This is a genomic window from Anaerobacillus sp. QJM3NY_32 (assembly GCF_056173645.1).
Genome location: NZ_CM149684.1, coordinates 346,030 through 803,942 on the forward strand (window position 1 = coordinate 346,030; position 457,913 = coordinate 803,942).

Sequence of the window (457,913 nt, forward strand, 5' to 3'; positions counted from 1 at the left end):
CGATTTCATCGATGATTTTTTTGTATACATGATTCATAGTTTTAAGTGCTTTCCAATCGTTCTCCGTTTCATTATCCAAGTTACGTACCTCCTTTGTTACTACCGCTATTGTATGTATGGAAGTACATGGATTGCAATATTATTTTGCACACACATGCAAAATAAATCAATTGTATGCAAAGAGGTTTTGCATGGTGAAATTGAATAATCCCCGTCCTTCCTAAGATTTAATCGTTTTAAAAAGTTGGCATAAAACTTGCTTGTTACTAAGGAGAGGGAGAGCGAAGTTCTTTTTGCTCCTCTAGGTGAGGCGAACTTTTAAAGGAGGAAGAACATGAAGACACAAACAACGACTGAGAATGTGATTGAAAAAACAACCCAATTTGGAGCGAATAACTATAACCCGCTTCCAATTGTTATTACGGATGCAGAAGGGGTGTGGGTGAAAGACCCTGAAGGTAACCGATATATGGATATGTTGAGTGCTTATTCAGCAGTTAATCAAGGACACCGTCATCCGAAAATTATTCAAGCCTTAAAGGACCAGGCAGATCGCATTACATTAACATCCCGAGCTTTTCATAACGACCAATTGGCTCCGTTTTATGAGAAGGTAGCAAAGCTAACAAATAAAGCAAAAGTTCTTCCAATGAACACTGGGGCAGAAGCAGTGGAAACCGCTATTAAAACGGTGCGACGCTGGGCTTATGATGTGAAAGGCGTTTCAGAAAATCAGGCTGAAATTATTGCATGTGTCGGAAATTTCCATGGACGTACAATGACGGCTGTATCTCTCTCTTCTGAGGCTGAATACCAGAGAGGATTTGGTCCAATGTTACCGGGAATTAAATTGATTCCATACGGTGATATTGATGCGCTACGAAATGCCATTACACCAAATACAGCTGCTTTCCTATTTGAACCGATTCAAGGAGAAGCAGGGATTGTCATTCCTCCAGAAGGCTTTTTAAAGGAAGCTTATGATGTTTGTAAAGAAAATAATGTGCTTTACGTTGCAGATGAAATTCAAGCTGGTCTTGGGCGCTCGGGTAAAACATTTGCGTGCGATTGGGAAAATGTTGAACCGGATATTTACATTCTTGGAAAAGCGCTAGGCGGAGGCGTCTTCCCAATCTCATGTATTGCTGCTAATGAAGAGATTCTTGGTGTCTTTAATCCTGGCTCACACGGATCCACATTTGGTGGGAATCCGCTTGGCTGTGCCGTTTCCGTTGCTGCTCTTGAAGTTTTAGAAGACGAACAGTTAGCTCAGCGGTCACTCGAGCTTGGAAACTATTTTCAAGAAAAATTAAAGGAAATCGATAACCCTCTAATTAAAGAAGTACGTGGTAAAGGATTATTTATCGGAGTTGAATTAACAAAGCCAGCAAGATCTTACTGCGAAAAGTTAAAAGAAGAAGGGCTTTTATGTAAGGAAACGCATGATACGGTGATCCGATTTGCGCCACCGCTTATCATTTCAAGAGAAGATCTTGATTGGGCCATAGCTAAAATCGTAAATGTGTTGTCCAAGTAATAAAGCAACCTTACTTTATAAATTTATGAATATTGAAAACTGAACAAAGAAGCTAGTGACCTAAGGTTCGCTAGCTTCTTTGAATTTTTTTTAGGATTGTAATACATTATCCACAAAGTTCAGTAAGGATCTTTTGAATCGTGTAGATGCTATCATCCTTCTTAAACTGCTTCGAGAAGGTAGGAGCCTGTGAACTGGAAATCCAGATTTTAAGCTCTGCATCAAGATCAAAGTGTCCTGCCGTTTCAATGCTGAAGTGCGAAATGCTCTTGTATAGAACAGAATGATATTCCACTTTCTTACCTGTCATGCCTTGCTTGTCCACAAACAAAAGACGTTTATCTGTAAAGACGATTAAATCCCTCACAAGCTTAAATGCAGCATTCACCTCTTCTGTTTCTGAAAGAATGGTAGATAGCTCTTTTTGCACATCTTCTTTCTTCATCGTTGAAGCGTTCCCCATAAATCCACTTAAAATACCCATTGTAACTCCTCCTTCACATTTGTATTATGTTCTCCCTCATATTCTAGCATAGGTAGTGCCTGTCACCACCCGAACGGGCTCGAATGCTGTCGAGCAATATATGGATAAAAGAAGAGGTTCTTGCATACGTATCGTATGATGCTCGTGATAAATACGAGTTAGCTATACGATCAGGATTAACGGCAATTATTTCTTATTTATAGGAGGGGTAACAATGCCATTTTTGAATATTAAAGATGATGTAGAGCTTTATTATGAAGATGTTGGTATGGGGCAGCCTGTGATTTTCATTCATGGCGTTTGGATGAGTAGCCGCTTTTTCAAAAAGCAGCTTCCGTACTTTAGACAAAAGTATCGTGCGATTTCTCTAGATTTAAGAGGTCATGGCCAATCCTCACACGTTCAAACAGGGCACACAGTGGCAAACTATGCTCGTGATCTGAAGAAATTTATTGACCAGCTTCATCTTAAGGACGTAATGCTAGTTGGATGGTCAATGGGGGCATTTGTAATATGGGAATACTTGCAGCAGTTCGGTGAGGATAACGTGAAGGGGACAGTTATTGTTGATGAGCTAGCATCGGATTTTAAGTGGCCAGATTTTGAAATAGGCGCATTTGATCTACCGGCACTCACCGGAATGATGAGAGAGATTCAATCGGATCAAAAAGGATTGCTTCAAGGATTCATTCCACTGATGTTTAAAAAAGATTTGTCTGAATCTGAGCTCGAGTGGATGTTAGCAGAGACAACCAAAATGCCTGCTTCCATTGCAAGCGCGATTCTTTTCGATCAATCCATCATTGACTGCCGCCCTTATTTAAACCAAATAACGAAACCAACGCTATTGTGTTTTGGAAAAGAAGAAAAGCTCATCCCAGTAGCAGCAGGGGAGCACTTAAATCGAGCGATCCCTAACTCGAAACTTGAATTGTTTGAAGAAAGCTGTCACTGTCCGTTTATAGAAGAAGCTGATAAGTTTAATCGAGTAGTTGATGAATTTATTGGAAGTCTGAATTAGTGCCTGTCACCGCCAGATCAAGCTTAGAAATTAAATAAACGTTTAATTAAGAATAGAGTGTGGACCTAATAAAGGTTCGCACTTTATTTTTTGCCGTATAGAGGAGAATTTTGAAACCTGTCGAATGTTTAAAATTGGAATGAAATGATAAACGGGGAGGGTGAAATCTCGAGATAAGTATTCATGTTAAGCTAACTATATTAGCTGAATTAAGAAACAACTTTCACAGCAAAGAAGGAGTCAAACATGACAAAAATTTGGTTTAATAGATGGTTTACTACTGTGGCACATTACATAGAGTTAATTCGACAAAACGAAGATGGAGCAGAATTTGAAGTGTATGGTTCACACCCGAACGAAGATGCTTTGTATTTACAGTATTGCGATCATTCTTTTGTTGAACCTGATATTAGTGGCGATGCGTACGTTGCGTATTGTCTACAAGTTTGTGCTGAAAAGAACATCGATTTGTTCATACCTCGTAAAGAAAATGTCCTCATCTCGAAAAACCTTTCGAAATTCCACAGCATCGGTGTAAAAGTTCTCGTATGTGACGCAGAATTAATGGCTCTTATGGATAATAAAGCGGCTATGTACCAATCCATTCTTACAAAGGAAGCAGAGAAAAAGACATCGCTCGTTCCTATTCCAGATTACGCAGTAGTTACCAATGTAGAAGAATTCAAAAAAGCTTATCATCATCTTCGTAAAAAAGGTCATACTGTCTGTTTTAAACCTGTGATTGGTGAAGGTGCCAATGGTTTTCGGGTTATTAGTGAGGGGCAGGAAACGATTGAAGAACTTCTTACGGGTGGGGTATCTAGAAGAATTTCAATAGAGCAAGCTTGCTCTATTTTAAGTCAGAAAGATTCGTTCCAAGACTTAATGGTCTTAGAGTACTTAGATGGTTATGAGTATAGTATCGATTGTCTTGCGTATGATGGAGAGCTGCATCTTGCTATCCCTCGTAAGAAAGTTGAGGGAAGAGTAAGAGAACTTGAGAACAATGAAGAGTTACTAGAGATTGCACGAGCTATTCATAAGGAATATAACATTGATTACATATCAAATATTCAAGTTAAGTTCAGCAATGGAATTCCAAAGCTACTTGAAATTAACCCAAGGATGGCTGGGGGATTGAATATTAGCTGCTTATCGGGCGTAAACATCCCGTACGAAGCGATTAAACTGTTGCAAAATGGTAGTAATCCGTTCCTTAGTTTAAATCCAGAAATGGGTATTCGCGCTAGCCATATAGAAAAAGAAGTTGTTCTTTCTTAATTTAAGGGAGGTACTCTAATGAGTATTACATTAATTAAGAAAAACGCTGGTATTGTTTTAAAGAAAAAGAATCTAGATCAAGTTGTAGCTAGAGTAGGTCTTGTCCTTGATATTAGTGGGTCAATGCGGAAACTATACAAAGAAGGCGTCATTCAAAAAGTCGTCGAGCGAGTTCTTGCAGTCGCAAGTCAATTCGATGATGATGGTTCACTAGATGTATGGGTATACGATAATGAGTTTAGTCGATTAAAGCCTGTAACAGAATTTGATTTCGAAGGTTACGTGGATCGTCAAATTCTTTCGAACGATCTCGTTCATAAATTTGGTCGAAATGATGAACCTCTCGTTATGGAAGATGTCATTAGTAAATACGTAGAAGAAGATCCATCGAAAGAGCCTGTGTTCATTGTATTTATTAATGATGGAGGCTGTAAACGTGGAATTAAGAAAGCGATTGTCGAATCTTCAGACCAACCTCTTTTTTGGCAGTTTATTGGTATAGGAGATTCAAACTTCGATGTATTAGAGAAGTTGGACACAATGACGGGACGGTTCATTGATAACGCCAACTTCTTCCATATAGAAGATATTGACCGGACAAGTGATGAAGTGTTGTACAATAATCTTCTAAATGAATTTCCTGATTGGTTGAAGGAAGCAAAAGATAAAAGAGTTATTCAGTAAGTAGCTAGTTCCCTATGTTAACAGAATCGACAAAATCTTTTCATTTTATCGTTGTTGCTCAATGGTTAAAGGATTCATTTTAGCTGAAAATATGTTAGTTTTAAATAGAAAGAATTCATTTTTCTAGTTAAAAACAATTTTTTTGTTGAAACATGAAACTTTCTGAATCTAGGCACGTATTACAGAATAGGCAGTTAACTATTAAACTTAACACGCACCATCTCATATTTAACTTAAATCTACTAACAGGAGTGAAACGATTTGACAATTTCTTTGCAGAAAGGTCAACGAATTGACTTAACAAAAGGAAATGCCGGTTTATCGAAAATTATGGTTGGCCTTGGTTGGGATCCAGTTGAGCAAAAGAAAAGTGGTCTTTTAGGCGGTCTTTTTGGAGGCGGAAGCGGCGGCGCTAACGTTGACTGTGATGCTTCTCTCCTTATGCTTGAGGACGACAAATTAACTTCTAAAAAAGATTTAATTTACTTCGGTAACTTAAAAAGCGCATGCGGAAGTATCAATCATACTGGTGACAACCTGACTGGTGCTGGAGACGGTGATGACGAGCAAATTATGGTTGATCTCGGTAAGGTGCCACAGCGTATCACAAAACTTGTTTTTGTAGTAAACATCTATGATGCTGTGAAACGCAAACAGGATTTTGGTATGATTCAAAATGCGTTTATTCGCGTAGTAAACCAATCGAATCAAGAAGAAATGATTAAATTTAATCTCACAGATAACTATTCTGGTAAGACAAGTCTCTTTGTAGCAGAAATCTATCGCCACGGCAGTGAATGGAAATTTGCCGCGATTGGTAATGGAACGAACGATGCTGGCTTAAGCGACATTGCAAAAAAATATTAAACTACTAAAATTCTAAAGGGGTTGACGAGCATGGCTGTATCATTATCTAAAGGACAAAAAGTAGATTTAACAAAAACAAATCCAGGTCTATCAAAGGTTATTGTAGGACTTGGATGGGACACAAATAAATACGATGGCGGAAATGACTTTGACCTTGACGCAAGTATCTTCCTATTAGACAGCACTGGTAAGTGTTCTTCTGATAAAGATTTTGTTTTCTATAATCAAACAGAAGGTGGCGGCGGTTCGGTTGTTCATACAGGCGATAACCGTACTGGTGAAGGAGAAGGAGATGACGAACAAGTAAAAGTTCATCTTCATGATGTTCCAGCTGAAATTGAGAAAATTTCTTTCGTCATTACGATACATGATGCTGAAGCGCGTAATCAGAATTTCGGACAAGTATCTAATGCATTTGTACGCATTCTAAATGAAGATTCAAACGAAGAGCTCATTCGTTATGATCTTGGAGAAGATTTCTCGATTGAAACAGCGATTATTGTTGGAGAACTTTACCGTCATAATGGCGAATGGAAATTCTCTGCAGTAGGATCTGGTTATCAGGGAGGACTTGCTAGAATCGCAACTGATTTTGGTTTACAAGTCGGATAAACTCTTCTTTTTTGGCAAGAGGGATGCCTCCCTCTTGCCATTCCAATATAAACGCGAATTGGGGGATCACATTGGGAATTCAACTATCTAAAGGACAGAGAATTGATTTAACAAAGACTAATCCAGGACTCGTTAAAGGACTTATTGGGCTTGGTTGGGACACGAACAAATACCAGGGAGGCTCTGACTTTGATCTAGATGCATCGGCATTTTTAGTTGATGCAAATAATCGTTGTCAGGACGATCTGGATTTTATTTTTTATAACAACTTAGAGCATCCAAGTAAATCAGTCATTCATACAGGTGATAACCGAACAGGTGAAGGTGATGGAGATGATGAACAACTGATCGTCGACTTCTCAAAAATTCCTGCGCATGTTGATAAAATTGGGATCACCGTCACGATACATGATGCTGAAACACGCCACCAGAACTTTGGACAAGTATCAAACGCATTTGTTCGTCTTGCGGATGAATCTTCTGGAGAAGAGCTATTGCGATTTGACCTTGGCGAAGATTTTTCAATTGAAACAGCCGTCGTCGTTTGTGAACTATATCGACACGGTAACGAATGGAAATTCAATGCAATAGGTAGCGGGTTCTCAGGTGGACTTGCATCCCTTTGTAAAAATTATGGCCTTGAGGTTTAAGGCTTAGCTAGTTGACATTAGGAGGAAACATCAAGTGGAAATCTTACAAGAAATTCTAAACACATATGCCTCTTTCTTTGATTGGGAAATGTGGGGAGAAGTTTTAACTGACCCTGTTTCATGGGGACTTATCGGTACGCTGGTGCTTTTAGAAGGGCTGCTATCAGCTGATAACGCACTAGTACTTGCCGTTATGGTTAAACACCTTCCGCCCGAAAAGCGAAGAAAAGCTCTTACTTACGGTTTAATAGGGGCCTATTTCTTCCGTTTCTTATTTATCGGAATTGGGTTATATCTGATTAAGTTCTGGTGGATTAAGGTCTTTGGTGCTGCTTACCTTGCCTGGATTGTTATTCAACACTTCAGAAGTAAAGGTGAAGAAGAAGGTTCAGATGGAATGAAAAAGGACAGCTGGCTCGTTCGTACTTTCGGTATATTCTGGGCTACTGTTATTTCAGTAGAGTTAATGGACATTGCGTTCTCAGCTGATAGTATCCTAGCTGCTCTAGCCATTTCCGAAGAAGTTTGGGTCCTGTTACTTGGAGGAATGATTGGTATTCTTCTTATGAGAACGGTAGCTGGAGTTTTCCTTAAGTTAATCGAAAAAGTACCTGAAATGGAAAATACAGCATTTGTATTGATCGCGATCATTTCATTAAAAATGTTCTTAAGCGTGTTCCATATTGAAATCCCGCACGTTGCTTTCTTTGGTATTATCGTGCTTGCCTTCCTTGGAACGTTTGTTGTTCATTACATTAACAATAAAAATCGACCATACGCTGAAGAAACAGCATCAGCAAAAGAGAACGAATAATATAAAGAGGAGGAGACGCGGGTGCTCTCCTTCTTTTTTATACAATGAAACTTTCAATTTAGTAAAAATAGAAGCTAATATAACCTAATAATTAGGACTTAGGGGGTGAAGACGCTGGAATATTTTAAATATCTATCAGAAATGCAAAAGGAGCAAATTTTCTATAAAAAACCAACACCTATTAATAAACATATAGATCGTGAACAGCTATCGTATGCGGTTGGTGCTGCTTTGTATATGCCTGCGATTCGAAAAGATATTGCTGAGATCGTGATCCAAGGCAAGTACCAAGAATTGACTACGATTGTGCTTGATCTTGAAGATGCAATTGGGGACAACTGTGTGGATGAGGCGATCGATCAGACGGTAGAACACCTTTCTTCTATCGCGCAAGCTATGAATGATCGTCAATTGTGTTGGGAGACACTGCCCCTACTGTTCATTCGTGTCCGGTCAGCTGAGCAGTTAAACGAAGTGGCAAATAAATTAGGTGCTTCTATTCACTATTTGACAGGTTTTGTGTTTCCTAAATTCTCCTCTAAGAATGGTGGAGAGTATTTACATACTCTCAAAAAAGTAGAACGAACGGCAGGTGCTCTTCTATATGGCATGCCGATTTTAGAGTCGCCAGAGCTTTTCTATAAGGAATCACGCTATACAGAATTCCAACGCATATCTTTGCTATTAAAAGAATACGAATCCTCTATTCTTAACGTCCGTATAGGAGCAACTGATCTATGTGGACTTTATGGAATCCGCCGCAGTGCCCAATCAACAATATACGATATATCGATAATGAGAGACTTTATATCTGATGTCGTCAATTATTTTGGTAGAACCTTTGTTATCTCGGGTCCTGTATGGGAGTATTTTAATAGCAGAAGAGAAGTAAGTGCACATGGGAACGAAACCATACTGGACTATAACACAGGACTGTTGAACGAGACGCTGCTTGATTTGACGAATGGTCTAATTGGTAAAACTGTCATCCACCCTACTCATATGAAAGTCGTACAGTGTGTAAATATTGTATCGAAAGAAGAATATCTTGATGCACTTAGCATTTTGGATCACGTAAGTGGGGATGTAGGCGTGCTGAAAAGCGAATCACAAAATAAGATGAATGAGATTAAACCGCATTATAAGTGGGCGATGAAGATCATTACGAAATCGAATATATACGGGGTGTATCATGACAAGTACAATTTCATCAAAATGCTTACCGAAACAGTACCATTTTCAGATCCTGTCGGATATGAGCGTTAAGTTAGAGGTTACTCAAAATAAATTGAACATACCGGTTGAGGAATTTTTTCAAATGGCAGCTAGAATTAATAAAAAAAGAGGTTTTTTGTTTGTTAGTAAAATGCTTGGCAAGCATATTCCGGTTCATCCTCATAAATCGCTACTTGCCTCAGGACTCTTAGCAATCACTTATTATGAGAGCGTGACAGGAGAGTCCATCGATTATTTATCAGAAGTAAGAGATGGGTTTTTAAGCAACCACCTGGAAGAAGTTAAGAAATCGTACGAGCGATTGCTAAACAATCCTCTCTATCTTGAGGAACCACCAATAGTAATTGGATTTGCTGAAACGGCTACAGCGCTCGGACATGCTGTATTTGATAGCTTTCAAGAAGGATACTATATTCATACAACAAGAGAAAATGTAAGTGATTTAGATCCAGAATTTAACTTTAAAGAAGAGCATTCTCATGCTGTGGATCAACGGTGTTATGCAGATCGGTCTATTCTAATGAAGTCTAATCCAGTTGTATTAGTAGATGATGAAATAACAACTGGCAAGACTTGTCTAAATATCATCAGGGAACTCCACGCAAACTATCCTCGCAAACATTATGCTGTTCTTTCTCTATTAGACTGGCGATCTGATGAACATATGGAACAATATAAAGCATTAGAAATGGAACTTGGGATTACAATTAGCGTTGTTTCTTTGCTTAAAGGAACTATTAAATTCGAAGGAAAGCCTCTTGAGCATCCGATTCATGACTTTCAATCAAGTCGATATCTTAGTGATGTAGCCGAGATTAATCGCATTGATTTATCATCTTGTTTCGATTCACGTAATGAAAATGACTATTTAACTTATAGCGGTAGGTTTGGAATTAATGGAACGGATAAGGCGAAGATAGAGGATTCATGTCAGAAAGCATCGAATCTCTTAAAGAAAGAATCACTCGAAGGGAAGACTCTATGCCTTGGCACTGGGGAGTTTATGTATATCCCGATGAAAATTGCCTCTTATCTAAATGGTGAGGTGTATTATCATTCCACGACAAGAAGTCCGATACAGCCGGTAGATATTGAAGGATATGCGATATCAAATGGATTCACATTTCAGAATCCAGAAGATCAACAAATTCAGCATTACGTCTACAACATTCCTGAAGGTGAATATGAGCAAGCTTTTCTCTTTTTTGAAAAAAGTGTCCCAGATGCTGACCTTAAAGAAATTATAGCAATATTAGAAGAACGGGATATAAAAACGATTCATATTGTAACGTGTTCTTGAAGAGAGGGATGAACAAATTGACTGTACAGACTACCAAAATGGGAAGTTATCCTGATCAAGATGTAACTTTCCTTCTAAAAGATTTATCAGACATCACAATGGAAAAAAGTACGATGGAGAGAGAACAGGCAATTCAGAAAGGTACACACTATTCTGAGATGCTTCCTGTTGAGTATAAGCCGACAGATGAATATATGAAATTGTTCTATACTTCACTCGAAGAGGCGAAGCACAAAGTGGCTGTAGCAGTAGGGATTGTTGCTGAACAGCTTGTGGCGGAAAGAGGCTTTCAAACAGTACTTGTTTCGCTTGCTAGAGCAGGCACGCCAATAGGTGTATTAATCAAGCGTTACCTTTCTTATAAGTATGATCGAGAACTTCCCCATTACAGCATTTCTATTATTAGGGACAGAGGCATTGATGAGAATGCTCTTCAATTTATTTTAAATCAGCATCCTGATTCGTCTATTACGTTTATTGACGGATGGACTGGAAAAGGAGCGATTACAAAGGAGTTAACAAAGTCAGTAGCAGAATTTAATGCTAGTACTGGCAAGAATCTATCGAGCGAATTAGCCGTTTTAGCAGACCCAGGTGACTGTTCTTCTCTTTTTGGAACTCGTGAAGATTTTCTGATTCCAAGTGCTTGTTTAAATTCAACCGTATCAGGGCTTGTCAGTCGTACTGTGCTTAATAATAATTGGATTCATGAGGGAGATTTTCACGGAGGCAAATACTACTCGGAGCTTGCTGCAGAAGATGTCTCCAACTTATTCGTCGATACAATTTGTACACAGTATCCTTTGATCGCTACAGAGGTTGAAGATGGATTGCAAGATATCTCAAAGGAAGATCGCAAGCCGAAGTGGAAAGGACTTGAATCCATCGAAAACATCCAGAGGGATTATGGAATAGCAAACAGTAACCTCATCAAACCTGGTGTTGGAGAAACAACGAGAGTATTGTTACGGCGTGTTCCATGGAAAATTCTTGTGCATCCAGATGCGGAAATGAACTTAGAACATATTCTTATTCTAGCAAGAGACCGAGGTGTTCCAATTGAAGAGTACGCAAACATGTCTTATTCATGCTGCGGACTGATTAAGCCTATGGAGAAAGAATCATGAGAGCATTTGCTAGTGACTTAGATCGCACGTTAATTTATTCTAGTAGAATGATCGAGCAAGATACCCAGCAAAACTATGAATTAATTGAAACACTTGATGGAAAGGAAATTTCGTATATTTCCAACTATGCTAGTGAGTTATTACAGAAGGTAAATAAAGAGATTTATTTTATCCCTGTTACAACAAGAACAGTTGAACAATACCGTCGTATCACATTTTTTCAAACAACGATTCAACCCGAATACGCCATAACAAGTAATGGCGGTCGAATTTTAAAGAACGGAAAAGTATTGAGTGACTGGTCGAATCGAATCAATGCTTCGTTAGAAGAGTGCTTGTCGCTTGATGCCTTTGTTCGGCAACTGGAGAACCTTATCACAGGAAACTGGGTTGAGCGAATTCGTCATGCAGACTCCCTTTTTGTTTACCTAATTATTAAACGAGATCATGTATCGTCCGAAGAACTCTATCATTTATTTGAGTGGTCACGTGAGCAGGGATGGCAACCTAGTCTTCAGGGGAGGAAGCTTTATTTTGTTCCAAATCCAGTAAACAAATGGAAAGCCGTCGACTATTTGAAGAAAGAGATTGGATTATCTTACGTGTATACAGCAGGAGACTCCCTTCTTGATTATGAACTTGTTCACCAAGGTGATTGTGGCTATGTACCTGCACATGGTGAAGTTCTCGAAAGTTATCCCGATCTTCCCAAAACGACAGCCCATGGAATGAAGGCCTCAGAAGAAATTCTAGACTCCATTGTTGGCGACTTATCTTTAAAAAAGGAATCGGTAGAACAAAAGAGTTAAGTATGGAAGAAATAGTATGTTATTCTGAAAGATAGAAGATGTTATATTGATGAAAGAATGGCTAGAAATAAATAGGGTTACTTCTTACTTGTAAAAGTATAATAAAATTATGAATGTAGGGAGGCTTGATCGGAACTGACCATCCTCCGGAAAGGAATGAGAAAGCGGGGAGAACATCATGAGTCACTATGATCAAATTCTTATCAAGAAAACACCACTTGATGATGAGAATTTAAATGAACTATTATTCAAGCCGTTTCCTGAACGAACTCCTTATGAGAACGGGAACGAATTACTTATAACGCAAATCGTGGGGAGATTTTTGGGGAGCTATTATGATGAGAATGAATATTTTCTTCAGCTGCATGAGCTATCGAATTCTAACTATTTTCATGTATTAAGTGAAGAATTGAATAAGGTAATAAGTCCTGAACGACTTCAGGCGATTCAATCGATTCATTCCATTAACCAAAAAGAAAACGGACTTTCTGCGAATCGGTTTGTAGCCTTTTTGGAAGGCGCCAAACTTATTCCTTCACACAAAAATCCTGCCTTACATCGTCATTTGCGAAAATCATTAATCTCCATTCTTGAACTGTTTGAAAAACAGCATAATGGGGGATTTAGTCATCCGGAATTTCGCAGAGTACTTGTTGATTTAATGAAATGGACTTGGAATCATCTCGATCCATGGTTAGAAGGTGCGGAGTTTGAAATAAAGATGCCTGGTATTGTATGGTACGGTGAAGCTTCAACAAGTCAGCAATACTTTTTACTTTATCTTGTTCAGCTTGGATGCGATGTCCTTTATTTTCACCCTGAAGGAGTTGATTCGTTTGACGAACTCGATCCCGATGGGGAATTGATGGAGAAAAGGAAATTACCTACTACCGTCGCAATTGAACCATTTCCGATTGAAAAACCAGAGAGACGCTCTACGGTTGCTTATCGAGCAACAAAGGAAATGGATACGGTGCTTCATCATGAAGGATCGCAACTTTTTAAGCCTTGGCAGTTACGAAATTATTCCCCTAAGTCTGTTACGCTAAAAACGACTTATGATGAATTATTTCTGATTGCAAAGGAAAAAGCATTTATTAGACCTAATTTTAAAGTAGAGGATGGCACGGTCCATATCCCCTCTTTATTTGCTAAGATCATGGGAGTATCTGAGAATAAAAAGGAATACTGGAACCGACTTCAAGATATAAGTGAAGCAAAATCGACTACGATGATTCGTCAGTTTCCTTTCACACAAGAGGCGAGAGCGAATCAGAAATTTCACTACCAGCATACGATGAATCGGGAAGGAATGTTAGATCCTGAATTGATGATGCAGGGGAATTGGTGGCAGTATAAACACCTTCCAAATGAGACACAGAAAGCGATTGGACAAGCTATCTCAACAATGTGTGCAAATCCGAAGCTGCTTCCGGAAGGTAATGAAACGGAAGAAGATATTAAGCTTTATTTATTCTCTCAAACTACAAAAATCCCTGAGGAGTTTGTTCATTTAATGCAAACGTTTGATTATTCTCAGGAAGTGCCGAAAGTAGTGCTATATAATACAGAAATGAACGGTACATTATCACGATCAGATGCAGCAGTGTTACACCTGCTAAATGAGTTCGGTATTGATATCATTCTATATAATCCTCCTGGTCATCAATGTATTGAGCGCTACCTTGATTCGAATCAGTTTGATACGCATTGGTTAGAGGAAATGGCATTTCGGCAGGATTTTAAAGAACCTTCTGTATTTCGTAAGCTATTTAAATCGATTAAATTATAATCAGGGAGTGATCGTCCATGACGAATGATACAGGCCTAACTACGCTCGATAAGAATGAAGAGATTACAGAAGCGAAGGCTGAAGATGTACGTTTAAAACTTCGCGAAGAGCAAGAAGTTCAAAAGCTTGCCGGTGAAATTGATGTAAAAGACCAAATGGCATTACTCGAATTTGGTAAAGAACCAGCGGTAGAGATTTCGAAGTTCTCAGATAAAATCTTATCTATGATGCGTACAACTAGCGTCACGGACTCAGGTGAGATGCTGAAACAACTTGGGAAAATCATGGATCGTTTTGATAAGAAAGATTTTGAAGAGCCGAAAACGGGCTTTCTCTCTAAGTTTTTCAAAAAAAGCAATGATATGGTAGAAAAGATTTTTGGTAAATATCAGACGCTCGGTGGAGAAATTGAGAAAGTACACGTTGAAATCTCCAAGTACAAAGATGAAATGTCTCGTTCTACTGGGACATTGGATGAAATGTACCAACATAATCTGAACTATTATGTAGAACTTGAGAAATACGTCGTTGCAGGTCAAATAAAGTTAGAAGAACTTCAAGATAAGGTTCCTGCGATCCAACAAAAAGTTAGTGGTGGCGATCAAATGGCGCAAATGGAGCTTGATACTTTGAATAATGCTATTCAGACGCTAGAGGAGCGCATCTATGATCTTGAGATGGCGAGAATGGTTGCAATTCAAACAGCTCCACAAATTCGACTGTTGCAGCGTGGAAACACTAAGCTAATAGGTAAGATCAATTCAGCCTTTATTATTACCATTCCTGTTTTTAAAAACGGTGTCATTCAAGCTGTGACCGCGAAGCGTCAGAAGCTTGTTGCTGATTCAATGAACGAGCTGGATCGTCGTACAAACGAAATGTTAAAAAACAATGCGCAGAACATCTCGAATCAAAGCGTTGAGATAGCTAAATTATCTGGTAGACCGAGTGTTAAGATTGAGACGATTGAGGAATCCTGGAATACAATCGTTAAAGGTATGGAAGAAACGAGAGCCATTGAGGACGAGAATAAACGTCTGCGAGATGAAGGTACGAAGCGAATTCTTGAACTTCAAGATAACATGAAGCAAATCGGTAATAATGCTAAACGTTCATAAATAAAAGGAGAGCGGGTTCCCGCTCTCCTTTTATTTATGAATTGAGTTTGTTTAATTTTTATCCTTGAGATTACCAGATCGTTCCTGATATTCACCTTTCGACTTATCACGTTTGCCTTCTTCTTGAAGGTGTTGGTCATCCTTTGCATTACCAATTTGATCTTTTACTTCACCTTTAGTTTTGGAAACAGCGCCTTTCACTTTATCACTTAGTCCTTTGCGATCACTCATTGCAAAAACGCTCCTTTCTCTTACGATTATCTAGTAAAGAAAATACCCCCTGAAGGCGGATGCCAAACGGCATTTTGCTTCAAGGGGCAGAAAATAGTACATTAGTTTGATTTGTCTTTTACAGGCTTATCTGTCCAAATATCTGATTTCAAGCCTTTTATCGTATCGGCGTAGAATTGAGGGTCTTTACCTGCTTTTCGCTGATCGCGATAGTCTTTCAATGCTACAAACGCCACTTTACCAATAATGGAGATGACGATTAAGTTCAAGAGTGCCATAAGACCCATGGAAAGGTCGGCCATGCCCCAAACGATACCGAATCCGGCTTTAGCACCGAACATAACCATGGCAAGAACGGCAAGTCTGTAAAGAAGAAGAGCGGTTTTGCTTGATTTAATAAATTCGATATTTGTTTCACCGTAGTAATAGTTACCAATAATTGAACTAAAAGCAAAGAGGAGAACGGCAACTGCTACGAATATACCTGCGCCACTTCCTAAGTGTTGGTTCATCGCTTCCTGAGTAAGCTGTACACCATCTAGCTTTGAATCAACATAGCCATCTGACATTAGGATCATAAATGCTGTTGCTGTAGCGATAAGTAGAGTATCCACGAACACACCAAGCGCCTGAATAAGTCCCTGCTTTACTGGGTGTGATACGTCTGCAGTTGCAGCAGCATTGGGAGCACTACCCATACCAGCTTCGTTAGAGAAAAGACCACGTTTGATTCCTAGAAGCATTGCGGCACCAACACCGCCTCCTGTCACTTCTTTTAAACCAAAAGCATGTTGGAAAATAAGAGCGATCATAGCTGGGATTTCAGTGAAATTAACGATTAAAACAAAACCAGCAACAATGATATAAATCCCTGCCATAATTGGTACAATGATTTGAGAAACAACAGCAATTCGACGAACGCCACCGAAAATAATGATCGCCGTTGCAACAGTTAAGATCGCACCTAATACCCAGCGATTCACATCAAATGAATTTTCGAAAGCAAGTGCGATCGTATTGGATTGTACAGAGTTAAATACAAGACCAAAGCTGAATGTAATTAAGACGGCGAAGATAATCCCTAACCATCTAGCATTTAGTGCACGCTGCATATAGTAAGCAGGTCCACCACGGAAATCGTCGCCATCGCGCACTTTATAAATTTGAGCTAGTGTGCTTTCAACAAATCCACTTGCTGCACCGAGTAGGGCAATAACCCACATCCAAAATACAGCACCGGGACCACCGATACTAACTGCTGAGGCAACGCCGGCAAGGTTTCCGGTTCCAACACGTGAAGCCGTACTAATGAAGAAAGCTTGTAAACTAGAAACAGAGTTTTTTCTTCCTTTCATTGTGTCCTTTTCAGAAAGAACATGGAACATCTCACCGAATAAGCGAAATTGAACGAATCGAGAACGAATTGTAAAATAAAGTCCGACACCAATTAGAATGACGATTAGAACATTTGACCAAATAAGCTCATTACCAGCATCAACAATTGTTTTTAAAATATCCATATGTAGGCCCCTTCTATATATGATTTAGGAAAGAAGAATGTAAGATATGATCACACTTCCCTTAATTCAACTGAATCTAACTTACTTTATAAGTGTTTTAATAAAAATGGAAAATAAATCGTATTTTCAGAAAATAAATGACGTTAGACGCAGCAACACAATTGTTTATTATACATGTAGTACTGATTGAAAAGGACACTTGATGTAAGATAACCTCACATTGTAAAATAAACCATCTTATTTATTCTTTCCTATTTTTGTTATTCGATATAATAAATAAAAACCCTTGGGGAAAATGAGAAGTGAGTACTAAATAACAGATTTAAGGAGCGAAAGGCATGAGGGAAATTGATGTTATGGTTAAAGGCGAATTTGACTTAAGTGCAACTCTTACTCTTCCTTCCAATTCAGAAGAGAAGTATCCTGTAATCGTGATGATACATGGAAGCGGTCCTGTGGATCGTGATGAAAATGCCAAAAGTCTAAAAATAAATGCGTTTAAGGAATTCACTACTATTTTGACAAGTGAAGGGTACGCCACTCTTCGGTATGACAAGAGGGGAATAGGTGAAAGTAGAGGGGATTATTATAAAACAGGGTACTATGATCTAATTGATGATGCTGTAGACGTTGTAAAGTTCGCTAAATCACATGAAAGTATTGATGAAGAGCGAATTTATCTTCTAGCGCATAGCGAGGGCTGTCTTGTGTCACCTGTCGTCCACACTAGGACTACTGTGCAAGGAATGATTCTATTATCTCCCTCAGCTGAGCCGCTTGCAGAAACGACAGCTTGGCAAAGAAGTCAAATGAAAGAAGATATGCAAACGCTAAGTGGCTTCCAGGGGTGGTTGCTTCGATTCATTAAAGCGGATAAAAAGTTAGATAAGATGAATGATAAAATGACCCGAAAAATAAAAAGTACTGATGCGCCAACTATACGATACAATGGTCAAAAAATAAACGCGAAATGGAATCGTGAACATGAGAAGTTTGACGTGCGCGAATATTTTAGTGAGGTAGAGTGTCCAGTTATTGCAATTACTGGCTCAAAAGATGTTCAGGTAAAGAAGGAGCAGGTGAAAGACGTTTGTCTTCTTGTTAAAGGTGAATGTGAACATTATATTGTTGATGACCTAACTCATGTTTTACGAAAAACGAAAGTAGAACATCGTTTCTCGAGTATCATCAATGATTACAAGAAGCAGGTAAAGCATCCTATAGATTCAGAGCTAATCGAACTTGTATCGGAATGGTTAAAAAAGCGATAGGCATATGGAGAAGAAACCTCAACAAATGAATTTTTAGCTTCATCCTTAAATTGTCTAAAGCAGGTTTAACTAATCGTTTATTTTAGCAGCTTCTGTAAGCTCAAGAATGATCACTTTCTTCCTGATGAATGGAGTGGTAAAATAAAGGTGGAAGGTTTAAAAATCAGCTCTGCCCGGGAGGGATTTTAATGATCGAGCAACCACAACGTGTTACTGTTATCTCGAATCAACGACAAGTCCAATTACGTGTTGAGCGACTCGTAATTCATCAAAGAATGAAGATTATAGAAGCTAAGAAGACAGATGGAAGTAACTTCTACCTTTTCTTTTATAAAGATGATTTCATTACTGGGAAAACGGCAGAAGTTAAAAATGGATCTCTTATTGAGAAAGCTTTCCAGAAAGGGATCGTACTCCAAGCACCTCACCCGCTTATTGATCACTTTCTATCTGATCGAACACTTCATCTTAAATCTACAAAGCAAGTCTTTCAATCTGTACAGAAACGGTACACCCCTCAAGAAACATCCTTTATCTTTTCTTATTTTGATTCATTTCTCTCAACCGAAACCATTATTAAATTAATGCGAAAGCATTTTTATGACTACCGCAGAAATGGCCAATTACGGATGGCGTTTCAAATTTTAGCTGTGATGCTTTATTTCGATCCAACAAATAAATGGGCGATCGAACTATCGCGGAAATTAGAATATCAAAAAGTTAGAAGCTTCTATGAAGGAGATCATGATGGTCTTAAAGAAGTGGATCCGCTTTTTGCTGAAATTCAGGCTTATGATGACCTTCAAGCACATCAAGCCTACCTTGAATCAATCCTTCGTAAAGAAAAACGTGTTATTGAACGATCCGCTTTACGCCTTTACCTCTATCTCCAATCACCTGAAGAGGATGATCTGGACCCACTATCTCTCATCGATGTTACGCTCTCTGAATCTGAGCGAGCCCGTCTGCTATCATTGATGTATGCAGAAGCACCTCACCATAAAACTCTAAGAAACAATGCTTTTCAAGCTCTAATGTATTTAAATAAAACAAGTGAAGCCATTCAATTAATGACAGAACGAAAAGGTGAAATCACCCAAAGTGAATATGACCTTCTTCTAAGTGCATTTCAAGATGAGACTACAAATTTCAAAACCTTTGATTATCCTTCCCTTCAAAGCTGTTTGGAACGTAAAGAAAATCGTCCTTATCTAGATGGTTTACTTCAAGCACTTATCCCTAGGATGCTGCATGAATTTGGATTGGGATACGTCTATAGCTGGGTGAAGCCTTTATTCGAGAAAAACCAAGATCTCTCTATCCTATCAACGCTACAAACAATGGCGGATATTCAAGATGATCCAGATAAGCAATTTCAGCTAGGTAAGCTCTACCATAAACTTAAACAATATGATGAAGCAATTACCTGCTTCGATTGGGAGATGGAGCTGCATCCAACGGACCCAACCCCTGTTCAGTGGTTGACGAAGGTATATCGTGAGATGGGTAAAGTGGAGGAATCGAATACCTATATGTCGATTTATTCTAAAATGCAAAGAGTGTCTCAACAATGAGGCTGGGACAAAACCCGGTAAATTAAAAAAAGAGTGGCCCGCGAACAACGTAGTTGTTCGCGGGCCACTCTTTTTATGTTTTTCATCTCATTTTAATAAGAAAATAAGGACACCATCTGATAAAATTAAAGTTACCACACAATAACCATCGGAGGTGCCCTTATGTTTAAAGAGTATAACATGAATCAAGTGATTTTACCTATGGATTTAGGAATGAAACTTCAAGAAAATGATATTGCCTATGCCGTTCACGACCTGGTCGAACAGATTCCAGATGAAGCTTTCTCACGTTTTTTACGCGATACAGGATGTCCCTCTTATCATCCACGTATGATGATGAAAGTGATTCTATGTGCGTACACGCAATCGGTTTTTTCAGGAAGAAAGATTGAAGCCCTTCTTTACGATAGCGTTCGCATGATGTGGTTGTCTCAAGGTTATGAACCGAGTTACCGTACGATCAATCGCTTCCGTGTCCATCCCGAAGCTATGGAGCTTCTTCGCGAGTGCTTCGTTCAGTTTCGATGTCATTTGGTTAAAGAAGAGGCGATTGATCAGGAAGCGATTTTTATTGATGGAACCAAAATTGAGGCGAACGCCAATAAATTTACGTTTGTTTGGCGCAAGTCTGTTGAAAGGTATAGTGCCAGTCTGATCGAAAAATCGAACCAAATGTATGATGAGTTGGTTGAAAACGAAATTATTCCTGAGATCAAGCGAGAAAATCCGGAACAACTCTCCATTGAAGAGCTTTTAAAAATCGAAGAAAAGCTGGAAGATAAGGTGGAGGAATTGAGTGAGAAGATTGACGCCAGTGAAGAGGTAAACGAGCGAAAAAAACTTCGGTCCGAGCGAAAAGGGCCGAAGCAATCCCTCAAGCAGTTGAAAGATATCGTAGGGCGCAAACAGAAATACGAGACCGACATGGCCATTTTCGAAGAACGCAACAGTTATTCGAAGACTGATCACGATGCCACTTTCATGCGCATGAAAGAAGATCACATGAAAAACGGTCAATTAAAAGCTGGTTACAATCTCCAAATTGCGACAGAAGGACAATATACGCTCGCTTACGATATCTTTCCAAACCCGACGGATACACGTACATTACGTCCCTTTCTCGACCATATCGAGAACGACTTTTTTACACTCCCTGACTATATCGTCGCCGATGCCGGTTATGGAAGCGAAGAAAATTATAAGGATGTTTTGAAGAATCGTGAGCGCAAGCCACTGATAACATACAGTACCTATCGCACCGAGAAAAAGAAGCGTTTCAAGCAGAATGAATTCAACACAGCCAACTGGGCCTACAACGAGGAAAGGGATTCGTTCATATGTCCGAACGGACAACAGTTGATGTTCCGTCACCTCTCTCATCGAACCGATCGTGGAGGTTTCACACGGGAATTCAGGGTTTATGAATGTGATGACTGTTCAGATTGTCCTCTTCGTTCGCAGTGTACCAAAGCGCAGGAAGGGAACAATCGCAAGATCTATTATAATGCCCAATGGGAAGAGCAAAAGAAAATCATTCGAGAACTGCTTTCAGAAGAAAAAACGGGAAAAATCTACGGTCAACGGAAAATTGACGTAGAACCAGTTTTTGGATTTCTGAAGGCTAATTTGGGTTTTACTCGAATGTCCGTTAGGGGCAAAGAAAAAGTCAAAAATGAATTAGGCTTTGCGCTCATGGCGGTGAACTTGAGAAAGTACACCGCCATGATTACCGACAAAGCTAAAAAGAATAGGAACAAACACGCCAAAAAAGGTCCCGTTCATCAAAAACCGATGAACGGGACCTTTTTTTCAGTAATTTAGGCTATTTATGTCCCAGCCTCATTTTTTTTGGCTATATTAATGAGCCTAAAATCGGGAATCAACAGTATAAGCTAACATAGCCTTTTTGTTAAAGTGACAATCAAAATGATCGTCTTCTTTTTATATTACATTTGATAAACATAAGTAGGTTCATATAAACTAAGAAACAACGAACAATGAATACTTCACGGTTGTCAGGAGCGACGTATGGAAAATCAAACGAGTTATGCCTATGACATTATTCAAGTATGCCTTTTGGCTGGAAAGGTAATGCTGCAAAATGGCGGTGAAACTTACCGTGTAGAAGATACGATGACTAGAATTGCGGACGCTTATGGGGCAACGCATTCGAATAGTTACGTAACCCCTACTGGGATTATTTTCTCTTTAGAAGGTCCTGAACCTTCCAAAACACAGTTGATGCGCATTTCAGAGCGCACGACGGATTTAGATAAAGTAACGAAGGTAAATAGTATATCGAGGAGAATTAGCAGCGGTGGTCTTTCGATTAAGGAAGCTTATGAAGAGCTTGACCAATTGGATAAAATGACCGAGCGGTATACATTTCCTAAGCAGTTAGTTGCTGCTGCGATTGCAAGCGGTTGTTTTCTAATTATGTTTCAAGGGGAGTGGGGAGATTTTCTTCCGGCAGTTCTTGCAGGGGGAGGTGGCTTTTATAGTGTTTCACTATTTAACCGCCTTGTACCGATAAAATTCTTCTCAGAGTTCCTTGCTTCATTTGTCATAGGATTACTCGCTGTCCTTTTTGTGTCTACTGGAATCGGTGGGCAACTTGATAAAATTATTATTGGTTCAGTGATGCCACTTGTTCCTGGTCTATTAATCACGAATGCTGTAAGGGATTTAATGGCGGGGCATTTAATATCTGGCCTATCTAAAGGCGCAGAAGCCTTTCTTACCGCATTTGCGATTGGAGCAGGCATTGCCCTTGTTGTATCATTTTTATAGAAAGGGAGGACAATTATGACAATTATTGCTCAGGTTTTGACGAGCTTTGTGGCAAGTGCAGCGTTTGGATTATTATTTAACGCTCCTAAATCCTCCCTTATTAAAGGCGGGTTTGTTGGCATGTGTGGCTGGATGATTTATTACGGAATGGAGGCATCAGGTATTGATGCTGTCATCGCCACTGTAACAGCCTCATTTGTCATCGCTGTTATTAGTCAGGTTTTTGCAAAGGTGTATCGGACACCAGTCATTATATTTAGTGTAGCGGGGATTATTCCGCTTGTTCCAGGTGGTCTGGCTTACGATGCGATGAGGAATTTCGTTCAAAATGATTACAATAGTGCCATTAACCTTGCAGCCAGAGCATTTATGATATCGGGATCCATTGCAGTAGGGTTAGTATTTTCGGAAGTGATCAATCAAATCATACGGCATTCCACACTCGCAAGGGGGCAGAAATAGGTCTTCATCCTTTTGCAATGTAGGCATTCATTATGATAACGTTTAGTTGGATAACTGTGTCGAACGGTGTCAAATAATGTTAGTATCTGGGGAGGATCAATAATGAAAACCTATCCCCATCTCGGGTTGTTAACAATTCGATTGGTCGTAGGTATGCTTTTTTTTGCTCATGGTTTTTTAAAGTTTTCTGAAGGGATCACGAATACAGTAGCTTTTTTTGAGACAATCGGTATTTCTGGTTTTCTTGCTTATGTTGTGGCTATAGTTGAGTTAACTGGAGGAGTTTTGATGATTCTCGGCTTAGGAACGCGAATTGTCAGCGTACTGTTTTCCATGATTTTATTAGGAGCTCTTCTCTTTGTAAAGAGATCAACTGGAATGCTGGGCGGTTATGAACTAGACATTGCTTTTCTAGCTATGTCAGTGTCTTTATTTCTAGGAGGCGGCGGTCCATATAGTCTTTCAACATACCTTAAGAGAAAAGGTTGGTCGTTTAAGATCGATCAGGAGAAAGTAACAAAGGATTAAAGAGGAAGTGACTGAATGGCTAAACCAAAAAAGAAGTTAAAACCGGGTGCCAGATGGTTATTATTATTTGCGGGACTCGTTATTCTATTTTTGTTTATTAACTTTCTGTTTCATCCATTTGCAAATACAAAAGGATTTAAATTAGATTCTCAACCGCACTTGGGTGAGGAAACAGCGCCAGTTGAAATTGTGCAATTTGGTGATTATAAATGCTCTTCATGTCAATCCTTTAATGAATCTTTGCTTCCAAAAATCCAAGAGGAATTATTAGCAACTGAGAAAGCAAAATTTTACTTTGTCCATTATCCGTTCCTCTATAAAGATTCCACGAGGGCTGCTGAATTTGCTGAGGTTGTTTATCAAGAATTAGGTAATGATGTATTTTGGCAATTTCATCATGTTCTGTATGACAAACATAAAAAAGGATCTGAGACGAAAGATGTTTTAACTGAATCTTTCTTAACGAAAACCCTTAGTGGTCTAGTTAGTGAAGAAGAAACGGACAGAGTTGTTAAAGCCTATAAGAGTGGTGCAGGTGAGAAACGAGTAGAAGCTGACCTTGCTTATGCAAATAAAAAGAATGTTTCAGAAACGCCTACCTTATTTGTAGATGGTAAGCGTTTTGACGGAACTAGTTTATCTGAATTAAAACAAATGGTTGAGGATTCAACCGACGAATAAATAAAGGCGCTGTGAAGGCGTCTTTTTTTTGTTGCATTCTAATTAATTGGTTCCTCTGCAGGCGGAAAAATCATTAAATAAACGTTTGTTTAAGGTATAAATAGTTAAACAAACGTTTGATTAACGAATGGTATTGACTTTTGGATCCCCGGCATGAAGAATAGAGAAGTACAATTGAATAAAATGGAAAAGGTGTACTGATTCCAGTACTTAATAGGGAAATTGGTGAAAATCCAATGCGGTCCCGCCACTGTAAGAAGTAAGGACGGTGCGTTACCCCACTTATCAATGATAGGGAAGGGGCATTCGTTCAACAAAGCTTCAAGCCAGGAGACCTGCCTTTTCTAAAGCACTGATTGACCTACGGACGATAGGGGGGTGTAACGGAGAAGACTGGGAAAAGTCTATTTGTTATGCATGCTCTTATGAAAAGAGTATGCATTTTTTATTGTTTAGAAAAGGAGAGATGATATGAAAAAGAATGTAAGCGAATCAAGAGTGTATAAGAGCAGCCGTATTTTTCCGCCTGACCTTAACAGCCATGGAACATTATTTGGGGGTAAACTCCTTGCCGATATGGATATGCTAGCATCAATCGCGGCGACAAGGCATTCTCGTCTAGAATGCGTGACAGTGTCTATGGATACGGTGGAGTTTTTACATCCTATAACGGAAGAGGATTCGATTCATTATGAAGCTTTTGTCATATGGACAGGTAAAAGCTCAATGGAAGTTTTTGTGAAAGTAAACGCCGAACACCTTTTAACGGGTGCCAATCGTATAGCAGCGACGTGTTTTATTACGTTTGTAGCCCTTCTCGACGGTAGACCAATGAAAGTACCTGGAATTCAGCCGGAAACTGAAGGGGAAAAGCAGCTTAACGAGCTAGCCCAAAAAAGAGCTCAAACAAGATTAGATCGTAAAGAAACAAGCAAGAATCTAGGGGGAATCCTAACGTTGTTATAACCAGAAAAGAGGGCTGGAGTATTCCGGCTCTCTTTTGTTAGTCGTGAGACATTTTATCGTTATATTTTGGTTCATTCCTAAAAGATGGTAGTTTTGTATTTAAAACCATATTTAGCTGATTGGAGAGGGAATCACCCCTCACTCTTATAGAAACAATATTTACGAGAGAGGTTCCTTTTTAGATCCCCTGGAATCGGAAACTTTTTGTGGAAATCAAGTTAGTAAAAGAGTGTTGAGTGGTATAGGGATGAGAGTGAAATGAATAAAAACAAAGGAGACGGCCAATGTGGATTAGACATGATTTCTTCAAGTATATAACAGGTATTATTCTATTATTAATCTGTTTTTTCTTTTTGACAGAATTAGATTTATTGAAACCGGTGAAAACAATTATAGGTACATTGTTTTATCCAGTACTAATTGCTGGTTTTTTGTATTATGCAATCAAGCCTATTGTTAAGTTATTAAAAAAGATTCCATTTGTATCAGATATTGTCGCGATTTTAATTGTGTTTATAGGGATTGCGGGTATCCTCTATACTGGATTCACTTTTCTAGCAAATCCGATTCAGAGTCAGGTTTCAGAGTTTTCGAAGGAGTTGCCTGAGAAGCTGAAAGAATCAGCAAAAGAAGCTGAGAAAATGATGGAGAAAAATGATATGGGGATGCTTTCTGTAGAAAACCTTCAACAAAAAGCAACGAGCTATTTAGGTAATTTAACGCAAAGCCTCGGTGATCATATTATGCAGGTTGTGAGTGCATTAACAAGTGCTACGACAGTCCTTGTAATCGTACCTTTTGTCTTATTCTATTTTCTTAAAGATGATCATAAATTAAGCCCATTTCTCCTAAGATTTATTCCAAATAAACATCAGGGTGAAGGAGAACAGATCCTTCATAAGGTTGATAAAACTTTATCGGCCTATATTATCGGACAAATTATTGTAGCAATCGTAGACGGTGTCCTAATGTATGTTGGTTATTTAATCATTGGACTACCTTATGCATTAATATTAGGACTATTTGTGATGATCACAGCAGTGGTCCCATTTTTCGGACCAATTATTGGTGTGATACCTGCTCTGGTTGTCGCTTTAACACAAGAACCGATGTTAGCCTTGTATGTGATTATTATTACGATAGTTGTTCAACAGTTAGAAGGAAACCTGGTAGCGCCTGTTGTCTTAGGTAAAAGGTTAAACATACACCCTTTAACCATCATTTTACTACTAATTGTAGCAGCGGCTTTATATGGGTTCATTGGGATGCTGATTGCTATTCCACTTTACTCCGTCATTAAGGTCATCGTTAAGAATTTCTATGAATTTTATCGAATACGGCATCGATCCGAATTAACTGAATAACGGTAAAAGCCCCTACTTCATTGAGAAGTAGGGGCTTTTATTTGAGTAACACCTAAAAACATGTTGAGTAATCGCCTTATAAATAAATATGTGCAAGACGCTCATATGATTTTCTTCGCTCATCAAAATCATGTATGTTTGTGAGAACCATGAATTCTTCAGTTTGATAGTGTTCGGCTAATTCGTCGATTTTCTTCTTTACTGTTTCTCTAGATCCGATTATCATTCGTTTTCGATTATTTTTTATTCGTTCTTCTTCCGTTACTGTATAACGGTGCTGTTTAGCTTCGTCAATGGATGGCACTCGACTATCAAGACCTTTTTCTACTCGCAGAAGCCAGAGATCCTGACTTAAAGCAAGTTCTTCCGCCTCTTCGTCAGTTTCTCCACATACGACGAATAGGGCAATAATAGCTGAAGGAGAAGGACTATAATAAGTAGGTTGGAACAGTTGATAGTAAGTTTGGAGGGCGTTTTTACCTCGATCAGGTTTAATAAAATGCCCAAAGACATAGCCAATGCCCAATTCTGCTGCTTTTTTAGCACTATTCTCACCCATACCTAATAGCCAAAGAGAAGGGGGTGAGTCGGTTTGAGGAGCTGCTTTTATGCCGGCAAACTCGTGTCCTCTCGGCATAGAGTCAGTCAAGTAGTGGGAGAGCTCTTCTAATTGACGTGGGAATTCATTCAAGCTTTTATTAATGCCATCTGTTAAAGCTAATCGTGTTTTTGCTGTACCACCGGGTGAACGGCCGACTCCAAGGTCAACACGTCCTGGATGAAGAGCTTCTAGTTGTCGGAAATTCTCTGCCACTTTGAATGGACTATATTGTGGAAGCAGGACACCACCAGAGCCTACCTTGATATTAAAGGTTGAGGCTGCGATGTGAGACATCATAATCTCTGGAGAGGTGCTGGCAAGCCCTTTTGTACTATGGTGTTCTGCAAACCAGTATCGGTAGTATCCAAGAGCTTCTGCAGTACGTGCGAGTTCACGCGTATGCTCAAGTGTTTTATAGGCATCACTCCCTGAAGGTATAGGGACTTGATCAAGAATGCTTAATGTAACCATGGTCAGACTCCTTCCGCTTTATTAAGTAGTATTAACCTTCTATCATTATCGTAACGCGATAGGAAGGTATGTGATAGTAAGACGACTTTGTGTTTAAAATTTATTGTGAAACATTGAACAAACTTATTGCAATTAATACAAAAGGAACATATAATTACAATATAGAAATTGTGAAACACATCACATGATTGCGTCCTTTTATGTGAAATAATTCACAATTATACAAGGAGGAATTATTGATGAAAGTAGCAGTTGTTGGATGTACACATGCCGGAACGGCCGCAGTTACGAATATAGCAACACGTTATCCTGAAGCAGATATTACGGTTTATGAGCGTAATGATAATGTCTCTTTCTTATCTTGCGGAATTGCTCTTTATGTTGGAGGAGTTGTAAAAGATCCAAAAGGTTTATTCTATTCATCTCCTGAGAAGTTAGAAGAGATGGGTGTCACAATGAAAATGAAGCATGAAGTATTAGATATTGATTCTATAAACAATCGTATTAGCGTTAAGAATTTGAATACAAAAGAAGTGTTTGAGGATGATTACGATAAGCTTGTGATGGCGACAGGATCATGGCCGATTATTCCGCCTATTGAAGGAATTCAACTTAATAATATCCTTTTATCAAAAAACTATACCCAAGCTAATACAATTATCGAACGAGCAAAGGAAGCTAAACGCGTTACCGTTATTGGGGCAGGCTATATTGGAGTTGAGTTAGTAGAGGCTTTTCAGAAATATGGAAAAGAAGTAACCTTAATTGATGGAGAAGACCGTATCTTAAGTAAGTATCTTGATCCAGAGTTTACAGATATAATTGAAGAGGACTTCAAGACTCGTGGCATTCGTCTTGCGCTTAACGAAACAGTGACTCGTTTTGAAGGAGAGGAACACGTCTCTAAAGTTGTGACAACCCGTGGAGAATATGAAGCAGATCTCGTTATTCTTTCTGTAGGCTTTCGTCCGAACACAGATCTTCTTAAAGGGCAGATAGAGATGATGCCAAACGGGGCCATTATTGTAGATGAATATATGAGAACAAGTAAGGAAAATATTTTTGCTGCTGGCGATAGCTGTGCTATACAATACAATCCTACTGGTGAAAATGCGTATATTCCTTTAGCTACAAATGCTGTTCGAATGGGTACCCTCGTTGGACAGAACATTATGAAACCAACGATCAGATATATGGGCACTCAGGGGACATCTGGTTTACACCTTTTTGATCACAGTATGGCTTCTACTGGTTTAACCGAGAGGGCAGCTATTAGTGTGGGTAAGAATGTGAAAACAATCACAATAAAAGAAAACAATCGTCCAGAGTTTATGCCAGATTATGAAGTGATCACACTGAAGGTGGTTTATGAAGTGGATACGAGGAGAATTCTTGGAGCTCAAGTAATCTCTAAAGCAGACGTAACGCAATCAATTAATACACTCTCTGTTTGTATTCAAAACAAAATGACTATAGATGAATTAGGATACATCGATTTCTTTTTCCAACCACATTTTAATAAACCGTGGAACTTTCTAAATCAGGCTGGTTTACAGGCCGCTTTATAGATGATTATCCGCTGGCATATAGCTAGCGGATTTCTTGTGTAATGAGAAATAGAAACATTTTCTTCCACTTGCATCCTCTCGATACGATAGCCATAATGAAGGTTAGAATTTGTGTAGGAGAGAGTGAGCAAGTAGTGACCAATAAGAGTATAAATAAAGCAACGAAACAAAGTCATACGCGTATTTATCTTGTACGACATGGTGAAAGTGAATGGAATGCAGCAGGAGATCTTTATTGTGGACGAACAGATATTGGACTTTCTACGGAGGGAGCCACTCAAGCGAAGAATGCAGGCGACTTTCTAAGTTCGGTTTCGTTTGATCGAGCTTATGCTTCTCCATTAATACGTGCACGTCATACAGCTGAACTCATTTTAGGAGAACGAGATTTGCCGATTCAAATAGATGAACGGATCTATGAAGGTGATTTTGGAGAGTGGGAAGGTCGATCGAAAGCGGAGTTTATTAAAGAAGATCCTGACTCATGGGATAATTGGATGGCTAACCCATGGGAAACAAGAGCGGGGCGAACGGGTGAAACGGCTCGTGAAATGTATGAAAGAGCGTCATCTTTTTTTAAGGAAATAAGTGAAAAGCATTCCGGTGAAACGGTGCTCGTTGTTGCGCACAACAACACGATTCGTTTCTTTCTAGCAGGGGTACTTGGGATGCCTTTTGCCAACTATCGTCGCATCTTTCAAGATAATACAGGAATAAATATCCTTGATGTGGCTGGCGATGAAATCGTGATCCGCAGTCTGAATATCAACTCTCATCTAAGTGCAGATAGATAGAAAAAAGCGATGCAGCTGCATCGCTTTTTTTATTGAGAAAGCTCTTTATATGATTTTTTTACGACGCTACTTAAAGCGATCAGGGCAATGACGTTGGGCAACACCATGAATGCATTAAATGTATCGGCAAGCTGCCATACGAACGGCACATTTAAAACAGTTCCTAGGACGATGAAAACAAGAACAGCACCACGATAGTAAGGGACGCTTTTTTGTCCAAATAAATAATTTACATTTGTTTCGCCAAAGTAAGCCCAGCCTAAAATTGTTGTGAAACTAAAGAACAAAAGACTAAATGCAATAAAGTAAACACCAAAGCCCCCTAGGCCACTAGTGAAACTAGCTTGCGTTAATTCAATTCCAGTAAGGTTAGAACTTGCCCCGTCCGTTACAAGAATCACGAGTGCTGTAACGGTACAAATAATCACGGTATCGATGAGAACACCGACCATAGCTACAAATCCTTGCTGTGCAGGGTGTTTCACTTCTGCCACTGCGTGGGCATGAGGTGTTGACCCCATACCTGCTTCATTTGAGAATAGCCCTCTTGCAACCCCGTACCGAATCGCTTCTTTTATCGAGGCACCAAGCACTCCGCCTCCAGCTGATTCTGGAGTGAATGCCGATTCAACGATAAGTGATAGTGCTGGAAGTACTTGATCGAAATGTATGACAAGAATGATAAGAGCTCCGATAATGTAGAGTAACGCCATAATCGGAACGACATTGCCTGCAAATCGAGCAATTCGATTGATACCACCGAATAGTATTAAACTAATTAAAATCGCTACACCTATGCCGATCGCAATTGGTGGAATTTGAAATGCGGTTTGAAAAGCCTCGGCTATTGAATTAGATTGCACCATATTCCCAACAAAACCAAGCGCACAAATGATCGCAATCGCAAAGAAGGCGGCTAATTTTTTACTACCTAGACCGTCGCGAATATAGTAAGCGGGTCCACCTTTTACGACCCCATTTTCTTTTACGCGAAATTTCTGAGCTAGTACAGCTTCAGCAAAGATCGTCGCCATACCAAGAAAGGAAGAGATCCACATCCAAAAAATAGCTCCTGGTCCCCCAGCTGCAATAGCAGTGGCTACTCCGGCTAAATTCCCAGTCCCTACTTGAGCCGCAATGGCTGTTGAGAGGGCCTGGTAAGACGAAATACCTTTTTGTTTCTTTTTTGAAAACAGGGGCCCAAATGTTTGGCGAAATCCTTCTTTTAAGCCTGTAAACTGGATAAAACCAAGACGTATCGTGAAAAACAACCCAGTTCCAAGGAGGAGGGAAATCATTATGGGTCCCCAAAGAACCGCGTTAATTGCTTCTATTACTTGCACTGTTGTCAACTCGCTCTCATGAAAAAATAAGATTCTCCCATAATAGCTTACTTTTTCACTATACTTCAACCCATTAAATCGCTATGGTATACATTTCCTTAATAATTAGTTTGTGATCGAAGTTGTTTTCTCGAACTTTTTTGTTTCTGAATCCATTGATAGAAGAACAGAATACCAATCACAAAGAGCCCTAGAATCATGTAGAGATTAGCATAACCGAGAGAAGTCACAATGATGCCGAGTACGAATGACCCCGTTGCGATTCCAGTATCGAAAAAGGTGAAAAAAGTTGCCGTTGCATGCGCGCTTCTTGATTCGGGAGCTGCTTGGATAGCAAGTGTTTGGAAGCTTGGTACAATCGAACCGTATCCTAACCCGATCAATGCCCCTGCAAGAAGTAACATCCATGCTTGTGTTGTAAAACTAAGAGTTACGAGACCAAGAGCAAACAAAACAAATGCAGGAAGAATGACAGTATTAGGTCCTCTTAAATCAAACATCCTGCCAGTGAATGGTCGTGAGACAAGCATAGCTACAGCGAATACTGCGAAAAAGAATCCCGCAGCTTCAAGAAGACCGATTGATTTCGCGTATAGAGAGATAAATGAAATGACGCTTGCATAAGAGAAAGCAACAAAGAGTCCAACGATTGCAATTGGGAATGATTTTATTTCGAAAAGATCATCAAATGATAATTTTTTCTTAGGTATAGGTTCGGTATTTTCTATGGCTTTTACGCCTAGTGTGCAAAGAACCCCTATCACCATTATGGTACTTAATACAAGGAATATTGTTATATATGAAACATATTGAAGAAGCGTTAGGGCGAGGAAGGGACCAGTAACAACTGCAAGGTTCATAGACATTGCGAAATAACCCAAACCTTCTCCACGTCGTTCTCTTGGAATTGTGTCTGCAGCAATTGCTCCGGCTGCCGTGGTAACAATACTAAACCATACACCGTGAAAGAATCGTAGTAAGAGTAAAGCATAATAGTTGTCTACTAATGGATAGATAAAAGAAGCCGCAGCAAATAGAGAAGCACTCGTTACGAGCATTTTCTTTTTGCCAAACCGATCAATCAATTTTCCAGAGAAAGGGCGAACAATAATAGCAGATAGTAAGAAAATCGTAATAATAAGACCTGCTTGAGATTCGCTTCCGCCAAGTTCCTCTGTAACGTATATAGGGAGTAAGGTTAGAAGTGCATAGAAAACAATGAAGATAAATAGATTACTAGTTGAGATATTTAAAAAGCTTTTTGTCCAAATCGGTTGTTTATTAGACATGTGTTTTCTCTCCTTTCTGTTGCCCTATTTTGTTTAGAAGATGATAAAAGTGAATCTGCTCTTCAGTTGATAGGTGTTGAAGGAGGGATTCTTCCATCTCTTTAATAGAATCTTTTATGGTAGGCAAAAGCCCTTCTGCCTCATGAGTAAGACTAACAATGCGTTCACGCTTATCGGAACCTTCCATTCGATTAATCCAGTTATTTTGTTCCATTCGAACAAGAGTACGAGTGGTAGTTGGCGCTTCAACATTTAAGTATTTCCAGATATCTGTCTGTTTCATAGGACCGAATTGATCAAGACAATAGAGAATCGTCCATTGTGAACTATACAAGTTATACTCTTTCAATAGCTCGTTTACTTCTTTTGTGATGTGTCGCACTTGTTGATTTAACGAATGAAAAATATCGCTTGTTGAAATCATGTTAATCTCCTTTTGTTTACCTGGGTAAATAATTCGCATAGATACTAGTGTACCTAAGGAAGTAAACTTTGTAAACAAATGTCGTTTGCAATGAGATAAGACTCTATTAAATTTATTAACATAACCTCGCTGTTAGTTAATGGAAGATTCACTTTGATATATACGATGATAAAAAAAGGTGTAGAAAGGTATGAATCGAAAGATAGAAGTTTATAAAATGTGGAAAAAATACACAATCTTTGTTGTGGAACATCTAAAACTAAATTATGATGAGAGTATTTAGTAATTCGACAAAATTCACTCTTATTTGAAAGAGGAGGCTTTACATTGGAGAAATATAAAAAGAAGTTTGTTTCTAATATGAAAGAGAAATATGACGAGATGATAGCAGCAAATGAGAGTATAACAGAGATGGAATTATATAAGTTTTTACATACGTTTAAAGGTACTGCTGGGACAGTTGGATATAAAGTATCCGCTGATAAAGCGGAAGAGTTGCTGATGAAGATGGATTTAGAAAGCGAAAGAACCCTAACAAATGAAGAAACAACTCAATTATTAAATAGTGTGATGGAGGAAATTCTCGAAGCGGCTGTTGAGAACAAAGGTAAGGATGAAGAAGCAAATGTTCAGAAGATGATTATGCTTATCAACCAAAATCCGATGACGTTAATTGAGCGGAAAGCTCAGCTTGAGAAGGAAGGATACATCGTCTTTGCAGCGATGGACCTTAAAAAGGCGCAAACGGCCTTATACGATATGCACCCTGACTGTATTATTGTAGATTATCTTTTAATCAAATTAGACAAATCAGGAATTGCCAAAGAAGTTAGAGAAAAAGCAGAGCTACAGTTTACTCCGTTAATTATGACAGATACAGAAAATTCGATATCTAATCGTATCGACGGTTATCGATTTGGAGCAGATGACTTTTTTGATGTAGATATAACCTTAGAGGAATATTTATTAAGGGTTAATGGGAAAATTTCCAAAAGAAAAAACATTGTTCATTCTGTATTAACAGACGAATTGACGGGTGCCTACAATCGGAAATTTCTTGATAGCCAACTGAATTATATGCGCTATGACCTTGTCCGAAATGGGGAAAAAGCTTCATTAGCCATTTTTGATATAGACCATTTTAAATCTATTAACGACCGTTTCGGTCACTTAATTGGGGATCAGGTGCTAAGAAAATTATCAAAATTTATTATGGATGAAAAAAGACGTACTGATACATTGATTCGATACGGTGGTGAAGAATTTGTCTTGATTTTACCTGATACAACATCTATTCAGGCTGATAAATTTCTTCAACGTTTATTAAGTGGATTTCGTTCAAAAGTATTTCGGGTTAAAGAAGAAAGATTCTCTGTTACATTCTCTGGCGGGATCGTTGACATTGATGGTTCTTCTTCCAACAAAAAGCTATTAAATCAAGCGGATGAAGCGCTGTATCGAGCAAAGGCAAACGGGCGAAATCAAATGGTTATTTATGAAAGTGATTTAACTAATACAAAGCCTATTAAGACGATTCGAATTGCTGTTGTTGATGATGACGAAATTATCAGAACATTACTCACTTCTCAACTTCAACAGCTTCAACCAGAAGGAAATTATGAAATTGAAGTGAAAAGCTATCGTGAAGGAGAAAGTTTCTTTGAAGATAGCTGGCACAAAGCCGGTTCTTCTTGTCTTGTTCTACTTGATGGCATTATGCCAAGAATGGATGGGATTGAGGTATTGCGCAAGTTACGTAAGGAGAGTAGTCAAAACCAATACACTGTTATGATGCTGACGGGTCGTAAAGCAGAAAAAGATATAGTTAAAGCTTTAGAGCTTGGTGCCGATGATTATATTACAAAGCCATTTAGCATGGGCGAATTAGAAGCTAGAATTAGAAGGTTAATTCAAAAAATGCTATAAGAGAAAGATTGAGGCGAATGTAGATATGAGTGCAGTTTTTATTATTTTTCAAGTGTTTGTAATTCTTTTTATTGCTTTAACGGCCCTATTCCTCTTCCTTGTAGGTCAGAAAGTTCGATCTAACCGGTTCGAACAGAAGAAAGCAGATTGGAAAGTTTACTACTTAGAGCACATGAGCCCGTATATGCAAGGCTACGGAGAACTCCAGTTACCGAAAGAACCTTATATGATTGAAGCTTTTGAGGATGTTCTGACCCGCTACTATTCTCTAATGAAAGGGGATAACGATACCTCACGCAGAATTGAAGAACTTGCTGAGACAACCCTTGAAGATTATTACAAGAAAAGATTACTTCATAACCGATGGAGTATACGAATGAATACCCTCCATCGGATTGAGAAGTTTCGTATGATCACGCTAGTTGAGCAATGTGTCAGTCTTTATAAAGAAAAACGCACGAGTGAACTGGAGTCTATTCAGGTATTACGCATACTTGCGAATCTACAGGATGAGCGCATCTATACGATTCTATTAAATGAGGAAAAAGAATATCCTACCTTTTATTATTTGGACTTGTTTGGAAGATTAGATGAAGATCTATTAGACCGCTTTATTGGAACAATAGAAGAGTTTCCACAATGGATTCAGTTGTCGCTTATTGAAGCCATGGGGGATAGTGCAGAATACAAGTATTTGCCCACAATTGAATCTTTCATAGACTCTAAAGACACAGAATTTCGAATACGTGCTCTTAAATCTCTTGTTAAGTACGGGTATATTACAAATGCGAACAAAATCAAACCCTCTTTGCACGCGTCAAGCTGGCAAGAGAGAATGATGGCTGCTAGATTGGTCAAGCCATTAAAGGATAGTCGCTTCTTAGATGATCTGTTAATCCTTCTTACTGATGAAAACTGGTGGGTTAGAACTACTGCTGCCGAGTCTATTATTGTGCAGCAGAACGGCGGGGCAATCTTAGAAGATGTTGCCGCTACTCATGTCGATCGGTTTGCGCGTGATGCAGCGAAGGAATGGCTGCTTAGAAAGGGGAGAAACAGTGTCTATCGCTAGTATTTTTTCAACATTACTTCTTATATTTACAATTTTTGTGGCAATCTATATGGTTGGAATTATCATTTTCTATTTCATCCTTTTTCTTATTTCTTCTGTTCAACTTCGCAAAGAATATAAGCTCGATCAATTTGAGCCATATGAGGAGTTAGCTCAATCCTCCTTTACGAGACCTGTATCTATTCTTGTTCCTGCATACAACGAGGAAGCTGGAATTGTGCCAAGCGTTCGTTCACTCCTTAGTATCAATTATCCTGAGTACGAAGTAGTAGTGATTAATGATGGGTCTAAAGATAAAACATTAGAATCTGTTATTGAATCATTTGAAATGGTAAAGGTTGAGAAAGTGATTCGCAAACAGATTAAGTCTAGTGAAATTATTTCTGTCTATCAATCTACTATTTATGAGAACTTATACGCAATTGACAAAGTGAATGGCGGAAAAGCAGATGCTCTCAATGCAGGAATAAACGTTGCTCATTATCCATACTTCTGCTCTCTGGATGGCGATTCTATTATCGAACGAGATGCTTTTGCTAAAGTAATGAAACCGATTATTGATTCTAAAGAAGAAATTGTAGCAGTAGGAGGGAGCGTAAGAATAGCTAACGGTTGTACAATTGAACGTGGAGAAGTCATGAAGGTTGCCCTTTCTAAAAGTCCTCTCGTTGTCATGCAGGTTATTGAGTACTTCCGAGCGTTCCTTATGGGGAGAATTGGCCTTTCAAAACATAATCTCTTATTAATTATCTCTGGAGCGTTTGGCGTCTTCCATCGCGAGAGTGTTGTTAAGGTAAACGGCTATCGAACGGACACCGTTGGAGAAGATATGGACCTAGTAGTCAGGCTTCATAAATTAATCAAAGAAGAAAAATCAGGGAAGAGAATTGTTTATGTTCCTGATCCTGTTTGCTGGACTGAAGCACCGGAATCTACGAAGATTTTAAGGAGACAAAGGAGTAGATGGCATAGAGGTCTTTTTGAGAGCCTTTGGCATAACAAGAAAATGCTAGGAAACCCTAAGTACGGTCTTGTTGGTACTGTTTCAATGCCATACTTCTTAATTGTCGAATTTCTAGGGCCTGTCATTGAATTACTTGGGTATATTATTATGGTTATTTCACCATTTGTTGGTGGTATTTATACTTCCTTTGCTGTGCTTCTGTTCTTGCTCGCAGTCATCTATGGTTCTCTCTTATCGATGAGTGCAGTGCTACTAGAAGAATGGAGCTTAAGACGATATACAAGAGTACAAGATTTAGTACGGTTGTATTTCTATTCTCTTTCTGAAGCGTTCTGGTTTCGGCCATTGACCGTGTTTTGGAGAGTCGAAGGTATTATTCAGCTGATTCGTGGAAACACAAGCTGGGGTGAAATGAGCAGAAAAGGGGTTTCAAAATAAGTGCGTAGTATAAAGCGAACAACAATTATTAGTTTTGTAGTGGGGTTACTAGCTTTAGGACTTATTCTAATGTTTCCTGTTCTTTATTGGTATATGGAGGATGAGACTAGGAAAGATGTATTTATTATTGATAAAACTATCCCTGATGAAACCTATCGTGAACACAAAGGTCTAACATGGGTTATGAATCACGAGAAGTGGGTGAAAGGGGATGGGACTCCTTACTCAGAAGTAGAGGATTATACAGGATTCCGACCAGAAGATGAAGAAGACTATACGATTGATTCCTTCCCCGAAACACTTGTAGGACAGGACTTAATTTATCTTGCTGATTCATATGGAGTATACGAAGAAGAATGGTTTGGGAAGGCGTCTGAGGGTGATCGGTCAGATATAATCTACGGAGGAATGAAGCAAGAAGAAGTTAGTTTGATATCTGAAGCTGTACAGCAGGGATCTACATTTGTTGCGGAGTTTAATGCATTTGGTAGCCCGACTGATGATAAGGCGAGAGAGGGTCTATATTCTATTCTGAATCTGGAGTGGTCCGGGTGGATCGGTCGTTATTTCGATGACCTATCAGCAGATGGTGAAGTTCCAGGATGGGCTATTAGTAACTATGAAAAACAGAATGAAGAAGAATGGGATTTTTCGGATCAAGGATTAATTTTTGTGAATGAAGATGATTCGATCATTGTTATTGAAAAAGATGAGGTTGGAAATGATACCGTACAATTCTCATTCAATGACCAAGGTAAGAAATGGTTTGAAGATTCCTTAGTAAAGGACTCTATGTCTTATCATTACTGGTTTGATATTGTGGAGCCAATCAACGAAGAAGAGGTTCTTGCAAATTATACATTAGATGTTACTCAAGAAGCAGAAGATTTGTTGGTGGAAACTGGAATTCCGCTTTCTTTTCCCGCTGTTATGAAGCATAACCAATCTTACTATTTTGCAGGAGATTTCGCAGATCGCGATACAGATTCGAATTTCTATCAGTATAAATGGCTTCCTTCTATTAATCGTTTATTGTTGAGTGGAGATGATGAAAGTCTCGAATCGTTTTATTGGAAAATATACACCCCTATGATGGAGACTGTGCTTGAAAACTTAAAAAATATTGAAACAAAACAGGAAGCTAAAAGTTTAGATATTCAATCAATCGAAGGTATCCAGGTGGCAGGTAAAGTTGGAAAAGACAAAATTCAGGTGTTTCAAGATGGTGAATGGGCCGATCTCATTATTAAAGGTGTAAATATGGGTATTGCAAAACCAGGTTATTTTCCTGGTGAGGCAGCTATTACGAAATCAGAGTATAAAAGATGGTTTAATCAAATTGCTGAGATGAATGCAAATGCAGTTCGTGTCTACACAATTCACCCACCAGCTTTCTACGAAGCCTTGTTAGAACATAACCAAGAAGCTGACACACCGTTATACATATTCCATGGTGTATGGGTAGAAGAAGAACCGCTTATTGAAACTCAAGATGCATATGCTAATGAGAACGTTCAACTGCTTAAGAAAGCAATGGAGGATACGGTCGACCTAATACATGGTAATGCAACGATTAAGGAGAAAGTTGGTCATGCAAACGGGCGTTACACAGCTGATGTTTCACCATATGTACTTGGATGGGTTCTCGGTATCGAATGGGATCCGAAAGTTGTTGTTTCAACGAACGAGAAGAATAATGATATGGAGCAATATGATGGAGACTATCTTAATACAAAAGAAGCGAGCCCTTTTGAGATATGGATAGCGAAGATGATGGATGACACGATTGGATATGAAATGGAGAAGTACAATTGGCAAAGGCCAGTTAGCTTTACAAACTGGGTGACAACCGACTTACTTGAGCATCCAGCAGAACCATCGGAAGAAGAAGATTTAGTTTCAGTGGATCCGAATGTGATTGATTTGAAGGATAATTATTATGCGGGTCAATTTGCTTCTTATCATATTTATCCTTACTATCCGGATTTTTTGAACTATGAAGAGGAGTATGTGAATTATATTGACCAGAACGGTGAGAAAAACAACTATGCCGGTTATTTAAATGCACTTAGAAAAGTTCACACTATGCCAGTTCTTGTAGCCGAATTTGGTGTTCCAGCCTCCCGAGGTATGACTCATCGGAACGTATATGGAATGAATCAGGGCGGAAATTCCGAAGAAGAGCAAGGACTAACGGATGCGAAGCTATTTGAAAACATTGTTTCTGAAGACTATGCAGGAGGATTAGTGTTTTCTTGGCAAGATGAGTGGTTTAAACGAACGTGGAATACGATGGATTACGATAACTCGGATCGTCGTCCTTTTTGGTCAAATGACCAGACAAATGAACAACAGTTTGGGTTATTAAGTTTTGATCCAGGTGAGAAGCAAAAGATTAAAGTTGATGGAAAAGTGAAGGATTGGAATGAGGCGGGGATTAAGCCTTTATTTGAATCAAATAATAAAGATCAGAACTTACAAAACTTCTACATGACAAGTGATGAGAAATATATCTACTTCCGACTAGATTATCAAGAGATGTCCGAAGAACAATTGAAAAAGGATAAAACATTATTATTATTTGATACGATCAGTGGTCAGGGGAGTAAACAGGTTGAAGATGACCCTGAAATAAACGCATCGTCTGGAATTGATTTTATACTTAACCTTGCCGGGAAAGATCAATCAAGACTTAGCGTTCATAGCTACTATGACTCGTTTTACTACCAGTATGGTGAGGATCTTGGTTTAATCGAGAAAAAGAATTATGCGAGCAAAAAGGATAATGATGTTTTTCACCCTATTCGACTAGCCCTGAATAAACAATTAACAATTCCAAGCACAAAACAAATACTTCCATTTGAAGATTATGAAACGGGTCGTCTGACCTATGGAAATGCTAATCCAGACAGTGAAAACTTTAATTCACTTTCAGATTTTATCGTAAAAAACAATTCTATTGAAATTCGATTACCATGGGCTTTATTTAATATTAAAGATCCAAGTGATAAGGAAATGATGGGCGATATGTGGAATGGCGGACTTACTAGCTCGAAGAAAACAGATGGTTTTAAAGTAGGAGTGGTGATGTATGAGGGGGATTCAAAAGGTTCGGATTTGTCGATCTCATCTATTACTGAATCAATGCCATCTATAGATAACGGGAACCTGTCAGTTAATCAATTCTACAAATTCACATGGGACAAATGGAATGAACCTGACTATCATGAAAGATTAAAACAATCGTACTATATTATGCAAGATGAGTTTAGCCGATATAAGTAGTAGAGGGAATTTCCCTCTACTCTCTTTAATATGAAGGTATTATTAAAGGGTGTTCGTGATTTAATCTTATTAATCAATATTACAAGAAATGGGTGAATGGTTTGACTCCTCGATTATTAATAGCAGAAGATGAAGAGATTCTAAGAATGTTAATCGTTGATACACTTGAAGATGATGGGTATGACATCGATGAGGCTGAAGATGGGGCGGAAGCATACAATTTTATTCAAGATAATGACTATGATTTAGTATTACTTGATTACATGATGCCTGAGATGACTGGCCTTGAAGTTATCAAAAAAGTTCGCTCTGAAGGGAACATGGATGTCAAAATCATGATGCTAACGGCAAAAGCGCAAAAGAAAGATGAAGAGATTGCAAGAGAAGCTGGGGCGAATTATTTTATTTCAAAACCGTTTAGTCCTGTTGAGCTTGCGAGCGTCGTAGAGGATATCCTTGGTGAATAGAAGATGGAAAAGTAGTTTATCACGTCAATTTGTCTGGTTTATGAGCGGGTTTTTGTTATTGATTTTAATAGTAGCCGTAGGATTGGGCCTCTATAGTCAGTCGATTGAAAAAAAGTATGAGGAAAAAGTTGTTAACCTTCGAGAAAAGCAGCAGTACGCTGTTGAACTAGAAGATAGTTTGAATGATATGTTTTTTGAAGCACGAGGCTATCTAGGCTTTCGTTTGGATGAGCCGTTTCTCAACAATTACAAAGCCAAAAAGAATTCGATCGTCGATAAAATCAATCAGCTAGAGCCGAAATTGGAGAGTCCTGAAGAGGAAGAATATCTCACATATCTTCAAGATAAATTAATAAATTATTATAACCTTTTTGAAGAAGCGAAAAGTCAGGTAGCTAGTGATAATACAACAGGATTACAAATCTTATCTCAAAATCAAGGGGGCAGCAATCTCGTTTACAATTTAAGAGATCAAACGAGAAATTTAGTCTCTGACGTTGACAACGAAATAACCGCAACTGAGAAGAATTTAATTGATCGTTTAGCAAACTTACAAATTCTATTTGTTCTTTTTGTAGTGTTCCTGCTCTTAATAGCTACCATTCTTGCTGGGATAATGGCTCGCCGTATTGGAAAACCGCTGCAAGAGCTCGCTTTGGCCTCAAGTCAAATGTCCTCTGGTGAAAATGTAGCTGTACCACATGTTAGAAGATCAGATGAACTTGGAGAGCTTGCTAGATCATTTAATTTAATGATTACTAATATTCAACAAAACGAAAAAGCACTCATTGCATCAAATGAAACGTTGTTGGAGCAAAGCGAAGAACTTCAAAGTAGTAAAAATACCCTTGAAGAAAATGTGAAAGTAATGAACGTTCAGAAGCAAGTATTAGAACATCGTAATGAATTAAACCGTTCACTTGCTTCAACGCTAAATAAGAATGAGTTATTACAAAGTATTATTACGAACATGATTCATATCTTAAGTTCAGATAAAGGGATTATTGTGATGCTGAATCAAGGGAAAGATTATGCGTCGTTAGGCATCAGCCAGGAGAAGGTACATCAGTGGATTGATCATCTTACGGATGGACCCGGAATAAAAGCAGTTCAACAAAAGCGATATCACATTGTACAAAGACCAGCCTCAGTTGGAGAAGCAGGGTATCATGGTGATGAAGTTCTCTCAAATGATCTGTATATCCCTGTAGTTTCAAGTAATGAAGTAGTAGCTTTATTGTGCATTACTAGAACTGGGGTAGAATACAAGCCTGAAGAAGTATCGGAAATCAATGGTTTATCACGTCAAATTTCTCTTGCTTTAGATAAAATCCTATTATACGAAACAACAGAGAATGAACGACAGGTGAATAGAGAAATATTGAACACGATTCGAGAAGGAATTCAACTTGTAGACAGGGAAGGAACGACGCGTGCTGTTAATGATCAAATGTGTACAATGTTGGATGCCTGTTTTCCTGATGGCGTAGATGAAAAAACATTTGCTGAGTGGAGTTCGAAATTTCTTCTGCAAGTTGATTTAGATGATCGCGATGCAGTAAAGTCTTACGTGCATGACGTCATTGTGGGTGTTAAACCTAAGCAAAGTGAATTAATCTATCAAACAAATACAGAACCAGCGCTCTTTATTCAAATGTATTATGAGCATTTATATAATGGTGATAAATTCATTGGTTCGATTTTTGTTCACCGCGATATTACTCGTGAACATGAGGTAGATGAAATGAAAAATGAATTCGTTAGTACAGTTAGTCATGAACTTAGAACACCGCTTTCAAGTGTTCTTGGTTTTACAGAGCTTATGCTTTCAAAAGAGCTAAAACCTGAAAAGCAAAAGAAATATTTAAGCACGATTTATAAAGAAGCGAAGCGGTTAACCTCGCTGATTAATGACTTTCTTGATATACAGCGGATGGAAGCTGGAAAGCAAAATTATGACAAAACAAGAGTGAATTTGAAAGAAATTATTGAAGAAGTGCTCGATAACTATCGCGTTCATTCTCAGCTTCATTCTTTTATGATTGAAGACACAACAGATGAACATGAGATTATTGGCGATGCAGATAAGATCAAACAGGTCATCAATAATTTCATTAGCAATGCGGTAAAGTATTCTCCAGAAGGTGGGGCAATACTAACGCGATTCAGAGTAGGAGAAGGTCAGCTTTATGTGGATATTGAGGATGAGGGACTCGGAATCCCACAAGACTCTCTAGCTAAACTCTTTACGAAGTTTTATCGTGTTGATAATTCAGATCGACGCCAAATTGGTGGAACTGGGCTTGGGCTTGCTATATCAAAAGAGATTTTGTTAGCGCATGATGGTGATGTTGAAGTTACTTCTGAGCTTGGGAAAGGAAGTACATTCACACTTGTTTTTCCTCTAATAAGAGAAAGGTTGCCAATAGAACCGAAATCAGGGGAATTGGAGGATTCAGGCGTATTGATTGTAGAGGACGATGATAGCCTTGCCCTTTTATTAATGGAGGAAATTACAGAAAGTGGATTTACGGCCCATCATTGCCGCAGTGGTGAAGCCGCGATCAAAATGCTTGAGACAATGACTCCTAAAGGAATTGTGCTAGATATAATGTTAGATGGCCGCATGAGCGGATGGGATGTTTTGAAAGCCGTGAAGGAATCAGAGCGTACGAAAGATATTCCAATCTTTGTATCTACAGTAAGTGAGGAGAAGCAGCGAGGTTTTGAGTTAGGGGCAAATGACTACCTTATTAAGCCTTATCCCCCTCAAAATCTTACAAAATCATTGATTAAATCTATCGTAAACAAGAATAATAACGGTAAGATACTAGTTCCGGATTATTCGATTGAAGATATAGAAAAAGGCTTATCCGAATAATCGGATAAGCCTTTTGTTCTAAATTAATTTCGTTGTCCAATCTTCACAGTTCCATACATCTGTTGCAATGTCTTGATAGAATTCAGGTTCATGGGAGATCAGAATGATGCTACCCTTGTATTCGTTTAAAGCACGTTTCAATTCAGCTTTCGCTTCTACATCAAGATGGTTTGTTGGCTCATCAAATACGAGCAAGTTTGATTCTGTGTTCATCAATTTACAAAGTCTAAGTTTCGCTTTCTCGCCGCCGCTAAGAACGTCGACCCTGCTCTCAATATGCTTCGTTGTTAGGCCGCATTTGGATAAGGCAGCTCGAATTTGAGCCTGGCTGTAGTGGGGAAACTCTCTCCACATCTCTTCAATACAAGTGTTAGATGTTCTTGTCTTAATTTCTTGTTCAAAATAACCAGTATAAAGGTAGTCACCGAGCTCAACTGAACCTTCAATCGGCTTAATTTCCCCAAGTATACTGCGAAGAAGTGTCGTTTTACCAATCCCATTTGCACCCATAAGGGATATTTTTTGCCCTCTTTCCATTGAAAGATTTAATGGACGGGATAGTGGTTCATCGTACCCAATAACAAGATCTTTTGTTTCAAAGATGAGTTTGCCAGAAGCCCGAGCTTGCTTAAAATGAAATTCTGGTTTTGGCTTTTCTTTGGCGATCTCAATTACATCCATCTTATCAAGCTTCTTTTGTCTCGACATCGCCATGTTACGCGTTGCAACTCTTGCTTTGTTTCTCGCAACAAAATCCTTCAATTGAGAGATCTCCTGCTGCTGCTTTTTAAACGCTGCTTCAACTTGTTGTTTTTTCACTTCATATACAGATAAGAAGTTATCATAGTCACCTACGTATCTTGTTAGCTCTTGATTTTCCATGTGATAAATCAAGTTGATTACGCTATTTAAGAAAGGAATATCGTGAGAAATGAGTATAAACGCGTTCTCATATTCTTGTAAGTAACGCCTGAGCCATACGATGTGCTGCTCATCAAGAAAGTTTGTCGGTTCATCGAGAAGGAGAATATCAGGCTTCTCGAGAAGAAGTTTAGCAAGAAGGACCTTTGTTCTTTGACCACCACTTAAATCTTGTACATCTTTTTCAAGTCCGATTTCATCTAGTCCAAGCCCACGTGCAATTTCTTCTACCTTTGCATCAATTACGTAGAAATCATTGTTAGCGAGCATATCTTGCATTGTTCCTGTTTCTTCTAACAATTTTTCTAGCTCTTCTGGAGAAGCTTCCCCCATTTTCGCAAACAGCTCGTTCATTTCAGCTTCGTAATCAAATAAATACTGAAAAGCGCCTTTAAGGGCGTCACGAATCGTCATGCCTCGTTCAAGAACAGTGTGCTGATCGAGATAGCCGACTCTTACATTTTTCGACCATTCAACTGTTCCTTCATCTGGTTCTAACTTTCCAGTAATAATATTCATAAATGTCGACTTACCTTCGCCGTTAGCACCAACAAGTCCAATATGTTCGCCTTTTAGAAGACGAAATGATACATCATCAAAAATAGCACGGTCACCGAATCCGTGTGTTAGGTTTTTCACGGTTAATATACTCATAGGAAAACACCCTTTATTTATGGTTTAACAATCCTCATTGATTATATCGGACTATGGGCTGGGATGAAAGTAAGGAAGATGAGAAAACGATGGGAATTTTCGTAAAAAGCAGCCGTATAGTAAGAAAGACACAATATAAGGCGTGATGAGGCATTTGACCTATGATAAATAAAGGAACATTTACATCGTGTTTCATTTAGCTTAATAGTGTACGTTTACACTAGAGGGGCTTCATAAAACGGAGCTTTTATTTTAAAGGGGAGGGAATATGAATGAATACCACACGTCGTAGGGTTTATGGAACGGTTGCTTTTATGTTAGTTGTGTCGTTTATTATGATGTATTTCACGATTACACCATCTTTTGCTGATGGATCTGGAAATTCATTATCACCTTTTTCAGTTAATCAGGGAATAGCAAATCAAGGTAATACAGGGTCAGTTGAAGGGTATATTGTTGGAAAGCCAGTCTCAACTTCCTCCGTAACTACGTCTGACTTTTCGGATGACTATGCGATCGCGATTGCCGATCAAGTGAATGAAACAAATGTAAATGAAATGCTTTTCGTCCAGGTTCCATCAACTTTCAGAAATGATTTTGGATTGCAAAGTAATCCTAGTTTACTAGGTGAAGCTGTTGTGGTCAGTGGAAGCCTAACAGATTATTTCGCTCATACAGGAGTGAAGAGTGTTTCCAATATGGAATTAAGTGATGGTGAAGGAAGTGGGGATCCTAACGACCCAGGTGATGGAGAACCATCCCCTTACGATGATACATACTATAGCTCGGCTGTTGGTAAAACCGGTAGTGCCTTAAAATCTGAGCTGCATCTTATCATCGATGATCACAATGAGCTAACTTACAGTGAAGTTTGGGATGCCCTACGCGTGACGGATGAAGACCCAGCGAACCCGAACAATGTACTTCTCCTTTATAGTGGCAGATCTCAAAGCAAATATGAGAATGGTGGTAACGTTGACGACTGGAATCGTGAACACGTTTGGGCGAAGTCTCACGGGGATTTTGGGACATCTATGGGGCCAGGAACAGATATTCATCATTTACGCCCAACTGATGTAACAGTCAATAGCTCACGTGGTAATCTTGATTTTGATAACGGTGGATCGCCTCAATCAGAAGCACCCGGTAACTATTATGATAGTGATTCTTGGGAGCCTCGTGACAGTGTGAAAGGTGATGTAGCACGAATGATTTTCTACATGGCTGTTCGTTACGAAGGGGACAGTGGTGAAGTGGACCTTGAAGTAAATAATCTTGTAAACAATGGTTCATCACCATATATTGGGAAAGTTTCTGTATTAAAGGCATGGAATGAAATGGATCCCGTGGATTCTTTTGAAGAAAATCGAAACAATGTTATTTATGATCAGTACCAACATAATCGCAATCCGTTTATTGATCATCCAGAATGGGTGGAAGCGATCTGGTAGCAAGAAAAGAGCACCTGCCCTTAGGTAGGTGCTTTTTTCTATAAATTTCGCATTAAACGTTTTGCGATCTGTTCATAATGATCCTTAGTAATCCCTGGCGCAAATTCTTCTGGAAGATCATCTAGATTAGGAATAGGAGCTCCTTCTGGTGCCCCCTCAATCACCATTAGTTTTTCACCATTTTCCGGGTTAGTCCCTTTCCATATTTGTTTAATACCTAAGTAATCGCTATCACTCCAAGTATAAAGAACGTTGTTTAATCCTTGTTCTTCAAATTTTCGAGCATAGTCAAATTTGGAGTTATCAAGGCTCGGAATCGGAAGCATTTTTGTTAAGTCTGTACCTGTCGCGATCTCGATCGCTTTTGCGTATGCAAGTACATGAGTTCCACCACGTACGAGTAAGTAGCCAATCATTTCTCGGGCTGTAGGATGATCGGTCATTTCATAGACGCGCATCTTATGCGTTCTTGCACCAACCTCCAGAAAAAAATTATGGAGTAGGTCAAGCACTAGATTGCCGCTACTGAAGACGTAATCTCCGCGCCAGGAGTTGCCCATTCCATCTGCAGCAAGAGCTGTTTGTGCTGTAGCGACAAACTGAGCTGTATTTCGTACGTCTTTACCATTTTGTAATGGAGTTAAATCAGGTGGCGCTTGAAAAGAACTTCCTGTGGTCAACAAGTTGATCGAGGTTGTTACTAATTCCACATGTCCAAATTCTTCTGCAGTAATACTGGCAACAAGGTCATAAAAAGGCTTCAACTTTTTTTTCTCACGAAAGCTAAACGACTGGAACATGTAGTTATTTAGTGTAGACAATTCTCCAAAGCGTCCTCCAAGTAAATCCTGTACGGCAGCAGCTGCGTTTGCATCCCCATGATCTGGTATCGGAAGCTCAATTAACTGCTTATTGATTCGCTTAAACATGCGATCCCCCCCTTTAATTAGGAAATACCCAGACAATTTGTTGAATGCGAACAAAAAAAGGGGTTTCGTTCACTTGTAAAACAATATGATCTGGCATCACGGATTCGAGCATTCCTTGGAGTGAGCCATTTGTTGTTTGGACTGTAATCAATCTCCCTTCAATTGATATCAGTGTTTGATAGACGTAGGGATCTACAGAACTGATTAATTGGGGTTGTTGACTCAAATTCTCTCATCCTCTCAAAAATGTCCTTTAGCAATATTAATTTACGCACTGTATAGGTTGTCATAGTCGATAAGAATGAAATGAACCCAAATGAGTGATGACCCATAGTCTGTAAAAAGGAGGGGGAAGAGATAAGTGAAGCAGAAGCTGATGGTGACGTATCGTGATGGAATGAGAGAGAAGAACTGTGTATTAGGAAGGAAATATACATTAACACATTCCGATATAACTGGAGAATTGTTTTTAACGATTGGAAAAGAATATGCCTTTGATCGCATTTCTTCCATAAGAGATGAGGTGCTTGGAAGCTTTCGAAATGATTGTGGACTCTATTTTTACGTATATGTCTTAATTGACGATCCTACAGAAGAGGGGAGGTCGAGTATAAGAAATCGTATATTTCGAGAAGAGTTACCTGGAGCCTTATCGGCTATAAGAGTAGGAGATGAACACTTATATCAAGCATATCCAGAACTAGATAATTTACCTATTTGGGTTTACTTTGATTCAAATGAAGCACACTGGGAAGCTTACGAGTACTATGGATCACTTAGAGAATATAGAAACAGCCAGCATAAGTAGGCTGGCTGCTTCTTTCATTTAAATTAATCATGAGAATGAGAGTAACTTTTGTGAGAGTTTACCTTATGGGTTAGTTGTCCATAAACCTGCTGTTTTAATGAATACACGTTTGTTCATTTTTAGTTGAGCAACGATAAACTCAGCCATATCTTCTGGTTGAAGCATATTCTCTTGATTTCCATCTGTTAGGTTATTTTCTACTGCTAGATCCGTAGAAACGGTACTTGGTGTTAGCGCACTTACACGGATATCATGCTTGCGAACTTCTTGAGCTAGTGATTCCGTTAGACCCATAAGTCCGAACTTAGAAGCACTATAGGCGCTAGTAACTGGTGCACCTTTTTGTCCTGCTGTAGAAGAAATATTAATAATATCTCCTGATTTACGTTCAATCATATCTGGCAGTACAGCACGTGTTACATAGTAAGCGCCTAGCAAATTCACTTGAATGATCTTTTCCCACTCTGTAACTTCGAGATCCATGAAGCCACCCATTTTAGCGATACCTGCATTATTAATAAGAATGTCTACTTCGCCAAGTTCTTCTTTCAATTTAGCTACAGCTGTTGTTACTTCCTCATTAGAGGAAACATCTGCAATAGCGAAGGAAGTTTTCACACCTTCTGCTTCGATTTCTTTCGCTACGTTCTGAAGTGTCTCTTCTGTACGGGCAATCATTGCGATATTTACGCCTTCTTTTGCAAGAGCAATTGCCGATGCTCGACCAATTCCTCGAGCTGCACCTGTAATTAATGCTGTTTTTCCTTTAAGAGCTACCATGTTGTTTCCTCCCTCGTTAACTTTAAGTTCCAACGTTTATTCTATAGGGTTAGCTTTAAGCAGGAAAGAATTTTGCTTTGCGATTATAATAGTGTGATAAAATACAAAAGTGAGATTATTCAAAAATGAATAGTGAATAACTTGATAGATAAGGGATTTAATAACACATTGCAAAAGTATTCAATAATGAATAGATGAGGTGGGCGTATGGCGAAATGGAATGAATATGAGGCAATCTTTCATTCTTTACAGGAGGATATACTTGTCACAGATCCTAATGGAATCATTGTGAAAGTTAGTGAAGGAACAGGGATGGTTTATGGTGTTAACGCAAATGACTTAATGGGGAAATCAGTATATGAATTGGAACGAGAAGGTTTATTCACACCACTTGCAACGCCACTGGTGGTAAAGGATAAGAAGCGTGTTACGTTTGTGCAAACGGGTTCTGATGGCAAAAAACTGCTTGTAACAGGTTTGCCAGTGTTTGATGATGCTAAAGAGCTAGTAAGGATTGTAAGTTATTCTCATGATATTACTGAACTAATGGAAATAAAGGCCGGGATGGAAGAAATGTCTTCCGAAATGGAGCGTGTTAAAAATGAGCTTGAGCAGCTTAAGCAAAGGCAGGATGATGAAGGGCTTATTGCTAGAAGTCATGAAATGAGAAAAGTGATGGCAACAGGGAAACAAGTTGCAGGTGTGGATGTTAATGTTCTCCTTCTAGGGGAGTCCGGAGTAGGAAAGACGGAAATGGGAAGATACATTCACCACAAAAGTGATCGTAGAAATGGACCGTTTATTGAAGTGAACTGTGGAGCAATTCCTGAAGCGCTTTTTGAAGCAGAATTGTTTGGTTATGAAGAGGGGGCATTCACAGGAGCTAGAAAAGGTGGACGTATGGGGTTAGCAGAAATGGCGTCTACAGGAACACTTTTCTTAGATGAAGTCGGTGAACTTTCACTGCAAAACCAAGTGAAAGTATTAAAATTAATTCAAGAAAAACGCTTTTATCGACTTGGTGGAACAAAAGAAATTCATTCTGATTTTCGGTTGATCAGCGCAACAAATAAGGATTTGGAACAAGCTGTGCAAGAGAAAACCTTTCGAGAAGATTTATTTTTTCGGTTGAATGTCGTCCCATTGATGATCCCTCCACTAAGAGATAGAAAAGAAGATATCCTTCCGCTCATTCAATCGTTTGTCGATCATTTTTCTAGACAATATAAACGAAAGCGGATGCTAAATAAGATAGTGATGCATGAGTTAACTCAGCATGTGTGGAGGGGGAACGTTAGAGAGCTGATGAATTTAATAGAGCGTCTTATTGTTACTTCAGATGCATTCGTTATACACGAGGAAGATCTCCCTCAAACATATAAAAGTTCGAGTAAAGACTATTCAGAAATGAATAATTTTAATGAAACTTTACAAGAAACGGTTGAAAGAGTTGAGAAAGAACGACTTGAACAGGCTAGACGGCAGTTTCGAACGACGACAAGGATTGCTGATGCATTAGGGATGAGTCAACCAACAGTAGTTAGAAAACTTAAAAAATACAGAATTCCATAGGTTTTGGCATAATACTTGCATATTAAAAGAAGCAAGAAGTGAAAATTACTCTTGCTTCTTTTCTGATTTATATGCAAGAATATGAATTAATATTAAAAATGTCGAAGGAGAGTGAAGAATGGAAGTTAAACAGGAAAAATCCTATCCTCTTGAAAGTACGGGTCAATCAGTAGAGAAATCTCAAACCAAAAAAGCGTATGCATGGTTTCTTATTCCATCGTTAATCGGTATCTTATTATTTCTTGTTCCCGTTCCTTTTAATGGGAAAATGACGATTGGGGTCGGGATTTTGGCTGAGTCTATACAAATAAAACTAGCGCCTATCTTGCCTGGATTTATGACCGCCATTCTTATTTTATCTGCTATTATTCCTATTATTGCAAAAGCGTTTGAACCAAAAGCTATCATGCTTCGTCCGTTTCTGAAGCAATTATTTTATGTGAATTGGTTCTGGATTAGTACGAGGTTAATCGGTGCATTATTCGCAGTAATGACACTGTTTAAATTTGGTCCAGAATTTATCATCTCGGATGTTTCGGGTGGTACAATGCTTTACTCACTCGTTCCCGTTCTTGCAGCATGGTTTCTTTTTGCTGGTCTGTTAATGCCTCTCTTACTAGAGTTTGGGTTAATGGATTTCTTCGGAACAGCCCTTCGTTATGTGATGCGTCCTTTGTTTAAGTTACCTGGTCGCTCATCCATAGATGCGCTTGCTTCCTGGATGGGGGCAGGAACCGTTGGGGTACTGATCACAACGAAACAGTATGAAGAAGGCTATTATACAAAAAGAGAAGCTGCTGTTATTGCAACAAATTTTTCGATCAATTCGATCGCATTCAGTCTTGTTGTAATTAGCTTCATTGGTTTAGAAGATATGTTTATTCCGTTCTACTTTACGGTTGTGGTAGCAGGGCTAGTTGCTGCGTTTGTTTGTCCACGTATACCACCGCTATCTCGTAAAGCGGACACGTACTATGAGGGTACAGGAAAACAAATTTCTGAAGATGTACCTGAGGGTGTCTCTAGCTTCAAATGGGGAATACAAAAAGCACTAGAGAAGGCATCTGAAGTAAAAGGAGTGAAGCATGTAGCTGGTCAGGGTGTTAACACCGTTCTTGATATTTATTTTGCTCTTATTCCGCTTGTGATGGCACTTGGAACAATTGCCCTTATTATTGCTGAATTTACGCCTTTCTTCACATATTTATCAATGCCGATCGTACCGGTCCTTGAACTTATGCAAATTCCTGAAGCAGCTAAAGCAGCGCCGGCTATGTTAGTTGGTTTTGCAGATATGTTTTTACCTGCAGTTATAGGAACAGGGATTGAAAGTGAATTAACGCGATTTGTTATTGCAGCTATTTCATTAACACAATTAATTTATATGTCAGAGATTGGTATTTTGCTAGTGAAATCGAAAATTCCAATTTCAGTTCTAGAACTTGCTATTATTTTCTTGCAACGTACGGTTATAACACTTCCGATTATTGTTGTAATGGCCCATTTCTTTGTATAAAAGCAGAATTTAAAGGAGGATATCACATTGGCTACATCATTTGAACATAGATACAACAACATGTCAGACTATCTTGCACCAAGTATGGCAAAGGATCATCCGAATTTACCAGTCGTGAAAGAAGAGGGTTGCTATTACTATGGGGCAGATGGCCAAACGTACCTAGATTTTACTTCAGGTATTGCCGTAGCGAATACGGGCCACCGTCATCCTAAGGTAGTACAGGCTATAAAGGACGGTGCTGACTCTCTTATGCACGGGCCTTCAGGAGTAATTATGTATGATTCAATTCTAAAGCTAGCAGAACGTCTTCAAGGCATTATGCCGAAAGATTTAGATTGCTTTTTCTTTGCGAACAGTGGCACTGAGGCCATTGAAGGTGCGATGAAACTTGCTAAATATGTAACGAAACGACCGTATGTTGTTTCCTTTACAGGTTGCTTTCATGGACGCTCGCTTGGTGCTCTTGGTGTAAGTACATCAAAAAGCAAATACCGTAAATTTTTACAGCCTAATGGACTAACCTATCAAATTCCTTATGCGGATGCTGCTAGTTGTCCAGAAGGGCAAAGTGTAGAAGATTATTGTGTTGGTGAGCTTGAGAAAGATTTCGAAATGCTTTTTGATCATCAGGTAACTCCTGAAGAAGTGGCTTGCGTAATCGTGGAACCTGTTCTAGGAGAAGGTGGCTATATCATTCCACCGAAAGAATGGTTACAAAAAGTAAGAGAGATTTGTGATCGTCATGGCATGCTGCTAATCTTTGATGAAGTTCAAACTGGATTCGGACGGACTGGTGATTGGTTCGCTGCACAGACGTTTGATGTTACACCTGATATTATGGCGATCGCAAAAGGAATTGCTTCTGGGATGCCTCTTAGCGCCACAGTAGCTTCAAAAGAACTAATGAGTCAGTGGCCAATGGGAACACATGGCACAACATTTGGTGGTAATCCGATTGCTTGTTCAGCGGCGCTAGCTACTCTCGACGTAATTGAAGAAGAAGGATTACTGTCCAATTCGAAGGATATGGGTGCTTATGCATTAGAAAAATTAGCTCTTATAAAGGAAAAGCACCATGTGATCGGAGATGTCCGTGGTGTAGGGTTAATGATTGGAATTGAAATTATTGATCCAGAGACAGGCGCACCAGACGGAAATGGAATGATGCGGATACTAGATCTGTCTCTTGAAAAAGGGGTGCTTTTCTATCTGTGCGGAAAACATCAAGAAGTGATTCGAATGATTCCTCCATTGATTATTACGAAAGAGCAAATTGATGAAGGTCTCCGCATTTTTGAGGAAGCTGTTACGGAGTATGAACAAGAGAAACACGTTGTTTCTGTAGGATAGTGTTTTAATAGCCCCCATCACTTTGGACGTGATGGGGGTTTTGTTCTTTAACAGATACGTGGATATAACTAATTAATCGAGTAAATCATTTCATTTCCGCGGAAATATTTCAAACTTTGCGGGTTAAAACGACATATCCATTCATTGTTACGCATTAAAACAGTGTTACATTGGTTTCAGACTCACTGATCAGGGAACTTAATACATAGTTTTAGATTGAGAGGGGATCCACTATGCTGGAATTTCTGATTCATTTCCTGAAAGAGCTTGGAATCTGGGGTCTTTTAATAAGCAATGCTATTGAAGCATCATCTCTACCTTTTCCCGGGGGAATGATGACATTGACGTACGGTTATTTATTGAATGCTTCGATGATCGAGATGGTTGGTTTTGCATTTCTAACGAGCGGTATTTACACGATTTTTAGTTTTATTCCATATGGGATCGGTTTGAAAGTAAAGGATAAAGTCGAAAGGAAATTAAAAAAGAAGAAGGTTGAACGCGTTCAAAGATGGTTTAGAAAATGTGGATCATGGAGTATTGCAATTACACGCCCACTTGGGATAGGGAACTATGTATCCTATGTGGCTGGTATGAGTAAGGTCAAGCCCTGGATATTTGGAACACTTACCTTTGTCGGTATATTTCCTTGGACAATCGCTATGTTGTGGATTGGGCGGAATGGGAATATAAAATCAGTTCAAGCGATTTTAGGGAGCATACAGAAATATGTCTTTTTAATTGTTGTAGTGGCAGTTATTGGGTTAATTGGGTATCACTACTATCGTAAAAGGTGTAAAATCGATAGTAAGAAACAAGTGTTCAACACCGATCAAACGTAACATTGATCAGGTAAGGAGAGATTGTATTGGATAAATTAAATTATGAACTCGAAGTTCCAGGAAGTACCACTGTTACTCTGGAGCAACTGATTAATCAAAAGAAATCGATGGTCGTATTTGTCCGTCACCTTGGCTGACCAGTTTGTCGAGCTTATCTTACGCAGTTGCGTAAGCGCGTAAATGAAATTGAGAATGAGGGCTTTCAGATTATAGCCATCGCCCCCTCAAATGCTACTTATATTAGCCAGTTTACAGAGGCTTTTGGAGAATTTCCTTTTGTCATTGCAGGTGATCCGAAGAGAGAAGCATACCGTGGCATGGGACATCATACGATGCCGAAGTGGAAATTACTTGGACAAGCAGCGATTGGATTTGTCACCCGTAAATTGGATGGGTTTATTCCAAAAGAACAAAAGAAAAAGGATTTTGTATTAAAGTCGATGAAAACGCAGGATGTATATATTCAAGGTGGTACGTGGATTTTTGATGAGAGAGGGAAATTAATCTGGCATCATATCGATCAGTCGCCAGAAGATCATGCGAAAATCGATTCGGTTTTAAATGTATTGTGATTGACTGTATGATGCATAGAGAAAAGCTTCTAGCTATTAGTTAGAGGCTTTTTTTATGCAACAAAAACAGAGAAGCTCGAGACTTCTCTGTTTTTCCATATCTATTATAAGGGGGGGAAGACATGTGTTTTATTGATTAACAATTTTCTTGCGAATGGCAAATGCTGAACCAGCAGCAGCTAGAGAACCTAGAGTAATCCAAAGTGCTGTTAGGTCAGATGACTGCTCACTCGCACCACCCATACCTGTTTTTGGCATATCACCAGGCATTGCTTCTCCTGCAAATTTGTCTGGCATTTGCTTAACGATAGCGCCTCCAAGAGATTCGCCTACACCAAACATGAATGCATATCCTTCACGGAATTGTTCAATTGAACCTTCGTAATCACCAGACATGTAAGCTTCAAATGATCCAATTACTTGTTTTTCATGAGCCATAAGAGCTTCAGTAGCAGCGTCGGTTGGAAGGTTTTCTTCTGTTGCTGTTCCTAGGAAAGCTCCAAAGTTCTTAGGGAATGTTGTCATCATACGTTCTTTCGCCATTTCCATAGCTTCCTCGTCTTCAGATAGAGATGCGACTACAAGGTCAGCTTGTGCAGCAATATGATCTTCTTGCCAGATTTTTTCAAACTGAGCAGCACCTTCATCTCCGTAGATAGAACCGATAGCCGCTTTAAAGTCAGCAGTGTTTCTGTCTTCAGCCCAGTTTACAAAGTCATAGTCTTCTGATTGGTCATAGCCTTTTTCAAGACCAAGGGAAGAAAGAGCAAAGTGCTCAGATGCAAGGCTGTTTAGAGTTGAACGTAAGTCTGCAGCAGGAGTATCAGCTTTTGTATTTTCAAATTTATCAGGCATCTGCGTTACAATTGCACTAGATAGTGCTTTGCTGATCGCAAACATATGCTTATGCCCTTCACGGAATGTTGTGTAAGCTTCTTCGTAATTTCCTTCTGTATACTCATCAAAAGTTGTTAGGACTTGATCTTCGTGAACTTCTAGAACATCTGCAGCGGCTTCCTTAGGAAGATTACCTTCTGTAGCTGTATCAAGGAACGTGGAGAATTCTTCAACAAATTCGTCTACTTCAGCTTCAGCTTCTTTACGAAGTTCTGCATCATCTTCGGTTGCTGCTTTTACGAAATCAGTGGAGTAATCATTGTGACCTCGAAAGATATCTTCAAATTGTGCAGCGGCTTCATCGCCATAGACAGATGCAATCGCTGGTGTCATATCAGCTGCGTTCTGATCCAGGGCTTCAGTTACTTCTTCTGCATCCTCTGTCCCGTCATATGATTTCGTCATGGATGAAACAGCTAGTACAAAATGTTCGGATAAGAGCTGATCCAGTGTTGCGCGTAGATCTGAAGCAGGCGTTTTGGCTGTTGGCTCAGTTGCCGCTGCCCCAGCGACTGTTGGGAATAATAAGGTTAAGCCTAACGCGGGAACCATTAATTTCTTGAATGCTTTTTTCATGTTCATTTTACTTTTCACTCTCCTCGATTTTTTTTATCGTTTATTTTGATTACACATAGCTAACGTTCAAAGTGAATAGTTGGATCATTTTTTTATAAACTTTTTAATAAAGTTTTTTAAAATGGTAAAAACACTAATTTTAATATTCTAAAAACAATTGGTTGAACTACCTAATTTGTGGTAATATTAAACTTCTGTCTGATTTAGAGACAAATCTCATAAGGAGGTAACTGATCTTGGACAATAAGACTCAAAGTGCCTATCGGAAAGAGAAGCAGCAACTCGATCAAATCGCTGCGGAGATTACAAAACAGCGGCAGGTGTTGGAGAACTACCCCAGGTATTCTGGCGATAATGTAACAGAACAAGTTCTTGAGAGCATTCGAGAGGAGAATCGTCAATCTCTTGTCATAGCTTCAAAAGAACCATACTTCGCACGAATGGATTTTCAAGAGGATGAGAAGGAATCACATTCGTATTATATTGGGAAAGTTGGCGTAGCACATGGAGATTCACAGGATTCTCTGGTTGTAGACTGGAGAGCTCCTGTTGCGAGTATGTTCTATGCATTTACAGGCCCAGAAGAGGATGTCTATTATGTATCGCCTGATGGCGTCATCGAAGGGAACATAGAGCTGAAGCGAAATATTGTGATTCGAGATAAAGAACTTCAGCGAGTCGTAGACACTTATGTAGAAGGTAGCGATGATTTAAGTGGCTCAGATGAATTTCTTCTATATCGTCTGAGTGAAAATAAAGATAACCGTCTCCGTGACATCGTATCAACAATACAAACAAAGCAAAATGATATTATTCGTGCTGAGCGATCGACGCCACTTATCATACAAGGAGCAGCAGGAAGTGGTAAGACAACGGTTGCGCTTCATCGATTAGCTTTCTTACTATATGAATACAGAGATACCATTCAAGCGGGTAAAATGATTATCTTTGCACCGAATAGGATGTTTCTTGATTATATTTCAGGAGTCCTTCCGGAGCTAGGTGTAGGGGGAATTCAACAATCAACCTTCACAGATTGGACAATAAAAACGATTGAAGAAAAGATGACGATTGATTCATCTGGACACGACCTCAGAAAGTGGTTTGGGAAGAGTCGATTCGATTTTTCAATTGCAGAAGGAAGAGTAAAAGGATCACTGACATTTAAAAAATGGATTGATCAAGCTATACATCGTTATAGCAACTCAGTCGGTCCGGTTGGCTCCTTTCACCCATTTGAAGGAAGAGAGCTTTCAGAAACGAAGATCGAACAATGGTTAAAAGACCTTTCTGCATATCCTGTTGGCCGTAAACGCGAAATGATGATGAATCGTTTTAAAATTTGGATAAAAGGTGAGATCAAATCGGTAGAGGGAGCCCATTTAAAGAAAGAATATCGCAAACTAGCAAACGATCAGCTGAAGAATTATTTTAAAACATGGCCGAAGCAAACTGCTCTTTCGTTCTATCAATCACTTTTTCAATCGAATGTTCCTAGCTACATAACACAGTCAGAAAGAGCAGATGTTATAAGTGAAGAACTTGTGCTGGAAACGGCAAAGCGAATAAAAAAGAAGAAATTATCGCCGGATGACCTTGCCCCTCTCCTTTACATTCAATTTCAATTGAACGGTATTGATAAAGAACATAGGTTTCAGCATATTGTAATTGACGAAGCTCAGGACTTTTCACCTTTTCAACTGGCGCTTCTGAAAGAAGTGAATCGAAGTCAATCTTTTACAATATTAGGGGATTTGGCACAGGGCATTCATTCATATAAGGGCATTCATAGCTGGGAAGAATTTAGAGTGCTTTTCAACGGTAAAGACCTTTATATGGAACTTGAACAAAGTTATCGATCGACTTTAGAAATTATTGAATTTGCGAATGAAGTGATAGCTCATGCGGATATACCGGTTCAACCGGCTGTGCCTGTTTTTCGAAGTGGAAAGAAAGTCGAAATAAGCAAAATAGATAAGAAGAGGCATGTTAGTAGCTTGTTAAAATCAGCTAAAGAAATGAAAGAGAGAGGTATGAATACAGTAGCGATTGTTGGTAGGAGCGAAGAGGAATGTCATGATTTGTATGACAATCTTAGTAGGTATGATGAGAAGTTGCATCTCATTACTGCGGATGATCGATCTTATGAAGGGGGACTATCAATTGTGCCAATCTATCTTACTAAAGGATTAGAATTCGATGGAGTTATATTGGCAAATGCTAACGAAGATAATTATAGTCCACATGCAACAGATGCGAAATTACTATATGTAGGATGTACAAGAGCATTGCATGAATTAAAACTCTTTTATATTGATACTCCTTCACAATTGCTACCAGTTTAATCAAACGTTTGTTTAAAGGTTACCTTTGTTATTTCATACCATGAAATGAGCGATTGTTAGTACATTCAAGTATTAGCACCATTGAGCATTTACTTCACACAATCTACAAAAAAAGCTAAACTCTTTATTATTTATTGCCGATAATAAAAGTAGTTGGAATATAAAACTGAAAAAGGCAAACCTGTTGAAAAGCAGGGACGCAAAGTTATGGGCCTGCCCGCATGAATGCGAATGGTTGCCAAACCGCCAGGCTCCTTTTTGAGCTCTGGGTTGAAAAAAAGGAGAGCGTACATGTGAAGAATGTATCGGTTGCTGTTGGAATTCTCTTTTTTATACTGGGCTTTTTTGTGCAGATAATGGTTTTGCCTGAGGGGAAAGCTGAGGCGATAGAAATGGACACTTCTCTTGCTACATGGATTTGGAACACAAGGGACATTGAAACGAAATCAAATGAGTTCCTTCAGTTTATGGAGGAGAAACAAGTAACCGATGCTTACTTGCAAATAAATCGTTCAGTAATGGCATCTTCTTATGAATCATTTATTGGAAATGCGACATCCAAAGGTATTCGTGTACATGCTCTAGATGGGGCACCAAATTGGGCTACAAGAAATGGTGCTACATATCAGGCGAACTTATTTAACTGGTTGGATTCCTATCAAGCTAATGCGACAGAGAATCAAAAGTTTAGTGGTGTTCATCTTGATATAGAACCTTATCTTCATTCTGGCTGGACGAATAGTTATCAAAAAACGATTGCTTTCTATCAAGACCGTTTATCAGATGGAAAAACTCGTGCGATGAGTCTTGGATTATCGTTTGGTGTCGACACTCCTTTTTGGTTTGACGAACAATCTTACAACAATCGGTATGGATCGGGCAATTTAGCTGAGTGGATTATTCAAACGGCGGATGTGACTACATTAATGGCTTACCGTGATCGTGCTGATGGTGCAAATGGAATTGTTGCTCTTATTAGCAATGAGATAGCTTTAGCTGAAAAATATGGCAAGAAAATCTCCGTTGGTGTAGAGACAGGGCAAACGTCAGAAGCTTCCTACATTTCATTCTTTGAAGAGGGAGAAGCAGTCATGATAAAGGAACTTCTCAAAGTAAAGACTGCATATGAGCATTCCTCTTCAGTACAAGGTTTTTCCATACATTACCTTGATAGTTGGATGGCGTTAAAACAATAATAAAGATGAACCCCCGGACTGAAAATCAGCCGGGGGTTATTTTTATGAATTCAGCTTACGATAAAATCGATTTGACGCGACCAACCTGTCCATCTTCTAGACGTACTTTGATACCATGCGGATGGGTGGGGGATTTAGTCAGGATATCTTTTACAACACCTCTTGTCGTTTTCCCTGAACGCTGATCTTGTTTCAAGACGATATCTACAGTTTTCCCTGGTTCTATATTACTTCTGTTCTGTCCGTTCATCAGTAACCTCTTTCTCTGTCGTTTCGTTATGCTGCTCCTCAGGCAACGGATCGACAGTATGTTTGACACTGTATCCTTTTGATACAGCCATTCCAAAAGCAGCGGCAATGAAAATCGTCATAATGACAACGACGATGACTGTTATCGTAATAACCATTCCCGAACTCCTTTCCGTGATGTCTGCTTTCACTTTACCATGATTATCGCGGTTATGATAGAACATGATCTGACGAGGGTTGTCATATAGCTTAATCTGTCTAAGTCGCTGGTCCTATATAAATATATAGCTTTAGCTCATTATGGAGGCTTTGGTAAGCAGGTAGAATCAAAGTATGAAAGGAGGCGATTATGATGAAGAAAGCAGGTTTGCTTTTACTTGGGATCATCGCTGCGATTGTATTGTTGTCGAATCTTGGTTCATTAGTAGGTATGATGATTAGCCTTGGCATCCTCTACATTGCATTTAAGAAGTTTATTCAGGCAGATTCAACAACTGGTAAAGTCATCTGGGGGATCTTAGGATTCATCGGTTTAAGTACTGCCGTGGCGAATATGCCAGCTATTCTTGGTCTCGTAGCTATCTACATTCTTTATGTCGTTTATAAAAAGTGGGATGGAGCAAGTTACGATAAGAAAGACAATGACCCATTCACAAATTTTGAAAAGCAATGGGATGAACTGAAGAAAAGTTAATCAAACAAAGGAGAGAATGGACATGCCAAATTTACTTAATCGCATCAAAAACTCAATTGAAGCTGATTTTCATAGCATACTTGACCAGAAGGAGGAGAAAAATCCAATTTCCCTTTTAAATCACTATTTAAGACAGTGTGAAAGAGAAGTGGAAAAGGCGAGAAAACTTGTCGAGCGGCAGTCAACGCTACTTTTAGAATTCAGAAGAGAATTAGATAAAGCGCGAAGAAATGCTGAGAAACGCGCTGGACAAGCTGTTTTAGCAAATGAAGCAGGCGAGGCTGAGCTGTATGAGTTCGCAAAACAAGAGCAGTTGCAATATGAAGAAAGAGCTAACCACTTATCACAATTGATGGATGAGGCAGATCTTGAGCTTAAACGTCTTGAACAAAAGTACGAGAAAATGAAGCATAAGCTTAAAGATATGTCGATTAAGCGAATGGAATTAATGGGGAAAGAGAATAGTGTGAGGGCTCATCATAAGATGGATTTGGTTCTGGAAGAAAGGAATCTAGATCAACCATTTAATCGTTTTGATGAGATGGAGAGTTATATTGAGCAACTTGAGAAGAAAGTGAATAGAGATTACGATATGTCTACTATTGATACAAAGTTCCACTTACTTGAGAAAAAGGCGAAAAAACAAGAAACCAATTCAAATTCTTAGAGAAATAGTGGTATTCTAAAAGAGGCGCGTGCGCCTTTTTTAGTCATGAGTATAAAAGGTGCAATGACGATAAATGAGGGATGAATGGAGGGACGCTAGTGTGGAAAAATAGACATATTGACACTGTTAATGGACTTCTAATAATTGGAGTTATTCTTATCCTATTAGAAGTTTCTTTAAATGGCGGCCTCCTGTTCTTATTAATTCTTTCCGCTGCATTTGTTTATATGGGGAGAAAACGTCTTCCACGAACTTCAGGAAAAGTTTTTCTTGGACTCGGTATCTTTTTCTTTCTAACGACCGTTATGAATATGGTAGTCGTGAAGTTTTTTCTTCTTGTTCTATTAGTCTATCTTGGCTTCCAGTTTTATCAGTCCAAACAAAAACCGAAGAAAATAAGGCCGGTATTTGAAAAACCTTCAGTGTCTGAAGAAGGAATGATCCATCAAAAGCCATTGCTGCAAAACAAGTGGTCCGGTCGACAGAAAACACATGATCATGTGTACGAGTGGAATGATATTAACATTCAAGCTGGTTTTGGTGAAACGATTATCGATTTAAGTTACACGGTTCTTCCTAAAGGAGAATCCGTTATTATGATTCGAAACTTCGTAGGAAAAGTGCAAATACTCATTCCCTATGAACTCGAAGTGAATATTCAACATTCAGCTATGATCGGATCTGCCACGTTGTTACAACATGAAGAACCTGGAGTGTTTAATCAAGTTCTCTCTTATAAAACGAATGGATATGATGATGCTACTGAAAAGGTAAAACTAGTCACCTCGATGTTTGCTGGAGATTTAGAGGTGAAGCGAGTATGAGTGTCATGAAGCGTCATATGCTATTTGGTGCATTACTGTCACTCTTGCTATTTTTTCTTTTCTCTGCCGCTTATTTGACTGTTTTCCCACCGGCATCTCTTTCCCTTTTATTTGAGAAAGATTTAATGGACTTACCGTTCGGGTTAATCGTTCCAATTATATGTGTAATGATTGGAGCGGCTGTTGGAGGAATGTCAGGTTTATATGCAAGTAAAGAAATTCAAAACATTGCAGATACGCTAGAGGAACTTGATAAGGGACGTGCTTTACATAACTATAGTGGTACAAGTCTAAATGTCGTTTTTGAACAAATTGATAAATTGCAAAACCGAATGAATGATCAAGTAAGACTAGCCCAGAAGCTTGCGAACGAGAAAGCAGAGGATCATGAGAAGCGAGTTCAACAAGTCGTATCCGAAGAACGCAATCGTCTTGCTCGTGAGCTACATGACTCCGTGAGTCAGCAACTTTTTGCTGCTTCCATGTTAATGAGTACGATAACGGAAAGTCGTGAAGTAGCGGATGATCTAGAAACAAAGCACCTTAAGATGATTGAAGAAACCATTCATCAATCCCAACTAGAAATGCGCGCTCTCTTACTTCATCTTAGACCTGCCGCATTGAAAGATCGCTCACTCGAGGAAGGGATAAAAGAGCTATTGAACGAACTGTCTCAAAAGGTGCCAATACAAGTGAATTGGAAGCTTGAAGCCATTGAGCTCGATAAAGGTGTTGAAGACCATCTGTTTCGTATACTACAGGAATGTGTATCCAATACACTAAGGCATGCGAAGGCATCGACACTTGATGTTCTACTTATTCATCGAGATGGACGTACGATCTTACGAATAGTTGATGATGGGGTTGGTTTTAAGATGGACGAGAAGAAAGCTGCTTCATATGGATTACAAAACATGCATGAACGAGCACTCGAAATCGGAGGGGTTCTTAAATTGGTCAGTCTTCCACATAAAGGGACTAGGCTGGAAGTAAGCGTACCACTTGTTGGGAGGGGTAGAGAATGATTAAAGTTTTGTTTGTCGATGATCATGAAATGGTTCGGATTGGCGTTTCATCTTATTTATCTGCTCAGGCTGATATTGACGTCATTGGAGAAGCGGATAATGGAAAGAAAGGGGTAGACCTCGCGCTATCCCTTCGTCCAGATATCATATTAATGGATCTAGTTATGGAAGAAATGGATGGGATTGAAGCAACGAAACAGATTATTACACAATGGCCAGATGCAAAAATCATTATCGTAACAAGCTTCTTAGACGACGAAAAAGTCTATCCAGCACTTGAAGCTGGAGCTACAAGCTATATGCTGAAAACATCGAAAGCTGTGGAGATTGCAAATGCAGTTCGAAAAACGCACCATGGGGAATCTGTTCTTGAACCTGAAGTAACGGGGAAAATGATGTCGCGGATGAGAAGTAGAATTCAAAAGCAGCCCCATGAAGAACTCACGGATCGAGAGATGGAAATTCTCTTATTAATGGCTCAGGGAAAGGCGAACCAGACGATTGCTAATGAACTGTTTATTGCGCTTAAAACAGTAAAGGTTCATGTGAGCAACATTCTTGGAAAACTTGAAGTTCATGATCGAACCCAGGCGGTTATTTATGCGTTTAAGCATGACCTTGTAAAATGAGCAAAAACAGAAGCTGTTTTTGCTTTTTTTAATACAATGAAGAGAGGTTGATTCTACTTATTTAGCAACCAAAAAATTAAGAAAATTCTTGTATATTAGTGTCGAATTCAATAGATAACATAGTAATAAAGGCCTATTTATGAGTTGTAACCGCTTCAATTAAAAATCTTAGGTTTAGGCTGTTTACAAAGCGCTGAATCCCTATTATAATCCCGATTGTGCTTACGAAACGAAAACAAAACAACGGGAGGGATAATAGATGCTTCATCACATCAAAACTTATCTGCTAATTACTTTGGGTGCGCTCGGTGTTGCTACCCACGTTCATTTCTTTCTATCTCCTAATAGTCTTGCGACGGGGGGAGTCAGTGGTTTATCGATTCTGATGAACCATCTAGTCCCGAACCTGTCAGTCGGAATGTTTATGATCATATTAAACGCAGTACTTTTGTTAGTTGGAATTCTTTTTCTCGGTCCTAAATTCGGTGTTAAAACGATCTATGCAAGTTTCGCTTTATCGCTTGCTGTATGGGCATTTGAACGCTTTATACCAGTAACTGAGCCATTTAGCCAGGATATCCTAATTCAATTAATTATTGGTCAGTGTATTGCTGCAGCAGGTATGGGACTTGTCTTTCATCAGAAAGCTTCTACTGGCGGTACAGATATTATTGCGATGATTCTTAATAAGTATTTCTCTATGGAGGTTGGAAAAGCCGTTCTAATCTCAGATATTTCAATTGCACTATTCTCAGTCGTCTTGTTTGGACCTGAAATCGGAATGTATGCGATCTTTGGTGTCATTCTAAATGGCCTTGTCATTGATTATACGCTTCAGAGCTTTGAAGCTAAGAAAGAGATTGTGATTATCAGTAAAGAAAGTGAAGAAATTCGATCCTTTATTGTTGAAGAGATTGGAAAAGGCGCAACAATCCACACGGCTAGAGGGGCGTTTACTTCTGATGAAAAAGAAGTGATTACAACAATCCTTGGTAGAAAAGATCTTCTTAAATTGAAAAAGCATGTTGGTGTTGTTGATCAGAAAGCCTTTATTACGGTTCACAGTATGAAAGAAATTCTTGGTCAAGATTTTAAATCTCTTGCATAATAGCTTAAAACCCCTTTTCCAGAATGGAAAAGGGGTTTTTACTTATAATTATTTCTTACGTTTAAAAGCATACAGAAGCGTAACGATCAAAATAAGAGCAGCCAGTACATAAGATGAGTAAACGACTAATGGTACGTCTCCATTTTGATTTTTGACACCAATCCCAATAAAGGCCCAAACAAAAACGAGTGGGTAGATCCAATCTTGCTCGCTTTTCAAGAAATAAAGAGCAAGAATTGTCGCGATGATTAATAGTAGGAATGTCCATATCGTATCGGAAATACCAAATCCATCCCAGTCAATGTATGTTAGGTAGTAACTAATGTTGGCGATCGTCGCAACGCTAATCCAACCCAGATAAACGGAAAAAGGTAACAAATCAAAGAAAGAAGCATCTGCTGCTTTCAAATTAGTATAAAGCCTAATGAGTGTGAACAGTAAAAGAAGCATAACGCTCACCGATAAGCCAAAGAATTCATAATGCCACATGAAAATCCAAAGACTATTTAGAATGGAACTTAGAACAAATAGTCCACTCGTCTCCTGGTAGATTGGCAAATCTCTCCGACTTTTAGGAAATTGACGAATAACCCATATTCCTAGAAGAAGATAGATCAGCCCCCATATACTAAAAACATAGCCGGCAGGTGTAAAAAGTACGTTCAGTCTATTTGATATTTCTCCTGTCGTTTGCCCATTTAACGGTAGTGCATTTGCAAGGCCATTTACTGTTACGACGAGTATATACGCAATGAGATTAAGAAGAAATTTACCCATAAGGACCTCCTAGAAATAAAGTCTATAGTACATACTATTCCTTCTTAATCTTAAACATAACCGTCTTTTTATGTGCATGAGCACATAGAAAAACCTGCCCCTAATTGAGGGGCAGGTGAGTGTTATTAGCGATTAGGAAGTGTAGCATATTCAGGGTCTGCTACTTTTACAAGTTGTTTACCAAGGTTTGTACCTTCAAAGAGACCAAGGAATGCGTCAGGAACGTTTTCAAATCCTTCCACGATTGTTTCTTCATATTTTAACTTGCCTTCTTGTAACCATTTCCCTAATTGCTCAGCACCTTCATTAAAGCGATCTGAATAATCGCCTACAACGAAGCCTTTCATGAGAGCACTTGATTGGATAAGTTTTGTCTGAACGCGTGGACCAAGATCCGCTTCTTTCTTATTGTAAGAAGAAATTGCGCCGCAAACAGGGATACGAGCAAATTTATTTAGTAGGCTAATGGCAGCATCGCCGATTTCGCCACCAACGTTTTCATAATAAACGTCAATGCCGTCTGGACAAGCTTCTTTTAGCGCTTTGTATACGTCCTGGGTTTTGTAGTTAATTCCTTCATCAAAACCAAGTTCGTTTTTGATATAGTCGATTTTATCGTCTGAACCAGCGATACCTACAACACGGCAGCCTTTGATTTTGGCAATTTGACCAACAACAGAGCCTACTGCTCCAGCTGCGCCTGATACAACGACTGTTTCGCCTTCTTTAGGCTGACCAATATCGAGAAGTCCGAAGTAAGCTGTTTGTCCAGGCATACCAAGGATTCCAAGATGCGTGGTAATCGGAGCGATAGATGGATCAATTTTTCGAAGATGCTTTTCATTCACAACTGAGTATTCTTCCCAGTTTAGGTGGCCAATAACAACATCACCTTGATTAAATTGAGAAGATTTGGATTCGGCAACTTCTGCTACGACACCACCGTTTAATGGTTCGTTGATTTGGAAGGGTGCTACGTATGATTTTGCATCTCTCATACGCCCTCTCATGTAAGGGTCTACTGTAAGGTATAGTGCACGTAGAAGAACTTCTCCATCTTTAGGTGATGGAATGTCCGCTTCAACAATGTTGAAGTGTTCCATTGAAGGCATACCTTCTGGTCGTTTTGCTAGATGAATTTGTCTTTGTTTACTCATTCATAATCCCTCCATTATATGATTGATGCCTCATTCATTTCTTATCTAAGCTGTTCCACCTAAACGGTACCACAAAACATTACAGTTTATCAAAGTATTCGCATTGTAAATAAGCACATCTAAAAACAGTACTTTTCATCTTCTTCAACACATTCAAATTCTCTTTTTTTGAAAAGAATAGACATAATTGGTTATGATACGAAAGAGAGGAGGAAGGTCTATTGAGTCCCAGAACTAGCGGGTGGATTATGAAACAAACGTGGGAGGATCTTTTGTTCCTACACTGGTCTGTTGATCGCTATTGGCTTCAATCCATGCTTCCACCTCAGCTAGAAGTAGATACGTTTGAAGGGGAGGCATGGATTGGAATCGTTCCATTTGAAATGAATCAAATTCGGTTTCGTGGCTTACCTTCGGTTCCATTTGCTTCAAAACTACTTGAGCTTAATGTGCGGACTTATGTGAAATATGGCCAGAAACGTGGCGTGTATTTCTTTAGCCTTGATGCTAGTCATAGAGCAGGTGTTATGATGGCGAGAAATCTTTTTCACCTTCCTTACCTTCAAGCAAAAATGGGTAAAAAAAGTGATGGAAAGCAAATTAGCTTTTGGTCTTCTAGAACACATAAGGGTGTTGAAAAAGCCGATTACCATATTATTTATGAACCACTAGGAACATCTTATGAAGCGCGAAATGGAGATCTTGATTTTTGGCTTACAGAAAGAGATCGGCTTTTTATTGTAAGAGGAAATAAAGTATTTCAGGGGAAAATTAAGCATGATCGATGGCCACTTCAAAAGGTTGATGTTGCTGTTCTTCGTGATACACTCTCACACCCATATCACTACTCTGATCAAGTTGTTACTCATTTCTCTAAGAAGGTGACAACTTATTTGTGGCCATTTGAGAATGTAACCCAGACAGGAAAACCCCTTCACATTAAGTAAGGGGGTTTTTGATATTACGATTCTAGTGAATGCTTTCTTTGAAATGAGCGGGGTTCTATGCGACGGAATAATTTCGTGCGAGCAAGGGTGAAAATGACCAGTGCTGCCCAAATTAAAGCAAAACTGACTAAGTGCACAGAAGTAAACGACTCTCCATATAGGAATACACCTTGTATGAGCATTAAAGTAGGTGCGATGTATTGAAGAAAACCAATCATCGAAAGCGAAATGCGGTTTGCCCCGCTTGCAAAAAGCAACAGTGGTACAGCAGTGACAATTCCAGCGCCTAGTAATAATCCGAAAAGAGTGGCGTCTTCTAAATACATGGCATCTGCCACACTAGTACGCACTGTTATTAAATAAATTAACGCAAATGGCGTAATGAATAGCGTCTCAATCGTTAGTCCTGTTAAAGCACCAAGTCTCGCTTTTTTCTTCAATAAACCATAGAGCCCAAAGCTCATGGCCAGGATGAGAGAGACCCATGGTATTTCTCCAAATCGAAAGACGAGATTTAATACGCCAATTGTCGCAAGAGCAAATGAAATGAGTTGCCAGAAGGAAAGCCTTTCTTTTAAGAATAGAATACCTAGAAGAACGCTAATTAATGGGTTGATATAGTAACCAAGGCTGGTTTGAATGACGTGATCATGATTGACAGCCCATATGAATGCATACCAGTTTATAGTGATGAATACGGATGCAAAAGCGATCGCTGCTAGCTTCTTCGGCTGACGAAAAATACCGAGAAGCTCTATTTTAAATGAAGTTAATTTCCTCAGCACGATTAATATGATAATCATAAAAGCAAAGGACCAGATGATCCTATGAGCTAACACTTCTTCAGATGGTACTTGCCCGACGAGCTTCCAATATAGTGGGAGAATACCCCATAAGAAATAGGCGCCGGCACCCGAAAGTATCCCAAACATTTGTTCATTATCTGAAAATTTCATCGTTTTTCCTCGTTTCCATAAGATCACTTCACACTAGTTTAGCTTCCTTTCCAAATCATTACAACGAAAAAGCGTTCGTCTATGAACATAGACTGTTACATAAAGCGAAAGGGGCTGGAAGCAATGAGAGCAGCGCGCATTTTATTAGATCAGAAGGTGGGAGACGTAACAGGGAACGGCATTCCTGATCTTGTGGCCCTTACTGGTAATAAACCATTTGGAGATGATTCACCGTTAGTCGATAGCGTGGTTCTAACGATCAAAAACGATGCCACAGCGATCGATGTCTCTTTTGCTCTTCCGGGTAGTAGTGGCTATAACCCGACCCTTTATTTGGGTGATTTTACCGGGAACAAAGTGAAGGAAATATTAGTGCGTTCTGATTCTGGAGGGAGTGGAGGAATTACGTATGACTTTTTGTATTCCTATCTAAATCAAACCCTGAGGTTACTTTTTGATCAACAGAGTTTTTATGAAGCTTTTACTTATGATGTATACTACCTTGATTATTATCAAGCGAAGGTTGAAAATAAAACGTTAAATCAAAACTATATTGTAAGTCTTCTTTATAAAGGAGAAGAGTATCTTTCGGAAATTTATAAGGAGAATGGGCAATTAAAAGCCCCGATAAAGGGAAGTGTCTTGCCTCCTGGAGGCGTATATCCCATTGATTTGCAGCGTGACGGAGTTGATGAATTGTTGGTTTATCAGAGAGTAATCGGAAGATATAACGCGGATGGGCTAGGTTTTCTTTCTACACCACTTCAGTGGAAAGAAAACCAGTTCGTTCCTATGTATCAATCTTTATGTATATTTGGATAGAGAGTATGTAATAAAAGGGGGATGTGATCCCCCTTTGGAATTTCGTTTTTATTGCTTTTCAAGAAGAGATGCAAGTACGTGTTTCTTGAATTTCTCTGTCTTGCGTCCTTCAATGTAACGTACATCATGTTTTTTAAGCTGTTCAACGTACCAGCCTTTGCTTCCGTAATGCATCGAACCATCCTTTCTCTATTGAAAATTCTATAAGGAGTATTCAATAAACCTTAACCGTGAACCATGTTATCATCCATTGCTCTCTATGAAAAGGGAAAAAGTCTATTTTTTTGAAGGAATTTTGTTACAGGATTCATGAAAAATCATATAAGCAAAAAGATAATGAAAGTAAAGAGGGATATGCATGGATTTTACCTAGTTTTTGGCAGAGGATAAGATTAAAACGGCATTGAAAAATGGTGATATTGACAATCTTCCTGGTAAAGGAAAACGACAGAATCTTGAGGGTTTATCGATGATTTCAGAAGATCTTAGAATAGCCTACAAAGTTCTAAAGAATAGTGGATACCTCCCTGAAGAAGTAGATTAAAAAAATGAGTTACTGTCACTAGAAAAACTTCTTAAGTATTATGAGGATGATAGGGAGAAAGAGCGTTTAAAGCAGCGAATCTCAGAAAAGCAGCTTCGTTACAATAAGCTTTATTAGGAAAGACGCTTCCGTTTAACTAAAGAATATCAGCCTAATGTGCAAAAGAAACTAACCGAATGGTAATTGCCCCCTTTGAATTCAATTTAAGGAGGTTCTTATTTGAACGACCACACTCTATTAAAGGAGAAATTTATACTAAGGCGAATGTAAGTATAACAGCGCGGGCGTGTTTCCATGCAGAAAAGCCTTCCAACAATAGAGGGGGATAGAGAATGGATGGGTCTATATCAGTACATGAGCTAGTTAAAACGTATAAAGGTGATGTGAAAGCTGTCCAGGGCGTAAGTTTTGAGGTAGCTGAAGGCGAATTTTTTGCCTTTCTCGGCCCAAATGGTGCAGGTAAATCTACGACAGTTCAGATTCTTACTACGCTTGTGAAACCAACGACAGGAAGCATTCGCATTGGTGGTGTTGATGTTGGAGAAGAACCTGAACGGGTGCGATGGAATATTGGCGTGGCTCTACAAGAAACGGGTATCGATCCAGTGTTAACGGGGAGAGAGTTAATTGAAATGCAGGCAAGACTATTTGGTTTTAGTAAGAAAGAAGCCAAAACAAGAGCTGTAGAGTTACTTACCCTTGTTGACTTAAATGATGCAGCAGATCGTCCATGTGGAAATTATTCTGGGGGAATGAGACGGAGGTTGGACCTCGCGCTCACCTTAGTTCATAAGCCTAAAATCCTTTTTCTTGATGAACCAACAACTGGACTTGATCCATCGAATCGAAAAGCCATTTGGAAGGAATTAAGCGGTTGAATAAAGAAGAAGGAACGACGATATTCCTAACAACCCAATATCTTGAAAAAGCTGACCAACTTGCTGATCGAATCAGTATCATCAACCAAGGAAAAATCGTCGCATCTGGTAGTGCCGAAGAATTAAAAAGGACGCTCGGATTTGATGCGATTCAACTTGTGTTCGATGAAGTTGATGAAGCGGAGCGAGCAAGTAAAACGCTAGCCGATCTTGCAGAGAATATTGAGCGATCAAAAGAAGAGATTACACTTTACACTAAGAATGGAACACAACTTCTATCAGAGCTTGTTCGTAAGCTAGATGAACACAACCTTTCACCAAAAACATTGAATGTAAAGCCACCATCTTTAGATGATGTATTTATTAATGTGACGAACGAGCAAAAGGAAAGGGCGTGAAGCTATGGGGGAGCAAAAGAAAGGCTCTTTTCTTGTAGATACACTGGTTTTTACAAAGAGAAGTATCATAACAATCATTCGAAATCCATTGATTTTCATTCCTAACTTAATCATTAGTCTTTTCTTTTTGTTTGTTTATGAAGGAGGATTAAGTGGGATTTCAGAGCTTCCTGCATTTGAAGGAGCAAACTACCTTGCCTTTATTTTACCTGTCTCTATCGTTTCAGCTGCGATCGGGGGAGCAGGTGGAGCTGGGCAAGCGCTGGTTAAGGATTTAGAAAATGGATACTTTTCACGTCTTCTTCTTACCCCTTCCTCAAGACTTGCTATCGTACTTGGTCCGATTATTGTGGGAATGCTGCAGCTGCTCATTCAAACGGTGTTAATTCTAGTAGTTGCTTATTTTCTTGGTCTAGAAGTTGCAGCAGGATTTGGTGGAGTAATCGTCGTTCTTTTATTAACGCTTGGGTGGGGGCTTGCTTTTGCAGGGTATTCAGTTGGTGTAGCGTTACGAACAAAGAATGCTCAATCTGCACAAGCAGGGACTTTTGTATTCTTTCCACTTATTTTTCTTAGCACAACTTTTGTTCCCTATGAATTGATTGAAGCAGGTTGGTTAAAAGTGGCGGCAACGATTAATCCGACGACGTATTTATTTGAAGCGATGCGCTCCGTGTTTATTGATGGTTGGGAAGCTTGGCCGCTTATTAGAGGATTTCTGGTCATAGGTCTGTTATGTGCTATTACGATTAGTTTCTCAGCGGTAAGTGCCTCCAAAGCGGTAAGTGCTGATTAAGAGAAAAAAGCTCGCATTTTATTGCGAGCTTTTTTAAAATATAGGCTATTTTTTAGCTGCATGTAGAATAAAGCGGTGTGAAGGTATATCAATAAATCCGTTGTTTTCTATATTTTTATGTAAGCGATAAAGGGCGTTTCGGTAGCGGTCGATCGAGAAGTTAGGAATTTGCCATGGAATCGCTTTTAAATAATAAATGACTGCACCAATGTCATAAAAACGTGTAGAAGGAAAAGATTCTTTAGCATCTACAATGGAAAAGCCGGAAGATTCCAGTTCTTGAACGGCGTAATTCAAGTTCCAATGATCGTATTCAGACTTCATTGGAGCATCCAACACTCGATTTAGTTCTTTCATATCTTCCCCGCCAACCTGCTGAGTAATATAAGCTCCATTAGCGGATAGTATACGATGGACTTCCTTTGGAGAGTAGGAATCATGCTTGTTCATCACGAATTGAAATTCAGCATCTAAAAAAGGAAGAGTATCGTCATCCTCGAATCCTTTTACAATGACTCCTTCAGGCTCAAGTCTTGATTTGGCAATTGGAAGGTTAGGGGGATAGCCTTCAGTTGCTGCTAACTTCTTTGGAAATGGCTTTAATGCTTCAAGAAATTCTCCGCCTCCAGTACCCATATCAAGTACACTGTAGCTAGAGCGGAAATAGTGTAGAACATAAGAAGTGTACGACCACGGAAGCGGTTCGCCGTTCATTCTTTCTGTATTTGTAATATAAGAAAAATCCCAACCTGAGAACGGTGTTTCGATGTCTTTAAGGTGAAATTCAAATGCTTGATCTGTTATCACGTATAACCCCTCCTGTTATTAATTACCATTATAGCAGGGGAGATGTAGAGAGTGAGAAAAAGTTAATATAATCAATTAGGATTTAAAACTACAGAGATTAGGGTAAACCAAGATATGCGAACATTCGATTGAATCGATACTGCAAACCAAGTGAATCTGGAATGGAGATTAAAGGACGTGAAGACATTGAATACAGCTAAGTTATATGATCTTATAGGAATTGGGATTGGACCGTTTAATTTAGGTATGGCTGCACTTGCAGATGAGACAGAAGTAGAAGCGATTTATTTTGATCAGAAAGAAGAATACAATTGGCATCCAGGGATGTTGATTGATGGAGCGGATCTTCAGGTTCCATTTCTTGCAGATTTGGTTACCATTGCAAATCCAAAAAGCCCTTATACTTTTATTAATTACTTACATGAGCATGATCGACTTTATCAGTTTTATTTTTTTAATAAATTTGATATACCGAGAAAAGAATACAACGCTTATACTAAATGGGTTGCGTCACAATTAAATAATTGTTTCTTTGGTCAAAAAGTAATTGATGTTCTTTATGATAAAGAAAAAGCATGCTATAACGTTACGATTGAAGAGGTAAAGACGGGTCGAACAGAGACCTTGCAAGCAAAGCATGTCGTCCTAGGAACAGGAAGTGTGCCAAATATACCTGATGGCTTCGACTCATATCCACCTGAAGATGTTCTTCATACAAATCATTATCTATATCACGAGAAAGAGTTGAAAAAATCACGTTCAGTAACAGTGATCGGGTCAGGGCAAAGTGCTGCAGAAGTGTTTTATGATTTGCTTCATGACCAGGAGAAGTACGGCTATCATTTGAACTGGTTGACTCGATCAGCAGGTTTTTTTCAATTAGAATCAGCTAAGCTAGGGCAGGAAGTATTCTCGCCTGATTATGTTAGCTATTTTCACGGCCTTTCGTTTGACGACCGGAAAGATGCTCTTTCAACACTTGGAACTTTAAGAAAAGGCATAGATTCATCTACATTAAAGAATATTTATCACCTTCTTTACCATCGATCCTCTGAGGGTTCGCTAGATGTGATGATACAACCTTTATCTGAGGTAAATGGTATTGAAAAGAGAGGTAAGCACTATGAACTTGCGTGTAGACAGTGGCAAGAAAATCATGAATTCCAAACGACTACGGATAAAGTTGTTCTTGCGACTGGATATAAACCTCACTTCCCTGAATGGTTTAGACGGATAGAAGACGAAATTGAATGGGAAGATGAGAATCGATTTAAAGTAGAGATGGATCAGCAGCTGGTCTTTAAAGATGGAAGAGAGAACCACATCTTTACGTTAACAAATCTCGATCATTCTCACGGAACAGGAGCAACAAACCTTGCCCTTTCTGTTGAGCGAAACAAGCGCGTGTTGAACTTCGTAGCAGGAAGATCCTTATACAAAGTTAATACAAATACCGTTTTCCAACAGTTTTCTAGTAAAGGAATGTAGAACTTGGAGTGGATAACGTAAAGATCTTTAAAAGCCATACGGAAGCACACTAGAAAAAGGACTCCCCAACTTATCATGTTTGGGAAGTCCTTTTTCTTTCACCAGGATAAGTGATATTAGTGATTCTCGTCACGTTCTTTCAATATGAGTGAATATCCTTCAAGATTAACAACATGGTTAATACCCTGACGAAACGTTGAAAATGTAGGAATCTTTGGATCAAGATCAAGATTCATTAACCATTGCACAACCCGCTTCGTGATTCCCACATAAACGACAAGAATGCCCATCAAAGAGAGCGACTTTGTCATCGTCTCGCATAAGGCTTGTGCCGAGCTCGCATTCAATTCAGATAGCCCAGAGAAGTCAAGCAGAACATAATCCGTATTGTTAGCTGCACAATAATTTAATGTGTTGTCAATAAGCTTTTCTGACCTTTCCTCATTCATGGTGCCGATGAGAGGAATAAGGATAGCATTATCAATAATGGTTGGAATAATCGCTGAAGATAGTTCACTAACAAGTTTTTTGTTTTCCTGAAGCTCCTTTTGCTTTTCTGTTACATCGCGCCAGACAAGTAGATAACCAGTTTTTTCACCTGATTCGTTAAGGTATTCAGAAATAACGATACTAGCTGCAAATCGGTCAAATAAGGTAATGGTACTTTCATATGGCAACTGATAGAGCAAAATGTTTCTTTGGTGTGAAGGATTTTGATGGAACTCATCAATGCTTTTCCCGATTAGTTCTGAAGGGTGATTAATAGGTAAATAGGGTATAAGTGACTTAAGTAGCATTTCTGCACGTTCATTAAACCACACAATACGTAAATCTAAATCGCATACAAATATATTATCGCCTAAACTATTAAGCGCCCTTGTTGTCTCACTATGTGAAAAAAAAGTCGTTTCTGCCAACTCATTACCTCCGCAAATTTAACTAACATATTAATCATATTATAATTCAAAGCATACCAATTGCCTATTAATAACGAATAGTAAAAGACCTTTCATTCTCATTGACTTCTTTTTCTTCCATAATCACGTTATCAACGACGGAATAGGGGCTACCTGATTCTAGTGCAGAGTGAAATTGGGTCATAGTGGCTTCTTCTCCTTGTGCTTCCACTTCAACAGAGCTATCCATTCGATTCATGACATAGCCAGTAAGGCCATATTGGGCTGCTTTTTGCTGTGTATATGCTCGGAATCCTACACCTTGAACTCTTCCTTTAATAATATAATGATACCGTTTCATCTGGCTTCATCCTTTCAAAGTAGTCCTATATAGTACTTTTCCTATTTGTTGTTCTATTAAACGAGTTGCTCTTCAGTATATAGAACGGAAGATAAAGAAGATGGAAGGCGATAATGGTAATGCCTTCGAGTGAAAGTAAGTATAATGGCCATGGTCCTAAGTAGTCCAAAATGGTATGACTATGCGGCTTATTCATTAAGAACATATAGTTTGAACCGATGCTAAGATTGATTGCAAATAACACAGCTACATATAAATTCAGAGTAGTAAAGGCCGTCCATATTGAGCGATAGGAGGGGATATATTTATCAACGGCAATAAATAACCATGATGTTAGAACAATCCCGCCGTGAGCTACAAAAAAATGAAAAAATCGAAAGTGTGGATAAGAATAGAAGCCAAGATCAGGGGTGATCATGGCGAGTAGGGCGCTAGACGTCCCTACGAAATAAGTTATTTCAAACAATCCCCTCTGTTTTGTTATTAGAAGAGCAACAGATAAAAGAAGTGAAATGCTACTTAATTGAAGAGGTAAAGTCGTAGTAATGCTCCATTCGCTATAGTAAATAAACCAGAGATGAAAGCTCCCCTCTGACAGTAATAAAGCAGTGGCAATCATTATTCGCATCGCAAGATTTGCACGATTTTCTTTTAAGACTGATTTGAAGCAAAAGATAAGCAACATCATAATCCCTAAAGTAAACAACGCTGATAGATGAGGAAAAGAAAAAAGAGCAAAGCGGTTGTCTGTCGACCAGGAGAAAAAAGTTTCCATTCCTAAAAAACCTCTATTCTAATCAAGTAAGCTATTATAAAAAAGCCAAAAGCGTTTATTCGAAAGCTTTTGGCTCCATTTATTGAGATTGTTAAAGAATCTGTTCATAGTATTTTGATGAAGAAAAACCACTAAATGGCTAGCTCAGTTCAATCCTTTAATTGATTGTAATGAGAGCGTGCTGAACAGATGGAAAGCTTTTGACGGAAGACAGGGAGAAGTCAGCTTGTACACCTTCTAAGACAAAGTCAGGTCTAGCTCCGGTTAGCATTAGTTCAGCTCCCATTAGCTTAATGAGCTGATGGAGTTGATAGACTCCTTTATGAAGTTCAGAAGTGAAATGGCTGACACCAGAAAGGTCGATAATTAAGTATTCATCTCCGCTCTTCTGAATATGGGCACTTACGTTCTTTAGAATGAGATCGATTCGTTCGTCATCAATGTGCCCAACTATTGGAACGATCGAGACTTTACGGTCAATTGGAACGATAGGAGTGGATAAACGTTTCACCTGTTCGAAATAATGTTCAGATCGTTCTTCGGCCATTTTGCGTTTAGTAACATCCTGCTGTACCCCTACAAAAAATGTTTGATGTTCACTTTCGAAGTAGACTGGGTAAATTTGGAGTTCATTCCAAAAGAACTCTCCATTTTTTTTATAATTTTTGATTTCAACTTTGATTTTCTCTTTATTTTGAATAGCGGAACGTAATTGAGCAACCGTTTCTTTATCGCTATCCGCTCCTTGTAAAAAACGACAATTATTCCCGATAATTTCATCGGTTGAATATCCGCTTAATTTCTCGAAACCTTCATTTGTATAAACAATTGGATTATCGGGAAGCTCAGGATCGGTAATGACGACTCCTGTATCTACATATTCTATTGCTGTTCTAACGAATTCATTTCTTTTCATACGCTTAAGCTGTTCTTTGTTTACTTTCATAGCTTACAGCTCCATGACGTCATATTTCTCATTTGATCATCACCTTTTAAATTGAATGGTACTACTAGTATAAATCGCTCTCGTAGAAAAACCAATGAAAACCCATTTATTCGACTAGCTTATAAAAATGTTCAGATAATAAACTGAAAAAATCAGACAAATAAGATAGAGATATAAAGGATATTTAGTATTCATGCTATAATAAAAGTATTTATTTTGATTGAACGGGAGGGGTTATGTAATGGATGCACTTGATGTTATGGGAAAAAAAGAAGAGATCTTCCCATACTTCCAGCCTATTGTTAGTGCTGATAAGCAGCAAATTATCGGGTATGAAGTTCTCGGGAGAATTCGAACAGAAGAAGGAATAGATAGTCTCGGATTCTTTTTTCAAGATCAGTCTATACCTGAAGAGTACATATTAGAAATTGATTCACATATTCGAAGTCAAGCGATTGATATTCTTTTAGAGCGCGGAAACGGTCAGAGCCTATTCTTTAATTCGAGTGCCAGGCACCTTCTTTATGACCATGGTGAAACTTTCACAAACGATCTTGAAGAGTATGCGAATAAGGGGATCGCTTATGAACAAATTGTCATAGAGGTTTCTGATTATGATATTGAAGATGAAGCATTACAGACTCTTCAGCATATCCTTACGTATTATAAGAGTCTTGGTGTACAAGTAGCTGTTAGCCATGCAGGTAATACGATGAGTAATATTGAAAAAATTGCTATTCTTAATCCCAATATTATTAAGGTTGGTTTATTGAATTTGAAAGATAAAGGTATGCCTCCAGAATATCGAGAAGTTTTGTATGCCTTATCTATGTTAGGAAGAAAAATTGGTTCAACTCTACTGTTTGAAGGAATTGAAGGAGTAGGTCAGCTAAAATATGCATGGGAGAACGGCGGGCGTTATTATCAGGGATACTATCTTGGTAAGCCTAGAGCAGATTATCTTGATGTTAACCAATATAAATCTTTGTTAACAAATGAATTTCAACATTTTATCACGCATGAGAGAAAGCGTCTTCTCTCGCTTTATGAGCTGTCTCAAGACTTTAATCGTCATTTGCAGCAGCACATAAAAAGGAGCAGGCAAAATGATTGGAATACGATGGTAGCTGAAGCTGCCCATTCACTTGGTGAAGCTTGTTTTAGAGGCTACATTTGTGATGAAGACGGTCATCAAGTTTCGTCTAACTATTATAGAAATGGAGAAGGAGGGTGGGAGTTTCAGCCTGAATATGAAGGCGATAATTGGAGCTGGCGTCCATATTTTCTCGAAAATATCGTGAGGATGAAGCATGAAAAGGTTGGGATATTGTCTGACCTATATAGTGATATTGAAACAAATGAGCTCATCCGGACTTACTCTTATCCTATAAATGAATCTTATTACTTGTTTCTAGATATACCATACCTCTATCTTTATGAACGAGATGACTACTAGAGAGTGGTGAACACAAGCTCCGTAGAAAGTCATTGTTCCACGTGGATTGCGTCATATAGAAAGTTTGTGGCAAGACTAGAGTGAAAAGAGGCTTTTAAGGGTAGTAGTAAGATAGTAGCTATAGGAGGGATCAGATGCTAAAAAAAATATCTGTTAAAACAAATCGTCGAGATGAAATGATTGATATTACCTCAGAGGTTAAAAAGGTTATCCGTGATGAGAATCTTAAACAGGGGACTGTTCTCGTCTATTCCGCTCATACAACGGCTGGTATTACGATTAATGAGAATGCTGATCCAGATGTAAAGCACGATATGCTTATGCGATTAGATGAAGTGTATCCATGGGAGCACGAAAAATACCAACATGCTGAGGGAAACTCTGCTTCTCATCTTAAAACAAGTACAGTAGGTGCATCGCAAACGATCATTGTAGAAGAGGGTAGTCTTATTCTTGGCACGTGGCAAGGCATTTATTTCTGTGAGTTCGATGGCCCACGTAACCGTACCGTTTATATCAAAACAATGGAGGGATAACGATGATCCGAGTCTTATTCGTTTGTCTAGGAAACATCTGTCGTTCACCAATGGCGGAAGCAGTCCTAAGGTCGAAAGTAGCACAAGCTGGATTATCGGATCAGATTGAAATTGATTCAGCTGGTATAGGTGATTGGCATGTAGGAGAACCTCCTCATGAGGGAACTCGGGAAATTCTTTTAAAGCAACAAATTTCAGTGGATGGAATGAAAGCAAGACAAGTGAAGGAAGGCGATCTTTCTCAATTTCACTATGTGATTGCAATGGACGCAAGTAATCTTGGAGAACTTCATGAAATGGCGGGAATGAACTCATCGAGCTCAATTTCACGATTGATGGACTACGTAAGCGAAAGTGAGATTGAAGATGTACCTGATCCTTATTTTGAAGGGAATTTTGAAGAAGTTTACCAAATGGTTGAAGAGGGCTGTTCAAAATTACTTGAACATATTAGAGATGAAGAGGGCATATGAAGCTTGATATTGAAAAAGCGATTGTAGAAACAGGTGATCGAACTTCAATTGTCGATATGCAGCCTGTTTTAGGAGGCTCGATAAATCAGGCATTTTACGTTCGAACGAAAGAGCGGGAATACTTTGCGAAAATAAATAAAACAGCTTCTGAACAATTTTTTCTAGCTGAGAAAAAAGGCCTTGAACGATTACGGAATAATGGATTGATGGTACCAAATCCCCTTCTACTTAAGGGGCGTGATGAAACAGAAATGGTTTTTCTGATGGAATGGATTCGTTCCAAACCATCTGATGAAACAGGCGATCGGAGACTAGGTAGTCTTGTTGCAAAAATGCATCAACAGCATTCCAATCAGGTTGGTCTGAATGAGCCCAATTTTATAGGAGAGCTAACTCAATTAAACAGCCCTTCTTCCAATTGGGTTACGTTCTACAGAGATTTGCGTCTTGGGGCCATGCAGGGGCTAGCAATTGAAAAGGGGAGGATCTCAAGGGAGCGTGACCGCCGCTTAACGCAACTCCGCCAGAGGCTTGATTCAATCATAGGGCATAAACCATCTTTTTCACTTTTACATGGTGATCTTTGGGGTGGTAATTGGTTGTATGGTGAGAATGGGCAACCTTATTTAATTGATCCTGCTGTTTATTTTGGTGACCGAGAAGTAGATATCGCATTTACATATTTATTTGGTGGTTATTCAAAAACGTTCTACGAGCAATATGAAGCTGATTATCCGTTAGAGAAAGAATTTGAGGAGCGAATTCCGATCTATCAGTTATATTATCTTCTTGTTCATTTGATCTTATTTGGGGAAAGCTATGGAAATGCGGTAGATCGAATACTGCAAAAGTACACACTCTGAATGTTATGAAGGCGTTTCATAAGCGTGAATAAAGGGAATTAAATCGCATCTTTATATAACAAGGAGGAAATCAAATGGGTCAGACATATTCAGGCGGTAGTCAAAATAAACTGTTTAAGGCAGTCCTTATTGGTGGATTAGCAGGCGCACTTATTTCACTGTTCGATCGAGGAACGAGAGAATCCATTCAAAACGGATCAAAAAAAGCAGGCACTATTTTGCGTGATGTTAAGAATAATCCATCATACTATACGGATAAATGGAAGCAAACCGTAGATGATGCAAGCGGGCTAATGAAGGAAGTACAAGATGACATTTCAACCCTGTCTCAGAAATTCAATGGATTGAAAGAAAGTTCGGTTGAAGCGTTTAATCTTGTCAAAGAAACACAGGACGATCTTAAAGAAATAGGCTCGAGAGTTGTGGAAGCTGGTGAAGAATTAACTGGCAACACTAACGATAAATTGACACATTAATTGAGCCGCAGGAGGGTATATGGTGGATGCATCATTAGGGCAATTTTCGAAACAGCTATTTTCAAGAATAAAAGAACACCAAGTAACCGACTTATCGGCACAGCTTGCTTACTATTTTTTATTATCGCTGTTTCCGTTTCTGATCTTTGCGATTACCCTCCTCACTCATTTTGATTTCTCTCAGGATCAAATTCTTGATTTAATTGCGCAATACGCACCTTCTGAATCATTTGTGACCATTCAAGAAAATCTTATTCTCGAAGATGGAGCACGTAAAGGTCTTTTATCATTTGGGATTATCGCAACAATTTGGTCAGCATCTAATGCAATCAATGCGATCATTAAGTCACTTAACCGAGCATATAACGTACAGGAAAGTCGACATTTTTTACTAGCGAGAGGATTATCGATTCTATTGTCGTTAGCGATGATCTTTGTAATCGTTGTGGCACTCGTTTTACCCGTATTTGGGGAAACGTTATGGCGGTTTTTTGTATCGTTCTTTGAATTACCTGAATCATTAAGTTTTATGTTTGCGATCATCCGGTGGACTTTAAGCCTATCCATTATGATTGTGGTTTTTATGTTTATCTACTACTATGCTCCAAATAAACGGCTAAACTATAAAGATGTGTTGCTAGGGTCTGTGTTTGCTTCGGTAGCTTGGCAGCTTGTATCATTAGCCTTTTCCTACTACATCAATAACTTTAGCAACTATTCTGCTACATACGGAAGTCTTGGAGGGGTTATTGCCCTTATGCTTTGGTTCTATCTCACTGGCCTTGTGATTATCATAGGAGGCGAAGTGAACGCGACCTCAAATTATTTCAGGAAAAAAGCCCAATAGAGCTAGCGGCGATATGCTGCTATATCTATTGGGCTTTTGTTATTTTAATAGGCGTAATCCATTTAATATAACAAGAATGGTACTTCCTTCATGACCGAGGACTCCCAATGGAAGAGTGAGGAATTGAAAGAAATTAGATGCAATAAGGATGAGTATGACGGCAATGGAAAAGATCACGTTTTGTTTTACAATTTGATTTAATCGGTTAGAAAGATTTACGGCTCGAGTAAGCTTTCCAAGATCATTTTTCATTAGAACAACGTCTGCCGTTTCAAGAGCTACATCTGTTCCCTGTCCCATAGCAATCCCAACATCAGAAACCGCTAGAGCAGGTGCATCATTAATGCCGTCCCCAATCATGCCAACCGTTGCATATTTTTTCTTTAATTCTTTCATGTGGGTTACTTTATCTTCTGGAAGACAATTGGCGAAATAGGTTTTTATGCCAACTTCTTCTGCTATCGCCTTTGCTGTTTGTTCACTGTCTCCTGTCAGCATAATAGGCTCAATCCCGCGTTTTTTCAACGCTTTAATCATTGCTGGCGATTCACTTCGTACTTTATCTTTTAAAGCTATCATACCAGCAAAACCATGTTGATCCGCAGCAAGTACAATGGTGTTCCCACTTGATTGCAACTGGGCGTACTTTTCTTGAAAAGAATCAAATCCATCCTTATCAGTAAAGAAATCTAACTTCCCTACCTTCCAACTGATTCCATTAATTTTCGCTTCAACACCCCATCCAGAATGATCCATCATTTCCTCAGGTTCAAGCCAGTTATGTGATCCTGAATGATTAACAATGGCTTTTGCAAGTGGATGTGTCGACTGCCGTTCGATAGAGGCTACGATGTTCATAAATGTCGTCTCATCCATATCTGAACGAGTGAGAACATCTGTAACTACTGGAGAACCTTCCGTTAATGTTCCCGTTTTATCAAGTGCAACAGCTTTCATGGAGCCTAGTTGTTCGAGATGAACCCCGCCTTTAAATAGGATGCCATTTCGTGCACCTGCTGATATAGCCGATAACGTAGCAGGCATAATGGAAGCAACTAGGGCGCAAGGAGAAGCAACAACTAGAAAAACCATAGCACGATAGATCGTTTCATCCCACGTCCATCCAAAAAGAAAGTGGGGAAGGATCATAAGTAAAGAGCCCATTAGTAATACGATTTTGACATACCAGCCTTCAAGTTTTTCGATAAACAGCTGTGATGGTGCTTTTTGATCTTGGGCTTCTTGAACAAGGGCAATGATTTTTTGGAAGACGGTGTCCTCACTACTCTTTGTCATTTTAACGGTTAAATGTCCTGATATATTTAACGTTCCAGCAAATACTTCCTCATTCATTCGTTTAATGACAGGAATAGACTCGCCGGTAATTGCAGATTGATCCAGAGAAGTTTGCCCTTTCATAATTAATCCGTCTGCAGGAACTCTCTCTCCTGGTTTAATAAGAATAACGTCATCTACAGACAGCGAACTAGCAGGTACAACCATTTCAGAACCGTTTGAAATAATGGTTGCGGTTTCTGGTTGAATTTCCATCAGAGATTGAAGCTCTCGTTCACTTTTGTTCAATGTATAGGTTTCAAGGGCACCACTTAATGCAAAAATAAATATAAGTATGGCTCCCTCAGTCCAGTACCCAATACTACCAGCACCGATCGCTGCGATGATCATAAGAAGCTCAACATTCACGTCCTTCTCAGCAAACGAGTCTTCTATTCCTTCTTTTGCTTTAGCGAAACCGCCAATAACAAATGCCGTGATATAGAGACTAGCTTCAACGGAAGGTGAAAATGCGCCCTCCATGATCCAAGCAAAGGCGATGATTAATCCGCTTATTAGGGCAGCAGTTAGCTCCCCATGACGTTTCAAAGTATTCCACCAGAAAGAAGTATGTGAAGTGTAAGTACTTGATTGAATATTTGCCTGTTCCATTATCATTCCTCCTTTTTCTAATTGAGAATAATAGTCATCTTCATTCCCTTACTAAACGTGCAATGCTGTGACCACTTAAAGTGGTCACAGCATTAGAAAGCTGATAATACGGAGTTATCTAAATCGAATTGAGAATGTTTTTCATGTAGATTAGAATAATTATCATGTTTTAATAATTTTATTCTATCACATGCTTCTCATCTTGACTATAAGAAAAAGAACAATTGGGCGGAATGATTTTATGTTTAAAAATGGGAATGAACAGGGAATTGAATTTGTAACAAAGAAAAGATGAGGAGGAGTACAATGCTATTAAAAGAAAAGCTAGAACAACTGAAACATGCTCGTGTCCAAAAGCCTGATAAAGTGTTTACTCTGTATTTAAATACGGATCGTCGTGATGCGGACCGACAAAATGGTGAATGGAAAATTCAATTGAAAAACGGATTTCGAAATTTCGAGGAATACTTAAAGCAAAGTGATAATAAAGAAGATCTTGAAAAATATGAAAAAGTAAAAGAGAAAATTCAAGATGAGCTTAATCGTATAGAAAATGATTTAAAACGCGGACTTATTATTATTGCTTCTTCAGATGATCAGATTTGGTTCGTAGAGCGTACGCAAGTTCCAGTCGAAACGAACCTTTATTGGGAAGAAGAACCTCAACTAGAAGTAGTAGAAGAACTTGAAAACAACTATCCAAATACTGGTATTGTGCTTGTCCATCATGATTATGTTCGGATTATTGAAACTGAACTTGGTTTTCTAACCAAAAGTGAAGAATATGCCTGGGATCCGGACGAGGATAACTGGAGAATTTACGAGGGAACAACGGGAAATGAGAATATCTCTGGAAATGGAAGTACAGCACAGCGAGAGCTATATGAAGATCGAGTAAAAGCCAATCGTGAAAGATGGTACAAATCGATGGCTGCAAAGCTTGATAAAAAAGCAAAAACTCAGCAGTGGGAAAAAATCTACGTGGCTGGTGAAAAAGAAGAAGCAAGCGAATTAAATGAGTTAATGAATAAGGAAGCTACAGTAGTTGGTAAGAATTATTCTGATAAGCGAGATGATGAAGTGATCGAATCGCTAGTCTCATAATAATAAAAGCACCCTTGAGGGTGCTTTTATTATTATGAGCTATGTTAGCTTCCACTGTTGCTTCTCGATTTTTGACTCATTCAATTGGTCATCACAGAACGAGCAAAAATCTAGAATGTTCATGAACATTACCTTATTATATTAGGGCTATTTGACAGCTTTAACAGTGAAAATTTTCGGAATGCCTCTGTCGTGGAGCTTAATATTCGGTTCCTCTGTTACCTGTTTAATAATAAGGTTCTCATCAGCAATGCTTGTAAGAATTTCACCAAGTGTCCATTTACGCTGAAGCACCAGGCTTTCTGCTGTTTCGTTCGTTAAATGCTTCTCAAAAGCAACTTTAGTTTTGTGGATTGTCGGATCGAAATAGTTACCATCAACTTTATGCTTCTTTCCTTTAGACGAAATAAGCTTTGTTGATATAGGATGGAAATCTTGGATTACAAAGGTGCCTTCTGGCTTCAAGAGACGTGAAACAACCTTGAAGAGAGGGTGAAGATCAAGGAAGTAATGTAAAATCCCCAGTTCCATAACAATAATATCAAAACTTCTATCGAGATCATGGTTCATTTTTAAAATGTCAGTGACATAATAGGAGAGGTCCACGTTACACTCTTCTGCAATTTCTTTGGCGAATCGCTCATTTTCATAGGAAAAATCGATGACTGTTGCATTTGCACCAAGTAAACTCATTGCTGTCGCTTTCATACCATGTGATCCCATTAAGTTGGCTACTTTCTTTCCTTGTAGTGAAGGAAGATACGGTAGAAGTGATTTAAGACGTGATTTTGGATTTTCTTTTAATTTTGTTGCGGCTTCTTCAGGTTTTCCAAATCGATTAAGCAATGCTTCGTAAGTTTGTTGATTCCAAGATTTTGCATTCTGGGCTGTCACATTCTCTTGTATTTCTTTTAGGTGAGCATCAATTATATTCCGCCATTCTGGAAGCTTCTGATAGTAATAGAGTGAAAGGCATTGAACCGATTGTTCTCCTAGTGAGACTTCAATGAGATAAGGGTTCGTGCGGATAACGGTGTTGTATGTGCACTCAATTCGTACCGGACACTCATCGATCACATAAAGAGCGTAAGCAGTTTCGGAAGTGTAATCGGGTTTTGCTACTCCGTATTTAAGATTGAAATCATCTACGACGGACTCAAAAGCATCCCATTGAATCGAAACGGCTATAGAATGAGGGGCATCGACTGCTCCTTGAAGCCAAAGAGCTGTTTCATTTATAAAGAAAAAAGGAATGTTATAATTGTTTAGGTTTGAAGAAAGGTTCTTTAAGACATTTTCTTGGAGTTCTGGCATTTTTCCACCTCAATTTTGTTACATGAACATATTTTGTATAGAATACTATAGCATATAGACAGCCCATAAGGCATCTGAAGAATAGGGAGAGACGTAGGATATGCAGACTCAGAATGAAGGTGTGTCAACGCAGAAATGGGTGAAGAGGGGTGGGTCCTTCGCTTTAGGTATCTACTTACTTGCGCTTTTCTATGCGACATTGTTTATTTATAATTATTATCCATATGGTAAATCAGTTAACCTTGTTTTGTTCGATAGTATAAAGTTAATGTGGGAAAGCGGAAGCTACTGGCTCATCTTAAAAAATATTATTGGAAATATTATGTTGTTTATGCCGCTAGGATTTTTAACACCGCTAGTTTATAAAAAAGGAAAGTCTGTGCTGATTATTGGCCTGATCGGTTTTTCAACGAGTACTGTTATTGAATTATTGCAGTACTTTGTCGCTCACCGTATATTTGATATTGATGATATTCTCTTAAATGCTCTTGGAGCTATCGTAGGCTACGGTGGCTATCGCATAGTGCTTTCATTATATAGGAAAATGAAAAAGACAAAATAAAAGAGGCAGCTTGCGCTGCCTCTTTATCATTTCGTTATTTAGTCTTCTTTCTTCGCTTTATCAAGAAGTTTAGTAATACGTTTTGTAAGCATTTTACGACCTTCTCCGCCTGCTTGGAAATGACGAAGTTTACCTTCTGAATCAAACACGTAATAGGCAGGTACATATTGATTTTCGAATGCGTCTGTCAATTTGTGATCACTATCAACGAAGATTGGTTGGCTAATATCGTGTTGATCAGCTACTTGTTTAATTTCTTCAAGGTCAAGGTCTTTTTCAGAGCGTGGCATATGAACAGCAATAACATTCATATCTTCACTATATTCATCACGGAATTCGTTAACCATTGGCATAGCTTCTTTACATAGACCACAGCTAATGGACCAGAAGTGAATAAGAGTAAGTGGTTTATTACCTACGAGGTCACTCTTCTTAACTTCTCCGTTAAACCATTCTTTTGCGCCTTCTAGTTCAGGCATTTCTTCGCGTAGTTTCATTCTGTATCGACTCCTTTGTTCGGAATTAATTATAATCATTATCAGATAATCACAATTCTTATTATAGTACATATAAATCATAAGTCAATGAAAAGGGTTCATGTATTATATTATTAAGATGGCTATAAAAAGGTTTCTTTACTCACGATGTAGAATACTGAGCATGTGGTTCGGGTTTCTTATGAACGGCTGTTGCTGTAAATAAGAAGAGTAGCATCCCGCTAATCGCATAGAAAATGCTTCCTTCTGTAAACCAATCAATGAAAACTCCACCAAGATAGGGCCCGAGTATACTACCAATGCCAAAAAATATGCCAGCTAGAATGTTCCCGGTTGGGAGAAGACTATTTGGTAGCAAATCGGCCAAGTAGGTAATACTCAGTGAAAATAAAGATCCAACCATCATGCCTGCAAGGAAAAATAAGATAAAAAGTATTGGTACTGATGTGGTGAAGATCGCACTCGAAAAACTAACCCAGCCAATAAAAATACTAACGAGTAAGATATTTTTCCGACCAAATTTATCACTGATAACGCCAAGAGGCATTTGAAACACAAGACTTCCGATCACAAAGGCTGGAAGTAAAATCGAAACCGATTTTATATCAATTCCGTTCCGAAGTGCATACACAGGGAAATTACCGTGAAGAGATGCTTCAAGAAATCCGTATCCGAAAGAAGGTAAGAGGGCTACCCAGCCAACTTTCAGAACGTGCGCATATTTAGATAGAACTCGTTCAGAACCGTGCGTCAATGGATCAGGGAACTCATTTTTGATTTTTGTCAGCATCAACCATGTCACCATAGCAATGCCTGATGCCAGTAAAAATGGAAGGTACATAGAATACTCAACTAGAATAGTCGAGAGGGGACCGGCAGCGAAACCAAGTCCAAATGCAGATCCATAAATGGCTATGTTTCTTCCCCTTTTTTCTTTTGGGGTCGTTGTTGTAATCCAAAGTTGTGTTGCGAAATGAAGAAGGTTATCTCCTATTCCGACAATGATCCTTAAAATGAACCAAAACCAAAAAGCCTGCCATATAGGTATTAGCGTGATTGAAACAATAACAAGCAGAAGTCCAACGGCTATAGCTGGTTTATAACCATATTTTCGAACGGGTTTCTCAATAAAGGGTGAGGCAAAAAGGATCCCTATGTAAAGAGCCGAAGCATTAAGTCCATTCATGCTAGACGATACGCCTGCCTCCTCTAGAAGAATAGATAATAAAGGAAGCAGCATCCCTTGAGAATACCCAGAAATAAAAACGATTGAAATAAGAATCAGAAATCGGTAACGGTTTGATTCAAACAATTTGTTCACACTCCAATTAGCCAAAAAAGGAAATTCTTATCAGTGCTTATTATAATGGAATGGGGTGAAAAGAGCCACCGTTCGCATTTTTTTAAAAGCTGATCTAAAATAAGGACAACGTCTAGTAAAGGAGTGGTCATGTTGGAATTTAACATGAAGAAAGAAGAAACTGGTTTTACAGCTGATTTTGAATATGGAACGCTTCATATTTCAGGGAACGAGCAGTTTGGTTTTCGTCCATATCAACTACTTGTTTCATCAATAGCAGTTTGTAGTGGTGGTGTGTTACGCCAAATTCTTGATAAAAAGCGAATGGACTATGAAGATATTCAAATAAAAGCGGATGTCACTCGTAATGAAAAGGAAGCAAATCGTGTTGAAGAAATTCATCTTCATTTCACACTAGTTGGAGAGCTGAACGAGCAGAAAGTAGAAAGAGCGCTTGAATTAACGAAAAAGCATTGTTCAATGGCACAGTCTGTTTTGGGAAGCATTAAATTGAAGGAAACTTTCGAGATTGTATCAAAATAAAGAAACGAAAAAAAGGGTCACCGCAGTGGCCCTTTTTTTCGTTTTTTTATTTTACCTATCTATGCGTAGTAAAACTCCTCTAATGGGAGGTTATTTTATAACTCAAGTGATTCTGGTGTGTTTTCACCCTCATTCATTAAACGAATTGTGTCCGGAGTGATTTTGAGAACGACATAGTTTGGATCTTCTGGTGAATCGAACCATTTTTTCAGCTGGTCACCCCATAGTTTTTCTTTCGTTTCTTTTGAGTCATCTATCGTGACGTGACCTTGTACTTCTACGTAACGGTCATGCCAACCTTCGCCGTCGTATCCAAGCAAAACGTGCACGTTATTATTTTGCTCGATGTCTTCTACTTTATGAGTTTCCTTACTAGTTGGAGTCATTAGTGTAAGTCCATCGTGGAAGAACGTCATAAATCTTGAATGAGGCTTATTTTCCTTCACTGTGCTAAGTGTTCCTACATAGTGAGAATCAAAGATGCTTAGTACCTTGTTTTTAATTTCTGATTGAGACATTGCCATTACAAATTCTCCTTTCGAATTTAACTCTAATCTTAATCTTCCTCTAATCTCGAATTCTAAAACGCGATAATATGCCATTATTTACTACGGGAGCTTTTAGCGCATTCATTCGTTTTTCATTCAGATACTAGGGGTATAGCCATATGTAGATTCTAATTTGAACATAAGAAGGTAATCAGATGAACAAGAGCTATGATTTTACTCAAGGTAACATTACGAAGCAAATGGTTTATTTTTCATTGCCTATTTTTTTAACTAATTTACTGCAAACGTCTTATCAATTTATAGATAGCATTTGGGTTGGTAACTTACTCGGTTCAAATGCACTTGGCGCTATTTCAATTGCAGCTCCCGTCATTTTTACTGTTCTCTCCTTCATCATCGGAGTGAATAGTGCAACGTTAACAGTACTGTCTCAGCGGAAAGGAGCATCTGATAAAAAGGGATTAGTCGAGTCGCTAAATGCATTTGTTGTCGCTTTAACGATCTTATCGGTTGCGTTTGGAATTATTGGCTTCCTCTTTACTGACCCTATTCTTAAATTCCTTGGAACGCCGGATGAGATATTTGAAAGTACGAAAGTATACTTGCGAATTAACTTTTTAGGCATTCTCTTTTTATTTGGTTATAACTTTATCGGCACAGTATTACGAGCTCTAGGGGATAGTAAAACTCCGATTCGATTTGTCCTTTTTGCTGTAATTTTAAATACTGCACTGGATCCGTTGTTTATTGCTTATTTCAACTGGGGAATTGAAGGTGCTGCATATGCAACGATTATTTCTCAAGGGTCAGCATTTCTATATGGTGTGGTTTATTCTATCTGGAAGTCTAAAATCCCGTTTACTGTTCCCCATCTTCCAGACATGAAAGAGCTTAAACGAATTTCAAAGCTTGGAATTCCTGCTGGTTTACAAATGATGACTGTTTCAGCGGGAGTGACGGCGATTATGGGGATTGTTGCAAGTTTTGGTACACAAGTTGTTGCAGGTTTTGGTGCGGCGCAAAGACTTGATCGCATTATCATGTTACCGGCGTTTACTCTTGGAGCCGCTGTAAATAGCATGGCTGGACAGAACATTGGCTCTGGAAAGTGGCAAAGGGTTTCAGCGATATCTAAGAATGGGATTATTTTAATCCTTGCCGTTTCTTTTACAATTAGTGCTATTATCTTTTTATCAGCTGAATCAATGATCCGTCTCTTTATTGATGATCCTAAGACAATTGCTTTCGGTGAGAACTACTTAAAAACCGTTGCCTTTTTCTATCCGTTTCTTGGTATTAATTTTGTTTTAAATGGAGTGGTTAAAGCTGCCGGTGCTATGGTTCAGGTGCTTATACTTAATATTATTTCATTCTGGATCCTTCGCGTTCCGCTCACTTACGCTTTTTCAAAATGGTTAGGAGCAGAAGGGATTGCGTACGGTATAGGAGTAAGCTTTATTATCTCGAGCGTATTTGCTATTGGATATTACCGTTATGGAAAATGGCGTGATATAGAATTATTCGATCAGCAAAGGGAAGAAGATTCAAGTCAATACGAAAGTTCAACTCAAAGTAAGGCTTAAAAGGAATAGCTTAGAAAATGTCGTCTTTTAACTACATCGTACGTTACAATGAAAAGGATATAGTTAAAGAGAGGATGCAGTCAGTGAAAATAAAACGATTCTTATTTTATGTAATAGGGCTTTTCGTATTAACTGCTGGAATAACATTAACAATTAAATCTGATATCGGAGCAGGAGCTTGGGATGCGCTTAACGTAGGATTATCTGAGAAGATCGGTTTTACGGTTGGGACCTGGGTAATCCTCGTTGGAGTCATCTTGATTATAGTCAATGCGCTTCTGATGAAAGCCTGGCCAGATTTCTTTGCTCTTATCACGATTATCGTAACAGGTTTGTTTATTGATTTTTGGTTAATTACGTTATTTTCAAATTGGACGATTACGGACGTATTCTTTGCTTATGCGGTTTTTATAATAGGAATGATATTCATCGGCCTTGGTATTGCGATATACCTTCAAGCCAAATTTGCGGTGATCCCAATCGATGGTTTAATGCTTGCGATTCATCATAGAACTGGTTTAAGCATTCGAACTTCGAAAACGGCTGGTGAACTTATTGCGCTACTTGCTGCATTGCTTTTAGGAGGGCCGATTGGTGTGGGCACGATTGCCATTACATTTGGCATCGGACCTCTTGTCCAATTTTTCTATCCTACTTTTGAGAAAATGAACGCTTAAGCGTTCATTTTTTTTGTGGGAAATGTCTAGCGCTTGTCGGCTCTATACGTTCGTTTCCGCTTTTAATATCTAAATTTGTTGGATAAAACGGATGGTTCTAGAAAAAAATACTGATAAGAGTTTGAAGCCATTCGTTTAAATGAATGCTAACAAAGGAGAAGTTTGTATGAAGAAAATCTTGTTAATGCTCGTTATTCTAGCTGTTATTCTACCTCTAAACACACTAGCCGCAGAAGGGCAGAAAGCGGGGAAAGATCAATCGCTAAAAGTTCCTGATTCTACGGTTAATATTTCGAAAGAAAACACTTATCCAAATCCCGCACAGGATTTACCTACCTTGCAGCCGAGTGAGTTGACGAAGGAGTTAACAGGATCTGCAGATGTCCCCATTGCTAATCCTGAATTGATTCAGATTTTAAATGATTCTTCGATTTCACCGTCTAAGCTAGCGATCGGTTATCGTGCGAGTATTTATCTAGGTAAGTGGGCGTTGAATTATGATTCTGCAGAAACAAATATTAACTGGCAATACAAGCAGGCAAATATAAATCGGGTAGATAATCGAGGTGGAAGTGGTCCAATTCAGATGACGTATCGCCAAGAGGAAGAGAAGAAGGTGAATGGTGGATTAACGGCCTCAATTCCTGATAGTGAAGACGTGAAGAAGATGATGATGATGAAGGCCTCTGAAAAAACGAAGCTCTCTTTATCTTTTCAAACAATGATTGGGAAAGATACTAAAAAAGGTAATGTGTATAATGTGGGAGCTAAGAACTATGGTACTTTAACGAGCTATGTTCCTGCTGTAAATGAAAAAGGGACAGTAACATATGGAGAAGTTTATCTTGTTTTAAAAGGAAGCAAAATGAAACTTGAGGTTCGTAACGTGACTCAGCAAGGAATTGGTGCATGGATCCCGGTTCAAGACTACCTTAGTTTTGAATTTAATACGCGACAATAACCAGCAGAAATGCTGGTTTTCTTATGAGGATAACAAGGTATTCGGTTCGAGGAAGTAATTTCCTTAGCCAAAGAGATGGAATTAGGATAGAAAACAGTGCAAACTTCACACACTAAATAAGGGGACAGACAAAGGAGGGATTAAATGAGGATACTCGTAATGACGATCGTTATATTTATTGGAACAGTGACGGGAACCTATGCGATAGATAACACGTCTCATGATTGGTATTTTAAACGAAGTAAAAATCATGCACCTGCCACAACAGAGCCTGAATTTCAGGAATTACTAAAGCCCTACGACAGCTACTTCATTGGTCGAACGGATCAGAAGGAATTGTATATGACATTTGATAATGGGTATGAGAATGGGTTTACTGACGATATTTTGGATGTTCTAAAGAAAGAAGATGTACCTGCCACTTTTTTCGTTACCGGTCATTACTTAAAGGACCAGCCAGATCTCGTTAAGAGAATGGTAAAAGAGGGACATATCGTTGGGAATCATTCCTGGAGTCACCCTGATATGACGGCCATTTCTGATGAAAAGATAAGACTTGAATTAAAAAAAGTGAAGGAGGAGTACACCCGATTAACTGGAGATGAAACGATGCAGTATGTTCGACCACCTCGTGGGGTTTTTAGCGAAAGGTCACTCGCTATTTCTTACGAAGAGGGGTATCGTAACATCTTCTGGTCACTTGCCTATAAAGATTGGGAAACGGATAAGCAAAAGGGGAGTCAGTATGCTTATGATTCGATTATGAAACAAGTTCACCCGGGAGCGATACTGCTTCTTCATACAGTCTCAAAAGATAACGCTGAAGCTCTTCAGAAAGTTATTAAGGATTTAAAGAAAGACGGGTATACCTTTAAAAGTTTGGATGACCTTGTCCTAACTGAAACAATTCCTGAACCGCTTATTCCTTAATAAATATTCTAGGCTGCCAGAAATGGCAGTCTTTTGCGTGATTTAAGAAGAAAGAAGAAAGGACGACTTACTATTCTGTAACTAGTAATCCTGTTTTGGATTTGCGATAATATAGACGACCTAAGAAAGGGAGGCGTTATGATGTGGGTTGAGAAATTATATCCTAAAGCGCCATATGACGTAGATCGACTTTTCCAAAGAATGAGCATGGATCCGCTTCAGTATATCGATGGTCACAGGCAACAATTTAAGATTCCTCTTATTATTAATAATGAAAAAGCCGTATATACAGTTCAATCAACTGGAAATCGTAAATACCCTTGCTTTGAGATATACGGATATGATGTAAGTAATAAGGAACAAGCGATTACTCAGATTAGTCAAATGTTTGACTTTCATATGGACATTGAAGGGATCTCATCAGTATTAAAAGAAACAAATATTCGATCATTAATGAATAATTACCTCGGTATGCCAATTATTTGTGAGCCTGACGCTTATTGTGCACTACTGAAGAATATTATTCATCAGCAGCTTAATATGAAGTTTGCGTATACGTTGACCTATCGTTTTGTGACAAGCTATGGAACTGAAATGGACGGCGTGTGGTTCTATCCTAAACCAGAGGTGGTTAGTCGTTTAACTGTTCACGAATTACGCGATTTACAATTTAGCAAAAGAAAAGCTGAATATGTGATTGGGATTGCTGAAAAGATTGTATCAGGAGCGCTTGATTTAGAGAATCTTTACAAATTAACAACTAAGGAAGTATATGATGAACTGCTTCCTATAAGAGGTGTTGGTCCATGGACAGTTGAATGTGTACTGCTTTTTGGACTAAGACGGAAAGATATATTACCTGCAGGTGATGTTGGGATCCAAAATGCCATTATGAAATGGTTTCAATTACCAACAAAGCCTACGAAAGAAGAAGTCGCTAAGTATAAAGAGAAATGGTCTCCGTATTCAAGCTATGTGTCCATGTATTTATGGGAAAGCTTAAGCGGTTAAGTAGAAGGAGAGATATTTTTGGATAACAAAAATGTGAAAGGGACAGGGCTTACGAACGGTCAAACAATTCCTTTAACTATTAAACGATTGGGGATAAATGGAGAAGGCGTCGGTTTTTTTAAAAGGACAGTGGTATTTGTTCCGGGAGCACTACCAGGAGAAGAAATTACAGCTGAAGTCACAAAGGTTTTTTCAAATCGTGCTGAAGCAAAAATAAAAAGGCTTCGAAAAAAATCGAATGACAGAACCACTCCACCATGTCCGGTATATGAAGAGTGTGGAGGATGTCAGCTCCAACATTTAAGCTATAAGGCACAACTTCGTGAAAAACGGGATATTGTGATTCAGTCGTTTGAACGACATGCAAAATTGGGTGAAAAGGATATAACGATAAAGCCTGTAATTGGAATGAAAGATCCCTGGAACTATCGAAATAAAAGTCAGCTTCAGGTAAGAAAGCAAAAGGGAAAAGTCATTGCAGGATTATACGGAGCAGGGTCACACGAGCTTGTTGAACTGACAAACTGTTTAGTACAACACCCGGAAACAAATAGAGTCACTCGTCAAGTTGTGAAGATACTCGAGGATTTAAATATTTCGATATATCATGAAAAGAAGAGGAAGGGGCTAGTTCGTACAATCGTAACGAGAGTTGGATTTGAAACGGGACAAATTCAATTAGTGCTTGTCACTTCAGAAGAGAACATTCCGCGGAAAGAATTACTTATTAAAGAAGTGAGGAAAAGGCTTCCTGAAGTGAAGTCGGTTATTCAAAATGTAAATGGGCAGAAAACATCTCTAATATTCGGTGATAAAACCTTCGTATTAGATGGGGAAGAAGTAATAGAGGAATCATTAGGAGATTTAAATTTCGAATTATCTGCTCGTGCCTTTTTCCAGCTAAATCCCACGCAAACTGTTCACCTCTATGATGAAGTGAAAAAAGCTGCTGCGCTTACTGGTAAAGAAAACATTATAGATGCTTATTGTGGAGTAGGTACGATTGGATTATGGCTTGCCGATAATGCGCGAGAAGTCAGAGGGATGGATGTCATTAAAGAATCGATTGATGATGCAAGAAAGAATGCTAAAAGTCACGGTTTTCAGGAGAAGATGACTTACGATGTAGGTAAAGCAGAAGAGGTCGTTCCTAAGTGGATAAAAGAAGGGTTCAAACCAAACGTGATTGTGGTAGATCCACCGAGAACCGGCTGTGATGAGACGTTATTAGCTACGATGGTAAAAGCAAAGCCAGATCGAATTGTTTATGTATCTTGTAATCCTTCAACGCTTGCAAAAGATTCTTCCTATTTAATGAAAAAGGGATATGAGCTTCGGCATTTACAGCCAGTCGATATGTTTCCACAAACCTCTCATATTGAAGTAGTGTCTGTTTTTAAAAGAAACACAGGGAATAAGAAATAGTTACAAGCTTATTTATGGATAGTGGAAGTAGTTAATCACTTCCGACTGGAAGCTAAATACAGTCATTAACACTTTCCACAGACTTATGCACAATATAAATAGGTATTTATAGCGTTACTAACAAGTTTATCAACAATATCCACAAGTTAATACGAGGTTATCAACAAAAAGAGTTGTTTATAGTAAATGTGCTTTAAAAAGGGAAAGATAACACGTTATGCACATTGTTAACAGCTTGTGCATAACTTTCTTGTTAACTTCTGAATCGCTATTTTTTTCTGAAATCAAAAAGGGACCGATACGGTCCCCTTTTTGGTTATTTGTTTTTCTTCGCGCGCTGGTTTGCGGCCTTAGATCTTTCTGCTGCTTTCGCATCAGCGGTGTCGAATTCATTTGCGAATTCTACATCCTGGTTTTGTGCTGATGGAATTGGATTTTTAGCTTGACGCTTTTGTTTACCTTCTGAAAAATTTGGACGTTTTGCCATCTTAATCAGCTCCTGTAAATGTGTTTGGAGAAGATCTCTCCACTCATTAGAATGGCTTGTTTTTGTTTAATTATTCGTCTTTATTTATGCCCAGCTCGGTCAGCACGTTTGAATTCTCTTCCAAAAAGAACATCTTGGGTCTTCGTTAGCGTCATTTTTGCTTCCTTATTTTCTCTGCCTTTACGTTTATCCACAATAATCCCTCTTTTCCTTAAGATGCTACTAGCATTGCCATCACATAAAGTTCTATGCACATGTGGATAAAAGCAATGACCGGTCGCCGATAGTAAGACTGTGGATTATGGCACTCTATAGAAAAAAACCAATAGAAATAAGGCAATAATAACAATAAAAAAAGTTCCTTTAACAGGAACTTATGCTTCTAATTGAACTTCAACTGCTTCTGTACCTTCACGCATGACATGAAGATGATAGTTATCGCGTTCAATTTCATATAAATGATATGATTTCTCTCCATTATTAATTTGCTTATAAACTTCAGGCCATTTCTCATTAGCTTTCTCGACATAAGGGATTTTTTCTGCAGCTTTTTGAGAGCGAATGTTATCCTTGTTAATTCTCATGAAAATTGTATGAATTTGCTTATCAAAAAACATTTCATTGAAGAAAGCTTCTTTCGCGATTTGATTATAACCTTTGCCATGGTAAGGGGTACCAATCCACGTTCCAAGAAAGCCAGTTTGATGTTCAATATCAAACAAATTAATTGTACCAATAGGTGCACCCCATTCATCAAGAATGGTCCTAGAAATTAATTCTCCCTGCTCCTCAGCTTCAATAAGTTGTTTTGTTAAGAATAGATATTCTTCGTAAGAGCTTGCTTTATGACGTACGAATGGGAAGACAGCTGGGTCAACCATCAAGTCAAATAGCATATGACATTCCGACAGGTCACGATGTTTAATCATGAGTTTCCCTCCTGTCGAGGGCAGACTTATCCCCACCCTCGAATAATAGTATGTTGAATTATTATTCGGGGTGGGAATCGAACCCACTAGGACCAGTCACTGCTGGTGGCGCACCAATTGCCTTCCCATATTCAGATATGAAGTTGTTAGTTCATTTTATTGTAATTACAAAAGTATCATACTCGATTTATTTAAAAAAAGATACTGGTTTTTTGCGTATTTTTCACTTCTAAATGTAAAGTTATTGTAAGTGTCTATGTGACAAGAAATTTAAGCGATTTTAACGAATAATTTCCCCGTTAATCATCGTCAATATTGGACGGGCATCGTACTGGAATGGATGATTAGACCAGAGCACTAAATCGGCATCTTTTCCAACTTCTATACTTCCAATTCGGTGTTCTACTCCAAGGCTTCTAGCGGGATTTAGTGTAATTCCTTCAATCGCTTTTTCTTCGCTTAACCCTTCTCTAACAGCAAGCGCTGCACAAATGTTTAAGTACTGAATAGGAACGTATGGATGATCTGTTGTGATTGACACCTCAATCCCGTGGCTATTCAGAATACCATAAGTCGCCCAAGTTTTATTCTTTAATTCTATTTTCGAACGTCTCGTCATAGAAGGGCCTACAGTTACTTTAAGGTTTTGTCCACTAAGTTCATCTGCAATAAGATGCCCTTCTGTACAATGCTCAATTCTGAGATCAAGATTAAACTCCCTGGCAAATCGAACAGCCGTTAATATATCGTCTGCACGGTGAGCGTGAATTCTAACAGGAATTTCACGATTTAGTGCTGCAATAATGGGTGAAATTCGTGGATGCTCGATCTGATTAGATCTCCCAGCATCATAGAATGCTTCTCGAAGAAGGCCCATAATTCCCATGCGGGTAATGGAATCATTATTAGAGTGACTATGAACCCGTTTTGGGTTTTCACCTAATGCAATTTTTAGACCGGCGGTTTCTCTGACAATCATTTTCTCTACGTTCTTTCCATGCGTTTTCAGAACAGTTGTTATACCGCCAATAATATTCGCACTTCCAGGCATAACTTGGACAGAAGTTACGCCAAATGCAATCGCATCTTTAAAACCAACATCGAGTGGATTTACACCGTCAAGTGCTCTTACATGGGGAGTTAGAGCTTCTACGGTTTCATTTGCATCATTACCGGCCCAGCCAGTGCCCTCGTCATAAAGGCCAACATGTGTATGTGCATCAATGAAACCGGGTAAAAGATGATAACCTTTGCCGTCAATTACGGTCATATCAGCTTCTTCAGATATAGAGGGGGAGACTTCATGAATAAGGCCGTCCTTTACAAGAACATCAGCACATGGGAGTAATGGTGATGAAACTGGATAAACTCGAGCTTGCTTAAATAATATCGTCACATTATTCACCTATCATCCTTTAGTTTTATAACTATGCATCGTCGAAAATAGCTAGTTAATTCATTATAGCCATTATCCATCATCGATACTACCTAATCGAAGGTGCACATGCCGAAGGATTATTAATTGAAATACTACTTTTTCATTAACTATTCAAATGAAGAGAGGGTTTGAAAAAAACCTGCTGGTTTAGACCAGCAGGTTCTCTAATGCGTCTTTTAATTTAATGTAGCGGAAAGGATAGCCTAATTCTTTAGCTTTCTGTGGAAGAACGCACTGTCCTTTTAATACAATCCCACTTTTTTCTCCTAGAGCTGCTTGAACAGGTGCTTCAGGAACAGGCATCCAGTGAGGTCGATTTAATACTTCTCCAACTGTTTTACCAAAATCATTCATTCTCTTTGGTTCAGGCGCGGTTACGTTTAATGGTCCCTGGACAGAATCGTGATCAACAGCAAATCGGATCATCCCAACTACATCCATAATATGTACCCAGGAATACCATTGTCGTCCATCACCAAGTTTACCACCCATAAATAATTTATATGGCAAGGTCATTAAAGGAAGGGCTCCTTCTTCGCCAAGGACAACACCAAATCGCGCAAGAACGGTACGAACTCCATGATTCTGTGCTTTCATTGCTTCATCTTCCCATTTGCGTGTAACATCTGCCAGGAAGTCAGAACCAGGTTCTGTATCATTTTCGGTAAATGATTTATCAACTGATGAACCATAAAATCCAATAGCAGAAGCGTTTACAAGAACGCGTGGTTTATGATCAAGTTTTTGAATGATGGAAATGATCTCTCTCGTTGACGAAATGCGGCTGTCTAGAATACGCTGTTTACGCTCTTCTGTCCACCGGCCGCTATTAATTGATTCGCCTGCAAGGTTCACGATGGCGTGAATCTTTGGGAGGTCCTTCTCTGGCTCAGCATCATCCTGAAGCCACTTTACATAAGTAACCCCTTTTTTTATAGGTTTGTTTGCAGGGTTCCGTGTTAGAATAAATACCGAATGCCCGTCATTAACAAAAGAGTCTGTTAGTTCACTTCCAACAAAACCAGTTCCTCCGGTAATCGCAATGTTCATATCATCTTCCTCCTAAGCGTACGCGATATACTTCTACTAGTTCTTTACCCATATTCATATTCCTCTAATCAAATGCTTTAACTTCATTCGTTTATTCAGAAAGTGCTACAATGTGAGTGGAGGTGAGTGCATTGGTCAAGGTTACGCGTATAACAACGCAAAAAAACAATAACGAACGATTTTCGATATTTATAGATAAAGGTTCAGGTGAAGAATTTGGTTTCGGTGTTGACCAGGATGTTCTGATCAGCTTTGGTCTTCGAAAAGGCGTCGAATTAAGCGACGAGATGCTTGAAGGAATTCATTTTGAAGACCAGGTGAAAAAAGGCATGAATTACGCGTTAAATTATTTATCTTACCGGATGCGCTCTGAAAAAGAGGTGAAAGAATACCTTACTAAAAAGGAAATACCTGAAGAGGCATTCGAAGCTATTTTCAAAAAGCTTCATCGCTATGGATACGTGAATGATCTTGAATTCGCTATTGCTTTTGTAAGGACAAAAGTAAATGGAGGCGCAAAAGGTCCATTTGTCATCGCGCAAGAGCTCAACCAAAAAGGAGTTAATAAAAAGATGACCGATAAAGCACTTGAAGAATACTCATATGAGCAACAGCTTGAGATTGCAATTAAGTTAGCTGAGAAAAAAGCATCAAAGCTAAAGACTTCCTCAGCAACGGAACAAAGGCAGAAAGTAAATCAGGAACTAAGAGCCAAAGGCTTCGATCGTGACATCATTCAAGAAGTGATGCAGCAAATCGATCTAGAAAAAGGAGAAGACGAGGAATGGGAAGCGCTCGTGCTTCAGGCCCAAAAAGCGGAACGACGCTATAGCAAACTCGAGCGTCGTGAATTCGATCATAAAATGAAGCAATTTTTATATCGTAAAGGGTTTCCTTTTCCGCTTATTAATAAATATCTAGAAGAACTTAACGATCAATAAATATCTCATTTTGTCCTTCATCTTCCTCGATGATTTGGAGGGCTTTCTCAAATGGGGATTTAAGTCTTGATACATCATTAATATGATCGGAATTCGCCCAAAATGGAGTATTCATCCCTCCCATATAAACAGCAGTTGCACTGACACCCGTGCCCTCTAGTTCTTTCCATAAGCTCTCAGTAAAACCTCTTATCGCATATTTAGAAGCGACGTAGACGGTTTCGTGATTTTTCCCTTTTAAACCAGCGGTAGAAATAATATTCATGATGCGACCTTCCATGCTTTTTAATGTAGGGAGGAACGTTTGTGTTGCAAAAATGGTGCCTTTCACATTTGTATCAATAACCTTATGTATATCAGAAATAGTAATGTCTTCTAAAGCCCCGAACGTTCCTGTACCAGCATTGTTTACAAGCATGTGAATTTGTAGATTATCCCGATCCATTGCTTGTTTCAGTTTTTTAAGTTCTTCAGGATCAGTTATATCGCATTCATAAATGGAACAGACACCTTTATTATTTTTGATTTCCTGGTCAATGGATTCAAGTTTTTGTTTGGTTCGACCAACAAGTACGACATGGTGTCCTTTAGTTGCCCACTGTTTTGCAAGCTCAGCTCCGAGGCCAGAACCGGCACCCGTAATTAAAATGGTTTTCATATAAAATCACTCCTTTCTGTAAGCGTAGCATATTTTTGTCAGGAAGTAGAAAATGAACTATACTTGGGGAAGAATTGATGATGATGGAGGTCAAGGATGGAAAAGCGTTTCAGTGATATGAGTGAGCAGGAACTAAGAAATGAAATTGCCCTCTTAAGCGAAAAAGCACGTAGAGCGGAGCAAATGGGCATGGTCAATGAATTCGCCGTTCATGAACGAAGGATTGCACTTGCTAAATCGTATTTATTAAACCCGGATGACTTTATACCGGGCCATAAATATGAAATTGATGGTGATCCAGGTTCTACGTTTATTATCGATTATATGAATGGGACGTTTGCATGGGGAAACCGTGACGGTAGCGATGAGATTGAAGCATTCCCTATTTCGATGTTAATTCAAAAAGAGCAGCAGTAACGCTGCTCTCTTATTTCATCATTTTTACGATCGTTTACGTGTTTGTACCTGTAGTACGATATCGTTATAAGTTTGCTGCGTTTCTCCATTCACCTGATTATGAGCGTGTTTTGGATTTGCACGCGGAGATTGGAATGGATCCTCATATTTCGGATGGAGTCTATCTCGGTTATTTTTTCCCATAGATGCTACCTCCTGTATAAGAGAATTATCCCTGACGGTGGCCTGTCCGATTTGAAGCATTCATCCGCTCTTGTGGATGAGTGTTAATCGACCCGTCAGCACGTTTTGATGCGAATTCTTCTTTTGCGCGGGGTTCACCAGAAAATTTAGCATCTGGAAATCCGGTTTTTTTATTTCTCATCAGCGTGCGCCCCTTTCCAATATCGTGTTGTGAATCAGGCACACCATTAGTATGCGAATTCGGTCGGAATGTTATGTGCCAAACAAAGTTATTTATTAGACAGAATTTGAATTACACCACGAAAGGAGAATGCCTCATGGAAGATTTATTTCAAAGGCTTACTCATAACCTTCTTGAGAAAAATGATCACCTCTCTTATGGTCAAGCGAGAACAATGGTGGAGTTGCTTTGGGAGGATTTTGAATCGTCAAGAGCCAAGGCAGGCAGAGAGTATAAAGGTCAGGATGTAACTGAAAAAATTGTAAAGCAATGGATTGACTACTATGGTCCTGTTTTACATGATTTCATGATGAATAATCCAAAATATAAAGGGTATTTTGGAGATGACAGAAGCATAAAACATTAAACAAAAACCGGCTGGGCACATTATGTGCCCAGCCGGTTTTCTGTGTCATAAAATAAAGTTAACGACTAATCAAGAGCGGGATCTAATTTCTTTCGTAACGTATCTTCGCTGTAAACCCATCCAGTATAGGAACTCGTTATTTCGAGCTGATCTTCCATTTGTACCACGGCGACAAATGGATAATGGCCTTTATTTCGATAGCGAAGATCAATAAAGCGAACTTCATATCCAACTTCTTTTTCTTCAATCTCCCATCTATAAACTGGTGAGAATGAAAGAAATGCACTTAAGTTAGGATCTTCCTTCGCAGATTCCAGTACTGGTGTTTTAGGAACAGGAACGCGATCAAATACGTCTTGAATATGGATCGTAGTTCCTTCAGCGCGAGCTACATAAAACTGTGTCTCAGATTTAACTGCGATATGCCACCTGCTCCAACGAATTGTTGGTGAGACGATCACTTCGACTGCATCTGGAATTCGCTTTCTCACAGCATGAATCACTTTCTTCTGTTCAATTATTCTCCAAACGTAATAGAGAATAAGTATGCCGTAGATCGTGAGGAAAGTGTACCCAGGATTGACTCCCAAATACCAGAGAATTAATCCACCAATATGACTGAGAAAAATAAATGGATCAAAAATATTAATGACGCCAAGGGCTACCCATCTGTTAGAAAATGGCCTAATGGCTTGCGTTCCATATGCGTTAAAAATATCGACAAACACATGAATGAAGACAGCAAGAAATGTCCATAACCAAAGGTGGAGCCAATTTGTTTCAGGAAAAAACACCATTATTCCGCTGCTAATAATGATTGGCCAGAGAAGAACTGCAGGAATGGAATGAGTAATTCCACGATGGTGTCGGATATAGACAGCGTTATTTTTAAGTTTAAGCACAGTATCAAAGTCCGGGGCCTGCGATCCTATTAGCGCTCCAATTAGAACGCTTTGAGCGGTAATGGGGTCCTGTGCAATAGCTGGATCTAACGTTGCAAGAGCTCCAATCCCCAGTCCCATGACCACATGTGTCCCAGTATCCATAGGCTAAGAATCCTCCTTATGAAACGTATCGATCGTTTAGCTAACGATCGTAAATAGACCAAAAAGAATTTATGTCTATTTTGCATTCTTTATTTAGTTATACCCAATTTGAACGAATGTGAAAAGTTAAAAGGTGAATGAAAAGGTATGATGCGTTATTATATGTGATAGACGAAGGTTGAGGAAGTTTCTTAGTAAATTTAAATAAATCTTTTAACACCATTTAATATATCATATCGGAGAGTTGATCCATGACAGAGAAAGTGACAGACCTTTTACATTATTTCGATGAAAAGCAGTTCCAACAGGACCTTATTGCCTGGTTTAAAAAAGAGCAGCGTACACTACCTTGGCGTGAGAATCAGGATCCTTATCGTGTATGGGTATCTGAAATTATGCTACAGCAAACGAGAGTAGACACTGTAATCCCATATTTTGAGCGGTTTATGAGCCTTTTTCCTACTGTGGAGGCACTTACAAATGCTGAAGAGGCAGATGTATTAAAAGCCTGGGAAGGGCTTGGTTATTACTCAAGGGCGAGAAATCTTCAAAGTGCTGTTCGAGAAGTAGCAGAGACTTATAACGGTATAGTGCCGAATAATCCCAAGCAAATATCTGAACTTAAGGGAGTAGGCCCCTACACTGCTGGGGCAATTTTAAGCATTGCTTATGACATACCACAGCCAGCTGTCGATGGAAACGTGATGCGTGTTCTTTCGCGAATTATTGGGATTTGGGAGGATATTGCTAAACCATCAGCAAGAAAGACTTTTGAAGAAGTAACTGGACGAATTATTTCCGATGAGGATCCATCCTCATTCAATCAGGGGATGATGGAGCTTGGTGCGATTGTATGTACACCAAGATCCCCTTCGTGTCTTCTTTGCCCTGTACAAGAGCATTGTAGAGCCTTTGCTGAAGGGTCGCAGGAAGAGCTGCCAATCAAATCAAAGAAAAAAGCCCCCAGACCCGTACCGATTGCAGTTATAGCTCTTGAGAATAATGAAGGCAAATTTCTTATTCGACAGCGTCCGGAGAAAGGACTTCTGGCAAGCTTGTGGGAATTTCCAAACGTTGAATTAACAGAAGGTGGCTTGAAAGAAAATCAGCTCAAACACCATTTACAAGATACTTATGAAATTAACTCTAAGATTGAGAAGGAATTATCCTCGTTTAATCATATTTTTAGCCATTTAAAATGGCAATTAACAGTTTATAAAGGATCATTTATTGGCCATATCGATCATGAAAAGGCGAAAATGGTTAGTAAGAATGAGTTGCGAGATTATGCCTTTCCTGTCGCTCACCAAAAAATTGTCAATTTGATTTTAGAAGGAGATGAAGCAGAGTGAATTTGAATCTTGAAAACAAGCGCGTTCTTATTACAGGAGGCTCTAAGGGAATTGGAAAGTCGATTGCGAAGGTATTCTATGAAGAAGGTGCGAAAGTGGGGATTTGCGGTAGAAATCGTGATGATCTCGAATTGGCTAGGAATGAAATTGGTCAGGACTTAGCCATTTTTGAAGCGGATGTGACGGATGAGCGGAAGCGCGTCCAGCTCATTGATTCTTTCATCATGCAATTTGGTTCACTTGATATCTTAGTAAACAACGCTGGGGGAAGCAGTGGTTCGACAATTATGGAGACGGATATATCTCAATTCCATAAAGCAATGGAGCTTAATTACTACTCAGCGGTACACCTTAGTCAGCTTTCTGCCGAAATCATGAAGCAACAGGGAAGTGGCGCAATCATCAATATTTCTTCTATCTTCGGTCGTGAATCTGGTGGGAAACCAACTTATAATAATTCAAAATCGGCTATGATTAGTTTTACTAAAGCTATGGGTGATGAGCTAATTAAAGACGGTGTCCGCGTGAATGGGGTTGCTCCAGGAGCCATTCTGCACCCATCAGGGAACTGGCAGAATCGACTTGATGATAATCCTGAGAAAATAGCTGAATTTGTAGATAAAGAAATACCAGGAGGAAGATTTGGGACAACTGACGAAGTGGCGAATGCCGTTGTTTTCCTTGCCTCTGAAAAAGCTTCATGGATTGTTGGTGCGACAATCAACGTCGATGGCGGACAATCGAAATCAAATTTCTAACATTTACTTAAACAACCTTCTGAAGAGTTTCAGAAGGTTGTTTTTTGGACGGAGAACTGGATTTTATTCGGGCATAAATGCTGAGAGCCCACCACGCTGTTCAATTTCTTTCATTATTTCTCGATGGATAGCTACGCCTTCGCTATTTAAGTAAGGAGTAACCTGTTGAAGGCTATAGTGAAAAAAAGATAGTTCTTCGTCCACCCACTCCTTTTTAGACATCATAGAAAGCTCTGTCATATCTCGATTATTCATCATTTAACCTCCTTCTTCTTCTTAGTTTGTATCATTGATTTGAACAGTATGAAGGGGAAGAGATGGAAAGCATGATGAAATGTTCATTCCTGATAAGCTATCAAGTAACAGTTCTATAAGGAATATTTTTGTTTATTTGCACCCGAAACAAGTTTTTCTAAAAACAATACATAAGAATCATGTTACTGGATATTCTATTGTTTGTGGGAGGTGATAAGCCATGGCAAAGAAACCAGGACAAACACAAGCTGGTGCAAACATTCAACAAGCGAAACAGCAGAACCAACAAGCTTCTGCTGGTAAAGCTGGTCAGCAACAATACGGTGCTGAATTTGCAAATGAAACAGATGCACAAGAAGTAAAAGCTCGCAACGCGAAGTCTGCTCAAAATAAGCAGCAAGCATCTGCAGGACAAGCAGCTCAGCAACAATACGGTGCTGAATTTGCAAGCGAAACGGATGCACAACAAGTGAAAGCTCGCAACGCGAAGTCTGCTCAAAATAAGCAGCAAGCATCTGCTAAGAACCAGCAGCAACAATAATCGAACTTCCCGGACAGGGCTGACTTAGTCAGCCCTGTTTTTCGTTAGTTAAATGCTGGTAGGGATTATAAGACAAGTGGAGAAACAATCTAATATAGGAAGGGGTGTTGGTTATGTGCGGACGATTCTCGCTAACGACAGAACTCGACGTGTTACTTGAAAGGTTTCAAATTGATCAAACGAGCATGGATGAATATATACCACGATTTAATATAGCACCATCTCAACAAATCCCGGCTGTGATTAGAACAAATCAAATGAATCGAATGGGAACCTTGCGTTGGGGGCTAATTCCATTCTGGGCAAAGGATGCGTCTATCTCAAATAAATTAATCAATGCGCGAAGTGAAACAGCTCAGGAGAAAGCGAGCTTTAAGCATGCTCTTAAGCAGCGAAGGTGTTTAATATTATCGGATGGTTTTTATGAATGGAAGCAGACGAAGGATCAAAAAATTCCGATGCGGATCCAAGTAAGAAAGGGTGAGCCGTTTGCAATGGCGGGGTTGTGGGAAAAATGGAATGATGGCGACAAAAATCATTTTACATGTACGATACTTACCACAGAAGCAAATGAATTTATGAAAGAGATACATAATCGCATGCCCGTCATTTTAACAAGAGATGATGAGAGGATTTGGCTGGATGATACAGTAAGTGATAGTGAAATCTTAAGCAGTTGTATGAAGCCCATATCCTCTAAGGAAATGAATGCGTATGAAGTTTCGACGCTTGTGAATTCCCCTAGAAATGAACAACCAGAATGTATTGCTCCTGTAGGGAGTTTATGACAAAACTCCTGACTTCTCTACAGAAGTTCCCAAAGGATTTCACATGAGTTTATGGAATTTCTTTTTTGATGAAGGCTTGCTAGAAATCGCTAATGGTATTAGCTTGCTCCATGGGAATGTCAAAAATCACAATTTGGAAGGAGAGGTTAAATGAAGGAGTTTGATGAGCTCATTCAACAGCAGCTCAAGCTTGCCGATCAAATGATTCGTACGAAGGAAGAAATTCTAAGCTTAGAGGATATTCTGGATGAAGAAAAGGGTAGAAATGCCATAATTGTAGAAAGAAAAGAGATGCTATCACTTATGGAGGATGAGTTTGAACGACTTATTTCGGACGTCATCTCTACCTTTGAAAAAACCCCTATTTATTAAGCTGAAATTGGGTGCCATTCTATTCGAGTGGCGCTTTTATTTTAATTTTATTTTGTTAAGCGTTATAATAGAGAAGAATATAGATGAGATGTAAGATTTTTGATAATAGCCATGTATTGAACGGTAAGAAAGAAAGGATGCTGTGAGTCTGCCTGTATGCAAAAGGCATTCATCGTTTTCCGGAATTTCTTAGGAAAGGAGAAGAAGATGAGTTTCCCAACGACCGGGACGAGAATTCAAATTCAAAGCTATAAACATCGCGGTACGCTACATCGTACTTGGGAAGAAAGCATCGTACTTAAAGGCACATCCAAAGAAATAATCGGCGGAAACGATCGCATTCTTGTGACTGAAGCTGATGGAAGACAATGGAGAACGCGTGAACCTGCGATTTGCTACTTTAGTGCAAACCACTGGTTCAATGTCATCGGAATGATCAGAACAGATGGGCTATATTATTATTGTAATTTAGGTACTCCATTTACTTACGATGAAGAAGCATTGAAGTATATTGATTACGATCTTGATATTAAGATCTATCCTGATATGACTTTTAAGTTATTAGATGAAGATGAGTATGAAGCACACCGCGAAGAAATGAATTATCCCGAAGCAGTCGATCGTATTATACAACAAAATGTAAAAGAACTGATGAACTGGATTCATCAAAGAAAAGGACCGTTTGCCCCTGGATTTGTAGATCAGTGGTATGAACAGTTCCTTCAATATAGGTAAGAAAAACCTGTTGAATGTTTTTCAACAGGTTTTTGCATGATATAAAAACAGCATGTGATTAACTAAAGGATGATGCCATCTGGGTAGTATAAAAAGGTATATGACCTTTGTAAGACCGTATAAAAAACAAATTGGGATAACGATTGGAATTGGAATATTAAAGTTTGGTATTCCTCTTCTCCTTCCATTGATTTTAAAGTACGTCATTGATGACATTATCAATGCAGAAATGCCAGCTGGGGATAAGTATGAGCAGCTTCTTTGGTTGATGGGAGGAGCTTTCTTTCTATTCGTCGTTGTCAGACCACCGGTAGAATACTTCCGTCAGTATTATGCTCAGTGGATTGGAAGTAAGATTCTGTATGATATACGAGATAAATTATTTTCTCATATCCAACAATTAAGTTTGAAGTTTTACTCTAATAACAAAGCAGGGGAAATCATCTCAAGAGTAATAAATGATGTGGAGCAAACAAAAACATTTGTAATTACTGGGATGATGAATGTTTGGCTTGATCTCATTACCATCGTCATCATTATCGGTATATTATCATTTATGAATGTTTGGCTAACGCTTGCAGCAATTGTTCTTCTTCCTCTGTATGGACTGTCAGTTAAATTTTTCTATAAGCGTCTTCGTGATTTAACAAAGGATCGCTCACAGGCACTTGCAGAAGTTCAAGGTCATCTTCATGAACGAGTTCAAGGGATGTCTGTGATTCGAAGTTTTGCCTTAGAAGATTATGAACAAGAGCAATTTAACAAAAGAAATACGAATTTCTTAGAACGAGCACTTGATCATACAAGGTGGAATGCCAAAACGTTTGCTGTCGTTAATACGATTACGGATGTAGCTCCTCTTATTGTTATCGCCTTTTCTGCGTATCTTGTGATTTCGGGTGGACTCCAAATCGGTGAAATGGTTGCGTTTGTGACTTATATGGACCGGCTTTATAGTCCTTTAAGAAGATTGGTGAATTCGTCTACCACATTAACCCAAGCCATTGCATCAATGGATCGTGTATTTGAATTTGTCGATGAAAAATACGATATTGTAGATAGAAAAGATGCAAAAAAGTTAAACGATGTTCGAGGAAATATCCAATTTGAACATGTTTCATTTAAATATAATGAAGAGGATCTACCTGTTCTAAAAGGAATTGATCTTAATGTACGTGCTGGAGAAACCATTGCGCTTGTAGGAATGAGCGGTGGCGGTAAATCCTCACTTGTCAGCTTAATTCCACGTTTCTATGATGTGACGGGTGGGAGTATTCTAATTGACGGTACAGACATACGGGATTATGAAGCAAGAAGCTTGAGAGATAACATTGGAATGGTTCTTCAGGATAACATCCTATTTAGTGAATCCGTTCGAATGAATATCATGATGGGGAATCCAAATGCCTCTGAAGAAGAAGTTATACAAGCTGCAAAGGCTGCTAACGCTCATGAGTTCATCATGAACCTTCAAGACGGATATGATACGCCCGTTGGTGAACGAGGTGTGAAGCTGTCTGGTGGACAAAAACAACGGATTGCAATCGCAAGAGTATTTCTTAAAAATCCGCCTATTTTAATTCTTGATGAAGCAACGTCAGCACTTGACCTTGAAAGTGAACATCTTATTCAAGAAGCGCTTGAAGTACTTGCGAAAGATCGCACAACCTTTATTGTCGCACACCGTCTAGCGACAGTGACGCATGCTGACCGTATCGTGGTGGTAGAAAACGGCCAAATTTCAGAGAGCGGGAATCACCAAGAGCTCATGAAACGGAAAGGGTCCTACCATAATTTGTTTCAAGTACAAAATTTATAGTTATTCATCAAAAAGCATCTCTTTGAGGTGCTTTTTTTGTTTAAATATGCATATTATCGCGTAAAAGCGTCAAAAAAAGACAGAAAATTACCTCAATAAGCGTTGCCAACTAACAAAAATAATGTAATAATGATAAACAGATTTTAGTTTAATTAAAAAATTCAGAATTTACGGAAAGGGGTGAGTGTATGGAACATCCAGTTTTAAATGTTAGTGGATTAGAAACGCACTTTTTTACTGATGATGGAGAGATTCCAGCAGTAGACTCCGTTGACTTTCATGTAAATAAAGGTGAAGTACTTGGGATTGTTGGGGAGTCTGGCTCTGGAAAGAGTGTGACTTCATTGTCCATTATGCAACTTATTCAGGCTCCAGGAAAAGTTGTAGGAGGAGAAATTACATACAAAGGGGAAAACCTTCTTACGAAATCAGAGAAAGAGATGAGAAAAATAAGGGGAAATGAAATCGGAATGATCTTCCAGGAACCGATGACATCCCTTAATCCTGTATTTAGAATCGGCAATCAGCTCGTTGAAGGAATTCGAATACATAAAAAATGGAACAAGAAAAAATCCTGGGAGCATGCTATATCAATTCTTAAACTAGTTGGGCTTCCTAGGGCTGAAGAACTTATGAATGATTACCCTCATCAATTATCTGGGGGGATGCGGCAGCGCGTTATGATTGCGATGGCGATGGCATGTGAACCAGAAGTACTCATTGCGGATGAGCCAACAACAGCTCTTGATGTGACGATTCAAGCTCAGATTCTAGAGCTCATGAAGAAATTGAACCAAGAAACTAATACATCGATTATTATGATTACACACGATCTGGGTGTAGTCGCAGAAATTTGTGATCGTATTGTTGTTATGTACTCTGGCAAAATCGTTGAGCAGGGAAAAACAAGTGATATTTTTCAGCATCCAAAGCATCCGTATACGATTGGGTTAATCGAATCAGTACCTGATGTGAGAGTTCGAAAAGACAGGCTGTATTCTATCCCTGGAAATGTGCCAAAACCAGGTTCGATTCATAAAGGATGTCATTTTGCTCCGCGTTGTAGTTTTGCTTTCGATAAATGCTATGAAGAGAATCCAACGTTATTAGATGCAGGACCAGGACAACAGGCTAGGTGCTGGCTTCATGAAGACGAGAAAAAAGCAGCTATATTAGAGAATGTGAAAAGCTAAAGGGGGCGCCTATTTTGCAAGAAGCATTACTTGAAGTAAAACAGCTTAAGAAGCATTTCCCAATTCAGGGAGGCGTACTTAAACAGCAGGTAGGAACAGTGAAAGCTGTGGACGGTGTAACCTTTACCTTACATAAAGGAGAAACATTTGGGTTAGTTGGGGAAAGTGGATGTGGGAAGTCTACAACTGGTCGTATGTTGATGAGACTTCTTGAGCCAAGTGAAGGGGAAGTTCTCTTTGATGGAAAAGAAATGACCAGTTTAAACAAAAAGGATCTTCGTCACCTTAGAAAAGATATTCAAATGGTGTTTCAGGATCCTTTTGCATCGCTTAATCCGAGACATACAGTTGAGAAAATTATCGAAGAACCTCTTATCGTTCATCAGCTTGGTAATAAAGCAGAGCGTAAAAAAAGGGTAAGAGAACTTCTTGAAATTGTTGGTCTTAGTGCCTACCATGCCAAACGTTATCCTCACCAATTCAGTGGTGGACAGCGTCAAAGAATAGGTATAGCACGGGCACTTGCAGTTAATCCGAAGTTAATTATCGCGGATGAACCTGTTTCAGCACTTGATGTTTCGATCCAAGCTCAAGTATTAAATCTTTTAGAAGATCTTCAGAAAGAGCTTGGACTAACATATTTGTTTATAGCTCATGATTTAGGAGTTGTTCGTCATATTAGCGATCGTGTCGGAGTGATGTACCTTGGGCGCATTGTTGAAATGGCAGATAGTGAAAAGCTCTATTTGGATTCAAAACATCCGTATACACAGGCTCTTCTTTCAGCGGTGCCGGTTCCAGATCCTGAATATGGGAAAGACAGAATTATTCTTACTGGAGATGTACCAAGTCCATCTAATCCGCCATCAGGGTGTCCTTTTCACACAAGATGTCCTAAGGCGATGGACGTGTGCAGCTCCGTAGTTCCCGAATTTAGGGAGATAGAACCTGGGCACTATACAGCGTGTCATCTGTATGAAGAAGACCATGTATAAATCACACACATGACTAAGGGGGAAGAACATGAAGAAGACCATTTTTTCATTAATGTTTGTATTGCTTCTTTCGATCGGTCTAGCCGGTTGCGGTGGATCTAACGAAACGAATGGCAATGGTGGGGGAGACTCCGGAGAAGGAGGCGAAGAAGCAGGTGGAACGTTGATCTTTGGTCGCGGTGGTGACTCCGTATCACTTGATCCAGCATCTGTTACAGACGGGGAATCATTTAAAGTAACAAAGAACATCTTTGATACTCTCCTTGATTACGGTGATGATAACACAGATGTACAGGAAGCACTTGCAACAGAGTGGGAAGTTTCTGATGATGGCAAGACGTATACCTTCACACTTCGTGAGGGCGTGAAGTTCCATGACGGTACAGACTTTAATGCAGACGCCGTTGTTTACAACTTCGAACGTTGGATGAATGGGAATGAAGAAGCTTTCTATTACTATAAATCCATGTTCGGTGGATTTAAAGGTGATGAAGGGCACGTTATTGAAAGTGTAACGGCGAAAGACGATTACACAGTTGAATTTAAATTGAAGCGTCCACAGGCGCCATTCTTAAAAAATATCGCGATGTCTCCATTTGCGATTGCTAGTCCTGATGCACTTGAAAAGCAGGGCGATAAGTTTGGTGAAAATCCTGTAGGTACTGGTCCGTTCGTATTTGATCAGTGGAACAGAAATGACAAAATCGTTCTAAATAAAAACGAAGAGTACTGGATGGATGGTTATCCAAAACTTGATAGTGTTATTTTCAGAGCGATTCCTGATAACTCAGCACGTCTAAATGCCTTAATGGCTGGGGAAATCGATTTGATGGATGGCCTTAACCCTTCTGATGTTCAGCAGGTAGAAGACAATGGCGATCTTCAAACGTTCTTCCGACCTTCTATGAACGTTGGATACGTTGGATTGACAACAAATCGTGGACCATTAAAAGATAAGCTTGTACGTCAGGCGCTGAACCACGCTGTGGACAAGCAAGCGCTTATCGATTCTTTCTATGCTGGACAAGCTGAACCAGCGAAAAACCCAATGCCTCCGGTAATCGGTGGATATAACGATGATATTGAAGGTTATGAATATGATCTTGATAAAGCGAAGGAACTTCTAAAAGAAGCTGGCTATGAAGATGGTTTTGAAATGGAGCTTTGGGCAATGCCTGTTCCACGTCCATATATGCCAGATGGTCAAAAAGTAGCAGAAGTTCTTCAGAAAAGCTTCGCAGAAATTGGCGTAGATGCTGAAATCAAATCGTACGAGTGGGCAACTTATCTTGAAAAAGCTCGTAATGGTGAAGCTGATAGCTTCTTGCTAGGTTGGACAGGGGATAATGGTGACGCTGATAACTTCCTATATGTACTCCTTGATCAGGATAACATTGGAAGCAACAACTATACGTACTATGAAAACCAGGAGCTTCATGATCTTCTAATCGAAGCACAGTCGACTCCAGATGAAGAAGAGCGTAATAAGATTTATGCAGAAGCTCAAGAAATCATCCATGAAGATGCACCGTGGATTCCTCTTGTACACTCTAAGCCTGCACTAGGTGGCTCTAGTACAATTAAAGGATTCTCACCGCATCCAACTGGTTCTGACAAGCTAACGAAAGTAACGCTTCAATAGGAAATAAAGAAGGGGAGTGATGAACTCCCCTTTTATTCTTCAAAATAAATTGGTTTTATACATATAGAACGGCATGTGATTTTACAGATGGAAGAAGAGGTGAGTAGATGCTTGCTTATACAGTTAGACGATTGCTAATGCTTATCCCGGTTTTATTTGGAATGACGCTTATTGTGTTCTTTATGATTCGAGCTATTCCTGGAGATCCTGCCCAGGTCATTTTAGGTCAACAGGCAACAGAGGAAGCGATAAAAAGTTTAACCAAACAGCTTGGCCTTGATCAGCCGTGGTATCTACAATATATCGACTATATTAAAAACTTGTTTACAGGTGATTTAGGCACATCTCTTCGAACAAGTTCAGATATTAGTGGAGAAATTTGGCCATATCTTGCTGCTACTCTTGAACTGTCGCTTGTGGCGATGGTTATAGCTATTTTTATTGGCGTCAATGCAGGGATTATTAGTGCATGGTTTCAAAACTCTTGGTTCGATTACACGGCTATGGTACTTGCGCTAGTCGGTGTGTCGATGCCTGTTTTCTGGCTTGGTTTGATGGAACAATGGGCATTCTCGCTTGAACTTGGGTGGCTACCATCCACGGGTCGCGAAAATGTGAGAAACCCTGTTGATGCTATCACGCATCTTTATCTTATTGATACCTTACTTCAGGGAAGAATGGATCAATTTGTAGAAGTGGTTAAGCATTTGATTCTACCTGGTATTGCTCTTGGAACAATACCGATGGCTATCATTGCTCGAATGACACGCTCAAGTATGCTTGAGGTTATGCGCTCAGATTTTGTTCGAACAGCTCGAGCAAAAGGTACAAAGATGTTTTGGGTTGTGTACAAGCATTCATTAAAAAATGCATTTATTCCTGTACTTACTGTTATTGGACTTCAAATGGGTCTCTTACTAGGTGGAGCTATTCTTACTGAAACAATATTTGGTTGGCCAGGAATCGGTCGTTATATTTACGACGCCATTAATTTCAGGGATTATCCAGTGATTCAATCTGGTATTCTCATCGTTGCTGTCATCTTTGTTTTTATTAATCTCATTGTCGATCTGTTATACGCTGCAATTGATCCTCGAATCAAATACAACTAAAGGGGGCTTCTAAGATGGCTGAAATCGCTCCGCAAAAAAAAGTGAATGTTCAAAAGCAACCAGATGAAGAAGTATTATCGCCATGGCGTGAAGCCTGGAAAGGATTCAGGAGAAATAAGTTAGCGATGGTCGGCATGGGGATTGTACTTTTTTTCATTCTTCTAGCGATCTTTGCAGGGGTCATCGCTCCTGAAGGGATTAACGAACAAAAATTAGGTGAACGACTTCAATCTCCATCGGCCAGTCATTGGTTTGGAACCGATGATTTCGGTCGCGATATTTTATCACGTATAATTTATGGGGCAAGAATTTCTTTATGGGTTGGCTTTTTTGCAGTACTAGGTTCAGCGGCGGTAGGGAGTTTACTAGGTATGGTAGCAGGTTATTACGGTAAGCTAGTGGATACGATTATTTCACGTATATTTGATATTATGCTTGCGTTTCCAAGTATTCTTCTTGCTATTGCTGTTGTTGCCGTACTAGGACCATCGCTAAGAAATGCACTTATCGCGATTGCTATCATTAATATTCCGAACTTTGGAAGGCTTGTTCGATCAAGGGTGTTAAGTGTGAAGCAGGAAGAGTATGTTATGGCGGCTAGAGCTGTTGGGATGAAAGATTCAAGAATCATTTTTCATCATATATTGCCAAATTCACTTGCACCTATAATTGTGCAAGGAACACTTGCAATTGCAACGGCTATTCTGGAGGCAGCGGCCCTTAGTTTTCTTGGTCTTGGTGCACAGGCGCCACAGCCTGAGTGGGGGAAAATGCTTGCAGATTCACGTTCGTATATTATTCAGGCACCATGGACTGTATTCTTTCCGGGACTTGCGATTATGCTAACGGTTCTTGGATTTAACCTACTTGGTGATGGTCTTCGAGATGCGCTTGATCCAAAAATGAAGAAATAAAAAAATCAGCCGTATCGGCTGATTTTTTTATTTGGCATGAAGTTCCTGAATATCAACTTCATTTTCTTCCTGGTGATAGGAATGAAAGCTATCGACAAGTAAATCAAGGTGTTCAAGGTGATCGTGGTAATCGATAATCATTCCGATTAGGGGGAATATTGTCATCCAAAGCTCGCGATTACATTCGCCATTTTCGTATAAGTCAACATAGCGTTCGGTTAAGGTAGACTCCCCAGATCCAACATTGTTTAACATTTCCTCAGGAGACTGGTTCCTCACTTTTCCGATATATTTTAAATGGATGCGTTCGTGATAATTTGTTAGCTCATCGAGGTGAGTCTGAATCATCTTCCTGACCTCGTCAGGCATGATCAAAATCTTCACATCAAGTTGATCAAGCATTTTTAGTATAGCAAGTGACTTTTCTGTTGTAGCAATCATCTGTCTAAATAGGACGAGCTTACGTGCTTTTACAAAATCTCTGCGTTTGAAGTACGTACGCTCTTCTTTGTATAGAAGAAAATACTGATCACTTTTAACTGTATCTTCTTTCAACTTAATTAAGTTCTCTTTCAATACTTTATGTTCGGCATCGTTTCTAGTAGCAAGCCTGATCCACTGTGAAATATATTCTGTATTGCTCACAATTTTGTGGAATAATTTCGTTTCATATCTCGGTGGCACGAAAACTAAGTTCACAAAGAAAGAACTGATCACACCGACCATAATGACTAAGAATCGGTTTGTCGCAAAAGTGATGAATTCCTCCTGAGGAGCATTCATGATTAAAATAACAGTTACGATTGCGAGTGGAATCGTACTTTCGATTTTCAATTTAATATTAATGGCGATAATGATGATCGCACCTAGACCAATTACGATTGGCTGGTTTCCAAAGAGCAGAACGAGTATAACTGCAAGCACGGCTCCAATAATATTGGATTGAAATTGATCAATAACGGTTTGATAAGATCTGTAAATCGACGGCTGAATGGCAAATAATGCAGCTACGCCAGCAAAGGTCGGAGGCTCGAGTCCAAGCCATGTTGCAATATAAAGTGCGAGAGTAATCGCTAGCCCTGTTTTAAAAATACGGGCACCAAACTTCATTCTATTGTAAGTCCTTTCGTCGAGTACTTTTAGTATAGAGAGTATCCTCTATTTCCTCTTTTAAACATATGAGACGTTCTAGTTATACATCGGAATGGTCAGGATAGCAAGCCCTATTTTCAATAATAACAAAGATAGTAGAAAAGACAGAATGAAGGAACTTCATTCTGTCTTTTCGCTAAGCCATTTGATGAAAGACGCGCTTTACTGCTTCAAGCGTATCATCGATATCTTTTTCAGTGTGTTCTGTTGTTAAGAACCATGCTTCATATTTAGAAGGGGCAAGGTTGATACCTTCACTGAGCATTAGTTTAAAGAAGCGGGCGAATTTCTCTCCATCGGAGTCTTCAGCTTGTTTGTAATTAATAACCTTCTCGTTATTAAAGTAGACAGTTAAAGCTCCTCGGAGACGATTGATTGTAATTTGGATACCAGCTTCCTGTGCATGAAGGAGGATTCCCTTCTCAAGACGTTCTCCAAGTTTGTCTAAATGATCATAGACGCCCTCTTCTTGAAGAACTTCAAGACACGCAATACCGGCTGAGATAGAGGCTGGATTACCTGCCATTGTCCCAGCTTGATAAGCTGGACCAAGTGGTGCAACGTGTTCCATAATCTCGCGTTTCCCACCGTATGCGCCGATTGGAAGGCCACCACCAATGATTTTTCCTAGTGCCGTCATATCCGGTTCAACATTAAGTAAGTTTTGGGCACCACCATACATAAAGCGGAATGCAGTGATAACTTCATCATAAATAACGAGCGCTCCATATTGATGTGTGATCTCATTTACTTTTTCAAGGAAACCTTCCTCAGGTTCAACAATTCCGAAATTCCCAACAATCGGTTCAACGAGAACTCCGGCTACTTCATCTCCCCATTTCTCCATTGCTTCTTTATAAGCTTCAATGTCATTAAATGGTACGGTGATAACTTCTCTAGCGATGCTTTTTGGGACACCCGCTGAGTCAGGACTTCCAAGGGTAGCGGGACCAGAACCGGCGGCAACTAGCACAAGATCAGAGTGTCCATGATAGCAGCCAGCAAATTTCACAATCTTGTTGCGACCTGTGTAGGCTCTAGCTACGCGTATCGTTGTCATTACTGCTTCCGTACCAGAGTTCACAAATCGAACGCGCTCTAGAGAAGGGATGGCTTCTTGAAGCATCGAACCGAACCGATTTTCTAAGACGGTTGGTGTACCGTATAACACGCCGTTCTCAGCTGCTGTTGTGATGGCCTTAGTAATATGTGGATGCGCATGACCAGTGATGATAGGGCCGTATGCTGCAAGGTAGTCTATGTATTTGTTACCATCGACATCCCAAAAATAAGGACCTTTAGCTGTTTCCATAAAGACAGGAGTGCCTCCTCCAACGCCTTTGTATGAGCGAGATGGACTGTTGACGCCACCTAGCATAATATCGAGTGATTCTTTATGATGTTGTTCTGATTTCGTGAAATTCATGTTGACCTCCTTGTAATGCTTGTTCATCAAACTCCATTGTAGCATGACTAGAGTGTAACGAAACACTCTTGCCGCTTAAGTGAAAGCTCAAATATTGTTTATTACAAGCTGCTCTTGTAAACTAAGTTGGTGTGTTAAAAGGAGGAAGACGTATGGAAAAAGTGATTGATGTACAGGAACTGCGTAAAGATTTTAAATCTCACTCGAGTCGTTCTGGTTTAAAAGGAGCGTTTCGAGATCTTTTTACGCGTAATTATAAGGTTATCTCGGCTGTTAAAGATATTTCTTTTACCATTAATGAAGGTGAAATGGTAGGTTATATTGGAGAAAATGGAGCCGGGAAGTCGACGAGTATCAAAATGCTAACGGGTATTCTAACGCCCACTTCTGGAACTGTTCGTGTAAATGGAATGGATCCACATAAAGAACGAGAGAAGTTTGTTCGATCCATTGGAGTTGTATTTGGGCAACGATCTCAATTGTGGTGGGACATTGCCGTACAAGAATCATTTCGTTTGCTTAAAAAAGTCTATAACGTACCAGATGATGTTTATAACGAGCATATGAATCATGTAATTGAGTCTCTAGATATTGGTCCTTTACTTGATAAACCGGTTCGGAAATTATCGCTTGGCCAGCGTATGAGGTGTGAGTTAGCCGCAGCTCTTCTTCATAACCCTAAGCTTCTATTTCTAGATGAACCGACAATTGGACTTGATGTGCTAGTTAAATTAAAGATCCGTAATTTCTTAAAAGAGATTAATGAGAAGTATAAGACAACGATTTTACTTACGACTCATGATCTTACGGATATTGAAGCGTTATGTGATCGGGTTGTTATGCTAGATGAAGGCCAGATTATATATGATGGCAAGCTTGCAAAGCTTCGTTCTAATTGGGGAGAAGGGAAGCAAATTGAATTTCAATTTGGTGAACAGGTTAGTGGTGAACAACTTCAACCTTTATTGAAGGAACTTGAAGCAGAATGGACAAAAGGTGATCGCGAGAATGTGTGGATCGCGAATGTAGTGAATGAAGAGCATGTCATTTCCGAAGTAATTGGGAGAGTCGTAGCAGCAAACAGGATTACGGATATTAAGATTCATGAAATTTCGACTGAAGAGATTATTCGAAATATCTATGAAGAGGGCATGCGTAATGGGTAAGTACATTGAGATGATTCGCGTCCGCTTCTTAATGATGCTTGCCTATCGGACGAACTATTATAGCGGAATTTTAATTTACAGCATTAACATTGGTGCTTACTACTTTCTATGGAATGCGATTTACGGTGGAAAAGGGGAGATTGAAGGATTATCAGTTATTCAAATGACAACATATGTTGCTGTGGCTTGGATGGCAAGAGCTTTCTATTTTAATAATATTGATCGAGAAATCGCTCAGGAGATTAAAGAGGGAAAGGTAGCAGTTGAATTTATACGCCCCTATCATTATTTAATAATGAAGACGATGCAGGGGCTTGGAGAAGGGATTTTTAGATTAAGCTTCTTCTCAATTCCAGGGATGATTATTGTTAGCCTCATTTTCCCGATTGAATTTTCGGCTGCACTGTCGACGTGGTTGTTCTTTATGGTAGCAATTATTCTAAGTTTTATTGTTAATACTCAAATTAATCTGCTGACAGGCGTTATGACCTTTTTCTTCTTTAACAACGATGGACTGATTCGAGCAAAGCGCGTTGTGATTGATTTGTTCTCAGGGTTATTACTTCCAATTAGTTTCTATCCAGGTTGGGCACAGAATGTCATGGACTTTCTACCGTTCCAAGCCATTAGCTATATTCCAAGTATGATTTTCACAGAAGGTTTTACTGGAAGTGCGGTTTGGGAAGCGATTCTTTTCCAGCTTGTCTGGGCGGTTATTTTGATTCTTCCAATTCAAGCGCTATGGGTAATTGCCAAAAAACGCTTGATTGTGCAGGGAGGGTGACAAATGAAGCATGCTAGTATTTTCTTTCTATATGTCTCGCAATATATGAAAACGAGATTAACTTATCGTGTAGATATGCTAATGGAAATTATGTCTGACTTATTGTTTCAGGCAGTTAATTTGATTTTTATACTTGTCGTGTTTGGGCATACAAATATGCTTAGCGGCTGGTCGAAGGATGAAATCATCTTTATCTACGGATTTTTCCTCGTTCCTTTTGCTATCTTCGGAGCATTTTTTAACATTTGGGACTTTAACGAGCGGTATATTGTTAAGGGTGAAATGGATCGGATTCTAACAAGACCCGTTCATAGTTTATTTCAGATTATTTTAGAACGAATGGAGCTTGAATCTTTATTTGGGGTTATCACAGGAATCGCTGTTATGGTTTATGCGGGGAATCGACTTGATCTAAGTATGTCCTGGTACGATCCTATTGTATTTCTCTTTATGGTTTTAGGTGGTGCATTTGTGTATGCAGGTATTTTTATTCTACTAGCAAGCATTAGCTTTTGGTCTGATAGCAGAACAAGTATTATGCCAATGATGTACAATATCGGGAACTATGGGAGATATCCAGTGGATATCTATAATAAAGTGATTCGTTTTGTATTAACGTGGATCTTACCATTTGCTTTTGTTGGTGTGTATCCATCAGCTTATTTCTTAGGTCGTGAAGAATGGTATGGTTATGCTTTTCTTACACCTGTTATGGGAGTGGCGTTTTTTGGATTCGCCATCTTTATGTGGAATATTGGCGTCACGAAATACAGGGGCGCAGGTAACTAAAAAGTCCAGAGGGATCTCCCTCTGGACTTTTTGTTTATGATTAGACAGTTTCTAATAATGATAAATCGATCGTTTCTTTTAATTTTTTCATGCCAAGCCTAACGCGACTTTTCACTGTTCCAAGGGGAATCTTCTTTTTGGAAGCTACTTCTGCTTGACTATAACCCTCTAAGTAGATGAGTTTAAGAATTTCTTTTTGTTCTGTATTCAAAGTATTTAAGGCTCCATCAATCATATCTTTGTTTCCAAAGTCATCTTGAATATAAAGTTCTTTATCGACCAACTGGTGATCTTCAACAACTGTTTCTTTAAAATTACGCTGCTCTTTCTTAATCCGATCAATAGCTCGGTTTCGTGTGATCTGGTTAACCCACGAGGAGAGTTTACCTTTATCAGGCTTGAATTGATTTCGCTTATTCCAAACTTCTAAATAAACATCCTGAACGATCTCTTCGGCAATTTGCTGGTCATTGACTATGCGACGGGCGATGTGTAAAAGCGTTTGATGGTTTTCAATACAAAAGACTTTAAAATGCTCCTCGTTTTCACTATCCCAGTAAGCAATCGCATAATTGCCTTTACTCATTAGTTAGTTCCTCCTCCGAGCTTTGCTAGTAGCTCTATTCCCTTGAATTCGAAATAAAAACAACAAAAGTGTAAAAAAAGTGATCCGATTGCAAATATTTTGTCGTATTAGTAAATGAACAAAGGTTATACAAAAGTATAACAAAAATTAAATAAAGGGAGTGGATTGAATGCTTAGGAAGTTTATGGCGGCCGCAGTTGCGATGGTTATGATGTTTGGGATTATTGGTGGTACGGCATTCGCAGATAATCATGAAGCAATGGTACGAGTGATTCATGCGTCTCCAGATGCACCTGCAGTTGATGTTTATGTAGATGGTGAGGCAGTTGTAGAAGGTGCTGAATATAAACAGGCGACAGAATACATGGCTCTTCCTGCAGGAGATCACGAAATTGAAGTATTCCCAGCTGGTGAGAATGGAGAAGGCGAGCCGGTTATCAGTCAGTCAGTGACGCTTGAAGAAGGCATGAAGTATTCTGCTGCTGCAGTAGGTACGCTAGATAGCATCTCCCTTTGGGCGCTAAGCGATGATATGGAAGCTTCTAAAGGAAAAGCAAAAGTAAGGGTTGTACATGCGTCTCCAGATGCACCTAATGTAGATGTAGCCGTTAAAGACGGAGACGTTCTATTCTCAGATGTAGCATTTAAATCAACGTCAGACTACGCTGAAGTTGATCCTATGACTGTTGATCTTGAAGTTCGACCAGCAGGTTCTGAAGACGTTGTTCTTGAGATTCCTGGTGTTGAATTAAAAGAAGGCTATGTTTACTCTGTTTATGCGGTAGGTCTTGTAGAAGGTGAACCAACTCTTGAAGCATGGCCGATGGTTGATGCGACAAATATGCCTTCAGACATGCCCCAAACAGGTATGGGTGGTACAGCTGATCAGTCTCATACAGTTGCATGGGCACTTCTTGGAGGAGCTATTCTAGCAGCAGGAACTGGAATTTATCTTCGTAAGAAGCAAACAGCTTAAATCAAGGTAGAAGGAGGAGCGCATATGCCGTTTAAAAAGCTTTTATTAAGTATGTTACTTTTAGGAGCAGCGGCAGGCTGCTCCTCTTCTTCTAATCAATCAGATGAAATGAAAGAAGTTTTACCTAATAATGAGGAAACACATCTGATCTCTGCTCCAAATTTAACAGCATCTTCTTCATCTAAGAGTAACGAATCCGTTGAACCTGTTTTAGTAGGAATCATTCCAGCCCAATTATCCATTCCAGCTATTAATGTAGACGCAAAAGTGGAGCATGTGGGCCAATTAACAGATGGGCAAATGGATGTGCCCAAAGATGAACGTAACGTTGGATGGTATCAGCCTGGAGCGAAACCTGGTGAAAGAGGAAATGCCGTCCTTGCCGGTCACGTTGATAACAAAACTGGACCATCGGTGTTCTTTCACCTTGTAGATTTAGAAGCTGGAGATCTCGTTACAGTTACGGATGAACATGGATTGGCGTATGATTTTGAGGTGCATGCTGTTGAGTCTTATCCTAGAAATAAAGCGCCACTCGAGAAAGTATTTGGAACAAGTTCTAAATCAAGCCTCAATTTAATTACTTGTACAGGGACATTTGATCGAGATGCAGGAACACACGAGGAGCGGATGGTTGTCTACACGACACTTGTTTCAGAATAGTTCGTCCTAAATTCAACGAACACCTCATAAACCTATTATGAGGTGTTTACTAATGCTCTTATTGATTACTTGTGCTATTATTCTTGCCCTTATTAGTGTTGGGAGAAGTATGGTAGCTCTTATGAAAAGAACGAGAGTGCCTGGTAGTCTCCTGTCTGTTTATAAGATGTTTCTACTGTTCCTTGTTTATTTAACGATGATTATCGCTTTTGGGAGTATGTATTTAAGCCTCATTATCCTTGATATTCCTGTACTTCAAGAAGGTCAAATGGATCTTGCGGATATGACATTAACACCGTTTACAAGAGTTCAATCTGTCCTTTATTTCAGTGCGGTTACGCTTCTATCGGTTGGCTATGGAGATCTTACTCCAATTGGAGTTGGAAGATGGATTGCGATTTTTGAGGCGTTAATCGGTTACTTAATGCCAGCCGCATTTTTTGTCACGACCATCGTTGACTATCGTGAAAGCCCCAAGTTGTAAGTTCGAATGAATTTCGTTACGCTTATCTTAAGAAGATTTAAGGAGGCGTAAAAATGAGTGTTGAAATTGGTCAAAAAGCTCCAGATTTTAAGTTAGAAGCAAGCACTGGTGAGACTGTGTCTCTTTCAGACTATAAAGGAAAAAATGTTGTGCTTTATTTTTATCCAAAAGATATGACGCCTGGCTGTACGACAGAGGCATGTGATTTTCGAGATCATATTGAAGGATTCGAAGAACTGGATACGGTTATCTTGGGAGTAAGTCCAGACCCAGTCGAGAAACACAAAAAATTTATTGATAAGTATGACCTTCCGTTCCTTCTCCTAGCAGATGAAGATCATTCTGCTGCAGAAGCATATGATGTATGGCAGTTAAAGAAAAACTTCGGCAAAGAATACATGGGGATTGTTCGTTCTACCTTTGTTATAGACAAAGAAGGAACCCTTGTAAAAGATTGGCGGAAAGTTCGCGTTAAAGAGCATGTGGAATCTGCACTAGGTTACATTAAAGAAAACTTATCATAAGCCTTTGTCTGCGGGACAAAAGACTATACCATTAGATGTTTGCAACATAGAGTATAGTAGATCATATCTTCAGTTGAGAGCGCATTATGCGCTCTTTTTTTGTTAGCGATGTTTCGAAGAGGTTGTTTTGTTTAAGTCATATTGGTCATTCAGCTATACTTAATACATGAAGAAAGGTTAAATAAATGGAGAGTGGTGAAATAATGCAGGTACTATCAACGGGGAAACTGAAGACAAATATTAAAGAGCGCCTTAGAGAAACATATCCAGACGTAACGTTTCATTTTTATCCATCAATGCAAGAAGCGGAGCCTAAACTTGCTGATGCAGAAATTCTTCTTACATATGGAGAGGACCTGAACGCAGAGTTAATTCAGAAAGCTTCTCACCTTAAATGGATAATGGTCCTATCGGCTGGACTTGAAAGAATGCCATTTCAGGCTATTAAAGAAAGAGGTATTCTCGTAACAAATGCACGGGGCATCCATAGCATTCCGATGGCTGAATATACATTATCTGTTATGCTTCAAGTAGCGAGGGATACAAAACAAGTGCTAGCAAATGAATCCTCAAAGATCTGGAAGAAAAAAACGCCTATACGAGAAATTACTGGTAGCTCGATAGGGGTTGTTGGTACTGGTGCCATTGGCAGTGAGATTGCAAGAGTGGCGAAAGCATTTCGAATGAAAACGCTAGGAGTCAATCGATCTGGACGTGAAGTAGACCATTTTGATGTGATATATAATAATGAAGAACTTTTATCAATGCTACCGAAATGTGACTACGTGGTAAGTGTGCTGCCTAGTACGAGTGAAACGGCAAATTATTTTACGAAAGAACAATTTGCAGCGATGAAAGAATCTGGGGTATTTATTAATATTGGCAGAGGAGATACTGTAGATGAGCAGTGTTTGATTGACGCACTAAATGAACATCAAATTGCCCATGCTGTATTGGATGTGTTTAAAGATGAACCACTTGATTCGTCACACCCATTTTGGGAGATGGAAAATGTAACGGTTACGCCGCACCATTCAGCTATCTCTGACAATTATCAACCTAGAGCGATTGAAATATTTGAGCATAACTTAATTCAATATCAAAAAGGAACGAATGACTTGAAGAATGTCATTGATCCGGATAGGGGGTATTAATAGTGAAAATTTATACGAAGACAGGCGATAAAGGAGAAACCTCTCTCGTTTATGGGCAACGGGTGTCTAAAAACGATATTCGAGTCGAGGCATACGGAACTTGTGACGAAGCCAATTCCCAGATCGGACTTGCTCTAAGTTATATTGGGGCTACGAACTTCGATGGTAAAGAAGAATGGGGGGCCATTTTTCATAAAATACAAACGTGGCTTTTCCATGTGGGAGCAGAGCTTGCTACACCTAAAGGAAAAAAAGTAGGATGGACTATTGAAGAATCGCATATTAATGAAATGGAAAACCAAATCGACAGCTGGGAGCAGCAGCTTGAACCTCTCAGGAACTTTGTATTGCCAGGTGGACACTCAGCAGGAGCTTGCTTACATGTGGCGCGTACGATTGTCCGTCGCGCGGAGCGTCTTACGACAATGGTAGAAGACGCAAATCCTCTTGTCCTTTCTTTCTTAAACCGTCTCTCTGACTTTTTATTTGTAGCAGCTCGTTTCATTAACTACCATATGGGGGAGAATGAGTCGATCCTTCATCAAGAGCACAAATAAGAAAGAGGCCTATAAGCTTGTCATTATTGACAAAACCCTCTTTCTCCATGTACACTAATTATAAACATTACAAAGTAAGAATGCTTGTTGAAAGCGAGGTGCATGACGAATGGCTGAAGAAAAACTGCATGAAGCAATTGATGCTATGAAAAATTCAGGAGTGCGTATTACCCCGCAGCGTCATGCCATTCTGGAGCATTTAATCCAGTCCATGTCACATCCTACAGCAGATGAGATCTATAAGTCTCTTGAAGGAAAATTTCCTAATATGAGTGTAGCTACAGTTTATAATAACTTGAGAGTATTTAAGGAAATTGGATTGGTGAAAGAATTAACGTACGGAGATGCTTCCAGCCGATTTGATTGTGTCACAACAGATCATTATCATATTATCTGTGATGATTGTGGTAAGATTGTAGACTTTCATTATCCGGGATTGGACGAAGTAGAAACGCTTGCGGAACAGGTAACAGGCTTCCGAGTCGGTGATCACAGAATGGAGATTTACGGAAAATGTCCAGATTGCCAGCAAAGCAAACACTAATTTAAAGAAGGCTTCCACCATTAATGGTGGAAGCCTTCTTATCTTTTACTGCGTTCTTTTTTGGGCTCTTTTCACATTGTATTTCTCATCAAATTCTTTGCCGTCCAAATTAGGGTCCATCGTTAGTGGTTGTTTGCAATGCATACAAGCATCTACACGTCCAAGAACTTTCGTTGGCTTTTCACAGTTTGGACAAACTACCTGGATTGCTCTTGTGGAGAGCATTCCGATCCAGAAGTACACAACCGCACTTGCGATCGTTGCAAGAAATCCAATCAGCATAAAGATGGTCATAAGCAAGACAGATGTCTTGAAGAATATTCCTATATACATAATCGCGATTCCAATAAACACTAGACTCAGTGCGAACGTACGAATTTTATTAATCTTATTAGTATACTTTAGTTGCATTGCAAGTCCCTCCTGCACACAATTATAGCATAACCATGAGGTGTAAGCACTTTCCTTATAAGGTGAATAACGTAATCTGCATTTCATATAGTTGGATATTTTCAAGTAGATAGTGGAAACTTCAAATTCAGGGATTGCTTATTTCATTACAGGATTTATAATATGGACTGTTGAATACTTAAGTTAACGTAGGAAAAGGGAAATTGAATATCGTAAGGAAACAAAAGTATAAGTACTTCTGGAGGATCGAATTATGGAAAACCTTTTAAGACCGATTTATCAAGAGAGAGCTAGTCATCCTGATACACTGGGTGTACTAGTTATTGAAAAGACAAAGCCATTTCACCCGCTTACTGATAATTTTGATGTTGTCCTACTAATCATCGTTCAAAATAACGAGAAACCATGGTTCGTCAAACATTATGATTTTGAAGGAAAGAAAGCTGCTATGCACGTTATAACAGAGCAGCAGGTTAACGAATGGCTAATCTCTGGTAGCCACCGTCGTCTTGTGGCATGGCTTGTTAATGGAAAGATCATTTTTGATCGGAACGAGTACATAGCGGGATTGAAAGAGAGAATTAGAGATTTTCCATATGAAGAGCGCACTCAAAAAATTGGAGTGGAGTTTGCAAGACTTATTCGAAGATATACAGATGGGAAAGAACTTTTCGCTTCTAAGCAATATATGGATGCGTATAACTTTATTCTTCATGCTTTGCACCATCTTGCTCGCTTATCTGTTATTGAGCATGGGTTCCATCCTGAAATTACTGTGTGGAATCAGGTTAAACATATTGAACCTGAAATTTTCAAGTTGTATACCGAGCTTTTATCTGGAGAAGATCCTCTTGATAAACGACTGGAGTTATTGCTATTGGCTAATGACTTTTCTTTATCTTCAAAATCAAAAAACGCAACCGTTCATATAAGGAACATCATGAATGAACGTGAAAGTTTATGGACATATCAAGAATTAATGGAAGAAGAACAGCTAAAGGAATACGGGATAGACCTTGGTGCGCTTCTAGAATATATGATTGAAAAAGGGCTTATCGAAGTTCACCGAAGCGAGACTAAAGGTTCTGGTATTTTCATTCGAGAATATAGCGCTGTATAGGTGATTTATAAAACGGAGAAAAAATATCAAGAAAAGGGTTGACCGTATTTTTTCTCCGTGGTATATTATTACTTGTCGCCGCGAGAGATTAACGCGACAACGAAAAAAACTTTTAAAAGTTGTTGACGTCGACCGAGTTAATGTGGTACATTAATAAAGTCGCTGAAAACGACGTTGAAAGAAACGAATTGATCTTTGAAAACTGAACGAAACGCCATGTAAGTAGTTGTTTCTACGGAAACAAAACATTGTTTTAAAGCTAGATTAAGCTTTCTATCGGAGAGTTTGATCCTGGCTCAGGACGAACGCTGGCGGCGTGCCTAATACATGCAAGTCGAGCGAAGAGACGGGAGCTTGCTCCCTGATCTTAGCGGCGGACGGGTGAGTAACACGTGGGCAACCTGCCCTGCAGACTGGGATAACTCCGGGAAACCGGAGCTAATACCGGGTAATACATCGCACCGCATGGTGCAATGTTGAAAGTTGGCTTTCGAGCTAACACTGCAGGATGGGCCCGCGGCGCATTAGCTAGTTGGTAAGGTAATGGCTTACCAAGGCGACGATGCGTAGCCGACCTGAGAGGGTGATCGGCCACACTGGGACTGAGACACGGCCCAGACTCCTACGGGAGGCAGCAGTAGGGAATCTTCCGCAATGGACGAAAGTCTGACGGAGCAACGCCGCGTGAGTGACGAAGGCCTTCGGGTCGTAAAGCTCTGTTGTTAGGGAAGAACAAGTACCGTTCGAATAGGGCGGTACCTTGACGGTACCTAACCAGAAAGCCACGGCTAACTACGTGCCAGCAGCCGCGGTAATACGTAGGTGGCAAGCGTTGTCCGGAATTATTGGGCGTAAAGCGCGCGCAGGCGGTCTTTTAAGTCTGATGTGAAAGCCCACGGCTCAACCGTGGAGGGTCATTGGAAACTGGAGGACTTGAGTGCAGAAGAGGAGAGTGGAATTCCACGTGTAGCGGTGAAATGCGTAGATATGTGGAGGAACACCAGTGGCGAAGGCGGCTCTCTGGTCTGTAACTGACGCTGAGGCGCGAAAGCGTGGGGAGCAAACAGGATTAGATACCCTGGTAGTCCACGCCGTAAACGATGAGTGCTAGGTGTTGGGGGGTTCCACCCTCAGTGCTGAAGTTAACACATTAAGCACTCCGCCTGGGGAGTACGACCGCAAGGTTGAAACTCAAAGGAATTGACGGGGGCCCGCACAAGCAGTGGAGCATGTGGTTTAATTCGAAGCAACGCGAAGAACCTTACCAGGTCTTGACATCCTCTGACAATCCTGGAGACAGGACGTTCCCCTTCGGGGGACAGAGTGACAGGTGGTGCATGGTTGTCGTCAGCTCGTGTCGTGAGATGTTGGGTTAAGTCCCGCAACGAGCGCAACCCTTGATCTTAGTTGCCAGCATTTAGTTGGGCACTCTAAGGTGACTGCCGGTGACAAACCGGAGGAAGGTGGGGATGACGTCAAATCATCATGCCCCTTATGACCTGGGCTACACACGTGCTACAATGGACGGTACAAAGGGCAGCAACACCGCGAGGTGAAGCGAATCCCATAAAGCCGTTCTCAGTTCGGATTGCAGGCTGCAACTCGCCTGCATGAAGCCGGAATTGCTAGTAATCGCGGATCAGCATGCCGCGGTGAATACGTTCCCGGGCCTTGTACACACCGCCCGTCACACCACGAGAGTTTGTAACACCCGAAGTCGGTGGGGTAACCTTTATGGAGCCAGCCGCCGAAGGTGGGACAAATGATTGGGGTGAAGTCGTAACAAGGTAGCCGTATCGGAAGGTGCGGCTGGATCACCTCCTTTCTATGGAGAATTACGAAGGTAACTTACGTTACCAACCTTACATGAGCGTTTCGTTTAGTTTTGAAAGAATGATTTATTCTTTCAAACCAGGTGAAGTGATGAAGCTTAGGCGGATTTAAGTAGTAGCCTTGTTCCTTGAAAACTAGATAGCACAAACAACGACATCCAATAATTATTTTTTATGCAATAACTTAGTAATAACTGATGCGTTATGGCAGCAATGCCTAACAAATCGAAGGTTAAGCTACTAAGGGCGCACGGTGGATGCCTTGGCACTAGAAGCCTAAGAAGGACGGGACGAACACCGATATGCTTCGGGGAGCTGTAAGTACGCTTTGATCCGGAGATTTCCGAATGGGGGAACCCACCATCTTTAATAGGATGGTATCCATTTCTGAATACATAGGGAATGGAAGGCAGACCCGGGGAACTGAAACATCTCATTACCCGGAGGAAGAGAAAGCAAACGCGATTTCCTGAGTAGCGGCGAGCGAAACGGAATCAGCCCAAACCAGAGGGCTTGCCCTCTGGGGTTGTAGGACGTCTCTTTGGAGTTACAAAGGCACGGATAGACGAAGCGACCTGGAAAGGTCCATCAGAGAAGGTAACAATCCTGTAGTCAAAATCCGATGCCCTCCGAGACGGATCCTGAGTACGGCGGGACACGTGAAACCCCGTCGGAATCCGGGAGGACCATCTCCCAAGGCTAAATACTCTCTAGTGACCGATAGTGAACCAGTACCGTGAGGGAAAGGTGAAAAGCACCCCGGAAGGGGAGTGAAAAAGAACCTGAAACCGTGTGCCTACAACTAGTTGGAGCCCGTTAATGGGTGACAGCGTGCCTTTTGTAGAATGAACCGGCGAGTTACGATCCCGTGCAAGGTTAAGCTGAGAAGGCGGAGCCGCAGCGAAAGCGAGTCTGAATAGGGCGAAATAGTACGTGGTCGTAGACCCGAAACCAGGTGATCTACCCATGTCCAGGGTGAAGTTCAGGTAACACTGAATGGAGGCCCGAACCCACGCATGTTGAAAAATGCGGGGATGAGGTGTGGGTAGCGGTGAAATGCCAATCGAACCTGGAGATAGCTGGTTCTCTCCGAAATAGCTTTAGGGCTAGCCTCGCGGCAAGAATCTTGGAGGTAGAGCACTGATTGGACTAGGGGTCCTTACCGGATTACCGAATCCAGTCAAACTCCGAATGCCAACGATTTATCCGCGGGAGTCAGACTGCGAGTGATAAGATCCGTAGTCGAGAGGGAAACAGCCCAGACCACCAGCTAAGGTCCCAAAGTATACGTTAAGTGGAAAAGGATGTGGCGTTGCTTAGACAACCAGGATGTTGGCTTAGAAGCAGCCATCATTTAAAGAGTGCGTAATAGCTCACTGGTCGAGTGACGCTGCGCCGAAAATGTACCGGGGCTAAACGTATCACCGAAGCTGTGGATTGTCTTACGACAATGGTAGGAGAGCGTTCTAAGGGCTGTGAAGTCAGACCGAAAGGACTGGTGGAGCGCTTAGAAGTGAGAATGCCGGTATGAGTAGCGAAAGACAAGTGAGAATCTTGTCCGTCGAAAGCCCAAGGTTTCCTGAGGAAGGCTCGTCCGCTCAGGGTTAGTCGGGACCTAAGCCGAGGCCGAAAGGCGTAGGCGATGGATAACAGGTTGATATTCCTGTACCACCTCCTTTCCGTTTGAACGACGGGGGGACGCAGAAAGATAGGGAGAGCGCGCTGCTGGAAATGCGCGTCCAAGCGATTAGGCTGGTGAATAGGCAAATCCGTTCACCATGAAGGCTGAGTCGTGATGGCGAGGGAAATTTAGTACCGAAGTCCTTGATTCTACGCTGCCAAGAAAAGCCTCTAGTGAGGAAAAAGGTGCCCGTACCGCAAACCGACACAGGTAGGCGAGGAGAGAATCCTAAGACGATCGGGAGAACTCTCGTTAAGGAACTCGGCAAAATGACCCCGTAACTTCGGGAGAAGGGGTGCTTCCTCGGGTTTATAGCCCAGGGGAGCCGCAGTGAAAAGATCCAAGCGACTGTTTAGCAAAAACACAGGTCTCTGCAAAGCCGTAAGGCGAAGTATAGGGGCTGACACCTGCCCGGTGCTGGAAGGTTAAGAGGAGGGGTTATCCCTTACGGGAGAAGCTCTGAATCGAAGCCCCAGTAAACGGCGGCCGTAACTATAACGGTCCTAAGGTAGCGAAATTCCTTGTCGGGTAAGTTCCGACCCGCACGAAAGGTGCAACGACTTGGATACTGTCTCAACGAGAGACCCGGTGAAATTATAGTACCTGTGAAGATGCAGGTTACCCGCGACAGGACGGAAAGACCCCATGGAGCTTTACTGTAGCCTGATATTGGATTTTGGTACAGCTTGTACAGGATAGGTAGGAGCCATAGAAGTCGGACCGCCAGGTTCGATGGAGGCGTCGGTGGGATACTACCCTGGCTGTACTGACATTCTAACCCAGCACCGTGATCCGGTGCGGAGACAGTGTCAGGTGGGCAGTTTGACTGGGGCGGTCGCCTCCTAAAGTGTAACGGAGGCGCCCAAAGGTTCCCTCAGAATGGTTGGAAATCATTCGCAGAGTGTAAAGGCACAAGGGAGCTTGACTGCGAGACCTACAAGTCGAGCAGGGACGAAAGTCGGGCTTAGTGATCCGGTGGTTCCGCATGGAAGGGCCATCGCTCAACGGATAAAAGCTACCCTGGGGATAACAGGCTTATCTCCCCCAAGAGTCCACATCGACGGGGAGGTTTGGCACCTCGATGTCGGCTCATCGCATCCTGGGGCTGAAGTAGGTCCCAAGGGTTGGGCTGTTCGCCCATTAAAGCGGTACGCGAGCTGGGTTCAGAACGTCGTGAGACAGTTCGGTCCCTATCCGTCGCGGGCGCAGGAAATTTGAGAGGAGCTGTCCTTAGTACGAGAGGACCGGGATGGACACACCGCTGGTGTACCAGTTGTTCCGCCAGGAGCATAGCTGGGTAGCTACGTGTGGAAGGGATAAGTGCTGAAAGCATCTAAGCATGAAGCCCCCCTCGAGATGAGATTTCCCACAGCATGAAGCTGGTAAGATCCCTTAGAGATGATGAGGTAGATAGGTTCGGGGTGGAAGCGTGGCAACACGTGGAGCTGACGAATACTAATCGATCGAGGGCTTAACCTAAAAACGAAAAGCGAAGTAAGCCGTTTAAATCCGACAACCGTTGGAGGCTTTTGAGTCAGACGCGCTTTATGCGTCAGAATCAAAAGGTGAAACGATCGAGGATTTGGCTTATGTAGCTGGACATATTGGAAAGTTGTGCGTGCTATCTAGTTTTCAGGGAATAAAATTTTCCTTGAAAAACATGATGGAATATAGTATGATATATTTTGTCGCTGGTAAATCACGAAAGTGAAATCCAGTCCTTAGTCTGGTAATGATGGCGAAGAGGTCACACCCGTTCCCATGCCGAACACGGAAGTTAAGCTCTTCAGCGCCGATGGTAGTTGGGGGATCTCCCCCTGCAAGAGTAGGACGTTGCCAGGCTGATATTATTCCACAGTAGCTCAGTGGTAGAGCTATCGGCTGTTAACCGATCGGTCGTAGGTTCGAATCCTACCTGTGGAGCCATGGAGAGCTGTCCGAGTGGCCGAAGGAGCACGATTGGAAATCGTGTAGACGGTCAAAGCCGTCTCGAGGGTTCGAATCCCTCGCTCTCCGCCACTAGCATACATAATAGCAGCAAGGGCCCGTTGGTCAAGCGGTTAAGACACCGCCCTTTCACGGCGGTAACACGGGTTCGAATCCCGTACGGGTCACCATTATATATCATTTCTACTTTGTGGAGGATTAGCTCAGCTGGGAGAGCATCTGCCTTACAAGCAGAGGGTCGGCGGTTCGAGCCCGTCATCCTCCACCATTATCTAAGGTCCCGTGGTGTAGCGGTTAACATGCCTGCCTGTCACGCAGGAGATCGCGAGTTCGATTCTCGTCGGGACCGCCATTTATATTTTAACATTATCGCGGGGTGGAGCAACAAGCGATACTTCCTTGAAACAGCAACGAGTTGTTTCGACGGATACGCTTCGAAGCATAACCTTGTAGAGAAAGAAACAGTGCACAGCGTAATGAGCAGGTGCAGCATAATTACATTCACATTATCGCGGGGTGGAGCAGTTCGGTAGCTCGTTGGGCTCATAACCCAAAGGTCGCAGGTTCAAATCCTGCCCCCGCAACCAATTATATTTTAAACATGGCTCTGTAGCTCAGTCGGTAGAGCAGTGGACTGAAAATCCACGTGTCGGCGGTTCGATTCCGTCCGGAGCCACCATGTTGCCGGTCTAGCTCAATTGGTAGAGCAACTGACTTGTAATCAGTAGGTTGGGGGTTCAAGTCCTCTGGCCGGCACCATTTTCTCGAAATGAGATCAAATTCCATTGCACTTTCATAAAATGTGTATTACAATGGTAATTGTCAATTTGGAGGGGTAGCGAAGTGGCTAAACGCGGCGGACTGTAAATCCGCTCCCTCAGGGTTCGGCGGTTCGAATCCGTCCCCCTCCACCATCTTGATAGGGGTATAGTTTAAAGGTAGAACAGAGGTCTCCAAAACCTCCGGTGTGGGTTCGAGTCCTACTACCCCTGCCAATTTTAAATTTTTATGGCGGTTGTGGCGAAGTGGTTAACGCACCGGATTGTGATTCCGGCATTCGTGGGTTCAATTCCCATCAGCCGCCCCATTTTTGGGCTATAGCCAAGCGGTAAGGCAACGGATTTTGATTCCGTCATGCGCTGGTTCGAATCCAGCTAGCCCAGCCATTTTTGTTGCGGAAGTAGTTCAGTGGTAGAACATCACCTTGCCAAGGTGGGGGTCGCGGGTTCGAATCCCGTCTTCCGCTCCATTTTAAAAAGGCGGCATAGCCAAGTGGTAAGGCACGGGTCTGCAAAACCCTTACGCCCCGGTTCAAATCCGGGTGCCGCCTCCAATCTTAATATTTTTTCTTAAAAGTCCTGCCGGAGTGGCGGAATTGGCAGACGCACAGGACTTAAAATCCTGCGGAGGGTGTACCTCCGTGCCGGTTCGAGCCCGGCCTCCGGCACCACTTATTTTTCTGCCTGAATTGAATATGGTATTTTGCCGGTGTGGCGGAATTGGCAGACGCGCACGACTCAAAATCGTGTTCCGAGAGGAGTGTCGGTTCGAACCCGACCACCGGTACCATTACATACGTTATTAACGCTGATATATCAAGTGTTTCCTGCAAATGCAGGGAGCACTTTTTTATTTGTCTTCATAACGATTTCTTTAAAAAAGTCGTTCCCCAAAAATCGTATGACCTTCTATCATGATTACTTCAATTATGGAGGTTGCCCATGTGAGCAGAAGGAAAAACGATTTATCTTCTGAAGAACTTTCTTTCCTAAATGATTCTAAACAAACTCAAGTTATTGATTTTAAAACAGCATTATCTTCTTTCCTTGAGGATTGTGAAATAAGGAATCTAAGACCTCAAACTATTCAATATTACAGAAATGAATTATCTCTCTACTACAAGTTATTAAGGGAGCAAGATATAGACCCTTCACCTTCAACAATCACAAAAGACATTATTAAACGAAACATCATCCTTTATATGAAGGATACAAAGAAACTGCAAGTAGTTACTATTAATACTCGTTTAAGAGCCATTAGAGCATTCTTCAACTATTTATATCGAGAAAAACACATCAAGCACAATCCAGTAAAAGATATTAAGTTGTTAAAAGACCGTAGGAAGGTTGTAGAAACGTTTACACTTGATCAACTCAATAAACTGTTTCAGCAGCCAGACCTTAGAACATTCATTGGTGTACGAGACTATTCTTATATGTTGCTACTTCTTGAAACTGGAATAAGGGTTAGCGAATTAGAGGGTGTCTGTATTCAAGATATTAGATGGAGTGATTCTACTTTACACATAAGGAATACAAAGTCTTATAAAGAGCGTCTAGTACCCATACAAAAGCAAATGAAAGATCAATTAAAGAAATACATTCAGATTCGTGGAGTATTAGGTACCGATGCTTTATTTGTCACTCTAGAAGGCGAACCAATGACAAAAAGACAATTCCAGAACAGAGTTACCCATCATGGGAAGAAAGCCAATTTAACAGGTGTACGTTGTAGTTGTCATACGTTCAGGCATACTTTTGCGAAAATGGCCGTTAAACAAGGCGCAGGGATATTTGAACTTCAATCTATTCTAGGACATACGAGCATGGAAATGGTGAGAATATACGTCAATTTGTTTAGTGGTGATGTAACTGAAAAACATAAGAATTTTTCACCGTTAAAAAATATTAAACCAAGATTATAGGAGTGTTTATTATTAAAACAACTAAATCTGTGAGTGACTATGTTCAATGGAGTAGGTTGATGAAGCAAGCCAAAGAGATTGGATTAAGTATTGAGGAAGTTAGAAGATTTTTAAATCCAGACAAATAAAAAATGGGCTGTAGGTACTGGAATACCTTCAACCCTAGTTCACTTATTGAGAAATAAGCAAATCTGACTACTTCTAGTATATGGGATATTTTTGAAAAAATCAATATCCTCATACGCTTATTTCTCTATGTTCAATTAATAGAACAAACGTTCTTACTCATGGAGGGATAAGTATGATTCAGGGGAATATTGAGCGATTTGCACATCTATCTAATTTTAAATCGCTGAAGGACTTTAACAATAATATTGAAATGTTTCTTGCTGATCATAAATCTGATTTTACGAAAAGTGAGTATATCGGTTTTATGAAATTATCTAAATACTGTGCCAAAGTAGTTGGAGTTTCCAATGCTAAGATAGGAACTATTTTAAAATCAATCAATGACACGTTGAATGGTAATGGTATTAGTCGCTCCACATTCAAGCGTATGATCATTAAAGCAAAGTCGCTTGATATTCTCTCTATTGTCGAGACTACAAGAAAGAATGGCTCACAATCCAGTAACATTTTTATTTTTAATCGGTATGAACCACCCAAAAGGGAAAAATTGGACTACCCATATACTACCAGTCCTTTTAATACTAACAAGACTGAAAATAAAGAACGTAAAGAGTCACTAGAGGATTTAGATTATACTTTCACACCTTCACATGTTCCTGAAATCTTTATCAATTCTGTTAGACCTTTTTACAATCGTGCTGTAGATATAACTCACTTCTACAATAAAGCACTTATGGCTTATAAAATGGTTAATCTAGATAAACCAATTGATCATTTGTGACTGCTAGACTAAAGTAGACAGTTTTCGCTATATAAGATGAAACACTTATTTACCCTAATATACCAGTTAAATAAAGAGCTCTACCATTGTATGATTAGATAGTTTATATCATAGATCAGTGGAGGGCCGAACAAAGGTGGATAAGTGGGAAATGTATATGGAAATTCAACAGCTAATCAAACAGGGATTTAGTAAGTCTAAAGTGGCAAACAAGCTAGGAGTATCAAGATCGACTGTCTATCGACACCTTAAGAAATCTCCTTCGGACATGGCCGTATGGGTAGAATCCTTACAAACAAGAAAGAAGATTCTTGACCCCTATAAGGCGTTAATCTTATCTTGGTTGAATGAGCACCCTGATCTTACAGCAGCCCAGGTACAAGATTGGTTAATGGAGAGGCACAAAGATCTTAAAATTGGTGAGAGCACGGTTCGTGCTTTCGTAAGAGAGTTACGGAAAGACTATCAAATAACGAAAGAAACGTCACCAAGAGAATACGAAGCGATACCTGATTCACCCATGGGGCAGCAGATTCAAGTTGATTTTGGTCATACAAAACAAAAAACATCTGATAATAAAGAAATGAAACTAAACTTTATTGCCTTTGTTTTGTCTAACTCAAGATATAAATATCAGGAATGGCTAGATCGACCATTTACCACTCAGGATGTCATTCAGGCACATGAAAATGCGTTTCAATGGTTCAGTGGGATTCCAAAAGAATTAGTTTATGACCAGGATAGCCTTATAGTTGTGAGCGAAAATGGTGGCGATCTTATTTTGACGAAAGAATTTCAGCAATATAGAGAAACGAGGAAATTAAACCTACGGGTTTGTCGTAAAGCAGATCCAGAAAGCAAAGGAAAGATCGAAAATGTGGTCGGGTTTATCAAGTACAATTTCGCCAAACATAGAGTGTTCCAAAATATTGATGCGTGGAATGAACAAGGATGGGAATGGTTACATCGAACAGGTAACTATAAAATCCACAATACAACAAAAAAAAGACCGGTCGAAGTGTTCTCCTTGGAAAAGCAACACTTAAGACCAGCCAAAGGAAATATTCATTTCCTAAACAATTATGAAAACAGTATAACAAGAAGTGTGCATAAGGACAATACCATACGGTATTTGTCTAACAGGTACTCTCTTCCATTAGGAACGTTTCATAAATATGAAACTGTCTCAATCAAGGAAACAGATGATCGACACTTATTAATCTATCACCGTGAGACTGGAGAACTTCTAGCCAAACATCAGATCCCGGATGGCAGAGGACGCTTAATGAAAGATCGGCAGCATACGAGAGATCGTACAAAAGGGATAGATGCCTTTATAGATAACGTAGCTAATCGGTTTGAAGAAACAACAATGGCGTTTGATTACCTGGATAAACTTCGTGAGAAGTATCCAAGATACATTCGCGATCAGTTACAAATGATCCTAAGAGAAACAAAACAACAAAACGCACAGATTCTAACGGCAGCTCTACAAGAATGTATAGAAAGAAACTTATATAGTGCAACAGATTTCAGCGATATCATTTTATACCTTCAACGACAACGACAGGATCATGAGACACCGAATGATAACGCTGAGATTGTATCACCATTAAAGAGCGTATCAGGTTGGATGATGGACACAGAAGCACAAAAAAGAAACGTAGATACCTATACTGTGTTATTGGAAGAGGGTGAGGCAAATTGAGTCAGTTCCAGCAAGTACAAGATTTACTAAGGTCTTTACGACTAGCTGAGACGGCAAATCAATTGCCTGAATTGATCAGAGAAGCTGAGAAAAAAAACTTATCTTTTACTCAGTTTCTCCTGGATCTTGCCACCTATGAACAAAATCGCAGAGATGAGAAGCAACTGGAGAAACGTTTTAATTGGGCGACCTTCCCTTTCCATAATACAATCGATGATTATGACGTAAAGGAGCAAAAATCCTTAAGTAGTAAGAAGTTAAACCAATTAAAAGATTTAACATGGATTGAGCAGCTTTATAACATTATTTTTCTTGGACCGCCAGGTGTCGGAAAGACCCACCTATCGATAGGTTTGGGTATAGAGGCGTTAAATCAAGGTTATAAAGTCATTTTCACCACCATGGGAGATCTAATTCAAGCGTTAAAAACAGAAGAAATCACGAGGAAATCGAAAACAAGAATGAAGCGAATTAGAGAAGCAGATTTAGTTATCATAGATGATCTGATGTTTATGGCAATGAATAAACAGGAAGCGAATATGTTTTTCCATCTAATTAATAACCTATACAATCAAACTTCAATCATATTAACGTCAAATAAAGGGCCAAAAGAGTGGGGAGAACTATTGGGCGACCAAGCGATTACGACAGCTATCTTGGATCGAATCTTACATCGAGTAGAGATTATTCATTTAAATGAAGATAGTTGGAGAATGAAGCATAGAAAAACGATTTTTGGTGAACAAAGTGTTTCAAATTAATCAGCAGAACTTGTGTCATTCTACTTGACGGTCACATCATTACATGGCTGATATTGTTCAATCATTCAAAGACACTGTATTTAGATACAAGCAACGAAAAATAAAAGGTGATTTTATCGGTTACTATTTCGGTGTACTCAAAAACACTTTAAAAGTAGAGCGTAGAAGAGAATCTTATATTAGTGTATATGATTGGTCTAAACATACCTCTAGGAACGCTGAGGATTACGATATGAGCGTTTTAATGGCTTGATTGATATGTTATAAGATTAGAACATAATAGACCTGAAATGAAGGGAGGTGACAATATATGAGAGATCCAGGAGGACGTCCAGGTGGAGTTTGATAAGCCTTTTCGCATGAGTTGAATACTGAGCGTAACAAATGGTATTAGAATTACTCTATGAGTCTTGGTATTACTGGCTTTTCCTTGAATTGTGTCAAAAACGAGATAAATCCCTTTAAAGGGAGAATAGTTCTTATAACGAATTCGAGGAGAAATTTGCTTTTAAAAACCCCATTATGCATTCTGTAAACATTGGTATTATCACGTTTATGCATTCGAGTGAGTTAAGAGTCTTTAAAGGAGACAGTTGCATAAATGGTCGGCAGGAACGATGGATATCATTCTCAGTGCTTAATATCCTTGCTATATCAACATTTTACGTAAAATACTTATGAGCCTTTAAAGGAAGGTTAAATAGTATAAATCGCAAATATGCAGGGTTAATCTCTACATCTAATGGCATGACTGGGTTTATAGCCAATTACTTATACGTCTTTAAAAAGGGATAACCATGTTAGCAAACAGAAAACTTGAAACTCCTTGTCCTGCAATGTCTACAAGGATTATTTGAAAACAGCATATTAATTTCCATATTATGTTGAATAATGCTTCAAATTTTATGTCCAAGTTTAGAAACTCTAAAACTCTTACTCTCCCAATGGATAGAGAAGAAATTTTAATTTTATACTATCTTAAACGTGGAACAAATCAATTAGTATTGAAGGGTGTTTTTCCATTTTCGGATAGATTGAGATAATGCTCTCTTAAGGAGGGTGCTTTGTTTATAATTCTAAATTAGACTGAATCAGTTGATACCATTAGATTATTAGTAATCAGTGATAATTTCTACTTATGGAAGAGGACAGTTTATTCAACTCTATTTCATATTTTGTGGACAATTTACAACCCCACTCAAACCATTGGTATTATTGGGATTTTCGAAGAAAATTAACTTTTTATATAACGAAGGAAGTAAGGGTAATAAAAAGTAAACAATTTATAAATGGCTTAATTCCTTGTTATGACTAATGTTTCAGCAGTAAATTAACTCCTCATAAGGTGACGGAGTATAGCATTGAAACCAAACGTGTATAAATAGAAATTGATCTTGTAATTCAATTATACCAATGGTTATTTGCTATTTAATAACTCCCCATAAGGTGAGGGAGTACAAAGTATAAATTTAGTGATTGCCATTGTTGGCAGTCTCTTTTTTTAGTTAAAAAATTAACTCTTCAACTGAAGGGAGGTGAAAACGTGAATTTTGACCCTGAAATAATTAAATTAATAGTCACTCAGGGTATCTTTGCAGTCTTATTTGTTTGGCTCTTTTTCGATACCAGAAGAGAAGCAAAAGAGCGAGAAGAAAAATTGATGGCTGCTCTTGATAAGTCTACTGACTCTTATAAGGGAATAGTGGATTCCGTTGACAAACTGGAAGAAAAGATCAATGAGCATTTTACAAAATAACTTAATCAGGAGGTTTTACTATGAGTGATCAAACATTTACTCAAGAACAGGTAGATGGATTAAAAAGTGAATGGCTTGAAAAGGAGTTAAATCCTATCAAGAATGAGTTAGAAGAAGTTAGAGGTAAACTTCCCAAAGAATTATCTGAGGAAGAGAAGGCTTTTAAGGAAAAAGAGAAAGAACTTTGGAATAAAGAAGTGAATTTCACTCTTAAGGAAAATGGACTGTCTCAATTTGCGCCTTTTGTTCATGCAGAAGATGGGGAACAACTTGAAGAACAATTAAAGATGTTGAATCAAATCGTAAATGAGATGAAAATTGATTCTTCATACAAACCTGAAGATCATAAAAGAACTACAGAGTATGACAAGTTTGAAAAAGAGAATAACACAACTGGAATGATTGGTTCCAAAATAGCGAATCTCTTTAAATAAAAGAGGTTCGTTTTTATATATACATACAAAAAAATAGAAAATTGGAGATGATTATATTATGTTTCAATCTAGTAATTTCACAAAATCAGAACAGGTAAATTTGTCTAAGGAAATCGCATTAATCGGAGTAGAATCTACACCACTTACATCTATGTTAATGGCAAAAGGTAAAATTGAGAAAGCATTATCGACTGTTTACTCTTTCCGAGAAAAGACTATTGATAATACAGATGATATTTCTGCTGTAGAAGGTGCAGATACAACTGAGTTTTATGAATCAGCAAGAGCAGAACTAAGCAACGTTCTTGAAATCTTTAAGAAGGGTGCAAGTCTTTCTGGTACTGCTACCGCAATGAAAAGCACTCAATTTGCTGAAGAGATTAATGACCGTCTACTAGAACTAAAAATTAATATCGAGAAGAAACTAATCAATGGTGTAAAGGCAGATGGTTCTCAAGCACCGTTTAAACGTCAAATGGCTGGCCTTATTGAATCTGCTGATGCTGCTAACGCTGTTTCTGTAACGGGAACAATCGCAGAAGCCGATATTAAACAGCAAATGCGCAATCTATGGAATCAGAATCTTGTAGAAGGTGAGTATTTTGCCTTTGTTAATGCTGATCTTAAAGAACAAATTGATGCTATTTACGCTGATAAAGTAAACTACAATGCACCAGTTTCAAAGTTTGGTGTACTTGTACAACAAATCGTTACAAACTACGGAACTATGAATATTGTTCTTTCTAAGCATGTTCCTGCTGATAAAGTAGTTACATTTAATGATGCTTACCTTGCACTTGCACATCTTCGTGAGCCACACTTTGAGCCACTTTCAAAGACTGGTGACAGTGTTAAAGGTCAAGTTATCGCTGAAACTACACTTAAAGTTGGTTCACCAAAATCCGTATCTGTAATGACAGTAGCATAATAACAATTAAGGGTTGGGTGCTTTGCACCTGACTCTTTTTACATTAATCGAAGGAGTATTAATAATGAATGAAAGGGAGTATTATCTTCTAATACGAAAACGAAAGAAAATAAAACTTTGGATGATAGCAAAGAAATTAAACTGTTCCATTGCTCATTTGAGCAAATACGAATCGTTCACAAGCGATATGTCGCCTTCGTTAATCAGAGGGTATAAGCATTACATTGATCAATACAAAATTTAAGCAAAGGAAGTGAAAGAGTGATAAGGAAAGTACCGTAATCTCCTTTTATTCAAAAAAGTTACACTTAACCCGACTGAAAATACCAATCAGTCAAATATGGGTCTGAATAAAAGGAGAAATACAAAACGTCCGTTGTGTCTGTGATATGGAGATTACTGTAGTGACTTTTCGCTACTCTTATGAACGAACAATTAAAAAGCAAGTTTCCAGAATGGGTAAATGATAATAGTGCCGATTATGTATTAGCAGTAGGTGATGATTTAGACTCTTTATTTACAGCATGCTTATTGAAAGAAATTAAAGGATATGAAGTGAATTGGTTTTATGACTTCCATAACCTATATGGCATTGAAAAGACCTCTAAATCAGCCATTGGTTGCGATATGGCACTAACTAAAGGTAGATGTTGGGATAATCACGTAACGCTTCAGAATGGACAGTCTCAGCGTAATGATAGAAGTGCTAACATTAACTCTATCTTTAAAATACATAGGGGAAACTATACCGATAAATACTGTATGAGCACATTATTAACCGTCTATTCCTACTATGGCTTACCACTACCTAAATCAGACATAGGAAAAATGCTTTTACTATGTGTAGATAGTGGGTACCTGGGACATTATAACGATTTCTTTAAACCAGTACATAATAGTTACATAGAACAATTAGAATTGAATCCTTTGTTAGATGTGTTAAATAAATACAATAAGAAGGATTTTGAGGAATTAAAGAAGCGATATAAAACAGACGGTAAGATTAAATTAAATCGTAAAAGAATACTTGAAACAAACATTAACCTTGCAGAGATGCAGGGTTTTTTTGATGTTGAATTATCGTTACCAAAACAGAAGTTCTATGGTCATACAAAAATGAAACGTAATAGTGGTTATATTGATCAAACTAAGCCAGTTGGAGAAGTGTTTTCATATGCGCTTACTGGAAAGAATTATGCTTCATATACAGTTAAAGAAAAAGTTTAATCATAACTTTGACATTTTGACCAAGTTTGACCTATGATTCTATTAATCAAAGAAAGAGGTATAAAATGGATAAATCATCTTATTTTTTCGCTTATAATAGTCACCTTGCCAAATGGCTTAAATATGATAAAGGGTTTGATTACATAACTAAAGCACTCCACCCGCAAACCAAAAAGCCATTCTATCTATTTGAAAAGACATATGAATTACAAAACGCATTAATCGAGTATAAACAAAATTAAAGGGGTGCTGCTTCTGCAGCCCCTACTATTAATAAGATAATCATGGGAGGATAAGCAAATTGAGAATTAAAAGAGAAAAGCGTACATTGGAAGAGATCAGAGAGTTAATTGAAAGTAATAAGAAATTTGTACCTATCAACAATAAAATTTTTGATGATTTGTACGAGAAAGAAGAATTAAAGTTACATTATTATTCAAATGATGAGGTTTCAGATAAATCCGTAACTAAAATGACTGAAATTGATTTGATTGTATTTGTATATCTACAGTTCCTAAATTTTAATAAGGTTACGTTGTATCCTAGTGAAATTGCTACTTATCTAGGTTGTAGTCAGAAGCAATTTAAAACATCTGTACATAAACTTAAACGGTTAAAAGGAACCGTTAATACTAAAGTTTCTACTCGAACTAGTGAAAGAAAAGCCAGCAAAGAAGAGGTTCGATTAATTCATGAAAAAGAATATGTAGGATACGAAAATGGAAAGACAAAGAAAATGAAAGAATGGTACATAAACTTCGATACTGATTATAAGCAAAATGATCAAAAGGAATGGGTAAGAACAAAGTTCTTCTTTGTTACTATTAAGGACTTTGATTTGCTTACCAATAAAATACTTACAAGAAAAGAATTTCTATTGTATCTGTTCTTGATACGTTTGGATACTGTAAATGAGCATTCATTCTATATCAGCCACTCTAAGATTTGTGAGCGTTTAAGAATTAAAGGTGTAGATACTACGTTAACTAAATACATAACTAACATTGAAGATTTAGGATACATACAAATCAACAAGCCACAAAATTATGAACGTAATGTGTTAGCAAGGAAAGAACCGTCCTATGAATTCTTACCAATTTATAATCGTGTAGAAATGGCTACATATTTCAAAGAGAATCAGGATGTTGAGGAAGTAAATTTTGATAAAACGGAAGTTGATTTTAATAAAGTGGAAGTAAATTCTCATAAAAGAGAAGTAAATTTTGATAACGTGGAAATGAATTTTGATAAAGCAGAAGTAGACTTTAATAATACGGAAGAAGATTTCTTTAATTAAGAAGTTAAATAAAATTTCATTTTCACAAAACCTTGCTGTTATTGGGTTTAAGTCACCTTGTATAACGCTAGAAGAGTTATTAGAAGAGTTAACAGAACAATTAACAGAAGAGTATAGAGAAGAGTAATAAGTATAAATTTAGAATGTTCTTTAGAACATTCTCACTAGCATAAGTTGGTATTTTTTGAGTCACCTTTATTGGTGGCTCTTTTATTATTCAATTTGAAAGGGAGTAAGCAGAATGGAAAATAACTATAACGATACTTTAAAGAATTGTGATGAGTCATTTGATAAATTACAGAATCGGCTTGAGTATATGAATTTAAAATTAGACTTGATGATTGTTCAAATGGAACAGAAGAATCTTCAATATAAGATTGAGGGGTTAATGCGTAATGAACATTCATGATGCCTTGAACGAGTTACCATTTATGTATCAAGCATGGTTCAAATATCGCTTCCCTACACTTTGGTTTGATGGGAAAGAGAGAACACTTGAGCAAGTTTTAAAGACAACTAATAGAAAAACAGATATGGGTTTTAAGCGTTGGGAGAAGAGTGAACAGTTTAAGAATCTAGTTGTATTATATTTAAGTTCTCAAACTGCTGAAGATTTGATAGCCATGTATAACACTGTCAGAGGTAAAGCATGTAATCAGGGTGATGATAAGGCGGTAAAACTACTCTTACAACTTCAAAAGGAAATTGAACACCATAGACAACAAGCCATTGCAGCATTTAACACTGTTAAGAAGGAAGTTGAAGAAGAGGATGATTTGGAGTTATAGGCACTCACATTTGTGGGTGTCTTTTTGTATGTAGATGGAGGTAATCAAATGAGAATGACAAAGAAACAAAAACTAGAAAGGGTATTAGGTGATTTTAAATTATACGCTAAAAACTTCATCAAAATCATAGATAATAACGGTGATCTTGTACCCTTTGTTCTAAATGATCAGCAAACTGATTTTATAGATGGAATGCAGAAATTTAATATTATTAGTAAAGCGAGACAAGGCGGTTTTAGTACGGTTAGTTTGTCTTACTGTTTATATTCAGCATGTAACAAGCCAAACACAAATTATCTCATCTTAAGTTATAAAAAGGATAGTTCTGATGCTTTATTTGAGAAGTTGAAAATGATGGACAGTTATCTTCCTAGAGAAAAGTATCCTGACTTATTTCCTAAGATTGCTAGGAGTAATAGAGACGAATTAGTTTATAGTAATGGCTCTCGTATAACTTGTGTAGTGTCTGGTAACAAGGACGTTGGACGAGGTTCTACATATGAATGGATTCATTTGTCTGAGTTTGCTTTTTACACCAATCAATCAAAGACGTTATTGTCTGCTGAACAGTCACTAGCAAAGAATATTAACTCAAGAGTGGTCATTGAAACAACTTCTAATGGTATTGGAAATCACTATTTTAAATTGTTCATGAGCGCATTTAAAGGAAACTCGAAGTATAGAGCATTCTTTATTCCTTTCTTTGCAAGTTTGTACAGGAAACAGTTTAAGAGTGATTATGATGAAGCGTGGAAGTGGCACAAAGAATATTATGGATATAATCTGACTCAAAAGGATTTAGAAGAAGATGAAAAGGTGCTTTATGAGAAAGGTGCTAATCTAAAACAGATTTGTTGGAGACGTTGGAAACTTACTGATATGGAACTAGAAGAGTTTTATCAAGAGTATCCTAGTAATCCAATGGAATCATTTATATCAAGTGGAGAGAGCGTATTTAACCAATCTAAGGTGCTTGAACGCTCAAGTAATGTATTACTACCACTACATAAGAAAGACATTGAGAATGACATTCCTGCAATTCTGAGGAAGTATCTAGGAAAGCAATTATTCATCTATCATTTACCAAAGTCGAATAGAAAGTATTATGGTGGAGTTGATACTGCTGCAGGTGGTGGTGGAGATGATTCTACGATTACTTTCATTGATCAGGAAGGTGAAGAGGTTTGTTCTTTCTTTAATAATAAAATTCCAGTTTATGAATTTGCTGAAATTGTGGATTGTCTGGGAAGGTTTTTTAACTATGCCTTTCTTGCAGTTGAAAGAAATAACGTAGGTACACCACTATTAGAGCGATTAAGGAAAGATTACCAATACATGAATTTGTATAAGCAGAAAATATTTAACCAGAAGGGTAAAAAGTTAATGCAATTAGGTTGGCAAACAAGCCAGGTTAATAAATCCATTCTAATACAAGATTATAAGGAACAATTTGAATTAGGAATGATTTTAATACATACAAAAGATATTCTTGAACAGATGCAGATTTATATTGATAAAGGTAATGGCAAAACTGGAAATAGTGGCGGTAATAGTCAGCATGATGATTTAGTCATATCTGCTAGTTTGAGTGTACAAGCAATGAAATGTGGAAAGTGGTATGTGTAAGAAAAGGATATGGTATAATTTTCTAGGGTGATGAAATTTGGAAATGCTAAAAACAATAGCAACTTCTACAATCGTTTCACTAATAGTAACTGGATTATTATTTCCTACAATACTACTATTAACTAAAAGTAGGTTTGATAAAAGATTGGAGGATCATAAAAATAGTCTTGAACATGTTACTGAGAGTTTAAAACACGATTATCAAAAAAAGATTCATGAATTTACGGTTTATTCTAATAAGAGATATGAAGTTTACACCACTTTATACGATTTGATTGTGAATTCTTATAATAAAATTATTCCCTTATTAACCTTTACATCCAGGATGGATTTTAATGACTATAATTCAGAGGATATTAAAGAATATTTACGCAAGCGTGAAGTGATTTCTGGGAAAATTGACTCTATTATTGAACAGATAGAAATCAATAAAGAAACAGGTCTAAATGAAATGAAAGACTATCTAAAAGTTTTAGAATTAAAAGAGGCGAGAGATAGTATTGAAAAGGCGAGAAAACATTTTAGTATTTCAGCATTGTTTATTTCCGAAACAGTATCAACAAAATTCAAAGAATTATCAGAGATGCTATCTGAGTTTATACTCGTACTTGAAGTCTTAGAACCTAACTCATCAACTGAATCATTGTTATTGGAGTCTGAAGGAAAAATTCATAATAAAATTGGTGAAATCAAAACAGTTATTAAAAAAGAACTATCTAAAGCCTATAATAACTTTTAATCTCTAGTAGGAAGTTACTTCCTTGTACCGAATTGTAAAATGGGGAAGGGGGTGAGTTCTTGTCTAAGGAAGAGATTAATCAAATTACAGAAAAATACAAGTATGATCAAAAAAGAAGGAAATTTTCTCACAAGTATTATTTAAACGATAACAGGATTTTTTCAAGTGTTAAGACAAAAAGAGATGTAGAAATTGCAGAAAATCATGTAGTATCACGAATAGATGAATATTCAAATGCTACTTATAAGTTAGTGAGAGATGATATAGAAGATTTAGAGAAATCTGTTGGTCAATTTGAAATTGCAGTTTCAAAAGTGATTCAAACAATTGATATTAATAGTAATTTTAATTATACACCTACAGAGTTACAAGATTTAATTAACAAGGTATACGATTTCCATTCAAAAGTTGACGGAATTGGAATGAAGAAATTATACCAAGATTAGATTAACTTAGTGAGAATAATCTTAATGATCCTGAGGGAGTGGAACCTTTAGAATGAATGCTAGAGTAAAGTTATATGATAGGGTAAGGACTGGCTCATTACCTCAATGGATGAAAGATCCTAGTGCCATAGTTAAAGATTTTCAATTACCAGCAAATACTTGGTTTGAAGTTGATAATATCAATATTGATGGCACTTTTGATGTTGTTAATTTGAACAATAATGAAACTGTAGAAAATTGCAAAATGGAAAATTTTGAGGAATTAAAATCGAAGTAAATTAGAGCACCCATTGTGGTGCTTTTTTATTTTGTCTAAGGAGGGAAATATATGAACATATACCAATATGTAAAAGAAGTGTATGATGCTAATCCTTATTGGTTTATTGAACATTGCAATCAAATAAACGAGCAACAACGCATTAGAGACATTCTTGATAAAAAAGAATACTTGAGTGGGAAACATGCTATCACAATGAGAGAAAATGAGAAGTTTAATGGAAAGGAATTTGAGGTTAGACGTATCTGTCTGCAATATGCTAAAACAATCTTAAATTTCCAAACGTCTTATTTGCTAAAGAATCCTGTTACATTGTCTGGTAGTGAGAAGGTAGTCGAGGAATATAAGAGAGTATACAACAAAGGTAAATTGAATCGCATTGATCATACTTTATTAGATAAGATGGTGAAGTATGGTACAAGTTATGAGTATCTATATTTCAGTCCATCAAAGGAAATTAAAAGTAAGTTGATTAATCCAGAAGAGAGCCATCCAGTATACAACCATAACAATGAGATGATAGCGTTTGTGCAGCATTATACGGTTGATGTGATTGACTACTACATTGTATATACTGAGGATACTGTACAGCGTTATGATAACAACGGTGGAGAGATTAGATTAGTGGAACAGTACGCTAATATTAGTGGCTTACCTATTCCATATCGTAATCAGAATGAACTGTCTGATTTGTTTGGTCGAAGTGATTTAGAGGATATTATATCTATACTTGATTCATTAGAGGACTTGATAAGTAAAGCAACAGATGGATTTTATAAGTACATAACTGGTATACCTATTGTCATTGGCCAGCAATTAAAAGGAGAAGCACTACCGCAACATGCAACAGGCGGTGGCATTCAATTAGATGATGGTGGCGACTTCAAGTTTGCTAACAATGACTTTGATCATGAAGCATTTGAGACTCTCTATAAGCAGTTAATGCAATCATTATTGGACATAAGCAATACTCCTGCTGTTAGTATGAACAAGACAGACATTAGTAACTTGTCAGAGGTAAGCATTCAAATGTTATTCTCATTGGCTGATATTAAAAGTTCATTGAATGCTAAGTATCTTGAAGAGGGATTTGAACAGCGTTTTGACCGTATCAGACAGATGTTAGAGTACAAGGGAATAACGTTTGATGATGAGGAATATAACTCTCTAAGCGTAGTATTTGTGCCTTCTACACCTAAAAATGAGAAAGAAATTATTGAGAATATCGACAAATTAAGGGGTATGGGGGCAATCAGTTTAGAAAGTGTGTTAGAACAAATTCCATACATTCATGATAAGGTACAAGAAATGAGAAGGTTAGAAGATGAACAACATACTAATACAGTAGTGAATGAAAGCAATGATCAGAATTTAAGTGTTGGGGAATAATGGATAAATAAATATTAGTTGTAGTGATAGAATGTTGATTTGATAGGATTCTAGGTAAATAAAATAATGTCGAAAAAATCACGCCTGTTACCCTAATAGGTGTTTTTGTTATTTTATCGAAAAAATGACCTGGAATCCGTCAAAAATTAAGGGGAATATGGGGTAAAATATGCTCAAAATACCCAATGTTATATATGTTCTATTATATATCATAGTTTATGCAGTATTTTGAAGGGAAATAATTTTAAGAGAGCCGATAAACGTTGGTATAATAGGGTTGTATAGAAACATGTATAATCAATAATATTGGTAGTCGCTCAAACCCTTGGTACATAAGGTTTTTTAATTTAATCAACTTCCTTAAAGGTGGTTTATGTAAACTAGATTTGTATGAAATATACATAAAATGTATGAAAAATCATGTTATTTGATACCCCAAAAGTAAATTGAATCGCTACAGCAAACTAAAAAACACACATTTAAAAACCTCCTTCTAATTTTCTGGTAAAATGAGGATTGAGGTGAATTATATGGATGAATGGTTTAAGAAAATGGATGATTCTTTAAAGGAATTACCCGATGTATTAAAAACTATTAAATATGTAGAAATGGTGACTATAACTATAGGACTTGCTTTTATTATTCTAGGTATATTTTCAATTTCGCCTATCGTCGAATTGTCAGCACTATATTATGCAACTTTATCAATTTCTGCCTTTCTTTTTACATTTATAGAGATATTAAAGTCAGGGTTCCTGGATAAAACACCCTCGTATAAATTAATTTTTTGGCTATATGTAGTAGCAATATCATTTATTATAATTGTTCCTAATATCACTTTCATTAACAACATAGATGTAAAGATTATAGAAATGATAGGACAAGCATTAACTCTCGTTGGTCTTGGATTCGTTATTTCATCTATAGGGTTCGACAACCGAAAAGAATTAGAGCGAGACACTGATAATAGACTTAAATTCCAAAGAAGTATGTTTAAGGAAATTAGTAATAAAGAGTTAGATACAACTATTTACGAATACACTATAAGTAAAATAATCGAAAATCATCCTGAATTAAAACCTGAAGTCGAAGAGTTTTTAGAATTTAAGAAAGAAGATACTTCTAAAATCAGAGATAAAATGAAGGATTGGTAAAGAATATTTTGTAATTCATGATTAAGCCACTTGTAAAAGTGGTTTTTGTTTTATTTAAAAAGGTATTTCGTTCTTAATAAAGAACTATATAGAAAATAAGTCAAATATTGAAAGGGTGATTTGTTACTTGTTTTCTATACTAAATCAATTGTTTGATTCATTGAAGGTAGTGGATACCATATGAGTAAAAAGAAACTCATAGTAGGAGTTTCAATCACTTTTGTTTTTGCCTTAGTGATCTTTTTTGCTCTAGTTGTACCTTACACTGCCAGTGACTTTAATTCAGATTTAGAAAAGAGCAGCAAATACTATAATAGTTACTCTGCTTCGGAATGCTACGATAGACTGTGCATAGATTTGAATTTCAAAAATGAATTTGATGGATTAAGTTTAGAAAATAGGCATGAGATATATGATGAGATTAAACTTGAATTTATTAGTAATATTGATAAAATGGATAACTTAAAAGATGTTGCTTCCTTTTTAGAAGTGGACGATGATAGAGCGAGAATACATCCAATTATTGTTGAAGTTAAAACAGATGAATATACTTATAGTAGTGATGGAATTGATCTAATGTTTGTTGCAGATAAAGAGGGGAATAGGGTTAAATCTCATGGTACTAGTTTAGTATATGGTGCTGAAAATGCAAATGAAACTAATGATTCTCAACCTGCTATTTACTCTTTATCTGATTCACAAAAATTAGATGCATGGATTTTCGCACAACATATCGTAAAGGAAAATTTAAAATCTCCTAGTAGTGCAAAGTTTCCAAACTTCAATGCAAGTTTTGTAACGATTTCATCTGATAATAAAAATGTACTTGTTAAATCTTATGTTGATGCTGATAACAGTTTATCTGCAAATATAAGAAGTGATTTTACTGTAACACTAGATAACAATTTAGATTTAGTAGATGTTTCTATACAGGAATAAGCCAATTATGGTTTATTCTTTTTTATTTTAAGGAGGGAACAAAGTGGATTACATACAAAGAATACAAATGGAATTGAAATCAATTGATATAGCACCAGAAGAGTTAATGATTTATCTTGAAGAGAATGGTATCCTTCAACCACTAAATGAATATAACGCACAATCCAACGCTGATAAGAGAGCCATTTATAAAACTTCATTATCTGTACTAGAATCAATTGCTAATGATCCGCAACAAATGAAGAATTACAAAGAAGAAGATATGTCTGTGAGTGGTTTCGCTGAATCCATTCAAAATAGAATAGATCAACTAGAAAAGAAAATACGTCATATGAGTGTAGATGATTCAAATAGTGAATCGTCTTTTTTTATGCTCTTTAAGGGGTGATAGAAATGGGATTAGATTCTACAAATGACTTTCTACATTTATTATCGTGTTTCGGCAAAGACATTCAAATTAATACTGTTAATGCTAAAGCCATTTTAAAGTTTGAGAAGGTAAATGAGAACTATGATGATATTACAATTACAACTGATCAACCCCTTCTACAAGGTGACACTATTATATATGAAGAAACTCGGTATATTATTGTTTCTCAAGTCAGTTCGAAGAGGTATGGAAAGTACAAAGGAATGGCAAGACCATGTAATTTTAATATCTCTATTTATACGCATGTTGCTAGAGTGAAAATAGGAGTCGATGGATTAGGAAGGCCAGTTTATGAAGATACACCTCAATATGAAGATTATCCTGCAATTATTACATCAAAAGTTGCTGATTGGTCTACTGGTGGACAGATTAACTTGCCACAAGGAGAAGTTGAAGTAACGATAAAAGATACTCACTCTGCTAACTTGAATGAAGGAGATACTTTTACTTCAATAGGTAAGACCTGGAACATTAACTATATTGATCGGTCTAAAGTTGGCTTATTGGTAATGAGATGTAAAAATTCATAATCTATCTTGATTTATTTTCCAGTTGGGTTATAATTGTAAATAACATGATTGGTCGTATGATTGGATTTGCAGAAACATTTGATAAACAGCATAGTAGTAATGGTTTGGAGCATTTGAGTTTTCTTTTCGACTCAAAATCGTGTTCCGAGAGGAGTGTCGGTTCGAACCCGACCACCGGTACCATTACATACGTTATTACAAGACTTCAACGTTCTCGTTGAGGTCTTTTTTGTATTCTTTTTAATTCCTTGTCTTATTTGATATCACTAGTTTTCAATGACTCACTGAGCAAATTCCTGCTCATTTAAAAGTAGAGGTGATAAAATACAAGTATAAGATAGATAAAACAATTTACTGAAAGAGTGATTCGATGAGAATTGAAGTATGGTCCGATTTCGTTTGTCCATTTTGTTATATAGGAAAAAGACGTCTTGAAAGTGCGCTTCAGGCTTTTCCACAGCGTGATCAAGTAGAAGTTGTCTTTAAAAGCTTTGAACTTGATCCTAATGCGAAAGAATCGGATGGGGAAAGCATGGCTGAGCTTCTAGCAGCGAAATACAATGTCAGTCTAGAACAAGCTCAGGCTATGTGTGAGAATATGAGGCAGCAAGCTGCTGGAGAAAACCTAACGTATGATTTCGATAAAATGATTCCAACGAATTCATTTGATGCTCATCGTCTTGTTCACTATGCGACAGAGCATGGTAAAAGTAATGAAATGTCAGAACGTCTCTTTTATGCCTTCTTTACCGAATCGAAAAATATTGGTGATCATGAAACGCTTGCATCACTTGGTGAAGAACTTGGGCTAGACGCTGCGGATATAAAACGTATGCTAGGGACTGAAGAATTTACGAAAGAAGTTCGCAACGATGAAGCTATGGGAAGTCAGCTTGGCATTCAGGGCGTACCGTTCTTTGTATTTGACGGTAAATATGCCGTGTCAGGTGCTCAGCCTGTTGAAATGTTTGAACAGGCCGTTGAGAAGGCCTGGGGAGAAGGAAATAAGCTTGAAGTAGTTGGTGGCAATGCAGAAGCGTGTTCTGCTGACTCTTGTGATCTTCCTAAATAAAACGTAAGAAAGCTCTCTTATTGTAAAGAGAGCTTTTTCTTATGCGTCTGTATTTTCTTGTTTAATCGTTTTGTAAGCTGAATCAAGGTTGCGAATGCGACGAACTATTTCTGAGTTTTTGTTAAGGTTGTCATAGATCATTGATGAAACAACTGATCGATAATAGCTATTCATTGCTTCTAATTTTGAAAATACATCACGATTCTTTTGTATGTATTGGCGAAAATTTTCTTCGAAAAATGGTGTTGAGAATGGTTCCATATGATTTCTCCTTTCTGTCTGTCATTCTGATTATAGGGTGATCGTCATCAGGACGTCAAACGGATTATGAAGAGTAAAATTCTATTAGCTCTGTCGTGATGAGAGACGTTTGTAAAGAAAATATGAAAAATGTGTTGTTTCTTTCATATGTTCTGTGGTATTCTATCTACATCAGCGAGGATTGTAGAAATTCCTCGAATTTTCACCATTTACCCAACGCAGTGTTTCGTTAAAATTAACGAAGCGTTGCGTTTTTTTATGTTTGCTTTCTTTAACTTGAAACCCCGCTTAAGAAGTCTCCTCCGTGAATTTGATTAAACATTTCTGCTGAGGCAGTTACAAGCTTTTCACCTTCTGAAACAGGGAGCGAAGGTTGAAGATAGAAAAGTTGAATGGCATGCTTGGTTTCTTCCGTTATAGCTGTTCGCTTAGAATCAACGATAGGACTTCCGAACGCTCCTTTGTGATCAAGTGAGAGGATTTTGTTGTTGAAGCTTACCTCACGTCCATTTAAGCCCTCATATGCAGTCGTCTCACTACCAATGTCGATTGTAATATCTCCTTCAACTTGATCAAGATCATAGATACCAATTGGAATTTTGTATTGAAGCGACAGAAGATTGTTGATGTCTGCAGCAGAGTGAACGAGAGGTAGCGAAGACCCTTTCTTTAACCGGCGTAATAGGGCTTCTGAGGACGGTCGATATTTGGCGGGATCCGTCCCGAACTTTTTGAAAATGGAACGCCACTCTGAGATAGCAGGAAAAGTGAGCAGGTCTGTCTGCTCAAGATCCATCATCAATGTTTCCTGATAGAACTGAAAGCGACCGCGCACCATTTGCGGCGACTTTTCAACAACGATATTATGGTAAATAGCATAACCAATTTTAAAATCAGGATATGTCTTTTTAATAGATGGAGCGAGAATTATACTTGTCATCACACTTTTCTCCTAACATATAATTTTTCGTTCATTTTATCATATACCTAAATTTGAAGCTTATAAGGAGGCTTGCCTCATTTATGAATAAACTTAGAAAACAATTAGAGCGTATTGATGGAAAAGGATATAAAGCATATAAAGACATTAGTGGGCACTATGATTTTGCGGATTACACCCTTTACATCGATTATGTCCAGGGAGACCCTTTTGCTAGTCCTTCTCGGATAAGAATCATCATCCCACGTAAGAAAACGATCGTAGAGCCTGAGTGGTTCGATTCGGCTGTAAGAAGAGTTCGAACAGAAGATATGATTGCTAGAAAAGTAGGAGAGGCCATTAGAAGGACTGAGAGGCATGCGAAAGGCACTGGGAAAAGTGGATTGGTCTCAATCGATATACCTGGTCAAAAGGTTATTGAGAGGGCAGCAGTGAGCGTGACAGAGGAATCTATTACGATTTGTCTATCAATAGGATTACCTGCACAAGGCAGAAAAGTTCTTGGCAGACAGGCTATAAACTTGCTTCTGCATCAGCTGCCAGACATTGTGAAGAATTCTGTTTTTGCATTAAACAAACGAATAATCTTAGAGGCATTGCATTTAGCAGACCAACAAGAGGCCATTCGTGAACAACTTACCCAAAACGGATATGTCGGATTTGTAGCGAATGGATCTATATTACCCCGCGAGAGCGGGATAAGCGATCGTCCTATGAAAAATGAGGCAGTGCAATTCCAATCACCTAAAAGCATGGAAGTGTCTTTAACAATCCCACACCGTACTGAGCCATTACAAGGAATGGCTGTTAAGGAAGGTATTACATTAATTGTTGGCGGTGGTTATCATGGAAAGAGTACCCTCTTGCATGCAATGGAGCATGGCGTATATGATCATATTTTAGGGGATGGTAGAGAGTATGTTATTACAAACCACCAGGCAATGAAAATTCGCTCTGAAGATGGTCGAAAGGTAACTGGAGTAGACATCTCGCCATTTATAAACAATCTCCCATATGGAAAAGATACGCGGTCTTTCACATCTGAGAATGCCAGTGGAAGTACGTCCCAGGCAGCCAATATCATTGAGGCGATCGAAGCGGGTTCAGATACGTTATTAATTGATGAAGATACAAGCGCGACTAATTTTATGATTCGAGACTATCGAATGCAGCAGTTAGTTGCGAAAGAGAAAGAACCCATTACACCATTCATTGATCGTGTGAAGCAACTACGTACAGAACATCATATATCAACCGTACTTGTTATGGGCGGATCTGGAGACTACTTTGATGTAGCTGATCAGGTGATTTTAATGGAGAACTACCTTCCATACGACGTAACGGATCAAGCTCGATCAATCGTACAAGAATCGGCACGCAGACAAGAAGGTGGAGAAAAATTCGGAGAGGCAAGAAAGAGAGTACCTGAGCAGAATAGCTTAAACAGCCAAAAGGGAAAGAAATCGAAAGTGACTGCCCGCGGAGTGCATCATATTCAATTTGGTCATACAGATATTTCACTACTTCAAGTAGAACAGCTTGTAGATCCAAGTCAAACGCGTTTTGCCGCTGACGTCCTTCATTTTCTGGAAAGAAATCATAAGCTAGGAGATAAGTCGATTCCAGAACTTCTTGATTTCATTGATCAGAAAATAAACACAGAGGGACTTGGTTCTTTTTCACTATATAAGAATCAGCATCCAGGAGATATTGCTCGAATTAGGAGAACAGAAATGGCGGCCGTTTTAAATCGAATTCGAACGCTAAAAATTAAATAATACACTCCCAAATAGGAAGGGGGGAAACTAATGACAAACGCACAATTAAAAGCTGATATTGTGGCATACAGTAAAACGATTGGGATTGATAAGATAGGCTTCGCGGCAGCAGATCCTTTTAAAACCCTTAAGCAACGCTTAAAGCGTCAGCAGGAGCTAGGTTATCAGTCAGGCTTCGAGGAATCTGATATAGAAAAGAGAACAGAACCTGAGCTATTGCTAAGCGGTGCAACAACGATTATATCAATTGCCATTGCGTATCCTTCGAGAATGAAAGATAGCCCTAGGAGTAAGAAGGGCGAACGAAGAGGACTTTTCTGTCGTGCTTCATGGGGAGTTGATTATCATCACCTCCTTAGAGAGAAACTCTTCCTTTTAGATGCATATATTAAATCAAAGGTTCCAGAGGCTAGAACGAGCTCGATGGTCGATACTGGCGAACTTTCTGATCGAGCTGTAGCTGAAAGAGCCGGCATTGGTTTTAGCGGTAAAAACACAATGACCATAACAGAAGAATTTGGTTCTTGGGTTTACCTTGGTGAAATGATCACCGATCTAAATATAGAACCTGATGAGCCTGTTGAGGAAGGGTGTGGTGACTGTAATATTTGTGTAGACGCGTGTCCGACTGGTGCCTTAATTGAAGGGGGGCAGCTAAACGCGAATAAATGCATCGCTTTTCTTACGCAAACGAAAGGTTTTTTACCTGATGAATACCGTACTAAATTAGGAAACCGATTATATGGGTGTGACACCTGCCAGCTCGTTTGCCCCAAAAACAAAGGAAAAGATTTTCATCATCATCCTGAACTCGAACCAGATCCAGAAATGGTAAAACCAAAACTCATACCACTTCTAACAATGTCCAATCGTGAATTTAAGTCTCAGTTTGGTCAAGCGGCTGGTTCGTGGAGAGGAAAGAAGCCTATTCAACGAAATGCTATTCTTGCTCTTGCTCATTATAAAGATGAAACAGCTATTGATACACTGGTTGAAGTGATGGAAAAAGATCCTCGTCCGGTGATCCGCGGCACTTCGGCCTGGGCGCTTGGGAAAATAGGTGGCGAGAAGGCCTTTAATGCCCTTATAAATGAGCAATTGAGAGAAAATGACAAGGATGTGGCAGATGAGATCGCTAAAGGCTTGTCTATGCTTGAAAATAAGACTTAATGCTGATGGTCAAACGATTGAATGCGTTGTAAGATAGTGAAAAATGTATAATAAAGAAGGGATAGAATGGATAAACAAGTGATTCATTATGGGGAGTTTCTATCGCCTATAGGTGCAATAACATTGTTTGCTAGTCCTAATGGAGTTAGTAGGCTCGATTTTGGTTGCCCTGAGGATGTGCTGCCTGCTGCTGAAACATGGTATAAAAAACATCATGTCAAAGCGGACCTTGTTTTCAATTCTGATATAATCGAACCCATCGTCATGCAACTGGAAGAATACTTCAGTGGAAAAAGAAGGTTCTTTGATCTAAAGCTTGATAAGATAGGAACGATTTTTCAACAGAAAGTATGGAACAACCTTTCGGAAATTCCATATGGTGAAACCCGGTCTTATCGAGATGTAGCTGTTGGTATTTCGGCACAAAAGGCTGTTAGAGCCATAGGCTCAGCTAACAATCGAAATCCACTTCCAATCATTGTACCGTGTCACAGAGTAATAGGAAGCAATGGTGCTTTAGTTGGATATGGTGGCGGTGTAGATAAAAAAGAATATTTATTATCACTTGAACAGCAGCATTCGATGCATGCCGTTCTACCGTAACAATATATAGTGCCAGTTCGCTATCTTGATAGCGAACTGGCTTTTTTGATTTTTTAGACTTAGGCATAAAGTTATAAAAAGAACTTCGTTTCTTGTAAAATAGCAAATGCATTCAAAAAAAGAGATACTAAAATATCTAGGGCGAAGAATGAGAGCAATTTGATACAGCTTTTAGTTTCAAGCCCTCATATGAGGAGTGAACATTATGAACAGCTTTTTATCCAAAAGTTTGATCTACGTAGCGGGATTATTTACATTAGCCTTTGGTGTTGTCCTATTAATTAATGCCGATGTTGGAATTGCCCCATGGGATGCTCTCTACGTTGCGCTTTCTGACCAACTAGGGTTTACTGTTGGAACATGGGTGTTTATTGTTGGTGGTATTTTAATTTTTATCAATAGTCTTATTATGATGAGGAAACCAAACCTAGCTGGTTTTATTCCAATTATTCTTCTAGGATTGTTTGTTGACCTCTTGAATTTACAAATTCTCACTTTCATTGATGTTGATGGAATCGTTACCAGGTGGATCTTATTTCTGATTGGATTAGTTATCATGGGTCTTGGAATTGCAGTGTACTTATTTGCATCTCTTGCATCTATTCCAAACGATGAACTCATGCTTGCCCTAACAGAAAGAACGGGTTGGAGTATTGGTATTACTAAGACATTAACAGAAGCACTTGCGTTTGTTCTGGCATTCTTGTTAGGCGGGCCAATTGGTGCTGGTACCTTTGTAGAAGTGCTTCTGCTTGGTATTCTTGTTGGTTGGTTTGATAAATTACTCAAGAAAATAACACACCCTTCAGCAGAGCCAGCTGTAAACCATTCCTGATTCCAAGTCATGTGTTTGATTCCCCTGTCATAAAGTGCGATGAGGGGGGACGCATATGGTGTGGGGAGACCAGTTGAAATCTTTCTGGAAAGAACAAGCGACTTGCTTACTAAATGGAACGGATCACTCAAGAATAGGAACCAGGCCTTCAGAGGAGGAAGAAGCAGTCAACCGTTATCGTAAACAGAGCCAAAATAGAGGAGCATCTGTTATTCGTATAAAAAATAAAGGGATCCTCCTGGGAAAAAAGACAGTCTCGACGAGCCAACTTTATGAATATCTTCTTCATCAGCAGTTTCTTATTAAACAGGGAGAGAAACTATATCAGGAAGAACGACTTGAAAAGAGATTGGCAAAAATGGTGGAGGGTGAACTTATTCTTGATCGATCAGCTGAGATAGAGGGAGGAACACTTCAAGTAGCAGAAGGTAAAGACAGCGGTGATGCTCGTCTGAAAGGTTCCTATTATGATCGGTTATCAGCCCTGAAATATGCTGAGAGATGGTGGGATGATGCGAATCCGTCTTATCAGTCGTTTGATGTAGATTGTACAAATTATATTTCTCAGTGTCTTCATGCAGGAAAAGCCCCTATGCGTGGTTACCCAGATCGCACTAAGGGATGGTGGATGAAAGGAAATAACTGGAGCTATTCATGGACTGTAGCTCATGCGCTTAGGTGGCATTTAAGTAGCTCGAAGAGTGGTCTTCGAGCTCGTGAAGTAGCGAATCCTGATGATCTCATTCCTGGAGATATTATTTGTTATGACTTTGATGGAGATGGCCACTGGCAACATACTACTTTCGTCGTAGATAATGATGAGAAGGGGTATCCTCTTGTCAATGCTCATACAACAAATAGCAGGATGCGCTATTGGGCCTATGAAGATTCTACAGCATGGACGCCTGAAATTAAGTATAAGTTTTTTCATATTGAGGATTAGAGAATGATATCTCCCAATCTAAAACATGCTATAATAGTATTGTTTTGAAGTGGAGGTGAATGAATATGTCTTTAAATATTGTACTGTTTCAGCCTGAAATACCAGCGAATACAGGGAATATAGCTAGAACATGTGCAGCAACAAATACAAGTCTACATCTAATTCGCCCACTAGGGTTTTCGACAGACGATAAAATGTTGAAACGTGCGGGCTTGGATTACTGGCAATATGCTGATGTACATTATTATGATTCTCTAGAGGAGTTCTTTGAAAAGAACCAGGGTGGAGAATATTATTATATTACGAAATACGGTACCAATACACATACTGACTTTGATTACTCAGATGTGAATGAGAATACGTATTTTGTTTTTGGAAGAGAAACGAATGGTTTACCAGACGAGTTGATTGAAAATAACAAAGAGCGTTGTCTTCGTCTCCCGATGACAGATCATGTTCGTGCTCTCAACCTTTCAAATACTGCTGCTATTATGGTATATGAAGCACTAAGACAGCAAAGTTATCCAGGAATGAAATAAAAAAGAACGACTTTCAGCAAAGAGCTGAAAGTCGTTCTTTTTTTGATAGAAGTTTAAGCGCGTTTCAGAGTTCAAAAACTTTGTTTCTGAATGCTCGTCTTCGCTTTTCGTGTCTAGCTGCAGTGGGCAGACACTCGGTCACTTCACCTTTTCAACTGAACACAAAAAACGTGTTCAAATGAAAAGGCTCCAGTGCCTGCCGTGTCTAACCGCCCACTTTCGCTTTTCGTGTTACCTACTACCTTTTTTGGTTTTGCTTGGTCGGTCGTTGTAGCCAGCTGTAAAGATGGCTGCTAGGAAAGCTAGGATTACTACTAAAATACCCAGGAAACTCATGGTCTCATCCTCCTCAGGTAAAATTGTGTCCAAATCTAACTCTCATTATAAACCATGTGCGAGAAGGTGTGAATGTTTTGAGGGGAATTCTTGTAGTGAGGAGTTGTTTGAATTGGAAAAAAACGTCGTTATTCGATAGGATAGAGAGAGAAACCTAAAGGAGGATTTATTTTATGTATGTTGTGATGAATGAATTGAAGGTCCCTGATGAAGCAAAAGACATGATGAAGCAGCGTTTTGGGAAAAGTGCTGATAGTATGAAGAACGTTGATGGTTGCTTAGAGTTTCTATTTCTTGAACAGTCGGCTGAAAACGGAAAGCTTATTGTATTTACGAAATGGGAAAGTGAAGAGGCTTATCAGAATTGGGTGCACTCCGATTCATTTAAGAACGCTCATAAAGAAAAGCGCGAATCCAAAGAGAAATCTCCAGCCACAGGAAATGAACTAAGCGAATTTACAGTAGTTTATCATACGTAAGGATGAGAGCCGGGCAACCGGTTCTTTTATTTTGTGCTTTTTCCATAACTGAGTAGAAACCCCCTAAATACTCGATTGAATCATTGGAAAGAAAGCCGAATGTTATTGGACATCCCCGCATAACATGTATTAAATCCGATGAACCAAACTTGGAGGGGGCTCTTAATGGATATCTTACGTAAAATCCAGCAGCATCGAGAAGAAGAGAGGCGGCTGAAGTGGGAAGGAACCTTCAGCGAGTATTTAGACATTATCCGGGAACGACCTGAAGTAGCGCAGTCAGCTCATTCACGTGTTTATAATATGATAAGAGATGCAGGGATTGATGAGGTTGATGGGAAAAGAAGTTATTCTTTCTTCTCTGAAGAGCTTTATGGACTTGAGGAAGCAATCGAACGTCTGGTAGAGGAATACTTTCACCCTGCTGCCAAAAGGTTAGATGTCAGAAAACGTATTCTCTTGTTGATGGGTCCAGTAAGTGGTGGTAAATCAACTCTTGTTACGGTGCTGAAAAGAGGATTGGAGAAATATTCTCATGAAGATTCTGGTGCTGTTTATGCAATTAAAGGTTGTCCTATGCATGAAGATCCACTGCACCTTATACCACATCATTTGAGAGATGAATTCCACGATGAATACGGGATCCGAATTGAAGGAAGTCTCTCCCCACTAAACGTAATGCGCCTTGAGCAAGAATATGGTGGTCGTATTGAAGATGTGATGGTAGAGCGTATCTTCTTTAACGAGGATAAGCGGACAGGTATTGGTACATTTAGTCCTTCAGATCCCAAGTCTCAAGATATTGCAGATTTAACAGGAAGTATTGATTTCTCAACGATAGCGGAATTTGGATCAGAGTCTGATCCGAGAGCTTATCGATTCGATGGAGAATTAAATAAAGCCAATCGTGGAATGATGGAATTTCAGGAGATGCTGAAATGTGATGAGAAATTTTTGTGGCACTTGCTTTCACTGACTCAAGAAGGAAACTTTAAGGCTGGGCGCTTTGCGCTAATTTCTGCTGATGAACTTGTTGTAGCGCATACGAACGAAGCAGAGTATCGCTCTTTTATATCAAATAAAAAGAATGAGGCTTTACACTCTCGTATTATCGTTATGCCGGTTCCATATAATTTAAAGGTGAGTCAGGAAGAGCGTATTTATGAGAAGATGATTCGTGAAAGTGATGTAGCCGATGTGCACATTGCCCCACATGCTCTTAGAGTAGCTGCTATTTTCTCTATCTTGACGAGGTTAAAAGATACGAATCGTCAGGGAGTGGACCTTGTTAAGAAAATGCGACTCTACGATGGAGAAATTGTAGAAGGCTTTAATCAGGTAGATGTGGATGAACTTCATAAAGAGCATTCGGATGAGGGAATGAGCGGGATTGATCCGCGTTATGTTATTAACCGAATTTCCTCTACGATTATTAGAAAAGAAGTACCGTCAATTAATGCCCTGGATGTTCTTCGTTCATTGAAAGATGGACTTGATCAACATGCTTCTATCTCAAAAGAAGATAAAGAGCGGTATATGAATTTCATCTCCATTGCGCGCAAAGAGTATGATGAAATTGCAAAGAAAGAAGTACAAAAAGCTTTTGTTTACTCTTATGAAGAGAGTGCAAAGACGCTAATGGATAATTATCTTGATAATGTTGAAGCGTATTGTAATAAAAATAAGCTCCGCGATCCTCTTACTGGAGAGGAAATGAGTCCGGATGATAAGCTTATGCGTTCAATTGAAGAACAGATTGGCATTTCAGAAAATGCGAAGAAAGCATTTAGAGAAGAAATTCTCATTCGTATCTCTGCTTATGCCAGAAAGGGTAAGAAATTCGATTATAATTCTCATGAACGTTTGAGAGAAGCGATTCAGAAAAAGTTGTTTGCTGATTTAAAAGATGTAGTGAAAATAACGACGTCCTCCAAAACACCAAATGAAAATCAGCTCAAGAAAATCAATGAGGTTATCGCACGTCTCATCGATGAGCATGGATATAATTCAATTTCAGCCAATGAACTCCTACGTTATGTAGGTAGTCTCCTAAATCGATAATTAGAAAAAGCATGCCTCTTTAGGTATGCTTCTTTTTATGCTGCGATAAGGAGCGCTATGTATGAAATGGGTGAATATACTTAAAATAAGAAATTTTCTTGGTTCGTGGAATGGAATGCTGCTATAACGATGGAAGTGAGTGGTGAGAATATGAAATGTAATCGCTATCAAATACGTGTGTGCTTGTGCCGGCTTATTATGAGTGATAGATTAGACGTAAAGACGTATTGAAAAGAGGTTTGAGATGAAGAAGGAACGCAATCCGCTTTGGGAGTGGATCAAGGCTTTTTCAATAGCTGTAGTCCTGGCGATTGTTATTCGTGAATTTCTCATAACGAACTATGTCGTTCATGGTGAATCAATGATGCCAACGATCCAAGATGGGAATCGTTTAATTATTAATAAAATTGGTTATGAAGTCTCAGAGCCTGATCGATTTGATCTTGTTGTATTTCATGCGAATGAAGAAGAAGACTATATTAAGAGAGTTATTGGTCTTCCAGGAGATACGATCGAATATAAAAATGATGTTTTATATGTGAATGGTGAGAAAATAAAAGAACCTTATCTTGAGCGTTATAAGAAAGATATTTTTAACGGGAACCTCACTGAGAATTTCCATCTTGAAGATAAAACTGGAAAATCAGAGGTGCCCGAGGGATATTTATTTCTCATGGGGGATAACCGAAGACATAGCTATGATAGCAGGCATATTGGTTTCGTACCAATGAATCAAGTAGTAGGGGAAGTAAATCTACGCTACTGGCCACTTGAGAAAATTGATTTCACTTTCCAAAAATAAACTAAATATGGTTATTAAGGAAGAGAATCGGGGTACTATTACTATTGAGGTGATTCAAGATGGCGGATCATAAAGAAAAACCTGAGAACAGTTCAATGGCGATGAATGAAAAAGAAATGGCCGAACTCGGTAAAGAGATGGAAGAGCTAGACACAAATGATGAGATTAAGAAAAAGGGTAAACGTCCAGATCCGATTCAACACAAAAAGGAAAATGAAACAGAGTAACTCCCAATAAGGGAGTTTTTTTTTGAATATAAACTGAGAAGGATAAAACATAAGTATAAATGGATGAAAGTCGTCCAATTCGAGTAGTTAGAGCAATAAAAGCTGTATTTGTCAGAATTAATTGTCAATTATCGCTTGTATTTGCATAGGATAAAGTATACTATTCAACGCAGCCGAAGGAAGTCCACATTAGGGTTAAGTTTCTGAACTAACATCATGAGCGATCATCGATCATTGAATAAATTTTCGCTAGAAATTTAATTTTTTTAGGAGGGAAATAAGGCATGAAAGACAAGGACTCCAACAATTTCGTCGTCTCTCAGGAGAATTGGTCCCTCCACCGAAAAGGCTATCAGGATCAACAACGCCATGCCGAAAAAGTTCAAGATGCTATCCAAAACAATCTCCCGGATCTCATCAGTGAAGAGAACATTATTTTATCTAACGGTCGAGATGTCATTAAAATACCAATACGTTCACTTGATGAGTATAAAATTCGTTATAACTATGATAAGTCTAAGCATGTTGGGCAAGGTGAAGGCGATAGCCAGGTGGGAGACGTTGTGGCAAGAGATGGTTCAGGGGAAAAACAGCCTGGGGCCGGTAAAGGTGAAGGGGCTGGAGATCAGCCAGGAGAAGATTATTATGAAGCAGAAGTTTCTCTGGTAGAACTGCAGGATATTTTATTTAAAGAACTGGAACTGCCGAATTTACGTGAAAAAGAAACAGCCGACGTAGTGAAAAAGAAAGTAGAATTTAATGATATTCGAAAAACTGGACTTATGGGTAATATTGATAAGAAAAGAACAATTCTATCAGCGTATAAGAGAAATGCAATTAGTGGAACACCATCAATTGCACCGATTTATCAAGATGATCTACGCTTCAAAACATGGAATGAAGAAATTAAGCGCGAATCTAAAGCCGTCGTTTTAGCCATGATGGATACAAGTGGTTCGATGGGAAAATGGGAGAAATATATGGCAAGAAGCTTTTTCTTCTGGATGTCACGTTTCCTACGATCGAAATATGAAACAGTGGAGATTGAGTTTATTGCTCATCATACAGAAGCAAAAGTCGTCACTGAAGACGATTTTTTTTCAAAAGGAGAAAGCGGAGGAACAATTTGCTCATCAGCTTATCGCAAAGCGCTTGAACTCATTGATGAGAAGTATTCTCCAGCACGTTACAACATTTACCCATTCCATTTCTCAGATGGCGATAACCTGACGTCAGACAATACAAGATGTGTGAAACTGGTCAATCAAATTATGAAGGTCTCGAACATGTTTGGGTATGGAGAAGTTAATGCTTATAATCGCCATTCCACCCTGATGAGTGCCTACAAAAATATACATGATCCTAAATTTAGGCATTATATTCTGAAAGAAAAGAAAGACGTCTATCACGCAATGAAAAGTTTCTTCCGAAAAGAAGAAATTCATTCATAAGCTTCCCAAAATGGGGAGCTTTTTTCTTTCAGTTAGGCTATGCGATTAAACGCTGTTATTTTCACTCAGAAGATCCACAAATTGAGAAGTCATAATAAGTTAACATTGCTTTTAGATCAGATAGGAAGGTACATACTAATAACAAGTAAAGCGTTGGAGGAATCATTATGAAATTCATTAGGTTTCTTTTTCTTTCCCTTCTTATCTTATTATTGATGCCTTATGATGTGACAGCTCAATCAAATGTGGTTGAAGTTCACTTTATTGATGTGGGACAGGCTGATAGCATTTTAATCACGTATGGAGAAAAAGCTGTGCTAGTCGACGCAGGAGATAATGGTGATGGAGAAGCGGTTTCAAATTATATAAAGAAGCTAGGCATTAGCCAATTAGATTATATTGTGGCGACGCATCCCCATCACGATCATATTGGTGGGATGGATGATGTGATAGAAAATTTCGATGTAAAAAATGTGATGATGCCCGATGTTTCTTATCCAACAGTTCATTATAAGTCCCTCATAAAGGTATTGAAGAAAAAAGACATTACCTTAGAAAAGGCACGAAAAGGTATGAAAATAAAACTAGGACATCAGGTGAATATACAGGTCATTTCACCTTCCAAAGAAGCAGAGTACGAGGATTTTAATGATTATAGTGCCGTATTACGGCTGAGTCATAAAGAGAATAGCTTCCTGTTGATGGGTGACGCTGGGATAGAAGTAGAGAAGCAAATGCTAGAAAACGTTAAAAGGAAACAGCTTAAATCTGATGTTCTAAAAATGGGGCACCATGGTGCTAGTTCGGCTACATCAGAGACATTTCTTAAAGCTGTCACCCCAGAGACTGCTGTTATTTCAGTAGGTAAAAATAATCGTTATGATTTTCCAGATAAAAATGTGATTCAGAGATTAAATGAACATCATATTTCTGTTTTAAGAACAGATGAAATAGGGACGATTATTGCTACAAGTGATGGTGAGAACATTGTATTTCATACTGATAACAACCTAATTTCACATAAAAAGGATAAATAATAACTGGCGAAGGAGCTTACACTACATGTTGAAAGGCACCGCCTTTCTTGTCTGAACGATCATACACCTTGGGAGGAATGCTTGTGCATAACAATCTGCAAAACCTCATGTCTAAGAACATCGTATCCGTTACACCAGAGCAATCGATCCAGGAAGCAGCGGCTCTAATGAATCAGTATAATATTGGTTCATTACCTGTCATGAAAAATGGTCAGCTTTGCGGGATGGTCACAGATCGTGATATTACGACTCGTGCCACTGCAACTGGTGGAAATGCGGATTGTCAGGTGAGCCAATGTATGTCTAATAACATTGTCTCAGCTACATCTAACATGAGTGCAGAAGAAGCAGCGGCATTAATGGCTCAGAATCAGATCCGACGATTGCCTATTGTTGAAAACAATCAGGTAGTGGGAATGGTTTCGCTTGGAGATTTTGCGACGAAAACACCTGATCATCAAGAGGCCGCCACCGCACTATCAAGCATTTCTCAGAATGGAACAACACGAGGTTAAGAACAAAGAGACTGACAAATGTCAGTCTCTTCTATTTCGTTCATCCTATGATAAAATCAGGATAGAATCATGTGGAAATAGGGTACATAGTAATATAGATGGAATGTGGAGGGAAAGCATATGTCAGAATTAGATGTATCGAAATTCGAAAAAAAGATTGAGATTAGGCAAATTCATCACGAAGATATAGATGAAATCCTTTCATTACAGAAAAAATGTTTTCCTGGAATGGATCCCTGGAAAAGAGAGCATCTTGAGAGTCACCTGGAAATTTTCCCAGAAGGGCAATTTTGTGTAGAACTCGAAGGAGAAATCATAGGCTCCTGTTCAAGCTTAATGGTGAACTTTGATGAATATGATGATCAGCATACGTGGGATGACATTACGGATGAAGGATATATTACAAATCATAACCCCGATGGCTATAACCTTTATGGTATTGAAGTGATGGTGCATCCGGAATATAGAAGGATGAAAATCGGTAAGCGTCTTTATGAGGCACGAAAAGATCTTGCGCGAGAATTAAACGTCAAGAGTATTATCATCGGAGGGCGAATTCCGAATTACCATAAACACGCGAATGAAATGAAAGCATCAGAATACGTAGAAGAAGTGAAGTTCCAGAACATATATGATCCTGTTTTAACGTTCCAGCTCATGAATGGATTTAATGTAATGAGAATAAATCCGAACTATTTACCAGATGATAAAGCTTCAAAGCAATTCGCTACTTTAATGGAGTGGAATAACGTTGAATACAAAGCCGTGACAAGAAGGCACTTTAGATCGTCATTCCCCGTTCGAATTTGTGCGATACAATATGCGATGAAGAAAATCTCTTCCTTTGAAGAATTTGCAAACCAAGTGGAATATTATGTTGATGTGGCAGCAGATTTTGGTTCTGATTTTGCTGTGTTTCCTGAGATCTTTACGACACAACTAATGTCGTTCATGGATGAAAAAATACCAAGCAAAGCTGTTCGGCGTTTAACAGAATATACAGAGCCGTATATCGAGCTTTTTACAGAATTAGCTGTAAAGTATAACGTTAATATAATTGGTGGTTCTCATTTCGTTTTAGAGGATGAAAAGATCTATAATATAGCTTATTTGTTTAGAAGAGACGGAACGATTGAAAAGCAATATAAAATTCATGTTACTCCAAACGAACGTCGTTGGTGGGGAATTCATGGTTCAGATGGTATTGAAGTTTTTGATACAGATTGTGGTAAAATTGCGATCCAAATCTGTTATGATATCGAATTCCCTGAGCTTGGAAGAATTGCGACGGATAAGGGCGCTAACATTCTATTTACACCTTTCTGTACCGACGATCGTCAAGGGTATCTACGCGTACGTTATTGTGCGCAGGCTAGAGCGGTTGAGAACCAAATTTATACAGTCATTGCCGGTACGATTGGTAACTTATCTCAAGTAGAGAATATGGATGTTCAGTATGCACAATCAGGGATTTTTACCCCTTCAGATTTTGCTTTTTCAAGAGATGGAATTGCTGGTGAATGTCACCCGAATATTGAAACTGTGGTGGTAGGAGATGTAGATCTTGAGATTCTTAGAAGACAACGTCAATCTGGTACGGTACGCCAGTTGCGAGATCGCCGAAAAGATTTATATGAGATACATTACAAAAAGTAAGCCGTTCCCCGGCTTGCTTTTTTTGTCGAATTTAAGAGAATGGTGTTTTTTTCCTATATAGCATTGGCGTACGATTCAATTCATATTATGATAATTAGAGAAAAGGAGAAAATCTAGCCAAAATGCAGGATTTTAACAGGTTTTCTCGAATTGATAAAAATTAAAGAAGATTTACATAATAGGAGGCAATAATGGACTGGAAAAATGAATATAAAAGATGGGTATCAGCAACTTCCCTTGACGAAGAATTGAAAAAGGATCTTGAAGCATTAAAAGGACAAGACCAATCACTTGAAGATGCATTTTATAAAAATCTTGAATTTGGCACGGGTGGCATGAGGGGAGAAATAGGCCCTGGTACGAATCGAATGAATTTATATACGATTCGAAAAGCCTCTGAAGGTCTTGCGCAATACATAGATGCACATGGTGAAGCTTACAAGAAAAGAGGAGTAGCAATTGCTTACGATTCGCGTCACAAGTCTCCTGAGTTCGCTATGGAAGCTGCGAAGACCCTTTCGAGCCATGGCATTCAAACGTATGTTTTCGAAGAACTCCGCCCCACTCCAGAGCTCTCGTTCGCGGTTCGAACTTTAAATGCTTGCGCTGGAATCGTTATCACAGCGAGTCATAACCCACCAGAGTATAACGGTTATAAAGTTTACGGAGAAGATGGAGGTCAGCTACCACCTAAGGCTGCTTCAGAAGTGATTTCATATGTAGACGGTGTTGAGAATGAGTTAGAAGTGAAGGTTACGTCCGAGCAAGAACTGAAAGAAAAAGGACTTATTCAAATGATTGGCGCAGAAATTGATCGCCAATATGTAGAACAATTAAAAACGCTTCGCGTAAATCAAGGATTACTTTCTAAAATGGGCGAGCAATTAAAAATCGTCTTCACGCCTTTGCACGGAACAGCGAATATTCCTGTTAGGGAAGGTTTGAAAGCTTATGGATTTTCAAATGTAACTGTTGTAAAAGAACAGGAGTTACCAGATCCTAATTTCTCTACAGTGTCTTCTCCAAACCCAGAAGAACATGCTGCGTTTGAATTAGCCATTCAATATGGGGAGCAGGAGGATGCTGATATACTTTTGGCTACAGATCCGGATGCAGACCGTGTTGGTGTAGCTGTGAAAAACAAAGAGGGTAAGTATGTGGTCCTGACTGGAAATCAAACAGGTGCACTATTGTTGAACTACATCATTACTCAGAAAAAAGAAAATGGAGAGCTGCCGGAAAATGGCGCAGTTCTTAAAACAATTGTTACTTCTGAAATTGGTCGTAAGATTGCGGAGGATAACGGTCTTACTTCATATGATACGCTTACAGGATTTAAATTTATTGGAGAAAAGATTAAAGAATTCGAAACAACTGGGGAGCATACTTTCCTATTTGGCTATGAAGAGAGCTATGGCTATCTTGTTGGTGACTTTGTTCGAGACAAAGATGCTGTTCAAGCATGCCTCGTAGCAGCTGAAGTTGCTGCTTTCTACAAGTCTAAAGGAATGACGCTTTATGAAGGTTTGCTCGAAGTATTTGAACAGTATGGATTTTATCAGGAAGGTCTTGAATCGTTAACACTGAAAGGAAAAGAAGGGGCAGAGAAGATCGTTTCTTTACTTGCGAAATTCCGTGAAGAGCCGCCTACTGAAGCAGCTGGATTACGAGTGCAAAGCGTAGAGGATTATGAGACAAGCAAAAGAACGTTTTTAGGTAGTGGTGAAAGTGAGCAAATTGAATTGCCTACTTCAAATGTATTGAAATATATTTTAGAAGATGGATCATGGTTCTGCCTTCGTCCTTCAGGAACTGAGCCGAAAGTGAAATTTTATTTTGGCGTAAATAGCGATAATCTTGAAAACAGTCAAAGCAAATTGGCTGAACTTAGATCGTCCGTTATGGGTAAGGTTCAAGAACGTTTGGGATAAAATAAAATAATGAAAAAGAAAACCAGGACAAATCTCTCGTCCTGGTTTTCTTGATGAGTTTCCTCTAAAAGCACAACATGTGTCTTATGCTAAACTAAGGCACGAAAAAAAATCGGCTAGTTTCGCCGATTTTTCTACTATTGGTGAAGTTGTTGTTTATTCAATTGATGTTCGTATTCAGCTTTGTTCATACGAATGAGATGAAATACTTTGTCTTTCGTTTCGCTATCTAGTTTCTCGAGAATTTTACCTGCTTTATACTCGTTTGAGGTAACAATCTTTCGATAAATTTTAGATAACCGTTTATCATCTTCGGATAAATCCAAAAGGCACTGCCTCCTTATAATGAACTAAACCTTTTTCCTATCCTTAAATTACGATTTATTTTACAATATATGAAGAGAAGTAGCAAGAAATTAATTTATTTATGACAGAATATTCTTATTCATAGAAACATAAATGAACACGAAAGGGAGTTATATCATGGAATATACAAATGAAATGAAAAACCGTTTAAAAAGAGTTGAAGGTCAAATTCGTGGTGTTCTTCGTATGCTTGAAGAAGAGAAAGATTGCAAAGATGTAATCACTCAGCTATCTGCTAGCAGAACGGCGATTGACCGTACGATAGGTTTAATAGTTGGTTCTAATCTAGAGGAGTGTATTCGTGAACAGCTTGATAAAGGCGAGTCTACAGAAGATGTTGTAAAGGAAGCTGTTCAACTTCTCGTTAAGAGCCGTTAAGGATTATTAGGATATTGAATAAAATATCATGAGAATCCTAGTACCTTTTTAAAATGGATACACGACTCAATAAATCATAACCCTCCTTCGTTTTCAAAAGTAAGATGGGAAATGTTCTGTGACAATAGCTGTCTTAAGTATTTGGTATAGTTCCACCTAAAATCGGTATGATAGTGAATAATGGATAAACTCTGCTATTTACAACATTTGTACTTACGAAGCTATGTGTTAATTAGGCATTTAGTCAATGTTCTTTGGTAAAAGGAGGAGCTAATGAGAAATTTGATAATCGGGATCGTCGTCCTTAGTGGTTTTTTAGCTTTTGGTTTGCAAGTTTTTACGGATAATAAGAATGTTAACGTTATAAATCAAGCAGAACCAGCGAAGCAAGTGTCAGGAGCTGTTGAAGTAGGATTGCAAAAAGGAGATAAGGCACCTGATTTTACATTATATTCACTAGAAGGGGAAGAAGTGAGCCTCTCTGATTACAAAGGGAAGGTAACTTTTATTAATTTCTGGACGACCTGGTGCCCCCCTTGTAAAAAAGAAATGCCGGATATGCAGGAGTTTTATGAAGAAAAGGCAGAGGAATACGATGCAGAAATTCTTTCTATAAATATTACGACCAACGAATCTTCTTCTCAAGTTGTGGAAGATTTTGTGAAAGAGAATGCTCTTACCTTTCCAGTATTGTTGGATGAAAATGGTGAGCAATCAAATACTTTCGCTACTATAACAATACCAACGACGTATTTAGTTGACAAAAATGGTATAATAATGAAGAGGGTAATAGGTCCTATGAATAAAGAACGAATGGTTGAGTTGGCCTCTTCAGTGGAATAAAAGAGGTATTGTTAGGAGAGGTATTAGCTTCCGTTCGCTCAATCGTTCTTTAAAAGAAACGATGTTTTAAAATTGCGAAGGATAAACAGTTGACGCATAAGGGGGAGTGAACTGTGACTAATTTAGGATTTGGTGTCATGTTGTTTTTGATGTTGGGATTTGTCCAATATAGCTGGATTTATGAGCCAGTGAATGGGGTTGGGATTGAATTTAAATCAAAATGGTCCTACATTTCAATGTCGGTTTTTCTTGGTTTACTTGTGGGTTATCACATTACGACGGGGATCTATCAGATTTATTAGAAGTATACGAATGCTATAAATTATTTTCGCATCTCGTTCCTATGGTTCATTTGTAGTTTTACAGCTCTTATTGACGAGACGGGGATTAGGGCTTATGATTTAAATATACTAAAACTAGCCTCAGACAGGTTAGACGGCGATTTTTCTGAAAGAAAAACCTTTCATTTTCATCGCCCTTTGTCGATTGTTCGACAGGGGGCGATTTTTTTATTGTCTTATTTTTATACCATTTATTGAATTCCTTTAAAAAAGGTAAGCATGAGATAAATGATGGGAGGATCATCGAATGTGGAAATATGTATTACTTGTTTTATTTGCAGGATGTAGTTTAGGTTCATTGTCTACAATTACGAAAATAGGGATTTCTAAAGGATTTTCAGTAGGAGAATTATTAGCTGGTCAATTCTTTATTGGATGGCTCGTTCTAATAGTTCTCGTTGTTCTTTCTAAGAAAAAACTAAAATTACAAGGCTTAAAATTTATTCTAATCGGTGGAGTGGCTATCGGTTGTGTTTCTATTTTCTATACGCTTGCTGTATCCAAACTGCCAGCTTCTATTGCGGTGCTTCTTCTCTTTCAATTCACTTGGATCGGCCTCCTACTTGATTCTCTCAGTCAAAAAAGATGGCCAGAACCTAAAACGTTCGTATCAGTTATTATTCTCCTCATAGGGACATTTCTAGCGAGTGGAGTAGTAGGAGCTAAGGAATTCATTTATGATCCGATCGGTATTTTACTGGGTCTTCTTGCAGCAATCTGTTTTGCCATCTATATTTTTATTATGAGTAAAACATCAGCAGAAGTTCCTGCTGTTCAAAAAAGCTTTTATATGGTTACAATAGCTGGTATTCTCGTCTTAACTATGTTCTCCCCTGAGTCACTTTTCCAAGGGGATATATCAGGTGAATGGTGGATGTTTGGTTTGTTTTTAGCGCTTCTCGGAAATATATTTCCGGTCTTATTTATGGCCATTGGTGTACCTAAAGTAGGTTCAAGTGTTGGAACGATTTTAAGTTCCTCAGAGCTTCCAGCGGCAGTGCTTTTATCGGCGATTTTTCTTCACGAAGCGGTTCATCTTGTTCAATGGGGAGGCGTTTTGTTGATTTTGATTGGCATTGTCATCTCCCAGTGGAATGTAAGCTATGACCAACAGTCAGAAAAAAAAGCAGCATAATTCTCTGTAACTGACAAATACAAGTTCTAGAAAACGAATGTATATCCTTATAACCTATTTTTGTAAAGGGGAAGTTGCGTAATGGAATTGTTACGTATTCAAGACACATGGATTGAACTTGGTATTGCACTCGGTATTTTCCTTCTTTTTCTAGTAATGAGGAAAATTTTCGCGAAATATATATTTAATGTTTTTCTTAAATTAAGTAGAAAGTCTTCTACAGAATTTTTCACACACCTCTTCCTTGCTTTTGAGAGGCCGTTACGAATGTTATTCGTAATAATTGGTTTGTATATTTCTGTACGTTATGTGTCATTCCTAGATCATCATAATGAATTTTATAAAGAGATTATGAGATCGTCGTTAATTTTTCTTACTGCATGGGGATTATATAACCTTTCCTCATCGTCATCACTGTTTTTCCAAACAGTTAACAGCAAATATAATCTAAAAATTGATCAGCTTCTTATTCCATTTCTATCAAAAACACTTCGTCTTTTAATTGTTGCTATGACGTTTAGTGTTATCGCAGGAGAATTCGGCTATGACGTTAACGGCTTCATTACTGGGCTTGGACTTGGAGGTTTAGCGTTTGCTCTTGCTGCAAAAGAGACGATTGAAAACTTCTTCGGTGGAATAGTGATCATTACTGAGAAGCCATTTTCGATCGGTGAATGGATTAAAACACCGAGTGTAGAAGGCGTGGTTGAGGATATTACGTTTAGAAGTACTAAAATTCGTACTTTTGCCCAGGCGCTGGTGACAGTTCCGAACGCGCGATTAGCGAATGAGAATATTACGAACTGGTCCAAAATGGGTAAGCGGCAAATTACCTTTCATTTAGGAGTAACGTATAATACACCATCAGAAAGACTTGAAACGTGTATTAATCGAATTGAGAAAATGCTTCGCGATCATGAAGAAATTCATCCCGAGACTATATTTGTGTCATTTGATGAGTTTAATCATAGCAGCCTTGATGTTTTTCTTTATTTCTTTACCAACACAACCACGTGGGGGGACTTTTTGAATGTAAAACAAGATGTGAATTTTAAAATTATGAAAATAATGGAAGAAGAACATGTTGCTTTTGCATTTCCTACACAAACTCTCCATGTGGAAACTACTCCATCACATGAAGAAGAGAAAATGTATAACTAAAAGAAAGGCAGGTCCTCCATGGAGAGACCTGCCTTTTCTTATGCGCTTTTTTTAGTAAGGGCTTTTTGCTCTTTAGTAGAAGGTTTTCTTTTGCTCCAAATGGTAGCTAGGATCGGACCAGAGATGTTATGCCATACACTAAAAATAGCGCTTGGTACTGCGGCGATGGGATTAAAATGAGCAGAAGCAAGTGCTGCGCCTAGACCAGAATTTTGCATCCCGACTTCAATCGAGATGGCGCGTTGATCGGGTTCAGGGAGTTGCATTAATTTGGCAAGAAAGTAGCCAACGACAAGGCCAAGTATATTATGAAGAATAACAATTGAGAAAATAATGAGTCCCGTTTCTGCAATCCGGTCTTTGCTTGCCCCAACGACTGCTGCAACAATAGCGACGATTGAGATAACTGAAACAAGTGGAAGGACTTTAATACTCTCAGCAACTTTTTCTTTAAAAATTAGTTTTACTACAAAGCCAAGTGTAATGGGAATAACGACCATTTGGAAGATGGAAAGGAAAAGATCACCTGCAGATACAGGTAGCCATTGACTCGCAAATAAGAGAACGAGAGCAGGTGTTACTAAAGGAGCCAGTAGTGTAGAAACGGCTGTGATCGCTACTGATAAAGCTGTGTTTCCTTTCGATAAGTAAGTGATGACGTTTGAAGCAGTCCCCCCAGGACAACATCCAACCAGAATTACACCGACAGCAATTTCAGCTGGTAATTGAAAAATAACGGCCAGACCGTAAGCGAGCAAAGGCATAACAATAAATTGTGCAGCTACACCGATAGCAACGCTTTTTGGTTGTTTCACTACTTCCTTGAAATCCTTTGCAGATAAGGTCATCCCCATGCCAAACATAATAACTCCGAGTAAGATCGTTATGTATGATGTAATCCATGTAAATCCATTAGGGAATATAAACCCGAGTACTGCAAAAAGAATGACCCAAATCGCAAAAGTATTCCCCGCAAAATGACTTGCCTTCTCAAGAGCTCTCATTTCATCACATCCTTAGAAAATTTAATCCTGATTATACGCCTATTCGTGCAATTTTCAATAGAATCTGACAATTTAATAAAACATTTTTGAATAACGATTTTTTCACGTTACTCATGAACCTACTTGTCCGGTCATACATATTAGTAAGCAATTCATTTAGGAGGGAATGACATGTCTACAGAGAAAGAAATCTTTTACGCTATAGAAGAGATTACAGAAATAGCAAAAGGGTTTGGGCTCGATTATTACCCTATGCGTTATGAGATATGTCCAGCAGACATTATTTACACGTTTGGAGCTTATGGAATGCCAACTCGCTTCTCACATTGGAGTTTTGGTAAGCAATTTCATAAGATGAAGCTACAATATGACCTGGGGCTAAGTAAAATCTATGAGCTTGTTATTAATTCTGACCCATGCTACGCCTTTCTGTTAGATACGAATAGTTTAATTCAGAATAAACTCATTATTGCTCATGTACTTGCTCACTGTGACTTCTTTAAGAATAATATTCGTTTTTCAAATACGCGAAGAGACATGGTTGAGAGTATGACAGCAACCGCTGAACGGATCGCTTATTATGAGCATCACTATGGAAAGGCTGAAGTGGAGAGCTTTCTTGACGCTGTTCTCTCCATACAAGAACATATTGATCCTTCGATAATGAGACCAAGATTGACGTATAATCTTCAAGATGAAACCCCGATTCCAGTGAAGCCTGATTCTCGATATAATGATTTGTGGTCAATCGATAAGGATGAGCTAGCGGACGAGCCAGCTCCGACGAAAAAGAAGAAGTTTCCACCGCAACCCGAAAAGGATCTTCTTCTCTTCATTCAGGAATATAGCGCGGAGCTTGAGGACTGGCAGCGAGATATTATGACGATGATGAGAGAGGAAATGCTGTATTTCTGGCCACAGCTTGAAACAAAGATCATGAATGAAGGATGGGCAAGTTATTGGCATCAGCGAATTCTTCGTGAAATGGATTTAACGACGGATGAAGCAATTGAATTCGCTTCACTCAATGCAAATGTTGTGCAACCTTCACGAACACGCATTAATCCTTATTACCTCGGTCTTAAAATCTTTGAGCATATTGAGGAAGTGTATGATCATCCTACAGAGGAAATGAAGCAGCGCGGATTCGAAGTAGGTAAAGGAAGAGAGAAGATGTTTGAAGTTCGTGAAGTGGAAGCTGATATTTCATTTATTAGGAATTACCTTACAAAGGATCTTGTATATAAAGAAGATTTGTATTTGTTCCAAAAGAAGGGACGCGATTACAAAATAGTTAATAAAGAATGGGAGCATATTCGTGATCAGCTAGTGACAATGAGAGTAAATGGTGGATTCCCATATTTAACTGTAAGCGACGGGAACTACATGAAAGCTGGAGAAATGTACCTTCATCATTCTTTTGAAGATACAGAGCTTGATCTTCAATATTTAGAGCGAGTTCTACCGTATGTACATCAATTATGGGGGCGCCCGGTTCATATGGAAACGCGAGTGGAGGATAAGGAAGTTCTCTTTTCATATGATGGAAAGAAGTTGCATCGTAGGTACTTGTAGCAAATGGATTTCCTGAGTGACTTAAGCGATCATTTCTGGCTGTATCTACTCTCCATAACGCTAGCTGGTGCTTTAGGAGGGATTGGTAATATCCTGATCTCAGGTGAATTTCAACGGTTTCGAAAAGTAGTCAATCAACAAAATAATGCAGTCTATTATAATATTGGATCAATAAAAGAGCCACTAGTTGGTGGAATTGGTGGGATATTAACGACGTTATTATTTATTGAAACAGCTTCAGGTCAATACTTACTCTATTTAGCGCTACTTACAGGGTTCGGGAGCAGCGCTTTTCTAAAGCGTTATATCGAGCAAAAAACAGATCAAATTGTTGAACAAAATAACAACCGGCTTCAGAGTGAAAACATTCAAACGTATCACTACGAGAGCGAAACAAATGGCTCAGTTGTTAAAGGGATTATGAGTCCATCGCCAGTTTATTTAACTCAATCAGAGATAGAACGGCTTACAATCCTTCAAGCCAAGGTGGGAGAAGCAATAGGTCCAAAAGAAGCGAAGGTATATCAATGTGAAATTAATTCGCTTCTTAGCCTGGGAAAACAACGCTCATTTTAACCGATGCAACTATTGTGAAGGTATGAGATCTATCGTATTATATATGTGATAATGCACATATAAAGGGGATCTCAAATGAAGAAGTTCATGAAACGACTGTTAGTTATCGTTCCACTGATATTACTAGTTCTTGCGATCGTCTTCTTTTTCTGGGCAAAAGCGTCTTATGAACCAACACAGGAAGCTTTAGAGTACATGGAAGAGTCAAATGAAAGTGAATTAACATTTGGATCACAACATGCTGACAAGGGGATTATTTTCTATCAAGGCGGCAAGGTAGAGGAAGAGGCATATGCTTTTTTAGCTCACCAGCTTGCTGAGGAAGGTTATTTTGTAGTGATCCCTCGTCTGACGTTGAACCTGGCCATTTTAGATGGAGATAAAGCATCTGAAATGATAAGTAAATATGACGATGTAGGGGAATGGTACATTGGTGGTCATTCTCTCGGAGGCGCTGTGGCATCATCATTTGCTATCGAACATCCTGATGAAATCCAAGGGTTGTTTTTACTTGCAGCTTATCCAATTGAAGATATGTCTGAACTGTCTATATCGACGCTTACGATCTATGGTAAAGATGATGGAGTGGCAGTCCTATCTGATCAAAAAGAAAAAGAAGAGTTGCTCTCTTCTTCAGCAGAGATACACATTATTGAAGGGGGCAACCATGCCAACTACGGCATGTATGGCGAACAAAAAGGTGATAACCCAGGTTCCCTCACTTCTGATCAACAAATCAACGAGGCTGTTCGAACAATTACAACGTGGATAGAAGAATAAACCAAAATAAAGAGCCGTCTATGATGGTTCTTTATTTTGGTTTTATTTCTTTTGTCACGTTTTACTTTACTCAAGCGTGCCAATTATTTAGGGATTCTTTTTAAAGAAACGGGAATGAGGAATAATACGTAAGAAGATTCTCAATAATGGATGATATAGGAAAGAGATTGACAGAGAGCGTATATGGGTTAAGATAGGGAATGTGATGAACCAACCCTCAGAGGGGATGGAAGAATGTATTACGTGAAAAGGCTGTGGATGCTTTGTTAAGATCTCGTTTTCGACGGATACGGTTAACTTCTGTTCAGTTAATCGTTTTGTTTTATTTAATAGCGGTAACGGTTTCTACCTTTCTAATTGGTTTACCGATTGCCCATCAATCTGGCGTGCAGCTATCCTTTATTGATGCCTTATTCACAGCCGTGAGTGCGGTAAGCGTGACAGGTCTTTCTGTTGTGTCGATATCGGATACTTTTAGCGTTCCTGGAATCTTTATTCTTGCTGCTGTCCTTCAAATTGGCGGGATTGGTATTATGACGCTTGGTACGTTTGTCTGGCTTGTGATGGGCAAGAAGATCGGATTAAAAGAAAGACAGCTGATAATGACTGATCAAAACCAATCCACATTGTCTGGCTTAGTACAATTGATGAAGCAAATTCTTGGATTAATTTTCATAATTGAATTAGTTGGCGCTCTTGTCCTTGGTACTTATTACCTTCGCTTCTTTGAGACATGGCAGGAAGCTTACCTTCAGGGATTTTTTGCTGCAGTAAGTGCAACGACAAACGGCGGTTTTGATATTACGGGAAGTTCTCTTCAGCCATTTGCACATGACTATTTCGTTCAATTTATTCATATATTATTAATTATCACAGGAGCCATTGGTTTCCCTGTGTTAATTGAAGTTAAAAACTTTTTATTTGCTAGACAGAATAGCCATCGATATAAATTTTCTTTATTTACTAAATTAACAACAATGACTTTCTTTGTACTCGTTGTTTCAGGAGCTATCCTTATTTGGGCATTTGAAGCGAATTCATTCTTTGCCGGTAAGAATTGGCATGAATCGTTCTTCTATGCCATGTTCCAATCAGTGACAACGCGTAGTGGTGGCCTATCTACAATGGATGTAAATCAATTTCAAGAGCCTACACAGTTGTTGATGTCAGCCTTAATGTTTATTGGTGCTTCTCCAAGTAGCGTAGGTGGCGGTGTGCGTACAACTACATTTGCGATTGTGCTACTCGCTATTTTCTTCTTTGCAAAGGGTGGTACGTCAATTAAAGTGTTTGGACGAGAATTGCATCATGAGGATATTCATAAAGCCTTTGTTGTGTTTACCGTGGCGATTATCGTGTGGAGCTGTGGAATTATTATGCTTTCCTTCTCAGAACCATATCCAATCGTGGCTATTATTTTTGAAGTATCGTCAGCCTTTGGTACCACAGGTTTATCGATGGGCGTGACACCAGGTTTAAGTACTTTTGGCAAAATTGTTATCATGTGTTTGATGTTTATTGGTAGAATTGGAATTCTTTCGTTCCTCTTCCTTATTCGAGGAACAGTTCTTCGGGAAAGATACCATTATCCAACTGAACGAGTGATTATAGGTTAATTATAAAAAAGCAGGAGTATATGATCCTCTTGCTTTTTTTGTGTTTAATTCTTTAAGTTTTCTTTAGTTCTAATATCTTTGTTTCTAAAGGCTCGTCTCCGCTTTTCATGTCTAGCTGCAGTGGGCAGACACTCGGTCACTTCACCTTTTCATCCGAACACAAAGACCGTGTTCAAATGAAAAGGCTCCAGTGCCTGCCGTGTCTGAACGCCCACTTCCGCTTTTCGTGTCTAGCTGCGACTCGCAGAAACTGCGATATTTCACTCTTTCACCAGAACACAAAAGGCGTGTTCTAGTTCAAGAGTTCCAATATCTCCGTTTCTAAACGCTCGTCTCCGCTTTTCATGTCTAGCTGCAGTGGGCAGACACTCGGTCACTTCACCTTTTCATCCGAACACAAAGACCGTGTTCAAATGAAAAGGCTCCAGTGCCTGCCGTGTCTGAACGCCCACTTCCGCTTTTCGTGTCTAGCTGCGACTCGCAGAAACTGCGATATTTCACTCTTTCACCAGAACACAAAAGGCGTGTTCTAGTTCAAGAGTTCCAATATCTCCGTTTCTAAACGCTCGCCTCCGCTTTTCATGTCTAGCTACGCGGGCCAAATCCTCTGGCTGTTTCGCCCACTCGAATGAGACAAAAAGCGTCTCAATCTCATGGGCTCCAACATCCTGCGGATTTAAGCAGGCCCGCTCCGCTTTTCATGGTCATATTTACCAAAAAAAATTGGTATATAAATATCGGGAATTCACAAACTAGTTGTACAAAGGAGGTGATTGACATGGCTCAACAACAAAACAGACAAGGAAGCTCTAACAACCTTGTAGTACCTGGTGTAGCTCAAGCTATCGACCAGATGAAGTATGAAATCGCTACTGAATTCGGAGTGCAACTTGGTCCAGATTCAACTTCTCGCGCTAACGGATCTGTTGGTGGAGAAATCACAAAGCGTTTGGTTCAAATGGCTGAACAACAGCTTGGCGGTTACCAAAAATAATTTTATACCATGGCTGTAAGGGGTGGACTTGTCCATCCCTTCTTGCGTGATTTGATACATAGAAGGAGAGGGTAGCATGTCTTTTGAATGTCCACTCTGTAATAGCTTTGCTGCTATCCAGCTTGTTTGTCAGGTATGTGAAGATAAACTAACAGATAAGGGAAGAGAAGCAGAGTATTACGATGAGTACAGTGCCTATGAATCGATTGAGTCGACTAAAAAAATGGACGGATTCATAAGTAAAGCACATGAATGTCCTCATCTTCTATCATGTCCAACTTGTGGTTGGAATGATGTTTACTTAATTGAAGAATGGAGTACATAGCAAAGAGCTGCCTTGTCTGGCAGCTCTTTGTCTCCATTTAAGAAGAAGGGATATATAGTTTTTTCTCAAGAATGCTTTGAATGACATTGAGAATCGTTGTAAAGAACCAGTAGATGAAGGCTGCTGTTAATAAGATTGGTAAGACTTTAAAGTTTGATGCGGCAATTTGATCTGCGTTATAGGTTAATTCTGAAATCGTAAGTACTGAAGCAAGAGAAGAGGCTTTAACGATATCAATTAAAGAATTCCACACCGGTGGAATGGCTCTTCTCCATGCTTGAGGTAGGATAACCTCTTTGTAAATTAACGATTTTTTCATACCGAGTGACATTGCGGCTTCCCATTGTCCCTTTGATAGGGAGAGAATAGCTGCGCGAAATGACTCTGAAATATAAGCACCAAAATGTAAAATAAGTCCAGTGTAGGCGGCCTGCCAGGCTGTTAATTGAATATCCACTGAAACAAGACCATAATACAAAATAAATAATTGAATAAGAAGAGGTGTGCCTCTAAAGAACGAGACGTACAATTTCGCTATTCCAGATGCGATTTTGCTTTTTGAAAGACGTAACAAAGCGATGAATAAACCAACTAATAGGGCACCAAATATTGAAAAGAAACTAAGTAGAAGTGTATTCTTCGCCCCTTCCAGAAGAAAGGGCAAAGAATTTATTAACACATCAGTTGTCTCACTCACTTACATTTTCTCCATTAAAATATTCTTTAGAAATGTCTGCAAGCGTTCCATCTTCCTTCATTTCTTGTAGTGCACCGTTGATCTTTTCAATAAGCTCTTCGTTTCCTTTTGGTAGGGCAAAGGCCATTTCTGTTTTGTTGAATGTTTCTCCAACGCCTTTTACTTTATAATCCTGTTCAGGAAGCTCAGTTAAAATGAAGAGACGATCATTCATCGCTGCTTCAATGTTACGTTCGTTACTAAGATCTGTTAACACCTGGTTAGCGCCCTTGTAGATTTTCGTTTCAGCACCAGCTTCTTCAGCAGCCTGAGCATAGTTACTTCCCTGGGTAGTTCCTACGGTTTTTCCTTCAAGATCTTCTATACCTTTAATATCATCGTTATTCTCGTTAACGATCACTTGTCCACCTGAATAAGTGTATGGTTCTGTAAAATCAAATTGCTCTTTACGATCATCTGTGATCGTTACTTGATTGGCGACCATATCGATGCGTTCTGTTTCAAGTGAAGATAGAAGTCCTTTCCATTCAATCGCTTTAAATTCGGCTTTCATTCCAATACGATCGGCAACTTCACGTGCAACCTCGACATCGTAACCTGTAATTTCGTTATTATCATCTCGATAGCTGAATGGTGGATAAGTTGCTTCTGTTCCAATTAATAGGGTTTCTTGCTCTTTTGAACTGCCTTCTTCGTTATTTTCTGTATTATCATTGCTACCGCAGGCAGCAAGTACAGTAAGTGTTAATGCAAGCACCAACCCTAGCATCCATTTTTTATTCAAAATAACATCCTCCTTTTAATTCCTACAAAATTGATGTGAATTCTAAATTTATTGTAGTTAGCATTTAACTTAAAGTCAATCAAGAAACATTATTGACGTTAATTTACCGCTTCATGCAAGAAGATAAATAAAAAAAGCTTCCTCGGTTTAAGAGGAAGCTTTCCCTATCATTTTATTAACGAATGCGCAGTTCTGATTCAGTATCAAAGAAGTGACATTTGTTCATATCAAAAGCAAGGCTGATGTTTTGACCATTTTGAATATCCGTACGAGAGTCAACACGAGCTACAAAATCTTGATCAGCTACTTTGGAATAAAGATATGTTTCAGCACCCATCAATTCGGCTACATCAATGACAGCACTTACTTTAGTATCCTGTGAAGATTCGATGAAGACAGGCTCATCATGGATATCTTCAGGACGAATACCAAGCATAACTTCTTTGTTCAAGTATCCTTGTTCACGAAGGGTTTTCATTTTTCCTTCAGGAACTTTCACTTGAATATCACCTAGCTTGAAATAGCCATCTTCTAATGTACCGCTGAAGAAGTTCATTGCAGGAGATCCAATAAAGCCACCAACGAAGACGTTGTCAGGTGCATCGTATACTTCTTTTGGTGAGCCTACTTGCTGGATAAGCCCATCTTTCATAATAACGATACGCGTTGCCATCGTCATCGCTTCAGTTTGGTCGTGAGTAACGTAGATAGTCGTTGTTTGTAGACGCTGATGAAGCTTAGAAATTTCAGCACGCATTTGAACACGAAGTTTTGCATCAAGGTTTGAAAGAGGCTCATCCATCAAGAACACTTGTGGATCACGAACAATCGCTCGTCCTAATGCTACACGCTGACGTTGACCACCAGAGAGTGCTTTAGGTTTACGATCTAATAGGCTTTCAAGCCCAAGAATACGAGCAGCGTCCGTTACGCGGCGCTCAATTTCTTTTTTGTCGAACTTGCGTAGTTTCAATCCGAATGCCATGTTATCGTATACGTTCATGTGAGGATACAGGGCATAGTTTTGGAATACCATTGCGATATCACGATCTTTTGGTGCAACGTCGTTGACGCGACGATCACCAATAACGAGGTCTCCATCTGAGATATCTTCAAGGCCGGCAATCATACGAAGCGTCGTTGATTTACCGCAACCAGAAGGACCTACGAAAACAATAAATTCCTTATCTTTAATATCCAGGTTAAAGTCTTTTACTGCCTCAAATTTGTTATCATATCTTTTGTAAATGTGATTGAGAGCGATCTCTGCCATGTTAATGCCTCCTAAGAAATGAACTCTTTTGCTAGTTCTAAGTCTACTCTATGAAAACGCTATCGTAAATTGGGAGCGTGCACAAAAATACCATTAGGTTTTGTGCATTCTGTACGAAATGCCATTATTTATACGTAATATTGTTGAAAAAGGTAAAAAAACTGCGTTTATTAACGCAGTTCCATCGCAAGAAGAGAAAGGTAAACCATCACAGCTCCTTGAAAACTTTTTACATCAATTCCTGTTTTCTCTATAAATTTATCCACACGATATTGAAGACTATTTCGATGTACATAAAGTTGTTTGGCTGCAAGAGTAATATTTAAGTTAGATTCTAAGTAGATGCGAATACTCTTCAAAAGCTCTGTGTCATGTTGTACGGGTTCGATAGCTTTAATTAAGTAATCAATCGATTCGTCACTTGCCTCGTGGAAGAGGACGGACGGGACCATATCCTGGTGCGTAAATACCATTTGTGATGGCATAAGATTTCGTCCTGTTGAGAACCATTTTTTTTCGGCTTTATAAATCCGTTTTAAATGGCTGTTATCATATTGTTGAATCGTTTGTCCGACAAAAAGAGACATGCCTGTGAAAAAGTCGGCAGTAAGTGCAGCAGCTGTTTGTTTAAGTTCATCTACCATCTGTTCGTCAAATTCATTTGTTTGAACGAGCAGACCTTCTTTGTCATTTTCAAATAGGAGTACAGTTTCTTCTGAAAATAAGCCGGTCATGGCTTCTGTGAAATCGGATAGATCTGATGGAGCATTTTTGAGGTTGAAATGTATGTATCGAATTGGGAGATCTATTGTAAGGTCAACGCTGAGATCGTCCTCAAAAAGAAGAGATGTCCATTTTTTTTGGGTAAGAGTCATGGACTCATTTTCCAGTCGGACAGTAGGGAAGAAGGCATTTAATAACTCATTTTCCTCGTTTGTTAGTCGCGTTTTACGTATGCCAAATCGTTCACCATCGGTTGTTCTATACCAGTGGAAAAGATCAGGTTGATCGGAGGTAACGACGAAATCATTTCCATATAGTTCAGCTAGTTTTGCATTCATAAGTGCCCCTCCTAAGTAACAGTTAACATATAGTATAACGTAATGATGAACACAAATTAATAATGAATCAAAGAAAAGAACCTCTATATGTGTAAGAGGTTCTTTTCTAAATTAGCCGTGATTGTCTTCGTTCAGTTTCAGTGAACGAATGAACAGCATTTACTTTTATGTGATTATGAATAGTTTTGTTGATCATCATTTTTTCTTTGTTTACCTGAACGATGTGGAGGCTCCTGTTCCATGAGTGGAATAGCTTCCTCGATTTGAGCCTGCTTGTAACTTTGATGAACGGCACCGCCGGCCATTCCTTCATTAACCATACGGTCAATGTCCATATCGTATTTATCGCGACCTTCGTACTGAGAGTCTTCAGTTCTTTTATTCGGCATCCTTTTTCATCTCCCTATTTCTTTGAATAGGGTTATTATGTGAAGAAATCAGGAGAATTATGAGTCCTGCTGTTCATAGACGTGAAAAAGCATGAGCTCATGAATTTGAGATTGCAGTTTGTTTTGCTCCGATTCAGGTGGAGCAGGTTGATACCATTCGAATTGGCCAGTATGGAGATAAAGAGTACGATAATATGTTCCCTGATAGAAAAAAGATACTTCCCATTTAGGTTTTCTTATTTTTGATCCAACTGATTTATATTGAAAGTGCGAAATCATGGTATTCCCCCAAATCACCTTTTTTATCATCATAACATAGGAAGCTAATACGCAGAATACGTTCGAAAAGAAGTGAGGAGAGAACGTATAAATGCTTGATGAATAAGTGGTTCATCAAAACGCATTGGTTTCGAATTCGCTTCAAAAATCCAGAAATGTCCTTCGCTATCTTTTCCAATGTCCAAAGAGCATTCAAGCATCTTTTCTTTTTCTTCAAGTGATTCTGCAGTGCGAATAGCGAGCTCTCTTACCCGAATTTCATCGTCATTGGTGGCCACCTTATGAAAAGGGAGGATTTTTCCTCCTCTTGGAACATGAGTCGTCAGGCTGTTATTCTGTGCAGCTCTTATGCCGATACCTGTGACCTGCCACCTTTTTAATGGTTTTTGCAAAAGAATTCTAAAATCATAAGGATATTCATTATGAGTTGCGAGATCAATTTCACGTTGGATCAAATATTGCTCATGAATTAAGGGAGTGACGTGTTCTTTAACTAAGGCGAGATTTGGAAAGAAACGAGTGTTTTCGTGATCGGTGAATAGAAAACCGGACTTAACAGTTTTAACTTTAAATATTCCTCTACCTTTGCTTCCAGATGCAGGTTTGCAGAAAATAGATGAATATGTTTTTAGAAATGTATTAAGATTCTCATCTGTAAAACAAGCTGTTGCTGGAATGTGATGCATTAATGCTTCATTCTCAGCTAAGTGATCGAGTATTTCATTTTTGAGGAAAAAAGATCGGTTGAAAAATGGAATGCCTTTTAACTTCAACAAGTTGAAAAAAGATCTTACTTTTGGAATGCGTTCTTCTGCCCTGTCAGGAATTCGATTGTACACAATATTAGGATATGGGAAGCGAAAACCTGTCCATTTTTGAGATGTAGCATCATAGAGATAGCCATTGATATATGAGGGATAAATGTCGTCAGGTGTAAAAACAAACGAAAGCCCTCCGGAATCAGTCAATTCATTTTGAATGGATTTGAAGATCGCTGCATTGCCACTGAAATGGTGATGTAAGTTAGACCCTGCCAGAATGCCAACAAGAGGTCGAATGGCATCATGAGGAGTTTGAAGCTTTACAATAGAAGAAGAGAAAGCAGGAGAGGGAGAGAGCCTGGATGGCTCTTTCCCCCAATATACATATTGATAGCTACTTTTTTGATGCCACCGATTATTTTCTCTACTGTAAAATAATTCGATCATACTGGTGTAACCAGCTGTTTTTCAATGGTGGATCTTGCTAAAAAGATCGCGTATTCCATTGGTAATGTTCTCGTTTTGGCTTCTTCCGCTTTCAATCTCGGATGGGCAAAAATGCCTCTTCCAGGTTTTGAATTTGCTTCAAATAAATAAATGTCCCCTTCTTTTGTAATCCCGAGGTCAAATCCAATTTCGCCAATAAAGCCTGAAACTCTTTTATCGATGGCGCGACTTAGTAGCAGGGAAGCTTCCATTAAATCTGTTTCAACTTGTTTTTTAATACCAAATTCAGAAGTGAGCTCTCCAATTGTTTTAACTGTTCCGTTAGAAGCCATGTGAGTGGTTAAACTTCCAGCTCCTGCAATCTTTGCAGCGATCGCACTAACTTCCCATTTCCCCTCTTTGTTTTTGTTTGTATGAACACGATAATCCATGGAACGCTGATTAATCCGATGTAAGTCAATTCCTTGTTGAGCAATTAAACCGTTCATGCCGTTTGGATATTGGGTTTTAAGAAGGCGTGCAAGAGAGGTATATCTTCTTAGACGATTTTCTTTGTCCGTTCTGAACCTGCAATAATAATACTTCTCATCGGCTGGCTTTAGAATTTGTTGAATCCCAAGCCCAAGACTACCGTTGGCAGGCTTAATAAAGATCTGTTCGTAATCCTTTAACATACGTGAGATTATGGCGCTCTTAGGACTTAATACAGTTTCAGGTAAATACGGCTTAACGATTGAGTCTTCACGTAGCTTTTCGAACATCGTCCATTTATCGAAAAATCCTGGGTTAAACCAGGGAGTGAAATATTGAGATTGAAGTTTCTCCATTGTAGTGCTTACTTGTTCGATGCTTGCTGAGCTTCGATTCGGTAGTCGATCGTATACAACATCAGGAATGGGAACAGTTACTCTGTACCATCCTCGCTTGTTATACATTAATCCTTTGATGCTTCCCGTTTTCCAATCAATATGATGAGCACCAAATGCAAAGCCAAAAGCACCACACTTAGAGGTAGCGGATAGTAGCTTGGCAAAATACATACTGCGCTCTCCGATAGGTCTCATACTATCCTTAGTAAATCCTGCAGTGAAAATACCTACTAAAGGTCCAATATGAAGAGAATTTCCTTTTTCGAAAAGGTGAACAGACATTTCTTCAGGAACACCTAATATTTTCCATAAGTCTTCTGAAATAAGGTATTCTTCTTTGTTACTAGGGTGAGGAGAAACCGTGCAGAATGAGCGTCTTGACCCAAAGCAAAGTTGATTCGGAAAAGAAACTTGGTCAACCCATTCCTTAAACTTTGTTGGAGGAACATAGAAATTCCCTTGAGAATTAATGTCCTTTTTTAATGGAAGAATCGTGTTCATGATTCGATAACCCCTTTCTTCTCATTCATGAGAGACCGGCAATATTGAAACGGTATAAAATGTAAAGAATCGTATGGTTGAATGGCTTTGTGTCCAGGTTTAGAGTTGGCTTCAAGTAACCAGACTTTACCACTTCGGTCAATTCCGAAATCAAGTCCAAGTTCAAACAACGGAGGAAATGTACTCTCGAGGTTAGTAGCAATACAACGGGAGAGGAGATTAATCTTTTGATCTGCGGCTTGGAGAACAGTTTCGGGAATAGAGAGCTTGTGATCACTTTGAATAGAGCCACCACTATGCAAATTAGATACAAAAGAGTCAGAACTCCCTACGCGCGTAGCACGGCCAATCTCCTTCCAACTTTCGATCGACGTTTTCTTCATTACCACTCTTCGATCAAAAGGTCGGTTGTTTTGGTCAAGTAAAGAAAGCCATTCTTGGGCTATATAGTCACGCTGGTTTTGAATTCTCCTCATTATTTTGAGGAAAGAACTGGTTGTATCATAAGTATGATGAAGGACGTTCCCATTATGATTGATTTGAACATCAACTTGATTTTGATTTCGGGTAAGGAGCATTAACCCATTTCCTTGAGAACCTACCACTGGTTTTAGAACGACCTTCTCGTGCTTCGTTAATAAATCGGATATAACGCTAGCGCTAGTAGCAGGCTGAAGCTTAACTGTTTGTGGAAGGTGCCGATTTATAAATGGCTTTTGCTTTAATTGTTTGTATATCGCCCATTTTCCTGGTAACCCGTGTCCTAGAAAAGTAGCGTTAGACTCGTTTTTTAACCACTTAATAAAGGAGGCTTCCATTTCTGTTATGAGACCATTATGGAAGCAGCGATCATAAATAAAATCAGGAATCGGAAAATTTGTTTCCAGCCATTTTTTTGTCTTTGGATCGTATTTCATTCCTAGAAGACTATTTCTAAAGTGCTGATCTGGAGAAAAACGATAGACGTTAAATCCAGAAGTGGATCCTGCTTCACCTAATTTAGAAAGGTAATCTCCTTCATGTTGGAGCGAACGTTGTAAAATACCAAGTGATGTCATACCTTGCTCCTTTTAAGATGACGTGTACCAGTTAATTAAGCGGATAAGTGCTTTAACCGATGGGCGATAGGTACTTGGTGTGATTCCTTCAGAAGTCTTGGAAGGTTTTGTGTTCACTTCAATGATCCAGGGGTGACCATTTTTATCAGAAGACATGTCGATTCCAAGCTCCGCAAATACTCCTTCACTTTCACGATCAATGATCTGTGAAATCTCACAGGCCAATTCGGGAAGGATTCGCTTCATTTGTCTTTTCATTGAATCCTCTAAGGGGGTGAGCCCCTCATCAAACTTTTTTAGTAACGCGCCGCGTGCAATATTGGATACGAACTGGTCATTTGTTCTAGAAACGCGCGAAACGGCTGAGACAACTGACCACTTGTCTCCAATACCTTTCAAGCATAAAATGCGGAAATCAACGGGGCATCCATTGACCTCAATTAGGGGAATGCCTTGTTGAATAAGATAAGGAATCGTTTTAGATCGTGAGCGAATGGTCGTATAAATGTTTTGAAGCGAATGTGACGTGAGCGTTTGATTGCCATTAAAGCTTGAGTAATCAAGGTAATAGAGATCATCTTTCTGAGTGATTCGAAAAATATGTTTTCCCTGACTTCCATTTAAAGGTTTCAAATAAAGGATAGGGTATTTATCGATCATGAAATGAATATCGTCGATTGTCTCTAACAAAACCGTTTCAGGAAGATAGGGTGCGACTTCATCGTAAGAAAGTAACTTCTGATGAACATCCCATTTATCAAGAAAGGATTCATTAAAATAGGGGATCTGTTGATCACGCCAATAGGTTTTTAATTGTTGAATGTAAACGGATTTCTCAAGCTTTCTCGAATGAATTCGATTATAGATGACAGAAGGGATGGGTAGCGTGGCTTCTACCCAGTCACGTTGGTTCCAAATCATACCCGAGACTTTAGTGTCACTCCACGGTTTTAGTGTGTAAACATAGAACAGAATATGATGCTCTTCGCAGTATTCTGCGACTTCTTTACAGAATTCCGTATAGGATCCGAATGGTGTTTCTTTCAGTCTAGAAATGTTAATCGCAAGACAGAAAATAGGACCGATTGAGAGCATTTGTTGCTGATGACTATAGGTAAGTGTAATCGGAAGAGATTGATTTGGAAGAGACAGAGAAGCTAGTAGTTCGGGTGAACAATATACGGTATGACTTGATGAAGTGCGATAGACCTTGACTGTTACAAATTCCTCAAGCACGCCACATCGAAGTCTAAGTGATGTATCTGAAAGCTTCCATTTTGAGGCGATGTTTTCTGGAATGGAAAGGGTATGATTGGATTGAGCTGAGGTTGAATTCTCTGGTTGTAAAATAATCTTTTCAGTATGTTTCATTCAAGACCCTCGTTCAACGTTTTTTCTTTTTTTACCTTCCTTTAACTGGATAGGCAATAGCGGATATCGTATACTATGAAGATGGAGTTTACTATGTGAACGTGAGAAATAGAAAGGTTGAGGTACGATGTCGTCCATTATCATAACGATCCTATTTATGATTGCCATTGGTGCAGTTATAGGTGGGTTTACAAATTCGTTAGCTATTAAAATGCTATTTAGGCCATATGAAGCTCGTTATATAGGGAAATGGAAAGTTCCATTTACCCCAGGATTAATTCCAAAACGTAGAGATGAGCTAGCAGTCCAGCTAGGTAAAATGGTCGTTGAACATCTTCTAACGGCTGAGGGAATACAGCAAAAAATGAACGATCCAGTATTCAAGCGTACGATGATTGAATACGCGCAAAAAGAAGTTCTTAAACTTTTAGAGTCTGATGAGAAAATTGAAAAACTTTTAAAGAAAGGTCTTCATCTAGAGGATCCAGCCAAAGATATTAGAGCGAATGCAAGCTCCTACATCAATGGGAAAATTGAAAAGAAACTATTGGATTTGAAAAATAAAGAACTAGCTGAGATTCTTCCGGAAAAAATGCAAACGAGAATTGATAGCTCAATCGAACCAATTGCTGATCTCGTTTTAACAAAAATTAGTGATTACATTGCTTCTGCTGAGGGCAAACATAAGCTTTCTGTTATGATAGACCGTTATCTTGCAGATCGAGGAACGCTTGGAAGCATGATTAACATGTTTTTTACAAACACAAGACTGGTAGATAAAGTACAGCCTGAGTTACTTCGTCTTCTTAAGCAAGACGATATTCAAAGTGTCATCATAACGATGCTTGAGAAAGAGTGGAATTCGCTTAAAGAAACGAAAATTGCAGCGTTTGAAGATAAATTTAATTCAGAAGAACTTGTCAAAGAGGTTACAGATCTCATTGTGAATGAACTCCCAATTAATCACGTTCTGAATCTTAGTCTATCGGAAGCAGTTGATCCATATAAGGAGCGCATTGTTGAAGACATAGTTCCACGACTAGTAGATGCTGCTGGTCAGTATCTCAGTCAGAATCTACAGCCACTCATGGAACAACTACACCTGGCAGACGTAGTGAAAAGTCAGGTGGAGACGTTCTCTGTTGGACGTCTTGAAGAGATGGTTCTTTCGATTTCACGTCGCGAATTTAAGATGATCACGTACCTTGGAGCTGTGCTCGGAGGAATGATTGGTTTAATTCAAGGAGTAATCATTACCCTTATTGGATGAATTTCGTGTCAGTCTTTGTTATAGTGGTGAAGTACAGGGTTATGAGAGCGAAATAATCCTCATTTACTAAGGAGGTATATACAATGGCAGAGAAAAATCTTTACGACGTAGCATACGAATTAGAAAGCGCAATGCGTGAGCACGAGGACTACACAAAGCTTAAAGAGTTATATGATCAGGTAAACCAGGATGAAGTAGCAAAGAAACTTTTTGATAACTTCCGTAACATGCAAATGGAGCTTCAACAAAAGCAAATGAGTGGTCAACAGATCACAGAGGAAGAAGCTCAAACGGCTCAACAACAAGTTGAACTTGTTCAGCAGCATGAAGTGATTTCTCAGTTGATGCAACAAGAGCAGCGCATGAGCCAGGTTATTCAGGACATCAACAAAATCGTAACGAAGCCTCTAGAGGACCTTTACGGTAGCCCTGAAGAAGACGTTCAGCAATAATACAAAAAACGGTTCACCCAATTGGGTGAACCGTTTTTTGTATTCATAGTACCGATTACTTGTTCATAAGAAGTAAGTTAGCGTATAACCTTTGTTGCTGTGTGATTTTGGGTTTATTCGAGTGAAACAAATGCTTCAATCGAATAAGCACAAAATGAGAGAGGTGGTATTAAAATATAAAAAAATAAGGACTATGAAGCGTTTTCTATTACGCCAACAACTTCAAATTGAGTTGGTTGCGAAATGATCGTTTCTTCAATGGCGCACTCAGGACAATTTAATTGAAGTTCTCTTTTCTCATTTCCTCCAATAGTACCTCGAAATTCATGATCACATTCAGAGCATTTGTAAATGTGTGGTTCATTGAATTCTCCTGTGCAGTCAAACCTGATTCTCTCTTTTCCATTGGTCATAAGTAAAACCCCTTTCGTTATTTGTAATCTATTTGTAATAAACTAGTTTCATATTAAAACTTCCCACGGTGTCCGTATTCTAAACGCCAAATTCATCCAAACATGTCATTATCATAAATTTAAGTGATAAGACAAGAATTACGAGTCATAGAGATAAGTGTTATAAGGACTACTTTTTACACAGGAGGGATCCGAATGGTCTATCAACTTCTTGCCTTAGATATTGATGGGACTTTGCTTAGATCCAATCATAAAATTGATAAGGAAACAAAGGACGCTATTAGCTATGTGAGAGAAAAGGGAGTTTACGTTACGCTAACGACTAGTCGCAACTTTGCATCTGCTAAGAAAATTGCAAAGGCGGTGAAGTTAGATGATGTGATGCTCGTTACTCATAGCGGCGCGTTTATTGCTGAAGAGGTTGAAGAACCGGTTTATGAAGAGAGAATACCCAATCAAGATGTTCGTGAGATTGTTAAGATCCTTGAAGGATTTGACTGCCATATTCGCATTATTCATGAACGATTAGCCGTTGGTAATCGCGTAAAGCATAATCATTACTTATCTGCTAAAATGACGCTCGGAATAGGAGATCCATTATTCTACCCCGTGAACTTTGTTGAAACCTTAAGTGAGTATCTCGAAAAGAAAGATTTATCCCCTCCGAAAATTGACGCTCATTTCTTTAATGAAGAAGAAAGAGAGGAAGCCCGTCTCCTGTTAGAAGAGCGAATTCCTTCTATTTCGGTTGTTCGATCGACAAAATGTAATTTTGGAATCATTCCAAAAGGCGTCTCAAAAGCAAAAGGATTGCGCATTTTAGGAGAGAAATTAGGAGTATCTGTCGATCAAATGGTTGTAATTGGCGATGCGGATTGTGATGCTGAAATGATTCGTCAAGCAGGCCTTGGTGTCGCGATGGGAAATGCTTCTTATGAGCTAAAACGACTTGCGGATTGGGTAACCCGCTCAAATGATCAACAGGGCGTATCCTACATGGTTAAAGAAGTTTTTAGAAGACAAATGCGAGTTCAATTAAAAAGGTAATGGTTAAAGAGAATATAGACGCCTTCATCGAACCCTGGCGATTTATGGGGAATGAAGGCGTTTTTTATGTTACTTTTGAATCATTTTAACAGAATGAAAAGGCTTTCACGAAAAAACCGCTAATATGTATAATGTTTGATAATTTTGAATTCTGGAGGGATAGTATGCAAAAATTACTCGACTTGAATCCAAAGGTGACTGAATTTCTGAAAGGAACGAAAAAACTTTATATTAATGGTCAATGGAAGGATTCGTTATCAGGAAGAACATTTGATACCCTAAACCCCTCAACTGGTGAAGTGCTTGCAACAGTTAGTGAAGCCGTGAAAGAAGATATTGATGAAGCCGTTATGGCAGCTCGTAAAGCTTTCGACAGTGGTCCGTGGTCGCGCATGTCTGCGTCAGCTAGAAGCCGATTAATTTATAAGCTTGCTGATTTAATGGAAGAAAATAAAGAAGAACTTGCCATGCTTGATACGCTTGATAACGGAAAGCCGATTCGTGAAACGCAGAATGCCGATGTACCACTAGCGATTGAGCACTTTAGATACTACGCTGGCTGGTCAACAAAAATTATGGGACAAACTATTCCAGTTAATGGACCATATTTTAATTACACACGTCATGAGGCCTTAGGGGTTGTTGGACAAATCATTCCATGGAATTTCCCTCTACTTATGGCGGCATGGAAGCTTGGAGCAGCTTTAGCGACGGGGTGTACCGTTGTTCTTAAACCTGCGGAGCAAACACCACTTTCAGCTCTATATCTAGCGCAGCTGATGGAGGAAGCTGGATTCCCTGAAGGCGTTGTGAACGTCGTACCAGGGTACGGTGAAACAGCAGGTGATGCACTAGTTAAGCATCCAAATGTAGATAAAATTGCATTTACAGGATCAACTGATGTAGGTAAGTATATTATGAACCAGGCTTCGAATGATTTGAAGCGAGTGACGCTTGAGCTGGGAGGTAAATCACCAAATATTATTTTACCAGATGCTGATATGACAAAAGCGATACCAGGCGCGTTAAGCGGTATTATGTTTAATCAAGGACAGGTTTGCTGTGCTGGATCAAGACTATTCGTACAAAAGAAAGCCTATGATAATGTGATGGCTGATTTAGTGAGTCATAGTCAAAAGATCAAGCAGGGAGCAGGATTGGATCCTGAAACGCAAATGGGACCACTCGTATCCGCTGAGCAGCATGAACGCGTAATGAGCTATATTTCAAAAGGGCAGGATGAAGGTGCTGAGTTACTTACTGGAGGACAGGTTCCTTACGATAAGGGATATTATGTCCAACCTACGATTTTCTCTGATGTGGATGATAAAATGACCATTGCAAAAGAGGAAATCTTTGGACCAGTAGTAGCCGCAATGCCGTTTGAAGACCTTGATGAAGTAATCGAGCGAGCGAATGCTTCGAATTATGGACTAGCTGCTGGACTATGGACAGAGAACCTCAAGTCCGCACACTATGTTGCAAACAAAATTAAAGCTGGTACTGTTTGGGTGAATTGCTATAATGCATTTGATGCGGCTTCTCCATTTGGTGGCTATAAGCAATCTGGTATGGGAAGAGAAATGGGCTCCTATGCACTAAATAATTACACAGAAGTGAAGAGCGTTTGGATTAACTTAAAATAACAGTAGAAAACCGCTCGTCCTTTACGGACGGGCGGTTCTTTTTAATGTTCTATTCTTAGGTGAAGTACTTCCAAAGTTTCAATTCGATCAGCTAATCATCAGAAAATCAAAATATGATAGCGCTATCTTTTTAATACGATTAATTTACCAGCAGAGGATACAACTCGTGCCGTATGGTTTTCAAAACCTTTTTGCTTTAAGAGTTCTTCGCCAACTTTTTTTGCTTCTTTGTCATCCTGTGCGTCAAAGCTTTCATCTAGAACAGTCTCTCCGCTTTTTTCGAATGCCGTGATAATGTACTTTTCCATATTATCGCCTCCTCCTTTTAGTTTACCGATGTAATAATTTCTTGTCACTTATTTTTAGAAAAAACGAATCTTTTGAGAAAACGAAACGTTATACTAGTTGGGAAGCTATTTTTCATGTAATGAATGTCAATATAAAGGGGGAAGCTATGCTCGAATTTCAGAATGTATCAAAAAGATTCGGACCTTTTACAGCAGTAGAAGGACTTAATTTATCAATTCCTGAGAATGAGATTTTTGGGTTACTTGGAGGTAACGGAGCGGGTAAGACAACAACATTTCGAATGCTATTACGCCTCATTGATCAAACAAATGGAACGATTAGCTGGAAGAAAGAAGAAATATCTTATGATTCAAGCCATTTAATTGGCTATTTACCTGAAGAACGCGGTCTTTATCCAAAGATGAAAGTGAAAGATCAATTAATTTATCTTGGCAAGTTACGTGGGATGAAGAAAGCTGATATTGAGAAAGAAATTGTTATATGGCTTGATCGTTTCAATGTGCCAGAATATCTTGATAAAAAGGTAGAAGAATTATCAAAAGGAAATCAGCAAAAAATACAATTTATTGCAGCAGTTATTCATAAGCCAGAGCTTCTCATTCTTGATGAGCCATTTAGCGGGTTGGATCCAGTAAATGTGGAAGTGTTGAAAGAAGCTGTTCTTGATTTAAAGAATGCAGGAACAACGATCTTGTTTTCTAGTCACCGAATGGAGCATGTGGAAGAACTTTGTGAGCATCTTTGTATACTACATAAAGGAAAAGCAGTTGTTTCTGGGAACTTAAAAGAAATCAAGCGTTCTTATGGTAAGAAAAACATTATCATTGACGTTGATTTTGATCTAACATTTCTAGAAAATATTGAAGGGGTTCATCACATAAAGCAAGGAATGAATCATAGCACTGTTCAAATAGCAAATGAGCAAGTTTCTCAGAAGGTTTTACACGAGTTGATGAACAAAGGGTTTGTTAGAAAGTTTGAACTAGAGGAGCCGTCATTAAACGATATCTTTATTGAGAAAGTGGGTGCGGCATATGAATAAATTTCTTATTGTCCTCTCCCAAACATATTTAAATCGACTGAAGTCCAAGGCATTTATTATTACAACGGTTATTACGCTACTTATGATCTTTCTCATTACAAATCTTTCTACCATTATAGATAATTTCGATTCGAGTGAAGCGGATCGAGTGGGAGTCATCGATACAGCTTCGTATTATACACAACTTGAAAACCAAATGAAGATGATGGAATCTGATATTGTATTAGAAAAATTCGATGGCTCTGAAGAAAAAGCCGAACAGGCTATTGAAGAGGGTGATCTCGATAGCTATTTGATTCTTAAAGAAAACGAAAATTCCGAACCGACGGCCCTTTATAAAGCGGAGACAGTAGCAGAACAAGTCACTCCACAAGTTCTTGAATCAGCACTTCAGCAATTGAAGAGTACAATTGCTGCTGAGAAAGCAGGGGTTACTCAGGAGCAGCTTAGTAAAATCGACCAACCTGTCCAGTTTCAAAAAGTTGCACTCGAAAAAGGAGCAAAGACAGAAGATGAATTAAATCAAGCAAGAGTGTTCGTTTATGTACTTCTATTCGTCATCTATTTTTCAGTGATTTTCTATGGAAATATGGTTGCTGTGGAAGTGGCGACAGAGAAATCATCAAGAGTAATGGAAATCTTAATTTCAAGCGTTTCGCCAGTCAAGCAAATGTTTGGGAAAATACTTGGAATTGCCTTACTCGGTTTAACACAATATGCGATCATTATTGCAAGTGGGTACCTCTTTATGCAAATGCAGGAAGATGAGCTCGCAGAAGCAGGTTTCCTATCCTTTCTTAATTTTAGTAACCTTTCAGCTTCACTCATCATTTATGCGATCGTATTCTTTATTCTTGGCTATTTACTGTATGCGACGATTCTTGCAATGGTAGGCTCACTCGTTAGTAGAGCAGAAGAAGTTCAGCAAATGATTATGCCAGTCCAGTTTCTCATTATCATCGCTTTCTTTATTGCGATGTTTGGACTAAGTACGCCGTCTTCTACATTTGTCACCATTTCGTCCTTCATTCCCTTCTTTACACCAGTAGTGATGTTCTTACGGGTAGGTATGCTCTCCATTCCATTCTGGGAAGTAGCCATTAGTCTTGCACTCCTAATTGGATCGATTGTGTTTTTTGCAATCATCGGGGCGAAAGTTTACAGAGGTGGTGTTCTCATGTATGGGAAATCATCTTCTTTAAAAGATATAGGCAAAGCGTTAAAGCTATCACGACGTGAGTAATAGCTTTCAACTAACAATCTAGAAAGTTCCGGAACTTTAGTTCCCGGGACTTTTCTTTTTTTTCTTGTCGCATGATGAGTATAAAATCATTGAATGAGAAAAAGCGGAATCGTGCGAACGTGCGCTCGTTTGATTATGGTAAAATGAGAGATAGAGAGCATTAGAAAGGGAGATGAGTGATGAAAGAAGTAACCTTTCTGCACTGCGCGGATCTTCATTTAGACAGACCATTTTCCGGTACAAATCAGTTACCTAAATCCATCCATGAGTTTGTTCGAGAAAGTGCCTATCGTTCATTACGAACAATCGTTGATATTGCTATTAATCAACGGGTAGATTTTGTGCTGTTTGCAGGAGATTTATTTGATAGTAGCTATCGTAGCTTGAAAGCACAGATGATTTTATTACAACAATTGAAAAGATTGGATGAGGCAGGCATTTATAGCTATCTTTCTCATGGAAATCACGATGCGCTAGATGGAGAATGGGTTGATTTAACGTGGCCAGATACAAGTTATTTTTTTGGAGCGGAAGTAGAATCGGTTTCGTATAACAGAGATCAGACACCAATCGCATATATTCATGGCTTTAGCTATCCCACGCGTCATGTGAATGAGAAAATGGTAAGTGCATATGAAAGGGTAGATGAAGAGAGTTTCCAGATCGGAATGCTTCATGGGAATTTAGAAGGACAAACAGAACATTCTTCCTATGCTCCATTCACAATAACTGAACTAATGAATAAGAAATTTGATTACTGGGCTCTTGGGCATATTCATCAGAGAGCAATACTATCAGAAGAGCCCTTTATTGTTTATCCCGGTAATATACAAGGAGCACACTCGAAAGAACGTGGTGAAAAAGGGTGTTATGTTGTAAAGTTAAGCGATTCTGAGCCATCGCTTGTTTTTCATCATACCGCTGATGTAACCTGGCACAAGTCTATTATTGATATTGGACAGTGTGATACGATCCAAGATCTTTTAAATAACTGTGAAGAAATTTTGAACCAGGAAATTTTCTCTACTGGAGGACATTTCATTAATCTTGAATTAGTTGGCAATAGTCCGATACATTCAGAGTTAATACATGGGGATCATTTAGAAGATATATTGCAGACGCTACAACTTAATAGAGAAATGGAAGACGAAGGATTTGTTTGGCCATATAAATTCACACTAAAATCAATGCCACTCTGGGATCGCGAGAATTTAAAACAGCAGAATGGATTTTTACAGGATATTTTATTTACCTCTGATCAGTACGAGCATTCCCAAATGAAAGAAGCGTTAGCTCCGCTATTTGAACATAGACGAGCTAGAAAAGCTCTACACCCCATTGAAGACGAGCAACAATTAATAAAAGAAGCTGAAGAGCTATTACTTACATATCTCATTGAGTCAAAAGGTGGTGAGAGTTAATGAGGTTACTCGGTCTAACAATTTACGGGTTTGGTAAATTTGAGAATTACGAAATCGAAGACGTTTCAACTGAACTTCAGCTTATCTTTGGAGAGAATGAGGCAGGGAAATCTACACTTATCTCTTTTATTGAATATGTTTTATTCGGTTTTCCTAGCAGGCAGGAGAACTATTATGAAATGAATCATCTCTCGCGTTTTGGAGGTAGTCTCTTTGTAGAAGAAAGTGGTGAAGCATTTAGAATTGAACGGACGAGGGATAGGAATTCTGAAAATCTTTATATCTATTTTCGAGATGGTACTTCAGGAAATAGTGATGATTTAAAAAAGCTCTTAAAAGGAATGAATCGAGCTAGTTTTAGACAAATTTTCTTTTGTAACCTTACTACTTTAAATAATGATCATCATTATGATGAAGAAGCGTGGAATCAAGTCCTTTATGAAGCAGGAATGAGCGGTGGAGCTTCATTACTTGAAATTGAAAAGAATTTTGACAAGTGGCAGGGTGAAATTTTTAAGCCTGGAGGAAGAAAACCTCAACTCAATCAAGATGTGGAATCCTACGAGTCTTTAAAGAAGAAAACAAACGAATGGGAAAAGAAAAATGAGAACTACAATGAACTTATCAAAAAGACAAAGGAGTTAGAAATAAAAGTTCAAGAAAATGCTGAGCGGTTGCAATTTATCCAAAATGAGCAGCGAAAGCTTGAGCGTGAGAAGCACATCATTCCTTTATTGAATGAGAAAAAAAGACTTGAAGAAGAGATCGAGAATCTTCCTGAGTTTCATCCTTTTCCTGAAGAAGGACTTATAAGAATGGATAAATGGAAAGAACAAGCTGTTCTTCTTTCTGGGGAATTAGAAGGGTTAAAGAAACGAAAAGAACGACTAGAAAATGATATTCATCACGCTCAGTTGCTTCCTGATTCGAATGCGTTTTTACAAGAGGTATCTTATTGGAATGAAGAAATGATTCTTTATCGTGGGAGAGCAGAAGAAAGAAGAAGACTGCAGAGTGAGATACGCTCACTTAATACAACTTTAGAATCAGAGCTAATGGAATTTGGTCAGACTGAAGAAGCTCTTAAGTCCATCCATCCGACCTTTACTGGACGTGAGAGTCTCAAACAATTGGTGGCGTCCTATCAGCTTTCTGATCAGAAATACCAGTATATTCAGGAAGCTTTTCTTTCTGCACGAGATGAACTGGAGAAAGAGGAGAATGAGTATGATCGTCTGAAAACACGCCTTCTTTCACCGAAAGATCGGGAAGGGTTAGAAAAAGAACAATCGTCTTCTACTAATCAGAAGTGGTCGTTTGGGATGATAGCTGTCGCGTTATTAGTCTTTATTATTCTTGGCATTTATGAAAGTTGGCTGCTTGGTTTTGTAGCCGCGGCTATAGTGGTAGGTGGTGCCATTTTAATGAGAATGACCTCTAAAAGTACTGAGACGAAGAGTGAAGATGAGGTGCTTATTCGCGATAGAGAGTTGAGGAGACAAGCTGAGTCAATAAAAGACCAGGTCGATCGCCTTAATCGAACCTATTTGAAAGCAGCTGAAAAAGTAGACTTGTGGGAAGCAGAAAGGTATCAACTTGATGATAAGTTGAAAGAGTGGAGAACGATTCATGCTTTTCCTGAGTACATTCCTACCGATTCATTGCTTGATGCTTTTGATAGGATTGGGTCAATTAAGAAGGTTCAGACGGAACGAAATCAAAAGCAGCAGCAAATAGAAGATCTTGACTACAGTTTAACGGTAGTTGAAGATAGAATAAAGAAACTATGCGAGCGTGCAAATGTTTCCTACCAGGAGCCTGATAAAGCGATACAGCTATTGCTGCAGAAGGCAGAGGAACAAAGAGAATTAATGAGAGACATAGACCTCGCAACAAACAAGCTTCAAGAACTTGAAGAGCAGCTTGGTGGGGGAACCGAAAAGTGGCAAAGCTGTAATGATGAAATGAACAAGCTGATGCGCTTAGCAGGTGAAGATAATGAGGAAGCGTTTCGTGTGAAGGGAAAGGCTCATAAAGAAGCACAAGAGCTTAAACGACAGCTCGCAATGATTACTTCCCAATTAAGTGATGAATCGTTCGTGGAGCATACTACGGTGGAAGAAATCGATTATCATCGTGAACAGCTGGAGCACGAAGAGACTTCTATTATGAAAAAGCAGCAAGGTCTTTATCAACAGATTGCAAGTGAAAACGAACAAATTCGTCTCTTAACAGAAGATGGAACTTACGAAGAACTTCTCTTACAGCGTCAGCAGAAGGAAGATGAGATTAATTCTCTTGCGTGGAAATGGTCTGTACTGAAGGTAGCATCTGATTTTCTAACGAGGGCGAAGGCGAGGTATCAGGAAGAACGTCTCCCCGCGGTCATAAAGAAAGCAGAGAGCTATTTCAACATAATCACAGAAGGGCGGTATACAGCTATTTATCCTCCTGTAGAAGGTAATAAATTTCGAGTGCTGAACGTGGACGGCCGAGCATACAAGCCGTCTGAGTTAAGTAGAGGCACGGCAGAGCAGTTATACCTTTGTATAAGACTTTCGCTTGCGTCTATTTCGACAGTTCAGATGCCTATTTTTCTCGATGACATCTTTGTGAACTTTGATGAAAAAAGAACTGATGTTGCGAAAGCATTTATTAAAAGATTTTCAAAAGACAATCAGGTTATTTTATTAACGTGTCATTCATCTACAACAGTTGGGATAGATGACAGGATTCACATACTTGATCCGTCGCCAGCTTCCACAAAAAAAGGGACAATCTAATGAGGTGATCTTATGGAAGAAGTTTATAAAATACATTTAGTTGAAGATGAAGAAAATCTAGTGCAAATCTTAAAAACGTATATGGAAAAAGAAGGGTTTCAAGTTAAAGCGTTTATGAGTGGTGAGGAAGCACTTGAGAGTATTCACGAATCTTGCCACCTGTGGATTCTAGATATCATGCTACCTGGGATAGATGGGTATGAGTTATTAAAGAAAATAAAAGCTGAAGACGACGTACCGGTTATTTTCATTTCTGCGAGAGATGAGGATCTAGATCGTATTGTAGGATTGGAATTAGGAAGCGATGACTATATTGCTAAACCATTTATGCCGAGAGAACTTATTATTCGCGCCAAAAAATTATTAAAGAGAGTGTACCAACAATCTTCCCAGAAAAGGTTTGAGATTGTGGAGTATGAAATAGATCCGGTATCGAGAAAAGTACTTGATCGAGGAGAGCCAGTTGAATTAACGACGAAGGAAATGGATTTAATTCTTTTCCTAGTCGAGCATGTGAATCAAACCTTATCCCGTGAACAAATTCTCGTTCAGGTATGGGGGGATGATTATGTGGGGTCAGATCGTGCTGTTGACGATGTGATTAGACGAGTAAGAAAGAAAATGCCACGCATGAACCTTGAAACGTCATACGGCCTTGGTTATCGGTTGATTACATGATTCGCTTAAATTTAACGAAACGAATCTGGCTCTCATTTATGATTCTTGTTCTGCTTGTTGGGGTAGTGATTGCGGTGATCTACCCTCTCTCCATTAAAGGCACGCTAACTGAAGAGACATATCAGATTATTGAAAGTGAGCAGCAGCGATATACGTTTCCGGATCAAGACGGGCCACTTCCTCCTCAAACGGATCAAGATTTTATTGAACGAAGAGACGCGGAGCGTTCGGTTGGCCATACGTTGATTACAAGACTTTATAGTGGACCATTGCAGGGAGACCCCATACCTGATGAAGTAATTATCGAAATGCGTAAAAACGCACTTGATCAGAAAGAAGAGAAGGGGCGCTATGAGTTAACGTATAATAATCAGGCATCCTTGTTTTATGTGATATCTAAAGTAGATGTTAACGGACAAGAAGCGTACTTTATCTCTTATATGTGGGACACGTATCGTAATCAAATGATTGATCGCCTCTGGTTTAGACTTATCATAATTTTGCTTTTTGCATTATTGCTTAGTCTTTTGCCTGCAGCGTGGATTGCAAGGTATTTACGGAGACCACTAACCGTTCTCGGAGAACGCTTCGATCAAATTGCTAACCGCAATTGGAAAGAACCTTTCAAGTGGGAAGGTGATGAAGAGTTCCAGAAGCTTTCCAATCAATTTGAATCAATGAGACAGAACTTAATGAGGTATGATAAGGCTCAGAAAACGTTTATACAGCATGCCTCTCATGAATTGAAAACACCAATTATGATCATTAAAAGTTATGCCCAATCCATTAAAGATGGCGTAATGCCAGATTCTCTTGATAATACAATGACAATTATCCTAAATGAGTCTGATCGGATGGATCAAAGGGTAAAAGGGATGCTTACTTATATTAAACTAGATTCCATTGATGAACCTGAGGGAAACTGGGAACCATTTCGATTTGGGGTTCTTGCTGAAGAGATTCGTGAACGATTCATGTACCAGCGTGAAGATGTGACGTTTACAATATCTGGTGAAAATGTTGAGTTGATGGCTGTTCACGAACAGATGTTAACTGCTATGGACAATCTTGTTCAAAATGCATTGCGGTATGCGAAAAGCGAAATTCACTTAAATGCAATCCAGAGGGATGAAACCATCATACTAGAAGTGTTTAATGATGGAGAAGAAATTTCGTTTCAAAAGGTAGAAAAAGAGCAGTTGTTTGAACCTTTCCAAAAAGGGGATAAAGGTCAATTTGGGATTGGTCTAGCTATTGTAAAGAAAATTGCTGAACGTCACTCAGGTAAAGCTGAAGTGGCGAACTTGGACCATGGTGTTGTTTTCTCAATTATATTGCCAAAAAAACGAAGCGAAAGGTCCTAATGATGTATTAGGGCTATGCTATACTAGGTAAATACATTTTGCCCCGGAGGTGGAAAGATGAAGGAATTCAAAGGAATCGGACATTATCGCGTAGGAGATCAAGTTGATCACTACTTATTAATTAAATCATCAGTAAAAGGTGTAGCAAGTAACGGAAAACCTTTCCTTACTTTAATTCTTCAAGATAAATCTGGAGATATTGAAGCAAAGCTCTGGGATGCTTCTCCAGACGATGAAGAAAGCTTTGATGCTCAGCAGATCATCAAGGTAAAAGGAGACGTGACAAGCTACCGTGGACGCAATCAGCTTAGAATTAAAGCGATACGTCTCGCAACAGACATGGATCAAGTCAAGGTGGGTGATTTCGTTGAAACGGCACCTCTTGAGATGAACGAAATCATGGAGAAAGTGACGCAATATGTATTTGAAATGCGTAATCCAAACATACAACGGATTACACGTCACCTTGTGAAAAAACACCAAAATGACTTTCTGACTTTTCCTGCAGCAACGAAAAATCACCATGAATTTGTGTCAGGCTTATCCTATCATGTTGTTTCGATGCTTGATATTGCCAAGTCGTTAGCGAATCTTTATCCTTCTCTAGATACGGATCTGCTATATGGTGGGATAATCCTCCATGATCTTGGAAAAGTAGTTGAACTGTCCGGATCCATTGCAGCAAGCTATACGAATGAAGGGAAATTACTTGGCCATATTTCCATCATGGTTAATGAAATCGGTCAGGCTGCAAAAGAATTAGAAATTGACGGTGAAGAAGTGATGCTTCTTCAACATCTTATCTTAAGTCATCATGGAAAAGCGGATTGGGGGAGTCCTAAACCTCCTATGATTCGTGAAGCAGAAATGCTGCATATGATTGATAACATTGATGCGAAAATGAATATGCTCGATAGAGCTCTTGATAAAGTAGAACCTGGCGAATTTACTGATCGAGTGTTTGCACTTGATAATCGTTCATTCTACAAGCCTAAAATGAGTACTATTGATAGCTCGAAAAAATAAAACAGGCAAATCCAAGAGAAATGTGCTCTATGAGCCGTTTCTCTTTTTTTATGGTCATGTTACGTTAATTGTAAGCGTATAAACAAGCCAAGTATCCATTCAATTTACTAACTTAGCCTTAGGATACATGCATAGTGGAGGAAGTACATGAGAATAAAAGATTGGGATCGGAATTTAAAGATACGGCTTTTGGGTGAAGGGATGATGAACATTCTTTTTTGGATGTTCTTCCCGTTTATGGCTATTTACTTTTCGGAGTCCTTTGGCAAAGGAATGGCCGGACTCTTACTTGTTTTATCACAGGTTGTTGCTGTTGTAGCTAACTTAGTAGGAGGATATTGTGCAGATCAGTATGGACGAAAGAAAATGATGTTTATCTCTGCAGTGGGTCAAGGACTCACCTTTGTCGTATTTGCTTTTGCAAACTCCCCATGGCTTGTTTCACCAATGCTAACGTTCATTAGCTTCTCCATTCTTGGGGTATTTGGGTCATTGTATTGGCCAGCTAGTCACGCAATGGTGGCAGATGTTGTGGCGGAAAAAGATCGTAATACGGTTTTTGCCGTTTTCTATACAGCTTTAAATATTTCTGTTGTTGTAGGGCCAATATTAGGCGGTCTTTTTTTCTTTCAACATCGATTCCCTTTACTTCTTATCGCTTCTATTGTCAGTTTCGCCGTCGCGGCATTGATTGCAATCTACGTTCGTGAAACAGCACCAGAGAAAAGAGAAAACAGTCTCGTTTCAGATTCATCTGTAAAATGGACAAGGTTTATTTGGGATCAGCTTCAAGATTATCGAATCATTGTTAAAGATAAGGTCTTTCTTTTATTTATACTTGCTGGAATACTAGTAGCACAAACGTTTATGCAGATGGACTTATTAATTGCCGTTTATTTGAGTGAAAAAGTACCTGACCAACCAGTGTTAACCTTCTTTAATACAGTCATTACTGCAGACGGAAATCGCATTTTTAGTTGGCTTATTTCAGAAAATGGGTTATTAGTTGCTCTATTAACAGTGTTTATGACGACTAAAATGAGTAAATTCAAAGAACGTAACGTCTTTATTTTCTCCTGCATGATTTATGCTGTCAGCATGATTTTATTTGGTCATGTAACGTCCGTTTGGCTACTTGCCATTGCGATGCTTGTATTTACGATGGGAGAACTGATGGTTGTGGGTATTCAAGAGGGTTTTGTATCACGCTTGGCACCGGAAAATATGCGCGGGCAGTATTTTGCGGCTGCAAGTCTTCGCTTTACAATTGGAAGAACTCTTGCACCAGCTGCCATCCCGCTCACAGCTCTCCTAGGGTTTCAATGGACTTTCTATCTCATTAGTTTCCTTGCGATCATTGCGGGAGTTATCTATTATGTAATGTTTGATATGCGAAGTAAACAGGGAGCGTACGGGCAATCATAATTCTTCTAGGAGGAATAAATCACGATCTTTGCTCATAAATTGTAGTAATTAATGGAGCTTGTACGAAAGAAGGAAAGGAAGTGCTTTAGGTGAGAAAGAGTGTTCTTATACTTCTTGGATTTCTATTGATTCTTAGTCTATTTCAGCTTACAGAAGTGTCTTCAACGTTATCGGGAGTATTCTCTTCATTTCCCTGGTGGCTCTATTTTGTACTAGCGGGGATTGTTTACAGCGGTTATAAAACGATGCAATTGACGGCTGAAGAGAAAAAAATCGATCAGATCCATATTGAAGAAGAAGGACGAGTATATGTGGAGAGAATGGAAGAAGAGCGGGAGCGGAGGAAACAGCGTATAACAGAACACTAAATAAAAAAAACGAAAGAGCTAATTTAGCTCTTTCGTTTTTTTATTTATTCATTTGACTCTTTGGACTCTTCTTCAGTGTTAGCACTGTCATCAGCTGGTTCGTCAGCAGCTTCTTCGACTTTAAAGAGATCTTCAAACTGATCGTCTTTTACTTTAATATCAGACTCTTTAATAAGCTCATCGATTACAGTTGGAACATCTTTTGCGTTTTGTAACATATATTGTTCTTCAACTTGTTCTTTAGCATCTTCAAACGGCATCACCGTTTTCTTCTTTAGCTTAATAATGTGATACCCAAATTGTGATTGGACGATATCACTTACTTCGCCCTCTTTCAATGCAAAGGCTGCTTCTTCAAACTCAGCAACCATGTCGCCTTTTTTGAAGACGCCAAGATCGCCACCGTTTTCAGCAGAACCATCTTTAGAATACTCTTTGGCAAGCTCAGCGAAATCGCCGCCATCTTCCAATTTCTTTTGAACTTCTTTAGCAGTGTCTTCATCGTCAACTAAAATATGGCTCGCTTCTAGTTCAGTGAAAAGGTTTTTGTTTTCATCGTAGAATTCTTTTAGCTTCTCATCTGAAACTTCTACTCCCTCAGTTGCAGCTTTTTGAGCTAATAGCTGCTTACGTACATCAACTTTGAATTGTTCAAGGTCTTTGTAACCATTTGATTGAAGGGCTTGTTCAAGTTGTTCATCGGTTTCAAAGTTTTCTTTAATTTTATCAAGTTCTGCATCGACTTCTTTATCGGATACATCATATTTATCTTCAAGAATTTTAGTTTGGACAAGGTCACTTAATACTGCTTCACCAGATTGATCTTTTAACGCTTGATAGAACTCTTCCTTTGTAACATCTCCAGCACTTGTTTCGACTACGGCTTCTGAATTATCCGCAGAGTCATTGCTACAAGCAGATATCGCGAGTAGGGCGATCAATGCAGAAAGCATTATGAACATTTTTTTCATCAAACATACACTCCTAAAGGGTTAGTTAAATTTAACAAAATTGTGATACAGTTAATACTATAGCATAGAAAGATAAGTGAAGTTAAATTCAATTGGAAATATGAGAAAAATTACACAAAACAGGCGAATTTTATGGGAAATTGATATAATAAAAGCGAGAATACAGTGTGATTCCCTAACCGGGTTAAAACCACTAAAAAAAGATGAGGCATTTGGCCTCATCTTTTTCAATCGTTCGTTTGGTAATAGGCTACCTAAGATTCTAAGTGAATAAAACTTCTACATATGAAGAAATGAGCAAAATAGTAATAAGAACGTTAATGGTTCTAAATACATTAGGCTGTTTTTCTTCAGGAATGTTTTTCTTCAAGCATAGTGCATTTGTCATTGAATTAAATGTGACTAGAATGAAAGTCGCAAATAGGATGAAGAATATTCCAATCATGGTCATTTCAGTACCTCCCAGAGTCCAATTCGATAATTCGAAGAAATATATAACGGTTTACTTTAACTTATCTTTCGATCCGTAGTATCATGGAAAATATTCGTCCCATAAGGAGCTGTTCAAATGTTTAAAAACCGATGGAAGGCGGCCTTTATCATTCTCTTCGCTGCCGTCATTCTCATCTTCGCAGGAATAGTAGGATTCTATCAATACTATTTTCCTGAAAGTGAAATTGCCAAACTCTCAAATGAGAAAAACACAGAAGAACCTTTTGAAACAACCTTTTCCATCCAGGTGAAAAAAGATGAATTGAACGAGATCATCAATCGAGAACTTGAAAAGTATAGCGAGAAACAGAAGAACATCGGTTATAATGTAAACCTTGATGAACTTGCAACTTTCCAGGGGTATGTGACGATTTTTGATCGTAAAGTTGATTTTTTTCTTAAGTTTGAGCCACAGGTACAGCCAAATGGTGACCTTTTATTAAAAGAAAAATCTTTTCAAATTGGTTTGCTTGAACTCCCAAGTGATAAAGTTCTTTCTTTTATAAAAAAGCAGGCATCATTGCCGCCTGAAATAACAATTGATTCTGATGAAGGGACAATCTACATGGCTGTAAGCGAATTAGAATTGAAGAATGATATGAAACTAAGGGCTAAATCATTCGATCTTCCTAATGATGAAATTGTTTTCGATGCTTACTATCCTATTAATTAGTTCCTTGTCCTAATATTATTATGAAGGAAGTCTCATAAGAATTCAATACTGCTGACCTAGTGGCCAATCCAAAAGAACAGAGCGCTGAATTTCAGCGCTCTGTTTTTATTCTATTAGCTATGTTAATGAGCTCAAAATCGAGCAATTACTGTTGGATAGCTAATCTATTAGGGGCATCATATTTTATTCTTTCTCTCTGAAGTCTATTGTTTAATAGAGTGTCAGATTAGTTATTAAGAAGCCCGTTTAATAAGAATATGGAAACCTTCACTTCGATCCTCAACATAAGCATTCTTCGGTGCACGGAGCACCTGAGAAGCGTAAAGGAAGTCACTAAAGCTAAACCCAAGATTTATAGCTGCTAGGATCGAGAAGAACGATACATAAGCTGGCATATAAACTGACGCAATTATAGCTGCGGTCGTAATCGAAATCGCAGGTGCAAGTGCCGCAATTAAAAAGAGGTTACGTGAAATTGGGCTGCACGTTTCACAGCGCATCATCGGTACGATCACAAATCCTTTTTCTAATTTCATTGTTGCTTTTAATCCGGCTATTGTTAAAGGAAGCCAGTGTATTAGCTTATGAATAGGGAAAAGGACAGCTAAGGAACCGAGAAACGGTAAAATTGGTACGATCGCATGTTTTGTTGTCGGGTATAACATACTGAACACAAGATAAAACGCAATAAAGTATAATAAGGTTAACAGCATCGAGAAAATCGTTAATCGATGTGTACCGAATTCGCGATGTAGATAAATCGATTTCCAACAATTCATAAGAATCACCTGCTTCCGTAGCTTTCAATTTAGTTGATGTTTATTGAATACTCGTATACTGTACAGCGATTCTCGGAAGAAATCAACACGTTTTTTTAGAAAGAAATTAGTCAAAATTATTTTGACAAAATCAGCGGTTTTTCGCGCTGGATTAGTCTGGAAAATACATTTCAATTTAAAACCCGTTCCGTTAAACTATAAGTACTATTAATTGCACAGTAAGGAGTTAAGTCAGATGGAAGCTATCCACAAAAGATTAGATAAAATTGAATTTCATATGCGCCTACTTGCAAAGATGGAAGAGGAAGGAGATTATCCCTTTTACCGCCTTGTGATTGACAGAGGGCTGACAGAGTCAGAAGTGTCAGAAGTATATCAATTATGCGTAGAGGTGAACCAAAAAATGCATGAGCAGATCGAGGAGGGTCTCTTGAACCGTTCCACGTTGCTCACGCATTTCGTAGGGATGTTAAATATTAAATTGGAGCCCCTCTCAACCATTAAAGCACTGCAATCTCAAGAAGAGGCTTATAGAGAACTTATGGAGACGCTATTAAAAGTGTCGCCTTATCGTTAGAAAAGATTGGAGCGCTCTTTATCATCTTGTTCAGTGAGTTCTTTAGAGAATTCACTTTCAAGCTTGGTGAAAGATTTTTGGAAGATTTCCATGAAGTCTTCACCATATAGGCCTTTAATGACACACATCATCTCAGTAAATTCAGGGAATTTACCGTATAGTTCTCTAATCGGCATGGAAGCTTTCAAAACACTATCTCGACTTGGTGAATAATGTTTCCATGTTTCCTGAAGCAGCTTCTCTCCCTTTTCGGTAAGCTGTACATATGTATTTCGCTTATCATTCTCTTTTTTTGAGAATGTGAGGAGAGACCTAGATTCAAGTTTTTTTGAAAAGTTAAACGCTGTTGAGACGTGCATAACGCCAAACTTCGCAATATCTGATATTGAAGAGCCGTCAAGATGATAAGCAATTGAAAGAATATGGTGCTCATTAATATTGAGATCGAATGGCTTGAGCCAATCTTGCCAATCTCGCTCAACAGATTTCCAAAGTGCTTTGCTTAATTGGCCGATTCGATGGCTAAAAATCATTGCTTCTTGAATAGAAATTTCCTGTTCTTCTTTCATAAATGCCCTCCTTTACAACTAGATGATTCAAGCTATATTAGAATATTGTTGATCTTCGGTAAAAAAACCGGCTATTTTGAAGCCGGACTGTTTACTTCTTCTTTGACTGTTTCAATCGTCTTCTGCATTTCCTCGACATCTGCCTTTAGCCTAGTTAAATTCGGTTCAATATCCTGTTGAAATGAAGAGATGGATCGTTTAAGGTCAGCGGCTACTTCCTGAATAATTTCTTTGCCTTCTGAAGAAAGCTGTTTTACTTGAGCGGTCAGTTCGTTAAGATCACTTTTAAGCTTAGTAAACCCTTCCTTTATATCATCACTCTTCTCTTTAGCGTCAGTCATTAATTCTTTTCCGGATTTCGGAGTGGTTAAAAGTACAGAAGCAGCGGAAACTACCCCGCCTACTACAAATCCTGTTAATAATGTTTTTGCTTTTCCCATGATGTTCATCCTTTCCTATCCAAATCCTTATACTTCTACTTAAAGACATTAGTTCGCCATCCCAGTCAAGAATCCTGCTTTCTCCTTTCATTAATTCGTTGTGGTTATGAAAGCAGTGGGCATCACATATACCTTTTAGTATACGCTACGGTAAATGGAGGGGACGGGTATGGCTGGATTTATCTTTTTCCTTATTGCAGCTGGCAGTCTACTATTAACCGCAACAGTAAGCAGGCTGTTATTAATTAGAAAATATTCATTTCACAATGAACGAATGATCCGAAAGCAAAAAAGCGCCTACTTATTTGGTACGTTTGCGATTGTTTTCCTTGTGCTTGGGGTATCGATGGCCATGCTTATTTTCTAATGATGTCCTTTATTTTCCCCATGGCTTTCAACTTGCAAACATAAAAACGATATAAAAGGTTAGAATCACGCTCATTTGAGGTATCTTATAGAGAGAAGGGTATTTAAGGAGCGTGAAATAATGAATCGTATGATTAAAAGTGTTTTTAAGAGAATGACAAAGAAGGCAGTAACGGTTATGAAGGATAAAGACAAAATGAAGGATGTTTCAATCGAATCCTTGAAAAAAGGAGCCCTATACAATGGGCGTAAGGGCATGGATGAGATGTGGGTGGATGTGAAGACGTTCTCGAGACTTGTCCAGGAATTTCGTAAAGGAAGTTATCGCGACATTTCAAAAAAATCAGTCGTTATGATTGTAGGAGCATTACTTTATTTTATTAGTCCTATTGATGCGGTTCCTGATTTATTAGCGGGAGTCGGGCTTCTTGATGATGTAGCAGTAATAGGATTTGTTGCAAGTCAATTAAAGCATGAGTTAGAAAAGTTCCGAGAGTGGGAAACAGGAGTGAAAATATAAAAAAACGGCCAATTTGGCCGTTTTTTTTGTGTTTATTTAGAAAGCGAAGCTAGTACGTTTAAGGATTGATTGTACAACTGGAAAGATTAGTACCATTGCAATGGTATTTACTACGGCTGTTGGAAGAACAACGGTAACAAACAGTCCAGTGAATGCGGCGCCACCAGGAAGTCCTGCAAAGACAAGAGCAGCTCCAAGGAATATAGCCCCACTAATCATCGTGCCGATTGCTGTTAAAATTCCAACTGTTACTAATGATTGGCCAAACCGCTGAACGAGTAAATAAAGACCAAAGAAAGCAAAAGCTGTCACAGGTTTATCAATCATGTTAGCAAGTTGTCCACCAGGGAATGTTGTCGTTGCAGCAGAGATAACTCCTGTCGCAAGTCCGAGTACAAGAACGCTTTTGCGCTCAGGAAATAGTAATATTCCTAGAAACATCATTGTAAGAAGCATATCGTTCTTCATGCCAGAAATTAAGCCAGGTATAATTGCGTGTAGAATCGTTCCAATACCAAGTAGTAAAGCCATGAGTACTAAATTTTTTGTTTTCATAAAGAAATCTCTCCTCTTCTCATCTCATTCTCCGTCAAAAGACGGTGTTCTCTCCATCAGTGCGCTATGTGCCTGCTGCGAAAGAACTAATTTTTTATATCATAACAAACGAATGTCCTATTGAAAAGTGTTAAATATTGTGTTTGTGATGGAATGTCTGCATAAAGTCACTTAATGCACGAACTGATTCAAGGGGAACAGCGTTATAGATGGAAGCACGACATCCTCCAACAGAGCGATGGCCCTTTAACCCAACAAAACCTTCTTCTGCCGCCTCATGTAGGAACAGTTCTTCAAGCTCTTTTCCTGGTAAATTGAAAGTTACATTCATTGATGAGCGACTTGCTGTTTCAGCTGTTCCACTATAAAAACCTTTACTACTATCAATCGTGTCATAGAGTAGATTTGTTTTCTCAGCATTCATCTTTTCGATTTCCTTAATACCTCCCTTAGTCTTTGTCCATTCAAGAACAAGGGATAGCATATAGATCGCAAACGAAGGAGGGGTATTATAGAGCGACTTCTTATCAACGTGAGTACGATAGTCTAACATTGTTGGAAGTTGATCTGGGATGTTTTTGAGCATATCTTTCCTTAAGATGACTACAGTTACTCCTGCTGGACCAAGGTTTTTCTGAGCACCTGCATAAATAAGACCAAATTGGTCAATTGGAAGGGATCGACTTAATATATCGCTCGACATATCGGCAACGATAGGAGAATGGGTATGCTTGGGGAATTCCTTCCACTGGGTGCCATGTATTGTGTTGTTTGAAGTCAAGTGAACGTATGCATCTTTGTTACTGTATTGTAGCGTGTCGATCTCTGGTATACGTTTGAAATCATCTTGTTCACTACTTCCACCAACATACGTGTCTCCTAATTTCTGAGCTTCCTTTAATGCTTTTTGGGACCAGCTTCCTGTAAGGAAATAATTACCCTGCTGACCAGTTTGAAGAAAATTCATTGGGATCATTGAGAATTGTAAACTTGCTCCGCCTTGAAGAAAAAGAACTTCATAGTCATCAGGGATGTGAAGCAGTTCTCTTAAAAGCTCATTGGCTCCATCATGGATTTTCTGATATTCTTTGCTACGATGACTAAATTCCATAATGGACATACCTTGCTGTTGATAATTGAGAAGTTCTGCTTGAGCATGATTAAGTACATCTTGAGGTAAGGCGGACGGGCCAGCATTAAAATTATAACGACGTTCCACTAATAGACACTCCTTTAGTAATGTAATGCGATGCCTCGATTTAACTTGTACTCATCCTATCATTAAAGGATTCGGCGGTGCTATATTTTTTTCTAATCTTTTCGAATATTTCGTTCTATTGAAGCAGAAGCATTTGTTCTGCTTCATCATTTTGCTATTCTATATAGAAGTGAATGATAAGAAAGTGGTGTGAACTAATGTATCGAGAAAACAAACCAACTCATATCGGACCATACGATCATCCAGATATTTATCCTGGTCCACGACCAGCTTCATCTTTCCTATACCATAACGGGAAAGCACATCGAATTGATGAAGTTCAAAATACTCCAGTAGAGAAGCAAATTGTTCATTATGCAAGAGGGGAAGACGTGTCGGGTTCTCTTGCATTTGCAACGACAGAACAGTTTACAGTGGAAGAATTGCTGTTATCAGAAGGTTTATCTCCTATTGAAGAGCGAATCCCGCTTCTCGCATATGGATCGAATGTCTGTCTAGCACAGCTCAAATATAAGTTTAGTCTCAATCCTGATGTTAGTGATTTCATTCTCTATTATCGTGCAGAAATAAAGGATACAGACGTCATCGCAGGTTCCTTTCTAGCACCATATGGAGCACTTCCTGCTGTCATTGCTCCAGTTCAGGGAGCGAAGACAGAAGTGTGGGTTACATTTGTTGATCGTGAACAGCTAGAACTGTTAAATCGTACGGAAGGCGGTTATGTACTAAGAGAGCACCTTCATGGCAAGCTTACCCTTAAAACAGGGGAGAATTTCGAACGAGTTTACGCATACTATTATCCACACGGTTACATAAGAGAAGGTTCTTATGTACGATTTAAAGATATACCGGGGGAATCAAATCTCCCATCTATGTGGCAAGCAGATTTATTAAATGAGCTGAAGGCTATGGTCGGGTATGGAGGTCATAGAGAAGAGTTTATTCATGAATTAAGGTGGAATCCAGACTTACGAACAAAGATGTCAACGATGTTAAATGGATTAGATCAAACGTTTGATCATCCAGATTGGGTTGTTCCGAATGGCTTTTATACATTAAAAGAAATGAAACGCACCCAAATGAAAAGGAGACCATAAATGGTCTCCTTTTATGTATCAAGACAGTTTCATTAAGAATTAATGTGCGAACGAATCCCTTCAGCAAGACGCTGTAACTTGTCAGCATCATAGTCATTTTCGTGTGTTTTCCATACCGCTCCGAATCCGTCCCCTTTACCGTAGCGTGGAATAAGGTGTAGATGATAATGAAAAACAGATTGTCCAGCAATCGCTTCATTATTGTTTAGAAGATTCATGCCTTCAGGAGAAAAGTTCGCTTTTAAAGCATTTGCTATTTCAGGAACTGCAGCAAAGAGCTTTGAAGCTGTCTCGGGATCAAGCTCGTAGATGTTTTGCTGATGTTTTTTTGGAATGACGAGGGTATGTCCTTCTGTTACTTGTGTAAGGTCTAGAAAGGCTAGAACGTCTTCATTTTCGTAAACTTTCGCAGATGGAATATCTCCGTTAATAATCTTACAGAATATGCAATCGGGTGAATGGCTCATGTTCATCATCCTTTCAATCTTTTCATATATCGTACCATAATTTTCATTTTCGTTATGACCGCTTCTCCCTAATGTACTTACATATCTTGCAAACACAATCCAATGATTAAACGAAACTTCTATATGATCTAAGAAATATTTATTTTTAAGAATAATTGGATTGGAACAAGAAAAGGCTCTGCCGGGGGTGCAGAGCCCTGAGTGCAACTTGTTTTAAGGGAAGACGCCACACTCTCTATAAGGATGTTCTTAATACCATTGATCTATTCATGTATTTTGAGTTTTATTATCTCGATAACCGACAACTTCGAATGGGAACTATATCTACACTTAAATGAGTCAATAATAAAAGTTAAATAATATCAACGAGACTATAAAATGAAAAATGTCCTTTATGGAAAGTCTTCTGTGAAAAAGGTAAGATGTGGATAGGGGTAAGTGAGAAGGGTGCTGTACGAATCATTCAACTCATTGTTTCACGCTCCAATTGAAAGTTTGTTAAAATGTAAACAAATGACGCGAAATGAGAGGAACGCTATGACGAATTCTATTCTGGAAGTTAGCAATCTTACTGGTGGATACCAGGCGAATAAGCCTGTACTCCATGATCTTTCTCTTAATGTAAATTCAAATGAAATTGTTGGTCTCATTGGCCTTAATGGGGCTGGCAAAAGTACAACAATCAAACATATTCTTGGCTTACTTGACCCAATGAATGGTCGTATCCGCGTGGGTGGTACGAGCTTCTCTGAAAATAAAGATGGTTACCGTAAACAGTTTTCATATATACCTGAAACACCGTTGTTGTATGATGAGTTAACGCTTTGGGAGCATTTACAGCTGACAGCTCTAGCTTATGAATTAAGTGAAGAATGGAAAGAAAGAGCTGAAGCACTTCTTAAAGAGTTTCGGATGACTAATATGAAGAAGTGGTTTCCGGGTCATTTTTCTAAAGGGATGAGACAGAAGGTTATGATCATGTGTGCCTTTCTCGTAAAACCATCTCTTTATATCGTAGATGAGCCCTTTGTTGGTTTAGATCCTATTGGGATTCAGTCCTTCCTTGATATGATGCTGGAGATGAAAGAGGAAGGCGCAGGGGTATTAATGTCGACACATATTCTTTCAACAGCTGAAAGGTATTGCGATCGATTTATTATTCTGCACGATGGCCGAATTGTAATGTCAGGTACTATGGCAGAATTACGGCATCAAATCGGTAATAAAGCTGCTACGCTCGATGATATCTATATTGAAGCGACCAGGAGTGGCAAATGATGCAGCTTGAGACGCTATGGAAAGAAAGGGCAGGGGCCTTTTGGAAAATTGCCCTGCGTTACTTTAGACTAATTGGTAATAGCAGCTTTTTGTTCACGCTTGTTCTTACCCTCATATTCGGGGCGTATTATTACAGTGAATTATTGAAAGTACTTCCTGAAACATTTCCTGGATTAGCGGTCATTACAGTCATTGCTGCAGTGACTGTGGTTCGAACGCCATTAAGGTTCTTTTTGTCAGAAGCCGATCTAGTATTTATGCTACCAGCGGAAAACCGTTTACACGGCTACTTTCGTAAATCTCTATTGTATAGTTTCGGACTTCAAGTATTTATAACCGTTGTCGTTATGACGATTCTTGCACCTCTCTATCAGCACGAGATGTCTGCTGGAACGCCTTACTACGTGTTTGTGATTATTGTGCTGATTGCATTAAAGGGAGTTAACGTCATCATGAAGTGGATGGAACTCCACTTACCAGCTCACCAAACTTCCTGGCTTTATACAATGGTGCGTCTTTTTACTACAATGCTAGTAACATACTTATTACTGGCACAGGCATCATGGATTTTCGTAACGCTCGCATGTCTCATACTTGTAGCGATTCTTTTTCTATTCTTTCTTCCGCTTCAACGTAAATATGCAATCAAATGGGAGAAGCTACTTGTGCTAGATGAACAACAAAGTATGAAGTTCTATCGAACAGCTAATTTATTTACGGATGTCCCTAAATTAAAACAGTCTGTTAAACAAAGGCGTACATTAAGCTCAATTGCGGAGAAACTTCTCCCAACAAATACTGTCTATGAGACGCTCTATCAAAAAGCATTTATTAGGAGTAATGAATATTTAGGTATCTATTTTAGGTTATGGCTTTTAGGACTCGTAGTGATCGCTTTTGTTCCTGGAGTTACAGGTAAAGTGATTGGGACTGCGCTCATTATTTATTTAACAGCTGTTCAACTTCGAACATTGTTCCCTCACTACGAGGCACATGTGATGGTAAAACTTTATCCACTGTCAGATAAAGAACAAATAATGGCGTTTCGCGCCCTGCTAATTCGTTTACTAGGTGCACAAGCAGTTACTTTTGCTGTTATTTCTTTTGTTCTTTCTTTTGACATTGTGTCGGCTGGATTGATTCTTATTGTTGGGTCAGCGGCAGTTGCCGTAGCCACATCTCGAAACAGTAATCTGAAACAGAAGATTTAGTTGACTGGTTTGGTGTTAAAAGTCAGAGCCAAAGGATGTTTTGCAGCATGAGTTATTTAAGTGAGGTAGAAGAAGAGCTTGAATCTTGGGAGCGAAAAATAAAGAAAAAATCTTCTATGGTTTCCCGTTCAGCAAAAAAAATACAAAGTCGGATTAACGATAAAATACCTGAACGTATCCATTCGATCGTCACAAATGGTATTAAAACAATGGTCCAAGGTGTTCTGGCTGGAAATACGTATACTGTTAAAGAACCAGATATCAATCAATCGCTTCAAGTGAGAGATGAAAAAGCAAGACGATTAATACTTAAGTATAAACGTATTGCTGCTACAGAAGGAGCAGGTACAGGCGCAGGTGGGATCCTTCTTGGTTTAGCTGATTTTCCTTTGCTTTTATCCATTAAGATGAAATTCCTTTTTGATCTTGCCAGTGTTTATGGATATGATGCTAAGAAATTCGAAGAAAGAGTGTTTATTCTTACGATTTTTCAACTCGCTTTTTCAGCAGATGAGGCGAGGAGGAGCAGTTACGAGCGCATCGCTAACTGGGATGATAACCTTAACCAGATGGAAATAAGAAATAAATACAATGATGAACATGATTGGAAGTCGTTTCAACTCGAGTATAGAGATTATATTGACCTTCCTAAATTACTTCAGATGATTCCTGGTTTTGGTGCAATAGTCGGGGCGTATGTGAATTATCACTTTCTTGACTGGCTAGGGGAAAATGCCATGAATGCTTACAGGAAGCGCATCATTGACGTAAAGGATGAAGAAGAATAGACAAAGAAAAGGCCAGCCGAATGTTCCGGCTGGCCTTTTTGTATCAATTATCTTATTCGAAGCGTGCATCGCTAAGAATGCGATCCATTTCTTCCATATGGTGTGTTTCATCAGCGATCATATCATCAAGCTTCACAACTAGTTCAGTAAATCCTAGTTCCTCTGCTTGCTTTTTACGTTTTTCATAACGATCGATGGTATCTTTTTCAGCCGTTCTAGCTTCAATAAGCATTTCTTTCACATCAGTAAGCTGTTTTACTTCAGCAGGAGCGGTTGTTGGTGTACCACCAAGCACTTTAATTTTCTCTGCAAGATAAAGAGCGTGTCCCTGTTCATCTGCAATTTCACTTTCAAAGAATGGTTTTAGTGTTTGACGATATAAACCAGATACAACAGCTGCATTGTAAGTGTACATAATGCTAGCAGCGTATTCATTTGCTAGATCCACATTAAGTCCATCAATTAGTTCTTGTTTTTTGTCGGCCATTCTAAACATCCTTTCTAAATCTGTTCTGTTTTGGTTCCATATTAATTTTACCCTTCCACTCCGTTAATAAAACATAAACATTGAAAAAGATAGGAACAATAGGATGGATGTTTGACTGATAGTAGGAGGGGTAATATTCAACTATGTAAATCACAATTAGTTAATCTATAGGAGGGCCTAAAGTGAGTAAAATTGCAGTACTTATGACAAGCATGTTTGAAGATGTAGAATATACAAAACCTGCTGAGCAGTTTAAGAATGCAAACCATTCTCTGACAGTAATTAGTACAGAAGCAGGTCAAGAATTAACAGGAAAACAAGGCGAGGCTAAAGTAATATCCGACAAAGGAATTGATGAGGTAAATGCGGAAGATTTTGACGTTCTTTTCATTCCGGGTGGCGTTTCACCTGATGAACTGCGCGCAGATGATCGATTTGTGGCATTTACGAAAAAAATGATGTTTCTAAATAAGAAAACGCTTGTGATCTGTCATGGTCCACAGCTGCTCATATCTGCTGAAGTATTAAATGGAAGAAACATTACAGGATTTAAATCCATTCAAACAGATCTAAAACATGCGGGTGCCAATGTGTTTGATGAAGAAGTGGTAGTTTGTGGTGGAAATTTAGTTAGTAGTAGAAATCCAGACGATATTCCGGCATTCATTGAAAAATCTCTGTCTGTTATGGACAACTGATAAAAAGGAGTGGAAGTAATGAGTGAAAAAAATCATTTAGTTGATAAAGATAGTCAGCTCGATGTAAATAAAGTTGATGATACACTAGATCGTATGAGCGATGACAAAATGGATGATATTCTCTCTAATTTTGAGGACTTTAAAAAATACCTTGCCACTAGAGTCGAAATCGGAGAAAAATTAGGACTTAGTGAAGAAGCGCTAGCTCAAGCTGCAGAAAAAGTAGCGGGTTATCTAGCGAAGAAGGAGGAGCCTAAGAATAGAGAAGAAAAGCTATTACAAGAGTTATGGCTTGTGGGAAGTAAAGAGCAACGTCATGAATTGGCCCATCTTCTTGTACGTATGGTTCTAACTAAAGATAAGTAAAGGCAAAGCCGCTGCTGATACAGCGGCTTTTTTAAAAAGAATTTTATGAGGTGAAGAACTTCACGGAGTTTGGAGAATTGAAAACGGTGAAAGGCGCGATATTATGAATAAAAATAATTTTTTTAGCTCCTTGCCAGGAGCGTTAAAGCAAAAAAAAGTGTGGTTTCCACTTGTACTAAATGCATTTGGACTATTCATCGCTGTTTTGGCAATCATGTTGTTTTCAGAGTTAGCAGAAGAAATATTAGAAAAAGAAACGCTACAATTTGATCAAGCGATTATTTCTGGCGTAGACGGCATTCGTTCCGATGGATTATTAAATGTGATGGAATTTATAACAGAACTTGGCTCTGTTTGGTGGATTTCAGTGGTTTCTGTTGCGACTGTAGCTTTTCTATGGTTTAAACTACGTGATGGTTGGAGCATTCTCTTTTTCGTTATAGCACAGGCTGCAGGCGGACTTTTAACGACAGAACTAAAACATTTTTTTGCTAGGTCAAGACCTTCCATCGATGCTGCTTATGATGCAGTGGGGTATAGTTTCCCTAGTGGACATGCGATGGGATCTTTTCTACTATATGGATTTATTGGTTACCTTATTGTAAGAAGCCAGAGGAGTAGAACGACAAAGTGGTTAAGTGGAACACTAGTATTCTTCTTCATCGTACTGATCGGATTTAGTCGAATCTATTTAGGTGTTCATTATCCAAGTGACGTTCTAGCAGGTTATGCAGCTGGTACACTCTGGCTATTTGTTTGCATTTTCTCTCTTGAATGGGTTCTTTGGATTAAGAGATCCTCGTTAACATTAGGTTCATTCAGAAAAATCTTCTCCAGTAAGAACAGTTAAGTATGCAGGCAATACTTCGAGCGTTGACGGAGTCGTATGATGACGTTCTCCGTCACAGTCGATATTTTGCTCTGGATCAGCTTCTATTTTTAAACGTTTTGTTTGGAAATGAATGATATCTTCGTTAAATCGCGACTGCTTGAAAACCTTTGATTGAAAAATGGACCAAAAAGTTGGAAGAGACGTTTCTTTAATGATTAAGACATCAAATTCACCATCTTGCAGGTTATTTTCAGGGAAGAAAGCTTGGATCCCGCCAGTAAATGGACCGTTCCCTACGATCATCATGACAGCTTCCCCTTCAAAATTCTGCCCATCGGCATCTACTTTAAGATGAAAAGGCTGTGGATTGTTGATCGTTTGTGCAGTACTAATGTAGTAAGAAAGCCTTCCGAAAACTTCTTTTGTATCAGGGTTAATGTTCTCAGAAGCCTGAGTGATTAAGCCGATTCCCCAGAAATTCAAGAAATACTCATCATTTGAGCGACCTACGTCAATATGGGAACGGTTATTTTCTAATAGCTGTTCAACAGCAAGGAGTGGATTCTGGTTGATGCCGATTGCTCTAGAGAAGTCATTGCAAGTTCCTCCAGGAATAATACCGAAAACAGGACGCTTCTCTCTTTGGCAAATTGCATTTGCTAATTCATTTATGGTTCCATCCCCACCAGCCCCAATGAGAATGTCTACTTCGTCGCCTAGTTCTGCGACTAATTCAGCACCGTGTCCTTTATATTCTGTTTTATAAAGGGAAACCTGATCATAGTTTTCTCGTAGTCTTTCTTGGATCGTGTCAATTTGATTGACCATTTTAACATTTCCAGCTTTGGGATTTAAGATAATGGCTACACGTGTCAAGTTAATGACTCCTTTCGTATAATCTTCCTTTCTTATTCCCTTATATTCGGTGAAGTACACACGGATAGTAGAATTCGAAAAAAGTTGATTTCGAATTCAATTAGCTGAACACCTCCACATAGTAGCTATCGCAATTAGTTGTGAGATTGGACTGATTGACATTGGACTCATTTCTCATGACAATTCACTTCTTAGGGAATTATACTAGTTGGAGAATACATATTTTGACGAGTAGGAGCTTGTAAATGAAGAATATTTTAAGAATTTTCAAGAAAGATTGGAAGGGAATTGGAACGAATTGGGTAGCAGCGATTCTATTAGGTGGTCTCATTATTCTTCCTTCTCTTTATGCTTGGTTTAATATTGGAGCATCTTGGGATCCATATAGTCAAACGGATCAGCTTCCTGTTGGCATTGTCAATGAAGACAAGGGGGCAACCATTCGGGATAAGGAAATTGATGCAGGTGGAGAGTTAACGAAGGAATTGAAAGATAATGACAGTCTTGAGTGGCATTTCTCAAATCGAGAAGCTGCGATGGATAAGCTTGAGTATGGGGACTATTTTGCAGTGATCGTCATTCCAGAAGACTTTTCAGAGAAACTTGGGACAGTTATTAATGATGAACCCGAGAAAGCAGAGGTAGAGTACTATGTAAACGAAAAAGTAAATGCGATCGCACCAAAGATCACTGAAAAAGGTGCGAGTGTCATTGTTGATCAAATTACAAGTAACTTTGTATCGGTTGTGAATGGGACGATCTTTGAGGTATTTAATGATTTAGGAGTAGAATTTGAAAAGGATTTATCTGACATAAAACAGTTCGAGGAATATGTCTTCAAACTAGAAGAGAACCTTCCAGAGATCAATCGTTTGATTTCCGATGCCCTATCTGACTCGAGAGATGCTGAAGATGTGATAAATAAAGTTCAAGGACTTCTTCCGGAAGCTCAGCAAATTACGAGTGAAGGCATTAGTACGATTGATGAAACCACACAATTTTTAAACGAGTCAGAAGATCGCTTGAATAAGCTTGCACCGCAAGTAGAGGAAGATTTAACTAAAGCTCAACAAACAGCTGAGGATGTAAATAAGTTCTTATCGGATTTAAAATCGCCAGATATTGATTTATCCTCAGTAGAAGAAATAAGAAATCAGATAAATCAACAAGTAGATGAATCTGTTCAGCGTATTGATGATGTTGAAGTCGTATTGAAGCAAGTACAGGAAGCTAGCGATAATAACGAGAATGAGGAGTCGCAGGAAGAAGGAGAAGAATCTCCTCAAGAGCCGGTGCAGGAGCCTGCCGCTAACTCGCAGCAGCAAGAGGTTATCGATGAGGCAATCGCTGATCTTGATCAAGTTAAAGAACAGTTACAGACCATTAAAGCAGATAGTGATGAAATTGGATCTACCTTAGCTGATAAGCAAGAAGAAATAGATGATATTTTAACAACTCTTCAGGAAAAATCCGGAGAAACAGCTGATCGAATCGATTCATTCTTAAAAGAGTACAAGGAAAACATTGAGCCTCGTGTTCTTGCTGAAGTGGCAAGTGCGAAAAAGACGTTATCGATTGCTCGATCGACATTAAAAGAGGCGCAAACCACCATCCCTGAAGTGGAACGAATTCTTTCAAGTACTGAAAAGAATATCGGCGAAGGTCAGGATATTTTAGCATACATGTTAAATGAATATCCTTACGTAAATGATAAAGTGAACCAGCTTGCGGATCGAATCAGAGAGATTCAAGGAGAAACAGATATTAACGAGATCATTGATTTACTGAAGAATGATCCTATGGCAGAGCAAAGCTTTTTCGCAGAACCTATAGTGTTAAGTAAAAATTCACTCTTCCCGATTCAAAATTACGGTACAGGTATGACACCGTTCTATACTGTTCTATCGTTATGGGTAGGGGCACTTCTTCTTGTTTCATTACTTACCACTGAAGCCACTGGTTTTGAAGAAGCGTCGAATCGCCAGGTGTATTTCGGAAAATTATTGACGTTTATTAGCATTGGTTTCCTTCAGACGCTTGTTGTAACATCAGGAGATCTCTTTATTTTAAATGTAGATATCGTAAATCCTGTTCTTTTTGTACTATTTGGCATCGTGATTAGCTTTGTGTTCATGTTAATGGTTTATACTCTAGTTGCTGTATTTGGGGATGTGGGTAAAGCGATGGCTATTGTCTTTCTTGTTCTTCAAATTGCTGGGTCAGGTGGAACGTATCCAGTTGCTTTGCTACCAGAGTTCTTTCAAGCAATCCATCCTTATTTACCATTTTCGTACGCAGTAGATTTAATGAGAGAAGCAGTAGGAGGAATTGTATGGGCACGAGCAAAAGAAGATTTATTCTTTTTGGGAATTTTTTCTGTTGTGTTCCTTCTCATAGGAGCGGTACTTAAGGAAGTTATCATTAAAAAGACGAAGTATTTAATGAAAAAGTCCAGAGAATCAGGGTTATTTCATTAATATCCTCTTTGAAGAAAAAGCAGCCTGTCAACTGACAGGCTGCTTTTTCTCACTCTGCTTCTTCTTTTGGAAGGCTTTCTTCGTTAATTTCTTCTTTAAACGCATACGTAAATGTTAGAGCAACGAGTACCCCACCGCCAATCAGGTTACCGATACTTGCTGGAACTAGATTAAAGAACAGGAATTCCATCCAAGAGTATTCAGAGCCATGAATAAAGGATGTGCTGAAATACCCCATGTTGGCTACACTATGCTGGAAGTTTCCGGCTACGAATATAATAACAGGAAGTGTAGTAGCAAGAACTTTACCTGTTAAATCACGAGCTGCAGTAGCAAGAAACGCAGCCATTCCAATAAGCCAGTTTGCAATAATACCTGAGAGAAGAATTTGAAACCACCCTACCGTTCCATGAGATAGAAATTTCATTTTGTGCTCTGTATATGTAGCTAATTCGCTATAGAATTCAGGGGATAATGATCCTGATGCAACGACAAGAGCACCTACCAGCAGGGCACCTAGTAAGTTACCAAAATAACAAACTATCCAAAACTTCATTATATTCTTAGGAACCCAAAATCTCCTTTGGAGGATGTACGTAGGAAGGAGTACGTTAACTTCAGTAAAGAGAATGGCTCCTGAAATAAAAACAATCGCGTATCCTGTTACAAATCCTATTCCTGAAAGAAGATTACTAACACCTTCCGTTTCAACTCCCATAGCAATTAGAACAGAGAAAATAGCTCCGAACGTAACAAATGCCCCAGCTAGGATCGATAAAATAAACTGCCGATTCAGTGGCCTGGCGCTATGAGACTCCCCTTTTGCGATAAATGTTTCAACAATTTGCGCTGGAAAATAAAATTGTCTTTCCGGATATTTTACTTGTTTGTCTTTTTTATTAGAATTCGCCACAATAAATCTCCTATCTCTCTTTTTCTATGATTTCCCTTTTTGTCTTTTGGAATAAACTGACGAATGTGCCTCTACTATGGTGTGAATATAGGAAAGAAAGCTAATTTGCTGTCAACAAGTTAGATTTCCTGGGAAATCAACTCAAAGTTTGTCTGAAATAAGCGAGGTGGAAGGCCACCTCGCTTTCATTAAAATTTCCAGTATCCCGTTTTACCATAGTGCGTATGAAGGTCTTCTTCGAAACGGCGAGTAATGGGTTCGTTTAGACGAAATTCTGGTGATTGACGAACTTCTTCTTTTTTTATATTGACAACTACCGATCGATCCTGCCAGTGAATGTCATGAATCCATTTTGTAGAAAGCAGTACTTCTTTTCCGGAAAACCAGTTTTTAGTATCAACAATGATATATCGAAGCTGCCATGATTCTTCATCAAAAATGAAATCTTTAACATGACCAATTTCACCGTCAGTCGCCTGAATGTGGTATCCAGCTACTTCATTAGTACTTCGCAAGTGATTTTCTTCGTCTTGGTTAGAATGATGCAAAGTTGAATCAACATCAGGTAAATCATCAGCCATAAACGGTCTTGGATACATCCCGTTTCCCCAAGCATTAGTTCCTACCCAATAATAAGGCCAGCTAAAATGGCGATTCAGTTCCATTTCGTGTTTTCTAGAAATAGGTTGATCGGTATCAATATCAGGGCTTTCACTTACTTCTTCAGATGTAAGCGAAACTGAAATAGCTTCATTCTCATGATTCAATTGCTCGATTGAAATCGGAGAAATCAATACCTTTCGACCAGGTAACCATTTGTGTGTATCAACAACAAGATACCGTATAGTCCAATGTTCATCGTCGAAATAGAGCTCTTTTAAGACGCCTTTTTGGCCATCTTTTGTATCGATCGTGTATTTATTCACTTCACTCTCGCTTACTAACATGAGGCTCACTCCTATATGAATAATTCACTTAAGCTAAAAACTACCCGACCACGTTAAGAATTAAACCGAATCTGTTTTTTCGATTTGATAAGTTTTAAGATATGGCTTTCCTGAAAAGATCGTTTTTGGAAGTCCTTTACTTGTGTTACGATTTTTGTGCGCTGTTTGATAAGCTTCAGAAGTTTGCCAATTCTTGAAGTCCTTCTCAGTATTCCAGAATGTGGCGACGATATATGGATCGTTATGAACTGGACGTAAAATTCGAATTCCTTGACACCCGGGTTCATTTTCCACTTTCCCAGCGCGGTTTTTAAACCTATCTTCAAATATCGCCCGTTCACTCTCCTCAACAGGTATATGGTTTAAAACAACAAAACCAGGATCAGTTACCTCGCCTTTTTCGTCCATTAATTCGTACTTCTTAGCGTTTTTGAAAAAAGTTTCGGAAGACGTTTCGTGATAAAGTGCAGCACCATCAGAATTAGAAAAAAGCTTTACATTTTCTCCATCATGATCTTCTTTTACCTTTGATAAATAGTCGTAAGTTCCATATGTAACGTAAACGTTCATCTTATTCATCCTTTCAATGAAGTGATCAGGGAGAATTGCCTGATACTTTACCCTTATTTGGCAAAAACTAAACAGAATCGTCATTGTATATAGTACAAATATAACATTATTTCATGTAAGCTTAGCTGTAATTAAGTTAATAAGGGAGTGCCTCATAGAATGAAAAAACTCGGCATAGGCTTAATCGCAACATTAGCTGTATTCCTCATTGGATTATTAGGGTATTTGGGGATATTACTGGCTGGAAACTATGTCATCGACGAAAAAAAGCTTGTGATGAATTCAGCTACCCAACTTGTTGATGAAGAGGGAGAAATTATAACTAAACTTTATTTTGAAAACCGTGAGCCGGTCTCAATAGATGATATTCCAGACCATGTTCAGGAAGCTTTCGTTGCAACAGAAGATAGCCGATTCTACGATCATCATGGTCTTGATGTAAAAGCAATTGGCCGAGCGCTTTATCGTGATATTCTTGCTGGAAAAAAAGTAGAAGGCGGAAGTACGATTACACAGCAATTAGCTAAGAATGTTTTTCTAACTAATGACAAATCTTGGTTGAGGAAAACGAAGGAAGCTGTTATCGCAATTAATTTAGAACGTAATTACAGTAAAAAGAAGATATTAGAAATGTATTTAAACCAGATTTATTTTGGACATGGTGCTTATGGCATACAGTCAGCTTCCATGTTGTTTTTTAATAAACCAGTCTCAGAGTTAAGTGTTGAAGAAGGTGCCATGTTAGCTGGGCTTCCGAAAGCACCTTCAAATTATTCACCAATTAATCATCCTGAAGAGAGTAAAGAGCGAAGAGATTTAGTGCTATCTTTAATGGAGAAACAGGATTATTTAACACCAAAAGAAGCGGTTCGACTTCAAGGAAAGACGCTATCTCTTGATGTGGCAGAAGTAACAAAGGAAGCAGCTTTTCTTACGTACATTGATATGACGCTTCAAGAAGCGAAGACTCGATTTAATCTTTCGAATGAAGAAGTATTACGTGGTGGTTATAAAATCGTAGTTCCAATGGATAAAGATTTGCAGAAAGCAGCTTATGAACAATTTCAAAACGGAAAGCTTTTCCCAGGAAGTGATCCTAACAATCCGCCTCAAGGGGCTCTGACAATGATGGATGCAAAGAGTGGTGGAGTAGTAGCGGTTCAGGGAGGTCGTGATTATGTTCAGAAGGGTCTTAATCACGTGACCTCAAAGAGGCAGCCTGGATCTGCATTCAAGCCTATAGCCGTATATGGGCCAGCAATTGAGAAAAAGGAATACAGTCCTTACACATTATTAAAGGACGAAAAGACTGACTACGATGGGTATTCTCCATCTAACTATAATAACCAATATGCTGGTCAGCTCTCTCTTTATGATGCTGTCAGAGTATCTGCTAACGCACCTGCAGTTTGGTTATTAAATGAGATTGGAATTTCATATTCAAAATCTTTTCTTGAAAAAAGTGGCCTTACAATTGAAGATAATGATTTAAAAATCGCTCTTGGAGGGATTGATAAAGGCGTTTCTCCCTATGAGATGATGGAAGCCTATCGTCCGTTTGCTCAAGAAGGAAAGCATGTCGATCCCTATTTTATTAGTAAGTTATACAATAATGACGGCAAGGTAGTAGGTGAAGCAAAACAAGAGGAAGAGAAAGTGTACTCCAAACAAACGGCATGGTATATGACAAGAATACTCGAAGGTGTCGTTAAGAATGGTACCGCCACAAGTGGAGATGCAGATGTTGCTATCGCTGGTAAGACTGGAACAACTTCGTATGAGGGAGTATCGGGTGGTTCGCGTGATGCCTGGTTTGTCGGTTTTACACCAGATTTGGTGGGTGCAGTATGGATGGGGTATGACCGGACAACGGATTCACAGTATCTGACGGGTGGAAGTGAATATGCGGTTCAACTTTTTAAAAAGGTGGTAAATACTTCAATCGATGAGAATAGTACTAAGGAATTTAGTAAGCCTTCAGGATTGAAAGATATGGAAAAACCTATTACCCTTCCAAAAGTGAATGATTTGAAGGCAGATTTTGATTTCCTTTATGGTCTTCCCGCCGTCAAATTGAATTGGACAGCATCCTCTGATGATCGTATTGTTTATCATATCTATGAAATGAAAGATGGGGAGAGAAAAAAAATAGCTGAAGTTGAAGGAAAAGGGGAATATACAAGAAACTCGATCTCATTCTTTGGATCTGTATCTTATCAAGTAGTTCCTTATAATCCGTTAACAGAGCAAGAAGGAGAGGCATCTAATGAAGCTTCCGTCAGTTTGTTCGATAGGTTTAAAGGTAATGAAGAAGAGAAAGAAGATAAAAAGATAGAGGAAAACAGGTAAGTGAGTGAGGATTTTCACTTAAACGCTCGGTTACTTATGGTAAAGTAGACGATGTAAACGGCTTCAAAGTTGGACGATTTTATGACTTTTTTCTTCAATATCTGTACACTGAAGCTTACGATCGCTATAGTATGTAAGGATGTAAAAAAGTACGTTTTGCAATTAGAAAGGTGGACAAGCATGAATAAAGCATCATTTAATGATCAATTTCTTCGGGCATGCCGAGGAGAAGCGACAGATCATACACCTGTCTGGTATATGAGACAAGCAGGTCGATACCAGGCTGAATATAGAAAAATCAGAGAAAAATATTCATTTCATGAAATGAACCTAAACCCAGAAGTAGCGGCTGAAGTGACGCGATTTGCCGTTGAACAGCTTGGTGTTGATTCAGCGATACTATTTGCAGATATTATGACGCCACTTCCATCTATCGGGGTGGATGTTGAAATTAAATCAGGTGTAGGTCCTGTAATCGATAATCCCATTAAGAGTAGATCTGATATTGATCGACTAGGTGAACTTGATCCTCTGAAAGATATTCCTTATGTAATGGAAACTATTAAGATGCTACGTGAGCAATTGTCTGTTCCATTAATTGGATTTAGCGGAGCGCCGTTTACTGTTGCAAGCTATATGATTGAAGGTGGACCTTCTAAGAATTATCATAAGACTAAAGCATTTATGTATTCTGATCCAGAAGGCTGGTATCAGCTAATGAATAAGCTTGGGGATATGACAATTGCTTATCTTACAGCTCAAGTAAAAGCGGGTGCTCAAGCTATCCAGTTATTTGATTCATGGGTTGGTGCTTTAAATGATATGGATTATCAGACGTATATTGCTCCTGTTATGAATCGGATTTTCTCAGCTTTAAAAGAACTGAATGTCCCACTCTTAATGTTCGGTGTTGGAGCGAGTCACCTCATTCAGGAATGGAACAAGCTGCCTGTTGATGTAATTGGAATAGACTGGAGAATTTCAATTAAGAAAGCGAGAGAAGTTGAGGGGATTAAAAAGCCGCTCATGGGGAATCTCGAGCCTGCACTTCTACTTGCACCGTGGGAAGTTATTGAACAAAGAACAAAAGAAATTCTTGATCAGGGGATGGAGACGCCAGGATTTATCTTTAATCTAGGTCATGGGGTGTTCCCACAAGTTCAAGTTGAGACATTGCAGCGTTTAACGAATTTTGTACACGAATATACGCGTAAGAACAGATAATGGAAATGGGGGAGGTATGGCATGAAGCGAACCATTGGCCTATTAGTTATGGCTTACGGTACACCGCGAAGTGAAGCAGAAATTGAACCATACTACACACATATACGTCGGGGGAAGCGACCTACAGAAGAAATGTTGGAGGATTTGATTGAACGGTATGAAGCGATTGGTGGTATATCTCCCTTATCGGATATAACAACAAAACAGGCTCAGAAGCTAGAGGATCGTATGAATGAAGAATTTGGCGAAGAGGTAGAGTTTAAGAGCTATCTTGGCTTGAAGCATATTGAACCTTTTGTAGAAGATGCCGTTCGGAATATGCAGAAAGATGGGATTGAGGAAGCCGTTAGTCTTGTTCTTGCTCCGCATTACTCTACATTAAGTGTGAAAACCTATAATGAACGAGCGAGAGCTGAAGCAGATAAACGGGGCTTCCCCAATATCTATGCGATTGACCAGTGGTACAACGAGCCTAAGTTCATCCAATATTGGGTGAATCAATTACAATCGTGTTTAAGTCAGATTGATGCTAAGGAAAAAAAGAAAACCATTGTTATATTCTCAGCGCACAGTTTACCTGAGAGAATCTTGCAGAACGGGGATCCTTATCCTGGCCAGCTAGAAGAAACGGCAAAGCATATTGCTGAACGAGCTGGGATCGAACATTATGCTATTGGCTGGCAGAGCGAGGGCAATACGCCAGATCCGTGGATTGGGCCAGATATTCAAGATTTAACTCGAGACTTATTTGAGCAAGAAGGTTACACAGGATTTATTTACTGTCCTGTAGGATTTGTCGCTGATCATCTCGAGGTGCTATATGACAATGATTACGAATGTCAACAGATGACCAATGAGCTTGGTGCAGCCTATCATCGTCCGGAAATGCCCAATGCAACGGATGAATTTATAGAGATATTAGCCACAGTTGTGAAGCATGAACTAATAAAAAAGAAGATGATACAGTATGAGTAAACAAACAAAAAAAATCGTGATTATCGGAGGCGGGATTACTGGTTTAACCGCCGCCTATTACCTTCAAAAAGAGATGAGGAACGAAAATCAATCCTATGAAATCACGTTACTTGAAGGCAAAGATCGTTTAGGTGGAAAGATTCAAACGGATACGACAAATGGCTTTGTGATTGAACGTGGTCCTGACTCCTTTCTTGCTAGAAAGGAAAGCGCAGCACGTCTTGTGAATGAAGTGGGAATGGGAGATCAACTTGTTCCGAATTCCACTGGACAAGCCTTCGTATTAAATAATGACCAGCTCTATCCGATTCCAGGTGGAGCAGTAATGGGAATCCCAACGGAGCTTTCTCCATTTATCTCGACAAAGCTATTTAGCTTAAAAGGGAAAGCTAGAGCAGCAGGAGATTTAGTTCTTCCGAGGAGAGAACAGGGAGAGGGAGATCAGTCACTTGGACTATTCTTTCGAAGAAGACTTGGGAATGAGGTTGTTGAGAATTTAATAGAACCTTTACTGTCAGGTATTTATGCAGGAGATATCGATAAACTCAGCCTTATGTCAACTTTCCCTCAATTCTCAGAAGTGGAAAAAAAGTACCGTAGTTTAATTCTAGGGATGAAGAAGACGACACCACCTTCTCGCCGAAGCACTGGTAAGAAAAAGCCGGCTTTTCTTACGGTCAAATCAGGTTTACAGTCATTTGTTATGAGGATTGAAAGATGTTTAACAGACGTTAACATTAGAAAAAATGTTAAGGTGGATCAATTAAAGCAAAATGAGGTCGATGGATCTTACACGCTTAAGACAACAAACGGCGAGGAGTTATCAGCTGATTCTGTTATCATCACGACCCCGCATCAGCAGGTATATCATATGTTACGAGAACATCAGGAAGTAGCTCCGCTAAAGGAAATGCCTTCCACAACGGTTGCAACAGTTGCAATGGCTTTCCCTGAAGAAGCCATAAAAAAGGCAATGGACGGAACAGGATTTGTTGTATCTAGAAACGCTGATTATACGATTACCGCTTGTACCTGGACACATCGTAAGTGGCAACATTCTGCACCAAAAGGAAAAGTACTTCTTCGTTGTTATGTAGGTCGAGCAGGTAATGATGGAATTGTTGAGAAAAGTGATGAAGAAATCGTTCAGACAGTATTAAACGATCTGAATCAAATTATGGAAATTGAAGGCCACCCTGAGTTTTATCGAATTACGAGATGGAGACAATCTATGCCGCAATATGAGGTTGGCCACCGTAATAGAATTCAGACCGTCATTTCAGGAATTGAAAAGAAAATGCCGGGCGTTTTTCTAGCTGGAGCTTCATACAATGGAGTAGGTCTCCCTGACTGTATTGATCAGGGGGAGGCAGCTGTAGCCTCAGTTCAAAATTTCTTCAAATAATAAGGAAGGTTCACCGAATGCGGTGAACCTTTTTTTTATTTCTCTTCTCTATAGAATACTTAATGAAGTGTATTTTGTATAAATTAACAAATGTTATACTGGAACTATTATCTATTTTTGTTAGTGTAGAAGAAACTCTAATGGTAGAATGTAAATGGCAACAATTAGTAATAAAGGAGTACGAATCATGTCGGAAATGGCAAGGCCCTTACTTATTAATATTTCAATGCTCTTTTCAGTTTTATTTCTCTGGAATATGGTCATGCCATTTACAAGAGCAAGCTCGATTAACCTGAAAGAGAAAATAATTTATGGAGTGATCAGTTCCTTGATGGCTCTGCTTTGTATGCTCTTTCCGTTAGAAAAATTCGGAGATACAGTATTTGACTTAAGAGTTGTTCCTCTTATTCTTGTAACATTATACGGTGGCAAACTGCCTGGTCTCATTTGCATGATCACGATTTCTGTAACACGAACTTGGATGGGTGGAGAAAATGCTTGGGTTGGAGTTCTTATTGCGATTGTTGGTTTTCTCATTGCAATTGGATTTATGAACTACTTTCAAAGATCAATCCGAAAGTGGAAAGGGATTATTTTCACAGGAATTCTATTTATCATTTCGTATATTGCCATCATTCTTATTTTCTTAGAACCGTTAAAAACCTATTTTTATCCGATCTATTTCACGTCATTTGCAATCGCCTATTTCATTATTTTCTATTTAACTGAACGACTTGTATTAATAAATATTCAACTTCAAGAAACAGTTTATCTTGAGAAACTATCAGTTGCGGGAAAAATGGCTGCTGCTATCGCTCATGAAATACGGAATCCGCTTACGACTGTTAAAGGTCTTCTGCAGTTTATTTCAGCTGATACAGCGGACACTAAAGTTCAAAATTATGCCCCATTGATGCTTGAAGAAATCGAGCGGACGAATAAAATCATTACAGATTATTTGATGCTGATCAAACCTTCAAAAAGTGACTGTGAACAAGTAGATTTGAATAAAATTGTCAGAGATACAGTTGCATTAACGGAAGTATTAGCCTCGTATTACGCGGTTAAGATTCAATATGATGAAAAGGGCGAATTTCATATATGGGGTAATCCCCAAGAATTAAAACAATGTTTAATAAACGTTATAAAAAATGCAATTGAATCAATTGAAGGAGAAGGAATGATTCATGTTGCTTTGCAATACGGAACAAAAAGAGGTACGGTAGATATCGTTATTCGTGATAATGGAGCCGGGATGAGCAAGGAAGAGCTTGAAAAGATCGGTCTACCATTTTATACAACAAAATCGAAAGGAACTGGCTTAGGTACAATGATCACGAACCGGCTAATTCGAAATATTGGTGGAAGAGTGAATTACACAAGTATACTAGGCGAAGGAACGACGGTTACAATAACACTACCAATCACAAAGCAATAGGGGGATAATAATGACGTTCGATCGAAGAAAAAGCATTTTAGAAGCAGCAGAAAAATCTTTTTCCATGTTTGGTTATAAAGCAACGACTATGGATCAAGTCGCTAAAATTGCGAATGTAGGAAAAGGAACCATATATACCTTTTTCAAAAATAAAGAAGAGCTATTCAATGAAATTGTAAGAGGTATGGTGTTGGAGTTGAAGGGGCTTGCTCAAGATTCCATTCATAGAGAGGAGTCCTTTTTTGTCAATCTCCATCGTGCTCTTTATAGTGTGCTAGAACATCGGAAGGAGCACAAATTAGCTATAAAGCTATCTCAAGAAGTGCGTGAAATTGGAACGCCTGCAGCAATGGACGCCCTTGATCTTGTTGAGAAAGCCATTCTTTCTTTTCTGGAACAAGAAATCGAGAGAGGTATTTCTGATGGTGAAGTGAAGAAGTGTGATCCTTCACTTACAGCATTTCTTATGTTTAAAATGTATATTGCACTCATTTTTGACTGGGAAAAAACTCATTCTTCATTTACGAAAGAAGAAATTGCAAATCACCTGGAATTTTATATGATGAGCGGGATTAAATTGAAGTAGCAGTATCCAAAGAAAGTGGACTACTGCTATTGCTATTCTAACGAAACGGTGTTATATTACTTTTTGTAGCAAAAAATGACCATAATTAAAAATTGGTCAATCGAGGCTTTTATATAAAAAGAACAATGCTTTTTTTTGGCTTAAAATGACCAATTGAGAAATTTGGTCAAATAGACAGGAGGACAAAAATGAAAAAATCATCTCGGCTATTTCGGTCAGAATGGTCGTCATTGTTAAAAAATAAAAAAATCATAATTCCCGTTATTGCGGTGTTGTTTATTCCAGTAATGTATAGTGGAATGTTTTTGTGGGCATTCTGGGATCCTTATGAAAATTTAGATCAAATTCCCGTAGCTGTTGTAAATAGTGACAGTGGGGCAGATTTCGAAGGGGAACATCTTGAAATCGGTAATGAATTAGTAGATAAACTGAAAGATGAACCGGAGTTCAAGTGGGATTTCGTAGATGAAGAAGAAGCAAACAAAGGGCTTGAAGATCAAACTTATTATATGAAAATCCAAATTCCCGAGAACTTCTCTCAGAAATCGACAACTGTTCTTGATGAACACCCGGATAAACTAAACCTTGAATATGTTCCCAATGAAAGCTTTAACTTTCTAGCTGGACAGATCGGTGGAACGGCTGTTAGTGAAATTAAATCTCAAATTGCTGAGAACATAACTGAAAATTACAGTGAGCTTGTCTTTGATAAGTTCAGTGAAATAGCTGATGGTTTATCGGAAGCAACAGATGGTGCAGGTGAGCTTGCTGATGGCTCTTCCGAATTGAAAGACGGTACACAGCAGTTGAAAGACAACTTAGCCTCTCTCAATGAAGGGTCAATTGAGTTAACCAACGGCATTAGTAGTGCAGAAAACGGGTCCATTGATCTTGCAAATGGCATTAGTAAGGTAAATAAAGGTACAACCGATTTATTAAACGGTTTAAAAGAAAAACAACCAGAAGTTAGTGAGCTAGCTGATGGAGCTTCAAGAGTAAGTAATGGGCTTGGAGAACTTAGTACTAAAATGGGTGAATTTAAAGTTGGCCAAGAAGAACTTCTATCTGGTGTTAAAGAAAGCCGCGCTGGAACGAAGCAGTTAATAGCTGGATTAGATCAATCTGTTGCAGAATTAGAAAATAGTTCATTACCAGAAGTTGATACAGAAGGATTAAAACAGTCACTAACGAGTGGAGTAACGAATGCAACTGCGGTACCTAAAGAACTGCAAGGCGTAATTGAATCAATTCAAGCAAGTGATCAATATACGGATGAGCAGAAGCAGGCGCTAATTAGCCAGCTTCAACCGATTGCTGAGAAATCTGGTTCAGCGGCGAAGTCAGTTGGAGAAGTAGCAACGACATTTGCTAACGCTTCAGATAAACTTTCAGGTGTATCTTCTAAGATGAATGCTCTATTAGAAGGACAAAGGAAACTTGCTCAAGGTGCTAGTGGTCTTTATGAAGGACAAGGAAAACTAGAAGATGGACTCAGTGATCTTGGTGATGGCATTAATCAAGCAGAGTCTGGAATTGCTCAGCTTCAAGAAGGAGCAATGCGGGTTGCAGATGGTAACGATACTGTAGCGACTGGTTGGAACAGCATGATTGATAATGTTGGCACAATTAACTCAGGAATGAATGGACTATCAAGTGGTTCACAAGAGCTTGTGAGTGGACTATCAGAACTAGAAGGTGGTTCGTCTGATTTATCATCCGGTGCAGGTCAATTAGCGGATGGATCTAAAGATCTTGACAGCGGGGCACAGAAACTCACAGATGGTACAACAGAGCTTCGTGATAAACTTGGCGAAGCGGCTGAGGAAACTTCTAATACAAATGCTGATGATGAAACGTACAATATGTTTGCTGATCCAGTAAATGTAGATACAGAAGCCGTCTCATCTGTACCAAACTATGGAACAGGTTTTGCGCCATACTTCCTTTCACTTGGTCTATTTGTAGGAGCGCTACTTATGTCCATTGTGTTCCCACTTCGTGATCCGGCTGGAAGCCCACGTACAGCAATTGGATGGTTTATGAGCAAATATGGCATTCTACTATCTGTTGGAGTGATTCAGGCGCTTGTGTCGGATGCGCTTCTATTATACGGATTGCAAATAGAAGTACAGAGTATTCCATTATTCCTACTCTTCTCTATTGTATCCAGTCTCGCTTATATGGCGTTGATTCAGTTCTTTGTAACAACGTTAGGAGATCCAGGGCGATTTGTAGCGATCATTGTTTTGATTTTACAATTAACAACAAGTGCAGGAACATTCCCGCTTGAGTTAATTCCAGAAGGACTACAAATCTTTAACACATGGTTGCCAATGACGTATACAGTTTCTGGTTTGAAAGCCGTCATTTCAAGTGGTGATTTTGACTTCATGTGGCAAAATGTATATATTCTCTTAGGATTTATTGCGATCTTTGCTATTGGAACCATTACCTTCTTCTTTGTAGAATTGAAAAAGCGTAAAAAGCATGGCTTGGAACCAGCTATGAATGAATAATGAAACAAGGAGGCCGTCTCTATCATTTGATAGAGACGGCCTCTTTTCTTTTGATAAATGAATGGAAAAACGATACAGTAATAGTAAGAAAGTTGTGATGAAGCGCAATTGAGGGTTTCATATTAGGTTATGGAAGGGTAAGTATTATGAAGTTATGGATTTTTCGGGAGGCAGGAGAGGCGATAGAATGATTACTTTCGAGCATATTAGTAAGAAATTTGCTGATGGTACTGAAGCACTAAAGGATATTAATTTACATATTGAAAAGGGCGAGTTATTAACGCTCATTGGGCCAAGCGGCTGTGGAAAAACGACTACTATGAAGATGATTAATCGATTAATAGAGCCAAGTGGTGGACAAATTTATATTGATGGAAAACCAATATCGGATCAGGACCCGGTTGAACTAAGAAGAAGCATTGGATATGTCATTCAACAAATTGGACTTTTGCCACATATGACAATTGCTGAAAATATTGCCTTAATTCCCAAACTGAAAAAATGGGACAAAGATAAAATAGATAAGCGCGTCGATGAAATGCTTAATCTTGTAGGGTTAGAACCTTCTATTTTTCGGTCTCGCTATCCACTAGAATTGAGTGGCGGTCAACAGCAAAGAGTTGGTGTCATTCGTGCACTTGCAGCAGAACCACCAATTATTTTGATGGACGAGCCATTTAGCGCATTAGATCCTATTAGTCGAGAACAGCTTCAGGACGAGCTTGTAAAGCTACAGAAAGAAATTCAGAAAACAATTGTTTTCGTTACGCACGACATGGATGAAGCTATGAAAATCGCCGATCGTATTGCCATTATGAAAGATGGCGAAATACTTCAGCTAGATACGCCGGATCGCTTGCTACGCCACCCTAAGAATGAATTTGTCCGCAATTTCATAGGTGATGAACGAATGGCTAAAGGGCAAGCTCCAACAGCTGTCGATTTAATGATTAGAAAAGTAGCAACTGTGAAAAAAAGTAGAGGTCTTGCAGAAGCATTCCGTCTAATGAAATCAGAGCGAGTCGATAGCCTGGTTGTAACAGGGCCAGAGCAGGAATATATCGGTGTCGTTACACTAGAACAAGTTCAAAACCATTATGGTGATGATGGGAAACGAATTGTGGATGTGATTGAAGTGATCGAGTCCATTAATGAGAGCACGCTCTACCCTGAAATAGCGAAACGATTTGCTGAAAATCAGCCGATCAGTATCCCTGTAGTTGAAGATAATAAGCTTACAGGATTAGTTACAAGAAGTAGTATGATGCGAGGGTTAGCAGGACTTGAACAATATGATCAAAGAGAGGAGGGAAGCCTGAATGAATGACGAGAATTTTTTCATTCTATTTATTGAGACGATGCAGAATCGTTGGGATGATATACTAGTAGCACTTCAGGAGCACCTTTTCCTTTCGTTCATCTCTATTGTGATTGCGATATTAATATCTGTTCCACTTGGTATTTTTATTTCACGGAGAAAGAAGCTAGCGGAGCCATTCATTGCGGTTGCAGCTATCTTTCAAACAGTACCAAGTTTAGCCCTGTTCGGGTTTCTTATTCCATTTCTAGGGATTGGAAACATAACTGCTATTATTGCTTTAACGGTTTACGCGCTTCTTCCAATCCTCAGAAATACGTACACTGGCATCACTTCCGTAGATCAATCTTCTATTGAAGCTGGAAGAGGGATGGGTATGACGAATATGCAAATTTTGATGAAGATTGAAGTGCCTCTTTCTCTACCGGTTATTATGGCTGGTGTCAGAACAGCTACTGTCCTAACAATCGGAGTTGCAACTCTCGCTACTTTTGTAGGTGCAGGAGGACTTGGCGATATTATATATCGTGGTCTTACCTCGAATAAAGATGAGCTCGTATTAGCTGGTGCACTTCCTGCAACTATTCTGGCTCTTGGGTTTGATTTAATTCTAAAATTATTAGAAAATGCGGCAACTCCTAAAGGAGTTAAAGCAAAAAAATAAAGGGAGAGATTCGTTTGAAGAGAATTACCTTACTTTTACTAGGAGTTGTCATGGTTCTTGCTGCATGTGGAGGAGATAGCGGAAGTGAAGAAAGTGATCCGATCGTTATTTCCGGTAAGCCCTGGACTGAGCAATATATCTTACCACACCTTCTTGCGGAGTACATAAAGGCTAACAGTGATTATGAAGTAGAGGTTGATGCAGGTGTTGGTGAAGTAAATATTCTACAACAGGCGCTTATCGATGGTGATATTGATATGTACGTGGAATATACAGGTACAGGTCTTGAAGCGGTACTTAAAGAAAGTGCTGAATCAGATGAGTCAGCTGATGAGATTTTTAAACGTGTGAAAAAAGGATACAAAGATGAATATAATCTTGTTTGGCTTGAACCACTTGGATTTGAGAATGGCTACACGCTTGCTATGACTCAAGAAACAAATAAAGAGGTAAATGCAAAAACGTTCTCGGACATTATCCCAGCTTCAGATGATATGGTATTTGGTGGACCACACACGTTCTACGAAAGAGAAGATGGTTACGATGCCCTAGTAGAAGCTTATGGTTTTAATTTCAAAGACGAAGTGAGTCTTGATCCGAATATCATGTACGATGCTTTAAATGAAGGTGAAGTCGATGTGATTCCTGCCTTTACAACTGATGGACGAATTGCTCGTTTTGATCTTGCAACAACTGAAGACGATAAGCAATTTTTCCCACCATATTATGCTGCGCCAATTGTTCGACAGGAAGTTCTTGATTCACATCCTGATCTTGAGAAGATTGTGAACGAATTTGCTGGAAGTATTTCAGAAGAAGAAATGTCTGAAATGAATGCAAAAGTGGATATGGATGGAGAAGAGCCTGAGGATGTTGCAATGGAATTCCTGAAAGAAAAAGGATTGATTGATTAATAAAAAAAGCGAGATGAGGAATTCCTCATCTCGCTTTTTCATTTATGTTATTCAGCTGGTTTTAAATCTTCAATCGATTCAGCTTCAACGTATGATGGAACAACAAGTCCTGTTTTCGCACCTTCAAGGTTTACTCCAAGACGGTCCATGTTGTCACCATATTCATCTAGAAGGTCAGCGTGTGTAATTGGAAGCCATCCAGCTACCATTGCGTCAGCATCACCTTCAGAAACAGCGATGAACATAGAAGCTGCATCAAGTTGAGTTAATTTAACCTCATAGCCTACGCTCTCAAGAACTTTAGCTACTACGTTCGTACTTGCGATTTCAGAATCCCATGCTACATATGCAAGTGAGATTTCTTCACCGTCTACTTCATCAGCACCTTTAGTCCATTCTTCTACCATGTCGGAATGTTCGTCTACCCAGTTTTGTGCTGCTTCTTCAGGCTTAGCACCTTCCTGTACTTCGACCATAACATCGCCCATGTCTTCTGGAGTCCAGTTGAACTGATCAAGAATTGTATGAGCAGAAGGCTGATCTTCTTTTAACCCCATACGTGCAAAAGTTTCGATGTTTTCTTCTTCTCCATAAAGACCTTGTGGATCTTCAAGGTATTTAAGGTCGTATTTCGCGAACATCCAATGTGGTGTCCAACCAGTAACGATAATCGGTTCTTCATCATCAATTGCTTTACCAAGTTCTGCAGCCATAGCAGCTGAAGAGGACTCGATTAATTCCCAACCCTTAAGGCTATCGTACTCTTCAAGTGCAGATGTCGTAGCTTTCATAATACCAGCGCCTGGTTCAATTCCTACGATTTCGTAATCTACTGCTTCTCCAACGTTAGTACCGCCTTCGCTGGAACCTTCACTGCTATCTCCGCCATTGTTACCGCCACAAGCAGCAAGAATCAATGTGAGTGACAAAAATAGTGCAAGTCCTGTTAACCCTTTTTTAAAGTTAAACATGTAATTCCCCCTTAATTTTTTGTTTTACCTATATTTTGAGAAATCCGGTCAAGCATAATCGCTAGAATAACAATTGCAAGACCAGCTTCAAAACCAATACCAACTTTGATCTGCGTTACAGCACGATATACGTCTGCTCCGAGACCTGGTGCACCTACTAGAGATGCAATAACGACCATTGATAGTGAAAGCATGATGCTTTGGTTAATTCCTGCCATGATCGTTGGAGTAGCAAGTGGGAGTTGTATTTTAAACAACTTTTGTTTTGTTGTAGATCCAAATGCATTAGATGCTTCGATTAAATCTTCAGGCACCTGACGAATGCCGAGATTTGTAAGACGAATCGTAGGAGGCATTGCAAAGATAACAGAAGCTATGATTCCGGGTACCATACCAATCCCAAAGAATAGAATAGCTGGGATGAGATATACGAATGCAGGCATTGTCTGCATGAAATCCAATATCGGTGTGATAATTCCTCTTACACGGTCACTTTGTGATGCCCAGATCCCAAGTGGTACACCGAGAATAATCGATATGATGACCGAAGTTAAAACAAGTGCTAGCGTTTGAATAGTTGGGTCCCAATAACCGAGATTATCGATTAACAGAAGTCCAAGTAACGTGAATACAGCTATTGGCCAGCGACTAGACCACCATGCCAGAATCGTAAAGATTGCAATGAGAACAAGAGCTGGCGGGAAACCTAGTATGGAAACGATCCCTTCTACGAACCAATCAATCCCAGATGTAATACTATCGAAAACTGGTTCAAGGTTATCGGTTAACGTATCAACAATACTATCAACCCAGTCAGCTAGTGGTATTTTAGGAAAAAGTTGCATTTAGTTCACCTCGCCTTTCGTGGATTCAGTTTCGTGGCCTGCGAGTGCCCCGATAACTGCTCCTCTTACAATGATGCCTTGAAATTTATCGGCTTCATCGACAACGGGGAGAGGAAGGGATGAGTCTGCCATTTTCACAAACATATCCGTTAGTAAAGTCTCTGGTGATACAGTAGGAAGGTCTGTAATCAAAATGTCATTTATATCTTTCTTTTCTTCAATAGCTTTTGCCGTAGCATCTGCTGTAATAGCGCCTAACAGCTTTTTCTTTTTATCAACAATATAAATACTGGATAATTTTTGTTCTCTCATAAGCTCCAGTGCAACACGTGGCCCACGATCAGCTCGTAGCGTTTCAGCACGTTTCATTACGTGTGAAGCTGTTAACACTTTTGAAAGATCCACATCTTCAACGAATCGTTCAACGTAGTCATTTGCAGGATTTGTCATGATTTCTTCTGGAGAACCAATTTGAACGATAGAACCGTCTTTCATTAATGCAATGCGATCTCCAATGCGAAGTGCTTCATCGAGGTCATGTGTAATAAAGACGATCGTTTTTTCCATTGATTCTTGAAGTTCAAGGAGCTCATCTTGCATGTCTTTACGAATAAGCGGATCTAGTGCACTAAATGCTTCATCCATTAATAGTACATCTGGATCGTTCGCAAGAGCACGAGCAAGACCAACACGCTGCTGCATACCACCACTTAATTCAGAAGGAAAACTATTTTCATATCCTTTCAAACCAACAAGTTCAAGTGATTCTTGCGCTTTTTTTGCTCGGTTTTCTTTGCCAATACTTTGTACCTCTAGTCCATATTCCGTGTTTTCAAGAACAGTACGATGTGGAAAAAGAGCAAAGCGTTGGAATACCATACTAAGCTTCTTTCTTCTCACTTCACGAAGCTGTTCAGGTTTCATCCTGACGATATCTTCATCATCAATGAGAACCTGACCTGAAGTTGGTTCAATTAATCGATTGAGTAGACGAACAAGCGTAGATTTACCACTACCTGATAGCCCCATGATGACAAAGATTTCACCGGGATATACATCGAAGCTTGCTCGATTTACGCCCACAGTATTTCCAGTTTCTTTAAGTATTTCACTTTTTGATTTGCCCTGATCTAATAGCTTTATAGCTTGTTTGGGCGATTTGCCAAATACTTTTGTTACGTCTTTTACAGTAATTTTGGCTTTTTCCATAGTTTCACCTCTGCCTTTATTAATAAATTTCAACGGTTAAAGTTACAAAAATCACTGAAATATGTCGAAATTTACGATAATCAGTCATTTACTAGTCTTTTTTTACCGACCTATTAAGTATAGAGCGTAGGTACTTAATACTACAAACGTCGTGAGAGCTCAAAATCAGTTAATTCAGTACATACAGAAAAAACTGTACAAACTAAACAGGTAAATGCTTAAGTATCGTCAAGGATGCTAGTATATGCTACAAGGTTCACGTGTAAACTTTACAATAAGCGAGGTTAACACTAAACTATGAAATGACAAACGATTGGAAAAGTAGGTGCATAGTTTGCGAGATAATAGAGTAGAGAATGCGAGAGAACGTGTTATTGAATCCATCTCTAAAAATATGGATATATATAGCGTCACGCCTTCTGTGGGGCGACTATACGGAGCAATGTTCTTTGAGAAAGAGCCAATGACTCTTGATGAAATGAAGGATAAACTTCAAATGAGTAAGACAAGTATGTCTACCGGAGTAAGAACTTTAATCGACTTAAATATGGTTGATAAGGTATGGAGAAAGGGCGAGCGTAAAGATCTTTACGAGGTGAAGTCAGATTGGTATCAAACCTTTACAGATTTCTTTTGTATTCACTGGCGTAAAGGAATTGAAATGAATAGAGATGCTTGTAGAGAATCCATTTCTGAACTTATGGACGTACTGGAGAATGATATTTCTAACGAAGAAAAAATGACGGCAGAAGCAGATTTAGATAAAATGTCTTATGCGTTGGGATACTATGAGTGGTTGAATAAGGTAGTGGATTTATTTGAATCTAGAAAGATATTTGATGTTATTGATAATGAAGAAGAGTAGAGGGAATTAGCAAGATATTGCTTCATGAAAATTTTGAATACGTTCTACATAATAACAAAACGTGCAGGGTTTTCCCTGCACGTTTTGTTATAGGATTTTACTTAAGAAAGCTTTCGTCCGTTCGTTTTGAGGATTTGAGAACAGTTCATTTGGAACATTTTCTTCAACGATATATCCCCCGTCCATGAAAATCACACGATCGCCTACTTCACGAGCAAACCCCATTTCATGTGTGACAACAACCATCGTCATACCTTCTTTGGCAAGGTCTTTCATGACTTCTAGAACTTCACCAATCATTTCAGGGTCAAGTGCAGAGGTTGGTTCATCGAAAAGCATAACTTTTGGCTCCATAGCAAGAGCCCTTGCTATAGCGACACGCTGCTTTTGCCCCCCTGATAGTTCCCCTGGATAATTATTGGCTTTATCTTCAAGGCCAACTTTTGCGAGAAGCTCCTTCGCCTTTTGGGCTGAGTTTTGTTTGTTATCCCCTTTGACTTTAATTGGGGCTAATGTCACATTTTCAAGCACGGTTTTATGCGGGAAAAGGTTAAAATGTTGAAAAACCATTCCAACATCCTGTCGAACTTTGTTGATATTCGTCTTAGGGTCAGCTATGTTGTGGCCGTTTACGATCACACTACCACCAGTTATTTCTTCTAATTTATTTAAACACCGAAGAAAGGTACTTTTACCTGAGCCAGAAGGACCAACGACGCATACAACCTCTTTTTCTTTTACGTCTGTATTAATATTCTTAAGTACTTCTAAATCTCCGAACGATTTCTTTAGATCTTTTACTTGGATGATGCTCATTGTTGCTCCTATCTCCTCTCGTTCTACATTCTTCCTTCGTTTGGAAGGGTTTGCCGATAAATTCTATTATACCAATCCTTGATTCATTTATAAAAGAACTTGTCCTTATTGAGGGGAAACTAGGGATTGTTAGCTGTTGTACTATAACCAGCATTCTTTTATAATAGTTAGTGAAAACGTTTGCGCAAATTAAGAAATTATCTTTTTCTAGGAGGATGCAGCATGGCACAGCAGTGGTGGAAGGAAAGCGTCGTTTATCAAATATATCCTCGAAGTTTTAATGATAGCAACGGTGATGGCATTGGAGATATTAAGGGAATTACGGAAAAGCTCGATTATTTAAAAGAGTTAGGAATAGATGTCGTTTGGCTCTCACCAGTGTATCAGTCACCGAATGATGATAATGGATATGATATAAGTGATTATCGAAACATTATGGATGAGTTCGGTACGATAGAAGATTGGAATGAGATGTTAGAAGAGATGCACAATAGAGGGATTCGTCTAGTTATGGATCTCGTTGTTAATCATTCTTCTGATGAGCACAAATGGTTTTCTGAAGCGAGGAAATCGAAGGATAATCCATATCGTGATTACTATATATGGCGAGAAGGAAAAGGGGATCAGCCTCCTAACAATTGGGGCTCCTTTTTCGGTGGGTCTGCATGGCAGTACGATGAGGAGAGTCAGGAATATTTTCTTCATCTATTTTCAAAAAAGCAGCCTGATTTAAATTGGGAAAATGAAAAATTGAGAGAAGAAGTCTATGATCTGATGAAATTCTGGCTAGATAAAGGGGTGGATGGATTCAGAATGGATGTCATTAATTTGATTTCCAAAACCCCTGGTTTACCAGATGCCGAAGTAACAGCAGATTCTCCTTATCAATGGGGAGGAGAGCATTTTGTAAATGGACCTAAATTTATTGATTATATGAATGAAATGAATGAAAAGGTTCTGAAGAAATTCAATGCTATGACTGTTGGTGAAATGCCAATGGCGACACCTGAGGATGGAAAAAGGTACACAAATGAAGACACCGGTATTGTAAACATGCTCTTTCAATTCGAACATATGGATGTGACGAGTGGACCTGGTGGGAAGTGGGATCAGCAGCCATGGAAACTCACTGATTTAAAGCGGATTATTTCAAAATGGCAAACTGAGCTACACGGAAATGGGTGGAACAGTCTTTACATGGAGAATCACGATCAACCTCGCTCAGTTTCCGTATTCGGTGATGACCAGGAATATCGAGTAACATCAGCAAAAATGCTTGCAGCCTGGCTTCATTTTCTTCAAGGTACGCCTTATATTTATCAAGGTCAGGAGCTTGGTATGACGAATGTCTACTTCAATTCAATTGAAGAATATGAAGATATAGAAACGCTTAATATGTATACAGAAGAAGTTATTGAAAAAGGAGAAACACCAGAGAAAGTTTTAGAGGCGATCCATAAAAAAGGTCGTGATAATGCGCGAACCCCTATGCAGTGGACTGAAGAGGAGAACGCTGGATTTACGACGGGTAATCCGTGGCTAAAAGTAAACGACAATTATCATGAGGTTAATGCGAGAAAGGCTTTAAGTAATGAAGATTCTACTTTTTACTTTTATAAGAATTTGATTCGACTTCGAAAAGAACTTCCAGTCATGATCCATGGTGATTATCAGCTGCATTTAGAAGAAGATGAGAATTTGTACGTGTATACAAGAAGCTATAATGGTAGAAGCTTACTTCTTGCAGCAAACTTCTCAAAAGAAACATGTGAGATGAAGCTGCCTCACACCCTAAGTGGTGGAGAGTTACTGGTTCATAATTACGAGGAAGTAAGTCATCTCTTGCAGAATGAATCGATTATGAGACCGTATGAAGTGAAAGCATATTTACTATAGGAAGAAACGTGGGCATTCGCTCACGTATTCTTTTGTACAAGCTATCATAGGCTTATTTAGTTATCATTTTATTGGTTTTAAAAGGATTGAATTCTCTGTTTCGAGGGAAGCTAATTTTGGGAAAAAGAATTTACATGAAAAGTGATCGGTTTCCTTTTTCTTTTTGATTAAGTCATGTATAATAACAAATGTACATTTGTTCATGAGTGTGTTTACTAAATTTCAATATAAAAAAAGGAGTGTATACATATGACAACGACTCAAATGGATTCACTTGCTGTTAACACGATTCGTACGCTTGCAATCGATGCGGTTGAGAAAGCGAACTCGGGACACCCTGGGATGCCGATGGGTGCTGCACCAATGGCTTATACGCTATGGAGCCAATTTTTAAATCACAATCCTTCTAATCCAGAATGGTTTAACCGTGATCGCTTTGTTCTATCTGCAGGACATGGTTCTGCTCTTCTATACAGCATGCTACATTTATTTGGTTATGATGTTTCAATGGAAGACTTAAAATCATTCCGTCAATGGGGAAGCAATACACCAGGACACCCGGAATTTGGTGAGACACCTGGAGTTGACGCAACGACTGGTCCACTTGGACAGGGACTTGCTATGGCAACTGGTATGGCGATGGCTGAGCGTCACTTAGCAGCAACATATAACCGTGACGACTTCAATGTTGTGGATCATTACACATATAGCATCTGTGGTGATGGTGACTTAATGGAAGGTGTATCTTCAGAATCAGCTTCTCTAGCTGCTCACTTGAAATTAGGTCGTCTTATAGTAATGTATGATTCTAATGATATTTCTCTTGATGGTGATCTTGATCAGTCCTTCTCAGAGAACGTACAACAGCGTTATGAAGCATATGGCTGGCAAGTTATCCGTGTTGAAGATGGTAATGACATGGATACAATTGCAGACGCTCTTAAACAAGCGAAAAGCAATACTGAGCAACCAACACTAATTGAAGTGAAAACTACAATTGGTTATGGTTCACCAAACAAAGGCGGCAAAAATACTTCTCACGGTGCTCCTCTTGGTAAAGATGAAATTGCACTTGTAAAAGAGAACTATAAGTGGACGTTTGACGAAGACTTCTTTATTCCTGAAGAAGTGAAAGGTCAGTTTGCTGAACTTAAAGAAGCTGGCAGTAAGAAAGAACAGGAATGGAATGAATTGTTTGCACGCTATGAAGAACAATATCCTGAGCTTGCGAAGCAATTAACTGCTGCTCTAAATAATGAACTTCCTGAAGGATGGGATAGTGAAGTTCCTACTTATGAAAGAGGAACAAGTACAGCATCTCGTGCGGCATCTGGTGAAGTTCTAAACGCACTTGCTAAAAACAATGCGCAAATCTTCGGTGGATCAGCTGACCTTGCATCTTCTAACAAAACAATGTTAAAAGATGAGCAGGACTTTTCACCAGCGGATTATAGCGGACGCAATATCTGGTTCGGAGTACGTGAATTCGGCATGGCTGCGGCGATGAACGGAATCGCGCTTCATAAAGGTCTTCGCATCTTTGGAGCAACGTTCTTCGTATTCTCTGACTATCTTCGCCCTGCACTTCGTCTATCTGCATTGATGGGAGTACCGGTAACATACGTATTCACTCATGATAGCGTAGCGGTAGGAGAAGATGGTCCAACTCACGAACCTGTTGAGCAACTAGCTTCACTTCGAGCAATGCCAGGTCTTTCAGTTATTCGTCCTGCAGACGGTAACGAAACGGCTGCTGCTTGGAAGCTATCCGTTGAAGAAACAAATCACCCAACTGCTCTAGTGCTTTCTCGTCAGAATCTTCCAGTTGTGACAGATTCACATGATCAAGCATACGAAGGTGTTAAGCGTGGAGCTTACGTTGTAGCTGGTGGAGAAGACGCTGAAGCGATTCTTCTTGCATCTGGTTCTGAAGTAGGTCTAGCTGTTGAAGCTCAAGAACTATTAGCAAAAGAAGGTATTTCTGCATCAGTTGTCAGCATGCCAAGCTGGGATCGCTTTGATAAGCAGTCTGCTGATTATAAGCAAAGTGTACTACCTGACAATGTAACAGCACGTCTTGGTATCGAGATGGGCGTTTCATTTGGCTGGGATAAGTATGTTGGCCAAAAAGGTGATATCCTTGCAATTGATCGCTTTGGAGCTTCTGCACCTGGCGATACGGTAATCAAAGAGTTTGGGTTCACGCCTGAAAATGTTGTAACTAAAGTTAAGACAATGCTCTCTAAATAATACAATAGGTTTTAGTTGAGAGTGAGAGGCTTTCAGAAGGCGAAAATGGTCTTTCTGAAAGCCTTTTTCTTACCAAAAGATAACCAATTTTGAATACACAGGTGTTGCTATGGAAAAGGATAAACTTACAAAGGTAGTAGAGGCCGCACGCTTATACTACCAATTAGACTATAGTCAACAGGAAATCGCTAAGAGACTTGAGGTTTCAAGGCCAACTGTTTCCCGTTTATTAAAGCAAGCGAAAAGAGAAGGAATTGTTGAAATCAAGATTCATGATCCTTCACAGGATGTGCATTTGCTTGCTACCGATCTTGCAGAAGCTTATGGACTTTTAGATGCCAGAGTCGCAATTGTTCCAGAATTTGAAGATCAACTTGTAAAAAAACATATCGGTAAAATTGCAGCTGATTATTTAAATGCAACTATTCAAGATAATGATTTAATAGGAGTTTCCTGGGGAACAACTCTGAATGAAATCGGTAAGAATCTTCGTCATCAATTACTTAAAAACGTTTCAGTTGTACAATTAAACGGAGGAATTAGTTATTCCGAAACTAACACATACGCTTACGAAGTCATTCAAATGATTGGTCGTGCCTTTCATGCTACAAGTCACTTCTTGCCTGTTCCGGCTATTGTAGATCACCTTCTTGTAAAGCAAACAATGGAAGAGGATAGGCACATTCGGCGTGTGCTTGATATGGGCCGAAATGCGAATATCGCTCTTTATAGTGTTGGAATTCCAACAAATGACTCTGTTATTGTTCAAGCTGATTATGTGTCAGAACAAGAGCTTGAAGCGATTCATTCAAAATCTGTAGGAGAAATTTGTTCACGCTTCTTTGATGAAAAGGGAATGCTTATTCATGAGGAGTTAAATGAACGAACAATCGGAATTGATCTTGAAGATCTTTCAAGGAAAGAGAAAGCAATATTAGCTGCAGGCGGTCCGAAGAAAGTTGAAGCGATTTACGGGGCGTTGCAAGGTGGCTACGCAAATGTTTTGGTAACGGATCATTATACGGCTCGTGCCTTATTAGAGAAAAAACAGGGGAGGTAAAAAGCATGAAAATCACTGTTTTAGGACCATGGGGGGGATACCCTAAGGCTGGAGAAGCGAGTGCAGGATATCTCATTCAGAGTGAAGGGTACAACCTGTTAATTGACTGTGGAAGCGGAGTTCTATCTCAACTCCAACATCATCTATCTGTAGAAGAGCTTGATAGTGTAATCATTAGTCATTATCATCCGGACCACATTGCAGATACAGGGGTTCTTTACCACGGTCGCTTAATTCAATCAAAAATCAAATCTGAGCTTCCTGTGTTGCCAATCTATGGTCATCCATATGATGAGGCTGGATTTAATAGCTTGGATCATAAGCCTTATACAGAAGCAAGGGAATATAGAGAAGAAGATACTTTGGAACTTGGTCCTTTCTCTATTGCTTTTCAAAAAACAAAGCACCCGGTTATTTGTTACGCAATAAGGATAACAGATGGAGAGCACAGCATGGTGTTTACTGCAGATTCTAGCTATATGAAAGAATTTGAAACGTTCTCTGCTGGAGCTGACTTACTCATTTCAGAATGTAATCTATACAGTGATATGGATGGCTCTCAGATGGGGCACATGAATAGTACGGATGCTGCTAAAATTGCAAAAGAAGCGGATGTATCTACACTGATGCTGACACACCTTCCGCACTTTGGTGATTTATCAGAACTTGAGATGGATGCTAAACAACATTTTGATGGTGAAGTGATGCTTGCATCTACGGGGCTCGTGTGGAATTCCGAGAAATAGTTATAATGAAAAACCAGAACGATGTTACCGTTCTGGTTTTTTTAATGTGAGGTATGCAGCGGGCAGGGTCTCGATCGCTTCAGCGCTTGTCGAGTCTAAACGGGCGCTTCCGCTTTTCATGTCTAGCTGCAGCCTCCAGACACTTGGTCACTTCACCCTATAACTCGAACACAAAGAGCGTGTTCAAGTTATAGGGCTCCAGTGCCTGCCGTGTCTAAACGGAGGCTTCCGCTTTTCTTTATTCCCCTAATGTTGAGTCTAGTTTTCCGTTCATGTCCATTAGGAAGCCGATTTCTCGGCCGAGTAGTCTGGCTAGTTCTTTGGATTTTTTTTCGCCTTCGGATTTGATTTGTTCAATGGTTAGGCTTGAGTTTAGGTTTGATGCCCCTACGATGACGGGGATTTCACCTTTTTCGTAATAAACGATTTTCATATTGCTCCTCCTCATAGTACGTTTGTTTACAATATTCGTAGAGCGAGAGCGGGGAAAGGGTAGTGTAGGTGGGGTTTTTCGTTCTTTTGTCAGGGTGTCATAAGTATCAGGTTTTGATTCCTTACTGATATTTCATTAGAATAGAAGAAGAATAAACAGGAGGTAAGGCTATGCTTTATATAGATAATGAAAACATCATGGATGCGGGGCTTAATCTGGCAATAGAGGAATACATTTTGAAGGAGCTTGATCCTGAGGAAACGTACTTGTTGTTTTACTCGATGAATCCGACAGTGATTGTAGGAAAAAACCAGAATACGATTGAGCAGATTGATACGAGTTATATACGCGAAAATAACGTGGATGTGATCCGTCGTCTTTCTGGTGGTGGAGCCGTCTATAACGATCAAGGTAATTTAAGCTTTAGTATTATTACAAAGGATGATGGAAACAGCTTTCATAACTATAAGAAATTTACGGATCCGGTTGTGAGGGCTCTTGGTAAGCTCGGTGTCGACGCAGAGCTAAGTGGACGAAATGATTTGCTCGTGAATGGCAAGAAAATTTCAGGCAATGCTCAGTTTTCGACAAAAGGTAGAATGTATAGTCATGGTACGCTTATGTTTAATGTCAACTTAGAGAATGTCGTAAAAGCACTTAAAGTAAACAAAGAAAAAATCGAGTCGAAAGGGATTAAATCAATTCGAAGTCGTGTTACGAATATTAGTGAGCATATGGATCAGGAGATGACGCGAGAAGAGTTTAAACAAACGCTACTTCAGTATATTTTCGAAGAGAAAGAGGAGATCCCATCTTATAATCTGAAGGAAAAGGATTGGGAGGCGATTCACAAAATTGCAGAAGAGCGCTATAAAAACTGGGATTGGAATTATGGTCGTTCACCGAAGTTTAATGTTCAGCATTCCAAACGCTTTCCGATTGGTTCGATTGATGTTCGACTTGAAGTTAAAAAAGGATACATCGAACAGGCTACCATTTTTGGAGATTTCTTTGGTGTTGGTGATGTAAAAGAACTTGAAAACAAATTAGTTGGTGTTCGTTATGAACCTGGTTCATTGGAAGAAGCACTTCAAAATTTAGATGTTTCTCATTATTTTGGGAAAATAACAAAAGAAGAGTTTATCGATCTTCTTTATTAAATGAAAGAAGCTGGGAGGCCAGCTTCTTAATTTTTTTATTTCATGTGAGATTGGCTTTCTAACTAGCTTACTAAAACGAGGGAGAATTGCTTTTTAACACGATTATCACTAAAAAATACTTTTGCTGTTTTGATTTAAATTATGAACTTTGCTCTGTTCCCCTTGCTACTGAAATTTTCTTCCAATATAATATATTTAGAAAATTAAAAATGAATGATTACTCATTCACATAGGAGGAGAGCGAATGAATTTATCTCAGCAATTAACAGAGACAGCTGCCACTTATCCTGAGAAACAGGCATACATTTATCAAGATAATGCTGTATCTTACAAAGAGTTTGAGCATAAGGTTTCTATGTTTGCTGCGAATTTATCGGCAGAAGGAGTAAAGAAAGACGATCATATAGCCCTTATTTTAGGAAACTCGCCGGAATTTCTAATTAGTTATTACGGTGCATTAAGAGCGGGTGCAGTCATCATTCCAATCAATCCTATCTATACCCCTGATGAAATCGGCTATCTCCTTCATAATGGAGATGTGAAAGCAATCGTGACGTTAGAGCAGGCACTACCTCTCGTTGAAAAAATGGCCGACCAACTTTATGGTGTAGGTCTTGTTGTTTATACAGGAGAGGGAACAGAAAGTAGAATGATTTCAAACATCAAATTGAAAACGTTTACAAATATGATTGAAGATCAAGGTAGGTCACTACCGGAAATAACCATTAATGAAGATGATCTTGCTGTTATTCTTTATACATCCGGTACTACCGGAAAACCAAAAGGTGCAATGCTTACCCATAGGAATATATTTAGCAATGCATCAGATACAGGATCATATCTCCAAATCTCCTCACAGGATGTGGTGATTACAGCCCTTCCGATGTTTCATGTATTCTGCATGACTGTTTCAATGAATGCACCGCTTATATCAGGCGGAACCATTGTCATCCTTCCTAAGTTCAGTCCTCAAGAAGTTTTTCGTGTTGCTGAGAAATACAAAGCAACAATTTTCGCAGGTGTACCAACAATGTATAATTTCCTCTATCAATATCCTGAAGGCCGTGCTGAATATTTTCAACATATGCGTATTTGTATTTCTGGAGGGTCTTCCTTGCCTGTCGCCCTTCTTCACCGTTTTGAAGAAAAGTTTAACGTCCGCATTTCTGAGGGATATGGGTTATCAGAAGCGGCTCCCGTTACGTGCTTCAATCCATTAGACCGACCTAGGAAAGCTGGTTCAATTGGTCGTAACATTACTAATGTCGAAAACAAAGTAGTTGATGAACTTGGGCAAGAGCTTTCGGTAGGGATGGTTGGTGAACTGGCAGTTAAGGGACCTAATGTGATGAAGGGGTATTATAAAATGCCGGAGGATACAGCCGTTACCCTTAAAGAAGGTTGGCTCTTTACAGGCGATTTAGCAAGAATGGATGAAGAGGGATACTTCTATATAGTGGATCGCAAAAAAGATATGGTAATCGTCGGAGGTTATAACGTTTATCCAAGAGAAGTAGAGGAGGTTCTTTACAAGCACCCAGAAATTGTAGAGGCTGCAGTTGTCGGGATACCTGATCCGAATTTTGGGGAAGCAGTGCAGGCTTTTGTTGTAACGAAGCAAAAGATTTCAGAAGAAGAAGTTATGAGCTTTTGCAAAGAACATTTAGCGAAATATAAGTGTCCCACGACAATCGAATTCATTGAAGAACTTCCGAAAAACACGACTGGGAAAATTCTGAGAAAAGCTCTTAGAAAACAAATGAACGTCTAAACCAAAAAGCTGATCCTAGTGGGATCAGCTTTTTATTATGAATAATCAGAAAACGATTGATATTTGTATGACAATAAAATATAATGACGTTAAATAAACGTTATATAGGTGGTGTGTGGAATAGTGGTAACTTCAGAACATCAAATGGCTCAGTTTATGGATCGTATTGATAATGGAGAAAAGATTGAAGCGGATGATTGGATGCCAGATGATTATCGAGAAGCCTTGATTAGGTTAATTTCAATGCATGGAATTAGTGAAATCATGGGGGCGTTACCAGAGAAAGAATGGGTTCCTAAAGCCCCTACCCTTTATAGAAAGCTTGCGATTATGGCTAAAGTACAGGATGAAATGGGGCATGGACAGTTACTGCTCCGTGTAGCTGAGGATTTAATGGAACCACTAGGAAAAGGTCGCGATGACATTATGCAGGACCTTTTTTCTGGAAGGTTGAAATTCCATAATGTTTTTCATATGGAGGCACCGACTTGGGGAGATGCTGGAGTGATTGCTTGGTTAGTAGATGGAGCGGCAATTATTTCGCAAACGATGATGTTAGGAACTTCTTATGGACCGTATGGCCGTGCTCTGAAACGCATCTGTGCGGAAGAGGTGTTTCATGCTCAGCATGGGGAAAGCATCATTATGGCTCTAGCGGAAGGAACAAAGGAGCAGCGTACCTTATTACAAGATTCTATTAATAATTGGTGGCCATCTCTTCTCATGTTTTTTGGACCGAAATCAAAAGCGGATACTGGTCACACGAATCAGGATAAGAATATGCGCTATAAGCTCCGAACGAAAACAAATGAACAGCTGAGACAGGAATTTCTTACGAAGTATGTTCCAAGAGTTTGGGCCTTGGGCTTAACCATACCAGATGAGACGTTAACGTATGATGAAGCAACTGCTGAATGGAGGTATCAGCAGCCGGATTGGCAAGAATTTAAGCAAATTGTTAGTGGAAATGGACCTAAATCGAAAGAGCGATTAGCACTTCGCGTGCGTTCGTATGAGATGAATAGCTGGGTAAGAGATGCACTCGGTTCAAGCGTAAAAACGAATTTAGTGAGGTGATAGGGTGTGAGTGAAGAAAATAATCAGTTTTATGAAGTTTATGAGGTTTTTAGTAAGAAGTCGGATACCGCATCACTACAGCATCAGTTTAGTCTTCTGGCACCTAATCGTGAGCTCGCTTTTATTATGGCGAAAGAAAATTTTTTTAGGAGAGAGCAGGTAGCTGATATTTGGGTAGTGAAACGTGATCATATTAAACGGATGAGTCAAGAGGAACGAGAGGCAATGAAGCATCTGGAGAAGAATTATCGTGAGACTAAGGGATACGGATATTTAAGGAAAAAGTGGCGTCAGTATGAGCAAGAACAGCTCACTGAAAAAGACATTATGGGAGGAGGCGAGGGGTAATGAAATCTGAGGAATATCAACAATGCTTAATTGAACTAATCTATCAATTAGCAGATGATGACTTTATTCTAGCTTATCGAGGTTCAGAATGGCTCGGCCTCGCTCCTCATATCGAAGAAGATGTGGCGTTTGCATCGATTAGCCAGGATTTAATGGGGCATGCAGCACTTTATTATTCATTGTTAGAAGAGCTTGGTGAAGGCGAGACTGATGTTTTAACACATCAACGATCAAATGAGCATTTTCGTAATTCTGTGCTTGTGGAGTTACCGAATGGAACGGGGACCTATTTAGAAAATCCATCGTATGATTGGGCTTTTACTGTTGTCCGAAATTACTTTTATACTCTCGCAAAAAAAATCCGGCTTGATTCTATTAAACAAGAATCCTATGAGCCTCTTCAACACATTGTTCAAAAAATCTCTATTGAAATGAGCTACCATATGATGCACTGGGAAGTGTGGTATGAACAGCTAATGAATAGCACTTCTGAAGCGAGAATCAGAATGGAGAAGGCGATCAGCATCGTACTTGAAGATCTAAGTGGCGTTTTTTCATATGGTCGTTTAGGAGATCAAATGGTGCGCCTCTCGCTTATTGAAGGCGAGGAAATTCTTAAGCAACGTTTTATCGAATACTTAAATAAAAAAGAGTCTACTTTTACAATGGGCATGAAGCAAGGAGATGGACGAAACGGGATTCATACAACGCATTTAATGACAGCATTGCTTACTCTTTCAGAAGTCTATCAATCTGTGCCTGCAGCTGAGTGGTAAGGAGGGGGGACAACATAGAATGTTTCTTAAAGAAAGAGTCATGGAGGTTCTTGAAACTGTAAAGGATCCTGAAATTCCAGTTGTAAGCGTTGTTGATCTTGGGATAATACACGAAGTTCACACCTCCAATCACCGAGTGACAATTGAAGCCATGCCGACATTCTCTGGCTGCCCTGCCCTAGATATGATCAAAAGGAATATTGAGTTGGCTGTAGAAAGTATTCCTGAAGTGGATTTTGTAACTGTCACTTTCATTCGGTATCCGATCTGGACAACGGACCTTGTTTCTACAAAAGGAAGAGAAGCGTTGAAAAAGTTTGGCATTGCTCCCCCAGAAGAACACGATGGGAAGGAATGGAGAGTACCCTGTCCTTATTGTGAATCAGTTTATACAACGATGGACAATATTTTTGGGCCAGCTGCTTGTCGAAGTATATTGTATTGCAGGTCGTGTAAGAATCCATTTGAAGCGATGAAGCCTGTGTCGATTTAATTAAAATGAGAGAGGTTGATGAAGAATGGTCAAATTAATCGCATTGTACAAACAACCGGAAAATGCTCAAAAGTTCGATGAACACTACTTTAATACACATGCTCCGATTACATCAAAAATTCCCGGTCTTAAAAAAATGGAAGTAACTAAAATAGTTGGTTCACCAATGGGGAAAAGTGACTACTATCTTATGTGTGAAATGTATTATGAAGATCACGAAGCGATGAAAGCTGGCATGAAGTCGCAAGAAGGAAAAGCCTCAGGGAAAGATTTGATGGGGTTTGCGGGAGATCTTGTCACACTAATGGTTGGCGAAGAAGTTGGAGAGACAGCAGATACAAAGTAGAAGAGGCGGTGTTAATAAGATGTTCGAAACGATTGAGTATGAAGTGAAAGATCGTGTGAGTTGGATTCGTCTAAATCGACCGAATAAATTGAATGCGTTTACATCTTTGATGAACAAAGAAGTAGCGAAAGCGGTCAATCAAGCAACAAACGATCAAGAGGTTCGCTGCATTGTTATTACAGGTAATGGAAGAGCTTTCTGTTCTGGTCAAGATTTAAGTAGCGTTGAAGAAGGTGTGGATCACGCGGAAATGCTCAGATCTACTTATAACCCAATGGTGAAAGAAATAACGTCATCAAGTAAGCCGGTGATCGCTGCTGTGAATGGAGTAGCGGCGGGTGCTGGAATGAGTCTTGCTCTAGCGTGTGATTTTCGGTTAGCTCATGAGCGTGCAAGCTTTATTGAGGCTTTTGTTCATGTTGGGCTTGTTCCTGATTCTGGGAGCACTTACTTTCTACCGCGATTACTTGGTCATGCGAAAGCACTGGAGCTTGCTATGCTTGGAGAGAAAGTAAGTGCTGCAGATGCCAAAGAGCTTGGTCTTGTGACAGACATGTTCTCAAATGAGTATTGGGAGCAAGGAATGAATCAGTTTGCCAATCGCTTAGCTAGTCTTCCTCCTAAAGCGGTGCAGCACATTAAGCAAAACTTTCAAAGAAGTTGGGAAAGTAATCTTGATGAAGTACTTGAGATGGAAGCTGTGACTCAAGGAGAAGCCGGAAAAACGAACGATCATCTTGAAGGCATTCAAGCTTTTACCGAGAAACGTAAACCAGTTTTTCACGGCAGTTAAGTTATGAGAGAAAAAAGCAGGAAAATGGGGGTAAATCAAGAATAGATGCTATAGAGTGAAAGTAGCCGTGGTGGTTGATTGCGCAATCAGCTCCCCCGGCTCTTTCCTATGCTTACAAACATAGAGGAGGTTTTTTTAATGGCTGTCGTTACATATGAAATGAAAAACCATGTGGCATACGTAATGTTAAATCGTCCAGATGTATTAAACTGCTTTAATTATGAAACACTCTCAGTTCTTCAAGGCATTGTTGATGATATTTACTCGGATCGAGAGGTGCGAGCCGTTATTTTTATGGGAGCTGGTGAAAGGGCTTTCAGTGCAGGGGCGGACTTAAAAGAAAGGCGAACACTTTCTGAGAGTGAGGTGCGGCGAAATGTGAAGAAGATTCGTGAGGTTTTCTCCTCTGTTGAATCGCTTCCCCAGCCAACGATCGCTGCGCTGAATGGTTTTGCTTTTGGGGGAGGGTTTGAGCTCGCTCTTGCATGTGATTTTCGATTTGCCGTCGAAGGAACAAAAATGGGCTTAACTGAAACGAGTCTTGGCATCATACCTGGTGCGGGAGGAACGCAACGGTTACCTCGTTTGATTGGAACAGCGAAAGCAATGGAATTAGTTTTAACTGCTCGCAAACTATCATCTGTAGAAGCCTACGACTACGGAATTTTAAACGGTGTTACGACTCGTGAGAATTTACTAGGTACGTGTGAAGAGCTAGCGAGAGAGATCTGTCAAAATGCTCCTATTGCGGTACAGCAGGCGAAATTTTCCGTTCGTGAAGGTATGAATGTAGACCGTCATACTGGTATGGCTATTGAATCTAAAGCATATGAAGTAACGATTCCAACAGAGGATCGTCTCGAAGCGTTAGATGCTTTTGCAGAGAAAAGAAAACCAGTGTTTAAAGGAAAGTAAAAGTTGCTTTGGACCAATGGCTCTGGTAGTATAACATCATATTTAAGCGACGTATTCATAACGGAATGAAGTTATGACGAGCGGGGGTATGATGATGAGTGAAGGTTTAAATACAAGATCAATGATTTTTACACTGTATGGAGAATATATCAGACATTATGGAAATGAAATTTGGATCGGAAGCCTGATTCGTCTTTTGAAAGAGTTTGGTCATAACGATCAATCTGTTCGAGCGGCCATTTCAAGAATGAGTAAACAAGGTTGGGTGGAATCCAGGAAAGAAGGTAACAAAAGTTTTTATTACTTAACAGACCGCGGTGTTAGAAGGATGGATGAGGCTGCGCGAAGAATATTTAAGCTTCAACCTTCAGAGTGGGACGGAAGATGGCGAATGTTGCTTTATAACATTCCTGAAGAGAAGCGTCATATTCGCGATGAGCTGCGTAAAGAGTTAGTGTGGAGCGGCTTTGGAAGTTCTTCTGCTAGTTTATGGTTATCTCCCAACCATCTTGAAGAACAGGTGAATTTGCTAATTGAGAAGTATGATATTCGTGATTATATCCATTTCTTCATAGCCGATTACAAAGGACCGCACGAGAGCATGGCTCTTGTAGAGGAATGCTGGGATTTGGATGAAATTAGTAAGAAATATCGTGAATTCATCCAAATGTATAGTGAGCGCTATGTGATTGATCGAAGTAAAATTGAAAAAGGTAAGATGAGTGATGGGGAGTGCTTTGTTGAACGGGCAAAGCTGGTTCATGAATATAGAAAATTTCTCTTCGTTGATCCGGGACTTCCCTCAGAACTATTACCTGAAGAGTGGCCGGGTGAGCATGCGGCTACGTTATTTAGTGATTATTACAGAACACTTGCCCAGCCGGCTTCTCGCTTCTTTGAAGAAATCTTTAAAGAAGGAAATGAGTTAACAAACAAAGATAACGGTTATGATGCCTTACAGCATCCTCTCTTAACGGATCGACTATAAAAAGAAGGAACGGAGGATTAACCTCCAGTTCCTTCTTTTTTTCTATTCTTTTATTTCGCACGAGCTTTCTTTAAATTCTTTCCCTTTTGTTTTATAAGTTTCAATGGTTAGCTTAATCAGTTCTCTATCTTTATCTGTCAGTTCACGAATTACTTTACCTGGTGAGCCAAGCACCATGCTGTTTGGCGGGATTTTTTTACCTGATGGAATGAGTGTATGTGCCCCAATTAAAGAACCTTCTCCAATATCAGCTCCATCAAGAATGATCGCCCCCATCCCGACTAGAGCACCTTTTCGAATGGTGCAACCATGAAGAATGGCGTTATGACCAACTGATACCTCATCCTCAAGAACGAGAGGATACCCTTCAAATAGATGACAGGTGCAATTGTCCTGAATGTTGCATCCTTTCCCGATACTAATCGGTGCTTCATCACCTCTTAAAACAGCGTTAAACCAAACTGTAGAGTCCTCTCCGATTGAGACATCTCCGATGATTTTTGCGCCGGGTGCGACAAAAACATTTGGAGCGAGAGTAGGTGCTATACGATTATACGAAAATAACATAGTTGCTCTCCCTTCTTTTTTAGCTTACAAACTATTTTTTCATTGTTTCAAAATAGAAGTTTCATATTAAGCAGGAATTATGTTGATCTTCTTTGAATGTTATTAATAAGTATAACACGAATGTTTTGTTTCGTATCATTATCGTTATATGAATGGGAGGAGGGATATAAATGAAACGAGTCTGTCAGCTATTTTCCATTCGATATCCAATTATACAAGGGGGAATGGGAAATATTTCGAGTCCGATTCTTGCATCGGCGGTATCTGAAGCAGGAGGACTAGGAACGATTGGAACTGGAACGCTTAGTCTTGAAGAAGTGGAGAGCCTCCTTCTTGATATGAAACAGCGAACAGCTAAACCATTTGCTCTCAACATACCAATTACTGTTACAACAGATTTAAAGGGGATGTGTGAACTTGCAGTAAAACATGCTGTTCCTATTGTTTCTCTTTCCGCAGGAAATCCTGCACCTTATGTTCCCTTTCTTAAAGAGTGCGGTATAAAAGTTATTTGTGTAACAGCTAGTGTCAAACAAGCGAAAAAAGCAGAAGAATCCGGTGCAGATTTAATCGTAGGAGAAGGGTATGAAGCAGCTGGAATTAATTCTCCACTAGAGATTACTACGATGACCCTGATTCCTCAGCTCGTCGCAAGTGTGCAAATACCAGTTATTGCAGCAGGTGGGATTGGAGATGCTAGAGGGTTTGCTGCAGCCTTAGCTCTTGGGGCAGAAGGAGTACAGATGGGTACACGATTAATTGCGACAGAAGAATCGCCATATCATGAGCGATATCTAACAAAGCTTCTAGAAGCTAACGATACTGAAACAGTTATCGTTGGGAGATCTGTTGGAAAAGTGAGAAGGGTTTTGAGAACTGAATACGCAGATCAGTTATTAAAAGCTGAATTAAGTGGAGTAAAGCCTGAAGACTTTGCGGCGATGACTGATGAAGAGAAACATCGGATAGGAGCAGTAGAAGGACGACTTGGAGATGGATTTATTAATGGAGGACAAATAAGTGGGATAGTCAAATCTATTCCTTCTGTCCAGAAACTATTTGAAGACATGGTTGAAGGAGCATTACTAATTTATAAAAATAAACTGGAAGAGTTTGAGAAAATATCTATGAAGAAGTAGTCATATATCAAGTGTTATTTTTAAAATATATTAAATAATTTCAATTGTTTGAATACTCGTTGACAAGCTAGAATAGCAAGTGTACCATAACGATACGATATCCCGGCTTAGTCAAGAATTTTCAGTGGATAAAGAATATAACAACAATAAGTTTAAAAAACTTATTTGGGGGAGGACAGGCGTTTGAGATCCTGGAAAAAATGGTTAGGTATTTCTCTAGTTAGTGTGATGGCTCTTACGGGTTGCGGAACGAACAATTCCTCATCAAACACGGATTCTAGTAGTGGCGAAGCAGAGGATAAGGAGTCTTATACAATTGGCGTGACTCAAATTGTTGAACATCCTTCTCTAGATGCTGCTTATGAATGATTTAAAATGGCGCTTGAAGAGAATGGATTTAAAGAAGGCGAGAACATTTCCTACGATGTTCAAAATGCGCAGAACGATATGAACAATAGCAATACGATTGCACAAAATCTAGTTGGAGATGAAGTCGACCTAATCTTTGCTAATTCAACACCAAGTGCACAATCTGCATTAAATGCGACCTCAGATATTCCAATTCTTTTCACATCCGTGACTGATCCAGTCGGTGCAAAGCTTGTTGAAGATTTTGATAAGCCAGGAGAGAACATTACGGGAACGACTGATACACATCCAGAAGCCATTCCGAAAACTATTGAATTTATAGCAAGTGAATTTGACGCAAAAAATGTAGGACTCATCTACAATGCTGGTGAACAAAATTCTGTTGCGCAAGTGGACATTGTAAAAGAAGCGATGGAAGGTACAGATATGAAGGCTGTTGAGAAAAGTGTCTCTACTTCAGCTGAAGTTAAACAGGCTGCAGAAGCACTTGTTGGTAAGGTGGACGTGATCTACATTGTAACTGACAATACTGTCGTATCAGCACTTGAGTCGGTAATCAGCGTAGCGAATGATAAAGATATTCCGATGTTCGCAGGAGAATTCGATTCTGTTAGCCGAGGAGCATTTGCAGCATATGGCTTTGATTATAAAGATATTGGATATGAAGCTGGCCTGATGGCTGCGAAAATTTTGAAGGGGGAAGAGACGACGGCAGATATCCCCGTTCAATACCCTCAGAATTTAAAACTTAAAATGAATCAAACAGCGGCAGAAGAAATGGGCATCGAAGTGAAGACAGAATGGGAAGAAATGGGGGAATATATCGAGTAGATCATTAGGTTCGAAAAAGAGAGAGTTTCTTTTTCGAACCTATTTTTATCAGATGGACTATGAACGTGCTTTCAAATGAAAAGGAAGAGGAGGGCGCTTAAGATGAGCTCAGCAATGTTTGGGGCAATAGAATCTGGCATTATATATGCCATTATGGCACTTGGAGTGTATTTATCATTTCGAATTCTTGATTTTCCAGACTTAACTGTTGATGGAAGTTTCGTAACAGGGGCAGCCATTGCTGCTATTCTGATTGTAAACGGGACTAATCCCTTTTTTGCTACGCTTGTAGCCATTGGAGCAGGTTTCTTAGCGGGTTGTGTGACGGGTCTTCTACATACTAAGGGGAAGATTAATCCTCTTCTTGCGGGAATCTTAATGATGATTGCTCTTTACTCAATCAATTTAAGAATAATGGGGAGATCGAACGTTCCGCTCTTAAATGAAGAATCCATTTTCACAAAGATAGAAAGTTTTTTTGAGACATCGGGACTTGATTCGGTTTTAAATAATATGGCATCAGGTATTGGCTTAGGAAATCTCACTTCAACATGGGCTATATTAATAAGCATGCTTGTTGTTACGACAGTGATTAAAATTTTGACTGATCTTTTCTTACGTACTCAAATTGGTCTTGCCCTCAGAGCGACAGGTGACAATAAACGAATGATTCGGAGTTTCTCAGCAAATACGGATAGGCTAACGATTATTGGACTTGGACTTTCAAATGCACTTGTTGCGTTAGCAGGAGCGTTAATTGCTCAGTATAGTTCATTTGCAGATGTGGGTATGGGAATCGGAATGATCATTATTGGTCTTGCGTCGGTTATTATTGGGGAGGCTATCTTTGGAACAAGGACGATAGCTGTGACCACATTCGCAGTTATAGGTGGCGCAATTGTCTATCGTATTGTTGTGAGTCTTGCCCTCCGAGTGGATTTTCTTGAAACAGGTGACATGAAATTAATTACGGCAATTATCGTTATTGCTGCACTTGTTCTTCCACAATTAATTGATGGTCAGAAAGAGCGAAACCGTAAAAAGCGAAAACGCCTCCAGCAAGAAGTGAAATTGAAAGAAATGAAGGGGGGGGACGAAGGGTATGCTTCAACTAAATCAAATTCACAAAGTATTTAACGAAGGGACTCTGGATGAAAAAGTAGCGTTAGAAGACATTAACCTAACCCTTAAAACCGGCGATTTTGTAACCGTTATTGGAAGTAACGGGGCTGGTAAATCGACTTTAATGAATATGGTATCTGGCGTCTTAACACCTGACGTTGGGGACATATTCATTGATGAAAAAAAGATTACAAGTTTACCAGAATATAAGCGGTCAAAATTGATTGGGCGCGTTTTTCAGGATCCGATGGCTGGAACAGCGCCATCGATGACGATACAAGAAAATTTAGCATTAGCTTATAATCGAAATCGGAGACGAACGTTAATGAAGGGCGTGACGAAGAAACTGAAAACAACTTTTCAGGAAGCGCTCGAAACACTTCACCTCGGCCTTGAAGATCGCTTATCCGCAAAAGTTGGTTTGCTTTCAGGAGGAGAAAGACAAGCGCTCTCCTTATTAATGGCGACCTTTACAGAACCAAAAATGCTTTTATTAGATGAACATACTGCAGCACTTGACCCAGCAAGAGCAGCCCTAATCACTAAACTAACCGGAGAAATTGTGGAGCGAACGAACTTAACGACACTCATGGTTACTCATAATATGCAACAAGCCTTAGATTTAGGGAACCGTTTAATTATGATGGATAGCGGTAAAATTATCTTAGAAGTAGAAGGAGAGGATAAACAGAACTTAACGATTGAAGCGTTACTTCATGAATTCCAGCGAATAAAAGGGGCCAAAATGACAAATGATCGCGCCCTGTTAGGATAGTGAAGTTAGATAATAAGAGTAAGAGCCCCCACTTAGCGAAATATGAAGTGGGGGATTTGTTCCTATAATAGCTCTTCAATTGACTCATAATCTTGAAGTTCACTTAATTGTTTTGATTTTTTTGACAATTTATTGACGGTTAATATACGCAATGTTATTATATCGTTAAATAAACGTCATATATTATAGTGTGATGTTAAAGGGGTGAAGCAGGTGAAGAGTGGTATTACGATCGGCCAAAGTGCTCTTATTCAAATAGAGGTAACCCCTGACATGTATGCAAAATTTGAAGGAAAAGTAGTCCACAAGGCATATTCAACTGTTTCGATGGTTTACCATATGGAATGGGCAGCAAGACAGCTTATTCTTCCTTTTCTTGAAGAAGAAGAGGAAGGCATTGGTGGGGGGATTGAAGTAAAACATCTAGGGCCAGCTTGCGAAGGACAAATGGTCGAGATCTTTGCCGTTATCATTTCGCTAACACACAAATCTGTCATTAGTCGAGTAGACGTGAAAAGAGGATCAGAACTTATCGGGACAGGGAAAGTGATTCAGTTCATTCTTCCTAAGAACGTTATCGATGAAAAATTAGCAAGCACTAAAATGTAAGCGATTTCATAAAGGGGTGATAATCGTGTTTGATCGAATCATAGAGCATGAACAGTTACTTTTTTGTAATGATGTCGATACAGGTCTAAAAGCCATCATTGCCATACATAACACAACACTTGGTCCGGCGCTTGGAGGCTGTAGAATGAGACCTTATGAAACGGTCGATGATGCGATAGAAGATGTGTTAAGGCTGTCAAAAGGGATGACATATAAATGCGCTGCAGCAGATGTTGACTTTGGTGGTGGAAAAGCAGTCATCATCGGGGATCCGCTAAGAGATCGAACTCCAGAGCTTTTTCGCGCATTTGGCCAGTTTGTCGAATCGTTGAACGGGCGGTTTTACACTGGTACAGATATGGGAACGACTCCTGATAATTTCGTTCATTCATTAAGAGAAAGCAGCTGCATTGTCGGTGTTCCGGAAGAGTATGGCGGAAGTGGAGATTCGTCTGTTCCAACCGCTAACGGTGTGGTCTATGGAATACAGGCTACAAACAAAACTGTGTTTGGTTCAGAAGAGCTAGGAGGGCGCACTTACGCTATTCAAGGGCTTGGGAAAGTTGGGTATAAAGTAGCTGAACTGCTTCTAGAGCAAGGTGCAGATTTAATTGTTTCAGATATTAATCAGCATGCGATTGACCGTTTGATTCAAAGAGCTATTGACCTAAACCGTGGAGTGAAGGTTGTTTCTGGAGACGAAATCTATGAAGCGAATGCTGATGTATTTGTTCCTTGCGCCCTTGGAGGAATAATTAATGACCAAACGATTCATAAGCTTAAAGTACGGGCAGTTGTTGGATCTGCTAACAATCAGCTTTTAACAAATGAGCATGGTGATTTGTTAAATGAACGCGGCATACTTTATGCTCCTGATTATATAGTAAATAGCGGCGGTTTGATTCAAGTATCTGATGAGCTTTATACGCCAAATCCAAAACGAGTATTGCAAAAAACCAAAGCCATTTATGACACCTTGCTATCTATTTTTGAGCAAGCAGAGACGCATTCTTTTTCTACGATAAAAGCAGCGAATCTTTTTTGCGAAAAGCGTTTGGAAAGTAGGAAACGAAGAAATAGTTTTTTTGCACATAAGAAACCTGGAAAATGGACAGTTCGCTCTTAAAATAGAATGAAAGGTGGATGTCAATGGATCTAGCTGAGCAGTTTCCGTTGAGACAACTCGTTAATGGGGAAGGTAGGCAATTGGAAGAAAGTGAATATGTCACAGTAGAGAACGCCAGGCGCTTTTATGAGCAAATGACGTTCTCACGCATGTTTGACCGAAAAGCAGTCAATCTTCAGCGTCAGGGACGAATTGGTACGTATGCTCCATTCGAGGGTCAGGAAGCTTCTCAAATCGGAAGTGCGCTTGCTTTAGAAGATGGAGACTGGATGTTTCCAACGTATCGCGATCATGCTGCAACAGCTGCTTTCGGACATTCCCTCGTTAATATTTTTCTATATTGGAAAGGTTGTATTGAGGGGTGTGCCCCACCAAAGGGTAAACATATTTTTCCGCCATCTGTACCTATCGCATCGCAAATTCTTCATGCTACAGGTACAGCGTGGGCGGAGAGGAAAAAAGGAAGCGATCGAGTTTCTATAGTGTATTTCGGTGACGGGGCAACATCTGAAGGGGATTTTCATGAAGGGCTAAACTTTGCAAGTGTGTTTCAAATCCCAGTTGTATTCTTTAACCAAAACAACGGGTATGCGATCAGCGTTCCTCTTGAAAGACAAATGAACTCTAAGACGATAGCTCAGAAATCACTTGGTTATGATATGCCAGGCGTACGAGTGGACGGCAATGATGTCTTTGCTGTTTATAGTGAAACATTGAAAGCCGTAGAGCGAGCGAGGAAGGGCGAAGGGCCAACGTTAATTGAGGCCGTTACGTGGCGCTATGGGGCACACACGACGACAGATGAGCCTTCGAAATATCGCGATCAGGGGGAAAGTGAACGGAGAAGACAGGTGGAAGATCCAATTAAGAGAGTGGAGGAATATCTTAAAGCTCGAAATGCTTGGGAATCTGATTGGGTGGAACAGCTCAAGAACGAAGCAGAAGATCGATTAAATACTGCTGTCTCGGAAATGGAAAAGACAAAGAAATCAGATGAAGCTCTTATGTTTGATCATGTGTTCGGCACTAGCGTTTGGCCAGTACAGGAACAAAAAGAGCGCTTTTTTCACAAGGAGAGTGAAAAATGAGTATAGCGGTGAATATGAAAAAGCTAACGATGGTGCAGGCCATTACGGAAGCTTTAAAGGTGATGCTTGAAGAAGATGAGTCCGTTCTTGTACTAGGGGAAGATGTTGGGAGAAATGGCGGTGTTTTCAGAGCCACAGATGGGCTTTATGAACTTTTTGGTGATGACAGAATCATAGACACGCCGCTTGCAGAGTCAGGCTTAATAGGAACTTCGATAGGACTTGCGATGAATGGTTTTATACCAGTTGTGGAGATTCAGTTTCTTGGCTTTATTTATCCAGGATTTAATCAAATTATGACACATGCGACGAGAATTCGAACGAGAACACAAAGTCGTTATACAGTACCACTGACGATTCGAGTGCCTTATGGAGCCGGTGTAAGAGCACCAGAAATTCATAGCGATAGTACAGAAGCGCTATTTGCTCACATACCAGGGTTGAAAGTTGTCGTGCCATCAACGCCACATGACGCAAAAGGGCTCCTTATTAGCAGTATAAAAGATCCTGATCCAGTCCTGTTTCTTGAGCCTATGAGGATGTATCGCACAGGCAAAGGTGATGTACCGACGGGAAGTTATACGATACCACTAGGCAAAGGGTACAGACGGCGTAATGGTAGTGATGTTTCTCTTTTTGCTTGGGGAGCTATGATGAAAGTGGCTGAGCAAGCTGCTGAAAAAGCAGCTTCCAATGGGATTGAGTGTGATGTGATTGACCTCAGGTGTCTCTATCCTCTTGATAAAGAATTGATCTCTGATTCAGTCCAAAAGACTGGGAGAGCGGTTATCATTCATGAAGCTGCATCATCTGGAGGAGTAGGAAGTGAAGTTATCTCAATCATTAACGATACTTCGTTTCTCTATATGAAGTCACCGATAAAAAAAGTAACGGGCTACGATGCGCCAGTGCCGTTATTTACGCTTGAAGATGATTATCTACCTGATGCTAGTAAAGTTCTGCAGGCGATTGAAGAAACAGTTCGCTTCTAAAGGAGGGATCGTATATGGACGTGAAATTGCATGACATTGGAGAAGGAATGTCAGAAGGTGAAATTGTACAGCTTCTTGTTAAACCAGGTGATCAAGTCATAATTGATCAGCCGTTGGTCGAAGTGCAGACTGATAAAGTAACCGCTGAGCTTCCATCTCCGCTAGCGGGGAAAGTAGAAAGAATTCATGTAGCAGCAGGTGAAGTAGTTGAAGTGGGGGGTACGTTATTAACCATCTCTCCAATCTCTCAACACGTGGAGCAAACGCTTATTCCAAACCGAACGAAGCGAATTTTAGCTGCCCCATTCACGAGGAAAATAGCGCGAGAAAATGACGTTGATATCGAGAGGGTAACAGGTACCGGGCCAGGGGGACGCATTACAGACGAAGATGTTTTAAGACATATTGTCACGTTACAAAGTCCTCGAGAGCCTCAAGAGCAAGAAAAAGCAAACGAAACGAATCTATTACAAACTGATACCATTCCATTTTCAGCGAGACGGAAACAAATCGCAGCAAAAATGAAAAAATCCACTCTCACAATTCCTCATGTTACACATTTTGACGAAGTAGATGTGACGAATGTATTAGAGATGAAAAAGACTCTTCAAGAAAAAAGTGGCGTATCTATTTCTGTTGCTGCCTTTTATATTAAAGCAGTATGCCTTGCACTTAAGGAATTTCCCATTTTCAATTCGGAATTAAAAGAAGAGGAAGGTCTCATTTATTTAAACCCTGATATCCATATTGGTTTAGCAACGGATACGGAGGAAGGGCTCATTGTGCCTGTTATTCACGACTGTGACAGACTTTCAATTAAAGGCATTCACACTAAGATGAAAAACCTCCATCAATCTGCTATGAGTAATCAGCTCAAGAGCAAAGACCTTTCATCTGGTACATTTACGATTAGTAACGCAGGACCGCTTGGTAGCACTGGGGCTACGCCGATTATTAATTATCCACAAGCGGCTTTACTTGCTTTTCATAAAACAAAAAAAATGCCAGTTGTTACGGAAAAAGACGAAATCATTATTCGCTCAATAATGTCGATATCAATGACGTTTGATCATCGTATCGCAGATGGAGGGACATCTATGCGCTTTACGAATCGCTTTATTGAATTGATCGAACAACCTTCTCTATTTATAACGGAGCTTGTCTAATGGTTGTAGGTGAGATCATTCATGAAAAAGATGTTGTCGTGATTGGCGCAGGGCCAGCTGGTTATGAAGCCGCTCTTCGACTTGCGAAGCATGGAAGAGATGTTACTATGGTAGATCGATCTCGATCAGGTGGGGAATGTCTTCATAGAGGATGTATACCATCAAAACTACTGGCATCTTCAGCGAGAAAAATGAAGGAAACGGCTCCAGGGGTAACGATAGCGTCATCGTTTTCTATGGAAAAATGGCATAGCGAGAAAAATAGCATGATCGATTCCATGGAAAAAGGTCTTGAGATGCGCTTTAAGTCAAATAACATTGACTGTGTAAAGGGACATGCAGCGTTTTTATCTTCTGAGCGAATTGGTGTAGAACAAGGGGAGAAATTTGAAGTTTGGTCATTTAACGATGCGATTATTGCAACAGGGAGTCGACCCAAAACCCCATCCTTCATTTCAATCGGAAAAGAAAACATTTTTCCTGTAGAACAGCTCTATGCATTATCCTCCTTGCCTAATCGACTTGTTATTTTTGGAGCAGATTATCTTACGGTAGAGGCGGCGAGTACGTTTCGCTCGCTAGGTGTAGACGTAACGATTGTGACAGATCAAGAAGCGATTCTTTCTGAATGGGATGAAAGCATTCAACGTGAATGCAAAAGGCAATTTAAAAAGCAAAAGGTTCAGGTGTTCAGAGAAGTATCTGATTGCAGTGTAAAGGACGATGGTCTTGGATTGATATTCCGTAACCAAAACGGAGAAAACGTTGAATTAGAAACAGAAATAATTGCCTATTCGATTGGAAGGATTCATAATAGTGATTCGCTTGGATTGGATCAAGCGGGAATAGACTTACAAGAAGATGGATATATTCACATTTCTGAGGGATGTGAAACGTCATACCCAATGATCTATGCCTGTGGTGATGTAACTGTGGGACCCTCGCTTGCTGCGAAGGGAATTAAGCAGGCGAAGACGGCGGCGGATCGTTGCTGCGGTATAAAAGCCGCATTTACGCTCGATTGTCTTCCGCAAGTCATCCAAACTCAAATTCCGGTAGCATCTGTAGGTTTAACTGAGAAAGAAGCGAAAGAAGCAGGGTATGAGTTTATGACGGCAAGTTCTTCTATGCAAGCAAATGGTTATGCAACAGTCATGGGCCATACAGAAGGTCGGATCAAAGTCATTCGAGATCGACAGAGTCATGTGCTTTTAGGATTTCATGCTGTGGGTGCTGGTGCTGTTGAACTGATCGAAAAAGCAACGCTAGCTCTTGAGATGGGGGCAAGAGACGAAGATTTTATCTATCCTTATTCCCCGCATCCAGGATATGGTGAAGCCTGGACAGAAGCGGTTGAAATGACTGTTGAATCAGTAGTGAAAACAAAAGTTAGATGATAAAAGACCAGGCGAGCGAAAATATTTGCTCGCCTGGTCTTTTACATGGGGTAATTCAATGTTTTTTAATACTAGTCGTTCGGTTCCTTGTAAAAATAGCTAGTAAGAGTATAGCAACTAATCCTGTCATGTTGATGATTGTTTGTAGGGAACTGTTTTCGATAAAAAGGTTGATGGAGAAAGAAGCTACTACAATCAGTAGAGTCACTATAAATAAAGCTTTCCTCATCACAAAGACCTCCTAAAGAACTTTCTGAACTAAATGGGGAGAACTATATCTTCCGTATAACTCTCTGTCTTAACGTATAGAACTCGGATAGTGAATGATCATCATAGCTTTACATGATTCACTGTAAGGATTTCGATAATAATGTGGATAATTTGCAGTGAATCTTAAACTTTCTCCACTAGAAATGATGTATGACTGCGTATCAACCTCAAGGGTCATACTGCCTTCTTCAATAAATAAATATTCTTCAACACCACCAGGATGTGGATTAGAATGATAGTCACATCCTGGTTCAAGTTCAATATAAAACGTTTCAAACGATTTTCCTGGTTCCATCGGAAAGAGCGGGACCACCTTCATTTTTCCGCTTTCTTCAATTAATGGTTCGATTTCAGATCGATTGACTTTCTTGATAACAGGCTGTTCTTCATCGATGAATGCCGTGAAAGACACGCCAAGTCCATTTGCAATTTTCCATAGTGTATTAACGGTTGGGTTTGAAGCACCTCGTTCGATTTGAGCAAGCATTGGCTTGCTTACTGAGCATCGAGCGGATAGTTGATCGAGACTTAATTTATTTTCAAGACGAAGCTTTTTTAGTTTTTCGCCAATTTGTTTTGTTAGGGATTGGTTTTCCATTGAATACTCCTCTTTTAGTGTTACATATTTATCCTTATATTGAAAATTTGTTTAATATAACATACAATAAGTTTAATATATTGAACAATTTGTAGCAATAGGAGGGATAAAGTGGAGGCTATCGTAACAAAGAGTCATTCTGATTTTGTAGATGGATTAAAAGCAGGTGTAAGCATAGCGGTCGGATATATGCCGGTAGCTCTCACATTTGGCTTACTTGCAAGAACAACAGGACTAACGCTTTATGAAGCGGTCCTTATGAGTATTCTCGTCTTTGCAGGGGCTGCTCAATACATTACGCTTAGCTTAATTGCCATTGGGACAGGTGCCTTTGAAATTATTTTTACAATCTTTATTGTTAATATTCGCCACCTATTGATGAGTGCCTCTATAAATGAAAAAGTAGAGGCAGATACTCCATGGAAGAAAGCCGTTTACGCCTTCGGAATTACTGATGAAACGTTTACCATTTCCGCAACAAAAAAAGGTGCTCTCACGACAGGTTATATGTTTGGATTATGTCTGATTTCCTACTCGAGTTGGGTCATCTTTACAGGGGGAGGATACATTGCTGGGGCAAATCTACCTGAAGTGATTCAGCAGGGTATGAGTGTTGCGCTTTATGCCATGTTTGTAGGGTTACTTATTCCGTCTGCTAAAAAAAGTCGGAAGGTGCTTTTTCTTGCAGGGTTAGCTGCAATATTTAATAGCATTCTTACGTTGGCTCAGTTTCCAACAGGTTGGGCTATCGTGATTGCCACTCTGCTGTCATCCATAATTGTTGAATGGTTTATAGGGAGGGGAACGAATGAGTAATTCTATGATCTGGCTTATTGTCGGACTTGCAGTTGTCACTTATATTCCAAGAATGATTCCACTCGTATTCTTTAATTCTGATAAAATACCGCCTGTTATTCAAAATGTACTAAAGAACGTTCCCTTCGCGATTTTGGGTGCGCTCATCTTTCCGGGTATTTTAACAATCAATGATGATATGATGTTTGGTGTTATTGGGGCAGTGGCAGCAATCGTTGCAGCATACCTTGGGGCGAATTTAATTGTTGTTGTTATGTTTGCTGTTGCAGTGCTCAGTACGTATGCCTATTTTATTTAGCAAATGTGAAATTAATTGATTTGAATTTTTTGATTTTTGTGATATAAATAAATCAAACCTAATATCGAGAGTTAAAGAGGAGGAATGAAACATGCATTTGTTTCGTATTTTGATGGTTGGGTTTTTCTCAATGACCGCTGTGTCACTCGTCTGGTTCCAATCTGTCGAAGTAATATCCTCATTCATTGACTTTTTCTTTCAAAATAAAAAGTAACGTTTTGTTAAGAGCTTTCTTGAAAGCTCTTTTTTATTTGTTTAGAGCTATATTCGATTTTCGGTTCATTCGATCGTTCGTCACAGGGGTTAAATGAGCCAAATATCAACATCGTTTATTTTTTTATACAAGCATTACGTTTGCTATACTATTTAAGAAGTTTGAAAGAAGGATTGGACCAAATAGAAAAGGATGTTGCCCTAATGAGATGTATCTCAATTGATATGGATGGAACACTTTTAACGAATGAACAAACAGTCAGCTTTGAGAATGTTAATGCGATTAGAGAGGCACAGAGTCAGGGGATAACAGTTGTTCTTAACACTGGTCGGGCCTATGATGGTGCGATGAAGCCACTTGAAGGAAGTGGATTGGAAGTTCCTGTTATTTGTTATAACGGCGCAGAGATTCGCTCTGTTGAAGGAGAGATCTTGCACGCCATTTACCTTGATCGTCAGCAAGTCCAATCGATTAAACAAATACTTGATAGTGAAGAGATTTATTATCAGCTATTTACAAATAAAGGTGTTTTCACGCACGATTATGAAGGAACGATTGATTTAATCATGGATATGATGAAGAGTTCGAATCCCGCCCTAACTCCAGAAGAATTGAAGATTGGAGCAAAGCGTCAGTTCGAAAGCTTATCACTTAAAGCCATTAATGATTTTGATGAACTACTAGAAGATGAAAGCCTACATGTGTATAAATTCCTTAGTTTCTGTTTTGATGAAAGTCGATTAGGGCGAGCGGCATCTGCAGCTGAAAATGTACAAAAAACTGTGGTTACTTCTTCGGGTAAAGAAAACTTGGAAATTAATCATGAAGATGCTCAGAAGGGACTTGCGCTTGAAACATTTGTAGCGCAAATGGAGCTGGATATGAAGCAAACCGCCGCAATTGGCGATAACTATAATGACGTTTCGATGTTCAATAAAGCCTTCTATCCTATTGCAATGGGAAATGCGGACGAGCAAATAAAAAAACAGGCTTCATTTGTTACAAAAACCAATGAGCATGATGGTGTTGCTCATGCCATATATAAATTAATGGACGAAGACTTACTGTCTAATTAACCTTGTGAAAGATGTTTGATTTTTTTCACAACGGGAACCCTCTTTACAGGAAGGGATTCCCAGTTTTATTGGAGGTTTTCCGGGCCTTGTTTCTGCAGTCTTTGAATTACTCTGCTAAAGGAGCTGGAAAAAATGACATTAAAGCCAACCGAAATTGAAGAAAAAGCAACGTGTCGAATGTGTGAGACTGAGTATACGTGGTTTATTCCAATTGCAAAAGAACATGTATCTATGGAAGAACGGGTTGAGGCAACTGGAATTACGACGAAAAGTAGTCAGGCGCCAATTGTTGAACTGCAAGTTCTTGCAGAGTGTCCCGTTTGTGGGATTCTCAATCGATTTGATCACAGCTATGATAGAACGAACGCGTACGCGGAAAGTTAATAAAAGATTTAGAAAGCCGACAGGTCACTCTGTCGGCTTTCTATATGGAAAGAGTGAAAGAAGGATTTGGTTAGGCTTGAAAGAGAATGGCATGTTTTGTAGAAACTACATAGAAGAGTAGTTAGTATTCGCAATCGTTAAGGGGAAAGGTTCTAAAAAGTTGTTTTGCTCGTACTATTGATAATGAGATCGTATCGGGAGGAGAATGAAGATGAAGAAACGCATAACCTGGCTCATTCTGGGATTCTCCATTTACGCCCTGATCCTGGGACTCTATTTATTTAATTGGGCGGACTTCGGGGTACCTGAAGCATACAAGGGAACAGCGGCAGATCCAGCAACATTTATGACAGACAGGCAGTTAGAATTATCGGAGGAATATTCACGCTACAGAAGCTTTCTCTCGTTTATTGCGATTCCATATGAGTGGCTCATCTATCTTGGCGTTCTCTGGTTTGGATTATCAAAGCTCTTTAAACAATTCGGTGAAGGTATTTCAAAAAAACGGATAGTCGTTGTTCCGTTGTATATCATTTTATTAACAGCTTTTACATGGTTACTAACATTTCCACTGCACTATTGGGCGAGGTCTTTATCCGTTAAATATGGGATTAACACGCAATCCTTTTCGGGTTGGATGAAGGATGAAATGATCTCATTCTGGATTGATATTTTGCTTACCTCCCTTATTATCGGTGTCCTTTATGCACTAATGAATCGTTTTAAGAAAAAGTGGTGGCTCATTGCATGGGGATTAATGGTTCCGTACCTTGCTTTTATGATGTATATTCAGCCGGTCGTAATTGATCCTTTATACAACGACTTTACATCATTAACAGACAAAGAATTAGAAGAAGAAATACTCAGTATGGCTGATACGGCTCATATTCCTGCAGACCGTGTTTTTGAAGTGAATATGTCAGAAAAAACGAATGCAATGAATGCTTATGTATCTGGTATTGGCGACAATTTACGAATTGTTCTTTGGGACACGACCTTAAATAAGCTTGATGATGACGAAGTACTTTTTATTATGGCACACGAAATGGGTCATTATGTTATGAATCATCTATATGGAAATTTAGTTGGCGCTCTAGCAACGAGTTTTATAGGGTTATACCTGGCATATCGGCTTCTCGGGAAGATGATTCGAAAATGGGGCGACTCATGGGGCATTCACTCAGAATCAGATCTTGCATCTTTACCAGCATTATTGCTTCTTTTCTCGATCATGTCTTTTATTGCGAGTCCGGTAGAACTTGCGGTTTCTCGGCATGCTGAGATGGAGGCAGATGAATATGCCATTGAAATGACCAGTGATGTGGATGCAGCGATTGGTTCCTTTCAAACGCTGACGGTTAATAGTTTAAATGAAGTAAATCCGCCTTTCATTGTGAAATATTTTAAATATGGTCATCCAACGATGATGGAACGGTTGATTATGTTGAATGACTATGAAGAAGATGCCCCCACGGAATGATGGGGCATCTTTTTGCATTGAATCATCTTTAGTTTGAGAGGGAATCCTGTTTCAAGATACATGCCTTCATTTTTAACAGAACCTTCACTTTAAGAATGAGTGGAGATAGTATAGGATGAAGGTAGAAGTCAATGAAGCAAAGCAATTTACATGATGAGGTGGCAAACGTGAACGAAGATATTAAGAGAGTACTTGATGCTGGAATCTATGGTGCGCCAGAATTAAAACCGGCAGAAAAAGCGTTGTTCTTATCAACTTTTAGAGAGCGTGTATATGTTGCTCTTACAAAAAGGCAGGTTGCACAAAACAACGTATATCAAGAAGTGATTAATGAAATGAAGCGTATTCGGAATGGCATTCTATATTTAAATGGGGATTTATCTTACTCTATGCTTTCAAAATATATTAAAGAAGCGAGCAAAGCTTCCCTATCATTCACGATTGTGAATGATAAAGAAACAGATACTCCACTTGGACTTGTCCTAGCCTCAAAGCAGGATGCGATTGAACGAGAAGAGATCTTTGTTCGTGATGATCGCTTTTCGTTGGACTAGAGTATGAATAAAAAAGATCGAATGAAAATGATTAAGAAGTTTGTGCTAATCGTTCTTGCTGTTGCTCTTCTATGGGGGATTTATAATACAGTTATCGCCGATCGAAGTGTAGGAACGGAAGTTGGCGATAAGGCAGCAGATTTTAACTTAGAAACCCTAGATGGAGAAGAAGTGAGTCTTTCAGATTATGAAGGGGAACCCGTTTTTCTTAATTTCTGGGCGACATGGTGTCCACCCTGTGAAGAAGAAATGCCGGATATCCAAAAATTTGCTGATGTGCATGGTGAGGAAGTAACAGTTCTATCCGTTAATTTCACTAAATACGAGCCAAAAAAAGAAGCGATTCCAAAATTTGTTGAATCACATGAGCTTCGCTTCCCAGTTCTTATGGATCGAGAAGGTAACGTAGGTGAGAATCTCTACCAGGTTATTTCTATGCCAACTTCGTTTATGATTGATGAAGAAGGAATTATTCGTGAGAAACGAGTGGGGCCTCTTACGCTGAAAGATATGGAAACATGGCTTGATCAAGTAAAATAATAGCAAAAAACGGTCTCTCTGGTGAGACCGTTTTTCTTATGGAGATTTCTAACGGGGCTATTCATGTGAGATCGGATGAAAAGCATCTTGAAAACCAGTTGCGTTCGCGAGTCGTTCAAGCTTTTCATTTATATAGCGATGATCGAACTTATCGAGCACTTTTGGATCAAAACCTCTAATTACAAACTGACCAAACTCCCATATAGTTTCGTGCGTATCATGTTTATTTCCGTCTGCTGCTAATTCTAAAGAATGAAGAATCGAGCCAAGAACGGATACATCCTCTTTGGCATAATGCCTAATTTGATAGAAACTTTTATAGAGGTACGTATCATACGTAATAGGTTTTGTGATCACCCGTAAGTTTTTCTTTTCATCATGATACAGGGGGTGTGGGATGTGTTTTTGGCCAAGACGTGATAAAACTCTCCCAAGACGGTTGATGCAATTAATGGCTGTATTGGGATCATTAATCCCAGGTGAGATCGCTCTTAATGCAATTTCAACTAATTTTTGGATGCCATATTCTATGTCTTGATCAGTTGTTCGTTCTGTTCCAAGAGATAAGGTATTAAGAAGGATATGAGAATCAGGAGAAGAATCCATTGATGCCCAATAAGAAAAAATCACCGTACCTTCATCAATATATTCTCCGATATCTCTCTCGAGGCGAATGATAAAATCTTTGTTTGTAGCAACCGAAATCAAATCAGGTAAATCAATATTTTGTAGGTACCCTGATTTAGTGGATCGAATGGCAATAGGTTTTTTCATCTTAATTTCATCCAATTCCCAAGAATCCCATGAGGCGATATCACCATGATTGGCTTCTTCAAAATCTAAAAAAGTACGGTCGATTGTTGTTAACGTATTAGTAGTGATATGTTGTATCAAATTTCCAACGAGAATCCAATTCGATACGTGATGGATAAAGAAAACGAAATAGGCGACACAGACAATGGCATAGATCACAGCGAAAACAGGTGCAAGATAGACAACATCTTCTTGACTGCTTTGTTCAATTAGGAGAAGAAGAATAATAAAGTAAATAATTCCTCCAACAAAAATTCCAAGCACTCTTTTCGTAATACGATCGGTAATGAAATTCTGCAATGTTCGTGGTGAGAAGTTCGATAAATACGTTGTTAAGACAACCATAATCGTCGAAAACGTAATGGTAGTCATTGTTAACATGGAAGATACGAGCGTGCTTAAAATAGTGACGCTTGTTTCATAGGAAGCAAAGAAAAAATAAGGAAGAACCATCGCGCTACCTTGGATGATCGTTCGGTCTATAATGAGCGTGATAATAGCTGCGAGAAAAGCGCCAACACCATAAAAAGTTGGAATAAACCAGAAGCTTGATCGGATTCGCTTGAATTTATTGTGCTCCATACCCCTTTTCCTCCAAAAAAGAATGATTTTGGATAGTATGTGAAGAAGGGGCAGTGTTTCATGCATTATCATTCTAAACGTGATAAAAGTAAAATAGGTAATTAGGCATTATTTAATTAGGGTATAGTCATAGAAAGGATACTAAGGAGGAAAAGCAGATGAAGATTGATCGGACGGGCATCGTTGAAAATTTCTCCGAAAAGAGATATGAGTACTGGGTAGTTGAGAATAAAGAAGTGAAGGTAATGGCTTCATGGATTAGCTGGAGCCTTCCTCAAGAACAAATAAATAAATGGATGGAAGAGATGCAGCTATCAGGTACCTCTTCTTGAACGAATGACTCACATTGATGAGAATAGTGACTCGTTAGTTAATGCGGTCTAGAAACCTCCTCTTAGGGGAGGCATCTTTTTATGTTTTTTGATAACTTCACTCAGTTTTCTTAGAAGAAGGATCATCCACCTTTTCTAGTGATTTCTCTTTCTCCATTTTTTTCTTAACAACTTCTTTTGGTTCCCAACAGTTAAACTGGTAGGTAGGCTTCGTTTCAAAGCCGAGTCTTGCGCATCGATAGCTTGTTGTTTCTGCTTTCACCACTTCAAAATGAATGCAAGTAGCGCAACAGTGGAAACGAGAATAGAGTTGAGACATTACAATGGTTCCCCCGATAACTTAACGTTTTGAATGGATTCGATCGTATTATTATGAAAAGTAAGGCAGAAGACGTCTGGATTCCGAAGTTTCTTCCATGTGTTGAACTGATAATCTTTATTAAAATGATGCAGTATTAAGGTTAATAAATTCCCATGTGTCATGACAAGACAATATTCTTTCGTATAGAGAAGGGCGTCATTTAAAACCGCAATACTCCTAGAAATGGCTTGCTGGCTTGATTCTCCGCCTTCAATGGTGTAAGACAGATCCACAAATGTTTGCTCAAGTTCTTCTAACCAGTTTTCAATAGGAACAGCAGATAACTTTCTCTCTTCTAGCCGATCATCAATAGTAATTGGTTTATCTAATTGAAGAGCGAGTGGCTCGATCGATTGAAGGGCACGTCTAAAAGGTGAACTATATAATTTATCAAATGGAATATGTCCAAGAGATTGTGCTAATTGAGTCGCTTGATTGCGTCCTTCTGCCGTTAAGGAAGCAGTAGATTCTTGTCCTGAGGCGCTACAATGTCTGACCAAGTATATTTTTTTCTTCAATGTGATCACTCCTAGAATCGTTTGAGCGTGCTTATAATCTATTTTACCATTCAGGTAGAGTGAAGAAAATTATTCATAGAATATTGAAACTTTTAATAGCGCTTATTCGTTATAAGATAGACCCCTTTTTTAAGAGATGTTTTACCCCCTGTTTGCTTAAAGAATGCCAGCCATTCTTTAAGCATTTTTTTATATGAAGTGTTATTGGGTGTAAATAATTCAAATGAGATATAGGAGTGGATGGCATGGAGATGGAGAGTTTTCCAGAACTAACTACAAATCGATTAAGATTAAGAGAATTAAGAGAAGATGATGCTCCTGTGTTATTGTCGATATTTTCGAATCCTCACACGATGAAATATTACGGAAGTGAGCAAATGAGCGGTCTTGAAGAAGTAGAAGGAATGTTAATGAGCTTTAAGAAAGGGTTTGAGCAACGACAGGCGATGCGATTTGGAATAGAGGTTAGAGAGAGGGGAGAGTTGATTGGTACTTGTGGCTTTCATAATTGGGCCAAGCGAGTCAATCGCATTGAAATAGGATATGAATTAAAACAAACTGAAGAAGGAAAGGGGTATATGACGGAAGCTTTATCAGCCATCATTCCCTTTGCCTTTCAGCAGTTAGATATGAATCGTATTGGTGCATTGATTCATCCAAACAATGTATCTTCGAGGAAACTTATAACCAAACTGGAATTCCAACAAGAAGGACTATTGCGTGATTATGTTCTCGCTGGTGGAGAGTATATGAATCTAATCATGTATTCTTTATTAAAAAGTGAATGGGAATCTTCTCGTCCATAATATCTGATTAAAATCATGCAGCTTCATAGTAATCAAATACCTCACGTTGATAGTACCTTCTCGTTATAATACTGGTGAAAACAGTCGGGCGAAAGATTCTTTTGTGCGGTGTTTAAGTCCACGCTTACTATAAGAGTCTTTTGTCACGCTTACTGAATCATTCAAATCATTTTGATAAGCTGCTACAAGGTCATGAACCGTTTTGGATTGAAAAAGAAACATATTTACTTCGAAATTTAAATTCAATGAACGCATATCCATATTTGCTGTGCCGATTGTGGCCAGATCATCATCAACAATCATAATTTTTTGATGGAGAAATCCTTTTCGATACATATAAATTTCTACCCCATAATCAAGAAGCTCTGAGAAGTAGGATCTTGTTCCGTATTGGGTAAGAAAGCCGTCACTTACTTCAGGAACAATGAGTCTCACTTCAATACCTCTCATAGAAGCCATGGCTAGAGCAGTACGGATGGCTTTGTTTGGAACAAAGTAAGGAGTAGCAATCCAAACTCTTTTTTTTGCAGAAGTTATCAAACTGAAATATAGATCGGACATAGCTCCTCGTTTTGTATCTGGCCCACTAGCCACAAGCTGAGAACCACCATCACCTTCGACATCATATGTTTCGAGGTACTTGCCATTTAGGAGTTCCTCACCACACATATAGGACCAATCCATTAAGAAAACGCCATGGAGGGCAGAAAGCACCTCTCCTTTAACAAGTAGGTGAGAATCACGCCAGAACCCCATTTGATTCATATCTCCAGCATACTCGTCACCGATATTTAAGCCACCTACAAAACCGACTTTACCATCAATGACAATGATCTTACGATGATTTCGAAAATTTATGGTTTGATTGACGAATCCATATTTAATTGGGAGAAATTGCTGTACACTTGCACCAGCTTCCCTTAGGGCTGTTTTAGAAGCTCTTGAAAGGTTATGGCTTCCGATTGAATCATAAAGAACCCTTACCTCCACACCTTCTTTGGCTTTATTAACGAGTAGGTCAATGATCGAGAGTCCGAGTTCATCCGAACGAAACGTATAATATTCCATATGTATGTACGTTTCAGCTTTTTGAATTTCATTTTTAATCGCCGTAAACGTCTCTCTACCGTTTAGCAAGAGGTCCGTTGTGGATCTCATACTAATAGGACTTGCAACCATCGTGGCAATAAGGTTTGAGAAATTTTGGTTTCGCTCACTTAGGTCATGCCATTTTTCAGAAGCTGGAAAGTTTACGTACTTCTTGAAAAATTCAAGGCCGTTCGTACGTTTCTCTTTAAATAAATGTCCCTTTACTTCTAGTTGACCAGAAAATAAAAAGAAAACATAACCTACAATGGGAAAGAAGATTAATACGTATATCCATAAAAGCGATTTGTATGGAGATCTACCTTCTAGTAAAAGTACGAATAAAATAGAAACTAGAATGGCTACATAAAGAATACCTGCAGCCCATTTCCATGATGGTGATAGTGATGTGAACAAGATGATCGAAAGTGAAGTTGTCATTAGAAGAAAGAAAATGATTTGTCTTGCTTGTTTCATAATATAGCCCACCTCATTTGAATTTGACCAAAAAAAGTAAGGGCATAGCCCTTACTCCGCATGTTTTGATTTCCGTTTTAGACGATATCTTCCCCATAAGTCAACAAGTTGATCACCAATTTCAGTTAACTGTGAATCTCTAGCTTCACGCTGCGGATTTGGCGTGTTTTTAATTGATGAAACAAGGTTTTTAAAGGGTTCAGGTGTGCCTTTGGCAACTTGAATTACGCCTTGAACGGTTTCTTTTTTCGATTGGATGCCTTCAGAAATGGTTGTAGTGGTCGCTGTTAATTGATTTGTTTCCTCAGTGATTTTATCTACTTTTTCTTGAAACCTCGCTGCGGTCTCAGATAAATCATTTAAAGATTTTTTGGTTTCTTTGAAATTTTGAAGGGCTATGTATCCCAGGTAAATAAGTGAAAGAACTACGATTGCAATACTAATGTAAACGATAACCATATGATAACCTCCTACTTGCGATTATAGTTAATGTTACCTTACCCTTAACATGATATGTGCAAACAATTTGATGAAAAAGAGATGAGTATAAGCAGAATTTATTTATTAAATACAAATAAATGAGTAGTAAGAGTTCGTATTTAACTGAAAATTAAGTAGAAAATTGAAACGTTTTGCAGTAGCTATTCGTAATAGTTAATTAGAAGGAGAGATGAAAATGAATCGATATTCAATAGAAGAATTTATTCAATCAACAGAACAAAAAGATAAAGGAGAAGGATTTTTCGAGTTAGAAACGCCAAGGATGTTAGAAGTTAATCTCGCAGGGCGTGTGTGGGCGAAATCTGGTGCTATGATTACTTACAACGGTCAGATTAAATTCGAGAGAGAGGGAATTCTTGAACACGGCCTCGGGAAGATGTTTAAAAAAGCCCTTACAGGTGAGGGAGCTTCATTAATGAAAGCTGAGGGAAATGGCAAGTTATATCTGGCGGATTCTGGGAAGAAGATTTCCATCCTACATTTGCAACATGGTGAATCAATTAGCGTAAATGGAAACGATTTACTCGCATTTGAAGATGGCATCCAGTGGGATATCAAAATGATGAAACGGATTACTGGAATGATGGCAGGTGGATTATTTAATGTCACTTGTCAGGGTCCGGGAATGGTTGCCATTACAAGCCACTATGAACCACTAACAATTCGAGTAACTCCGGGAAAACCAGTCATTACAGATCCTAATGCAACGGTTGCCTGGTCAGGTCAATTGCAGCCGAATTTTCAAACAGATGTGTCGCTGAAGTCCTTCTTTGGAAGAGGCAGTGGTGAATCGGTTCAAATGAGATTTGAAGGAGAAGGGTTTGTTGTCGTTCAACCATTTGAAGAAGTATATATGCAAAATAATCAGGGGTAACGTATGGTTTTCTCATTGAATGAACATGAAAAACAGCTAGGTGTCAAATTACTTGATGGAAGACCTTACTACCTTTCAATCGAAGGTGTAGATAAACTCAAGAGTAGTCCTGAATTTGATTTGTTACTTGATCGGTTGAATGTTGCTCTAGAATCAAAAGAGGTTCTTCACTGTACGGTAACGGTAGAAGCATGCTCCGAATTAAAAATACAGGTGCTAGAAAATAATTTTTTTGCTTTAAAGTCTGAGTCCATCGACTATTATAAAAGTTTTCAAATGGAAAAAATGCATTCTAATCACAATAGTAGTATTACTTATAAGCTAGTTGATGAGAGGGATATCAAACTCTTTCTTGAATTGTGGCAAGCCTGTTCAGAGGGATCACTTAATGCTCCTTCCGCTCACCCTATCGAAATGCAGTATGAAGCGATGAAGCAAGAAATTGGTGAGCAGTACAAATCTAGCTGCTATTCTGTTTATTGGAATAAATACCTCTTAGGCGTAGTTATTCCAATTATCGAACCGGGCACGGAAGAAGAAGGTAGACTATTTTACATGGGTGTATTGCCCCAGCAGCGTGGGAAAGGATTCGGAAAGCTATTACATCAGCTGGGTTTGTTTCTTTTGCAAGAAAAAGGCGCCACTTATTATATAGGTAGTACAGGTATAGAAAACAAACCAATGCAACAAATATTTCAATATAATGACTGTCATCCAGTTTTTCATACAGTTACGTATACAAAAGCGAGTTCAGAAGTGCGAAACTTATCATAATATGCTGAAGGAAGTAAAATATTCCTATTGAAATTAATAGAATTTTCATTATAATCATACAAAAGGGTTCTTTACGAAGGAGAGTGCATGTATGATTCGTTTTGAAAAAGGCAACCTTCTTAAAAGTGACTGTACTGTAATTGCACATCAATGCGACTGTTTTAATGCAATGGATGTTGGCATTGCGAAATCAGTAAAAGAAACGTACCCTGAAGCCGCTAAAGCAGATGAAGACTTTCCGTTTTCTCCGAAGAAGAAGTTAGGTAAATGCTCGTTTGCTTTAAGTCGAGATAATAAGCGTATTATTGCTAATCTGTATGGACAGTATAAGCCAGCTGGACTTCAAACCAATTATCCCGCCTGGTTGAAATCATTTGAACATATGATAAAGGAACTGAAACCGTTCGAGGAAAAAGGGTTTAAAATCAAAATCGGCTGTGGCATTGATAAAGACGATTTGATCAATGTCAAAAAGTCTCTTGAGAAACTTTCTAAGAAATATGAGAAACCAATCCATGTTTACTATTCTTAATTTAAACGCTCCCAATGTTGGGAGCGTTTTTTGTCGGATAAGAACTAGTATTAGTAAGATAGAATCAAAAATGTAAAAAGAAACCATTTTCCCGTTTATCAATTGAGTAAGGTGGAATACAACAAGTGTAGCGCAAGATGTAAAAAAATTACTAGAGGAGGTTTTTTAAATGGCTAACAATAGTAATGACAAAATGAGCAGAGAAGAAGCAGGACGTAAAGGTGGCAAAAAAACATCAAGAGAACATAACAAAGAGTTTTATCAGGATATTGGAGAAAAAGGTGGAGAAAAAACAGCAAAAGAGCATGATCAAGAGTTCTATCAAGAGATAGGAGAAAAGGGCGGTAATAAAACGGCTCAAGAGCATGATAAAGAATTCTTCGAGGAAATTGGAGAAAAGGGTGGTAAGAAAACCGCTCGAGAACACGATAAAGAGTTTTATCAAGAAATTGGAGAAAAAGGTGGAAACCAAACATCCAAAAATCAAGATAAAGAATTCTATGAGGAAATTGGGAAAAAGGGTGGAAAAAAGAGCGGCGGAAACAAATAGAAACAGTAAAGAGCGAAGGGATTTCCCTTCGTTCTTTTTAATGAAATCCTATTTGAAATAAAAATAAAGAAGCCCTCCGTAAGCTACGGAGGGCTTCTTTATGTAGATTAAAATGAGCGTTCTTCTTCAACTTCATGCTGTTCATTTAAAATCAATAGGCGACTTGGAGAATCTCCTTTAGCCATTTCCTCTGCTTTTTCAATAGCTGTTGAGCGCATATCGTAGAGGTCTGTTGGAGCGACGTCCTCAATTTTAACATACCAACCTGTTACATCTTTATTTGGTGCTACTGTAAATTCCTTCATGAATAAATCCTCCTTTAAGCTGTGTATAAGGAACAATTCCCATCATAAGTAGTGATAAAACCTGCTTTTAAGAGAATTAAAAAAACCAGCGCATTGACGCTGGTTTTACTGTGGACGTGAAATTATGTAGAAACCAATAACAAAAGCAATAGGAACGATCCAAACCATAAAGGCAAGTGCCCATACAGTAAAACGGTTCCATTCTTTTTCCTTAACAGCCAAGAGCAGACCCTCCACATCATAAGTTTAGTTTCATTATAACATGGACATACCTAAATTATGTGTAAACGCTTGAAATTCTTGAAAATTCAAGATACAAATCGAATGGTTAAGGGGTAGCGATATAAAGTGCCCTGATTCGACTTGACCGATGCAATCACAATAAAGATAAGGTGCATGACAAGTAGAATAGGGAGAAGGATAAGCCCTATAAGGACTAGACTTAAGATCCCAGCAATGACTAGATAGAGTGTCATACTTATTTGGAAGTTAATGGATTCTTTTCCTTGATCATCGATAAACGGTTCATCTTCTCTTTTAATTGACCAGAGGATGATTGGACCAATAATATGTCCCAGAGGAATTAAATAACCACTCAATGCGGAGAGATGAACATACATAGCCCATTGTCTTATTGTTTGATCAGGAACCGTTGTTACGTCTTTATTATCCATCTCAATACCTCCCTATATAGCTCATCTATGATCAGCATATTACTCATTATTTTGAGATATGCCTTTAATAAAGTAGGCAACAAAAAAAGGAACCACCTTTGGTTCCTTTAATTGGAATTGTAGTTGATGTGATAAGACGCGCGTTCTGTAAGTACGATCAGCTCGTCTGAATGCTTTTTAACATCGTTTATATCTTCTAAAGGAATTTCAAAAGTGGAGTGTGGAAGAGGGGCTGTAGCTTCGTCTGAAATGACTTTGCCTTCGCCTTTAAGTTGAAGGAGTGTCGAAGCCGTGTAATCATCGACGGTCTCCCCTCTGTGTTGAAATACAAAATCTTCGAGTTTCATGACGGTTTTATCGAGATCGTCTTGTTCTTTTTTCTCAATGATAAGATGTCCGCCTACCCATTCAGTAAGCGTGTTACGAACTTCTGTTAGCATAGTTGACGCATTCATTGTATCACCTCACTATCAAATTTCCCCATTTATACATTGGATAAACAGTACAAATGAACTTGGCAAAGAGATGATGATATACTTGTGCTATGTAAATATATAAAGGATGAATGTCATGAAAACAATAACAATCGATGAAGTTTTGGAAAGCAAGATGCTCTTATTGGATGTTCGTACACCGGCAGAATATGAAAAGTTTCATATCCCAGGTGCTGTGAACCTACCTATTTTCTCTAATGAAGAAAGAGAAATTGTCGGAACAACATATAAGAAAAAAGGAACTGAAGCAGCGAAGGAATTAGGGATTTCTCTTGTATCGCCCTTACTTCCTGAGTTTTATAAACGAGCGAAGGAAATAACAAAAGGTAAAGAATTTGCTATTTACTGCTGGCGAGGCGGAATGAGAAGTAAAAGTTTGACAGTTATTTTTGACATGATGGGACTGCCATGCCGACAGCTAGAAGGAGGTATTCGTTCCTACAGACAAAAAGTGACGGCTGGTTTAGAATACTTTGCGAATCAGACGACACCCTATCTTGTATTGGAAGGACTAACCGGTACATCTAAAACTGAAATACTGAATGATTTAGAAGAGAAGGGCTATCCTGTTCTTGATCTTGAGGGACTTGCAGCTCATCGAGGTTCTGTATTTGGAAGAGTTGATTTGCCTGAAAGAAGTCAAAAAGAATTTGAAGCCATGCTATACCATAGATTAGGAGAAATTGGAGAAACGTCTTATTACATCATTGAATCTGAAAGTAAGCGACTTGGAAATATTATCATTCCAGAGTTTATTTTAGAAGGCAAACAAAAAGGGACGCGTATACAAGTCCACGCCCCGCTTTCTTATCGAATTCGTACGATCTTAAATACGTATCATCCTGAACATCATCACGAAGAAATCACAGGAGCTATTAACAAAATTGAGAAGCGATTTTCGAATGAAGATAAAGAAGTAATTGCCGATGCTCTTGCTGAGAATGACTATGCCTTGATTGTTGAACGGCTCCTGATTTATTATTATGATCCTCGTTATGAATACAAAGCATATGAGAACGAAGGTAACATTATTAACCTAACGTATGATTCACTTGAGGAAGGAACTAAACTTGTCCAGAATGAAGTAGATCGCTTCGAGATTAAGCTTCGATCAGAAGGCGAGAAAGTTTCGCTTTAATGGATTTTCTTTCTTCAGGAAGCTGTTCATTGTTATACCGTTCAATAAGGTCATCAATGCGTTTAAAATACAAGTGACTTACCCATGCGACATAGCTTCTGTAAACGGGCGACTTTAGAAAATGAATCAACATATTGTCGTCGGGGCCAAAGTAGTATGTTTTATCATCAAAGAAGGTAGAAAAGCGTCTGAAGGATAATTTGGTGAATGAGTTGTCCAATTCAAATCGAAATTTGTTGAGGGCATCCGGAATTAAACGAATTGTGAACACATCATCATTATCAAACATTTCCTTAGGCGTGGGTAAGATTAAATATGGATATTCCCGATCATCAATGGCAATGAAGAAATCCTCAGGCGTCTCGTGACAGCTAGGCACTCGTTTGACGGTTGTTTCAACAATCAATTGATAGACTGAATCATTCATAAGATATCCTCCCTTTGTAATCTATCATCATTGTTACCGTACTAGTAAACTTGTATACCCCTTTGTCGAAAAGTAGTTATTACAATCTATTATCCAACCTCTGAAAAAATTCCTCTATTTCAAATATTACAAATATTTTTAAGAACCATATATGAATGATATTTTCCTGAGCCGTTAATCAGTTAGAAAAAAATAAAATTTGGATGAGCAAAAGACTTGAAAGTCAAAGATAGTCAAATTATAATATAGTTACAAGGTCAAAGATAGTCAAAGTCAAAGCGAGTATCTTTTACCTTTTATCTTAATTTCATAAAATGTACGTTATATATATTATAAGGAGGCCATCATATGCTTTGTGATCATTGTCAACAAAATCAAGCATCGGTTCAACTTAATGTCCAGATGAATCAGAATAAGAAACAAGTACACCTTTGTAGTACGTGTTACGCAAAAGTGATGAATGGTCAAACTGCATCATCACCAAAAGGTCAAATGGATGAGTTCTTTCAATCCTTTATGAACCAATCAGGTCAACATGGATTTAACGCACAACAGGAGGGGCCGCAAACCGAGTTTGGAAATGGAAAAGGTGGCTTACTTGATGACTTGGGACGAAATCTTTCTGACGCCGCAAAAGCTGGATTAATTGATCCGGTTATCGGGAGAGAGAATGAAGTATCGAGAGTGATTGAGACGTTAAACCGCCGAAATAAAAACAACCCTGTCTTGATTGGGGAAGCTGGTGTTGGGAAGACAGCCATAGCGGAAGGTCTTGCTCTTCGGATAACAGAGGGCAATGTCCCTTCTAAGCTAAAAAACAAAGAAATTTATTTACTTGATGTAGCTTCACTCGTTTCAAACACAGGTGTTCGTGGTCAATTTGAAGAGCGGATGAAACAGTTAATTTCTGAGCTTCAAAGTAGAAAGAATGTTATTTTGTTCGTGGATGAACTACATCAAATCGTTGGAGCTGGATCTGCTGAAGGCTCAATGGATGCAGGTAACATTTTGAAACCAGCGTTAGCTAGAGGTGAACTTCAGTTAATTGGGGCAACCACTCTCAAAGAGTATCGCCAGATTGAGAAAGACGCAGCGCTTGAGCGTCGCTTCCAACCAGTTATGGTTAATGAGCCAACGGTAGATGAAGCCATTGAAATATTGAAAGGTTTGCAGTCTAAGTATGAAGACTATCATGAAGTCAAGTACACAGATGAAGCCATTAAAGCATGTGTAACATTGTCTAATCGTTTCATTCAAGACCGCTTCTTGCCAGATAAAGCGATCGATTTAATGGATGAAGCTGGGGCGAAATTGAACTTAACGTTTGCAGAGTCTAGCCACGATGAAATTCAGCAACGTCTAACAGAAATAGCTGCTGAAAAAAATAAAGCAGCCGAAGCAGAAGATTATGAGCGTGCTGCCAAGTTAAGAACTGAAGAATTACAGCTTGAGGAGCAGCTTGAGCAATCGCTGAAAAATAAATCAAGTGTGAATCATTTAGTGTCTCTTGAAGAGATTCAACACATTATAGAAGGAAAAACAGGTATTCCAGTACGGAAACTTCGCGAAGATGAACAAACGAAAATGAAAAATCTTGCGGATCGACTTAATGCGAAAGTAATTGGTCAGGAAGATGCCGTAAATAGAGTCGCTAAAGCGATTCGCAGAAGTCGTGCCGGATTGAAACGTCAAAACCGCCCAATAGGTTCCTTCTTATTCGTTGGACCAACAGGAGTCGGTAAAACAGAGCTATCCCGATCACTTGCAGAAGAAATGTTTGGTGATCGTGAAGCCATGATCCGTCTTGATATGAGTGAGTATATGGAGAAACACTCTGTATCTAAGTTAATCGGCTCGCCTCCTGGTTATGTTGGTCATGAAGAAGCTGGGCAATTAACCGAGCGAGTAAGACGTAAGCCATATAGCATCATATTAATTGATGAAGTTGAAAAAGCTCATCCTGATGTTCAAAATATGTTCTTACAAATTCTTGATGATGGACGTTTAACTGATAGTCAAGGTAGAACTGTTAGCTTTAAAGATACGGTTATTATTATGACAAGTAATGCTGGAACATCAGAGCGCAGAATTACAGTTGGTTTTGAATCAGCTGAAAGCTACACGGATGTGATGGAGAGTCTTGGTGGTTACTTTAGACCCGAGTTCTTGAATCGATTTGATGGAATTATTCCATTTAAATCACTCGAACAATCCAGCCTCGTTACAATCGTTGATTTAATGATTGAAGATTTGAATGAGAGTCTCGAGGAACAGAATATTTCTCTTACAATTAGCGATGAAGCGAAAGAGAAGTTAGCTTCACTTGGCTATAATCCGCAGTTTGGTGCGCGACCACTTCGCAGAGTGATCGAAGAACATGTTGAAGATGGTATTGCCGATATACTAGTGGATGAGGGAGACCTTCAGTCAGTTACAGTTGAAGTTGTAGAAGATAAACTCGTCGTATCAAAAGAAAAATAAGTCACATTCTTGAAAGTCGTTCCAATGGAGCGGCTTTCTTTTTTATTAGCTATAGTAGCTTATATTGTTGATATCTCGATTTTTGGCTCATTCGCGAGTGAATTCAAAAAAGAAAAGAAAAAACTTTGTTTCTATGGATTTTTTTGTTACTTTTTTACAAAAAGAGGGAAGGTATAATTATGGTATCCTGACTGTACTTTTTCTATAGCGTTGTCGAATGGTAAAGTATTGTGACTTGTTTTGTATTTATAGGTCGAAAAGTCAGAATATTAGTTAAAATTAGTCTTCAAATCTGCTACGTTAGATAAGGAAGGTCAGGAAAGACTTCTCTACTATTTCATAAAGGAGCGAGAACAAAATGGAACTGGATCAACTAGAAATGAACCAGACGTTACAAGAAAGTCAGCCAGAAGGAAAGACAATTCCATATTTAACAGCATTGATTGGATGGAGTCTTCCCGCAATTGAGGCCTGTGACAAGTTGAATCGGCCTTTTGTAGTGGTTGGTCCTCCTGATTTTAAGGATTATGCCGAGAAGCATGACATCACTTTCGTAGGTTGGGAGTTTGATAGATTGAATGAAGGATCAGACAAACTCTATAAGCAACTTAAAGCTTTAGGCGCAGAGGTTGCTGTCCCCCTTTATGAAGAGTGTGTGGAATGGGCAGGAGCTCTGAATTCTCGCTTTAGAGAAGAGCCTAGATTATTTAACCGTTCTTTATTGTTAAGAGATAAAGGAATGATGAAACGAAAGGCACAGATGGCTGGTATTAAAGTAGGTGTTTTCGAAGAAGCAAGAGACAAGGAAGATGTAAAGCGCTTTCTTAAAAGGGTCAACGATGCTCTTTTGAAAGTGGATGGAGATAAATACGAGCCGATTCATTGTAAGCCTTTAGATAAGGCTGGTTCAGTAGGACATCGAGCCATCGATGATCCTGCAGATATTGATGCATTAACAGATACTGATTTTCCTTTATTAATGGAAAGTCATTTGGATGGGCAGGAATTCTCATGTGAGGTTTTTGTACATGATGGGAAAATTCAATTTCTTAATATAACAGAATACGTAAAACTTGGGTACTCAAACTTTGTTCCACCTTCTCCTTCTCTTGAAGAGAAGCGTCCCGTTATCCGGAAAGCGATTGAACAATTAATCGAAGCGTTCGAAGTGGAGAACGGCGTGATTCATCCTGAGTATTTCATTATGCCTGATGGCACACTTCACTTCGGAGAAGTAGCTGCTAGAGTACCAGGTGGCCATATTTTTGATCTAATTGAACGCGCTTACGGTTTTAGTGCTTATGAAGCTCAAATTCTATGTAGTGATCCAAATACGACTGAAGAAGAGTTAAGAAAATTCTTTCCTGGCGAAGATGAAGCTATGGGATATGCGGGTTGTTTAATGGTACATCCACATGTGAATTACATTGAGGAATTAAATATTCCTGAAGAGCTTGAGGAACATCAATTCTTTGAGAAGCATGATATGTTTACTCCTCCGCAGGGGAAAGTAGCTGAGCGGGTCGGTTTCGGTAATCATTATGGGACCATTTTCTTCTTCGGAGATGACAGTGCGGAGATGACGCGGTTACTTGTAGACTACGAAAAATATGATTTCTATCTGTAGATAATTATTTTTACCATAAAGGAGAATTTAGCATGCCATCTGAAGTAACAGAAGGAAAGATTGCAAGGTTTTCCAGATCACTCACTCGTCTTGAAGAAGCACCATCCTATGCGAAATCTCGCTATCAGACAGACGTTTTCCAGGAAGCGAATCGGCTTTTGGAAACCGATGAAGGTCTTGAGTTTCTATATCAATACGCTCAACGTTTTGATGAAGCGGGAGTATTCCAGGATGGTCCATGGGAAGATCCCTCAAAGCTCCAGCCGCCTCTTGTTGCAGGATCGCTTCAAGCAAAGGGTCTTCCTTACGTGATCGAAATGCTTAGCGATCTGCGTATGCTTGCGATTGCGGAAGGAAAGGGAAGTCATCCAAAGGTCTCACAAGAAATGGCGATGGACTTTTTAAATGAAGTTATGGCGTTAAATCTAGATATCCTTTTCCCAAATGCTTCAGAAGCTTCCCGAATCGAGGAGAAGGAGAATACGATTGAAACACAGAGGCTGTTTCAATTTATATCACAGTATCTCTCTTCAAGTGCTTTATCAGAAACACTGATCTATGAGATTGAACGTTTAACCGCTCAACGACCAATTACGGTTAAAAGAACAGTGTCCATGATTAAAATGGCTAAGGAAATGTTGAGGTCAGAAACCAGTGAAGAGCAGCGGTCTACTCTTGAAGGATACGTGGCTTCGATTGAAGGCCCTTCTGAATTAAGTCACACTTATCAGTTGCCGAATGAATACCGTAAACAACTGATGGGACTATCAACAGAAGAGCTTCGAAGAGAAAGTGAGTTACTCGGTCTTTCTATGAGAAAAACCGGTCTTTGTTCTCCACACCATAGTGTGCTTGCTCGCTTCTTAAGTCGAAAATCACCTCACCTTCTACCTGTATTACTTCAATTAACTGGGAAGGGGAAGGCGAATCTTGAAGAACATGGGGAGCTTATTTATCAGCTCATTAAAGTTGCGCTTTTTCCGTCTACTTGCCAATCCGTCTATGGATTAGCATTGTTATTAGAGAGAGGGGTGCTTTCGGCTTCTCCAGTTATGCCTGGATTAAGACGTATGATTGAGCTAGATATACGTCCAGAAGTTCGAAGCGCATTATTCAATACAGTTGGAGAAGGTGAAGGGTTAACGGCTAATAGCATTTTGCTTGCAGGTGTCATTAGCGTCCTTGGACAGCCGCTCGGTGTTGGTCAAGGACTTAATCCAACATGTCAAGCGGCAAGAGGAATAAGCCTATGGGCTCAGCATGCTCCTGGCTATCTACTTGAGATCATTCCAAGAGCTGCAAGAGATGGTGACATTGATATGGTGTTTGAAGGTGTTCAAATTCATTCGAAAGATCTTCAAGGTGGTCTCGCTCCTGATCTTCACCCAGAGCTTGACCCGGTGTCGCTTGTACTCGTTCCACATCTCGATCGAATATACAGTGAGATGATGAGCAGAGTAGCGCTAAGAGGAGAAGATGGACATCGCTGGGTCAACCCTGCTTTTTATGGAAATTGGGTTCAAAAAGGCTTTAGTACCGTTATCGAGCCGATTACTGGCAGCGTAACAGACTATCCTGGTTTCGTCAGATTGTTTTATGCGACGCATCATCCTGAATACAACGATGAATACGAATTAATTTATCCGAATCCAGTTGGGATCTTCATTACGAATGTTCATGGAAAAATGCTTGGGTTCCATGCTGTTTCCATCCAAAGAATCGCAAAGAGTCCTGATGGAGAGTATCGCGTTTATTTTTATAATCCTAATAATGATGGTTCCCAGAATTGGGGTCAGGGAATTGAATCCACTGTTATGGGAAAAGGGGAGCTTTCAGGAGAAAGCTCGCTACCATTTGAAGAATTTACATCGCGTTTATATGCGTTTCATTATAATCCTTATGAACAAGGAGATGCGTATGCGGTTGAAGCCGAGCACATCTCAATTGTGAAATCACTCGCAATAGATAGCTGGGGACACGAGTATACCTGGCTAAGTAAATAAGAGGTTATAAATCACGGTTTTTGGGGAAATATATAAGCAGAGGTGCCAGGGATATCATTTGTTTCCTGGCGCTTTTTTTGATTAACTTAACTTGTCATATTGAATTGACAGGCTTGATATAAGAAGGAGGAAATAGAGTGATTGAACACGTTGTTTTATTTAAATTCAGTGAAGAAACGACCATGGATCAGAAAGAAGAGGGCATGAGAAGATTAATTCAAGTTAAGGAGAAAATTCCTGGAATTATTGATATTCAAGCAGGAAATAACTTCACTGATCGTAGTCAGGGCTTCGAAAGTGCTCTAACGGTTCGGTTTGAATCAAAAGAATCGCTAGAAGCATATGGTCCACACCCGGCGCACCAAGAAGTAGTCGCATACTTGAAAGAGGTTGGAATGAGAGATGTCCTTGCACTAGATTTCGAATGTCTATAAATATGGAAAGGAGCTTTTACATATGAAAGGATTTGTTCATGGCAATGAAGCAGGTCATAAAGGGCTATCGCTTAAAGATCATATTGTCGAGTCGGAGCCTCGCAAAGGTGAAGTGAAGATTAAACTAAAGGCAGTGGGGTTAAATCACAGAGATCTATTTATACCAGATCGTCACGATCCGAAAGATCCAGACGTTATTCTTGGTTCAGACGGTGCTGGTGTTGTCGTTGCAGTTGGTGAAGGCGTTGATGAGATTCATGAAGGTGATGAAGTGATCATTAACCCCGGTCTTGGTTGGGAAAAGAATTCTCCTGTTCCTCCAGCTGGATTTCAAATTGTAGGCTTTCCAGGTGATGGTACATTTGCTGAAACGATCGTTGTTCCAGCTGAAAATGCTGTGAAAAAGCCAGAAAACCTTACCTTTGAAGAAGCATCTGTCATAGGTTTGGCCGGATTAACGGCGTATCGTTCATTATTTACAAGAGGGCAACTTCGAAGAGGACAAACTGTTTTTATTCCTGGAATTGGTGGAGGCGTAGCAACGTTCTTGCTTAAGTTTGCGAAAGCGGCTGGTGCGAGAGTGATTGTTAGTTCCAGAAGTGAATCTAAGCGAAAGTCCGCTCTTCGACTTGGTGCAGATCGAGCTCTTGCCGATGAAGAGGATTGGACTGAAGCAGCTGAGGGTGAAAACGTTGATTTGGTTATTGAAAGTGTCGGTGCAGCTACGTTCAATCGATCTCTCGGAGTACTGAAAAAGGGTGGAACCATTGTTATTTTCGGCTCTTCAACAGGGGATGCAATTGAATTTGACTTGCGCTCATTTTTTTACGGCCAATATAACTTGCTTGGCTCAACGATGGGAAGCGCTGAGGAATTTCTAGAGATGGTATCTTTCGTAAATGAACATTCTATCAGGCCAATTATGGATGAAGTCTATTCTTTTGACGATATTCAAAAGGCTTTTGCTCATTTGAGTGATAGTTCCCAATTTGGGAAAATTTCATTAAGTATGAGGTAGTGTTTTTTGAAATATTCATAGAAAAAAGGAAGCCGTTTGGCTTCCTTTTTTCTTAATAGTAATATGGCGGATAGCCGTAGGGATAATAGGGGCGATAGTAAGGAATGAGACTAAGAGCTGCAATTCCAGCTAAAGGAAAGAAAAAGCGCCCGAATCTGCGATAGCGATAGCGGCCATATTGTCTATCCGTATCTTGACCTTCGCTTTCTTCTACTTCTTGAGGGATCATCATACCCATGTGCTCATCATCTGAGTCCATAATAATTCCTTCATACTCCATCCCATCCTGCATTCTTACTTTAGCATGATAGGTGTTATACCTTTTGCATAACTGTTTCATATCACCCATAAGCTGTTTTTCTTCTCCAAACATTGCCCCTTGAACGGCGTTGTTTTGCATATTCGGCCCCTGCATGGCCCCTTGCACTGCCTGGTGAGGCATTTGATTACCCTGCATGGCTCCTTGAACTGCCTGATTCGGAGAATGTCCCTGCATCGCACCTTGAACGTTCTGATTCATTTGGTTCCCGTACATGTTCATAAGCGATTCCTCCTTTACACAACACAGGATATTCACCTAGATATGAATCAGTTACTAACACAAGTGCAATTTTGAGCCCAAATATCTCATTTATGTGTGCCCTTCTTGAAATTTCCATAAAGAAACTATACGATAAGTTCAAATGACCTTAAATGTAGAGGTGGAAGATGAGAGACTTTTATTTAACTAGAACTGAAATGGGAAATTTTCTTCAGACGATTCGCGCAGAGGAAAAGCCAGATGAAATTTTATTGAGAGCGATGAAAAGGTCCGGAAAAGGAAGAACAGAAATACCAGCTATTTTTGATAAGTTATTGAAAGTGACTGAAGGTGCTTTCGGCTTATCTATTAATGAAATTGTAACGCTTGGTAATCAGCTAGAGTATGCAAGTTTCCGATCCACTGCTGTTCAAAATTGGGTGAAAAGAGATATTAAAGAGTGGATTGGTCCACCACAATTAGGTAAGAAATACGCAATAGAACAAGCGGCAATTTTATTTATTGTAGAAGACTTGAAGAATACGCACGATTTCGAAAGCATCCGCCTTCTATTGAAATTTGCTTTTAATAACCCGGCGGATCGAAATGATGACTTAATCGATCCATTAACCTTTTATACTGCGTACTCGCAGCTTTTTGAAGTGATTCATACGAAAATAAAACCTTCAAAGGAAGAGTTTAAAAAGAAGTCAATTGAGTTGTCTAATGTTTTCCATGAAGTAACGGAAAATCAAAAAAAAGATATTGAGAAACTACTTATTTCTGCCGCACTCTCTGTTCAAGCTGCTTACTATCAAACGTTATCGAAGCAATACCTTGATGATGTTTGGAAATAAGAACTGATGAATGAGGAAGAAAGAACGAGCTGGAACCTCATAAAAGGCGCCAGCTCGTTTTGTTTTAATCGATTGTAAAATCAATGGATTGTTTGAACTGGCCTTCTCCATCTGTTGCTAGCCAAACTTCTAGTGTATAGGATCCTGGTGTAAGTTCATCTACAATAATGGAGTACTCGAGTGATTCAGCTTGTTTTAATGTAACGTTCTCTTCTTCTTTCAAAAAGCTTTTGGTAGCGGAATAGGTTTTAATTACTTCTCCTTGCTCATTCGAAAGTGTATAGTCATACTTTTGACTACTTGGAAAGTGGATAGATTGGACTCTCTCTGTTTGGTTTTGAATACGATATAAGAAAGTTGCCGCTCCGCTTTCCGTTGTTTCAAGCTGCAGAGTAGGTTCAAGAGATCCAGCTACTATGCCAGAAGAACCAGATACTTGCTCACTTGTATTGTTGTTTGTATTCATAGTTGCGTTCTCCTCTCCACATCCGGTCAAAGTAAGGAGTACCATTGTTCCTATCATCACATATTTAAGCATCCCATCACTCCTTTGTTTATTAGACGAGGTGACATCCTTGAAAGTTACAATTCAAAGGAATGAACTTAAAACCTTATTTCAATCTTCAAAGACAAAGTGGAGGATATACCGTTATAAATGCCATATAATAGAGTGAGATAAGTTCTACAGAAGGAGTTCGATAGAATGAAGCCATCGTTAGTAGATATTCAAGCTAGGATAAATGGCAGAAGTGCAGAAGTCCTTGGAAATGAGCGCTTTTATAAATTTGCCGTTCTCTTGCCTTTAATAGAACGGAATGGAGAGCTACATGTATTATTTGAAGTTCGAGCACGGTCGTTAAGAAGACAGCCGGGAGAGGTTTGTTTTCCGGGTGGTAAAGTAGATCAGCACGACAAAAACCCGAAAAATGCAGCAGTAAGAGAAACTTGTGAAGAGCTCGGTGTTTTAGAAAGAGAAGTTACTGTAATGGGAGAACTTGATTTCCTAGTTACATCATTCCAATCTATCGTATACCCGTTTGCGGGGATGATCCAATCAGACTCTGAATTATCACCTAATCCAGATGAAGTAGAGGAAGTGTTTACAGTTCCTTTATCTCATTTTAAGAATCACCCACCAGAGCGACATGATATACGTGTACATGTACAGCCAGATGAAGGATTCCCGTTTCATCTTATTCCGAATGGTGAAGAATATAATTGGTCATCCTCAAGTATGCCGGAGTTCTTTTACTATTATCGTGACTATGTCATCTGGGGGATGACGGCAAGAATACTGTATCATTTCATTCAATTGGTGAATGAAGAATAAGAGAAGAAGCGTTTTTCCATTAAAGGACTATTGTCAATTGAAGCAAATATAGGTAAACTAGAAAAGGTCGATTTATGTCGGTTTTTTCTAGTTTTTTTGTGATTTCCTTTTTCGGAATGTTGAAACTTTGATGAGTTTACTAGGTTATATATTTATTAGGTAACTTAACTTATTTACTATAGGTGATAAGTTTAAATTAAAAACGACAAAAACCTACAGATCGACGCGAAAGAATTTAGTTGGATTATAATAAGTGCAATACATAGAGAGAATGCCAAACATTTAATAGGGGGAAAAGCAATGTTAACGATTATTTTTGTTTTACTTGCCGCTTCACTTGGTTTCTTTATTTACTCGTATTTTGTTAAGGACTACGCTAAAGAAGTGAAAGGTCAGGTTGATGACGTTTATATCAACTTAATGAAAGAGTTGAAAACGGTTAAGAAACGTACTGAAATGCTAGAAAGCAAAACAAAATCTGTAAGTGGTGGTCCTAATGAGTAAGCAAGAAGCAAAAGGAATTGGGGCTGGTCTTTTATTCGCTGCGCTTTTGTTAACGGCCTATTACTTTTTGTTTTCTCCAGCAAAAGCAGAGGATGGCAATAAGTTAACAGAAGCTGCCGTTGAACAGCATTTAGAAGAAAAAGGCATGGTTATGGTTAAAAAGGAAGAGTATGATTCTTTGAAAGAAAAAGAAGTGACTCAGAATCAACAAGTGAGCGAAAATCAGGCTCCAAAAGAAAAGGCAGAGAAAGAAAAAGTCTCTGATCAACCTGAGAAAATCACCTTTACTATTAAGGAAGGAATGACTAGTCAGGAAGTTGCTCAAAGTCTAGAAGACAAGAAGCTAGTAAAGAAATCGGATGATTTTATTAAATCGCTTCGAGACATGGACAAAGAAATGGCAGTTCAGCCAGGTGAATATGAACTTCAAACGGATATGTCTTCTGCAGATATAGTGGAAGAGATTACTAGATAAACAAAACACCCGGCATAAATTGCCGGGTGTTTTGTTTATTTTCATTTCGAAATAGCGTTGGGAGAAGAAGGAATGGTTAGGGATTGATCGAGTGAATATCCACCGATTTGATCAAAGCCAGTGTTCTCAAAACGAATCGTCTGATAGTTATATTGAGAAGCGGTAAGCATTATGGCTTCGATTGTTTGCATCGCTTCCTCTTCTGATTGAAATTCACTTTCTTCCGTAAAGGTAATTGTTGCTTCAGCACCGTCTCCGTCGAATGAATAGATGTCTACGTTAGGAGGGATCGCTGGCATATAATAGGGCACGTTAGGATCGCCTTCTTTCATAAGCGAGAGAGCGACATCGAGTTCAGCACCTTCTTCACCTGAAAGGGATGGTCCTTTTACGAGAAAACGTAATTCAGAACTTGATTCATATAGGTAATATGGAGAAGGTTTTTGATTCACTGTCGTGTCAGCTGAACCGAAATTTCCGAGAGTGTAGCCTTCCTCTCCATTCGTTTGCCAATTGATTTGATCGGCACCGAGACTTTTCGCTAACTGTTGAACACTATCGTTTATCATAATTGATTCCGTCGATGAAAGGCTATCACCAGGCTCTTTAAAGCTAACTATGAGTGTTTTAATTCCATCAGTATCAATCAAATCTAGAGTTGTATCAACTAGTGGTGAGCGTTCAAGACCAAATTCCGAAACATCAAAAGTAGATAAAATTTCTTCTAAGTTTTCTTGTATGCTTTTGTTTTCATCTAAAGTAAATGAAAGCGGAATGAGAAGTAAGCTTTCAGGATCTGGGAAAGAAACGACAACGTTTGCTCCTTCAGACTGCTGAAATGCTGGAATGTAGCTGTCAAAAGTAGTCGGTTCTCTTGTGAGTGTTGGCGGCTCTTCCTTAACAGTATCACTCGTTTGATCTGATTTCTCATCTGTAGGTGCTAATGTTGTGCTTTCAGATTTTGAATCATCTCCTGAGGCTGAAGAGTTTGCTGTATCTGAATTGTTTGAGTCTGATTGTGTAATGGCCATATTAGAAGAGTTATCATTTTGATTGAAGAGACCAGGCGTAATTAGAACGGCCAGGAATAGGACCACAATAGCGGCAATACTAGGAATAATCCATGGCGTTTTCTTCTTTGTTCGATGTCTTTGTGATTGTTCATTCTTTTTTTTCTCGATGTTGTGATAGATCGATTCTTTGCTTCTATGATCTTTGACTTCAGGTAGTTGAGAAAGAAGGGATTTTGTTCGATCACTCATCATAAGACCCCCTTTAGTTGGTTTTTGGATGGATCATCTACTAGATCGCGGAGCGCTTTAATAGCCCGATGCTGAGTTGTTTTCACTTTACTAACACTCCAATTTAATATTTCGGCTGTTTCGTTTATCGACAGCTCTTGAATGTAGCGAAGAATTAGCACCTGTTGCTGATCAAGTGTGCATTCTCTTAAACATTTATAAATGGCTTGGACTTCTTCTTTTTGAAGTAGGATTTCTTCCGGAAGTGGAGATTCATCAGTTGGCTGCTGCTTGTTAAAATCGAACTTACTAAGCCACCTTGAGGTTCTTCGATTGTGTGTACGTAAATAATCAATGGCTATATTTCTCGCAATGGCAAACAACCATGTCTTCTCATTGCTGCGTTCTTCATACTTGTCATAAGAACGTAGCACGTTAATATAAACCTCTTGCACTAACTCTTCCGCAATTGCTCTATTTTTTACCATATAGAATAAAAATTGAAATAAGTTCGTGTGGTAGCGATCATATAAACGTTCAAATGTCTTATCCATTCTTCAGCCCTCCTTCTTCTATTTATTAAAACGATATATCTACTTAAAAGGTTACAGCAAGATTACAAAAAGAAATAGAACAATCTATTTTGAGGTTGTAGGAATGAATCAAAATAACGATATATGGATGACAAAGCAAAGTGTTTTAGTATTTAGCTTTTCTTCGATAGAATGTTATTTAATGACAGCTTGAGAGGAGTTATTGGATGCAGTTATTTTCGAAGCAGCAAAACTTATCCTTTTTTTATGGATGGTATATTGTGATGGCAGCAGCCATTGGCGTCTTTTTTTCAGGACCAGGTCAAACTTACGCCGTATCTGTGTTCATTGACTATTACATTCAAGATTTTGGCTGGGGGCGATCGCTTGTATCAGGCATTTATTCTTCTGCTACGCTGGCGGCTGGACTATTGTTATTTGTTGTAGGGAGATTAGTAGATAAACATGGACAGCGGCGAATGATGCTCATAATGGGGGCTTTGCTAGCAGTCGCATGTTTTTGGAATAGCTTTGTTATTGGACCTGTCATGCTATTTATTGGTTTTTTTATGCTTCGTTTATTCGGACAAGGTTCAATGACGTTAATTCCGAATACACTTGTGCCTCAGTGGTTTGTAGTAAAGCGTGGGCGAGCACTTAGCTTTATGGCTATTGGTGGTTTTTTAAGCTCAGCTTCTTTTCCTTCACTTAATACATGGCTAATTACAACGTTTGGATGGGAAAGTGCCTGGAGAATACTTGGACTCGCACTCATTGTTATTTTTCTACCTGTTGTGTTTTTTATTGTTAAAAATAAACCTGAAGACATCGGACTTCTTCCTGATAATGCTATTTCGAAGAAAAGACTTGCACAACGTCGAGAAGAGAAAATGGAAGAAGAGGAGCAAGAAGAGGGCTTCGAAACGAATTGGACTGTGAAAGAAGCGATGAGAACGAGAGCATTTTGGTTTATTCTTTTTTGCGTTAGTATTCCTGCACTTGTCAATACCGGTTTAACTTTTCACTTATTTTCTATTCTAGGTGAGCAAGGTGTACCAGGAAGTACAGCTGCCATCATATTGAGTATCATGGCGATTGTTGGCTTCCCTGTCACAATGGCTTCTGGATTTATTCTCGAGCGCGTGAACGTTCATATTGTTCTTGGTTTATCGTTTATTGGCCAAATGGTATTTATCTTATTGTTAACTCAGGTGCATACTTATTTACTTGCTATTGTGTTTGCCGTTCTTTGGGGAATGATTGGAGGTATTGAACGGATTACATTAAACATTATATGGCCGAATTATTTTGGTAGGGAACATCTAGGGAGTATTAAAGGAATTGCGACAACGACGATGGTCATAGGCTCTGCTTTTGGACCACTTCCATTTGGTATTGCTTTTGACGTTTTTGGAGGGTATACAGAAATATTATTGATTATACTTATCTTTCCAATTCTCGGTACAATTGTTGCATTTATGTCTCCACCGCCTAGTAAACAAGTATAAAGAAACGCTTCTTCAGGTATTATCTGAAGAAGCGTTTTTTTTGCACATTGAAGGAAATTAAGTGGAAGTAAGGAAATTACTATTAGATTTTATTGGAATAGAGAATAAACGAGCACATGATAATACTGATTTCTTAAATAGACGTGATCTAGAAAGCGTCCTTCTTCATGAAAGCCAAGCTCATCTAAACGCTTAACAGCGGCACGGTTGTCTTCTATTGTTTGCGCATAAATTTTGTGAAGTTTCATTTGTTCAAAACCGTATTCTATAACGGCTTTTGCTGCTTCGGCTCCATAACCACCCCTCCAGTAATTTCGAGACAGAATGGCACCAATTTCTGCTTTAGAAGAGGTGCGATCCCAGTTTTGGAAACCTGCCGTACCAATTAATTTGTTTGAGGTCTTCAATCGGACACCCCAACGTATTGTATTGGTCAAAGATATCGATGTGGTATCTTTGAAAGCACGTATATAGTGAAGGGCCTGTGTAGAGGTTTTCATAACTTTTCCACCATCATAATAGGTGACAAGTGGATCTGCGAATATGAAAAAAAGTGAACTACGATCTTCTTCTTTAAGTGCTGTTAAAACAAGGCGTTCAGTTTGAATTTCAGGGAATTCTTTCAATGCGTTCACCACCCGTTACTTTACCATATGCATATGTGAAAACGGGGTGGAGGGCTTATGACCCGGGAGTTAGCCTGATTTTATTCAAGAGATATTTCCAATTCGTATCGTTATGAAGTTTTTTAGAAGTTCTTCATGCTTTTCTTCATATTCATCAATTGACATTGTTGATCGCTGTAAGGTGTCATCGAACAACATAATAGGCGTTGTTCCTTCTTTTCTATTGGATGAGAATTGATACAAGTAGGAAAACCCAGGTCTAGTAGCAGGAAGCATTAAATAAGGCATCCGCGTCGCACCCGGCCGTCTTCTTAATGCAAGGGCTTCAATCATACCTTCAACGGTTCGAAAGCCTAAACCGTGTCCAAAAAAAGTACCGTCCCCTAAATCTACAACATTCTCACCTTGCCATTCTGGCGTAAGAGGATTCACGTCAGGATTTTTTACATATCGAATATCCCCAGGAAGGTAGTCAGGAGGAATGTTATGAACGATTTGCAAATCCTGATCGTATTTCCATCCCCAAAGTCGTATGTTTGAAAAAAGTCGATTAAACTGTGCGGGAGGGAGCATTTTGACCGCTGCGTGATAGAGAATAATAATCATAGCGGTGGCGCATTCAAACGCATATAGTCTCCCATTTCGGTAAATATCGAGTATTGCTTCAGATGCCGGAACGCCCATTTTTAATTGAAAGGCGCCATCTGGGAGGAGGTTCCAGAACATAGGGTTACATCGCGATCGATAAAAGTCTGCAAATTGAACACCGCTATAGTAAAGTTCACGTGAACTGTCTGTGATGGCTACTCTAAATCGAATTTCAAATAATAAGGCATCCATCGAGCGATAGGAATACGTATAGGGACTTGCATACATGACATGAAGTATCGTTTGTTCAAGAGGTCGTACGATACCAGCGTTTATCGCATCGTCTTTATTTAAACTATTACCTCCTATAGTAATCATGATGAACCTCCTCAATGAGCGTCAATTGGGCATCGAGAGGTCGATTGATCCACTCCTTCCATTTGTTTCGAGATCTTTTTCTCATTTGATAGGAGAAGTTGGCAAGATCTTCTTTTTCATCTTCGGTTAACGTAAGAAATCCTTTATCTCGATGGTATTCCGATGAAGTGTTTGAATGATGTTCACGGTATTTTGTGTAGTGATCGATAATATAAGGTGACAGTTCAGCTGTTAATTCATAGTTATTTTCATTATGAAGAAGGTATGGGAGGTTCTCTTCATACCAACCCCTAAAATAGGCATACTGATCAGAGCTTTCTTCTAAACCGGAAATGAAATGAAGCAGTTCTCTTGCAAACTCAACTTCTTCTTCATGAGAAGATAATAGTTTTTCACCAATAGGGAGGAGACTAGACATGTTTCGTGAAGAAAAATAAGACCATGTTAAGTAATGTGTAGAGTGGCCCTCGCTGTTTCTCTTGAATAATAGGTCTGAAACAAGGGAGAGGTCTTCCGGGTTTTGATAGATGGTTGTCAATAGCCCAGCAGCGCGGTCAATAACAAGTCGATAGCGAGCATTCAGTTTATCCTCTTTCCCAGTTTCGACCATCCATCTGAGTACAGAGTGAATGAACTGTGGAAGATCGCAGACTGAATATGGAAAAGGAGTTGCTGGTGTACGTTCTGTAGCAAGGATATCTCTTTGGATGGACAAAGCTACTTTATTCCGATCTGATAAGTTCTTTGTGAGACTGTGTTCGCGAATAACCTTTGATAAGACATAGAGAGTGGGATAAGTGAGGTCCTCGTCATTGATGCGTGAAATGGCTAATTTTGCATCATGCTGAATCAACTCTCTTATATACAGATCAAGACGTTTAATGCCTTCTGTTTTCCGGATTATCTCAAGTGAGGTAGACATGTTTAAGGGGAGGCCTCCTTTCGAAAGTGCGCTGTTAACAGCGTATTCGGCAGGGGGGAGTTTCATCACATGTAATAAAAAATGATTCTTTATGGTCTATCTGAAACTTTTACTTATTTGCTCCGTCTTTAAGATAGACTAAGTTAAATCAAGAAACCTACACGATCAGCTATGAAGGAAAATTGAATTCATTAGGGGGATACCGTATGGAGAATAAGGCTGTTCGAACTAGTCTTAAGTTTATTACTGCACTTATTGGTGTGCTGTTACTAGGGGCGTTACCGGGGTTATTCAATGGCATGAAGCTTGATTTTTCTGGATATTTGAAGAGATTAGTTAAGACATTAGAGGAGTTGATCCACTATCAAGATATAACGTTTCGCTCTGGGAATGCGAATTATCAATTGTTCCCAGAGGTCTTTGATTATGCGACATATTCCATAGTCATTTTATTCAGTGCCTTATTTCTTTCGTTTGTTGTAGGATTTGTTTTTACATACGTTACCTACAGATTTACGCCTCCTATGCGAAAATGGTTTAAACGAATTGCGTTTCTAACTGAATCTTTTCCAGATGTATTTATTCTCGTAATTGTTCAAATTGGAATCATCTGGTTTTATAAAAAAACCGATATTTTGTTAATGGATATTGCAGCATATGAACGAATTTATACGATGCCTATATTAGTGCTATCTATATTACCAGCTTTCCTATTCTACCGAATTATGATGCAAGTTTTCGAAGAGGAATTTGAAAAGCCTTATGTTGAGCTTGCGCGAACGAAAGGCGTGCAATCAACAGTCATTTTCCTTGTCCATGTTTTTCGGAATGCGATTTTATCGATTTACTTCCATTCGCGCTCCATTGTCTGGTTTACGTTATCTAATTTATTTATTATGGAATTCGTCTTCAATTTGAACGGATTAATCCGCTTTATGTATGAACATCCTACGCCAGAAATTTTCACGGTAGGCGCTTTATGTCTTTTTATCCCTATCTTCTTGGCGTTGACACTTTACCAGTTTGTAGCGGAGCAAGTTTCAAAAGAAGAAGCGTTACTATAGTTCGGAAGTGAGGGAAGAAGGATGTTGAAAAGTGCGTTGCGAAATCCAATGTTTATGTTCGGAATGATCATTATCGTTCTCTTACTAGGTAGCAGTATTTTTTATTCGCTCGTTTACCATGATGACATTCCTCAAACGTTTATGCTTTATGACGACGATGGAAATTTAATTGACCGATCGCCTCTTTCACCTGTACAAGTTCTTCCATTTGGTACAGATAAGTTCGGCTACCATTTGTTTGAGCAAATTATCATTGGTGCGAAATATACAATTGGAATTGCCTTTCTTGTTGCTTCAATGAGAATGGCGTTATCGTTTGTTGCAGGTGTAATTGGAGGGACTTATTTTCGCCGAACGCTTAGAAGCACAGCTGGAGTGGTGGATGCGATGCAGTATATCCCTATTTCGTTATTATGTTACTTTATTCTCCATGGAGTATTAATGGAAAACGGGATGGAAGGAACGTTTTCATACTCTTTCACTGAACGCATGGTTTTTGAAGTGATTATCTTGACAGCGGTCGCTATTCCTACAACGACGATTCTTATTTCAAATGAAACGAACGCCATTTGGGGTAGAGAATTTATTGAAGGAGCACGAACGTTAGGAGGCTCTAGAAGACATATTCTTTCAAAGCATGTACTACCGCACTTAGGACCACGAATGATGATTATTTTTCTTCAGCAAATTGTTAACGTTCTGATTCTTTTGCTACATCTTGGGTTGTTGAAGTTGTTTTTTGGTGGAACGTTCTTTAATCCAGACCCTATGTTAGGTGATGAATATCGCTCGGTTTCTGGAGAATGGTCAGGGTTAATTGGATCCACCTTTAGATTCCTTTCATATGAAACATGGATTCCGTTGATTCCCATCCTATGTTTTGTTCTTGTCATACTGGCACTGAATTTTGTTTTAGAAGGCTTCAAGCAAGTGTTAGATAAGCAGTCGTATAGTAGAAGGATGAAGAATGTTGAACTTCCTGAAACAAAGACAGAGATCGATTCAAGTTCCTTTTCTTTTGTTCATAATCATGGCGAAATGATGGAGAGGAAAACGGCAAGTAGATAAGAAAAAGCACAATTCAAGATTGTGCTTTTTCTTTTATGATTGTTTACAACGTTACTATGATCTACGAGTAGCGGATAAAAATTCATACAGGTTAGTTAATTAGATAGAGAGGACCAACTCATACTTGCTTCCTTTATCCTCTTAGAACCTTTAAGAAAAAAGGTACTATCTTCTTCATCCATAAAGGCTAAAGAAGGGTAATCGCTGTTTGGTTTAATCGTAATTTCTAAATGATAATAATCCCATATTTCCCCCAGTTGATCATTTTTCAATTGATATAAATGAGATAACACCTCCAAATATTGTATTGTTAGTTCCTTCATTTTTTTATTTGAAAAACTGTCTGACACCATGATATCCAGATAGATCGTTTTATCCATTGAGAAATAGGTTACATCGAGAATATCTAGGTCACGTTGAGCAATTTCTGATGCCCGCTTCATATAAGCTGCACTTACGTATGGGGCCTCTTGTAGTTTGTTAGAAGCTTCATGTTTTATAGGAGGATCCAAATCAATATCAATGACTGTGAGAGTGACTGTCATAAGTAGTGCCAAACAGACCGCAAATCCAACCAATTCTAGAAAGGTGCTTCGTTTCTTCTTATGGTCAGCGTAATGAGCAATAAGGATATTTTCCATAATTCTTTCTTTTTTTCTTTCTGTTAAATGCTCTTTAATGAATAAAGATTCTTTCACTTTTTCTTTTAATCTATTTTGGTTCATTTTTCATTCACTCACTTTCATTATTCAGTCTTGATTCAAGAAGGCGACGAGCCCTGTGCAATCTGGATTTTATAGTTGCCTCTTTTGTGTCAAGGAGTGAACTAATGTCCCTAATGGATAAATCTTCATGATAGTAGAGAATAAATGCTTCACGATATTTTAATGGAAGTTGTAAAATCGTTTGGCGTAACATATAAGATTCTTCTTTTGTTATCGCAATAAGTTCTGGGGAAGGTTGATGATTCTTAGAGAAATTTAAAATCATGTTACTTGGAATGATGTTTTTAAAAGACCAGCTTCGTACATAGTCATGACAACGGTTAATCGCAATGCGATAAAGCCAGTTCTTTAGAGAAGCTTCTCCTCGAAAGGTATTTATCTTTAAAAAGCAAGTCAGAAAAACCTCCTGTATGATATCTTCTGCTTTACCCCAGTCCTTTACATAAGTATAAGCGAGTCTTAGCAGAGCTTCGCCGTATTGATCCATTAATTCTTCGACTAACTCTGTTTTTTGCAGTGTTGTATAGGTAGAGAAATCTGCATTAAGTTTAAGAGGGGAATTATCGTTCATATCATCATCCTTCGAAGGTCATTTAGGGTTGGCACTGAATAGCAATTGAAACTAAGACCTTTCCTATTAAGACGAAGGATCAAAAGAAAGGTTGCAGAATTTGTGGAAATTATCTGTTAATGCCCCTTTTATCTTTTTCAATTCGATATATAGCATAAGGAGGCAGCGATTGGTATCGAGAATAATCGATGCGAAAAAGGAATAGAGGGGGAATGAAAAGTGATTATCATTGATGCAGGACATGGCGGGAATGATCCAGGAGCGGTGGCGAATGGCGTGAAAGAGAAGGATTGGACTATGGAAGTAGCGCTTCATCAATATGAGTTTTTGAAGAATCTTGGCATACCGTGTGCGATCACAAGAACGACAGATATTGATCTATCTTCTGAAAAGCGTTCTGCACTTGTTAAAGGGTCAGGTGCTTCGATTTGTTTGAGTAACCATTATAATGCGGGAGGAGGAAGTGGGGCTGAAGTTATTCATTCAATTTACGCAAAGAGTGATTTGGCAGGCAGTATAGCAGAAGGTTTGAAAAAAGCCGGGATGGGATTGCGAAGGGTTTTCTCTAGAGAAGGAGCGGATAGAAAAGATTACTACTACATGCATCGATTGACTGGAGATGTAGAGACAGTAATAATTGAATACGGCTTTTTGGATTCTTCGTCGGATGTAAAAAAATTAAAGGCTCGTTCCTATCGCCTTCAGCTCGCTGAGGAAGCTGTACTTGCGGCCGTGCGGTATTTAAAAGGTGCGCTTCCACAGTCACTGTATTACGTCCAGGCCGGCGCTTATAAGGAGAAGGCTAGCGCTGATCAATTATGCCAGAAATTGAAAAAGAATGGGTACGACGCATTTGTGAAAAAGGTTTGATGAAGTCTAAATACTGCATAAATAAGGAGCCATGCAATCAGCATGGCTCCTTAAAGTCATTATTTAAGTAGATCAGGATTTTCGCTCTTTGCCCTTTTCACTTTAGGCTTACGAATTCCGCCTGCAATATCTGCTTTCTTAAATTCTTTCGCATAAGCTACTTCTTGAGCATCACTTAGTGAGAAACCACTCTCATGAATTGGTTGGTATTGAGAATTCTTAGCCATTTGTAATTCCTCCTTGTATCGTCTCTTATAATAAATGGTACCCGTGTGAAAAAATCATTAAACATCCTAATCTAACTTTGTTAAAATACTAATGTTTGTGGTAACTTAATACTAAACATGTTCAATACGGAGGCACTATGAATAGAAAGAGAGCATTAAATATATCGATTGCAAGTATCGTCGTACTTGTTAGCCTTTTTTTAATTGGAAAGTATACCTATGTTCATGAAAAACATATTGAACATGGTGAAGTGATTAAGAAGGAAAGCACAGATCATCATTTCTATGTTTTTGTTCAGCCTGAAGGAGAAGGAGAGGCCATTGAACTTTTGGTTGAAGATGAAATGGCCTGGAACCTTGTGGATGAAGGGGAATATTATGAAGTCGCCTATTCTTGGTATGGTGCAAAAGAACCGGCGATTGAAGAGATGAAGCAAATAGAAAGAGAGTAAGCGTTGTGCGCTTACTCTCTTTCTATTTAATTATTCCTGTTTCAGCGATCTTTACCTTTACGTTTGCCTGAAGATCTAGTTTTGGATAGTCATTATCCCACTGTTTTTCATTCCATGCTTTGTGGTGATAAGCATTTAAATCACGACCAATACCTAGGAAGTCACAGTTGGCTTCTTGAAGTTTATGAAGAATATCATTCGCTCTTTTTGTTAACCGTGTGGATAATTCATCTGCAATATCATGTACCATTCCTTCTTTAAACAGATGGTTTTGAGGATATTCTTCTACATTTCCTCTTATTTCAAGATTGATAACGCCTTTATTTAATTGTTGATCTTGAAAAGAATATTCATTAGATGCTTTGGCATTTCGGACGTTTATAGTAACGGTTTTGGTGAGAAAACCTTCATTGTGTTCTTCACCAATATTTTCTGTAATACTTGCTTTTTTACTTTTCCTATCAGCCATAAGGAGTAGTAAGGTTGCGTCTATTGGAGGAAGAACAACTCCTGTATAGTTGGCGTGATGAAATAAAGCAATTCCGTTTATTTCAGGTGCGCCCACATCCTTGTTGAAACTAATATATGGAAGGGCGTAATCTTGTCCAACATCTTTAGAATAACGAAATGTTTTTTCGATCGTCATTCGCGGGGCTTCTGTTTTATTTTCAGCACCTTTAATAAGATCTGACATAAATTCTGTAATGAGAGTATCGCCAATATGGTCTAAATTTAACATGTCTTCGGCTCGTCCATCGACAACTCCGACTCTAGCGTCTAGTGGACCTTTTGGATCTCTGTACAGGACATCAAAAATGTGGTCAATGTCTTTTTTGGCTATCTCTTTCCCTAAGAGAATGAGCTGATTTTTTGAAGCTGTTACTTGCTTTGATAAAACTCGATCCACTTTAATTCGCGTATCTCTGGGTGAAGACCCTGAAACGGAAAGAATGCGATTAGAGTATACGCCCCCTTGACTAACTGGAATACCAAGGTTCCGAACGGCGAACGTTGTGCGAATTTCATTTTCATTCTCATAATCCAATCCAGCCCCATAAATCAGCTTCGATTCTTTTAAAAGTTCCTGATCCCAGCAAGAGGTCAGAAATAACAGGCTGAGCGAAAAAATGATGGAAAGATGTTTTAGTTTTTTCATCGTGACTCCTCTTTCTTCTTAAATAAAAGACTAATGAGCAAAAGCAGGAGAGGGAAGCCAAGGGCAAAAAAATAACTTGCTTTCGCATGATAACTAGAAATCATTTCCACAGTATATCGATCATGTGAAAACATTGAGAAAAACAGTGCAATAAAGGCGGCAGTCAAAATGGGACCAGTTGTTTTTTTTCTTTTTGTTAAATATTGAATGCCTCTTCCTGCAATATATATATACGATACATAGGAAGTCATAACAGAAACGATCCAGATCGAAAGAAAAAGGAGATCCACTCTATCCACAATTACAAAGGATACACCTTTTAACATATACACGAGGGGTTCAGGAATCATTTCAAGCTGAGAAGGGCTAAAAAAGACGTACGTTGCAAATGTTAAAAAGCTATATAATAATGTTACTGCTATATTAGCCAGTGTTAAGCTTTTTAGTGCTGCTTTCCCTTTTGTTTGAACGTAAGGGTAAATGAATAATACGATTTCAAAACCCAGCATGGATACTATCCCTTGCTGTGTTGCTTTTAGGATTGTTCCTACGCCATTTTGACCAATTGGCAAGATATAACGAATATCCGCGTCCTTTAAAGTATAGGCGGCCATAATGATCAGAGGAATAATTAGAACTGAAACAAACTGATAAAATCTCCCCATTACTTTGATTCTGCCAATAGCAAGGTAAGTGCCACTAATCGTCAGCAATAAAAAGATGACAATCATGGGTGTTCGAAATAAGATCCAAGTTTTTATTGTGGTTTCAAACAATTCCAATACAATGACCGCTGTTGAAATAGCGAATAGTGTGTAAAGAAGTGAGACGACGAATGCTACATATTTGCCAATGATTTTAGGCCCATATTCAAAAAGCGTTAATGATGGGAAACGGTTGCTCAAAAAGTAAAGTATAAAAATAATTAGTTGGATAGCAACACCAGTAACAAGAAGAGTAATCCAGCCATCAGTTCCAGCTCCTGCATATAAGGAAGAGGGAAGAGAGAGTACGCCTACGCCAACTTGTGTTTGGAATATGATGAAAAAAAGCTGCGCCGAATTAATTTTGCTACTCGTCTTCATTTTGTTTCCACCTTCTTGAGACCCACTCCTGTGTTCCATGCTGTGCACGAACGTCTGACGGTCGCCTACCGAGTAACCATCTTGGAAGGCGAATAACAGAATCTTTTAGTTCGTTGAAACGAAATGGTGCAAGCGGGGAGAAATAAGGTGTGCCGAAAGTTTCTAAACCACATAAGTGGATTAAAATGATGGATAATCCGAAGACAAGCCCAATAAATCCAAATGCTGCAGAAAGGAGCATGAGTGGAAAACCAAGCAGCCTGATTGACATACTCATTTCATACGATGGAACTGCAAAGGATGATATAGCCGTCAGTGCGACGACAATAATCATCATATTCGATACAAGGTTAGCTTCTACAATCGCAGTCCCAATAACTAAACCCCCAACAATACCAATTGTTTGTGCAATAGGACCTGGTAGTCGTATAGCAGCTTCTCTCAATAATTCAAGAATAATTTGCATAATTAAAGCTTCTAGTAATGGTGGGAATGGAACGTTTTCAAGCGAGCTTTTAATATTTAAGATTAACTCGGCAGGTAGTACCTCTGGGTGAAAAGATACGGTGGCGATATATAATGAAGGCAACCCTAATGCAAAAATAAAGCTGGCTACTCTTATGAGTCTTAAGATAGATCCAATATACCATCTGCTGTTGTAGTCTTCAGGCGATTGATAAAAGGCAAAAAAGGTTACTGGAAAAATTAAAGTTGCAGGGCTTCCTTCCATTAGGAGACCGACTCTTCCTTCCATGAGGTGAGCAGTCATTCTATCAGGTCGTTCCGTACTTAGCATTTGGGGAAATGGAGAGAACGGTGCATCCTCAATAAACTCCTCTACATAGCCAGGCGTTTGAATGGAATCCGTTTTAATAGATGTGATTCTTTTTTCTATTTCTGCGATAAGATCAGGGTTTGTAAGGTGCTGTAAGTAAATAACAGCTATTTTCGTGTCTGTTGTTTTACCAACTTTAAAGAACCTAATCACAAGGTTAGGATTCTCAATTCTTCTGCGAAGCATTTGTAGGTTTTGCATAATATTTTCGACAAAACCTTCATGTGAACCGCGAACGACTTGCTCATTAATTGGCTCAGATATTGCTCTAGAATTTCCTGAGAAAGCTTCTAGTAAATAAAAATGTACTTGTCCATTTATTAGTAGAACGACAAATCCTTTTGTTAATCCTGTAATAGCTTCATTTAAATTTTTTGATCGCCGGTATTCCTTTGATGTGACTGTATCCTCGATGTTTAACTGATTTGTCTCAAATAATGGTTTCATAATCGTTCTTTGTAGCTTCTCTTCATCAACTAAAGGATCTAAATAAGCAAGTAGGCATTTCACATCCTGAACCGTAATATTTCTGAATTTGATATCTTCTGTATTATGAAATTTTGCTTTTATATATTCTTTGTTCTCTTCAAGAGAATAGTATGCATCATGTGATTCAGTAGCAGTTGGAATTTGGTAGGACTCATTTCGAATTGATTTTCGTTTGCTTCGTCTCACAATGCACCCTCCTCAATAAAATTAGATAGGTATAGGTTGTTATAATAATTGAGAAGTTATGTATACGAATTGAAATGATTCATTCATGAATGATTTAAAAGAGTTATACATGCCTTGTGATAGGTCTATAGTCTTTGTTATCCCGTGATTGTTCTCGTCGTTTACTGGTCTTTTGTAGGGTTTTAACATAATTCAAATCGAGTCTTGTCGAATGAGTGCAAATACATTGTTAAGGTGGTGTATAATACGGATAACTTATCCGGAAGGTGGTTCTAACGATGACGATTAAAAATGTTCAAAAGGAAAAATTGGCAGTTGATCGGTGTATGAAGCATTTAGAGGTCGTGAACGTAGAGCCAAAAGTAAGACAGCTGATTTCCATGTACTTAACATCCATATATCGAGAAGGGTATCAGGAAGGTTTTGCTGATGGTGAAAAAAATGGATATTCTGAATCGGAAAAAGGACTTATAAAATAAGTGGTTGAATTTATATGGAAGTCGGCTATAATAAGACTAATATTGTATCGTCAATGCGAAAGAGAGTAGTGTTTGTATACGGATAAAGCGATCCGGGGATGGTGAGAGCTCGGAACCTTAGCAGGCATGAACCGGACTTTCAAGACACTGTTTTGAATTAAGTAGAAGCAGTCGGACTCCCCGTTATAGAGTGAAGTAGGCTCAAATCGTTTTATTGAGCAATCAGAGTGGTACCGCGGAATTCATCTCCGTCTCTTTTATAGAGACGGAGATTTTTTTATAGGCAAATGGATATACAAATAGGAGGGAATGTATGAATTACAAAGAATTATTTGCACAACAACTTTATCAAGCATGTGAAGAAGAAGTGAGCTTTCTTAATATTCTGCAGCGAATTGAACTGCCTAAGCATGACTCTTTAGGTGACTATGCCTTCCCATGCTTTGATCTTGCCAAAGTGAAACGAATGGCTCCTCATCAAATTGCGAAGGAGCTTGTTACTGACATTCATGAGTCAGCCTTTGAAAAAGTAGAAGCTGTTGGGCCTTATGTTAATGTGTTTCTTAATAAAAAAATGGTTAGTACTGAGGTAATAAGTCGCATTGTACGTGAGGGAAGTGAGTACGGTGCTTCTAATGTAGGAAAGGGAGGTGCCGTGACGATTGATCTTTCCTCACCTAATATAGCGAAGCCCTTCTCAATGGGCCATTTACGCTCAACCGTTATTGGAAATTCATTAGCGCTAATTGTTGAAAAAGTCGGCTATCGCCCCATTCGCATTAATCATCTTGGGGACTGGGGAACTCAGTTCGGCAAATTGATAACGGCCTACCGAAAGTGGGGGGAGAAGCAAAAGGTTCGTGAGCAAACGATTAAAGAACTCCTTAAGCTCTATATTACATTTCATGAAAAAGCGGAATCAGATAATGGTCTTGAAGATGAAGGACGTAAGGCATTTAAAGAATTAGAAGAAGGTAACCCAGAAGCCGTTTCATTATGGAAATGGTTCCGTGAAGAATCTCTTAAAGAGTTTGATCGAATTTATGAGCTTATGGGGATTACCTTTGATTCAACAAATGGGGAAGCATTTTATAATGATAAAATGCAGAGTGTCATTGATCTACTTGAAGAAAAAAATCTCTTAGTTGAATCTCGTGGCGCCATGGTAGTAGAACTTGGAGAGAGCTTACCACCATGTCTAATTAAGAAGAAAGATGGTGCCACACTTTATGCAACCCGTGATCTCGCTGCAGCCATTTATCGCTATGAAACATATGGATTTAGTAAGGCTCTCTATGTCGTAGGAAATGAACAGAGTCTACATTTCAAACAATTATTTGAAGTATTAAAGAAAATGGGATTCGATTGGGCAGATCAAATGCACCATATTAACTTCGGAATGATGTTAAAAGATGGAAAGAAAATGTCGACAAGAAAAGGGAAAGTAGTATTGCTAGAAGAAGTGTTGACTGAAGCAATCGAGCTTGCAAAAGTAAATATTGAAACCAAAAATCCTAGTTTAGAAAATAAAAACGCGATTGCTGAACAAATTGGGGTAGGGGCCGTTTTGTTTCATGACTTAAAGAATGATCGTCGAAATGATATAGAGTTTTCACTTGAAGACATGCTACGTGTTGAGGGTGAAACTGGTCCGTACGTGCAATATACTCATGCGCGTGCTTGTTCTATTCTACGCAAAGGGGATTTTCATTCCAATGATCATATAAAAGGTCTCGAAGATGAAGAAGCCTGGTCAGTTGTGACAAAGCTGCTTAGTTTTCCAAATGTAATTGAAAGAGCAGCAGCTGAATACGACCCTTCTCAAATCGCAAAGTTTGTCCTTGACCTTTCACGTTCTTTTAATAAATACTATGGACAGATTCGTATCTTAGATGACCCATCCTGTAAACAAGCGAGATTGCAGCTGGTGTCAGCTGTCTCCATTGTTTTACAAGAAGGCTTGCGATTGTTAGGACTACATGCACCAGAAGAAATGTAATAAGACAGCCCGTTTTTAGGGCTGTCTTATTTAGATGAGGTCACTATCTTCGATTGTACCCTGACTTGCCTTCTGGTCATGATCATCCAGTAAGTCTTCATAACGTTCATGACGTTGATTTGGAATCACTCCAGATGGTTTGCCATCTAGATCGGCTGATAAAAATGATTCGATTTCCTCGACATACCCGACAGGCTCATTGGAATCAATATACATTTTGTCATAGTTCATTTCCTGAGCGTTAAAGTCTGAAGGTGTTTCGGATGTTCCATACTTCGCAGCTCGTTGCCATGAATCTTCAGCGTCAAAAAAGGTAGCATCGTTAGTGTCGTTTACATGTTCCTCGAAGGAATTGCCAAGTACACCTTCTTCTGCTGGTCTTCTGTCTGATGTCTTTTGTGATGGACTATGTTCTACACATGTGGAAGCTGTTGGAAGGGCAGCGAGTCTTTCTGTTGAAATATCATTTCCACAAACTTCACATATGCCATATTTTCCATTTCCAATTCGTTCAAGGGCCTTTGTCAGTTCTGCTAATTCTGTTTTTGCATGTTCATTTAGTGATAGATCTTTCTCGCGTTCATATAATTCTGTCGCCGTATCGCCAGGGTGATTATCGTAATTGGATAGTTCACCTGTAGAATGTTGAGCAAAAGACTGAGAAACACCAAATTCATCGTTTTCATCTAATTCATCACTAAGAGCCAGGATGCGTTCTTGAATCATTTTCTTATATGAACGAAGTTGGTTCGTTGTTAACATAGTCAATTCTCCTTTCTTTTTCTTATATCCGTAGTATGGATCAAAAAGAAGGGTGCTACTTCTGAAAATAATTCCATGAGAGTTGGATGAAATACCAGTAATATGGAAAAGGTAAAAATGTAGCTGAGACAATAAGAAGCTGGTGATGGGATGAACAGAAAAGTAAATCCAATTGAAGTTCTCTTGTGGAGTATTGCCTTTCCCGGGTTTGGACAAATCATTAATAAGAATTACATAAGAGGTGCTTTTTTTATTGGGCTTGAGTTTTTGATCAATGTGAATGCAAATCTTAATATGAATATTCTCTATAGTTTTCAAGGTAAGTCCGTCCAGGCAATTTCAGTTACAAATTATGAATGGGCTATGTTTTATCCTTGTGTTTACATGTTTGCGATTTATGAAAGCTATCTAGGTGCTATCGAAAAAGCAGGGAAACTACCAGGTGATTACCTGTCTTTACCCTTTGTATGTGGAGCGTATTTTTCTACGGTGGCTGTGATTGTATCGAATTTAAGAACAGAGCCTTTTGTTATTCCACCGACCTTTGTTGCTATTATAGGTATTGTTATTGGGGTAGTAATTGGGGGCGGATTACGTCAATTGTTAAGACGGAAGGGTATGCAATAACAAAAGCCATGAAGCAAAGTGCTTCATGGCTTTTTGAACGGGACGGTTTTGGTTTTCGGTGTCTAGCTACAGTGACCGAGTGTCTAACCGCCCACTTCCGCTTTTCGTTTAAATCTCACTGATTCGGAATTCTGGTGATTGTAGTTCTTCGGCGTCTTTTTCTCGTTCTCTTCTTGCCCATTGGAAGAAGATGTAGCCTAGTGCGGTGCCGTATGAGAGTTCTTGGATGATTTTCATGATGATGCCGCCTAGCTGTTGGTCTTCCATGATGCCTAGTGGCTTGAATTGGTCAAATAGTTCAGGTGAAACGGTCGTGCCGGTTGGTACGCAATATCCCATAGCATTTGCCCAAATCGTTGGATCTGTATATGTAGCGTATAATGGAGTAGTTGCGAAAATAATGAGAGCACATGCTGGTGTGAGTAGGACACCATCTGCGAAGATGTATCCAAGTTTTTTAACACCTGATAACGTATCGTATTCTGGTATTGGACAAACAAGTGGCCACCACATAGCAAAGGCAGTCAGGATAAGAGCGGCTTTATAGAAATTCTGAGCCGTATAGTGCACCATTAAGTAATCAAAGATTTCTGGGATATGATAGAAAGAAAATAACCCGTTAAATAAAAGCAGTGAAATAATAGGGAATGTGAAAAATTTAAAGATTTTGCGAATCACTTTGATATTTAGCAGTGGACGGAGCAACCATGCTGGGGTGCCTACTATCATGAGTGGTGGAGCGACTAAATAAACGAGCGCCATCTCAGTCATATGTATGCTGAGTAATAAATGCCCCATAAGTGATAGTGGACCGCCAAGTCCGAGATAAAATAAGAAAACCCCGATTAAGAAAAAGATCTTTTTGTAAAGGGGGATCGGTGCTGAGTCTTTAAAGCTATTTTTCCAAGGTCCTGTTAGAAGTAAGTAGAATCCAGCAATAACGATTGCTGCTACCATAATTCCAGGACTCCATAAAGCACTAAACGAAAATGTGCTTGTTAATTGTTCCCACATTAGGAACACCTCCATCTATGATCATAATGCCTGACAGTAAATGTTGACCGTTTTCATCATACCATATCATCTTCTTGCATCCTATCTAACGATAAGAAAGCCTTTACTTTTTCTTCTTACTCTATTGTAAAAAGGATTTACCATTAACTCAAGGCGGGTTCTACATTTTGTGTGAAGGAATCGTGACAGGCTTCCCCATCTAAGTTGACAATAGTGAAAGGTCTTTCATACAATGGCAACAGAATGGTATATGAATATTTGTTCATGTAATGAGGGAGAGGGGATCGTTTTGGATAATCAAGGACAGGATGTGGCAAAAGAACAATTAGATCTAGATGAAGAAACACTTTTTATTGTTTCGCAAACTTTTAAAGCTCTAGGAGATCCAACGAGGATTCGGATATTAAATTTATTGGCAGATCGGGAGTGTGCTGTAAGTGAAATAGCGGATGCTCTGCATCTTTCTCAATCGACTGTTTCTCATCAGCTTCGCTTTTTGAAGAACTTACGCTTAGTAAAGTTTAGAAGAGCCGGCACAAGTATTTTTTATTCTCCTGATGATCAGCATGTGATGGCACTGCTTCACCAGGCGATCCACCATGCCTGTCACGATTAATCGCTCTGTATGGTAGAATTGTACGGAAACGTTCAAGAAAAATGGACGGTAATGAAGTGAAGTTTCGTTATACTATTATTTGAGTGATTGATAAAGTGAAAGGAGAATGGCTTCTTGTTATCTAAAATTAAACAGCATAAAACAGAATCCGCTGTTATTTTCCTGGCCTTTGTTCTGCCTTTTATAACGATGATGGTCATTGGAGTATTATCCATCTATTTATCATACAGCGGGTAGTACGGAATTAGAAAGGTGGACAAAATATGGAAATAGGGTCGATTCTAGTTTATATGTCAACAGGGCTATTTTTTGTAGTGTTTGGTTTATTTGGGTTTTTCTTGTATATGTTAAAGAGAAAAGAAAAAACGGTAGAACATGGGGAGATGGACAACCATGAGAAATAAAAATATTCGCCTTCTTATTATTTTATTAGTTCTTTGTGCTGTCTGGGGTGTAGCCTTCTGGGTTTGGGCGTTTGCCACCGCATAAAAAGCCTTTTCGAGAGATCGAGAGGCTTTTTGTTTGATTTCAATTCTTTAGGAGGTACTATGGACTATATTCAACAAATAAGAGCGTTAGTTGGGAGTCGGCCATTAATTCTACCTGGTGTTGCGATTTTATTATTTGATCATACGAAGAGCAGGCTATTGTTACAGAAGAGAACAGATAATAAGCTATGGGGATTAACAGGTGGATTTATGGAGCCGGGAGAATCTTTTGAAGAGACGGCTGTACGTGAAACGTTTGAGGAATTAGGAGTAGGTATTAAGGAGTTAACGTTTGTTTCCCTCTTTTCTGGTGAAGAGTTATATTACCGATATCCAAATGGAGATGAGGTTTATAGTGTTATTGCTGTTTATAAGGGACAATGTGAGAGTGAAGCTTTTAAATTAGATGGAAATGAAGTATCAGAAGTGAAATATTTTCCAATAAACGAGTTACCTAAAGAAATGAACCCAAATCATAAGGTAGTCTTGGAAAAGTTAGGTTATTTATAACCGTAACCGTTTATTGACAGGATAGAAGGATTCCTATATGCTGAAATCAGGTTATATGTTTAAACACTTAAACGAACAGGAGGCTTTCTGCTATGAATCAGAAAAATGAACATCAGGAAGCGATCCAACTTTTTCGCAAAAGCACACCAATCTTCCAGGCGCTTGGTGATCCCTATAGACAGGATATCATTATGCTACTTAGTGAACACGATCCATTAAGTGTGAATGAGATTACGGAGCGATCGACTTTATCACGTCCTGCTATTTCTCATCATCTGAAAATTTTGCGTGAAGTTGGGCTTGTTTCTGTTGAGCAGAAAGGCACAACGAGATTCTATTCTCTACAATTAGAGGATGGTGTCACAACGTTAAAAATGCTGCTAGCAAAAGTAGAAGAGACTTGCTATTAGTCCTTCTACTCTATTTTAAATACTTATAGTTCAAAAGTTTAAATTTTTGGACCTTAAAAAAGAAAGAGGCTTTTTTGAGAGATACAGCTTTTTGTTCATGAAATTCTCAAAACCGATATTTACGTCGTATAGCATCTTTCCTTATTTTGAGATAAGGTAAAGAGAGCGCTTAATTTTATTTTTATTGGAGGTAACCGTTATGAAGAATCGACTGTTATTAGTAACAGTAATAACTCTTCTTGTCGTACTAGCTGCATGTGGAAAAGATGTTCCTGACGATCTCGATTGGAAAGTACAAGATTTTACATATACAGACCATACAAAAAGTGAGTTTGGATTAAATGATTTAGAAGGAAAAGTGTGGATAGCCGATTTTATTTTTACAAATTGTGAGACGGTGTGTCCCCCAATGACAGCGAATATGTCACAGCTTCAGGATAAGCTAAGTGAAGCGGATGTAGATGTAGAACTCGTTTCATTTTCAGTAGATCCTGAACGGGATACTCCTGAACAGCTTGTGACATTCTCTGAAAAATTTGATGCTGATCTATCTAACTGGCACTTCTTGACTGGATACAATGAAGACGAAATAAAAGGTTTTGCGGAAAGTAGTTTTAAAACGGCTGTAGATGCTGACCCAAGTTCAGATCAATTCATTCATGGTACTAATTTCTACCTTGTTAATAAAGAAGGGATTGCCGTTAAGAAGTATTCTGGCTATTCTAACGTTCCATTTGAAGAGATCGTGGACGACGTCAAAGCGCTTCAATAATGATCAACCAGTCCTCTTCCTTTAGAGGCTGGTTTTTTTTGAAGCGGCGATGACAGAAACTCTGTAAAATTGACAAAAAAGCACATGATTTCTATAATAACCTTGGAAAGCGATAACAAAATGTTGGTTTATTCCATGATTCAAGTCCAGAGTTGAACGATCTTGAGAAATGGATATTTCACTGTATCTGAAAGATCCGGTGTTCTCTAATTGAGCCTACCGGGTTTTTCAATTTGTATTGATAGACCAGAGAGAAGGAGAGAAGATCATGGCAGAAAAGCGCCCAATTACGGTAGCAACAGGAGACGGCATTGGTCCAGAAATTATGGAAGCAACCTTGCACATCTTAGAACAAGCTGGGGCTGAAATTGAGCCTGAATTTATTGACGTTGGAGAGAAAGTATACCTTTCTGGAAATTCAACGGGAATCCCTCAGGAAGCATGGGATTCGTTGCGTCGAACTAAAGTACTTCTCAAAGCACCTATTACAACACCACAGGGTGGAGGATACAAGAGCTTAAATGTAACCATTCGTACCGCTATGGGTCTATATGCAAACGTTCGCCCTTGCGTTTCTTATAACCCTGTTGTAGAAAATAAGCATCCTGACATGGATCTTGTCATTGTTCGAGAAAATGAAGAAGACCTCTATTCAGGAATTGAGCATCAGCAAACACCGGACGTTGTACAAAGCTTGAAGCTTATTTCACGACCGGGATCTGAGCGTATCATTCGTCATGCATTTGAATATGCTCGTAAAAACAATCGCAAGAAAGTAACATGTCTCGTGAAAGATAACATCATGAAATTAAGTGATGGTCTTTTCCATCAGGTTTTCAAAGAGATTGCGGCTGAATATCCTGAAATTGAATCTAATAGTTATATTGTTGACATTGGTATGGCGCGCTTAGCTGATTCGCCTGAAGAATTTGATGTAATCGTTACATTGAATTTATACGGTGATATCGCTTCTGATATTGCCGCTCAAATTGCTGGAAGTGTAGGTTTGGCGGGATCAGCCAATATCGGTGATCAAATTGCGATGTTTGAAGCTATTCACGGAAGCGCTCCTGATATTGCAGGTAAAGGTATTGCGAACCCATCAGGTCTTCTGCACGGTGCGATTATGATGCTTGTTCATATTGGTCAGCCTGAAGCTGCAGAGAAAATTCACAATGCATGGTTGAAAACAATTGAGGATGGCGTGCTAACAGGCGATATTGCAAAAGGAAAAAATGCTGTTGGAACGAAAGAATTCTCTCATGCAGTAGTTGAACGTCTTGGTCAATCTCCTTCAGTACTCGAACCGGTTGTATATCGTAAAGAAGTATTGGAAGAGAAAGAAGAAACGAATCGTCCAAATTATGTTCCTGAACGCGAGCTTGACGGAACAGATGTATTCTTATTTAACAACACCCTAACAATTGATGAAATTGCAGAGAAGCTAACGCGTGCAGCGGCAGAAAGCAATCATGAATTTGTGATGATGACAAATCGTGGTGTGAAAGTATATCCCAATGGATTCTCTGAAACCTTCTTATCTGATCATTGGCGCTGCAGATTCCAGCCAGTTGAAGGTAAAAAAGAAACTCAAGGAGCTATCCGTGAGCTACTAACACAAATTGAATCAGAAGAGTTAGATTGGATTAAGATCGAGAACTTATATCGTTTTGACGGTAAGATTGCATACTCACTAGCACAAGGACAATAAAGGGAAAAGCGTGTCGTAATGACACGCTTTTTTATTTGGTTTGATTTCATTGATGAAGCCTGGAGGTGGATAAATTGATGTGACTTGTAGAAACTACAAGGAGAACATGAGAATGTGTGGTGACTGAAAGTGCTTCGATGGTTTAAAAAAAGTCGATCTCCCGATAAGTTGAAAAACTTGCCTGAGCTAATTAAAAGCTTAAAAGACTCCGATGATTTTTTGCATTTTGAAAATAAGCAGGATAACAGCTCTTTCTTCTTATATTATTTTAAAACGCTTATTCATGAGAATGAATTCAACGACCACATTTTACCCTATCTCGTGAGAGAACCATTGAAGTCACTTGATGAGGTGAAGAAAAGGGTGCCCGTGCCAGGCGTCATCATTTCAGAAGACCTTAAGGTGATTTGTGAAAAAGTGATGATGGGTTTTATTATCATTCGCTTGAGTGAGTCTGCAACGAAATGTGCCATGATACCTTGCCAGGTCAAAAAAGCCCGAGCGATCACACAACCTGAAGTCGAGTTTACAGTTGTCGGCTCAAAGGAAGCATTTGTAGAAGCACTAGATACCAATATCCATTTAATCCGAAAACGATTACCTGTGCATGAATTAAAAGCATATGAGTTAACGATCGGTAAGCTGACAAAAACGAAAGTAGTTATTCTCTACCTGGAGGGAATCGCGAACGAAGAAAATGTAAACACTGTTAAACAGCGTCTTAAAGACCTTAAAGTAGATCAGGTTGTCGATAGTTCAGTTCTTATGCAACTGATCTCCGATAATAGAAATTCTCCTTTTCCGCAACTGATTGATACCGAAAGACCTGACCGGGCAACATCTGTGTTATGCGAAGGGAAAGTAGTGATTCTTTCAGATGGATCACCTCAGGCTTTGATTGGGCCAACGACGCTTGTCGAATTCTTTTCAGCATTTGAAGACTATTTTGTGAATTGGATCGTCGCCTCAAGTGCTCGCTTGATCCGTATTTTTGCGATTTTATTTTCAATACTTGTGACACCCGTTTATGTAGCAACATTAACCTATCATTATGAACTGATACCGAAAGATCTACTCGGCACCCTCGTTAGCTCCAGGCAACGTATACCGCTACCTCCCATTCTTGAAGCCATATTTTTGGAGTTAGCCATTGAGTTGCTAAGAGAAGCTGGAGCACGATTGCCGACAAAAGTCGGTCAAACGATCGGTATTGTAGGCGGTATTGTTATTGGGACTGCTTCAGTTGAAGCAGGATTAACAAGCAACGTCCTATTAATTATCGTGGCACTTTCTGCCCTTGCCTCCTTTACAACTCCTGTCTATCGAATGAGCAACACTATTCGCTTAACAAGGTTTCCTTTCCTGTTTTTCGCTCATCTGTGGGGGCTCCTTGGTGTAACAATTTGCTTTAGTTTTTTAATAGCTCACCTTCTCAAATTAAAATCGTTAGGTAGACCATTCCTAGAGCCAATCTACCCATTACGTGTTCAGGATTTAAAGGATGCTCTTATTAGGCTTCCGTTGAAATTTCAAAATAAGCGACCTATTCAATTACAAACAGAGGATACAGTACGTTTTAATCCAGTAACGAAGAAAGAGAAAAATGATTTCCATGAGTAAACGTAGAAAGGAGATGCTTTTATATGGCTGGACCAGAAGTGAAAGATGAGTATAAAGTATCTCCATTTCTAGTGTTTTACCTTGTTCACTCCGTTCAAGTTGGGGTAGGAGTTATGGGGTTTCAAAGAATCAGCGCAAAGTATGCAGGAAATGATGCTTGGATTTCGGTACTAGTTGCTGGCCTTAGTCTAAATGTGATTATTTTTTTGATATATAAAATCATGCTAAAGGAAAAAGGGGATCTCATTTCGTTACATCAAAATCTTTTTGGGAAATGGTTAGGAGGATTATTAAGCTGGATTGCTATTGTTTATTTCATTGCGATGAGTGTGACTATTCTACGTACATATATCGAAGTAGTTCAAGTATGGATGTTTCCAGACTTAAACAAATGGATCTTCGGTTCTGTGTTTCTACTTTTAGTCTATTATTGTTTATCGGGTGGGTTTAGGGTAGTTGCCGGTATAGCTTTCTTTGGAGTCGTATTGCCATTTTATCTTATTCTAACGATGATTTTTCCGATGTTTTATGGACACTTCCGAGACCTTCTGCCGATATTCAACCACTCTATAATCGAAATGTATGAGGGAGTTAAGGGGGCTTCCTTATCTTATTTAGGTTTTACAACGCTTTTTATGTATCTCCCATTTGTGAAAGACCCCGAAAAATCTCATCGATGGGCGCAGGCAGGGAACTTATTTACGGTTTTTATTTATACAACAGTCATGATCACAACGATCGCCTTCTTTAGTACCGAACAGTTACAAAAGACCATTTGGGCGACGCTAACAACATGGAAAATTGCAGAAATGCCTTTTGTTCAGCGTTTTGAGTACATTGGTATTACCTCGTGGGCACTTGTGATTCTTCCAAACCTTTGTATTACGATATGGGCTGGAGGTAGAGCAATTAGGAGGTTATCAAATATCAGTCAACGAAATGTGACGATCCCTCTTCTTTTTGTCATTTTACTGGCTAGCAGTGCCTTTGCTAGGAGAGAGAGCATTGATTTACTAAATCAGTATACGAGTCAAATGGGGTTCTACTTTGTTTATCTCTATGTACCATTCTTATTCGTAGCTCAGTATATCAAAAGTAAGGTGGGGAGGTCAGAATGAGACTGATCCTGGTATTCGTAATATGCAGTGTCCTACTTACAGGGTGTGTGGAAAGTAGTATTCTGGATGATATTCAAATGGTGACGATTATCGGTTATGATCTTCCTGATGATGACAATGAAGAAAGTTTTATTAAAGGAATTGCAGTAGCTCCCCAATATCAAGCTAATGGTAGGGTTGATAATAGCATCTTTATCCAGACAGCTGAAATTAGTAAAGAAATTCGCAGTCAATATAATTCCGAGTCATCAAAATCATTTGTAAGTGGAAAACTGGAGGTTGCTCTCTTTAGCAGGGAAATGGCAGAATCAGAAGGTATTATTGAATTGGTTGATACACTCCAAAGAGATCCAGCGATCGGTTCAAGAGTGTTCTTGGGCATTTCTAACAGTGACATGGAAACATTATTAAGTACCAATTATGGGAACGTGGATACCGGTACATTTATACATGACACTTTAAGTCATAATACTAAGCACGGCATGCTGCCACAAACGAGTTTGCATAACTTTCTGTACCATTATTACTCAGAAGGAAATGACCCGATTCTTCCGTTGGTTGAACAAGATGGAGATAAGGTGAAGATTATCGGTATTGCTTTATTTAATGGAGATAAGATGGTTACTACCATTGACTCACAAAGTTTGTTTACATTCAAAATTCTGTATGAGAAGTTTTCTAGTAATGATTCATTTACTGTGAGACTTAATGAGGAGGAGCATGCCGCTATTTATAATATTGCTTCTAAAAGAAATCTTAATTTTAAGAAGGCTGGACGCAATAAAGTTGAAGTTCATGGTAAGATTTTAGGAGTAATCAAGGAGTATTCTGGAAAGAAGTTAACTCCTCTAAAGCTTAAAGAAATTGAGAAAACGATGGAGAAGGAAATTGAGAACAGAGGAAATGAGATGATTCAAGAATTCCAACGGCTAAAGATCGATCCTCTTGGACTTGGGAATGCGATTCGTAGTGTGACTCGAGGTGATTTCAGTCATGAGGATTGGATGGACCGTTATCCTGATATGGATATCGAATTTCATATGGATGTGAAAGTAACAGAGTCGGGAGTCATAGAATAGGCGAAAAGAACCCGATAGAGAAACGCTATCGGGCTCTTTCTTACTGTACTTCTATTTTATTTTCTATAGTTTGGGATAGGGAAACTAGTTCATCTATAACGATTGTCAGACGTTCTTTCGCTTTTGTTTCCACCATGTAACCTTTCTCATCAAAGCATGTGGGATCTGCGCAGAATTGATCAGGGAGGACGAGAGCATATAACCCTCTCATAACTGTTCTCATATTGTTCAATGCGTTAATACCGCCTTTTCCACCACCGCCAACAGAAGCAAGAACAGTTGGCTTATGTTTGAAATGAGAACCACCTAAAAAATCGAGTGCGTTTTTTAAAGCTCCGCTCATGCCATTGTGGTATTCAGGAGAGCAAATAACAAATGCATCAGCTTTTGTTGCATGGTTTATGAGGCGCTGCACCTCTGGATGATCAAGATCTTCTTTTCTACCTTTAAACAAAGGGAGGTCATGGAATCCTGCGTCGAATGTGAGCACTTCAATTCCCTTTTCATCTAATTGATCGGTAACTGTATTTGTTAAATTCCTCGTCATAGATTTGTCTCTTGGACTACCGTTCATCACCATTACTTTCATAGGAAAGCTCCTTTCTCATACCTCTATATTCTTTTATTACCTCAAATGTGAGTATTTCAATCTAAGTGTATTTTAAATTCTTGTATCGGGCATCGGAGGGAAGAAGGAATTCAGTCTCAGCCTTTAGTTGTAGATTTAATTTTCAAACCAGTTCTGCTTTGTCGCGAAGAGAGCAGCCTGTGTCCGATCGTGGAAATTTAATTTGGAAAGAATACTACTTACATGAGTTTTTACTGTTTTTTCAGTAATATATAAAGCGGCAGCAACCTCTTTGTTGCTCTTCCCAAGAGTGATTTCTCTTAATACCTCTTTCTCCCTTGGTGTAAGGGTTGTGATTCTGCGTTCATCATCGACTTGATCTTTCTTAGTCATATGAGACATCAGCTGATTTGTAGCGAGTGGATGAAGTTGGCGTTTACCGCTAAATGCTGCGCGTAATGTATAAACTAACTCATCAGGGTCAATATCTTTTAATTGATACCCTTCAGCACCAGCGCTAATGGCTGGAAGAACATGATCCTGATCTGAAAAACTTGTTAAGATAATAATTTTGATGTGTGGGGCGTTTTTTTTCAATTGCTTAGTTGCTTCAATTCCATCCATTTCAGGCATAACTAGATCCATTAAAATAACGTCAGGACTGAGCTCATAAGCAAGCTTCACGGCTTCAACTCCATTTTTTGCTTCCCCAACAATTTCAATATCCTCCTGTGTTTGTAAGAATAAGCGAAGTCCTTTTCGAACCATAAGATGGTCATCAGCAAGAAGTAATTTAATTTTCATCATATCCTCCTCTCATATCGGCAGTATAACTTGTACTGTTGTCCCAAAGTTTCTTGTACTTGTGATGGATAAATGGCCACCGAGTATTGCCGCACGTTCCTTCATTCCTCTAAGACCAAGTGTGCAATCCCCAACAGTCGTTTGATCAAAGCCAACACCGTGATCCACAATTGTTAAGCTAGCATCGGTTTCAGAAAATGCCAGCTGAAGTGATACTTCTTTTACAGCAGCATGCTTATGTATATTGTTGAGCGCTTCTTGACCAATCCGGAAAAGCGCCTCTTCTATTGGTGTAGGGAGGAGTTTAAGACCTGAAACATCACAAACGGCTTGAAGACCTAGTCCTAGTGCATAAGTTTTAAGGGACGTCATCACACCGGCTTCAATTCCCACAGGTCGAAGCTGCCAGATTAATGTTTTCATTTCTTGCATTGCTTGCTGAGATAGCTGTTGAATATCGACTAATGCCTCATTAAGAACTAGAGGGTTGTCTTGAATACTCTGTGCACCACGTGCTGTCATTGATAATGAGAACAGTTTTTGGCTAACGGAATCATGCAAGTCTCTTGCAAGTCTGTTTCGTTCTTCAGAGAGGATTAGCTCCTGTCTCTTTTCATTTACTCGTGATTGCTCAATCGCAAGAGCCGTGTGATCAGCAACAGCTTGTAAAATTTCTTCATCTATTTTTGAGAGCCTTACATCGTTGTGACTAAGAGCAAATAGAATACCTATTTGATCATTTCGAATCGTAACCGCTCGGGCATGAATTTCAGTGATTTCCGCATCAATTGGAAGATGAAACGTGTGAGGTGTAACTGGAATTTCTTTATCCACTGCTTCTATAAGTTCTTTTAGTGTATCATCAGAATAAGGCATGTTCAGTACGTTTAATTTGTTTTGATCGTACAAAGAGTGGAGAACATGCTGGTGACCGCTATTATGGAAATAACCGACGATAGGCCAGTTAAAAGATTGAGCGGTTTGCCGTACAATCCCGTTAATGATCTCCTCAGTATGTTCGCACTTCCATAATTCTCTTGTAAGTGATTCAAGTTTCGAATAGTTTTCTGCACGTTCTTGCTCATCTTGATATAATCGTACTCGTTTAATAGCTGTTCCAATTTGAAAAGCAACCGATTCAAGTAGAGTAAGTTCTTCCTCAGAAAACTTTTCTTTACCAGGAGAGCCAACATTTAAAATACCAAATGATTCCCCGGCGGCAGTTAATGGAACGGTCGCATGATGAGTTAATCCCTCTGTATCACCGGTTTTGTGATGGATGGCATCTTCAATTCGTTTACATTCAATGATGTTAACTGCCTCGTTCAGTCGTCCATCCCAAAATTTATTTAAGCACCAGCAAGTTCCTTTACACATTGGTTCCTTTTCTTTCAATGCAAGAGCTTCAGGAAGTCTTGCATCGGCTGTACAAGTAAACTGTTTCTTATAGTTTGATAAGAAAATCCATCCTGTTTTGAGTCCGGTGACGTTCAAAAGCTCTTCAAGAACAGATTGAAGCATCGTCTTCAGGTCAGTTGAACGATTTAATGTTTCGGCAATGGTTTTCAAGGTGAGTAATTCACGCTCGTATCGTTGATCATCCACAGTAGTTCCCCCAATATTTAAACAATTGACATTTTTTATTATACTATTAAGAGGGTTATTATCTAAACAGTGAGATTTACAAGAATACGATGTCCGAAATAATCTATTCATAGATCAGAGAGGCTGAGGAGGAATAATATGAAAATCAAAGAAAAAGCAACAGAACTTTCTTCCGTCCAGCTGATTGTTCTTTTCTATTTTGCGGCTGTAGCATTATCGACGGTTCTCTTAAGTCTTCCGGTTGCCCACCAAGCTAGTGTTGAATGGAGCTTTATAGATGCTTTATTTACAGCTGTAAGTGCAATTAGTGTTACAGGATTAACAGTCGTTTCTACTGCTGATACGTTTAGTACAACCGGAACATACATCCTTGCTTTCGTACTTCAATTCGGTGGAATTGGGATTATGACCCTTGGAACTTTTATTTGGTTATTAGTGGGGAAGAAAATAGGGATGAAAGAACGTCAGCTTATTAGTACAGATCAAAATCGTGGTACGTTAGCTGGTCTTGTAAGTCTAATGAGACAAATCCTCGGGCTTATTCTCTTATTTGAAGCGATAGGGACAATTATTCTTGGGATCTATTTGTTAAAGTATTATGATGCGTGGCAAGATGCTTTTTTGCAAGGTTTTTTTGCGTCAGTAAGTGCTACAACAAATGCAGGATTTGATATTACTGGGAGCTCACTTATCCCATATGCAAATGATTATTTTGTGCAATCCATTAACATGATTCTGCTTATATTAGGTGCAATAGGGTTCCCTGTTCTTATCGAACTGAAAGAATACTTATTCCAAAAGAAAGAAACGGTAGCGTACCGCTTTACGTTGTTTACAAAGGTTACGACGGTTACTTTCTTTGCTCTAATCTTAATCGGTACCGCCCTTATCTGGATTTTAGAAGCAGGAAATTTCTTGGCTGATAAGTCATGGGATCAATCGCTATTCTATTCATTGTTTCAATCTGTTACAACGAGAAATGGTGGTCTCGCAACTATGGACGTGAGTGAATTCACTCTGTCTACGCAGTTAGTGTTAAGTTTACTTATGTTTATTGGCGCATCTCCAAGCAGTGTTGGCGGAGGGATTCGAACGACTACTTTTGCTGTTGCTGTATTAACAGTCGTTCACTTCGCAAGAGGTCGAAAAAGTGTCAAAGTTTTTGGGAGAGAGCTTTTACATGATGATATTATCAAATCGTTCATCGTCATTTTTACAGCGACTGGTCTTTGTGGTTTGGCAGTCGTTATTCTTTCAGCAACAGAACCATTCTCATTAACTGCCATTGTATTTGAAGTGACTTCAGCCTTTGGTACAACGGGTTTATCCCTTGGCATCACTCCTGAACTAAGTACTGCGGGTAAATGGGTTATTATCTTTCTCATGTTTGTTGGAAGAATTGGGATTATATCGTTTCTACTGATGATGCGAGGAAACGCTCCTCTCGAACGTTACCATTACCCAAAAGAACCTATTATTACCGGATAATGAGGCTAATGTAACAAATATATCTATATGAATACGTTTTCAATAATGGCGTTATTTTCCTCTCAGTAGGGGTATATCCATACTACTTCAAATACTGAGGAGGAAAGTATCATGTATTCGAAAATTGTAGTAGCTTATGATCGTTCTGAGGATAGTGAAAAAGCGCTCCACCAGGCAGTTAAATTAGCAGAACTAAGCAAAGCTTCTATTCATTTAGTGCATGTTGCGAAAGAATCACATAAACTTTCAGCTCAACCAGCGACGAGAATTCCTTATGGCACTGGAAGTATCGGTAATGAAGGACATGCTGGTGTCCCCACACCGATTCCTGAAGAGCAAAGTGGCGTAACGGTCGAACGAAGTGATGGAGAAGCAATGCTTCGAGAAGTGAAAGAAACGCTGCATCATATGGGTGTGAATGTTTATTCCGATGTAAGAAGTGGCGATCCGGCGAAAGAAATCGTGGATCTAGCCGTTATGACAGAAGCAGATTTAATCGTTATCGGGAGTCGAGGGTTGAGTGGGATTAAAAAATGGATGCTTGGAAGCGTAAGTGAGAAGGTTGCTCAACAATCGCCATGTCCTGTCCTAATTGTAAAATAGAAAGCCTGGGAAACCAGGCTTTTTTCTTTGGTCAAAAAGTTAATTATTATTAACTTTAAGTTAGGTTTACTTAACATTTTGTTTGGTGTAGAATACATATAAAGGAAATGAGAGAGAGGGGTTCAGGTGACATTACAAAATCGAATTAGAGAACTAAGAGCTCGTTTTCAGTTAACGCAGCAGCAGCTTGCTTCAAAAGTAGGGGTAACGAGACAAACGATCGCAGCTGTGGAAAAGGGAGAGTATGTTCCGTCATTATTACTAGCTATGAATATTTGTAGAGAATTTGACATGTCGGTGGAGGAAGTATTTCAACTACAGGGGGAATCGGAGTGAAATTATCTTTCGTTTATTTAATGAACTTGGTTATACTTGGTCTGTTTGGTTGGGCAATGGTTACTTATTTCGATGCAGCTTCGCAATTTCAAACTATAATAAGTGGAGACGGAAATGAAGTTACGATTAACCTACTCCCTGTTCTTTTGACTATTTTGATCACGAGTTTTATTGGCTTTATATTCACTCGTAGTAAGAGAAGAAAGAATAAGGGTTGGAAAGAAGCGCTTTTGCTTCCTTCCGAACTGTGTGAAGATGATGAACGGGAAAAAGCTTTAACCGCCCATGCGTGTCGCAATGCTTATATTGGGATGATGTTTGTCACGCCTATTTTAATTGCAGCAATGACTTTTCAACCGTTTATATCTCATTATTTTTCAGCCTACCCGATCCTAATATTGCTACTATTGCCGTTCGTTCAGGTTAGTGTTTTTTATTTTTCTCTTCGGAGGAAGTTAAAGTAACGTTTACCAGCAGAGCTTTAGCGTTAATTCACTGCAATTATCTTGATTACCTGCTGTGAGATCGACGCGAATGGCGTCTGGCGTATAAGCTATGTGAAAGGGAGAAGTCACGCCAGCACGTTGAATCAGCATATGAACATGGGAATGATCATTTTTCTGAGCGGCGTCTTTTAATTCATGAGCAAATTGAGCGTCGTTTTCCACTTTATTAAGCAGCTTCTCTCCATCTGTCATTAGCTTCGAACACGTCTCGGCTGATTTTTGGAAACGAGTCACTTCAATTGGAGGGAAAGGGCGATAATAAGAGGGATAACAAGGTGAATACGGATTAGGCCATTCGTTGTATCTGTAATGTTTAAATGACATCATAGGCCTCCTGAATATGTGATGCTATTACCCTATGGTTTTATAAAAAAAGGGGTGCATCTTTCTTTAATTTGTGAAATTTGATTACAACAGGTTACAATAATTCAGAAGACGTTTGGAGAAGGAGCATGGTGTTTTGAAGAAATACGTTATTTTTACGATCAGTCTTATTAGTTTCTATTTCATTTTGAATTTAATCATTGGTTCGATTGTTAATGCTATATTTCAACCAGATTGGTTGATGGCCTGGGCTAAGGGGCAACAGGTGACAGGCACCGTTACGTTTGGCCTTCTATATAATCCTATTGATCTTATAAGTTTGATTTTGTCGCTAGTGATCAGTGTTATCATTACATCTAAAGTCAAACCTTCTTAAATCGTGCCGAGGCACGATTTTTTATTTTTATGGTGTTTGAAGGCATTGTTCATAAAAGAATAGAATGATTAACTTGTGAAAAAGAACAAAGGTAGGATGAAAATGACTGAGTAAGGAGGTTTTTTGATGAAGATAATGCAAATAAAAAAGGGTTTTCCTTATGATCTTCTACTTGATGCTGATCCATCTCTCGATCATATTGAACGTTATCTAAAAGTTGGGAGTTGTTATGTTGCGGTTGAGGAGCAAGAAGTGATGGGAGTCTATGTGTTAGTAGAAAAAGAAAAGGAAATAATGGAGATCATGAATATAGCAGTAAGGGAGGATAGAAGGGGAAACGGAATAGGAAAAAAGCTTATTAACGATGCTATCCAAAGATCAGAGGCGCTTGGAGCGACTACGATAGAGATTGGCACGGGTAATTCAAGTCTGGATCAATTAGCTCTCTATCAAAAATGTCACTTTCGAATAACAGATGTTATTGAAGGTTTTTTTGATAGCTATCCTGAAACGATTATAGAAAACGGTATTCCTTGTCGGGATATGATTCGGTTAAGCTATAGCAAAATATAAATTGACTTTTCCATTGTCTAATCGGAGTAAATGGAGTTTTCTGTAAGTTTTCTCGTCACTTAAATAGAAGAATGACTTTAAATCAATGGGCAGGTGTTTGTTCCGGAGGAGTTGAGATAACAAGTGATTATAGCGAACAACTAGAAAGGCTATCAGAAGCAAAAAACAAAAATATCTTAAAACACTGTCTCACAAGGGTAGTCTCTTTTACTGAGGTAAAGCAAAGGTTTATTTACAAGAAGATAACTAGTTTTTTTGCGACAAGGCAAAAGGAATTACAGGTCAGGCAGTGGTCATTGATGGAGGATACACGGCACAATAATGGATTCAATTAGTGAAAGAGAGTTAAATCTTTTCTCTCTAAAAAAACTTGTAAACGCTTTCCTTTTGTTTGTAAAATAGAGAAGAATGGAGGGGAGAACATGAAAGATGTTTTTATTTTGGAGGGTGCCAGAACGCCATTTGGAACGTTTGGAGGTTCACTTAAAGATATTAGTCCAACTGACTTAGGAATTACGGCAAGCAAGGAAGCGCTAGTAAAAAGCGGGATAGAGGCTAGTGAAATTGATCTTTCTGTTATTGGGAATGTGATTCATTCAACATCAAATGCTTCTTATCTCGCACGTCATATTGCTCTTGGAACAGGAATACCGATCGAGAGCCCTTCACTAACAGTGAATCGTTTATGCGGTTCTGGAATGCAGGCCGTCATATCAGCTGCTCAATCTATTATGATGGGAGACGGTCAAACGGCCCTTGCCGGCGGAGCGGAGAATATGAGCTTATCGCCTTATACGTTAAGAGGAAATCGTTTTGGAGCTAAAATGGGTGCTCCTAAAATGGATGATATGCTGTTGGCTACGTTAACAGATGAGTATACTGGAACAGGAATGGGGATAACGGGAGAGAATCTTGCAGTAAAGTATGGGATTTCTAGAGAAGATCAAGATGAGTATGCAACCCGAAGTCAGCAAAAAGCAGCCGAAGCAAGAGAGAAAGGCATTTTTGTGGAGGAAATCGCCCCTGTTGAGATAAAAGGGAAGAAGGGGGTTGAAAGCTTTGCGATTGATGAGCATATTCGAGAAGGTACTACAGAAGATAAGCTAGCTAGTTTAAAGCCAGCTTTCAAAAAAGATGGAACTGTCACTGGTGGAAATGCAAGTGGAATTAATGATGGGGCAGCTTCGGTCGTATTAGCAGGAACAGATTACGTTACGTCTAAAAATCTCAAGCCTCTTGCTCGAATCGTTTCTTGGGGAATAGCGGGAGTAGATCCTTCAATCATGGGGATTGGTCCTGTTCCTGCCATTCGACAGGCACTAGATAAAGCAGGTATGACATTGCAAGATATGGACTTGATTGAAGTAAATGAAGCTTTCGCAGCTCAGTATCTGGCTGTTGAAAAGGAGCTAGAGCTTGATCGCTCACGAGTGAATGTAAACGGGGGTGCCATCGCGTTAGGACACCCAGTTGGAGCAAGTGGGACACGTGTTCTTTATACTCTCATAAAAGAATTAAAGCGCAGAAATGGAAGATATGGTGTTGCCTCCCTGTGTATTGGCGGAGGACAAGGTATTGCCGTAGTAATCGAAATTAGTTAATTTGTCAGAAAAGATTGCCAATTCACACGATGTTGCGTATACTAAAAGTATTAACTAACGGAAAGGGGCTGTGCATTATGGTAAATAACAAAAAGAATTCATCGTTAATTGCATATTGTGCACAGTCCCATTGGTAGGGTAGGAACCTTTTCTTACTTCTGATTAATAAGATCAAAAACCATGGGCTGTGCGACTGTGTCTATGGTTTTTTATACTTTATCAGCTAATTACTTACGCTGATTGTATGATAAAAGCCGACATCATTGTACGGCTTTTTGTCATATTTACACTTATTAATCAGGAGGCTTTCAATTGAAACGAATAAAATTAGGATGGAATTCATACTTTGAAGAAAATTATCAAGCTATGACAGAAGATGGACTTATACCAGCTCGAGTTAAAATGGAACATCGTGGAGGTTACAGCGTTTCAACAGGAGAAAGTTCTTATGCAGCAGAACTTTCAGGTAAGTTCCGATTTGAAGTAACACAACGTGATGCTTTGCCAGCGGTTGGTGACTGGGTACTGATTACTCCAAAATCAGAGAATAAAGCGATCATTCATCAGTTGCTCCCAAGAAAAAGTAAGTTCTCTCGAAAAATTGCTGGAACGACGACAGAAGAGCAAATTATCGTAGCGAATGTCGATACGGTTTTTCTTGTAAACGCATTAAATCAGGATTTTAATCCAAGTCGAATTGAGCGATACCTTTTGATGGCATGGGAAAGCGGGGCAAACCCCGTTATTGTTCTAAGTAAAGCAGATCTTTGCGATAACGTCATGGAGAAAGTGAATGCATTAACTGGGGTCGCAGTTGGAGTACCAATTCATGTGGTTAGTTCAGCGACTGAGATTGGGATTGATGAATTAACTCCTTATTTAATTGAGGGAACGACAACCGCTCTTCTTGGTTCGTCAGGAGCAGGAAAGTCCACGCTTATAAATAAGTTATACGGACAAGATATTCAAGTTGTCCAAGACATTCGTGAAGAAGACGGTAAGGGTAAACATACGACGACAAGTCGAGAACTGATTTCTCTTCATACCGGAGGCGTACTGATTGATACGCCAGGTATGAGAGAACTTCAATTGTGGGAAACGAATAACCTGTCTCAGAGTTTTCCTGATATAGAAAGCCTTGCGGAACAATGTTATTTCAGGGATTGCAAGCACGAAGGTGAACCAAAATGTGCTGTAAGAAATGCTATTTCTGATGGAACGCTAGAAGAAAGAAGGTTTGAGAATTATAGTAAGTTCAACCGAGAGCTTGCTTTTCTTGAACGTCAAACGAATAAGAAGGCTCAGCTCGAGGAAAAGAAAAAGTGGAAAAAAATCGCTGGAGATCGAACTAGAAAGCATCGCTAGGCTCTTTAATTTAGGAAGGAGTAGATGAGATGACGGATGAGCGTTCAATTTTAAACGAATATGCTTCATTGACGAACTGGTTAGAAACGACGGCGATGGAGATGAGTGAGGAAGTGTTTTTTAAGCCTATTAAATCAGGTAAATGGTCTCCAGCTGAAATTCTCTCTCACATCATGAAATGGGATGATTATCTATTAGAAGAGCGAATTCCATACATGAAGAGTGAAGCGATTTTGCCAAAGCTTGAAAAGGTAGAAGCAGTGAACAATCGTGCAGCCAAATTTGCTAGATCTGGGGTTACCCAAAAGGAATTAGTGAAGGAAACGATAAAATCAAGAAAACGAGTAGTCGAGAGACTTCTAGAATGGCGCCCATTCGAATGGGAAAACACGTTTTATATTGATAAGTATCCTCTCTGTCTAACAAGTTATATTAAAGGATTAATTGAACACGATGAGCATCACAAACTTCAAATAGAAGTTTTTATGAATGAACAGGGAATACCTCACTCTCTTTTCTTAACATAGTTGTGAAAGGTATCGGATAATAAAAAGAGGCACGGGAGAGTCTAAAAGGTGGAGGTGAGAAAAATGGCAAAACATAAAGCAAACCCCACTACAAATGGACTTGCTTCATCTCAGCCAGAAGGACAAGGAACTGGTATTGAAGTTGGAACAGCCCGTGATTCTCAAAGAAAAAAGAAAAAGAAGTAACCAAAAAACGCTGCCTCGCACGAGGTAGCGTTTTTTTTTGATTATTTGTCTTTATCTGTCCAACGAAGAATTGTTCCCCGGGAGGATCGGTGTTTGAATGGAAATCATTATCGCCAACTATTAGTAAATTGCTGCGAATTGTCTCACGTGTAATGTATTCAAGACACTGATTAGGCGACTTGTCCCTTCTAAGAGCTGCTCTTTTGTTACATAAGAAAGCGGTAGTCTCATTCTTACAGCATGCTCTTGCTTATGTGGCACAAGCAGGACGTTTGATTCTAGTAGCGTATCAAATAATTCCTGGCGATTAAGTGATGGCTTGAAATCAAACCAAATAGAGGTAGGGTCTTCTATTTGAAGTATCGTTATGTGATCTTTAAGAGTATTAAGCTTATGCAGGACTTTCTGCTTTCGTACATACAGTTGGTCTTGGATCGTATCAATATGATCATGAAGTTCATCAGAATTTAAAATGTTATCAACGATTTCGAGCAATACCGGAGGAGGAGTCATGCAAAGTTGCATTTGAACCTCTTGTATTCGGTTTACTACATGCTCTGGCCCAAGAACCCATCCTAAACTTAGGCCGGGGGCTATGCCTGTGAAGTGGCCAATCTGAACAACAAATTCACGATTCGATCCTAATTCAAAAAAAGAAGGGAGAACGTTTCCTACAGAATTAGTAAGTAATGATGTTTCAACAATTTCGAGAATAGGAATGCCTACTTTCTCACATTGAGAAAGCAGTTTTTTTCTTTGTTGTAAAATAGTTGAATGACTTAAGGAATGATCGTAAATGTTGTTGGAGTTGGCAATTACAAGTTTAATGCTTTCTTTTTGAAACATGTTTTGTGTTAATGGCTTGTCTGTTGAATACTTAATAACTCGGATCCCTGAGACAATTAGGATATTTAAGTGTGAGTAATTCACAGGTTCTTCCATAGCTATCGCATCCCCAGGGTTTAGAAAACATTTAACTGATAAGAGCATCGCTTGTTCAAGGCTTGATGTGAGGACCATGTGTTCACTTAGAGATGATTGTTTCATAAACCGACAGATCGAGTGAGTGACGCGCTCTTTCGTTGGTGGAGCATTATCAAGCTTAGTTGTAAAAGGTGTTAATTCATGAGCAGATTTTGCCAGGCATAAATCTTCCGCTATTGATCCTGATATTAGATTTATTAATGATGGGTCTTTTAAATACTCGTAATGTTTTCCATACAAAGAAGAGTCTTCAGCTAAATGTTGATTTCGTAGTTTATTCCATGTCATTGAATGATCAGGAATTAAATCTGCAGCCTCAGAACTTACGCGTGTGCCACTTCCTTGTCTGGATGTTACATAGCCATTTGCACGTAATTCGGCGTATGCTGTCGTAACGGTGCTCCGATTCACACCTAGTTGGACAGCCAGGTCACGCTCAGCTGGAAGGGCATTACCAGTTTGAAGAGATCCATTTATAATCGAATTCTCATAGTAATCAACGATTTGTTTGTACAACGGTTTGCTGCTCTCTGGATTGAGTATAAATCTCGCCATTGTCCACCACCTCACTCCTATTATAGTGAATTTTAGATAAAATTGTATAAAATTTTCAAAAAAATTAACAATTAAATATTCTCTATAAACACAGGTTTTAAGCCATTTGACGGATATTTTTGTAGGAAAAGACAAATTGGATGGTATACTTTTGGCTAAATTGGATGGTTACAGAAAGTTTTTTGAAATTTAAAATAAATTTAATCATTCAGTTAATTGTTAATATTCAAACGAATAGTCGGCATTGGTTTACATAGGTTGAGTGATATGACCTCCCTGTTATAGATCTCACAACGTTTTCCGTCGAATGTATTCGTTTGAATGATTAACTGTGAAGAGTCTACATTGTGCTAGATCTTCAACTGAATGGTACAAACAAATAGGGGGTAACACAATGAAGAAAAAGTTTTCGCTTCTGCTTTCGGTCATCTTGTTGTTAAGCCTTTTCCTTGCAGCGTGTTCTGGTAACTCAAACACGTCTAGTAACTCGAACAGTGAGGGAGAAGCAACCAGCGGAGACAGCGATAGCTCTGAGGGATCAGCTGAACAGGTGCTAAATTTAACGGATACACAGGATATACCGACTATGGATTCAACACAGGCTACAGATACAGTAGCATTTAACGCAATGAACCAGGTATTTGAAGGGCTGTATCGTCTAGATAAAGACAATAAGCCAGTTCTAGGTATGGCAGCTGAAGAGCCACAAGTTGAAGAAAAAGACGGAGAAACTGTTTATACTTTCAAGATTCGTGATGATGCGAATTGGTCTGATGGTACTCCAGTTAAAGCAGATGATTTCGTTTATGCATGGCACAAAATTATTCACCCAGATACTATGGGCGGATATGCATCAATGATGGGTGCTGCAGGAATTAAGAATGGTAACGAAATTATCACTGAAGGCGATCCTTTATACGGTAAGGTAGAAGAGCTTGGTGTTAAAGCAGTAGATGAGAAAACACTTGAAGTAGTAGTGACTCAAGAGGTTCCTTACTTCTTCGACCTTTTAACATTTGCATCTTTCTATCCACAGCCAAAAGACTTTGCTGAAGAGCAAGGCGAAAACTATTCTCTTGAATCTGATACAATGCTTTACAACGGTCCATTTACACTAGCTGAATGGAATCATGGCGACGGTTGGAAGCTTGCTAAAAATGATGGGTACTGGGATGCAGATACAGTACAACTTAAAGAAGCGAATTACAAAATCGTAAAAGACGAAGCAACTCGAGTTAACCTTTATGAAACTGGAAAAATTGATCGTGCTGGTCTTAGTGCAGATTTCGTTGATCAGTTTAAAGATCGCGAAGATTTCACAACAATTCTTGATACAACTATTTACTTCCTTCGTATGAACCAGAAGAACGAAGCACTTGCGAACAATGACATTCGTAAAGCGCTATACCTTTCTTATGATCGCGACGGTCTAGTAAATGTATTGCTTAACAATGGTTCAGTAGCTGCTCGCTATCTTGTACCAAAAGAATTCCTATTCTTTAACGATGAAGATTTCCGTGCACCAGCTCCAGACGGCTATCTTGCAGATCAAACAGCAGACGATGCTGCTGAGTACTGGAAGAAGGGGCTAGAAGCTCTAGGTACTGACAAAGTTGAACTTGAATTCCTTACAACTGATAGTGACCTTGCATCCAAAATTGCAGAGTATGCGAAAGATCAGTTTGAGTCTAAGTTAGACGGTCTTACAATTACAATTAACAAACAGCCTTGGAAGCAGTTCCTTGATCTTGAAGATGCAGGAGACTTTGATATCTCAACTGGTGGTTGGGGACCAGACTATCCAGATCCAATGACTTACATTTACATGTTTGAAACAGACGGCGCTTATAACCGCATGGATTATTCTAACGAAGAGTATGACAAGCTAGTTTCAGATGCAAAAACTGAAACGGATGAGCAGAAGCGCTGGGAAATGATGCAAGAAGCTGAGCGTATTCTAATCGAAGAAGATACAGCGATCTTACCAACTTATCAAGGTGGTTCCGCTATTATCATGAAAGACTACGTGAAAAACTACCACATCCACAAGTTTGGTGCTGATTCTTCTCTTAAATGGGTAACAATCGAGAAGTAATCCTAAAAAGCGCGAGCCGAGAGGCTCACGCTTTTTATTTGGTGTGAAAAGGAAAAGTTTGATCATGGCTCTTTAATAAATGATTGTCATCTTGTCTCATGTGTCGTCTGGTTATTGATAAACAAATGCGGCAATCTTCGATGATGTGTATGCTGTTCGAAGACGTAAGCAAGTTTAATAAGCTGTGGTTCACTAAATGCTTTACCAGTCAGAGTGATGCCAAAAGGTTTGTTATTAGAAGTGAAACCAGCTGGTACGGTTATAGAAGGGTAACCTGCTTTTGCGGGAAGTGTTGAACCGTAAGAGCCTGCGAATAGTAATAAATCTAGATCTTCTCTTTCCATAAGTTGATCAATACCTTCATCCTTTGCGTATTTGAAATCTTGGAGTCGACTTTTAAGATAGGATGGATCAAATAATGTTCCTTGCGTTTGGTTTGATTCGATAAGAAGCGATTGACCAAATGGCAGAGAAGTCGACTGATTTTGGTTATAGTAATCAATAATTGTTGATAGATCTAGTGGAACAGAAGAGGTTGTTTCCTTAGCAAGGTAGCTGTTCACCCCTGATTTGAATTCGTGGAGAAGGACCTGGTAGTCTCTCTCTAACGCTTCCTGATATGGACTTATTTCTTTCACTTCTACAATAGAGCAACCTATCGTTTTAAGATCTTCCATGGCTTTAGCCAATTGTTCTTGTTCTTCCTGATGCATCGCATCATAATAGCCTTTTTTAACGACACCTATTCTTAAATTCTCAAGTAATGTAGGGAAGAGATATGGCGTATAATCATGGTACTCAGGTACAAAATGCGTCGCTTGATCTTGTGAATCCTTTCCTGATAACACACCGAGAAGGATTGCAGCATCAGTGACATTGCGTGTCATTGGGCCAGCGGTATCCTGTGAATAAGAAATAGGAATAATTCCAGTCCGGCTAATAGATCCCACGGTTGGTTTTATACCAACACCAGCATTAGAGCTTGATGGGCTAAGAATAGAGCCATTTGTTTCTGTTCCTACAGCAGCCGTAGCGAAATGACAGGCAACAGCTACAGCAGAACCAGAGCTCGATCCTCCGACGTCAAGTGTTCCAGGCCCATAGGGATTAAAGACTTGACCGCCTCTTGAACTAAATCCATTAGGCATTGTTTCACTCATGAAATTAGCCCATTCGGTCATATTGGTTTTCCCGAGAATCACAGCACCAGCGTGGCGAAGATTTTTTACTAGAAAAGCGTCATTTTTGCCATAAGAAGAAGCTAATGCCATAGAACCTGCACTTGTATGCATGTGGTCATCGGTGTTGATGTTATCTTTGAGCAGGATTGGGATTCCGTGTAATGGACTTCTGGGTCCATTTTGTTTGCGTTCACGATCAAGAGATTCTGCAATAAAAAGGGCGTCAGGATTGATTTCTAGTATAGCGTTTACTCGTGGATTATAATTTGCGATTTGTTCAAGATAGTACTGTACGAGCTGGAGAGAAGTAAGGTTGTCTTCTAACATTGCTTGCTGAAGATCAAGGATCGTTGATTTTTCTAACCATTCTAATGACAGCATATAGTATCCCCCATGAGAATCCTTTTTGTAACTATTTCAACAAAAATTGGTAAAATCCTTTTGCAATAGTCAGTTCTTGAGCGTTCGTTTTCAATTCACATAAAAAACCCGAATCTCTTTGTAAGATTCGGGTTTTGATATTTATGCAACTCTCGTTTGACGAGCAAACCAAGGTTTTAATTTTATAAAGAAGGCAACGAATATACTTGCTATAATAGCGCCTTTTACAAGGTTGAATGGTGTAATTCCTGTTAATACGAGAGCCTGACGAGCTGATGAAGACATTTCTTCAAAGCCCATAAACCACGTATATGCTGGAAGAATAATTAAATAGTTCAACAGTCCCATCACTGCCGACATTAGAATCGTTCCGAGCGTCAATCCCAGTGCTAACCCTTTCTGAGTTTGATTAAATTTACGGAAGATTAAAGAAGTTGGTACGATCAAGAAAACTCCTGCAATGAAGTTTGATATTTGACCAATTGGTACTCCGGTGAAGCTTCCTTGAATTCCAAAGTGAATGAAATTCTTAATCGCTTCTACAAGTATCCCAGCAACTGGACCATACAGAATGGCAACAAATAGTGCTGGAATTTCACTGAAGTCTATTTGTAGAAAAACAGGAAATCCAGGCAGTGGAAAATCTAAAAGCATTAACAAGTAAGAAATACTGCTGAACATCGCAACGACAATCATACGTTGCGTTTTTGAAACACTTTTCATTTTGACATTGCTCCCTTTTTTTCGAACCACCGAAAAAGGAGATGTGGCCCCAGTGCACACAAAAAACCATGAGTATGGGGCTCATGGTTACGGCATGGGGAAATAAGCAAGCTTCTGTTATAATTCAAAGAAAGCTTACTACTCCACCATCTTCTCCCATCCAGACTATACTGTCGGCTCTGGAATCACACCAGATCCTGCCCAAATTACAGGCTCGCGGGCTTGAGGAATTACTTATCCTTCACCGCCGGTCGGGAATTACACCCTGCCCCGAAGATAGTTCGTTATAATATTTACAAGTTCATTATACAGCGAAAGTAGCGATATCTCAATGAAAACATCTTGAACATATGCTATTTTGTGATAACGCTTTCTTTTTAGGGGGGCTAGCAGAGACATAAACTTAAAAGCTCTCCATCTTTGAAGAGGGAGAGCTTAAAATAAAGCGCTATTATTTTTTCTCAGAGAGCCACGTTGCGACCTTTTCAGCGTCTCCACCTTGGATGACACCAGCAGGCATACCGCCGCCTTTACCATTCTTAATTATTTCTAGAATTTCATCTTTTGAATACTTGCCACCTACTGCTTCAAGAGCAGGACCAGCACCGCCTCCAAGGTTTTCACCATGACATGACGCGCAGTTTTGAGAGAAGATTTTCTCGGCTTCTCCTCCAGCTGAATCTCCACCGCCTTCTTCAGACTGTTCACTATGGCCGGCTTCATTTCCACCAGCATGTTCTTCGGTTGTGGATAGCCAGTATGTAAAGCCTACAACCATAACTAGGAACAAAATTATTGCAGTAATATATGCGGATGATTTTCCCATTCTGTTCACCTCCTGTATCCTCATCTTTATCATACTTTTCAAACATTCAATTATCAAATATATTTTGCTTATTTCTTCCTGAATTATGTATGCGTTTCTATGATCACTAGTGAAAAAATCTTCTATTTTGGGGTGCGGATTCATAGACATAGAGTATGACGTTTAAGGAGCGGGGGGACAGGAAATGAAGAGCAGCTCACGCATGCTGTTTAGTGATACAAGCAGTAGACAAATTAGGTTTGTTTCTTTCTTTTCAATTGTAGGACTTATTCTCCTGTTTATTGTAGCAGGAATGATTTCCTCATCAGAAACGAAGTATCAACTCTCCTCTTCTGTGTTACATGATTGGATTACAAGTTTCTCGACTGAAGCTCTCGTTTATGGAATGGGGACGGAAAACCATTACTTGACTCAAGTACTACCAGAGGAAAGTGAGCCGCCAGCGCTGTCCTTAGTTGCCTTTCAGTTTATTACGAGTGTGAAACCCGGGGATATACGTAGTCTTTTGGGTGGGGAGCTACCAGGGTTTGCATTATATGATGCTAAAATCCACGTAGCCGGTGAAGGGACGAATTTCACTAATCTCCCTATTGAATCAACTCCTGCATTAGATGAATTGTTAAAAGAACGTGAAGTTCCAACTGAAAAATTACAGATAAATGATTCCAAGGATCAAGTAACACCTCCTCTTCAAACAACAAATGGCCGAAAAGTAGCTTTTATTTATCACTCTCATAGTTATGAATCATATCTGCCATTACTAGGACTTGAAGGCAACAAAAATGCAAATCTTGCAAATGATGGAAAAACGAATATTACGTTAGTTGGTAAGATGCTCGGAGAAGAACTGGCTGAGAGAGGGATTGGAGCAAAAGTAGATGATTCAAATATAGGCGCACTTTTAAATGAAAAAGGTTGGGAACACGGTAAAGCATATGATGTGTCTAGAACAATCGTACAATCGGCTGTGGCAGGAAATGATGATTTTAATTTGTTTATTGATATTCATCGAGACTCCTTAAGAGAAAAAGATACGACAGTGACAATTAACAATGAGGAATATGCTCGTACGGTCTTTGTTATTGGAGAAGAGAATCCAAATTACGAGAAAAACTTAGCACTTGCAAAGGATTTACATGTAGAATTAAAGACCAAGTATCCTGGGCTCAGCAGGGGAGTTATTGGTAAAAAAGGTCAAGGGGTAGACGGTATCTACAACCAGGACATATCTCCTAACGCTATGTTAATTGAAATAGGGGGCGTAGATAATAACCTCGAACAGCTGAGTCGAACAGTTAAAGCGATTGCGGATGTCGTTAGTGAACACTACTGGAAGACCCAAAAAGTAAATAACTAACAAAGCGCTGTGCATATGCACAGCGCTTTTAAGCAGCTTCTTTATTTAATGTTAGTAAGCTAGTCGCAATTCCAACTGCAAAAATAGTTATGGCAGAGTATAATGTAGCATTCAATCCAATCGTCTTTGAACCGATAATAATAACAACCCCATCGATGAGAAAGATAATGATACCAATATTCAATGAGAGGACACGGGAGATGAACTGAGCAAGCAGATCTGTTCCGCCGGTGCTTGTATCATATCTCAACATAATACCAATGCCTGATCCAACAAAAAAGCCGCCAAGGACAGCGCTAGTAAGGATCGGAAATGAAAACGTATATCGAAGGGGAGAGAGAATATCAATAAAAAATGAAGAAAGTAATAAACCATGAAGGCTATTGTAGAAGTAAGGCCGAAAATATAGAAACGCAATAATATAGAGAGGTACACTTAAACAAATAATGGTAAATCCTGTTTGATAGCCCCAAATGTATTTGATAATGAGGCCAATTCCGATCATTCCCCCATCGATGAGATGGTTCGGTACAAGAAAGGCGTTAATGCCAGCACCAACTAGGATGCTTCCAGATATTACTGCAGCGATTTTTTGATACATATCATACTCACCTGCTTGGTCGTGGTTGTATCATATTTATGTAAGAATGGCTGAGTTCATAACGGGTTTCTCTAATATCTGTTCAATAGCAATGGATTATCCCAAAATACTATGAAAACGTCTGTCTTCGGAGAGACATAGAAGAAAGTCGGAGGATTTAATGAAGTCAATCATCTCGTTATATCAATTAGAATATATATTTGTTATTTTGGGTTTTCTTGTCTCTTTTCTTACCTTCTATGGCGGGCTCTCATTCATCCGTCTTTTCTTAAAGAAAGAGCGTGAACAACCAAAATGGAAGATTGGGATAGTTTCATTCGTATTAGGAGTTTTCTTTTATTCTATTAATATAATGGTGAATCTATCTGTTTTGGAAATAAACGATAGAGAAGTGTTGGTGTTTCACGGACTGATTATTGTGTTATTAAGCAGTGTGATTAGTTATATTGTTATAAGGATAATTTTGAATAAAAATTGGAGAGGGCGATTTTTACTCAGGGGTGGATTCCTAGTAGCGGGAGGTATCTTTTTAACTTTTTTTATAGGGAACCTTGTGTATTTCAATAAAGTTATCGCATTCAATTTCGTTCAATTGATATTAGCTTTGTTGCTTATTATAGGGTTTTCTCTATGCATTGTTAGGTTTCTTCATCTTATGAATAGTGATGAAAACTTATTAATTAGTTTGGGCTGGAATGTGTTAGGTAGCCTTGCTTCAGGAACGGTCTTTTTATTTTTACCGTACCTCGTGTTTTATGGAATGATCGAGGAAAAGTTGATTATTAATCTCGATCAGCAAGGTGATCCCTATCTTATTGCACTTGCATTCAACCTGTTGTGTATCGGTCTACTTATTTATATTCCTGATCGGTATGGAGTTTTGAAACAAATGGAGCAGTCCGAACAGTTAGTCAAGCACGAGCAACAGTTTCAAACTTTGTTTCATCATAACCCTGATGCTGTATTTTCTGTTGATCCGAATGGAAAGTTTATAAGTGTAAATTTCATTGCTTCGGAATATACCGGCTACTCCATTTCAGATCTTAAGAGAATGACATTTGAAGATGTGGTCGCTCCGGAGAATGCAAATCTTGCTAAAGGTATGTTTAAGCGTTCTTTACAGGGAGAGGTTCATCAATTTGAGGTTCTAATAAAGACTAAAATAGGAGACTATAAAGAGCTATATATTTCCACAGTACCTATTATGATCAGTGGGCGTATTGTTGGTGTTTATGGGATTGCGAAGGATGTCACTGAGAACAACCGCGCAGAGAAAATGATTCATTATTTAGCTTATCATGATGAGCTGACGGGCATGGCAAATCGCAGATATTTTAATGAAGAGCTAGAACGTTTATTAATGCATGAAAATCAGGTTTCATTTGCGATTATGTTGCTCGATTTTGATCGATTTAAACGAATTAACGATTTATTTGGTCATGAATTCGGAGATCGAGTCATTCAAGCAATCGGAAAGCGTCTTTCTGAAGTATTAGATGATCGTTTTGTTGTTGCACGTCTTGGGGGAGATGAATTCACCATTATAGTGACAGGCAATTTGGGAGAAAGGGGTGTGTCACTTCTTGCACAGCATGTGCTTGAGTCATTTCAATATCCACTCTTAATCGATCATCAGGAATGTTTGTTGACGGCAAGTATTGGTATTTCGCTTTATCCGCAGCACGGGAAGGATGCAGCTGAGCTGATAAAGTATGCGGATATGGCGATGTATGATGTGAAAGACAAGAGCACCAATAACTACGCTTTCTATAAAGAAGAGATGAGTAATCAAACCTTACATAAGATCGTATTAGAAAACGATTTGCGTCGTGCCATTGATGAAGACGAGCTGATCCTACACTACCAACCTAAGATCAATACGAGGTCGAACAGTGTGATTGGATTTGAAGCGCTTGTTAGGTGGCAACACCCGTCTATCGGATTGATTTCTCCGGATGAATTTATCTCCGCTGCTGAAGAAACAGGGTTAATCATACCGATTGAGAAGTGGGTAATGAGTCAGGCTTGTCAGCAACTGAAAAAGTGGCAGTGTTATTTTGGAGAGAATCTAACGATGGCGGTTAATCTATCACAGCGCCATTTTTATCAAGAGGATATCGTTTGTACTATCTCCTCTATACTGCAAAATGTGGGGCTTGCGCCTTCGTCACTTGAATTGGAAATTACAGAAAGCATGGCTATGTTTAATGAAAAGGAAACGATCGAGAAATTGAACAGGCTAAGAGAGTTAGGACTAGAAATAAGTATGGATGACTTCGGAACGGGATATAGCTCGTTAAGTTATATGAACAAGCTTCCGATTAATCGCTTGAAAATCGATCGGTTATTTATTCGTGATATTACGAGTAACTCAGGAGACCTAGCCATCGTGACAACAATTATTTCAATGGCTCATCACCTTGGGCTTGAGATTATTGCAGAAGGGGTAGAAACGGAAGCGCAGCTACGGATTTTGCATGAGTTAGATTGTTATGAAGTTCAGGGATATTTTTATAGTAAACCTCTCTCGGTTGAAGGGGTAGAAGAGTATATGCATAGTTATATGAAGTGAATTTTTAAATTTGGACATTCAGAAAGGTGGAAACATATTCGAAACATGTACTAGTTAAGAGATTACGATTGAAAAAAGTAGGGTAGAAATGCTAACATCCGAGAAATGTTACTTTAATCAAATGTAGTACCATTGGTAGATAAATAATAAATCATCACTTTCTAGACAGGCCATTGGTCTGTCTTATTTTCATTTAACCACCCATTTATGTAATAAATTTACATTTTATGATGAGCACAAGAAAATTATACCACGTAGATTACAAAGTTGTTATTGGGAAATTCAAAGTGAAATAACGACTTATAAACTCATGTTTTCCTCTATATTTCCCAATACAAACATTAAGAATTCTGTGATAATCTACAAATGTACCAAAAATTCTCACTATTCTGAAACGGAGGAAATGAAATGAAAAAAGGAATTGCCGTTGTACTTGCAACAGGTCTTGCGTTTGGTTCAGCTCTCCCGTCTGCTTCTGCTGCTTCTTCTAACAACTTAAATGCGGAGCAGAAACAAGCCCTGGAAAAAATGGAAATTGTAAAGCAGGATTGGGAAAGTGAACGTAAGGTCCCTTCATTCCTTTCTGGTAAACTATCAGAAAAGAATGTGAAAACAGAGAAAGCCGTGAAATCATATCTTAAGTCAAACGAATCTCTCTTCAAAGTGAAAACGAAAGATTTGAAACTAGTGAATGAAACGACAGATGAGCTCGGAATGACACACTATGAATATGTTCAAACAGTAAAGGGTGTTCAGATCGACGGAGCAAAATTCATCGTACATACGGATGAAAAAGGCGAAGTTACAGCTGTAAATGGAGACCTTCATCCAGAAGCATCTAAGAATTATAAAGGAAGTTCAGATGTAAAGCTTTCTGATAAAGAGGCACTTGAGAAAGCATGGGATCACATTGATGTAAAACCACAGAACGTTGTGAGTGATGAACCAAGCTTTGTAAGAAAATCTGATGCTTTTGATATGGTAGAAAAAAGTGAGAAAGTTGTTTATGAGAAAGATAACAAGTACTACCTAACTTATAAAGTACAGCTTCAATTCATCGACCCTTATCCAGCAAACTGGCAAGTTTATGTGGATGCTCGCGATGGATCGATCGTAGACGCATATAATGCAGTGGCTGATGGAGCAGAAACAGGATACGGGTATGGCGTCCTTGGCAACTATAAGTCCCTCAACACGTATTATTCAAATGGCACCTACTACCTTTATGACACGACGAAGGCAATGAGCGGTGTGATTGAAACAAGAACAGCTAATAACGGAACATCCCTTCCAGGAAGCTATGCGGTAGATAGCAACAATGCGTTTACGTCTAGTTCTCAAGGTGCAGAAGTGGATGCTCATTACAATGCTGGTGTTGTGTATGACTATTACAAGAATACACATAATCGCAATAGCTTTAATAACAATGGAGCCACGATTCGTTCAACTGTACATTATGGATCGAATTACAACAATGCGTTCTGGAATGGCTCACAAATGGTTTACGGTGATGGAGATGGATCAGTATTCGCTCCGCTATCAGGTGCACTTGATGTAGTGGCTCATGAAATTACTCACGCCGTTACGGAAAGAACAGCTGGACTTCAATATCAGAACCAATCAGGGGCTCTTAATGAATCGATGTCGGACGTATTTGGCTACTTCGTTGAGCCAGGAGACTTCCTAATGGGTGAAGATGTCTATACACCTAACAAGGCAGGAGATGCATTAAGAAGTCTATCTAACCCAGAAGCGTATGGACAACCATCTCATATGGATGACTATTATTATACGTCTTCTGATAATGGAGGAGTTCATACGAACAGTGGAATTCCTAACAAAGCTGCATACCTAACAATTCAAAGCATTGGCAAAGCCAAGGCTGAGAAAGTTTACTATCGCGCACTAAGTCTCTATTTAACGCCTACAAGCAACTTTAGTTCAGCCCGTTCAGCACTACTTCAAGCGACATCAGATCTATATGGTACAGGTACAACATACAATGCTGTTGCAAGCGCCTGGAATCAAGTTGGAGTAAATTAAAGTTAGAGAAGGAAGAGTTCAAACATTGAACTCTTCCTTTTTTTGTTTCGTTCAAGCCAACGATCATGAGCACTTTAGGCAACAGTGAATTTTCGAGCATGATTCATAAAGTGCAGGAGATAGTAAAGAAGGTAGAGATCAGGTATGCTTTTACATTGTTTTGATCACCGCATGTTTATGAAACAGAAGTAAAAGGAATTTTCCAATACTGTGGGATATTGGTTATAATGAGAAGATACTTACGATCGGAGGCTCTATATGGAACATTTAGATATGCATCATATTTTTGAACTTGGACTTATCCTTACTATGATTGCAGCGGGTATTACAGCGATAGCTAAGAAACTGAAGCAGCCTTATCCGATTGCCCTTGTGATTATTGGCACTTTAATCGGATTGTTTAACATTCCCGTACTTGAACCGCTTAAAATGTTTATTACGGAGGGTGACGTTTTTAATTTTGTTATTTTAACGATTTTCCTTCCTGCACTTCTAGGGGAAGCAGCGCTAAAATTGCCTTTCTCCCATTTAAATCAAAACAAAAAGCCGATCATTGCCCTGGCTTTTGGTGGAACCTTCCTTTCCTTTCTAGTGATCGGATTCTCAACACACTTTCTTCTTGGATTATCAATTCCAGTTTCGTTCGTCTTTGCTGCATTAATGAGTGCAACAGATCCCGTTAGTGTATTATCGATTTTTAAAAGTATGGGCGTAAATCACAAACTCTCTACAGTAATTGAGGGAGAGAGCTTATTTAATGATGGGCTTGCAGTTGTTTTATTTAAAATATCAGCCTTCTCTCTTTTAGCTTATCTTGATATGGGCTGGGGCGGCTTAACGAGCGGTGCTTTTGAATTCATAAAAGTTGTTGCTGGTGGATTGCTTGTCGGTGGAGGATTAGGATATGCGATTTCAATCCTTACAAAGTACTTTGATGATTATCCACTTGAAATTATTTTTAGTATTCTCCTTTTCTATGGTTCCTATTTAACTGCAGAAAGTATCCATGTTTCCGGGGTTATTGCAGTAGTTGTAGCAGCTTTAACGTTTGGTAATTTTGGTTCGAAAGTTGGAATGAGTCCAACAACAAGATTAAATATCAACAACTTTTGGGATGTTGCCGCTTTATTAGCAAATTCCATTGTTTTCTTAATGGTTGGTCTTGAAATTACTCGAATTAATTTCGCCGATCAGTGGGGTACGATAGGACTTGCGCTTTTAATTGTTCTAATAGGTAGAAGTATTGCAGTCTATGGAAGCACCTTACTTGTTAAAGGTCTTCCGTGGTCATGGAGACATGTCCTTAATTGGGGCGGTTTAAAAGGGTCGTTATCCATAGCGCTAGTCCTTAGTCTTCCGGGAGATTTTGCAGGACGAGACACCGTTTTGATTCTTACATTTAGTATTGTTTTATTTTCATTAGTTGTTCAAGGTCTAACGATTAAACCACTAATTAGCTACTTCGGTTTAAGAGCGAAGCATAGCGGATCGAAAGAGTATGAAGACATTGTTGCGAATCTGCATCGTCATGAAGCTGGAGTTGCAGAAATTAAAAAACTGAAGACACAGCTATTCGTTCCCGAACCAGTTTTTTCTGAATTGTTGACAAGTTACCAGAATGAAATTGACAACAGTCATCGTGAACTTGATGCTTTATTAGATCAATATCCTGAACTTAAAAAAAGTCAGTTAATTACGTTACGAAAGCACTCACTTTATGCCCAGTACGATAAAATTAACGAGCTAGAACAGGAAGAAATCATTTCAGGTGAAATAGCTGGAAAGTATAAAGAACTATTAAATAATGGGCTGGCGGATTTTGAAGAAGAAGAAGTTGTGAAAGATTCGAAAAGAAAACATTAAGCTGCTACATTTGTAGCAGCTTTTTCCTTTGGCTTGCATATCCTAGTAAAGAAAGGGACAAAGCACGTGCAATGATGGGAATATTCCGTTTATTATTAAATGATCGGGGTATTGTTTACAGTAAGTAAAGCAATAAGGTATAGTGTAAAAAGTCATTTTCAACCACAAGAAAATAACTCATAAGGAGGACTTTTGAGAGAAAATGCCTTATCTTCAGACCGATCGTCTGACCATTATTCCTTTCTCATTTGATTTAATTAAAGCTATGACTGATAAGAAAGAATTAGAGAAGCTGTTACATGTTGAAGTACCTGAAGAGTTTAAAAATGTGCAGTTCGAAGAATTCCTACCTTTTCATCTAAATGACTCTGCTATTTCAAGAGTGAGTCACAAGTGGGAAGGCATATTGATTCATACTTCTGATGAAAAAGTAATCGGCACGATGGGATATAAAAATATGGAAGCGTCAAGTAATCTTGAAGTTGGGTATCATCTGATACCTGAGTATCGTAACAAGGGGTACGCCATTGAAATGGCCAGCGCCCTCGTTAACTGGGCATTTCCAGACGAAAAAGTGAACAATAAAGTGTCTTCAGAAGAAGTAAACAACGTCATGGAACGAATTGGATTATCAAAACTAACGGTTGAACCACCTGTTGTTAAAAACAAAATAGATGAAGAAAAATTCATGAAGGAAAATGAATATATGTAAAACCCTACAAAAAAACTGTAGGGTTTTTTTATGTGAATTTCGCGTGATAATCATTAGAATCCATACCTTCAGTGATACTTACAAAAATAGAGGAATTTGGAGATTTTTGTCGAATATTTTATGGTATAATCATCATTGCTTTGAAAAATATGTAACTGCATGAGCGGGGTAAGGAGCTAATATGCGTTCACCTATACGTAATGAAATCAAGATTGAGGAAGAAAGACGGGCAAATAAGTTATTTATCTTTCTGTTTTTTGTATCCGTTATTTTATATGATGTGTATCGGTTTATTATTAGTCCTTTAATCGATCCCGATACGACTATGATCTTGCTAAATGAATCGAAAGAACTCATTCCACTAATGATGATCTATGCCATCGAATTTTCATTAATTCCTATTTCCAAGTGGTATTCAAATAGAGAGCAGCCTTTTGCTACAAAATATTTCTTTTTTGTAGTATTCATGGCGACTGCTCTCATTACAGAGATTTTTCGGTACATTGGAACAGACGAGATGTATGCTAGCGGAAGCCCAGTTGAGCTATTCTTTGTTTTGTTCTCTCCTTTGTTCGTGAACAAACGATTTTATATTACTGTTGTGGCTGGAATAACAGGGAAGTATGCCATTATGGGCTTTCTTACAATGTCGCCAGTCGTTGTATTTCCGATTCTTATACTTCTTTTATTCTCGGGAATTACGTTTATTATTTTAAATCGATTCCAATCCTATTTAAACACAATTGTGAAATCGTATGAGCAAGCTGCGCATAATGAGAAGTTAGCTTTTATTGGAAGGATTGCGACTGGAGTCACTCACGAAATTAAGAACCCTTTAACTTCTCTTAAAGGATTTGTACAGCTGCAAGAATCGGAGCAAACCTACAACCCGAAATATTCTAAGATTATGCTACAGGAGTTAGAACGATTAACGATAATCGTTAATGATTTAATGGTGATTGGCAAGCCACAATCAATTAATTTGAAACCGATTAACTTAACGGACTGTCTCGAATACGTTGTTAGTTTATTGCAGCAGGAAGCAGAACATAAGCAAATCACGATTTATACTAACTTTCCAGAAGAGCAAGTTCAGATCATGGGGGAAGACGTTAGGTTGAAACAAGTTATACTTAACTTGGTGAAAAATGCAATGGAAGCGATGCCTGATGGAGGAGAAATTCGCTTGAAGCTTGTTAATGATGGTGATTGGACAACTATTCATATCATGGATAGAGGAGTTGGAATTGCCGAAGAAGACATTCCGCATTTAGATCAAGCTTTTTATACAACGAAAGAAAATGGGACTGGGCTTGGTTTAATGGTCAGCTATAAAATTGTAGAGGATCACCATGGTAAAATTGACGTACATAGTGAAGTGAATCACGGGACAACTTTTTCAATTAGCTTTCCCATACTGTCACATTCCTTAGACAACACAGTAGTTAATTTGGCGTCATACCAGGGGGATAACGGACATACCCTGTAGAAAAAATGAAATGACGTTAAATATCAAACAATATCAAAAATATCACATATTTAGGAAACGACCGTCATCTCTCGTTACAATAGAACTATAAACAAATCAAAAGGGAGAAAGGGTGACCGGGGAATGGGTTACTATGACGATAATCAATCAAGAGCGAAACAGACAAAAAGAGGGATGAATTGGTTTTTACCGAGTACGTTCGGCGCAATTGTCGGAGCATCCGTTATGCTTGTTGCGGCGCCGCTCGTCTCGAATGTAGAACAGTCTTCAACAAATCAAGCGGCGGTAACCACTACTGCAAGTGGAGGTGTTGAAACTTCCAATGTAGCATACAATGTCTCATCTGATATAACAACGGCTGTTCAAAAAGCACAGGACGCTGTCGTAAGTATTACAAGCTATCAAAACCAGGGGAGTGGATTTTCTTTAGAAGATCCATCCGGTCAATCGGGACAGGCTGCTGCATCAGGGTCTGGTGTTATTTACAAGAATGAGGGCGGAAAAGCCTATGTAGTGACGAATAACCACGTAGTTGAAGGTGCGTCTTCAGTAGATGTAACGTTAAGCAATGAGAAAAAAGCAGAGGCGAAGGTACTTGGTACGGATGCGTTAATGGACTTAGCTGTGTTAGAAATTGATGCGAAGGATGTTGAAGCAGTTGCCGAACTTGGTTCTTCTTCTAGTCTACAAACAGGGGAACCTGCTATTGCGGTTGGGAATCCATTAGGCTTCCTTCAAGGATCTGTGACGCAGGGAATTATTAGTAACCCAAGTCGTACGATTCCTGTTGATCTTGACCAGAATGGACAGCCTGATTATGAGGCGGATGTTATTCAAACTGATGCATCGATTAATCCCGGTAACAGTGGTGGTGCATTAATTAATATTAAAGGTCAATTAATTGGTATTAACTCATCCAAAATTGCAGAAGAAACAGTTGAAGGCATCGGATTTGCGATTCCGATTGACGATGCGCAACCGATCATTGAGCAGCTTGAAATGACAGGTGAAGTAAAGCGTCCAGTAATGGGAGTTACACCTGCCTCGTTAGCTGAAGTTCCAACGCAATATTGGACTGGTACGCTTAATTTACCTGAAGGTGTAGAGAGCGGAGTAGTTCTAATGGGCATTGCTCCTAATTCTCCAGCTTCAGACGCAGGGTTGAAAGAAAGAGATGTCGTCGTTAAGCTTGATGATACGGAAGTAAAGGATTCAGCCGCACTTCGTAAGTACTTGTATTCCAATAAAAAAGTTGGAGATAAAATGGATGTAACGTTCTATCGTGACGGAAAACAACAGACTGTTTCAATGACTCTAGCTAATCAGAATGGACTTTAAATATCAAAAAACCCTCTGGATCATGCATCCAGAGGGTTTTCGTTATGAATGGGCTTTTTAGCACCATTGATTTTTGTGAGAAAATAGAAGACAGGCGTATCTAAAAGAGCAAGCGCCATTTTAATCACAAATTGTGAAAGAATCATGATCCATATGTTAGGGACCGTTCCGATAAACGCAATTGTGATGAAAATGGTTGTATCAAGTAGCTGAGATGTCAGTGTACTCACGTTATTCCGAAGCCACTTATGACGGTCAGCTGTACGTTTCTTAATCGCAGAGAAAATATAAACGTCTACGTGTTGCGAAACGAGATAGGCTGCAAGGCTGGCAAGAACAAATCGATAATTCTGACCTAGGAGAATTTCGTATGCCGCCTGCGTATCAGTTGCAAAAGGTGCTACAGGTAAAAGCATACCAAGATAAATCATAATACTAGCAAAAATTTGCGCAATAAATCCATACTGAACGGTTCGTTTTGCTTCTTCTTTCCCGTAGTTCTCGTGAATGATATCTGTGAATAGAAACGAAAAGGCGTACATCACAACGGCCGCGGGAATCACGAAACTTCCGATCATCACCACTTTTCCTGCTAGTACGTTTGCGATCACAATGGAAGTCGCAAATAACACGTTAAACAGGACAAGTTGACGGTCGATGTATTGATTCGTCATATTATGATGCTGCTTTCTCACGAACAGCTGTTGTTTTTAGCTCGATACCGCCTCGTGCTGATTGATAAACTGTAATTGTAACTTTCAAAGGGTCGATTGCGTAGACAACATCATCTGCGATGCGGGCAGCTAGTGTCTCGCAGAAGCTTCCTTCGTCACGGTAAGACCAGAGGTAAAATTTCAGTGATTTTGACTCGATGCATTTTTCATCGGGTACATATGAAATTTCAACTCGTCCAAAATCAGGCTGTCCTGTTTTGGGACAAACTGCTGTGAATTCGAGTGCATTAAACGTGATTTCCTGAACGTTCGGTGCATCAAATGCTTCGTTTTTTATTACTTCTCGTGCTTGTTCTACGCTTTCCGGGCGAGGCATTGGTCCGGAAGAAGGTAGCCATGCTTTATCCATGCTATTCATTCTAATTCCTCCTTTAGTTTTGATGAAGCAGGAAGGTTACGAACTGCTGTCATACAACGTTGTCTATTATAACAGAGCAGCATTCTGATGCGAAGAAAGAAGTTCATGTCAAATTTTTTAGTTTAGCTTTTAACATAAAGGGAAAGAAAAAACTAGCTAAGTAAACTAAGAAAGACAATAGGAGGAATCGTCATGCAAACGACAACGACAGTAAACGAAGAAAAGAACGGAAAGCTTGTTAAAGGTATTTTGGTAGGCGCGATTGTAGGTGGCGCTGTAGCTATGCTTGATTCAACAACTCGAAACAAAGTACGCTCAACAGCAGGAAACGTAAAAGATTCTTCAAGAGGTTTCTATACGCGTGTGAAGGAAAACCCTGGCGAAGTGAAGGACGACTGGATGGATCGTATTCAATCAGCATCTTCAGTACTAAAGGAAGCAATGAATGATGCACAATCACTTTATGAAAAAGTAAATGATGAAGTGGTTGATCAGGTGAATCAGGTAAAAGAAGATTCAACAGAAGTGATTTCAACAGCGAAAGAAGCTGGAGAAGACCTGCATGAAATTGGAAGTAAAGTAAAAGAAGCAGGTCAGGAAGTATCTGATTCTAGTGAAAATCAATATGAGCCAACAAATATTCCAGGAAGCGAAACGCGTACACCTGGAAATACATCTTCCAATCCGAATACGAGCTTGTAATTGAACGAACATCACCATATAAAAGATTAATGAAGGATTAACAAAGAAGGCTTCCGCTTATAAAGAGCGGAAGCCTTCTTTTTAATTTAGTTACGAAATGTAAGATGCACCAATGATTATTAAAAGAATAAACAAAACAACGATTAACGCAAAACCTTGACCGTAACCACTCATGATTGTTCCTCCCGTCAATATGTGTCGCTTCTTTACTAACGTATGTTGGGAGGTGGAAATGTGGACGTAGGCATTAGCCCTTTTTGGGTGGGCAGGCTATATCGTTTGGATAGCAGAAGCAGGGTAGTCCGTAAATATCGCTGAACAACCGAGTTTTTGGAGGTTGGATACTTGTAGAGGATCATTTACTGTGAAAGCTCGCACAGGAATTCCGCGCTTCTGGGTGTTTTTCATTAAATGTTCATCCACTGCCTGCCATTCTATGTGAAGACTTTGAGCTCCAACGCGTTGAAGGTAGTCCCATGGATCAATGATTTTTTCCATTAAAAGAACAGCTGTTTCAATTTTATCGTTTTTTTGTGCGAGTTTCTGAATACTATAATGATTGAAGGATGACAGAATGGTTCGGTCGCAAAGCTTATAGTAAGTAAGAAGATCCAGGACGCGATCTTCTAGACTATTATACGGAAAAACGCCATTCTTCAGTTCAATGTTTAAGAGTAAAGAAGTGGAAGACACCCATTCCAACACGTCTTTTAATGAAGGGATCGACGTTCCCTGAAAGCGGTTGGAGAATGTTTGGCCAGCGTCTAATCGGATAAGATCTTCGTAAAGAAAGTCTTTTACAAAACCGATGCCATTCGTTGTTCGCTCAACTCGTTCATCATGAATAACAACAGGGACAAGATCTTTAGTTAATTGAACGTCGAGTTCGATTCCGTGAGCACCAGCTCTATGAGCAGCCTGGAATGAAAGGAGTGTATTCTCAGGGTGCGTACCTGATGAACCGCGGTGTCCATAAATTTGAAATGAAGAAGCCATAGGTCACCTCTTTCTGATTTGGATTTAGAAATCCATCTATGTAATGTATTCGCTCATGGATTCATTTTTCCTTTGATTTCATATATCAAGTTCATGCTAAAGGAGAGTTTGAATCAATTTGAATGGATTATGATAAAGGTGTGTTATGCCTGTTATAAGGAAGGGAGAGAATAGTGTGTCTAAAGGAGTTGCTTTACCTGAAGCTCACTCTCATTATTTTCGTGGGAGCATCGAAAACCGATACAATCATCACCATTTAAGTATGATAGGTTTTAGTTTGCCTGTAAATGGGACTTCGTTTGATCAACATGTTCACCGTATTGAAGGGATTACGGTAATGGATCAGGGTCACCAACACCGTTATAGCGTTCGATCTAGTCCGCCGATTACATTACCTGGTGGTGGTCATTATCATACGTTTAGCGGTGAAACGATATCAAAAGAAAAGCATGAGCATTATTTCTCTGGTCAAACGAGTCCTCCTATAGGAAATCCTCCAGCGGATTGGTAGATCAGTTAAATGGGGTGTTTTCCTTCAATGAATTGAAACCTAAGCCTCATGATTGGCAGTTATTAAAAAAGGCGATGCACATGGCATCGCTTTTTTTACATTTTAATTTCTCGTTTGTTTTGATAAAACGTGAATGCTAGGGCACCAATCAGAATCGTGCCTTTAATAATATCTTGAGCATAATAAGGAACATTCAACATTGTTAGCCCATTTAATAGAATTCCAATTAAGACAGCTCCAATGAACGTACCGAATGCATTTGGTTTTCCGGAACCAAGTACAGAATAACCAATCAATGCTGCGGCAACGCCGTCCATAAGTAAAGGTGCACCGGCAGAAACCTGACCAGTTCCAATTCTTGAAGCAAGAACAATTCCAGCAATTCCGGCAAACAGTCCGCTAAGTACGTAGGCGAGCGTACGATATCGTTGAACCGCAACACCTGATAATCTTGCAGCTTCTCGATTACTGCCTGTCATGTAGAGTAATCTTCCCGCTCGTGTATAAGTGAGAAAAAGGTGAACGAGAATGACGCAAACAATCATAAAAATCGCTGGAAAAGGAACGCCCGCGATTTCACCCTGGCCAATAAAAAGAAAAGATGGAATGAATTTGCCTGGGGCGGTTGTCCCGTCACTCATAGGCATATTGTTGTAAATGGAAAAACCTTTCGTATAAGTTAGTTGAATCCCATTCACGATATACATAACGGCTAGCGTTGCAAGAAGATCAGGGATTCTTATTTTAATTGTTATGAAGGCATTTATTAAGCCAATCAATACCCCGATCAGAATAGGAATGAGTAGAGCGACGAGAAGTTCTTGCCGATACCAGACTAAGGCAGATGCGCTCGCAACAGTAGCGAGACTAACGGTTGAGCCAACAGATAAGTCAAAACCTCCAACAATTAATGTAAAGGTAACACCGAGTGCAACGAGTGTCACAATTGAAATGGAGCGAAGGATATCCGCAAAGTTACTGTAAGTAAGAAAGCGATCGTTAAGAATAGTGAAGATGAGAATAAGTCCAACGATGACGAGTAACGTACCATATTTGACGAAAAAGCTGATCACTTTATCCTTGAATGGTGAGGCGATCCCTCTTTGATTTTGTGTTTGTACGAGTTCAGCTGCTGATTTCAATCTTCCTACCTCCTGTAGCTGCTTGCATAATGGCTTCCTCTGTCATCTCTTCACCTGTGAGCGTGGCAGTAATTTCGCCATCGTACATGACAAGGATTCTATCTGATAGATCAAGAAGCTCTTCGATTTCGCTGGAAAAATATATAACCCCTTTCCCTTGATCGGCAAGCTCTTTTATTAGAGCTATCACTTCTGCTTTGGCTTTCACATCAATGCCTTTTGTTGGTTCATCAAAGAGAAATACTTTCTGATCATCGTATAACCATTTTCCGATAGCTGCTTTCTGTTGATTTCCCCCACTGAGATGATGGATCGGTTCTTTAGGTGAAGCTGCTTTAATGCCGAGCTGAGTTATTTGCCTGGATGAATAATTTTCCTCTTTTTTTCGATTAAGGAATCCTCTGAGTGAATGACGCCGTAGAGAAGGGAGCGTTAGGTTTTCTGATAATGAGAAATCGAGTAGAATACCCGATTTTCTTCGCTCTTCTGGTACAAGACAAATCCCGGCTTTAATCGCGTCAGCTGGAGAGCGAAAGCGGTATGTTTGGTTGTTAATGTGAACACATCCTCTTGTATGCTTTGTTGCTCCAAAGAGGGTTAATGCCGTTTCCGATTTTCCTGCACCTACAAGTCCTGCGACACCAATGATTTCTCCATGATTCAATAAGAAATTCACTGTTTTTCCAGTTTCGGGTATAAAGAGATTCTCAGCCCGCATTAAAGCATGACTCGTGCTCTTTGTTTGACGGGGTTCTTTTTTTCTAAGGGTTGATCCAACCATACTGGAAATGATCTCATCCGCTGAAACAGTTTTTGTTTCAGCGGAAAGATGAACTTTGCCGTCTCGTAAAATCGTAAAACGGTCGCTTATTTCTTCTATTTCTGGCATGCGGTGAGAAATGTAAATCATCCCCACGCCTTTCTTCTTCAGTTTGTTAATAAGATGAAATAATAGCTTTGTTTCCTCTACACTAAGTGGAGCAGTTGGTTCATCCAGGATCAAATATTGCGTCTCCTGTGCCATTGCTCGAGCAATTAAGATCATTTGTTTCTCTGACAGCGAGCATTCGCAAGCCAGTTTATCAGGTGTTAAAGTAATACCGAGAGAGTTAAGTAAATCTCTTGTTCGTTGCCGTTCTTTGTTAGAAGAATAGCGTTTGAAAGGAGATTTATTCATTGAGTCAGCCCAAATATTTTCAGAAACGGATAGGGTAGGAAACAAAGCCGTATCGACTTCTTGTACAACCATTCCGATGCCAGCTTTTTTTGCATCGGAAGGTGTATGAATCGGTAGAGGTTCTCCGTTAAGTAAAATAGAACCGCTGTCTCGTTCATAGTCTCCACAAACCATTTTCATAAGCGTGCTTTTACCAGCTCCATTCGTACCGAGCAGGGCGTGCACTTCGCCTGAACGAATCGTTAGGGAGACGTTTTTTAATACAGGGATATTTCCGAATGATTTAGAAATGTTTTGAATGTATAACTCACTCATTTGCTATCATCCTGTTGCGTTAATTTCTCCATCCACGGAGAAATAGCTGCGTCAGAAGAGCCCCAGTCATCGACGTAATTGCCTAATTCACTCATTGAAATGGTTTCGTCTGGTAAATCAGATTGTTTTACTAGATGCGGATCAAGTGAGAAAATCTCAGGCGTTTCTTCTCCAGCAATTTTCTGATAAGCAAAACGTACTTGAACACGTCCTACTTCCGCCGGATCAGTAGCGGCAGATGAAAGCCATGGGCTATTATCCTTTTGCATCATTTGGAGATCTTCGTCACTCATGTCGATGCCATAAACTTTGATTTCTTCTCGACCAGCTTGCTCAATGGCACGAGTAGCGCCTTTCGCAAATTCATCCCATGGGGCAAATACAGCATCAATATCTCCTTTGTTTGGATATTGCTTTAGAATAGTTTCCATTTGGGTTTGGGTATCAAGAGCTGTATTAGCACTCGCGGTCCCGAACTTAGCGATTTCATTGATTTCTGGATAGCGCTCCTGGAAGGCCTCATAAATCGCATTTCGTCGCTCCATGGGCGCAAATCCTCCTACCCACACATAGACAATATTTCCTTCACCATTTAAATCTTGAGCAAGCGTTTTTAATGTATTCCATGCAAGACTATAATCATCTTGATCAATAACTGTTACACCTGGCACGTTAATATCGCTATCAAACACAACGACAGGTATGCCTTTATCAACGGCTTTTTTCACTCCAGCTTCGAGTGCATCTGCTCGGCCATGATCAATTAAGATCGCATCGACTTTTTGGTTGATGGCTGTATCAAGGTGTGTAGCCATTTTGGAAAGGTCATTATCAGCATTATAAACTTGAACGCTTCCGCCAAATTTTTCAACCTGATCTTCAACTCCTTTTACGTACTGGGAAGAAAATGTACCGAGGGATGCTTGCATAATCGCTGCTATTTTGATAGGTTTTTGAACTTCTTTTGGAATGTCTGAAGAAACTTTAGACGTTTCTTCACCCGTGTTCGTAGTTGCCTCACTTGATTCCGTATTGCTTGCTTCTGGTGCACTTACGGCATCTTGCTCACTCGTACAAGCTGCAAGCACGACGAGAAGAAGAATGGATAAAATAAGTCCTAAGCGTTTCATGAATGTACCTCCGTGTTTTTAGCGTGTGGGAAAGCAAGATGAGCAAGGTTTTCAGCAGACGGTGTTCGAACGATACCGTGCTCCGTAATGATTCCGTTAAGTAATTCATTTGGCGTCACATCAAAAGCAGGATTAAATACACCAATGTTTTCAGCTGCAACACGTTCACCTTTATAGTGCGTGACTTCTTTCGTGTCTCGCTCCTCAATCGGAATCGCTTCTCCGTCAGGGATCGAGTAGTCAATTGTTGAGATGGGTGCAGCAACATAAAAAGGAACGTTGTATGCTTTTGCGATATGGGCAAGGCCGAGCGTACCAATCTTATTAGCTGTATCACCATTTGCAGCAATCCGATCAGCACCAACAATTACTGCAGCGATTTTCTTTGTTTTTAATACGTGAGCTACCATACTGTCTGTAATAAGCGTAACGTCAATACCAGCACGCTCAAGCTCCCATGCGGTTAATCGAGCACCCTGTAGAACTGGTCTGGTTTCCGTCGCAATTGCAGAGATGGAGAGACCGTTTTCCTTTGCCAGATGGAGAGGCGCAAGAGCAGTCCCGTATTTTGCTGTTGCGATCCCACCTGCATTGCAGTGTGTGAGGATGGTATCCCCATCATTTAATAGCTTCAGACCATGTTCTCCAATACGCTGACAGACAAGTTCATCCTCTTTATGGATAGTAAGTGCTTCGTGCAGAATCGCTTCTTTCATTTTTTGAACTGTTGGTAAGGAAAAGCTAGCTCGGATGATGCGATCGATCGCCCAAGAGAGATTAACTGCAGTGGGACGAGAGGAGGCAAGATATTTTCCTTGGTTGACTAGCGCTGTCTTGAACGCTGTTGCTTCGTTTGTTTGAACATGCTGACTCCAAAGAACAAGACCATACGCTGCGGCGATTCCAATGGCTGGTGCTCCGCGGACCACAAGGGCAGAAATGCTATTCCAGACATCCTCGATTGCCGTTTGCTTAAGGTAGATCTCTTGTTGTGGAAGATGCCGTTGATCGAGGAGTAAGAGATGATCACCTTTCCACTGGAGTGATGAGATAACAGTCATTTAAATGACCTCCTTGATTGCTTTAATGTATTGTTCAATCGAAGTGATGCTTTTTCGGTCTAAAATAAGTTTTTTTCCAAGGGTAAGCGCCTTTTTTTCCACAGCGAGTTTTACTCTTGGATCACTGATCGTCTCGATCTCTTCTACATGAGCAAGTCCAATCGTTCTTCGGATGATTTTACAGCCGGAAAATCCAATGCTATCGACAAAAATAGATTGTAGAAGAGCGTCTAGGTATCCTCTCGAATAACGATTATCTTCTGAGAGATGGTCGTCCCATAATGATCGGAAAGTAGATTCAAATACGTTCCAAACCTCGGTAGTGACGCCAAATAAATAAGCGAGGTATCCTTCTTTCTCTTCTTCTGATCTATGGGCCTCCTGCGACAGGATACTAAGCGCAATATTGGCGATAAAAGCACCGACATCAAAACCAGCTGGCCCATAGAAAGCAAATTCTGGATCGATTATTTTGGTTGAGCTTTCCGTAACAAACAGGCTACCTGTATGTAAGTCCCCATGTATCAAAGCTTCTCCTTTTGTTAAAAAAGAGTGTTTGAGGGAGGCCACTTCAGTGAGGAAATCGTCATCTTCCCAGAGCGATTCAACATCTGCTCGAAGCTCTTCTGTAAAGGCATTGCTTTCGGCATTATAGAAAGGATCTGAAAATACGAGGGTTTCTGTTATGCCACATAAGTCTGGATTACTAAACCGTTTGGCAAGCTCTTTCTTATTTGCCGAACCAAGACCGTAGTCAGAAGTGAAAAAGAGCGTATGAGCGAGGTAGGTACCGACGTTTCTTGCAAGTTCAGGATATATACGTCCTTCAATAAGTCCTTTGCGTAAAATAGTGTGCGTTGATAAATCTTCCATAACCGTTGCGGCTTTTTCAGAGTCATGCAAATAAACGATTGGAGAAAAGTCAGGAACGAGCGAGTGAGCTTGCTTGAGCGCCTCGCTTTCAATTCTGGACCGATCAAGTGTAAGCGGCCAGGATTCGCCAACTACTTTGGCATAAGGCAAGGCTTGTTTGACGATCCAGGATTGTCCTGTTTTCTTGTGTTGAACATGAAAGACATAATTTAAATTGCCATCGCCAATTTCCTTTACATGAACAGGAGCGGTGCGATCCAAAAGCTCGTGATGCTCTAAAAATTGCACAACTGTTTCGCTTGTAAACGGTGTGTACCCTGAAGTGATCTGAATACCCATGTAAAATTCCCCTTTCAACTATTTATGGTTGTTGTATTGCATGAAGATCGGAATTTCGGCATAAAAAAAGCCTCTTTCCGAAGAAAGAGGCTTGAAGACAGAGATACTTCACACCTCTTATCTTCCAGAATGAATATCATCCTGTTGGAAGTAGCACCGTGCCATTTAAGTCATCGATTCATCTGGACTTTAAAATAGGTCGGTTGCTGGGCGTCATAGGGCCAAATCCCTCAGCCTGCTCTTGATAAGAGAAAGTTTATGAAATTATTTTACAATTTTTTCGCTTGAAATGTATGTTACATAGAAAGGAACATGTTTGTCAATAATATTTTGAATATTATTTATAAATATCTGGACGTCGATCTTCAAAGATAGGAATGCGACTCCGGATTGATGACATTTCCTCTTCGTCAATAGAACCTGTTAAAATAACCTCTTCTTCTCCTGCTTCTGCGATAATTGTTCCCCACGGATCAATGATCAATGAGTGTCCTCCAAACGTATTATCAGGATCTTCCCCGACACGATTACAAGCAATCACGTAGCACTGATTTTCAATCGCGCGACTGATAAGTAATGCTCGCCAATGATCGGTGCGTTGCTTTGGCCATTCTGCTGGTACGAACAATACTTGGGCACCTTCAACTGCATGAAGGCGAAGCCACTCAGGAAAGCGAATATCATAACAAATGAACCCGGCACATGGGAGTTCTTCAAGTGTAAAATGACTTTTTTCATTTCCAGAAACGAGGAATTTCTCTTCATTCATTAAACGAAACAGGTGCGCTTTGCTATACTCATGAACGAGCTGCCCATCTCGATTGAACACAAGCATGGTGTTCGTTACTTCGCCGTTATGATGCTTAGCGATGGAGCCCCCGACAATATTTACGTCGTTTTTTTTGGCGAGGCGAGATAGAAAAGCAATCGACTTTTCTGCATCAGTATCTCCAATTTCATCAAGACGAGATAAATCATAACCTGTGGACCACAATTCTGGTAAAACGATGATATCTGGTTTGTCACTCACCGCCTTAGAAACAAGCTCTTCAACTTTAGAGAAATTCTTTTCTGGATTGCCAAAAGCAATATCAAATTGCAACAGGGCAAGGTTTTTCATTGATTTGTCCTCCTTACATGTTTAGAAATTGACCTTTACATGGTTGTGTATCCAAGATAACATAACTTATTAGAATTTCTCGAAAATTTTAACAGGATGTGATTCCATTTGAAACAATTTCAAACTTCAGATGCACTTAAACGTTTACCAGAACAATTTTTTGCGAAGCTTGCTGGAAAAGTGAACCGTTATGTAGAGGCGGGATATGACATTATTAACCTTGGCCAAGGAAATCCTGACCAGCCGACGCCTGCACATATTATCGAGTCTTTGCAGCAGGCAGCTGAAAACCCTGCATACCACAAGTATCCGCCATTTAGGGGGCAGCCTTTTCTGAAACAAGCCGCGGCTGAATTCTATAAGCGAGAGTTTGGTGTTGAGCTTGATCCGGAGAAAGAGGTAGCCGTCCTCTTTGGTGGAAAAGCTGGCCTTGTAGAAGTCAGTCAATGTTTGTTAAATAAAAGTGACGTGGCGCTCGTGCCAGATCCTGGCTATCCTGATTATTGGTCTGGAGTTGCGATGGCTGAAGCGGATATGCAAATGATGCCGTTACTTGAACAAAATGATTTTCTGCCTGATTATAGCGCGATCCCAGAGAGTGCTCTTGCAAAAGCAAAGCTCATGTTTTTAAATTATCCAAACAATCCTACCGCTGCTATAGCAACGAAAAGCTTTTTTGATGAAACGGTTAGGTTTGCGGATGCCAATGACATCTGTGTCGTTCATGATTTTGCTTATGGAGCGATCGGATTCGATGGAGAACGTCCTAAAAGCTTTTTGGAAACAGAAGGTGCTAAAGATGTGGGAATTGAGATTTATACTCTTTCCAAAACGTATAATATGGCAGGATGGCGTGTTGGGTTCGCTGTCGGAAACCCATCTGTAGTGGAAAGCATCAACCTGCTTCAGGATCATTTCTACGTTAGTTTGTTTAGTGCAGTGCAAGAAGCAGCTGCAGAAGCTTTACTAGGTTCACAGGAATGTGTTGAGAACCTTCGCCAAACGTACGAATCTAGACGGAATGTATTGATACAGGGGCTTCACGATATTGGCTGGGATGTAACCTCTCCTGCGGGGTCATTTTTTGCCTGGTTAAAAGTACCTGAATCATTTACTTCAGAGGGATTTGCGGACTACTTGCTTGAGAATGTTCAAATTGTAGTTGCGCCTGGGAACGGCTTTGGAGAGTATGGGGAAGGCTATGTGAGAGTAGGCTTATTAACTTCCGAAGAGAAACTCAGGGAGGCAGTTGAACGAATTAATTCTCTTAATCTCTTTTGATTCAGAAAAGTAAAAAAATAGATTGACAGGATTTCCTACGTCTGGCATAATTCGAATCAATTACTTAAACGAATAGTTGCATACTCTTATCCAGAGAGGTGGAGGGACGAGCCCTTTGAAGCCCGGCAACCGATTTTCAAGGTTACTTGAAGACACGGTGCTAATTCTCGCAGCAAAAGCTGGAAGATAAGAGGAAGAGCATGGTGATAACGACCTCTTCCTCGTGAAGGGGTCTTTTTTGTATGATCAAAGATTGAGGACTAGCGCGATGGAAAGGAATGAGCATGATGAGTCATCTTGTGGCAACTTACCTTGTTAAGAATGACCAACAATTATCTAAGCGCGCTGAAGCGATCGCCCTTGGATTAACGATTGGGACTTGGACCAATCTACCGTTATTAGAAAAAAAGCAGTTAAAGAAGCATAAGGGTGAAGTCGTTCACGTAGAGGAAAAAGGGGAAAAGGGCATCATCGCGATTGCTTACCCCACCATCAATTTCAGTGCGGATCTACCTGCGATTTTAACAACAGTCATCGGTAAGCTTTCACTTGATGGTGAAATTAAGCTGGTTGATTTAGAGTTCTCTGCAGGGTTACTAAATCAATTCCCAGGTCCAGCATATGGAATAGACGGTATTCGAAATCTTACAGAAGTATACGATCGACCGCTCGTTATGAGTATTTTCAAAGGAGTTATTGGAAAATCGTTAGGCGAATTGCAGGAACAAATGAAACAGCAGGCGCTTGGTCGAGTCGATTTTGTGAAGGACGATGAAATCCTTTTTGAAAATGAGTTAACCCCTCTTGAAAAGCGAGTACCCGCCTTACGAAAAATGCTGGATGAAACGGCTGAATTGACAGGAAAGCGAACGCGTTACGCAGTGAATTTAACAGGAAGAACGGCAAACCTCAGTGATCGAGCAAAGCTTGCTGTGGAATTAGGAGCAGATGCGCTTCTGTTTAATGTTTTTACATATGGACTAGATGCATTGCAATCACTTTCAGAGGACTCGGATATTCCGGTTCCAATCATGGCACACCCTGCATTCTCTGGTGCAATGGCTGCCTCAAGCACACATGGGGTAAGTTACTCCCTATTACTTGGAAAGTTGCTTCGAACTGCTGGGGCAGACTTTTCCCTTTTCCCTTCGCCTTATGGGAGTGTAGCGCTTGATCGAAGAGAGGCGCTCGCAACAGCAGAAGCCTTAACGAGAAATAATAAGCTGAAAAGAACATTCCCTGTTCCTTCAGCGGGCATTCATCCTGGACTAGTACCGCTTCTTATAAAAGATTTCGGTATAGACAGTGTGATTAATGCGGGAGGTGGCGTGCACGGGCATCCCGATGGAGCAGCTGCAGGCGGAAAAGCTTTCCGAGATGCCATTCAAGCTGTTTTAACAGAGCAACCTCTTGAACAGGCCTCTCAAAATAGTGAGGAACTTCATCAGGCTCTTACAAAGTGGGGGAGCGGGGAGGTAGTGCGATGAAGCAGCCGATTATTTTTTGCGATTTTGATGGCACCATTACGAAAAGTGATAATATCGTTTCTTTGATGAAACGGTTTGCTCCGAAAGAGTGGGAGCAAATAAAAGATGATGTGCTCGCTCAAAATATTTCCATTCGTGAAGGGGTCGGAAGGATGTTTCACTTAATCCCTTCCAAATTGAAACAGGAATTACTCGATTATTTAGTAGCTACAACTGAAATCAGACAGGGTTTTAGCGAATTCGTAGACTACACGAGGCAAGAAGGGATCGAGCTCTATATCGTCAGTGGAGGGATCGATTTCTTTATTTATCCTCTTCTTAAGCCATACGGTATTCCAGAAGAAAATATCTTCTGTAATGGCAGTGATTTTACTACTGATACCATCTCAATAACTTGGCCGTATGCCTGTGGAGACGATTGTACGAAAGATTGCGGTTGTTGCAAGCCAGGTATATTAAATCGTTTTGATAAAAAGGCTAACCGAAAAATTGTGATTGGAGATTCTATTACCGATTTAGAAGCTTCAAAGCAAGCAGATTTTGTGTTTGCTAGAGATTTTTTAGCGGAGAAGTGTCAAGAACTTGGCATTCCAGCCGTTTTATTTGAAACGTTTGATGATATCGTCGAAAAGTTAACTGAAGAAAGGGGGAAGAATCATGTGCCAAGTGGAGAATCGATGGAACGAACTTGCTGATATTAAAGATGAATTAGCAGCAAGAGATTGGTTCCGTGGAACAAGTGGAAATCTTTCAATTAAGGTAAGTGATTCGCCGCTTCAATTTTTAGTAACGGCTAGTGGAAAGGATAAAAGAAAACGAACAAAAGAAGATTTCATTCTAGTGGATAGACAAGGGCAGCCAATTGAAGAGACTCTATTGAAACCATCAGCAGAGACCATTATTCATCAGGCGATCTATTCAAAGACAGATGCAGGCTGTTGCTTACACGTGCATACAGTTGAAAATAATGTTATATCTGAACTTTTTGCGGGAGAAGGAGAAGTTACGTTTCAAGGACTGGAGTTAGTTAAAGCTTTTGGTTTATGGGGACAGAATGACAAAGTGACAGTACCGATTATCGAGAATTCAGCTGATCTTTCTCTACTAGCTCATGATGTGGTGCACGTGCTTAAGAATGACACGAAAGCCATTTTGATGCGAAATCATGGGATTACAGTATGGGGACGTAATGGTTTTGAAGCAAAAAAATATCTGGAAGCATTTGAATTCCTTTTTGAATATCATCTTAAATTACGAAGCTTTCAAGCAATTGTAAGTTAATCAGTAATCAACAAAGTTTCATTAGCTTAACAAAAGAGGAGGAAGCATTAATGGCAGTAATTAAAATACGAAATACAAATGAAGTTATTGAAGGTCAAGATCGAGTAGGGGCATTTCTTCAGAATGAAGGAGTGTTATATGAACATTGGGATGTTGAGAAGCTACCGACGTTTCTTAAGGGGAATTGTCATGTTACAGAGGAACAGAAAAATGAAATTCTGAGTGTATTTGATGATGACATTCGTTCTCTAGCTCAGCGAAATGGATATGGAAACTGGGATGTGGTGGCACTTTCTGAACAAACGCCTGATCTTGATAAGATTCTGAAAAAATTTGAACAGGTTCATGTGCATACTGAGGACGAAGTAAGAGCGATAACGGCGGGACATGGGATTTTTATCATTAAAGGTAGCGTGGGGTATTTTGATGTTGAGCTCGATCCGGGTGACGTGATTTCTGTACCGGTTGATACACCACACTTCTTTACATTAATGGATGATCGGCAAGTTGTAGCCGTACGCCTTTTCATCGATCCATCAGGATGGGTAGCCCATCCATATGAAGAAAAAGAAAGTGTGAAGTGAAAAAAGGGCCGTGAGCAGTCACGGCCATCATTTTTGATTTTGCTTCAATCCCTTTAGCTACAAAATCCAATTAATTCATTCAGGTCGTTCCAACCAAAGCCGGTTTCTTTAAATGTCTTACCTGCAATTTCTGTTTCTTCCACGGCAATTTGAAGTGGATGAAAACTTTCGTAGAATTGAGAAGCTGGGTTTCCATTCAGTACCCAAACAAGCATAGACTGATAAGATTCGCTTCTAAGATGTTTAGCTACCGAGCACAGAAGTTGTTTGCCAACTCCCTTTCCCTGTGCTTCTTCAAGAAGGTATATCGCATAAAGTTCTCCATCGAATTTGTAAGCAGCTGATCTGTTTTTTCCGCCATTCGCAAATCCTATTATTTCCCCTTCTTCGACTGCCACAAGGATAATACTTCCATTTTCAATTCCTTTCCGCCAACGAGCCTCGCGTATTTGAACGTCTAATGAATTCAAATAGTCTTCTGAGATAAGCGCACGGTAAGTCGTTCTCCAGCTGTTTACATGAACATTTGCTATCGCTAAAGCATCATCTACGACCGCTTTTCTGATTTCCATTGATTACCTCCATCTCAATTTGATTTTCCTATCAGACTCATTTCGAGAGAGAGGGAATGAATCCTGCTAGTCGAATATATGAAGTAAGTCATAGTTTAAAGGAAAAGTGAAATGAAAAAAATCATAATAGAAATAGATGGCAGTTATGTTCATGGTTTTGAATGGGGAGATAGGAGTCAGCCAACTGTCATTCTTCTTCACGGTTTAACGAACAATGCACTTGGTTTTAGTGAGATGGCAGAAGGTCTTAAGGATTACTTTCATTTAATCTCGATTGATCTACCAGGCCATGGTGAGACGCCTCCATTTAATGAAGATAAGAGTTATTCTTTTGAACTTCTAACAGAGTGGCTTCATAAGGTTTGTACATCATTAAGTGACGTACCAGTCTGGCTCATTGGGCATTCGTGGGGAGCTGCCCTGGCACTTCATTATAGTAGTCAATTCTCTAAAATGGTAAAAGGTATCGTGATGATTGATGGCGGTTATCTTCATTCTTCTGATGATCCGTCACTAACGCTTGAAGAACTTCTTGAACAAATGTCTCAATGGGTGGTAGAAAATCATTACAGAAAATTGGAAGAATATGAACAAAAGAAGAAAATGGAAATCGGAAGGTGGAGCAAGTATTTAGAGCAAATGGTACATAGGGATATGGAGGAAAGGAAAAATGGCGTAGCCTTAAGGGCTAGTGGTAGTACAGTAAGAGCGATTATGAAGTCCCTCTATCAAGAACCATGCAAAGAAATTTTTCATATGGTAAATGTTCCTATCTATCTCCTAAGGGCAACACTTCCTGTAGCAGATGAAACTAATAGAAAGCATGCAGCAAACGTGATGCGGAATGAAGTGAAAGGTGAATGTAGAATTGACGCTATTCCACAGACAGGTCATGTTCTACATTGGCAAAAACCTAAAGAAGCTTTATATATGGTAGAGAGATGGTTAAAGGAGCAAACAAAGCAAAAGGGCCATACGCAAGGCCCTGAATAACAGGGGGGTTAATTGCCAACCCCCTTTGGAAAAGTGAGCGTAATGATCGTGCCCTTCCCCTTATTACTTTCGATAGTTAAGTTCCCTTTATGTTTTTTTACTATACGTTTGCATATCGTAAGCCCAAGTCCAGTCCCGTTCTTTTTGGTAGTGAAAAACGGAGAGCCGAGTTTCTCAAGCTCTTCATCTGTGATTCCGCTACCATTATCAATGATTCTAATTTGTAATTTATCGTTACATTCTCGGGCTGAGATTGTAATTTCTCCCTCTTCACCGATAGCATCCATCGCATTTTTTATCAAATTAATAAAAACTTGTTTTAATTGATTACTTTCACAATAAATCTCTGGGAGAGAAGAGTGGTACTCTTTTGTTAGAATGATTGCTTTCATATTAGCCTGGCCACTTAGCAATTCAATGACTTCATCTAATATGAGATCGATTCGATTATAGTTAAAATTAATTTTTGTTGGTTTTGCAAGAATAAGAAATTCATCGATAATCTGTTCGATCCGATGAAATTCTGAATCCATCACCTGGGCATAGCGATCAATGTCTTGATCAGAGTTTTTGAACTGTATTAATTTTAAGAAACCCTTTAAAGAAGTGAGCGGGTTTCGAAGCTCGTGTGCGATCCCAGCTGCAAGTTGTCCAACAATCGATAGCTTTTCGGATTGAGCAAGGTGCTCTTCATTCATTCTTTTCTCGGTAATATCTTTCGCAATTCCAATGATCCTCGAAACATTCCCCTCTTCTACAAGTGGCACTAGTGTAATATCAAATAGCTTGTAGCCCTGTTTTGGGAAAGAATAACCTTCTTCAAATTGAATGGTTTTCTTACGAATCATGGCTTCTTGGAATCTTTTAATCGCTTGTATTCCTTGGTCAACCCCTAGAAAGTCTTCGATTCTCCGCCCAGATATGGCTTCTTTGGAAGTCTCATAACTTGCTAGATAAGCTTCATTTACAGCTTCGATTTCATAATGGTGAACATCGATCACACGAATTTGGAAAATAAGATCTGAAATATGGTGAAAAATAATATCTAAATTCGCCTCTTGTAGCTCGCTTCCATTTTTCATAGAAATCCCCCATAATCAGCATTTTAACTTAGTACTAATTGGATATTTCTACAAGATATGCGTATCCCCTTCAAATTATGATCGATATTTGTAATAGATTGGAAATTTTTGGCGTTCGAAGTGGTTGATAAGGTAGGAGAATATAGTAATAATAATGGAACCAATCCCAATGAAAGCGCATTGCAATTCAATTGTACTTACTATAGAGTTAGAAGAAGTATTTTGAGCGCATCACATTTAGCAAGGGAGGACGGCTTAAAAGATGACCAAAAGAGACTCTGTCTTTTTCCTTAGTCTGTTCTTGTTCTTTTTTCATGGAGCAAATACAATCATCATTAGCTATATGCCAGTATATTTTCAACAAAGTGGTATGTCTGAGAGTAAAATTGGATCTATCCTAGCGATCGGACCACTTGCAGCCATAATGGCTCAACCGTTTTGGGGTTACATAAGCGATAAATTCGGAACAATTAAAAAGGTTCTACTCGTAACGTTAGTTGGCGTTGCCATCATTAGCATTTTTCTTCTAACGAACCATAACTATGTGTTTATTCTCATCTCCGCTGCGGCGTTCTATGTTTTTATGTCCCCAACAGGGGCTCTTGGTGATAGTCTAGCTGTTAAAACAGCAGCTAGCGTGAATAGAAACTTTGGAAGTATTCGAACCTGGGGCTCAATTGGTTTTGCAGTTTCAACTTTAGTAGTTGGTCAGTTTTTTGCTTTTTTTGGTATAGCTTTTATTTTGGTTCCTTTTATGCTCATGATTTTGCTTGCTTTTTTTACAGCTATGAGAGTATCAGATGTCGAAACACATAATAAACCTGTTACTGTATGGGATGCCATACGGATTGGAAAGAATCCTCGCTTCCTACTCTTTTTGATTACGATCATGTTTTTAACCATTCCGCATCGAGCAAATGACAGTTTCATAGGGATTTATATCACGGATCTTGGTGGAAATGAATCTCAAATAGGACTAGCCTGGTTCGTTGCAGTTGCTAGTGAAGCTCTCATATTTGCGACAAGTCATTTTTGGTTTAGGCGTTTTAATGAAGTGGTCTTTATCTTAATAGCAGGTTTGATCTATGCTGTCAGATGGATAGGGTTAGCTTACGTTGGAGGACCTCAAGCAGCGATACTTCTTCAAGTTTTTCACGGCGTAACGTTTGGTGTATTTTACGTTGCGGCCTTTCAATACGTGACCAAATTAGTTCCAGAGCATTTACAGGCGACAGGCCATTTGTTATTTATTTCGGTGTTTTTTGGTTTGTCTGGCATACTAGGTTCATTGCTTGGAGGAATGATTTTTGAAGAAACTTCTGGTGCTACTTTGTACAGTGTGATGGGGTACGTGACCTTAATTGGTTGTCTTGCATTACTTTTCTATCGTGTAATCGATAAGAGAAAATCCAAAAGAGACGAAAGTTATGCATAGGATAGAAGAGATTCTGTCCTATTTGAATTATCCAGTTATTTCATACCCGAATCGTAACTATATAAAACAGTTAGATTAATAGTGATGTAATTCACATAATGTTTTTAGAAGCTCCCTTACATTAAAGGTGTGTTAAGAATAAATAGTGGGGAGTGAGAGAGATGTTTGTTCATTTTCTAAGAGAAAATAAAGCAGCAGCTGGTATACTCTTTTTTATTCGGATATATCTTGGTTATCAATGGGTGACATCTGGTTGGACAAAAATCACTAATGGTTTTGATGCAAATGGCTTCTTACAGGGGGCAGTAGCCAACGCTAGTGGTGAGCATCCTGCAGTTCTAGGGTGGTGGGCTACATTCTTAGAAGGCGCAGCAATTCCAAATGTCGATTTCTTTAATGTTTTAATTCCTTGGGGCGAATTCTTTGTTGGTCTCGGATTACTACTTGGAACATTTACAACACTTGCCGCTCTTATGGGAGTAATCATGAATTTTGCCTTCCTGTTTAGTGGCACAACCAGTACAAATCCAATGATGGTCATTCTTGGAATATTATTGCTCATTGCTGGTTACAATGCAGCTAAGTTCGGGCTTGATCGTTGGATTGTTCCTTATTTAAAGAAGAATATTAAAACACACCAAAGTAAGCCCATATTCCATCACTAAAGCGAAAGGTTCCGCATAAAAGCGGAGCCTTTTAAATTTCTATAAGTAGGAATCAAACTATTATTAAGAAGGTTAGATGAAAAATTGATACTAATCTCACTCTTGGTATGTCGAATATTACGAACTTTATTTGTTACCCGATTAGTAAAAAGCCTTCTTCAGAAAATAAATTACATTTAGTTAAAAAATGACTGGTATCTGTAATAAATTGTAAAGAGGGGGAGCGAGTGTCACGACGAAAATGGTCTAGTGATAAATAAGTGGGAGGCTAGACTATGATCGGTATTTTCAAAGAAAATGAAGAACGTTATTTAAACTGGTATCGTGCTAATCCGGAAGGATATGTATTTAATCATTTTAAAGGGAGCGATCCTGATTATAATAAAATTCATATCGCCACATGTCGAACGTTATGGCGACAAAAAGACGCGGGTGTGCGAACGAAAGTTGAAAAGATTTGTTCAGGTAATCTTGATGAACTTATACAAATGACTGCGAATGTCAGAGACAAAAAAGGTTTTTCTTTTTGCAAAATTTGCATGACCGACCATGTGATTAAAAATGATCTATCAGTTAATTAATCATTTTTCTAGACAATGGAAGATAATGATAGAATGATACGTAATAGAAGATGGAATTAGAGAGGGATATAAAATGGGATCTGAAGAGATTGTTATAAAAGGTAAAGTTGTAGATGATGAAACTAGATGCCAACATTACTATAGTAAACGGGATATTATTGCGATTAAATTCAAATGTTGTGGTACATATTATCCATGTATCTATTGTCATGAAGAAACAACGGATCATTCTGTTATAAAGTGGCCCAAACACGAAGTTGATGAAAAAGCTGTACTTTGTGGGAATTGCAAGTCAGAACTAACGATACAACAGTACATTTCTTCAAACTCAATTTGTCCATACTGTCAGTCTCTCTTTAATGATGGTTGTAAGCTTCACCAACATCTTTACTTTGAGCAGATCGACGCTAAATGATTTTCTTTACTTGTGGGTAGTCTGGATGTATTATTATTTCAATCCTATTGAGAAATCCTTTATTGTGTCGAAAGCATAGGGATAAAAATAACATCAGGCTTTGGTATAAAAAGAACTTTAATGGGTTATATCTTCGTGTCAAACACAGATTTCCTGTGTTTTTTCTTTTTGTTTACTTCTATATAAATGAATCGTTTTAACGCTTTTGATGTGGAAAGTATATTTCGAGGGGTTTGCGTGGCTGTTCTTAAAGAAGAAAGAGGGGTATGTCTTGAAATACAAAAAGGTTTTACTTCATCCGCCTAGAGCTTTGTTGCTTCTATTTCTATTTGTTAGTACGATCGGAACGTTTCTTCTAAAGCTACCACAGGCAACCACAACGTCAATTAGCTGGCTAGATGCCTGGTTTACGGCAATATCTGCTATCACTGTTACTGGTCTAGTAGTAGTGGATACGGGCAGTGTGTATACTATTTTTGGTCAGCTTGTTATCATGTTACTCATTCAAATTGGCGGGCTTGGCATTATGTCATTTGCAGTTGTGATCTTTCTATTAATAGGGAAAAAAATCGGGGTTTCTCAAAGGCTCTTAATTACTCAGGCATTAAATCAAAAAGGAATGGGAGGCATTGTTAAGCTCGTTCGAAGTCTACTTTTATTTTCGATCATAATAGAAATGATTGGAGCCATTATTCTTTCGGCGAGGTGGATACCTGAATACGGAGTAGGAAGCGGAATTTACGCAGCAATTTTCCATTCTATTTCAGCTTATAATAATGCTGGCTTCTCGATTTGGTCAGACAGTCTTTCTTCATATGTTGGAGATCCGGTTATCAATATTGTTATTACTCTCTTGTTTATCTTAGGTGGAATTGGCTTCACGGTTTTAATCGATCTTAAGAATAAGAAGCATTTTCGTGAATGGGCCCTTCATACGAAATTGATGGTAATAGGGAGTATCATCATAAATGCACTTGCTTTTATCGTGATTATCACGCTCGAGTGGAATAACACTTCTACAATTGGGCAACTAAATGGTCCAGGAAAAGGATGGGCTGCATTATTTCAGGCTGTAACTCCTCGAACAGCAGGTTTTAATACGGTAGATATCGGTAGTATGGAAGAAGCTTCTCTCTTTTTTATTATATGTCTTATGTTCATAGGGGCTGGAAGTGCTTCTACTGGAGGTGGAATTAAGCTTACTACCTTCATCGCTATGCTCCTTTCAGTTAATACCTTTTTAAAAGGTAAAAACGAAGTAACCATTTTTCATAAAACGCTCGCTTTCTCTATCATTATTAAAGCTCTTGCAATAACTGTGATTTCAACAGGGGTTGTTATACTCGGAGTTTTTATTCTTGAACTAACGCAGGAATCTCCTTTTTTAGTTAATTTATTTGAAGTTGTATCCGCATTTGGAACAGTAGGACTTTCAATGGGATTAACAGGCAGCCTAGATGGAATAGGAAAAGTAACAATTATTGTCATCATGATGGTTGGTAAACTTGGTCCCCTGACGCTTGCCTTCATCTTTGCTTCTAAGAAGACTTCTAAAATAAGATACCCTGAAGAAGAAGTACTTACAGGATAAAACTGCCCCCTTCCATTGATGAGGAAGGGGGGATGAAAATTAATTCCCATAAATGGTTGACGCCATTGTTATCACATGGTAAGATGTTTCTTGTCACTTCGAAAAACAAACAACATCTTACATACAAATTACATACAAAAATGTTTTAAAAAAAGACATTGACTTATATGAATGTTGCTGGTAAGATAGAAGTTGTCACTCGGGAGAATAACACCGAGATTAATAGAATTAAATCGATCTTTGAAAACTGAACGAAACGCCATGTAAGTAGTTGTTTCTACGGAAACAAAACATTGTTTTAAAGCTAGATTAAGCTTTCTATCGGAGAGTTTGATCCTGGCTCAGGACGAACGCTGGCGGCGTGCCTAATACATGCAAGTCGAGCGAAGAGATGGGAGCTTGCTCCCTGATCTTAGCGGCGGACGGGTGAGTAACACGTGGGCAACCTGCCCTGCAGACTGGGATAACTCCGGGAAACCGGAGCTAATACCGGGTAATACATCGCACCGCATGGTGCAATGTTGAAAGTTGGCTTTCGAGCTAACACTGTAGGATGGGCCCGCGGCGCATTAGCTAGTTGGTAAGGTAATGGCTTACCAAGGCGACGATGCGTAGCCGACCTGAGAGGGTGATCGGCCACACTGGGACTGAGACACGGCCCAGACTCCTACGGGAGGCAGCAGTAGGGAATCTTCCGCAATGGACGAAAGTCTGACGGAGCAACGCCGCGTGAGTGACGAAGGCCTTCGGGTCGTAAAGCTCTGTTGTTAGGGAAGAACAAGTACCGTTCGAATAGGGCGGTACCTTGACGGTACCTAACCAGAAAGCCACGGCTAACTACGTGCCAGCAGCCGCGGTAATACGTAGGTGGCAAGCGTTGTCCGGAATTATTGGGCGTAAAGCGCGCGCAGGCGGTCTTTTAAGTCTGATGTGAAAGCCCACGGCTCAACCGTGGAGGGTCATTGGAAACTGGAGGACTTGAGTGCAGAAGAGGAGAGTGGAATTCCACGTGTAGCGGTGAAATGCGTAGATATGTGGAGGAACACCAGTGGCGAAGGCGGCTCTCTGGTCTGTAACTGACGCTGAGGCGCGAAAGCGTGGGGAGCAAACAGGATTAGATACCCTGGTAGTCCACGCCGTAAACGATGAGTGCTAGGTGTTGGGGGGTTCCACCCTCAGTGCTGAAGTTAACACATTAAGCACTCCGCCTGGGGAGTACGACCGCAAGGTTGAAACTCAAAGGAATTGACGGGGGCCCGCACAAGCAGTGGAGCATGTGGTTTAATTCGAAGCAACGCGAAGAACCTTACCAGGTCTTGACATCCTCTGACAATCCTGGAGACAGGACGTTCCCCTTCGGGGGACAGAGTGACAGGTGGTGCATGGTTGTCGTCAGCTCGTGTCGTGAGATGTTGGGTTAAGTCCCGCAACGAGCGCAACCCTTGATCTTAGTTGCCAGCATTTAGTTGGGCACTCTAAGGTGACTGCCGGTGACAAACCGGAGGAAGGTGGGGATGACGTCAAATCATCATGCCCCTTATGACCTGGGCTACACACGTGCTACAATGGACGGTACAAAGGGCAGCAACACCGCGAGGTGAAGCGAATCCCATAAAGCCGTTCTCAGTTCGGATTGCAGGCTGCAACTCGCCTGCATGAAGCCGGAATTGCTAGTAATCGCGGATCAGCATGCCGCGGTGAATACGTTCCCGGGCCTTGTACACACCGCCCGTCACACCACGAGAGTTTGTAACACCCGAAGTCGGTGGGGTAACCTTTATGGAGCCAGCCGCCGAAGGTGGGACAAATGATTGGGGTGAAGTCGTAACAAGGTAGCCGTATCGGAAGGTGCGGCTGGATCACCTCCTTTCTATGGAGAATTACGAAGGTAACTTACGTTACCAACCTTACATGAGCGTTTCGTTTAGTTTTGAAAGAATGATTTATTCTTTCAAACCAGGTGAAGTGATGAAGCTTAGGCGGATTCAAACAGTAGCCTTGTTCCTTGAAAACTTGATAGCACAAACAACGACATCCAATAATTATTTTTTATGCAATAACTTAGTAATAACTGATGCGTTATGGCAGCAATGCCTAACAAATCGAAGGTTAAGCTACTAAGGGCGCACGGTGGATGCCTTGGCACTAGAAGCCTAAGAAGGACGGGACGAACACCGATATGCTTCGGGGAGCTGTAAGTACGCTTTGATCCGGAGATTTCCGAATGGGGGAACCCACCATCTTTAATAGGATGGTATCCATTTCTGAATACATAGGGAATGGAAGGCAGACCCGGGGAACTGAAACATCTCATTACCCGGAGGAAGAGAAAGCAAACGCGATTTCCTGAGTAGCGGCGAGCGAAACGGAATCAGCCCAAACCAGAGGGCTTGCCCTCTGGGGTTGTAGGACGTCTCTTTGGAGTTACAAAGGCACGGATAGACGAAGCGACCTGGAAAGGTCCATCAGAGAAGGTAACAATCCTGTAGTCAAAATCCGATGCCCTCCGAGACGGATCCTGAGTACGGCGGGACACGTGAAACCCCGTCGGAATCCGGGAGGACCATCTCCCAAGGCTAAATACTCTCTAGTGACCGATAGTGAACCAGTACCGTGAGGGAAAGGTGAAAAGCACCCCGGAAGGGGAGTGAAAAAGAACCTGAAACCGTGTGCCTACAACTAGTTGGAGCCCGTTAATGGGTGACAGCGTGCCTTTTGTAGAATGAACCGGCGAGTTACGATCCCGTGCAAGGTTAAGCTGAGAAGGCGGAGCCGCAGCGAAAGCGAGTCTGAATAGGGCGAAATAGTACGTGGTCGTAGACCCGAAACCAGGTGATCTACCCATGTCCAGGGTGAAGTTCAGGTAACACTGAATGGAGGCCCGAACCCACGCATGTTGAAAAATGCGGGGATGAGGTGTGGGTAGCGGTGAAATGCCAATCGAACCTGGAGATAGCTGGTTCTCTCCGAAATAGCTTTAGGGCTAGCCTCGCGGCAAGAATCTTGGAGGTAGAGCACTGATTGGACTAGGGGTCCTTACCGGATTACCGAATCCAGTCAAACTCCGAATGCCAACGATTTATCCGCGGGAGTCAGACTGCGAGTGATAAGATCCGTAGTCGAGAGGGAAACAGCCCAGACCACCAGCTAAGGTCCCAAAGTATACGTTAAGTGGAAAAGGATGTGGCGTTGCTTAGACAACCAGGATGTTGGCTTAGAAGCAGCCATCATTTAAAGAGTGCGTAATAGCTCACTGGTCGAGTGACGCTGCGCCGAAAATGTACCGGGGCTAAACGTATCACCGAAGCTGTGGATTGTCTTACGACAATGGTAGGAGAGCGTTCTAAGGGCTGTGAAGTCAGACCGAAAGGACTGGTGGAGCGCTTAGAAGTGAGAATGCCGGTATGAGTAGCGAAAGACAAGTGAGAATCTTGTCCGTCGAAAGCCCAAGGTTTCCTGAGGAAGGCTCGTCCGCTCAGGGTTAGTCGGGACCTAAGCCGAGGCCGAAAGGCGTAGGCGATGGATAACAGGTTGATATTCCTGTACCACCTCCTTTCCGTTTGAACGACGGGGGGACGCAGAAAGATAGGGAGAGCGCGCTGCTGGAAATGCGCGTCCAAGCGATTAGGCTGGTGAATAGGCAAATCCGTTCACCATGAAGGCTGAGTCGTGATGGCGAGGGAAATTTAGTACCGAAGTCCTTGATTCTACGCTGCCAAGAAAAGCCTCTAGTGAGGAAAAAGGTGCCCGTACCGCAAACCGACACAGGTAGGCGAGGAGAGAATCCTAAGACGATCGGGAGAACTCTCGTTAAGGAACTCGGCAAAATGACCCCGTAACTTCGGGAGAAGGGGTGCTTCCTCGGGTTTATAGCCCAGGGGAGCCGCAGTGAAAAGATCCAAGCGACTGTTTAGCAAAAACACAGGTCTCTGCAAAGCCGTAAGGCGAAGTATAGGGGCTGACACCTGCCCGGTGCTGGAAGGTTAAGAGGAGGGGTTATCCCTTACGGGAGAAGCTCTGAATCGAAGCCCCAGTAAACGGCGGCCGTAACTATAACGGTCCTAAGGTAGCGAAATTCCTTGTCGGGTAAGTTCCGACCCGCACGAAAGGTGCAACGACTTGGATACTGTCTCAACGAGAGACCCGGTGAAATTATAGTACCTGTGAAGATGCAGGTTACCCGCGACAGGACGGAAAGACCCCATGGAGCTTTACTGTAGCCTGATATTGGATTTTGGTACAGCTTGTACAGGATAGGTAGGAGCCATAGAAGTCGGACCGCCAGGTTCGATGGAGGCGTCGGTGGGATACTACCCTGGCTGTACTGACATTCTAACCCAGCACCGTGATCCGGTGCGGAGACAGTGTCAGGTGGGCAGTTTGACTGGGGCGGTCGCCTCCTAAAGTGTAACGGAGGCGCCCAAAGGTTCCCTCAGAATGGTTGGAAATCATTCGCAGAGTGTAAAGGCACAAGGGAGCTTGACTGCGAGACCTACAAGTCGAGCAGGGACGAAAGTCGGGCTTAGTGATCCGGTGGTTCCGCATGGAAGGGCCATCGCTCAACGGATAAAAGCTACCCTGGGGATAACAGGCTTATCTCCCCCAAGAGTCCACATCGACGGGGAGGTTTGGCACCTCGATGTCGGCTCATCGCATCCTGGGGCTGAAGTAGGTCCCAAGGGTTGGGCTGTTCGCCCATTAAAGCGGTACGCGAGCTGGGTTCAGAACGTCGTGAGACAGTTCGGTCCCTATCCGTCGCGGGCGCAGGAAATTTGAGAGGAGCTGTCCTTAGTACGAGAGGACCGGGATGGACACACCGCTGGTGTACCAGTTGTTCCGCCAGGAGCATAGCTGGGTAGCTACGTGTGGAAGGGATAAGTGCTGAAAGCATCTAAGCATGAAGCCCCCCTCGAGATGAGATTTCCCACAGCATGAAGCTGGTAAGATCCCTTAGAGATGATGAGGTAGATAGGTTCGGGGTGGAAGCGTGGCAACACGTGGAGCTGACGAATACTAATCGATCGAGGGCTTAACCTAAAAACGAAAAGCGAAGTAAGCCGTTTAAATCCGACAAGCGTTGGAGGCTTTTGAGTCAGAATCAAAAGGTGAAACGATCGAGGATTTGGCTTACGTAGCTGGACATATTGGAAAGTTGTGCGTGCTATCTAGTTTTCAGGGAACACCTGAATCGTCTAGTGATGATGGCGAAGAGGTCACACCCGTTCCCATGCCGAACACGGAAGTTAAGCTCTTCAGCGCCGATGGTAGTTGGGGGATCTCCCCCTGCAAGAGTAGGACGTCGCTGGGCAACATAAGAGAAGCGAGAGACCCTCAGGTCTCTCGCTTTTTTGTATTCAAAAAGTGTAGTAAGCTCGTAAGAGAAAAAAGCTGCAGGAAAGACAATCAAAGACTTCTTCGAAAGCTTCGTAGGGGTGGGAGAAGCAAGAAATTCGAGGAAGCAAGTGATGTCAGACCGGAGTGGATATTCGAGAGATCCATGAGGATCTGGCATCGCGCAGCTGACGAAGAAGTTCGCCGCTTATCGCGCCCCGTATGAGAACACGGAAGTTAAGCTCGAGCGCCGATGGTAGTTGGGGGATCTCCCCCTGCAAGAGTAGGACGTCGCTGGGCAATTAAGAGAAGCGAGAGACCTGAGGGTTTCTCGCTTTTTTATATGTTTTTTTACGTTCGCGGAATTAATCTCAAATGCGCGGGAAAAATCCGGATTTCGCGGAATTATATAAAATATCGCGGAATTAATGGCTAATGATAAGCTTCTTGGTATTATAAAATTGATAGAGATTTCTTAAAAGATCAGGTGAATTGTATAAAATAATGCTTTAAAATCGAGGGGAAGAACTAGAATCTACTATTAATGGAGTGAACCCTTTTGGAACAGCTTCTTTTCAATCTTAATCATTGTAATAACAATTTGGTTAATGATTAAAGTGTTACATATCGCGTTTAAGAGATTCGAATAAATTATTCATTTGTCTTATAGGTAGACCACTTATTTAGCTACAATATCGTTAGTTGGCATCTATAGCACATTCAAACTGTATGCCTCCCTTTCTTCGAACTAAAATGATAGTAGAGGTGAATGTGATGAGTGAAATCGTTATCGTTTGGTTTAGACGGGATTTTCGTTTAAACGACCAAACTGCTCTTGAAAAGGCTATCGCCTATTGTGAAGAAAATGATGCTAACTGGGTAGGGATTTTCCAGTTTGATCCCCATTTTACGAATACAATCGATCTCCACCATGATTATTTCTTTCGGACGGTGGCTGAATTTCAAGAACGCTGTAAAAATGAGAAACTTCCCTTTCAAATTAGCTACGGAACTCCAAAAGACGTATTTGATAAGGTAACGGCTCGTTTAAATGTAACGGCCATTTTCTTTAATGAAGATGAAGCAGGTTACGGAGCGAGGCGCGATCATGAAGTGAGTAACTTGCTTAAAGAGAAGGGCATTAAAGTATTTTCTTATAAAGATTACTACCTTCATGGTTCTAAAGAAGTTAGGAAACATGATGATACGATGTATAAGGTATTTACGCCCTATTATAAGCAATGGCGGACGCTAAGAAAGCCACCAGTCATTCAAAATGATTTTAAGAAGGTTAAGAAGTATGCTCATTCGTTAGATCATACACTTGATCCCGAATCTGAAGCCGAATTTGCAAACATTTTAAATAAGTGTGAAGCAAATTGGCAAGCGATTGGTGAAAAGAGTGCAAATCAACGGGCGAAGCGTTTTGTGAAAGAAAGAATCAAGGATTATGATAATCATCGAGATGTTCCTTCACTTGTGGGGACGAGTAAGTTATCACCGTATTTAAAGACAGGTACTCTCTCTGTCCGAACCCTTTTTCATATGGTAGCGGAATATGATCATAAAGGGGCAGAAACGTTTATTCAGGAACTTTCTTGGCGTGATTTTTATGGAATGGTTCATTCAGAGTTTCCTGAATTTCGAGATCGTGAATTTCAGTCCAAATATCGAAGCATTCCGTGGAATGACGATGAAGAAAAATTCCAGAAGTGGAAAGAGGGTAAAACAGGCTTTCCAATCGTTGATGCTGGAATGAGGCAACTAAATCAGGAAGGCTGGATGCATAATCGACTTCGTATGATTACGGCTTCATTTCTTACAAAAGATTACCTTATCGATTGGAGACTTGGTGAGCGTTACTTTGAGGAAAAGCTGATTGATTATGATGAGTCTTCCAATGCTGGAGGATGGCAGTGGGCTTCTTCGACTGGTACAGATGCTGTCCCTTATTTTCGCATCTTCAATCCGACGACTCAGGCAGAACGATTTGATCCGGATGGTGTTTATATTAAGAAATACGTTGAAGAGTTAAAAGGTGTGCCTAAGAAGTATATCCATCAACCATCAAAAATGACTGAAGAAGAGCAAAAGGAAAATAACTGTGTCATTGGGGAAGATTACCCACTTCCAACTGTGGATCATAAAGTACAGCGCCAAAAGGTGCTAAGTGTTTATAAAGAAAGAACGTGATAAAAAGGTCAGGTGCTATATGCGCGCCTGATCTTTTTTTGATGGATAAGAGGACAAGAAATGCGCATGCTAATTGGAAGAGAATGCTAAGTGCGGAGCTGATTCATGTGAAATGGTTTAAGAAAGGCGCTTCTGAAAAGCCATCTACGTTAGAGGAAATGATAAAAGACCTTAAACAATCGATCGATTTTGTAGCATATGAAAATAAAGCGAGCGATCAGCCTTATCGGTTAATCTATTTTGCATCGCTTGTTGATTCTGAACAGCTCCACCGTGACATATTGCCAGTAATTAAAGAATGTAAGTCAAAATCACTTGAAGACTTAAAAGGTATTCTTCCAATCGAAAATATTGAGATTTCATCAGAGCTATCAGTCATCCAAGAACGGTTGTTAGAAGGTTATCTTGCCATCCAACTTTCACGAGGTCAAAAGGTTCTCCTTGTAAACATTAGTCTTCGCAAATCAAGAGATTTATCTGCTCCTGAAATTGAATTTAGTGTGATGGGACCGAAAGAAGGTCTAGTCGAAGATCTTCATACAAATATGAATTTAATTCGTAGAAGAATCCCGCATCCCAGGTTGAGAATGAAAGAGATTACCGTTGGAACGATAAGTAAAACGAAGGTTGTCGTTGCCTTTATTGAGGGTGTGGCTAGTGAACAGAATATTAATACCGTTATGCAGCGTCTCGAAGATCTCGATTTTGATATTATTTCTGACTCTTCCTTTATTGGTCAGATGTTAGAAGACAATTCTCTGTCTGTTTTTCCGCAAATGATTGATACGGAACGAACGGATCGTATTACAGGACATATGAATTTTGGTGCATTTGCGATCTTAACAGAAGGCTCTTCTAATGCTCTAATTGGTCCAATTAATTTTGGGCAATTGTTAGTTTCCTTTGAAGATTACTATCTTGGATGGAATATTGCTTCCTTTTTTCGTGTCGTCCGCATGATTGCCATTCTAGCGTCGATTATCGCTACTCCTTTGTACGTTGCAGTTTTAACGTATCATTATGAATTATTTCCTTCTAAGTTATTAGCAACGTTAATTTCATCAAGAAGTGACATCCCTTTCTCTCCTGTTATTGAAGTGTTTTTTCTTGAAGTGACAATCGATTTGTTACGAGAGGCGGGGGCAAGGATGCCGACGAAGGTTGGGCAAACACTCGGTATTGTAGGAGGTATTGTTATTGGAACGGCTGCTGTTGAGGCTTCTTTAACTAGTAATATTCTGTTGATTTTGGTTGCCTTATCAGCTCTTGCTTCTTTTACAACACCAGTTTATCGCATGACTAATACGATTCGTTTTTTACGCTATCCTTTAATTGTGTTCGCACAATTTCTTGGCTTAATCGGAGTAGCGCTGTTTGGACTATTTATTCTAACGCATATGATCAGGTTAACATCATTTGGAAACCCATATCTCGCGCCGCTTTATCCTCCGAGGGTAAAAGATTGGTACGATTCTTTCTTTCGTTTACCTTATGTCATGCAAAAAAACAGATTTCAATTTTTTCGAGGGAAACAGACGAAGCGATTTGAGGATAAGAAAAAACGCCAAGAGCATCATTTGGATTTCGATGAGCAGTAGAGGGTGAGTTGCATGGAACAGAGCAAGCGAAATGATCTTCTTATATCTCCCTTCCTGATCATGTTTATTATTCACAGTAATCAGGTGGGAGTTGGAATACTAGGCTTTCCTCGCTATATCGCGGCCTATGCAGGAAATGATGCCTGGATTGTCGTTATTATTACAGGTGTTATTTTTCACGTGTTTATATGGATGATGTATCGTGTTCTTAGTGATGGTTCTTATGACATTATTGATCTTCATCATAAGTGGTTCGGAAAGTGGATAGGAGCGTTTTTTAACATTGCACTAATGATGTATTTATTGCTAGGGACGATTGTTATTCTTCGTACGTTTATAGAAGTCATTCAGGCCTGGATGTTTCCTGAATTAGCCACTTGGATACCTGTCGGAATGTATTTGTTGTTAACGTATTATGTGCTTGCTGGAGGTTTTCGAACTGTAGCAGGCATCTGTTTCTTTGGAGTGGTTATTCCAGTGTGGCTAGTATTTACGGCAACGGCTCCATTGAAATTTTCTACATTTAGCAACATATTCCCTATCTTGGATCATTCGTTGCAGGAATTTGCTCTTGGAACAAGGCAGATGACGCTAAGCTATGTTGGCATAGACATCTTATTACTTGCTTATCCATTCTTAAAAAATCCGAAGAGCTCTCGTATATGGGCACACATGGGCGTTTTATTAACGACATTGATTTACACGATGGTTATGATAATTTCTCTTGCATTTTATAGCGAGGGGCAACTTCAGCAGTCTATTTGGTCTACACTAATTGCATGGAAGGTTGTCGAGTTGCCATTTGTAGAGCGATTTGAGTATCTTGGGATAACATTCTGGTGCTTCGTTGTTTTTCCTAATATTTGCTTAACGATGTGGGGGGCAAGTCGAGTTGGAAAAAAGGTGTTTCATATAAAACAAAAGTACTTTGTTCTGGTTTTGATTGCATTTGTTTTTACAGCATGTGTGATGGTTACGAATCGTGATCAGGTGGACTATCTGAATACGATAACTTCTATTATAGGAACCTACGTTTATTACTTTTATATTCCATTTATTTTCTTATACAGCATGATTTGGAGGAGAGTGAAGAGGCGAACATGAAATATTTCAGCTTAATAGTTCTTTGTATGCTTCTGACAGGTTGTGTAGCAGAGGAAATAATTGATGAAGTTCCCATTCTATTTATCGTTGGCTATGACAACGGCGAAAAAGGGAAAATCAAAGGAACGATTTCTCTCCAAACATTTGATCCAAATCAAGAAGTTGAGACAAGGTCATTTGAAGCGGAGGCATATACAAGTAAAGGACTTCGCAATCAATTAAGTGGTTTACCTAAGCCAATTTCGATAGGGAAGATGGCGGTATTGTTATTTAGTGAAGATATGGCTGAAGAGGGAATCATAGATGTGTTAGATAGTTTTCTAAGAGACCCAGCAGCTGGTCGTCTCATTTACGTTGGTGTAGTAGAAGGAAGTGCAGGCGAACTCATAAAAAATGAATTTCAATATTTACAGGGAATCGGCCCATTTCTACAGAATCTAATTAAACAATCGATTGAGTATGGAAATATGCCCCAAAATAATATTCACTTGTTTGATTACAAATATTATGGCGATGGGATGGATCCAGTTGTTCCTATACTTAAGAAAGAAAAGACTGAAGTGAAAATAACTGGTCTCGCTTTGTTTGAAGATGAAAAGATGGTTGGGAAACTGAACTTGGATGAAATGTTTATGTTCGCATTAATTAATAAAAGTTACAGCGCTGGTTTATATGAGTTGGAGCTTCCAGATGGAGAATATGCAAACCTACAAAAGATCAAATCAAAAGTGAAATATAAGGTGAAAAATGGGAATACCAATCCTTCAGTAAACATAACAATTAAGTTAAATGGAAATGTTGTAGAGTACACAGGGGATAAGTTGAGTAAAGAGACAAAAGAAGAAATTGCAGAGACGCTTGAACGTAACGTGCAAGCTCAAGGTAATGAGATGGTTAAGAAATTTCAAGAATTAGGAATAGATCCTTTCTCAATCGGTGATCATGCTCGTAGTCAGACTAGAGATTTTGATTTTAAAAAATGGTATGACCGTTATCCTGATGTTCCTGTAACGATTGATGTTAAAGTGAATATTGGAGAATCAGGAATCATTGATTGAGGAAAGGTGTGAAGGGCTCATGAGCAATTACACACAATATAGGAATAAAAAAACTCGTTTTAAAAATCGATTCGATTTTTAAAACGAGTTTTTTATGTACCTTTACTTAGATAATATGGTAGAGGAGTGGTAGTAAATGATTTTACTCGATGGTTATCAGTTATCATTAAATGATCTTAGAAAACTTTTATATAACGGTGCGCGTGCTAGTTGTTCGAAAGAGAGTCTAAAGCGTGTTGATCAAAACAGAAAAGCAGTGGAAACGATTGTTGCAAACGGGGAGACAGTGTACGGTATTACAACAGGATTTGGCAAGTTAAGTGATGTTCATATTCAAATTTCAGATGTTGATCAGCTTCAGTTGAACCTTATTTATTCCCATGCATGTGGTATCGGTGAACCCTTTCCACCCCTTGTATCAAAAGCTATGCTTTTGCTGCGAGCGAATGCTTTACTGAAAGGATTTTCAGGGATTAGGCGTGAAGTGATTGAAAGACTATTGCTATATGCCAACGAAGAAATTCTACCCGTTGTACCGCAGCAAGGATCACTTGGAGCAAGCGGTGACCTGGCCCCTTTAGCTCATCTTGTTCTTCCGTTATTAGGTGAAGGAGAGGTATTCTACCGGGGAAAGCGAGAGAACGCGACTGTTCCAATGAAAGAGAAAGGAATCGAACCGATTAAATTAACCGCTAAGGAAGGTCTTGCGCTTATTAATGGAACACAGGCGATGACGGCGATGGGCGCTGTCACTTATCTTGAAGCAGAAAAACTCGCCTACGAAGCGGATGGGATCTCATCTCTTACATTAGAAGCCTTGAGAGCTATTACAGACGCCTTCGATGAGGACATTCATTTGGTCAGAGGTTACCCTGAACAAGTGGATGTGGCTAGAAGGTTAAGAAAGCTATTAAAAGGGAGTCAGTTAACAACGAGGCAAGGAGAGATAAGGGTTCAGGATGCTTATTCCCTCAGATGTATTCCTCAAGTACATGGTGCCTCCTGGCAAGCCCTTGCTTATGTAAAAGAAAAACTTGAAATTGAAATGAACGCCGCCACGGACAACCCACTTATTTTTGATGGGGGAGCCAAAGTACTATCTGGAGGAAATTTTCATGGACAGCCCATTGCCCTTGCAATGGATTTTCTTTCGATTGCGATGGCTGAATTTGGGAGTATTGCAGAACGTCGTATTGAACGTCTCGTGAACCCGCAATTGAATGATCTTCCTGCATTCTTAAGTCCCAAACCAGGGTTACAATCAGGGGCAATGATTATGCAATACGCAGCAGCATCTCTTGTCTCAGAAAACAAAACCCTTGCCCATCCGGCTTCAGTTGATTCCATTCCATCCTCAGCCAATCAGGAGGATCATGTTAGTATGGGAACGATTGGTTCTCGTCACGCTGCCCAAATTACAACAAATGTGAGAAGAATTCTAGCGATTGAAGCGATTTGTGCAATGCAAGGAATTACCTATCGAGATTCCACGAAGCTTGCACCAGAAACGAAAAAAATATATGAGGCAGGAAGAGGCATTGTTAGAGAAATAGACTGCGATCGCATTTTTTCATATGATATCGAACGATTGACCGATTGGTTAAAGGAAAATGGGGATATCGAGAAAATTGTGGTAGGTGTGTAGGAACATCCTTCCGTGCAAATAACAAAATGAAATAAAAGTAGAAGAATGATATAGTAGATGAAATAGATGGAAAGCAGGGGGCAATACAGTGAATGAAAAAGAAATCGAAATCCTAGAAATTTTAGAGGATAATGCACGCGTACCAATGGATGTTTTAGCTGATATGGTTGAATTATCAGTTGAAGAAGTAGAGAAAGTCATTAAGAAACTTGAAGAACAGGATATTATTTTAAGCTATTCATCCGTCATTAATTGGGATAAAACTTCTGGCAAAGACGGTGTTGCAGCCATGATTGATGTGAAGGTAACCCCAAAAAGAGATGTTGGGTTTGATGAGATTGCTGAGCGTATTTATCGTTTTCCGGAAGTGAAAGCGGTGTACTTAATGTCAGGAGCGTTTGATTTGTCTGTTCAGATCGAAGGGAAAACGATGAAGGAAGTTGCTTTCTTTGTTTCTAACAAGCTTTCAACACTTGATTCAGTTTTGTCGACAACAACGCATTTCTTACTTAAAAAATATAAACACGACGGTGTAATTTTTGAACCGGAACAGAAGGATAAGCGGATTGTGGTGTCACCATGAAGGAAGTTCAACAGCAGTATATTTCTAAAACAGCTTCTCAATTAAAACCTTCAGGTATCCGAAAATTCTTTGATCTTGCTTCCCAAATGGATAATGTTATTTCACTTGGTGTTGGTGAGCCAGATTTTGTTACACCGTGGAATGTATGTGAAGCGGGCTACGCTTCACTTGAAAGCGGCTATACAGCTTATACGGCAAATGCAGGTCTGCTAGAGCTAAGGGAAGAAATTTCGTCTTACTTAGATGAACAATTTTCACTGAGCTATTCAGCTGAATCACAAATCATATTAACTGTTGGAGCAAGTCAGGCGATTGATCTGGCTTTTCGAGCAGTGATTGATCCGGGTGATGAGGTTATTATTGTCGAGCCAGGTTTTGTTGCATATTCACCAGCTGTAACGCTCGCAGGTGGGACACCTGTCTCTTTGGAAACAAAGGCAGAGGACGAGTTTAAAATAACGCGTGAGTCGCTTGAAAAAGTGATTACGAAGCGAACAAAAGCGATCCTTCTGTGTTTCCCGAGTAATCCTACTGGTGCCACAATGTCTGAAGCAGAATTGAAGAACGTAACGGACATCATTGAAGAACATGACCTACTCGTACTTTCGGATGAGATCTATGCGGAATTAACGTATGATGAAACGCATTATAGCATTGCCCGAGCTGATGGCATGAAAGAGCGTACAATTCTTATTTCAGGTTTCTCGAAGGCATTTGCTATGACAGGCTGGAGACTTGGTTACGTGACTGGTCCTGAAGAAATCATTGCGGCGATGTTGAAAATTCATCAGTATACAATGATGTGTGCGCCGACAATCGCTCAGCACGGGGCACTCGAAGCTTTGAAAAGTGGAAGAGACGATCTTGAGAGAATGAAGAAAAGCTATCGTCAGCGAAGAAACTTTCTTGTTAAAGCATTTAACAACATCGGACTTTCCTGTCATATGCCAGGTGGTGCATTCTACGCATTTCCATCCGTACAGGCAACTGGGATGACATCAGATGAATTTGCTGAAAAGTTATTAGAAGAAGAGCAAGTTGCTGTTGTGCCAGGGCATGTTTTTGGTGCTGGTGGAGAAGGCTATGTGCGCTGTTCTTACGCAACGTCAATCGATTCTTTGCAGGAAGCTGTTAAGCGAATCGAACGGTTTGTTAACCGTCACAATTCAAAGGGATAATTAGGAACGCCGTCCTCAGTGAGGACGGCGTTATGTATTAATAGGAAGTTGGATCCTCTTTGCTTGTTGAAATACTTGAAGACGTTTGTTTGGAAAGTAACTGTCTGAGCAATTCATTCTGCTCTTGATCAGCAGCGTTCTTTCTTTTCATATAGCTCATCGCTTTAAATAGGAATACGATCGTTAATACCACGATAAATAAAATAATGACCATATATAGAAAACCAAATAATTCAAAAAGCATGCCAAATCCATCCATGCCACCACTATTAGACATCATCAAATCAACTCCTCATCTGATGTTGATTTTACCACTATTTTCTAAATTTTAAACGCGGTATTTTCCTTCAATAGAAGAGCTTTAGCATACGTCTCCTTTTCTAATATGACGTGTTATGATATTATAATCAAGTTGGAGAGTTCGTAATTCCCTCCTCTCGTAAAACAAAACTAGGGACCGTGAAAAGTGTAGCCCAGTTCTCTGAATGGAGATGGGGTTTTTCATGCGTCTCCCTTACTGAATAAAGAAGGGGGCTTTTTTTATGTCTTTTATGATTCCAAAGAAAGTTGAAGTACTTGGAGAAGATATTCAGAAAAGCGAATTAAAGTATCATCATAAACGAGTAGCGGTAACAAAAGAATTTACATTTGATGCTGCGCATCATTTGCACTGCTACGAAGGTAAGTGCAAAAGCATGCATGGCCATACGTATAAAGTCGTCATCACAATCAGCGGATTTGTGAATGAAATCGGCATTTCAGTTGATTTTGGTGAAATTAAAACCCTATTTAAAGAAGTGATTGATTCGAAGTTGGATCATCATTATTTAAATGAAGTGCTTCCGAACATGAACACGACCGCTGAAAATATGATTGTTTGGATGTGGGAGCAGTTAGATCAAGCTCTGACTGAGCGCAATATGAAAGATCTTGGTCAGCGCATTGAAGAACTAGTTCTCTATGAAACACCAACAAGCTACGCAACGCTAAAGCGGGAATGGATGGAAGAAAATGAGTAAATGGGTGCTACCGGAACAATCCGAATATATGAAGTGGGAACTACCGATGGTGGAGGTATTTGAGACAGTAGAAGGAGAGGGAACGCGCGCTGGTTTTCCAACAGTATTTGTACGCGTCTTTCACTGTAACTTGCGCTGTAGCTGGTGTGACACGCCTTATAGCTATGCACCGGATAAAGCAGAATACAAAGGTTCAATTGCCTCGATTATCGATCAAATCAAACAATATAATAGCCGTCACATCTGTTTTACAGGAGGGGAGCCGTTAATTCATCGTGAGAAATCAATGGCGCTTATTCAAGCGATGGTAGATCTTCCGCATATTGAAGACATTCATATCGAAACGAACGGAGCGATTGATCTTACGCCATATGAAGCGGTTCGAAAAGACGATGAAGCCTGGCAGGAGAAAGTTCGTTTTGTGATGGACTATAAGCTGCCTGATTCTGGTGAACAGCATCGCATGCTTCATGAGAACTTTGATCTTCTTGATACACAAGATGAAATTAAGTTCGTGATCGGCTCTGATGAAGATTTCACAGTAGCAACTGAAGTTGTCTCACAAAATCATCAAAAAGGTCAGGTATTGTATAGTCCAGTGTGGGAAACGATGCCTCCACACAAACTTGTTGAAAAAATTCTAGAAGCAGGACTAAGCAAAGTGAAGCTAAGTATGCAGCTTCATAAGATTATTTGGGATCCTAATAGAAGAGGTGTGTAACGTGAATAAAAAAGCAGTGATTGTATTGAGCGGTGGTTTAGATAGTACAACATGCATGGGAATCGCGAAGGAAAATGGCTATGAGCTTTATCCGATTACATTCCACTACGGCCAAAAGCATAACCGAGAAGTAGAGCAGGCGAAGAAAGTAGCGGAATATTACAATGCACCCGATCATCGCATAGTGAACATTAGTTTTCTAAATCAAATTGGGGGCAGTGCCCTTACAGATGATTCCATTGATGTACCAACAGATATGGATGAAGATGAAATTCCAGTTACTTACGTACCAGCTCGTAATATGATCTTTCTTTCTCTTGCCTCTGCTTACGCAGAAGTGATTGGAGCTGAAGCGATCTACATCGGTGTATCTGCCGTTGACTATAGTGGATACCCGGATTGCCGACCAGAGTTTATTGAAAGTATGAATGAAACGGTTAATCTAGCTACAAAAGCTGGAGCAACAGGTAGTGAAATGAAGATTGATACGCCGTTAATTAACTTGACGAAAGCAGATACGGTTAGTGAAGGCTTACGTTTAAGCGTTCCTTATGAACTAACGACATCTTGCTACAATGGTGAAGAAGAAGCATGTGGCGAGTGTGATAGCTGTCGTCTACGTCTGAAAGGCTTTGAAGAAGCTGGAGCGGTAGATCCGATACCTTATAAAGTGTAATAAAAAGCTGCCGGAGGATACTCCGACAGCTTTTTATGTTTTGGACAATAAACTTCCAACGGAGGAGTGGCTCGACATATAGCGCGGGTGACAGGCACCCGCGCCGACCGCCGAATCCGCACCCCTGCTTACTCAGGCATTTCCCCGCTATAAACAGAAGATGGGCGGATGATACGGTTATTGTCATTTTGCTCGTACACGTGTGCGATCCAACCTGCCGTTCTGGCTGCTGTAAATGTTGGGGTAAACAGTTCTGTTGGTAGCTCGATCGCTCTTAAGATGGCCGCTGCATAGTACTCCACATTCGCATAAAGTTTTCTGTCAGGTTTGTACTCCTGGAGAAGGCGTACGGCCGTGTCTTCTACTTTGTGTGCAAGTTTAAACTCTGCATCGTCATAGAAGTCTGAAGTAATCTCGCTTAAAGCGGCGGCACGGGGGTCACGCGTTTTATAAACCCGATGTCCAAAGCCCATTAGCTTCTCACGATTTTCAAGTTTACGTCGCAATACTTTCTCAGCATCGCCGTCGCGCTTAATTTCTTCTAATAAATCAATAACCCCAGTTGGCGCTCCGCCATGAAGAGGTCCTTTCATAGCGCCAATAGCCCCTGTAATAGCTGATGCGAGATCACTTTCAGTTGATGAAATCACCCTAGCAGTAAAGGTAGAGGCGTTTAATCCATGCTCCATCGTTAAAATGAAGTAGGCAGTTAACGCTTTAATGTGATTTTCCTGAGGACGTTCTCCTGTCAACATATATAAATAGTTCCCAACGTGAGACAACGTTACGTCTGGATCGATTTGGGATAATCCATTTTGAGTGCGGTAGCGATAGGCAATAATAGTGGGAACGATACTCAGTAGGTGAATTCCCTGTTCCTGTGTCGCTGGGAACTGATATGAGTGATCTCCCATGGAAGATAAGACCGTTCGAATAACGCTCATCATCTCCATTTTTTTAGGTAAACGATTTATGATTTCCTTCTGGTTTGGTGATAAGTGTCTTGCTTCACCAAGTGCGGAGGTGAAAGCAGTTAGCTGTTGTTCAGTAGGAAATGAACCATTCCATAGGAAGTAGGCAGCTTCTTCGAATGATTTTTCTTTCGCAATTTCTTTTGCCCAGTGTCCTCGATAGACAAGCAAACCGTTCTCTCCGTCTACAAGGCTGATATTGGAATCAGCCGCAATGATTCCTTCTAATCCGGCATGAATCATAAACTCAACTCCATTTCATTCGTCTTGTATCTAGTGTATCGATTCGATATGATTATGACTAATAAATAATTACTGAATAATTAATAGAGAAACGCTATCAATAAGGGGGGTAAGAATGAATCTAAACTGGTTGAAAACATTTGTCACAGCTGCTTCGTATGAAAATTTCAGGGAAACATCTGAAAAACTCTATCTTGCTCAACCTACTGTTACGGTTCACATTCAACAACTCGAAAAGCAGATTGGCAGTAAGCTATTTATGAAGAGCGGTAGAAGAGTGGTGCTCTCCGAAGCAGGAAGACAATTTCTTCCGCATGCCAAAGAGTTAGTTGAACAGTATGAGACTAGCTTACGTCATATGAACGGGTGGAGGCAGGGGTACCATCGAAAGTTGACGATTGCTGTATCTCCTTTAATTGCTGCTACGGTTCTACCTAATGTCCTTCAGCAATTTATGAAAGCTTATCCATCGATTGAGGTAGTTGTAAAAGTAAGTGAGTCTAATGAAATTGGAGAGATGATCACCAAAAATGATGCAGATTTCGGTCTTTCAAGAATGAAATCTTTGCAGGCATATGTGAAAAATGAACAAATTGGAGCCGATCCAATTGTTTTAGTTGTGCCACACGATGGGGGAGATGCGGAAACAAGTCTGCCTTTAACTTTAAGTGAGTTTTGTTTGAGATCAACGTTACTCACACACAATCATCCTGATTATTGGGAAGATCTTTTAGTTGAACTACGTTCTAAATATGACGGTGTTCGAACGATGGTTGTATCCCAAGTACACATTACAAAGCGATTTATTGAGGAAGGGCTTGGGTTCTCTTTTTTACCATGGTCATCTGTTCGGCGTGAGGTATTTGAAGGGAGAATTCTTCAAGTCGATACTGAGGAAATCAAACTGTCTGAGGTTCACACATACATGGTCTATCAACATCTTTCGGAGGAAACAGAAATATTTAAACAATTTATTGAGAAAAGCATGAATTAAGCCCGATCAGCGTCCTGATCGGGCTATCCTCTTATTTTCCGAGTGTGAAATAAGAGTGTGGGATGGTTGCGTGTCATAGATCCTAACGGCTAGCTTACACGCATGAGTAGTATGTGCGAAGTAAAATAAAGTATACACATTTAGTAAGTAGTTAGTCCCCAAACTTTCCACCCCTTTTCTTCTTTAGAAGCAAAGAGGTGCATGCGCACGGGGAGTTGAGAAGATTTCTTTGTGACGAGTACATCAATAAGGTAAGTGTGATTTGCGACTTTTTTTTCACAGGTTTTAACGGCTGGCGCGTAATAGGGTGACTTCTTTTTTAAAGGGGACATGCTAATGATTTGCCATGAATTTGTATCGGGAGTATTGGCCATTAAGCCTGAAAGAATCGTTGTAGCTTTCGTTGTAAGTCCTTTTGTTGATGCCGATTGATCTAGTGATGTTGGACACTTTCCTTGAATGAGCTGAATCGGACCAGCTGCATAAGCATGAATTGGTAAAAGAAGAAGTAAGAAAAGGAGACAGCTTACTGTACGTTTCATCAATTTATACCACCTTTCACCTTTACCGTGCCCGCTTAGTGAAAAATTATTCGTAATAATCGAATACATGTTCGGTTTATGGTACACTAATGGAAGAAGGAGGGATCGCCATTGCAGCCTTCAATTCAGAAGCGAACATCTCGGTCTATTTTAACAAAAGGTAGTGGATTTCTTAATGGATATAGTCACACTCTGAACCCTTACGCTGGATGTGCCTTCGGTTGTTCTTATTGCTATGTAAGAAGAATGCCTATTGCCCTTTTTAGGGAAGAGGATTGGGGAGAATGGGTAGATATTAAAGAAAACGCTGTGGATCTTGTGAAAAAAGAGATTCCGAAAGCTCGGAAAAAAGGAGAAGTATCGATTTTTATGTCTTCTTCGACAGATCCTTATCAGCCTATTGAATTTAAGACTGATTTAACAAGAGGATTACTTGAGGCTATGGTAGAAGAAATGCCTGATTTTCTATTTCTTCAAACCCGCTCTCCACTCGTCACTAGAGATATTGATTTGTTAAAAAAATTCGGCAAAAAGGTTCTGGTCAGTATGACAGTAGAAACAGACCTTGATTCAGTGCGCAAAATTTTTGCGCCATCAGCACCGCCAATTGCAGCAAGGTTAAAGGCGCTACAAACGTTACGAGCAAACGGTATTCCTGTACAAGCGGCAGTGGCACCACTTCTCCCGTGTTCTGAACATTTCCCTAAGAAGTTAGCTGAAGTAACGGATCGCCTCACGCTTGATGACTTTTTCATGGGTGATGGGAGCGGTGGTAAAAGAACAGAGCAGCTTGGCATTCGTAAGCTCTTTGAAGAAGCGGGTCTAGAAGGTTGGTATCAACGTAAAGCCTATTTGAAAATAAAGAAGCGATTACAGGACTTTTTTCCTGATAGCGCCATTTATATTTCTCAAGAAGGTTTTTCACCTCCAGACGAGGGCTAGTTTAAATAAATAATAACAAATAGGCTAGAGAATGTACCTCTAGCCTTATGTTGCCTACTTTACTTTAATTTTTCAGCCTTACCACTTAGAATTTTCAATTGGTCATTTTCATAACCAACCTGGTAAGTGACGTTGTATAGAGAAGTTGTTGTCTTCTTATCCTCGGTTCGTTCTTGTGCTTTAATAGTAGCTGTTACCTTTACTTGATCATTCGTTTGATTTAAACTTCCGGTCATATTTGAAACTTCCACGTCAAGGGTATGGATATAGCCACTTCGAAAATCTTCATACAGCATTTCACTCTGCCAGCGACTGCCAAGTAAGGAGTAGCCAGTGACATAGTCTTGAGTAGACAAGCTTTCATAGAAATATCCAATAAGATAGGTAGCATTATTTTTAAAGTCTTCTCCTGTGAGTCCCTGTGGTGTTGATACTTCTTCCTTACTTTCATCATCTACCGTTATTTCTACTGGGTCATCAGACCAATTTTTAATTTGCTCAATAACGTTGGGGAGCGGAATGCTAAAGCCGATTGCCCCTGAGTCTGTTCCTGCGGAATTAATGGCGATTGCCTCTCCTGTATTTGCATCAATAAGGGGACCTCCGCTGTTACCTTTTGTAATGGGGGCAGAGATTTGATAGATATGTTCATAGCGATAGGGTTCTAATATGAATTCTCGATCGAGGCCACTGACAATCCCTGTTGTAACGGTGTTCTGAAGTCCGAGTGGGCTACCAAGAGCAATGATATCGTCCCCAACTTCCGCCATGCGCTCTTCTGCAACAGGTAGGGGGTCATTTCCCTCTAGTCCTGGAACGCGAATTACCGCAACATCTATCGTATCACCCATACCAATGATTTGAGCTTCGAATTGTTTAGCATCAGAGGTTTTAACGGTAATCTTTTGAGCGCCTTCGACAACATGAGCGTTCGTAATGACGTCTCCGTTTGCATTGTAGAGGAAGCCTGATCCAGAAGAAGTGCCATCTTTTAAGGCGACTTCAATTTGCACAACGCTTTTTTGTGTCTCATGAATGACGGATTTTAAGTCTGAATCATTCTTTTGGTTCTCTGGAGCATTTGTTTTCTCTCCTAGAGTAGATGTTGCTTCAACGGTTGTATTCGAATAGTAATCATGTAAAAAATAAAAACCTGCGGCGCCCCCAATCAGAATAAAGAGGGAGCTTGCAATGGACAGTAGCAAAGCCAATTTCTTAGACATCCGTCTTGAATACTCCTTTCTGCTAATCCAAGTACCATGTGAAATGATCAATCTCGACTGTGAATTGATCAAGATCCTTCACGTCTTCACCTACATCGTAGATCATAAAGTCAAATTTACCTGTATCGTCAGGATAAAGTTTGTCGGGGTTAATATAAACCTCCCCTTTATCAAACTCTTTTCCATCTCCGTCCAATACTTTATAAGAAGCCCCGATCGAATTGACGGGAACAGTGGCTTTGCTTGTGACCGTACCTGTTACTTTTAATTCATTGTAATCTGTCACCTTTGTTTCTAATTCATTGAGTTCAATCGCGCTTGTACGATTCATTTCTTCTTCTTTTGCTGCAGCAACCATAGCATGTTCAATTCGCTTTTGTTGCTCCTCCTCAAACGAATTTCGTCTCTTTTCAATTACGGTTTGGAGGTTTGATAGCTTTTCGTTACCTTTATTGATTTCTAAGCCTTGTTCTACTGAGTTTAATGCTTCCGTAAAGTGGTTCTCTTCCAAATAACCATTTGCTTCATTAATTGAAAAGTCGACAATTTGATTTCGAATTTGTCCGGCTATGTCTTGGGCTTCATCCACTTGTAAACTTTCAGCCCTTGTTAACACAGGTTTCAATTCATCAATGGATTCTTTCCCTTTCATATCATACTTTAATTCGGCAACCATCACAGTTGTCCGAACCGTTCCGATGTCTTCTTGTAAAGTAGAGAAAAGATCACCTTTATAGGATGCTGAGGTTTGCTCAGCTTCTTTAATCAAATCTAAGGCTTTACTGTAGTTATCTTTTTTTCTTGCGGTTTCCGCCTGTTTTAAAGTCTCTTCAACGTTTAATGCGATCGTTACAATATTTTCGTTTTTTTTGGCAGCGGGGAAACGAGGTCGGTTTTGTTGAGCCTCATTAAATTCTTTTTGTGCTGCTTCGAGCTTGCCGTTTTTAGCTAATTCCTCTCCCTTTTCAAAAGAGCGAATCGCTGCCTTTGACGTTGATTCTTCATAAAAATAATATCCGGCAAGTGTGCTAGAAAGAAGAAAAAACACCATCACTGGTAACCAACGCCACAGAATGGATAGGCTATGCTTAGATTTATTTTGAGTGACTAGTTCTTTTCCACAAGAGAAGCAAAATTGCTCATCATCGCCTCTTTTTTTTCCACAATGTGGACAGTACATCCTTATTCCACCTGCTTTCAATCTCAATTGCTAGTTATATTTTGACACATTTCCCTTGTAAGGGAAATATTTTTCAGTAGGTTGTTGGGGAATTGAAATATAAAGCAATTTTCGCTCAAATCGAGTAAGAGCTTACTTATAAAATAGCCTATAAAGAGGGGGAGGGATTGATTCAAAAGACATATTTCTTTTTGTTATGATTAAAAGTGAATAGATTGTACTAGTTCAAAGGACATCAAATCATGAAAAAGAAGTTACTTCGTTCGATTGTACCGGTATTGAAGGACCTGTTCACACCTATACCCCTTTGATAAGATGATCCTAAGACCCCCTTTCAAATATTCCGTTACCAGGAAGACCGGCATTTGCCGGTCCTTTTTTTTTGCCCCGATAAATGTGTAGCATTCATTTTCACTATAATCGATCAATGACAAATCACTCTCTTGTTTGTAGATAATCCTAGAATAAGCATGAAATGAAATAAATCTTCTTTTTTTGAAACCTCATGAGGTAGTTGCTCGTCTAATTAGTTGAAAACCCTTATTCCCTTAGATGTAGCCACTACGATATTTACCTAGTGGCTGCTTTTTTTGTGATCGTTGCATAAGATAGGAATTGTTGATATAATAACTAACGAGTGGTAGGCAAATGCCTGCGTTTTTTATTTGTTAACAACTAACGATCGGTAGGTAATGTTATATGAAAAAAGAATCGACTCAGGATCGAATTAAAGAGGTGGCCCTCATTCTATTTGCACGTAATGGATTTGAAGGGACTTCCCTTTCGGATATTGCTAAAGGAGTAGGCGTAAAAAAACCCTCCTTATATGCGCATTATAAAAGTAAAGAAGATTTATTTTTAGGTGTGATTCATAAAGTATCAGTTGATTACAATGCGTTTTTTGTAAAGACGGCTGAACGATTAAGCAATCAATCACCTGAGAAACAATTATATGACCTTCTTCGTGAAAATACAGAGTATTTACGGAATGATGAAATGGGACTTATTTTCAAAAGAATGATGCTATTTCCACCAGAGTCGTTACGGAAGGAAATCGCTCAAATGTTTGAAAAAACGGAGAATGTGATGAAGAGAGTGATTAAGTCTATTCTCGAGCAGATGCTCCCAAATGAGGAATGGGAACGAGTTTTTGATGCTTATTTATGTTTACTTGACGGTATGTTTGAACAAATTTTCTACTATTCACCTGAGGAACATAATAAACGGTTAGAAAATTCTTGGACTCTATTTATTAAAGGCGTTCATAGTAGGGAGGAGAAATAAGATGGCATGGATCTATCTTGTGATCGGTGGTCTGATGGAAGTATTATGGGCTATTGGATTAAAATATTCAGATGGCTTTACGAAACCACTTATAAGCTTGTTAACGATAGTTGGTATTGCAACAAGCTTTTACTTTTTCGCTAGAGCATTAAAATATTTACCTGTAGGTACAGCATACGCCATATTTACAGGATTAGGCGCAGCAGGGACAGCTGTGATTGGAATGATGTTCTTAAATGAATCGATTAGTTTCATAAAACTATTTTTTATCTTATTGCTTATTTCTTCTATTATCGGTTTGAAGTTAAATGCAAAGGAAGCTTAGGAGGGAAGCAAAATGGCATGGATTGCATTGTTAATCGCTGGTCTAGGTGAAGTTGGCGGTGTTATTAGCTTGAAGTTATCAGAAGGATTTACAAAATTAAAGCCTTCTATTTTTACAATTCTTTTCGGGAGCATGAGCTTTTTTATGTTGTCTTTATCATTAAAAGCTCTACCGGTAGGAACAGCCTATGCGATATGGACTGGCATAGGATCAGCGGGCAGTGTATTGATCGGTATGTATTGGTTTAAAGAACCCAAAAATAGAATGCAATTAGTGTTAATATCTTGTGTTGTCATTTCTGTCATTGGTCTTCGCGTAGCTGAAGGTTGATTTTGTCAGAGCATTCAGATAGAATGAAAGTATTAATTTAAGGAGGTGAGGAAGGGATGTCTAACGCTTTTGTACGTACGGAATTTATGGATTATGTATCAGTTTGCCGTGCGATTTTTCATGAAGTAGCTGCCGATGGGACAGGTGTGTCCAAAAACAGCAACTTCATAAGAAACAAAGCGTAAGGCTCTCTTACCCTGCTTCAGGCGGAATGTATAAATTTACTGAAAAGAGAGCGGCAAATTTGTCGCTCTTTTTTATTTGCTTTAAGTATCTTAAGGTTTTAGTAGACTTAAAGTGAAATGATGCCAGATTCAACCACAGGTGAGGTGTATCCTTATCTGTGGTTTTTTGTATGCTTATCTGAATGAAAGGACTGATTATAATGATCGTTACAGCACAATCAATTAGTAAGATGCTTGGTGGAACTCTTATTTTTGAAGATATATCTTTTGAGATAAATGCGAAGGAACGTGTAGGTATTGTTGGAAGGAATGGTTGTGGAAAGACGACTCTTTTTCAATTGTTAGCAGGTGTTGAGCAGGTAGATGATGGAATGATTTATTATAAAAAAGGGGCAGAGATCGGATACTTAGCCCAAATTCCAAATTATCCAGGGGTACTGGTAGAAGATGTCTTAAGAAAAGCTTTTAGTGATCTTGTAGAAATGCAAGAACGAATGAATGTACTTGAATCTCAAATGGCGAATGGGCAAGAAACCGAACGTGAACTTAAAGAATATGGGCAATTACTTGAGAGTTTTACTCGTAGGGGAGGATATGAAATAGATTCATCTATTCAAAGTGTCGCGAATGGACTTGGTATTCAGCATTTGTTGAATGCATCATTCGATCGTTTGAGTGGAGGAGAAAAGACAAAAATAAGTCTGGGGTTACTGTTATTAAAAGAACCAGATTTGCTGTTACTTGATGAACCAACAAATCACCTTGATGTGGAAGCGGTTGAGTGGCTTGAAAGTTTTTTAAAGCAATATAGTGGAACGGTCTTAATGATCTCACACGATCGGTATTTTCTTGATGAAGTGGTTACGAAAATAATGGATCTTGAAGATGGTGAGTTAACCGTCTATCACGGATCTTATAGTGAGTTTGTAAAGAAAAAAGAAGAGTTGTTGCTTACAGAGTTTGCTGCCTATCAGGAACAGCAAAAGAAGATCAAAAAAATGAGAGAAGCGATCAAACGTTTAAGAGAATGGGCTAATCAAGCTAATCCTCCGAATGCCGCTCTTCATAAGCGTGCAAGAAATATGGAACGTGCTCTAGAGCGTATGGACAAATTGAGACGTCCGGTTTTAGATCGGAAGAAAATTAGCCTGGACTTTGACGTGAAGCAGCGCAGTGGAGAAGATGTTCTCACTTTCGAAAATGTTACAGCGGGTTATAAACAAAACGTATTATTTACTGAAGTTGATTTGCACGTAAGGTACGGTGAGCGGGTCGCTATTGTTGGGAGAAACGGAAGTGGAAAGACAACACTTCTAAATGTTCTGCTCGGAAATGTAGATCCTTCAATTGGACAAGTAAAGGTAGGCGGAAGTGTGAAAATCGGTTACCTTTCTCAACATGTCCTAGAAGATCGTGTAGAAGAACGTGTCATTAATGTCTACCGTGAATCAGCAAAAGTATCAGAAGGAGACGCTAGACATGAATTAGCTCGATTTTTATTTTACGGATATGACGTTTTTGCTAAGATTTCTTCCTTGAGTGGTGGCGAGAAGATGCGTTTACGTCTTGCTGAATTGATGAGTAAGGATCTAAATTTATTAGTTCTTGATGAGCCAACAAATCATCTTGATATTGACTCCAGAGAGGTATTAGAGGATGCGATTGAGCGCTTCCCTGGGACGATCGTTTGTGTCTCGCATGATCGCTATTTTCTGAATAAGTGTTTTCCAGTGACATATTGGATTGAAAATCAACACCTTTACCAGCATTTGTATAGTTATTCAGAAGCTAAGATAAAGCACGAGGAAATGATTGATGGTTGGAGGTCAAGGAAGAGTATAGTCCCGTCACCTCCCATTCAGAAGGTGGAAAATAAATCGAAATCGAATTCAATAGAATGTGAGCTTGAGGAAATTGAGTCCCTGATTGATCAAATCGATCAGAAGCTTAATGAAATGAAGGACCTTACAGAGCTTCAAGCCTTATTTGATGAAAAAGAGAAGCTGAGCATCAAACGAGAATCATACTATGACATCTTACTGGAGGAAGAATCATGACAGAGAGAAATGTAATGAATAAGGTATATTTCCCCCTTACAATCGATAGTCTTGAAAAAGATTTGAGAGAGCTTGGGGTAAAGGACGGAATGACATTAATCGTTCATACATCTTTAAGCTCTTTAGGATGGGTATGCGGGGGCGCAGAAGCTCTTATATTAGCATTGATAAGAGCTGTTGGAGAAGAAGGAACGATTGTCATGCCAGCGCAGTCAGCGAGTAATTCAGAGCCAGCAGACTGGATGAATCCGCCAGTTCCAGAAGAGTGGTGGCCTATTATTCGAGAGAATATGCCAGCATTTTGCTGTGCTACCACTCCTACGCGTGGCATGGGAGTGGTAGCGGAGTTGTTTAGAACATTCCCAGGTGTCGTGCGCAGTTATCATCCGATGTACTCGTTTGCTGCCTGGGGCAAACATAAATATTTCATTACAAATGACCATTCAATCAAGAGTGGCTTTGGAGAGGAATCACCTCTTGGAAAGATATATAAGCTTGATGGAAAAATTCTTTTGCTTGGAGTAGGTCATGATAGTAACACTTCATTTCACCTTTCTGAACACGCTTCAACCAAGAAGGAACGCTCAGAAAAGTCTGCATCATTAATCGAAAATGGTGAGCGAGTATGGAAAACATATACAGAGATTGATTATGATTCAGATTGCTTTGATCAAATTGGGTTTCAATTTGAAAAGAAAGAACACTTTAGAAGAATGAAGATAGGTGCTGCCATATGCAAACTTTTTAATCAACGAGATCTCGTTGATTTTGGACGTAGGTGGTACGAAGAACGTTCTAATTGAACAAAGGAGGAGAAGATAACGTCATTTGTTATCTTCTTTTTTTGATTTAAAGAATAGTTGCAGGAAAACGGCTATTTTTAAAGAAGATATGTAAGTATTCATATCCCTCAAAAGACCCGCTGCACGAATATCATATTTTAGAAGGAGAAGCTATGAATCATAACGAGAATACAGCTATCTATAGACGTTCGGGCCCTCCTCCTGAGAATGAAACTAAGGAACAGAGGGATGATAAATTAGCAGGATTAGTTAAGTACTACGAAAGTTCTACTACAGCACTAGTTGTTCAAAAAGAAGAAAAGTGGCTTTATTTAAATGATGCGGCCGTTCATCTTCTCGGGTTTGATCACTTTAGTGAACTCGAAGGTAAGTCAATTTGGGAGACGGTTCATCCAGAAAATAGAGAGGTTGTTTCAAAGCGGATCGAAGCTTCTATTAATGGTGTTAACCCTGGAGTTCTCGTTCAAAGATGGTTGAAAAAGGACGGGTCCTATATCTCTGTTGAAGTTACTGGGATTCCTGTGGAGAATTTTCTTGGGCAAACGACAGCGATTATTAAAAAGGTTGATTATGATCGTGCCAATGTACAAAATACTCTTGAAAACTATCAACTCATTACAGAGAATATGAATGAAATTATAAGCTTACTTGATCCGAAAGGAAATCTACTATACGTTTCACCTTCATATAGAGCATACGCAAGAGAAGGAATTGAAGATGAAATTGGACGTAGTTCAATTCGATATGTGCATGAAGAAGACAAGGAACGTGTAAGAAAAGAATTTTTTAAATTAGTCAAATATCGACAACCCCTTATCATTCAATACCGCATGCAGCGTAAGGATGGAATATATCGTTACATTGAATCACAGGGGACATGTATTTCTAATGAAAATGAGCGATCTTATGTTGTCGTTTCAAGAGATGTTACGGAGAGGCATGAGGCCGAAATGCTGCTTCATTGGAATGAAAAAAAGCATCGTATGATTCTAGAACATAGCAATGATTTAATTTGTATGATGAATAATGAAGGAACATCTGTTTATGCATCACCTTCTTATAAGGAAGTATTAGGATATGAACAGAATGAAGTTGTAGGAAAAGATATTTTGACATTTATCCATCCTGATGATTTTGAAAAGTGTCAGAGAGCCATTCAGAAATTAACTGAAACCAAACAGCCTATTACGACTATTTATCGTAAACTGCATGCTTCTGGACATGATATTATACTTGAAGCAAAAGGAATGGCCGTTATTGATGAAGAGGGAAACGTCAATCATTTCGTGTTTATTTCAAGAGATATCACTGAAAAGATTCAACTTCAACAATATCGCGAAAATATTGAGAAGCTTGCATTGATAGGAGATGTAGCAGCAGGATTTGCCCATGAAATTCGGAATCCTCTTACTTCCATAAAGGGGTTTGTAAAGCTTCTAGCAAGGCAGGAGGAAAGTGATCGCACGTATCACCAAATCATTGAAGATGAGCTTACCAATATCGAAGAAGTTGTGAATGGCTTTATTTCTCTTGGTAAGCCTGAGGCTTCTGAGGTAGCTGAAGTAAGTTTGCTGAAGCTAATAAAAAACGCGATTACAGTCCTTACGCCACAAGCTTCATCAAAAAACATAAGAATTAATATAAGTAGTCAGCTCAAGTCAATTGTTATTCGATGTCAGAGAAACCAAATGAAACAGGTATTTATCAATATTCTTAAAAATTCGGTTGAAGCCATTGAGCAAGATGGACAAATTGATGTGATTCTTGAAGAAAATCAGAATGGGGTCATCATTGAGATTCATGATAATGGCATGGGAATTGACGAAGAACGTCTCGAGCGGATCGGGGTCCCTTTCTATACCAATAAAGAAAAAGGAATTGGGCTTGGGATGACCGTTAGTAATAAAATCATAACCGAGCATAGAGGACGACTTAAAATTGAGAGTAAGCCAGGACAGGGTACAAAGGTATTAATTCAACTACCGAAAGAGTGATCCATTCATTCGTGCAAAGCCCCTCTATTCTTTCAAAGGATAGAGGGGCTTTGACTCTGTCTGACTATGTTTTACTTGTTTAAACGAACTGGGATAGAATAAAACTATCTCATTAAGATAGGGAAAGAAGGGGTGAGTATGGCAAACAAAATAGGCATCGATGCTGGTGGGACATTAATTAAAACTGTGCATCTTGAGAATGAAAAATACTGCTATCAGACTTTTTCAACGAGTGATATAAGTGATGTTGTGTCATGGGTGAAAAGCCATGAGGAAGCAAAGTTAATGATTACTGGTGGGAAGCAAATGGCTCTTGCTAAGCTTGTGGATAATGAAGTCGAAATGGTTCCGGAATTTGAAGCGACTACATCAGGCATCCGAGCGCTAGTGGATCAAGCAAAGCTTCATTTACCTGATAACTATTTAGTAGTGAACGTTGGAACTGGTACATCAATTCATTCTGTTAATGGCCAGAGTGCTGAAAGACTTGGAGGAACTGGAGTAGGCGGTGGAATGCTCATGGGACTTGCTTACTTATTGACAGCGCGAACAGATTTTCAAGAGATTACTCGACTAGCAGAAAAAGGCGATCGAAATGGTATCGATTTAAAGGTGAAGGATATTTATGGAGATGCCTCCCCCATTGGCGGTGATTTAACTGCCAGTAATTTTGGTTTCATTGAGCGGATGAAGCAGCAAGAAGTAAAGGATGAAGATGTGCTGGCAAGTTTAATTGGAATGATTTCTGAATCGATTTTAATGATGGCTATCCCATTTGCGAAAACCATTTCTACGTCAAACATTGTATTTATCGGTTCTACTTTTCAATCGAATCCATTATTTAGACAGCAGCTTGAACGTTTTGAGGAATTATTTGATATCAAAGCTTACTTTCCACATCTGGGGCAGTTCAGTGGAGCGGTCGGAGCATTATTATATCGTTAAACAGGGTTCATATAGAATCATGAGATAGGAAATGAAAAAGGGGCAGGAAGCCCCTTTTTTTAATACTCATAGACTTTCATGGTATGTTCATTTGAACAGATGCGATTTCGTCCACTTCTCTTTGCGTGATAAAGGGCTTCATCTGCTTCTCGATAAAGCTGAGCAGGAGATGGAACAGTTTCGGGAAAAGTACTTGCACCGAGTGAAGCGGTGATATGAATACTTACATCCTTATTGATTGCAAAAGAATTTTCCTCAATCATGGATCTGACCCGTTCTCCAATCTCCAAAGCCTCACTATTAGTGCAATCCCCTAATAAGATGGTAAATTCTTCTCCACCATTTCGAGATACAACATCGTTTAATCTAGCAGCACTTCTTAGTGTCTTACCAAACTGTTTTAATACGATATCTCCAGCTGCGTGGCCATATGTATCATTCACTTTTTTAAAATGATCGATATCAATGACTAGAAGTGACAATGGCTTGTTATCGTCCGTAGCTGCTTCTTGTATCGCGCGATTTAACGCTTCATCAAAGCTTCTTACGTTGTTTAACCCGGTAAGGGGATCGATAGTAGCACTCTTTTTGTATTCTTTAAACAGATGATTTATTTTTCGTAAATGCTCTGTTGTGTAAATCGCCATTAATCCTGTCACAGTTGATGTAATCCAGAAGAGAACGTTGATTTCACTAAATAAGCTTTTTATATCAAGTAGCAAGTAGACGATTAAGATACTGAAGACGAGATTGGAATAAAGGAGCATCCAGAGAGCTTTGATGAAAATCCCAATCTTCCATTCTCTAAAGATAAGGTAACCGATATAAAGAGAAGTTAGCAAACCAAGTGAAACAAAGGAAGAAAGATTTATTCCAATGATAAAGCGCGTTATTTGGATCACAATAAGAGCAATAACTCCAGGAACTGGACCTCCATATAAGGTGACTAGTAAAAGAGGGATATGTCTTAGATCGACAATGGTCGTTGCATCAACTTGAATGCTATATATCATCAGGAAAACCCCGATTATTCCTGCATACAAACCACTAAGGAATTTTCTTTTCAAAGAAGATGTTCGTGATAGATTTTCTTCTCTAAAAAATTGATAATAAATAAAAAGTAGAGCTAGTATAATCATCATATTTACAAAAAAGTCATGTATTAACTGCATTCGATTACACCTCGAATTTCTGGTGATTTCTTTCGACTTTATTTTACCATTTTCAATAAATAACCGGTTCATTTTTATCTACTCGTTCATATTCTATTCACACTAGGCCATTACACTATCAATATAGAAAAGGAGCTAATGATGATGATTACGATATTACTCGCAGACGACGATCCCAACATTCTTGATTTAATGGCTCTATACATAGAAAACGAAGGATTTGTTGTTAAGAAAGCTTCAGATGGAAAGGAAGCAGAAAAAATCCTCGAGACTGATAAGATAGATCTCGCGGTTATTGACATTATGATGCCCCATATAGATGGATGGCAGCTATGCGAAGAAATCAGAGCATATTACGATATTCCAGTTCTCATGGTTTCGGCAAGAGGGCAGGCCTCTGATAAAGTGAAAGGTTTTAAACTTGGAACTGATGATTATGTCGTCAAACCATTTGATCCCATTGAACTTGTTATGCGCGTAAAAGCATTATTACGGAGATATCACATTCAAAGTGCGAAGAATTTATCAATAGGGTTATTTAAAATGGATGCAGAATCATTTGAAGTAGCACTTGGAAAGGAGAAAATTTCTTTGCCAAAAAAGGAGTTTGAACTTCTGTTTAAATTAGCCAGCACTCCAGGTAAGATTTTCACGCGAAACCAATTGATTGAATCAATATGGGGTTATGATTTTCAAGGAGACGATCGAACGATAGATGTTCATGTTAAACGAATCAGAGAGAGGTTTAATAGTAGGGACACCCCTTTCGTAATTAAAACTATGCGTGGACTGGGGTATCGACTGGAGTTAATCAAATGAAGCGATCGATCTATCTCAGGAGTGTCGTTATCTATATAGGGGTCGTTTTGATTAGTCTCATTCTTTCTTTTTGGATTATGAATGTTTTTTATATTGATACCATCCGAGAGCGTCTCCAAAAAGACATTACAGAAGTTGGACGTCAAACGATTACCTTATATGAGAATTCCAATTATACGGATCCAGTTGAATTTATCGCTAATATTCCTACGTTTAACTATAATCTCATCATTTACGATGAATCTGGTAAAGCGCTCAATCCTAATGACAACGGGCAGTGGGGAACCTCCGATGACCAAATTGAAAAGGTGTTGAACGGTGGAGTTGTTCGTGTGAATGATCGGTCAGTTTCCCCTCCGTCACAACTAAATGTTGGTTTACCATTTCAGGACAACGAAAGTCGGTATGCTCTATTTATTAGACCTGACCTTTCATTTGAAGAAAATACGATTAAACGAGTGATGCTAACGACATTATTACTTGTACTTATAATTGGGAGCTCCATCTTTGTCATATTAATGAGGTATGTCGTTCGTCCAATTCAACACCTGACAGAAGCGACAAAAAAAGTAGCTATAGGTGATTTTACTGTTCGAATAAATAGTGAACGTCATGATGAGATTGGTGACCTTTCGAGAAGTTTTGATCACATGGCGCACGATTTAAGTCATCTAGAAGAAATGCGTCAGGAATTCGTAGCAAATGTTTCTCATGAAATACAGTCTCCGCTTACTTCGATCGGCGGCTATGCTAAAGTATTGCAGGATAACATGTTAGAAGAGGTTGAGAGAAAGAAATACCTTGGTATTATTCAAAAAGAAACAGAGCGCTTATCCAAATTAAGTGAAAATCTTTTGAAAATGACAACACTTGATGCGGATGATCCTATGTTTCACCTTAGAAGCTATTCACTTGATGAACAGCTCAGGGAAGTGATTGTATCTCTTGAAGCGATGTGGGCTGAAAAAGGGATTGAGGTTGAAGTTGATTTAAAGGAAGTACAAATCGAAGCCGATTATGATCAACTAAGCCAGGTTTGGATAAATTTACTATCAAATAGTATTCGGTATACGGATTCAAATGGTGTTATCTCTATTCAAATGATAGAGAAAGTAGAAGAAGTGATCGTAGAAGTAAGAGATACAGGGAGTGGTATACCGGAAGAAGACCAGGCTTATGTATTTGACCGTTTTTATAAAGCGGATAAAGCAAGATCGGGTAATGGAGGTAGCGGTCTTGGCCTTGCGATTGTTCAACGAATCGTTCATCTTCATCAAGGGAATATTTTGCTTGAAAGTAAGGTAGGCATTGGTACAACGATCACTATTACACTCCCTAAACTGAAAAAGCGAGAAGAAACGTAAGTGTTTCTTTTCGCTTTTTCTATTTATTCCTAGTGATAAATTTTTGCAAAGATTAGCGGTGGGGGAGATGGAGATAATAAACAGCACTGAAAAGATAACAAAAGTTTGTTCATAATGCGTTCATTTTCGCGTCGTATACTGATGTCAGATCAAGAAGGAGTGAATGAGATGAAATTTCTTACTAGATTTAGTTTAAAGAATACGATTGGTGTTCTGCTATTGACGATGCTTGTTTTGGCAGCTGGAATCATTTCTACCAATCAAATAAAAGTAGAGACTTATCCCGATGTCACATTCCCTGCGCTTATTATTCAAGGGGTCTATCCGGGGGCTTCAGCAGAGGCAGTTGAACAGGAAGTAACGACCCCCGTGGAAGATCTACTCGAAAATAGCACGAAATATGATGACTTAACGAGTACATCTTCTGAAAATGCCAGCACCATTTCTCTCATGTATCCGTTTGGTACGGATATTGAGGAGACGAAACGAGAACTTGAAGATATAGTTTCGAAAGCGGATCTTCCAGAAGAAGCCGAAGTTAAGGTCATCAGCATGTCCGCAGGAGCGAGGCCAGTGTATGAAGCTGCGCTCTCATCAGAAGATGCGGATGCCCTTCAAAAAAAGCTTGAAGATGTGATTGTTCCAGAGCTTGAAGGACTTGCAGGAGTGAATAGTGTAAGTTTAAGCGGAACAAAGGAAACGACACTCTCTATTAAAGTGGATGAAGAGAAGGCAAGTGAGTATGGGCTAACATTAAATGATATTAAAGATAGATTAACACAGAGCGAGTATAGCCTCCCTCTTGGATCAGTTGACGACGAAGACACGACGATTCCAGTCAAACTACAAGGCTCTATTGACTCCCTTAAAAAATTTAAAAACACAAAATTTGTAATTGAAAGCAGTCAGTCACCACAAGGGGCCCAGCAAAATTCACCACAAGAAAGTAAGCAAGTTGTTCTTGAGGATTTTGCTGACGTTATGGAAGCATCAGAGAAGAATGAAATTTCTAGGTTTAATGGACAGGAAAGCTTTCTCATTCAGGTAACAAAAAGTCAGGATGAAAATACGAAGGACGTTGTCGATAAAGTGAAAGAAGTCCTTGGTGAATATGAGACAGAAGATGTGCAGTTATTTACCATCCTTGATCAAGGTGAAGAAGTAGAAAAATCAATCTCTTCTCTTCTTAAAGAAGGTGGATTCGGCGCACTGTTCACAGTCATTGTTATTCTCTTGTTCCTGAGAAACATTCGTGCAACCATTATTGCGATTATTTCTCTACCAATTTCTATTCTAGGAACAATTGCCCTCCTCGATCAGTTTGGCTACACGTTGAACATTATGACGTTGGGTGGTCTTGCAGTTGCTGTTGGGCGGATTGTAGATGACAGTATTGTCGTCATTGAAAATATATATAGATGGCGTCAGGAGAATAAAGAAGAGTTGTCCAACAAAGCTTTAACCTACTATGCCACAAAAGAAGTATTAGGGGCTATTGCTTCTTCAACCATTGCGACACTCGTTGTATTCTTACCTCTCGCATTTGTTGGGGGCATACTTGGTGAATTCTTCAGGCCATTTAGCTTGGCGGTCGTTTTCTCAATCTCGATTTCACTCTTAGTTGCACTGATGTTGATTCCGGTTCTCGGAAGTGCATTCTTTAAAAAAGTGAAGCATCACGATAAGGAATCAAGATTAAGTCATTTATATGAACGTTTTATAAGAGGGGCACTTAAGAAAAAAGCGCTCGTCATTGTGACATCCATTCTATTACTCGCAGGTTCTCTTGCGATGATTCCCGCACTTGGCGTTTCATTCTTACCAGCGGGGGAAAGCGATTCTTTCGAGTTAAATGTATCACTGCCTCCTACAACACAGCTTGAAGATACAAATGAGGTTGCAAGTCAAATAGAAGATTATTTGGATGAGAAAGAAGAGATCGACTATAGTCAAGTATCAATCGGAATGTCAAGTAGCCCAATCCCAGGCGAAGGGGGAGGACAATCAAAGGATAATGAAACGACTGTCTTTATAAAACTTTCGAACAGTGATGACCTTCAAACTACATTAGAGGCGTATGAAAAGGATGTACAGAGCATTGTAGAAGAAACTTATGAAGAAGGTACTGTTAAAGCAACAGAAGTGCAACAGGAAGGTCCACCGAGCGGAAACGCGATTGATGTTAGCTTGTATGGAGACGACCAGGAGAAGTTGACAGAAGCAGCTACTCAAGTTGAGGAACTTCTATTACAAGACAGAGAATTAACAAACGTTTCTAACAATCTTGAAGAAGTTCAACCAAAATGGACAATGACGCTCACTGATGAAGGTGAAGATGCGAATGTTAATCCATTCCAGATTATGCAACTTGTAAATAGTCGTTTGCAACCACTTGATGGCGGGACAATTGAAATTGATGACCAGAAGTGGAAAATGTCTCTTTCTTATAATGAAGAAGTAACATCAAAGCGGGAGTTGGAAGAGCTTCAGGTTCCAACTGCAGATGGAGTGCAACCATTATCAGATCTTGCTTCAATTGAAGAAACGACAGCACCAGTAACGCTTTATCATGATGATGGCAGAACGTCTGCTTCAATTTCAGCTGATATCAAGTCCGATGATACTGCACAAATTTCACAAGCTGTTGAAGAAGATCTCAGTGTACTTTCTTTACCAGAAGGCGTTGAAATGGAAGTTGGCGGTGGTCAGGAGATGATTACTGATGGCTTCGCTGACCTGGGACTTGCGATGATTGCAGCGATCCTTCTCGTATTTTTTGTATTAAGTCTAACCTTTAGAGGAATTATTACACCGATCGTGATTCTATCCTCATTAATATTTGTTCCAATCGGATCATTAGCTGGACTACTGATTGCAGGTCAAACGCTCTCTATGAGTGCGATGATTGGGATGCTTATGCTGATCGGTATTGTAGTCACGAACGCAGTAGTGTTGCTAGATCGAGTAGAAACGAACCGAATGAACGGTTTAGAAATGACAGAGGCTTTAGTTGAAGCGGCGAAAGTGAGATTGCGTCCAATCATCATGACGGCTCTTGCAACGATCTTTGCCCTCATTCCTCTCGCGCTTTCTAATTCAGCATCAGGTCTCATTTCAAAGGGACTTGCGATTACGGTCATAGGCGGATTGACTACCTCTACATTATTAACACTCGTTTTCGTCCCGGTCTTTTATGCAATGATCGGAAAGTATCGTCGAATGAAAAAAGAAACGTTTTAAAACCAACTCTTCCCACTGTGCTTCTTAGCACAGTGGTTTTTTTGGGAAAACAAAATTATTTGTTATGATAAAGAATGGATAAAGAAGGGATGATAGAAAATGCCATGGATTAAACCAGCTAAACAGTCAGATCTAAAGGATCTTGAAATCTACAAAGATCTTGAACACCCTGTTCCTGTTTTTAATCGACTTATTGCGAAAAGTCCTGACGTTTTTTCAGCGTTTATGCCTTTAGCAGCAGCTGTTAAAGCAGGCGTATTGAATGAATTTGAAACGGAAGCAGTTGTCGTTTTTGTTTCTCATTTGAATGGTTGTGAGTTTTGTTATACGGGGCACGGAAACTTATTAAAAGAAATCAGTGGAGATGAGTCTATTCTTGCAGAGCTTGAAAGATATGAAAGCTCAAATGCTTTTGAAAGTCATATAAAAAGTATTCTAAGCTATGCCGAGAAACTTGTTACGAACCCAAAGAGTCTGGAGAAAGCGGATCTTGAGAAATTAAAAGAACATGGATACACTGAAAAAGAAATCGTTGAGATTAATCAACTTATTGCATATACGTCTTATACTAATCAGACTTCGATTGGTCTTGGGTTATAAAGAGGACTTCGCTGACTTTGGTTGAGCGTAGGCTTCGCCTACACCATATTATTGATTATTTAAGAAATAAAAAAGGAGCCTCCGGGATAAGTGGAGGCTCCTTTTTGACACTTACTTCGTTTTATAATAATCTAATACACCTTGATAAATGCCCTCAGAAAGCTCTTCTCTGTACTCTTGTGTAAGAAGAAGCTTGTACTCTTCATTATTTGTTAAGAACCCAACTTCAACAAGAACACTTGCCATTCTTGACTCTCGAATAACAGAGAAACTCTGGTTCTTAACACCACGATTGCTTGCCTCCGTTACTTCAATTAATCGTTTTTGAATGCTTTCTGCAAGAGCTTTACTTTCTGCAGAGCTATATTTGTCATACCAATATGTTTCAATGCCGTGAGCAGCTTCACTTGCTGCATTAGTATGCACGCTAATAAATGCGTCGGCATTCAAATTATTAGCGATATTCGAACGTTCTCTCAGTTCTAAGAACGAATCATCTCTTCTCGTCATGACGACGTTCGCTCCAGCTGACTTAAGTTTCTTCTCTAAATAAAGAGCTACATCCAGATTGATGTCTTTTTCAAGGAGCTTCCCATTGCTTGCGCCCGGGTCATGGTCACCGTGGCCAGCATCCACAACGATCGTTAAGTTGTTTAAAGAGTTACTACTTTTGGGTATCAAGTAAGCACTGTGCACGTAAGCTACTTGTCCCTGATACTTAATTTTAGCCCAATCGCCTGAATAACCATAAATATCAACTTCAGCGTTACGTGGCAATGCACCGATTCTTGTTCCATTCATTTCTGGGGAAGTTCGAACATTCAAGCTTGAAGCTGTAACAATTCCTGTTTCTAAAACAACTTCTTCAACTTTCTCTTTCATTTTATAAGAATCTACGATACTAGAAGGAATAGCTGCTTCTCCGCCTAACACCATCAAGGAAGAAGCGTTTTGATAAAGATAAGTTTGAACGTCTGGAATTGGTCTCGTATTGTGAGCTAATACAACTGGTGCTTTAAATTTCTCTGCTAAGGAAGCGGCAGCTACAGCATCTGGATAATCTTCTTTATTTTGTTGCACCGAAGTTCCTCTTGCTAAAATATAAGAAGAGTTTGATGTGAAGAAGGCTTTATTGACTGCAATGTTTGTTAGGAAACGATCGTCACCAGCAAGGCGAACAACCTTCTTACCTTGCTGTTCTAATTTCTTTATAACAGCGTCTGAAAGAACAGCATTTCCTCCAATTACATAAACAGTCTTAATATTTGTAGGAAGCGATGGCGCTTTTGTCTCTGTTGTTAAATAGATTGGATAATTTTTCATAGCAGCTACGCTTGATGCTGATAGGGAGTCTGCTACTTGATTTCCATTTACCACAATAGCTGTAGATGAGTGATCAAGGCCTGATGCTTTATTAATAGCGTTGGCCGTCTCGTAACGGTTTGATCCCTCAACTCTCGCTACTGTATATGTCCTTTTTAATTCATTTTCAATCCCCTGACTAATGGCAGTTGTTCCTCCAAGGATATAAACCTTTTTCGCGCCAAGACGAGCGAGTTCATCCGATACTTTGTCATCAAGTTTAGATGAGCCTGTTAATAATATCGGTGCTTGTTTTACTCCCGCAAGTCCTGAACTTGCTAAAGCATCAAATGGCATATCTGAACGAGTGAGGATAACAGCCTTTTCAGCTGATGCAAGCTTACCTGGTGATATCTTCTTAGAAATTTCAAGAGCAGTATCAATTCTGTTTGCACCACTGATACGTTCGATTTCACCACTTGCAGATGTTTTTTCTGGAAAACTCATTCCTGTAAAAATTAAAATAACGGCCATAATAAACGTAAGAATTTTACTCCGCACGATGTGTATTCCCCCATATTCTATGTTTCTATTTTTCTTATGTACGCAGTGACGTCACAACAACGGACGAAATGGCCCCCCTTCAAAATATTATCAAATGGAAAGTATTTCTTAACTATTTCTAATATCGGTCTGGAATATGAGACATTATAGGGTCCTTTTGTACTAAAAAAGGATAAAAATCGACTAATTTTCTAAAAGTCCTCAACAAAATTCGATTTTTTAAAGGCCATTCATTTTATAAATGGCTAAAAAAAGAATTTGACATCGCTTACATAATTCTTTAAAATAATGGCAACTAAAGACGAAGGGAATGGTTAAGAAGCGATGAAGAACTAATCTTATTTATTCAGATCTAATTTCAAATTGTGAAATTGATTTTCTGGAGAATAGGATTAGTCTGCCCTTTTTAATCACTTGTGCTGGCGAAAACATGCTTCTTTGTGATGCATTTTTTCGGTGGTATGGGAAATTGGAACGACAGGCCTCTCCAGGTAATGGGGAGGTTTTTTTCTCCTCAAAGCATTGAACTGAAAATTTGGGGGAGATACTGTGAACGTTATTTCGATAAGAGGATTGAAAAAAAGCTTTAATGAGAACTTGTTATTTAATCAAGTGAACCTTGATATTCATAAGGGAGAGCGCATTGGAATTGTTGGACCGAACGGTGCTGGTAAAACAACTTTAGCAAGAATAATCGTAAAAGAGATCGAGCCAGATGAAGGGAGAATTACTCTCAAAGATGATATCGGCTATCTGAAGCAGTCGGTTGACCAGACAGGGATGGTTGAGCAATATGGGCTGGAAGTCGATTCTTCTGACTTTAAAAGGGAAAAGGAGTTAGGATTACGCCCTATTCCAACTAGTGAAGGAGCGGAACATTTAAGCGGTGGGGAAAAGTTAAAACTAGCGCTCACAAAGATTTGGTCGACTCATCCGGATTTATTAATACTAGATGAACCAACAAACCACCTAGATGGAAAAGGCGTAAGTTGGTTAATTCGAGAGCTTCACTCTTTTAAGGGTGCTGTTCTTGTTATATCTCATGATCGTTATTTTCTCGATCAAGCGGTTGGCAGAATCCTTGAAGTTGAAGGTGGTAACATATGCGACTATCAAGGAAATTACACGGCATATCGAGCCGAAAAGCAAAGAAGATACGAAGACCAGCTCCATCATTATGACGAGCAGCAAAAAGACATAAAGCGAATAGAAGGTCAGCTTGCAGGATTAACGAATTGGTCTGAAAAAGCACACGGTGAGTCAACAAAACAGGAAGGGTATAAGGAACATTACCGCATGAAAGCAAAGAAAATGGATCGTCAGGTGAAGTCGAAACAGAAGAGACTCGAGAAGGAACTGCAGAAAAATAAAGTGGAAGAACCTGATCAGGAGAAAGAAGTACGCTTTCAATTTCAGGCGAATGATACACGTGGTAAACGGGTATTAGAAGCGACTAATGTCGGAAAACGTTTTGAAGAACGATGGTTATTTCAAAAAAGTTCTTTCTACATGAAGTCTGGGGAACGAGTGGGGATTGTTGGTGAAAATGGTTGTGGGAAAACCACCTTATTGCGAATGCTGCTTGGAATGGAGGCGCTTAGCGAGGGAGAACTGTGGAGTAGTCCAACGCTTCAGATTGGCTATCTGTCACAGGATGTGCATGATCTTCCTGAAAAAAAAACTCCGCTTGAAGTTTTAAACGTAGCAACTAAGGAAGAGATCTTTCGGGCAAAATCGATTTTTGCTTCGATGGGAATGGGGAGAGATCGAATCCATGCCACCATTAATCAACTCAGTCTTGGAGAGAGAACAAAGCTGAAACTGACGCGTATGTTGATGAACAAATATGATCTTCTGATACTCGATGAGCCTACAAACCATTTAGATTTGCCTTCACGTGAGCAATTGGAAGATACACTGCGAGAGTTTCCGGGAACTCTTCTCATTGTTTCGCATGATGTTTATTTTATGGAGAAAATGTGTGATCAGCTTCTTGTATTTGAGAATCAACAGATTAAAAGGGTTGAGAGGAATTTAGCGGAATATCGAAAAAGAGTGCAAGAAAAAAGCTCTTCTGTTTCTTCAAAAAAGGAAGAAGAACAAAAGATGCTTCTTGATAACGAAATATCTGCGCTGATTAGTAAGATTAGTCTTTTATTACCTGGTGATCCTGAAATAGCTGAGATTGATCAAAAATTGGCCATATTACTTGAGAAGAAAAGGTCATTTTAGACGTCTTCTACTGCAAAAAAACGTTCTACCGAATATAAGTCTGCTTTCGGATGATTGCGAAGAAGAACATATCCTTCACGCTGTGCCTCTTCGAAATTATCATATTCATCTTCTGAATGAAAGATCGCTCTTCGTCTTTCATTATAGAGGGTAATGGAGTAGTATTCTTTTATTTCCATTCGGATCTCTCCTTTTTTCCTTTGTTTCTACTAGTTTTATGCAAATCTCTCATTGTTTATACTAGACTTATAGAAAAAAATGAGATTCTGTCTCTTTGGTTATACTAAGGAGGCAGAAGGGAGCTGATGATCATTCAAGTTGGAACAATTAGTGAGTTGATGCGTCATCCTGTGAAGTCGATGACAGGAGAACGCGTTACTCAGACAATGGTGATGAACTACGGCCTTTATGGCGATCGAAGTCATGTGATATTAGATGAGAAAGAATCGTTTTTTACGATTACACAATTTCCACCACTCGTGCGTTACCAAGCATCATTCAGTGCGCCGGAATCACTTGATGCTTATCCTGAACCGGTCATTACCACACCAGAAGGAGAAACGTATAAGTGGTCTGATTTGACCTGGCTACGTGAAATGGAAGAAGAATCTTCAAAGCAGCTAACGAAGAAAGTTTATCATCCGGAAAATGTTCCAATAGGGCCGATTGAAGAAGAGCACATTTTGATTGTGACGGATGCTTCTCTTGATGCGTTATCATCTTCCTGGGGTAAAAAAACAGATGAAAGACGCTTTCGACCAAACCTTAAAATCTCTTTGTTGGAGAAAACGCCATTTGTAGAAGAAACGTGGGAAGGGAAAGTTCTACAAATCGGAAAAGAAGTGATGCTTGAAATCGTAAAACCCTGTGAGCGATGTATGATTATCACCGTTGATCCTGAGACTGGAGGAAAACATCCGGACCTCTTGAAGAAGGTTGCCAAAGAACATGGTAATTTATTTGGGATGTATGCGAAAGTGATTCAAACGGGAAAAATTAATACGAATGATGAAGTGTGGCTAGTCGATCAGAAAGAAGGATAATATTTCAATTAACGAATTGGCGTTTTTACGTTATAGATCATAATGATACGGGTACAAGCATGAATGAAGCCCCGTCCTTGGATGGGATGCTTTGTTTTCCACACAGGAGGGGTCCCATCCACGGGGTGGGGTCCCATTTTTGTGTTTTCCGATTTAAGCCTTTCATCAATGTGGACTCATGAGAAAGGTTATGACATATCCTGTCAGAAAATTCTGTGGTAAACTATGAACTGGTACATAAAAGCATCTTAAGGGGGAAGTTGATGAGTACGTTTTATGTTGAAAAGTATGATTTTAAAAATCCTTCTATTCTTGAAGAAGAGTTTAAAACGCTCCTCAATCAGTCGATTCATTCTGCTGATGAATTAGAAAAATGGGTGATGAGCTTATCTTTATTAATGGATGGTGTGGCAGAAGGACTTGCCGGACACTATATTGATTTCCAGTGCCATAGCAGCAGTGAAGAAGCAAAAAAGACAATCGAGCACGATCAAGAATACATAGAACCTATGGTAAAGCGATATGAGGGGCTTTTTGATGAAAAGTTTCAGGAGTCGCCTTACAAGTCGCAGCTGAACCAAGAGTATTATAAACAATTTCTTCTTCGGAAAGAAAATGCAATGACGCTTTTTAATGAGGAAAATATTAACTTAGAAGTTGAAGAAGATCGCATTGTTAATCGTTATTTTGAGCATACAGGTAGTCTCTCATTTCATTGGGATGGCGAAGAAAAAACACTTAGCGAAATGTTTTTAATGATGCAGGATGGGGATCGCGAAGTTCGCAAAAGCGCTATGGAAGAAATCTTCACGACGCTCTTAACGAAAAAAGACGACTTACAGGAAATTATGGACGAGCTGATTCAGCTCCGTCAGAAAAAAGCTGAGAATGTGAATCTCGATAATTACAGAGATTATATGTTTAAGAAATACGAGCGGTTCGATTACACGCCAGAGGATTGTAAATCTCTAGCCGAAGCAGTTCGAAAGCACGTTGTTCCTCTAAAAGAAAAGCTGCAAAAAAAGCATCAGCAAGAGCTTGGTATTGAGGAGTATAAACCATGGGATACGAGGGCTGTTCCGAAAGATAAGCAGCCGCTTCGTCCATTTAATAAAATCGAAGAGCTAATCAAAGGCACATCTGATATTTTCGATAAGCTTTCTCCGCGCTTCTCTTATCTTTTAAACGAGATGAATGAAAAAGGTGCACTTGATCTCGAAAGTCGGAAAGGAAAGGCGCAGGGAGGTTTTTGTGAGTATCTTCCGGTTTCTGAGCTTTCCTTTATCTTTATGAATAGTACAAAGTCACAGGATGATTTTATTACGCTTCTTCATGAGATGGGTCACTGCATTCATAATGATTTTAAGCGTAATCAAATGCTATCAGCTTATCAAGATACGCCTATGGAGTCAGCTGAGCTAGCAAGCATGTCGATGGAACTCTTAACGATGGACTACTGGAATCTTATGTATCAGGATGAAAAGGAATTGCTAAGAGCTAAGAAAGATCAGCTTGAAGGGTTAATCCTCTTCCTTCCTAGTGGTATCGTGGTGGATCAGTTTCAGCACTGGATGTATGAGAATCCAAATCATACGAGCAAAGAACGTAGCGAGAAATATATGGAGCTATCGCGCACATATGATTCCTCATATGTAGATTGGACAGGGCAGGAAGAATGGATTCAGAATAACTGGCAGTTGATTCTGCATATTTTTGAAGTGCCGTTCTACTATATTGAATATGTTATTGCCCAACTTGGTGCGATTCAAATGTATCGCCAGTATAGAGAAAATCCAGAACAGGCTCTAGAAAATTACAACCGTGCCTTATCACTCGGAAGCTCTGTATCGTTATCCGAAGTGTATGAAGCGGCAGGTATCCATTTTGATTTCTCTGAACCAATGATCAAAGGATTGATGGATTTTATTTCAGCTGAATTAGAAGAACTATCGTAATAAATAAGAAAGCCCTTCTCAAACATCGAGAAGGGCTTTTCGATATCGTTTACATTCATAAACGCTTCTTTACTTGTCATCAATCGTCCATACTTTGCAGCTTGGGCACTGGATGATTTCAAAACGATCTTTTTTAAGTTCATCCATCCACTCTTCCCAGGAGTTATGCTCAGGTGACATTTCCAGCGTTTTAACTGTTTGCAATTCGTCTCCATCGCTATTCGTACAGGTGCATTCAACAATCGCAAGCTGTGACTCTTGATAGTCATCTTCTTTCGTATTTTCAACTGACCAGTTGATTAATCGCTCATTCATTGGATTGCGTTCTTTGTAATGTGTGCGGGTTAACATGGTATCACTCCTTTTCCTAACTTGGGCGGTATGACTTACGCGATCATGCCTTCTATATTGGATGTTACCCTGTTTCTTAAAAATCATTCATCATAGTATAGTAGGTTCCTAACTCAGAATGATATATACTGTCATCATAGACGAAGATAGGATTTGCTGGAGGTGGAATGGATGACAACGATAAAAGCTACTTTACTATCCATGGTTATTTTACATAATAGAGAAAAAGATGAAATTCTCTTACTGAATCGACCTCCTGAAGCAGGGTTTCCTGGCTATATCGGTCCAGGCGGGAAGATTGAACTCTCAGAAAGCTTTGCCGAAGGTGCTGCAAGAGAACTTTATGAAGAAACGGGATTTATTGTTCATCCTTGCGATCTTACATATAAGGGAGTCGATGAATTTATTATTCCAGATGAAGAGTTTCGGTACATCGTGTTTAATTATGTAGCTACTTCCTACTCTGGTAGTAAGCACCCCGATCCACCAGAAGGTGAATTAATGTGGGTGAAGAGAAATTTAGTTCATACGCTTCCTATGCAAGATTGGTTTAAACAGAGACTGCCAAAGTTCTTTGAGGAGGGAACGTTTGAAGTTTCCGTAGAATACGAGAGAGGAAGCGAGATTCCAGTTAAGGAAACAAGAAGAACGCTCGGATGAGGAGGATTTGAATGATACAAAGAAGAGATGAGTCACGAGATTTCATTCGAAAGAACGTTGTTGAATATAACAAACAGAAGCTTTCATCTGCAGTTAAAACTCCGCTTGAAGAAATCGCATTCGTCATAGAAGAAGAGGATGAAGTGATTGGCGGGATTTCGGCAACATTGTTCTGGCAGCACCTTCATATCGATTTTCTTTGGGTGACAGATGAGAAGAGAGGGAACGGTGTTGGAAGGAAACTTCTCCAACAAGTTGAAAGACTTGCAGAGGAAAAGGAATGTCGACTTATATTGCTTGATACATTCAGTTTTCAAGCACCTGGATTTTATCTAAAGGAAGGGTATGAAATTTGTGGTAAAGTAGAAAATCATCCTCAAGGTCATACCCAATATTTCTTGCAAAAAAAACTTAGCTAGTGCACTAAGTGCCTCATCATTAGTCGTAAGAGAATGGGATTAGGTGTATAGGTAAACTTTGGTTGAACGATTGCTTAGTATACTTACCGCGGGCAATTTTTGTTAGAATTAGCGAATGCGTCGCCTCTTCATAATAAGTAGAAAGATGTAACAGATAAGAAAGAATCCTGCTCCGAGACTAACTGGTAACGTATAAATTCTTGTAGCAGAATGAATCTGGGACCAGTTGTCACCGAGCTGTATTCCAATATATAGGAAGAGAATGGACCACGGAATCATAGCCAGGATCGTATAGAAGGTAAATCGCACGATCGACATTTTAGCAATACCTGCTGGAATAGAGATCGCGTGACGAACGACAGGAATAAAACGAGCTGTAAAGATGACGCTCACGCCATTCCGATCGAACCAGGTTTCAGCAATGGCAAGATGCTTTTGAGAAATAAACAGGAATTTTCCATAGCGCTCTAAGAACGAACGTCCACCAAAACGGCCGAGCCAGTATAAAAAGAGCTGAGCGACTGTGCCACCGATCGTTCCAGCAATAACAGCACCAGTAAAACGAATCGTTCCTTCAGATACCATATATCCTCCATAAGCGAGTACGAGTTCACTCGGAATGATTTCAATCATTAGAGCAAGGGCGATGCCAGGGTAACCGAGCTGTAGCAGCCACTCTAAACATTGATGAATAAGGGTTTCTATAGTTAACAACTCCTTTTATGGACAAACGAATGACTTGTTTTCAAGTGTATTGTCCACATAGGATTGTTAGACCTTCGAAAATAGCTATCCTCGTAAAATAGAAGGTGCTTTCGAACAATTATAGAACCCGGAATGTAAGCAATCCGGGTAATGTTCGTTCTCAGAAGAGGATGACAATAGAGTAGAGAGGTGAAAAGTCAGGATGTTAACATCCATGAAGAAATTTCTTGCGACACTAGATCAGCCTATGCAAGCGAAAACGGGAAAAGAAAAAGTACTAACGGTTCTTTCCATTATTGGATTCATTTTATTATTATATCTTGTGGCGTTTTCCCCATTTATGTTCAGGTTGTTCTTAACGTGTCTTAGCGTCGGCGTTTCGCTATATGTTATTAAAAAAATTCATGATTTTGATGCAAAGTTAAAGGGTGAGCGGGTAGAGGATACGGCCTCTTCAACTACTACAGCAGATGATCAGCTTTCATTTTCACTTGAAAACACGGATATCGAGGCAGAATCGATGGAGGAAGCTGAGAAAGAGCGTGAACTTGAGCAGATCAATAGTGATAAAACGATGCTTTTTGAAGAGCTTCTTTCTAAAGCGGATCTTGATGAAATAGAGAAAGAAAGCTATCGTAACAGGATGCAGCATAAGGAATCTGAAAGCAATCGGATCAAGCAAGAAGTGCTTCTGTTTAAAGATAAAATTCAAAAAGCAGTCATTGATAAGAAGGGACTTTTCATTAAAGAAACCCCTGATATGAAGCTGGTTGCTGAGTTAATTGGTATTGATTCTGTTGAATCTAGTTCATTTGTTGAGTTAAATGAAGAGCTTCGACTCATTTATAACGACATTCCAGAATCAAAGCGGAACACTTTAATCGAGTATGAGCTAGTGAACGATGAGTTTGAATTAACGAGACTCGGATATAAAGAACTTATGAAAGAAGTAAGAAAGCTAGAAAAGAAAACAAGGCCGGTTGTTGAGCAGTAAAACAAGGGAAAACGCGTATAATTCTTTATACGCGTTTTTCTTATGGTAAGCTGTGAAGAACAGTTATAGGAAATGAGGACAAACAAATGAAAATTAGACAAATTAGCCCAGATGATGCCGAAGCATTTGTGAAGCTAATAAAAGGTGTGGAGAGCGATTCCCCATTTATGCTCTTTGAAGACGGCGAGAGAAAGACGACAATAGCTGAGCAGCGTGAACGGATTGAAAAAATGGAGAGTGATCGTCATTCTCGTATATTCGTAGCTGAGAATTCTGGTGAATTGATCGGCTATCTAATTGCGGTGGGCGGACAGGCGAAGCGCAATCAACATAGCGCCTATCTAGTGATAGGAATTAAAGAAGAGTATCGGGGACAGGGAGTGGGATCCGAGTTATTTGTTGAATTAGAGAAGTGGGCAGTGACTCAAAGCCTACACCGCCTCGAATTAAATGTGGTCACACGAAATGAAGGTGGATTAGCTCTTTACAGGAAAGCAGGTTTTGAAGTGGAGGGCTTGAAACGTCACTCACTGTTAATAGATGGTGAATTTGTTGATGAATACTATATGTCGAAGCTGCTATAGAATTGCAACTAGATCTCATAATTAGATCGTTCTTCAACCATACTAGAAATGGAAGGAGACGATGAAATGTTTGATCATACACAACATATTCCGCTAGAGGGTATACCAGGAGAAATGAACGTGAGTGAAGTCCCCCATCAGAATGAAGAGATCGCTGAGATGAGCTTCCCTTTTGATTACAGTTTAATGATTCCGCTCGACCACTCGTTAAGGGATGAATAAAAAAGCGCAATGTGCGCTTTTTTATTTTGGGGAAATGCTATTTCAGAGGCACGAACGAATACTGTATTTCTTAGAAAGTCTTTGCAGCTTGTTTCGCTTCTTCCATCGCCTTTTTCTTGATTTCTTCAGCTTTCTCAGGCATTTGTGCCATTCCTTCAGCAATGACGGATTCAACAGAAGGGATGCCTAGGAATCCAAGTACAGCATGTAAGTACCGATCTCCGAATTCCATTTCTTTTGCTGGCCCTTCTGAATAGATGCCACCTCTCGCCTGGATGTGAAGGGCTTTCTTATCAGTTAGGAGACCAACTGGGCCTTCTTCTGTATATTTAAAAGTCTTACCAGCAATAGCCACTGTATCAATGTAAGCTTTTAATTTAGGGGGAAAGCTGAAATTCCAGAATGGCGTAACAAAGACATATTTATCTGCTGATATGAATTGATCTGTAAGGTCGTTGATTTTACTTACTTTAAGCTGTTCGTCTCCTGATAAATGGTCAAATGCATTTCCCTGTTGCAGCTTGCCCCATCCGTTAAAAACGTCAGTATCAATATAAGGAAGATCAATATTATAAAGATCTAGCTTTACGACGTCATCATTCTGATGTTTTTCCTGGTAGGTTTCAAGGAAAACTTCCCCTATACTTAAACTGAAAGATTCTTTTACCGGTTTTGGATTCACGGTAATATAAAGCAATCTAGCCATCACGATCATCTCCTTTGTTATCGCCACTTAGTATGGCTAGCGTAGGAGAAAGTATTCAACTGGATTAGCGTTAAGAAATTATAGGCAACTAGCCTTTATTGGAGGTAACATTATGAACCGTTGTGCATGGGTGAATGAAGAAGAAATTTATAAAGAGTATCATGATCATGAGTGGGGAGTTCCTGTTTATGACGATCAAAAACTTTTTGAAATGCTCATTTTAGAAGGAGCGCAGGCGGGGTTAAGTTGGATTACGATTTTGAAAAGAAGAGAGAATTATCGAGCTGCTTTTGATCAATTTATTGTTGAGAAAGTAGCGACTTATGATGAGGACAAAATACAAGAGCTACTCCATAATGAAGGCATTATACGGAATAAATTAAAGGTGCGCGGAACGGTAAAGAATGCGAAAGCATTTATGGAGGTTCAAGAAGAGTTCGGAAGCTTTTCATCATACATATGGGGTTTTACGCAAGACACTCCGATCATTCACGACTGGAAATCGATAGAGGAAGTACCTGCAGAAACAGAACTTAGCAAGAAGATTAGTAAAGATATGAAAAAGCGTGGTTTTACGTTTGTAGGTCCTGTTATTATATATAGCTTCTTGCAAGCTGTTGGTTTAGTCAATGATCATACAACTGACTGCTTCAGACATCCTGATTTTAGTGAAAAGGCTCAACTGTGATGCTGATTAAAAAAATAGTTTGCAACGTGCGAGAAGGTCAGGAAGCAACTTTTTCTAGAGGGCAAGAACGCTGGATTGAATTGCGAAATGACGAAGGGTTTATAGCTCAGTACGGTGGCTGGTCAGAAGGAAACGTGGCGATTATTATTGGTTTTTGGAAAAGCACCCAATCCTACAACCGTTTTATGAATGATGATCATGATGCCATCTATCTAAAAACAAATCAACAGGGAAGTATTGAATCGATTGATGTTCATCTTGAGGAAACCGATGTGAGGGATATTGAACAATACTCAAAAAGCTGGATGTTAGAGCAGCATAGTAAGGTAAATGAGCGATGGACCATTACGACTGAGAACCTGGAGGAGCTTAGATGAAGTGGTTGTTTATCGGGGATAGTATTACGGATTCAGGCAGAAACCAGGACCCTGAAGGACTTGGTTATGGATATGTAAGAATGATTAAGGAAGAGATAATAAAGGAATTCCATGTGGAGATCATCAATAAAGGCGTGAGTGGTGATCGAATCACTGATCTTGAAAGTAGATGGAAACGGGATGTTTTAGCGGTGGAACCTGATCTGATTTCCATTTCCATTGGCATTAACGATGTGTGGAGACAATTGGATTATTCTGAGATGGAGCAGGTGTTGCCAAGTGAGTTTGAGGAGATATATGAACGACTTTTAAATAAAGTAAATGATGGTATCGTGCAAATTGTCCTAATGGAACCAACGATTATTGAAGAGAATATCTATTCAAAAGGAAATCAGCTGCTTATGCCTTATGTTGAAATCGTTCGGAAGTTGGGAGCTAAGTTTGGCGCAATTGTTGTTCCTACTCATGGAACTTTCCTACAAGCGCTAAGGGAAAAGAAAGATACTCTCACAACGGATGGCGTTCATATGACTTCAGTAGGCAATCGTCTTATGGCTGATACATGGCTGAAATCATATAAAGACAATTTATTGCGCTAAATTTTAGCAAGATCTTATAAGATAAATCACCTCTTTCTTTTTATGATAGAGAGAGAGGTGATTTTATGTATATCAAATTAATGTTCAATCAAAACATAAGGTACTACTTGCTCGGAGGAGGGATTTCAAAGCTAGGCGATGTCCTTTCAGGTATGGCGTTTCTTTTTCTTGCTTATGAGATAACCGAATCTAAGGTATTGACGACTGGAATGGCGATCGCGGAAACTCTCCCTTATTTACTCTTTGGGTTGATAGGAGGGGTGATCTCTGATTGGGTACAGAAGAAGAGAATGCTCATTATTTTAGATTTTGTCAGAATTCCATTAATTGGATCTATTGTTTTGTTCTATTACGCAGATTTGTTAGGATATGCTTATTTACTGTTTGTTAGTTTTCTCATTCAATCGATTGGTTGCTTCTTTAACCCAGCTCATCGTGCTTTGCTGCCTCTTATGACAGAAGAGAAAGAACGAACATCGGTTAATGGATTGAATGATACACTTCAAAGAGGCGTTACGGTCATAAGTCCTTTTCTTTCAATATGGATTCTTACAACGCATGGTGCTGTCCATTTTTTTACTATTGACGCTATAACTTATGGATTGAGTGCATTCTTTCTTATGAAATTACAAGTGAAAGAAACCATTTATAATGGGAAAAAATCCTTGAGCGGAGTCTGGCGCTCAATCGGATCGTTTACTAAATGGGCTGGTGGGAATATCACCCTGAAGCATTTGTTTCTAAGTACTTTTGTAATTGTATTTCTTAATACCTGGGTTTGGGAAGTGGGGCTCCTACTCGCGCTTTCAGATATGACCTCGAGGAGTGAAGAGATTTATAGTTTGATACTAGGTTTGTTTGGTGCAGTTGTGATTGGAACGAATTTAGTCATTCCTTATATTGTAAAGGAAATGGATTTAAAAACATATATGATTGGTGCTTTCATTTGGGGAGCGGGCGTATTTTATTATGGCGTATTATACGAGTTAGAACATTTTTTTGTAGGTGCTATTCTAGTAGGAATAGGGATTCCGATAGCTGGACTTGCAAGAGTTTATCTCCTGCAAACCATCGTACCGAAAGAGCAGCTTGGAAGAGGGTTTAGCACGAACGCTGTTCTACTCTATCTTGCTAATACTCTTTCATTGGCTCTATTTGGTGCATTCGCTGTTCTTCTGCCAATTCAAGTTATAATGGTTGTTAGTGGAATGTTAATGATGCTCATTAGTATCGTCTATCTTATAGGAACTACTACGGATTTGAGAAGGAGATTTTCCATACAACTTTTTAAATAGATGATTGTAAGAAGAAAGATTCTTGAATCCTGATGAAAAAGCAATTGATAGAATTGATTCACTAGAGTGAAGAAGCTTTTCCTGACTTTTCATAATGCGATAAAGTTGCAGGAATGAATAAGGCGAAATACCAAGCGCTTCTTTAAAGGAGTGAGCGAATTGATATTTCGAGAGTCCTGTCAGGTTAGCGAGCTGATCAAGCGACCAGTCTTCTTGAAACCCTTCTTTCATAGCTGTAATAGCAGTAGTTAGCGGAAACTTAGCTGAAGGGATGGGGAGCTCCTGTTGATGCAATCCTGGAGCATGCTTGAGCATGAGGATAACGAGTTGTACCGCACTGTGCTCAAGGAAGTAAGTACTTTCTTCGGCTTGCAAACTGTTCTCCATACAATCTCGTACAAAAGAAGCCCACTGCTGAAGCTGTGGATGATAATAAGGAATAGATGCAAATTCAGGATAACGTACACTGAGATTGAGATCTTTTGCTACTTCTTGAAACATCGTTTCATCCAGTTCAATTAGAAACTTTTCATGCGTAACGTTAAGTTGGCGGTGGGTATCACCGGGGTTAAGAACATAGAACTGCCCTTTATCAATTGAAATATCACCACGTGGTGTTTCGTAAAGCCCTGACCCCTGGTGAGAGAATATAAACTTATAACAATTATCACTTCTCCAGCTTCGTTCTTGTAATTTGTCTTTCCTCATAAGAAGAAGGCCATTGTTAAATGGTTTAATCATTGTGATAGCTCCTTATTTCACCTAATCAAAAACAGGTGGAAGGGTAACGTTGTTATGGAGATTATAAAGCATCCCAACCTGTGATTCAGTTATTCTGCCAGTAGACAAAGGGGGAAGCTCGTCTTGAGCGAAAAAACCACAGTCACTTGTTTCGATACTTTCGGTCGCATCTCCACCGACTAGATCACACTCAATCATCACCTTATAAATATGATAAGGCGATGGTGGGTGAGGGTGTTTTTTGTGATCGAGCACGGCAAGAAGTCGCCGTGCTTCTACAATGTATCCTGATTCTTCTTGAACTTCTTTTACCGCTACTTCTCCTGGCGTAAAGCCTATGTCACCCCAGCCGCCGGGAAGGGACCACTTGCCATCAGCTTTTTCTTTAACGAAAAGCAATTTACCTTCATGAAAAACAGCTGCACGAACGTCTACTTTAGGCGTTTGATAGCCGGTTTCATTCGTAAAAAGTTCGCTAATTGTTCTCATATCATATTCCGTGTAGGTTTCCATGATTTCAGCACTTAGCTGTCTTAGTTCAATATATCTTTCATAATCATAGTTATCCTGCGTATAAGTTAGCCCTGCTTGAGCAATGGATTGAATTTGTTTTGCCCAGGTAAGCCATTTTTCTTCCATATCAAAGCATCCTTCCAAACTAATTCTCTGACAAATAGTATTCTAGAAAAAAGTATAAACGCCTGCTTTTAAAAAAATTATTCAAAACGGGGCTCTGAATAACGTCCAAACCAATCATAACGGTTTTTTGAAAACCAGATATAGAGTGGTGAACCAAGCTTATCAATAAAAGGTAAGTATAGTAGTAAAGAGAGCGGTACCGTTACAGGAAGTGCCATTAACAGTCGTCTTACCGTATAAAAGCCTGCATGAAGGTTCCCCGATGTCGTGAGCATATGAATTTCATCATACATTCGTTTGTGGCGAAACTGCATATAAGGATAGTCTTCCGGGTGCTCCTCAATTTCTTGGACCGGTATCCATTCGATCTTATTAAACCAGTCCAGTTTGCGAAGTGATTTCTTTACATAAAAACAAAAAGGACATTCAGCATCATAGAAAACGAGATGTTTCATCGCGATAGCCTCCAATATAAATAATTCATTCTCCTACTCTTTTCACTTATTATCCCAATTTTAAACTGGATGACAATAGTTGACAGAAAATTGTAATATTATTATAGTTTAATTAGAGTTAAGAAAACGCTTACAGGAGTGAGGTTGAGTGAAACGACTTGAAGGTAGAGTGGCATACATAACTGGTGGGAGCAGAGGGATCGGTGCGAGCATTGCAGAAAAGTTTGCAGATGAAGGGGCTAAGGTATACCTTGCCGATGTGAACGAAGAAGCCCTTTCGATAACAAGAAAGAAATTAGAAGAGAAAGGCTTCTCGGTTATGATAGGAGTTGTGGACGTTACAAAGCGAGAGCAGGTAGAGTCCAGTATGAAAGAAGCGGCAGAAGCATACGGGTCAATTGATATTCTTGTAAACAACGCTGGAGTTATTCGAGATAATCTATTATTTAAAATGAGCGATGAAGACTGGATGACGGTCATGCAGGTACATCTTACTGGGAGTTTTTATGCTTCAAGAGCGGCACAAAAGTATATGGTTGATCAAGGATATGGTCGCATCATAAGTCTATCCTCTACTTCTGCACTAGGTAATCGTGGACAAACGAACTATGCAGCTGCCAAAGCGGGCATTCAGGGGTTAACCAAAACGCTCTCACTCGAGCTTGGTAAATATGGCATTACGGCCAATGCTATTGCGCCAGGATTTATTGAAAGTGATATGACAAAAGCAACGGCCGAACGACTCGGTGTTGAATTTAATCAGTTTATTGAATACAACAAAAAGCAGATTCCAGTTGCTAGAACAGGGAAACCTGAAGACATTGCGAATGCTGCACTCTTTTTTGCTGATGAAAACTCATCCTTTGTTAGTGGACAAGTTCTTTATGTTGCAGGTGGACCACGAACGTAATATCGATAAAAGCAGTCCAACTGGGCTGCTTTATTCTTTTCTCTGACGTTTCACTGATCCTATAGAGGGGTACTTTCCCATTATGGATAAGGAAACGAAGGAGGAGTCATGATGTTTGATAAAAATGCTGGCGAGATTTTACTGAATACACTCTCTGAATGGGGAGTAGACCATGTGTATGGTTTACCAGGAGATTCGATTAACCATTTTGTAGAGAATTTGCGGAATGCTCAAGATCGTATGAAGTTCATTCAGGTGCGACATGAAGAGGTAGGTGCCCTTGCAGCAGCATCGTACGCGAAAATAACAGGCAAAATAGGTGTCTGCCTTTCTATTGCGGGACCAGGAGCAGTTCATTTGATGAATGGTCTTTATGATGCGAAGGCTGACGGTGCACCAGTTCTCGTTATTGCTGGACAAGTCGCAAGCGACCAACTTGGAACGGATCAATTCCAGGAAATTAACCTTGAACGAATGTTTGATGATGTATCTGTATTTAACCGCAGGGTGGAAACTGCGGCATCGTTACCTGACTTAACTCATCAAGCTATACGAACAGCTGTTGAGAAAAAGGGCGTAGCGATCCTTACAATTCCAGATGACCTTGCAGCTGAGAAGGTAAAACAAAAGGTGGAGAATACGTCCCTCATTCGCTCGAAAGCAGTTGTTCATCCACATGACTCCAATTTAAATGAAGCTGTCGCTATGTTAAATGAAGCGAAGCGACCGGTCATTTTAGCAGGAAAAGGCTCTAAACATGCGAGAGAAGAACTGTTAAGCTTTGCAGAAAAAGCAGGAGCCCCGGTTATTTTAAGTTTACCAGGTAAAGGAGCTATTCCAGACGTTCATCCTTATAACCTTGGTCAACTCGGTCAGATTGGAACGAAGCCTGCTTATGAAGCAATGGAAGAAACTGATTTACTCATCATGGTCGGTACGTCATTCCCGTATCGCGATTATTTACCTGATAAAGCAAAGGCGATCCAGGTTGATATTGACCCAACTCAAATCGGGAAACGTTATCCTGTAACGGTAGGATTAATAGGAGATGCCAAGTGGACGTTATCTTACTTAACCGAGCATACTACCTACCAGGAAGACCGTGAATTTATTGAAAAATGTCAGGACAATATGAAAAACTGGTGGGCTCATCTTGAAAAGATTGAATCGGAACAGTCTACACCAATTAAACCACAGCAAATCATGCCACAACTTCAAAAAGTTTTGGATGATGATGCCGTCTTGTCAATCGATGTAGGGAATGTGACAGTTTGGTCAGCAAGGCATTTACGCATCACGAATCAAAAATTCATCATTTCCTCATGGATGGCGACGATGGGATGTGGTCTTCCAGGAGCGATTGCAGGTAAGATAGCTCATCCAGATCGTCAGGCCGTAGCGATTTGCGGTGACGGTGGTTTTACGATGGTGATGCAAGATTTCTTAACAGCTGTGAAATATAAGCTACCTATGATGGTTGTCGTCTTTAACAACGAACGTCTTGGCATGATTAAATATGAACAGCAGGAAATAGGGAACATAGATTATGAAACGGAATTAAAAGACTTTAACTTTGCCGCATTTGCTGAAACAGCTGGTGGGGAAGGTTACCGCGTCGAAAAGTATGAAGAATTGCTTCCGGCTTTTGAACGAGCTGCGAAATCACCGAAGCCTGTTATTGTCGACATTGTGATTGAAGAGCAGCCGCCTCTTCCAGGCAAAATCACGTATGAACAGGCAGCAAGCTATTCGAAATACATGCTCAAAAAAGCATTTGAAGAACAGGAAATTGATATGCCACCGCTTAAAAAGGCATTGAAGCGAATTTTTTAATTAAGTTACTGGGGAGCCCGCTTATTGGCGGGCTTTTCGCTATAGCTATGGAGATAAAGGAGAGACAACCATGCATCTTGTATTTTGCTATGGAACGCTACGATTAGGAGAAAGCAATCATGGTGTCATAAAAGAAGCTGCTCTAAAAGAAAGCTTCTGTTGGACAAAGGGACAGCTTTATGACACACAGGATGGTTACCCTGCTTTAGTTCAAAGCGAGGAGCATAACGTATATGGAGAAGTCTACGAGGTGGATAATCAGTTACTAGAAAGAATTAATATTCTCGAAGGTTATCAGGAAGGGCGCGATCATAACTTGTATGACCGTGTCATGCAGGAAATCGAAAGTGAGCAAGGAAGTTATGAAGCCATTACTTATATTATGAAAAATCCAGAAAAGCGTTTTATCGAAATACCAGGTGGAGACTGGATAGCGTATCGGAAAGATAAAAGGTAACTAATCGAGACTAGCTCAATGAAAGAAAGCACACCTCCCAAAATGGAGCGTGTGCTTTTTGAATAATTAGTCTGTTAGAATCATATAATCTTCAGGAATGTGAAGGGTTGTTTCATAATAAGCCTCATCTGAGTAGTGATCTGAAATGTTTTTTTCAATCATTCTGTAAGTTAAATAGGGCTGTTGAATCGGTTCTTTTACAATCGTCGCTTCAACAATTTTTTCTTGTTTTACACCAGTATCGGTAGTGGTGACTAGCTCGATCCAAATTGGAGATATGTCTTCGTCTACATAATTTGATTTTATACCGTTATTAGGGTCTTTTAGTAATTGAGAAAAATCCTCTACTTGTTCGTTGTGCTCATGTAAAGACTGAAGATAAGGTGCGAGTGTATTTTCTTTCCATGATTTCTCGTCCATTGAAAAATCATAGCTATTTAACGTGTACGATAAATACCCTATGATGAGTAAGATGATGAACAGGAAGGCTCCTCTAAATAGAAATTTTGATGGGGATAAGATGTTACGGTTACGGATCAGGTGCATAATAAAAATGAGTCCAACGATGATCCATAATACCTCGGATATGATGGTGAGTGGAGCATCTGAGAGCTTTTCCACTTCATTATAGCTTTCAATGACTTGATTGATTGTTGGCATGCTTACTTTCCTCCTGAATGTCAGAGAAACATTAATTGTTCCTTTTATTCAACTCTACTATCGTTTTAAGACGACTTGATCATTGTAACAGTAATTTAACTGTTTTATCCATATGGAGTGAATGTTTAGTAAAATAGATAGGTGATTGTTTTAGGTTTTTATCAAACTTATATTATTGGATCAAATTATGAGAAACTAGGTGACGGTACATGCTTCAATATACGATTTGTTTTATCAAAAGAAATCAAGATCTTCTCCTATTAAATCGACGCAAAGCCCCAACAATGGGTCTCTGGAACGGCGTTGGTGGGAAGCTAGAACAGAATGAAACGCCGTCTGAGTGTATAATAAGAGAAACCTTTGAAGAGACAGGGATTGAATTAGAGAGCGTTACCTATGCAGGGAATGCTCTTTTTTATAGTGAGCAGGGCAACTCAGGTATGTACATTTTTATCGCGGATTTACCAGAAGGAATGGTTCTTACTACACCTATAAATACGGCAGAAGGAATACTAGACTGGAAACGAATAGATTGGATTCTAGATGAAGATAACCAGGGTGTAGTAAGCAATCTGCAGAAGTTTTTGCCCGAAGTACTTGGAGGAAACTATTTACAGGAGCACAGATTTATCTATCACGATCATCAAATGCAATCTTATTCGGTCTCTCCACTCGTAGAGAATGAAGTCAAAACTGTTCACAAATAAATTGGTCATAGGAAAACAAAAAAAAGAGCGCCAAACTTAAATGGAAGTTTGGCGTTCTTTTAATTATGTGTATTAATGCGAGGTTTGTGGTTGTCTCTTCTCAACCTTTTTCGCTTCTCGGTTGTTACGTATAAACATATAGAACGAAGCTGAGAAAATGATAATATAGCCAATAATACTCCAGGCATCAGGTATTTGACCGAATAGTACAATGCTGATTAAAGCAGAGTAAACGACGGTCGAGTAGAAGAAAATCGAGATTTCTCGAGCAGGTGCAAATTTATAGGCTACGGTGAGCCCAAATTGTCCAAGCGTTGCGAATACGCCTGCTAATAATAGATAGATCAGCTGTTTTGTTTCCATTGGTTCATAGAAGATAATCACGAATGGCAATAATACTACTGTTGAGAAGAATGAGAAATAGAAAACAACTGTATAGAATTTTTCACGCTGTCCAAGAACTCTGAGTACCGTATAGGCACCTGCAGCAAAAATAGCAGAAAGCAGTCCGGAAATATACGGAACTGTCTCGACTGAGAACTGTGGCTTTATAATTAATAGCGTTCCGATGAAAGCGATGATGATCGCAATGATCTGGAACCGTTTCGCTTTTTCTTTTAAGAAAAGAGCGGAAAAAATAATTAATAAGAAAGGACTAAGCTTATTGAGCATGTCGGCATCAGAGAGGACAAGGTTGTCAATCGCATAGAAATAGAAAATGATTCCTAGTGTTCCAAGCGCTGATCGCAGGAGCAAGAATTTCTGGTTCTCCTTTTTACCGAATAGTCTTTCTTTGTAGTACATCACAAAGCCAAATGAAATGATGGCAGAGACGGCATTTCGAAACATCGTTTTTTGAATCGTTGGCACGTCACCTGATAGCTTTACAAAAGCAGCCATCATCGCAAATCCAAATGATGATATTAGCAATAGGATAATTCCTTTATTTCGGTCACTCATCAAATTCCTCCAGTTTGTCAATCACTTCTATCACTTTACTGCAAAGGAATCCTCTTTTTCAACTACAGAGCTTAAAGTAAGAAATGTCACAAAATTGATTCATTCTTTCTAGAAGGGATTGTGGCATAGTAGAAGGGTGATTGAACCTTTTCGAAATCGCGTTGATAAAAATGTTCGGTTAATGAGAGGGTATATATGGGTAAAGTAGGTACTAGACAGAAAGCAAAAGGAGAAACGTGAACATGTTTGTGTGGCGCAATATTTATCGAGGATTATTAATGGGCGTAAGTGATTTAATCCCTGGCGTAAGTGGTGGTACGATTGCCATGGTGCTTGGCATTTATAGAAGACTGATTAGCGGTATTAATGGATTGATGAGTAAGAATTGGAAAAAAGAACTTGGGTTTTTTATTCCTCTTTTAATAGGAGTAGGACTTGCATTACTGCTCGTTAGTCAGCTTATGGAGAAATTGCTCGAGCATTATCCACAGCCTACGTTCTTTTTCTTTATTGGCTTAATTATTGGGGTTGTCCCGTTTTTATTAAAAAAAGTAGACTATAAGAAAACGTTCGAGCCTTTCCATTATGGATTGTTAATTGTAGCGGCGATTTTAATTGCTTCCACTTTGTTTCTAAAAGGGGATGGATCAGGAGAGGTGATGAAATCGTTAAGTATGGTTGATTACATCATTCTGTTTTTCTCTGGGTGGCTAGCTAGTACAGCTATGATTCTCCCTGGTGTTAGCGGCTCTTTTGTCTTATTACTGCTTGGGTCATATCAGACTGTTATCCACGGTCTTTCATCGTTTCAAATTCCCCTTCTACTAACGGTAGGAGCAGGAATTATTATTGGATTAAGCTTAACAGGTAAGGTCATTGCTCACTTACTTTCAAAATATACGGTTTCGACTTATGCCGTTATGATTGGTTTAGTGATCGGCTCAGTCGTTGTGTTGTATCCAGGCTTCGAGTCAGATGTTGGACTTGCGGTAGTTAGCATCTTAACATTATTGTGTGGACTTGGCGCAGCTATGGTACTTGGGAAAATTGAACATAAGGAAGAATAACAAAAACCGCAGGAAAGCCTGCGGTTTTTGTGTGTTTTATTGCTCTTCTTGCTTTGGTTTTGTATGAGGAAATACAAGATGTTTCATCATAAAGAAGCTTGAAGCAGAAGAGAGGAACATGGCGAGTCCTTTTGAAATATTCCGTTCAATGTAGCGTGGCAACGTGATCCATTCGAAAATCAAGAGAGCGCCATAAAAGACAAGGTTGCTAATACCAAGTGCGATTATGGCCTGAACTAGAAATAACAGCACCTGTTTTTTGTCATGGATCGCTTTTGAAGGGAACGTAAGCTTGGCATTCCAGAAATAGCTGTTAATGATCGCCAGAACGTATGAAATTGTGTTGTACATAATAAGCTGGATTCGATCATCTGTTGGAAATAACAGCATGAGCAGGTTTAAAGCACCGATATCAACTAGTGCATTTATCACACCAATTACACTGAAACTCATCACCTGTTTAGAACCCTTGCCAATTTTCCGCTGCTTCATATACTCATCCTTCTATCTATTGGATCGCCTGCTGCTGTTCTTCTTGCTTTTGCTCAATGGCGGACTCATAGAAATCAAGTAGCTGCTGTGCTGGACCTCGCCAACCGTAATCTCTAGAATGCTCGTAAGCTTCTTTTGACATTTTTTCTAATAGCCCTTTTTCCTGAAGGCGATTAATGACTTCAGTGAGGTTACCGTTCGTTCCTGAACGATAGAGTAGACCTGTTGAACCATCCTCAACCTGTTCGTTCGTTGGACCAGATTCTGCGGCAATAACAGGAAGGCCACTTGCCATCGCTTCAAGTATGACAAGTCCGAGCGTTTCGGTCGTTGATGGAAACATAAACGCATCTGCAGAAGCATAAGCTCTTGCTAGTTCTTCACCATGAAGAAAACCAGTAAAAGATACGTTGTCAAGATGACCGAAGTTCTTTTCAAGTTCACCTCGATAAGGGCCATCCCCAACAATCGCCAGGTGAGCATCTGGCTTTTCTTCAAGCATCGGAACGAGCGAATCGATTTCTTTCTCGAATGCAAGTCTTCCGACAAAGAGGAGAAGGGTTTTATCTGGATTGTCGTTTGATAACCGTCGTCTCATGTCGCTGTCACGAAGTTCAGGATTAAACCGTTCAGTATCAACACCGCGTTTCCACAAATGCATGTTATAGAAGTTTTGTTCATTTAACTCTTCTAATATGGCTTGTGATGTACAGAGGTTAATATCCGCTTTGTTGTGCATTCTTCTGAAGTGCCACCAGAGAAGAGGTTCCGACCATGACATATTGTAGTGATCAGCGTATTTAGGAACGTGAGTATGATAAGAAGCAATAAGCGGAACCCCTAGTTTCTTACCATATTTGATACCAGAATAGCCCATAAAAGCCGGATTAACGACATGTACAAGATCAGGATCAAACTCCTCTAAATAGGTTTTAATCACACGAGTTGGCATGCCGAATTTCCGATGTTTATATAGAAAGAATGTACGAGGCTGAACTCCATCAAAACGAATATTCCGATAGCTGCGCACTCCTAAATCTGGAGCAATGACCTGAATATCATGCCCTTGATCAATTAAATAATCGATCGATGCACGAAGTCTTGTCACCACGCCATCTGTTGAAGGAAGGAATGTCTCTGTTACGATGGATATTTTCATAAGAACACCTCAGTTAGTATTGTGCATCTTTTACTTCCAGGTCACGTTAGGAAGAACGTTTTCTTTCAGTACGCGGTCTTTGTATTTGAGAGCTGTATCAAGCGTTCTCGAAATGTGTTCATCTGTTAAAAGAGAAGGCTCAAGACCAAGATCAATTAAGCTCGTGTTTACAGCGTGATAGTAGTGCTCTTCTTTCTCAACACGAGGGTTCTCAAGGTGATCGATGTTCACATTGAGTCCTTTAGCTTCAGCTACACGCTGAACTTTCTCAGCCAGTTCAAGTACAGAAAACTCTTCAGTAAACTGATTGAACACGCGGAATTCTCCTTTGTCGGCCGGGTTTTCTGCTGCAATTTCTACACAGCGAATCGTGTCCTTAATGTTTAAGAAAGCGCGCGTTTGTTTACCAGATCCGTACACTGTTAAGTTATGGCCAATTGCTGCTTGAATGATGAAACGGTTAAGGGCTGTACCAAATACACCATCGTAATCCAGGCGATTGATTAAACCTTCATCGAGTTCATCTTCATCTGTATGAAGTCCATAAACAATTCCTTGATTTAAGTCTGTTGCACGAATGCCCCATATTTTGCAGGCAAACTGAATATTATGGCTATCATGTACTTTTGATAAATGATAGAACGATCCCGGCTGTTTCGGGAATGGAAGAACGTCTTCACGTCCTTTATGTTCTATTTTTATGTATCCTTCTTCGATATCTATGTTAGGCTGTCCATACTCACCCATTGTGCCCAATTTAATTAAGTGACAATCAGGTGTAACTTCTTTAATCGCATAGAGCACGTTCAAGTTACCAACAACGTTATTCGTTTGTGTAAATACCGCATGCTCACGGTCGATCATAGAATATGGTGCTGAGCGCTGTTCAGCAAAGTGAACAAATGCTTCAGGCTGTACTTGCTTGAAGATTTCTTTTAAGAAGTCATAGTGCATCAAATCACAATCATACGTTGCAATATGCTTACCTGATTTTTCTTCCCATAATTTCACGCGTTCTTCAAGGGGTAAGATGGGGGTGAGTGAGTTCGATCGAAGCTCATCATCCCATTTACGGCGTACCATGTTATCAATGATCGTAACCTCATGGCCCTGCTTTGATAAGTAAAGTGCGGTTGGCCATCCACAGAAACCATCTCCGCCTGCTACAATAATTCTCATAGATTTTACCTCCATCACAATGGTCGATTTAGTTGTAGAAATCCTTGCTTTATCAAATATTTACGATAGCATTCCTCAAGATGGCATTCAACTCGCAACAATCAATTTACGAAATCTTTAAACCAATCCGAAAATGTATCATTATTTCTTTCCCTAAAAAGAGTATCACTACACCTTTTAGTTTGCATGAAACGCTTCATAAAAACAATTAATTAATTTAGAAAATTCAAAACGATCGTTTTAGGTATATGGTAAAATGGAAAAAAACGCTATTAAACGAATTATCTCATCATAACGCCTACTATTTTTTTCATTCGTACTAGCAACTGTTATCTGGACATTAAAAGACATTGAAGAATAGGAGTGATTTTCCCTATGTAAACTGACTACCCTTTAGTTCTTTTGTAAGACCAAAATAAAAAGGGGTAGTTATGATGAGATTACGTTCATTTCGTTTCTTGTGGATTGGCCAGGGGTTTGCCAACACGGGAGATGTTTTATATATTGTTGCGCTAATAGCTGTTCTTTATCAATCAACAGGTTCAGCACTTTATCTTTCCCTGTTACCATTTACTATTACGATCGCTCGATTTGTCAGTGGAATGTGTGCACCGCTAGTCTTGAACCGCTTTTCGTTAAAAGGATTACTAGTCGGATCACAAAGTATAAAGACTGGGTTGTTGGGGATGCTTGGCTTGTCTTTATGGCTTTTTGATCCTTCAATACTGATTATTTTAGTTCTTGTTTTTATCATCGCGTTTCTTGATGGGTGGGCCGCTCCTGCTCGTAATGCCATGCTACCTCAACTCGTTACGGAGGATGAGCTTGCGAAAGCGAATAGTTTTGTAGCGGTTATCGATCAGTCCATTCAATTCGGCGGTTGGGCACTTGGTGGTATTCTTGTAGCAGCAACGTCAGGCTCCTTCGTTATATGGGTGACCTTTGTGATGTATGTGATTTCCACACTGATGATGGGATTAATTGTTGTGAGGGATCACAGAGAAAGGAAGACGAAAATTCATATGATGAGCGGATGGAGGTTGATTTGGAAGCATCCTGTTCTGCGTATCTTTCACGTTATGATTTTTATTGAAGCGATAGCAAATGTCGTTTGGATTGCTGCTATCCTTTATATTTTTGTCGAAGAAGTTCTTATGAAATCAGAAACGTGGTGGGGATATCTTAATGCGTGCTTTTTCATCGGCTTGATAGCAGGTGGAATGGCCGTATCCAAATACACGAATTGGTTTGAACGTTATATGAAAGAAACGCTTCTCGCCACGTGCTTCGCGATTAGTATCTTAACGTTTGTTTTTGGTTTAATAAGTGTTCCTGTGATTGCACTTCTGTTAACTGTGCTCTCAGGAATGGTGGAACAAATAAAATCAATTGCGATGGTGACATTCATCCAAAGGAAATGCCCGAAAGATTCACTTCCTGAAGTTTTTAGCGCTCAAAGCGCTCTGATATCCATTACTTTTGGTCTTGGCTCTTTGCTATACGGTTTTCTTGCTGAGACGATTAGTGTTCCATTTGTTTTTGCTTTATCAGGAGTTTTACTATTAGCATCGGCTTTTTACTTATTGAAGAGCATGCACTTTTTAACAGAATAATAAGGTAGAGCCCCTTTGCTAGCAAAGGGGCAGTTTAAGTTGGTCATCGATTTTTGTCCTTATTCCCCGTTACATCAATGGCGGGTGTATTGTTGTCAAGGTAACTTGTGGGTTGAGCTGGCTCTTCGCCATAGAAGTCTTCATTGATCTTTTCATCAACAGTGACAGGTGCTTGTCCTTTGTAAAATGAATCGTTTATCTTTTTGTTTGTTTGTGTTGTCTCACGCTTCATTTTTTACCTCCTGATTTCGTTAGGATCTTTCTAGCATGTGTAGTGAACGGAGGATTATGATTCATCACGATGTAAAGTAAGCTTTACGTAAAGTTCGCTTTACCTTATAATGGAAGATGAGAAGTGAGGAGGCTTTTTAGTTGAAAAATGTACTCCGTGAGAAAAGAACAGAACAAGGATATTCCCAGGATCGCCTAGCAGAAATACTTGGCGTATCAAGGCAAACGAATATTTCAATTGAGAAAGGAAAGTACAATCCATCTCTACCGCTCGCACTTGAAATGGCGAGGTTGTTTGGAACGATTGTGGAAGAGATTTTTTATTTGGATTCTGAGGGGGATTAGAAGTGGCAATGAATAAAACGTATATCGGATTTGGCGTCTTTTTTGCGTTGAATGCTTTATTACTGATTAGTGTTGGTCTTGGCACAGGAAATGAGCCTATTCCTGCAAGTTATATGATGATGAGTATGTCTATTATGACCTTTTGCTTAAGCTATCTTCAGCCGCAGTTTAAGGCACGGGACGAGCGAAGTCGAATGATTCGAGAGAAGGGGATGTTTTATTCGTACTTTGCTGTACTAGGTTATATCATGGTGTTTCTTTTTCTTCTACAATTCAACATAGTGAACATTAGCTCAGTAACGGTGCTGAGTGCATTAGCCGCCATGTTGATTAGCACAGTCTTTGTTTCCATGGTGATCATCGCTAAAAGACATTAATTTTTATCACGATGATTAAAGATGCCAAGAATCGGGAAACCCTTTTTGTGAGATCATAAAAAGGAGTTGGATTGACATGAGTAAATCATTACAAGCTTATTTTACAACAGAGAACGATGCAGAGAGTGCAAAAGCTGATTTGCAGGCTTATTCGGTAAGTCAATTGTCAGTTGAACATATTCCAGAAGATCAAAAACTTAGTATCGATACACCAGTTCAGGGACAGGGAACAGCTACCCCGGCTGGAGCGAATAACGATTTGTTTTTCTCTAATGAAACGCCAACAGGCAAGCAAGAAGAAAATGCTGATCCATCTGAGCAGGCGGACAGAGAGTTTCGCTACGTGTTAGCTTTTAATACAGAAGAGCAAGACGACACGGATCTGCGTGAAGTTGTATCGAAGCATAATGGCGCAATGGAAAAATAGATAAATTGGAAAAAGCTGCGCAATGATGCGCAGCTTTTTTTATGGGTGAAGTGGGGGTACCGCACCTGCCACCCGCTTGATTACCGGGTTATTCAACCACAGTATGAAATCTGAAAATGGTGGATAGGATGAAATAGAAGTGGAGGAAGAGAAAGACAGAACGCTTAATGTTCGCTATACTGTGATAGGAAGCGCATCGGAAGTGGCAAAATACATAAAGGTTTGCTTCAATAGGAGTGACACAAAACGTTACGAATTTATAGTCAGATTCCTTTGATTCAGGGGAGAAAAAAAGGTATACTGATACCTAGATAATAATGATTATAAAAAGATAGTTTATTTAATTAATCACTGTATGAGAGGGGAACACATTCATGGCTAAAAAGACAATGGGATTACTTGTAATGGCGTATGGAACGCCTTATAAAGAAGAGGATATTGAACGTTATTACACACATATTAGAAGAGGCCGCAAGCCATCTGACGAGCAGTTAAAAGATCTTCAGGACCGTTACAAAGCAATCGGTGGAATCTCACCACTTGCCAAAATTACGGAAGATCAGGCGAAAGGGCTTGAAGCTCACCTTAATGAAATTCAAGATGAAATTGAGTTTAAGCTTTATATCGGATTAAAGCATATCGAACCTTTTGTAGAAGATGCGGTACAGCAAATGCACAATGATGGTATTGAAGAAGCCGTTAGTATTGTGTTGGCGCCTCACTTCTCTACATTTAGTATCAAATCTTATAATGGACGAGCAAAAGAAGAAGCTGGAAAACTAGGTGGCCCAGTTATTCATTCTGTTGAGAGCTGGTATGACGAGCCTAAATTTATCTCTTATTGGGCGAAACGTATTAAAGAGATATTTGAGGGAATGGCAGATCAAGAACGCGAGAAATCTGTCCTAATCGTTTCCGCGCACAGTTTACCTGAAAAAATCATTGCAAATGGAGACCCTTATCCAGACCAATTGAAAGAAACGGCAGATCTTATCGTAGCAGAGTCAGGTGTGAAGAACGTGGCGATTGGTTGGCAAAGTGAAGGAAACACTCCAGATCCATGGATTGGCCCAGACGTACAAGATTTAACAAGAGATCTTTATGAAAAACAAGGTTTTACGTCGTTTGTTTATGCTCCAGTTGGATTCGTAGCTGATCACTTGGAAGTATTATTTGATAACGACTATGAATGTAAAGTTGTAACAGATGAAATCGGTGCAAATTATTATCGACCAGAGATGCCAAACGCACAGGAAGAATTCATCGATATTCTTTCAACTGTCGTGTTAAAAGAATTAAATAAACAATAATGAAAAAGGCGCAGTCTTACGTTTGTAAGGCTGCGTTCTTTTTTGTGAGAAATTCCTAACTGCTCTTGAAGAAACAAATTGACAACTAGCGTAAAAGAAGATAAAGTAATGAGAAATTCATGCATCGTAAATAACAATAGGCTAGGAAGAGGAAGCAGTAGCGTGTTATGACGAGTAGTGTCAGAGAACCAGTGGTTGGTGTGAACTGGTACAGTCTAACCGTGAATTACCCCTCAGAGCCTTCTTGATGAACAGAGTGATCTAACTAGTCAGGAACGGGAAAACCGTTATCGTATTCGAGCCGGAAGAAGTTATTTCTTCAATCAGGGTGGTATCGCGTGTAAGCCACGTCCCTACTATATAGAGGGGACGTGGCTTTTCATATGAAATTTAATAATTAGGAGGTCGACAGGAATGAACTCAATCATGGATCAATTAACAGAAGAACAAAGAAAGGAAATGGAAAGGCAATATGCGGTTTATACACATGGAACGAGTCAAGTCATTCCTGGAGATGAACTTAAGCATAAAATAGCTACTTCGATTTTTAAGAATAAGCCACTTAAAGTGAAATTGGGTCTTGATCCTTCTGCGCCTGATGTGCATATTGGTCACACCGTTGTGTTAAATAAGTTAAGGCAGTTTCAAGAAAATGGCCATATCATCCAACTCATTATTGGAGACTTTACAGGTAAAATTGGTGATCCTACTGGAAAATCAACAGCAAGAGTGCAGCTAACGGATGAAGAGGTGAAACGAAATGCTGGAACTTATCTTGAGCAGTTTGGTAAGGTTCTTGATCAAAGCAAAGTGGAGCTCCACTACAATGCGGCGTGGCTATCTGAACTAAAGTTTGAAGACGTTATTGAACTCGCTGGGAAAATAACGGTTGCTCGTTTACTTGAGCGCGATGATTTTGAAAATCGAATGAAGGCGAATAAGCCTGTCTCGCTTCATGAGTTCTTTTACCCTTTAATGCAGGGCTATGATTCTGTTCATCTTGAAAGTGATATTGAGCTCGGTGGAAATGATCAGTATTTCAACGTTTTAATGGGACGTCACCTTCAAGAGCAGTTTGGAAAAGAGAAGCAAGTTGTCTTAATGATGCCTCTTCTAGAAGGATTAGACGGGGTTGAAAAAATGTCTAAATCCAAAGGGAATTACATTGGAATTACAGAGAAGCCCTCAGAGATGTATGGAAAAGCGATGTCGATTCCTGATGAGCTGGTCGTCAAATATACCGAATTAATCACGGATCTATCTCTAGAGGAAAAGCTTACGGTTCGAAAAGAAATTGAACAAGAAGAAATCCATCCAAGAACAGCTAAAATGAATCTAGCTAAGACAATCGTTCGCATGTTTCATGGAGAAAATGCTTCTGAAAAAGCAGAAGTGGAGTTTCAACAAATCTTTCAGCAAAAGCAGCTTCCAACCGATATTGAGGAAGTCATATGGGATGGAGATCGGATGGTAACTGTGCCAACATTGATCGCTAAACTAGGCATGCTACCTTCAACAAGTGAAGCTAGACGAATGGTGAAGAATGGCGGTATTAAGCTAAATGAGGTAAAAGTAACAGAAGTGAATGAGGAAATTGAAGTGAAAAATGGATTGGTCATTCAAGTGGGCAAAAGGAAATTCAAGAAAATAAAACTAGCATAGTAAAAATTTCCCCCTCGAATAGAGGGGGAGGATTTTATTATTCTGTAATGGTGACACTTTCTTCGGTATGTTCATGAAGACCTTCATCGTTCTCTACATGAATGGTAACGGTGTAGTCACCAGCTTCTTTAAAAGAAGTCGTTCCTTCATATTCCCCATCCTTCATTTCTTCAGCGTCAACCCACTCAGCTTTTTCTTCATCTACTTTCGAAATTTCAAAGCGAACGTCAGCACCAGTTAAGGCTTCTTCGTCTTTTTGAAGGTGTGCCATGAACGAAACATCTTCATTCGCTTTTATCTCTTCGGGCTTCATAAGATGGATGGATACGTCGCTTTCGTGTTCGTGCGCGTGTTCATCAGTTTCAGAAGCAGCTTCTTCTTCAGAACCGACCATCATTTCATTTTTCGGCATCGTATGTAGGTCACGAGCTGTCACGTGAGATTGAACGAAGTATTTACCAGCATCGTCGAGTTCCTTTTCAGCAGTATAAACGCCTTCACCATCATGAGAAGCTTCGATCATTTCACTATCTTCTTTGGAGCCTTCTTTCCATACTTCAAACATAACTTCGTCAGCATCGTCTACCTTTTCATCACCCTGTGTAACCGTTGCAGAAAAAGTAATCTTTTCACCTTTTTCTACTTTTTCAGGAGTATCTAGTGCAACATCAAGTGTTTCGACCTGAGTTTCCTCTGCCGTCGAGGCGTTGTTAGACTCATTTGCATTATCCTGTCCGCACGCTGCTAGCACCATAGAAATGCTAAGGATAGATACCCACGATCCGATTTTTTTCATAACAATTTTTCCTTCCCTTCATTTCTTACGTCCATTTCTGAATAAACAGTATGGCCACTTCAGTAATCTTGTAAACCTTTATCCACACTTTAATAGTAAGAAAGTTATAACCTAATCTCAAGGCTAATTCATGAATAGTTGTGTCTAGCTGGCAACAAAAGAGATTGATAGAAGTTTTATACGAGTGAATTTAAAAGAGACAATAAAAAAACGATCCTTATTGAAAGGAAGGATCGGAGAGATTAAACAAGAGCTTCTTTTGTTTCAAAATGAATCATCATCCATTTCTCGATATCTTGAAAGCCTATTCGCTTGTAAATGTTTCCTGCCTCTGGATTATCATAGAAAAGACATAGGACTTTTCCTTCCTTAAGGACGTCATAACAAAGTTTACTTGTACATTTTGAAGCATAGCCTTTTCGTTTATAATTTGCCAATGTACAAACACCAACGATCATCGCTGATTGAGAATTTTCTGCTGCGGTAGAAGCTGCTGACACAAGCTTCCCATCTTCCTCAATAAAGTATGTTCTTGATACTCCTTTTTCCTGATTTCGTCGCTTTTCTTCTACGGTCTCAGATGAGTCAAACTCACCAATTTGTTCATGAAGAGAATGGATGTGACTTAGGTCAAGCGATGAGGCGACTTGTACATTGTTGATGTTATCGAGGGCAAGTTCGTTAGTACTCTCACATTTCGCATAGAACAATTCACGACTTGAGCGAAAAGGATGGGAAACAAAGGGTTGTATTTGACTTGTGACCCGTTTAAGTCCTGACATCATAAAGAAATCGCTGTCTTCTGAAATCACTTTTGCAAAACCTTTTGCGTCAAAATCCTCAGGTGCAAACGGAATATAGTTTTTTTCATATTTTAATAAAACAGCTCGCAATGTACCATCCTCTAAGAAATCACCCCAAAGCTTCTGGAAAGGTTGATCATACCCATAAGCTTCAATATCTCCTAAAATGAACAAGTTCTCTGCAGCGTGTGGTGTTAATAAGGAGAGGCATTGAAGATGATCATTTTCAGTTAATCTTCTAATCAATTGATAGTTTCCCCCTTTCTAATTCTAACAACCAATTTTACATAAAATAACACAAAAGTAAATAGATTATGAAAATTTATGTTAATCTAAAAATATAGTGGGATTTAGAAAGGAAATGAGGCAATTGATAAAAGGGATTCTTTTTGATTTTGATGAGACGCTTTTGAATAGGAAAGACTCAGTGAATAGCTTTATTCATGACCAATATAAACGCTACCTCACATCTTTAGCAGACATAGAGGAAGAACAGTTTTGCTCACGTTTCATTACTTTAGATAACAATGGGTATACGTGGAAAGATCGCGTTTACGAACAGCTAGTAGATGAATATGAACTAACAATAACTTCAGAAGCGCTTCTAGAGGATTATATTTGTTCCTTTCACCTTCATTGTAAACCTTTCAATGGTTTGATCGATATGCTAGATCGCTTAAAAAGCAGTGGGTACTTACTTGGTTTAATCACCAATGGAAAAACAGCATTCCAGTATAGAAATATTAGTGCTCTGGGAATTGAAAACTATTTTGACGTTATTCTTATTTCTGAACAAGAGGGCGTGAAAAAACCAGAGAAAGTGATTTTCCAGCGTAGCCTTGAGCGGCTTGATTTAAAAGCTTCTCAAACCGTTTTTATAGGGGATCATAAGATAAATGATATAAAGGGTGCTAGTGACGCTGGAATGAAAACAATATGGAAGAAAGGGTTCAATACATCCGAAGAGTTAGGAGACGCCTCGATCCAATCGTTATTAGAAATTCCACAAGTGTTGAATGAGTGGAAGCGATTAGGCATGTAGAAATTTAGCGTAATCTATCAACAAATTGATCTGTTGAGATCGGATCTGCAAACCATTGAAGTGTCTGGTTATGATGCTGGATGATTTTTTTAGCGTTTAGTAGAGACGTATCCCAAGTACTGTGAGCATCTTCAATTAAACTGATAGAAAATCCTTTACTATAGGCGCTCCTACATGTTGAATCTACACATACTTCTGTTTGAATACCAGTTATAAGAAGATGATTGATGTTTTTAGAATGGAGTTTTTCTTCCAGGCGAGTGAGATGAAAGGCATCTGGTGTTGTTTTGTAAATCACTTCATCTTCCTTTTCGATGGTGAAAAAGGGATGAAGCTCCCAATCAATCGTGTTCCGCTTTAGGTGATTTCCATTTGTTTCATGCTGGATATAGTAAACTGGTATGCGTTCTGATTTAGCGGAGGCTGTGATTTTTTTTAAGTTGTATAGTAGCCTGGCATCTTGGTAGACGGAAGACCCGCGATGAAACATTCCATTTTGGACATCAATGAGAAGCAGAGCAGTAGTGTTCAATCATATTCCCCCTTAAATAAACGAACAAATGTTCTTGTTCAATCATACCCCGTATTTGAACGAAAATCAACCGATATATGGAATGAAAGCATGCATTTGTAAAAGTAAGACGTTTAAAAGAGAGGAGAAACGGGGACATTTTAATTGTATGCAAATTAGAAGGAGCTGATATTCAATGAGTAATGTAATGTTTACTTCACAAGCAACTGCAGAAGGCGGACGTAATGGACAAGTTAAATCTTCGGACGGTTTAATTGACTTAAATCTTGTTATGCCAACAGAAAAATCAAGCGAAACTGGCTCAAACCCTGAGCAACTGTTTGCTGCTGCTTATGCGGCTTGTTATGATGGTGCATTAAATCTTGTGGCATCTAAG

Annotated in this window: 472 protein-coding genes, 16 tRNA genes, 6 rRNA genes, 2 pseudogenes, 5 riboswitches and 2 other annotated features (2 of these 503 only partly in view); of the genes and pseudogenes, 348 read left to right on the forward strand and 148 right to left on the reverse strand. The window is 39.3% G+C overall.

The window, feature by feature from the left end:
• Positions 1–37, reverse strand: the start of a protein-coding gene (locus tag AC0VYH_RS01895) for a sigma-54 interaction domain-containing protein (protein WP_475367442.1). Its footprint begins 1,340 nt before the window's first position; 37 of the gene's 1,377 nt are visible here — the first part of the coding sequence; the start codon lies at positions 35–37; the stop codon falls past the left edge of the window.
• Positions 38–334: 297 nt separating this feature from the next.
• Between AC0VYH_RS01895 and AC0VYH_RS01900 the strand changes: the two genes are divergently transcribed.
• Entirely contained in the window at positions 335–1,537 is a 1,203-nt protein-coding gene (locus AC0VYH_RS01900) for an ornithine--oxo-acid transaminase (RefSeq protein ID WP_475366403.1), read from the forward strand.
• A 106-nt stretch (positions 1,538–1,643) separates the two neighbouring features.
• Here AC0VYH_RS01900 and AC0VYH_RS01905 read toward each other — a convergent pair whose 3' ends face one another.
• Entirely contained in the window at positions 1,644–2,021 is a 378-nt protein-coding gene (locus AC0VYH_RS01905; RefSeq protein ID WP_194222382.1) for a PH domain-containing protein, read from the reverse strand.
• A gap of 214 nt (positions 2,022–2,235) precedes the next feature.
• Between AC0VYH_RS01905 and AC0VYH_RS01910 the strand changes: the two genes are divergently transcribed.
• From AC0VYH_RS01910 to AC0VYH_RS01970, 13 genes are all read left to right on the forward strand, one after another.
• Complete coding sequence (locus AC0VYH_RS01910; protein ID WP_475373218.1) at positions 2,236–3,042, forward strand: alpha/beta fold hydrolase; 807 nt, start codon at positions 2,236–2,238, stop codon at positions 3,040–3,042.
• A 246-nt stretch (positions 3,043–3,288) separates the two neighbouring features.
• Positions 3,289–4,323 carry an ATP-grasp domain-containing protein gene (locus AC0VYH_RS01915; protein WP_475373219.1) on the forward strand — a complete coding sequence of 345 codons (1,035 nt, stop codon included), beginning with the start codon at positions 3,289–3,291 and terminating at the stop codon, positions 4,321–4,323.
• Between the two features lie 18 nt (positions 4,324–4,341).
• On the forward strand, positions 4,342–5,007 hold the full coding sequence (locus tag AC0VYH_RS01920) for a vWA domain-containing protein (protein WP_475373220.1): 666 nt from the start codon (positions 4,342–4,344) through the stop codon (positions 5,005–5,007).
• 261 nt (positions 5,008–5,268) lie between these two features.
• Positions 5,269–5,874: a TerD family protein gene (locus tag AC0VYH_RS01925; RefSeq protein ID WP_303533769.1), complete on the forward strand. Its 606-nt coding sequence runs from the start codon at positions 5,269–5,271 to the stop codon at positions 5,872–5,874.
• Positions 5,875–5,904: 30 nt separating this feature from the next.
• Positions 5,905–6,486 carry a TerD family protein gene (locus AC0VYH_RS01930; protein ID WP_194222367.1) on the forward strand — a complete coding sequence of 194 codons (582 nt, stop codon included), beginning with the start codon at positions 5,905–5,907 and terminating at the stop codon, positions 6,484–6,486.
• A 71-nt stretch (positions 6,487–6,557) separates the two neighbouring features.
• Entirely contained in the window at positions 6,558–7,136 is a 579-nt protein-coding gene (locus tag AC0VYH_RS01935) for a TerD family protein (protein ID WP_475366409.1), read from the forward strand.
• Between the two features lie 88 nt (positions 7,137–7,224).
• The gene (locus tag AC0VYH_RS01940; RefSeq protein WP_255623096.1) at positions 7,225–7,950 is read left to right on the forward strand and encodes a TerC family protein; all 726 of its coding nucleotides are present in this window, start codon (positions 7,225–7,227) and stop codon (positions 7,948–7,950) included.
• Positions 7,951–8,055: 105 nt separating this feature from the next.
• The gene (locus AC0VYH_RS01945; RefSeq protein ID WP_475366410.1) at positions 8,056–9,216 is read left to right on the forward strand and encodes an HpcH/HpaI aldolase/citrate lyase family protein; all 1,161 of its coding nucleotides are present in this window, start codon (positions 8,056–8,058) and stop codon (positions 9,214–9,216) included.
• The gene (locus AC0VYH_RS01950; RefSeq protein ID WP_475366411.1) at positions 9,143–10,486 is read left to right on the forward strand and encodes a phosphoribosyltransferase family protein; all 1,344 of its coding nucleotides are present in this window, start codon (positions 9,143–9,145) and stop codon (positions 10,484–10,486) included. The genes AC0VYH_RS01945 and AC0VYH_RS01950 overlap by 74 nt, the downstream gene beginning before the upstream one ends.
• An 8-nt stretch (positions 10,487–10,494) precedes the next feature.
• Entirely contained in the window at positions 10,495–11,613 is a 1,119-nt protein-coding gene (locus tag AC0VYH_RS01955; protein WP_475373221.1) for a cysteine protease StiP family protein, read from the forward strand.
• Complete coding sequence (locus tag AC0VYH_RS01960) at positions 11,610–12,422, forward strand: HAD family hydrolase (RefSeq protein WP_475366412.1); 813 nt, start codon at positions 11,610–11,612, stop codon at positions 12,420–12,422. Before AC0VYH_RS01955 ends, AC0VYH_RS01960 begins: the two co-directional genes overlap by 4 nt.
• 178 nt (positions 12,423–12,600) lie before the next feature.
• Positions 12,601–14,214: a YceG family protein gene (locus tag AC0VYH_RS01965; protein WP_475373222.1), complete on the forward strand. Its 1,614-nt coding sequence runs from the start codon at positions 12,601–12,603 to the stop codon at positions 14,212–14,214.
• Between the two features lie 17 nt (positions 14,215–14,231).
• A complete protein-coding gene (locus AC0VYH_RS01970; protein WP_430246991.1) occupies positions 14,232–15,332 on the forward strand; it encodes a toxic anion resistance protein in 1,101 nt (366 codons plus the stop codon).
• A gap of 51 nt (positions 15,333–15,383) precedes the next feature.
• On the opposite strand, the gene AC0VYH_RS01975 is transcribed toward AC0VYH_RS01970, so the two are convergent.
• The gene (locus AC0VYH_RS01975; protein WP_430241624.1) at positions 15,384–15,563 is read right to left on the reverse strand and encodes a CsbD family protein; all 180 of its coding nucleotides are present in this window, start codon (positions 15,561–15,563) and stop codon (positions 15,384–15,386) included.
• 101 nt (positions 15,564–15,664) lie between these two features.
• Positions 15,665–17,083, reverse strand: a complete 1,419-nt coding sequence (locus AC0VYH_RS01980; protein WP_194222359.1) for an alanine/glycine:cation symporter family protein — start codon at positions 17,081–17,083, stop codon at positions 15,665–15,667.
• A 338-nt stretch (positions 17,084–17,421) separates the two neighbouring features.
• On the opposite strand from AC0VYH_RS01980, the gene AC0VYH_RS01985 reads away from it, so the two are divergent.
• The 9 genes from AC0VYH_RS01985 to AC0VYH_RS02025 all read left to right on the forward strand — a co-directional run bounded on the left by AC0VYH_RS01985 (position 17,422) and on the right by AC0VYH_RS02025 (position 26,719).
• The gene (locus tag AC0VYH_RS01985) at positions 17,422–18,354 is read left to right on the forward strand and encodes an alpha/beta hydrolase family protein (RefSeq protein WP_430241622.1); all 933 of its coding nucleotides are present in this window, start codon (positions 17,422–17,424) and stop codon (positions 18,352–18,354) included.
• Between the two features lie 188 nt (positions 18,355–18,542).
• Entirely contained in the window at positions 18,543–19,928 is a 1,386-nt protein-coding gene (locus AC0VYH_RS01990; protein ID WP_430241620.1) for a tetratricopeptide repeat protein, read from the forward strand.
• A gap of 162 nt (positions 19,929–20,090) precedes the next feature.
• Positions 20,091–21,749 (forward strand): IS1182 family transposase, encoded by a 1,659-nt coding sequence (locus AC0VYH_RS01995; protein WP_475373223.1) that lies wholly within the window; start codon positions 20,091–20,093, stop codon positions 21,747–21,749.
• 207 nt (positions 21,750–21,956) lie between these two features.
• Positions 21,957–22,718 carry a threonine/serine exporter family protein gene (locus tag AC0VYH_RS02000; protein WP_475366414.1) on the forward strand — a complete coding sequence of 254 codons (762 nt, stop codon included), beginning with the start codon at positions 21,957–21,959 and terminating at the stop codon, positions 22,716–22,718.
• Positions 22,719–22,733: 15 nt separating this feature from the next.
• Positions 22,734–23,180, forward strand: a complete 447-nt coding sequence (locus AC0VYH_RS02005; protein ID WP_194222355.1) for a threonine/serine exporter family protein — start codon at positions 22,734–22,736, stop codon at positions 23,178–23,180.
• 102 nt (positions 23,181–23,282) lie between these two features.
• Positions 23,283–23,708: a DoxX family protein gene (locus tag AC0VYH_RS02010; protein WP_475366415.1), complete on the forward strand. Its 426-nt coding sequence runs from the start codon at positions 23,283–23,285 to the stop codon at positions 23,706–23,708.
• Positions 23,709–23,723: 15 nt separating this feature from the next.
• A complete protein-coding gene (locus AC0VYH_RS02015) occupies positions 23,724–24,389 on the forward strand; it encodes a DsbA family protein (protein WP_430241614.1) in 666 nt (221 codons plus the stop codon).
• A 173-nt stretch (positions 24,390–24,562) separates the two neighbouring features.
• Positions 24,563–24,746: riboswitch (cobalamin riboswitch) on the forward strand.
• 114 nt (positions 24,747–24,860) lie between these two features.
• The gene (locus AC0VYH_RS02020) at positions 24,861–25,355 is read left to right on the forward strand and encodes an acyl-CoA thioesterase (protein ID WP_430241612.1); all 495 of its coding nucleotides are present in this window, start codon (positions 24,861–24,863) and stop codon (positions 25,353–25,355) included.
• Between the two features lie 284 nt (positions 25,356–25,639).
• Positions 25,640–26,719 (forward strand): AI-2E family transporter, encoded by a 1,080-nt coding sequence (locus AC0VYH_RS02025; protein ID WP_475366416.1) that lies wholly within the window; start codon positions 25,640–25,642, stop codon positions 26,717–26,719.
• A gap of 76 nt (positions 26,720–26,795) precedes the next feature.
• Here the strand turns inward: AC0VYH_RS02025 and AC0VYH_RS02030 are convergent, their stop codons facing one another.
• Positions 26,796–27,791 carry an LLM class flavin-dependent oxidoreductase gene (locus tag AC0VYH_RS02030; protein WP_475366417.1) on the reverse strand — a complete coding sequence of 332 codons (996 nt, stop codon included), beginning with the start codon at positions 27,789–27,791 and terminating at the stop codon, positions 26,796–26,798.
• 239 nt (positions 27,792–28,030) lie between these two features.
• Between AC0VYH_RS02030 and AC0VYH_RS02035 the strand changes: the two genes are divergently transcribed.
• Both AC0VYH_RS02035 and AC0VYH_RS02040 read left to right on the forward strand, forming a co-directional pair.
• Positions 28,031–29,359, forward strand: a complete 1,329-nt coding sequence (locus tag AC0VYH_RS02035; protein WP_475373224.1) for a CoA-disulfide reductase — start codon at positions 28,031–28,033, stop codon at positions 29,357–29,359.
• A gap of 134 nt (positions 29,360–29,493) precedes the next feature.
• Positions 29,494–30,153, forward strand: a complete 660-nt coding sequence (locus AC0VYH_RS02040) for a histidine phosphatase family protein (protein ID WP_475366419.1) — start codon at positions 29,494–29,496, stop codon at positions 30,151–30,153.
• A gap of 29 nt (positions 30,154–30,182) precedes the next feature.
• Here AC0VYH_RS02040 and AC0VYH_RS02045 read toward each other — a convergent pair whose 3' ends face one another.
• The 3 genes from AC0VYH_RS02045 to AC0VYH_RS02055 all read right to left on the reverse strand — a co-directional run bounded on the left by AC0VYH_RS02045 (position 30,183) and on the right by AC0VYH_RS02055 (position 33,209).
• Positions 30,183–31,496 carry an alanine/glycine:cation symporter family protein gene (locus tag AC0VYH_RS02045; RefSeq protein WP_475367444.1) on the reverse strand — a complete coding sequence of 438 codons (1,314 nt, stop codon included), beginning with the start codon at positions 31,494–31,496 and terminating at the stop codon, positions 30,183–30,185.
• Positions 31,497–31,594: 98 nt separating this feature from the next.
• On the reverse strand, positions 31,595–32,785 hold the full coding sequence (locus AC0VYH_RS02050) for an MFS transporter (protein WP_430241604.1): 1,191 nt from the start codon (positions 32,783–32,785) through the stop codon (positions 31,595–31,597).
• Positions 32,778–33,209 carry a MarR family winged helix-turn-helix transcriptional regulator gene (locus AC0VYH_RS02055; RefSeq protein WP_475366421.1) on the reverse strand — a complete coding sequence of 144 codons (432 nt, stop codon included), beginning with the start codon at positions 33,207–33,209 and terminating at the stop codon, positions 32,778–32,780. Before AC0VYH_RS02055 ends, AC0VYH_RS02050 begins: the two co-directional genes overlap by 8 nt.
• A gap of 327 nt (positions 33,210–33,536) precedes the next feature.
• On the opposite strand from AC0VYH_RS02055, the gene AC0VYH_RS02060 reads away from it, so the two are divergent.
• The 6 genes from AC0VYH_RS02060 (at position 33,537) to AC0VYH_RS02085 (ending at position 44,242) form a co-directional block, all read left to right on the forward strand.
• Positions 33,537–35,135: a GGDEF domain-containing response regulator gene (locus tag AC0VYH_RS02060; protein ID WP_475373225.1), complete on the forward strand. Its 1,599-nt coding sequence runs from the start codon at positions 33,537–33,539 to the stop codon at positions 35,133–35,135.
• 25 nt (positions 35,136–35,160) lie between these two features.
• Positions 35,161–36,207: a HEAT repeat domain-containing protein gene (locus AC0VYH_RS02065; protein ID WP_475366423.1), complete on the forward strand. Its 1,047-nt coding sequence runs from the start codon at positions 35,161–35,163 to the stop codon at positions 36,205–36,207.
• Positions 36,208–36,256: 49 nt separating this feature from the next.
• Complete coding sequence (locus AC0VYH_RS02070; RefSeq protein ID WP_475367445.1) at positions 36,257–37,609, forward strand: glycosyltransferase family 2 protein; 1,353 nt, start codon at positions 36,257–36,259, stop codon at positions 37,607–37,609.
• Positions 37,610–40,894, forward strand: a complete 3,285-nt coding sequence (locus AC0VYH_RS02075) for a hypothetical protein (protein WP_475366424.1) — start codon at positions 37,610–37,612, stop codon at positions 40,892–40,894.
• A 101-nt stretch (positions 40,895–40,995) separates the two neighbouring features.
• Positions 40,996–41,361 (forward strand): response regulator transcription factor, encoded by a 366-nt coding sequence (locus AC0VYH_RS02080; protein ID WP_430241595.1) that lies wholly within the window; start codon positions 40,996–40,998, stop codon positions 41,359–41,361.
• Positions 41,354–44,242, forward strand: coding sequence for an ATP-binding protein (locus tag AC0VYH_RS02085; protein WP_475373226.1), 2,889 nt, complete (start codon positions 41,354–41,356; stop codon positions 44,240–44,242). The genes AC0VYH_RS02080 and AC0VYH_RS02085 overlap by 8 nt, the downstream gene beginning before the upstream one ends.
• An 18-nt stretch (positions 44,243–44,260) precedes the next feature.
• Here AC0VYH_RS02085 and AC0VYH_RS02090 read toward each other — a convergent pair whose 3' ends face one another.
• Positions 44,261–45,817 (reverse strand): ABC-F family ATP-binding cassette domain-containing protein, encoded by a 1,557-nt coding sequence (locus AC0VYH_RS02090; RefSeq protein ID WP_303533822.1) that lies wholly within the window; start codon positions 45,815–45,817, stop codon positions 44,261–44,263.
• 272 nt (positions 45,818–46,089) lie between these two features.
• Here AC0VYH_RS02090 and AC0VYH_RS02095 point away from each other — a divergent pair, with 272 nt between their 5' ends.
• Complete coding sequence (locus tag AC0VYH_RS02095) at positions 46,090–47,268, forward strand: endonuclease (protein ID WP_475366426.1); 1,179 nt, start codon at positions 46,090–46,092, stop codon at positions 47,266–47,268.
• 38 nt (positions 47,269–47,306) lie between these two features.
• On the opposite strand, the gene AC0VYH_RS02100 is transcribed toward AC0VYH_RS02095, so the two are convergent.
• Together AC0VYH_RS02100 and AC0VYH_RS02105 are read right to left on the reverse strand one after the other, a co-directional pair.
• Positions 47,307–48,197 carry a manganese catalase family protein gene (locus AC0VYH_RS02100; RefSeq protein ID WP_475366427.1) on the reverse strand — a complete coding sequence of 297 codons (891 nt, stop codon included), beginning with the start codon at positions 48,195–48,197 and terminating at the stop codon, positions 47,307–47,309.
• A 13-nt stretch (positions 48,198–48,210) separates the two neighbouring features.
• Positions 48,211–48,423, reverse strand: a complete 213-nt coding sequence (locus AC0VYH_RS02105; protein WP_242057324.1) for a YuzF family protein — start codon at positions 48,421–48,423, stop codon at positions 48,211–48,213.
• Positions 48,424–48,558: 135 nt separating this feature from the next.
• Here AC0VYH_RS02105 and AC0VYH_RS02110 point away from each other — a divergent pair, with 135 nt between their 5' ends.
• Positions 48,559–49,005: a staygreen family protein gene (locus tag AC0VYH_RS02110; protein WP_475366428.1), complete on the forward strand. Its 447-nt coding sequence runs from the start codon at positions 48,559–48,561 to the stop codon at positions 49,003–49,005.
• A 63-nt stretch (positions 49,006–49,068) separates the two neighbouring features.
• Here AC0VYH_RS02110 and AC0VYH_RS02115 read toward each other — a convergent pair whose 3' ends face one another.
• A complete protein-coding gene (locus tag AC0VYH_RS02115; RefSeq protein ID WP_475366429.1) occupies positions 49,069–49,785 on the reverse strand; it encodes a 3-ketoacyl-ACP reductase in 717 nt (238 codons plus the stop codon).
• Positions 49,786–49,992: 207 nt separating this feature from the next.
• Between AC0VYH_RS02115 and AC0VYH_RS02120 the strand changes: the two genes are divergently transcribed.
• From AC0VYH_RS02120 to AC0VYH_RS02140, 5 genes and pseudogenes are all read left to right on the forward strand, one after another.
• Complete coding sequence (locus tag AC0VYH_RS02120) at positions 49,993–51,357, forward strand: sigma-54 interaction domain-containing protein (protein WP_475366430.1); 1,365 nt, start codon at positions 49,993–49,995, stop codon at positions 51,355–51,357.
• Between the two features lie 118 nt (positions 51,358–51,475).
• Positions 51,476–52,873, forward strand: a complete 1,398-nt coding sequence (locus tag AC0VYH_RS02125) for a YjiH family protein (protein WP_194220150.1) — start codon at positions 51,476–51,478, stop codon at positions 52,871–52,873.
• A 27-nt stretch (positions 52,874–52,900) separates the two neighbouring features.
• Entirely contained in the window at positions 52,901–54,226 is a 1,326-nt protein-coding gene (locus AC0VYH_RS02130; RefSeq protein WP_475366431.1) for an aspartate aminotransferase family protein, read from the forward strand.
• Between the two features lie 233 nt (positions 54,227–54,459).
• Complete coding sequence (locus AC0VYH_RS02135; RefSeq protein WP_475366432.1) at positions 54,460–55,068, forward strand: DedA family protein; 609 nt, start codon at positions 54,460–54,462, stop codon at positions 55,066–55,068.
• A gap of 149 nt (positions 55,069–55,217) precedes the next feature.
• A pseudogene (locus AC0VYH_RS02140) lies at positions 55,218–55,640 on the forward strand (AhpC/TSA family protein); the annotation flags it as partial.
• A 129-nt stretch (positions 55,641–55,769) separates the two neighbouring features.
• Here the strand turns inward: AC0VYH_RS02140 and AC0VYH_RS02145 are convergent.
• Complete coding sequence (locus AC0VYH_RS02145; protein ID WP_475367446.1) at positions 55,770–57,113, reverse strand: globin family protein; 1,344 nt, start codon at positions 57,111–57,113, stop codon at positions 55,770–55,772.
• A 236-nt stretch (positions 57,114–57,349) separates the two neighbouring features.
• Here AC0VYH_RS02145 and AC0VYH_RS02150 point away from each other — a divergent pair, with 236 nt between their 5' ends.
• Both AC0VYH_RS02150 and AC0VYH_RS02155 read left to right on the forward strand, forming a co-directional pair.
• Positions 57,350–59,458, forward strand: a complete 2,109-nt coding sequence (locus AC0VYH_RS02150) for a HelD family protein (RefSeq protein ID WP_475366433.1) — start codon at positions 57,350–57,352, stop codon at positions 59,456–59,458.
• 164 nt (positions 59,459–59,622) lie between these two features.
• A riboswitch (cyclic di-GMP riboswitch) is annotated at positions 59,623–59,709 on the forward strand.
• A 42-nt stretch (positions 59,710–59,751) separates the two neighbouring features.
• A complete protein-coding gene (locus AC0VYH_RS02155; protein WP_475366434.1) occupies positions 59,752–60,654 on the forward strand; it encodes an amidase in 903 nt (300 codons plus the stop codon).
• A gap of 55 nt (positions 60,655–60,709) precedes the next feature.
• Here the strand turns inward: AC0VYH_RS02155 and AC0VYH_RS02160 are convergent, their stop codons facing one another.
• Complete coding sequence (locus tag AC0VYH_RS02160) at positions 60,710–60,904, reverse strand: YwbE family protein (RefSeq protein WP_430241581.1); 195 nt, start codon at positions 60,902–60,904, stop codon at positions 60,710–60,712.
• Entirely contained in the window at positions 60,882–61,061 is a 180-nt protein-coding gene (ytzI, locus tag AC0VYH_RS02165) for a YtzI protein (RefSeq protein ID WP_475366435.1), read from the reverse strand. Before ytzI ends, AC0VYH_RS02160 begins: the two co-directional genes overlap by 23 nt.
• Positions 61,062–61,252: 191 nt before the next feature.
• On the opposite strand from ytzI, the gene AC0VYH_RS02170 reads away from it, so the two are divergent.
• The 6 genes from AC0VYH_RS02170 (at position 61,253) to AC0VYH_RS02195 (ending at position 65,850) form a co-directional block, all read left to right on the forward strand.
• Positions 61,253–61,597: a lmo0954 family membrane protein gene (locus tag AC0VYH_RS02170; protein ID WP_475366436.1), complete on the forward strand. Its 345-nt coding sequence runs from the start codon at positions 61,253–61,255 to the stop codon at positions 61,595–61,597.
• 22 nt (positions 61,598–61,619) lie between these two features.
• A complete protein-coding gene (locus AC0VYH_RS02175; RefSeq protein ID WP_371018531.1) occupies positions 61,620–62,264 on the forward strand; it encodes a PspA/IM30 family protein in 645 nt (214 codons plus the stop codon).
• Between the two features lie 98 nt (positions 62,265–62,362).
• Positions 62,363–63,088 (forward strand): cell wall-active antibiotics response protein LiaF, encoded by a 726-nt coding sequence (gene liaF, locus AC0VYH_RS02180; RefSeq protein ID WP_242057322.1) that lies wholly within the window; start codon positions 62,363–62,365, stop codon positions 63,086–63,088.
• A complete protein-coding gene (locus AC0VYH_RS02185) occupies positions 63,085–64,113 on the forward strand; it encodes a sensor histidine kinase (RefSeq protein WP_475366437.1) in 1,029 nt (342 codons plus the stop codon). Before liaF ends, AC0VYH_RS02185 begins: the two co-directional genes overlap by 4 nt.
• Positions 64,110–64,742, forward strand: a complete 633-nt coding sequence (locus AC0VYH_RS02190; protein ID WP_283153094.1) for a response regulator — start codon at positions 64,110–64,112, stop codon at positions 64,740–64,742. Before AC0VYH_RS02185 ends, AC0VYH_RS02190 begins: the two co-directional genes overlap by 4 nt.
• Positions 64,743–65,001: 259 nt before the next feature.
• On the forward strand, positions 65,002–65,850 hold the full coding sequence (locus AC0VYH_RS02195; protein WP_194220137.1) for a YitT family protein: 849 nt from the start codon (positions 65,002–65,004) through the stop codon (positions 65,848–65,850).
• A 48-nt stretch (positions 65,851–65,898) separates the two neighbouring features.
• On the opposite strand, the gene AC0VYH_RS02200 is transcribed toward AC0VYH_RS02195, so the two are convergent.
• Entirely contained in the window at positions 65,899–66,627 is a 729-nt protein-coding gene (locus AC0VYH_RS02200; RefSeq protein ID WP_475373227.1) for a tryptophan-rich sensory protein, read from the reverse strand.
• Between the two features lie 125 nt (positions 66,628–66,752).
• Entirely contained in the window at positions 66,753–67,784 is a 1,032-nt protein-coding gene (locus tag AC0VYH_RS02205; RefSeq protein WP_226616501.1) for an NADP-dependent oxidoreductase, read from the reverse strand.
• A 221-nt stretch (positions 67,785–68,005) separates the two neighbouring features.
• On the opposite strand from AC0VYH_RS02205, the gene AC0VYH_RS02210 reads away from it, so the two are divergent.
• Complete coding sequence (locus AC0VYH_RS02210; RefSeq protein WP_475366438.1) at positions 68,006–68,731, forward strand: YqjF family protein; 726 nt, start codon at positions 68,006–68,008, stop codon at positions 68,729–68,731.
• Positions 68,732–68,745: 14 nt separating this feature from the next.
• Here the strand turns inward: AC0VYH_RS02210 and rarD are convergent, their stop codons facing one another.
• Positions 68,746–69,687 (reverse strand): EamA family transporter RarD, encoded by a 942-nt coding sequence (gene rarD / locus AC0VYH_RS02215; RefSeq protein ID WP_475366439.1) that lies wholly within the window; start codon positions 69,685–69,687, stop codon positions 68,746–68,748.
• A gap of 123 nt (positions 69,688–69,810) precedes the next feature.
• On the opposite strand from rarD, the gene AC0VYH_RS02220 reads away from it, so the two are divergent.
• Entirely contained in the window at positions 69,811–70,509 is a 699-nt protein-coding gene (locus AC0VYH_RS02220) for a VCBS repeat-containing protein (RefSeq protein ID WP_475366440.1), read from the forward strand.
• Positions 70,510–70,557: 48 nt separating this feature from the next.
• Here AC0VYH_RS02220 and AC0VYH_RS02225 read toward each other — a convergent pair whose 3' ends face one another.
• Positions 70,558–70,683, reverse strand: a complete 126-nt coding sequence (locus AC0VYH_RS02225; RefSeq protein ID WP_206894414.1) for a DUF2639 domain-containing protein — start codon at positions 70,681–70,683, stop codon at positions 70,558–70,560.
• 202 nt (positions 70,684–70,885) lie between these two features.
• On the opposite strand from AC0VYH_RS02225, the gene AC0VYH_RS02230 reads away from it, so the two are divergent.
• The 4 genes from AC0VYH_RS02230 (at position 70,886) to AC0VYH_RS02245 (ending at position 73,125) form a co-directional block, all read left to right on the forward strand.
• Positions 70,886–71,053, forward strand: a complete 168-nt coding sequence (locus AC0VYH_RS02230; protein ID WP_475373228.1) for a DnaJ family domain-containing protein — start codon at positions 70,886–70,888, stop codon at positions 71,051–71,053.
• 332 nt (positions 71,054–71,385) lie between these two features.
• Positions 71,386–71,931, forward strand: coding sequence for an ABC transporter ATP-binding protein (locus tag AC0VYH_RS02235; RefSeq protein WP_475366442.1), 546 nt, complete (start codon positions 71,386–71,388; stop codon positions 71,929–71,931).
• On the forward strand, positions 71,928–72,329 hold the full coding sequence (locus tag AC0VYH_RS02240; RefSeq protein WP_475366443.1) for an ATP-binding protein DrrA1-3 family domain-containing protein: 402 nt from the start codon (positions 71,928–71,930) through the stop codon (positions 72,327–72,329). Before AC0VYH_RS02235 ends, AC0VYH_RS02240 begins: the two co-directional genes overlap by 4 nt.
• Positions 72,330–72,333: 4 nt before the next feature.
• Entirely contained in the window at positions 72,334–73,125 is a 792-nt protein-coding gene (locus tag AC0VYH_RS02245; RefSeq protein WP_475366444.1) for an ABC transporter permease, read from the forward strand.
• A gap of 45 nt (positions 73,126–73,170) precedes the next feature.
• Here the strand turns inward: AC0VYH_RS02245 and AC0VYH_RS02250 are convergent, their stop codons facing one another.
• Positions 73,171–73,932 (reverse strand): methyltransferase domain-containing protein, encoded by a 762-nt coding sequence (locus AC0VYH_RS02250; RefSeq protein ID WP_475366445.1) that lies wholly within the window; start codon positions 73,930–73,932, stop codon positions 73,171–73,173.
• A gap of 177 nt (positions 73,933–74,109) precedes the next feature.
• Between AC0VYH_RS02250 and AC0VYH_RS02255 the strand changes: the two genes are divergently transcribed.
• Positions 74,110–75,420, forward strand: coding sequence for a lysine N(6)-hydroxylase/L-ornithine N(5)-oxygenase family protein (locus AC0VYH_RS02255; RefSeq protein ID WP_430241559.1), 1,311 nt, complete (start codon positions 74,110–74,112; stop codon positions 75,418–75,420).
• Between the two features lie 116 nt (positions 75,421–75,536).
• On the opposite strand, the gene AC0VYH_RS02260 is transcribed toward AC0VYH_RS02255, so the two are convergent.
• From AC0VYH_RS02260 to ytvA, 4 genes are all read right to left on the reverse strand, one after another.
• Positions 75,537–76,337, reverse strand: coding sequence for an STAS domain-containing protein (locus tag AC0VYH_RS02260; RefSeq protein WP_475373229.1), 801 nt, complete (start codon positions 76,335–76,337; stop codon positions 75,537–75,539).
• 67 nt (positions 76,338–76,404) lie between these two features.
• On the reverse strand, positions 76,405–76,677 hold the full coding sequence (locus AC0VYH_RS02265) for an acylphosphatase (protein WP_475373230.1): 273 nt from the start codon (positions 76,675–76,677) through the stop codon (positions 76,405–76,407).
• A 25-nt stretch (positions 76,678–76,702) separates the two neighbouring features.
• Positions 76,703–77,452 carry a YwaF family protein gene (locus tag AC0VYH_RS02270; RefSeq protein ID WP_475366447.1) on the reverse strand — a complete coding sequence of 250 codons (750 nt, stop codon included), beginning with the start codon at positions 77,450–77,452 and terminating at the stop codon, positions 76,703–76,705.
• A gap of 157 nt (positions 77,453–77,609) precedes the next feature.
• Positions 77,610–78,398, reverse strand: coding sequence for a YtvA family blue-light photoreceptor (gene ytvA / locus AC0VYH_RS02275; protein WP_430241554.1), 789 nt, complete (start codon positions 78,396–78,398; stop codon positions 77,610–77,612).
• Positions 78,399–78,639: 241 nt separating this feature from the next.
• Here ytvA and AC0VYH_RS02280 point away from each other — a divergent pair, with 241 nt between their 5' ends.
• From AC0VYH_RS02280 to AC0VYH_RS02305, 6 genes are all read left to right on the forward strand, one after another.
• On the forward strand, positions 78,640–79,854 hold the full coding sequence (locus AC0VYH_RS02280; RefSeq protein WP_430241552.1) for an EAL domain-containing protein: 1,215 nt from the start codon (positions 78,640–78,642) through the stop codon (positions 79,852–79,854).
• Positions 79,855–79,988: 134 nt separating this feature from the next.
• Positions 79,989–80,390, forward strand: coding sequence for a secondary thiamine-phosphate synthase enzyme YjbQ (locus tag AC0VYH_RS02285; protein ID WP_194220122.1), 402 nt, complete (start codon positions 79,989–79,991; stop codon positions 80,388–80,390).
• A 2-nt stretch (positions 80,391–80,392) separates the two neighbouring features.
• A complete protein-coding gene (locus AC0VYH_RS02290; protein WP_475373231.1) occupies positions 80,393–80,863 on the forward strand; it encodes a low molecular weight protein-tyrosine-phosphatase in 471 nt (156 codons plus the stop codon).
• Positions 80,860–81,726, forward strand: coding sequence for a fructosamine kinase family protein (locus tag AC0VYH_RS02295; protein ID WP_475373232.1), 867 nt, complete (start codon positions 80,860–80,862; stop codon positions 81,724–81,726). The genes AC0VYH_RS02290 and AC0VYH_RS02295 overlap by 4 nt, the downstream gene beginning before the upstream one ends.
• 74 nt (positions 81,727–81,800) lie before the next feature.
• A complete protein-coding gene (locus AC0VYH_RS02300; protein WP_475366450.1) occupies positions 81,801–82,202 on the forward strand; it encodes a hypothetical protein in 402 nt (133 codons plus the stop codon).
• A 22-nt stretch (positions 82,203–82,224) separates the two neighbouring features.
• Entirely contained in the window at positions 82,225–83,049 is an 825-nt protein-coding gene (locus AC0VYH_RS02305) for a YihY/virulence factor BrkB family protein (protein WP_430241544.1), read from the forward strand.
• 39 nt (positions 83,050–83,088) lie between these two features.
• Here the strand turns inward: AC0VYH_RS02305 and AC0VYH_RS02310 are convergent, their stop codons facing one another.
• On the reverse strand, positions 83,089–85,002 hold the full coding sequence (locus AC0VYH_RS02310; protein ID WP_475373233.1) for a heavy metal translocating P-type ATPase: 1,914 nt from the start codon (positions 85,000–85,002) through the stop codon (positions 83,089–83,091).
• Positions 85,003–85,302: 300 nt separating this feature from the next.
• Here AC0VYH_RS02310 and AC0VYH_RS02315 point away from each other — a divergent pair, with 300 nt between their 5' ends.
• Positions 85,303–86,100 carry a VLRF1 family aeRF1-type release factor gene (locus tag AC0VYH_RS02315; protein ID WP_194220116.1) on the forward strand — a complete coding sequence of 266 codons (798 nt, stop codon included), beginning with the start codon at positions 85,303–85,305 and terminating at the stop codon, positions 86,098–86,100.
• Positions 86,101–86,247: 147 nt separating this feature from the next.
• On the opposite strand, the gene AC0VYH_RS02320 is transcribed toward AC0VYH_RS02315, so the two are convergent.
• A complete protein-coding gene (locus AC0VYH_RS02320; protein ID WP_475366452.1) occupies positions 86,248–87,414 on the reverse strand; it encodes a class I SAM-dependent methyltransferase in 1,167 nt (388 codons plus the stop codon).
• Between the two features lie 100 nt (positions 87,415–87,514).
• Between AC0VYH_RS02320 and AC0VYH_RS02325 the strand changes: the two genes are divergently transcribed.
• The gene (locus AC0VYH_RS02325; RefSeq protein ID WP_475373234.1) at positions 87,515–87,976 is read left to right on the forward strand and encodes a VanZ family protein; all 462 of its coding nucleotides are present in this window, start codon (positions 87,515–87,517) and stop codon (positions 87,974–87,976) included.
• A gap of 38 nt (positions 87,977–88,014) precedes the next feature.
• On the opposite strand, the gene AC0VYH_RS02330 is transcribed toward AC0VYH_RS02325, so the two are convergent.
• Positions 88,015–88,473, reverse strand: coding sequence for a TlpA disulfide reductase family protein (locus AC0VYH_RS02330; RefSeq protein WP_194220113.1), 459 nt, complete (start codon positions 88,471–88,473; stop codon positions 88,015–88,017).
• 142 nt (positions 88,474–88,615) lie between these two features.
• Positions 88,616–89,785: an MFS transporter gene (locus AC0VYH_RS02335; protein WP_475373235.1), complete on the reverse strand. Its 1,170-nt coding sequence runs from the start codon at positions 89,783–89,785 to the stop codon at positions 88,616–88,618.
• A 141-nt stretch (positions 89,786–89,926) separates the two neighbouring features.
• On the opposite strand from AC0VYH_RS02335, the gene AC0VYH_RS02340 reads away from it, so the two are divergent.
• A complete protein-coding gene (locus tag AC0VYH_RS02340; protein WP_475373236.1) occupies positions 89,927–90,316 on the forward strand; it encodes an OsmC family protein in 390 nt (129 codons plus the stop codon).
• A 95-nt stretch (positions 90,317–90,411) separates the two neighbouring features.
• Here the strand turns inward: AC0VYH_RS02340 and AC0VYH_RS02345 are convergent, their stop codons facing one another.
• Complete coding sequence (locus AC0VYH_RS02345) at positions 90,412–90,834, reverse strand: pyridoxamine 5'-phosphate oxidase family protein (RefSeq protein WP_475373773.1); 423 nt, start codon at positions 90,832–90,834, stop codon at positions 90,412–90,414.
• Between the two features lie 185 nt (positions 90,835–91,019).
• On the opposite strand from AC0VYH_RS02345, the gene AC0VYH_RS02350 reads away from it, so the two are divergent.
• From AC0VYH_RS02350 to rlmD, 6 genes are all read left to right on the forward strand, one after another.
• Positions 91,020–92,408, forward strand: coding sequence for an MATE family efflux transporter (locus AC0VYH_RS02350; protein ID WP_475373237.1), 1,389 nt, complete (start codon positions 91,020–91,022; stop codon positions 92,406–92,408).
• 74 nt (positions 92,409–92,482) lie between these two features.
• Positions 92,483–93,085 carry a YczE/YyaS/YitT family protein gene (locus AC0VYH_RS02355; protein ID WP_430241626.1) on the forward strand — a complete coding sequence of 201 codons (603 nt, stop codon included), beginning with the start codon at positions 92,483–92,485 and terminating at the stop codon, positions 93,083–93,085.
• Positions 93,086–93,251: 166 nt separating this feature from the next.
• The gene (locus tag AC0VYH_RS02360; protein ID WP_194220109.1) at positions 93,252–94,046 is read left to right on the forward strand and encodes a YfkD famly protein; all 795 of its coding nucleotides are present in this window, start codon (positions 93,252–93,254) and stop codon (positions 94,044–94,046) included.
• A gap of 144 nt (positions 94,047–94,190) precedes the next feature.
• Positions 94,191–94,976, forward strand: a complete 786-nt coding sequence (gene pdaA, locus AC0VYH_RS02365) for a delta-lactam-biosynthetic de-N-acetylase (RefSeq protein ID WP_475368359.1) — start codon at positions 94,191–94,193, stop codon at positions 94,974–94,976.
• A gap of 141 nt (positions 94,977–95,117) precedes the next feature.
• Complete coding sequence (locus AC0VYH_RS02370) at positions 95,118–95,987, forward strand: DNA-3-methyladenine glycosylase family protein (RefSeq protein ID WP_430241528.1); 870 nt, start codon at positions 95,118–95,120, stop codon at positions 95,985–95,987.
• Positions 95,988–96,005: 18 nt separating this feature from the next.
• On the forward strand, positions 96,006–97,412 hold the full coding sequence (gene rlmD, locus AC0VYH_RS02375; RefSeq protein WP_475373238.1) for a 23S rRNA (uracil(1939)-C(5))-methyltransferase RlmD: 1,407 nt from the start codon (positions 96,006–96,008) through the stop codon (positions 97,410–97,412).
• A gap of 316 nt (positions 97,413–97,728) precedes the next feature.
• On the opposite strand, the gene AC0VYH_RS02380 is transcribed toward rlmD, so the two are convergent.
• The 5 genes from AC0VYH_RS02380 to AC0VYH_RS02400 form a co-directional block, all read right to left on the reverse strand.
• Positions 97,729–97,899, reverse strand: coding sequence for a YfhD family protein (locus AC0VYH_RS02380; protein WP_430241524.1), 171 nt, complete (start codon positions 97,897–97,899; stop codon positions 97,729–97,731).
• 80 nt (positions 97,900–97,979) lie between these two features.
• Positions 97,980–98,093, reverse strand: a complete 114-nt coding sequence (locus AC0VYH_RS02385) for a YfhE family protein (RefSeq protein ID WP_194220105.1) — start codon at positions 98,091–98,093, stop codon at positions 97,980–97,982.
• A 180-nt stretch (positions 98,094–98,273) separates the two neighbouring features.
• Positions 98,274–98,828 carry a GNAT family N-acetyltransferase gene (locus AC0VYH_RS02390; RefSeq protein WP_430241522.1) on the reverse strand — a complete coding sequence of 185 codons (555 nt, stop codon included), beginning with the start codon at positions 98,826–98,828 and terminating at the stop codon, positions 98,274–98,276.
• 280 nt (positions 98,829–99,108) lie between these two features.
• Positions 99,109–100,224, reverse strand: coding sequence for an amidohydrolase (locus AC0VYH_RS02395; RefSeq protein WP_475373239.1), 1,116 nt, complete (start codon positions 100,222–100,224; stop codon positions 99,109–99,111).
• A gap of 189 nt (positions 100,225–100,413) precedes the next feature.
• A complete protein-coding gene (locus AC0VYH_RS02400) occupies positions 100,414–101,316 on the reverse strand; it encodes a TIGR01777 family oxidoreductase (protein WP_475373240.1) in 903 nt (300 codons plus the stop codon).
• 131 nt (positions 101,317–101,447) lie between these two features.
• On the opposite strand from AC0VYH_RS02400, the gene recX reads away from it, so the two are divergent.
• Positions 101,448–102,257: a recombination regulator RecX gene (gene recX / locus AC0VYH_RS02405; protein WP_475366459.1), complete on the forward strand. Its 810-nt coding sequence runs from the start codon at positions 101,448–101,450 to the stop codon at positions 102,255–102,257.
• On the opposite strand, the gene AC0VYH_RS02410 is transcribed toward recX, so the two are convergent.
• Entirely contained in the window at positions 102,244–102,915 is a 672-nt protein-coding gene (locus tag AC0VYH_RS02410; RefSeq protein WP_475366460.1) for an SDR family NAD(P)-dependent oxidoreductase, read from the reverse strand. The genes recX and AC0VYH_RS02410 overlap by 14 nt on opposite strands.
• Positions 102,916–103,011: 96 nt before the next feature.
• Here AC0VYH_RS02410 and AC0VYH_RS02415 point away from each other — a divergent pair, with 96 nt between their 5' ends.
• Complete coding sequence (locus AC0VYH_RS02415; RefSeq protein WP_283153076.1) at positions 103,012–103,332, forward strand: YfhH family protein; 321 nt, start codon at positions 103,012–103,014, stop codon at positions 103,330–103,332.
• A gap of 24 nt (positions 103,333–103,356) precedes the next feature.
• On the opposite strand, the gene AC0VYH_RS02420 is transcribed toward AC0VYH_RS02415, so the two are convergent.
• Positions 103,357–103,515: a YpzG family protein gene (locus AC0VYH_RS02420; protein WP_194220098.1), complete on the reverse strand. Its 159-nt coding sequence runs from the start codon at positions 103,513–103,515 to the stop codon at positions 103,357–103,359.
• Between the two features lie 25 nt (positions 103,516–103,540).
• Positions 103,541–103,696 (reverse strand): small, acid-soluble spore protein K, encoded by a 156-nt coding sequence (sspK, locus tag AC0VYH_RS02425; protein WP_371018515.1) that lies wholly within the window; start codon positions 103,694–103,696, stop codon positions 103,541–103,543.
• Between the two features lie 136 nt (positions 103,697–103,832).
• Between sspK and AC0VYH_RS02430 the strand changes: the two genes are divergently transcribed.
• Complete coding sequence (locus AC0VYH_RS02430) at positions 103,833–104,102, forward strand: YfhJ family protein (protein ID WP_159781055.1); 270 nt, start codon at positions 103,833–103,835, stop codon at positions 104,100–104,102.
• 65 nt (positions 104,103–104,167) lie between these two features.
• Here AC0VYH_RS02430 and AC0VYH_RS02435 read toward each other — a convergent pair whose 3' ends face one another.
• Entirely contained in the window at positions 104,168–105,148 is a 981-nt protein-coding gene (locus AC0VYH_RS02435) for a metal-dependent hydrolase (protein WP_475366462.1), read from the reverse strand.
• A 251-nt stretch (positions 105,149–105,399) separates the two neighbouring features.
• On the opposite strand from AC0VYH_RS02435, the gene mutY reads away from it, so the two are divergent.
• On the forward strand, positions 105,400–106,500 hold the full coding sequence (gene mutY / locus AC0VYH_RS02440; RefSeq protein ID WP_475373241.1) for an A/G-specific adenine glycosylase: 1,101 nt from the start codon (positions 105,400–105,402) through the stop codon (positions 106,498–106,500).
• Positions 106,497–107,258: an SDR family NAD(P)-dependent oxidoreductase gene (locus AC0VYH_RS02445; RefSeq protein ID WP_475373242.1), complete on the forward strand. Its 762-nt coding sequence runs from the start codon at positions 106,497–106,499 to the stop codon at positions 107,256–107,258. The genes mutY and AC0VYH_RS02445 overlap by 4 nt, the downstream gene beginning before the upstream one ends.
• Positions 107,259–107,321: 63 nt before the next feature.
• Here the strand turns inward: AC0VYH_RS02445 and AC0VYH_RS02450 are convergent, their stop codons facing one another.
• The gene (locus tag AC0VYH_RS02450; protein WP_283153072.1) at positions 107,322–107,516 is read right to left on the reverse strand and encodes a hypothetical protein; all 195 of its coding nucleotides are present in this window, start codon (positions 107,514–107,516) and stop codon (positions 107,322–107,324) included.
• A gap of 217 nt (positions 107,517–107,733) precedes the next feature.
• On the opposite strand from AC0VYH_RS02450, the gene AC0VYH_RS02455 reads away from it, so the two are divergent.
• The 10 genes from AC0VYH_RS02455 to nikC all read left to right on the forward strand — a co-directional run bounded on the left by AC0VYH_RS02455 (position 107,734) and on the right by nikC (position 117,624).
• A complete protein-coding gene (locus AC0VYH_RS02455; RefSeq protein WP_194220091.1) occupies positions 107,734–108,054 on the forward strand; it encodes a gamma-type small acid-soluble spore protein in 321 nt (106 codons plus the stop codon).
• A 113-nt stretch (positions 108,055–108,167) separates the two neighbouring features.
• Positions 108,168–108,842, forward strand: coding sequence for an SOS response-associated peptidase (locus AC0VYH_RS02460; protein ID WP_475366465.1), 675 nt, complete (start codon positions 108,168–108,170; stop codon positions 108,840–108,842).
• A gap of 150 nt (positions 108,843–108,992) precedes the next feature.
• Positions 108,993–109,214: a hypothetical protein gene (locus tag AC0VYH_RS02465; RefSeq protein WP_194220089.1), complete on the forward strand. Its 222-nt coding sequence runs from the start codon at positions 108,993–108,995 to the stop codon at positions 109,212–109,214.
• Between the two features lie 207 nt (positions 109,215–109,421).
• Entirely contained in the window at positions 109,422–109,949 is a 528-nt protein-coding gene (gene ntdP / locus AC0VYH_RS02470) for a nucleoside tri-diphosphate phosphatase (RefSeq protein WP_226616541.1), read from the forward strand.
• A 100-nt stretch (positions 109,950–110,049) separates the two neighbouring features.
• Positions 110,050–111,768, forward strand: a complete 1,719-nt coding sequence (locus tag AC0VYH_RS02475; protein WP_475368363.1) for an ABC transporter ATP-binding protein — start codon at positions 110,050–110,052, stop codon at positions 111,766–111,768.
• A gap of 188 nt (positions 111,769–111,956) precedes the next feature.
• A complete protein-coding gene (locus tag AC0VYH_RS02480) occupies positions 111,957–112,961 on the forward strand; it encodes an ABC transporter ATP-binding protein (protein ID WP_283153071.1) in 1,005 nt (334 codons plus the stop codon).
• Between the two features lie 14 nt (positions 112,962–112,975).
• Positions 112,976–113,956 carry an ABC transporter ATP-binding protein gene (locus AC0VYH_RS02485; protein WP_194220086.1) on the forward strand — a complete coding sequence of 327 codons (981 nt, stop codon included), beginning with the start codon at positions 112,976–112,978 and terminating at the stop codon, positions 113,954–113,956.
• A gap of 28 nt (positions 113,957–113,984) precedes the next feature.
• Positions 113,985–115,598 (forward strand): ABC transporter substrate-binding protein, encoded by a 1,614-nt coding sequence (locus AC0VYH_RS02490; protein ID WP_475368364.1) that lies wholly within the window; start codon positions 113,985–113,987, stop codon positions 115,596–115,598.
• 107 nt (positions 115,599–115,705) lie between these two features.
• A complete protein-coding gene (locus AC0VYH_RS02495; protein WP_226616545.1) occupies positions 115,706–116,710 on the forward strand; it encodes an ABC transporter permease in 1,005 nt (334 codons plus the stop codon).
• 14 nt (positions 116,711–116,724) lie between these two features.
• On the forward strand, positions 116,725–117,624 hold the full coding sequence (gene nikC, locus AC0VYH_RS02500) for a nickel transporter permease (protein ID WP_194220083.1): 900 nt from the start codon (positions 116,725–116,727) through the stop codon (positions 117,622–117,624).
• A gap of 27 nt (positions 117,625–117,651) precedes the next feature.
• Here nikC and AC0VYH_RS02505 read toward each other — a convergent pair whose 3' ends face one another.
• Positions 117,652–118,734, reverse strand: a complete 1,083-nt coding sequence (locus tag AC0VYH_RS02505) for an FUSC family protein (protein WP_226616546.1) — start codon at positions 118,732–118,734, stop codon at positions 117,652–117,654.
• 178 nt (positions 118,735–118,912) lie between these two features.
• Entirely contained in the window at positions 118,913–120,202 is a 1,290-nt protein-coding gene (locus AC0VYH_RS02510; protein WP_475373243.1) for a glutamate-1-semialdehyde 2,1-aminomutase, read from the reverse strand.
• Positions 120,203–120,354: 152 nt separating this feature from the next.
• On the opposite strand from AC0VYH_RS02510, the gene AC0VYH_RS02515 reads away from it, so the two are divergent.
• Genes AC0VYH_RS02515 through AC0VYH_RS02525 form a run of 3 tightly spaced genes read left to right on the forward strand, consistent with a single transcriptional unit; the run spans position 120,355 to position 122,941 of the window.
• The gene (locus tag AC0VYH_RS02515; RefSeq protein WP_194220080.1) at positions 120,355–121,368 is read left to right on the forward strand and encodes an ABC transporter ATP-binding protein; all 1,014 of its coding nucleotides are present in this window, start codon (positions 120,355–120,357) and stop codon (positions 121,366–121,368) included.
• Positions 121,361–122,152 carry an ABC transporter permease gene (locus tag AC0VYH_RS02520; RefSeq protein WP_194220079.1) on the forward strand — a complete coding sequence of 264 codons (792 nt, stop codon included), beginning with the start codon at positions 121,361–121,363 and terminating at the stop codon, positions 122,150–122,152. The genes AC0VYH_RS02515 and AC0VYH_RS02520 overlap by 8 nt, the downstream gene beginning before the upstream one ends.
• 3 nt (positions 122,153–122,155) lie before the next feature.
• A complete protein-coding gene (locus tag AC0VYH_RS02525) occupies positions 122,156–122,941 on the forward strand; it encodes an ABC transporter permease (protein ID WP_430241500.1) in 786 nt (261 codons plus the stop codon).
• A 40-nt stretch (positions 122,942–122,981) separates the two neighbouring features.
• On the opposite strand, the gene AC0VYH_RS02530 is transcribed toward AC0VYH_RS02525, so the two are convergent.
• Positions 122,982–123,527 carry an RNA polymerase sigma factor gene (locus tag AC0VYH_RS02530; RefSeq protein ID WP_430241498.1) on the reverse strand — a complete coding sequence of 182 codons (546 nt, stop codon included), beginning with the start codon at positions 123,525–123,527 and terminating at the stop codon, positions 122,982–122,984.
• A 169-nt stretch (positions 123,528–123,696) separates the two neighbouring features.
• On the opposite strand from AC0VYH_RS02530, the gene AC0VYH_RS02535 reads away from it, so the two are divergent.
• From AC0VYH_RS02535 to perR, 7 genes are all read left to right on the forward strand, one after another.
• Positions 123,697–124,503: a DUF4397 domain-containing protein gene (locus tag AC0VYH_RS02535; RefSeq protein WP_430241496.1), complete on the forward strand. Its 807-nt coding sequence runs from the start codon at positions 123,697–123,699 to the stop codon at positions 124,501–124,503.
• Positions 124,504–124,527: 24 nt separating this feature from the next.
• Positions 124,528–125,166 (forward strand): class F sortase, encoded by a 639-nt coding sequence (locus AC0VYH_RS02540; RefSeq protein ID WP_475373244.1) that lies wholly within the window; start codon positions 124,528–124,530, stop codon positions 125,164–125,166.
• A gap of 52 nt (positions 125,167–125,218) precedes the next feature.
• Positions 125,219–125,650, forward strand: a complete 432-nt coding sequence (locus tag AC0VYH_RS02545) for an ion channel (RefSeq protein ID WP_430241492.1) — start codon at positions 125,219–125,221, stop codon at positions 125,648–125,650.
• A gap of 53 nt (positions 125,651–125,703) precedes the next feature.
• Positions 125,704–126,174: a thioredoxin-dependent thiol peroxidase gene (bcp, locus tag AC0VYH_RS02550; RefSeq protein ID WP_475373245.1), complete on the forward strand. Its 471-nt coding sequence runs from the start codon at positions 125,704–125,706 to the stop codon at positions 126,172–126,174.
• Between the two features lie 203 nt (positions 126,175–126,377).
• Positions 126,378–127,328: a D-2-hydroxyacid dehydrogenase gene (locus tag AC0VYH_RS02555; RefSeq protein WP_430241490.1), complete on the forward strand. Its 951-nt coding sequence runs from the start codon at positions 126,378–126,380 to the stop codon at positions 127,326–127,328.
• Positions 127,329–127,330: 2 nt separating this feature from the next.
• Positions 127,331–127,885: a cob(I)yrinic acid a,c-diamide adenosyltransferase gene (locus tag AC0VYH_RS02560; protein ID WP_475366472.1), complete on the forward strand. Its 555-nt coding sequence runs from the start codon at positions 127,331–127,333 to the stop codon at positions 127,883–127,885.
• A gap of 109 nt (positions 127,886–127,994) precedes the next feature.
• Positions 127,995–128,429: a peroxide-responsive transcriptional repressor PerR gene (gene perR / locus AC0VYH_RS02565; RefSeq protein ID WP_194220070.1), complete on the forward strand. Its 435-nt coding sequence runs from the start codon at positions 127,995–127,997 to the stop codon at positions 128,427–128,429.
• Positions 128,430–128,474: 45 nt separating this feature from the next.
• Here perR and AC0VYH_RS02570 read toward each other — a convergent pair whose 3' ends face one another.
• Positions 128,475–128,840 carry a YgzB family protein gene (locus AC0VYH_RS02570; protein ID WP_224598799.1) on the reverse strand — a complete coding sequence of 122 codons (366 nt, stop codon included), beginning with the start codon at positions 128,838–128,840 and terminating at the stop codon, positions 128,475–128,477.
• A gap of 253 nt (positions 128,841–129,093) precedes the next feature.
• Here AC0VYH_RS02570 and AC0VYH_RS02575 point away from each other — a divergent pair, with 253 nt between their 5' ends.
• From AC0VYH_RS02575 to AC0VYH_RS02790, 44 genes are all read left to right on the forward strand, one after another.
• Positions 129,094–129,960, forward strand: coding sequence for a nucleotidyltransferase-like protein (locus AC0VYH_RS02575; RefSeq protein ID WP_194220068.1), 867 nt, complete (start codon positions 129,094–129,096; stop codon positions 129,958–129,960).
• 273 nt (positions 129,961–130,233) lie between these two features.
• Positions 130,234–131,785 (forward strand): 16S ribosomal RNA (locus tag AC0VYH_RS02580).
• Positions 131,786–132,022: 237 nt separating this feature from the next.
• Positions 132,023–134,952 (forward strand): 23S ribosomal RNA (locus tag AC0VYH_RS02585).
• A 246-nt stretch (positions 134,953–135,198) separates the two neighbouring features.
• A 5S ribosomal RNA gene (gene rrf, locus AC0VYH_RS02590) occupies positions 135,199–135,315 on the forward strand.
• Together the 16S, 23S and 5S rRNA genes with 16 tRNA genes alongside form the textbook arrangement of a ribosomal RNA operon.
• 9 nt (positions 135,316–135,324) lie before the next feature.
• A tRNA-Asn gene (locus tag AC0VYH_RS02595) sits at positions 135,325–135,399 on the forward strand.
• Position 135,400: 1 nt separating this feature from the next.
• Positions 135,401–135,492 (forward strand) — tRNA-Ser (locus AC0VYH_RS02600).
• A gap of 23 nt (positions 135,493–135,515) precedes the next feature.
• Positions 135,516–135,590, forward strand: a tRNA-Glu gene (locus AC0VYH_RS02605).
• A 22-nt stretch (positions 135,591–135,612) separates the two neighbouring features.
• Positions 135,613–135,688, forward strand: a tRNA-Val gene (locus AC0VYH_RS02610).
• 8 nt (positions 135,689–135,696) lie between these two features.
• Positions 135,697–135,772 (forward strand) — tRNA-Asp (locus AC0VYH_RS02615).
• A gap of 158 nt (positions 135,773–135,930) precedes the next feature.
• Positions 135,931–136,007: transfer RNA gene (locus AC0VYH_RS02620), tRNA-Met, on the forward strand.
• A gap of 16 nt (positions 136,008–136,023) precedes the next feature.
• Positions 136,024–136,099, forward strand: a tRNA-Phe gene (locus AC0VYH_RS02625).
• A 4-nt stretch (positions 136,100–136,103) separates the two neighbouring features.
• Positions 136,104–136,179, forward strand: a tRNA-Thr gene (locus AC0VYH_RS02630).
• Between the two features lie 70 nt (positions 136,180–136,249).
• Positions 136,250–136,334: transfer RNA gene (locus AC0VYH_RS02635), tRNA-Tyr, on the forward strand.
• 7 nt (positions 136,335–136,341) lie between these two features.
• A tRNA-Trp gene (locus AC0VYH_RS02640) sits at positions 136,342–136,415 on the forward strand.
• Positions 136,416–136,431: 16 nt separating this feature from the next.
• A tRNA-His gene (locus AC0VYH_RS02645) sits at positions 136,432–136,507 on the forward strand.
• 4 nt (positions 136,508–136,511) lie between these two features.
• Positions 136,512–136,586, forward strand: a tRNA-Gln gene (locus AC0VYH_RS02650).
• Between the two features lie 8 nt (positions 136,587–136,594).
• Positions 136,595–136,669: transfer RNA gene (locus tag AC0VYH_RS02655), tRNA-Gly, on the forward strand.
• A 9-nt stretch (positions 136,670–136,678) separates the two neighbouring features.
• Positions 136,679–136,753 (forward strand) — tRNA-Cys (locus AC0VYH_RS02660).
• Positions 136,754–136,780: 27 nt separating this feature from the next.
• Positions 136,781–136,870: transfer RNA gene (locus tag AC0VYH_RS02665), tRNA-Leu, on the forward strand.
• A 34-nt stretch (positions 136,871–136,904) separates the two neighbouring features.
• Positions 136,905–136,989 (forward strand) — tRNA-Leu (locus tag AC0VYH_RS02670).
• 154 nt (positions 136,990–137,143) lie between these two features.
• Positions 137,144–138,124 carry a tyrosine-type recombinase/integrase gene (locus AC0VYH_RS02675; protein WP_475373246.1) on the forward strand — a complete coding sequence of 327 codons (981 nt, stop codon included), beginning with the start codon at positions 137,144–137,146 and terminating at the stop codon, positions 138,122–138,124.
• 29 nt (positions 138,125–138,153) lie between these two features.
• A complete protein-coding gene (locus tag AC0VYH_RS02680; protein WP_475373774.1) occupies positions 138,154–138,252 on the forward strand; it encodes an anti-repressor SinI family protein in 99 nt (32 codons plus the stop codon).
• 173 nt (positions 138,253–138,425) lie between these two features.
• Positions 138,426–139,034, forward strand: a complete 609-nt coding sequence (locus tag AC0VYH_RS02685; protein ID WP_475373247.1) for a hypothetical protein — start codon at positions 138,426–138,428, stop codon at positions 139,032–139,034.
• A gap of 136 nt (positions 139,035–139,170) precedes the next feature.
• On the forward strand, positions 139,171–140,742 hold the full coding sequence (gene istA, locus AC0VYH_RS02690) for an IS21 family transposase (protein WP_475372881.1): 1,572 nt from the start codon (positions 139,171–139,173) through the stop codon (positions 140,740–140,742).
• A complete protein-coding gene (istB, locus tag AC0VYH_RS02695; RefSeq protein WP_224597157.1) occupies positions 140,739–141,503 on the forward strand; it encodes an IS21-like element helper ATPase IstB in 765 nt (254 codons plus the stop codon). Before istA ends, istB begins: the two co-directional genes overlap by 4 nt.
• Before the next feature lie 1,543 nt (positions 141,504–143,046).
• The gene (locus AC0VYH_RS02700; RefSeq protein ID WP_475373248.1) at positions 143,047–143,259 is read left to right on the forward strand and encodes a BhlA/UviB family holin-like peptide; all 213 of its coding nucleotides are present in this window, start codon (positions 143,047–143,049) and stop codon (positions 143,257–143,259) included.
• Between the two features lie 20 nt (positions 143,260–143,279).
• Positions 143,280–143,693 (forward strand): hypothetical protein, encoded by a 414-nt coding sequence (locus AC0VYH_RS02705; protein WP_475373249.1) that lies wholly within the window; start codon positions 143,280–143,282, stop codon positions 143,691–143,693.
• A 58-nt stretch (positions 143,694–143,751) separates the two neighbouring features.
• Positions 143,752–144,621, forward strand: coding sequence for an SU10 major capsid protein (locus AC0VYH_RS02710; RefSeq protein ID WP_475373250.1), 870 nt, complete (start codon positions 143,752–143,754; stop codon positions 144,619–144,621).
• 64 nt (positions 144,622–144,685) lie between these two features.
• Positions 144,686–144,865: an XRE family transcriptional regulator gene (locus tag AC0VYH_RS02715; protein ID WP_475373251.1), complete on the forward strand. Its 180-nt coding sequence runs from the start codon at positions 144,686–144,688 to the stop codon at positions 144,863–144,865.
• Positions 144,866–145,044: 179 nt separating this feature from the next.
• The gene (locus AC0VYH_RS02720; RefSeq protein ID WP_475373252.1) at positions 145,045–145,848 is read left to right on the forward strand and encodes a hypothetical protein; all 804 of its coding nucleotides are present in this window, start codon (positions 145,045–145,047) and stop codon (positions 145,846–145,848) included.
• Between the two features lie 65 nt (positions 145,849–145,913).
• Positions 145,914–146,090, forward strand: coding sequence for a hypothetical protein (locus AC0VYH_RS02725; protein ID WP_475373253.1), 177 nt, complete (start codon positions 145,914–145,916; stop codon positions 146,088–146,090).
• A gap of 59 nt (positions 146,091–146,149) precedes the next feature.
• Positions 146,150–147,145 (forward strand): hypothetical protein, encoded by a 996-nt coding sequence (locus AC0VYH_RS02730; protein ID WP_475373254.1) that lies wholly within the window; start codon positions 146,150–146,152, stop codon positions 147,143–147,145.
• Positions 147,146–147,386: 241 nt separating this feature from the next.
• The gene (locus AC0VYH_RS02735) at positions 147,387–147,554 is read left to right on the forward strand and encodes a hypothetical protein (protein ID WP_475373255.1); all 168 of its coding nucleotides are present in this window, start codon (positions 147,387–147,389) and stop codon (positions 147,552–147,554) included.
• A complete protein-coding gene (locus tag AC0VYH_RS02740; RefSeq protein WP_475373256.1) occupies positions 147,541–147,933 on the forward strand; it encodes a hypothetical protein in 393 nt (130 codons plus the stop codon). The genes AC0VYH_RS02735 and AC0VYH_RS02740 overlap by 14 nt, the downstream gene beginning before the upstream one ends.
• A 48-nt stretch (positions 147,934–147,981) precedes the next feature.
• Positions 147,982–149,559: a terminase large subunit gene (locus AC0VYH_RS02745; protein ID WP_475373257.1), complete on the forward strand. Its 1,578-nt coding sequence runs from the start codon at positions 147,982–147,984 to the stop codon at positions 149,557–149,559.
• A gap of 37 nt (positions 149,560–149,596) precedes the next feature.
• On the forward strand, positions 149,597–150,298 hold the full coding sequence (locus tag AC0VYH_RS02750) for a hypothetical protein (RefSeq protein WP_475373258.1): 702 nt from the start codon (positions 149,597–149,599) through the stop codon (positions 150,296–150,298).
• A 59-nt stretch (positions 150,299–150,357) separates the two neighbouring features.
• A complete protein-coding gene (locus AC0VYH_RS02755) occupies positions 150,358–150,744 on the forward strand; it encodes a hypothetical protein (RefSeq protein ID WP_475373259.1) in 387 nt (128 codons plus the stop codon).
• 52 nt (positions 150,745–150,796) lie between these two features.
• Entirely contained in the window at positions 150,797–151,021 is a 225-nt protein-coding gene (locus AC0VYH_RS02760) for a hypothetical protein (RefSeq protein WP_475373260.1), read from the forward strand.
• A gap of 51 nt (positions 151,022–151,072) precedes the next feature.
• Complete coding sequence (locus AC0VYH_RS02765) at positions 151,073–152,410, forward strand: phage portal protein (protein ID WP_475373261.1); 1,338 nt, start codon at positions 151,073–151,075, stop codon at positions 152,408–152,410.
• A 530-nt stretch (positions 152,411–152,940) separates the two neighbouring features.
• On the forward strand, positions 152,941–153,564 hold the full coding sequence (locus AC0VYH_RS02770; protein WP_475373262.1) for a hypothetical protein: 624 nt from the start codon (positions 152,941–152,943) through the stop codon (positions 153,562–153,564).
• A 180-nt stretch (positions 153,565–153,744) separates the two neighbouring features.
• Positions 153,745–154,503 (forward strand): hypothetical protein, encoded by a 759-nt coding sequence (locus AC0VYH_RS02775; RefSeq protein ID WP_475373263.1) that lies wholly within the window; start codon positions 153,745–153,747, stop codon positions 154,501–154,503.
• A gap of 43 nt (positions 154,504–154,546) precedes the next feature.
• Complete coding sequence (locus AC0VYH_RS02780) at positions 154,547–154,891, forward strand: hypothetical protein (RefSeq protein WP_475373264.1); 345 nt, start codon at positions 154,547–154,549, stop codon at positions 154,889–154,891.
• A gap of 5 nt (positions 154,892–154,896) precedes the next feature.
• A complete protein-coding gene (locus tag AC0VYH_RS02785; protein WP_475373265.1) occupies positions 154,897–155,463 on the forward strand; it encodes a hypothetical protein in 567 nt (188 codons plus the stop codon).
• 370 nt (positions 155,464–155,833) lie between these two features.
• The gene (locus tag AC0VYH_RS02790; protein ID WP_475373266.1) at positions 155,834–156,535 is read left to right on the forward strand and encodes a DsbA family oxidoreductase; all 702 of its coding nucleotides are present in this window, start codon (positions 155,834–155,836) and stop codon (positions 156,533–156,535) included.
• A gap of 39 nt (positions 156,536–156,574) precedes the next feature.
• On the opposite strand, the gene yvfG is transcribed toward AC0VYH_RS02790, so the two are convergent.
• Together yvfG and AC0VYH_RS02800 are read right to left on the reverse strand one after the other, a co-directional pair.
• Positions 156,575–156,796, reverse strand: coding sequence for a protein YvfG (yvfG, locus tag AC0VYH_RS02795; protein ID WP_098446367.1), 222 nt, complete (start codon positions 156,794–156,796; stop codon positions 156,575–156,577).
• Between the two features lie 271 nt (positions 156,797–157,067).
• Positions 157,068–157,736 (reverse strand): B3/B4 domain-containing protein, encoded by a 669-nt coding sequence (locus AC0VYH_RS02800; protein ID WP_475366491.1) that lies wholly within the window; start codon positions 157,734–157,736, stop codon positions 157,068–157,070.
• Positions 157,737–157,819: 83 nt separating this feature from the next.
• Between AC0VYH_RS02800 and AC0VYH_RS02805 the strand changes: the two genes are divergently transcribed.
• From AC0VYH_RS02805 to AC0VYH_RS02875, 15 genes are all read left to right on the forward strand, one after another.
• Positions 157,820–159,514: an ABC-ATPase domain-containing protein gene (locus AC0VYH_RS02805; protein WP_475366492.1), complete on the forward strand. Its 1,695-nt coding sequence runs from the start codon at positions 157,820–157,822 to the stop codon at positions 159,512–159,514.
• Positions 159,515–159,544: 30 nt separating this feature from the next.
• Positions 159,545–160,684 (forward strand): tRNA epoxyqueuosine(34) reductase QueG, encoded by a 1,140-nt coding sequence (gene queG, locus AC0VYH_RS02810; RefSeq protein ID WP_475373267.1) that lies wholly within the window; start codon positions 159,545–159,547, stop codon positions 160,682–160,684.
• A 66-nt stretch (positions 160,685–160,750) separates the two neighbouring features.
• Positions 160,751–161,287 (forward strand): methylated-DNA--[protein]-cysteine S-methyltransferase, encoded by a 537-nt coding sequence (locus AC0VYH_RS02815; RefSeq protein WP_475366494.1) that lies wholly within the window; start codon positions 160,751–160,753, stop codon positions 161,285–161,287.
• A 205-nt stretch (positions 161,288–161,492) separates the two neighbouring features.
• Positions 161,493–162,122 carry a YczE/YyaS/YitT family protein gene (locus AC0VYH_RS02820; protein ID WP_475366495.1) on the forward strand — a complete coding sequence of 210 codons (630 nt, stop codon included), beginning with the start codon at positions 161,493–161,495 and terminating at the stop codon, positions 162,120–162,122.
• A gap of 55 nt (positions 162,123–162,177) precedes the next feature.
• Entirely contained in the window at positions 162,178–163,065 is an 888-nt protein-coding gene (locus AC0VYH_RS02825) for an amidase domain-containing protein (protein ID WP_430243145.1), read from the forward strand.
• 65 nt (positions 163,066–163,130) lie between these two features.
• On the forward strand, positions 163,131–163,604 hold the full coding sequence (gene trmL / locus AC0VYH_RS02830; RefSeq protein ID WP_194220053.1) for a tRNA (uridine(34)/cytosine(34)/5-carboxymethylaminomethyluridine(34)-2'-O)-methyltransferase TrmL: 474 nt from the start codon (positions 163,131–163,133) through the stop codon (positions 163,602–163,604).
• Positions 163,605–164,113: 509 nt separating this feature from the next.
• The gene (locus AC0VYH_RS02835; RefSeq protein ID WP_194220052.1) at positions 164,114–164,419 is read left to right on the forward strand and encodes an antibiotic biosynthesis monooxygenase family protein; all 306 of its coding nucleotides are present in this window, start codon (positions 164,114–164,116) and stop codon (positions 164,417–164,419) included.
• Positions 164,420–164,584: 165 nt separating this feature from the next.
• Positions 164,585–166,480 carry a PrkA family serine protein kinase gene (locus AC0VYH_RS02840; protein ID WP_226616162.1) on the forward strand — a complete coding sequence of 632 codons (1,896 nt, stop codon included), beginning with the start codon at positions 164,585–164,587 and terminating at the stop codon, positions 166,478–166,480.
• Positions 166,481–166,724: 244 nt separating this feature from the next.
• On the forward strand, positions 166,725–167,282 hold the full coding sequence (gene lepB, locus AC0VYH_RS02845; RefSeq protein WP_194220050.1) for a signal peptidase I: 558 nt from the start codon (positions 166,725–166,727) through the stop codon (positions 167,280–167,282).
• A gap of 59 nt (positions 167,283–167,341) precedes the next feature.
• A complete protein-coding gene (locus AC0VYH_RS02850; RefSeq protein WP_194220049.1) occupies positions 167,342–167,509 on the forward strand; it encodes a hypothetical protein in 168 nt (55 codons plus the stop codon).
• A 284-nt stretch (positions 167,510–167,793) separates the two neighbouring features.
• Positions 167,794–168,960, forward strand: a complete 1,167-nt coding sequence (gene yhbH, locus AC0VYH_RS02855) for a sporulation protein YhbH (RefSeq protein WP_194220048.1) — start codon at positions 167,794–167,796, stop codon at positions 168,958–168,960.
• A gap of 167 nt (positions 168,961–169,127) precedes the next feature.
• The gene (locus AC0VYH_RS02860; protein ID WP_475366496.1) at positions 169,128–169,997 is read left to right on the forward strand and encodes a ComEC/Rec2 family competence protein; all 870 of its coding nucleotides are present in this window, start codon (positions 169,128–169,130) and stop codon (positions 169,995–169,997) included.
• Between the two features lie 77 nt (positions 169,998–170,074).
• Positions 170,075–170,512, forward strand: a complete 438-nt coding sequence (locus AC0VYH_RS02865; RefSeq protein ID WP_194220066.1) for a CBS domain-containing protein — start codon at positions 170,075–170,077, stop codon at positions 170,510–170,512.
• Positions 170,513–170,632: 120 nt separating this feature from the next.
• Positions 170,633–172,168 carry a bifunctional GNAT family N-acetyltransferase/carbon-nitrogen hydrolase family protein gene (locus tag AC0VYH_RS02870; protein ID WP_194220046.1) on the forward strand — a complete coding sequence of 512 codons (1,536 nt, stop codon included), beginning with the start codon at positions 170,633–170,635 and terminating at the stop codon, positions 172,166–172,168.
• A 191-nt stretch (positions 172,169–172,359) separates the two neighbouring features.
• A complete protein-coding gene (locus AC0VYH_RS02875; RefSeq protein WP_475373268.1) occupies positions 172,360–174,099 on the forward strand; it encodes a phospho-sugar mutase in 1,740 nt (579 codons plus the stop codon).
• A 137-nt stretch (positions 174,100–174,236) separates the two neighbouring features.
• On the opposite strand, the gene AC0VYH_RS02880 is transcribed toward AC0VYH_RS02875, so the two are convergent.
• A complete protein-coding gene (locus AC0VYH_RS02880; RefSeq protein ID WP_194220044.1) occupies positions 174,237–174,425 on the reverse strand; it encodes a hypothetical protein in 189 nt (62 codons plus the stop codon).
• A gap of 157 nt (positions 174,426–174,582) precedes the next feature.
• On the opposite strand from AC0VYH_RS02880, the gene AC0VYH_RS02885 reads away from it, so the two are divergent.
• The 5 genes from AC0VYH_RS02885 to AC0VYH_RS02905 all read left to right on the forward strand — a co-directional run bounded on the left by AC0VYH_RS02885 (position 174,583) and on the right by AC0VYH_RS02905 (position 178,323).
• Positions 174,583–174,843, forward strand: coding sequence for a metal-sensitive transcriptional regulator (locus tag AC0VYH_RS02885; protein WP_194220043.1), 261 nt, complete (start codon positions 174,583–174,585; stop codon positions 174,841–174,843).
• A gap of 273 nt (positions 174,844–175,116) precedes the next feature.
• Positions 175,117–175,686, forward strand: a complete 570-nt coding sequence (locus AC0VYH_RS02890) for a TlpA family protein disulfide reductase (RefSeq protein ID WP_475373269.1) — start codon at positions 175,117–175,119, stop codon at positions 175,684–175,686.
• Positions 175,687–175,799: 113 nt separating this feature from the next.
• Positions 175,800–175,988: a hypothetical protein gene (locus AC0VYH_RS02895; protein WP_475373270.1), complete on the forward strand. Its 189-nt coding sequence runs from the start codon at positions 175,800–175,802 to the stop codon at positions 175,986–175,988.
• Between the two features lie 286 nt (positions 175,989–176,274).
• The gene (locus AC0VYH_RS02900; RefSeq protein WP_475368373.1) at positions 176,275–177,162 is read left to right on the forward strand and encodes an EamA family transporter; all 888 of its coding nucleotides are present in this window, start codon (positions 176,275–176,277) and stop codon (positions 177,160–177,162) included.
• Between the two features lie 81 nt (positions 177,163–177,243).
• Positions 177,244–178,323, forward strand: a complete 1,080-nt coding sequence (locus AC0VYH_RS02905; RefSeq protein WP_475366501.1) for a mechanosensitive ion channel family protein — start codon at positions 177,244–177,246, stop codon at positions 178,321–178,323.
• Between the two features lie 38 nt (positions 178,324–178,361).
• On the opposite strand, the gene AC0VYH_RS02910 is transcribed toward AC0VYH_RS02905, so the two are convergent.
• Complete coding sequence (locus tag AC0VYH_RS02910; protein ID WP_475366502.1) at positions 178,362–179,327, reverse strand: bile acid:sodium symporter family protein; 966 nt, start codon at positions 179,325–179,327, stop codon at positions 178,362–178,364.
• A 171-nt stretch (positions 179,328–179,498) separates the two neighbouring features.
• On the opposite strand from AC0VYH_RS02910, the gene AC0VYH_RS02915 reads away from it, so the two are divergent.
• From AC0VYH_RS02915 to AC0VYH_RS02940, 6 genes are all read left to right on the forward strand, one after another.
• On the forward strand, positions 179,499–180,902 hold the full coding sequence (locus AC0VYH_RS02915; RefSeq protein ID WP_475373271.1) for a SpoVR family protein: 1,404 nt from the start codon (positions 179,499–179,501) through the stop codon (positions 180,900–180,902).
• A 3-nt stretch (positions 180,903–180,905) separates the two neighbouring features.
• Entirely contained in the window at positions 180,906–181,478 is a 573-nt protein-coding gene (locus tag AC0VYH_RS02920; RefSeq protein WP_194220036.1) for a hypothetical protein, read from the forward strand.
• A 75-nt stretch (positions 181,479–181,553) separates the two neighbouring features.
• Complete coding sequence (locus AC0VYH_RS02925) at positions 181,554–182,258, forward strand: alpha/beta fold hydrolase (protein ID WP_475366504.1); 705 nt, start codon at positions 181,554–181,556, stop codon at positions 182,256–182,258.
• Positions 182,259–182,512: 254 nt separating this feature from the next.
• A complete protein-coding gene (locus AC0VYH_RS02930; protein ID WP_430243169.1) occupies positions 182,513–183,874 on the forward strand; it encodes a TrkH family potassium uptake protein in 1,362 nt (453 codons plus the stop codon).
• A 778-nt stretch (positions 183,875–184,652) separates the two neighbouring features.
• Positions 184,653–184,868: an alpha/beta-type small acid-soluble spore protein gene (locus tag AC0VYH_RS02935; protein WP_194220033.1), complete on the forward strand. Its 216-nt coding sequence runs from the start codon at positions 184,653–184,655 to the stop codon at positions 184,866–184,868.
• A 76-nt stretch (positions 184,869–184,944) separates the two neighbouring features.
• Positions 184,945–185,193: a hypothetical protein gene (locus AC0VYH_RS02940; RefSeq protein WP_194220032.1), complete on the forward strand. Its 249-nt coding sequence runs from the start codon at positions 184,945–184,947 to the stop codon at positions 185,191–185,193.
• Between the two features lie 37 nt (positions 185,194–185,230).
• Here the strand turns inward: AC0VYH_RS02940 and AC0VYH_RS02945 are convergent, their stop codons facing one another.
• From AC0VYH_RS02945 to AC0VYH_RS02990, 10 genes are all read right to left on the reverse strand, one after another.
• Positions 185,231–185,890 carry an amino acid ABC transporter permease gene (locus AC0VYH_RS02945; RefSeq protein WP_194220031.1) on the reverse strand — a complete coding sequence of 220 codons (660 nt, stop codon included), beginning with the start codon at positions 185,888–185,890 and terminating at the stop codon, positions 185,231–185,233.
• Positions 185,883–186,674: a transporter substrate-binding domain-containing protein gene (locus tag AC0VYH_RS02950; protein ID WP_430243172.1), complete on the reverse strand. Its 792-nt coding sequence runs from the start codon at positions 186,672–186,674 to the stop codon at positions 185,883–185,885. Before AC0VYH_RS02950 ends, AC0VYH_RS02945 begins: the two co-directional genes overlap by 8 nt.
• Before the next feature lie 175 nt (positions 186,675–186,849).
• The gene (locus tag AC0VYH_RS02955; RefSeq protein WP_430243174.1) at positions 186,850–187,947 is read right to left on the reverse strand and encodes an ABC transporter ATP-binding protein; all 1,098 of its coding nucleotides are present in this window, start codon (positions 187,945–187,947) and stop codon (positions 186,850–186,852) included.
• Between the two features lie 170 nt (positions 187,948–188,117).
• Entirely contained in the window at positions 188,118–189,008 is an 891-nt protein-coding gene (locus tag AC0VYH_RS02960) for a PucR family transcriptional regulator (protein WP_430243175.1), read from the reverse strand.
• A gap of 173 nt (positions 189,009–189,181) precedes the next feature.
• Entirely contained in the window at positions 189,182–189,397 is a 216-nt protein-coding gene (locus AC0VYH_RS02965; RefSeq protein WP_194220028.1) for a hypothetical protein, read from the reverse strand.
• Positions 189,398–189,454: 57 nt separating this feature from the next.
• Entirely contained in the window at positions 189,455–189,676 is a 222-nt protein-coding gene (locus tag AC0VYH_RS02970; RefSeq protein WP_194220027.1) for a DUF5342 family protein, read from the reverse strand.
• Between the two features lie 44 nt (positions 189,677–189,720).
• Entirely contained in the window at positions 189,721–190,884 is a 1,164-nt protein-coding gene (locus tag AC0VYH_RS02975) for a YheC/YheD family endospore coat-associated protein (protein WP_475373272.1), read from the reverse strand.
• Complete coding sequence (locus tag AC0VYH_RS02980; protein ID WP_430243179.1) at positions 190,881–192,254, reverse strand: YheC/YheD family endospore coat-associated protein; 1,374 nt, start codon at positions 192,252–192,254, stop codon at positions 190,881–190,883. Before AC0VYH_RS02980 ends, AC0VYH_RS02975 begins: the two co-directional genes overlap by 4 nt.
• The gene (locus tag AC0VYH_RS02985; RefSeq protein WP_430243180.1) at positions 192,251–193,312 is read right to left on the reverse strand and encodes a YheC/YheD family endospore coat-associated protein; all 1,062 of its coding nucleotides are present in this window, start codon (positions 193,310–193,312) and stop codon (positions 192,251–192,253) included. Before AC0VYH_RS02985 ends, AC0VYH_RS02980 begins: the two co-directional genes overlap by 4 nt.
• Positions 193,313–193,324: 12 nt before the next feature.
• Entirely contained in the window at positions 193,325–194,683 is a 1,359-nt protein-coding gene (locus AC0VYH_RS02990) for a YheC/YheD family endospore coat-associated protein (RefSeq protein ID WP_475366506.1), read from the reverse strand.
• A gap of 127 nt (positions 194,684–194,810) precedes the next feature.
• Here AC0VYH_RS02990 and AC0VYH_RS02995 point away from each other — a divergent pair, with 127 nt between their 5' ends.
• Both AC0VYH_RS02995 and AC0VYH_RS03000 read left to right on the forward strand, forming a co-directional pair.
• Positions 194,811–195,953, forward strand: a complete 1,143-nt coding sequence (locus AC0VYH_RS02995) for a DUF445 domain-containing protein (RefSeq protein WP_475373273.1) — start codon at positions 194,811–194,813, stop codon at positions 195,951–195,953.
• An 83-nt stretch (positions 195,954–196,036) separates the two neighbouring features.
• Positions 196,037–196,405, forward strand: coding sequence for a YlbF/YmcA family competence regulator (locus AC0VYH_RS03000; protein WP_194220021.1), 369 nt, complete (start codon positions 196,037–196,039; stop codon positions 196,403–196,405).
• Positions 196,406–196,596: 191 nt separating this feature from the next.
• Here the strand turns inward: AC0VYH_RS03000 and AC0VYH_RS03005 are convergent, their stop codons facing one another.
• Positions 196,597–196,818 carry a hypothetical protein gene (locus AC0VYH_RS03005; RefSeq protein WP_475373274.1) on the reverse strand — a complete coding sequence of 74 codons (222 nt, stop codon included), beginning with the start codon at positions 196,816–196,818 and terminating at the stop codon, positions 196,597–196,599.
• A gap of 195 nt (positions 196,819–197,013) precedes the next feature.
• Here AC0VYH_RS03005 and AC0VYH_RS03010 point away from each other — a divergent pair, with 195 nt between their 5' ends.
• Both AC0VYH_RS03010 and AC0VYH_RS03015 read left to right on the forward strand, forming a co-directional pair.
• Entirely contained in the window at positions 197,014–197,865 is an 852-nt protein-coding gene (locus AC0VYH_RS03010; RefSeq protein WP_404684046.1) for a Cof-type HAD-IIB family hydrolase, read from the forward strand.
• A 164-nt stretch (positions 197,866–198,029) separates the two neighbouring features.
• The gene (locus AC0VYH_RS03015; protein ID WP_194220018.1) at positions 198,030–199,511 is read left to right on the forward strand and encodes an aldehyde dehydrogenase family protein; all 1,482 of its coding nucleotides are present in this window, start codon (positions 198,030–198,032) and stop codon (positions 199,509–199,511) included.
• A 122-nt stretch (positions 199,512–199,633) separates the two neighbouring features.
• On the opposite strand, the gene AC0VYH_RS03020 is transcribed toward AC0VYH_RS03015, so the two are convergent.
• Complete coding sequence (locus tag AC0VYH_RS03020) at positions 199,634–199,819, reverse strand: YhzD family protein (RefSeq protein WP_194220017.1); 186 nt, start codon at positions 199,817–199,819, stop codon at positions 199,634–199,636.
• Positions 199,820–199,965: 146 nt separating this feature from the next.
• Here AC0VYH_RS03020 and AC0VYH_RS03025 point away from each other — a divergent pair, with 146 nt between their 5' ends.
• The 9 genes from AC0VYH_RS03025 to AC0VYH_RS03065 all read left to right on the forward strand — a co-directional run bounded on the left by AC0VYH_RS03025 (position 199,966) and on the right by AC0VYH_RS03065 (position 211,170).
• A complete protein-coding gene (locus tag AC0VYH_RS03025; RefSeq protein WP_475373275.1) occupies positions 199,966–200,862 on the forward strand; it encodes an ABC transporter ATP-binding protein in 897 nt (298 codons plus the stop codon).
• Entirely contained in the window at positions 200,855–202,105 is a 1,251-nt protein-coding gene (locus tag AC0VYH_RS03030; protein WP_475373276.1) for an ABC transporter permease, read from the forward strand. The genes AC0VYH_RS03025 and AC0VYH_RS03030 overlap by 8 nt, the downstream gene beginning before the upstream one ends.
• A 179-nt stretch (positions 202,106–202,284) precedes the next feature.
• Entirely contained in the window at positions 202,285–203,526 is a 1,242-nt protein-coding gene (locus AC0VYH_RS03035; RefSeq protein WP_475373277.1) for a metallophosphoesterase family protein, read from the forward strand.
• Positions 203,526–206,309 carry an ATP-binding protein gene (locus tag AC0VYH_RS03040; RefSeq protein WP_475373278.1) on the forward strand — a complete coding sequence of 928 codons (2,784 nt, stop codon included), beginning with the start codon at positions 203,526–203,528 and terminating at the stop codon, positions 206,307–206,309. Before AC0VYH_RS03035 ends, AC0VYH_RS03040 begins: the two co-directional genes overlap by 1 nt.
• A 12-nt stretch (positions 206,310–206,321) precedes the next feature.
• Positions 206,322–206,987: a response regulator transcription factor gene (locus tag AC0VYH_RS03045; RefSeq protein ID WP_430243196.1), complete on the forward strand. Its 666-nt coding sequence runs from the start codon at positions 206,322–206,324 to the stop codon at positions 206,985–206,987.
• Positions 206,984–208,351, forward strand: a complete 1,368-nt coding sequence (locus tag AC0VYH_RS03050) for a sensor histidine kinase (RefSeq protein ID WP_194220011.1) — start codon at positions 206,984–206,986, stop codon at positions 208,349–208,351. The genes AC0VYH_RS03045 and AC0VYH_RS03050 overlap by 4 nt, the downstream gene beginning before the upstream one ends.
• 57 nt (positions 208,352–208,408) lie before the next feature.
• Entirely contained in the window at positions 208,409–209,377 is a 969-nt protein-coding gene (yhaM, locus tag AC0VYH_RS03055) for a 3'-5' exoribonuclease YhaM (protein WP_430243198.1), read from the forward strand.
• A 147-nt stretch (positions 209,378–209,524) separates the two neighbouring features.
• Positions 209,525–210,802: an MDR family MFS transporter gene (locus AC0VYH_RS03060; RefSeq protein ID WP_430243200.1), complete on the forward strand. Its 1,278-nt coding sequence runs from the start codon at positions 209,525–209,527 to the stop codon at positions 210,800–210,802.
• Between the two features lie 89 nt (positions 210,803–210,891).
• Positions 210,892–211,170: a sporulation YhaL family protein gene (locus AC0VYH_RS03065; protein WP_283153030.1), complete on the forward strand. Its 279-nt coding sequence runs from the start codon at positions 210,892–210,894 to the stop codon at positions 211,168–211,170.
• A 44-nt stretch (positions 211,171–211,214) separates the two neighbouring features.
• On the opposite strand, the gene AC0VYH_RS03070 is transcribed toward AC0VYH_RS03065, so the two are convergent.
• Entirely contained in the window at positions 211,215–212,141 is a 927-nt protein-coding gene (locus AC0VYH_RS03070) for a peptidylprolyl isomerase (protein WP_475373279.1), read from the reverse strand.
• A 262-nt stretch (positions 212,142–212,403) separates the two neighbouring features.
• A complete protein-coding gene (locus AC0VYH_RS03075; protein ID WP_194220063.1) occupies positions 212,404–212,586 on the reverse strand; it encodes a hypothetical protein in 183 nt (60 codons plus the stop codon).
• 123 nt (positions 212,587–212,709) lie between these two features.
• Here AC0VYH_RS03075 and AC0VYH_RS03080 point away from each other — a divergent pair, with 123 nt between their 5' ends.
• Positions 212,710–213,306, forward strand: a complete 597-nt coding sequence (locus AC0VYH_RS03080) for a YpmS family protein (RefSeq protein WP_475373280.1) — start codon at positions 212,710–212,712, stop codon at positions 213,304–213,306.
• A 233-nt stretch (positions 213,307–213,539) separates the two neighbouring features.
• Here the strand turns inward: AC0VYH_RS03080 and AC0VYH_RS03085 are convergent, their stop codons facing one another.
• Complete coding sequence (locus tag AC0VYH_RS03085; RefSeq protein ID WP_475373281.1) at positions 213,540–214,085, reverse strand: DUF3267 domain-containing protein; 546 nt, start codon at positions 214,083–214,085, stop codon at positions 213,540–213,542.
• A gap of 235 nt (positions 214,086–214,320) precedes the next feature.
• Here AC0VYH_RS03085 and AC0VYH_RS03090 point away from each other — a divergent pair, with 235 nt between their 5' ends.
• Complete coding sequence (locus tag AC0VYH_RS03090; RefSeq protein WP_226616117.1) at positions 214,321–214,662, forward strand: DUF1878 family protein; 342 nt, start codon at positions 214,321–214,323, stop codon at positions 214,660–214,662.
• Here AC0VYH_RS03090 and AC0VYH_RS03095 read toward each other — a convergent pair.
• Positions 214,659–215,231: an HTH-type transcriptional regulator Hpr gene (locus AC0VYH_RS03095; protein WP_475373282.1), complete on the reverse strand. Its 573-nt coding sequence runs from the start codon at positions 215,229–215,231 to the stop codon at positions 214,659–214,661. The genes AC0VYH_RS03090 and AC0VYH_RS03095 overlap by 4 nt on opposite strands.
• 71 nt (positions 215,232–215,302) lie before the next feature.
• Positions 215,303–215,671, reverse strand: a complete 369-nt coding sequence (locus AC0VYH_RS03100; protein ID WP_430246905.1) for a YtxH domain-containing protein — start codon at positions 215,669–215,671, stop codon at positions 215,303–215,305.
• A gap of 169 nt (positions 215,672–215,840) precedes the next feature.
• On the opposite strand from AC0VYH_RS03100, the gene AC0VYH_RS03105 reads away from it, so the two are divergent.
• Together AC0VYH_RS03105 and AC0VYH_RS03110 are read left to right on the forward strand one after the other, a co-directional pair.
• Entirely contained in the window at positions 215,841–216,038 is a 198-nt protein-coding gene (locus AC0VYH_RS03105; RefSeq protein ID WP_194220001.1) for a hypothetical protein, read from the forward strand.
• A gap of 120 nt (positions 216,039–216,158) precedes the next feature.
• Positions 216,159–216,557, forward strand: a complete 399-nt coding sequence (locus AC0VYH_RS03110) for a YkvA family protein (RefSeq protein ID WP_430246903.1) — start codon at positions 216,159–216,161, stop codon at positions 216,555–216,557.
• Between the two features lie 36 nt (positions 216,558–216,593).
• Here the strand turns inward: AC0VYH_RS03110 and AC0VYH_RS03115 are convergent, their stop codons facing one another.
• Together AC0VYH_RS03115 and serC are read right to left on the reverse strand one after the other, a co-directional pair.
• Positions 216,594–217,112: a tryptophan transporter gene (locus AC0VYH_RS03115; RefSeq protein ID WP_430246902.1), complete on the reverse strand. Its 519-nt coding sequence runs from the start codon at positions 217,110–217,112 to the stop codon at positions 216,594–216,596.
• Between the two features lie 130 nt (positions 217,113–217,242).
• Positions 217,243–218,331 carry a 3-phosphoserine/phosphohydroxythreonine transaminase gene (gene serC, locus AC0VYH_RS03120; RefSeq protein WP_430246901.1) on the reverse strand — a complete coding sequence of 363 codons (1,089 nt, stop codon included), beginning with the start codon at positions 218,329–218,331 and terminating at the stop codon, positions 217,243–217,245.
• 197 nt (positions 218,332–218,528) lie between these two features.
• Between serC and AC0VYH_RS03125 the strand changes: the two genes are divergently transcribed.
• A complete protein-coding gene (locus AC0VYH_RS03125; RefSeq protein WP_475366516.1) occupies positions 218,529–219,428 on the forward strand; it encodes a hypothetical protein in 900 nt (299 codons plus the stop codon).
• A gap of 32 nt (positions 219,429–219,460) precedes the next feature.
• Here the strand turns inward: AC0VYH_RS03125 and AC0VYH_RS03130 are convergent, their stop codons facing one another.
• Entirely contained in the window at positions 219,461–219,895 is a 435-nt protein-coding gene (locus AC0VYH_RS03130; protein WP_430246899.1) for an HIT family protein, read from the reverse strand.
• 537 nt (positions 219,896–220,432) lie between these two features.
• Here AC0VYH_RS03130 and AC0VYH_RS03135 point away from each other — a divergent pair.
• Genes AC0VYH_RS03135 through AC0VYH_RS03145 form a run of 3 tightly spaced genes read left to right on the forward strand, consistent with a single transcriptional unit; the run spans position 220,433 to position 223,172 of the window.
• Entirely contained in the window at positions 220,433–221,173 is a 741-nt protein-coding gene (locus tag AC0VYH_RS03135) for an ABC transporter ATP-binding protein (protein ID WP_226616110.1), read from the forward strand.
• Positions 221,173–222,384 (forward strand): ABC transporter permease, encoded by a 1,212-nt coding sequence (locus AC0VYH_RS03140; protein WP_475368379.1) that lies wholly within the window; start codon positions 221,173–221,175, stop codon positions 222,382–222,384. The genes AC0VYH_RS03135 and AC0VYH_RS03140 overlap by 1 nt, the downstream gene beginning before the upstream one ends.
• 47 nt (positions 222,385–222,431) lie before the next feature.
• Positions 222,432–223,172 (forward strand): EcsC family protein, encoded by a 741-nt coding sequence (locus AC0VYH_RS03145; RefSeq protein ID WP_475366518.1) that lies wholly within the window; start codon positions 222,432–222,434, stop codon positions 223,170–223,172.
• A gap of 52 nt (positions 223,173–223,224) precedes the next feature.
• Here AC0VYH_RS03145 and AC0VYH_RS03150 read toward each other — a convergent pair whose 3' ends face one another.
• Positions 223,225–223,659 (reverse strand): ferritin-like domain-containing protein, encoded by a 435-nt coding sequence (locus AC0VYH_RS03150; protein WP_098446445.1) that lies wholly within the window; start codon positions 223,657–223,659, stop codon positions 223,225–223,227.
• Positions 223,660–223,841: 182 nt separating this feature from the next.
• Between AC0VYH_RS03150 and AC0VYH_RS03155 the strand changes: the two genes are divergently transcribed.
• The 3 genes from AC0VYH_RS03155 (at position 223,842) to AC0VYH_RS03165 (ending at position 225,573) form a co-directional block, all read left to right on the forward strand.
• Positions 223,842–224,357, forward strand: a complete 516-nt coding sequence (locus tag AC0VYH_RS03155; RefSeq protein WP_475366519.1) for a type 1 glutamine amidotransferase domain-containing protein — start codon at positions 223,842–223,844, stop codon at positions 224,355–224,357.
• 18 nt (positions 224,358–224,375) lie between these two features.
• Complete coding sequence (locus AC0VYH_RS03160; protein WP_194219992.1) at positions 224,376–224,723, forward strand: DUF3243 domain-containing protein; 348 nt, start codon at positions 224,376–224,378, stop codon at positions 224,721–224,723.
• A gap of 103 nt (positions 224,724–224,826) precedes the next feature.
• Positions 224,827–225,573, forward strand: coding sequence for a phosphatase PAP2 family protein (locus AC0VYH_RS03165; protein WP_475366520.1), 747 nt, complete (start codon positions 224,827–224,829; stop codon positions 225,571–225,573).
• Here AC0VYH_RS03165 and AC0VYH_RS03170 read toward each other — a convergent pair.
• Positions 225,538–226,431 carry a diacylglycerol/lipid kinase family protein gene (locus AC0VYH_RS03170; protein ID WP_430246892.1) on the reverse strand — a complete coding sequence of 298 codons (894 nt, stop codon included), beginning with the start codon at positions 226,429–226,431 and terminating at the stop codon, positions 225,538–225,540. The two genes, AC0VYH_RS03165 and AC0VYH_RS03170, sit on opposite strands and share 36 nt — an antisense overlap.
• 245 nt (positions 226,432–226,676) lie before the next feature.
• Between AC0VYH_RS03170 and AC0VYH_RS03175 the strand changes: the two genes are divergently transcribed.
• On the forward strand, positions 226,677–228,908 hold the full coding sequence (locus AC0VYH_RS03175; protein WP_475373283.1) for a YhgE/Pip domain-containing protein: 2,232 nt from the start codon (positions 226,677–226,679) through the stop codon (positions 228,906–228,908).
• A 49-nt stretch (positions 228,909–228,957) separates the two neighbouring features.
• Here AC0VYH_RS03175 and AC0VYH_RS03180 read toward each other — a convergent pair whose 3' ends face one another.
• The 3 genes from AC0VYH_RS03180 to AC0VYH_RS03190 all read right to left on the reverse strand — a co-directional run bounded on the left by AC0VYH_RS03180 (position 228,958) and on the right by AC0VYH_RS03190 (position 231,338).
• Complete coding sequence (locus AC0VYH_RS03180; protein ID WP_322098214.1) at positions 228,958–229,821, reverse strand: formate/nitrite transporter family protein; 864 nt, start codon at positions 229,819–229,821, stop codon at positions 228,958–228,960.
• A gap of 188 nt (positions 229,822–230,009) precedes the next feature.
• Positions 230,010–230,768, reverse strand: coding sequence for a PRC-barrel domain-containing protein (locus AC0VYH_RS03185; RefSeq protein ID WP_430246890.1), 759 nt, complete (start codon positions 230,766–230,768; stop codon positions 230,010–230,012).
• Positions 230,769–230,828: 60 nt separating this feature from the next.
• A complete protein-coding gene (locus AC0VYH_RS03190) occupies positions 230,829–231,338 on the reverse strand; it encodes an antibiotic biosynthesis monooxygenase family protein (RefSeq protein ID WP_430246889.1) in 510 nt (169 codons plus the stop codon).
• A 159-nt stretch (positions 231,339–231,497) separates the two neighbouring features.
• Between AC0VYH_RS03190 and AC0VYH_RS03195 the strand changes: the two genes are divergently transcribed.
• The 10 genes from AC0VYH_RS03195 to AC0VYH_RS03240 all read left to right on the forward strand — a co-directional run bounded on the left by AC0VYH_RS03195 (position 231,498) and on the right by AC0VYH_RS03240 (position 244,727).
• Entirely contained in the window at positions 231,498–233,687 is a 2,190-nt protein-coding gene (locus AC0VYH_RS03195) for a transglycosylase domain-containing protein (RefSeq protein WP_475373284.1), read from the forward strand.
• A gap of 180 nt (positions 233,688–233,867) precedes the next feature.
• Complete coding sequence (gene hemE, locus AC0VYH_RS03200) at positions 233,868–234,911, forward strand: uroporphyrinogen decarboxylase (protein ID WP_475366522.1); 1,044 nt, start codon at positions 233,868–233,870, stop codon at positions 234,909–234,911.
• Between the two features lie 21 nt (positions 234,912–234,932).
• Positions 234,933–235,886, forward strand: coding sequence for a ferrochelatase (gene hemH / locus AC0VYH_RS03205; RefSeq protein ID WP_194219984.1), 954 nt, complete (start codon positions 234,933–234,935; stop codon positions 235,884–235,886).
• Positions 235,879–237,291: a protoporphyrinogen oxidase gene (gene hemY / locus AC0VYH_RS03210; protein WP_475373285.1), complete on the forward strand. Its 1,413-nt coding sequence runs from the start codon at positions 235,879–235,881 to the stop codon at positions 237,289–237,291. Before hemH (AC0VYH_RS03205) ends, hemY begins: the two co-directional genes overlap by 8 nt.
• Positions 237,292–237,478: 187 nt before the next feature.
• Entirely contained in the window at positions 237,479–238,729 is a 1,251-nt protein-coding gene (locus tag AC0VYH_RS03215; RefSeq protein WP_475366524.1) for an ATP-binding protein, read from the forward strand.
• 10 nt (positions 238,730–238,739) lie between these two features.
• Entirely contained in the window at positions 238,740–239,315 is a 576-nt protein-coding gene (locus AC0VYH_RS03220; protein WP_194219981.1) for a TetR/AcrR family transcriptional regulator, read from the forward strand.
• A gap of 188 nt (positions 239,316–239,503) precedes the next feature.
• A complete protein-coding gene (locus tag AC0VYH_RS03225; protein ID WP_475373286.1) occupies positions 239,504–241,831 on the forward strand; it encodes a YhgE/Pip family protein in 2,328 nt (775 codons plus the stop codon).
• A 187-nt stretch (positions 241,832–242,018) separates the two neighbouring features.
• A complete protein-coding gene (locus tag AC0VYH_RS03230) occupies positions 242,019–243,158 on the forward strand; it encodes an ABC transporter ATP-binding protein (protein WP_475366526.1) in 1,140 nt (379 codons plus the stop codon).
• Positions 243,151–243,813, forward strand: coding sequence for an ABC transporter permease (locus tag AC0VYH_RS03235; RefSeq protein WP_194219978.1), 663 nt, complete (start codon positions 243,151–243,153; stop codon positions 243,811–243,813). The genes AC0VYH_RS03230 and AC0VYH_RS03235 overlap by 8 nt, the downstream gene beginning before the upstream one ends.
• A gap of 14 nt (positions 243,814–243,827) precedes the next feature.
• Entirely contained in the window at positions 243,828–244,727 is a 900-nt protein-coding gene (locus AC0VYH_RS03240) for a glycine betaine ABC transporter substrate-binding protein (RefSeq protein ID WP_475366527.1), read from the forward strand.
• A 47-nt stretch (positions 244,728–244,774) separates the two neighbouring features.
• Here AC0VYH_RS03240 and AC0VYH_RS03245 read toward each other — a convergent pair whose 3' ends face one another.
• Genes AC0VYH_RS03245 through AC0VYH_RS03255 form a run of 3 tightly spaced genes read right to left on the reverse strand, consistent with a single transcriptional unit; the run spans position 244,775 to position 247,752 of the window.
• A complete protein-coding gene (locus tag AC0VYH_RS03245; protein WP_475366528.1) occupies positions 244,775–245,698 on the reverse strand; it encodes a glycine betaine ABC transporter substrate-binding protein in 924 nt (307 codons plus the stop codon).
• 11 nt (positions 245,699–245,709) lie between these two features.
• On the reverse strand, positions 245,710–246,543 hold the full coding sequence (choW, locus tag AC0VYH_RS03250; RefSeq protein WP_194220255.1) for a choline ABC transporter permease subunit: 834 nt from the start codon (positions 246,541–246,543) through the stop codon (positions 245,710–245,712).
• A complete protein-coding gene (locus tag AC0VYH_RS03255) occupies positions 246,544–247,752 on the reverse strand; it encodes a quaternary amine ABC transporter ATP-binding protein (protein ID WP_475366529.1) in 1,209 nt (402 codons plus the stop codon). It abuts the gene before it with no gap.
• Positions 247,753–248,086: 334 nt separating this feature from the next.
• Between AC0VYH_RS03255 and AC0VYH_RS03260 the strand changes: the two genes are divergently transcribed.
• On the forward strand, positions 248,087–248,617 hold the full coding sequence (locus tag AC0VYH_RS03260; protein ID WP_430246878.1) for a GbsR/MarR family transcriptional regulator: 531 nt from the start codon (positions 248,087–248,089) through the stop codon (positions 248,615–248,617).
• Between the two features lie 87 nt (positions 248,618–248,704).
• Here AC0VYH_RS03260 and AC0VYH_RS03265 read toward each other — a convergent pair whose 3' ends face one another.
• Complete coding sequence (locus tag AC0VYH_RS03265; RefSeq protein WP_475366530.1) at positions 248,705–249,433, reverse strand: amino acid ABC transporter ATP-binding protein; 729 nt, start codon at positions 249,431–249,433, stop codon at positions 248,705–248,707.
• A 222-nt stretch (positions 249,434–249,655) separates the two neighbouring features.
• Here AC0VYH_RS03265 and AC0VYH_RS03270 point away from each other — a divergent pair, with 222 nt between their 5' ends.
• The 4 genes from AC0VYH_RS03270 (at position 249,656) to AC0VYH_RS03285 (ending at position 255,385) form a co-directional block, all read left to right on the forward strand.
• Positions 249,656–251,329 (forward strand): alpha-glucosidase, encoded by a 1,674-nt coding sequence (locus AC0VYH_RS03270; protein ID WP_475366531.1) that lies wholly within the window; start codon positions 249,656–249,658, stop codon positions 251,327–251,329.
• Between the two features lie 249 nt (positions 251,330–251,578).
• Positions 251,579–253,579 (forward strand): transketolase, encoded by a 2,001-nt coding sequence (tkt, locus tag AC0VYH_RS03275; RefSeq protein ID WP_430246876.1) that lies wholly within the window; start codon positions 251,579–251,581, stop codon positions 253,577–253,579.
• A gap of 109 nt (positions 253,580–253,688) precedes the next feature.
• Positions 253,689–254,639 (forward strand): sugar-binding transcriptional regulator, encoded by a 951-nt coding sequence (locus AC0VYH_RS03280; RefSeq protein ID WP_430246875.1) that lies wholly within the window; start codon positions 253,689–253,691, stop codon positions 254,637–254,639.
• Positions 254,640–254,644: 5 nt separating this feature from the next.
• The gene (locus AC0VYH_RS03285) at positions 254,645–255,385 is read left to right on the forward strand and encodes an MBL fold metallo-hydrolase (RefSeq protein ID WP_430246874.1); all 741 of its coding nucleotides are present in this window, start codon (positions 254,645–254,647) and stop codon (positions 255,383–255,385) included.
• Between the two features lie 238 nt (positions 255,386–255,623).
• Here the strand turns inward: AC0VYH_RS03285 and AC0VYH_RS03290 are convergent, their stop codons facing one another.
• The gene (locus AC0VYH_RS03290) at positions 255,624–255,818 is read right to left on the reverse strand and encodes a hypothetical protein (RefSeq protein WP_048313175.1); all 195 of its coding nucleotides are present in this window, start codon (positions 255,816–255,818) and stop codon (positions 255,624–255,626) included.
• Positions 255,819–255,988: 170 nt separating this feature from the next.
• Here AC0VYH_RS03290 and AC0VYH_RS03295 point away from each other — a divergent pair, with 170 nt between their 5' ends.
• The 10 genes from AC0VYH_RS03295 (at position 255,989) to paaX (ending at position 264,485) form a co-directional block, all read left to right on the forward strand.
• Positions 255,989–256,978: a lipoate--protein ligase gene (locus AC0VYH_RS03295; protein ID WP_430246873.1), complete on the forward strand. Its 990-nt coding sequence runs from the start codon at positions 255,989–255,991 to the stop codon at positions 256,976–256,978.
• A 244-nt stretch (positions 256,979–257,222) separates the two neighbouring features.
• On the forward strand, positions 257,223–258,749 hold the full coding sequence (locus AC0VYH_RS03300) for a fatty acid--CoA ligase family protein (RefSeq protein WP_475366534.1): 1,527 nt from the start codon (positions 257,223–257,225) through the stop codon (positions 258,747–258,749).
• Between the two features lie 144 nt (positions 258,750–258,893).
• Complete coding sequence (paaA, locus tag AC0VYH_RS03305; RefSeq protein WP_475373775.1) at positions 258,894–259,826, forward strand: 1,2-phenylacetyl-CoA epoxidase subunit PaaA; 933 nt, start codon at positions 258,894–258,896, stop codon at positions 259,824–259,826.
• Positions 259,827–259,832: 6 nt separating this feature from the next.
• On the forward strand, positions 259,833–260,174 hold the full coding sequence (gene paaB / locus AC0VYH_RS03310; RefSeq protein ID WP_430246869.1) for a 1,2-phenylacetyl-CoA epoxidase subunit PaaB: 342 nt from the start codon (positions 259,833–259,835) through the stop codon (positions 260,172–260,174).
• Positions 260,174–260,950, forward strand: coding sequence for a 1,2-phenylacetyl-CoA epoxidase subunit PaaC (gene paaC, locus AC0VYH_RS03315; protein WP_430246867.1), 777 nt, complete (start codon positions 260,174–260,176; stop codon positions 260,948–260,950). Before paaB ends, paaC begins: the two co-directional genes overlap by 1 nt.
• Positions 260,951–260,969: 19 nt before the next feature.
• Positions 260,970–261,443: a 1,2-phenylacetyl-CoA epoxidase subunit PaaD gene (paaD, locus tag AC0VYH_RS03320; protein ID WP_194220244.1), complete on the forward strand. Its 474-nt coding sequence runs from the start codon at positions 260,970–260,972 to the stop codon at positions 261,441–261,443.
• A 25-nt stretch (positions 261,444–261,468) separates the two neighbouring features.
• Complete coding sequence (locus AC0VYH_RS03325) at positions 261,469–261,789, forward strand: EthD family reductase (RefSeq protein WP_194220243.1); 321 nt, start codon at positions 261,469–261,471, stop codon at positions 261,787–261,789.
• Between the two features lie 19 nt (positions 261,790–261,808).
• Positions 261,809–262,582, forward strand: coding sequence for an enoyl-CoA hydratase/isomerase family protein (locus AC0VYH_RS03330; RefSeq protein WP_430246864.1), 774 nt, complete (start codon positions 261,809–261,811; stop codon positions 262,580–262,582).
• A gap of 138 nt (positions 262,583–262,720) precedes the next feature.
• Entirely contained in the window at positions 262,721–263,497 is a 777-nt protein-coding gene (locus AC0VYH_RS03335) for an enoyl-CoA hydratase-related protein (protein ID WP_430246862.1), read from the forward strand.
• Positions 263,498–263,591: 94 nt separating this feature from the next.
• Positions 263,592–264,485, forward strand: a complete 894-nt coding sequence (gene paaX, locus AC0VYH_RS03340) for a phenylacetic acid degradation operon negative regulatory protein PaaX (protein WP_475373287.1) — start codon at positions 263,592–263,594, stop codon at positions 264,483–264,485.
• Between the two features lie 42 nt (positions 264,486–264,527).
• Here the strand turns inward: paaX and AC0VYH_RS03345 are convergent, their stop codons facing one another.
• Positions 264,528–265,052: a gamma carbonic anhydrase family protein gene (locus AC0VYH_RS03345; RefSeq protein ID WP_430246858.1), complete on the reverse strand. Its 525-nt coding sequence runs from the start codon at positions 265,050–265,052 to the stop codon at positions 264,528–264,530.
• Between the two features lie 170 nt (positions 265,053–265,222).
• Between AC0VYH_RS03345 and AC0VYH_RS03350 the strand changes: the two genes are divergently transcribed.
• From AC0VYH_RS03350 to AC0VYH_RS03395, 10 genes and pseudogenes are all read left to right on the forward strand, one after another.
• The gene (locus AC0VYH_RS03350; RefSeq protein ID WP_194220239.1) at positions 265,223–266,191 is read left to right on the forward strand and encodes an NAD(P)H-dependent flavin oxidoreductase; all 969 of its coding nucleotides are present in this window, start codon (positions 265,223–265,225) and stop codon (positions 266,189–266,191) included.
• Between the two features lie 228 nt (positions 266,192–266,419).
• Positions 266,420–267,391, forward strand: a pseudogene (locus AC0VYH_RS03355) (ABC transporter substrate-binding protein).
• Positions 267,392–267,493: 102 nt separating this feature from the next.
• The gene (locus AC0VYH_RS03360; protein ID WP_475373288.1) at positions 267,494–268,528 is read left to right on the forward strand and encodes an ABC transporter permease; all 1,035 of its coding nucleotides are present in this window, start codon (positions 267,494–267,496) and stop codon (positions 268,526–268,528) included.
• Positions 268,494–269,288, forward strand: coding sequence for an ABC transporter ATP-binding protein (locus AC0VYH_RS03365; protein WP_194220237.1), 795 nt, complete (start codon positions 268,494–268,496; stop codon positions 269,286–269,288). The genes AC0VYH_RS03360 and AC0VYH_RS03365 overlap by 35 nt, the downstream gene beginning before the upstream one ends.
• Positions 269,289–269,501: 213 nt before the next feature.
• Positions 269,502–269,897 carry a thioesterase family protein gene (locus AC0VYH_RS03370; protein WP_475368386.1) on the forward strand — a complete coding sequence of 132 codons (396 nt, stop codon included), beginning with the start codon at positions 269,502–269,504 and terminating at the stop codon, positions 269,895–269,897.
• A 19-nt stretch (positions 269,898–269,916) separates the two neighbouring features.
• Positions 269,917–271,023 carry a Glu/Leu/Phe/Val dehydrogenase gene (locus AC0VYH_RS03375; RefSeq protein WP_194220260.1) on the forward strand — a complete coding sequence of 369 codons (1,107 nt, stop codon included), beginning with the start codon at positions 269,917–269,919 and terminating at the stop codon, positions 271,021–271,023.
• Positions 271,024–271,046: 23 nt separating this feature from the next.
• Positions 271,047–272,111 (forward strand): pyruvate dehydrogenase (acetyl-transferring) E1 component subunit alpha, encoded by a 1,065-nt coding sequence (gene pdhA / locus AC0VYH_RS03380; RefSeq protein WP_475368387.1) that lies wholly within the window; start codon positions 271,047–271,049, stop codon positions 272,109–272,111.
• Entirely contained in the window at positions 272,108–273,103 is a 996-nt protein-coding gene (locus AC0VYH_RS03385) for an alpha-ketoacid dehydrogenase subunit beta (protein WP_475366541.1), read from the forward strand. Before pdhA ends, AC0VYH_RS03385 begins: the two co-directional genes overlap by 4 nt.
• A gap of 14 nt (positions 273,104–273,117) precedes the next feature.
• Complete coding sequence (locus AC0VYH_RS03390; protein ID WP_475368388.1) at positions 273,118–274,269, forward strand: dihydrolipoamide acetyltransferase family protein; 1,152 nt, start codon at positions 273,118–273,120, stop codon at positions 274,267–274,269.
• Positions 274,269–275,666, forward strand: coding sequence for a dihydrolipoyl dehydrogenase family protein (locus AC0VYH_RS03395; protein ID WP_475368389.1), 1,398 nt, complete (start codon positions 274,269–274,271; stop codon positions 275,664–275,666). The genes AC0VYH_RS03390 and AC0VYH_RS03395 overlap by 1 nt, the downstream gene beginning before the upstream one ends.
• Before the next feature lie 55 nt (positions 275,667–275,721).
• Here the strand turns inward: AC0VYH_RS03395 and AC0VYH_RS03400 are convergent, their stop codons facing one another.
• Positions 275,722–275,895: a hypothetical protein gene (locus AC0VYH_RS03400; RefSeq protein WP_430246841.1), complete on the reverse strand. Its 174-nt coding sequence runs from the start codon at positions 275,893–275,895 to the stop codon at positions 275,722–275,724.
• 69 nt (positions 275,896–275,964) lie between these two features.
• Positions 275,965–276,534, reverse strand: a complete 570-nt coding sequence (locus tag AC0VYH_RS03405) for a helix-turn-helix domain-containing protein (protein WP_475368390.1) — start codon at positions 276,532–276,534, stop codon at positions 275,965–275,967.
• A 111-nt stretch (positions 276,535–276,645) separates the two neighbouring features.
• Here AC0VYH_RS03405 and AC0VYH_RS03410 point away from each other — a divergent pair, with 111 nt between their 5' ends.
• The 8 genes from AC0VYH_RS03410 (at position 276,646) to AC0VYH_RS03445 (ending at position 281,896) form a co-directional block, all read left to right on the forward strand.
• Entirely contained in the window at positions 276,646–277,350 is a 705-nt protein-coding gene (locus tag AC0VYH_RS03410) for an AzlC family ABC transporter permease (protein WP_475368391.1), read from the forward strand.
• Positions 277,343–277,648 carry an AzlD domain-containing protein gene (locus AC0VYH_RS03415; protein ID WP_194220230.1) on the forward strand — a complete coding sequence of 102 codons (306 nt, stop codon included), beginning with the start codon at positions 277,343–277,345 and terminating at the stop codon, positions 277,646–277,648. Before AC0VYH_RS03410 ends, AC0VYH_RS03415 begins: the two co-directional genes overlap by 8 nt.
• Before the next feature lie 91 nt (positions 277,649–277,739).
• Positions 277,740–277,862, forward strand: a complete 123-nt coding sequence (locus AC0VYH_RS03420) for a hypothetical protein (protein WP_255622949.1) — start codon at positions 277,740–277,742, stop codon at positions 277,860–277,862.
• Positions 277,863–278,065: 203 nt separating this feature from the next.
• Positions 278,066–278,938: a Cof-type HAD-IIB family hydrolase gene (locus tag AC0VYH_RS03425; RefSeq protein WP_475366545.1), complete on the forward strand. Its 873-nt coding sequence runs from the start codon at positions 278,066–278,068 to the stop codon at positions 278,936–278,938.
• 132 nt (positions 278,939–279,070) lie between these two features.
• The gene (locus AC0VYH_RS03430; protein ID WP_194220228.1) at positions 279,071–279,322 is read left to right on the forward strand and encodes a hypothetical protein; all 252 of its coding nucleotides are present in this window, start codon (positions 279,071–279,073) and stop codon (positions 279,320–279,322) included.
• Between the two features lie 211 nt (positions 279,323–279,533).
• Entirely contained in the window at positions 279,534–280,802 is a 1,269-nt protein-coding gene (locus tag AC0VYH_RS03435) for a M48 family metallopeptidase (RefSeq protein WP_475368393.1), read from the forward strand.
• Between the two features lie 131 nt (positions 280,803–280,933).
• Entirely contained in the window at positions 280,934–281,356 is a 423-nt protein-coding gene (locus tag AC0VYH_RS03440) for a YueI family protein (RefSeq protein ID WP_404683982.1), read from the forward strand.
• 3 nt (positions 281,357–281,359) lie between these two features.
• Positions 281,360–281,896, forward strand: a complete 537-nt coding sequence (locus AC0VYH_RS03445) for a redoxin domain-containing protein (RefSeq protein WP_475373289.1) — start codon at positions 281,360–281,362, stop codon at positions 281,894–281,896.
• A gap of 57 nt (positions 281,897–281,953) precedes the next feature.
• Here the strand turns inward: AC0VYH_RS03445 and AC0VYH_RS03450 are convergent, their stop codons facing one another.
• Positions 281,954–283,291, reverse strand: a complete 1,338-nt coding sequence (locus AC0VYH_RS03450) for a DUF2254 domain-containing protein (protein WP_194220224.1) — start codon at positions 283,289–283,291, stop codon at positions 281,954–281,956.
• Positions 283,292–283,449: 158 nt separating this feature from the next.
• Between AC0VYH_RS03450 and AC0VYH_RS03455 the strand changes: the two genes are divergently transcribed.
• On the forward strand, positions 283,450–283,623 hold the full coding sequence (locus AC0VYH_RS03455; RefSeq protein WP_430246825.1) for a hypothetical protein: 174 nt from the start codon (positions 283,450–283,452) through the stop codon (positions 283,621–283,623).
• A 97-nt stretch (positions 283,624–283,720) separates the two neighbouring features.
• Here the strand turns inward: AC0VYH_RS03455 and AC0VYH_RS03460 are convergent, their stop codons facing one another.
• Both AC0VYH_RS03460 and AC0VYH_RS03465 read right to left on the reverse strand, forming a co-directional pair.
• The gene (locus AC0VYH_RS03460; RefSeq protein WP_430246823.1) at positions 283,721–283,942 is read right to left on the reverse strand and encodes a hypothetical protein; all 222 of its coding nucleotides are present in this window, start codon (positions 283,940–283,942) and stop codon (positions 283,721–283,723) included.
• Positions 283,942–284,502 carry a histidine phosphatase family protein gene (locus AC0VYH_RS03465; protein WP_475373290.1) on the reverse strand — a complete coding sequence of 187 codons (561 nt, stop codon included), beginning with the start codon at positions 284,500–284,502 and terminating at the stop codon, positions 283,942–283,944. The genes AC0VYH_RS03460 and AC0VYH_RS03465 overlap by 1 nt, the downstream gene beginning before the upstream one ends.
• A gap of 245 nt (positions 284,503–284,747) precedes the next feature.
• Here AC0VYH_RS03465 and AC0VYH_RS03470 point away from each other — a divergent pair, with 245 nt between their 5' ends.
• Positions 284,748–285,308, forward strand: a complete 561-nt coding sequence (locus AC0VYH_RS03470; RefSeq protein WP_475373291.1) for a GNAT family N-acetyltransferase — start codon at positions 284,748–284,750, stop codon at positions 285,306–285,308.
• A gap of 63 nt (positions 285,309–285,371) precedes the next feature.
• Here AC0VYH_RS03470 and cls read toward each other — a convergent pair whose 3' ends face one another.
• A complete protein-coding gene (cls, locus tag AC0VYH_RS03475) occupies positions 285,372–286,871 on the reverse strand; it encodes a cardiolipin synthase (RefSeq protein WP_475366548.1) in 1,500 nt (499 codons plus the stop codon).
• A 51-nt stretch (positions 286,872–286,922) separates the two neighbouring features.
• Complete coding sequence (locus AC0VYH_RS03480) at positions 286,923–287,330, reverse strand: DUF948 domain-containing protein (RefSeq protein WP_283152996.1); 408 nt, start codon at positions 287,328–287,330, stop codon at positions 286,923–286,925.
• A gap of 217 nt (positions 287,331–287,547) precedes the next feature.
• Here AC0VYH_RS03480 and AC0VYH_RS03485 point away from each other — a divergent pair, with 217 nt between their 5' ends.
• From AC0VYH_RS03485 to AC0VYH_RS03500, 4 genes are all read left to right on the forward strand, one after another.
• Complete coding sequence (locus AC0VYH_RS03485) at positions 287,548–288,246, forward strand: AIM24 family protein (protein ID WP_283152995.1); 699 nt, start codon at positions 287,548–287,550, stop codon at positions 288,244–288,246.
• A gap of 3 nt (positions 288,247–288,249) precedes the next feature.
• Positions 288,250–289,020 (forward strand): GNAT family N-acetyltransferase, encoded by a 771-nt coding sequence (locus AC0VYH_RS03490; protein ID WP_475373292.1) that lies wholly within the window; start codon positions 288,250–288,252, stop codon positions 289,018–289,020.
• A 91-nt stretch (positions 289,021–289,111) separates the two neighbouring features.
• On the forward strand, positions 289,112–289,552 hold the full coding sequence (locus tag AC0VYH_RS03495) for a macro domain-containing protein (protein WP_194220215.1): 441 nt from the start codon (positions 289,112–289,114) through the stop codon (positions 289,550–289,552).
• A gap of 169 nt (positions 289,553–289,721) precedes the next feature.
• Positions 289,722–290,102 carry a KGG domain-containing protein gene (locus tag AC0VYH_RS03500; protein ID WP_194220214.1) on the forward strand — a complete coding sequence of 127 codons (381 nt, stop codon included), beginning with the start codon at positions 289,722–289,724 and terminating at the stop codon, positions 290,100–290,102.
• 107 nt (positions 290,103–290,209) lie between these two features.
• Here the strand turns inward: AC0VYH_RS03500 and AC0VYH_RS03505 are convergent, their stop codons facing one another.
• From AC0VYH_RS03505 to ymzB, 3 genes are all read right to left on the reverse strand, one after another.
• Complete coding sequence (locus tag AC0VYH_RS03505) at positions 290,210–290,407, reverse strand: DUF2188 domain-containing protein (protein WP_194220213.1); 198 nt, start codon at positions 290,405–290,407, stop codon at positions 290,210–290,212.
• A gap of 308 nt (positions 290,408–290,715) precedes the next feature.
• Positions 290,716–291,081, reverse strand: a complete 366-nt coding sequence (locus AC0VYH_RS03510) for a DUF4870 domain-containing protein (protein ID WP_475368396.1) — start codon at positions 291,079–291,081, stop codon at positions 290,716–290,718.
• A 107-nt stretch (positions 291,082–291,188) separates the two neighbouring features.
• Positions 291,189–291,536 (reverse strand): protein YmzB, encoded by a 348-nt coding sequence (gene ymzB, locus AC0VYH_RS03515; RefSeq protein ID WP_475373293.1) that lies wholly within the window; start codon positions 291,534–291,536, stop codon positions 291,189–291,191.
• A gap of 115 nt (positions 291,537–291,651) precedes the next feature.
• Here ymzB and mnmH point away from each other — a divergent pair, with 115 nt between their 5' ends.
• Positions 291,652–292,713: a tRNA 2-selenouridine(34) synthase MnmH gene (gene mnmH, locus AC0VYH_RS03520; protein WP_475373294.1), complete on the forward strand. Its 1,062-nt coding sequence runs from the start codon at positions 291,652–291,654 to the stop codon at positions 292,711–292,713.
• On the opposite strand, the gene AC0VYH_RS03525 is transcribed toward mnmH, so the two are convergent.
• On the reverse strand, positions 292,676–293,140 hold the full coding sequence (locus AC0VYH_RS03525) for a hypothetical protein (protein ID WP_475373295.1): 465 nt from the start codon (positions 293,138–293,140) through the stop codon (positions 292,676–292,678). The genes mnmH and AC0VYH_RS03525 overlap by 38 nt on opposite strands.
• Positions 293,141–293,488: 348 nt before the next feature.
• On the opposite strand from AC0VYH_RS03525, the gene AC0VYH_RS03530 reads away from it, so the two are divergent.
• The 5 genes from AC0VYH_RS03530 to AC0VYH_RS03550 all read left to right on the forward strand — a co-directional run bounded on the left by AC0VYH_RS03530 (position 293,489) and on the right by AC0VYH_RS03550 (position 300,703).
• Positions 293,489–295,621: an ATP-dependent Clp protease ATP-binding subunit gene (locus AC0VYH_RS03530; protein WP_475373296.1), complete on the forward strand. Its 2,133-nt coding sequence runs from the start codon at positions 293,489–293,491 to the stop codon at positions 295,619–295,621.
• 358 nt (positions 295,622–295,979) lie between these two features.
• Complete coding sequence (locus AC0VYH_RS03535; RefSeq protein ID WP_475366553.1) at positions 295,980–297,248, forward strand: ATP-grasp domain-containing protein; 1,269 nt, start codon at positions 295,980–295,982, stop codon at positions 297,246–297,248.
• A 32-nt stretch (positions 297,249–297,280) separates the two neighbouring features.
• Positions 297,281–299,251, forward strand: a complete 1,971-nt coding sequence (locus AC0VYH_RS03540) for a hypothetical protein (protein ID WP_430246802.1) — start codon at positions 297,281–297,283, stop codon at positions 299,249–299,251.
• Between the two features lie 137 nt (positions 299,252–299,388).
• Positions 299,389–299,685, forward strand: a complete 297-nt coding sequence (locus AC0VYH_RS03545) for a Dabb family protein (protein ID WP_475373297.1) — start codon at positions 299,389–299,391, stop codon at positions 299,683–299,685.
• Positions 299,686–299,707: 22 nt separating this feature from the next.
• The gene (locus tag AC0VYH_RS03550) at positions 299,708–300,703 is read left to right on the forward strand and encodes a zinc-binding dehydrogenase (RefSeq protein WP_475373298.1); all 996 of its coding nucleotides are present in this window, start codon (positions 299,708–299,710) and stop codon (positions 300,701–300,703) included.
• Between the two features lie 52 nt (positions 300,704–300,755).
• On the opposite strand, the gene AC0VYH_RS03555 is transcribed toward AC0VYH_RS03550, so the two are convergent.
• A complete protein-coding gene (locus AC0VYH_RS03555; RefSeq protein ID WP_475373299.1) occupies positions 300,756–301,244 on the reverse strand; it encodes a hypothetical protein in 489 nt (162 codons plus the stop codon).
• Between the two features lie 167 nt (positions 301,245–301,411).
• Here AC0VYH_RS03555 and AC0VYH_RS03560 point away from each other — a divergent pair, with 167 nt between their 5' ends.
• Complete coding sequence (locus AC0VYH_RS03560) at positions 301,412–302,080, forward strand: DUF1836 domain-containing protein (protein WP_430246798.1); 669 nt, start codon at positions 301,412–301,414, stop codon at positions 302,078–302,080.
• A 64-nt stretch (positions 302,081–302,144) separates the two neighbouring features.
• On the opposite strand, the gene AC0VYH_RS03565 is transcribed toward AC0VYH_RS03560, so the two are convergent.
• Positions 302,145–302,546, reverse strand: coding sequence for a BsuPI-related putative proteinase inhibitor (locus AC0VYH_RS03565; RefSeq protein ID WP_430246796.1), 402 nt, complete (start codon positions 302,544–302,546; stop codon positions 302,145–302,147).
• Between the two features lie 237 nt (positions 302,547–302,783).
• Between AC0VYH_RS03565 and AC0VYH_RS03570 the strand changes: the two genes are divergently transcribed.
• The 3 genes from AC0VYH_RS03570 (at position 302,784) to AC0VYH_RS03580 (ending at position 304,389) form a co-directional block, all read left to right on the forward strand.
• On the forward strand, positions 302,784–303,410 hold the full coding sequence (locus tag AC0VYH_RS03570) for an NUDIX hydrolase (RefSeq protein ID WP_430246794.1): 627 nt from the start codon (positions 302,784–302,786) through the stop codon (positions 303,408–303,410).
• Positions 303,411–303,710: 300 nt separating this feature from the next.
• Positions 303,711–303,914, forward strand: a complete 204-nt coding sequence (locus AC0VYH_RS03575; protein ID WP_194220200.1) for a hypothetical protein — start codon at positions 303,711–303,713, stop codon at positions 303,912–303,914.
• Positions 303,907–304,389, forward strand: a complete 483-nt coding sequence (locus AC0VYH_RS03580; protein WP_430246792.1) for an endolytic transglycosylase MltG — start codon at positions 303,907–303,909, stop codon at positions 304,387–304,389. The genes AC0VYH_RS03575 and AC0VYH_RS03580 overlap by 8 nt, the downstream gene beginning before the upstream one ends.
• Before the next feature lie 41 nt (positions 304,390–304,430).
• Here AC0VYH_RS03580 and AC0VYH_RS03585 read toward each other — a convergent pair whose 3' ends face one another.
• The gene (locus AC0VYH_RS03585; RefSeq protein WP_475373300.1) at positions 304,431–305,651 is read right to left on the reverse strand and encodes a hypothetical protein; all 1,221 of its coding nucleotides are present in this window, start codon (positions 305,649–305,651) and stop codon (positions 304,431–304,433) included.
• Positions 305,651–306,184, reverse strand: a complete 534-nt coding sequence (locus tag AC0VYH_RS03590; RefSeq protein ID WP_194220197.1) for an RNA polymerase sigma factor SigX — start codon at positions 306,182–306,184, stop codon at positions 305,651–305,653. The genes AC0VYH_RS03585 and AC0VYH_RS03590 overlap by 1 nt, the downstream gene beginning before the upstream one ends.
• A gap of 206 nt (positions 306,185–306,390) precedes the next feature.
• Here AC0VYH_RS03590 and AC0VYH_RS03595 point away from each other — a divergent pair, with 206 nt between their 5' ends.
• Entirely contained in the window at positions 306,391–307,671 is a 1,281-nt protein-coding gene (locus tag AC0VYH_RS03595) for an MFS transporter (protein ID WP_475373301.1), read from the forward strand.
• A gap of 89 nt (positions 307,672–307,760) precedes the next feature.
• Here AC0VYH_RS03595 and AC0VYH_RS03600 read toward each other — a convergent pair whose 3' ends face one another.
• The 3 genes from AC0VYH_RS03600 to AC0VYH_RS03610 all read right to left on the reverse strand — a co-directional run bounded on the left by AC0VYH_RS03600 (position 307,761) and on the right by AC0VYH_RS03610 (position 310,185).
• Positions 307,761–308,297, reverse strand: a complete 537-nt coding sequence (locus AC0VYH_RS03600) for a GNAT family N-acetyltransferase (protein ID WP_475373302.1) — start codon at positions 308,295–308,297, stop codon at positions 307,761–307,763.
• An 84-nt stretch (positions 308,298–308,381) separates the two neighbouring features.
• A complete protein-coding gene (locus tag AC0VYH_RS03605) occupies positions 308,382–309,263 on the reverse strand; it encodes a protein-glutamine gamma-glutamyltransferase (protein ID WP_475373303.1) in 882 nt (293 codons plus the stop codon).
• Complete coding sequence (locus AC0VYH_RS03610) at positions 309,244–310,185, reverse strand: hypothetical protein (protein WP_475373304.1); 942 nt, start codon at positions 310,183–310,185, stop codon at positions 309,244–309,246. Before AC0VYH_RS03610 ends, AC0VYH_RS03605 begins: the two co-directional genes overlap by 20 nt.
• A gap of 206 nt (positions 310,186–310,391) precedes the next feature.
• Between AC0VYH_RS03610 and AC0VYH_RS03615 the strand changes: the two genes are divergently transcribed.
• The gene (locus AC0VYH_RS03615) at positions 310,392–311,249 is read left to right on the forward strand and encodes an ABC transporter permease subunit (RefSeq protein WP_475373305.1); all 858 of its coding nucleotides are present in this window, start codon (positions 310,392–310,394) and stop codon (positions 311,247–311,249) included.
• Between the two features lie 24 nt (positions 311,250–311,273).
• A complete protein-coding gene (locus AC0VYH_RS03620) occupies positions 311,274–312,317 on the forward strand; it encodes an ABC transporter permease (RefSeq protein WP_475373306.1) in 1,044 nt (347 codons plus the stop codon).
• A 95-nt stretch (positions 312,318–312,412) separates the two neighbouring features.
• Here AC0VYH_RS03620 and AC0VYH_RS03625 read toward each other — a convergent pair whose 3' ends face one another.
• Positions 312,413–313,042 (reverse strand): hypothetical protein, encoded by a 630-nt coding sequence (locus AC0VYH_RS03625; protein ID WP_475373307.1) that lies wholly within the window; start codon positions 313,040–313,042, stop codon positions 312,413–312,415.
• 7 nt (positions 313,043–313,049) lie between these two features.
• Positions 313,050–313,613, reverse strand: a complete 564-nt coding sequence (locus AC0VYH_RS03630) for a sigma-70 family RNA polymerase sigma factor (RefSeq protein ID WP_430246772.1) — start codon at positions 313,611–313,613, stop codon at positions 313,050–313,052.
• A gap of 219 nt (positions 313,614–313,832) precedes the next feature.
• Here AC0VYH_RS03630 and AC0VYH_RS03635 point away from each other — a divergent pair, with 219 nt between their 5' ends.
• Positions 313,833–314,483, forward strand: coding sequence for an N-acetylmuramoyl-L-alanine amidase (locus AC0VYH_RS03635; RefSeq protein ID WP_430246770.1), 651 nt, complete (start codon positions 313,833–313,835; stop codon positions 314,481–314,483).
• A gap of 59 nt (positions 314,484–314,542) precedes the next feature.
• On the opposite strand, the gene AC0VYH_RS03640 is transcribed toward AC0VYH_RS03635, so the two are convergent.
• Positions 314,543–314,710: a YfhE family protein gene (locus AC0VYH_RS03640; RefSeq protein ID WP_084006653.1), complete on the reverse strand. Its 168-nt coding sequence runs from the start codon at positions 314,708–314,710 to the stop codon at positions 314,543–314,545.
• A 137-nt stretch (positions 314,711–314,847) separates the two neighbouring features.
• Here AC0VYH_RS03640 and AC0VYH_RS03645 point away from each other — a divergent pair, with 137 nt between their 5' ends.
• Complete coding sequence (locus AC0VYH_RS03645) at positions 314,848–315,162, forward strand: hypothetical protein (protein WP_283152975.1); 315 nt, start codon at positions 314,848–314,850, stop codon at positions 315,160–315,162.
• A gap of 22 nt (positions 315,163–315,184) precedes the next feature.
• Here the strand turns inward: AC0VYH_RS03645 and AC0VYH_RS03650 are convergent, their stop codons facing one another.
• Genes AC0VYH_RS03650 through AC0VYH_RS03660 form a run of 3 tightly spaced genes read right to left on the reverse strand, consistent with a single transcriptional unit; the run spans position 315,185 to position 318,913 of the window.
• On the reverse strand, positions 315,185–316,318 hold the full coding sequence (locus tag AC0VYH_RS03650) for a Ger(x)C family spore germination protein (RefSeq protein WP_475366562.1): 1,134 nt from the start codon (positions 316,316–316,318) through the stop codon (positions 315,185–315,187).
• Positions 316,315–317,403, reverse strand: coding sequence for a GerAB/ArcD/ProY family transporter (locus tag AC0VYH_RS03655; RefSeq protein ID WP_475366563.1), 1,089 nt, complete (start codon positions 317,401–317,403; stop codon positions 316,315–316,317). Before AC0VYH_RS03655 ends, AC0VYH_RS03650 begins: the two co-directional genes overlap by 4 nt.
• A complete protein-coding gene (locus tag AC0VYH_RS03660; protein WP_430246763.1) occupies positions 317,390–318,913 on the reverse strand; it encodes a spore germination protein in 1,524 nt (507 codons plus the stop codon). Before AC0VYH_RS03660 ends, AC0VYH_RS03655 begins: the two co-directional genes overlap by 14 nt.
• Before the next feature lie 278 nt (positions 318,914–319,191).
• Here AC0VYH_RS03660 and AC0VYH_RS03665 point away from each other — a divergent pair, with 278 nt between their 5' ends.
• Positions 319,192–319,392 (forward strand): hypothetical protein, encoded by a 201-nt coding sequence (locus AC0VYH_RS03665; protein WP_430246761.1) that lies wholly within the window; start codon positions 319,192–319,194, stop codon positions 319,390–319,392.
• A gap of 44 nt (positions 319,393–319,436) precedes the next feature.
• Positions 319,437–319,651: a binding site (T-box leader), on the forward strand.
• A gap of 54 nt (positions 319,652–319,705) precedes the next feature.
• The gene (gene argS, locus AC0VYH_RS03670) at positions 319,706–321,391 is read left to right on the forward strand and encodes an arginine--tRNA ligase (protein WP_475373308.1); all 1,686 of its coding nucleotides are present in this window, start codon (positions 319,706–319,708) and stop codon (positions 321,389–321,391) included.
• Between the two features lie 30 nt (positions 321,392–321,421).
• Here the strand turns inward: argS and AC0VYH_RS03675 are convergent, their stop codons facing one another.
• A complete protein-coding gene (locus AC0VYH_RS03675; RefSeq protein WP_475368399.1) occupies positions 321,422–322,153 on the reverse strand; it encodes a TraR/DksA C4-type zinc finger protein in 732 nt (243 codons plus the stop codon).
• Positions 322,154–322,303: 150 nt separating this feature from the next.
• Between AC0VYH_RS03675 and AC0VYH_RS03680 the strand changes: the two genes are divergently transcribed.
• Entirely contained in the window at positions 322,304–322,780 is a 477-nt protein-coding gene (locus AC0VYH_RS03680; RefSeq protein WP_283152968.1) for a hypothetical protein, read from the forward strand.
• 108 nt (positions 322,781–322,888) lie between these two features.
• On the opposite strand, the gene ctaG is transcribed toward AC0VYH_RS03680, so the two are convergent.
• Entirely contained in the window at positions 322,889–323,794 is a 906-nt protein-coding gene (gene ctaG / locus AC0VYH_RS03685) for a cytochrome c oxidase assembly factor CtaG (protein WP_430246754.1), read from the reverse strand.
• Positions 323,795–324,083: 289 nt separating this feature from the next.
• On the opposite strand from ctaG, the gene AC0VYH_RS03690 reads away from it, so the two are divergent.
• The 10 genes from AC0VYH_RS03690 to AC0VYH_RS03735 all read left to right on the forward strand — a co-directional run bounded on the left by AC0VYH_RS03690 (position 324,084) and on the right by AC0VYH_RS03735 (position 332,118).
• Entirely contained in the window at positions 324,084–324,410 is a 327-nt protein-coding gene (locus AC0VYH_RS03690; protein WP_303532963.1) for an ArsR/SmtB family transcription factor, read from the forward strand.
• 114 nt (positions 324,411–324,524) lie between these two features.
• Positions 324,525–324,647 (forward strand): hypothetical protein, encoded by a 123-nt coding sequence (locus AC0VYH_RS03695; protein ID WP_276511829.1) that lies wholly within the window; start codon positions 324,525–324,527, stop codon positions 324,645–324,647.
• A 26-nt stretch (positions 324,648–324,673) separates the two neighbouring features.
• Positions 324,674–324,814 (forward strand): hypothetical protein, encoded by a 141-nt coding sequence (locus AC0VYH_RS03700; RefSeq protein WP_430246751.1) that lies wholly within the window; start codon positions 324,674–324,676, stop codon positions 324,812–324,814.
• 144 nt (positions 324,815–324,958) lie between these two features.
• Entirely contained in the window at positions 324,959–325,408 is a 450-nt protein-coding gene (locus AC0VYH_RS03705) for an NUDIX hydrolase (RefSeq protein WP_475366567.1), read from the forward strand.
• A 92-nt stretch (positions 325,409–325,500) separates the two neighbouring features.
• On the forward strand, positions 325,501–325,818 hold the full coding sequence (locus AC0VYH_RS03710) for an ArsR/SmtB family transcription factor (protein WP_475366568.1): 318 nt from the start codon (positions 325,501–325,503) through the stop codon (positions 325,816–325,818).
• Between the two features lie 199 nt (positions 325,819–326,017).
• Positions 326,018–326,590 (forward strand): SCO family protein, encoded by a 573-nt coding sequence (locus AC0VYH_RS03715; RefSeq protein WP_475366569.1) that lies wholly within the window; start codon positions 326,018–326,020, stop codon positions 326,588–326,590.
• Positions 326,591–326,858: 268 nt separating this feature from the next.
• Positions 326,859–328,301 carry an NADP-dependent isocitrate dehydrogenase gene (locus AC0VYH_RS03720; protein WP_194220174.1) on the forward strand — a complete coding sequence of 481 codons (1,443 nt, stop codon included), beginning with the start codon at positions 326,859–326,861 and terminating at the stop codon, positions 328,299–328,301.
• A gap of 129 nt (positions 328,302–328,430) precedes the next feature.
• Positions 328,431–329,921, forward strand: coding sequence for a spore germination protein (locus AC0VYH_RS03725; RefSeq protein ID WP_475368403.1), 1,491 nt, complete (start codon positions 328,431–328,433; stop codon positions 329,919–329,921).
• Positions 329,922–329,944: 23 nt separating this feature from the next.
• Positions 329,945–331,039 carry a GerAB/ArcD/ProY family transporter gene (locus AC0VYH_RS03730; protein ID WP_475373309.1) on the forward strand — a complete coding sequence of 365 codons (1,095 nt, stop codon included), beginning with the start codon at positions 329,945–329,947 and terminating at the stop codon, positions 331,037–331,039.
• The gene (locus AC0VYH_RS03735) at positions 331,036–332,118 is read left to right on the forward strand and encodes a Ger(x)C family spore germination protein (protein WP_475373310.1); all 1,083 of its coding nucleotides are present in this window, start codon (positions 331,036–331,038) and stop codon (positions 332,116–332,118) included. Before AC0VYH_RS03730 ends, AC0VYH_RS03735 begins: the two co-directional genes overlap by 4 nt.
• A gap of 40 nt (positions 332,119–332,158) precedes the next feature.
• Here the strand turns inward: AC0VYH_RS03735 and AC0VYH_RS03740 are convergent, their stop codons facing one another.
• The 3 genes from AC0VYH_RS03740 to AC0VYH_RS03750 all read right to left on the reverse strand — a co-directional run bounded on the left by AC0VYH_RS03740 (position 332,159) and on the right by AC0VYH_RS03750 (position 335,095).
• Positions 332,159–332,707 carry an NADPH-dependent FMN reductase gene (locus tag AC0VYH_RS03740; protein WP_194220170.1) on the reverse strand — a complete coding sequence of 183 codons (549 nt, stop codon included), beginning with the start codon at positions 332,705–332,707 and terminating at the stop codon, positions 332,159–332,161.
• Between the two features lie 135 nt (positions 332,708–332,842).
• On the reverse strand, positions 332,843–333,490 hold the full coding sequence (locus AC0VYH_RS03745) for a response regulator (RefSeq protein WP_475373311.1): 648 nt from the start codon (positions 333,488–333,490) through the stop codon (positions 332,843–332,845).
• 12 nt (positions 333,491–333,502) lie between these two features.
• On the reverse strand, positions 333,503–335,095 hold the full coding sequence (locus tag AC0VYH_RS03750; protein WP_475373312.1) for a GAF domain-containing sensor histidine kinase: 1,593 nt from the start codon (positions 335,093–335,095) through the stop codon (positions 333,503–333,505).
• A gap of 138 nt (positions 335,096–335,233) precedes the next feature.
• Here AC0VYH_RS03750 and AC0VYH_RS03755 point away from each other — a divergent pair, with 138 nt between their 5' ends.
• The 4 genes from AC0VYH_RS03755 to AC0VYH_RS03770 all read left to right on the forward strand — a co-directional run bounded on the left by AC0VYH_RS03755 (position 335,234) and on the right by AC0VYH_RS03770 (position 337,986).
• Positions 335,234–336,583, forward strand: coding sequence for a TrkH family potassium uptake protein (locus AC0VYH_RS03755; RefSeq protein ID WP_475368408.1), 1,350 nt, complete (start codon positions 335,234–335,236; stop codon positions 336,581–336,583).
• A gap of 111 nt (positions 336,584–336,694) precedes the next feature.
• Positions 336,695–337,186 (forward strand): universal stress protein, encoded by a 492-nt coding sequence (locus AC0VYH_RS03760; protein WP_475373313.1) that lies wholly within the window; start codon positions 336,695–336,697, stop codon positions 337,184–337,186.
• Between the two features lie 126 nt (positions 337,187–337,312).
• Positions 337,313–337,522 (forward strand): helix-turn-helix transcriptional regulator, encoded by a 210-nt coding sequence (locus AC0VYH_RS03765; RefSeq protein ID WP_430246735.1) that lies wholly within the window; start codon positions 337,313–337,315, stop codon positions 337,520–337,522.
• A complete protein-coding gene (locus AC0VYH_RS03770; RefSeq protein WP_475366576.1) occupies positions 337,519–337,986 on the forward strand; it encodes a hypothetical protein in 468 nt (155 codons plus the stop codon). Before AC0VYH_RS03765 ends, AC0VYH_RS03770 begins: the two co-directional genes overlap by 4 nt.
• 3 nt (positions 337,987–337,989) lie before the next feature.
• On the opposite strand, the gene AC0VYH_RS03775 is transcribed toward AC0VYH_RS03770, so the two are convergent.
• Positions 337,990–338,352: a YuzC family spore coat inner layer protein gene (locus AC0VYH_RS03775; protein WP_430246731.1), complete on the reverse strand. Its 363-nt coding sequence runs from the start codon at positions 338,350–338,352 to the stop codon at positions 337,990–337,992.
• A 136-nt stretch (positions 338,353–338,488) separates the two neighbouring features.
• Between AC0VYH_RS03775 and AC0VYH_RS03780 the strand changes: the two genes are divergently transcribed.
• The 6 genes from AC0VYH_RS03780 (at position 338,489) to AC0VYH_RS03805 (ending at position 342,980) form a co-directional block, all read left to right on the forward strand.
• Complete coding sequence (locus AC0VYH_RS03780) at positions 338,489–338,728, forward strand: hypothetical protein (RefSeq protein WP_194219929.1); 240 nt, start codon at positions 338,489–338,491, stop codon at positions 338,726–338,728.
• Positions 338,729–338,854: 126 nt separating this feature from the next.
• On the forward strand, positions 338,855–339,301 hold the full coding sequence (locus AC0VYH_RS03785) for a GNAT family N-acetyltransferase (RefSeq protein ID WP_475366577.1): 447 nt from the start codon (positions 338,855–338,857) through the stop codon (positions 339,299–339,301).
• 422 nt (positions 339,302–339,723) lie between these two features.
• Positions 339,724–340,902: a thiolase family protein gene (locus tag AC0VYH_RS03790; RefSeq protein ID WP_475366578.1), complete on the forward strand. Its 1,179-nt coding sequence runs from the start codon at positions 339,724–339,726 to the stop codon at positions 340,900–340,902.
• 366 nt (positions 340,903–341,268) lie between these two features.
• On the forward strand, positions 341,269–342,267 hold the full coding sequence (gene rsgA, locus AC0VYH_RS03795; protein ID WP_475367450.1) for a ribosome small subunit-dependent GTPase A: 999 nt from the start codon (positions 341,269–341,271) through the stop codon (positions 342,265–342,267).
• Positions 342,268–342,296: 29 nt separating this feature from the next.
• Complete coding sequence (locus AC0VYH_RS03800; RefSeq protein ID WP_430246725.1) at positions 342,297–342,794, forward strand: DinB family protein; 498 nt, start codon at positions 342,297–342,299, stop codon at positions 342,792–342,794.
• A gap of 63 nt (positions 342,795–342,857) precedes the next feature.
• On the forward strand, positions 342,858–342,980 hold the full coding sequence (locus AC0VYH_RS03805; RefSeq protein WP_194219936.1) for a YuzL family protein: 123 nt from the start codon (positions 342,858–342,860) through the stop codon (positions 342,978–342,980).
• Between the two features lie 120 nt (positions 342,981–343,100).
• Here AC0VYH_RS03805 and AC0VYH_RS03810 read toward each other — a convergent pair whose 3' ends face one another.
• On the reverse strand, positions 343,101–344,519 hold the full coding sequence (locus AC0VYH_RS03810) for an aminotransferase-like domain-containing protein (RefSeq protein WP_475366579.1): 1,419 nt from the start codon (positions 344,517–344,519) through the stop codon (positions 343,101–343,103).
• Between the two features lie 394 nt (positions 344,520–344,913).
• On the opposite strand from AC0VYH_RS03810, the gene AC0VYH_RS03815 reads away from it, so the two are divergent.
• Positions 344,914–346,614 (forward strand): peptide ABC transporter substrate-binding protein, encoded by a 1,701-nt coding sequence (locus tag AC0VYH_RS03815; protein WP_194219938.1) that lies wholly within the window; start codon positions 344,914–344,916, stop codon positions 346,612–346,614.
• 86 nt (positions 346,615–346,700) lie between these two features.
• Here the strand turns inward: AC0VYH_RS03815 and AC0VYH_RS03820 are convergent, their stop codons facing one another.
• The 3 genes from AC0VYH_RS03820 to AC0VYH_RS03830 form a co-directional block, all read right to left on the reverse strand.
• A complete protein-coding gene (locus AC0VYH_RS03820; RefSeq protein WP_475366580.1) occupies positions 346,701–348,176 on the reverse strand; it encodes an amidase family protein in 1,476 nt (491 codons plus the stop codon).
• A gap of 141 nt (positions 348,177–348,317) precedes the next feature.
• Positions 348,318–348,899 (reverse strand): ECF transporter S component, encoded by a 582-nt coding sequence (locus AC0VYH_RS03825; RefSeq protein ID WP_242057313.1) that lies wholly within the window; start codon positions 348,897–348,899, stop codon positions 348,318–348,320.
• A gap of 144 nt (positions 348,900–349,043) precedes the next feature.
• Positions 349,044–349,181: riboswitch (FMN riboswitch) on the reverse strand.
• Between the two features lie 169 nt (positions 349,182–349,350).
• Positions 349,351–349,677 (reverse strand): c-type cytochrome, encoded by a 327-nt coding sequence (locus tag AC0VYH_RS03830; RefSeq protein WP_430246915.1) that lies wholly within the window; start codon positions 349,675–349,677, stop codon positions 349,351–349,353.
• A gap of 232 nt (positions 349,678–349,909) precedes the next feature.
• Here AC0VYH_RS03830 and spoIIP point away from each other — a divergent pair, with 232 nt between their 5' ends.
• A complete protein-coding gene (spoIIP, locus tag AC0VYH_RS03835) occupies positions 349,910–351,082 on the forward strand; it encodes a stage II sporulation protein P (RefSeq protein WP_475366581.1) in 1,173 nt (390 codons plus the stop codon).
• A gap of 28 nt (positions 351,083–351,110) precedes the next feature.
• On the opposite strand, the gene AC0VYH_RS03840 is transcribed toward spoIIP, so the two are convergent.
• The gene (locus tag AC0VYH_RS03840) at positions 351,111–351,683 is read right to left on the reverse strand and encodes a YitT family protein (protein ID WP_475366582.1); all 573 of its coding nucleotides are present in this window, start codon (positions 351,681–351,683) and stop codon (positions 351,111–351,113) included.
• Positions 351,684–352,338: 655 nt separating this feature from the next.
• On the opposite strand from AC0VYH_RS03840, the gene AC0VYH_RS03845 reads away from it, so the two are divergent.
• The 6 genes from AC0VYH_RS03845 (at position 352,339) to AC0VYH_RS03870 (ending at position 361,700) form a co-directional block, all read left to right on the forward strand.
• The gene (locus tag AC0VYH_RS03845; protein ID WP_194219942.1) at positions 352,339–354,255 is read left to right on the forward strand and encodes a putative bifunctional diguanylate cyclase/phosphodiesterase; all 1,917 of its coding nucleotides are present in this window, start codon (positions 352,339–352,341) and stop codon (positions 354,253–354,255) included.
• A gap of 408 nt (positions 354,256–354,663) precedes the next feature.
• Positions 354,664–356,298 (forward strand): M4 family metallopeptidase, encoded by a 1,635-nt coding sequence (locus AC0VYH_RS03850; protein ID WP_475373314.1) that lies wholly within the window; start codon positions 354,664–354,666, stop codon positions 356,296–356,298.
• 258 nt (positions 356,299–356,556) lie between these two features.
• A complete protein-coding gene (locus tag AC0VYH_RS03855) occupies positions 356,557–358,161 on the forward strand; it encodes a cation:proton antiporter (protein WP_194219944.1) in 1,605 nt (534 codons plus the stop codon).
• 202 nt (positions 358,162–358,363) lie between these two features.
• Positions 358,364–358,873 (forward strand): GNAT family N-acetyltransferase, encoded by a 510-nt coding sequence (locus tag AC0VYH_RS03860; RefSeq protein ID WP_283152946.1) that lies wholly within the window; start codon positions 358,364–358,366, stop codon positions 358,871–358,873.
• Between the two features lie 181 nt (positions 358,874–359,054).
• Positions 359,055–360,362 carry an ATP-binding protein gene (locus AC0VYH_RS03865; RefSeq protein ID WP_475366584.1) on the forward strand — a complete coding sequence of 436 codons (1,308 nt, stop codon included), beginning with the start codon at positions 359,055–359,057 and terminating at the stop codon, positions 360,360–360,362.
• A 123-nt stretch (positions 360,363–360,485) separates the two neighbouring features.
• Complete coding sequence (locus tag AC0VYH_RS03870; protein ID WP_475366585.1) at positions 360,486–361,700, forward strand: S1C family serine protease; 1,215 nt, start codon at positions 360,486–360,488, stop codon at positions 361,698–361,700.
• 20 nt (positions 361,701–361,720) lie between these two features.
• Here AC0VYH_RS03870 and AC0VYH_RS03875 read toward each other — a convergent pair whose 3' ends face one another.
• Both AC0VYH_RS03875 and queF read right to left on the reverse strand, forming a co-directional pair.
• The gene (locus AC0VYH_RS03875) at positions 361,721–362,374 is read right to left on the reverse strand and encodes a queuosine precursor transporter (protein WP_430246703.1); all 654 of its coding nucleotides are present in this window, start codon (positions 362,372–362,374) and stop codon (positions 361,721–361,723) included.
• Position 362,375: 1 nt separating this feature from the next.
• Complete coding sequence (gene queF, locus AC0VYH_RS03880; protein WP_226615987.1) at positions 362,376–362,792, reverse strand: preQ(1) synthase; 417 nt, start codon at positions 362,790–362,792, stop codon at positions 362,376–362,378.
• A gap of 192 nt (positions 362,793–362,984) precedes the next feature.
• Between queF and AC0VYH_RS03885 the strand changes: the two genes are divergently transcribed.
• Entirely contained in the window at positions 362,985–363,494 is a 510-nt protein-coding gene (locus tag AC0VYH_RS03885) for a YtxH domain-containing protein (RefSeq protein ID WP_194219949.1), read from the forward strand.
• A 90-nt stretch (positions 363,495–363,584) separates the two neighbouring features.
• On the opposite strand, the gene AC0VYH_RS03890 is transcribed toward AC0VYH_RS03885, so the two are convergent.
• Positions 363,585–363,668: a YjcZ family sporulation protein gene (locus AC0VYH_RS03890; protein WP_136948306.1), complete on the reverse strand. Its 84-nt coding sequence runs from the start codon at positions 363,666–363,668 to the stop codon at positions 363,585–363,587.
• A 96-nt stretch (positions 363,669–363,764) separates the two neighbouring features.
• On the reverse strand, positions 363,765–364,490 hold the full coding sequence (locus AC0VYH_RS03895; RefSeq protein ID WP_475366586.1) for a glycerophosphodiester phosphodiesterase: 726 nt from the start codon (positions 364,488–364,490) through the stop codon (positions 363,765–363,767).
• 175 nt (positions 364,491–364,665) lie between these two features.
• Here AC0VYH_RS03895 and AC0VYH_RS03900 point away from each other — a divergent pair, with 175 nt between their 5' ends.
• Positions 364,666–365,001, forward strand: coding sequence for a YmaF family protein (locus tag AC0VYH_RS03900; protein WP_475366587.1), 336 nt, complete (start codon positions 364,666–364,668; stop codon positions 364,999–365,001).
• A 95-nt stretch (positions 365,002–365,096) separates the two neighbouring features.
• Here the strand turns inward: AC0VYH_RS03900 and AC0VYH_RS03905 are convergent, their stop codons facing one another.
• The 6 genes from AC0VYH_RS03905 to AC0VYH_RS03930 form a co-directional block, all read right to left on the reverse strand.
• Positions 365,097–366,071: an ABC transporter permease gene (locus AC0VYH_RS03905; protein WP_303533234.1), complete on the reverse strand. Its 975-nt coding sequence runs from the start codon at positions 366,069–366,071 to the stop codon at positions 365,097–365,099.
• Positions 366,072–366,126: 55 nt separating this feature from the next.
• Positions 366,127–367,635, reverse strand: a complete 1,509-nt coding sequence (locus tag AC0VYH_RS03910) for a sugar ABC transporter ATP-binding protein (RefSeq protein WP_475366588.1) — start codon at positions 367,633–367,635, stop codon at positions 366,127–366,129.
• The gene (locus AC0VYH_RS03915; protein ID WP_475366589.1) at positions 367,632–368,765 is read right to left on the reverse strand and encodes a sugar ABC transporter substrate-binding protein; all 1,134 of its coding nucleotides are present in this window, start codon (positions 368,763–368,765) and stop codon (positions 367,632–367,634) included. The genes AC0VYH_RS03910 and AC0VYH_RS03915 overlap by 4 nt, the downstream gene beginning before the upstream one ends.
• A complete protein-coding gene (gene mtnA, locus AC0VYH_RS03920; RefSeq protein ID WP_475366590.1) occupies positions 368,762–369,826 on the reverse strand; it encodes an S-methyl-5-thioribose-1-phosphate isomerase in 1,065 nt (354 codons plus the stop codon). Before mtnA ends, AC0VYH_RS03915 begins: the two co-directional genes overlap by 4 nt.
• A complete protein-coding gene (mtnK, locus tag AC0VYH_RS03925) occupies positions 369,827–371,038 on the reverse strand; it encodes an S-methyl-5-thioribose kinase (RefSeq protein WP_475366591.1) in 1,212 nt (403 codons plus the stop codon).
• A gap of 114 nt (positions 371,039–371,152) precedes the next feature.
• A riboswitch (SAM riboswitch) is annotated at positions 371,153–371,289 on the reverse strand.
• Between the two features lie 86 nt (positions 371,290–371,375).
• Positions 371,376–372,158 carry a carbon-nitrogen family hydrolase gene (locus AC0VYH_RS03930; protein WP_475366592.1) on the reverse strand — a complete coding sequence of 261 codons (783 nt, stop codon included), beginning with the start codon at positions 372,156–372,158 and terminating at the stop codon, positions 371,376–371,378.
• 108 nt (positions 372,159–372,266) lie between these two features.
• On the opposite strand from AC0VYH_RS03930, the gene AC0VYH_RS03935 reads away from it, so the two are divergent.
• From AC0VYH_RS03935 to AC0VYH_RS03955, 5 genes are all read left to right on the forward strand, one after another.
• On the forward strand, positions 372,267–373,439 hold the full coding sequence (locus AC0VYH_RS03935) for an aminotransferase class I/II-fold pyridoxal phosphate-dependent enzyme (RefSeq protein WP_475366593.1): 1,173 nt from the start codon (positions 372,267–372,269) through the stop codon (positions 373,437–373,439).
• Between the two features lie 83 nt (positions 373,440–373,522).
• Positions 373,523–373,632: riboswitch (SAM riboswitch) on the forward strand.
• Positions 373,633–373,726: 94 nt separating this feature from the next.
• A complete protein-coding gene (locus tag AC0VYH_RS03940) occupies positions 373,727–374,926 on the forward strand; it encodes a 2,3-diketo-5-methylthiopentyl-1-phosphate enolase (RefSeq protein ID WP_475366594.1) in 1,200 nt (399 codons plus the stop codon).
• A complete protein-coding gene (locus AC0VYH_RS03945) occupies positions 374,923–375,621 on the forward strand; it encodes a 2-hydroxy-3-keto-5-methylthiopentenyl-1-phosphate phosphatase (RefSeq protein WP_475366595.1) in 699 nt (232 codons plus the stop codon). Before AC0VYH_RS03940 ends, AC0VYH_RS03945 begins: the two co-directional genes overlap by 4 nt.
• Positions 375,584–376,207: a methylthioribulose 1-phosphate dehydratase gene (locus tag AC0VYH_RS03950; protein ID WP_475366596.1), complete on the forward strand. Its 624-nt coding sequence runs from the start codon at positions 375,584–375,586 to the stop codon at positions 376,205–376,207. Before AC0VYH_RS03945 ends, AC0VYH_RS03950 begins: the two co-directional genes overlap by 38 nt.
• 50 nt (positions 376,208–376,257) lie before the next feature.
• On the forward strand, positions 376,258–376,791 hold the full coding sequence (locus AC0VYH_RS03955; RefSeq protein ID WP_475366597.1) for an acireductone dioxygenase: 534 nt from the start codon (positions 376,258–376,260) through the stop codon (positions 376,789–376,791).
• 53 nt (positions 376,792–376,844) lie between these two features.
• On the opposite strand, the gene AC0VYH_RS03960 is transcribed toward AC0VYH_RS03955, so the two are convergent.
• Positions 376,845–377,363, reverse strand: coding sequence for a GNAT family N-acetyltransferase (locus AC0VYH_RS03960; protein WP_430246678.1), 519 nt, complete (start codon positions 377,361–377,363; stop codon positions 376,845–376,847).
• Positions 377,364–377,474: 111 nt separating this feature from the next.
• On the opposite strand from AC0VYH_RS03960, the gene AC0VYH_RS03965 reads away from it, so the two are divergent.
• Complete coding sequence (locus AC0VYH_RS03965; RefSeq protein WP_430246676.1) at positions 377,475–378,356, forward strand: alpha/beta fold hydrolase; 882 nt, start codon at positions 377,475–377,477, stop codon at positions 378,354–378,356.
• Positions 378,357–378,364: 8 nt separating this feature from the next.
• Here the strand turns inward: AC0VYH_RS03965 and AC0VYH_RS03970 are convergent, their stop codons facing one another.
• The gene (locus AC0VYH_RS03970) at positions 378,365–379,438 is read right to left on the reverse strand and encodes an ATP-binding protein (protein WP_475366598.1); all 1,074 of its coding nucleotides are present in this window, start codon (positions 379,436–379,438) and stop codon (positions 378,365–378,367) included.
• A gap of 262 nt (positions 379,439–379,700) precedes the next feature.
• Between AC0VYH_RS03970 and AC0VYH_RS03975 the strand changes: the two genes are divergently transcribed.
• The 15 genes from AC0VYH_RS03975 to AC0VYH_RS04045 all read left to right on the forward strand — a co-directional run bounded on the left by AC0VYH_RS03975 (position 379,701) and on the right by AC0VYH_RS04045 (position 398,815).
• Positions 379,701–380,873, forward strand: a complete 1,173-nt coding sequence (locus AC0VYH_RS03975; RefSeq protein ID WP_475366599.1) for an MFS transporter — start codon at positions 379,701–379,703, stop codon at positions 380,871–380,873.
• Between the two features lie 161 nt (positions 380,874–381,034).
• The gene (locus AC0VYH_RS03980) at positions 381,035–381,538 is read left to right on the forward strand and encodes a DoxX family protein (protein ID WP_475366600.1); all 504 of its coding nucleotides are present in this window, start codon (positions 381,035–381,037) and stop codon (positions 381,536–381,538) included.
• A 275-nt stretch (positions 381,539–381,813) separates the two neighbouring features.
• Positions 381,814–382,119, forward strand: a complete 306-nt coding sequence (locus AC0VYH_RS03985) for a hypothetical protein (protein ID WP_475366601.1) — start codon at positions 381,814–381,816, stop codon at positions 382,117–382,119.
• A gap of 73 nt (positions 382,120–382,192) precedes the next feature.
• Positions 382,193–382,534: a CHY zinc finger protein gene (locus AC0VYH_RS03990; RefSeq protein ID WP_475366602.1), complete on the forward strand. Its 342-nt coding sequence runs from the start codon at positions 382,193–382,195 to the stop codon at positions 382,532–382,534.
• 271 nt (positions 382,535–382,805) lie between these two features.
• Positions 382,806–384,125: a TrkH family potassium uptake protein gene (locus AC0VYH_RS03995; protein ID WP_430246665.1), complete on the forward strand. Its 1,320-nt coding sequence runs from the start codon at positions 382,806–382,808 to the stop codon at positions 384,123–384,125.
• A gap of 318 nt (positions 384,126–384,443) precedes the next feature.
• Positions 384,444–385,995, forward strand: a 16S ribosomal RNA gene (locus AC0VYH_RS04000).
• A 237-nt stretch (positions 385,996–386,232) separates the two neighbouring features.
• Positions 386,233–389,162, forward strand: a 23S ribosomal RNA gene (locus tag AC0VYH_RS04005).
• A 154-nt stretch (positions 389,163–389,316) separates the two neighbouring features.
• Positions 389,317–389,433 (forward strand): 5S ribosomal RNA (gene rrf, locus AC0VYH_RS04010).
• 797 nt (positions 389,434–390,230) lie between these two features.
• Complete coding sequence (locus AC0VYH_RS04015) at positions 390,231–391,649, forward strand: cryptochrome/photolyase family protein (protein WP_475366603.1); 1,419 nt, start codon at positions 390,231–390,233, stop codon at positions 391,647–391,649.
• Between the two features lie 107 nt (positions 391,650–391,756).
• On the forward strand, positions 391,757–393,247 hold the full coding sequence (locus AC0VYH_RS04020; RefSeq protein ID WP_475366604.1) for a spore germination protein: 1,491 nt from the start codon (positions 391,757–391,759) through the stop codon (positions 393,245–393,247).
• 12 nt (positions 393,248–393,259) lie between these two features.
• Complete coding sequence (locus AC0VYH_RS04025) at positions 393,260–394,351, forward strand: GerAB/ArcD/ProY family transporter (protein WP_475366605.1); 1,092 nt, start codon at positions 393,260–393,262, stop codon at positions 394,349–394,351.
• A complete protein-coding gene (locus AC0VYH_RS04030) occupies positions 394,348–395,409 on the forward strand; it encodes a Ger(x)C family spore germination protein (protein ID WP_475366606.1) in 1,062 nt (353 codons plus the stop codon). The genes AC0VYH_RS04025 and AC0VYH_RS04030 overlap by 4 nt, the downstream gene beginning before the upstream one ends.
• A gap of 136 nt (positions 395,410–395,545) precedes the next feature.
• Entirely contained in the window at positions 395,546–397,054 is a 1,509-nt protein-coding gene (gene hutH / locus AC0VYH_RS04035) for a histidine ammonia-lyase (protein ID WP_430243879.1), read from the forward strand.
• Positions 397,055–397,142: 88 nt separating this feature from the next.
• Complete coding sequence (locus AC0VYH_RS04040; protein ID WP_475366607.1) at positions 397,143–397,637, forward strand: Lrp/AsnC family transcriptional regulator; 495 nt, start codon at positions 397,143–397,145, stop codon at positions 397,635–397,637.
• The gene (locus tag AC0VYH_RS04045; RefSeq protein WP_475366608.1) at positions 397,634–398,815 is read left to right on the forward strand and encodes an aminotransferase; all 1,182 of its coding nucleotides are present in this window, start codon (positions 397,634–397,636) and stop codon (positions 398,813–398,815) included. Before AC0VYH_RS04040 ends, AC0VYH_RS04045 begins: the two co-directional genes overlap by 4 nt.
• Before the next feature lie 37 nt (positions 398,816–398,852).
• Here AC0VYH_RS04045 and AC0VYH_RS04050 read toward each other — a convergent pair whose 3' ends face one another.
• Positions 398,853–399,095 (reverse strand): hypothetical protein, encoded by a 243-nt coding sequence (locus AC0VYH_RS04050; RefSeq protein ID WP_430243874.1) that lies wholly within the window; start codon positions 399,093–399,095, stop codon positions 398,853–398,855.
• A gap of 262 nt (positions 399,096–399,357) precedes the next feature.
• Between AC0VYH_RS04050 and queD the strand changes: the two genes are divergently transcribed.
• From queD to queC, 3 genes are read left to right on the forward strand one after another with little or no spacing between them, the layout of a single operon-like run.
• Positions 399,358–399,834, forward strand: a complete 477-nt coding sequence (queD, locus tag AC0VYH_RS04055) for a 6-carboxytetrahydropterin synthase QueD (protein ID WP_226616375.1) — start codon at positions 399,358–399,360, stop codon at positions 399,832–399,834.
• Positions 399,827–400,555 carry a 7-carboxy-7-deazaguanine synthase QueE gene (locus AC0VYH_RS04060; RefSeq protein ID WP_475366609.1) on the forward strand — a complete coding sequence of 243 codons (729 nt, stop codon included), beginning with the start codon at positions 399,827–399,829 and terminating at the stop codon, positions 400,553–400,555. Before queD ends, AC0VYH_RS04060 begins: the two co-directional genes overlap by 8 nt.
• 1 nt (position 400,556) lies before the next feature.
• Positions 400,557–401,231: a 7-cyano-7-deazaguanine synthase QueC gene (gene queC / locus AC0VYH_RS04065; RefSeq protein WP_475366610.1), complete on the forward strand. Its 675-nt coding sequence runs from the start codon at positions 400,557–400,559 to the stop codon at positions 401,229–401,231.
• A 128-nt stretch (positions 401,232–401,359) separates the two neighbouring features.
• Here queC and AC0VYH_RS04070 read toward each other — a convergent pair whose 3' ends face one another.
• The gene (locus tag AC0VYH_RS04070; protein ID WP_475366611.1) at positions 401,360–402,445 is read right to left on the reverse strand and encodes a citrate synthase; all 1,086 of its coding nucleotides are present in this window, start codon (positions 402,443–402,445) and stop codon (positions 401,360–401,362) included.
• A 115-nt stretch (positions 402,446–402,560) separates the two neighbouring features.
• On the opposite strand from AC0VYH_RS04070, the gene AC0VYH_RS04075 reads away from it, so the two are divergent.
• Positions 402,561–403,439: a LysR family transcriptional regulator gene (locus tag AC0VYH_RS04075; RefSeq protein WP_475366612.1), complete on the forward strand. Its 879-nt coding sequence runs from the start codon at positions 402,561–402,563 to the stop codon at positions 403,437–403,439.
• 140 nt (positions 403,440–403,579) lie between these two features.
• On the opposite strand, the gene AC0VYH_RS04080 is transcribed toward AC0VYH_RS04075, so the two are convergent.
• Complete coding sequence (locus AC0VYH_RS04080) at positions 403,580–403,981, reverse strand: hypothetical protein (RefSeq protein ID WP_475366613.1); 402 nt, start codon at positions 403,979–403,981, stop codon at positions 403,580–403,582.
• 111 nt (positions 403,982–404,092) lie between these two features.
• On the opposite strand from AC0VYH_RS04080, the gene AC0VYH_RS04085 reads away from it, so the two are divergent.
• Positions 404,093–404,923, forward strand: coding sequence for an SPL family radical SAM protein (locus tag AC0VYH_RS04085; protein WP_475366614.1), 831 nt, complete (start codon positions 404,093–404,095; stop codon positions 404,921–404,923).
• Between the two features lie 59 nt (positions 404,924–404,982).
• On the opposite strand, the gene AC0VYH_RS04090 is transcribed toward AC0VYH_RS04085, so the two are convergent.
• Both AC0VYH_RS04090 and AC0VYH_RS04095 read right to left on the reverse strand, forming a co-directional pair.
• The gene (locus AC0VYH_RS04090) at positions 404,983–406,146 is read right to left on the reverse strand and encodes a S1C family serine protease (RefSeq protein WP_475366615.1); all 1,164 of its coding nucleotides are present in this window, start codon (positions 406,144–406,146) and stop codon (positions 404,983–404,985) included.
• 22 nt (positions 406,147–406,168) lie between these two features.
• Positions 406,169–407,326 (reverse strand): zinc-ribbon domain-containing protein, encoded by a 1,158-nt coding sequence (locus AC0VYH_RS04095; protein ID WP_430243861.1) that lies wholly within the window; start codon positions 407,324–407,326, stop codon positions 406,169–406,171.
• A gap of 699 nt (positions 407,327–408,025) precedes the next feature.
• Here AC0VYH_RS04095 and AC0VYH_RS04100 point away from each other — a divergent pair.
• The 8 genes from AC0VYH_RS04100 (at position 408,026) to coaW (ending at position 415,249) form a co-directional block, all read left to right on the forward strand.
• Complete coding sequence (locus tag AC0VYH_RS04100; RefSeq protein ID WP_430243859.1) at positions 408,026–408,610, forward strand: TetR/AcrR family transcriptional regulator; 585 nt, start codon at positions 408,026–408,028, stop codon at positions 408,608–408,610.
• A 1-nt stretch (position 408,611) separates the two neighbouring features.
• Positions 408,612–408,935: a DMT family transporter gene (locus tag AC0VYH_RS04105; RefSeq protein WP_194220337.1), complete on the forward strand. Its 324-nt coding sequence runs from the start codon at positions 408,612–408,614 to the stop codon at positions 408,933–408,935.
• Positions 408,936–408,947: 12 nt separating this feature from the next.
• Entirely contained in the window at positions 408,948–409,265 is a 318-nt protein-coding gene (locus AC0VYH_RS04110) for a DMT family transporter (RefSeq protein WP_194220338.1), read from the forward strand.
• Positions 409,266–409,321: 56 nt separating this feature from the next.
• Positions 409,322–409,450, forward strand: a complete 129-nt coding sequence (locus AC0VYH_RS04115) for an RAxF-45 family protein (protein WP_475366616.1) — start codon at positions 409,322–409,324, stop codon at positions 409,448–409,450.
• Positions 409,451–409,650: 200 nt separating this feature from the next.
• Positions 409,651–411,507: a ribosomal protection-like ABC-F family protein gene (gene abc-f / locus AC0VYH_RS04120; protein ID WP_475373315.1), complete on the forward strand. Its 1,857-nt coding sequence runs from the start codon at positions 409,651–409,653 to the stop codon at positions 411,505–411,507.
• Positions 411,504–412,310 (forward strand): AAC(3) family N-acetyltransferase, encoded by an 807-nt coding sequence (locus tag AC0VYH_RS04125; RefSeq protein ID WP_475373316.1) that lies wholly within the window; start codon positions 411,504–411,506, stop codon positions 412,308–412,310. Before abc-f (AC0VYH_RS04120) ends, AC0VYH_RS04125 begins: the two co-directional genes overlap by 4 nt.
• A 152-nt stretch (positions 412,311–412,462) precedes the next feature.
• Complete coding sequence (locus AC0VYH_RS04130) at positions 412,463–414,304, forward strand: PAS domain S-box protein (protein ID WP_475366618.1); 1,842 nt, start codon at positions 412,463–412,465, stop codon at positions 414,302–414,304.
• 138 nt (positions 414,305–414,442) lie between these two features.
• Positions 414,443–415,249, forward strand: coding sequence for a type II pantothenate kinase (gene coaW, locus AC0VYH_RS04135; RefSeq protein ID WP_475366619.1), 807 nt, complete (start codon positions 414,443–414,445; stop codon positions 415,247–415,249).
• A 59-nt stretch (positions 415,250–415,308) separates the two neighbouring features.
• Here the strand turns inward: coaW and AC0VYH_RS04140 are convergent, their stop codons facing one another.
• Entirely contained in the window at positions 415,309–416,421 is a 1,113-nt protein-coding gene (locus AC0VYH_RS04140) for a GGDEF domain-containing protein (protein WP_475373317.1), read from the reverse strand.
• 144 nt (positions 416,422–416,565) lie between these two features.
• Between AC0VYH_RS04140 and AC0VYH_RS04145 the strand changes: the two genes are divergently transcribed.
• The 4 genes from AC0VYH_RS04145 (at position 416,566) to AC0VYH_RS04160 (ending at position 422,444) form a co-directional block, all read left to right on the forward strand.
• Positions 416,566–417,240 carry a response regulator transcription factor gene (locus AC0VYH_RS04145; protein WP_475373318.1) on the forward strand — a complete coding sequence of 225 codons (675 nt, stop codon included), beginning with the start codon at positions 416,566–416,568 and terminating at the stop codon, positions 417,238–417,240.
• Positions 417,237–418,604 (forward strand): sensor histidine kinase, encoded by a 1,368-nt coding sequence (locus tag AC0VYH_RS04150; protein WP_475373319.1) that lies wholly within the window; start codon positions 417,237–417,239, stop codon positions 418,602–418,604. The genes AC0VYH_RS04145 and AC0VYH_RS04150 overlap by 4 nt, the downstream gene beginning before the upstream one ends.
• A 168-nt stretch (positions 418,605–418,772) precedes the next feature.
• Positions 418,773–421,844 carry an efflux RND transporter permease subunit gene (locus tag AC0VYH_RS04155; RefSeq protein WP_475373320.1) on the forward strand — a complete coding sequence of 1,024 codons (3,072 nt, stop codon included), beginning with the start codon at positions 418,773–418,775 and terminating at the stop codon, positions 421,842–421,844.
• A gap of 99 nt (positions 421,845–421,943) precedes the next feature.
• On the forward strand, positions 421,944–422,444 hold the full coding sequence (locus AC0VYH_RS04160; RefSeq protein WP_475366624.1) for a carboxymuconolactone decarboxylase family protein: 501 nt from the start codon (positions 421,944–421,946) through the stop codon (positions 422,442–422,444).
• A 111-nt stretch (positions 422,445–422,555) separates the two neighbouring features.
• Here AC0VYH_RS04160 and AC0VYH_RS04165 read toward each other — a convergent pair whose 3' ends face one another.
• Positions 422,556–424,307: an N-acetylmuramoyl-L-alanine amidase gene (locus AC0VYH_RS04165; protein ID WP_475373321.1), complete on the reverse strand. Its 1,752-nt coding sequence runs from the start codon at positions 424,305–424,307 to the stop codon at positions 422,556–422,558.
• A 552-nt stretch (positions 424,308–424,859) separates the two neighbouring features.
• Between AC0VYH_RS04165 and abc-f (AC0VYH_RS04170) the strand changes: the two genes are divergently transcribed.
• Positions 424,860–426,542, forward strand: coding sequence for a ribosomal protection-like ABC-F family protein (gene abc-f / locus AC0VYH_RS04170; protein ID WP_475373322.1), 1,683 nt, complete (start codon positions 424,860–424,862; stop codon positions 426,540–426,542).
• On the opposite strand, the gene AC0VYH_RS04175 is transcribed toward abc-f (AC0VYH_RS04170), so the two are convergent.
• Entirely contained in the window at positions 426,539–426,721 is a 183-nt protein-coding gene (locus AC0VYH_RS04175) for a hypothetical protein (protein ID WP_098442379.1), read from the reverse strand. The two genes, abc-f (AC0VYH_RS04170) and AC0VYH_RS04175, sit on opposite strands and share 4 nt — an antisense overlap.
• Before the next feature lie 132 nt (positions 426,722–426,853).
• Here AC0VYH_RS04175 and AC0VYH_RS04180 point away from each other — a divergent pair, with 132 nt between their 5' ends.
• Complete coding sequence (locus AC0VYH_RS04180; protein WP_475373776.1) at positions 426,854–427,585, forward strand: MOSC domain-containing protein; 732 nt, start codon at positions 426,854–426,856, stop codon at positions 427,583–427,585.
• A gap of 263 nt (positions 427,586–427,848) precedes the next feature.
• Positions 427,849–429,540 (forward strand): M3 family oligoendopeptidase, encoded by a 1,692-nt coding sequence (locus AC0VYH_RS04185; protein ID WP_475366627.1) that lies wholly within the window; start codon positions 427,849–427,851, stop codon positions 429,538–429,540.
• A gap of 69 nt (positions 429,541–429,609) precedes the next feature.
• On the opposite strand, the gene AC0VYH_RS04190 is transcribed toward AC0VYH_RS04185, so the two are convergent.
• Positions 429,610–429,891: a hypothetical protein gene (locus tag AC0VYH_RS04190; RefSeq protein ID WP_194220351.1), complete on the reverse strand. Its 282-nt coding sequence runs from the start codon at positions 429,889–429,891 to the stop codon at positions 429,610–429,612.
• 171 nt (positions 429,892–430,062) lie between these two features.
• On the opposite strand from AC0VYH_RS04190, the gene AC0VYH_RS04195 reads away from it, so the two are divergent.
• A complete protein-coding gene (locus AC0VYH_RS04195; RefSeq protein ID WP_242057330.1) occupies positions 430,063–430,551 on the forward strand; it encodes an NUDIX domain-containing protein in 489 nt (162 codons plus the stop codon).
• An 11-nt stretch (positions 430,552–430,562) separates the two neighbouring features.
• Positions 430,563–430,970 (forward strand): GNAT family N-acetyltransferase, encoded by a 408-nt coding sequence (locus AC0VYH_RS04200; RefSeq protein WP_475373323.1) that lies wholly within the window; start codon positions 430,563–430,565, stop codon positions 430,968–430,970.
• A 108-nt stretch (positions 430,971–431,078) separates the two neighbouring features.
• Here the strand turns inward: AC0VYH_RS04200 and uptA are convergent, their stop codons facing one another.
• A complete protein-coding gene (gene uptA, locus AC0VYH_RS04205; protein ID WP_475367453.1) occupies positions 431,079–431,675 on the reverse strand; it encodes an undecaprenyl phosphate transporter UptA in 597 nt (198 codons plus the stop codon).
• Between the two features lie 214 nt (positions 431,676–431,889).
• Here uptA and AC0VYH_RS04210 point away from each other — a divergent pair, with 214 nt between their 5' ends.
• From AC0VYH_RS04210 to AC0VYH_RS04220, 3 genes are all read left to right on the forward strand, one after another.
• Positions 431,890–432,669: a hypothetical protein gene (locus AC0VYH_RS04210; RefSeq protein ID WP_475366629.1), complete on the forward strand. Its 780-nt coding sequence runs from the start codon at positions 431,890–431,892 to the stop codon at positions 432,667–432,669.
• 86 nt (positions 432,670–432,755) lie between these two features.
• On the forward strand, positions 432,756–433,253 hold the full coding sequence (locus AC0VYH_RS04215) for an N-acetyltransferase family protein (RefSeq protein ID WP_475366630.1): 498 nt from the start codon (positions 432,756–432,758) through the stop codon (positions 433,251–433,253).
• Positions 433,254–433,319: 66 nt separating this feature from the next.
• A complete protein-coding gene (locus tag AC0VYH_RS04220; protein ID WP_475366631.1) occupies positions 433,320–433,475 on the forward strand; it encodes a hypothetical protein in 156 nt (51 codons plus the stop codon).
• Positions 433,476–433,545: 70 nt separating this feature from the next.
• On the opposite strand, the gene AC0VYH_RS04225 is transcribed toward AC0VYH_RS04220, so the two are convergent.
• The gene (locus tag AC0VYH_RS04225) at positions 433,546–434,181 is read right to left on the reverse strand and encodes an FMN-dependent NADH-azoreductase (protein ID WP_283152915.1); all 636 of its coding nucleotides are present in this window, start codon (positions 434,179–434,181) and stop codon (positions 433,546–433,548) included.
• A gap of 112 nt (positions 434,182–434,293) precedes the next feature.
• Between AC0VYH_RS04225 and AC0VYH_RS04230 the strand changes: the two genes are divergently transcribed.
• The 4 genes from AC0VYH_RS04230 to AC0VYH_RS04245 all read left to right on the forward strand — a co-directional run bounded on the left by AC0VYH_RS04230 (position 434,294) and on the right by AC0VYH_RS04245 (position 437,140).
• Positions 434,294–434,869 carry a DNA-3-methyladenine glycosylase I gene (locus AC0VYH_RS04230; RefSeq protein ID WP_475373324.1) on the forward strand — a complete coding sequence of 192 codons (576 nt, stop codon included), beginning with the start codon at positions 434,294–434,296 and terminating at the stop codon, positions 434,867–434,869.
• Positions 434,869–435,246 carry a DUF4937 domain-containing protein gene (locus tag AC0VYH_RS04235; protein WP_475373325.1) on the forward strand — a complete coding sequence of 126 codons (378 nt, stop codon included), beginning with the start codon at positions 434,869–434,871 and terminating at the stop codon, positions 435,244–435,246. The genes AC0VYH_RS04230 and AC0VYH_RS04235 overlap by 1 nt, the downstream gene beginning before the upstream one ends.
• Entirely contained in the window at positions 435,243–435,845 is a 603-nt protein-coding gene (locus AC0VYH_RS04240; RefSeq protein WP_475373326.1) for an SGNH/GDSL hydrolase family protein, read from the forward strand. Before AC0VYH_RS04235 ends, AC0VYH_RS04240 begins: the two co-directional genes overlap by 4 nt.
• A 65-nt stretch (positions 435,846–435,910) precedes the next feature.
• Positions 435,911–437,140: an MFS transporter gene (locus AC0VYH_RS04245; RefSeq protein WP_475373327.1), complete on the forward strand. Its 1,230-nt coding sequence runs from the start codon at positions 435,911–435,913 to the stop codon at positions 437,138–437,140.
• On the opposite strand, the gene AC0VYH_RS04250 is transcribed toward AC0VYH_RS04245, so the two are convergent.
• From AC0VYH_RS04250 to AC0VYH_RS04260, 3 genes are all read right to left on the reverse strand, one after another.
• Positions 437,057–437,881: a helix-turn-helix domain-containing protein gene (locus AC0VYH_RS04250; protein ID WP_475373328.1), complete on the reverse strand. Its 825-nt coding sequence runs from the start codon at positions 437,879–437,881 to the stop codon at positions 437,057–437,059. The two genes, AC0VYH_RS04245 and AC0VYH_RS04250, sit on opposite strands and share 84 nt — an antisense overlap.
• Before the next feature lie 21 nt (positions 437,882–437,902).
• Positions 437,903–438,520: an NUDIX hydrolase gene (locus AC0VYH_RS04255; RefSeq protein ID WP_475373329.1), complete on the reverse strand. Its 618-nt coding sequence runs from the start codon at positions 438,518–438,520 to the stop codon at positions 437,903–437,905.
• Between the two features lie 77 nt (positions 438,521–438,597).
• Positions 438,598–438,975, reverse strand: a complete 378-nt coding sequence (locus AC0VYH_RS04260; RefSeq protein WP_475373330.1) for a thiol-disulfide oxidoreductase DCC family protein — start codon at positions 438,973–438,975, stop codon at positions 438,598–438,600.
• A gap of 148 nt (positions 438,976–439,123) precedes the next feature.
• Between AC0VYH_RS04260 and fabG the strand changes: the two genes are divergently transcribed.
• The 3 genes from fabG (at position 439,124) to AC0VYH_RS04275 (ending at position 442,175) form a co-directional block, all read left to right on the forward strand.
• Positions 439,124–439,885 carry a 3-oxoacyl-ACP reductase FabG gene (gene fabG / locus AC0VYH_RS04265; protein WP_475373331.1) on the forward strand — a complete coding sequence of 254 codons (762 nt, stop codon included), beginning with the start codon at positions 439,124–439,126 and terminating at the stop codon, positions 439,883–439,885.
• 111 nt (positions 439,886–439,996) lie between these two features.
• Complete coding sequence (locus tag AC0VYH_RS04270) at positions 439,997–441,718, forward strand: pyruvate oxidase (protein WP_194220365.1); 1,722 nt, start codon at positions 439,997–439,999, stop codon at positions 441,716–441,718.
• A 70-nt stretch (positions 441,719–441,788) separates the two neighbouring features.
• The gene (locus AC0VYH_RS04275; protein ID WP_194220366.1) at positions 441,789–442,175 is read left to right on the forward strand and encodes a gamma-glutamylcyclotransferase family protein; all 387 of its coding nucleotides are present in this window, start codon (positions 441,789–441,791) and stop codon (positions 442,173–442,175) included.
• Positions 442,176–442,241: 66 nt separating this feature from the next.
• Here the strand turns inward: AC0VYH_RS04275 and AC0VYH_RS04280 are convergent, their stop codons facing one another.
• Positions 442,242–442,835 (reverse strand): hypothetical protein, encoded by a 594-nt coding sequence (locus AC0VYH_RS04280; protein WP_303530378.1) that lies wholly within the window; start codon positions 442,833–442,835, stop codon positions 442,242–442,244.
• A gap of 209 nt (positions 442,836–443,044) precedes the next feature.
• Between AC0VYH_RS04280 and AC0VYH_RS04285 the strand changes: the two genes are divergently transcribed.
• The gene (locus AC0VYH_RS04285; RefSeq protein ID WP_475373332.1) at positions 443,045–443,542 is read left to right on the forward strand and encodes an NUDIX hydrolase; all 498 of its coding nucleotides are present in this window, start codon (positions 443,045–443,047) and stop codon (positions 443,540–443,542) included.
• A 72-nt stretch (positions 443,543–443,614) separates the two neighbouring features.
• Here AC0VYH_RS04285 and AC0VYH_RS04290 read toward each other — a convergent pair whose 3' ends face one another.
• Positions 443,615–444,502, reverse strand: a complete 888-nt coding sequence (locus AC0VYH_RS04290; protein WP_194220368.1) for a DMT family transporter — start codon at positions 444,500–444,502, stop codon at positions 443,615–443,617.
• Between the two features lie 242 nt (positions 444,503–444,744).
• On the opposite strand from AC0VYH_RS04290, the gene AC0VYH_RS04295 reads away from it, so the two are divergent.
• Positions 444,745–445,569, forward strand: coding sequence for a DUF368 domain-containing protein (locus AC0VYH_RS04295; RefSeq protein WP_475373333.1), 825 nt, complete (start codon positions 444,745–444,747; stop codon positions 445,567–445,569).
• Between the two features lie 36 nt (positions 445,570–445,605).
• Here the strand turns inward: AC0VYH_RS04295 and AC0VYH_RS04300 are convergent, their stop codons facing one another.
• From AC0VYH_RS04300 to AC0VYH_RS04310, 3 genes are read right to left on the reverse strand one after another with little or no spacing between them, the layout of a single operon-like run.
• Complete coding sequence (locus tag AC0VYH_RS04300) at positions 445,606–446,061, reverse strand: GtrA family protein (protein WP_475373334.1); 456 nt, start codon at positions 446,059–446,061, stop codon at positions 445,606–445,608.
• A gap of 16 nt (positions 446,062–446,077) precedes the next feature.
• A complete protein-coding gene (locus tag AC0VYH_RS04305) occupies positions 446,078–447,220 on the reverse strand; it encodes a glycosyltransferase family 4 protein (RefSeq protein ID WP_475373335.1) in 1,143 nt (380 codons plus the stop codon).
• A 30-nt stretch (positions 447,221–447,250) separates the two neighbouring features.
• Complete coding sequence (locus AC0VYH_RS04310) at positions 447,251–448,399, reverse strand: NAD-dependent epimerase/dehydratase family protein (protein ID WP_194220372.1); 1,149 nt, start codon at positions 448,397–448,399, stop codon at positions 447,251–447,253.
• A gap of 434 nt (positions 448,400–448,833) precedes the next feature.
• Between AC0VYH_RS04310 and AC0VYH_RS04315 the strand changes: the two genes are divergently transcribed.
• A complete protein-coding gene (locus AC0VYH_RS04315) occupies positions 448,834–450,012 on the forward strand; it encodes an MFS transporter (RefSeq protein ID WP_475373336.1) in 1,179 nt (392 codons plus the stop codon).
• A 43-nt stretch (positions 450,013–450,055) separates the two neighbouring features.
• On the opposite strand, the gene AC0VYH_RS04320 is transcribed toward AC0VYH_RS04315, so the two are convergent.
• On the reverse strand, positions 450,056–450,244 hold the full coding sequence (locus AC0VYH_RS04320) for a hypothetical protein (RefSeq protein ID WP_475373337.1): 189 nt from the start codon (positions 450,242–450,244) through the stop codon (positions 450,056–450,058).
• 140 nt (positions 450,245–450,384) lie between these two features.
• Between AC0VYH_RS04320 and AC0VYH_RS04325 the strand changes: the two genes are divergently transcribed.
• The 5 genes from AC0VYH_RS04325 to tyrS all read left to right on the forward strand — a co-directional run bounded on the left by AC0VYH_RS04325 (position 450,385) and on the right by tyrS (position 454,364).
• A complete protein-coding gene (locus AC0VYH_RS04325; RefSeq protein ID WP_475373338.1) occupies positions 450,385–450,588 on the forward strand; it encodes a helix-turn-helix transcriptional regulator in 204 nt (67 codons plus the stop codon).
• Between the two features lie 8 nt (positions 450,589–450,596).
• Positions 450,597–450,965, forward strand: coding sequence for a permease (locus AC0VYH_RS04330; protein WP_475373777.1), 369 nt, complete (start codon positions 450,597–450,599; stop codon positions 450,963–450,965).
• A gap of 76 nt (positions 450,966–451,041) precedes the next feature.
• Complete coding sequence (locus tag AC0VYH_RS04335; protein ID WP_194220377.1) at positions 451,042–451,392, forward strand: hypothetical protein; 351 nt, start codon at positions 451,042–451,044, stop codon at positions 451,390–451,392.
• A gap of 374 nt (positions 451,393–451,766) precedes the next feature.
• A complete protein-coding gene (gene hemH, locus AC0VYH_RS04340; protein ID WP_194220378.1) occupies positions 451,767–452,702 on the forward strand; it encodes a ferrochelatase in 936 nt (311 codons plus the stop codon).
• A 134-nt stretch (positions 452,703–452,836) separates the two neighbouring features.
• Positions 452,837–453,060 (forward strand) — a binding site (T-box leader).
• A gap of 56 nt (positions 453,061–453,116) precedes the next feature.
• On the forward strand, positions 453,117–454,364 hold the full coding sequence (gene tyrS, locus AC0VYH_RS04345) for a tyrosine--tRNA ligase (RefSeq protein ID WP_475373339.1): 1,248 nt from the start codon (positions 453,117–453,119) through the stop codon (positions 454,362–454,364).
• 37 nt (positions 454,365–454,401) lie between these two features.
• Here the strand turns inward: tyrS and AC0VYH_RS04350 are convergent, their stop codons facing one another.
• Together AC0VYH_RS04350 and AC0VYH_RS04355 are read right to left on the reverse strand one after the other, a co-directional pair.
• A complete protein-coding gene (locus AC0VYH_RS04350; protein WP_475366649.1) occupies positions 454,402–455,160 on the reverse strand; it encodes a FixH family protein in 759 nt (252 codons plus the stop codon).
• 242 nt (positions 455,161–455,402) lie between these two features.
• Complete coding sequence (locus AC0VYH_RS04355) at positions 455,403–456,209, reverse strand: GNAT family N-acetyltransferase (protein ID WP_475368466.1); 807 nt, start codon at positions 456,207–456,209, stop codon at positions 455,403–455,405.
• Between the two features lie 115 nt (positions 456,210–456,324).
• On the opposite strand from AC0VYH_RS04355, the gene AC0VYH_RS04360 reads away from it, so the two are divergent.
• The gene (locus AC0VYH_RS04360) at positions 456,325–457,005 is read left to right on the forward strand and encodes an HAD family hydrolase (protein WP_475368467.1); all 681 of its coding nucleotides are present in this window, start codon (positions 456,325–456,327) and stop codon (positions 457,003–457,005) included.
• A gap of 4 nt (positions 457,006–457,009) precedes the next feature.
• Here AC0VYH_RS04360 and AC0VYH_RS04365 read toward each other — a convergent pair whose 3' ends face one another.
• Positions 457,010–457,537, reverse strand: a complete 528-nt coding sequence (locus AC0VYH_RS04365) for an isochorismatase family protein (RefSeq protein WP_430243792.1) — start codon at positions 457,535–457,537, stop codon at positions 457,010–457,012.
• 175 nt (positions 457,538–457,712) lie between these two features.
• Between AC0VYH_RS04365 and AC0VYH_RS04370 the strand changes: the two genes are divergently transcribed.
• Positions 457,713–457,913: the beginning of an organic hydroperoxide resistance protein gene (locus AC0VYH_RS04370; protein ID WP_194220382.1), read on the forward strand. Its footprint extends 219 nt past the window's final position; only the first 201 of its 420 coding nucleotides appear in the window; the start codon lies at positions 457,713–457,715; the stop codon falls past the right edge of the window.

Excerpts from the sequence above, each read along its gene's own strand:
- sspK (WP_371018515.1), bottom strand. The coding sequence starts at position 103,696 with ATGAGAAATAAAAAAACCGGATTTCCAGATGCTAAATTTTCTGGTGAA.
- AC0VYH_RS01905 (WP_194222382.1), bottom strand. The coding sequence starts at position 2,021 with ATGGGTATTTTAAGTGGATTTATGGGGAACGCTTCAACGATGAAGAAA.
- AC0VYH_RS03955 (WP_475366597.1), top strand. The coding sequence starts at position 376,258 with ATGGCAGTAATTAAAATACGAAATACAAATGAAGTTATTGAAGGTCAA.
- coaW (WP_475366619.1), top strand. The coding sequence starts at position 414,443 with ATGGCAAACAAAATAGGCATCGATGCTGGTGGGACATTAATTAAAACT.
- AC0VYH_RS03285 (WP_430246874.1), top strand. The coding sequence starts at position 254,645 with ATGAAAATCACTGTTTTAGGACCATGGGGGGGATACCCTAAGGCTGGA.
- AC0VYH_RS02715 (WP_475373251.1), top strand. The coding sequence starts at position 144,686 with ATGAATGAAAGGGAGTATTATCTTCTAATACGAAAACGAAAGAAAATA.
- AC0VYH_RS03000 (WP_194220021.1), top strand. The coding sequence starts at position 196,037 with ATGGCAGAGAAAAATCTTTACGACGTAGCATACGAATTAGAAAGCGCA.
- AC0VYH_RS03075 (WP_194220063.1), bottom strand. The coding sequence starts at position 212,586 with ATGATTGGAATATTCTTCATCCTATTTGCGACTTTCATTCTAGTCACA.
- AC0VYH_RS02420 (WP_194220098.1), bottom strand. The coding sequence starts at position 103,515 with ATGGGAAAAAATAACCGAGATAGACTCCATCCGAAATATGAGGATCCA.
- AC0VYH_RS03735 (WP_475373310.1), top strand. The coding sequence starts at position 331,036 with ATGAGACTGATCCTGGTATTCGTAATATGCAGTGTCCTACTTACAGGG.
- argS (WP_475373308.1), top strand. The coding sequence starts at position 319,706 with ATGAATTACAAAGAATTATTTGCACAACAACTTTATCAAGCATGTGAA.
- AC0VYH_RS03350 (WP_194220239.1), top strand. The coding sequence starts at position 265,223 with ATGAAACGAGTCTGTCAGCTATTTTCCATTCGATATCCAATTATACAA.
- AC0VYH_RS02415 (WP_283153076.1), top strand. The coding sequence starts at position 103,012 with ATGGAAAAGCGTTTCAGTGATATGAGTGAGCAGGAACTAAGAAATGAA.
- AC0VYH_RS03235 (WP_194219978.1), top strand. The coding sequence starts at position 243,151 with ATGAATGACGAGAATTTTTTCATTCTATTTATTGAGACGATGCAGAAT.
- AC0VYH_RS02510 (WP_475373243.1), bottom strand. The coding sequence starts at position 120,202 with ATGAATTTCACGAAATCAGAACAACATCATAAAGAATCACTCGATATT.
- AC0VYH_RS03810 (WP_475366579.1), bottom strand. The coding sequence starts at position 344,519 with ATGGCGAGATTTATACTCAATCCAGAGAGCAGCAAACCGTTGTACAAA.
- AC0VYH_RS04315 (WP_475373336.1), top strand. The coding sequence starts at position 448,834 with ATGAGATTACGTTCATTTCGTTTCTTGTGGATTGGCCAGGGGTTTGCC.
- AC0VYH_RS03395 (WP_475368389.1), top strand. The coding sequence starts at position 274,269 with ATGGTTGTAGGTGAGATCATTCATGAAAAAGATGTTGTCGTGATTGGC.
- AC0VYH_RS02295 (WP_475373232.1), top strand. The coding sequence starts at position 80,860 with ATGAAGCTTGATATTGAAAAAGCGATTGTAGAAACAGGTGATCGAACT.
- AC0VYH_RS03360 (WP_475373288.1), top strand. The coding sequence starts at position 267,494 with ATGAGCTCAGCAATGTTTGGGGCAATAGAATCTGGCATTATATATGCC.
- AC0VYH_RS02325 (WP_475373234.1), top strand. The coding sequence starts at position 87,515 with ATGCAGACTCAGAATGAAGGTGTGTCAACGCAGAAATGGGTGAAGAGG.
- AC0VYH_RS02490 (WP_475368364.1), top strand. The coding sequence starts at position 113,985 with ATGAAGAAGACCATTTTTTCATTAATGTTTGTATTGCTTCTTTCGATC.
- AC0VYH_RS03710 (WP_475366568.1), top strand. The coding sequence starts at position 325,501 with ATGAATCAGAAAAATGAACATCAGGAAGCGATCCAACTTTTTCGCAAA.
- AC0VYH_RS02265 (WP_475373230.1), bottom strand. The coding sequence starts at position 76,677 with ATGAAACGGTATCATTATATTATTAAAGGAAGAGTTCAAGGTGTAGGA.
- AC0VYH_RS01910 (WP_475373218.1), top strand. The coding sequence starts at position 2,236 with ATGCCATTTTTGAATATTAAAGATGATGTAGAGCTTTATTATGAAGAT.
- AC0VYH_RS02050 (WP_430241604.1), bottom strand. The coding sequence starts at position 32,785 with ATGTCTAATAAACAACCGATTTGGACAAAAAGCTTTTTAAATATCTCA.
- AC0VYH_RS02720 (WP_475373252.1), top strand. The coding sequence starts at position 145,045 with ATGAACGAACAATTAAAAAGCAAGTTTCCAGAATGGGTAAATGATAAT.
- AC0VYH_RS04235 (WP_475373325.1), top strand. The coding sequence starts at position 434,869 with ATGCTGATTAAAAAAATAGTTTGCAACGTGCGAGAAGGTCAGGAAGCA.
- AC0VYH_RS02145 (WP_475367446.1), bottom strand. The coding sequence starts at position 57,113 with ATGAAAAAAGCATTCAAGAAATTAATGGTTCCCGCGTTAGGCTTAACC.
- yhaM (WP_430243198.1), top strand. The coding sequence starts at position 208,409 with ATGAAGGAATTCAAAGGAATCGGACATTATCGCGTAGGAGATCAAGTT.
- AC0VYH_RS03335 (WP_430246862.1), top strand. The coding sequence starts at position 262,721 with ATGGCTGTCGTTACATATGAAATGAAAAACCATGTGGCATACGTAATG.
- AC0VYH_RS02235 (WP_475366442.1), top strand. The coding sequence starts at position 71,386 with ATGGATGGGTCTATATCAGTACATGAGCTAGTTAAAACGTATAAAGGT.
- AC0VYH_RS02450 (WP_283153072.1), bottom strand. The coding sequence starts at position 107,516 with ATGATGAATAATCGAGATATGACAGAGCTTTCTATGATGTCTAAAAAG.
- AC0VYH_RS02025 (WP_475366416.1), top strand. The coding sequence starts at position 25,640 with ATGTGGATTAGACATGATTTCTTCAAGTATATAACAGGTATTATTCTA.
- AC0VYH_RS04115 (WP_475366616.1), top strand. The coding sequence starts at position 409,322 with ATGTCTAACGCTTTTGTACGTACGGAATTTATGGATTATGTATCAGTT.
- AC0VYH_RS03595 (WP_475373301.1), top strand. The coding sequence starts at position 306,391 with ATGCAGTTATTTTCGAAGCAGCAAAACTTATCCTTTTTTTATGGATGG.
- AC0VYH_RS03500 (WP_194220214.1), top strand. The coding sequence starts at position 289,722 with ATGGCTAACAATAGTAATGACAAAATGAGCAGAGAAGAAGCAGGACGT.
- AC0VYH_RS04360 (WP_475368467.1), top strand. The coding sequence starts at position 456,325 with ATGAGGCAATTGATAAAAGGGATTCTTTTTGATTTTGATGAGACGCTT.
- AC0VYH_RS01975 (WP_430241624.1), bottom strand. The coding sequence starts at position 15,563 with ATGAGTGATCGCAAAGGACTAAGTGATAAAGTGAAAGGCGCTGTTTCC.
- AC0VYH_RS03445 (WP_475373289.1), top strand. The coding sequence starts at position 281,360 with ATGAATAAAAAAGATCGAATGAAAATGATTAAGAAGTTTGTGCTAATC.
- AC0VYH_RS02990 (WP_475366506.1), bottom strand. The coding sequence starts at position 194,683 with ATGAAACATACTGAAAAGATTATTTTACAACCAGAGAATTCAACCTCA.
- AC0VYH_RS02825 (WP_430243145.1), top strand. The coding sequence starts at position 162,178 with ATGGTGTGGGGAGACCAGTTGAAATCTTTCTGGAAAGAACAAGCGACT.
- AC0VYH_RS02400 (WP_475373240.1), bottom strand. The coding sequence starts at position 101,316 with ATGAACATTGCGATTACCGGAGGAACTGGTTTTGTTGGAAGTGAACTA.
- yvfG (WP_098446367.1), bottom strand. The coding sequence starts at position 156,796 with ATGGAACCATTCTCAACACCATTTTTCGAAGAAAATTTTCGCCAATAC.
- AC0VYH_RS03185 (WP_430246890.1), bottom strand. The coding sequence starts at position 230,768 with ATGTTAGTAAGCGAGAGTGAAGTGAATAAATACACGATCGATACAAAA.
- AC0VYH_RS02980 (WP_430243179.1), bottom strand. The coding sequence starts at position 192,254 with ATGAACACGATTCTTCCATTAAAAAAGGACATTAATTCTCAAGGGAAT.
- AC0VYH_RS03230 (WP_475366526.1), top strand. The coding sequence starts at position 242,019 with ATGATTACTTTCGAGCATATTAGTAAGAAATTTGCTGATGGTACTGAA.
- AC0VYH_RS04075 (WP_475366612.1), top strand. The coding sequence starts at position 402,561 with ATGAATCTAAACTGGTTGAAAACATTTGTCACAGCTGCTTCGTATGAA.
- AC0VYH_RS02505 (WP_226616546.1), bottom strand. The coding sequence starts at position 118,734 with ATGAAGTTTGGTGCCCGTATTTTTAAAACAGGGCTAGCGATTACTCTC.
- rarD (WP_475366439.1), bottom strand. The coding sequence starts at position 69,687 with ATGAAATTTTCAGATAATGAACAAATGTTTGGGATACTTTCGGGTGCC.
- AC0VYH_RS02965 (WP_194220028.1), bottom strand. The coding sequence starts at position 189,397 with ATGCCGAATAAAAGAACTGAAGACTCTCAGTACGAAGGTCGCGATAAA.
- AC0VYH_RS03890 (WP_136948306.1), bottom strand. The coding sequence starts at position 363,668 with ATGAGTGGTTACGGTCAAGGTTTTGCGTTAATCGTTGTTTTGTTTATT.
- AC0VYH_RS03910 (WP_475366588.1), bottom strand. The coding sequence starts at position 367,635 with ATGAGTGAGTTATACATTCAAAACATTTCTAAATCATTCGGAAATATC.
- AC0VYH_RS03550 (WP_475373298.1), top strand. The coding sequence starts at position 299,708 with ATGAAAGGATTTGTTCATGGCAATGAAGCAGGTCATAAAGGGCTATCG.
- AC0VYH_RS04090 (WP_475366615.1), bottom strand. The coding sequence starts at position 406,146 with ATGTCTAAGAAATTGGCTTTGCTACTGTCCATTGCAAGCTCCCTCTTT.
- AC0VYH_RS02455 (WP_194220091.1), top strand. The coding sequence starts at position 107,734 with ATGGCAAAGAAACCAGGACAAACACAAGCTGGTGCAAACATTCAACAA.
- AC0VYH_RS03470 (WP_475373291.1), top strand. The coding sequence starts at position 284,748 with ATGGAGATGGAGAGTTTTCCAGAACTAACTACAAATCGATTAAGATTA.
- AC0VYH_RS03215 (WP_475366524.1), top strand. The coding sequence starts at position 237,479 with ATGTCGGAAATGGCAAGGCCCTTACTTATTAATATTTCAATGCTCTTT.
- AC0VYH_RS03580 (WP_430246792.1), top strand. The coding sequence starts at position 303,907 with ATGAGTAAGCAAGAAGCAAAAGGAATTGGGGCTGGTCTTTTATTCGCT.
- AC0VYH_RS02995 (WP_475373273.1), top strand. The coding sequence starts at position 194,811 with ATGTCGTCCATTATCATAACGATCCTATTTATGATTGCCATTGGTGCA.
- AC0VYH_RS03820 (WP_475366580.1), bottom strand. The coding sequence starts at position 348,176 with ATGCTGTCATTAGAATGGTTAGAAAAATCAACGATCCTTGATCTTCAG.
- AC0VYH_RS04225 (WP_283152915.1), bottom strand. The coding sequence starts at position 434,181 with ATGGCTAGATTGCTTTATATTACCGTGAATCCAAAACCGGTAAAAGAA.
- AC0VYH_RS03150 (WP_098446445.1), bottom strand. The coding sequence starts at position 223,659 with ATGGCCGACAAAAAACAAGAACTAATTGATGGACTTAATGTGGATCTA.
- AC0VYH_RS04150 (WP_475373319.1), top strand. The coding sequence starts at position 417,237 with ATGAAGCGATCGATCTATCTCAGGAGTGTCGTTATCTATATAGGGGTC.
- AC0VYH_RS02575 (WP_194220068.1), top strand. The coding sequence starts at position 129,094 with ATGGAAAACCTTTTAAGACCGATTTATCAAGAGAGAGCTAGTCATCCT.
- AC0VYH_RS02735 (WP_475373255.1), top strand. The coding sequence starts at position 147,387 with ATGGAAAATAACTATAACGATACTTTAAAGAATTGTGATGAGTCATTT.
- AC0VYH_RS03330 (WP_430246864.1), top strand. The coding sequence starts at position 261,809 with ATGTTCGAAACGATTGAGTATGAAGTGAAAGATCGTGTGAGTTGGATT.
- AC0VYH_RS02100 (WP_475366427.1), bottom strand. The coding sequence starts at position 48,197 with ATGTTTAAGCGAATCAATAAGCAGTTAATTGAGCTTCCGATACCAGAT.
- AC0VYH_RS02790 (WP_475373266.1), top strand. The coding sequence starts at position 155,834 with ATGAGAATTGAAGTATGGTCCGATTTCGTTTGTCCATTTTGTTATATA.
- AC0VYH_RS02475 (WP_475368363.1), top strand. The coding sequence starts at position 110,050 with ATGACCTTTGTAAGACCGTATAAAAAACAAATTGGGATAACGATTGGA.
- AC0VYH_RS03745 (WP_475373311.1), bottom strand. The coding sequence starts at position 333,490 with ATGAAAATTAAATTACTTCTTGCTGATGACCATCTTATGGTTCGAAAA.
- AC0VYH_RS04130 (WP_475366618.1), top strand. The coding sequence starts at position 412,463 with ATGAATCATAACGAGAATACAGCTATCTATAGACGTTCGGGCCCTCCT.
- AC0VYH_RS02310 (WP_475373233.1), bottom strand. The coding sequence starts at position 85,002 with ATGATAATGGAACAGGCAAATATTCAATCAAGTACTTACACTTCACAT.
- paaC (WP_430246867.1), top strand. The coding sequence starts at position 260,174 with ATGAAATCTGAGGAATATCAACAATGCTTAATTGAACTAATCTATCAA.
- AC0VYH_RS02725 (WP_475373253.1), top strand. The coding sequence starts at position 145,914 with ATGGATAAATCATCTTATTTTTTCGCTTATAATAGTCACCTTGCCAAA.
- AC0VYH_RS03050 (WP_194220011.1), top strand. The coding sequence starts at position 206,984 with ATGATTCGCTTAAATTTAACGAAACGAATCTGGCTCTCATTTATGATT.
- AC0VYH_RS03400 (WP_430246841.1), bottom strand. The coding sequence starts at position 275,895 with ATGAGGAAAGCTTTATTTATAGTGACTCTACTGATTGTAGTAGCTTCT.
- queD (WP_226616375.1), top strand. The coding sequence starts at position 399,358 with ATGTCTTTTATGATTCCAAAGAAAGTTGAAGTACTTGGAGAAGATATT.
- AC0VYH_RS02530 (WP_430241498.1), bottom strand. The coding sequence starts at position 123,527 with ATGAGTAAAGGCAATTATGCGATTGCTTACTGGGATAGTGAAAACGAG.
- AC0VYH_RS03435 (WP_475368393.1), top strand. The coding sequence starts at position 279,534 with ATGAAGAAACGCATAACCTGGCTCATTCTGGGATTCTCCATTTACGCC.
- AC0VYH_RS01980 (WP_194222359.1), bottom strand. The coding sequence starts at position 17,083 with ATGGATATTTTAAAAACAATTGTTGATGCTGGTAATGAGCTTATTTGG.
- AC0VYH_RS03885 (WP_194219949.1), top strand. The coding sequence starts at position 362,985 with ATGCAAACGACAACGACAGTAAACGAAGAAAAGAACGGAAAGCTTGTT.
- nikC (WP_194220083.1), top strand. The coding sequence starts at position 116,725 with ATGGCTGAAATCGCTCCGCAAAAAAAAGTGAATGTTCAAAAGCAACCA.
- AC0VYH_RS04285 (WP_475373332.1), top strand. The coding sequence starts at position 443,045 with ATGCTTCAATATACGATTTGTTTTATCAAAAGAAATCAAGATCTTCTC.
- AC0VYH_RS01965 (WP_475373222.1), top strand. The coding sequence starts at position 12,601 with ATGAGTCACTATGATCAAATTCTTATCAAGAAAACACCACTTGATGAT.
- AC0VYH_RS02985 (WP_430243180.1), bottom strand. The coding sequence starts at position 193,312 with ATGACATCACTTGGTATTTTACAACGTTCGCTCCAACATGAAGGAGAT.
- AC0VYH_RS03950 (WP_475366596.1), top strand. The coding sequence starts at position 375,584 with ATGTGCCAAGTGGAGAATCGATGGAACGAACTTGCTGATATTAAAGAT.
- AC0VYH_RS03160 (WP_194219992.1), top strand. The coding sequence starts at position 224,376 with ATGAGTGAAAAAAATCATTTAGTTGATAAAGATAGTCAGCTCGATGTA.
- AC0VYH_RS02765 (WP_475373261.1), top strand. The coding sequence starts at position 151,073 with ATGAACATATACCAATATGTAAAAGAAGTGTATGATGCTAATCCTTAT.
- AC0VYH_RS03140 (WP_475368379.1), top strand. The coding sequence starts at position 221,173 with ATGCAGCTTGAGACGCTATGGAAAGAAAGGGCAGGGGCCTTTTGGAAA.
- AC0VYH_RS04015 (WP_475366603.1), top strand. The coding sequence starts at position 390,231 with ATGAGTGAAATCGTTATCGTTTGGTTTAGACGGGATTTTCGTTTAAAC.
- AC0VYH_RS02185 (WP_475366437.1), top strand. The coding sequence starts at position 63,085 with ATGAGTGTCATGAAGCGTCATATGCTATTTGGTGCATTACTGTCACTC.
- AC0VYH_RS03060 (WP_430243200.1), top strand. The coding sequence starts at position 209,525 with ATGAGAATAAAAGATTGGGATCGGAATTTAAAGATACGGCTTTTGGGT.
- AC0VYH_RS03460 (WP_430246823.1), bottom strand. The coding sequence starts at position 283,942 with ATGTCTCAACTCTATTCTCGTTTCCACTGTTGCGCTACTTGCATTCAT.
- AC0VYH_RS02705 (WP_475373249.1), top strand. The coding sequence starts at position 143,280 with ATGAGTGATCAAACATTTACTCAAGAACAGGTAGATGGATTAAAAAGT.
- AC0VYH_RS03245 (WP_475366528.1), bottom strand. The coding sequence starts at position 245,698 with ATGTTTAACTTTAAAAAAGGGTTAACAGGACTTGCACTATTTTTGTCA.
- AC0VYH_RS03095 (WP_475373282.1), bottom strand. The coding sequence starts at position 215,231 with ATGAAAGAAGAACAGGAAATTTCTATTCAAGAAGCAATGATTTTTAGC.
- AC0VYH_RS04200 (WP_475373323.1), top strand. The coding sequence starts at position 430,563 with ATGATACAAAGAAGAGATGAGTCACGAGATTTCATTCGAAAGAACGTT.
- AC0VYH_RS03035 (WP_475373277.1), top strand. The coding sequence starts at position 202,285 with ATGAAAGAAGTAACCTTTCTGCACTGCGCGGATCTTCATTTAGACAGA.
- AC0VYH_RS03325 (WP_194220243.1), top strand. The coding sequence starts at position 261,469 with ATGGTCAAATTAATCGCATTGTACAAACAACCGGAAAATGCTCAAAAG.
- AC0VYH_RS02350 (WP_475373237.1), top strand. The coding sequence starts at position 91,020 with ATGAACAAGAGCTATGATTTTACTCAAGGTAACATTACGAAGCAAATG.
- AC0VYH_RS03715 (WP_475366569.1), top strand. The coding sequence starts at position 326,018 with ATGAAGAATCGACTGTTATTAGTAACAGTAATAACTCTTCTTGTCGTA.
- AC0VYH_RS03255 (WP_475366529.1), bottom strand. The coding sequence starts at position 247,752 with ATGGAAAAAGCCAAAATTACTGTAAAAGACGTAACAAAAGTATTTGGC.
- AC0VYH_RS02175 (WP_371018531.1), top strand. The coding sequence starts at position 61,620 with ATGCCAAATTTACTTAATCGCATCAAAAACTCAATTGAAGCTGATTTT.
- AC0VYH_RS04155 (WP_475373320.1), top strand. The coding sequence starts at position 418,773 with ATGAAATTTCTTACTAGATTTAGTTTAAAGAATACGATTGGTGTTCTG.
- AC0VYH_RS04290 (WP_194220368.1), bottom strand. The coding sequence starts at position 444,502 with ATGAGTGACCGAAATAAAGGAATTATCCTATTGCTAATATCATCATTT.
- AC0VYH_RS02975 (WP_475373272.1), bottom strand. The coding sequence starts at position 190,884 with ATGATCGAATTATTTTACAGTAGAGAAAATAATCGGTGGCATCAAAAA.
- ytvA (WP_430241554.1), bottom strand. The coding sequence starts at position 78,398 with ATGAAAGTAAACAAAGAACAGCTTAAGCGTATGAAAAGAAATGAATTC.
- AC0VYH_RS03030 (WP_475373276.1), top strand. The coding sequence starts at position 200,855 with ATGAATAAATTTCTTATTGTCCTCTCCCAAACATATTTAAATCGACTG.
- AC0VYH_RS03760 (WP_475373313.1), top strand. The coding sequence starts at position 336,695 with ATGTATTCGAAAATTGTAGTAGCTTATGATCGTTCTGAGGATAGTGAA.
- AC0VYH_RS03740 (WP_194220170.1), bottom strand. The coding sequence starts at position 332,707 with ATGAAAGTAATGGTGATGAACGGTAGTCCAAGAGACAAATCTATGACG.
- AC0VYH_RS03540 (WP_430246802.1), top strand. The coding sequence starts at position 297,281 with ATGCCATCTGAAGTAACAGAAGGAAAGATTGCAAGGTTTTCCAGATCA.
- AC0VYH_RS03645 (WP_283152975.1), top strand. The coding sequence starts at position 314,848 with ATGAATAGAAAGAGAGCATTAAATATATCGATTGCAAGTATCGTCGTA.
- AC0VYH_RS04080 (WP_475366613.1), bottom strand. The coding sequence starts at position 403,981 with ATGAAACGTACAGTAAGCTGTCTCCTTTTCTTACTTCTTCTTTTACCA.
- AC0VYH_RS03225 (WP_475373286.1), top strand. The coding sequence starts at position 239,504 with ATGAAAAAATCATCTCGGCTATTTCGGTCAGAATGGTCGTCATTGTTA.
- AC0VYH_RS02915 (WP_475373271.1), top strand. The coding sequence starts at position 179,499 with ATGTCTACAGAGAAAGAAATCTTTTACGCTATAGAAGAGATTACAGAA.
- perR (WP_194220070.1), top strand. The coding sequence starts at position 127,995 with ATGGCTGAAGAAAAACTGCATGAAGCAATTGATGCTATGAAAAATTCA.
- AC0VYH_RS02460 (WP_475366465.1), top strand. The coding sequence starts at position 108,168 with ATGTGCGGACGATTCTCGCTAACGACAGAACTCGACGTGTTACTTGAA.
- AC0VYH_RS02020 (WP_430241612.1), top strand. The coding sequence starts at position 24,861 with ATGAAAAAGAATGTAAGCGAATCAAGAGTGTATAAGAGCAGCCGTATT.
- mnmH (WP_475373294.1), top strand. The coding sequence starts at position 291,652 with ATGAAAACAATAACAATCGATGAAGTTTTGGAAAGCAAGATGCTCTTA.
- AC0VYH_RS03625 (WP_475373307.1), bottom strand. The coding sequence starts at position 313,042 with ATGAACCAAAATAGATTAAAAGAAAAAGTGAAAGAATCTTTATTCATT.
- AC0VYH_RS03505 (WP_194220213.1), bottom strand. The coding sequence starts at position 290,407 with ATGAAGGAATTTACAGTAGCACCAAATAAAGATGTAACAGGTTGGTAT.
- AC0VYH_RS04145 (WP_475373318.1), top strand. The coding sequence starts at position 416,566 with ATGATTACGATATTACTCGCAGACGACGATCCCAACATTCTTGATTTA.
- choW (WP_194220255.1), bottom strand. The coding sequence starts at position 246,543 with ATGCAACTTTTTCCTAAAATACCACTAGCTGACTGGGTTGATAGTATT.
- trmL (WP_194220053.1), top strand. The coding sequence starts at position 163,131 with ATGTCTTTAAATATTGTACTGTTTCAGCCTGAAATACCAGCGAATACA.
- AC0VYH_RS02095 (WP_475366426.1), top strand. The coding sequence starts at position 46,090 with ATGAATACCACACGTCGTAGGGTTTATGGAACGGTTGCTTTTATGTTA.
- AC0VYH_RS03025 (WP_475373275.1), top strand. The coding sequence starts at position 199,966 with ATGCTCGAATTTCAGAATGTATCAAAAAGATTCGGACCTTTTACAGCA.
- AC0VYH_RS02820 (WP_475366495.1), top strand. The coding sequence starts at position 161,493 with ATGAACAGCTTTTTATCCAAAAGTTTGATCTACGTAGCGGGATTATTT.
- AC0VYH_RS02935 (WP_194220033.1), top strand. The coding sequence starts at position 184,653 with ATGGCTCAACAACAAAACAGACAAGGAAGCTCTAACAACCTTGTAGTA.
- AC0VYH_RS02955 (WP_430243174.1), bottom strand. The coding sequence starts at position 187,947 with ATGGCAGAGATCGCTCTCAATCACATTTACAAAAGATATGATAACAAA.
- AC0VYH_RS04230 (WP_475373324.1), top strand. The coding sequence starts at position 434,294 with ATGAACCGTTGTGCATGGGTGAATGAAGAAGAAATTTATAAAGAGTAT.
- AC0VYH_RS03870 (WP_475366585.1), top strand. The coding sequence starts at position 360,486 with ATGGGTTACTATGACGATAATCAATCAAGAGCGAAACAGACAAAAAGA.
- hemH (WP_194219984.1), top strand. The coding sequence starts at position 234,933 with ATGAAGCGAACCATTGGCCTATTAGTTATGGCTTACGGTACACCGCGA.
- AC0VYH_RS03605 (WP_475373303.1), bottom strand. The coding sequence starts at position 309,263 with ATGATTACTATAGGAGGTAATAGTTTAAATAAAGACGATGCGATAAAC.
- AC0VYH_RS03020 (WP_194220017.1), bottom strand. The coding sequence starts at position 199,819 with ATGGAAAAGTACATTATCACGGCATTCGAAAAAAGCGGAGAGACTGTT.
- ymzB (WP_475373293.1), bottom strand. The coding sequence starts at position 291,536 with ATGAATGCGTCAACTATGCTAACAGAAGTTCGTAACACGCTTACTGAA.
- tkt (WP_430246876.1), top strand. The coding sequence starts at position 251,579 with ATGACAACGACTCAAATGGATTCACTTGCTGTTAACACGATTCGTACG.
- AC0VYH_RS01950 (WP_475366411.1), top strand. The coding sequence starts at position 9,143 with ATGACAAGTACAATTTCATCAAAATGCTTACCGAAACAGTACCATTTT.
- AC0VYH_RS03615 (WP_475373305.1), top strand. The coding sequence starts at position 310,392 with ATGGAGAATAAGGCTGTTCGAACTAGTCTTAAGTTTATTACTGCACTT.
- AC0VYH_RS02910 (WP_475366502.1), bottom strand. The coding sequence starts at position 179,327 with ATGAGAGCTCTTGAGAAGGCAAGTCATTTTGCGGGGAATACTTTTGCG.
- AC0VYH_RS02005 (WP_194222355.1), top strand. The coding sequence starts at position 22,734 with ATGACAATTATTGCTCAGGTTTTGACGAGCTTTGTGGCAAGTGCAGCG.
- AC0VYH_RS04175 (WP_098442379.1), bottom strand. The coding sequence starts at position 426,721 with ATGGAAATAAAAGAATACTACTCCATTACCCTCTATAATGAAAGACGA.
- AC0VYH_RS03490 (WP_475373292.1), top strand. The coding sequence starts at position 288,250 with ATGGTTTTCTCATTGAATGAACATGAAAAACAGCTAGGTGTCAAATTA.
- AC0VYH_RS02970 (WP_194220027.1), bottom strand. The coding sequence starts at position 189,676 with ATGATTTCGCACTTTCAATATAAATCAGTTGGATCAAAAATAAGAAAA.
- AC0VYH_RS01955 (WP_475373221.1), top strand. The coding sequence starts at position 10,495 with ATGAACAAATTGACTGTACAGACTACCAAAATGGGAAGTTATCCTGAT.
- AC0VYH_RS03700 (WP_430246751.1), top strand. The coding sequence starts at position 324,674 with ATGGAAATAGGGTCGATTCTAGTTTATATGTCAACAGGGCTATTTTTT.
- AC0VYH_RS03450 (WP_194220224.1), bottom strand. The coding sequence starts at position 283,291 with ATGGAGCACAATAAATTCAAGCGAATCCGATCAAGCTTCTGGTTTATT.
- AC0VYH_RS03125 (WP_475366516.1), top strand. The coding sequence starts at position 218,529 with ATGTATCGAGAAAACAAACCAACTCATATCGGACCATACGATCATCCA.
- AC0VYH_RS03145 (WP_475366518.1), top strand. The coding sequence starts at position 222,432 with ATGAGTTATTTAAGTGAGGTAGAAGAAGAGCTTGAATCTTGGGAGCGA.
- AC0VYH_RS02905 (WP_475366501.1), top strand. The coding sequence starts at position 177,244 with ATGGAATTGTTACGTATTCAAGACACATGGATTGAACTTGGTATTGCA.
- AC0VYH_RS01930 (WP_194222367.1), top strand. The coding sequence starts at position 5,905 with ATGGCTGTATCATTATCTAAAGGACAAAAAGTAGATTTAACAAAAACA.
- AC0VYH_RS03010 (WP_404684046.1), top strand. The coding sequence starts at position 197,014 with ATGGTCTATCAACTTCTTGCCTTAGATATTGATGGGACTTTGCTTAGA.
- AC0VYH_RS01915 (WP_475373219.1), top strand. The coding sequence starts at position 3,289 with ATGACAAAAATTTGGTTTAATAGATGGTTTACTACTGTGGCACATTAC.
- AC0VYH_RS02160 (WP_430241581.1), bottom strand. The coding sequence starts at position 60,904 with ATGAACGGACAGAACAGAAGTAATATAGAACCAGGGAAAACTGTAGAT.
- AC0VYH_RS02770 (WP_475373262.1), top strand. The coding sequence starts at position 152,941 with ATGGATGAATGGTTTAAGAAAATGGATGATTCTTTAAAGGAATTACCC.
- ntdP (WP_226616541.1), top strand. The coding sequence starts at position 109,422 with ATGAGTTTCCCAACGACCGGGACGAGAATTCAAATTCAAAGCTATAAA.
- AC0VYH_RS02775 (WP_475373263.1), top strand. The coding sequence starts at position 153,745 with ATGAGTAAAAAGAAACTCATAGTAGGAGTTTCAATCACTTTTGTTTTT.
- AC0VYH_RS02835 (WP_194220052.1), top strand. The coding sequence starts at position 164,114 with ATGTATGTTGTGATGAATGAATTGAAGGTCCCTGATGAAGCAAAAGAC.
- AC0VYH_RS04250 (WP_475373328.1), bottom strand. The coding sequence starts at position 437,881 with ATGATTAAACCATTTAACAATGGCCTTCTTCTTATGAGGAAAGACAAA.
- AC0VYH_RS03785 (WP_475366577.1), top strand. The coding sequence starts at position 338,855 with ATGAAGATAATGCAAATAAAAAAGGGTTTTCCTTATGATCTTCTACTT.
- AC0VYH_RS01920 (WP_475373220.1), top strand. The coding sequence starts at position 4,342 with ATGAGTATTACATTAATTAAGAAAAACGCTGGTATTGTTTTAAAGAAA.
- AC0VYH_RS04215 (WP_475366630.1), top strand. The coding sequence starts at position 432,756 with ATGAAAATTAGACAAATTAGCCCAGATGATGCCGAAGCATTTGTGAAG.
- AC0VYH_RS02205 (WP_226616501.1), bottom strand. The coding sequence starts at position 67,784 with ATGAGTAAACAAAGACAAATTCATCTAGCAAAACGACCAGAAGGTATG.
- paaD (WP_194220244.1), top strand. The coding sequence starts at position 260,970 with ATGTTTCTTAAAGAAAGAGTCATGGAGGTTCTTGAAACTGTAAAGGAT.
- AC0VYH_RS03535 (WP_475366553.1), top strand. The coding sequence starts at position 295,980 with ATGGAACTGGATCAACTAGAAATGAACCAGACGTTACAAGAAAGTCAG.
- AC0VYH_RS03730 (WP_475373309.1), top strand. The coding sequence starts at position 329,945 with ATGGCTGGACCAGAAGTGAAAGATGAGTATAAAGTATCTCCATTTCTA.
- hemY (WP_475373285.1), top strand. The coding sequence starts at position 235,879 with ATGAGTAAACAAACAAAAAAAATCGTGATTATCGGAGGCGGGATTACT.
- AC0VYH_RS01995 (WP_475373223.1), top strand. The coding sequence starts at position 20,091 with ATGTTTAAAGAGTATAACATGAATCAAGTGATTTTACCTATGGATTTA.
- AC0VYH_RS04220 (WP_475366631.1), top strand. The coding sequence starts at position 433,320 with ATGTTTGATCATACACAACATATTCCGCTAGAGGGTATACCAGGAGAA.
- AC0VYH_RS03425 (WP_475366545.1), top strand. The coding sequence starts at position 278,066 with ATGAGATGTATCTCAATTGATATGGATGGAACACTTTTAACGAATGAA.
- mutY (WP_475373241.1), top strand. The coding sequence starts at position 105,400 with ATGACAGAGAAAGTGACAGACCTTTTACATTATTTCGATGAAAAGCAG.
- AC0VYH_RS02030 (WP_475366417.1), bottom strand. The coding sequence starts at position 27,791 with ATGGTTACATTAAGCATTCTTGATCAAGTCCCTATACCTTCAGGGAGT.
- AC0VYH_RS02270 (WP_475366447.1), bottom strand. The coding sequence starts at position 77,452 with ATGGAAACTTTTTTCTCCTGGTCGACAGACAACCGCTTTGCTCTTTTT.
- AC0VYH_RS03830 (WP_430246915.1), bottom strand. The coding sequence starts at position 349,677 with ATGGTTGTAGGCTTTACATACTGGCTATCCACAACCGAAGAACATGCT.
- AC0VYH_RS03405 (WP_475368390.1), bottom strand. The coding sequence starts at position 276,534 with ATGGAAAACCAATCCCTAACAAAACAAATTGGCGAAAAACTAAAAAAG.
- AC0VYH_RS03080 (WP_475373280.1), top strand. The coding sequence starts at position 212,710 with ATGTTTAAAAACCGATGGAAGGCGGCCTTTATCATTCTCTTCGCTGCC.
- AC0VYH_RS03970 (WP_475366598.1), bottom strand. The coding sequence starts at position 379,438 with ATGAAAAATGGAAGCGAGCTACAAGAGGCGAATTTAGATATTATTTTT.
- AC0VYH_RS02300 (WP_475366450.1), top strand. The coding sequence starts at position 81,801 with ATGGGTCAGACATATTCAGGCGGTAGTCAAAATAAACTGTTTAAGGCA.
- AC0VYH_RS02710 (WP_475373250.1), top strand. The coding sequence starts at position 143,752 with ATGTTTCAATCTAGTAATTTCACAAAATCAGAACAGGTAAATTTGTCT.
- AC0VYH_RS04210 (WP_475366629.1), top strand. The coding sequence starts at position 431,890 with ATGAAGAAATTTCTTGCGACACTAGATCAGCCTATGCAAGCGAAAACG.
- AC0VYH_RS03680 (WP_283152968.1), top strand. The coding sequence starts at position 322,304 with ATGAACAGAAAAGTAAATCCAATTGAAGTTCTCTTGTGGAGTATTGCC.
- AC0VYH_RS02495 (WP_226616545.1), top strand. The coding sequence starts at position 115,706 with ATGCTTGCTTATACAGTTAGACGATTGCTAATGCTTATCCCGGTTTTA.
- AC0VYH_RS04255 (WP_475373329.1), bottom strand. The coding sequence starts at position 438,520 with ATGGAAGAAAAATGGCTTACCTGGGCAAAACAAATTCAATCCATTGCT.
- AC0VYH_RS03755 (WP_475368408.1), top strand. The coding sequence starts at position 335,234 with ATGAAAATCAAAGAAAAAGCAACAGAACTTTCTTCCGTCCAGCTGATT.
- AC0VYH_RS04275 (WP_194220366.1), top strand. The coding sequence starts at position 441,789 with ATGCATCTTGTATTTTGCTATGGAACGCTACGATTAGGAGAAAGCAAT.
- pdhA (WP_475368387.1), top strand. The coding sequence starts at position 271,047 with ATGGATCTAGCTGAGCAGTTTCCGTTGAGACAACTCGTTAATGGGGAA.
- AC0VYH_RS03005 (WP_475373274.1), bottom strand. The coding sequence starts at position 196,818 with ATGACCAATGGAAAAGAGAGAATCAGGTTTGACTGCACAGGAGAATTC.
- AC0VYH_RS03295 (WP_430246873.1), top strand. The coding sequence starts at position 255,989 with ATGCTTTATATAGATAATGAAAACATCATGGATGCGGGGCTTAATCTG.
- AC0VYH_RS03630 (WP_430246772.1), bottom strand. The coding sequence starts at position 313,613 with ATGAACGATAATTCCCCTCTTAAACTTAATGCAGATTTCTCTACCTAT.
- AC0VYH_RS02555 (WP_430241490.1), top strand. The coding sequence starts at position 126,378 with ATGCAGGTACTATCAACGGGGAAACTGAAGACAAATATTAAAGAGCGC.
- AC0VYH_RS01985 (WP_430241622.1), top strand. The coding sequence starts at position 17,422 with ATGAGGGAAATTGATGTTATGGTTAAAGGCGAATTTGACTTAAGTGCA.
- AC0VYH_RS02740 (WP_475373256.1), top strand. The coding sequence starts at position 147,541 with ATGAACATTCATGATGCCTTGAACGAGTTACCATTTATGTATCAAGCA.
- AC0VYH_RS02315 (WP_194220116.1), top strand. The coding sequence starts at position 85,303 with ATGCTATTAAAAGAAAAGCTAGAACAACTGAAACATGCTCGTGTCCAA.
- AC0VYH_RS03705 (WP_475366567.1), top strand. The coding sequence starts at position 324,959 with ATGGACTATATTCAACAAATAAGAGCGTTAGTTGGGAGTCGGCCATTA.
- AC0VYH_RS03825 (WP_242057313.1), bottom strand. The coding sequence starts at position 348,899 with ATGAAAAGTGTTTCAAAAACGCAACGTATGATTGTCGTTGCGATGTTC.
- AC0VYH_RS02525 (WP_430241500.1), top strand. The coding sequence starts at position 122,156 with ATGAAGCATGCTAGTATTTTCTTTCTATATGTCTCGCAATATATGAAA.
- AC0VYH_RS04025 (WP_475366605.1), top strand. The coding sequence starts at position 393,260 with ATGGAACAGAGCAAGCGAAATGATCTTCTTATATCTCCCTTCCTGATC.
- AC0VYH_RS03040 (WP_475373278.1), top strand. The coding sequence starts at position 203,526 with ATGAGGTTACTCGGTCTAACAATTTACGGGTTTGGTAAATTTGAGAAT.
- AC0VYH_RS03960 (WP_430246678.1), bottom strand. The coding sequence starts at position 377,363 with ATGGAAATCAGAAAAGCGGTCGTAGATGATGCTTTAGCGATAGCAAAT.
- AC0VYH_RS03115 (WP_430246902.1), bottom strand. The coding sequence starts at position 217,112 with ATGAAAACAAAAAATTTAGTACTCATGGCTTTACTACTTGGTATTGGA.
- AC0VYH_RS03265 (WP_475366530.1), bottom strand. The coding sequence starts at position 249,433 with ATGAGCATCATCCAAGTAAAAGATCTAAAGAAATCGTTCGGAGATTTA.
- AC0VYH_RS03195 (WP_475373284.1), top strand. The coding sequence starts at position 231,498 with ATGAAAAAACTCGGCATAGGCTTAATCGCAACATTAGCTGTATTCCTC.
- AC0VYH_RS03220 (WP_194219981.1), top strand. The coding sequence starts at position 238,740 with ATGACGTTCGATCGAAGAAAAAGCATTTTAGAAGCAGCAGAAAAATCT.
- rsgA (WP_475367450.1), top strand. The coding sequence starts at position 341,269 with ATGACAGAAGATGGACTTATACCAGCTCGAGTTAAAATGGAACATCGT.
- paaA (WP_475373775.1), top strand. The coding sequence starts at position 258,894 with ATGGCTCAGTTTATGGATCGTATTGATAATGGAGAAAAGATTGAAGCG.
- AC0VYH_RS03845 (WP_194219942.1), top strand. The coding sequence starts at position 352,339 with ATGAATAGTGATGAAAACTTATTAATTAGTTTGGGCTGGAATGTGTTA.
- spoIIP (WP_475366581.1), top strand. The coding sequence starts at position 349,910 with ATGAAGAGCAGCTCACGCATGCTGTTTAGTGATACAAGCAGTAGACAA.
- AC0VYH_RS02570 (WP_224598799.1), bottom strand. The coding sequence starts at position 128,840 with ATGCAACTAAAGTATACTAATAAGATTAATAAAATTCGTACGTTCGCA.
- tyrS (WP_475373339.1), top strand. The coding sequence starts at position 453,117 with ATGAACTCAATCATGGATCAATTAACAGAAGAACAAAGAAAGGAAATG.
- AC0VYH_RS03480 (WP_283152996.1), bottom strand. The coding sequence starts at position 287,330 with ATGGTTATCGTTTACATTAGTATTGCAATCGTAGTTCTTTCACTTATT.
- AC0VYH_RS02225 (WP_206894414.1), bottom strand. The coding sequence starts at position 70,683 with ATGCATTACGGAAGCAAAGGCTGGTACGTTGAACAGCTTAAAAAACAT.
- AC0VYH_RS03565 (WP_430246796.1), bottom strand. The coding sequence starts at position 302,546 with ATGAATACAAACAACAATACAAGTGAGCAAGTATCTGGTTCTTCTGGC.
- AC0VYH_RS03720 (WP_194220174.1), top strand. The coding sequence starts at position 326,859 with ATGGCAGAAAAGCGCCCAATTACGGTAGCAACAGGAGACGGCATTGGT.
- AC0VYH_RS03940 (WP_475366594.1), top strand. The coding sequence starts at position 373,727 with ATGAGTCATCTTGTGGCAACTTACCTTGTTAAGAATGACCAACAATTA.
- AC0VYH_RS03525 (WP_475373295.1), bottom strand. The coding sequence starts at position 293,140 with ATGAATGATTCAGTCTATCAATTGATTGTTGAAACAACCGTCAAACGA.
- AC0VYH_RS02010 (WP_475366415.1), top strand. The coding sequence starts at position 23,283 with ATGAAAACCTATCCCCATCTCGGGTTGTTAACAATTCGATTGGTCGTA.
- AC0VYH_RS02065 (WP_475366423.1), top strand. The coding sequence starts at position 35,161 with ATGAGTGCAGTTTTTATTATTTTTCAAGTGTTTGTAATTCTTTTTATT.
- AC0VYH_RS03560 (WP_430246798.1), top strand. The coding sequence starts at position 301,412 with ATGAGAGACTTTTATTTAACTAGAACTGAAATGGGAAATTTTCTTCAG.
- AC0VYH_RS04070 (WP_475366611.1), bottom strand. The coding sequence starts at position 402,445 with ATGATTCATGCCGGATTAGAAGGAATCATTGCGGCTGATTCCAATATC.
- AC0VYH_RS02745 (WP_475373257.1), top strand. The coding sequence starts at position 147,982 with ATGAGAATGACAAAGAAACAAAAACTAGAAAGGGTATTAGGTGATTTT.
- AC0VYH_RS02115 (WP_475366429.1), bottom strand. The coding sequence starts at position 49,785 with ATGGTAGCTCTTAAAGGAAAAACAGCATTAATTACAGGTGCAGCTCGA.
- AC0VYH_RS03575 (WP_194220200.1), top strand. The coding sequence starts at position 303,711 with ATGTTAACGATTATTTTTGTTTTACTTGCCGCTTCACTTGGTTTCTTT.
- AC0VYH_RS01940 (WP_255623096.1), top strand. The coding sequence starts at position 7,225 with ATGTGGGGAGAAGTTTTAACTGACCCTGTTTCATGGGGACTTATCGGT.
- AC0VYH_RS03665 (WP_430246761.1), top strand. The coding sequence starts at position 319,192 with ATGACGATTAAAAATGTTCAAAAGGAAAAATTGGCAGTTGATCGGTGT.
- AC0VYH_RS02865 (WP_194220066.1), top strand. The coding sequence starts at position 170,075 with ATGCTTGTGCATAACAATCTGCAAAACCTCATGTCTAAGAACATCGTA.
- pdaA (WP_475368359.1), top strand. The coding sequence starts at position 94,191 with ATGAGGATACTCGTAATGACGATCGTTATATTTATTGGAACAGTGACG.
- AC0VYH_RS03430 (WP_194220228.1), top strand. The coding sequence starts at position 279,071 with ATGACATTAAAGCCAACCGAAATTGAAGAAAAAGCAACGTGTCGAATG.
- AC0VYH_RS02890 (WP_475373269.1), top strand. The coding sequence starts at position 175,117 with ATGAGAAATTTGATAATCGGGATCGTCGTCCTTAGTGGTTTTTTAGCT.
- AC0VYH_RS02190 (WP_283153094.1), top strand. The coding sequence starts at position 64,110 with ATGATTAAAGTTTTGTTTGTCGATGATCATGAAATGGTTCGGATTGGC.
- AC0VYH_RS04190 (WP_194220351.1), bottom strand. The coding sequence starts at position 429,891 with ATGTTAACCCGCACACATTACAAAGAACGCAATCCAATGAATGAGCGA.
- AC0VYH_RS04320 (WP_475373337.1), bottom strand. The coding sequence starts at position 450,244 with ATGAAGCGTGAGACAACACAAACAAACAAAAAGATAAACGATTCATTT.
- AC0VYH_RS03865 (WP_475366584.1), top strand. The coding sequence starts at position 359,055 with ATGCGTTCACCTATACGTAATGAAATCAAGATTGAGGAAGAAAGACGG.
- AC0VYH_RS02070 (WP_475367445.1), top strand. The coding sequence starts at position 36,257 with ATGGTTGGAATTATCATTTTCTATTTCATCCTTTTTCTTATTTCTTCT.
- AC0VYH_RS04105 (WP_194220337.1), top strand. The coding sequence starts at position 408,612 with ATGGCATGGATCTATCTTGTGATCGGTGGTCTGATGGAAGTATTATGG.
- AC0VYH_RS02285 (WP_194220122.1), top strand. The coding sequence starts at position 79,989 with ATGCTAAAAAAAATATCTGTTAAAACAAATCGTCGAGATGAAATGATT.
- AC0VYH_RS02520 (WP_194220079.1), top strand. The coding sequence starts at position 121,361 with ATGGGTAAGTACATTGAGATGATTCGCGTCCGCTTCTTAATGATGCTT.
- AC0VYH_RS04245 (WP_475373327.1), top strand. The coding sequence starts at position 435,911 with ATGTATATCAAATTAATGTTCAATCAAAACATAAGGTACTACTTGCTC.
- AC0VYH_RS03485 (WP_283152995.1), top strand. The coding sequence starts at position 287,548 with ATGAATCGATATTCAATAGAAGAATTTATTCAATCAACAGAACAAAAA.
- AC0VYH_RS03510 (WP_475368396.1), bottom strand. The coding sequence starts at position 291,081 with ATGGATAATAAAGACGTAACAACGGTTCCTGATCAAACAATAAGACAA.
- AC0VYH_RS03415 (WP_194220230.1), top strand. The coding sequence starts at position 277,343 with ATGAGTAATTCTATGATCTGGCTTATTGTCGGACTTGCAGTTGTCACT.
- AC0VYH_RS03100 (WP_430246905.1), bottom strand. The coding sequence starts at position 215,671 with ATGGGAAAAGCAAAAACATTATTAACAGGATTTGTAGTAGGCGGGGTA.
- AC0VYH_RS03345 (WP_430246858.1), bottom strand. The coding sequence starts at position 265,052 with ATGTTATTTTCGTATAATCGTATAGCACCTACTCTCGCTCCAAATGTT.
- AC0VYH_RS03640 (WP_084006653.1), bottom strand. The coding sequence starts at position 314,710 with ATGGCTAAGAATTCTCAATACCAACCAATTCATGAGAGTGGTTTCTCA.
- hemE (WP_475366522.1), top strand. The coding sequence starts at position 233,868 with ATGAATAAAGCATCATTTAATGATCAATTTCTTCGGGCATGCCGAGGA.
- AC0VYH_RS03555 (WP_475373299.1), bottom strand. The coding sequence starts at position 301,244 with ATGAACATGTACGGGAACCAAATGAATCAGAACGTTCAAGGTGCGATG.
- AC0VYH_RS03840 (WP_475366582.1), bottom strand. The coding sequence starts at position 351,683 with ATGTATCAAAAAATCGCTGCAGTAATATCTGGAAGCATCCTAGTTGGT.
- AC0VYH_RS03385 (WP_475366541.1), top strand. The coding sequence starts at position 272,108 with ATGAGTATAGCGGTGAATATGAAAAAGCTAACGATGGTGCAGGCCATT.
- AC0VYH_RS03585 (WP_475373300.1), bottom strand. The coding sequence starts at position 305,651 with ATGAGTGATCGAACAAAATCCCTTCTTTCTCAACTACCTGAAGTCAAA.
- AC0VYH_RS03915 (WP_475366589.1), bottom strand. The coding sequence starts at position 368,765 with ATGAAACGCTTAGGACTTATTTTATCCATTCTTCTTCTCGTCGTGCTT.
- AC0VYH_RS02360 (WP_194220109.1), top strand. The coding sequence starts at position 93,252 with ATGAAGAAAATCTTGTTAATGCTCGTTATTCTAGCTGTTATTCTACCT.
- AC0VYH_RS03390 (WP_475368388.1), top strand. The coding sequence starts at position 273,118 with ATGGACGTGAAATTGCATGACATTGGAGAAGGAATGTCAGAAGGTGAA.
- AC0VYH_RS02785 (WP_475373265.1), top strand. The coding sequence starts at position 154,897 with ATGGGATTAGATTCTACAAATGACTTTCTACATTTATTATCGTGTTTC.
- AC0VYH_RS02875 (WP_475373268.1), top strand. The coding sequence starts at position 172,360 with ATGGACTGGAAAAATGAATATAAAAGATGGGTATCAGCAACTTCCCTT.
- AC0VYH_RS02345 (WP_475373773.1), bottom strand. The coding sequence starts at position 90,834 with ATGTCTCAATCAGAAATTAAAAACAAGGTACTAAGCATCTTTGATTCT.
- AC0VYH_RS03805 (WP_194219936.1), top strand. The coding sequence starts at position 342,858 with ATGGCAAAACATAAAGCAAACCCCACTACAAATGGACTTGCTTCATCT.
- AC0VYH_RS03800 (WP_430246725.1), top strand. The coding sequence starts at position 342,297 with ATGACGGATGAGCGTTCAATTTTAAACGAATATGCTTCATTGACGAAC.
- AC0VYH_RS02410 (WP_475366460.1), bottom strand. The coding sequence starts at position 102,915 with ATGAAAACCATTTTAATTACGGGTGCCGGTTCTGGCCTCGGAGCTGAG.
- AC0VYH_RS02170 (WP_475366436.1), top strand. The coding sequence starts at position 61,253 with ATGATGAAGAAAGCAGGTTTGCTTTTACTTGGGATCATCGCTGCGATT.
- AC0VYH_RS03855 (WP_194219944.1), top strand. The coding sequence starts at position 356,557 with ATGGAACATTTAGATATGCATCATATTTTTGAACTTGGACTTATCCTT.
- AC0VYH_RS03860 (WP_283152946.1), top strand. The coding sequence starts at position 358,364 with ATGCCTTATCTTCAGACCGATCGTCTGACCATTATTCCTTTCTCATTT.
- AC0VYH_RS03945 (WP_475366595.1), top strand. The coding sequence starts at position 374,923 with ATGAAGCAGCCGATTATTTTTTGCGATTTTGATGGCACCATTACGAAA.
- AC0VYH_RS02535 (WP_430241496.1), top strand. The coding sequence starts at position 123,697 with ATGCTTAGGAAGTTTATGGCGGCCGCAGTTGCGATGGTTATGATGTTT.
- AC0VYH_RS02940 (WP_194220032.1), top strand. The coding sequence starts at position 184,945 with ATGTCTTTTGAATGTCCACTCTGTAATAGCTTTGCTGCTATCCAGCTT.
- AC0VYH_RS04280 (WP_303530378.1), bottom strand. The coding sequence starts at position 442,835 with ATGCCAACAATCAATCAAGTCATTGAAAGCTATAATGAAGTGGAAAAG.
- AC0VYH_RS03110 (WP_430246903.1), top strand. The coding sequence starts at position 216,159 with ATGAATCGTATGATTAAAAGTGTTTTTAAGAGAATGACAAAGAAGGCA.
- AC0VYH_RS04270 (WP_194220365.1), top strand. The coding sequence starts at position 439,997 with ATGTTTGATAAAAATGCTGGCGAGATTTTACTGAATACACTCTCTGAA.
- AC0VYH_RS02435 (WP_475366462.1), bottom strand. The coding sequence starts at position 105,148 with ATGGATACTGGGACACATGTGGTCATGGGACTGGGGATTGGAGCTCTT.
- AC0VYH_RS02870 (WP_194220046.1), top strand. The coding sequence starts at position 170,633 with ATGTCAGAATTAGATGTATCGAAATTCGAAAAAAAGATTGAGATTAGG.
- AC0VYH_RS02800 (WP_475366491.1), bottom strand. The coding sequence starts at position 157,736 with ATGACAAGTATAATTCTCGCTCCATCTATTAAAAAGACATATCCTGAT.
- AC0VYH_RS03650 (WP_475366562.1), bottom strand. The coding sequence starts at position 316,318 with ATGAAAAAACTAAAACATCTTTCCATCATTTTTTCGCTCAGCCTGTTA.
- cls (WP_475366548.1), bottom strand. The coding sequence starts at position 286,871 with ATGAAACAAGCAAGACAAATCATTTTCTTTCTTCTAATGACAACTTCA.
- AC0VYH_RS04060 (WP_475366609.1), top strand. The coding sequence starts at position 399,827 with ATGAGTAAATGGGTGCTACCGGAACAATCCGAATATATGAAGTGGGAA.
- AC0VYH_RS04045 (WP_475366608.1), top strand. The coding sequence starts at position 397,634 with ATGAAGGAAGTTCAACAGCAGTATATTTCTAAAACAGCTTCTCAATTA.
- AC0VYH_RS03280 (WP_430246875.1), top strand. The coding sequence starts at position 253,689 with ATGGAAAAGGATAAACTTACAAAGGTAGTAGAGGCCGCACGCTTATAC.
- AC0VYH_RS02480 (WP_283153071.1), top strand. The coding sequence starts at position 111,957 with ATGGAACATCCAGTTTTAAATGTTAGTGGATTAGAAACGCACTTTTTT.
- AC0VYH_RS04110 (WP_194220338.1), top strand. The coding sequence starts at position 408,948 with ATGGCATGGATTGCATTGTTAATCGCTGGTCTAGGTGAAGTTGGCGGT.
- AC0VYH_RS04310 (WP_194220372.1), bottom strand. The coding sequence starts at position 448,399 with ATGAGAATTATTGTAGCAGGCGGAGATGGTTTCTGTGGATGGCCAACC.
- AC0VYH_RS02320 (WP_475366452.1), bottom strand. The coding sequence starts at position 87,414 with ATGCCAGAACTCCAAGAAAATGTCTTAAAGAACCTTTCTTCAAACCTA.
- AC0VYH_RS02465 (WP_194220089.1), top strand. The coding sequence starts at position 108,993 with ATGAAGGAGTTTGATGAGCTCATTCAACAGCAGCTCAAGCTTGCCGAT.
- AC0VYH_RS02430 (WP_159781055.1), top strand. The coding sequence starts at position 103,833 with ATGGAAGATTTATTTCAAAGGCTTACTCATAACCTTCTTGAGAAAAAT.
- AC0VYH_RS03105 (WP_194220001.1), top strand. The coding sequence starts at position 215,841 with ATGGCTGGATTTATCTTTTTCCTTATTGCAGCTGGCAGTCTACTATTA.
- AC0VYH_RS02900 (WP_475368373.1), top strand. The coding sequence starts at position 176,275 with ATGTGGAAATATGTATTACTTGTTTTATTTGCAGGATGTAGTTTAGGT.
- AC0VYH_RS02960 (WP_430243175.1), bottom strand. The coding sequence starts at position 189,008 with ATGAATGCAAAACTAGCTGAACTATATGGAAATGATTTCGTCGTTACC.
- AC0VYH_RS02815 (WP_475366494.1), top strand. The coding sequence starts at position 160,751 with ATGGATAAACAAGTGATTCATTATGGGGAGTTTCTATCGCCTATAGGT.
- AC0VYH_RS03590 (WP_194220197.1), bottom strand. The coding sequence starts at position 306,184 with ATGGATAAGACATTTGAACGTTTATATGATCGCTACCACACGAACTTA.
- AC0VYH_RS02805 (WP_475366492.1), top strand. The coding sequence starts at position 157,820 with ATGAATAAACTTAGAAAACAATTAGAGCGTATTGATGGAAAAGGATAT.
- AC0VYH_RS03420 (WP_255622949.1), top strand. The coding sequence starts at position 277,740 with ATGCATTTGTTTCGTATTTTGATGGTTGGGTTTTTCTCAATGACCGCT.
- paaX (WP_475373287.1), top strand. The coding sequence starts at position 263,592 with ATGAGTGAAGGTTTAAATACAAGATCAATGATTTTTACACTGTATGGA.
- AC0VYH_RS02015 (WP_430241614.1), top strand. The coding sequence starts at position 23,724 with ATGGCTAAACCAAAAAAGAAGTTAAAACCGGGTGCCAGATGGTTATTA.
- AC0VYH_RS02685 (WP_475373247.1), top strand. The coding sequence starts at position 138,426 with ATGATTCAGGGGAATATTGAGCGATTTGCACATCTATCTAATTTTAAA.
- AC0VYH_RS04095 (WP_430243861.1), bottom strand. The coding sequence starts at position 407,326 with ATGTACTGTCCACATTGTGGAAAAAAAAGAGGCGATGATGAGCAATTT.
- AC0VYH_RS03365 (WP_194220237.1), top strand. The coding sequence starts at position 268,494 with ATGCTTCAACTAAATCAAATTCACAAAGTATTTAACGAAGGGACTCTG.
- AC0VYH_RS03980 (WP_475366600.1), top strand. The coding sequence starts at position 381,035 with ATGTTTGTTCATTTTCTAAGAGAAAATAAAGCAGCAGCTGGTATACTC.
- AC0VYH_RS04195 (WP_242057330.1), top strand. The coding sequence starts at position 430,063 with ATGACAACGATAAAAGCTACTTTACTATCCATGGTTATTTTACATAAT.
- AC0VYH_RS01960 (WP_475366412.1), top strand. The coding sequence starts at position 11,610 with ATGAGAGCATTTGCTAGTGACTTAGATCGCACGTTAATTTATTCTAGT.
- AC0VYH_RS02000 (WP_475366414.1), top strand. The coding sequence starts at position 21,957 with ATGGAAAATCAAACGAGTTATGCCTATGACATTATTCAAGTATGCCTT.
- AC0VYH_RS04350 (WP_475366649.1), bottom strand. The coding sequence starts at position 455,160 with ATGAAAAAAATCGGATCGTGGGTATCTATCCTTAGCATTTCTATGGTG.
- AC0VYH_RS03930 (WP_475366592.1), bottom strand. The coding sequence starts at position 372,158 with ATGAAAAACCTTGCCCTGTTGCAATTTGATATTGCTTTTGGCAATCCA.
- AC0VYH_RS03300 (WP_475366534.1), top strand. The coding sequence starts at position 257,223 with ATGAATTTATCTCAGCAATTAACAGAGACAGCTGCCACTTATCCTGAG.
- AC0VYH_RS03270 (WP_475366531.1), top strand. The coding sequence starts at position 249,656 with ATGGCACAGCAGTGGTGGAAGGAAAGCGTCGTTTATCAAATATATCCT.
- lepB (WP_194220050.1), top strand. The coding sequence starts at position 166,725 with ATGAAGAAGGAACGCAATCCGCTTTGGGAGTGGATCAAGGCTTTTTCA.
- AC0VYH_RS04330 (WP_475373777.1), top strand. The coding sequence starts at position 450,597 with ATGAATAAAACGTATATCGGATTTGGCGTCTTTTTTGCGTTGAATGCT.
- AC0VYH_RS04125 (WP_475373316.1), top strand. The coding sequence starts at position 411,504 with ATGACAGAGAGAAATGTAATGAATAAGGTATATTTCCCCCTTACAATC.
- AC0VYH_RS02850 (WP_194220049.1), top strand. The coding sequence starts at position 167,342 with ATGGCGGATCATAAAGAAAAACCTGAGAACAGTTCAATGGCGATGAAT.
- AC0VYH_RS03440 (WP_404683982.1), top strand. The coding sequence starts at position 280,934 with ATGAAGCAAAGCAATTTACATGATGAGGTGGCAAACGTGAACGAAGAT.
- AC0VYH_RS04050 (WP_430243874.1), bottom strand. The coding sequence starts at position 399,095 with ATGATGTCTAATAGTGGTGGCATGGATGGATTTGGCATGCTTTTTGAA.
- AC0VYH_RS04185 (WP_475366627.1), top strand. The coding sequence starts at position 427,849 with ATGAGTACGTTTTATGTTGAAAAGTATGATTTTAAAAATCCTTCTATT.
- AC0VYH_RS02220 (WP_475366440.1), top strand. The coding sequence starts at position 69,811 with ATGAGAGCAGCGCGCATTTTATTAGATCAGAAGGTGGGAGACGTAACA.
- AC0VYH_RS02120 (WP_475366430.1), top strand. The coding sequence starts at position 49,993 with ATGGCGAAATGGAATGAATATGAGGCAATCTTTCATTCTTTACAGGAG.
- AC0VYH_RS03790 (WP_475366578.1), top strand. The coding sequence starts at position 339,724 with ATGAAAGATGTTTTTATTTTGGAGGGTGCCAGAACGCCATTTGGAACG.
- AC0VYH_RS03130 (WP_430246899.1), bottom strand. The coding sequence starts at position 219,895 with ATGAGCCATTCACCCGATTGCATATTCTGTAAGATTATTAACGGAGAT.
- AC0VYH_RS02380 (WP_430241524.1), bottom strand. The coding sequence starts at position 97,899 with ATGGCAAAACGTCCAAATTTTTCAGAAGGTAAACAAAAGCGTCAAGCT.
- AC0VYH_RS03975 (WP_475366599.1), top strand. The coding sequence starts at position 379,701 with ATGACCAAAAGAGACTCTGTCTTTTTCCTTAGTCTGTTCTTGTTCTTT.
- AC0VYH_RS02330 (WP_194220113.1), bottom strand. The coding sequence starts at position 88,473 with ATGAAACTACGCGAAGAAATGCCTGAACTAGAAGGCGCAAAAGAATGG.
- AC0VYH_RS03530 (WP_475373296.1), top strand. The coding sequence starts at position 293,489 with ATGCTTTGTGATCATTGTCAACAAAATCAAGCATCGGTTCAACTTAAT.
- ytzI (WP_475366435.1), bottom strand. The coding sequence starts at position 61,061 with ATGGTTATTACGATAACAGTCATCGTCGTTGTCATTATGACGATTTTC.
- AC0VYH_RS02545 (WP_430241492.1), top strand. The coding sequence starts at position 125,219 with ATGCTCTTATTGATTACTTGTGCTATTATTCTTGCCCTTATTAGTGTT.
- AC0VYH_RS04305 (WP_475373335.1), bottom strand. The coding sequence starts at position 447,220 with ATGAAAATATCCATCGTAACAGAGACATTCCTTCCTTCAACAGATGGC.
- AC0VYH_RS03965 (WP_430246676.1), top strand. The coding sequence starts at position 377,475 with ATGAAAAAAATCATAATAGAAATAGATGGCAGTTATGTTCATGGTTTT.
- queG (WP_475373267.1), top strand. The coding sequence starts at position 159,545 with ATGACAAACGCACAATTAAAAGCTGATATTGTGGCATACAGTAAAACG.
- AC0VYH_RS02090 (WP_303533822.1), bottom strand. The coding sequence starts at position 45,817 with ATGAGTATATTAACCGTGAAAAACCTAACACACGGATTCGGTGACCGT.
- AC0VYH_RS04100 (WP_430243859.1), top strand. The coding sequence starts at position 408,026 with ATGAAAAAAGAATCGACTCAGGATCGAATTAAAGAGGTGGCCCTCATT.
- AC0VYH_RS04240 (WP_475373326.1), top strand. The coding sequence starts at position 435,243 with ATGAAGTGGTTGTTTATCGGGGATAGTATTACGGATTCAGGCAGAAAC.
- AC0VYH_RS03015 (WP_194220018.1), top strand. The coding sequence starts at position 198,030 with ATGCAAAAATTACTCGACTTGAATCCAAAGGTGACTGAATTTCTGAAA.
- AC0VYH_RS04295 (WP_475373333.1), top strand. The coding sequence starts at position 444,745 with ATGTTTGTGTGGCGCAATATTTATCGAGGATTATTAATGGGCGTAAGT.
- ctaG (WP_430246754.1), bottom strand. The coding sequence starts at position 323,794 with ATGTGGGAACAATTAACAAGCACATTTTCGTTTAGTGCTTTATGGAGT.
- mtnK (WP_475366591.1), bottom strand. The coding sequence starts at position 371,038 with ATGGGTATTCAGATCACTTCAGGGTACACACCGTTTACAAGCGAAACA.
- AC0VYH_RS01900 (WP_475366403.1), top strand. The coding sequence starts at position 335 with ATGAAGACACAAACAACGACTGAGAATGTGATTGAAAAAACAACCCAA.
- AC0VYH_RS02195 (WP_194220137.1), top strand. The coding sequence starts at position 65,002 with ATGCTTCATCACATCAAAACTTATCTGCTAATTACTTTGGGTGCGCTC.
- AC0VYH_RS01970 (WP_430246991.1), top strand. The coding sequence starts at position 14,232 with ATGACGAATGATACAGGCCTAACTACGCTCGATAAGAATGAAGAGATT.
- AC0VYH_RS04030 (WP_475366606.1), top strand. The coding sequence starts at position 394,348 with ATGAAATATTTCAGCTTAATAGTTCTTTGTATGCTTCTGACAGGTTGT.
- AC0VYH_RS03085 (WP_475373281.1), bottom strand. The coding sequence starts at position 214,085 with ATGAATTGTTGGAAATCGATTTATCTACATCGCGAATTCGGTACACAT.
- AC0VYH_RS02125 (WP_194220150.1), top strand. The coding sequence starts at position 51,476 with ATGGAAGTTAAACAGGAAAAATCCTATCCTCTTGAAAGTACGGGTCAA.
- AC0VYH_RS04260 (WP_475373330.1), bottom strand. The coding sequence starts at position 438,975 with ATGAAACATCTCGTTTTCTATGATGCTGAATGTCCTTTTTGTTTTTAT.
- AC0VYH_RS03045 (WP_430243196.1), top strand. The coding sequence starts at position 206,322 with ATGGAAGAAGTTTATAAAATACATTTAGTTGAAGATGAAGAAAATCTA.
- AC0VYH_RS03290 (WP_048313175.1), bottom strand. The coding sequence starts at position 255,818 with ATGAAAATCGTTTATTACGAAAAAGGTGAAATCCCCGTCATCGTAGGG.
- AC0VYH_RS02370 (WP_430241528.1), top strand. The coding sequence starts at position 95,118 with ATGTGGGTTGAGAAATTATATCCTAAAGCGCCATATGACGTAGATCGA.
- AC0VYH_RS03990 (WP_475366602.1), top strand. The coding sequence starts at position 382,193 with ATGGGATCTGAAGAGATTGTTATAAAAGGTAAAGTTGTAGATGATGAA.
- AC0VYH_RS02200 (WP_475373227.1), bottom strand. The coding sequence starts at position 66,627 with ATGGGTAAATTTCTTCTTAATCTCATTGCGTATATACTCGTCGTAACA.
- AC0VYH_RS02290 (WP_475373231.1), top strand. The coding sequence starts at position 80,393 with ATGATCCGAGTCTTATTCGTTTGTCTAGGAAACATCTGTCGTTCACCA.
- hutH (WP_430243879.1), top strand. The coding sequence starts at position 395,546 with ATGATTTTACTCGATGGTTATCAGTTATCATTAAATGATCTTAGAAAA.
- AC0VYH_RS03815 (WP_194219938.1), top strand. The coding sequence starts at position 344,914 with ATGAAGAAAAAGTTTTCGCTTCTGCTTTCGGTCATCTTGTTGTTAAGC.
- AC0VYH_RS03570 (WP_430246794.1), top strand. The coding sequence starts at position 302,784 with ATGAAGCCATCGTTAGTAGATATTCAAGCTAGGATAAATGGCAGAAGT.
- yhbH (WP_194220048.1), top strand. The coding sequence starts at position 167,794 with ATGAAAGACAAGGACTCCAACAATTTCGTCGTCTCTCAGGAGAATTGG.
- AC0VYH_RS02885 (WP_194220043.1), top strand. The coding sequence starts at position 174,583 with ATGGAATATACAAATGAAATGAAAAACCGTTTAAAAAGAGTTGAAGGT.
- AC0VYH_RS02280 (WP_430241552.1), top strand. The coding sequence starts at position 78,640 with ATGGATGCACTTGATGTTATGGGAAAAAAAGAAGAGATCTTCCCATAC.
- AC0VYH_RS02035 (WP_475373224.1), top strand. The coding sequence starts at position 28,031 with ATGAAAGTAGCAGTTGTTGGATGTACACATGCCGGAACGGCCGCAGTT.
- queF (WP_226615987.1), bottom strand. The coding sequence starts at position 362,792 with ATGAATAGCATGGATAAAGCATGGCTACCTTCTTCCGGACCAATGCCT.
- AC0VYH_RS03090 (WP_226616117.1), top strand. The coding sequence starts at position 214,321 with ATGGAAGCTATCCACAAAAGATTAGATAAAATTGAATTTCATATGCGC.
- AC0VYH_RS02760 (WP_475373260.1), top strand. The coding sequence starts at position 150,797 with ATGAATGCTAGAGTAAAGTTATATGATAGGGTAAGGACTGGCTCATTA.
- AC0VYH_RS04140 (WP_475373317.1), bottom strand. The coding sequence starts at position 416,421 with ATGCAGTTAATACATGACTTTTTTGTAAATATGATGATTATACTAGCT.
- AC0VYH_RS03190 (WP_430246889.1), bottom strand. The coding sequence starts at position 231,338 with ATGAACGTTTACGTTACATATGGAACTTACGACTATTTATCAAAGGTA.
- AC0VYH_RS03070 (WP_475373279.1), bottom strand. The coding sequence starts at position 212,141 with ATGAAAAAAATGTTCATAATGCTTTCTGCATTGATCGCCCTACTCGCG.
- AC0VYH_RS03875 (WP_430246703.1), bottom strand. The coding sequence starts at position 362,374 with ATGACGAATCAATACATCGACCGTCAACTTGTCCTGTTTAACGTGTTA.
- AC0VYH_RS02245 (WP_475366444.1), top strand. The coding sequence starts at position 72,334 with ATGGGGGAGCAAAAGAAAGGCTCTTTTCTTGTAGATACACTGGTTTTT.
- hemH (WP_194220378.1), top strand. The coding sequence starts at position 451,767 with ATGGCTAAAAAGACAATGGGATTACTTGTAATGGCGTATGGAACGCCT.
- AC0VYH_RS03850 (WP_475373314.1), top strand. The coding sequence starts at position 354,664 with ATGAAAAAAGGAATTGCCGTTGTACTTGCAACAGGTCTTGCGTTTGGT.
- AC0VYH_RS02925 (WP_475366504.1), top strand. The coding sequence starts at position 181,554 with ATGAAGAAGTTCATGAAACGACTGTTAGTTATCGTTCCACTGATATTA.
- AC0VYH_RS04335 (WP_194220377.1), top strand. The coding sequence starts at position 451,042 with ATGAGTAAATCATTACAAGCTTATTTTACAACAGAGAACGATGCAGAG.
- AC0VYH_RS02840 (WP_226616162.1), top strand. The coding sequence starts at position 164,585 with ATGGATATCTTACGTAAAATCCAGCAGCATCGAGAAGAAGAGAGGCGG.
- AC0VYH_RS02515 (WP_194220080.1), top strand. The coding sequence starts at position 120,355 with ATGGAAAAAGTGATTGATGTACAGGAACTGCGTAAAGATTTTAAATCT.
- AC0VYH_RS02390 (WP_430241522.1), bottom strand. The coding sequence starts at position 98,828 with ATGATTAAACATCGTGACCTGTCGGAATGTCATATGCTATTTGACTTG.
- AC0VYH_RS03895 (WP_475366586.1), bottom strand. The coding sequence starts at position 364,490 with ATGGCTTCTTCATTTCAAATTTATGGACACCGCGGTTCATCAGGTACG.
- AC0VYH_RS03775 (WP_430246731.1), bottom strand. The coding sequence starts at position 338,352 with ATGTCATTTAAACATTACAGATACAACGAATGGCCTAATCCGTATTCA.
- bcp (WP_475373245.1), top strand. The coding sequence starts at position 125,704 with ATGAGTGTTGAAATTGGTCAAAAAGCTCCAGATTTTAAGTTAGAAGCA.
- AC0VYH_RS04160 (WP_475366624.1), top strand. The coding sequence starts at position 421,944 with ATGCCATGGATTAAACCAGCTAAACAGTCAGATCTAAAGGATCTTGAA.
- AC0VYH_RS03165 (WP_475366520.1), top strand. The coding sequence starts at position 224,827 with ATGAATAAAAATAATTTTTTTAGCTCCTTGCCAGGAGCGTTAAAGCAA.
- AC0VYH_RS03985 (WP_475366601.1), top strand. The coding sequence starts at position 381,814 with ATGATCGGTATTTTCAAAGAAAATGAAGAACGTTATTTAAACTGGTAT.
- AC0VYH_RS03495 (WP_194220215.1), top strand. The coding sequence starts at position 289,112 with ATGATTCGTTTTGAAAAAGGCAACCTTCTTAAAAGTGACTGTACTGTA.
- mtnA (WP_475366590.1), bottom strand. The coding sequence starts at position 369,826 with ATGACTGTTATCTCATCACTCCAGTGGAAAGGTGATCATCTCTTACTC.
- AC0VYH_RS02920 (WP_194220036.1), top strand. The coding sequence starts at position 180,906 with ATGGATTTCCTGAGTGACTTAAGCGATCATTTCTGGCTGTATCTACTC.
- AC0VYH_RS03610 (WP_475373304.1), bottom strand. The coding sequence starts at position 310,185 with ATGTCTACCTCACTTGAGATAATCCGGAAAACAGAAGGCATTAAACGT.
- AC0VYH_RS01990 (WP_430241620.1), top strand. The coding sequence starts at position 18,543 with ATGATCGAGCAACCACAACGTGTTACTGTTATCTCGAATCAACGACAA.
- AC0VYH_RS02355 (WP_430241626.1), top strand. The coding sequence starts at position 92,483 with ATGCAGTCAGTGAAAATAAAACGATTCTTATTTTATGTAATAGGGCTT.
- AC0VYH_RS02055 (WP_475366421.1), bottom strand. The coding sequence starts at position 33,209 with ATGATTTCAACAAGCGATATTTTTCATTCGTTAAATCAACAAGTGCGA.
- AC0VYH_RS02860 (WP_475366496.1), top strand. The coding sequence starts at position 169,128 with ATGAAATTCATTAGGTTTCTTTTTCTTTCCCTTCTTATCTTATTATTG.
- AC0VYH_RS02135 (WP_475366432.1), top strand. The coding sequence starts at position 54,460 with ATGCTGGAATTTCTGATTCATTTCCTGAAAGAGCTTGGAATCTGGGGT.
- AC0VYH_RS03135 (WP_226616110.1), top strand. The coding sequence starts at position 220,433 with ATGACGAATTCTATTCTGGAAGTTAGCAATCTTACTGGTGGATACCAG.
- abc-f (WP_475373315.1), top strand. The coding sequence starts at position 409,651 with ATGATCGTTACAGCACAATCAATTAGTAAGATGCTTGGTGGAACTCTT.
- AC0VYH_RS03675 (WP_475368399.1), bottom strand. The coding sequence starts at position 322,153 with ATGTTAACAACGAACCAACTTCGTTCATATAAGAAAATGATTCAAGAA.
- AC0VYH_RS02540 (WP_475373244.1), top strand. The coding sequence starts at position 124,528 with ATGCCGTTTAAAAAGCTTTTATTAAGTATGTTACTTTTAGGAGCAGCG.
- AC0VYH_RS03655 (WP_475366563.1), bottom strand. The coding sequence starts at position 317,403 with ATGAAGACGAGTAGCAAAATTAATTCGGCGCAGCTTTTTTTCATCATA.
- AC0VYH_RS04300 (WP_475373334.1), bottom strand. The coding sequence starts at position 446,061 with ATGAAGCAGCGGAAAATTGGCAAGGGTTCTAAACAGGTGATGAGTTTC.
- AC0VYH_RS03175 (WP_475373283.1), top strand. The coding sequence starts at position 226,677 with ATGAAGAATATTTTAAGAATTTTCAAGAAAGATTGGAAGGGAATTGGA.
- AC0VYH_RS03455 (WP_430246825.1), top strand. The coding sequence starts at position 283,450 with ATGAAGATTGATCGGACGGGCATCGTTGAAAATTTCTCCGAAAAGAGA.